Source organism: Bradyrhizobium sp. USDA 4449, assembly GCF_054056275.1.
In genome coordinates, this window is record NZ_JBSRYD010000001.1 from 7,253,448 (window position 1) to 7,627,241 (window position 373,794).

355 protein-coding genes and 16 pseudogenes (1 of these 371 cut by a window edge) are annotated in these 373,794 nt (G+C 61.8%); 165 read left to right on the top strand and 206 right to left on the bottom strand.

Annotation, left to right across the window (positions count from 1 at the left end; all coding sequences use genetic code 11):
- Together ACVIIW_RS34175 and ACVIIW_RS34180 are read right to left on the bottom strand one after the other, a co-directional pair.
- Positions 1-81, bottom strand: partial view of an enoyl-CoA hydratase family protein gene (locus tag ACVIIW_RS34175; protein WP_456704730.1) — the start only. It extends 756 nt beyond the left edge of the window; only the first 81 of its 837 coding nucleotides appear in the window; it begins with the start codon at positions 79-81; its stop codon lies beyond the left edge, outside the window.
- A gap of 39 nt (positions 82-120) precedes the next feature.
- The gene (locus ACVIIW_RS34180; RefSeq protein WP_456704731.1) at positions 121-882 is read right to left on the bottom strand and encodes an SDR family NAD(P)-dependent oxidoreductase; all 762 of its coding nucleotides are present in this window, start codon (positions 880-882) and stop codon (positions 121-123) included.
- 194 nt (positions 883-1,076) lie between these two features.
- Here ACVIIW_RS34180 and ACVIIW_RS34185 point away from each other — a divergent pair, with 194 nt between their 5' ends.
- Genes ACVIIW_RS34185 through ACVIIW_RS34205 form a run of 5 tightly spaced genes read left to right on the top strand, consistent with a single transcriptional unit; the run spans position 1,077 to position 6,802 of the window.
- Positions 1,077-1,895 (top strand): alpha/beta fold hydrolase, encoded by an 819-nt coding sequence (locus ACVIIW_RS34185; protein ID WP_456704732.1) that lies wholly within the window; start codon positions 1,077-1,079, stop codon positions 1,893-1,895.
- 7 nt (positions 1,896-1,902) lie between these two features.
- Positions 1,903-3,192, top strand: a complete 1,290-nt coding sequence (locus tag ACVIIW_RS34190; protein WP_456704733.1) for an acyl-CoA dehydrogenase family protein — start codon at positions 1,903-1,905, stop codon at positions 3,190-3,192.
- A 2-nt stretch (positions 3,193-3,194) separates the two neighbouring features.
- Complete coding sequence (locus tag ACVIIW_RS34195) at positions 3,195-4,721, top strand: class I adenylate-forming enzyme family protein (RefSeq protein ID WP_456704734.1); 1,527 nt, start codon at positions 3,195-3,197, stop codon at positions 4,719-4,721.
- Positions 4,718-5,806 (top strand): NAD/NADP octopine/nopaline dehydrogenase family protein, encoded by a 1,089-nt coding sequence (locus tag ACVIIW_RS34200; protein ID WP_456704735.1) that lies wholly within the window; start codon positions 4,718-4,720, stop codon positions 5,804-5,806. The genes ACVIIW_RS34195 and ACVIIW_RS34200 overlap by 4 nt, the downstream gene beginning before the upstream one ends.
- A 3-nt stretch (positions 5,807-5,809) precedes the next feature.
- The gene (locus ACVIIW_RS34205) at positions 5,810-6,802 is read left to right on the top strand and encodes a 3-hydroxybutyryl-CoA dehydrogenase (protein WP_456704736.1); all 993 of its coding nucleotides are present in this window, start codon (positions 5,810-5,812) and stop codon (positions 6,800-6,802) included.
- On the opposite strand, the gene ACVIIW_RS34210 is transcribed toward ACVIIW_RS34205, so the two are convergent.
- From ACVIIW_RS34210 to ACVIIW_RS34235, 6 genes are all read right to left on the bottom strand, one after another.
- Positions 6,799-7,845: a peptidase M29 gene (locus ACVIIW_RS34210; RefSeq protein WP_456704737.1), complete on the bottom strand. Its 1,047-nt coding sequence runs from the start codon at positions 7,843-7,845 to the stop codon at positions 6,799-6,801. The genes ACVIIW_RS34205 and ACVIIW_RS34210 overlap by 4 nt on opposite strands.
- A gap of 32 nt (positions 7,846-7,877) precedes the next feature.
- Complete coding sequence (locus ACVIIW_RS34215; protein ID WP_456705335.1) at positions 7,878-8,642, bottom strand: ABC transporter permease; 765 nt, start codon at positions 8,640-8,642, stop codon at positions 7,878-7,880.
- Positions 8,642-9,427 (bottom strand): ABC transporter permease, encoded by a 786-nt coding sequence (locus tag ACVIIW_RS34220; protein WP_456704738.1) that lies wholly within the window; start codon positions 9,425-9,427, stop codon positions 8,642-8,644. The genes ACVIIW_RS34215 and ACVIIW_RS34220 overlap by 1 nt, the downstream gene beginning before the upstream one ends.
- Positions 9,424-10,263, bottom strand: coding sequence for an ABC transporter ATP-binding protein (locus ACVIIW_RS34225; protein WP_456704739.1), 840 nt, complete (start codon positions 10,261-10,263; stop codon positions 9,424-9,426). Before ACVIIW_RS34225 ends, ACVIIW_RS34220 begins: the two co-directional genes overlap by 4 nt.
- Before the next feature lie 32 nt (positions 10,264-10,295).
- Positions 10,296-11,990 (bottom strand): dihydroxy-acid dehydratase, encoded by a 1,695-nt coding sequence (gene ilvD / locus ACVIIW_RS34230; RefSeq protein ID WP_456704740.1) that lies wholly within the window; start codon positions 11,988-11,990, stop codon positions 10,296-10,298.
- Positions 11,991-12,064: 74 nt separating this feature from the next.
- Positions 12,065-13,048: an ABC transporter substrate-binding protein gene (locus ACVIIW_RS34235; RefSeq protein WP_456704741.1), complete on the bottom strand. Its 984-nt coding sequence runs from the start codon at positions 13,046-13,048 to the stop codon at positions 12,065-12,067.
- Between the two features lie 179 nt (positions 13,049-13,227).
- Between ACVIIW_RS34235 and ACVIIW_RS34240 the strand changes: the two genes are divergently transcribed.
- A complete protein-coding gene (locus tag ACVIIW_RS34240) occupies positions 13,228-14,136 on the top strand; it encodes an NAD(P)-dependent oxidoreductase (protein ID WP_456704742.1) in 909 nt (302 codons plus the stop codon).
- 6 nt (positions 14,137-14,142) lie between these two features.
- Here the strand turns inward: ACVIIW_RS34240 and ACVIIW_RS34245 are convergent, their stop codons facing one another.
- From ACVIIW_RS34245 to ACVIIW_RS34265, 5 genes and pseudogenes are all read right to left on the bottom strand, one after another.
- The gene (locus ACVIIW_RS34245; RefSeq protein ID WP_456704743.1) at positions 14,143-14,706 is read right to left on the bottom strand and encodes a flavin reductase family protein; all 564 of its coding nucleotides are present in this window, start codon (positions 14,704-14,706) and stop codon (positions 14,143-14,145) included.
- A gap of 9 nt (positions 14,707-14,715) precedes the next feature.
- Positions 14,716-15,915 carry an acyl-CoA dehydrogenase family protein gene (locus tag ACVIIW_RS34250; protein WP_456704744.1) on the bottom strand — a complete coding sequence of 400 codons (1,200 nt, stop codon included), beginning with the start codon at positions 15,913-15,915 and terminating at the stop codon, positions 14,716-14,718.
- 88 nt (positions 15,916-16,003) lie between these two features.
- On the bottom strand, positions 16,004-17,272 hold the full coding sequence (locus ACVIIW_RS34255; RefSeq protein WP_456705336.1) for a CaiB/BaiF CoA transferase family protein: 1,269 nt from the start codon (positions 17,270-17,272) through the stop codon (positions 16,004-16,006).
- Between the two features lie 198 nt (positions 17,273-17,470).
- Positions 17,471-17,686, bottom strand: a pseudogene (locus ACVIIW_RS34260) (GNAT family N-acetyltransferase); the annotation flags it as partial.
- A gap of 181 nt (positions 17,687-17,867) precedes the next feature.
- Positions 17,868-18,650, bottom strand: coding sequence for a DUF4261 domain-containing protein (locus ACVIIW_RS34265; RefSeq protein WP_456704745.1), 783 nt, complete (start codon positions 18,648-18,650; stop codon positions 17,868-17,870).
- 357 nt (positions 18,651-19,007) lie between these two features.
- Here ACVIIW_RS34265 and ACVIIW_RS34270 point away from each other — a divergent pair, with 357 nt between their 5' ends.
- Positions 19,008-19,208 carry a hypothetical protein gene (locus ACVIIW_RS34270; RefSeq protein WP_456704746.1) on the top strand — a complete coding sequence of 67 codons (201 nt, stop codon included), beginning with the start codon at positions 19,008-19,010 and terminating at the stop codon, positions 19,206-19,208.
- A 611-nt stretch (positions 19,209-19,819) separates the two neighbouring features.
- Positions 19,820-20,020 carry a hypothetical protein gene (locus tag ACVIIW_RS34275; RefSeq protein ID WP_456704747.1) on the top strand — a complete coding sequence of 67 codons (201 nt, stop codon included), beginning with the start codon at positions 19,820-19,822 and terminating at the stop codon, positions 20,018-20,020.
- A 233-nt stretch (positions 20,021-20,253) separates the two neighbouring features.
- Here the strand turns inward: ACVIIW_RS34275 and ACVIIW_RS34280 are convergent, their stop codons facing one another.
- A complete protein-coding gene (locus ACVIIW_RS34280; protein WP_456704748.1) occupies positions 20,254-20,511 on the bottom strand; it encodes a hypothetical protein in 258 nt (85 codons plus the stop codon).
- 112 nt (positions 20,512-20,623) lie between these two features.
- Positions 20,624-20,872, bottom strand: a complete 249-nt coding sequence (locus ACVIIW_RS34285) for a hypothetical protein (protein ID WP_456704749.1) — start codon at positions 20,870-20,872, stop codon at positions 20,624-20,626.
- 328 nt (positions 20,873-21,200) lie between these two features.
- Here ACVIIW_RS34285 and ACVIIW_RS34290 point away from each other — a divergent pair, with 328 nt between their 5' ends.
- Positions 21,201-21,386, top strand: a complete 186-nt coding sequence (locus ACVIIW_RS34290; RefSeq protein ID WP_456704750.1) for a hypothetical protein — start codon at positions 21,201-21,203, stop codon at positions 21,384-21,386.
- A gap of 15 nt (positions 21,387-21,401) precedes the next feature.
- Here the strand turns inward: ACVIIW_RS34290 and ACVIIW_RS34295 are convergent, their stop codons facing one another.
- Positions 21,402-21,575, bottom strand: coding sequence for a DUF3606 domain-containing protein (locus tag ACVIIW_RS34295; protein WP_456704751.1), 174 nt, complete (start codon positions 21,573-21,575; stop codon positions 21,402-21,404).
- Between the two features lie 223 nt (positions 21,576-21,798).
- Between ACVIIW_RS34295 and ACVIIW_RS34300 the strand changes: the two genes are divergently transcribed.
- Both ACVIIW_RS34300 and ACVIIW_RS34305 read left to right on the top strand, forming a co-directional pair.
- Positions 21,799-22,539 carry a Crp/Fnr family transcriptional regulator gene (locus ACVIIW_RS34300; protein WP_456704752.1) on the top strand — a complete coding sequence of 247 codons (741 nt, stop codon included), beginning with the start codon at positions 21,799-21,801 and terminating at the stop codon, positions 22,537-22,539.
- 258 nt (positions 22,540-22,797) lie between these two features.
- The gene (locus ACVIIW_RS34305; protein ID WP_456704753.1) at positions 22,798-24,045 is read left to right on the top strand and encodes an NRAMP family divalent metal transporter; all 1,248 of its coding nucleotides are present in this window, start codon (positions 22,798-22,800) and stop codon (positions 24,043-24,045) included.
- A gap of 104 nt (positions 24,046-24,149) precedes the next feature.
- On the opposite strand, the gene ACVIIW_RS34310 is transcribed toward ACVIIW_RS34305, so the two are convergent.
- On the bottom strand, positions 24,150-24,434 hold the full coding sequence (locus ACVIIW_RS34310) for a hypothetical protein (protein WP_456704754.1): 285 nt from the start codon (positions 24,432-24,434) through the stop codon (positions 24,150-24,152).
- 140 nt (positions 24,435-24,574) lie between these two features.
- A complete protein-coding gene (gene rocF, locus ACVIIW_RS34315) occupies positions 24,575-25,552 on the bottom strand; it encodes an arginase (RefSeq protein WP_456704755.1) in 978 nt (325 codons plus the stop codon).
- Positions 25,553-25,799: 247 nt separating this feature from the next.
- On the opposite strand from rocF, the gene ACVIIW_RS34320 reads away from it, so the two are divergent.
- The gene (locus tag ACVIIW_RS34320) at positions 25,800-26,054 is read left to right on the top strand and encodes a hypothetical protein (RefSeq protein WP_456705337.1); all 255 of its coding nucleotides are present in this window, start codon (positions 25,800-25,802) and stop codon (positions 26,052-26,054) included.
- A gap of 13 nt (positions 26,055-26,067) precedes the next feature.
- On the opposite strand, the gene ACVIIW_RS34325 is transcribed toward ACVIIW_RS34320, so the two are convergent.
- Entirely contained in the window at positions 26,068-28,809 is a 2,742-nt protein-coding gene (locus ACVIIW_RS34325; protein WP_456704756.1) for an EAL domain-containing protein, read from the bottom strand.
- Between the two features lie 60 nt (positions 28,810-28,869).
- A complete protein-coding gene (locus ACVIIW_RS34330) occupies positions 28,870-30,132 on the bottom strand; it encodes a FecR family protein (protein WP_456704757.1) in 1,263 nt (420 codons plus the stop codon).
- A gap of 130 nt (positions 30,133-30,262) precedes the next feature.
- On the opposite strand from ACVIIW_RS34330, the gene ACVIIW_RS34335 reads away from it, so the two are divergent.
- The gene (locus tag ACVIIW_RS34335; protein ID WP_456704758.1) at positions 30,263-32,053 is read left to right on the top strand and encodes a ShlB/FhaC/HecB family hemolysin secretion/activation protein; all 1,791 of its coding nucleotides are present in this window, start codon (positions 30,263-30,265) and stop codon (positions 32,051-32,053) included.
- A 138-nt stretch (positions 32,054-32,191) separates the two neighbouring features.
- Positions 32,192-33,022, top strand: a complete 831-nt coding sequence (locus tag ACVIIW_RS34340; RefSeq protein WP_456704759.1) for an alpha/beta fold hydrolase — start codon at positions 32,192-32,194, stop codon at positions 33,020-33,022.
- Positions 33,023-33,113: 91 nt separating this feature from the next.
- Here ACVIIW_RS34340 and ACVIIW_RS34345 read toward each other — a convergent pair whose 3' ends face one another.
- The 5 genes from ACVIIW_RS34345 to ACVIIW_RS34365 form a co-directional block, all read right to left on the bottom strand.
- Positions 33,114-33,455, bottom strand: a complete 342-nt coding sequence (locus ACVIIW_RS34345) for a phasin (protein WP_092228872.1) — start codon at positions 33,453-33,455, stop codon at positions 33,114-33,116.
- Positions 33,456-33,602: 147 nt separating this feature from the next.
- Positions 33,603-33,788 carry a hypothetical protein gene (locus ACVIIW_RS34350; RefSeq protein WP_456704760.1) on the bottom strand — a complete coding sequence of 62 codons (186 nt, stop codon included), beginning with the start codon at positions 33,786-33,788 and terminating at the stop codon, positions 33,603-33,605.
- Positions 33,789-34,085: 297 nt separating this feature from the next.
- Positions 34,086-34,343 (bottom strand): hypothetical protein, encoded by a 258-nt coding sequence (locus tag ACVIIW_RS34355; RefSeq protein WP_456704761.1) that lies wholly within the window; start codon positions 34,341-34,343, stop codon positions 34,086-34,088.
- Between the two features lie 94 nt (positions 34,344-34,437).
- The gene (locus ACVIIW_RS34360; protein ID WP_456704762.1) at positions 34,438-35,001 is read right to left on the bottom strand and encodes a hypothetical protein; all 564 of its coding nucleotides are present in this window, start codon (positions 34,999-35,001) and stop codon (positions 34,438-34,440) included.
- A gap of 46 nt (positions 35,002-35,047) precedes the next feature.
- Positions 35,048-35,587 (bottom strand): GcrA family cell cycle regulator, encoded by a 540-nt coding sequence (locus ACVIIW_RS34365; RefSeq protein ID WP_456704763.1) that lies wholly within the window; start codon positions 35,585-35,587, stop codon positions 35,048-35,050.
- Positions 35,588-35,750: 163 nt separating this feature from the next.
- Between ACVIIW_RS34365 and ACVIIW_RS34370 the strand changes: the two genes are divergently transcribed.
- Both ACVIIW_RS34370 and ACVIIW_RS34375 read left to right on the top strand, forming a co-directional pair.
- Positions 35,751-36,359 carry a S24 family peptidase gene (locus tag ACVIIW_RS34370; RefSeq protein WP_456704764.1) on the top strand — a complete coding sequence of 203 codons (609 nt, stop codon included), beginning with the start codon at positions 35,751-35,753 and terminating at the stop codon, positions 36,357-36,359.
- 100 nt (positions 36,360-36,459) lie between these two features.
- A complete protein-coding gene (locus ACVIIW_RS34375) occupies positions 36,460-36,735 on the top strand; it encodes a hypothetical protein (protein WP_456704765.1) in 276 nt (91 codons plus the stop codon).
- A 39-nt stretch (positions 36,736-36,774) separates the two neighbouring features.
- Here the strand turns inward: ACVIIW_RS34375 and ACVIIW_RS34380 are convergent, their stop codons facing one another.
- Positions 36,775-37,749, bottom strand: a complete 975-nt coding sequence (locus ACVIIW_RS34380; RefSeq protein ID WP_456704766.1) for a quinone oxidoreductase family protein — start codon at positions 37,747-37,749, stop codon at positions 36,775-36,777.
- 227 nt (positions 37,750-37,976) lie between these two features.
- On the opposite strand from ACVIIW_RS34380, the gene ACVIIW_RS34385 reads away from it, so the two are divergent.
- The 4 genes from ACVIIW_RS34385 to ACVIIW_RS34400 all read left to right on the top strand — a co-directional run bounded on the left by ACVIIW_RS34385 (position 37,977) and on the right by ACVIIW_RS34400 (position 41,248).
- On the top strand, positions 37,977-38,177 hold the full coding sequence (locus ACVIIW_RS34385) for a hypothetical protein (RefSeq protein WP_456704767.1): 201 nt from the start codon (positions 37,977-37,979) through the stop codon (positions 38,175-38,177).
- Between the two features lie 147 nt (positions 38,178-38,324).
- Entirely contained in the window at positions 38,325-39,272 is a 948-nt protein-coding gene (locus ACVIIW_RS34390; protein ID WP_456704768.1) for an AAA family ATPase, read from the top strand.
- 5 nt (positions 39,273-39,277) lie between these two features.
- Positions 39,278-40,657, top strand: coding sequence for a vWA domain-containing protein (locus ACVIIW_RS34395; protein ID WP_456704769.1), 1,380 nt, complete (start codon positions 39,278-39,280; stop codon positions 40,655-40,657).
- A 369-nt stretch (positions 40,658-41,026) separates the two neighbouring features.
- Positions 41,027-41,248, top strand: coding sequence for a hypothetical protein (locus tag ACVIIW_RS34400; protein ID WP_456704770.1), 222 nt, complete (start codon positions 41,027-41,029; stop codon positions 41,246-41,248).
- 8 nt (positions 41,249-41,256) lie between these two features.
- On the opposite strand, the gene ACVIIW_RS34405 is transcribed toward ACVIIW_RS34400, so the two are convergent.
- From ACVIIW_RS34405 to ACVIIW_RS34415, 3 genes are read right to left on the bottom strand one after another with little or no spacing between them, the layout of a single operon-like run.
- A complete protein-coding gene (locus tag ACVIIW_RS34405) occupies positions 41,257-42,648 on the bottom strand; it encodes an NCS2 family permease (RefSeq protein ID WP_456704771.1) in 1,392 nt (463 codons plus the stop codon).
- A 12-nt stretch (positions 42,649-42,660) separates the two neighbouring features.
- Complete coding sequence (locus tag ACVIIW_RS34410) at positions 42,661-44,523, bottom strand: adenine deaminase (RefSeq protein ID WP_456704772.1); 1,863 nt, start codon at positions 44,521-44,523, stop codon at positions 42,661-42,663.
- Complete coding sequence (locus ACVIIW_RS34415; RefSeq protein ID WP_456704773.1) at positions 44,520-45,200, bottom strand: TetR/AcrR family transcriptional regulator; 681 nt, start codon at positions 45,198-45,200, stop codon at positions 44,520-44,522. Before ACVIIW_RS34415 ends, ACVIIW_RS34410 begins: the two co-directional genes overlap by 4 nt.
- A gap of 265 nt (positions 45,201-45,465) precedes the next feature.
- Between ACVIIW_RS34415 and ACVIIW_RS34420 the strand changes: the two genes are divergently transcribed.
- Entirely contained in the window at positions 45,466-46,785 is a 1,320-nt protein-coding gene (locus ACVIIW_RS34420; RefSeq protein WP_456704774.1) for a dicarboxylate/amino acid:cation symporter, read from the top strand.
- Positions 46,786-46,795: 10 nt separating this feature from the next.
- Here ACVIIW_RS34420 and ACVIIW_RS34425 read toward each other — a convergent pair whose 3' ends face one another.
- On the bottom strand, positions 46,796-48,100 hold the full coding sequence (locus ACVIIW_RS34425) for a hypothetical protein (protein ID WP_456705338.1): 1,305 nt from the start codon (positions 48,098-48,100) through the stop codon (positions 46,796-46,798).
- 420 nt (positions 48,101-48,520) lie between these two features.
- Here ACVIIW_RS34425 and ACVIIW_RS34430 point away from each other — a divergent pair, with 420 nt between their 5' ends.
- The 9 genes and pseudogenes from ACVIIW_RS34430 to ACVIIW_RS34470 all read left to right on the top strand — a co-directional run bounded on the left by ACVIIW_RS34430 (position 48,521) and on the right by ACVIIW_RS34470 (position 56,482).
- The gene (locus ACVIIW_RS34430; protein ID WP_456704775.1) at positions 48,521-49,633 is read left to right on the top strand and encodes a BMP family ABC transporter substrate-binding protein; all 1,113 of its coding nucleotides are present in this window, start codon (positions 48,521-48,523) and stop codon (positions 49,631-49,633) included.
- Positions 49,630-50,742 carry an ABC transporter permease gene (locus ACVIIW_RS34435; RefSeq protein ID WP_456704776.1) on the top strand — a complete coding sequence of 371 codons (1,113 nt, stop codon included), beginning with the start codon at positions 49,630-49,632 and terminating at the stop codon, positions 50,740-50,742. Before ACVIIW_RS34430 ends, ACVIIW_RS34435 begins: the two co-directional genes overlap by 4 nt.
- Before the next feature lies 1 nt (position 50,743).
- The gene (locus ACVIIW_RS34440) at positions 50,744-51,670 is read left to right on the top strand and encodes an ABC transporter permease (protein ID WP_456704777.1); all 927 of its coding nucleotides are present in this window, start codon (positions 50,744-50,746) and stop codon (positions 51,668-51,670) included.
- Positions 51,671-51,680: 10 nt separating this feature from the next.
- Positions 51,681-52,364, top strand: a complete 684-nt coding sequence (gene biuH, locus ACVIIW_RS34445) for a biuret amidohydrolase (protein ID WP_456704778.1) — start codon at positions 51,681-51,683, stop codon at positions 52,362-52,364.
- A complete protein-coding gene (locus ACVIIW_RS34450) occupies positions 52,361-53,893 on the top strand; it encodes an ABC transporter ATP-binding protein (protein ID WP_456704779.1) in 1,533 nt (510 codons plus the stop codon). The genes biuH and ACVIIW_RS34450 overlap by 4 nt, the downstream gene beginning before the upstream one ends.
- Before the next feature lie 13 nt (positions 53,894-53,906).
- Positions 53,907-54,386: a nucleoside deaminase gene (locus tag ACVIIW_RS34455; RefSeq protein WP_456704780.1), complete on the top strand. Its 480-nt coding sequence runs from the start codon at positions 53,907-53,909 to the stop codon at positions 54,384-54,386.
- 284 nt (positions 54,387-54,670) lie between these two features.
- Positions 54,671-54,999, top strand: a pseudogene (locus tag ACVIIW_RS34460) (REP-associated tyrosine transposase); the annotation flags it as partial.
- Positions 55,000-55,212: 213 nt separating this feature from the next.
- The gene (locus ACVIIW_RS34465; protein WP_456704781.1) at positions 55,213-55,749 is read left to right on the top strand and encodes an REP-associated tyrosine transposase; all 537 of its coding nucleotides are present in this window, start codon (positions 55,213-55,215) and stop codon (positions 55,747-55,749) included.
- A gap of 196 nt (positions 55,750-55,945) precedes the next feature.
- On the top strand, positions 55,946-56,482 hold the full coding sequence (locus tag ACVIIW_RS34470; protein ID WP_456704782.1) for an REP-associated tyrosine transposase: 537 nt from the start codon (positions 55,946-55,948) through the stop codon (positions 56,480-56,482).
- A gap of 348 nt (positions 56,483-56,830) precedes the next feature.
- Here the strand turns inward: ACVIIW_RS34470 and ACVIIW_RS34475 are convergent, their stop codons facing one another.
- Positions 56,831-57,937: a hypothetical protein gene (locus ACVIIW_RS34475; protein ID WP_456704783.1), complete on the bottom strand. Its 1,107-nt coding sequence runs from the start codon at positions 57,935-57,937 to the stop codon at positions 56,831-56,833.
- Between the two features lie 569 nt (positions 57,938-58,506).
- Here ACVIIW_RS34475 and ACVIIW_RS34480 point away from each other — a divergent pair.
- The 4 genes from ACVIIW_RS34480 to ACVIIW_RS34495 all read left to right on the top strand — a co-directional run bounded on the left by ACVIIW_RS34480 (position 58,507) and on the right by ACVIIW_RS34495 (position 63,210).
- Positions 58,507-60,078 carry an ABC transporter ATP-binding protein gene (locus tag ACVIIW_RS34480; RefSeq protein WP_456704784.1) on the top strand — a complete coding sequence of 524 codons (1,572 nt, stop codon included), beginning with the start codon at positions 58,507-58,509 and terminating at the stop codon, positions 60,076-60,078.
- Positions 60,062-61,153: an ABC transporter permease gene (locus ACVIIW_RS34485; protein ID WP_456704785.1), complete on the top strand. Its 1,092-nt coding sequence runs from the start codon at positions 60,062-60,064 to the stop codon at positions 61,151-61,153. Before ACVIIW_RS34480 ends, ACVIIW_RS34485 begins: the two co-directional genes overlap by 17 nt.
- Positions 61,140-62,057 carry an ABC transporter permease gene (locus ACVIIW_RS34490; protein WP_456704786.1) on the top strand — a complete coding sequence of 306 codons (918 nt, stop codon included), beginning with the start codon at positions 61,140-61,142 and terminating at the stop codon, positions 62,055-62,057. The genes ACVIIW_RS34485 and ACVIIW_RS34490 overlap by 14 nt, the downstream gene beginning before the upstream one ends.
- A 76-nt stretch (positions 62,058-62,133) precedes the next feature.
- Positions 62,134-63,210, top strand: coding sequence for a BMP family ABC transporter substrate-binding protein (locus tag ACVIIW_RS34495; protein WP_456704787.1), 1,077 nt, complete (start codon positions 62,134-62,136; stop codon positions 63,208-63,210).
- A 108-nt stretch (positions 63,211-63,318) separates the two neighbouring features.
- Here ACVIIW_RS34495 and ACVIIW_RS34500 read toward each other — a convergent pair.
- Positions 63,319-64,669, bottom strand: a pseudogene (locus ACVIIW_RS34500) (8-oxoguanine deaminase).
- A gap of 161 nt (positions 64,670-64,830) precedes the next feature.
- Here ACVIIW_RS34500 and ACVIIW_RS34505 point away from each other — a divergent pair.
- Positions 64,831-65,658: an FAD binding domain-containing protein gene (locus ACVIIW_RS34505; RefSeq protein ID WP_456704788.1), complete on the top strand. Its 828-nt coding sequence runs from the start codon at positions 64,831-64,833 to the stop codon at positions 65,656-65,658.
- Positions 65,655-68,393, top strand: coding sequence for a molybdopterin-dependent oxidoreductase (locus ACVIIW_RS34510; RefSeq protein ID WP_456704789.1), 2,739 nt, complete (start codon positions 65,655-65,657; stop codon positions 68,391-68,393). The genes ACVIIW_RS34505 and ACVIIW_RS34510 overlap by 4 nt, the downstream gene beginning before the upstream one ends.
- Here the strand turns inward: ACVIIW_RS34510 and uraD are convergent.
- From uraD to ACVIIW_RS34545, 7 genes and pseudogenes are all read right to left on the bottom strand, one after another.
- Positions 68,378-69,265 carry a 2-oxo-4-hydroxy-4-carboxy-5-ureidoimidazoline decarboxylase gene (gene uraD, locus ACVIIW_RS34515; RefSeq protein WP_456704790.1) on the bottom strand — a complete coding sequence of 296 codons (888 nt, stop codon included), beginning with the start codon at positions 69,263-69,265 and terminating at the stop codon, positions 68,378-68,380. The genes ACVIIW_RS34510 and uraD overlap by 16 nt on opposite strands.
- Positions 69,266-69,272: 7 nt before the next feature.
- On the bottom strand, positions 69,273-70,208 hold the full coding sequence (gene puuE, locus ACVIIW_RS34520) for an allantoinase PuuE (protein WP_456704791.1): 936 nt from the start codon (positions 70,206-70,208) through the stop codon (positions 69,273-69,275).
- The gene (locus ACVIIW_RS34525) at positions 70,209-70,622 is read right to left on the bottom strand and encodes a DUF3830 family protein (protein WP_456704792.1); all 414 of its coding nucleotides are present in this window, start codon (positions 70,620-70,622) and stop codon (positions 70,209-70,211) included.
- A 90-nt stretch (positions 70,623-70,712) separates the two neighbouring features.
- Positions 70,713-70,991: a hypothetical protein gene (locus ACVIIW_RS34530; RefSeq protein ID WP_456704793.1), complete on the bottom strand. Its 279-nt coding sequence runs from the start codon at positions 70,989-70,991 to the stop codon at positions 70,713-70,715.
- A gap of 648 nt (positions 70,992-71,639) precedes the next feature.
- The gene (locus tag ACVIIW_RS34535) at positions 71,640-73,427 is read right to left on the bottom strand and encodes a chloride channel protein (RefSeq protein ID WP_456704794.1); all 1,788 of its coding nucleotides are present in this window, start codon (positions 73,425-73,427) and stop codon (positions 71,640-71,642) included.
- Positions 73,428-73,439: 12 nt separating this feature from the next.
- A complete protein-coding gene (locus ACVIIW_RS34540) occupies positions 73,440-74,093 on the bottom strand; it encodes a class II aldolase/adducin family protein (protein ID WP_456704795.1) in 654 nt (217 codons plus the stop codon).
- Positions 74,094-74,264: 171 nt separating this feature from the next.
- Positions 74,265-74,489 (bottom strand): annotated as a pseudogene (locus ACVIIW_RS34545) (MarC family protein); the annotation flags it as partial.
- A 167-nt stretch (positions 74,490-74,656) separates the two neighbouring features.
- Between ACVIIW_RS34545 and ACVIIW_RS34550 the strand changes: the two are divergent.
- The 4 genes from ACVIIW_RS34550 to ACVIIW_RS34565 all read left to right on the top strand — a co-directional run bounded on the left by ACVIIW_RS34550 (position 74,657) and on the right by ACVIIW_RS34565 (position 78,361).
- Positions 74,657-75,226: a YciE/YciF ferroxidase family protein gene (locus ACVIIW_RS34550; RefSeq protein ID WP_456704796.1), complete on the top strand. Its 570-nt coding sequence runs from the start codon at positions 74,657-74,659 to the stop codon at positions 75,224-75,226.
- A 189-nt stretch (positions 75,227-75,415) separates the two neighbouring features.
- Positions 75,416-75,799 carry an Hsp20/alpha crystallin family protein gene (locus ACVIIW_RS34555; RefSeq protein WP_092228842.1) on the top strand — a complete coding sequence of 128 codons (384 nt, stop codon included), beginning with the start codon at positions 75,416-75,418 and terminating at the stop codon, positions 75,797-75,799.
- An 8-nt stretch (positions 75,800-75,807) separates the two neighbouring features.
- Positions 75,808-78,201 carry an endopeptidase La gene (lon, locus tag ACVIIW_RS34560; RefSeq protein ID WP_456704797.1) on the top strand — a complete coding sequence of 798 codons (2,394 nt, stop codon included), beginning with the start codon at positions 75,808-75,810 and terminating at the stop codon, positions 78,199-78,201.
- Between the two features lie 4 nt (positions 78,202-78,205).
- On the top strand, positions 78,206-78,361 hold the full coding sequence (locus tag ACVIIW_RS34565) for a hypothetical protein (RefSeq protein ID WP_456704798.1): 156 nt from the start codon (positions 78,206-78,208) through the stop codon (positions 78,359-78,361).
- 75 nt (positions 78,362-78,436) lie between these two features.
- Here the strand turns inward: ACVIIW_RS34565 and ACVIIW_RS34570 are convergent, their stop codons facing one another.
- The 6 genes from ACVIIW_RS34570 to ACVIIW_RS34595 form a co-directional block, all read right to left on the bottom strand.
- Positions 78,437-78,739, bottom strand: coding sequence for an HU family DNA-binding protein (locus ACVIIW_RS34570; RefSeq protein ID WP_018320691.1), 303 nt, complete (start codon positions 78,737-78,739; stop codon positions 78,437-78,439).
- Positions 78,740-79,072: 333 nt separating this feature from the next.
- A complete protein-coding gene (locus ACVIIW_RS34575; protein WP_456704799.1) occupies positions 79,073-80,305 on the bottom strand; it encodes an acetyl-CoA C-acetyltransferase in 1,233 nt (410 codons plus the stop codon).
- Between the two features lie 126 nt (positions 80,306-80,431).
- Entirely contained in the window at positions 80,432-81,895 is a 1,464-nt protein-coding gene (locus ACVIIW_RS34580) for a GH1 family beta-glucosidase (RefSeq protein ID WP_456704800.1), read from the bottom strand.
- Between the two features lie 80 nt (positions 81,896-81,975).
- Positions 81,976-82,383, bottom strand: a complete 408-nt coding sequence (locus ACVIIW_RS34585) for a hypothetical protein (protein ID WP_456704801.1) — start codon at positions 82,381-82,383, stop codon at positions 81,976-81,978.
- A gap of 139 nt (positions 82,384-82,522) precedes the next feature.
- The gene (locus ACVIIW_RS34590; protein ID WP_456704802.1) at positions 82,523-84,958 is read right to left on the bottom strand and encodes a TonB-dependent receptor; all 2,436 of its coding nucleotides are present in this window, start codon (positions 84,956-84,958) and stop codon (positions 82,523-82,525) included.
- Positions 84,959-85,128: 170 nt separating this feature from the next.
- Positions 85,129-86,487: a histidine kinase gene (locus ACVIIW_RS34595; RefSeq protein ID WP_456704803.1), complete on the bottom strand. Its 1,359-nt coding sequence runs from the start codon at positions 86,485-86,487 to the stop codon at positions 85,129-85,131.
- Between the two features lie 197 nt (positions 86,488-86,684).
- On the opposite strand from ACVIIW_RS34595, the gene ACVIIW_RS34600 reads away from it, so the two are divergent.
- From ACVIIW_RS34600 to ACVIIW_RS34635, 8 genes are all read left to right on the top strand, one after another.
- The gene (locus ACVIIW_RS34600; RefSeq protein WP_456704804.1) at positions 86,685-87,305 is read left to right on the top strand and encodes a response regulator; all 621 of its coding nucleotides are present in this window, start codon (positions 86,685-86,687) and stop codon (positions 87,303-87,305) included.
- 72 nt (positions 87,306-87,377) lie between these two features.
- Positions 87,378-88,223, top strand: coding sequence for an S-formylglutathione hydrolase (gene fghA / locus ACVIIW_RS34605; RefSeq protein ID WP_456704805.1), 846 nt, complete (start codon positions 87,378-87,380; stop codon positions 88,221-88,223).
- A 235-nt stretch (positions 88,224-88,458) separates the two neighbouring features.
- Complete coding sequence (locus ACVIIW_RS34610; protein WP_456704806.1) at positions 88,459-89,637, top strand: ABC transporter substrate-binding protein; 1,179 nt, start codon at positions 88,459-88,461, stop codon at positions 89,635-89,637.
- On the top strand, positions 89,622-90,605 hold the full coding sequence (locus ACVIIW_RS34615; protein WP_456704807.1) for a YVTN family beta-propeller repeat protein: 984 nt from the start codon (positions 89,622-89,624) through the stop codon (positions 90,603-90,605). Before ACVIIW_RS34610 ends, ACVIIW_RS34615 begins: the two co-directional genes overlap by 16 nt.
- Entirely contained in the window at positions 90,602-91,408 is an 807-nt protein-coding gene (locus tag ACVIIW_RS34620; protein ID WP_456704808.1) for an ABC transporter ATP-binding protein, read from the top strand. The genes ACVIIW_RS34615 and ACVIIW_RS34620 overlap by 4 nt, the downstream gene beginning before the upstream one ends.
- Complete coding sequence (locus ACVIIW_RS34625) at positions 91,405-92,253, top strand: ABC transporter permease (RefSeq protein WP_456704809.1); 849 nt, start codon at positions 91,405-91,407, stop codon at positions 92,251-92,253. Before ACVIIW_RS34620 ends, ACVIIW_RS34625 begins: the two co-directional genes overlap by 4 nt.
- Positions 92,250-92,861 (top strand): hypothetical protein, encoded by a 612-nt coding sequence (locus tag ACVIIW_RS34630; RefSeq protein WP_456704810.1) that lies wholly within the window; start codon positions 92,250-92,252, stop codon positions 92,859-92,861. Before ACVIIW_RS34625 ends, ACVIIW_RS34630 begins: the two co-directional genes overlap by 4 nt.
- A gap of 134 nt (positions 92,862-92,995) precedes the next feature.
- Entirely contained in the window at positions 92,996-93,295 is a 300-nt protein-coding gene (locus tag ACVIIW_RS34635) for a copper-binding protein (RefSeq protein ID WP_456704811.1), read from the top strand.
- Positions 93,296-93,462: 167 nt separating this feature from the next.
- Here the strand turns inward: ACVIIW_RS34635 and ACVIIW_RS34640 are convergent.
- A pseudogene (locus tag ACVIIW_RS34640) lies at positions 93,463-93,763 on the bottom strand (PQQ-dependent catabolism-associated CXXCW motif protein); the annotation flags it as partial.
- Positions 93,760-94,596, bottom strand: a complete 837-nt coding sequence (locus tag ACVIIW_RS34645; RefSeq protein WP_456705339.1) for a substrate-binding domain-containing protein — start codon at positions 94,594-94,596, stop codon at positions 93,760-93,762. The gene ACVIIW_RS34645 and the pseudogene ACVIIW_RS34640, both read right to left, overlap by 4 nt.
- Positions 94,597-94,765: 169 nt before the next feature.
- On the opposite strand from ACVIIW_RS34645, the pseudogene ACVIIW_RS34650 reads away from it, so the two are divergent.
- Positions 94,766-95,012: pseudogene (locus ACVIIW_RS34650) on the top strand (quinoprotein relay system zinc metallohydrolase 2); the annotation flags it as partial.
- A 4-nt stretch (positions 95,013-95,016) separates the two neighbouring features.
- Positions 95,017-95,103 (top strand): annotated as a pseudogene (locus tag ACVIIW_RS34655) (quinoprotein dehydrogenase-associated SoxYZ-like carrier); the annotation flags it as partial.
- Positions 95,104-95,152: 49 nt separating this feature from the next.
- Here ACVIIW_RS34655 and ACVIIW_RS34660 read toward each other — a convergent pair.
- Positions 95,153-95,512: a hypothetical protein gene (locus ACVIIW_RS34660; RefSeq protein WP_456704812.1), complete on the bottom strand. Its 360-nt coding sequence runs from the start codon at positions 95,510-95,512 to the stop codon at positions 95,153-95,155.
- Between the two features lie 120 nt (positions 95,513-95,632).
- On the opposite strand from ACVIIW_RS34660, the gene ACVIIW_RS34665 reads away from it, so the two are divergent.
- Genes ACVIIW_RS34665 through ACVIIW_RS34680 form a run of 4 tightly spaced genes read left to right on the top strand, consistent with a single transcriptional unit; the run spans position 95,633 to position 98,418 of the window.
- On the top strand, positions 95,633-96,580 hold the full coding sequence (locus ACVIIW_RS34665) for an ABC transporter substrate-binding protein (protein ID WP_456705340.1): 948 nt from the start codon (positions 95,633-95,635) through the stop codon (positions 96,578-96,580).
- 1 nt (position 96,581) lies between these two features.
- Positions 96,582-97,319 carry an ABC transporter permease gene (locus tag ACVIIW_RS34670; protein WP_456704813.1) on the top strand — a complete coding sequence of 246 codons (738 nt, stop codon included), beginning with the start codon at positions 96,582-96,584 and terminating at the stop codon, positions 97,317-97,319.
- Positions 97,309-98,019 (top strand): ABC transporter ATP-binding protein, encoded by a 711-nt coding sequence (locus tag ACVIIW_RS34675; protein WP_456704814.1) that lies wholly within the window; start codon positions 97,309-97,311, stop codon positions 98,017-98,019. Before ACVIIW_RS34670 ends, ACVIIW_RS34675 begins: the two co-directional genes overlap by 11 nt.
- 48 nt (positions 98,020-98,067) lie before the next feature.
- Positions 98,068-98,418 carry a hypothetical protein gene (locus ACVIIW_RS34680; RefSeq protein WP_456704815.1) on the top strand — a complete coding sequence of 117 codons (351 nt, stop codon included), beginning with the start codon at positions 98,068-98,070 and terminating at the stop codon, positions 98,416-98,418.
- Between the two features lie 10 nt (positions 98,419-98,428).
- Here the strand turns inward: ACVIIW_RS34680 and ACVIIW_RS34685 are convergent, their stop codons facing one another.
- The 4 genes and pseudogenes from ACVIIW_RS34685 to ACVIIW_RS34700 all read right to left on the bottom strand — a co-directional run.
- On the bottom strand, positions 98,429-98,638 hold the full coding sequence (locus ACVIIW_RS34685) for a hypothetical protein (protein ID WP_456704816.1): 210 nt from the start codon (positions 98,636-98,638) through the stop codon (positions 98,429-98,431).
- A 102-nt stretch (positions 98,639-98,740) separates the two neighbouring features.
- Positions 98,741-99,643, bottom strand: a complete 903-nt coding sequence (locus tag ACVIIW_RS34690; RefSeq protein WP_456704817.1) for a hypothetical protein — start codon at positions 99,641-99,643, stop codon at positions 98,741-98,743.
- A gap of 24 nt (positions 99,644-99,667) precedes the next feature.
- Positions 99,668-99,748: a pyrroloquinoline quinone precursor peptide PqqA gene (pqqA, locus tag ACVIIW_RS34695; RefSeq protein ID WP_456705341.1), complete on the bottom strand. Its 81-nt coding sequence runs from the start codon at positions 99,746-99,748 to the stop codon at positions 99,668-99,670.
- Positions 99,749-99,919: 171 nt separating this feature from the next.
- A pseudogene (locus ACVIIW_RS34700) lies at positions 99,920-100,129 on the bottom strand (calcium-binding protein); the annotation flags it as partial.
- A gap of 400 nt (positions 100,130-100,529) precedes the next feature.
- Here ACVIIW_RS34700 and ACVIIW_RS34705 point away from each other — a divergent pair.
- The 3 genes from ACVIIW_RS34705 to ACVIIW_RS34715 are packed head-to-tail and all read left to right on the top strand — an operon-like array spanning position 100,530 to position 103,483.
- Entirely contained in the window at positions 100,530-102,194 is a 1,665-nt protein-coding gene (locus ACVIIW_RS34705; RefSeq protein ID WP_456704818.1) for a methanol/ethanol family PQQ-dependent dehydrogenase, read from the top strand.
- A 12-nt stretch (positions 102,195-102,206) separates the two neighbouring features.
- On the top strand, positions 102,207-102,560 hold the full coding sequence (locus ACVIIW_RS34710; RefSeq protein ID WP_092237969.1) for a c-type cytochrome: 354 nt from the start codon (positions 102,207-102,209) through the stop codon (positions 102,558-102,560).
- On the top strand, positions 102,557-103,483 hold the full coding sequence (locus tag ACVIIW_RS34715; RefSeq protein ID WP_456704819.1) for a substrate-binding periplasmic protein: 927 nt from the start codon (positions 102,557-102,559) through the stop codon (positions 103,481-103,483). The genes ACVIIW_RS34710 and ACVIIW_RS34715 overlap by 4 nt, the downstream gene beginning before the upstream one ends.
- A 179-nt stretch (positions 103,484-103,662) precedes the next feature.
- Here ACVIIW_RS34715 and ACVIIW_RS34720 read toward each other — a convergent pair whose 3' ends face one another.
- Positions 103,663-104,631 carry a helix-turn-helix domain-containing protein gene (locus ACVIIW_RS34720; RefSeq protein WP_456704820.1) on the bottom strand — a complete coding sequence of 323 codons (969 nt, stop codon included), beginning with the start codon at positions 104,629-104,631 and terminating at the stop codon, positions 103,663-103,665.
- A 506-nt stretch (positions 104,632-105,137) separates the two neighbouring features.
- Between ACVIIW_RS34720 and xoxF5 the strand changes: the two genes are divergently transcribed.
- The 7 genes from xoxF5 (at position 105,138) to ACVIIW_RS34755 (ending at position 112,963) form a co-directional block, all read left to right on the top strand.
- The gene (xoxF5, locus tag ACVIIW_RS34725) at positions 105,138-106,943 is read left to right on the top strand and encodes a lanthanide-dependent methanol dehydrogenase XoxF5 (RefSeq protein WP_456704821.1); all 1,806 of its coding nucleotides are present in this window, start codon (positions 105,138-105,140) and stop codon (positions 106,941-106,943) included.
- Positions 106,944-107,049: 106 nt separating this feature from the next.
- Positions 107,050-107,538: a c-type cytochrome, methanol metabolism-related gene (locus tag ACVIIW_RS34730; protein WP_456705342.1), complete on the top strand. Its 489-nt coding sequence runs from the start codon at positions 107,050-107,052 to the stop codon at positions 107,536-107,538.
- Positions 107,539-107,599: 61 nt separating this feature from the next.
- Positions 107,600-108,709: an S-(hydroxymethyl)glutathione dehydrogenase/class III alcohol dehydrogenase gene (locus ACVIIW_RS34735; protein ID WP_456704822.1), complete on the top strand. Its 1,110-nt coding sequence runs from the start codon at positions 107,600-107,602 to the stop codon at positions 108,707-108,709.
- Positions 108,710-108,741: 32 nt separating this feature from the next.
- On the top strand, positions 108,742-109,302 hold the full coding sequence (gene gfa / locus ACVIIW_RS34740; RefSeq protein WP_456704823.1) for an S-(hydroxymethyl)glutathione synthase: 561 nt from the start codon (positions 108,742-108,744) through the stop codon (positions 109,300-109,302).
- Positions 109,303-109,876: 574 nt separating this feature from the next.
- The gene (locus tag ACVIIW_RS34745; protein WP_456704824.1) at positions 109,877-110,329 is read left to right on the top strand and encodes a (2Fe-2S)-binding protein; all 453 of its coding nucleotides are present in this window, start codon (positions 109,877-109,879) and stop codon (positions 110,327-110,329) included.
- Between the two features lies 1 nt (position 110,330).
- Positions 110,331-112,643, top strand: a complete 2,313-nt coding sequence (locus ACVIIW_RS34750; protein ID WP_456704825.1) for a molybdopterin cofactor-binding domain-containing protein — start codon at positions 110,331-110,333, stop codon at positions 112,641-112,643.
- A 56-nt stretch (positions 112,644-112,699) separates the two neighbouring features.
- Entirely contained in the window at positions 112,700-112,963 is a 264-nt protein-coding gene (locus ACVIIW_RS34755) for a hypothetical protein (RefSeq protein ID WP_456704826.1), read from the top strand.
- Positions 112,964-113,053: 90 nt separating this feature from the next.
- Here ACVIIW_RS34755 and ACVIIW_RS34760 read toward each other — a convergent pair.
- From ACVIIW_RS34760 to ACVIIW_RS34770, 3 genes and pseudogenes are all read right to left on the bottom strand, one after another.
- Positions 113,054-113,300: pseudogene (locus ACVIIW_RS34760) on the bottom strand (PQQ-dependent dehydrogenase, methanol/ethanol family); the annotation flags it as partial.
- Positions 113,301-113,338: 38 nt separating this feature from the next.
- Positions 113,339-113,803 carry a group III truncated hemoglobin gene (locus tag ACVIIW_RS34765; protein ID WP_456704827.1) on the bottom strand — a complete coding sequence of 155 codons (465 nt, stop codon included), beginning with the start codon at positions 113,801-113,803 and terminating at the stop codon, positions 113,339-113,341.
- 135 nt (positions 113,804-113,938) lie between these two features.
- Positions 113,939-114,790, bottom strand: a complete 852-nt coding sequence (locus ACVIIW_RS34770) for a 3-hydroxybutyryl-CoA dehydrogenase (RefSeq protein WP_456704828.1) — start codon at positions 114,788-114,790, stop codon at positions 113,939-113,941.
- 808 nt (positions 114,791-115,598) lie between these two features.
- Between ACVIIW_RS34770 and ACVIIW_RS34775 the strand changes: the two genes are divergently transcribed.
- From ACVIIW_RS34775 to ACVIIW_RS34795, 5 genes are all read left to right on the top strand, one after another.
- Positions 115,599-115,943 carry an ArsR/SmtB family transcription factor gene (locus ACVIIW_RS34775; protein ID WP_456704829.1) on the top strand — a complete coding sequence of 115 codons (345 nt, stop codon included), beginning with the start codon at positions 115,599-115,601 and terminating at the stop codon, positions 115,941-115,943.
- A gap of 11 nt (positions 115,944-115,954) precedes the next feature.
- Positions 115,955-116,419, top strand: a complete 465-nt coding sequence (locus tag ACVIIW_RS34780; protein WP_456704830.1) for an ArsI/CadI family heavy metal resistance metalloenzyme — start codon at positions 115,955-115,957, stop codon at positions 116,417-116,419.
- Between the two features lie 11 nt (positions 116,420-116,430).
- Complete coding sequence (gene arsC / locus ACVIIW_RS34785; RefSeq protein WP_456704831.1) at positions 116,431-116,844, top strand: arsenate reductase (glutaredoxin); 414 nt, start codon at positions 116,431-116,433, stop codon at positions 116,842-116,844.
- A complete protein-coding gene (locus ACVIIW_RS34790) occupies positions 116,841-117,545 on the top strand; it encodes an aquaporin (protein WP_456704832.1) in 705 nt (234 codons plus the stop codon). Before arsC ends, ACVIIW_RS34790 begins: the two co-directional genes overlap by 4 nt.
- Before the next feature lie 137 nt (positions 117,546-117,682).
- Positions 117,683-118,381 (top strand): ABC transporter permease, encoded by a 699-nt coding sequence (locus ACVIIW_RS34795; protein ID WP_456704833.1) that lies wholly within the window; start codon positions 117,683-117,685, stop codon positions 118,379-118,381.
- On the opposite strand, the gene ACVIIW_RS34800 is transcribed toward ACVIIW_RS34795, so the two are convergent.
- Positions 118,355-119,164 (bottom strand): substrate-binding domain-containing protein, encoded by an 810-nt coding sequence (locus ACVIIW_RS34800; protein ID WP_456704834.1) that lies wholly within the window; start codon positions 119,162-119,164, stop codon positions 118,355-118,357. The genes ACVIIW_RS34795 and ACVIIW_RS34800 overlap by 27 nt on opposite strands.
- A gap of 275 nt (positions 119,165-119,439) precedes the next feature.
- Here ACVIIW_RS34800 and ACVIIW_RS34805 point away from each other — a divergent pair, with 275 nt between their 5' ends.
- From ACVIIW_RS34805 to ACVIIW_RS34820, 4 genes are all read left to right on the top strand, one after another.
- Complete coding sequence (locus ACVIIW_RS34805; protein WP_456704835.1) at positions 119,440-119,703, top strand: hypothetical protein; 264 nt, start codon at positions 119,440-119,442, stop codon at positions 119,701-119,703.
- Between the two features lie 142 nt (positions 119,704-119,845).
- The gene (locus tag ACVIIW_RS34810) at positions 119,846-120,994 is read left to right on the top strand and encodes a hypothetical protein (protein ID WP_456704836.1); all 1,149 of its coding nucleotides are present in this window, start codon (positions 119,846-119,848) and stop codon (positions 120,992-120,994) included.
- A 206-nt stretch (positions 120,995-121,200) separates the two neighbouring features.
- Positions 121,201-122,091 carry a BJP family subclass B3 metallo-beta-lactamase gene (gene blaBJP / locus ACVIIW_RS34815; RefSeq protein WP_456704837.1) on the top strand — a complete coding sequence of 297 codons (891 nt, stop codon included), beginning with the start codon at positions 121,201-121,203 and terminating at the stop codon, positions 122,089-122,091.
- Between the two features lie 297 nt (positions 122,092-122,388).
- The gene (locus tag ACVIIW_RS34820) at positions 122,389-124,395 is read left to right on the top strand and encodes a putative bifunctional diguanylate cyclase/phosphodiesterase (protein ID WP_456704838.1); all 2,007 of its coding nucleotides are present in this window, start codon (positions 122,389-122,391) and stop codon (positions 124,393-124,395) included.
- Positions 124,396-124,402: 7 nt separating this feature from the next.
- On the opposite strand, the gene hutU is transcribed toward ACVIIW_RS34820, so the two are convergent.
- The 3 genes from hutU to hutI are packed head-to-tail and all read right to left on the bottom strand — an operon-like array spanning position 124,403 to position 128,854.
- Positions 124,403-126,073, bottom strand: a complete 1,671-nt coding sequence (gene hutU, locus ACVIIW_RS34825) for a urocanate hydratase (RefSeq protein WP_456704839.1) — start codon at positions 126,071-126,073, stop codon at positions 124,403-124,405.
- 10 nt (positions 126,074-126,083) lie between these two features.
- Positions 126,084-127,643: a histidine ammonia-lyase gene (gene hutH, locus ACVIIW_RS34830; protein WP_456704840.1), complete on the bottom strand. Its 1,560-nt coding sequence runs from the start codon at positions 127,641-127,643 to the stop codon at positions 126,084-126,086.
- Positions 127,640-128,854 carry an imidazolonepropionase gene (hutI, locus tag ACVIIW_RS34835; RefSeq protein WP_456704841.1) on the bottom strand — a complete coding sequence of 405 codons (1,215 nt, stop codon included), beginning with the start codon at positions 128,852-128,854 and terminating at the stop codon, positions 127,640-127,642. The genes hutH and hutI overlap by 4 nt, the downstream gene beginning before the upstream one ends.
- Positions 128,855-128,936: 82 nt before the next feature.
- Between hutI and ACVIIW_RS34840 the strand changes: the two genes are divergently transcribed.
- The 6 genes from ACVIIW_RS34840 (at position 128,937) to ACVIIW_RS34865 (ending at position 134,933) form a co-directional block, all read left to right on the top strand.
- Positions 128,937-130,295 carry a formimidoylglutamate deiminase gene (locus ACVIIW_RS34840; protein WP_456704842.1) on the top strand — a complete coding sequence of 453 codons (1,359 nt, stop codon included), beginning with the start codon at positions 128,937-128,939 and terminating at the stop codon, positions 130,293-130,295.
- Positions 130,292-131,020 (top strand): histidine utilization repressor, encoded by a 729-nt coding sequence (gene hutC / locus ACVIIW_RS34845; RefSeq protein WP_456704843.1) that lies wholly within the window; start codon positions 130,292-130,294, stop codon positions 131,018-131,020. Before ACVIIW_RS34840 ends, hutC begins: the two co-directional genes overlap by 4 nt.
- A gap of 104 nt (positions 131,021-131,124) precedes the next feature.
- Positions 131,125-132,069 (top strand): ABC transporter substrate-binding protein, encoded by a 945-nt coding sequence (locus ACVIIW_RS34850; RefSeq protein ID WP_456704844.1) that lies wholly within the window; start codon positions 131,125-131,127, stop codon positions 132,067-132,069.
- A 71-nt stretch (positions 132,070-132,140) separates the two neighbouring features.
- Positions 132,141-132,914 (top strand): ABC transporter permease, encoded by a 774-nt coding sequence (locus ACVIIW_RS34855; protein ID WP_092238048.1) that lies wholly within the window; start codon positions 132,141-132,143, stop codon positions 132,912-132,914.
- On the top strand, positions 132,911-133,696 hold the full coding sequence (locus tag ACVIIW_RS34860; RefSeq protein ID WP_456704845.1) for an ABC transporter ATP-binding protein: 786 nt from the start codon (positions 132,911-132,913) through the stop codon (positions 133,694-133,696). The genes ACVIIW_RS34855 and ACVIIW_RS34860 overlap by 4 nt, the downstream gene beginning before the upstream one ends.
- Positions 133,689-134,933, top strand: a complete 1,245-nt coding sequence (locus ACVIIW_RS34865) for a hydantoinase/carbamoylase family amidase (RefSeq protein ID WP_456704846.1) — start codon at positions 133,689-133,691, stop codon at positions 134,931-134,933. Before ACVIIW_RS34860 ends, ACVIIW_RS34865 begins: the two co-directional genes overlap by 8 nt.
- Positions 134,934-134,942: 9 nt before the next feature.
- On the opposite strand, the gene iolE is transcribed toward ACVIIW_RS34865, so the two are convergent.
- Together iolE and iolD are read right to left on the bottom strand one after the other, a co-directional pair.
- The gene (gene iolE, locus ACVIIW_RS34870) at positions 134,943-135,842 is read right to left on the bottom strand and encodes a myo-inosose-2 dehydratase (protein WP_456704847.1); all 900 of its coding nucleotides are present in this window, start codon (positions 135,840-135,842) and stop codon (positions 134,943-134,945) included.
- 15 nt (positions 135,843-135,857) lie between these two features.
- Entirely contained in the window at positions 135,858-137,699 is a 1,842-nt protein-coding gene (gene iolD, locus ACVIIW_RS34875; RefSeq protein ID WP_456704848.1) for a 3D-(3,5/4)-trihydroxycyclohexane-1,2-dione acylhydrolase (decyclizing), read from the bottom strand.
- A 212-nt stretch (positions 137,700-137,911) separates the two neighbouring features.
- On the opposite strand from iolD, the gene iolG reads away from it, so the two are divergent.
- Together iolG and ACVIIW_RS34885 are read left to right on the top strand one after the other, a co-directional pair.
- On the top strand, positions 137,912-138,904 hold the full coding sequence (gene iolG, locus ACVIIW_RS34880; protein WP_456704849.1) for an inositol 2-dehydrogenase: 993 nt from the start codon (positions 137,912-137,914) through the stop codon (positions 138,902-138,904).
- A 2-nt stretch (positions 138,905-138,906) separates the two neighbouring features.
- Positions 138,907-139,689, top strand: a complete 783-nt coding sequence (locus ACVIIW_RS34885) for an inositol monophosphatase family protein (RefSeq protein ID WP_456704850.1) — start codon at positions 138,907-138,909, stop codon at positions 139,687-139,689.
- A 49-nt stretch (positions 139,690-139,738) separates the two neighbouring features.
- Here ACVIIW_RS34885 and ACVIIW_RS34890 read toward each other — a convergent pair whose 3' ends face one another.
- A complete protein-coding gene (locus tag ACVIIW_RS34890) occupies positions 139,739-140,629 on the bottom strand; it encodes an RNA polymerase sigma factor (protein WP_456704851.1) in 891 nt (296 codons plus the stop codon).
- Positions 140,630-140,649: 20 nt separating this feature from the next.
- Positions 140,650-140,958 (bottom strand): hypothetical protein, encoded by a 309-nt coding sequence (locus ACVIIW_RS34895; protein WP_456704852.1) that lies wholly within the window; start codon positions 140,956-140,958, stop codon positions 140,650-140,652.
- Between the two features lie 166 nt (positions 140,959-141,124).
- Here ACVIIW_RS34895 and ACVIIW_RS34900 point away from each other — a divergent pair, with 166 nt between their 5' ends.
- Positions 141,125-141,307, top strand: coding sequence for a hypothetical protein (locus tag ACVIIW_RS34900; protein WP_456704853.1), 183 nt, complete (start codon positions 141,125-141,127; stop codon positions 141,305-141,307).
- 10 nt (positions 141,308-141,317) lie between these two features.
- A complete protein-coding gene (locus ACVIIW_RS34905) occupies positions 141,318-141,878 on the top strand; it encodes an MFS transporter (RefSeq protein ID WP_456704854.1) in 561 nt (186 codons plus the stop codon).
- A 20-nt stretch (positions 141,879-141,898) separates the two neighbouring features.
- Here the strand turns inward: ACVIIW_RS34905 and rhaI are convergent, their stop codons facing one another.
- Positions 141,899-143,197 (bottom strand): L-rhamnose catabolism isomerase, encoded by a 1,299-nt coding sequence (rhaI, locus tag ACVIIW_RS34910; RefSeq protein WP_456704855.1) that lies wholly within the window; start codon positions 143,195-143,197, stop codon positions 141,899-141,901.
- Complete coding sequence (locus ACVIIW_RS34915; protein ID WP_456704856.1) at positions 143,194-145,290, bottom strand: bifunctional rhamnulose-1-phosphate aldolase/short-chain dehydrogenase; 2,097 nt, start codon at positions 145,288-145,290, stop codon at positions 143,194-143,196. Before ACVIIW_RS34915 ends, rhaI begins: the two co-directional genes overlap by 4 nt.
- Positions 145,291-145,472: 182 nt before the next feature.
- Between ACVIIW_RS34915 and ACVIIW_RS34920 the strand changes: the two genes are divergently transcribed.
- The 6 genes from ACVIIW_RS34920 (at position 145,473) to ACVIIW_RS34945 (ending at position 152,451) form a co-directional block, all read left to right on the top strand.
- A complete protein-coding gene (locus ACVIIW_RS34920; RefSeq protein WP_456704857.1) occupies positions 145,473-146,285 on the top strand; it encodes a DeoR/GlpR family DNA-binding transcription regulator in 813 nt (270 codons plus the stop codon).
- A gap of 2 nt (positions 146,286-146,287) precedes the next feature.
- Positions 146,288-147,829 carry a sugar ABC transporter ATP-binding protein gene (locus tag ACVIIW_RS34925; RefSeq protein ID WP_456704858.1) on the top strand — a complete coding sequence of 514 codons (1,542 nt, stop codon included), beginning with the start codon at positions 146,288-146,290 and terminating at the stop codon, positions 147,827-147,829.
- Positions 147,826-148,812 (top strand): ABC transporter permease, encoded by a 987-nt coding sequence (locus ACVIIW_RS34930; RefSeq protein WP_456704859.1) that lies wholly within the window; start codon positions 147,826-147,828, stop codon positions 148,810-148,812. The genes ACVIIW_RS34925 and ACVIIW_RS34930 overlap by 4 nt, the downstream gene beginning before the upstream one ends.
- The gene (locus ACVIIW_RS34935; RefSeq protein WP_456704860.1) at positions 148,809-149,801 is read left to right on the top strand and encodes an ABC transporter permease; all 993 of its coding nucleotides are present in this window, start codon (positions 148,809-148,811) and stop codon (positions 149,799-149,801) included. The genes ACVIIW_RS34930 and ACVIIW_RS34935 overlap by 4 nt, the downstream gene beginning before the upstream one ends.
- A 50-nt stretch (positions 149,802-149,851) precedes the next feature.
- A complete protein-coding gene (locus tag ACVIIW_RS34940) occupies positions 149,852-150,967 on the top strand; it encodes an autoinducer 2 ABC transporter substrate-binding protein (protein ID WP_456704861.1) in 1,116 nt (371 codons plus the stop codon).
- A 119-nt stretch (positions 150,968-151,086) separates the two neighbouring features.
- Entirely contained in the window at positions 151,087-152,451 is a 1,365-nt protein-coding gene (locus ACVIIW_RS34945; RefSeq protein ID WP_456704862.1) for an FGGY-family carbohydrate kinase, read from the top strand.
- A gap of 59 nt (positions 152,452-152,510) precedes the next feature.
- Here the strand turns inward: ACVIIW_RS34945 and ACVIIW_RS34950 are convergent, their stop codons facing one another.
- The 14 genes from ACVIIW_RS34950 to ACVIIW_RS35015 form a co-directional block, all read right to left on the bottom strand.
- Complete coding sequence (locus ACVIIW_RS34950; RefSeq protein WP_456704863.1) at positions 152,511-153,686, bottom strand: Gfo/Idh/MocA family protein; 1,176 nt, start codon at positions 153,684-153,686, stop codon at positions 152,511-152,513.
- Between the two features lie 14 nt (positions 153,687-153,700).
- Positions 153,701-154,756: a sugar phosphate isomerase/epimerase family protein gene (locus tag ACVIIW_RS34955; protein WP_456704864.1), complete on the bottom strand. Its 1,056-nt coding sequence runs from the start codon at positions 154,754-154,756 to the stop codon at positions 153,701-153,703.
- A gap of 277 nt (positions 154,757-155,033) precedes the next feature.
- Positions 155,034-156,587 (bottom strand): porin, encoded by a 1,554-nt coding sequence (locus ACVIIW_RS34960; protein WP_456703925.1) that lies wholly within the window; start codon positions 156,585-156,587, stop codon positions 155,034-155,036.
- Positions 156,588-157,474: 887 nt separating this feature from the next.
- Complete coding sequence (aroQ, locus tag ACVIIW_RS34965; RefSeq protein ID WP_092239695.1) at positions 157,475-157,924, bottom strand: type II 3-dehydroquinate dehydratase; 450 nt, start codon at positions 157,922-157,924, stop codon at positions 157,475-157,477.
- 13 nt (positions 157,925-157,937) lie between these two features.
- Positions 157,938-158,684, bottom strand: coding sequence for an amino acid ABC transporter ATP-binding protein (locus ACVIIW_RS34970; protein WP_456704865.1), 747 nt, complete (start codon positions 158,682-158,684; stop codon positions 157,938-157,940).
- Positions 158,685-158,746: 62 nt separating this feature from the next.
- Positions 158,747-159,574: a transporter substrate-binding domain-containing protein gene (locus ACVIIW_RS34975; protein WP_456704866.1), complete on the bottom strand. Its 828-nt coding sequence runs from the start codon at positions 159,572-159,574 to the stop codon at positions 158,747-158,749.
- A 51-nt stretch (positions 159,575-159,625) separates the two neighbouring features.
- The gene (locus ACVIIW_RS34980) at positions 159,626-160,282 is read right to left on the bottom strand and encodes an amino acid ABC transporter permease (protein ID WP_456704867.1); all 657 of its coding nucleotides are present in this window, start codon (positions 160,280-160,282) and stop codon (positions 159,626-159,628) included.
- A 10-nt stretch (positions 160,283-160,292) separates the two neighbouring features.
- Entirely contained in the window at positions 160,293-160,961 is a 669-nt protein-coding gene (locus ACVIIW_RS34985; protein WP_456704868.1) for an amino acid ABC transporter permease, read from the bottom strand.
- A gap of 51 nt (positions 160,962-161,012) precedes the next feature.
- Positions 161,013-161,867 (bottom strand): shikimate dehydrogenase, encoded by an 855-nt coding sequence (locus tag ACVIIW_RS34990; RefSeq protein ID WP_456704869.1) that lies wholly within the window; start codon positions 161,865-161,867, stop codon positions 161,013-161,015.
- A 15-nt stretch (positions 161,868-161,882) separates the two neighbouring features.
- The gene (gene aroE / locus ACVIIW_RS34995; RefSeq protein ID WP_456704870.1) at positions 161,883-162,710 is read right to left on the bottom strand and encodes a shikimate dehydrogenase; all 828 of its coding nucleotides are present in this window, start codon (positions 162,708-162,710) and stop codon (positions 161,883-161,885) included.
- A 3-nt stretch (positions 162,711-162,713) separates the two neighbouring features.
- Positions 162,714-163,940, bottom strand: coding sequence for a CaiB/BaiF CoA transferase family protein (locus ACVIIW_RS35000; RefSeq protein ID WP_456704871.1), 1,227 nt, complete (start codon positions 163,938-163,940; stop codon positions 162,714-162,716).
- On the bottom strand, positions 163,937-164,407 hold the full coding sequence (locus tag ACVIIW_RS35005) for a MaoC family dehydratase (protein ID WP_456704872.1): 471 nt from the start codon (positions 164,405-164,407) through the stop codon (positions 163,937-163,939). Before ACVIIW_RS35005 ends, ACVIIW_RS35000 begins: the two co-directional genes overlap by 4 nt.
- A gap of 12 nt (positions 164,408-164,419) precedes the next feature.
- The gene (locus ACVIIW_RS35010) at positions 164,420-164,806 is read right to left on the bottom strand and encodes a VOC family protein (RefSeq protein ID WP_456704873.1); all 387 of its coding nucleotides are present in this window, start codon (positions 164,804-164,806) and stop codon (positions 164,420-164,422) included.
- A 4-nt stretch (positions 164,807-164,810) separates the two neighbouring features.
- Entirely contained in the window at positions 164,811-165,755 is a 945-nt protein-coding gene (locus ACVIIW_RS35015; RefSeq protein WP_456704874.1) for a ketopantoate reductase family protein, read from the bottom strand.
- Positions 165,756-165,857: 102 nt separating this feature from the next.
- Between ACVIIW_RS35015 and ACVIIW_RS35020 the strand changes: the two genes are divergently transcribed.
- On the top strand, positions 165,858-166,838 hold the full coding sequence (locus ACVIIW_RS35020; RefSeq protein WP_456704875.1) for a LysR family transcriptional regulator: 981 nt from the start codon (positions 165,858-165,860) through the stop codon (positions 166,836-166,838).
- Positions 166,839-166,928: 90 nt separating this feature from the next.
- Here ACVIIW_RS35020 and ACVIIW_RS35025 read toward each other — a convergent pair whose 3' ends face one another.
- The 8 genes from ACVIIW_RS35025 to urtA form a co-directional block, all read right to left on the bottom strand.
- Positions 166,929-167,969 (bottom strand): aliphatic amidase, encoded by a 1,041-nt coding sequence (locus ACVIIW_RS35025; protein WP_456704876.1) that lies wholly within the window; start codon positions 167,967-167,969, stop codon positions 166,929-166,931.
- 52 nt (positions 167,970-168,021) lie between these two features.
- The gene (locus ACVIIW_RS35030) at positions 168,022-168,372 is read right to left on the bottom strand and encodes an FmdB family zinc ribbon protein (protein WP_456704877.1); all 351 of its coding nucleotides are present in this window, start codon (positions 168,370-168,372) and stop codon (positions 168,022-168,024) included.
- A gap of 67 nt (positions 168,373-168,439) precedes the next feature.
- Entirely contained in the window at positions 168,440-169,669 is a 1,230-nt protein-coding gene (fmdA, locus tag ACVIIW_RS35035; protein WP_092239706.1) for a formamidase, read from the bottom strand.
- Between the two features lie 26 nt (positions 169,670-169,695).
- Positions 169,696-170,385: an urea ABC transporter ATP-binding subunit UrtE gene (gene urtE / locus ACVIIW_RS35040; RefSeq protein WP_456704878.1), complete on the bottom strand. Its 690-nt coding sequence runs from the start codon at positions 170,383-170,385 to the stop codon at positions 169,696-169,698.
- A gap of 12 nt (positions 170,386-170,397) precedes the next feature.
- Entirely contained in the window at positions 170,398-171,153 is a 756-nt protein-coding gene (urtD, locus tag ACVIIW_RS35045; protein ID WP_456704879.1) for an urea ABC transporter ATP-binding protein UrtD, read from the bottom strand.
- Positions 171,154-171,163: 10 nt separating this feature from the next.
- Complete coding sequence (gene urtC / locus ACVIIW_RS35050; protein WP_456704880.1) at positions 171,164-172,303, bottom strand: urea ABC transporter permease subunit UrtC; 1,140 nt, start codon at positions 172,301-172,303, stop codon at positions 171,164-171,166.
- A 23-nt stretch (positions 172,304-172,326) separates the two neighbouring features.
- Positions 172,327-173,253 (bottom strand): urea ABC transporter permease subunit UrtB, encoded by a 927-nt coding sequence (gene urtB / locus ACVIIW_RS35055; RefSeq protein WP_092239710.1) that lies wholly within the window; start codon positions 173,251-173,253, stop codon positions 172,327-172,329.
- A 121-nt stretch (positions 173,254-173,374) separates the two neighbouring features.
- Positions 173,375-174,634: an urea ABC transporter substrate-binding protein gene (urtA, locus tag ACVIIW_RS35060; protein ID WP_456704881.1), complete on the bottom strand. Its 1,260-nt coding sequence runs from the start codon at positions 174,632-174,634 to the stop codon at positions 173,375-173,377.
- A 174-nt stretch (positions 174,635-174,808) separates the two neighbouring features.
- On the opposite strand from urtA, the gene ACVIIW_RS35065 reads away from it, so the two are divergent.
- The 3 genes from ACVIIW_RS35065 (at position 174,809) to ACVIIW_RS35075 (ending at position 179,695) form a co-directional block, all read left to right on the top strand.
- Positions 174,809-178,177 carry a hybrid sensor histidine kinase/response regulator gene (locus ACVIIW_RS35065; RefSeq protein WP_456704882.1) on the top strand — a complete coding sequence of 1,123 codons (3,369 nt, stop codon included), beginning with the start codon at positions 174,809-174,811 and terminating at the stop codon, positions 178,175-178,177.
- Positions 178,167-179,105 carry a response regulator gene (locus tag ACVIIW_RS35070; protein WP_456704883.1) on the top strand — a complete coding sequence of 313 codons (939 nt, stop codon included), beginning with the start codon at positions 178,167-178,169 and terminating at the stop codon, positions 179,103-179,105. The genes ACVIIW_RS35065 and ACVIIW_RS35070 overlap by 11 nt, the downstream gene beginning before the upstream one ends.
- A 236-nt stretch (positions 179,106-179,341) precedes the next feature.
- On the top strand, positions 179,342-179,695 hold the full coding sequence (locus tag ACVIIW_RS35075) for a hypothetical protein (RefSeq protein ID WP_456704884.1): 354 nt from the start codon (positions 179,342-179,344) through the stop codon (positions 179,693-179,695).
- A gap of 429 nt (positions 179,696-180,124) precedes the next feature.
- Here the strand turns inward: ACVIIW_RS35075 and ACVIIW_RS35080 are convergent, their stop codons facing one another.
- The gene (locus ACVIIW_RS35080) at positions 180,125-180,397 is read right to left on the bottom strand and encodes a hypothetical protein (RefSeq protein WP_456705371.1); all 273 of its coding nucleotides are present in this window, start codon (positions 180,395-180,397) and stop codon (positions 180,125-180,127) included.
- Here ACVIIW_RS35080 and ACVIIW_RS35085 point away from each other — a divergent pair.
- Positions 180,387-181,256, top strand: a complete 870-nt coding sequence (locus ACVIIW_RS35085) for a catalase (protein ID WP_456705343.1) — start codon at positions 180,387-180,389, stop codon at positions 181,254-181,256. The two genes, ACVIIW_RS35080 and ACVIIW_RS35085, sit on opposite strands and share 11 nt — an antisense overlap.
- Before the next feature lie 8 nt (positions 181,257-181,264).
- Here ACVIIW_RS35085 and ACVIIW_RS35090 read toward each other — a convergent pair whose 3' ends face one another.
- Complete coding sequence (locus ACVIIW_RS35090; protein WP_456704885.1) at positions 181,265-182,194, bottom strand: helix-turn-helix domain-containing protein; 930 nt, start codon at positions 182,192-182,194, stop codon at positions 181,265-181,267.
- Positions 182,195-182,646: 452 nt separating this feature from the next.
- Here ACVIIW_RS35090 and ACVIIW_RS35095 point away from each other — a divergent pair, with 452 nt between their 5' ends.
- The 12 genes from ACVIIW_RS35095 to ACVIIW_RS35150 all read left to right on the top strand — a co-directional run bounded on the left by ACVIIW_RS35095 (position 182,647) and on the right by ACVIIW_RS35150 (position 197,277).
- A complete protein-coding gene (locus ACVIIW_RS35095) occupies positions 182,647-183,600 on the top strand; it encodes a helix-turn-helix transcriptional regulator (RefSeq protein WP_456704886.1) in 954 nt (317 codons plus the stop codon).
- 50 nt (positions 183,601-183,650) lie between these two features.
- Entirely contained in the window at positions 183,651-184,601 is a 951-nt protein-coding gene (locus ACVIIW_RS35100) for a helix-turn-helix domain-containing protein (RefSeq protein ID WP_456704887.1), read from the top strand.
- A 529-nt stretch (positions 184,602-185,130) separates the two neighbouring features.
- Positions 185,131-186,336: an NAD(P)/FAD-dependent oxidoreductase gene (locus ACVIIW_RS35105; protein ID WP_456704888.1), complete on the top strand. Its 1,206-nt coding sequence runs from the start codon at positions 185,131-185,133 to the stop codon at positions 186,334-186,336.
- 70 nt (positions 186,337-186,406) lie between these two features.
- Complete coding sequence (locus ACVIIW_RS35110) at positions 186,407-187,201, top strand: acetoacetate decarboxylase (protein ID WP_456704889.1); 795 nt, start codon at positions 186,407-186,409, stop codon at positions 187,199-187,201.
- A 32-nt stretch (positions 187,202-187,233) separates the two neighbouring features.
- Positions 187,234-188,409, top strand: coding sequence for a patatin-like phospholipase family protein (locus ACVIIW_RS35115; protein ID WP_456704890.1), 1,176 nt, complete (start codon positions 187,234-187,236; stop codon positions 188,407-188,409).
- 34 nt (positions 188,410-188,443) lie between these two features.
- Positions 188,444-189,592 carry an HlyD family secretion protein gene (locus ACVIIW_RS35120; RefSeq protein ID WP_456704891.1) on the top strand — a complete coding sequence of 383 codons (1,149 nt, stop codon included), beginning with the start codon at positions 188,444-188,446 and terminating at the stop codon, positions 189,590-189,592.
- A gap of 35 nt (positions 189,593-189,627) precedes the next feature.
- Positions 189,628-191,235, top strand: a complete 1,608-nt coding sequence (locus ACVIIW_RS35125) for an MDR family MFS transporter (protein ID WP_456704892.1) — start codon at positions 189,628-189,630, stop codon at positions 191,233-191,235.
- A gap of 25 nt (positions 191,236-191,260) precedes the next feature.
- The gene (locus ACVIIW_RS35130; protein ID WP_456704893.1) at positions 191,261-192,043 is read left to right on the top strand and encodes a 3-hydroxybutyrate dehydrogenase; all 783 of its coding nucleotides are present in this window, start codon (positions 191,261-191,263) and stop codon (positions 192,041-192,043) included.
- Positions 192,044-192,098: 55 nt separating this feature from the next.
- Positions 192,099-192,809: an SDR family NAD(P)-dependent oxidoreductase gene (locus tag ACVIIW_RS35135; protein ID WP_456705344.1), complete on the top strand. Its 711-nt coding sequence runs from the start codon at positions 192,099-192,101 to the stop codon at positions 192,807-192,809.
- Between the two features lie 516 nt (positions 192,810-193,325).
- Positions 193,326-194,984, top strand: coding sequence for a sugar ABC transporter substrate-binding protein (locus ACVIIW_RS35140; protein WP_456705345.1), 1,659 nt, complete (start codon positions 193,326-193,328; stop codon positions 194,982-194,984).
- 240 nt (positions 194,985-195,224) lie between these two features.
- The gene (locus tag ACVIIW_RS35145) at positions 195,225-196,343 is read left to right on the top strand and encodes a carbohydrate ABC transporter permease (protein ID WP_456704894.1); all 1,119 of its coding nucleotides are present in this window, start codon (positions 195,225-195,227) and stop codon (positions 196,341-196,343) included.
- Between the two features lie 73 nt (positions 196,344-196,416).
- The gene (locus ACVIIW_RS35150) at positions 196,417-197,277 is read left to right on the top strand and encodes a carbohydrate ABC transporter permease (protein WP_456705346.1); all 861 of its coding nucleotides are present in this window, start codon (positions 196,417-196,419) and stop codon (positions 197,275-197,277) included.
- Between the two features lie 539 nt (positions 197,278-197,816).
- Here the strand turns inward: ACVIIW_RS35150 and adh are convergent.
- From adh to ACVIIW_RS35220, 14 genes are all read right to left on the bottom strand, one after another.
- Positions 197,817-199,334 (bottom strand): aldehyde dehydrogenase, encoded by a 1,518-nt coding sequence (gene adh, locus ACVIIW_RS35155; protein ID WP_456704895.1) that lies wholly within the window; start codon positions 199,332-199,334, stop codon positions 197,817-197,819.
- 176 nt (positions 199,335-199,510) lie between these two features.
- Positions 199,511-200,479 (bottom strand): GAF domain-containing protein, encoded by a 969-nt coding sequence (locus ACVIIW_RS35160; protein ID WP_456704896.1) that lies wholly within the window; start codon positions 200,477-200,479, stop codon positions 199,511-199,513.
- 240 nt (positions 200,480-200,719) lie between these two features.
- Positions 200,720-201,172, bottom strand: a complete 453-nt coding sequence (locus tag ACVIIW_RS35165) for a DUF6455 family protein (protein ID WP_456704897.1) — start codon at positions 201,170-201,172, stop codon at positions 200,720-200,722.
- 112 nt (positions 201,173-201,284) lie between these two features.
- Positions 201,285-202,073, bottom strand: a complete 789-nt coding sequence (locus ACVIIW_RS35170) for a DUF2189 domain-containing protein (protein ID WP_456704898.1) — start codon at positions 202,071-202,073, stop codon at positions 201,285-201,287.
- A gap of 26 nt (positions 202,074-202,099) precedes the next feature.
- Positions 202,100-202,312, bottom strand: coding sequence for a cbb3-type cytochrome oxidase assembly protein CcoS (ccoS, locus tag ACVIIW_RS35175; RefSeq protein ID WP_456704899.1), 213 nt, complete (start codon positions 202,310-202,312; stop codon positions 202,100-202,102).
- Positions 202,312-204,501, bottom strand: a complete 2,190-nt coding sequence (locus ACVIIW_RS35180) for a cation-translocating P-type ATPase (RefSeq protein ID WP_456704900.1) — start codon at positions 204,499-204,501, stop codon at positions 202,312-202,314. The genes ccoS and ACVIIW_RS35180 overlap by 1 nt, the downstream gene beginning before the upstream one ends.
- A 9-nt stretch (positions 204,502-204,510) precedes the next feature.
- Complete coding sequence (locus ACVIIW_RS35185; protein ID WP_456704901.1) at positions 204,511-204,996, bottom strand: FixH family protein; 486 nt, start codon at positions 204,994-204,996, stop codon at positions 204,511-204,513.
- 15 nt (positions 204,997-205,011) lie between these two features.
- Complete coding sequence (gene ccoG, locus ACVIIW_RS35190; RefSeq protein ID WP_456704902.1) at positions 205,012-206,478, bottom strand: cytochrome c oxidase accessory protein CcoG; 1,467 nt, start codon at positions 206,476-206,478, stop codon at positions 205,012-205,014.
- 111 nt (positions 206,479-206,589) lie between these two features.
- A complete protein-coding gene (ccoP, locus tag ACVIIW_RS35195) occupies positions 206,590-207,465 on the bottom strand; it encodes a cytochrome-c oxidase, cbb3-type subunit III (RefSeq protein WP_456704903.1) in 876 nt (291 codons plus the stop codon).
- A gap of 2 nt (positions 207,466-207,467) precedes the next feature.
- Positions 207,468-207,632: a CcoQ/FixQ family Cbb3-type cytochrome c oxidase assembly chaperone gene (locus ACVIIW_RS35200; RefSeq protein ID WP_014497064.1), complete on the bottom strand. Its 165-nt coding sequence runs from the start codon at positions 207,630-207,632 to the stop codon at positions 207,468-207,470.
- Between the two features lie 13 nt (positions 207,633-207,645).
- Positions 207,646-208,380 (bottom strand): cytochrome-c oxidase, cbb3-type subunit II, encoded by a 735-nt coding sequence (gene ccoO / locus ACVIIW_RS35205; protein ID WP_456704904.1) that lies wholly within the window; start codon positions 208,378-208,380, stop codon positions 207,646-207,648.
- A gap of 10 nt (positions 208,381-208,390) precedes the next feature.
- Complete coding sequence (gene ccoN / locus ACVIIW_RS35210) at positions 208,391-210,040, bottom strand: cytochrome-c oxidase, cbb3-type subunit I (RefSeq protein ID WP_456704905.1); 1,650 nt, start codon at positions 210,038-210,040, stop codon at positions 208,391-208,393.
- Between the two features lie 210 nt (positions 210,041-210,250).
- On the bottom strand, positions 210,251-210,676 hold the full coding sequence (locus ACVIIW_RS35215; RefSeq protein WP_456704906.1) for a CBS domain-containing protein: 426 nt from the start codon (positions 210,674-210,676) through the stop codon (positions 210,251-210,253).
- Positions 210,677-210,712: 36 nt separating this feature from the next.
- Positions 210,713-211,543, bottom strand: a complete 831-nt coding sequence (locus ACVIIW_RS35220; protein WP_456704907.1) for a universal stress protein — start codon at positions 211,541-211,543, stop codon at positions 210,713-210,715.
- Between the two features lie 207 nt (positions 211,544-211,750).
- On the opposite strand from ACVIIW_RS35220, the gene fixL reads away from it, so the two are divergent.
- From fixL to ACVIIW_RS35245, 5 genes are all read left to right on the top strand, one after another.
- Complete coding sequence (gene fixL, locus ACVIIW_RS35225; RefSeq protein WP_456704908.1) at positions 211,751-213,268, top strand: sensor protein FixL; 1,518 nt, start codon at positions 211,751-211,753, stop codon at positions 213,266-213,268.
- A 3-nt stretch (positions 213,269-213,271) separates the two neighbouring features.
- Entirely contained in the window at positions 213,272-213,889 is a 618-nt protein-coding gene (gene fixJ / locus ACVIIW_RS35230) for a response regulator FixJ (protein WP_456704909.1), read from the top strand.
- Positions 213,890-213,947: 58 nt separating this feature from the next.
- The gene (locus tag ACVIIW_RS35235; RefSeq protein ID WP_456704910.1) at positions 213,948-214,370 is read left to right on the top strand and encodes a response regulator; all 423 of its coding nucleotides are present in this window, start codon (positions 213,948-213,950) and stop codon (positions 214,368-214,370) included.
- 102 nt (positions 214,371-214,472) lie between these two features.
- Positions 214,473-215,171 carry a helix-turn-helix domain-containing protein gene (locus ACVIIW_RS35240; RefSeq protein ID WP_456705347.1) on the top strand — a complete coding sequence of 233 codons (699 nt, stop codon included), beginning with the start codon at positions 214,473-214,475 and terminating at the stop codon, positions 215,169-215,171.
- 141 nt (positions 215,172-215,312) lie between these two features.
- Complete coding sequence (locus ACVIIW_RS35245; RefSeq protein WP_456704911.1) at positions 215,313-216,518, top strand: cyclic nucleotide-gated ion channel; 1,206 nt, start codon at positions 215,313-215,315, stop codon at positions 216,516-216,518.
- Between the two features lie 127 nt (positions 216,519-216,645).
- Here the strand turns inward: ACVIIW_RS35245 and ACVIIW_RS35250 are convergent, their stop codons facing one another.
- Positions 216,646-216,918, bottom strand: a complete 273-nt coding sequence (locus tag ACVIIW_RS35250) for a helix-turn-helix domain-containing protein (protein WP_456704912.1) — start codon at positions 216,916-216,918, stop codon at positions 216,646-216,648.
- An 82-nt stretch (positions 216,919-217,000) separates the two neighbouring features.
- On the bottom strand, positions 217,001-217,174 hold the full coding sequence (locus ACVIIW_RS35255; RefSeq protein WP_456704913.1) for a hypothetical protein: 174 nt from the start codon (positions 217,172-217,174) through the stop codon (positions 217,001-217,003).
- Positions 217,175-217,229: 55 nt separating this feature from the next.
- Between ACVIIW_RS35255 and hemN the strand changes: the two genes are divergently transcribed.
- Positions 217,230-218,582 carry an oxygen-independent coproporphyrinogen III oxidase gene (gene hemN, locus ACVIIW_RS35260; protein WP_456704914.1) on the top strand — a complete coding sequence of 451 codons (1,353 nt, stop codon included), beginning with the start codon at positions 217,230-217,232 and terminating at the stop codon, positions 218,580-218,582.
- Between the two features lie 192 nt (positions 218,583-218,774).
- Here the strand turns inward: hemN and ACVIIW_RS35265 are convergent, their stop codons facing one another.
- Genes ACVIIW_RS35265 through ACVIIW_RS35280 form a run of 4 tightly spaced genes read right to left on the bottom strand, consistent with a single transcriptional unit; the run spans position 218,775 to position 225,002 of the window.
- Positions 218,775-221,924, bottom strand: coding sequence for an efflux RND transporter permease subunit (locus tag ACVIIW_RS35265; RefSeq protein WP_456704915.1), 3,150 nt, complete (start codon positions 221,922-221,924; stop codon positions 218,775-218,777).
- Complete coding sequence (locus tag ACVIIW_RS35270) at positions 221,921-222,997, bottom strand: efflux RND transporter periplasmic adaptor subunit (RefSeq protein ID WP_456704916.1); 1,077 nt, start codon at positions 222,995-222,997, stop codon at positions 221,921-221,923. The genes ACVIIW_RS35265 and ACVIIW_RS35270 overlap by 4 nt, the downstream gene beginning before the upstream one ends.
- The gene (locus ACVIIW_RS35275; protein ID WP_456704917.1) at positions 222,994-224,118 is read right to left on the bottom strand and encodes an efflux RND transporter periplasmic adaptor subunit; all 1,125 of its coding nucleotides are present in this window, start codon (positions 224,116-224,118) and stop codon (positions 222,994-222,996) included. The genes ACVIIW_RS35270 and ACVIIW_RS35275 overlap by 4 nt, the downstream gene beginning before the upstream one ends.
- On the bottom strand, positions 224,115-225,002 hold the full coding sequence (locus ACVIIW_RS35280; RefSeq protein ID WP_456704918.1) for a histidine kinase dimerization/phosphoacceptor domain -containing protein: 888 nt from the start codon (positions 225,000-225,002) through the stop codon (positions 224,115-224,117). The genes ACVIIW_RS35275 and ACVIIW_RS35280 overlap by 4 nt, the downstream gene beginning before the upstream one ends.
- Before the next feature lie 103 nt (positions 225,003-225,105).
- On the opposite strand from ACVIIW_RS35280, the gene ACVIIW_RS35285 reads away from it, so the two are divergent.
- Positions 225,106-225,756, top strand: coding sequence for a TetR/AcrR family transcriptional regulator (locus ACVIIW_RS35285; protein ID WP_456704919.1), 651 nt, complete (start codon positions 225,106-225,108; stop codon positions 225,754-225,756).
- A 47-nt stretch (positions 225,757-225,803) separates the two neighbouring features.
- Here the strand turns inward: ACVIIW_RS35285 and ACVIIW_RS35290 are convergent, their stop codons facing one another.
- The 3 genes from ACVIIW_RS35290 to ACVIIW_RS35300 all read right to left on the bottom strand — a co-directional run bounded on the left by ACVIIW_RS35290 (position 225,804) and on the right by ACVIIW_RS35300 (position 226,789).
- Entirely contained in the window at positions 225,804-226,016 is a 213-nt protein-coding gene (locus tag ACVIIW_RS35290; protein ID WP_456704920.1) for a TetR/AcrR family transcriptional regulator, read from the bottom strand.
- 4 nt (positions 226,017-226,020) lie between these two features.
- Positions 226,021-226,458: a hypothetical protein gene (locus ACVIIW_RS35295; RefSeq protein ID WP_456704921.1), complete on the bottom strand. Its 438-nt coding sequence runs from the start codon at positions 226,456-226,458 to the stop codon at positions 226,021-226,023.
- A 76-nt stretch (positions 226,459-226,534) separates the two neighbouring features.
- Positions 226,535-226,789 carry a hypothetical protein gene (locus ACVIIW_RS35300; protein ID WP_456704922.1) on the bottom strand — a complete coding sequence of 85 codons (255 nt, stop codon included), beginning with the start codon at positions 226,787-226,789 and terminating at the stop codon, positions 226,535-226,537.
- A gap of 142 nt (positions 226,790-226,931) precedes the next feature.
- Between ACVIIW_RS35300 and ACVIIW_RS35305 the strand changes: the two genes are divergently transcribed.
- The 10 genes and pseudogenes from ACVIIW_RS35305 (at position 226,932) to ACVIIW_RS35350 (ending at position 232,263) form a co-directional block, all read left to right on the top strand.
- Positions 226,932-227,132 (top strand): hypothetical protein, encoded by a 201-nt coding sequence (locus ACVIIW_RS35305; protein WP_456704923.1) that lies wholly within the window; start codon positions 226,932-226,934, stop codon positions 227,130-227,132.
- Positions 227,129-227,434: a hypothetical protein gene (locus ACVIIW_RS35310; protein WP_456704924.1), complete on the top strand. Its 306-nt coding sequence runs from the start codon at positions 227,129-227,131 to the stop codon at positions 227,432-227,434. Before ACVIIW_RS35305 ends, ACVIIW_RS35310 begins: the two co-directional genes overlap by 4 nt.
- A gap of 40 nt (positions 227,435-227,474) precedes the next feature.
- Positions 227,475-227,792 (top strand): hypothetical protein, encoded by a 318-nt coding sequence (locus tag ACVIIW_RS35315; RefSeq protein ID WP_456704925.1) that lies wholly within the window; start codon positions 227,475-227,477, stop codon positions 227,790-227,792.
- Positions 227,793-227,796: 4 nt separating this feature from the next.
- Positions 227,797-228,396: a PepSY domain-containing protein gene (locus tag ACVIIW_RS35320; protein WP_456704926.1), complete on the top strand. Its 600-nt coding sequence runs from the start codon at positions 227,797-227,799 to the stop codon at positions 228,394-228,396.
- A gap of 42 nt (positions 228,397-228,438) precedes the next feature.
- A complete protein-coding gene (locus ACVIIW_RS35325) occupies positions 228,439-229,605 on the top strand; it encodes a DUF3734 domain-containing protein (RefSeq protein ID WP_456704927.1) in 1,167 nt (388 codons plus the stop codon).
- A gap of 28 nt (positions 229,606-229,633) precedes the next feature.
- Positions 229,634-230,425: an acetoacetate decarboxylase gene (locus ACVIIW_RS35330; RefSeq protein WP_456704928.1), complete on the top strand. Its 792-nt coding sequence runs from the start codon at positions 229,634-229,636 to the stop codon at positions 230,423-230,425.
- A 130-nt stretch (positions 230,426-230,555) separates the two neighbouring features.
- Positions 230,556-230,753: pseudogene (locus ACVIIW_RS35335) on the top strand (SDR family oxidoreductase); the annotation flags it as partial.
- Between the two features lie 28 nt (positions 230,754-230,781).
- Positions 230,782-231,033, top strand: coding sequence for a hypothetical protein (locus ACVIIW_RS35340; RefSeq protein WP_456704929.1), 252 nt, complete (start codon positions 230,782-230,784; stop codon positions 231,031-231,033).
- A 100-nt stretch (positions 231,034-231,133) separates the two neighbouring features.
- Positions 231,134-231,742, top strand: coding sequence for a sll1863 family stress response protein (locus ACVIIW_RS35345; RefSeq protein WP_456704930.1), 609 nt, complete (start codon positions 231,134-231,136; stop codon positions 231,740-231,742).
- A 323-nt stretch (positions 231,743-232,065) separates the two neighbouring features.
- On the top strand, positions 232,066-232,263 hold the full coding sequence (locus ACVIIW_RS35350) for a hypothetical protein (protein WP_456704931.1): 198 nt from the start codon (positions 232,066-232,068) through the stop codon (positions 232,261-232,263).
- A gap of 320 nt (positions 232,264-232,583) precedes the next feature.
- On the opposite strand, the gene ACVIIW_RS35355 is transcribed toward ACVIIW_RS35350, so the two are convergent.
- The 3 genes from ACVIIW_RS35355 to ACVIIW_RS35365 form a co-directional block, all read right to left on the bottom strand.
- Positions 232,584-232,745 carry a hypothetical protein gene (locus ACVIIW_RS35355; RefSeq protein WP_456704932.1) on the bottom strand — a complete coding sequence of 54 codons (162 nt, stop codon included), beginning with the start codon at positions 232,743-232,745 and terminating at the stop codon, positions 232,584-232,586.
- Positions 232,746-233,277: 532 nt separating this feature from the next.
- Positions 233,278-233,757 (bottom strand): Crp/Fnr family transcriptional regulator, encoded by a 480-nt coding sequence (locus ACVIIW_RS35360; RefSeq protein ID WP_456705348.1) that lies wholly within the window; start codon positions 233,755-233,757, stop codon positions 233,278-233,280.
- A 370-nt stretch (positions 233,758-234,127) separates the two neighbouring features.
- Positions 234,128-234,655 (bottom strand): hypothetical protein, encoded by a 528-nt coding sequence (locus ACVIIW_RS35365; protein ID WP_456704933.1) that lies wholly within the window; start codon positions 234,653-234,655, stop codon positions 234,128-234,130.
- Positions 234,656-234,797: 142 nt separating this feature from the next.
- On the opposite strand from ACVIIW_RS35365, the gene ACVIIW_RS35370 reads away from it, so the two are divergent.
- The 3 genes from ACVIIW_RS35370 to ACVIIW_RS35380 are packed head-to-tail and all read left to right on the top strand — an operon-like array spanning position 234,798 to position 241,181.
- On the top strand, positions 234,798-236,066 hold the full coding sequence (locus ACVIIW_RS35370; protein WP_456704934.1) for an NHLP bacteriocin system secretion protein: 1,269 nt from the start codon (positions 234,798-234,800) through the stop codon (positions 236,064-236,066).
- Positions 236,059-238,281: an NHLP family bacteriocin export ABC transporter peptidase/permease/ATPase subunit gene (locus ACVIIW_RS35375; RefSeq protein ID WP_456704935.1), complete on the top strand. Its 2,223-nt coding sequence runs from the start codon at positions 236,059-236,061 to the stop codon at positions 238,279-238,281. Before ACVIIW_RS35370 ends, ACVIIW_RS35375 begins: the two co-directional genes overlap by 8 nt.
- Positions 238,278-241,181: an NHLP bacteriocin export ABC transporter permease/ATPase subunit gene (locus ACVIIW_RS35380; RefSeq protein ID WP_456704936.1), complete on the top strand. Its 2,904-nt coding sequence runs from the start codon at positions 238,278-238,280 to the stop codon at positions 241,179-241,181. The genes ACVIIW_RS35375 and ACVIIW_RS35380 overlap by 4 nt, the downstream gene beginning before the upstream one ends.
- Positions 241,182-241,414: 233 nt before the next feature.
- Here the strand turns inward: ACVIIW_RS35380 and ACVIIW_RS35385 are convergent, their stop codons facing one another.
- The 7 genes from ACVIIW_RS35385 to ACVIIW_RS35415 all read right to left on the bottom strand — a co-directional run bounded on the left by ACVIIW_RS35385 (position 241,415) and on the right by ACVIIW_RS35415 (position 245,991).
- Positions 241,415-241,627 (bottom strand): hypothetical protein, encoded by a 213-nt coding sequence (locus tag ACVIIW_RS35385; RefSeq protein WP_456704937.1) that lies wholly within the window; start codon positions 241,625-241,627, stop codon positions 241,415-241,417.
- Between the two features lie 26 nt (positions 241,628-241,653).
- Complete coding sequence (locus ACVIIW_RS35390) at positions 241,654-241,866, bottom strand: hypothetical protein (RefSeq protein WP_456704938.1); 213 nt, start codon at positions 241,864-241,866, stop codon at positions 241,654-241,656.
- A 25-nt stretch (positions 241,867-241,891) separates the two neighbouring features.
- Positions 241,892-242,104 carry a hypothetical protein gene (locus ACVIIW_RS35395; RefSeq protein WP_456704939.1) on the bottom strand — a complete coding sequence of 71 codons (213 nt, stop codon included), beginning with the start codon at positions 242,102-242,104 and terminating at the stop codon, positions 241,892-241,894.
- 1,163 nt (positions 242,105-243,267) lie between these two features.
- Complete coding sequence (locus tag ACVIIW_RS35400; protein WP_456704940.1) at positions 243,268-243,483, bottom strand: hypothetical protein; 216 nt, start codon at positions 243,481-243,483, stop codon at positions 243,268-243,270.
- 295 nt (positions 243,484-243,778) lie between these two features.
- Positions 243,779-243,991 (bottom strand): hypothetical protein, encoded by a 213-nt coding sequence (locus ACVIIW_RS35405; RefSeq protein WP_456704941.1) that lies wholly within the window; start codon positions 243,989-243,991, stop codon positions 243,779-243,781.
- 617 nt (positions 243,992-244,608) lie between these two features.
- On the bottom strand, positions 244,609-244,824 hold the full coding sequence (locus ACVIIW_RS35410) for a hypothetical protein (protein ID WP_209296633.1): 216 nt from the start codon (positions 244,822-244,824) through the stop codon (positions 244,609-244,611).
- Between the two features lie 942 nt (positions 244,825-245,766).
- Positions 245,767-245,991 carry a hypothetical protein gene (locus ACVIIW_RS35415; RefSeq protein WP_456704942.1) on the bottom strand — a complete coding sequence of 75 codons (225 nt, stop codon included), beginning with the start codon at positions 245,989-245,991 and terminating at the stop codon, positions 245,767-245,769.
- Positions 245,992-246,863: 872 nt separating this feature from the next.
- Here ACVIIW_RS35415 and ACVIIW_RS35420 point away from each other — a divergent pair.
- Positions 246,864-247,097: a DUF6894 family protein gene (locus ACVIIW_RS35420; protein ID WP_212488974.1), complete on the top strand. Its 234-nt coding sequence runs from the start codon at positions 246,864-246,866 to the stop codon at positions 247,095-247,097.
- Positions 247,098-247,460: 363 nt separating this feature from the next.
- Here ACVIIW_RS35420 and ACVIIW_RS35425 read toward each other — a convergent pair whose 3' ends face one another.
- Together ACVIIW_RS35425 and ACVIIW_RS35430 are read right to left on the bottom strand one after the other, a co-directional pair.
- Positions 247,461-247,874, bottom strand: a complete 414-nt coding sequence (locus ACVIIW_RS35425) for a hypothetical protein (protein WP_456704943.1) — start codon at positions 247,872-247,874, stop codon at positions 247,461-247,463.
- Positions 247,875-247,894: 20 nt separating this feature from the next.
- Positions 247,895-248,767 (bottom strand): formylglycine-generating enzyme family protein, encoded by an 873-nt coding sequence (locus tag ACVIIW_RS35430; RefSeq protein WP_456704944.1) that lies wholly within the window; start codon positions 248,765-248,767, stop codon positions 247,895-247,897.
- 260 nt (positions 248,768-249,027) lie between these two features.
- Here ACVIIW_RS35430 and ACVIIW_RS35435 point away from each other — a divergent pair, with 260 nt between their 5' ends.
- From ACVIIW_RS35435 to ACVIIW_RS35445, 3 genes are all read left to right on the top strand, one after another.
- Positions 249,028-249,936 carry a DUF4399 domain-containing protein gene (locus tag ACVIIW_RS35435; protein ID WP_456704945.1) on the top strand — a complete coding sequence of 303 codons (909 nt, stop codon included), beginning with the start codon at positions 249,028-249,030 and terminating at the stop codon, positions 249,934-249,936.
- Positions 249,937-249,943: 7 nt separating this feature from the next.
- Positions 249,944-251,251: a caspase family protein gene (locus tag ACVIIW_RS35440; RefSeq protein ID WP_456704946.1), complete on the top strand. Its 1,308-nt coding sequence runs from the start codon at positions 249,944-249,946 to the stop codon at positions 251,249-251,251.
- Positions 251,252-252,683: 1,432 nt separating this feature from the next.
- Positions 252,684-252,881, top strand: coding sequence for a hypothetical protein (locus ACVIIW_RS35445; protein ID WP_456704947.1), 198 nt, complete (start codon positions 252,684-252,686; stop codon positions 252,879-252,881).
- A gap of 231 nt (positions 252,882-253,112) precedes the next feature.
- Here ACVIIW_RS35445 and ACVIIW_RS35450 read toward each other — a convergent pair whose 3' ends face one another.
- From ACVIIW_RS35450 to ACVIIW_RS35525, 16 genes are all read right to left on the bottom strand, one after another.
- Positions 253,113-253,409, bottom strand: coding sequence for a transposase (locus ACVIIW_RS35450; RefSeq protein WP_456704948.1), 297 nt, complete (start codon positions 253,407-253,409; stop codon positions 253,113-253,115).
- Entirely contained in the window at positions 253,340-254,356 is a 1,017-nt protein-coding gene (locus tag ACVIIW_RS35455; protein ID WP_456704949.1) for a patatin-like phospholipase family protein, read from the bottom strand. The genes ACVIIW_RS35450 and ACVIIW_RS35455 overlap by 70 nt, the downstream gene beginning before the upstream one ends.
- The gene (locus ACVIIW_RS35460) at positions 254,356-254,745 is read right to left on the bottom strand and encodes a hypothetical protein (protein ID WP_456704950.1); all 390 of its coding nucleotides are present in this window, start codon (positions 254,743-254,745) and stop codon (positions 254,356-254,358) included. Before ACVIIW_RS35460 ends, ACVIIW_RS35455 begins: the two co-directional genes overlap by 1 nt.
- Positions 254,746-254,939: 194 nt before the next feature.
- Positions 254,940-255,512: an adenylate kinase gene (locus ACVIIW_RS35465; RefSeq protein ID WP_456704951.1), complete on the bottom strand. Its 573-nt coding sequence runs from the start codon at positions 255,510-255,512 to the stop codon at positions 254,940-254,942.
- Positions 255,513-255,524: 12 nt separating this feature from the next.
- A complete protein-coding gene (gene ppa / locus ACVIIW_RS35470) occupies positions 255,525-256,064 on the bottom strand; it encodes an inorganic diphosphatase (protein WP_456704952.1) in 540 nt (179 codons plus the stop codon).
- A gap of 13 nt (positions 256,065-256,077) precedes the next feature.
- The gene (gene acs, locus ACVIIW_RS35475; RefSeq protein WP_456705349.1) at positions 256,078-258,024 is read right to left on the bottom strand and encodes an acetate--CoA ligase; all 1,947 of its coding nucleotides are present in this window, start codon (positions 258,022-258,024) and stop codon (positions 256,078-256,080) included.
- 48 nt (positions 258,025-258,072) lie between these two features.
- A complete protein-coding gene (locus ACVIIW_RS35480) occupies positions 258,073-258,990 on the bottom strand; it encodes an alpha/beta fold hydrolase (protein WP_456704953.1) in 918 nt (305 codons plus the stop codon).
- Between the two features lie 290 nt (positions 258,991-259,280).
- Positions 259,281-261,233, bottom strand: coding sequence for an acyl CoA:acetate/3-ketoacid CoA transferase (locus ACVIIW_RS35485; protein ID WP_456704954.1), 1,953 nt, complete (start codon positions 261,231-261,233; stop codon positions 259,281-259,283).
- A gap of 4 nt (positions 261,234-261,237) precedes the next feature.
- Complete coding sequence (gene phaC, locus ACVIIW_RS35490; protein ID WP_456704955.1) at positions 261,238-262,326, bottom strand: class III poly(R)-hydroxyalkanoic acid synthase subunit PhaC; 1,089 nt, start codon at positions 262,324-262,326, stop codon at positions 261,238-261,240.
- On the bottom strand, positions 262,323-262,973 hold the full coding sequence (locus ACVIIW_RS35495) for a poly(R)-hydroxyalkanoic acid synthase subunit PhaE (protein WP_456704956.1): 651 nt from the start codon (positions 262,971-262,973) through the stop codon (positions 262,323-262,325). Before ACVIIW_RS35495 ends, phaC begins: the two co-directional genes overlap by 4 nt.
- Positions 262,966-264,156, bottom strand: coding sequence for an iron-containing alcohol dehydrogenase (locus ACVIIW_RS35500; RefSeq protein WP_456705350.1), 1,191 nt, complete (start codon positions 264,154-264,156; stop codon positions 262,966-262,968). The genes ACVIIW_RS35495 and ACVIIW_RS35500 overlap by 8 nt, the downstream gene beginning before the upstream one ends.
- Positions 264,157-264,251: 95 nt before the next feature.
- On the bottom strand, positions 264,252-265,904 hold the full coding sequence (locus ACVIIW_RS35505) for an acetolactate synthase large subunit (RefSeq protein ID WP_456704957.1): 1,653 nt from the start codon (positions 265,902-265,904) through the stop codon (positions 264,252-264,254).
- Positions 265,905-265,930: 26 nt separating this feature from the next.
- Positions 265,931-266,953 carry an isocitrate/isopropylmalate dehydrogenase family protein gene (locus ACVIIW_RS35510; protein WP_456704958.1) on the bottom strand — a complete coding sequence of 341 codons (1,023 nt, stop codon included), beginning with the start codon at positions 266,951-266,953 and terminating at the stop codon, positions 265,931-265,933.
- 33 nt (positions 266,954-266,986) lie between these two features.
- On the bottom strand, positions 266,987-269,683 hold the full coding sequence (gene acnA, locus ACVIIW_RS35515) for an aconitate hydratase AcnA (protein WP_456704959.1): 2,697 nt from the start codon (positions 269,681-269,683) through the stop codon (positions 266,987-266,989).
- 264 nt (positions 269,684-269,947) lie between these two features.
- Positions 269,948-271,342, bottom strand: a complete 1,395-nt coding sequence (locus tag ACVIIW_RS35520; protein WP_456704960.1) for a sensor histidine kinase — start codon at positions 271,340-271,342, stop codon at positions 269,948-269,950.
- Complete coding sequence (locus tag ACVIIW_RS35525) at positions 271,342-272,007, bottom strand: response regulator (protein WP_456704961.1); 666 nt, start codon at positions 272,005-272,007, stop codon at positions 271,342-271,344. The genes ACVIIW_RS35520 and ACVIIW_RS35525 overlap by 1 nt, the downstream gene beginning before the upstream one ends.
- 351 nt (positions 272,008-272,358) lie before the next feature.
- Between ACVIIW_RS35525 and tcuC the strand changes: the two genes are divergently transcribed.
- The 4 genes from tcuC (at position 272,359) to ACVIIW_RS35545 (ending at position 277,496) form a co-directional block, all read left to right on the top strand.
- A complete protein-coding gene (gene tcuC / locus ACVIIW_RS35530; protein ID WP_456704962.1) occupies positions 272,359-273,663 on the top strand; it encodes a tricarballylate/proton symporter TcuC in 1,305 nt (434 codons plus the stop codon).
- Positions 273,664-273,678: 15 nt separating this feature from the next.
- On the top strand, positions 273,679-274,494 hold the full coding sequence (locus ACVIIW_RS35535; protein ID WP_456704963.1) for a substrate-binding domain-containing protein: 816 nt from the start codon (positions 273,679-273,681) through the stop codon (positions 274,492-274,494).
- Positions 274,495-274,802: 308 nt separating this feature from the next.
- Positions 274,803-275,714, top strand: a complete 912-nt coding sequence (locus ACVIIW_RS35540) for an ABC transporter substrate-binding protein (RefSeq protein WP_456704964.1) — start codon at positions 274,803-274,805, stop codon at positions 275,712-275,714.
- A gap of 396 nt (positions 275,715-276,110) precedes the next feature.
- On the top strand, positions 276,111-277,496 hold the full coding sequence (locus ACVIIW_RS35545) for a tyrosine-type recombinase/integrase (protein WP_456704965.1): 1,386 nt from the start codon (positions 276,111-276,113) through the stop codon (positions 277,494-277,496).
- 326 nt (positions 277,497-277,822) lie between these two features.
- Here the strand turns inward: ACVIIW_RS35545 and ACVIIW_RS35550 are convergent, their stop codons facing one another.
- From ACVIIW_RS35550 to ACVIIW_RS35580, 7 genes are all read right to left on the bottom strand, one after another.
- Positions 277,823-278,398, bottom strand: coding sequence for a methyltransferase domain-containing protein (locus ACVIIW_RS35550; protein ID WP_456704966.1), 576 nt, complete (start codon positions 278,396-278,398; stop codon positions 277,823-277,825).
- A 195-nt stretch (positions 278,399-278,593) separates the two neighbouring features.
- Complete coding sequence (locus ACVIIW_RS35555; RefSeq protein ID WP_456704967.1) at positions 278,594-278,986, bottom strand: hypothetical protein; 393 nt, start codon at positions 278,984-278,986, stop codon at positions 278,594-278,596.
- A 172-nt stretch (positions 278,987-279,158) separates the two neighbouring features.
- Positions 279,159-280,424: a TRAP transporter large permease gene (locus ACVIIW_RS35560; RefSeq protein ID WP_456704968.1), complete on the bottom strand. Its 1,266-nt coding sequence runs from the start codon at positions 280,422-280,424 to the stop codon at positions 279,159-279,161.
- Positions 280,421-280,861 (bottom strand): TRAP transporter small permease, encoded by a 441-nt coding sequence (locus tag ACVIIW_RS35565; protein WP_456704969.1) that lies wholly within the window; start codon positions 280,859-280,861, stop codon positions 280,421-280,423. Before ACVIIW_RS35565 ends, ACVIIW_RS35560 begins: the two co-directional genes overlap by 4 nt.
- Before the next feature lie 100 nt (positions 280,862-280,961).
- Positions 280,962-281,927 carry a TRAP transporter substrate-binding protein gene (locus ACVIIW_RS35570; RefSeq protein ID WP_456704970.1) on the bottom strand — a complete coding sequence of 322 codons (966 nt, stop codon included), beginning with the start codon at positions 281,925-281,927 and terminating at the stop codon, positions 280,962-280,964.
- A gap of 203 nt (positions 281,928-282,130) precedes the next feature.
- On the bottom strand, positions 282,131-283,705 hold the full coding sequence (locus ACVIIW_RS35575; protein WP_456705351.1) for an aldehyde dehydrogenase (NADP(+)): 1,575 nt from the start codon (positions 283,703-283,705) through the stop codon (positions 282,131-282,133).
- A 147-nt stretch (positions 283,706-283,852) separates the two neighbouring features.
- The gene (locus ACVIIW_RS35580; protein ID WP_456704971.1) at positions 283,853-284,764 is read right to left on the bottom strand and encodes a dihydrodipicolinate synthase family protein; all 912 of its coding nucleotides are present in this window, start codon (positions 284,762-284,764) and stop codon (positions 283,853-283,855) included.
- Between the two features lie 193 nt (positions 284,765-284,957).
- Here ACVIIW_RS35580 and ACVIIW_RS35585 point away from each other — a divergent pair, with 193 nt between their 5' ends.
- On the top strand, positions 284,958-285,638 hold the full coding sequence (locus tag ACVIIW_RS35585; RefSeq protein WP_456704972.1) for a GntR family transcriptional regulator: 681 nt from the start codon (positions 284,958-284,960) through the stop codon (positions 285,636-285,638).
- A 104-nt stretch (positions 285,639-285,742) separates the two neighbouring features.
- Here ACVIIW_RS35585 and ACVIIW_RS35590 read toward each other — a convergent pair whose 3' ends face one another.
- From ACVIIW_RS35590 to ACVIIW_RS35605, 4 genes are read right to left on the bottom strand one after another with little or no spacing between them, the layout of a single operon-like run.
- Positions 285,743-286,468 carry an amino acid ABC transporter ATP-binding protein gene (locus tag ACVIIW_RS35590; RefSeq protein ID WP_456704973.1) on the bottom strand — a complete coding sequence of 242 codons (726 nt, stop codon included), beginning with the start codon at positions 286,466-286,468 and terminating at the stop codon, positions 285,743-285,745.
- On the bottom strand, positions 286,461-287,120 hold the full coding sequence (locus ACVIIW_RS35595) for an amino acid ABC transporter permease (protein WP_456704974.1): 660 nt from the start codon (positions 287,118-287,120) through the stop codon (positions 286,461-286,463). The genes ACVIIW_RS35590 and ACVIIW_RS35595 overlap by 8 nt, the downstream gene beginning before the upstream one ends.
- A 5-nt stretch (positions 287,121-287,125) precedes the next feature.
- Complete coding sequence (locus ACVIIW_RS35600) at positions 287,126-287,788, bottom strand: amino acid ABC transporter permease (RefSeq protein WP_456704975.1); 663 nt, start codon at positions 287,786-287,788, stop codon at positions 287,126-287,128.
- 57 nt (positions 287,789-287,845) lie between these two features.
- Positions 287,846-288,637, bottom strand: a complete 792-nt coding sequence (locus tag ACVIIW_RS35605; protein WP_456704976.1) for an ABC transporter substrate-binding protein — start codon at positions 288,635-288,637, stop codon at positions 287,846-287,848.
- Between the two features lie 300 nt (positions 288,638-288,937).
- Between ACVIIW_RS35605 and ACVIIW_RS35610 the strand changes: the two genes are divergently transcribed.
- The 3 genes and pseudogenes from ACVIIW_RS35610 (at position 288,938) to ACVIIW_RS35620 (ending at position 292,258) form a co-directional block, all read left to right on the top strand.
- Positions 288,938-290,188: an NAD(P)/FAD-dependent oxidoreductase gene (locus ACVIIW_RS35610; RefSeq protein WP_456704977.1), complete on the top strand. Its 1,251-nt coding sequence runs from the start codon at positions 288,938-288,940 to the stop codon at positions 290,186-290,188.
- A gap of 14 nt (positions 290,189-290,202) precedes the next feature.
- Positions 290,203-291,204 carry a 4-hydroxyproline epimerase gene (locus tag ACVIIW_RS35615; protein ID WP_456704978.1) on the top strand — a complete coding sequence of 334 codons (1,002 nt, stop codon included), beginning with the start codon at positions 290,203-290,205 and terminating at the stop codon, positions 291,202-291,204.
- 29 nt (positions 291,205-291,233) lie between these two features.
- Positions 291,234-292,258: pseudogene (locus tag ACVIIW_RS35620) on the top strand (Ldh family oxidoreductase).
- A gap of 17 nt (positions 292,259-292,275) precedes the next feature.
- Here the strand turns inward: ACVIIW_RS35620 and ACVIIW_RS35625 are convergent.
- On the bottom strand, positions 292,276-293,187 hold the full coding sequence (locus ACVIIW_RS35625) for a MurR/RpiR family transcriptional regulator (protein WP_456704979.1): 912 nt from the start codon (positions 293,185-293,187) through the stop codon (positions 292,276-292,278).
- A 188-nt stretch (positions 293,188-293,375) separates the two neighbouring features.
- Here ACVIIW_RS35625 and ACVIIW_RS35630 point away from each other — a divergent pair, with 188 nt between their 5' ends.
- The 6 genes from ACVIIW_RS35630 (at position 293,376) to ACVIIW_RS35655 (ending at position 299,157) form a co-directional block, all read left to right on the top strand.
- Entirely contained in the window at positions 293,376-294,776 is a 1,401-nt protein-coding gene (locus ACVIIW_RS35630; RefSeq protein WP_456704980.1) for an MFS transporter, read from the top strand.
- Entirely contained in the window at positions 294,773-295,264 is a 492-nt protein-coding gene (locus tag ACVIIW_RS35635) for a hypothetical protein (RefSeq protein WP_456704981.1), read from the top strand. The genes ACVIIW_RS35630 and ACVIIW_RS35635 overlap by 4 nt, the downstream gene beginning before the upstream one ends.
- Before the next feature lie 13 nt (positions 295,265-295,277).
- On the top strand, positions 295,278-296,507 hold the full coding sequence (locus ACVIIW_RS35640) for an amidohydrolase family protein (RefSeq protein WP_456704982.1): 1,230 nt from the start codon (positions 295,278-295,280) through the stop codon (positions 296,505-296,507).
- A gap of 166 nt (positions 296,508-296,673) precedes the next feature.
- Positions 296,674-297,396 (top strand): helix-turn-helix transcriptional regulator, encoded by a 723-nt coding sequence (locus ACVIIW_RS35645; protein ID WP_456704983.1) that lies wholly within the window; start codon positions 296,674-296,676, stop codon positions 297,394-297,396.
- Between the two features lie 86 nt (positions 297,397-297,482).
- A complete protein-coding gene (locus tag ACVIIW_RS35650; RefSeq protein ID WP_456705352.1) occupies positions 297,483-298,115 on the top strand; it encodes an acyl-homoserine-lactone synthase in 633 nt (210 codons plus the stop codon).
- An 82-nt stretch (positions 298,116-298,197) separates the two neighbouring features.
- The gene (locus ACVIIW_RS35655) at positions 298,198-299,157 is read left to right on the top strand and encodes a LysR family transcriptional regulator (protein ID WP_456704984.1); all 960 of its coding nucleotides are present in this window, start codon (positions 298,198-298,200) and stop codon (positions 299,155-299,157) included.
- On the opposite strand, the gene ACVIIW_RS35660 is transcribed toward ACVIIW_RS35655, so the two are convergent.
- The 4 genes from ACVIIW_RS35660 to ACVIIW_RS35675 all read right to left on the bottom strand — a co-directional run bounded on the left by ACVIIW_RS35660 (position 299,124) and on the right by ACVIIW_RS35675 (position 301,999).
- On the bottom strand, positions 299,124-299,369 hold the full coding sequence (locus tag ACVIIW_RS35660) for a DUF2274 domain-containing protein (RefSeq protein ID WP_456704985.1): 246 nt from the start codon (positions 299,367-299,369) through the stop codon (positions 299,124-299,126). The two genes, ACVIIW_RS35655 and ACVIIW_RS35660, sit on opposite strands and share 34 nt — an antisense overlap.
- Before the next feature lie 4 nt (positions 299,370-299,373).
- Positions 299,374-300,144 carry an MFS transporter gene (locus ACVIIW_RS35665; RefSeq protein ID WP_456705353.1) on the bottom strand — a complete coding sequence of 257 codons (771 nt, stop codon included), beginning with the start codon at positions 300,142-300,144 and terminating at the stop codon, positions 299,374-299,376.
- Positions 300,145-300,212: 68 nt separating this feature from the next.
- A complete protein-coding gene (locus tag ACVIIW_RS35670; protein WP_456704986.1) occupies positions 300,213-301,112 on the bottom strand; it encodes a DUF1932 domain-containing protein in 900 nt (299 codons plus the stop codon).
- A gap of 2 nt (positions 301,113-301,114) precedes the next feature.
- Positions 301,115-301,999, bottom strand: coding sequence for an MFS transporter (locus tag ACVIIW_RS35675; protein ID WP_456704987.1), 885 nt, complete (start codon positions 301,997-301,999; stop codon positions 301,115-301,117).
- Here ACVIIW_RS35675 and ACVIIW_RS35680 point away from each other — a divergent pair.
- Positions 301,950-302,168 (top strand): CoA transferase, encoded by a 219-nt coding sequence (locus ACVIIW_RS35680; protein ID WP_456704988.1) that lies wholly within the window; start codon positions 301,950-301,952, stop codon positions 302,166-302,168. The two genes, ACVIIW_RS35675 and ACVIIW_RS35680, sit on opposite strands and share 50 nt — an antisense overlap.
- A gap of 73 nt (positions 302,169-302,241) precedes the next feature.
- Here the strand turns inward: ACVIIW_RS35680 and ACVIIW_RS35685 are convergent, their stop codons facing one another.
- The 10 genes from ACVIIW_RS35685 to ACVIIW_RS35730 form a co-directional block, all read right to left on the bottom strand.
- Complete coding sequence (locus ACVIIW_RS35685) at positions 302,242-303,297, bottom strand: branched-chain amino acid ABC transporter permease (protein ID WP_456704989.1); 1,056 nt, start codon at positions 303,295-303,297, stop codon at positions 302,242-302,244.
- A 42-nt stretch (positions 303,298-303,339) separates the two neighbouring features.
- Entirely contained in the window at positions 303,340-304,254 is a 915-nt protein-coding gene (locus ACVIIW_RS35690; protein ID WP_456704990.1) for a branched-chain amino acid ABC transporter permease, read from the bottom strand.
- Positions 304,251-305,006, bottom strand: a complete 756-nt coding sequence (locus tag ACVIIW_RS35695) for an ABC transporter ATP-binding protein (protein WP_456704991.1) — start codon at positions 305,004-305,006, stop codon at positions 304,251-304,253. Before ACVIIW_RS35695 ends, ACVIIW_RS35690 begins: the two co-directional genes overlap by 4 nt.
- A gap of 1 nt (position 305,007) precedes the next feature.
- Positions 305,008-305,748, bottom strand: coding sequence for an ABC transporter ATP-binding protein (locus ACVIIW_RS35700; protein ID WP_456704992.1), 741 nt, complete (start codon positions 305,746-305,748; stop codon positions 305,008-305,010).
- 41 nt (positions 305,749-305,789) lie between these two features.
- Positions 305,790-307,169 carry an aminotransferase gene (locus ACVIIW_RS35705; RefSeq protein ID WP_456704993.1) on the bottom strand — a complete coding sequence of 460 codons (1,380 nt, stop codon included), beginning with the start codon at positions 307,167-307,169 and terminating at the stop codon, positions 305,790-305,792.
- A gap of 86 nt (positions 307,170-307,255) precedes the next feature.
- A complete protein-coding gene (locus ACVIIW_RS35710; RefSeq protein ID WP_456704994.1) occupies positions 307,256-308,650 on the bottom strand; it encodes an aspartate aminotransferase family protein in 1,395 nt (464 codons plus the stop codon).
- Complete coding sequence (locus ACVIIW_RS35715) at positions 308,604-310,397, bottom strand: hydantoinase B/oxoprolinase family protein (protein WP_456704995.1); 1,794 nt, start codon at positions 310,395-310,397, stop codon at positions 308,604-308,606. Before ACVIIW_RS35715 ends, ACVIIW_RS35710 begins: the two co-directional genes overlap by 47 nt.
- A 7-nt stretch (positions 310,398-310,404) precedes the next feature.
- A complete protein-coding gene (locus ACVIIW_RS35720; protein WP_456704996.1) occupies positions 310,405-312,471 on the bottom strand; it encodes a hydantoinase/oxoprolinase family protein in 2,067 nt (688 codons plus the stop codon).
- 106 nt (positions 312,472-312,577) lie between these two features.
- Positions 312,578-313,780 (bottom strand): ABC transporter substrate-binding protein, encoded by a 1,203-nt coding sequence (locus ACVIIW_RS35725; RefSeq protein ID WP_456704997.1) that lies wholly within the window; start codon positions 313,778-313,780, stop codon positions 312,578-312,580.
- Between the two features lie 390 nt (positions 313,781-314,170).
- A complete protein-coding gene (locus ACVIIW_RS35730) occupies positions 314,171-314,917 on the bottom strand; it encodes a GntR family transcriptional regulator (protein ID WP_456704998.1) in 747 nt (248 codons plus the stop codon).
- A gap of 204 nt (positions 314,918-315,121) precedes the next feature.
- Between ACVIIW_RS35730 and ACVIIW_RS35735 the strand changes: the two genes are divergently transcribed.
- Positions 315,122-315,427 carry a LysR family transcriptional regulator gene (locus ACVIIW_RS35735; protein ID WP_456705354.1) on the top strand — a complete coding sequence of 102 codons (306 nt, stop codon included), beginning with the start codon at positions 315,122-315,124 and terminating at the stop codon, positions 315,425-315,427.
- Positions 315,428-315,451: 24 nt separating this feature from the next.
- Entirely contained in the window at positions 315,452-315,964 is a 513-nt protein-coding gene (locus ACVIIW_RS35740) for a hypothetical protein (protein WP_456704999.1), read from the top strand.
- A 133-nt stretch (positions 315,965-316,097) separates the two neighbouring features.
- Here the strand turns inward: ACVIIW_RS35740 and ACVIIW_RS35745 are convergent.
- The 3 genes and pseudogenes from ACVIIW_RS35745 to ACVIIW_RS35755 form a co-directional block, all read right to left on the bottom strand.
- A pseudogene (locus ACVIIW_RS35745) lies at positions 316,098-316,529 on the bottom strand (biotin transporter BioY); the annotation flags it as partial.
- Between the two features lie 61 nt (positions 316,530-316,590).
- The gene (locus ACVIIW_RS35750; protein ID WP_456705000.1) at positions 316,591-317,523 is read right to left on the bottom strand and encodes a GntR family transcriptional regulator; all 933 of its coding nucleotides are present in this window, start codon (positions 317,521-317,523) and stop codon (positions 316,591-316,593) included.
- 116 nt (positions 317,524-317,639) lie between these two features.
- Complete coding sequence (locus ACVIIW_RS35755) at positions 317,640-318,038, bottom strand: hypothetical protein (RefSeq protein WP_456705001.1); 399 nt, start codon at positions 318,036-318,038, stop codon at positions 317,640-317,642.
- On the opposite strand from ACVIIW_RS35755, the gene ACVIIW_RS35760 reads away from it, so the two are divergent.
- Genes ACVIIW_RS35760 through ACVIIW_RS35785 form a run of 6 tightly spaced genes read left to right on the top strand, consistent with a single transcriptional unit; the run spans position 318,013 to position 324,975 of the window.
- Positions 318,013-319,287 carry an MFS transporter gene (locus ACVIIW_RS35760; RefSeq protein ID WP_456705002.1) on the top strand — a complete coding sequence of 425 codons (1,275 nt, stop codon included), beginning with the start codon at positions 318,013-318,015 and terminating at the stop codon, positions 319,285-319,287. The genes ACVIIW_RS35755 and ACVIIW_RS35760 overlap by 26 nt on opposite strands.
- A gap of 9 nt (positions 319,288-319,296) precedes the next feature.
- Entirely contained in the window at positions 319,297-320,472 is a 1,176-nt protein-coding gene (locus ACVIIW_RS35765; RefSeq protein WP_456705003.1) for a lactonase family protein, read from the top strand.
- 41 nt (positions 320,473-320,513) lie between these two features.
- Complete coding sequence (locus ACVIIW_RS35770) at positions 320,514-321,428, top strand: NAD(P)-dependent oxidoreductase (RefSeq protein WP_456705004.1); 915 nt, start codon at positions 320,514-320,516, stop codon at positions 321,426-321,428.
- The gene (locus ACVIIW_RS35775; RefSeq protein ID WP_456705005.1) at positions 321,428-323,122 is read left to right on the top strand and encodes an IlvD/Edd family dehydratase; all 1,695 of its coding nucleotides are present in this window, start codon (positions 321,428-321,430) and stop codon (positions 323,120-323,122) included. The genes ACVIIW_RS35770 and ACVIIW_RS35775 overlap by 1 nt, the downstream gene beginning before the upstream one ends.
- Positions 323,119-323,904, top strand: a complete 786-nt coding sequence (locus ACVIIW_RS35780) for a 2-keto-4-pentenoate hydratase (protein WP_456705006.1) — start codon at positions 323,119-323,121, stop codon at positions 323,902-323,904. The genes ACVIIW_RS35775 and ACVIIW_RS35780 overlap by 4 nt, the downstream gene beginning before the upstream one ends.
- A gap of 18 nt (positions 323,905-323,922) precedes the next feature.
- The gene (locus tag ACVIIW_RS35785; protein ID WP_456705007.1) at positions 323,923-324,975 is read left to right on the top strand and encodes an Ldh family oxidoreductase; all 1,053 of its coding nucleotides are present in this window, start codon (positions 323,923-323,925) and stop codon (positions 324,973-324,975) included.
- Between the two features lie 447 nt (positions 324,976-325,422).
- Here the strand turns inward: ACVIIW_RS35785 and ACVIIW_RS35790 are convergent, their stop codons facing one another.
- From ACVIIW_RS35790 to ACVIIW_RS35840, 11 genes and pseudogenes are all read right to left on the bottom strand, one after another.
- On the bottom strand, positions 325,423-327,498 hold the full coding sequence (locus ACVIIW_RS35790; RefSeq protein ID WP_456705008.1) for a methyl-accepting chemotaxis protein: 2,076 nt from the start codon (positions 327,496-327,498) through the stop codon (positions 325,423-325,425).
- A gap of 365 nt (positions 327,499-327,863) precedes the next feature.
- Positions 327,864-328,088, bottom strand: coding sequence for an aminotransferase class I/II-fold pyridoxal phosphate-dependent enzyme (locus ACVIIW_RS35795; protein WP_456705009.1), 225 nt, complete (start codon positions 328,086-328,088; stop codon positions 327,864-327,866).
- Positions 328,089-328,149: 61 nt separating this feature from the next.
- Positions 328,150-329,031: pseudogene (locus tag ACVIIW_RS35800) on the bottom strand (aminotransferase class I/II-fold pyridoxal phosphate-dependent enzyme); the annotation flags it as partial.
- A gap of 16 nt (positions 329,032-329,047) precedes the next feature.
- On the bottom strand, positions 329,048-329,773 hold the full coding sequence (locus ACVIIW_RS35805) for an MFS transporter (protein ID WP_456705010.1): 726 nt from the start codon (positions 329,771-329,773) through the stop codon (positions 329,048-329,050).
- Positions 329,774-329,847: 74 nt separating this feature from the next.
- On the bottom strand, positions 329,848-330,231 hold the full coding sequence (locus tag ACVIIW_RS35810; RefSeq protein WP_456705011.1) for a DJ-1/PfpI family protein: 384 nt from the start codon (positions 330,229-330,231) through the stop codon (positions 329,848-329,850).
- Positions 330,192-330,545: a hypothetical protein gene (locus ACVIIW_RS35815; protein ID WP_456705372.1), complete on the bottom strand. Its 354-nt coding sequence runs from the start codon at positions 330,543-330,545 to the stop codon at positions 330,192-330,194. Before ACVIIW_RS35815 ends, ACVIIW_RS35810 begins: the two co-directional genes overlap by 40 nt.
- A gap of 67 nt (positions 330,546-330,612) precedes the next feature.
- The gene (locus ACVIIW_RS35820) at positions 330,613-332,925 is read right to left on the bottom strand and encodes a molybdopterin cofactor-binding domain-containing protein (protein WP_456705012.1); all 2,313 of its coding nucleotides are present in this window, start codon (positions 332,923-332,925) and stop codon (positions 330,613-330,615) included.
- A gap of 1 nt (position 332,926) precedes the next feature.
- A complete protein-coding gene (locus tag ACVIIW_RS35825) occupies positions 332,927-333,379 on the bottom strand; it encodes a (2Fe-2S)-binding protein (protein WP_456705013.1) in 453 nt (150 codons plus the stop codon).
- Between the two features lie 207 nt (positions 333,380-333,586).
- A complete protein-coding gene (locus ACVIIW_RS35830; protein WP_456705014.1) occupies positions 333,587-334,753 on the bottom strand; it encodes an amino acid aminotransferase in 1,167 nt (388 codons plus the stop codon).
- 23 nt (positions 334,754-334,776) lie between these two features.
- Positions 334,777-336,081, bottom strand: coding sequence for an MFS transporter (locus ACVIIW_RS35835; RefSeq protein WP_456705015.1), 1,305 nt, complete (start codon positions 336,079-336,081; stop codon positions 334,777-334,779).
- A gap of 99 nt (positions 336,082-336,180) precedes the next feature.
- Entirely contained in the window at positions 336,181-336,873 is a 693-nt protein-coding gene (locus ACVIIW_RS35840; RefSeq protein ID WP_456705016.1) for a DJ-1/PfpI family protein, read from the bottom strand.
- Here ACVIIW_RS35840 and ACVIIW_RS35845 point away from each other — a divergent pair.
- Positions 336,833-337,918, top strand: a complete 1,086-nt coding sequence (locus ACVIIW_RS35845) for a GlxA family transcriptional regulator (RefSeq protein WP_456705017.1) — start codon at positions 336,833-336,835, stop codon at positions 337,916-337,918. The two genes, ACVIIW_RS35840 and ACVIIW_RS35845, sit on opposite strands and share 41 nt — an antisense overlap.
- A gap of 326 nt (positions 337,919-338,244) precedes the next feature.
- Here the strand turns inward: ACVIIW_RS35845 and ACVIIW_RS35850 are convergent, their stop codons facing one another.
- From ACVIIW_RS35850 to ACVIIW_RS35865, 4 genes are all read right to left on the bottom strand, one after another.
- Positions 338,245-339,045, bottom strand: a complete 801-nt coding sequence (locus tag ACVIIW_RS35850; protein WP_456705018.1) for an autotransporter outer membrane beta-barrel domain-containing protein — start codon at positions 339,043-339,045, stop codon at positions 338,245-338,247.
- Between the two features lies 1 nt (position 339,046).
- Entirely contained in the window at positions 339,047-340,174 is a 1,128-nt protein-coding gene (locus ACVIIW_RS35855; protein ID WP_456705019.1) for an SGNH/GDSL hydrolase family protein, read from the bottom strand.
- A gap of 383 nt (positions 340,175-340,557) precedes the next feature.
- Positions 340,558-342,264, bottom strand: a complete 1,707-nt coding sequence (locus ACVIIW_RS35860) for a CocE/NonD family hydrolase (protein WP_456705020.1) — start codon at positions 342,262-342,264, stop codon at positions 340,558-340,560.
- Between the two features lie 42 nt (positions 342,265-342,306).
- Positions 342,307-343,152, bottom strand: coding sequence for a Bug family tripartite tricarboxylate transporter substrate binding protein (locus ACVIIW_RS35865; RefSeq protein ID WP_456705021.1), 846 nt, complete (start codon positions 343,150-343,152; stop codon positions 342,307-342,309).
- A gap of 278 nt (positions 343,153-343,430) precedes the next feature.
- Here ACVIIW_RS35865 and ACVIIW_RS35870 point away from each other — a divergent pair.
- The 3 genes and pseudogenes from ACVIIW_RS35870 to ACVIIW_RS35880 all read left to right on the top strand — a co-directional run.
- A pseudogene (locus ACVIIW_RS35870) lies at positions 343,431-343,613 on the top strand (helix-turn-helix domain-containing protein); the annotation flags it as partial.
- A gap of 45 nt (positions 343,614-343,658) precedes the next feature.
- A complete protein-coding gene (locus tag ACVIIW_RS35875) occupies positions 343,659-344,354 on the top strand; it encodes a LysR substrate-binding domain-containing protein (protein ID WP_456705355.1) in 696 nt (231 codons plus the stop codon).
- 399 nt (positions 344,355-344,753) lie between these two features.
- Positions 344,754-345,266, top strand: coding sequence for a MarR family winged helix-turn-helix transcriptional regulator (locus tag ACVIIW_RS35880; RefSeq protein WP_456705022.1), 513 nt, complete (start codon positions 344,754-344,756; stop codon positions 345,264-345,266).
- Positions 345,267-345,311: 45 nt separating this feature from the next.
- Here the strand turns inward: ACVIIW_RS35880 and ACVIIW_RS35885 are convergent, their stop codons facing one another.
- Positions 345,312-346,529, bottom strand: coding sequence for an ABC transporter substrate-binding protein (locus ACVIIW_RS35885; RefSeq protein ID WP_456705023.1), 1,218 nt, complete (start codon positions 346,527-346,529; stop codon positions 345,312-345,314).
- A 325-nt stretch (positions 346,530-346,854) separates the two neighbouring features.
- Positions 346,855-347,292: an RrF2 family transcriptional regulator gene (locus ACVIIW_RS35890; protein WP_456705024.1), complete on the bottom strand. Its 438-nt coding sequence runs from the start codon at positions 347,290-347,292 to the stop codon at positions 346,855-346,857.
- Between ACVIIW_RS35890 and ACVIIW_RS35895 the strand changes: the two genes are divergently transcribed.
- The gene (locus ACVIIW_RS35895) at positions 347,271-348,404 is read left to right on the top strand and encodes an MFS transporter (protein ID WP_456705025.1); all 1,134 of its coding nucleotides are present in this window, start codon (positions 347,271-347,273) and stop codon (positions 348,402-348,404) included. The genes ACVIIW_RS35890 and ACVIIW_RS35895 overlap by 22 nt on opposite strands.
- 45 nt (positions 348,405-348,449) lie before the next feature.
- On the opposite strand, the gene ACVIIW_RS35900 is transcribed toward ACVIIW_RS35895, so the two are convergent.
- The 7 genes and pseudogenes from ACVIIW_RS35900 to ACVIIW_RS35930 all read right to left on the bottom strand — a co-directional run bounded on the left by ACVIIW_RS35900 (position 348,450) and on the right by ACVIIW_RS35930 (position 353,652).
- Positions 348,450-348,740 (bottom strand): hypothetical protein, encoded by a 291-nt coding sequence (locus ACVIIW_RS35900; protein WP_456700490.1) that lies wholly within the window; start codon positions 348,738-348,740, stop codon positions 348,450-348,452.
- Positions 348,740-350,395, bottom strand: coding sequence for an IS66 family transposase (gene tnpC, locus ACVIIW_RS35905; protein WP_456700491.1), 1,656 nt, complete (start codon positions 350,393-350,395; stop codon positions 348,740-348,742). Before tnpC ends, ACVIIW_RS35900 begins: the two co-directional genes overlap by 1 nt.
- 71 nt (positions 350,396-350,466) lie before the next feature.
- Positions 350,467-350,814 (bottom strand): IS66 family insertion sequence element accessory protein TnpB, encoded by a 348-nt coding sequence (gene tnpB / locus ACVIIW_RS35910; protein WP_141340086.1) that lies wholly within the window; start codon positions 350,812-350,814, stop codon positions 350,467-350,469.
- On the bottom strand, positions 350,814-351,233 hold the full coding sequence (tnpA, locus tag ACVIIW_RS35915; RefSeq protein ID WP_310880253.1) for an IS66-like element accessory protein TnpA: 420 nt from the start codon (positions 351,231-351,233) through the stop codon (positions 350,814-350,816). Before tnpA ends, tnpB begins: the two co-directional genes overlap by 1 nt.
- Positions 351,234-351,750: 517 nt before the next feature.
- Positions 351,751-351,975 (bottom strand): ferredoxin, encoded by a 225-nt coding sequence (locus tag ACVIIW_RS35920; protein ID WP_456705356.1) that lies wholly within the window; start codon positions 351,973-351,975, stop codon positions 351,751-351,753.
- A gap of 39 nt (positions 351,976-352,014) precedes the next feature.
- Positions 352,015-352,425: pseudogene (locus ACVIIW_RS35925) on the bottom strand (SRPBCC family protein); the annotation flags it as partial.
- Positions 352,426-352,434: 9 nt separating this feature from the next.
- Positions 352,435-353,652, bottom strand: a complete 1,218-nt coding sequence (locus ACVIIW_RS35930; RefSeq protein ID WP_456705026.1) for a cytochrome P450 — start codon at positions 353,650-353,652, stop codon at positions 352,435-352,437.
- Between the two features lie 101 nt (positions 353,653-353,753).
- Here ACVIIW_RS35930 and ACVIIW_RS35935 point away from each other — a divergent pair, with 101 nt between their 5' ends.
- Positions 353,754-354,395 (top strand): GntR family transcriptional regulator, encoded by a 642-nt coding sequence (locus tag ACVIIW_RS35935; protein ID WP_456705027.1) that lies wholly within the window; start codon positions 353,754-353,756, stop codon positions 354,393-354,395.
- Positions 354,396-354,677: 282 nt separating this feature from the next.
- Here the strand turns inward: ACVIIW_RS35935 and ACVIIW_RS35940 are convergent, their stop codons facing one another.
- The gene (locus tag ACVIIW_RS35940; protein ID WP_456705028.1) at positions 354,678-355,385 is read right to left on the bottom strand and encodes a hypothetical protein; all 708 of its coding nucleotides are present in this window, start codon (positions 355,383-355,385) and stop codon (positions 354,678-354,680) included.
- A gap of 132 nt (positions 355,386-355,517) precedes the next feature.
- Between ACVIIW_RS35940 and ACVIIW_RS35945 the strand changes: the two genes are divergently transcribed.
- A complete protein-coding gene (locus ACVIIW_RS35945) occupies positions 355,518-356,165 on the top strand; it encodes a TetR/AcrR family transcriptional regulator (RefSeq protein WP_456705029.1) in 648 nt (215 codons plus the stop codon).
- A gap of 247 nt (positions 356,166-356,412) precedes the next feature.
- On the opposite strand, the gene ACVIIW_RS35950 is transcribed toward ACVIIW_RS35945, so the two are convergent.
- From ACVIIW_RS35950 to ACVIIW_RS35970, 5 genes are all read right to left on the bottom strand, one after another.
- On the bottom strand, positions 356,413-357,627 hold the full coding sequence (locus ACVIIW_RS35950; protein WP_456705030.1) for an ABC transporter substrate-binding protein: 1,215 nt from the start codon (positions 357,625-357,627) through the stop codon (positions 356,413-356,415).
- 122 nt (positions 357,628-357,749) lie between these two features.
- Complete coding sequence (locus ACVIIW_RS35955) at positions 357,750-359,042, bottom strand: MFS transporter (RefSeq protein ID WP_456705031.1); 1,293 nt, start codon at positions 359,040-359,042, stop codon at positions 357,750-357,752.
- A gap of 83 nt (positions 359,043-359,125) precedes the next feature.
- A complete protein-coding gene (locus ACVIIW_RS35960; RefSeq protein WP_456705032.1) occupies positions 359,126-359,941 on the bottom strand; it encodes an alpha/beta fold hydrolase in 816 nt (271 codons plus the stop codon).
- A 30-nt stretch (positions 359,942-359,971) separates the two neighbouring features.
- Positions 359,972-361,312, bottom strand: coding sequence for a fumarylacetoacetase (fahA, locus tag ACVIIW_RS35965; RefSeq protein WP_456705033.1), 1,341 nt, complete (start codon positions 361,310-361,312; stop codon positions 359,972-359,974).
- A complete protein-coding gene (locus ACVIIW_RS35970) occupies positions 361,309-362,193 on the bottom strand; it encodes an alpha/beta fold hydrolase (protein WP_456705034.1) in 885 nt (294 codons plus the stop codon). Before ACVIIW_RS35970 ends, fahA begins: the two co-directional genes overlap by 4 nt.
- 174 nt (positions 362,194-362,367) lie before the next feature.
- Here ACVIIW_RS35970 and ACVIIW_RS35975 point away from each other — a divergent pair, with 174 nt between their 5' ends.
- From ACVIIW_RS35975 to ACVIIW_RS35990, 4 genes are read left to right on the top strand one after another with little or no spacing between them, the layout of a single operon-like run.
- Complete coding sequence (locus ACVIIW_RS35975; RefSeq protein WP_456705035.1) at positions 362,368-363,252, top strand: FAD binding domain-containing protein; 885 nt, start codon at positions 362,368-362,370, stop codon at positions 363,250-363,252.
- The gene (locus ACVIIW_RS35980) at positions 363,249-363,764 is read left to right on the top strand and encodes a (2Fe-2S)-binding protein (RefSeq protein WP_456705036.1); all 516 of its coding nucleotides are present in this window, start codon (positions 363,249-363,251) and stop codon (positions 363,762-363,764) included. The genes ACVIIW_RS35975 and ACVIIW_RS35980 overlap by 4 nt, the downstream gene beginning before the upstream one ends.
- The gene (locus tag ACVIIW_RS35985) at positions 363,761-366,136 is read left to right on the top strand and encodes a xanthine dehydrogenase family protein molybdopterin-binding subunit (protein WP_456705037.1); all 2,376 of its coding nucleotides are present in this window, start codon (positions 363,761-363,763) and stop codon (positions 366,134-366,136) included. Before ACVIIW_RS35980 ends, ACVIIW_RS35985 begins: the two co-directional genes overlap by 4 nt.
- 32 nt (positions 366,137-366,168) lie before the next feature.
- Positions 366,169-367,155 (top strand): amidohydrolase family protein, encoded by a 987-nt coding sequence (locus tag ACVIIW_RS35990; protein ID WP_456705038.1) that lies wholly within the window; start codon positions 366,169-366,171, stop codon positions 367,153-367,155.
- Here ACVIIW_RS35990 and ACVIIW_RS35995 read toward each other — a convergent pair.
- The 4 genes from ACVIIW_RS35995 to ACVIIW_RS36010 all read right to left on the bottom strand — a co-directional run bounded on the left by ACVIIW_RS35995 (position 367,098) and on the right by ACVIIW_RS36010 (position 371,186).
- A complete protein-coding gene (locus ACVIIW_RS35995; RefSeq protein WP_456705039.1) occupies positions 367,098-368,024 on the bottom strand; it encodes a LysR family transcriptional regulator in 927 nt (308 codons plus the stop codon). The genes ACVIIW_RS35990 and ACVIIW_RS35995 overlap by 58 nt on opposite strands.
- A gap of 146 nt (positions 368,025-368,170) precedes the next feature.
- Positions 368,171-368,875, bottom strand: a complete 705-nt coding sequence (locus ACVIIW_RS36000; protein ID WP_456705040.1) for an alpha/beta fold hydrolase — start codon at positions 368,873-368,875, stop codon at positions 368,171-368,173.
- 203 nt (positions 368,876-369,078) lie between these two features.
- Entirely contained in the window at positions 369,079-370,485 is a 1,407-nt protein-coding gene (locus ACVIIW_RS36005) for an aminomethyl transferase family protein (RefSeq protein ID WP_456705041.1), read from the bottom strand.
- A gap of 104 nt (positions 370,486-370,589) precedes the next feature.
- Positions 370,590-371,186, bottom strand: a complete 597-nt coding sequence (locus ACVIIW_RS36010; RefSeq protein WP_456705042.1) for an SRPBCC family protein — start codon at positions 371,184-371,186, stop codon at positions 370,590-370,592.
- 353 nt (positions 371,187-371,539) lie between these two features.
- Here ACVIIW_RS36010 and ACVIIW_RS36015 point away from each other — a divergent pair, with 353 nt between their 5' ends.
- Complete coding sequence (locus tag ACVIIW_RS36015) at positions 371,540-372,328, top strand: dioxygenase family protein (protein WP_456705043.1); 789 nt, start codon at positions 371,540-371,542, stop codon at positions 372,326-372,328.
- Between the two features lie 91 nt (positions 372,329-372,419).
- Here ACVIIW_RS36015 and folD read toward each other — a convergent pair whose 3' ends face one another.
- Together folD and ACVIIW_RS36025 are read right to left on the bottom strand one after the other, a co-directional pair.
- On the bottom strand, positions 372,420-373,283 hold the full coding sequence (folD, locus tag ACVIIW_RS36020; RefSeq protein WP_456705044.1) for a bifunctional methylenetetrahydrofolate dehydrogenase/methenyltetrahydrofolate cyclohydrolase FolD: 864 nt from the start codon (positions 373,281-373,283) through the stop codon (positions 372,420-372,422).
- A 44-nt stretch (positions 373,284-373,327) separates the two neighbouring features.
- Positions 373,328-373,794: pseudogene (locus tag ACVIIW_RS36025) on the bottom strand (formyltetrahydrofolate deformylase); the annotation flags it as partial.

Consider the following 373,794-nt stretch of genomic DNA (forward strand, 5'->3'; position numbering starts at 1 on the left):
GCCGCCGACCACGGCCAGCAGGAAGTGCTGTGGGGAATAGTCCGCGAGCGGCACGGTTACGGGATTAGCTGGTCTACTCATGCGATCTCCTTAGCTTCCTTTCCGCCTGCGCCACGCACGCTAGATTTCGCCACCGGCCACCGCAATCGCCTGCCCTGTGATCGCACTGGCGTTCTCACTACACAACCAAAGAACGGCATTCGCGACTTCCTGCGGCGCAATCAGGCGCCCCTGCGGATTGTGCTTGGCGAGCTCGGCGATCGCCTGTTCCCGGGTTCGCCCGGTCTTCTTCATGATGTTGTCGATGCTACCGGCAACCAGGTCGGTGTCAGTGAAGCCTGGACACACCGCGTTGACGGTCACGTTGCTGCCAGCCAGCTCCAGGGCAAGCGAACGCACCAGACCGACAACGGCGTGCTTGGCCGCCGCATACGCGCTAACATAAGCATAACCTTTGAGCCCGGCCGTCGATACAACCGCAATGACGCGCCCATAGGGCCGATTCTTCATCCCTGGAAGCACCGCCTGGACGGCATGGACCACCCCCATGAAATTGACGTCCATCATGCGTGTAAAAAGAGCACTGTCCGATTTCGCGAACGGCGCAGATTCAGCACTGCCCGCGTTGGCGATCAGGATATCGATCGGCTTTCGCGCATGCGCGGCCGCGATCGCCGCCTTTAGCGCAGCTTCGTCCGAGACGTCGGCGAGGGCCGCAAAGTGCGCAGCACCTACGCTCACCGCCTGTTCGAGTGTAGCGGCATTCCGGCCAAGCACCGTTACGGTAGCGCCCGCGCCGACGAGAGCCGCAGCAATCGCGCGGCCGATGCCGCGACCGCCACCGGTCACCAGCGCGTGCGGCGAAAGCGGCAACCCGGACATGCGCTTGCTCCTGTGATCTGCTGATCGTCGTTCCGATATATTTTAACCTTCAAGCTTTTGCAACGAAAGCGCAGATCGACGCCGCGAGCGCCTGCCACCGCGGAGCGGCCCGAAAATTGCTTTAAGTATAAAATTATCTCTTCCCATCCCCTACAGGCCTGTTAGCATTGCTGGACCAAGCAAAAGGATGTCGCGTGTCGCAGCCTGCGCCAATGATAACAAGGGATGGACGTTTCGCCTATGAAGCCGCGGGCGAGCCGGGTGCGACGCCCCTGATTTTTCTGCATGGCATCGGCGGCGCGGCGCGGGCCTGGCGGCAGCAGCTTGCCACGTTCGGCAACCGCTTCCGCACCATCGCCTGGGACATGCCTGGCTATGGCGGTTCGGCACCGCTCGTCAGCGTCAGCATCGCTACCCTGGCAGATGCGCTTCAGCAATTCATCGCGCAGATCGGCGCGATAAAACCCATTCTGGTCGGTCATTCGATCGGCGGCATGATCGTCCAGAAATGGCTGGTGCAATCACCTAAGCTGGCGCGCGCGATCGTCCTCGCACAGACCAGCCCGGCCTTCGGCAAAGCCGACGGCGACTGGCAGAAATCGTTCATCGCGGCGCGGCTAGGCCCGCTCGATCGCGGCGAGACCATGAAGTCGCTGGCTCCATCGCTTGTGAAAGAGCTTGTCGGTGACGATCCGGACCCAAACGGGATGGAGCTTGCGCGCGAGTGCATGGAAAGCGTGCCCGAAGCCAGTTATCGCGCCATGATGCTCGCCCTGATCGGGTTCGACCAGCGCAGCACGCTCAAGGATATTTCCGTCCCGACGCTGCTAGTGTCCGGCTCGAAGGACAACAATGCGCCTGCGTCGATGATGGCCAAGACCGCGACTTACATTCCAGCGGCCGAATATGTGGAACTCCCCGGCGTCGGTCATCTTGCCAATTTAGAGCGACCCGATGCCTTCGGCCGTGCTCTCGATCGGTTCCTGGACTCTGTCGCTGCAAAACACGGGTGACCGCGCAATGACCATGCAAGTCCGCAAGAACATCGGCGCAGCCGACAAGGTCGCGCTTGATGCGCCGATCTTCGATCCCGTGGCGTTCCGCCTGAGCGACGAGCAAGCCGGCATCATCGCGCGAGCGCGGGAGATCGGCCAGCGCGTGTTCGCCGGCCGCGCGGCGGTATACGATCGCGAGGCGATCTTTCCGACCGAGAATTATCGCGACCTGCATCGCGTCGGCCTGCTCGGCATCGCCATACCCAAAAAGCACGGCGGACTGGGAGCGAACTACCAGACCTACGCTCTCGCGGCTGCGGAGATCGGCCGTTACTGCGGCGCGACTGCGCTGACCTGGAACATGCATGTCTGCTCGACACTGTGGTCGGGGCCGTTGGCTGATGATCTCGACATGGACGCGGAGACGCGCGCGGAACACGAAAAGCGGCGGGCCGTCCACTACAGGCATATCGTCGAAGACGGAGCGCTCTACTCGCAGCCGTTCTCCGAAGGCGGTGCGGCAGCCGCCGGCGGCGTTGCTTTCGGCACGGAAGCAAAGCCCGTGGAAGGCGGCTGGATCGTCAACGGCAAGAAAATTTTTGCGTCACTGTCCGGCCACGCGGATTATTACGGCGTTCTCTGCACGGAGATCGAGGAGGGCGAGAAAGCCTCGCGCCGCAACACGCTTTACCTCGCCATTCCCGCGAAGTCGCAGGGCGTCTCGGTCATCGGTGATTGGGACCCGCTAGGGATGCGCGGAACAGTCTCACGCACGCTGCTGTTCAAGGATGTGTTTGTTCCGGATGATTCTGCGCTGATGCCGCGCGGCGTCTACTTTCAGGCGGCGATGCGCTGGCCACATATGTTCCTGACGCTGTCGCCCACCTATATGGGGCTAGCGCAAGCTTCTTACGATTTCACGGTAAGCTATCTGCGTGGCGAGGTGCCGGGCATGCCGCCGGTCAAGCGGCGGATGTACCCCACCAAGCAGATCGCGGTCGCCCAGATGCAGATCAAGCTTGAGCAGATCAAGGCGATCTGGTTCCAGGCCGTCACGGAGGCGCGGGCCAATCCAAGCAAGGAGCAGGTGCTGCGCGCCTATGCCGCGCAATATTCGGTGATGGAGGGCGCCAACGAGCTTGCCGCGCTTGCGATCCGCACCTGCGGGGGGCAGGCCATGCTGCGGTCGCTGCCGCTGGAACGCATCTATCGCGACAGCCGGTGTGGCTCGCTGATGCTGCCCTGGACGGCCGAGCTCTGCCTCGACCGCATCGGTCGCGAGGCGCTGTACGACGCCGGCGAAACGGACGACTGACGGTGGATCTCTGCAGTCTGATCGATCGCAATGCGGCGTTTTCGCCAGACAAGACGGCCATTGCCTTCGAGGGGGAACGGCTGAGCTACGCCGCGTTCGCCGATCGCATCAAACGCACTGCAACAGCCTTGAAGCAGGAGCTTGGTGTCGGACGCGGTGACCGCGTCGCGATCCTGAGCCTGAATCGGCCGGACTACCTGGTCCTGCTCTACGCGTGTGCGCGGCTCGGCGCAATGCTGGTGCCACTGAATTGGCGGTTGGCGGTCCCCGAGCAGCTCTTCATCCTCACTGATGCCAGCGCCAAGGTACTGCTGCTGGAGCAGGCCTTTGAGGGAGTTCTTCCCGAACTCGCGCCAGGGACTGTCGTCATCGGCCTGGATTTCGCACCACCGCGCGGCATAACCTTCGAAAGCCTGCTGGCGCGCAAGGGAAGCAGCGGACGCAATCCGCACACCGATCTCTCCTGTCCACTGCTGATCGTCTACACGTCCGGCACGACGGGACGGCCGAAAGGCGCGGTGCTGCGCCAGGAGGCGCTGTTCTGGAACGGCGTCATGAGCCAGCACATGCACAACATGACGTCCGACGATCATGTGCTGACGGTGTTGCCGTTCTTCCATGTCGGCGGGCTCAACATCCAGACGACCGCCGCACTCCAGCTTGGCGCGACCGTCACGATCCACGCCCGTTTTACGCCTGATACGGCGCTCGCCGCCATCGAGCGGGAACGGCCAACCTTGACGGTCATGGTGCCGGCAATGATCCAGGCGGTCAGCGAGCATCCCGCCTGGCCAGCGACGGATCTCTCCTCGGTCAAAGCGGTGACCACCGGTTCGACCATCGTACCGCTGCACCTGATCGATCGTTGCGTCGCGCGCGACGTGCCGGTATTGCAGGTTTATGGCTCGACGGAAACCTGCCCGATCGCCATCTATACTCGCCTCGGCACCGACCTCTCACCGTCGGGATCGACTGGACTTGCCGGTCTCTGCTGCGAAGCGAAGGTGATAGATCAAGAGGGCAACGAACTGCCGGCGGGCACGCCTGGCGAGATTGCAGTGCGAGGGCCCAATGTCTTCTTCGAATATTGGGGCAACGCGGATGCAACGCGCGATGCGCTGCACGACGGCTGGTATCGCACCGGTGATATCGGCCTGTGCGACGCGGATGGCTATTTCTGGGTCCGGGACCGCAAGAAGAATATGATCATTTCCGGCGGCGAGAACGTCTATCCGGCCGAGGTCGAGCGCGTCCTGCTCGAACATCCCGACGTCAGCGAATGCGCCGTCATCGGCCGGCCAGATCCGCGCTGGGACGAGGTCCCGATCGCCTATGTCATCCGGCGATCCGGCTGCCGTCTCGAAGCCGACGAACTGAGAGCGCACCTTCAGGCGCAGCTCGCCCGGTACAAGGTTCCACGCGATATCATCTTCGTCACCGACCTGCCACGCACTGCGCTGGGCAAGGTCCAGCATTTCCTGCTGAAGCAACTTGACTCGCAATCGCGCGCGCAAGGAGAAGCATCTTGAAGATTGCGGTCCTGGGTGGAGGAAACGGATCATTCGCGGCAGCGGGCGATTTTGCGCTGTCAGGGCATGAAGTCCGGCTTTGGCGCCGTGACGCTGAGCAGGTCGAAGCACACCGTGCCGCCGGCTCGCGCATCTTGGTGAAGGATCACAATGGTCGCCACGACGTGGAGCTGAGGTTGGTGACAACCGACATCGCGGAAGCGGTCAATGGGGTCGAACTCATCCTGTGCCCGGCCCCCGCGTTCGCTCAATCGGACATCGCCCGCCTCCTCGCCCCCCATCTGCAGGACGGACAGGTCGTTTTCCTACCGCCGGCCACATTCGGCTCGCTCATCTTCGCGCAAGCCGCGCGGGACGCCGGCAATTGTGCAAAAGTGAGCTTCGCTGAAACCGGGACGCTGCCCTGGCTCACCCGCAAACACGGGCCATTCGAGGTCGCAATCACCATCCGGGCCAAGCGGCTGCCGGTCGGCGTGTTCCCGCTCGATCAGGCCGCACATGCGCTTGAGGTGATCGGACGTGCTTTTCCCGGAGTGATCGAGCCATGCGGTGACGCGCTATCCGGCGCGCTAATGAATGCGGGCTGCATCATCCATCCACCGCTGATCGTGATGAACGCGGGCCCGATCGAGCATTTCGAAAGGTGGGACATTCACAAGGAGGGCACGCAGGCTTCGATCCGCCGGGTTACGGACGCGCTCGATGCCGAACGGATCGCCGTACGCACAGCGCTCGGCTACGGCGCACCGCATTTTCCACTCGCCCATCACTACGCGACGGAAGGCGAGATCTGGATGTATGGTCGCGGCTCGCATGATCGCCTGACCGACTCCGGCGACTGGCGGGAGCGGCTCGTGCTGACCGAGCACCGCTACATGCTCGAGGATCTGCGACTTGGGTTGTCGCTGCTGGTGTCCGTCGCCAGGCTAGCGGGCGTGGCCACGCCGCTGGCCAATGCTTTCCTGGCCATCGGTGGCGCAATCTGCGGCGATGATTTTGCGCAAGGCGGCCGCACGTTGGAGACGCTGGGGCTTGGCAAGCTTCAAAAGGCCGAATTGCAGAAGCTGCTTCGGGTGGGATTCTGATCGATGACCCGCCGCGCCAACATCGCCTGTCTCGGGGCCGGTCGCATGGGCCGCGGCATCGCCGTCGCGTTCGCCTATGCAGGGCACGCGGTCACCATGATTGATATCAAGCCCCGTTCAGCAGAGGATTTTGCAAGGCTGGAAGCTGACGCACTCGGCGAAGTCAGAAGGACCTTCGCCAGCCTGTCCAAGCTGGGACTGCTGACCGCGACCGATGTTGATCCCCTGATCGCGCGGGTTTCGGTGGTTTCGGCCGGCCAAAGCGGCGCTGCCCTGACCGAAGCTGGAATAGTCTTCGAGGGCGTTCCTGAGGTGGTCGAACTCAAGCGCGAGGTGCTTGGGGCGGCTTCTGAACAGATCGGCCCCGACACGATCATTGCATCGACCACGTCGACCATCCTCGTCGACGATCTCTCCGACGCAATCGTAAACCCTCGCCGCTTCCTCAATGTGCACTGGCTCAACCCGGCCCATCTGATCCCGCTCGTGGAGGTGTCGCCCGGCAAGCTCACCGATCCTGCCATAGTCGACGAGGTCAAGGCGCTGCTCGAAGACATCGGCAAGGTGCCGGTGGTCTGCGCGGCAACGCCCGGCTTCATCGTTCCACGCATCCAGGCGCTGGCGATGAACGAAGCCGCGCGCATGGTCGAGGAAGGCGTCGCCAGTGCGGAAGAGATCGACAAGGCGATCCGCTACGGCTTCGGCTTCCGCTACGCCGTGCTGGGGCTGCTCGAGTTCATCGATTGGGGCGGCGGGGATATCCTCTACTACGCTAGCAGATATCTGGAGGGCGCACTCGGGAGCGATCGCTATCGCGCGCCGGAGGTGATCTCCCGCAACATGCACGAAGGCCGGATCGGCCTGCGCACGGGGGCCGGGTTTCTCGACTATTCAGGCCTCGACGTCGACGCCTATCGTGTAAAGCGCCTCCAGGCCATGGTCGACCTGCTTCGGCACTTCGACCTCGCTCGTCCGCCGGTGCTCGACCGCAACTAGCCGAAAACATCCTGGAGCACACCGTCTCGAACCACGGCAACCCCATCGAGCTCGATGGTTGTCCCCATCATCGGCAGATCGAAGTGGCCAGCTGTATAGCGACCAGCGAATTCGTTGGCTCCGGTCGAGAACAGGAAATTGCCGGAGACGGCTCGGATCTCCGTGCCGTTGGTGTCGCGCTGGTCGTACATCGACAACGCCTCGTAGCGCGCGCCCGGATTCATGCCAAAGCCGACATGTGACACGGCATAGGCCTCCCGGTCGCCCCAGGCGGCGAGATAGGCACGCATCATCGCGGCATCCGCCCCCTCGCCTTCGAGCTCGGCAACATAGTCATTCTTCAAGGTCATCTTCACCGGCGAGGTCAGATAGCGCTTGAAGGTGAGATTGATATCGCCTGGCGCCATCACCAGCGTGCCGTTGATCGTCCCGCTCTTCGGGAAGCTGACGACGATGCCGCCCGGCCAATGCGCCAGCGTGCCGGGCTTGTCCGTCCACCCCCACACGCCCACCGTCGAAGCGCCCACCATGTCGACGTCGAGCGCCGTGCCAGCCTTCGAGGTAACCCGCATCCGCTTGGTGCCGCGCAGCATCTTCGCAGCCGCACGAACGCGCTTCTCGAGCGCGGGATCCGGCACCATCCGCTCCAGCGCTTCTGGATGCTCGTTGGAGATCACGAGGATGCGCGCACCGGCCTTCAAAATCTCGGGCGTCTCCACCGCATGCATCAGGCCCTCAATCGTGCAGTCCACCACGAACCCAGCCTGCTGAAGCGCGCTTATCACCGGGCCGACTCTTTGGATCGCTTCGCTGGCCCCGGTTGAGCGGATTGGAACGATGTTGCGGTTGCGCGGCGTTGGCATGACGACGTGAAACGGTTTCGCGCCCATTCGCAGCAGGGCCAGCTCTGCGAGATGCACATTCAACGCACGCGACTGCGTCTCCGAGAGGATGGCCGCGGTATCGCCGGCCCTGACGGCGCAACGCTCAAAGATCTCGCAAAACGCGTCAATCCATTTTGCCTCGATGCGATCAGCCAGCATGATTCACTCCTGGTCTTCTGGTTTTTTTCAGGTCACGCGTCGGGGAAACCTCGTAGCAGGTACGACCGCACGGCGCCCAACAGGCCATTCAGAATCAACCCCAGCAGCGAGATCGCAATCAGCGGCACGAACATGTCGACGGCCTGGAAGGTCCGAGCCGCTGTTACCAGCGCATGTCCCAACCCGTCCGTCGACGTGATCATCTCGGCCAGAAACACCACGATGCAGGAAATGACAAGGCCAATCCGGCAACCGGTCAGGATCGACGGCATCGCCGCCGGCAATACGACCTTGAACAGGATCTCATAGCGCGGCGTTCCCGCCGCCATGGCAGACCAGACCAGCTTTTGCTCCACCGTCGAGGCCCCGTAATAAGTGGATAACAAAATGGGAAAGAGCGCGTCCGCGGCCACCAGCGTGATCTTCGATCCGTGGCCGAATCCAAGCAACAGCAGCAGTGCCGGATAGAGCGCGACCTTCGGTAATGGTGCCAGCACACGCACGATCGGCCGGACCACCGCATTGATTACGGGGCTGGCCGCGGCCGCAAGGCCGATGCTGACACCAACGATGACTGCGATTGCAAAACCGGCAAACAGCCGGATCAGCGTGGCTACGATTTCCTCCTGAAACGTCCATGTCACGAGCTGCTGCAGCAGCCGGCTGAAGACGAGGCCCGGCGGAGGCAGCAAAACCATCGGCGCGACGCCGAACGACACCAAGCCTTGCCACAGCGCAATCACCAGCCCGATCGGCGCAAGCCCAAAGATGACGTTTGCTGAGAGATAACTGGGCATCATGAGAAGCTCATCGGCATGTCGAACTGAGGCTCGGACCAGCGCACGAGCCTCGCGCGGACGCGTTCAAAAACCGCATCGAGGCAGATGCCCATCGCACCGACGATGATAATCATCGCGTAGACCGTGTCGTATTGGCCCATATCAAGCGCATTGAACAGGATGTTCCCTGCTCCTGATTGGCGTGCGATCATCTCGCTGGTGATCATGGTGATGAGCGCCAGCACCAAGCCAGTGCGGCAACCGGTCAGGATCTCCGGAAGCGCCGCAGGCAGCACGATCCTGATGAGGCGTTGCAGGGGCGATAGTCCCATCGCCGCGCCCGACCATAGCATCTTCTCTTCGACGGCTTTGGCGCCCTCGAAACTGTGATAGATCACGGGAAGACTGACGCCCAGGAAGATCACCAGCGTCTTTGTGATGTCACCGACACCGAGCCATAGCATGATGATCGGCATCAGCGCCGCTTTTGGCACCGGATAGATCACCATCAGAAGAGGGTTGAAGAAGGCCGCAACCGCGCGGCTACGCCCCATCAACAAGCCCAGCGGAATCGAGACCAGCACCGCTATACCGAACCCGACCGTCATGCGACGGAGCGAAGCGAGGATGTTGATCAAAGATTCCTTGTCCCCAAGGATATCCGGGATTGCGCGGAGCGCATCGGTCGCAGTTGGAAAGCTGTCGCTCTTCAGCGCAAGCGATGCAACCTGCCAAATTGCCAGCAATCCGATGCAGGCCAGCACGGGAGCAGTTCGCTTCACCAGGGCAGCCGGCGAGATCATACGGGCGACCCGGCTTCGTCGCTTTCGTCGAACATGCGCTCGATGTCGACGACGTATTTCTGGTAGCCCGGATCGAGCAAAAGCTCGTTGCGGCGCCGCGGTCGCGGCAGGTCGATATCGATGACCTCCCTGATACGGCCGGGAGAGTTCGACATCATCACGACCTTGTCTGAAAGGAAGACGGCTTCATCGACCGAATGGGTGACGAACAGGACCGTCTTGCGGTCACGCTCCCAGATGTTCAAGAGATCGTTCTGGAGACGCGTCCGGGTGTGAGCATCGAGTGCACCGAACGGCTCGTCCATCAACAAGACTTCGGGATGGTAGGCGAGCGTCCGGGCCAGGGCGACGCGCTGCTTCATGCCCCCCGACAACTCCTTCGGATAGAAGTTCTCATAACCCTTGAGGCCGACCATCTCGATCAGCGCGCGGCTCTCCGCTTCCGCTTCGGTGGCTCGCACGCCTCGCTGGCGCGGGCCATACATGACGTTGCCGAGCACGGTCTTCCACGGAAACAGCGCGAACTCCTGGAATACCGGCCCTCGATCCGGACCAGGGCCCGTGATCGCCTGTCCCTTCATCCTTGCCGCGCCTCTGGTTGGACTGACAAAGCCACCGACGATGTAAAGCAATGTCGACTTACCGCAGCCGGACGGACCGAGAATGGAAACGAACGCGCCCTCCTCGATCGTCAAGGAGATCTCCGATAGTGCCAAATGCTCCTTCCGCGCCGAGGTCTGGAAAACCTGCGAGACGCGGTCGATCTCGAGGATCGCAGAAGCCGGCTTTTGTGATGTCGCCGGTCTCACCCATCCGCTCGAAGGCATTATCTTCATCCCGCCTCTCGCTTCGCTCACGCGCGCAACGCTCAATCGAACCACGGCCACTGGGCCGGCCCCTCGTGAGTGACTGCTCCGCCGGGTGCCTGACCGACCAGGCGCGCATACTTTGCGAGCGCACCTGCACGATGACGCGGCGGCCGTTGCTTCCAATCGCGTCGGCGTCCAGCGAGTTCCTGCTCATTGATCAGCAGGTCCATGCGGCGACCGGCAGCATCGATCCGGATTCTGTCGCCGTCGCGAACGAGCGCCAGCGGACCGCCGACAAATGCTTCCGGGGATACGTAGCCGATACACATACCGCGGGTGGCGCCCGAGAACCGGCCGTCAGTGATGAGGGCAACCTTCTCACCCATGCCTTGACCGTAAATGAGCGCGGTGACGCCGAGCATCTCACGCATGCCGGGACCACCGACCGGCCCTTCATTGCGGATCACCAGCACTTCGCCGGCCTTGTAGCTGCGGTCCCGAACAGCCGCCACACAGGCCTCCTCATCCTCGAAGACTCTCGCCACCCCCTCGAAAAGCAGGCTCTTCAAACCCGCAACCTTGATGACCGCGCCGTCGGGACAGAGATTGCCCTTCAGCACAGCAACACCCCCATCGGGCATGATCGGCGCGCGGGCGGAATAAACCACTTCACCATCGGGCGCATTGGCCGCGCCATATTCTTCGGCGAGCGTACGGCCGGTGATGGTCAGGCAGCCGCCATCGATATGGTCGCTTTGGATCAACTCGCGGATCACAACGGCAGCGCCACCGATGTCGTAGACATCCTTGGCCGTGTACTTCCCGCCCGGCCGCAGGTTCCCGATCAGCGGCGTCCTGGCAAAGACTTGGCCGACATCATCGATCGTGAATGCAATGCCCGCCTCGTTCGCGATCGCCGGCAGATGCAGTGCGGCATTCGTCGATCCGCCCGTCGCGGCAACGATCGCCGCGCCGTTTTCCAGGGATTTCCGAGTCACGATGTCGCGCGGCAGCGGCCCGCCTCGCTCGAGCATCTCAATGATCAGACGCCCGGCTCGGCGCGAGATCTGCGCGCGCTCGGCATAGACTCCGGGCACCATCGAGACGTTGGCAATCGTCAGTCCCATCGCTTCCGATACCATCCCCATCGTGTTCGCGGTGAATTGGCCGGCGCAGGCACCCACGGTCGGCAAGCAGGCGCGCTCGATCCGCTCAAGCGTCGCAGCGTCGATCTCTCCGGTCATGAAGCTGCCGACGGCCTCGTAGGAATCGAGAACGGTCAGCGTCCGTCCGTCCACGCGGCCGGGCAGCGAGCTCCCGCCATAGATGAAGATGGAAGGCACGTTGCAGCGAACCATGCCCATCATCACGCCCGGGAGCGTCTTGTCGCATCCGCCGTACCCGATCAGCGCATCATAGGCGAGACCATGAACGACGGCCTCGATGGAGTCGGCGATCAGCTCACGCGAAAACAGGGAAAACTTCATCCCCTCATGATTCATGCTGATGCCGTCGGACACCGAAACAGTCGAGAACTCCCGGGGCGTTCCGCCGGCTTCCTCTATACCGAGCTTGGCGGCAGCCACCTGGAAATCATGGGTCATGTTGCAGGGCGTCTGTTCGCCCTTCATGCTGACGATGCCCACCATCGGCTTGGCGATCGCCGCGTCGTCCAGGCCCATCGCGCGCATGAAAGCGCGATGGGGGGCCCGGTCGAGGCCGTCAGTTGTGATTCGTGATCGCAGCTTCTTCATGCCTGCATCATCTTCATGCAATGTCCCGCTGCGGGGACATTTGCGACCTCATTGATCCGGGAAACCGTCCGTCGCTATTGCAGCGGTGCGACGATTGTCGGATGCTTGAACTGGGCCACGTCCAGCTTCGGCAGCATCCCCGTGTCCGCATAGATATCGAGCATCTTCTGGATTGCAGGGAAATTCGGCGCCGCACCGGGATCGCGACCGAAATCATTGTCCTTGAGCAGATAGGTATCGAGCACCGGAACGGGCGCCTTCAGCACCTCGGACACCACCTTCAGGGTCTCTTCGCGGTTTGCGAGTGCCTTCTTCATGCCCGACGTGATGTCGCGGACATAGGCCTTGACCAGGTCCGGGTTCTTGTCGACGAAATCGGCACGACAGGCTTCCAGAATGTGCACGATGTTCGGCATCGCCTGCGACAGCGAGAACAGTTTTCTGATGCCGCCCTTCGCCTCCGCGCGTGCCGCAAACGGCTGGTTCATGTTAACCGCATCGACCCGCCCCTGGCGCAGCGCATCCTCAGAGACGGCAAAACCGACTTCGACCAGCTTTATGTCCTTGGCGGGATCGACGCCGTTCTGCTTCAAGAGCAGATTGAATGGACCCTGCGTGCCGCCGCCGATCACCGAAATGCCAACCGTCTTGCCCTTGAGATCGGCGATCGTCTTGATCGGCGAGTCGTCCTTGACCGCCCAATAGACCGAGAAACCGCCGGACTTCTCGAAGACGTGCTGCGCCACGATGTAAGCCTTGAGGTTGCCACCGACCACACCGTTGGCAAGCGACAGCGGCGCCTGCGTCGCGCAATCTAGTGCGCCGGCCGCTAATGCCTGCGTCATCGGCGCAGTACCTTGAAACTGGGTCCACTCGATGTTGTACGTCTTGCCGATATCGGGAAATTCGGCAGGCCGGCGCATCATCCAGTATTTGGATTCCTCGGCCGGGATGGTCCAGCCCACGCGGATCGTCTGCTGCGCGCGTGAGGGGCTTGCGACCGCGATCATGGCCGCCACAGCCCCGGTTGCCAGGATCCACTTCGAAACTGCCCGCATCGTGCCCACTCCGCTGCTCCGGCGCCAATCGACGCCACCCAAACCCGACCAACCCCAAATGTTTCATGGTTCAAACAGTCAGGCAAGCCATGCGTACCGGTCCGGTTTCGCTGCCAGATGCGTTATGATGTTGCGGCGGCGGTCGCGCACCGTTGCGCTGCGACAGAAGGAGGCAACCTGTGGCTGATGAGAGCAGGGCAAACCCGCAAGGCGTCGAGAGGCTTGGCTATCTCGGCCTTGGACTGATGGGGACGCCCATGACCCGACGCCTGCTCAAGGCCGGCCATGACGTCAGTGTCTGGAACCGCTCGGAGGGTAAAGTCGCTCCCCTCGTCGCCGCAGGTGCCAAGCGCGCGGGCACACCTCGCGACCTGCTGGCGAACTCCGATATCGTCTTTATGTGCGTGACAGATGCAGCCGCCGTCGAAGCGGTTATCTTCGGGCCGGAGGGTCTTGCAGCAGCTCCGGGCGCAGGCAAGCTCGTGGTCGACTTCTCATCGATCCATCCGGATGCTGCGCGCGAGCTCGCAGCGCGATTGAAAGCGGCGAACGGCGCCGGCTTGATCGATGCACCGGTGTCCGGCGGCACCAAGGGGGCAGAAGAAGGCACGCTCGCCATCATGGCTGGCGGAGCGGCTGACGATATCGAGAAAGTGCGGCCTTACGTGCTGGCTATGGCACGTAGGTTCACCCACATGGGTCCGACTGGGGCTGGCCAGACCACCAAACTCTGCAATCAGGTGATCGTCGGATGCGCAATGGCTGTCCTTGCGGAGGCAACGCGCCTCGCCTCGAACGCTGGAATTGAAGCAAGCCGTCTGCCCGAGGCGCTCGCCGGCGGCTTTGCGGATTCGATCCCGCTTCAGCTCTTCGTGCCGCGCATGGTCCAGGGCATCCACTCGCCGCCGCTCGGGCACATAGCGACAATGCTCAAGGACCTCGATACGGTCGCCGATGTGGCCCAGGCGACATCAACGCCGGTGCCGATGGCGACCCTCGCGGGCCAGATCTTCAGGCTGGCCAAGGCTGCACGCGGCCCGGACGCGGACGCTCTGGAAATCTACAAGCTCTCCGCCACAGACCGCTGAACGCTCTTAAGGAGACTTCTTGCGTTCATCGTCGGCCAGAAACCGGCCATACGTCCCCCGCGCAAACAGCAGCGGCTCTTTCGCGCTATAGGCATAGGCCTCGACCGCACCGAGAAAGATCACGTGATCGCCGCCGTAATAGCGATTGACGGATCTGCACTGAAAACTCGCCACACTCTCTGCAAGCACCGGCGCATTGCCGAGGCCAGGCGCCCACTCCACGCCGGCAAACTTGTCTTCGGACGATTTTGCGAATTTGTTCGCCAGCGCCTGCTGCGAGGTGTCCAGCACGTGGACCGTGAAGTGGGTGGCATTCTGGAAAACGGTCAGGCTCGATGAGTAAACTCCGAGGCTCCAGAGAACCAACGGGGGGTTCAAGGAGACCGAGGCGAATGAATTGCAGGTGATGCCATACGGCTTTCCATCGGAAGCCGTAGCCGTGATGATCGTTACCCCAGTTCCGTAAGTGCCGAGAGCGTTGCGAAAATCACGTGGATCAATCTGCGAGTTGTCGCTCGCGAACTCGTTGGCTGGATCAGGAGCGGCCGGCTGCTTCGGCAGATCATTCATCGGCCGGCCTCACAAGGTGAGATTCTCGGACGGCAGGCCGAGGACCACGCGTCCATAATTGGTTCCAGCCGCATCGAAATTGAATGCGAGGTGCGAATTGATCGCATGCGCATCGCGAAATTGCCGCTGCAACCCCCCCGTCGTGAACAGGCCGCGCGCCCCGCTCGCGGCAAACAGCATCGAGACGGCGTCCGTACACAGATTGACCGAGAATGCCCCGTCACGGCGATATCTGGTTTTGGTGACCATATCGGGCGTCTCGCTGCGCCGTGCGTTCTCCATCGCCTCGGTGCAGGCCGAGCGCATGATGAGGCGCGCAGCATCGATCTTGGCGGAAGCTTCGGCGATCTTGATTTGCGTACTCTGGAAATCGCTCAGCTTGGCGCGGTTGTACGTCGAAATGCGGCGACGCGCGACCTCCGCATAATCGTCCAGACACGCCTGTGCATTCCCGAGCGCGACGCCGGAAAGAACATAAGGAAACAACGAGAACACCGGCAGCGCATACAGCGGACTGGGGTTCACCTTGCTTCCGGGCGTCGGACCTCCCGCAAGGTCCCCCACCGCGACCGTCATATAATCGGGTACAAAGGCATCCCTGACTTCGACATCCGACGACCCGGTCCCGCGCAGTCCCGCGACGTTCCAGGTATCGAGTATCTTGTAGTCGGCCTTCGGCAACAAAAAGATGCGATATTCGATGCCATCGGCCTCGTCGTCGGATGCGACGACGCTTGCGAGCATGTTCCACGCGCAAGACCCGACGCCCGACGAGAACGGCCAACTTCCGCGCAGCCGGTATCCGCCCGCAACCTTGCTGGCGCGGCCGGCGGGGAAAATGAACGATGACGCGATCAGCACGTCCGGGGTCTTGCCCCAGACCAGATCCTGTGCACGTTCTTCGAACATGCCGAGCATCCAATGATGGCTTGCCAGATTGGCAAGGTTCCAGGCCACCGATGCATCGGCTTGTCCGAGCAACTCCGCGCAATCGATCAGGGCGACATAGTCGAGCTCGGCGCCGCCGACGCGCTGCGGCTGAAGCATCCGGAACAGGCCGGCATCATGCAGGTCCTGTTCGGTTTCCGGTGGCAGATGCCGCAGCTCCTCGGTGCGAGCTGCGCGTTCACGCAATTGCGGCACGAGCGAGCGGGCCTTGGCAATCATCGTTACATAGGCTCTTTCGCCGGCCTCTACCGACTGCCCCATGCTCGGGTCTTGACCAGGCACCATTCGCGTCCCTCGCTCTCATGCATTTATGCGGCGGGAACCACTTCAAATCAAGCTGGCGCAGTGCTCAGTCCGACGTCGCGGCCTTGCGCAGGCCAAATGCCCCTTTTTGGGTCAAAGTGGCAATCCGGTCGGCATCGTAACCAAGCGTCTCGCGCATAACGCCCTCGGTATGCTCACCTAACAGCGGCGCGGCGACGGGATCAACCGCCGCTGTGAGGCTCATGCTGATCGGCGGCTCGATATTCGGCACCCACTGCGCCGTGCGATGCGGGATCCGGCTCAGGCGCGCGCGCTCGCGCGCCTCGGGCGCATTGAATCCCTCCTCCACGGTCCGGAGATAGCCAACCGGAATATTGGCCAGCTTCATCTTCGCCATCCAGTTCTCGAGTGTGTCGCTCGCGAACACTTCCGCGATGGCAGTGCGCAGCAACTCCTTGTTCTCGGAGCGCGCCTTCCGCGTAGCGAATTGCCGATTGTTGATGAGATCCGGGCGGTTCAGCACCTCCACGACCAGCCGGCGATACAACCGGTCATTGGCGCAAGCCATGTAAAGCGGACCGTTGGAGGCTTCGTAGACGCCGACTGTCGGAGATCCGCTCGGCGAATTGCCAAACCGGCCGGGATTCTCACCGTTGATCAGATAGGCCATTCCGTAGAAGCCAGTCATGCCCATGGCGACGTCGAACAACGCGACCTCCACATGCTGGCCGCGGCCGAGTCGATCCCGCGCCAGCAGCGCCAGCAGAATGGCATTGCAGGCGGACATGCCCGTCGCCATGTCGACAACAGGCGGTCCAGTGCGCACCGCCGGACCATCCGCAAATCCGTTGAGCGACATGAAGCCGCTCTCGGCTTGCGTGATGGGATCAAAACCTGGGCGTGAAGCGAACGGTCCGGTACGTCCGTAAGCCGAAATCGAGCAATAAATCAGCCGCGGGTTGAGCGGAGCGACAGCCTCGTAGTCGAGGCCGAACTTCTTCATGACCCCGCTGGAAAAATTTTCCACCACCACATCCGCCTTGCGGATCAGATCCAGCGCGACCTCGCGCGCCTCCGGCACCGAGAGATCGAGCGCAATGCCATTTTTGTTGCGATTCAGGCTGAGATAGGCCGCGCTCTCCCCGCCGATCTCGGCGTGCTCATAGGCACGCGTGTCGTCGCCACCCTCAGGGTTTTCGATCTTGATGACGCGCGCACCGAAATCGGCGAGCGTTTGCGTGCAGGCGGGGCCCGCGACCACGCGCGTGAAATCAATGACCAGCAGACCATCAAGTGCAGTTGGCTTTCCCGCCGCCCGCAACGGACGTTCCGGCAATTGAGGCTTGGTGGACATCCTTGGCGCTCCCTTACATCGGCTTGTGCCCGCCGAATTTCCTGCTAGCGCACTTAAAGCCCGGCTGAGCCGACTGCGCAAGTGCTTCAGCCACGACGTTTCAAACCCAAAAGGGCATTCCAGGTGAACAGGGCCGGCTATATAGGCGCTGTGCAATTTGACGGTGCAAGGCCCCGTTCCGCATCACGGAAACCCGACTCAGCGAAGCGACCTTTGCCAATAGAGCGTATGGGACCAAGCCCAGGGCATCTCAGGTTCAAAGAGACGGTAACCCGCCTTGATGAAGTTGTTCGCAGAGAAACGATTGTCCGTTGTATCCGAAACGATACTCTCCCATCCGATGCGACGGCCCCGTGCTTCGACGGCCCGCATCAACCTCAGCTGAAGTCCCCTTCCCCAATGCCGCTGCAAGACTATCTGTCAACCAATCGACGAACGATCGACACAGGCTTTGCGCTCGTGAACAGGGATATTTTCCATCTGCCATCCTGGCGTCGTCTGAAACCTGAAATCGGGCCCGACGTGATAGAATTTTTTCGGCTTTGGCTTGCGCAAACGCTTCTCGATAGAGGATGCATGGGCATCCCGTGTGGCACTACTCCAACGAGCCATCGGTACAGTGAAACACGGGCATGCCATTGAACCGATCGGAATTCTTGTAACGAACGACGATACGCTCCTTCGCATCGCCCCCGAATGTGTCGCCGTCTCTGAGCACTTGTCCGTGTTCGATGAGATAGACAACAAGGCCCGCCACCTTTTCGATCAAGGCCCCTAACGCCCGCCTGGACGTCTCGAACTCAACCTCACGGCCGGCAAAAGCGGTCAGTCCCATCGTCACTGAGCCAATGCCTTTCTGCGAGCGGAAAGGCAGAACATCGACCCAGAGCTGGAACGGATAGACAGGGGACGGTGCATAGGATTGCATGGAAAGATGCAGCCAAAGATCAGCAGGTCGTGCAGCCTTGCCATCCCAGACCACAGCGCAGCATTCCGGCATGGTCGCTATCAAGGCACCAACAGCAGCGGTCATCAGGCGAGCCGTGGGCAACAATTGTTGGTTTTGTCCGAGCACCGAGACCATCAAATGACCGCTGTGCCGCGCCGCGACTGTCCTCGCCTCCGGCCAGGCCGTAGTTGCGCGCGACCATAGCCCGGGATCCCCTGGAATGCGCGTCGGCATCGACTTCACCGTAATGAGTTGATCGCCACAGCGGAGGACAGACGCACCCCCCGAATCCTGGCGGATACCCGCATCGCTTGGATGGATCTCCGCGGCCAGCTCAGGGTGCCGGGTGCGAAGCGCAGCGGCGAGCGCCGCCATGACAGGCGCTGCAGGACGTTCCAGCAATACAAAAGCAAGAAATGAATTCCTCATCGTCGCCTCCCAAGAGCGAACGGGCCAACGTCGATCGAGGCTCGCTCAGAGGTTGAGGGAATTGGTTTAGAACAAAACGGGAACAGTGTCTAGGTCGTAATTTCGGGCACTTAGGCTTTTGCGAACCGCTGGAGCGGGAGCGAACCAGGAAGTTCATTGTGCAAGCTCCGCTGACGACCTGCTCGGCAATCCACACGGGAGATGAGCAACTCCATTCGAGAACGAAAAAGCCCGCTACGGATCCCTCCGCGCGGGCTAAACCAAACTCTCTCTATGGTGCCATCATGCCGGTGTTTTGCCCGACGTGTCAAACGAACGATCGGGCGCGCGCGCGTTGGTCGATCAGGAGGATCGGCCATGACATCGAAGATCGGTTCGACAACATCGCCAATTTCGCGACACACTCCGGAGCCGCGCATCGACAAGACACGCGACACCCGAGAGGCTGTGATCGAAGATGCACCGGAGACGGACGACAAGAACCGCGATCTCGTTCACGGCGATGGCGGCACCATCGGCATTCCGACCAAGCCCGGCGATCTCTCCCGCGACGATTAGCGCTGCCGCGCATCTCGTAGCTCGTTGCGCGACGGAGGACGGCCCCGGCGTTGACGGGGGCTTGGGCGCCGGAGCCGCCATTCCAGACCGGTCAATCGGCGGCAGACCGGCCGCGTAACAAAGTCCGGCCGGAAAGCGGAAGTTCCTAAAAGGCGCAAGCGGCACCGCTTGCGGTCAGCGCTGCGGCCCCTCGCCAGTTTCACTCGGAAATGGGTCGGGCGTCCTGCGCCGAGATTGCGGACGCCTCGTTGTGGACGCGGCGGATCGGAGAGCGACCGTATGGCGATGCTGCTGGCTTGGCCGGCGGGAGCACGCTCGGTCTCTCACCCGCCGGCTCCTACTGGCAGAGCCTCGGCCGAGCAAACGACCCGACGCTGCCTTTGTTCAATAGTGAACTTTAGACCCGCAAAGGCGCGGCATGAGTAAGCGGCTCAAAACGCCGAAACTGCACCATCCAATCATCACGGATTCTTTTTGGCCATTTATCAAATGATACGGACTCCTCTTCAGTACGCGCCGTACAGTTAACCATCACCACAAGGCCACTTACGTTCATCGGTGATAAGAGCGTCCGGTCGCGCTCCGTCTTCCTCGAACTTGGGAGCAGCGCCATGTTGAAGCGGCGTCGTTTCAAGCAAACCAAGACACTTCACGAGAGGCTAGCAGAAGAAGCGGCGCAATTGCGCGAGGAAGCCCGCACGCTTGCGCCGGGACGCCGCCGCGAGACGCTGTTGCGCCGCGCGCGGCAAGACGAGACGGCCATGCAGATCGATGCCTGGCTGCATTCGCCCGGCCTGAGGACACCGACATGAGCGCGCAATATCGTGCCTGTCTGGTCGGCGAAGACGGCCTCTTCCGCAACGCGGAGGCGTTCGAGGCTCTGTCCGATACATCCGCGCTCGCTTATGCGCGGCGGTTTGCGCGCCGCGGCGGGGTCGAGGTCTGGCAACTCAGCCGCAAGATCGGCTTGCTGAAAGAATCGCTTCAGGCGAAGAACCTTGGCACAGGACCCAGGACGCAGGATCCGGGAACACGGAGCTCTCCGCTAGGCGGCTCGCTGCAGCCCCGTCGTCCGCTCGATCCGCGCCTCCAGCAGGGCGATCGAGGTCCGCAAATTGTCGCGGCGGGCACGTAACGCCTGGGCAAGCATGGAATAGGTCGGACTGCCGGGATCGGTCGTCCCTGCGTTGCGCTCCTCCTCGGCAATGTCGCCCTCGAGCATCCGAACCCGCCAGCGCAGGTCGGAGATTAGAGCGTGGAGCTGCAGGGACGCGGTCGCTTCGAAACGGGACGTTGCTTGCATGTGGTCGCCTCAATCTGAAACGGCCCGACTGGCCGGGCCGGTATGGAGACATCATGCAGCAAGAGAGATGCCAGATCTTCAGGATGGAGCCGAAGCAGGAAACCCGAAGGCCTCACTCCTCCGCCAGCTTCCGCTCGATATAGGCGTCCACAGTCTCGGCGAATGAGCGCTGCACGCCGACCGACGTGACATGCAGCTCGATCGCATCCTGCTGCAGCACGCGCAGACCGCGTCTGCGTGCGCTGGCCGGTGCCATCGCGAGATAGTCGTCGATCGTGCCCATGGCCAGCGGAATGCCTTTCGGGTCACCCCTGGCAATCAGCAAACGCAAAAAGCTCAGGCTATCGGCCAGACCCGGCATGGATTCGCATCTCAGCCTTGCTGCGGCTTCGGCCTGGGCTTCCTGACCGGCTGGGCATGCGTCCCGAACAGCGCGAGCAGCAACGCGACTTCTTCCTTCGAACCAATCTGGATCATCGTGATCTCCTTTTCGCTCAGTTGGTCGGGGCCAGCACCGGCGGAGTTCAGGACGATCTGGTTTCAGCCGTGTTTCAAAACGGCTTCGTCGCTGGTGCAGGACCTGCATTTTCCCGATGGGTCAAGCTTTAATCGAATGCACGCGGCCGGATTCGGCGGAAGGAAATCTGTTCGCGTCACGCTGGCACATGTCCGTGCTCAGGAGGGAGCCGATGTACTACGTCGCCGGCGTGTTGCTTGCACTTTCGGGATTGTTCTATTCGGCAGGCCGCCACGAACTTGGTTCGTTCGGCGCTGACGTCTGCAGCTACGGCGGGGCGTTCTGCGACAGGCCGCTGGTGGTCTTCACGGGCGCGGCGCTGGCGGCCGCCTGGGGCATGTTCGTCAGCATCAAGTAGATCGCGCCGGCCGGCTCACAGCGCCAGCTCCTTGCGGACGGCCGCCGCTGAATTGCCGACCTTGTCGACAGCCCGTTGCAGCTCTTCCCTGGAGACGCCGAGTGCATGGCTCCAGTACTTGACCTCCCAGGCCTCGTGCATGTTGATCTTGCTGCGGTCCGGCTGTTCGCGCTTCGTCAGATGGTCCATCCCGACGTCCTCCTCCCAAAAGAACGTCACTGGCCACCGGCGGTTCCGAAAGCGAACGGCGGCCCATCGAGACCCGCGTCACTTAACATTTGTTGTATTTGACTCATTCGCTAACCCATCATCCACAATGTAGAGAAGCCGGGCGCGCGTCACTTAACCTTTGTTGTCCGCAGCGAGCCGGCGTCTGTGCTTTTTGGCCTCACGCGTTAAGGCGCGTGGGGGAATGAGAGACGTGACAAGCGACATGATCTGGGCGCCGCTGTTCCAGCGCCTGAAGACGACGACCGGTGCCGATGACCGGGACCTCCGAGCTCTCGCGGCGCTGCCGTTCACACTCCGCAACTTTCGCGAAAACCAGACCGTGCTGCGCGACGGCGAGCAGCCGAGCGAATGTTGCCTGATCGTGGACGGCTTCTGCGTTCGCTCCAAGACGATCGCAGACGGCAGGCGCCAGATCCTGTCGATCCACATTCCCGGCGATCTGCCCAATCTGCAAAACCTGCATTTCGCGACCGCCGACCATGACCTGATCGCGCTGTCCGACTGCACGTTGGCCTTCATGGCCAACAGGGCGCTCAACGACCTCATCCGCCAGCAGCCTGGTGTCGGCGATATGTTCTGGCGCGACACGCTGGTGGATGCCGCTGTATCCCGGGAGTGGATCGTCAATGTCGGCCAGCGCTCGACCTACAACCGGCTTGCCCATCTGATCGTGGAGTTGCGCGAGCGGCTGCGCCTGATCGGCCGTGTGATCGACAACACGTTTGAAGCTCCGCTGACGCAAGAGCAGTTCGGCGAAGCCATGGGCGTGACCAGCGTTCATACCAACCGCATCCTGCGCGAGCTGCGCATCGACGGCGTTCTGGAGCTTCAGCGCGGCACCGTGAAGATACTCAACGAATACAAGCTCCAGGAGCTCGCCCAGTTCGACGGCCGCTATCTGCATTTGTCGCCATCGTCCTGAGCGGGTCGTTCAGCGAACGAACACCTCGCTCATGTCCATGCGGAAGCGGGGCAAGGCTCGTACCCCCCAAAGTCTCAACGTGCTAGCAAGGGAATCACGCAACGCTCCGTCTCGTAAGCCGTGCGACGATGGAACTTTGCGGCTACGATCGCGATTGATAGCTGAATTCGCAATTCCGGAAGGTGAGCCCTGTCGAACCGGTCCAAACGTCCAGCTTCCAAAAGCGACAGCGTCGTCGCACCGACAAAGTCGGCACCGATGCTGCTGCAGCGGCTCGGACCCGGCCTGATCACGGGCGCCGCCGACGACGACCCGTCGGGCATCGCCACCTATTCGCAAGCGGGCGCGCAATTCGGCTACGGGCTGCTCTGGACGGTATTTCTGACTCTGCCGTTCATGATCGCGATCCAGCTCGTCAGCGCGCGGATCGGCCGGGTCACGGGCAAGGGGCTAGCCGCCAACGTCCTGCAGCTCGCCCCGCGCTGGATCGTGATGGGGCTCGTGACGCTGCTCGTCGTGGCCAACACCTTCAATATCGCCGCCGACATCGCTGCGATGGCCGAAGCGCTCTCGCTGGTCATCGGCGGGCTCAACCACGAGCACGCGCTGATCTTCGCGGCAGGCTCGACCCTGCTCCAGGTGTTCGTGCCCTATCGCCGCTACTCGCCGGTGCTGAAATTCCTAACGTTGGCGCTGTTCGCCTATGTCGCCACCGCCTTCACGGTGAACATCCCCTGGGGTACGGCGCTGCTGGCCACAGTATGGCCGAAGGCGACGGTCAACAGCGACTATTTCATGATGGTCGTCGCAGTGCTCGGCACCACGATCAGCCCCTATCTGTTCTTCTGGCAGGCTTCCCAGGAGGTCGAGGAGATGAATCAGGGCCAGCGCGACAAGCCGTTGCGCGATCTGCCGAGCGGCGGCGATCCCGAAATCGCACGCATCAGGGCCGACACCTCCGTTGGCATGCTGCTGTCGAATTGCATCGCGTTCTTCATCATCCTGACCACGGCCTCGGTGCTGAACGCAAACGGCGTCACCAACATCAACTCCGCGACCGAAGCGGCCGAGGCGCTACGGCCGCTCGCCGGCGATTTCACTTTCGCGCTGTTCGCGCTCGGCATCATCGGCACGGGTCTTTTGGCGATCCCGGTGCTGGCGGGCTCGGCGGCTTATGGCGTTGCTGAAATCTTTGGCTGGCGCGCGACGCTGGAAGCAAAGCCAGAGAAGGCGGTCGGCTTCTACACCATCATCGCAGCCGCGACCGTGATCGGCTTCTGTCTCGGTTTCACGGGAATCGACTCGATTCACATGCTGGTGTGGAGCGCCGTTCTCAACGGTATCGTGGCCGTCCCGATCATGGCGATGATGATGCTCATCGTCTCGAACAAGGCGATCATGGGGCGTTTCAAGGCGCGGTCGTGGCTCGTCGTGCTGGGATGGCTCGGCACCGCGCTGATGGCGCTGGCCGTCCTCGCCATGCTCGGCTCGTCCGTGATGGGCTAGACTTCATGACGACAGGTGGTTATGGCGGTATCTGACCGGTCGAGAGAGCGCCATCCGCCAAAGGCGGCAACGGCTTCCTCAGCTGCGGCCGCAAGAGCTCAACGTTAGGGCGTCACCGGATTGACGGTCGGAGACGTCTTTGGCCCGGGCCGCTCCGGCTCAATCGGAGATTTTGGGTCGGTCGGAAGCACCTTGGCGCCCGCCGCTCGGGCGGCCTCGCCAGTGGTCGCATACATTGCGACATGGGCCGGCTGTGTCTTGGCCCGGCTCCAGGGACCGTGATCGACGACCAGCATCGCAGCAATCGTCAGGCCGGCCACAACCAACGCGATCACGCCGGGGTGGCGAAGCGCTGAGGAGATGGAGTTCGCGAAGCGGTCGGTCCTCATCGAATAACCTATTTTTCCTCTCGTGAGTTAATTCAAGCGCGGCCCGCGAGTTCCGCTCCGGCTCAAGCGAGTTCCCGGCCAATGCGGGCCTCTGGCTTAGGCCGGCCTCCTCCATTTCTTGCAACGCACGATGAGTTGCGTCACTCGCCCGGCGCGATCGCGTTGCTGGGCGTGGGCCGATCGGTGATCTGCTGACCGAACAGGCTGCCGATCAGTTCGACGACGGCGCGCGCGGTGCGGCCGCGCTCATCCAGGAACGGATTGAGCTCGACGATGTCGACCGATCCCACCACGCCGGAATCGTGCAGCAACTCCATGACCAGATGTGCCTCCCGATAGGTCGCCCCTCCGGGTACCGTGGTGCCGACGCCCGGCGCGACGCACGGGTCGAGAAAATCGACGTCGAAGCTGACATGCAGCACGCCGTTGCTTGCTTTGACGCGCTCGATAACGCGCCGGATCAGCACAGCGACGCCGAACTCGTCGATCTGGCGCATGTCGACGACCCTGATCCGACGCGCGCGCATCAACTCCTTCTCGAGCTTGTCGATTGAGCGCGCGCCGAACAGATCGAGCCTGTCCGGATCGATCGAGGCGCGTGGAACATCTCCCAACAGGCCATCGAGACCGGCCTCGCCACAAAGGAACGCGGCCGACATGCCGTGCATATTGGCCGTGATCGTCGTCTCCGGCGTGTTGTAATCGGCATGCGCGTCGAGCCAGAGCACGAACAGGTCGCGGCCGCGCTCCTGCCAATGGCGCGACATCGCATTGACGGACCCCATGGACAACGTGTGATCGCCGCCAAGGAAGATCGGCAGGGCACCGGTTTGCGCGACCTCATAGCCGCGCCGACTGAGTACGCGGGTCCAGCGCTGGATTTCGCGGTAATGATTGGCCTGCTGCGGCGGCCTGTCGGTGAGATCCCCGACTTCGGCTATTGAGAGATCGCCGAAGTCGACGACTTCGAAATCCAAGCTTTCGAGCACTGTTGCGAGGCCGGCGGTCCGCAGCGCCGCAGGGCCCATCAGGGTACCGCGCTGCGAAGCGCCCATATCGATCGGCGCGCCCAGCAATGCGATGCGCCGGGCTCGATCCGTGATGGTTCGATCGGTCACGGCAATCTCCTGAGATCAGCAAGGCTGCACCAGCGTAACAGAGATTCGCACCCGCCGTTTCACGGGGTGCCGGAACAAATTCCCGCGCGCCGCATTTTCTCCCCAAGGCCGGTACCCGCCGTTCAAGACGGCGCATGTCGCGGATAGCCAAAGGCCTTCGGGCCCGCTGTTCAAAACGAGCGCACGCGCGGATAGCCAAAGGTGCCGGCCTCAATTGTCGTCGGGTCTGGAGGTCGCGAGCTTGAGCATGGACATACCGCAGCCTAATCCCCAGCCCGGCATGGCCGAGCGCGCCATCGATGCAGCGACCGAGGTGTCCCGTACCTTCGGCGAGGTCGCCGGTGGGTTGCGTGCCGCCGTCGATCGCCTCACTTACGCCATTGATGAAGCACGAAAGCCGGGCCGGCCGCTCGCCACAGTCGCGGCGATCACGCGCGAAGCCCCCCTGGCCAGCCTCTTCGTCGCGTTCCTCTTCGGCGTGGCGGTTGCGCGCCGGCGCTGACGATCGAGCCAGCTCAGGCCGCGCTGACAGCTTCAGGCTCAGCCGCCAGGAACTGCTTTCCGAACGCCTCGGCAGGCATCGGACGGCCGAAGAAATAGCCCTGCCCTTCCTCGCAGCCCATACTGACCAGGAAGTCGGCCGTCGCGCGATTCTCGATGCCTTCGGCAACCACCGTCAGGCCAAGCTGCTTGCTGAGACCGATGGTCGAGCCGACGATCGCAGCATCGTCGGAATCCGAAAGCAGGTCGAGCACGAAGGAGCGGTCGATCTTGAGGCCGTCGAGCGGAAACTTCTTCAGATAGCTCAGGCTTGCATAGCCCGTTCCGAAATCATCGAACAGAATGCGGACACCGAGCTGCTGGATACGCTTGAACATGTCGAGGACCCGATCCTCGTCGTGCAGCAGGATGTCCTCGGTGACTTCGATCTCGAGCAGCGACGGGCTGAGCCCCGTCGTTTTCAGCAACTGCGCAACCGAATGCGCGAGCTCGCCTGATTGGAGCTGCGAGGGCGAGAGATTGATGGCGACGCGGACAGCATTGCCCGACAATTCCCACGCGCGCGCCTGCCGGGCCGCGGTCTCCATCACCCAGTTCGCGATCCGCTCGGACAGTGCCGAGGTATTGACGACCGGCATGAACTCGCCGGGCGAGACGTAGCCACGCGCCGGATGCCGCCAGCGGATCAGCGCTTCGGCTCCGACCAGGCCGCCATCGACCAGGCGAACCTGGGGCTGGTAGAACAGCTCGAACTCGCCCCGGTCTGCGGCAAGCGCCAGTTCGCTCTCCAGCGTCAGCCGGCTTTCCAGCTCCTGCCTGATCGCGCTCTCGAAGATCACATGGCCGCCGCGTCGCGTCAGCTTGGCCTTGCTCAGCGCAAGATGGCCGTTGCTGAGGAGATCGTCCGCGCTTTGTCCGCCGTCGGGATAGACGGCGACACCCATGCTGATCCTAACCCGATGCTGGCGCGTACCCGTTGCGAGCGGAGCCTCGAACGCGCGCGCAATCCGCTCGGCCAACGAAGCAATCGGTTCACCGAGACCGGCGCAATCCAGCGCAATTGCAAACTCGTCGCCGCCGAGCCGGGCGACGAGTGCCTTGCTATCGGCTTGGGTCCGCAGGCGCTCAGCCACCGCGCGCAGCACGAGGTCGCCGGCCGCGTGTCCAAGCATGTCGTTGATCTGCTGAAAGCCATCGAGCCCGAGCACGAGCAACGCGACCTCCGAAGGCCCGTCCGCAGCAGCGATCAGACCGATGAGTCCCGCGTGCAACGTGTTGCGGTTGGCGAGCCCCGTCAGCGCGTCATATTCGGCCAGATATCTGACGCGCTCTGCCGCGCGCTTGCGCACGGAAATGTCCCGCATGATCGCGCCATACTGGAAGCCGTCCGTTCCCTGCCAGCCCGAGAGGCTCGCCTCGACGGGGAAAGTTTCGCCATTCTTGCGTCGGCCCTCGAACTCGACGACGACGGCCCCGCCGGGAACCAACAGGGCCTGGCGCGCTGCATCGCGCATGGCGAAAGTCTTGCCGCCGCCATCGGCCGCGATCGCGCAAAGCGTTTCAAACGGGCGCCCGATCATCTCGGTCGGCATATAGCCGAAGATCGCGCTCGCGCCGGGATTCCAGACCGTGATCCGATGATCTTCGTCGGTGCAGACCAGACCGTCGCCCAGCGACATCGCGATGCGGTGAAAGCGGCTTTCGGCGATGCGCCCCAGCAGGCTGCGGAAGTCGATCTCGTCCAGCGCGATCGCCGCCAGATAGGCGACGATCGCGATGTGGAACAGCGACGTATCAACGACAACCGGCCAGCGTTCCTGGACAAGGACGGCTGCGAGTTCGATGCCTGCTCCCGCTGCGACCAGGATCGCAACGCGAGCCCCCGGTGCGACACGGCGCCAAGTATACAACATGATGAGGCAGATCAGGCCGAGACTCAGAATTGTGCCGGCATCGGACGTCCAGCGCAGCATCCGGTTCTGAAGGACAGATTCCGCTGCCATCGCCTGCAGAACGGGTCCGGCGAGGATGCGGCCGTTCGGAACGCTGAAGCGGTCGCCCAGTTCGAGTGCCGTGGCACCAACGATGACCTTCTTGTCCTGCAGTTTGTCGAGCGCTGCGGCATCGCCGCGTAACACGTCGACATAGGAAACGACGGGAATCGAAGCCGCCCGGATGCTGAAGTCGATCAGAAAAGGCGGCCGTCGATTGGCGTCCTGTCCGGCCAAAACCACCGCCATCGACGGAATCTGCGCATCGCCGAGTTTCTCTCCGACGGGATAGCGGCGAACGAGCCCATCGGATTCAACCGCGACATTGACGACGGCCGGCCACGACTGGTTGCCGAACGGCTTCAGGGGACGATTGATGTGAGCCGCGCCACCATTTGGCGTCGGCTGCTTGAACGAGGGCAGGATCGTCGAGCCGCCCACCTCGCGAAGCGCGGTGAGGAAGGCTTCATCGGCAACCGGATCAGACGGTGTGCTGAAATCGATGTCGAAAGCCACCTCCTGCACTCCGGCGGCCTCAAGCCGGTGCAGGAGATCGGCGTGCAGACTGCGTGGCCAGGGCCATACGCCGATCTGATCGATCGAAGGGGCGTCGATAGCGACCACGACGACCTTGCCGGTCGCGGAACGCGACTGCCAGGCGAAACGGAGATCCGTGAGCACGTTGCGAAGCGGGCCATGCCACCCGGTGGACAGCACGACCGCCAGAGCGATCACGACAAGGATATGCGGCCGATAGCGTTTCACCCGATCCTCCCCACACACCCGCATCAACGGGCGCGCCCCCTCGTCTTCTAGGAAATCGCCTCAGTGGTGATGGCCGTTCCCGTTCCCATTCCCGTTGCCGTTACCACCACCATTCCCATTGCCGTTACCGTTGTTGCCTTTGCCGTTACCGGTGGCGCCGCCGTGACCTTTGCCTTGATCGCCCCTGTCATCACCGTCGGTTTTGCTGTTGTCATTCCTGGTGCCGGAATTGCCGTTGCCATCCGACGGTCCGGCGGCCGCGTCGCCGCTCGAACCGGCGCTGGTCGCAACATTGCTTGCTCCTGTACTTGACGACGTCGACGCAGCGCCGGCACTCGAGCCACTGCCGCTGACAGTGACCGCCGTGATCGCGGAACTGTTGGTGGCAGTGGTCGTCGTGCTCGACTTGCTACCGCTCCACACCGTGTCGGTGCTGGCGTTTGCATTTCGCACCTGTCCTGGTGCGATGGTGTTGTGGGCGAGCCCGTGCGTGACCTTGTGGAAGTTCAGCTTGACCTCACCGAGCGAGCCCGAGATGTGCACGGCGCCGATCTTGGGCGCGTGAGCGCTGGCTGTCTGATGCGAGTGCATCGGCGCGCCAGCCACCTTGGTGCTCTTGTCGGCCGTGCCGAGAGCGCGGATCGCACCACCATTCCCGGCGTTGCGCGGCGCCGACAGGCCTGACTTCGGCACTGGGACGCGTTCGATCGTCGAGGCACGCGGCTTGCCTTGCTCGATCGGATTGAGCGTGCCGGAGCCTCCCAGGCTGAGACCAGGCTTGCCGTGCTCGAAGGCGGTGGCGACCTGGCCCGGCATGACCTGGGCAATCTGCCCGGTCTTGAAATCGGAGACCTCGACCTGACCACGGAGCACGCCGACCTTGGTGCTGCCTGCGCCTACTGTAACGCTGAAATGCGTTCCCTTGACCACGGCGGCGAGATAGGGCGTCTCGACCTCGAAATGCTTGACGTTACGCTTCTCGACCTCGAGCAGGATCGACCCCGCCTGCTGGATGATAGTGGTCGAAAGACCCTCCTTCTTCTCGGCCGGCACCCCGACCACCGAGTTGGGCGAGATCAAAATCGTCTCCTCGCCGCGAACCAGCAGCACGCGCCCGTTCCGCCCGGTTCGGATGGTGTCGCCCGGCTTGAGCATTTCTTCCTGGTTTAACGAGACCTGTTGGGCGCCACTGGTGGAAAGCCAGACCTCCCCCGATGACTTGCTGACCGACCAGACGCCGTCATCCGCAGCGGATGCACCGGACGCGGCTCCCATGATCAACGCGGCGATTAGGGCACACCGCATTCCAACTCTACCCAGCATGATGATCCTCGGTCCGCATGACAGCCAGCCGCGAGGCGTATCCGAAATCATTCAACATAGACTTAGCCGGAAACGGTCAGCAGAGCGGTCGCATTAACGATTCATTGACCATAAAAAAATATGAAAAATCATGCAGCTAACGAAGTCTTACCGGCTCATCGGCACTCCTCCGTCAAACTACGGAGAACTGTTCGTTGCGCGCATTGAGAAGCGCCATCTCCTCACCACGCTGGTGCTGGCGGCATCGATCTTCGCGGGAGTTCCGCAGAGTTTCGCGCAGCAGGCGCATGCCCCGGGCTTCGATCCGCGGCAGCCGGAGAAATATTTTGAAAACCAAAGCGAGCGGGAATCCCTGAGCCGGCCCCCGCTGAAGCTCCCTTCGGCCGGCCAATCCAATGCCGCGGGGGACAGCAAGGCGCAATTTGTGCTGCGCGGAATCAATATCAGCGGCGCCCACGCCATCTCCCCCGATCGCATCGCCGCGGCCTACCAGCCTTATCTCGGCAAAAGCGTCTCGCAGGCCGACCTTGTCGCGATTGCCGGCGCGATCAGCGATCTCTACCGTGCCCAGGGCTTCCATCTGAGCCGAGCAATCGTGCCGGCGCAGGATATCGCAGACGGCCGTGTCCGGATCCAAATCATCGAAGGCGCCATTGTAGAGACCGAACTGAAAGGCGATGGCGCCGAGCAATTCGGTATCAGGCCGATGCTCGGGCCGATCCTGGCAGAGCAGCCGTCGCGCCTGGCAACACTCGAACGTCAGCTCTACCTCATCAACGGCTGGCCGGGAGTCCGGATCACCGATACCGCGCTGGAGGAGATCGGCGGCGCGACCGGCCGTTTCCGCCTCACCGTCTGTTTGAAGACCTGGCACGTCTTCACCTCGTTCGGGCTCGACAATCTCGGCTCATCGTCGGTTGGCCCGTGGCAGACCTATGCGACCGGCGCGTTCAACTCCTATCTAACGCCGGGGGACACCCTCGCGGTCAATCTGTCGACGGTCGCCAACGACCCGCGCGAGCTCGGCTTCTCGCGGCTGTCCTATGATGCTCCAGTCGGCGTCGACGGCGTACGGCTCGGCGGATCAGTGCTGTACAGCGCGGTCAGGCCCGGCGATGTGCGTCGGCTCGCCAGCGACATCACCACGACCGAAGCGTTCGAGCTGCGCGCCAGCGTCGTCCCGCTACAATCGCGATCTTCCACGTTGACCCTGACTGCGGCCACGACCTTCAGCAATGTATCGGAGCACGATCTGTACGGGCCCTGGTACAATGACCATATCAGGGCCGCGAGCCTCACCGCCGACTATCGGCTCCAGGACGGCCTCGGCGGCACCAACTTTGCGACGATGACCTTTCGCCAGGGCCTCGACGTCTTCGGTGCCTCGCATTTCGACGATGATCTGTTGTCGCGCGACGGCGCCTCCTCGAATTTCTCGGTGCTGAACTTCTGGTTCACTCGCTACCAGTCACTGACCGACACCTGGTCGCTCAAGCTGTCTGCAGCGAGCCAGACCGCGTCACGGCCACTGTTCACCTCGCAGCAATTCTATCTCGGCGGCGCAGCATTCGGCCGCGGTTATGGTGCGGCCGAGATCAGTGGCGACAACGGGCTTGCCGGCTCCTTCGAACTCCGCTTCGACCAGAACCTCAATTTCCGTTACTGGAGCGGCTACCAGCTCTACGCCTTCGGCGATGCCGGTGCGGTCTGGAACGACGGTTACCGGCTGAGCGACGGCCTCTCGCTGACATCGGCCGGTGCCGGCGTGCGGTTGTTTCTGTCGCACGATCTCCAGGCAGATTTTAGCGTGGCCGTGCCCTTGAGCTATCGGGCGCCGGACAATGAGCGCCGCAGCCCTCGCTTCCTGTTCACCTTGTCGAGCGCGTTCCGGCTGCGCCCTGAACGAAACGGCTGTCTCTAGCCCCGCGGGATCGCGACGCGGCCCTTTTGGGGCCACACTCGGAGACTTGCCTAAATTTAATCCTGTGAGGTGCTCACGATCGCTCGATCGGGCCGTTTCCAATAGCCATGTTCAGTCAAAAGTGATTGAGACGGAACCATGAAGAGGGTTTTTGGAATTCTGGCTTTTCTCTGCGTCCTTGCAGCCGGCGAATATGTCGTCGTCAGCAAGCTCGCGATCCGGCACGAGACGCTGTCGTTGTTCGACGCCTCGCGTCAGCGGCCGATCTCGGTGGATATCGCGGTGCGCCGCGACTATGAGACGAAGGCCAATCTCGGCCTCTGGAAACTTCCAGTAGCCATCATCAGCAATGGCAACACGGTCAAGGCGACCGAATATTCCTTCCTCGCCAATGTTCTGGCATCGCGTGGCTATCTCGTCGCCAGCATCCAGCAGGATCTGCCGAGCGACCCCCCCTTAATGACCCACGTCGGCCAGCCATATGTCGGCCGGCGCGAGGTCTATATGCGTTGCGAGGCCAACATCCTATTCGTGCTGAACACGCTGAAGGGGCGGCAACAAAACGCCGATTACGACCACATCACGCTGGTCGGTCATTCCAACGGCGGCGATGTCTCCATGTATGTCGCCCGGCAGCATCCCGAGCTCGTGTCGAAGGTCATTACGCTCGATAATCTCAGGGTGCCGTTCGTCCTCAACGACCACATGAAGATTCTGTCGTTCCGCTCCAAGGATCCGCACTTCGTGACCGATCCCGGTGTGCTGCCGACGCCCGAAGAGGCGAAGGCGCGTGGTATCGACATCATCCACACCGGTGCGCAACACACCGAGATGAGCGATCGTGGACCCGACTCGGTCAAGGAGAAGATTCAGGCGACACTTGACCGTTTCCTGCGCGACAGCGCCAGCAGCGCACTCGCTCCGGCCGATACGACCGCGCCGATGATCATGAATCCCGGCGACTACTGACCAAGAAGCTTTGCGCCCGAGCGAACGACACCCGAAAATGCAAATCCCTGCCGGTTGAACCGACAGGGATCAGCACGAGCGACACGCCAGATCAGGACTTGCCCTTGCCCGGCTGCATGAAGTTGCCGGTCATCTGGCGCATGTGATCGCCGGCATTGGTAAATTGGCTGCGCAGGAACTCGGACTGGATCCGCATCGCCTCCTGAAGGTCGGTTGCGTGAACCAGCTTGCGAGCATGCTCGAACGCTGCCTTCATGTTCTGCTCAGTAAAGGCGAGCGCCTGCTTGGAGACGTCTGCCCCCGCTCCCGGAACGGAGGTCATCGACTTGGTGGCGGCATCGAAAAACATCCCGAATGCCTTCTCAGCCTGGTCGATGGTTTTCTCGGCCAGGTCGCGCAGTTCAGCGGGAACTTCGAGCTTCGGTTCGATCATGGTCGCACTCCTCCCTCTTTTTCCTGACTGATTATCACATTTGTGGCACCGCATTCCAGCGGTCAGTCGCGCGCCAGGGCTGCAGCTTGGCGGTCTACCCGGTCCGGAAGATGGACAAAGCGGAACGTCGGGGCGCTTTCGGTCCTGCTAGGACACGGGATGTTCGGGGAGCGTTTCGTCAGTGACGAGGTCTTCGACAAGCCTGATCACCTCGAAACGCTGGCGGGGAGCGAGCTTGAGAAAGGCGCGCAGCAGGCGGAGACTCTCGACCGTACCGGTCGCGGGGGCGCCGAGCTTGAGATGCAGTTCAGCCGCGAAATTGAGGTTTTTCATCTCGCACCTATGACAGGATCGGCCCTTCGGGTTGTACATCAGCAGCCCTAAAGGACCAAATGCCGTCACCGAACGCCATTGCGACGACCGACTCTCGGTAGGGCCATCTCAGCAGACCATCACGCCGAGCTGCAGATTTCGACAGACTCGGCTCGACCCGAGAAGTTGCAATCATGACAAGAAACAACCCATCGTGCAAGCCACTTAGCGATGCTTCGCCGACACCGCGCCACGGCAATTCCGAATGACAGGCATAGGGCGTCGTCGTCACCCACCTGCGTCAAGAAGCAGCATCAGTCACCACATGGCCCCGATCGCTGTCAATTCGACCAACGTTTCGGGTTGCTTCCGGCATGCTCGGAAACTGGCAAACACAGGGGCTGGACCTTCTTCAGCGTGCTCATCGCACGCGTCCTGAAAAACCATGTCGGGAGCGTAGTCGGTCACCTTGTATTGCGGCTTCACGCAGGCAAATGGACCGGACCGGAGATTTCGCTGTCGCGACAAGCCGATGATGATCTCATCATTAACGGTGACGATCTTGCCCGGATTCATTTTGGTCTCCTGCGCCCATGCGCCCTGTGCCGAGAGTGTCGGAAGCGGAGCCGCGAGGCCAAGTGCCGGCGGCGAAAGCCGCCGGCACTTTCGCTCAACCGCGCCGGGCTGTTGTGTCGGTCGCGAAGCCGTAGACGAGCGCCAGCCGATCGAGGCATTCGCGAAATCGCCGGGCGAAATAGTCGTTCCAGCGCTGGGTGCGGACAGCGCGCCGCTGCCCGATCTGGTCCATGGTCAGGCCGTGCACCAGCACGTCGTGCACCAGAGCCGCACCGTCGGTGCCGAGCTCGTGCTCGATCCGATTCAGCCGCAGCACAGCCTGGCGCTGGCTGTCGCTCATGGGCTCGCGGAGGCGTGCGCCGTCGACATATTCGCGGGTCGGATCCATGGCCTGTGGGCCTCGCTCCGCCCTCTCCCAGTCGTTCTGATAGGCCCGACCACCCCGATATTGCGCCTCGTCGATCTGGTGGTGCGAGTGCAGCCGGCCGAGCGGATCGTTCCTGATCGACCGCATCACCAGGATCTTCTCGTCCCTATCCAGTGCCAGTGGATTATCGACCTCGATCTCCACGACCTCGGCGTTGAACGGCAGATCGCGCGACCGCCGGTCGTGAAGTCCGGTCAACTTGTAGGACATATTGCGTCTGGCACGTGTCACTCGGAAGCTCCTTTCGAATTGACATGAGACGGGACGGCGGTGCCGGTCAGGCGGCGGAAACCAGCCTCAGTACGACGGCACCGGCCGTACAGCCGGACGTTGCTCCAGGACCGCGAGTCAGGTGAGCATGCGGCGCGCAGTAGCCCGAACCAGGCTGACGCGGATGGCCGCAGAAACGGATCTCCTCTCCCTCCCTGTCACCCCCATAGGGATAGCGGCAGTCGCCTTGCTCGAGCTCGACCAGCGCGATCAGGCGCGGCCGGATACCAACACAGCGCAATTTGACCGGATTGACCGGCTTCAATGCCGACGGCGGCGGCAGGTTCAGGCTGGCCGACGCGGCACGATACGGCGCGACGTGGGAGGGCTCGCCCGACAAGGACGGCACGATCGACGGACTCATCACCCGTTCGGGCGCTGCGAGCCCGAGCCCCAGCCGCCTGGCCCGGCCGGCCACCGCATTGCGCGTGTAAACCGTTCCAAACCTTGCGTTAATCTTCCTTCCGATCTCCGCATACGACCACCCTTTGAAAAAATAGTCTCGAAGCGCGTCGGAATGCTCCGACGGCCAATAGCCCGGTTCCATGCTGCTGTCCTGTGATGCGCCCCGACCGTTCGATCCGGCGGCGGACACATACATTCCGTTATTCCGAATACGAAGTCAAGCCGGAATTCTGATATTCATAATTGCATCAATTCCGAATTTCGGATTACAAGAGCCACGTGCCATGGCAATCGAGGGAAACATCATGTTGGACGCTGCAATGATCGAGCGGGGCCTGGAAAAGACGGGCAAGAGCAAGGGCGGGCTGGCCGCGGCGATGGGCGTGCGTCCCGGAGCAGTGTCGGAAATCCTTGGTGGCGAACGCCTGGTGAAGGCCTCGGAAATCATTCCGATCATGGAATATCTGGAGCTCAACCTCGCGCCGATCATGGGCCGCGTCGGCGCCGGCGCCGTCATCGAGCCTGACGTCGAGCAGGTTCCGCCGGAGGGGCTCGGCGACGTCACGCTGCCCTTCCCGATCATGGAAGAAACCGTCGCATTCGAGATCGTCGGCGATTCGATGCTGCCCAAATATGAAAGCGGCGACGTGATCGTGGTCTACAAGGACCAGCGTCATCCGCTGTCCAGCTTCTACGGCGAAGAGGCCGTGGTCCGGCTCAAGACCGGCGAGCGCTATCTCAAGACCATCGAGCGGGGCAAATCACCTTCCGTCGTCAACCTCACCAGCTTCAACGCCAGGCCGATCGTCGGCGTCAAGCTCGACTGGGTCGGAGAGATCTGCCTCTCGATGCCGAAGGGCCAACTCGAGCGGCTGCGCGCCAAGTCCGCCCGCCCGCGCAAGAAAGGCCGGTAAGGCGCGATTTCCGATTTTTGGAAATCCACCTTGACTTAATTCTTGTTTTCGGAAATACTCCTGCCGCGCACCGATCATCGGGGCGCGGCAGGATCGTTTGATGCAGTATTTCGTCGTGATGATCGATTACGGGCGCCGCGGTCGCGAGGCGATTGTCGACCCTGAAATCACCAGGCGCGAAGTCATCTCCCGAGTCAGCTCCGGCGAATACCAGAACATCTCGTTCGTCCACGAAATCGCGGGGGATTCCGTCGAGGACGTGACCGAAGCCATTCTGGCTGAGGCCGCCGTCCCCGAAATTCCGCCTGAGGATATCGATCTCCAGGCGAACCGTCTCGATCACGTCCGCGACCTGCACAGGCACGACAAAATATGACGCGCGCCCAGGCCACCTGCGCCACTGCTCCACCCGAAATCACACCGTGAGAACGGTCGATCCCGTGGTCTTGCGCGCGGCGAGATCGGCATGCGCCTTGGCGGCGTCCTTCAGCGGATAGGTCTGGTGCACCTCGATCTTGACCGCGCCGGATTTCACGACATCGAACAGCTCGTTCGCCATCGCGACCAGGTTCTCGCGCTTGGCGGCGTAGGTGAACAGCGTCGGTCGGGTGACGTAAAGCGAACCCTTCTGCGCGAGCAGGCCGAGATTGAGCGGCTCGACCGCACCGGAAGACGCACCGAACAGCGCGGCGACGCCGAACGGCGCGAGGCAGTCCAGCGACCTCAGGAACGTGTCCTTGCCGACGGAATCATACACCACCGGCACCTTCTTGCCGCCAGTGATCTCGTCGACGCGCTTCACGAAATCCTCGCGCGAATAAATGATGACGTGATCGCAACCATGCGCCTTGGCGAGCTTGGCCTTCTCATCGCTGCTGACGGTACCGATCACGGTTGCGCCGAGATGCTTGGCCCATTGGCTCAGGATCAGGCCAACGCCGCCCGCCGCGGCATGCAGCAGAATGGTGTCGCCAGCCTTCACACGATAGGTCTGCCGGATCAGGTACTGCGTGGTCAGCCCCTTCAGCATCATTGCAGCCGCGGTCTTGTCGTCGACCCCGTCAGGCAGCTTCAGAAGCCGATCGGCAGGGATCAGCCGCGCCTCGGAATAGGCGCCAAGCGGCGAAGCGCCGTATGCGACACGGTCACCCGGCTTCAGATCAGTGACGCCTGGCCCGACTTCTTCGACAACGCCCGCGGCCTCGCTGCCGAGCCCACTCGGCAATTGGGCCGGATACACGCCCGAGCGGTTGTAGATGTCGACGAAGTTGAGGCCAACAGCGGTATGGCGAATGCGCGCCTCGCCTGGTCCCGGCTTGCCGACATTGACCTCCTCCCAAACCAGAACGTCCGGACCGCCGGTTTTGTGAAAGCGAATGGCATGGGTCATGGGCGTGCTCCCTTATCGTTGTGATGTGATGGTCCGAAAACCGGATCGGCCGGTGAAATAGGCATTTCGTCCGCCCCGTTACAGTATAGAAGACGTAACAAGAATGTCACAGCTACCGACAAACCCGCGCCGTTCCGCCTCTGTTCGGAAGAGTTGATGACGGTCCTGCGGCGACCGGCAGTACCCTTTGCGCGGGGATTGGTGGTCGCCTGCGAAGGAGAGCCGAGATGCCAGCTTATGTACAGCATCGTCAGGATATCGAAATCGCGCCTGTGATTTGTCCGACGTGCATCGGGTTCCTGCCGATGCATGTGCGTGGGGTCGAACCGCACTGGAGCCTGGCCAAGATCGACTTCGTCTATGAATGCGCCGATTGCGGCGCCGAGGTCAGGCAGACCATTCGCAAGCCGGGGCAGCTGCGACACTGATCGCGGCGTCAGCCGCTCATCAAGTATTTGCGCTGAACGGAATAAGCGGCCATCAGCGCGGATCAGGCCCGTCCCGGACGAGGCTTGTTCTTTGCCGGGAACGCAGGCAGAACAAGCTTCAAGCAAGACCTTTGGGAGCGCCCTTTCGTGGCTGAACAGAAGGCCTCGACCGCGATCGAGGCAGTGGAGAGCGGCCTCGCCGCGCAGGGCTATATCGCGAGCCGGCAGATCGCGACCGCCGTCTATTTGTCGCAACAGATCGAGAAGCCGATCCTTGTCGAGGGCCCTGCGGGCGTCGGCAAGACCGAGCTTGCCAAGGCGATCGCGGCCTGGCGCGGCAAGAAGATGATCCGCCTGCAATGCTACGAAGGCCTCGACGAGGCCAAGGCGCTCTACGAGTGGAAATACGCCAAACAGCTGCTCTACACCCAGATCCTCAAGGACAAGCTCGGCGAAGTCCTCGGCGGCGCGCAAACGCTGCACGCTGCCCTCGACCAGCTCCATGATTTCGGCGACGTGTTCTTCTCCAAGGAATTCGTCGAGCCGCGGCCGCTGCTGCAGGCGCTGGAGCAGCCGGGCGGCTGCGTGCTGCTGATCGACGAGATCGACAAGTCGGATGCCGAATTCGAGTCGCTGCTGCTGGAAATCCTCTCGGACTTCCAGGTCACGATCCCGGAGCTCGGCACGGTCTCGGCGATCACGCCACCGACCGTGATCCTCACCTCCAACAGCGAGCGCGATCTCGGCGACGCCCTGAAGCGACGCTGCCTGCACCTGCATATCGGCTTCCCCGAGCAGCGGCTCGAAGAGCGCATCGTTGAAAGCCGCGTCCCCGGCATCTCCCGGACGCTGCGCCGGCAGATGGTGGGCTTCATCCACGAGATCCGCTCGCTCGACCTGAAGAAGCTGCCCTCGGTCAGCGAGACGATCGACTGGGCGCGCGTGCTGGTGCTGCTTCAGGCGTCCGACCTTGATACCGAGATCGTCAAGGACACGCTCAACGTGCTCCTGAAGTACGAGGCCGACATCGAGGCTGCGTCGCCGCAGATTACGACCTTCATTGCCAAGGCGGCACGGTCCAACGTCTTCGGTTGACGCCGATGCGCGAAAATCTTCATCGTTTCTTTCGGGCGGCGCGGGGCGCCGGCGTCCATGTCTCGCCCGCGGAAAGCATCGATGCGATGCGCGCAGTGGCGCAGGTCGGCCTCACGGACCGCACCATTTTGCGCGACGCGCTGCTTCTGACGCTCGCCAAGTCGCAGGACGAGAAGCTCGCGCTCGGCGACTGTTTCGATCTGTTCTTCAGTCAACCCGAGCCGCCTCAGGATCAAGCCGGAGCCAACGACGATGACGAAGCCTCACAGGACTCCGATCAATCGTCCTCATCGAGTTCGACCGGCGAAGCGGCCGAAGGTCAGCCTCCCGAAGAATTAGGTCCTCTCGCACGGATGCTGCTGTCGCAGGATCGCAATGCGATCTCTGCCGCGATCGCCAGCGCGTCCGGTGCAGCCTCACTCTCCGACATCCGTTACTCCACCCAACGCGGCATCTTCTCCAGCCGCATCCTCGACGCGATGGGCCTTCAGCGCCTGCGCGACGATCTCGACGAGTTGACCGCAAGCAACCCGGCACTCGCCGAGCGCTTGCGCGCGGCACTGGACGCCCTGCGCGAGGCCGTCCGCGACACCGTCTCGCAAGGGCTTGCGCTCTATGCTCGCGAAGAGGCCGAAAACCTCCGCAACGAGATCCTGCGCAATGCGCCTCTGGCCCGCATCGAGCGGCGCCAGGTCGCGGAAATGCGGGCTCTCATCCGCCAGATCGCGCGTCGCCTGCGCGAGCGCTATTCGAAACCGCGCAAGCGCCAACGCCGTGGACATCTCGACGTCCGCCGCACACTTCGCCGCAACGCTGCCTGGGGCGGTGTCCCCTTTCTCACCGCATGGAAGCGCAAGCACCGCGAGCGGCCGAAGATCGTGGCGCTGTGCGACGTCTCCGGCTCGGTTGCGCAGGTCTCGGACTTCTTCCTGCTCCTGATCCACTCGCTGCACGAGGTGGTGGACGACGTCCGTTCCTTCGCATTCTCCTCGCACCTGATCGAGGTCAGCGACATCCTGCAGAAGAAGTCGCCGGAAGAAGCGATGGCCGAGATCATGTCCAAAGTCGGCTTCGGGTCGTCCGATTACGGCTCGTCACTGGTCGATTTCGAGAAGGACTTCATGAGCACGCTGACGCCGCAGACCACGGTGATCGTGCTCGGCGATGCCCGCAGCAACAATCTCGATCCGCGCGCCGACATCTTGCGCCGCGTCTCCGAACGCTCGAAGCGGCTGGTCTGGCTCAATCCCGAAGGACGGCTTGCCTGGGGCTTTGGCGATTCCGAGATGACGCGTTACGCGACATTTTGCAGCGTGGTGCGGCAATGCGCCACTGCTCAGCAGCTGGAGCGAGCCGTCTCCGACATCGTTGCGATTTACCGGTAGGCCTGTCCGCGGACGTCAGAAGTTCCGCGGGTCCGGCGTTGCAGTCGCGAAGTGATGGGAAATTCATCGAGCGCGCTGTTTCGATTCCTCGGCTTCTGAGCATATCGCGTCGCAGAATGAGGCAGTAACGCTTCCCCTGCACCTGCAGCTGTCGCAACGCAACATCAAATAGAAATCATCAATTCGTGATCAGTGAGCGGGATGATCTTTGCGCCCAAACGATCTTAACCATTGTGACGCAACGACGAGCGGCAATTCGTGAAGAGAGTTTCCAAGCAGCGCATCGAATTCCCGACTCATTGTCGTCGCATGGTCTTCATGCAGCGCCGCTAACAGGGGCGCGCGAACGGTACTGTCGATCGAGGCAACATGAACACCGATTTCGATTTCGACCTTTCACCGGACCAGTGGGAAGCCCTGAAGACGCTTCGCAGCCCGGTGCCGAACGGTCGCCTCTCGAAGGGTCATCTGCTCGAAGGTCTCGTCAGGCTCGGCCTTGTTATGTTCAGCGACGGCGGACCTGCGATAACCGACACCGGCCGGAAGGTTCTGGTGCGCGGATCGTGCAGATTGCTGGATCTGGCAGCGTAGCGCGCGCGTCAGAAAATCTGGGCTGTCACGATCGCGTAAGCGATGAACACGACGCCCAGTCCCCACACCATCGCTGGGATCTTTGACCGCCGGCCGACCGTGACTTCCAGGGCAATGTAGCTGAGAGTGCCCAACGCCATTCCGTTGATGAGGTTGTTGGTCAGCACGGTGACCAGCAGCGTCAGCACGATCGGAATCGCGTTGCCGAGATCGCTCATGTCGATGCGAGCGAGACCCTGCATCATCAGCACGCCAACGAGCACCAGCGCAGGCGCGGTCGCTTGCGCCGGGATAATGACGAAGATCGGCCAGAAGAACAGCGCGAGGAAGAAGAACCCCGCAACGGTCAGCGACGTCAAGCCGGTGCGGCCGCCGGCCTGCACGCCGGTGATCGACTCGATATAGGCCGTCACCACCGACGTGCCGAACAACGGACCGACGATAGATGCCGTCGCATCGGTCGCAAACGCAGCGGTGGCATTCGGGATCGAGCCGTCGGGCTTGCGCAAATTGGCAGCGCCGGTGACGCCGATCAGCGTGCCCAGCGTCGAAAAGAATTCGGCACACAGGAAATAGAACAGCAGCGGCAGCGCCACGACGAAATGGCTGAAAAGATAGCCGACGTCGAGCGCCATGAAAGTGCTGGCCGGCCAGCGTGGCCAGGACAGCAAGGCCGATGGCATCGACGTCACCATCTTGCCGTTGGCGCCCGGAACGAAGAAGCCGATCACGGTCAGCAACACGATCGACAGGATCAGCGCCGCCGGCACCCGGCGAACCACCAGCACCGGCGTGAGCAGGAGGCCGAACAGCGTCAGCAGCACCGGCGGACTGCGCAGCGACCCCATCGCAATATAGGTCGACGGGTTCTGAACGACGAATCCGGCCCCGCGCAGCGCAATGAAGACGATGAGAGTCCCGACCGCCGCCTGGATGCCGATCTTCAGCGCTTCCGGCACATCCTTCGCGACCTTCTCGCGCAGCTTCGACAGGCTGAGGATCAGGAACAGCACGCCGGTGAAGGCAACCATGGCGAGCGCGCCCTGCCAGGGCATGCCCATCTGCTTGACGATGACATAGGTAAAGATGACGTTCGAACCCATCGCGGGCGCAACCGCGAGCGGCAGATTGGCCCACAGCCCCATCATCACCGAGCCGAAGATCGCAGCCAGCGCCGTGGCGCTGACGAGATCGGCACGATCCATCCCGGCATTGGACATGATCGCGGGATTCACGGCGATGATATAGGCCATCGCCGCGAAGGTCGTTGCTCCGGCCATCACCTCGCGGCCGATGCTCGTGCCGCGCTCGGCGAGACGAAAGGCCCGATCGAGCAGCCCTGCAACGGGGACCGGCGCCGGCTCTGCGGAAGCGGGCTCCGCCTTCGTCATCTCGTTCATCCCAGTCCTCCCCTACCAGACCACCGGGTGCGTTTCGCCGGTCTGCACGTTGACGAAGCCGAGCGGCGCCTGCTCGCATGGCGCCACCAGCACCCAGCTCCAGGGCGCGCAGGTCAGCGTTGCAAACATCAGCCGCTCCGGGAATCCCGGATACCAGCGCGGCCGGTATGTCGGCTCGTACATCCAGTCGACCTTGCGGCCTTCGGCGTAAAGCCCCTGCATCTCGGCATCGAGCGCTTGCGCCGAACGACAGGTCATCAGCCCGCCGACCTCGAAGCGCACGGTGACGAGCTCGCCCTCACGCACCAGCGCCCATCCACCCTGAAGCTCGATCAGGGCGTTCACCGCCTTTGCCATCGCCGCGTCGGACGAACCGACCACCCAGATGTTGTGCTTGTCATGCGCCACCGAGCAGGCGAGCGCCGTTTCCGGCGTGCGCGGTCCGCATCCCCGCCAAAACATCTTTGCGACGCGCCCGTCGCCGGAAAAGCGGTCGACGATGGCAAATTTCGTGATGGCCTCGCTCTCGTCGCGCTGCACGGCTCCGTCGCGCACCGGCAGTTCGAGCGTGTAGAACTCAGGATGCCAATGGAAGGGGCGGATCACCGCGGCCTTCATCGTGGTCCGCCCGGGCTCGGCCCGCAGCTCGAAATCTTCGGGCTGGATCGTGCGCTTGATGTTGACCGTGTTGGTCGCCCAGTCTGGCCATTCGATCTTAGGCACTTCGGCGAGATAACGCCCGCCGTCGGCGACTTGCGCACCGTCGGCCCACACCTCAGCAATCTCGAGCTTGGCAACATCCGACAACAGCACCACGTCCCCGAAGCGCCCCGGCGCCAGACTGCCGACGAAGGGCGTGAGCCGCATGTGCCGCGCCGGATTGATGGTGAGGCACTGGATCGCGATTTCCGGCGCAAGGCCGGCCTCGATCGCTACCCGCGCATTGTGATCGCTGGCGCCGAGCTCCAGCGTATGGCTGGCACTGCGATCATCCGTGGTGAACGCGATCTGCGACCAGTCTTGCAAACCCTTCGCGAGCAGCCATTTGACGATCTCGTCCATGGCGTAGACGCGCAGCTCGACGAACAAGCCGCGCGTGAGCTTGTCCCAAGTCTCCTCCGGCGTCTGCACTTCATGGTCGGAGGCGAGCCCGGCCGCGGCGAAGGCGTTGATGGAGGGCAGATCCCGCAAGCCTGACGCGTGTCCCTCGACGACGCCGCGCGCCGCGAACGTCGCCTCGATCATGCCCCAGAGCCGCTTGTAGGAGGGATTATCTGGATTCCAAACGGCCGGCCAGTCCATGACTTCGTCGAGTCCGGTGACCATCAGGCTCTCGCGCATGAAGCGCGCCTGCTCGTCGCGGCCATACCAGCCGCCACCCCACTCGTAAGCCGTCGGCGGCACCGCGGAGCCGGGCTGAGGAAATATCTTGAGCGGCGAGCCGCGTCGGCGTGCCTCGAACCAGAATTCGAGATTGCGTGCACCGTTGACGTTGGAGAATTCGTGGCTCGCCTCGCAGGTCCAGGTATTGCCATGCGGCAGCACCAGCGCCGCCTCCCATTCCGGCGTCAGATGCGAACTCTCGATATGCTTGTGCACCTCGCCGAAGCCGGGTACGGCCGCAACATCCGGCCGATGCACTCGCTCGCGGACCTCGCCGGGATAGCTTCCCGCCGGCCCGACCCACGCGATACGCCGGCCCTTGAAGACGATTTCCTGGTTCTCGCTCCAGGTGCGGCTGTGCACGTCGAGTAACTTACCCACCCGCAAGGCGCGATCGGCCGGACGGCGACCGAGCGCCGTCAGCACCAGGTCCTGGCGAATCCGAACCTCGTCGGGCGCGTTGATCAGGAGATCGTCGGGTATCGCATTCATTGTCTGCCTCGTTCTATGCCGGCATTTTCGCGACCCACAGTCCGCTTCCGCGACGGCTTTCCGGTCTTGCCGCCACGCGCGGCAGCGCCATCGCGTTGGCGGACATCCTTCAGGAGAGTCACGAGGGCCCACTCGATGGCATCGGCGATCTCGCTGCTCGTCATGCCGAAATCCTCGCGCATCGCGTTCCAGGCAAGCACGTTGTTGAGATAGGACGCGAGCGCCTCGGCTTGGCGGGCGTCCTTTGCGGGGAGATGTTGCACCAGCGGCGCCATCGCCTTGCGATGCTGATCAATCAGGTGCCGCCTGAAGCCGGCGCGCACCCGGCGACCCGCCCGCGTCATCGCAATGGCGCGCGCGAGATGCGGATGGCGATCGAACCGCTTGCACAGCTTGCGGAATATATCGGGCAGTTCGTCGGGCGAGGTGAAGGGAATGTAGCTGAAGACGTTGTCCTCGATCCATTCGCCGGCCGCCGCGAACAGCTCCGCGCGGGTCTTGAAGTGCCGGTAAATGGTTCGCTCGGCCACCTTCGCACGCTTGGCCACCGCCGCCATGGAGATGTCGTCGGCCGCTTCATCCTCCAGAGTTTCGACAAACGCCGCAACGATGCGCTGCCGCGTCATCTCGGCATATTCGTCGCGAAGGCTGGCGATCTGTCGCTTTGCTGTACTCATGTCATAAAGCTGACATCGCGCAGATTAAGGGTCAAGCCGAGACTTGAGGCAGGCCGCGCCGTAACAAGGGGCTGCGGCGGTTGGCGATCCTCGCACGGGCCGACTGTGGCCCGCTCCTGAAAATGATGTTGGCCCAATCCCTCAATCGTTCGAACTGGACCTCAGGCGGTGGGAAAAAGCGTCCGGCCCCCTCCAAAACCGCGATAATCTGGCACGGTAGTTGCTAGCTTTGGTCATCAGCACGTCGTCACAACGGGGAGTTATCATGTCGACCATTGCCGCGGCCCCGGCCGCCGAGCCCAAGCCGCTTTACGCCTCGCTGTTCGTCCAGGTGCTGGTGGCGCTGATCCTGGGGATCATCCTTGGTGTGGTCGCCCCGGACTTCGCCATCAGCCTCAAGATCCTCAGCGATGCCTTCCTGAAGCTGATCTCGATGATCGTGGCCCCGATCGTGTTCTGCGTCGTCGTTCACGGCATTGCCGGCGCCGGCGACCTCAAGAAGGTCGGCCGGGTCGGCGTCAAGGCGCTGGTCTATTTCGAGGCGATGACCACAGTCGCGCTCCTGCTCGGACTCATCCTGGCCTACGCTTTCGGTCCCGGCCATGGCATGAACATCGATCCTTCGACGCTCGATGCCAAGGCGCTCAATACCTACGCTGACAATGCCCACAAGCTGCAGGGCGCAGGCATCGGCGCGTTCCTGCTCAACGTCATCCCGTCCACCTCGTTTGATGCGCTGTCGCGCAACGACGTGCTCCAGGTGCTGTTCTTCGCCGTGCTGTTCGGCGTCGGCCTCGCGCTGGTCGGCGGCGAGAAGGGCGCGCTCGTCACCTCGATCATCGATGCGGCGTCCACCGTGCTGTTCCGTGTCATGGGCCTCGTCGTTCGGGTGGCCCCACTCGGCGTGCTCGGCGCGGTGGCCTATACCGTCGGCAAATACGGCGTCGGCTCGCTGAAGCAGCTCGTCTCGCTGGTGATGCTGTTTTACGTCTCCGTCGGTATCTTCGTGCTGGGCGTGCTCGGCGGCGTGATGGCGCTTGCAGGAATCAACATTCTCAAGTTTCTCGCCTACCTGCGCGAAGAGCTGACGATCGTGCTCGCGACCGCCTCTTCCGACGCGGTGCTGCCGCAGATCATGAAGAAGCTGGAGCGGATGGGGGTCAAGGATTCCGTGGTCGGCCTCGTCATTCCGACCGGCTATTCCTTCAACCTCGATGCCTTCTCGATTTATCTCACGCTCGCGGTGGTCTTCATCGCGCAGGCCACCAACACGCCGCTGTCGTTCGGCGATCTCCTGCTGGTGCTGGGCGTCTCCCTGATCACGTCAAAGGGCGCGCACGGCGTGCCGGGCTCGGCGATCGTGATCCTGGCTGCGACGCTGAACGCGGTGCCGAGCATTCCCGCGATCGGACTCGTGCTGGTGCTGTCGGTCGACTGGTTCATCGGCATGGCTCGCGCAGTCGGCAACCTCATCGGCAATTGCGTGGCGACGGTCGTCGTGGCGGCCTGGGAAGGTGACCTCGACCGCGCCAAGGCCGCCAAGGTTCTCGAGGGCGGAGAACTGGTGGACGTGACCGCGGGATAGTGCCCGTGGATCAGTCATTCCACTGGAGGAGCGGCGTTCCGTACGCCCTCTTCCAAACCGACAGGAAGCGCGGAAACCAGGAATGTGCCACGGCGCCCTTATAGGCCCACGTGCGATATTCCAGTCCCTGCTCGGAGATCAGCTCCTGATATCCACCATGGACCTCGGTCGAGGTGCGAATGTCCTTCAAGATTGCTTGCGCGCAGGCGCGGTATGTATTGCTTTCCGAGAACTCGTCGAAGTCCATCATGCGATCCGCGAACTCGACGTTGAATGTCGGCCAGGACGAGCGACCCTGGTAGGCTGGCGCCGCAATCCTGTGGATCATCTTGTTCCGCGGATTGTCGGCCGACATCAGGAAGTGGAACGTGCTGGGGATGCGGAAGCGCGGTTCGGCGATGATCAGATCGGTCGTGGCCGCAAACAGCGCGCGCTCGCGTGCATCGTTCATATCCCAGAAGCCGCGATGCACGCCGACGAAATCCAGCGCGACCAGGGACGCCGGCGTGCCTATCGGACCATCCAGCGAATGCCTGACATAACCGTCCTTGCCGAATAGACTGAGCAGCCCTTTCTTGTACTCCGCGAGGTCGCGACCGAGCAGCCGCTTCAACTCGTTCTCATCGACGAGGCCAAGCTGCACGCCCCACACGAAGGTCGTGTAAACGCAGGCATTGGTGACGAAACGCCGGCGCTCGGCGCGGGTGTCCGTTGCCGCGGAGCGAGGCCCCCTGGCATCGCAGAGCAAGCATCTGATGCCGTCGGCGTCGAAAGGCTCGAGCTCGCTTGCCAGCTTCAGGACCGCGCGCTTCAAATCGCCGCCGTATTCGGCCAGCAGCAGACGCCCCGCACTCGCGCAATGCGACATTGCCGGATAGGGCGATGCCCGCTCCTCGGCCGAGAGCATCTGCTGGAGACCGGCAAGAATGCCGAGCAGCGTATCCGAAGGAGGCGAGAAATAGTTCACGCCGAGATACCGGTCCTGCCCCGCCGGAACGATGGTGGTCGTGACGACGCCGGCGCGGACCGCCTCCAGTAGCAAGCGCACGCTCTTTTCGAGCAGACGAGCCCGGCGCACCGCGTCCTGTGCATTCATGATGGTCTCGGCGTCGAGGACATCAGGATAGAACCAGGCGAAGTCGCGCGGGTAATAGGCGGAGGCATGCGGTGCGCCCGTAACGAGGAACGCCTCGGTCACCGAAAAGGCGCTGTCCATCGAATGCCGGTAGAGGTCCTCGATCGCTGACGATGAGTGATGCGACTGTCTCAGGAACCGATCACCGAGAAAATTAACCGCCTGAAGGGCATTGGCCATGAAGGTCGCGGCTGCGCCCTGGTAAAACCGATTTCCGCGATGTGACCGCAAGGCAATATCGCTGCTCCATGGGCCGGGTAGCTCGTGATCCCGCCGCCGGCCGGCCGCTGATACGCGAACATGATTGATTCATGTCTCACCCCGATGACACGGCCATGTCTCACCCCGATGACACGGCGCAGCACCGGACAGGCCTGCCCAACTCGATTGCATACAACGCAGATATTTCGCCTAATTTTCGATCAATACCATTTGTGACCAAGATTCAAACACTTCATATATGTATTGTATTTCAATAGCTTATACGAAAGTGGCGCTTCTTTCCTCTCTGGCATGAAGCTTGCGACATCCTATCCCGGGCTCCGCCAGACCGGCGCAGCCGCGAGATTGAGGCGGTTCAGCCGCCAAGGGGAGCAAACAATGGATTTTGGCAGGATTTCACGACGTCATGTGTTGCAGGCGGGCGCGGCCCTCACCCTCGGCGCAGCGGCGGGCGCCCGCCCGGCCTTCGCGGCCGAGACCACCATCGGCTTCATCTATGTCGGCTCGCGTGACGACTACGGTTACAACCAGGCACATGCGCAGGGGGCGGCGGCGCTGAAGAAGATTCCCGGCCTCAAGGTCGTCGAGGAAGAGAAGGTGCCGGAGACTGACGCGGTCGAGAAGACGATCGAGTCCATGATCAATCTCGACGGCGCCAGCCTGCTCTTCCCGACCTCGTTCGGTTACTACAATCCACACATCGTCAAGATGGCGGCCAAGTACCCGAAGCTTCACTTCGAGCACTGCGGCGGCCTCTGGACCGACAAGGACCCGAAGAACGCCGGCAGCTATTTCGGTTATATCGACGAAGCCCAGTACATCTCGGGCATCGTTGCCGGCTATACCTCGAAGACCGGCAAGCTCGGATTCGTCGCGGCCAAGCCGATCCCGCAGGTGTTGCGCAACATCAACGCCTTCGCGCTCGGCGCGAAGCTCGCCAATCCCAAAGCTACCACGCAGGTGATTTTCACCGGTGACTGGTCGATGCCAGTCAAGGAAGCCGAAGCCACCAACAGCCTGATCGATCAGGGGGTGGATGTCCTCACCTGCCATGTCGACGGTCCGAAGACCATGGTCGAGAACGCGGCGCGCCGCGGCGCCATGGTGTGCGGCTATCATGTCGATCAGTCGCCACTCGCGCCGAAGGCCTATCTCACGGGTGCCGAGTGGAACTGGGAAGCGCTCTACCCGAAGTTCGTGAAGATGATCGCCGCCGGCGAGAGCATCCCGAACTTCTACCGCGGCGGCCTCAAGGAGGAGATCGTCAAGACCTCGCCCTATGGCGAAGCCGTCTCCGCCGAGGCGCGCAAGCATGCCGACGAGATCAAGGCAAAATTCCTCTCGGCCGAAGGCTACGCGATCTTCAAGGGCGGGCTGGTCGACAACAAGGGCAAAACGGTCATTGCGGCCGGCACCGATCGCGGCCAGAAGGATCCCGAGCTCGAAAAGATGGACTATCTCGTCGAAGGCGTGATCGGAGCGACTTCGTGACGACAGAGGCGGCGGATTCGGCCGATGCGGTCGGGGAAATTGCCCCGACCGCAGACCCCGGCTTTCTCCAGCGTCACGGCGGCACAATCGAGTATGTCCTGATCCCGGGCGCGGCGGTCGCCGCGGCACTTGCGATCTTCGGCATCTTCGTCATGCTGTTCGGCAAGAATCCGCTCGACCTCTATTTCTACATGTACTACGGCGCGTTCGGCACCTGGTTCTCGTGGCAGAACACGCTGACGCGTGCGGCACCCCTCATCCTGACCGCGCTTTGCACCGCGCTGCCGGCGCAGCTCGGCATGGTCATCATCGGTGGCGAAGGCGCGCTGCTGATCGGCGCGTTGTCGGCAACGAGCGCCGCACTGTTGCTTCAGGGCATGCCGCCGCTTGTCGTGCAGATCGCCATGGTCATTGCCGGCGTCATCGGTGGCGGGTTGTGGATCACGCTCGCTGGCGCGCTGCGGCAATATCGCGGCGTCAACGAGACGATCTCGAGCCTGCTGCTCGTCTACATCGCGCTCGCAATCCTGAATCATCTCGTCGAAGGCATGATGCGGGATCCCGCCAGCCTCAACAAACCGTCGACCCGCGAGATCGGCGCCGCCAACATGATCGGCTCCATTCCCGGCACCGACGTGCATTGGGGCCTGGTGTTCGGCCTCGGCGCCGCGATCGCCGCCTACATCCTGATCTATCACACCGTGTTCGGCTTCGCCGCGCGGGTTGCCGGCGGCAACATCCGCGCTGCCAAGATCGTCGGCCTCGGCGTCAGCAAGCTGATCCTGACCATCTGCTTCCTCGCAGGTGGCGCCGCCGGGCTTGCCGGCATGGTCGAGGTCGCCGCCGTGCAGGGCCGCACCAACGCCAATCTTGCGGCGGGCTACGGCTTCACTGGCATCCTCGTTGCTTTCCTGGCGCGGCAAAATCCGCTCGCCATCATTCCCGTCGCCATCCTGCTCGGCGGTATCAGCGCCAGCGGCGGCCTGCTGCAGCGCCGCCTCGGGCTGCCCGATGCCTCCGGGCTGGTGCTGCAGGGCATCATCTTCGTCTTCGTGCTCGCCAGCGACGCGCTCTACGGCCGCATCGGTTTCCTGAAGGGAAAGTCCTGAGATGGCAGAGGGATCGATCGGACTCTGGACTGTCCCCCTCGCCGTGCTCGGCGGCGCCATTCGCGTTTCCACGCCCTTCCTGTTCGTCAGCCTCGGCGAATGCATCACCGAGCGCTCGGGCCGCATCAATCTTGGCCTGGAAGGCACGCTTGTGATGGGCGCGATGAGCGCCTATGGCATTTCCTATCTCACGGGATCGCCTTGGCTCGGCGTGCTCGCCGCCGGCATCACGGGTGCACTGCTGGGCGCGCTACATGCCGGCATCTGCTCGTTGCCGCGCGTCAACGACGTCGCCGTCGGCATCGCGTTGATGCTGTTCGGCACAGGCCTTGCGTTCTATCTCGGCAAGCCGCTGATAGAGCCCACCGCGCCACGCCTGCCCGCCATCGATTTCGGCTGGTGGAGCGACATCCCGCAAGTCCGCGCCGCCCTGCGCGTCAACGTCCTGTTCCTGATCGGTGTCGCGCTCGCACCCACCCTCTATTGGGCCTTCCGCATCACGCGCTGGGGCCTGCTGATCCGGACCGCCGGCGAAAGTTCGGATGCGGCGCGCGCGATGGGCCACTCCGTTCTCCTGATCCGCCTGCGTGCGACGATGGTCGGCGGCTTCCTTGCCGGCATCGGCGGCTCGTTCCTGTCGTTGTTCTATCCCGGCAGCTGGAACGAGGGCCTGTCATCGGGCCAAGGCATCACCGCCGTGGCGCTCGTGATCTTCGCCCGCTGGGATCCGCTGCTCTGCCTGTGGGCTTCGCTCGCCTTCGGTGGCGCCGCAGCACTCGGGCCGGCGCTGCAATCCGTCGGCGTGACTTCAGGCTATCACCTCTTCAACGCGGCTCCTTACGTCCTGACGCTGGCGATCATGATCATCACCTGCTCGCCGAAACGCACGCTGACCGGAGCCCCGGCCGAACTGTCGATCACCCGCTAGAGAGCCCATCATGCCCGAGCGCACCATCAAGTCCGAGCCTTATGCCTGGCCCTACAACGGCGATCTCCGCCCGCAGAACACCGCGCTCGTCATCATCGACATGCAGACGGACTTCTGCGGCATTGGCGGCTATGTCGACAAGATGGGCTATGATCTCTCGTTGACGCGGGCGCCGATCGAGCCGATCAAGAAGCTGCTCGCGGTCATGCGCGCCCAAGGCTTTCACATCATCCATACCCGCGAAGGTCATCGCCCGGATCTCTCTGATCTTCCCGCCAACAAGCGCTGGCGCTCCCGCCAGATCGGCGCCGGCATCGGCGATCCCGGCCCCTGCGGCCGCATCCTGGTGCGCGGCGAGCCCGGCTGGGACATCATCGAGGAGCTCGCGCCTCTGCCGGGCGAGCCCATCATCGACAAGCCCGGCAAGGGCTCGTTCTGCGCGACCGATCTCGAATTGATTCTGCGCGTGCGAGGCATCGAGAACATCGTTCTCACAGGCATCACCACCGACGTCTGCGTCCACACCACCATGCGCGAGGCCAACGATCGCGGCTTCGAATGCGTGCTGCTGCACGATTGTTGCGGCGCGACCGACAAGAGCAACCACGATCATGCACTCAAGATGATCAAGATGCAGGGCGGCGTGTTCGGCGCGGTCTCGACGTCGGACGCTTTCATCGGAGCGATTTCGTGATCATCGGCGAGCAGCCTCCGCCTTCGGGCGCCTTCGGTGTCGACGCCGTCGCCATGACCATGCGCTTCGGTGACTTCCTGGCGCTCGACAATGTCGAGCTGAAGGTACGACCAGGGTCGTTCCACGTGCTGCTCGGCGAGAACGGGGCCGGCAAATCGACGCTGGTTAAATGCATCATGGGCTACTATCACGCGACCAAGGGCGACATTCTCGTCGGCGGCCGCGAGCAGGCCATCACCAATCCGAAGGACGCCCACGCGCTTGGCCTCGGCATGGTCTACCAGCATTTCACGCTGGTGCCGGCCATGACGGTTGCCGAAAACCTCGTGCTGGCGCGCGACCACGTGCCGGCCCTGGTGAACTGGCCGAAGGAGATGAAGGAGCTCGAGGCCTTCCTGGCGCGCATGCCTTTCAAGGTGCCGCTCTCGGCCAAAGTATCCGATATCTCCGCCGGTGAGCGGCAGAAATGCGAGATCCTGAAGCAGCTCTATCTGAAGCGCCGCTTCCTGATCCTGGACGAGCCGACGTCGGTGCTGACTCCGGCCGAGGCCGACGAGGTGCTCGGCATGCTCCGAGACATGGTCGTCAAGGGGGAGCTGACCATCCTGATGATCACGCACAAGTTCCGCGAGGTCATGGCGTTCGCCGATGAGGTGACGATCCTGCGCCGCGGCAAGCTCGCCGGTGCCGGCAAGGTCTCCGAGCTCACGCCCGATGCGATGGCGCGCACCATGATCGGCGCCGAGGAGCTGACGGTCCAGCCGCCGCGGACCGGCGAAACGGGGACGGTCAGGCTGGCGCTGGAGAAGCTCCGCGCACTCGATGATGCCGGCGCGATTGCTGTGCATGACGTTACACTCACCGTGCGCGCCGGTGAGATCGTCGGCATCGCCGGCGTCTCCGGAAACGGCCAGCGCCAGCTCGTCGAGGTCTTGGGCGGCCAGCGCGAGGCGGAAGGCGGCGAAATCCGCGTCGCCGGCGATCCCTATCACGCCAGCCGCGAGGAGATGCGGCGTCACAAGATGTCGCTCTTGCCCGAAGAGCCGCTGAAGAACGCCTGCGTCGGCGGCATGAGCGTTGCCGACAACATCGCCTTCCGCGAGTTCGACCGCGCGCCCTTTGCCAGCGGCGGCTGGTGGCTCAACCGGGGCGCCTTTCGCGACGATGCCAGCAAGAAGATCGGCCAGTACAAGATCAAGACCCGCACGCCGGACACGCCGATCTCGGCACTTTCGGGCGGCAACGTCCAGCGCGCCGTGCTCGCACGCGAACTCGCTGGTGACGTCGAGGTCCTGATCGCGGCCAATCCCTGCTTCGGCCTCGACTTCGCAGCCGTGGCGCAGATCCACGCAGAAGTCATGGCCGCACGCAACCGCGGCGCCGCAGTCTTGCTCGTGAGCGAGGATCTCGACGAATTGCTCGAGCTGTCTGATCGACTGGTGGTGATGTTCCATGGTGAATTCGTGTATGAAGCCCGCACGAGCGAAGCCGATCTCACCGAGGTCGGCCGGCACATGGCGGGACACTGACCGCGGAGGCGCGATGGACGGCCTGAGCGACGAACACTTCCTGCGTCTGTCCTTCGCGGTCGCCCGGCGCTCCTCCAACCACGGCAACCATCCTTTCGGCTGCATCGTCGTCGATGCCGACGGCAAGGTGCTGGTCGAAGCCGAGAACGGCTACATGCCTGACCATGACGGCACCGCACATGCCGAGCGCCTCGCGGCGACCCAGGCCTGCCGCACGCTGAGCCGCGAGGTGCTGGCATCAGCCTCACTCTATTCCTCCGCCGAACCCTGCGCGATGTGTTCGGGCGCGATCTACTGGGCCGGCATCGGCCGCGTGGTCTACGGCCTCAGCGAGCACCGCCTGCGCGCCATCACCGGCGATCATCCGGAGAACCCGACGCTCGACCTGCCCTGCCGCGATGTCTTTGCCAGTGGCCAGCGGCCGACCGAGGTGGTGGGGCCGTTGCTCGAAGACGAGGCCGCAGCGCTGCACGACGGCGTGTGGGCGAAGTAGGTTCTCCAAAAAATCGAAAACAACCCCATGCACAGTAGAAGCGCGACCGCTCGCCGGCACGAGGCCGCTGCGGAATTTCTTCGTATTTTTCGAATATCGCTTGATGCGTCGGGCAAAACAGTGGCATGATGCCATGATCGCACATTTGAAAACGCGGCTAGCCAGTCGCCGAAGGCGATGCCCGTAGGATGGGTTGAGCCCTTGCGAAACCCATCGCACCTGTTTCGTGGTAACGTCGCGCCATGACCGCGTACCGTCGCAACTTCGTTCCGGGTGGATGCTGTGACGCCGATTTTGCCATGCGTTCGCGGTTGATCAAGTCCGCTTTCTCACGCCGCCTGCCGTCAAACGAACGGATATCCCAAAGCCGCTCGGCCAAGGGTGAACGCGGCATCTGGCAACGCAGATATTGGGAGCACACCATTCGCGACGAAAACGATTTCGAGCGGCACGTCGATTACGTTCACATCAACCCGTCAAGCATGGGCTCGTGGACCGGGTGCGCGACTGGGCCGCGTCGTCGTTTCATCGTCACGTGGAGCTGGGCAATTATCCGGCCGATTGGGCGGGCGATTTGTCGGATGATGACTGCGACTACGGAGAGCGGAGATAGAGTAGCGATGGGTTTCGCAAGGGCTCAACCCATCCTACGGGCTACGGGCTACGTCGTCGTTTCATCGTCACGTGGAGCTGGGCAATTATCCGGCCGACTGGGCGCGCGATTTGTCGGATGATGACTGCGACTACGGAGAGCGGAGATAGAGCCCGTAGGATGGGTTGAGCCCTTGCGAAACCCATCGCACCTGTTTCGTGGTAACGTCGCGCCATGACCGCGTACCGTCGTAACTTCGTTCAGGGTGGATGCTTCTTCTTCACCGTCAATCTGGCGGAGCGAAAGCTATCGTTGCTGACGGAACATGTCGAGTTGTTGCGCACGGCGTTTCGGGAGACGCACCGGCGTCATCCATTCACGATCGAGGCAATCGTGGTGTTGCCCGATCACCTTCACACCGTCTGGACGCTGCCCGAAGGTGACGCCGATTTCGCGACGCGCTGGCAGTTGATCAAGTCCGCTTTCTCACGCCGCGTACCGTCAAACGAACGGATATCCCAAAGCCGCTCGGCCAAGGGTGAACGCGGCATCTGGCAACGCAGATATTGGGAGCACACCATTCGCGACGAAAACGATTTCGTGCGGCACGTCGATTACGTTCACATCAACCCCGTCAAGCATGGGCTCGTCGACCGGGTGCGCGACTGGGCCCCGTCGTCGTTTCATCGTCACGTGGAGCTGGGCAATTATCCGGCCGATTGGGCAGGCGATTTGTCGGATGATGACTGCGACTACGGAGAGCGGAGATAGAGTAGCGATGGGTTTCGCACGGGCTCAACCCATCCTACGGGCTCCAACTCGCCCATATCAAATCAGACGTTGACCCTGACTCTCAACGTCCCGACTGGCGCGGTGGTAAAGTCCAATATCAGGGTGCAGTCCAGCCCGTAGGATGGGTTGAGCCCTTGCGAAACCCATCGCACCTGTTTCGTGGTAACGTCGCGCCATGACCGCGTACCGCCGCAACTTCGTTCAGGGTGGATGCTTCTTCTTCACCGTCAATCTGGCGGAGCGAAAGCTATCGTTGCTGACGGACCATGTCGAGTTGCTGCGTGCGGCGTTTCGGGAGACGCGCCGGCGTCATCCATTCACGATCGAGGCCATCGTGATCTTGCCTGATCACCTCCACACCGTCTGGACATTGCCCGAAGGCGACGCCGATTTTGCCATGCGTTGGCGGTTGATCAAGTCCGCTTTCTCACGCCGCCTGCCGTCAAACGAACGGATATCCCAAAGCCGCTCGGCCAAGGGTGAACGCGGCATCTGGCAACGCAGATATTGGGAGCACACCATTCGCGACGAAAACGATTTCGAGCGGCACGTCGATTACGTTCACGTCAACCCCGTCAAGCATGGGCTCGTCGACCGGGTGTGCGACTGGGCTGCGTCGTCGTTTCATCGTCACGTGGAGCTGGGCAATTATCCGGCCGATTGGGCGGGCGATTTGTCGGATGATGACTGCGACTACGGAGAGCGGAGATAGAGTAGCGATGGGTTTCGCAAGGGCTCAACCCATCCTACGGCTACGTTGCCCTCGGGCTATGCTGCCAAGCGCCGTATCGGCTCGATGAAGACAACCCCACACAAGCCGCGCAAGCTTCGCAGCGCGCGGTTGAAGTCGAGGCCGGTCGACACGAGCGCATGGAGTTTAGGTCGTCGCTGAACGACAGAACAGTACGGGGTGGGCAAAGGCGTTCCAGTACCGGCCACACCGTCTCGTGCAATGGGAGTAAAAGTGGTGGGCACGCCCCACCCGGCCGCGGCTCTCCCGAACACGAATGGCGCCACGCATCCCTGCGCGGCGCCACTCGATCCTGAAGTGTCGGCTCGATCAGAACTTCACGGTGACGCCACCGTAGACCGTGGACTCGGTGCAGCTGTTGGTGCTCTGGCCGGTCGCGGCGACGGTGCAGACACCAGCCATGGCGTTGTGGTCGAGGCCGAACTTGTTCTGCCAGTAGCGGTAGGCGACCCAGAGGTCGACGAAGTGCGAGTACTTGTCACCCCAGGCGGCCTTCGACGCGTCGAACGTCAGACGGATCGGCTCGCTGTTCAGCTCGGTCTTGGAGGCGGTTGAGAACCGGCCGATGCCCGAGAGCGCGGGAAGACCGTTCGAATCGCCCTTCGGGCCGTACCAGCCGGCGCGCCCGCTGATCGACCAGAACTGCATGTTCGGCGGCAGGAAGCCGAGGTCCATGTAGTAGTTGATTTCGACCGCCCAGGTCGGACGATAGCTGACATTGCCATCCGAATTACAGGTCACGCCGGCAACACCCGCACCGAACAATCCGCATTGCGTGAACGCGTTGTGATTCAGGAACTCCCAGTACACCAAGGGCGCGACGTCGATGTAGCCCTTGTACGGAAGGTCGAAGGCGAACTGCAGACCGGCCACGACGTCGCGCTTGGCGGGCGCCAGGAAGTTGTTCTCGGTATTGGCGTCCATCCCGACTTCAAACGAGACGTTGTGCAGTGGGCCCGCGGTGAAGGTCTTGGTGTTGAACAACTCATTCCAGCCAAAGGTCGAGCGGAACAGGCCGTAGATCTCGGTCGCGCCAGCGCAGTCGGCGGCGCCGCCGGTGATCGTCACGCCCGGTGCGGTGCAGGGCGAGGCGGGATCATTATGACCCGACTTGAACATCGAGATCGTGAAGAAGTTGGTGCCGTAGGCCCAGGCATCGAAATGGGTGAAGGAATAGACCTGTTTTGCGGTGGTGCCGTTGATGCTGCCATCCGGGCGGGTGCTCCACATGCCGGGGTCGGTGCCCTTCGGCATCCAGGAGAACGACACGCGGTCGTCGATCACCAGGAAGAACGGAAGGTCAGGCGCTTTCTTGGCGGCCTTGACCGGCAAATCCGCCGCGAGAGCCCAGCCACCGTTGGCCAGCGTAGCAAGTGACAGCACCGTTGCTGCCATTGCCTTGAAACGAAACGACATCCTGAATACCCCCAAGTTTGGACACGTAAAATCAACGTCCCTTGGGTGCGACACTTGCGCCGATGTCCCGGAGTGAGAAGCCTCAACTTTTTTCAAGGCATGCCGCATGTTTCGGCAATGAGTGACGATTCAGCGCGGGAATCTCAGGGTTCTTGCGTGTCGATGCCGCGCAGGATCGGCAACGCAATGCCAAACATTCCCGGTTGATTTCGTTTGCGTTTTATCCCGACCGAGCGACGCAAATGCCAATGCTGGCAACGGCTGTCGTGGAGAACCCGCCTTGCATACGCAAGCTGGCGCGATTTTGCTCAACATCACGTCAAGCCTGCCCAGTGGGTTCCGATTTGCTCTAAACCGTCACAAATTTGCAACAGGCCTCGCCTGCAGGCTACGCCGCAACGGTCTCCGGCCCATCACCAGGAAGGAATTTTGGTCCGACGACGACCGCGACTCGCGGCTACCGGCCGTGCCGAAGCGTTAAGCAAGGGATGACGCTTTTTCACACCTTACGCGGCGGTTTAAACTAGCCCACTATTGAGGCAATTCGTCCCATGCCAGCGTATCAGCGAATGTTAGATCCGACGCCTAACGGCCCGCATTCCGGCGAGTCCCCGTTGCTCACGACGGTCGGGCTCACCAAGCGGTATGGAGACTTCCTCGCCAACGATTCGATCGACATCGACGTCTGGCCGAACGAAATCCATGCGCTGCTGGGCGAGAACGGGGCCGGCAAATCGACGTTGGTGAAGGCGATCTATGGGCTGATCCAGCCCTCTGCCGGGGAGATCCGCTGGCGGGGCGAACGAATCGTGCTGTCCGGCCCCTCGGAGGCACGCAGCCGCGGCATCGGCATGGTGTTCCAGCACTTCTCGCTGTTCGACAATCTCACCGTCGCGGAGAATGTTGCGCTCGGCCTCGACGGCAGCGAATCCTTCAGGGACATGTCGGCGCGGCTTGAGCAGGTGTCGAAGACCTACGGCCTGCCGCTCGATCCCAAGCGCCAGGTCTGGCAACTGTCGATCGGCGAGCGCCAGCGTATCGAGATCGTCCGGGCGCTGATGCAGGACCCGAAATTCCTGATCCTGGACGAGCCCACCGCGGTACTGACGCCGCAGGAGGCCGACCAGCTCTTCGTCGTGCTGGAGCGCCTCAAGGCCGAAGGCCGCGCCATCCTCTACATCAGCCACAAGCTCGAAGAGGTGAAGCGGCTCTGCGACACCGCGACGATCCTGCGTGGCGGTAGGAAGATCCAGACCTGCAATCCCAAGCGCGAGACCGCCGCCTCGCTCGCTCGCATGATGGTCGGCGGCGAGATCAGGGAAGTGAAGGCGGCCGCCGGCCGTCAGACCACGATCCCGCGGCTGGTCGTCAACGACCTCTCGCTCCCGCCCGACCAGGCACACGGGGTTCGGCTCGAGCATATCTCGTTCGAGCTGAAGGGCGGCGAGATCCTCGGCATCGCCGGCGTCGCCGGTAACGGCCAGGATGAATTGTTCGCAGCACTGTCCGGTGAGCGGCTGTCGAACGATCCCGGCACGGTGGTGATCGAAGGGATCGCCGCCGGCCACCTCTCGATCACCAAGCGCCGCAAACTCGGTGCCGCCTTCGTGCCCGAAGAGCGGCTCGGCCACGGCACCGCGCCCCGCATGAAGCTGTCCGAGAACGCGCTGCTCACCGGCCACGCCGCCAGCGGCATGGTCCATCACGGCTTCATCGACACGGCAGCGACGCTGCAGACGGTGGACAAGGCGACCGAGACGTTTGACGTTCGCAAGGCCAAGCGCGATCCGGAAGCGGCATCCCTCTCCGGCGGTAATCTGCAAAAATTCATCGTCGGCCGCGAGATCCTGCGCAGTCCGGCCGTGCTGGTGGTCAGCCAGCCCACCTGGGGCGTCGATGCCGGTGCTGCCGCCGTCATCCGCCAGGCCCTGCTTGATCTCGCGACCGCAGGCGCCGCGGTGCTGGTGACCAGCCAGGATCTCGACGAGCTCGCCGAGATCGCCGACCGCATCGCCGTGATGTTCCACGGCCGGCTATCGGCTCCGCTCGCGGCAAGCGAAGCGACGCGCGAGAAGCTCGGCCTGCTCATGGGCGGCAGCAGCCTCGAGCCGAGGGAGGCCGCGCATGCACTTGGTGCTTGAGAAGCGCACTGAGCGCTCCAACACGATCGCGCTGGTCTCGCCGTTGATAGCGATCGGCCTGACGATCGTGACCATGACCATCCTGTTCGCGATCCTCGGCAGGAATCCGCTGCTGGCCTTGCAGGCCTATTTCGTCGCGCCCTTGACCGACGGCTATTCGCTCCAGGAGATCGCGGTGAAGGCGACGCCGCTGGTGATGATCGCGATCGGACTGTCGCTCTGCTATCTCGCGAACGCCTGGAACATCGGCGCGGAAGGCCAATTCCTGATCGGAGCGGTTGCCGGAAGCTGGATTGCGGTGAAGACTCAAGGCACCGACGCCGGCGCCTGGGTTCTACCTGTGATGCTCGTGCTCGCGGCTGCCGCAGGCGCGCTCTATGCGCTGATCCCGGCGGTCTGCAAGGTGAAGTTCGGCGCCAGCGAGATCCTGACCAGCCTGATGCTGGTCTATGTCGCCGACCTTCTGCTGGACTATCTCGTCCGCGGTCCCTGGCGCGACCCGAACGGCTTCAACTTCCCGACCACGGCCGATTTCGATCCGGTCGCAACGGTGCCGGTGCTGATCGAGGGAGGCCGACTGCACCTCGGCGCGATCATCGCGCTGCTGGTGGTCGCCGCGGCCGCGATCCTGCTCGGGCGCACCATCAAGGGCTTCGAGATACGCGTGGTGGGCGCCGCCCCGCGCGCCGCGCGGTTCGGCGGCTTCAATGCCAACCAGCTGGTCATCCTGACCTTCGCGGTATCGGGCGCGCTGGCCGGCCTTGCCGGCATCATCGAGGTCGCGGGCCCGGTCGGACATCTCCAGCCGGGCATCTCGCCGGGCTACGGTTTCACCGCGATCATCGTCGCCTTCCTCGGCCGGTTGAATCCGCTTGGAATATTAATTGCAGGCCTTTTTCTCGCACTGACCTTTATCGGCGGTGAGCAGGCGCAGATCGCAATGAAGATTCCGTTGGACGTCACCAAGGTATTCCAGGGCATTTTGCTGTTCTACGTGCTCGCCTGCGATTCCCTTATCCTCTACCGCTTCAAGCTCGTCTTCCCGAACCATCAGGTGGCCCGTGGAGCTGGTTGAAGCCATCATCCTGTCGGTGCTCGCCGCATCGACGCCGCTCCTGATCGCGGCAACCGGCGAGCTCGTGACCGAGCGCTCAGGCGTGCTCAACCTCGGCGTCGAGGGCATGATGATCGTCGGCGCCGCCTGCGGCTTTGGTGGCGCGTGGCTCACCGGATCAATTTTCATCGGCGCACTGTTCGGCATCGTCGCCGGAATACTGATGTCGCTGATCTTCGCGCTGATGGCGCTCGGGCTTGCCGTCAACCAGGTCGCGACCGGGCTCGCACTCACGATCTTCGGCGTCGGACTGTCCGGACTGATTGGCGCAGGCTTCGTCGGCGAACGCATCTCGCCGGCGGAGCATCTCAACATTCCCGGCCTCACCGAGATTCCGCTGATCGGCCATGTGCTGTTCGGCGAAGACGGCTTCGTCTATTTCTCCATCGCGCTCATCATCGGCGCCTGGTGGTTCCTGTATCGAACACGCGCGGGATTGATCCTTCGCGCCTGCGGCGACAACCACGTCTCCGCACATGCGCTCGGCTATCGCGTGCTGCGCATTCGCACCTTCGCCGTGATGTTCGGTGGCGCCTGCGCCGGGCTGGCTGGCGCTTATCTGCCGCTCGCCTACACACCGTTCTTCATTCCGGGCATGACCGCCGGCCGCGGCTGGATCGCGCTGGCACTGGTCGTGTTCGCGTCCTGGCGGCCGGGCCGCCTCGTGGTCGGCGCCTATCTGTTCGGCGCGGTGACGATCCTGCAACTGCATGCGCAAGGTTTTGGCGTCGGCATTCCCTCGCAATTCATGTCGGCGCTGCCGTACCTCGCGACCGTCATCGTGCTGGTCCTGCTCTCCCGTGCGCGCACCGGCGGCTCGACCGCCCCGGCCGCGCTCGGCACCGTGTTCGTGCCTGACCGCTGATTTCGTTTTCGCAGCGTGCGCGATGGGGCGCGCATGTTGCGGATTTTAGCTTTCCCCTGATGCTTGGAGATTGATGATGAGGAAATCACTTCTTGCGCTCGCTGCCGGCCTTCTGCTTGCCGGAAGCCTCAGCGCAGCGTCCGCCGCCGACAAGCTGAAAGTCGGATTCATTTACCTTGGCCCGATCGGCGACCTCGGCTGGACCTACCAGCATGAGCTGGCCCGCCAGGCGCTGGTGAAGGAGCTGGGCGACAAGATCGAGACCACCTATCTCGAAAACGTCCCCGAAGGTCCCGACGCCGAACGCGCCATCGAGCAGCTCGTCCGTGCCGGCAACAAGCTGATCTTCACAACCTCGTTCGGCTACATGGACCCGACACTGAAGGTCGCCAAGAAATACCCGAACGTGCATTTCGAGCACGCGACCGGCTACAAGCGCGACAAGAACATGTCGACGTATTCGTCGAAATGGTATCAGGGCCGCTACATTCAAGGCCTGATCGCGGCCAAGATGTCGAAATCGGGCGTGCTCGGCTATATCGGCTCATTCCCGATTCCGGAGGTCGTCTCCGGCATCAACGCGACGATGATCGCGGCGCAGACCATCAACCCGAACATCAAGGTCAAGATCATCTGGGCCAACACCTGGTTCGACCCGGGCAAGGAGGCCGACGCCGCCAAGGCGCTCATCGACCAGGGCGCCGACGTGATCATGCAGCACACGGATTCGCCGGCCGCCATGCAGATCGCCAGCGAGCGCGGCAAGCTCGCTTTCGGCCAGGACTCGGAGATGATCAAGTTCGGGCCCAAGACGCAGCTGACGTCGATCCTCGACACCTGGGGTCCCTATTATATCGAACGCGTCAAGGCCGAGCTCGACGGCACGTGGAAGTCCGAGGACACCTGGGGCGGCCTCGACAGCCACATGTTCGCGATGGCGCCCTATACCAACATGCCTGACGACGTGAAAAAGATCGCCGAGGATGCCCAGGCGGCCATCACTGCCGGCACTCTGCATCCGTTCAAGTGCCCGGTTGTTGGGCAAGATGGCAAGGAGATCGAGTGCAAGGGCGGGGCCAATCTCGCCGACGGCCAGATCCTCGGCATGAACTTCTACGTCAAGGGCATCGACGACAAGCTTCCGGGCAAGTAGCACGCTTCTTGCTTTCACCAGATGACCTGCTCCTCCCGGAGGAGGTTCGGAGGGGGTGGTCAGAAGCACCCGGCACTTGTGGTCGCCCCCTCCTACTATTTTCCTAGACTATCCCGCCTGCATCGAGCGCGCCGCGGCGCTATGCCGGCGGATCAGATCCGCGACGTCCAGTCCCGGAAGCGCGCCGTCGATCACGGCCCATTTCCCCGCCACCATCACCCGATCGGCGCGATGCGCCCCGCACAACACCAGTGCGGCCAGGGGATCGCCATGACCGGAGAAGCGCAGCTCGTCCAGCTTGAACAGCGCCAGGTCGGCCGCCTTGCCAATCGCGATCTCGCCGAGTTCCGGACGGCCGACGCAAGCCGCCGAGCCCTTGGTGGGCCCAGCGCAGCGCATCCTTGTGGCTGACCTTGCTCACGCCGTAGCGGGCGCGCTGCAGCAGGAAGGCGGCGCGCACCTCCTGAATCAGGTTCGATCCGTCATTGGAGGCCGAGCCGTCGACACCGATGCCAATGCCGACGCCAGCCTCTTCCATCTCGCACACCGGGCAGCAGCCGGAGGCCAGCAGCTGATTGCTGCACGCGCAATGGCTGATGGTGGTCCTGGCTTTGCCGAGCCGCTTCATCTCCCCAGCGTTGAAAAAGATGCCGTGGGCAAGCCAGGTCCGCGCATTGAGCCAGCCGCATTGTTCGAGATAGTCGAGCGGGCGGCAGCCGTACATCTGCTGGCAGAATCTGGTCTCGTCCTCGGTCTCGGCCAGATGGGTGTGCAGCCGGACATCGAGCTTGTCGGCGAGAGCGGCGGTGGCGCGCATCAGCGACGTCGTCACCGAGAACGGCGAGCAAGGGGCGAGCGCAATCTGCACCATCGCATCCGGGCCGCGCTGGTGGTGCTTCGCCACCACGCGAGCACTGTCGGCGAGGATGGTGTCCTCGTCCTGCACGACGCTGTCAGGCGGCAGGCCGCCGTCGCGCTGCGACAGGTTCATCGAGCCGCGCGTCAGCAGCACCCGCATGCCAAGCCGCTTTGCGACGCCGACCTCGATATCGACGGACTCTTCGAGTCCCACCGGGAAGACATAGTGATGATCTGTCGTCGTGGTGCAGCCCGAGAGCAGCAGCTCCGACATCGCGACGGTGACGCCCAGCTCCAGCGATTCGGGCGTCAGCTTGGCCCACACCGGATAGAGCGCCTGAAGCCAGGGAAACAGCTCGCGGTCCATCGCCGCCGGCAGCGCCCGCGTCAGCGTCTGGTAAAAATGATGGTGGGTGTTGATGAGACCCGGCAGCACGACGTGTCCGCCCGCATCGAACACGGTGACGTCTGCGGTTGCAGGCGTGCCGCCTGTGGGCACGAGTTCAACGATACGGCCATCCCTCACGACGATCCCGCGCCCTGCACCATCGGCGAGGATCGCCAGGGGATCCCTGATCCAGATCGGCTTTGGGTCACTCATGCGCCTGCTTCTCCTGACATTCGCTGAGGCGCCTGCAACGCAGGGGCCAGCCCGAGAGCGCGATTACCGCGAGCTGTTGTGCCACTTCTTGTTGCCACTTGGCGCTGGTCTTGCAAGACTTTCCCTTCAGTCAAATCACCGGCGCAGGCATTATCGCGGCCATGGACTTGAATACCATCACAGCGGTCTCCCATCCGCAAACGCGCTCCGAACTGCCCATTTGGACGCCGGGTGATGCCTGGCTCGCCGGCGGCACCTGGTTGTTCTCGGAACCGCAGACCCACCTCACGCGGCTCGTCGATCTCACCGATCTGAAATGGCCGGCGCTGGCGATCACGAGCAGCCACCTCAGCATCGCCGCCACCTGCACGATCTCGCAACTCGATGCGCTCGCTTGCCCGGCAGAGTGGCTCGCGGCCCCGCTGATCGGCCAATGCTGCCGCGCCTTTCTCGCCTCCTTCAAGATCTGGAAGACGGCGACGGTCGGCGGCAATCTCTGCATGTCGCTGCCAGCAGGGCCGATGATCTCGCTCACCACGGCGCTCGATGGCGTCTGCACCATCTGGAAGGCCAGCGGCGGCGAGCAGCGGATTCCGGTCGTCGAGTTCGTCACGGGCAATCAGCGCAATCGCCTGTCGGCGGGCGACCTGCTGCGACAAATCGATGTTCCGATCGCAGCGCTGAAGCGCCGCTCCGCCTTTCGCCAGATCTCGCTGGCGCCGGCCGGCCGCTCCGCGGCCCTTCTGATCGGAAGCCTCGACAGCAAGGGCGCGCTGAAGCTGACCGTAACCGCGTCGACCGTCCGCCCGATCCAGATCTCGTTTCCTGGGTCGACCGATGCCAGCGCGCTTCGCGCCGCGATCTCGGCGGAGATCACCGACGATCTCTATCATACCGACATTCATGGCAAGCCGCTCTGGCGCAAGCACATGACGCTGCGGCTCGCCGAGGAGATCCGTGCCGAGCTCCTGGGATCAACGCCGCCATGAGCTTCGAGATCAACGGCACGACATTCCCGCAAGCGCCGCGCGCCGGCCAATGCCTGCGCACGTTTTTGCGCGAACTCGGCCATTTCGGGGTGAAGAAGGGCTGCGACGCCGGCGATTGCGGGGCCTGCACCGTGCTGATCGACGGCGAGCCCGTGCATAGCTGCCTGATCCCCGCGTTTCGTGCGGAGGGACGCGCCATCACCACGATCGAAGGTCTCGGTGGCGACGACGGTGCGCACCCGATGCAGCGGGCCTTCCTCGAGGCGCAGGGCTTCCAATGCGGCTTCTGCACCGCCGGCATGATCCTCACCTGTGCCGCGCTGAACCAGGCCCAGCGCACCGATCTCGGCGCCGCGCTGAAGGGCAACATCTGTCGCTGCACCGGCTATCGTTCGATCGAGGACGCGATCCAGGGCAAGACCAACATCGCGGAGCGCGTCGAAGCCGGCGACGCGTTCGGCCGCAGCCTGCCCGCGCCCGCGGGCCCCGAAATCGTCCGCGGCACTGCGCGCTATACGTTCGACACTGCGATCGGCGACCTTCTGCATATCAAGCTGCTGCGCTCGCCGCACGCGCACGCCAGGATCGTTTCGATCGACAGATCCGCGGCGATGGCTGTAGCAGGCGTGCACGCCATCCTGACGCATGAAGATGCGCCTGCGGTGCTGTTCTCGACGGCGCGGCACGAGAAGGACTGGATGGACCCCGAGGACACCCGCATCCTCGACGATGTCGTCCGCTTCGTCGGCCAGAAGGTCGCGGCTGTCGTCGCTGACAGCGAAGGCGCCGCCGAGGAGGCCTGCCGCCTGCTGAAGGTCGTCTACGAGATCTTGCCCGCGTTGATCGATCCGGAGCAGGCGATGATGCCGGGCGCGCCGCTCGTCCATCCTGACAGAACCAGCGCGAACCGCGTCGCCGATGCGCGGCGCAATCTCGTCGCGGAGATACATGGCGAGTTTGGCGACGTCGCTTCGGCGCTGTCTGCATCCGCCGTCACCTTCGATGCGACCTTCCACAGCCACCGCGTACAGCATGCGGCGCTGGAGACCCATGGCGGACTTGCCTGGCTCGACGACGCTGGCGTGCTCAACGTCCGCACCTCGACACAGGTCCCCTTCCTGACCCGGCGCGCGCTCTCGAACATCTTTGAGCTTCCCTTGGACAAGGTCCGCGTGTTCTGCGAGCGCGTCGGCGGTGGTTTTGGCGGCAAGCAGGAGATGTTCGTCGAGGATATCCTGGCGCTGGCGGCGCTGAAAACCCGGCGTCCCGTCAAGCTCGAGCTCACGCGCGAGGAGCAGTTCATCGCGACCTCGACGCGACATCCGATGCGGGTCCACATCCAGGCCGGCGCCAATGCCGACGGGAAGCTCACGGCATTGCAGCTCGACGTGCTCTCCAACACGGGCGCCTACGGCAATCACGGCCCCTCCGTGATGTTCCACGCGGTGGCCGAATCCATCGCCGTCTATAATTGCCCGAACAAGCGCGTCGACGGCTTCGCCGTCTACACCAACACGGTGCCCGCAGGCGCGTTTCGCGGCTATGGCCTGCCGCAAGCCCTGATCGCGGTCGAGGCCGCCATCGACGAACTGGCGAAGCAGCTCGGCATCAGCCCCTATGACATGCGCCGCCGCAATATCGTCCGGCCCGGCGATCCCATGCTGTCGCCACCGGCGTCCGACGATCACGATGTGCTCTATGGTTCCTACGGTCTCGACCAGTGCATCGACCTCGTCGAGCGCGCGATGCAGGCGGATACGCAGCAGCCCGAATTGTCGCCGGAATGGCTGACCGGCGATGGCATTGCGCTGAGCATGATCGACACCGTGCCGCCCGCCGGGCACATCGCCGATGCGACGGTCGCGCTCAACGACGACGGCGGCTTCGATCTCACCGTCGGCACCGCCGAGTTCGGCAACGGCACCAGCACCGTGCACCGGCAGATCGCTGCGACCGTGCTGGCGACCACCGTCGACAGGATCCGCCTGCGCCAGTCCGACACTGCCCATGGCGGCCACGACACCGGCGCTTACGGCAGCACCGGCACGTTCGTGGCCGGCAAGGCGACCCAGGCCGCGGCCATGCAGCTTGCGGAAGAGTTGAAGGCGGCGGCCGCCGGCGCGTGGCTCTGCGATGCCGCGAGCTGCACGCTCGAAGCCGAATTCGTCGTCAGCGGCGCGCGGCGAATGTCGTTTGCCGAGCTGGCGAAGCTCGCGCGCGAGGCCGGTCGTCCGCTCGCGGCGCAGGGCAATTCCGCGGGAACGCCACGTTCCGTCGGCTTCAACGTGCATGGCTTTCGCGTCGCCGTGAACACCGGCACCGGCGAGCTCAGGATTCTCAAGAGCGTGCAGGCCGCCGATGCCGGCGTTGTTGCCAATCCCATGCAGTGTCGTGGTCAGGTGGAGGGCGGCGTTGCTCAAGCCCTCGGGGCGGCCCTCTATGAGGAGATGGTGGTCGACGCAGAAGGCCGCGTCGCCAATCCCAAATTCCGAGACTACCATCTGCCGTCCTTCGCGGACGTGCCGCGCACGGAAGTGTTGTTCGCCGAGACCTCGGACACGATCGGACCGTTGGGCGCCAAGTCGATGAGCGAGAGCCCGTATAACCCCGTGGCCGCCGCGCTCGGCAACGCGATCACGGATGCCACCGGCATCCGCTTCACCGCGCCGCCGTTCAAGCCGGATCGGCTGTTTCCGGCGCTGCACGACAAGTTCGGCGATCAGCTCCCGCGATAGGTCGAATAGCTCCACGGCGTGACCAGCAGCGGCACGTGGTAGTGTCCCTCGGGTTCGCTGATCGCGAACCGCAGCGGGATCTCGTCGAGGAAGGGCGGATCGGGGAGCTGCACGTTACGCTCGGCGTAGTACTTGGCGAGGCTGAAGCGGAGCTCATAGCGGCCGATCGGCAGCGGACGCCCGCCGATCAGGGGCTGGTCGGTGCGGCCATCCGCGTTGGTGACCGCGCGCGCGATGACGCGGCTCTCGCCGAGCGCGGCGAGCTCGACCAACTCGACGGCAATCCCGAGCGCGGGCTTGCCGGCGTGATTGTCCAGCACATGGGTCGAGAGCCGGCCGTGCACTTTCAAGTGGTCGTCGGCGATGACGAGCTGATCGAGCCGCAGCGCCGAGATGCGGCCGATCTCCTCGATCGCGCGACGCATCTCGGTCTTGGCAATATTGCGCAAGCGCGTCTCGAAATCGCGCAGAATGGAATCCTTGGTGTGACGCCGCACGCAAACGATATAGGGGATGCCGAACTTGTCGCGGTAGGCATTATTGACGCGCTCGAACGCCGAATATTCGGCCTCCGACAGGCGATCGAGGCCCGCGCTGTTCTGCTCGTCGGTCGATTCCGCCGTCAGGCCCGCTGCGCGCTGCGTCTTGTTGGCGAGATCGGGATGCGCCCGGATCAGGTCCAGCTGCACGTCAGGTTCGGCAGCCTGGATCGCCGCCATCAGCGCGGCATGCAGCTGGTTGATACCGGCAAACGGCCGCTGCGCCGCGAGCTGCTCCGCAATCCAAGGCGAATATTCGACGACATTGGCGAGGGCGGCGACGAAATCCGCCCGACTTGCGGCGTTCAGCTCGGCGAGCCGGATCTGCGACATCTCGCTCTCACCCGATCTCGAATGCATCGGTGGCAAGATGCGCGTGCTTGTCGTGCCAATGCTGCGCGATCTCCAACCGCGTCGGCACCCAGACCCGCTCGTGCTTGCCGACGTAGTCGAGGAAGCGGATCAGGCCCGCGGCGCGGCCCGGCCTGCCGGCGAGGCGGCAGTGCAAGCCCACCGACATCATCTTCGGCGCGGTCTCCCCTTCGGCATAGAGCACGTCGAAGGCGTCCTTCAGATAGGTGTAGAACTGCTCGCCTTCGGCAAAGCCCTGCGGATTGATGAACCGCATGTCATTGGCGTCCAACGTATAGGGAATGATGAGCTGCTTGCCCTTCGCACCCTTGACCCAATAGGGCAGATCGTCGGCATAGGAATCGCAGAGATAGAGGAAGCTGCCCTCCTCCATCAACAGCCTGTTGGTATTGATCGAGGAGCGCCCGGTGTACCAGCCGAGCGGGCGCGAGCCGGTGGCCTCGGTATGGACTCGGATCGACTCGGCAATCTCGGCGCGCTCCTGCGCTTCCGTCATGTCCTTGTGCTCGATCCATTTCAGGCCGTGGCTCGCGATGTCCCAGCCGGATTCTTTCATCGCTGCGACGATCTCCGGATTGCGCTTCAGCGCGGTGGCGACACCGAACACGGTGGCCGGCCATTTGCGCTCGCCGAACATCCGCCACAGCCGCCAGAAGCCGGCGCGCGAGCCATATTCGAACATGGATTCGACATTGGCGTGACGCTGGCCCGGCCACGGCTGCGCGCCCAGCACGTCCGACAGGAACGCTTCCGAGGCGCTGTCGCCGTGCAAGATGTTGTTCTCGCCGCCTTCCTCGAAATTGACGACGAACTGCACCGCAACGCGCGCGTTACCGGGCCATTGCGGGTGGGGTGGATTACGGCCGTAGCCGCGAAGATCGCGGGGGTAGCTTGTATCGGTCACTCAGACTTCCTCGAAACGAATCGGTAGCGCGCCATTCCACAACACGCTCTTGCCCAACGTCACCAGATTCTCCAGGCCGGAGGTCACCGTGATGAAATGGTTGCCGGCGAGTTGGCCCATCTTGCTTGCGAAGCGGACACCGCCATAGGCGAGCAGGATCTCGGTTTCGCTGACGCCGCCGGGATAGAGGATGATCTGGCCCGGCGCGGGATAGCTGGTGTGGTTCTCATAGCCAACGCCGAAGTCGAGATCGCCGAGCGGCATCCAGACGCCTTCGCCGCTCCAGCGCACATGGATGATGTGGCTCTCGAACGGCAGCGCCTTGCGGAACGCGGCAACGGTCTTGGGCGCCGCCTGCTCTTCGAAGCGGGCGTCGAACGTGAAATCGCCGGCGCGGATAACGAGTTTGCTCATCTCATCTTCTCAGGAACGGGGGCATGCCCCCGCGGGAGCTCGCAAGCAAAGAGCATTCCGGCGGGCTTCGCGCAAGTGGCGCAGAACTCATTACCTGCGGTCGTAAGACCAGCCGAATATACCGCTCCGCTGCGTCTCCGGCTCGGGGGCGGCCGCCGGTGCGGGAGCCTCCTTTAGTTCCGCCTGTGCCGGGGCCGGCGGCGGGGCCGGCAGGTTCTCGCATTTCATGGAATAGACCAGCTTGCCGTCCGCGGTGCGCCCGATCGGAGCGCAGGGGTCGGGACGCACGGCCGAGGTTTTGGCAGCGGGTTTCACCTGCGCCGCAGCCGGTGCGGCGATCAAAAGCAGGATCAGCAGATATTTCGACATCGTTGTCGCGCCTGAAACTCGGTTAGCCCATTCAACCGGATTGGAGCGGGCAAGTCCACCGGCGCGTTCGAGGCGCGGTTGCCGAATATTTGGCCGGCACTGTCGTCGGCATTGCGAGCGGAACGAAGCGAAGGCTCTCCGCCGACGGATCCCGGATTCCTCGCCCCGCGGATGACGATGTGGTTGATCTGGTTGGACGCCGCGACAGGCTTGACGTAGCGACGACGGCCGGGACCACACGGTTTTGCCGTACGCGCGCTCATCTGATGCCACAGGGTCTCGCGGCAGTGTGCACACGCCGCAAGAATGTCGGCGAGACGAACATCACGGCGCCGTTCGTCCGCACGCGGTTTCGGGCTCACAGGGACTACCGGCCCTGCCCGCACCCCTCGTGCCGACGCTGCCGCGTCCACCGCATCCCCGGCCCGCAATTCGTGACGACGTACGATCGCCCCTCAAGGACGAGCCGGGATGGGCAACACAGAAGCCATTTCCGAATTTCGGTAAAGCGGAATATTTTTCCCGGCAGGCGTTGAAGGCGACACAGGGTACCGCCCTCGCAGCCAGCTACGGCAGCCGTCATTATGGATGGTAGCCCGTCGCATCAAGTCCGCTTAGCGTGTCCGCGTCAACTTGCCCAGGGCCGTCTCAAGACAGCGCCCCCAGCACGCCGCGCGTGGCCTTGTCGATTTCCTCGACATAGCGGCGGCGGGCAAAGGTCTCGGTCAGGAAGCCGACCACCTTGCGGCTGTCGGTGGAATCGACCACCGCCAGCATTTCGGCCTCAGCTTCGTCGAACACGGCCATCGCGCTCTTCACGTTCATTTCCGGGATCAGCACGATGTCCGTCAGACGCGCGAGCTCGATGACCTGGATGTCGTCGGCGATGGTGTCGAGGTCGCTGGAGAACAGATCGGGCAGCAGGACGAGACCGACATATTCGTCAGCATTGTTGACGATGACGATGCCGGGCCGTGACCCCAGCGCAAATTCCCGCCGTGTCGCCGCGATCGTGGTGCTCGACGGCACCTTGCCGACGTCCGAGCGCATCAGGCGCTCGACGGTGAGGTTGCGCAGCCAGCCGACGTCGTTGGCGCTGCGGATGGTTTCGCCGCGCAGATGCAGGCGCCAGGTCGAGAAGGAATGGCCGAACATGAAGCGGACGCAGATCGAGGTGACGATGCAGCCGGCGAGCACCACCGCGGTGACGTCGACATTGCGGGTCATCTCGAGCACGAGGAACGACATCGTCAGCGGACCCCCGACGATGGCGACGCCGAGCGTGGCCATGCCGGTCAGCATCGCCACCAGCGGATCGATCACGAAGTTCGGGCTGATCAGGAGCAGCACCGCGGCGAAGAACTTCCCGATCAGGCTGCCGACGAACAGCGAGGCGAAAAACAGGCCGCCGCGGAAGCCTGAGGCCAGCGAGATCAGGCAGGCCGTCACCTTCAGCGCGATGATGGTCGCGACCAGGCCGATCGTCATGTCGTGAAAGAGATCGAGCACCATGGCGCCGTGGCCAGCCGCGAGCACCTGCGGCGTGACCAGGGCGAAGCTGCCGACCATGAGGCCACCGATGACCGGGCGCAGCCATACCGGCAGCCATTTGAACAGGCGCTCGAACATCGAGGACGAGCGCATCACGGCGATGCCGACGCCGCTGGTGACGAGAGCGAGCCCGATCAGCGCCAGATATTGCTCGACGCCGACGGCGCTGACCTTGGGAATTTCGAGGGAGTACGGCGCGCCGCCGAGCCACTGCGCCGTGAGCGCGCCGGCCAGCGATGCCGCCAGGATCGGCGCGGCGCTGCCGACCGAATAGACGCCGACGATCAGCTCGCAGGCGTAGAACGCGCCGGTGATCGGCGCGCCGAAGGCCGCCGCGATCGCCGCCGCCGCGCCGCAGCCGACGATGAGGCGGAGGTCGTTGCGGCGGAGGTTGAAGAACTTCCCGAACAGCGAGGCGATGCCCGAGCCGATCTGGGTGTAACCGGCCTCGAGACCGACGGAGGCGCCGCAGCCGTTCGAGATCAGGGTCTGGCTCGACACCACCACGCTGTCGCGCATCGACAGATTGCCGCCGCGCAGCGCATTGGCCTCGATCGGGTCGACGGCGCTCGACAGCTTCAGCCGTCGCCGCCACCATTCCATCACGCCGAGCACGAGGCCCCCCAGCGCGGGCGCGATCATCGCCGCCCAGGGACTGACATAGGCGTTGGCCGAGAGGCGCACGTCGATCGGAATGCCGTAGATCACGACATGGGCGATCTGCGCGATCTCGGCCATCAGCGTCACGATCGCGCCGGCCAGCGTACCGATCACGAGCGCCAGCGGGATCAGATAGAACTCGTTGCTGCGCAGGAGGGCGCGCAGCCGAACCATGGTGCGGTTGGTCCCCTTGCGGTCGACGAAATATCTGATCCGCGCAAACACCGTCTGTCCGCCCTACCCTTCCGACAGGCCGTAGCCGGCCATGCGCTGGCGGACCCGCTCGATCTCGGCGCTCGAGAGCAGCGGCGGTTTGCCGATCTGCAGGCAGCCGTGGTATTGCCGGGCCAGCGTCTCGACCTCGACGGCAAGCCACATCGCCTTGTCGAGCGTCTTGCCGAGCGCGATCATGCCGTGATGGTCGAGCAGGCAGGCGAGCCGGCCCTCCAGCGCGTGCACCGCATGCCGGGACAGTTCCACTGTCCCGAAAGTGGCATAGGGCGCGCAGCGGATGCTGTCGCCGCCGGCGGCTGCGATCATGTAATGCACCGGCGGAATCTCCATGCCCATGATCGCCAGGATGGTGCAATAGGTCGGATGAGCGTGGACGACGGCGTCGACGTCGGCGCGCGCCTTCAGGATGTCGAGATGGAAGCGCCACTCGCTGGACGGTTTCTGATCGGGGACGTGCGAGCCGTCCATCGCCATGAACACGATCTGGTCCGGCGTCATGGCGTCATAGGGCAGGCTGGTGGGCGTGATCAGGAGCCCCTCGCCGAAACGCACGCTGATGTTGCCTGAGGTGCCCTGGTTGATGCCGAGCGCGTTCATGCGGCGGCAGGCGTCGATGATGGCCTGTCTCTTGTCGAGCTCGTCCGCTGTGATCGACATCTCGATTTTACCTCGGCCTTGTTGCGACGGGCGTTTGTTAGACCCGAAGTACGTCAAAGCAATATGGCAGCGCAAGCGAAAGCGGACCGGTTCGGGCGCCGGCTTGCCGGCAGGCCCGCAAACCCGAGAAATTGATTGTAAAATCAATGGATTAAAAGTTCGCGCAGCCTATCACAAGCTGGCCCGAACCGCCGCGATCCCGAGGATCACGAACTGCACCGAATAGGCCGCAAGCAGCATGACCCCGCGACAGCACGGCATTCCCGGTGCGCCCCAGCGTCCGCGCGATCAGGTGAGCCGAGACGAAACAAAGCGTGCCGACGAGGCAGACCGAGAGCACCACCACAACGATGATCGCGACTTGGCCCCATAGCCGGCGCCGCCTGCCAGACGAAGGCGGACAGGGCGAAATCGAGCATCGGGGGACGTCTCGGCGGCCGTGAACGGCCGGCCCCTAGCGGCTCGCGAGGGCCTTCGCGAGGAACATTTGCAAACGTTGGCTCTTGATCGCGTGTGGATTGAGGAAGGGCGTGCCTTCCCGTGTCACCTCATGAGGAGGATTTATGGCTAAGAAAGCAAAGAAACGCGCATCCAAGAAAAAGACCGCATCGCGCCGTCCGCGTCAGGCGCCCAAGATGCTGAGTGATCTGTTTCTGGAAACGTTGAAGGACATCTATTTCGCCGAGAACAAGATCATCAAGACGCTGCCCAAGATGGCCAAGGCCGCGCATTCCAAGGACCTTGCGGCCGCCTTCAACAAGCATCTGCGGGAGACGCAGGGCCAGGTCAAACGGCTCGAACAGATCTTCAGAATGCTGGACAAGCCGGCGCGCGGCAAGCCGTGCGAGGCGATCAACGGCATCACCGACGAGGGCGCCGAGATCATGAAGGACTTCAAGAACGCTCCCGCTCTCGACGCCGGACTGCTCGCCGCGGCGCAGGCCGTCGAGCATTACGAGATTTCTCGCTACGGCACGCTGCGCACCTGGGCCGAGGAGCTCGGCATGCCCGAGGCGGCAAGGCTGCTTCAGGATACGCTGGACGAGGAGGAGGCGACCGACCACACGCTGTCGGAGCTCGCCACTTCGGTGATCAACCTCGAAGCGGAGGCCGAGTACCGCGAGGCCGCCTGATCCCGCGCATCTCGCCCAATCATTGCCATCGACGCCGCGGAATATCTTTCGCGGCGTCGATACGTCTGACCGCAAGGGCCTCCGCTGCTTCGAGGGCCAGGCATGCTCCATCCGCGCGATGCTGGAATTCCGGGGAACCATCCCCATATCCCCGTTTTCCAACCGCAGCGCCTCCCCCGAGTTTTTGCCATGCAACCGAAAAATCCCTTCGACTGGATGCTGTCCGAGGCCCTGGACCAGCTGACCCGCGGCGAGCGCATGCGGCAGCAGTTCGGCCGCCAGGAGGCCTGCTGGGAGCCGCCGATCGACGTGCTCGAGACCGAGCACGAGCTCCTGATCCTGGTCGCGCTTCCCGGCGTCAATCCTGACAATGTCGAGACGGTAATCCAGGACGGCGTGCTCATCATCTCCGGCCAGCGCACGCTGCCGCCGGAGCTTCGCAACGCCCGCATCCACCGGCTCGAGCTGCCGCAGGGGCGTTTTGAGCGCCGCATCGCGTTGCCCCTTGGCCGCTATGCCATCAGCCGCTTCGTCATGGACGGCTGCGTCGCACTGCGCCTCGCCAAATCCTGAGGTCGATCATGGCCAATGAACAGATGAACAACGAACCGACGAATTCCCAAAACGGTCCTGGCGTGAAGATTCCCGAGGACGCACTGATCATCATCCCCGTGCGCGAAATGGTGCTGTTTCCCGGTGCCATCGCGCCGATCGCGATCGGCCGGGCGAAGTCCATCGCCGCCGCACAGCAGGCGTTGCGCGAGCAGCGGCCGGTCGGCATCGTCCTGCAGCGCAGCCCCGCAATCGAGGAGCCCGGCCCGGACGATCTCTATCGGGTCGCGACCATCGCCAACATCGTGCGCTACATCACCGCACCCGACGGCACGCATCACATCGTCTGCCAGGGCGTGCAGCGCGCGCGCATCCTCGACTTCCTGCCGGGCACGCCGTTCCCGGCTGCGCGCATCCAGCAGATCCCCGAGCCGACCACGTCCTCGCCCGAGATCGAGGCGCGGGCGCTGAACCTGCAGCGCCAGGCCATCGAGGCAATCGAGCTGCTGCCGCAGGCGCCGCCCGAGCTGATCGCGATGTTCCAGAACACCAGCGCGCCCGGCGCGCTGGCCGATCTGGCGACCTCGTTCATGGACATCAAGCCGCAGGACAAGCAGGAGGTGCTGGAAACCATCGACCTCGCTCTGCGCGTGGAGAAGGTGTCGAAGCACCTGGCCGAACGGCTGGAGGTGCTGCGCATCAGCAACGAAATCGGCCAGCAGACCCGCGCCAGCTTCGATGAGCGGCAGCGCGAGGCGATCCTGCGCGAGCAGATGGCGACCATTCAACGCCAGCTCGGCGAAGGCGACGGCAAGGCCGCCGAAGTCGCCGAGCTGACGGCAGCGATCGCCAAGGCCAACATGCCGCCGGAAGCGGATGCGCATGCCAGGAAGGAGCTGCGCCGCTACGAGCGGATGCCTGAGGCTGCGGGCGAAGCCGGCATGGTCCGCACCTATCTGGACTGGCTGATCGAGCTGCCCTGGGCGCTCCCCGCGGAGAAGCCGATCGACATCAAGGAAGCGCGCCGCATCCTGGATGCGGATCACTTTGGCCTGGAGAAGATCAAGAGCCGGATCATCGAATATCTGGCGGTGCGCAAGCTCGCTCCGCAGGGCAAGGCCCCGATCCTGTGCTTCGTCGGCCCGCCCGGCGTCGGCAAGACCTCGCTCGGACAATCCATCGCACGCGCGATGGATCGCCCCTTCGTGCGCGTCAGCCTCGGCGGCGTGCATGACGAGGCCGAGATCCGCGGTCACCGGCGCACCTATATCGGCGCGCTGCCGGGCAACATCATCCAGGGCATCAAGAAGGCAGGCAGCCGCAACTGCGTCATGATGCTCGACGAGATCGACAAGATGGGCCGCGGCGTGCAGGGCGATCCCTCTGCCGCCATGCTGGAGGTGCTCGACCCCGAGCAGAACGGGACGTTCCGGGACAATTACCTGGCCGTGCCGTTCGACCTGTCGCGCGTGGTCTTCATCGCGACGGCCAACATGCTGGACCAGATTCCGGGTCCGCTGCTGGACCGCATGGAGCTCATCAGCCTCGCCGGTTACACCGAAGAGGAGAAGCTGGAGATCGCGCGGCGCTACCTGGTGCGGCGGCAGCTGGAGGCCAACGGCCTGACGGCCGAACAGGCCGAGATCGAGCCGGAGGCACTGAAGCTGATCGTCAAGGGGTACACCCGCGAGGCCGGCGTGCGTAACCTCGAGCGCGAGATCGGCAAGGTGTTCCGCCATGCGGCGGTGCGGGTCGCCGAAGGCACGGCTGCCAAGGTCGTGGTGACGGCAAAGGACATCGCCGATGTGCTGGGCCAGCCGCGCTTCGAAGGCGAGATCGCGCAGCGCACAAGCGTTCCGGGCGTGGCTACCGGCCTCGCCTGGACGCCCGTGGGCGGCGATATCCTGTTCATCGAGGCCTCGCGCGTCCCCGGCCGCGGCAGCATGATCCTGACCGGCCAGCTCGGCGAGGTGATGCGCGAGAGCGTGCAGGCGGCACTGACGCTGGTGAAGAGCAAGGCGACGCAGCTCGGCATCGATCAGTCGGTGTTCGAGAAGAGCGACATCCACGTTCACGTGCCGGCGGGTGCGACCCCGAAGGACGGCCCGAGCGCGGGGGTGGCAATGTTCACGGCGCTGACGTCCCTTCTCACCAATCGCACGGTACGCAGCGACACCGCGATGACCGGCGAGATCTCGCTGCGCGGGCTGGTGCTGCCGGTCGGCGGCATCAAGGAGAAGGTGGTGGCTGCGGCCGCCGCCGGCCTGAAGCGGGTGATGCTGCCGGCGCGCAACAAGCGGGACTATGACGACATCCCGAAGAGCGCGCGGGACAACCTCGAATTCATCTGGCTGGAGCGCGTCGACGACGCCATCGCCGCAGCGCTCGAGCCGATGGAAACCAAGGTGGAAGCGGCGGAGTGATGCAATGAAAAAATTGCTGGAAGAGACGAAGCGATCCCGGACAACGCAGCGGCTGCGCCAGCTGCTTGGTCGTGCCATCGACCGGGTGCGCGATGCGCTCGCAGGACCCGAGCCACGGCCTGCGCCGATCCCGGTCCGGGTGAAGCGCCGCAAGGGCTGAACCCCTCCGCTCCAGCCCTCGCAGCCACTTCGTCGAACCAAAAGGCCCCCTCTCCGCGAGGGGGCCTTTGCGTTATCAGCCCACAGCGTCCTTGGCGGCCTTGACCGGGCGGGCGCGGACGATCTTCCGGGCCGGCTTGGCCTTGAACATCATCTCTTCACCCGTGAACGGATTGGTGCCCTTGCGCGCCTTGGTCGCGGGCTTCTTGATGACCACGAACTTGGCAAAGCCCGGCACCAGGAACAGGCCGTTCTTCTTGAGCTCCTTGTGGCCGACGTCGGTCAGAGTCTCCATGACGTTCTTGACGTCGCGCTTGGAAAGCTCGGTGGCGGTCGCAATCTTTTCGATCAACTGCGATTTCGACATTTGGGTTGGCATCGTGTCTCCTCTGATTCGTTGCCGGTTGCATATTAGACCAACCGGCGAAGGCCTATAGCCCTCTGCACAGTTTTGTCGCGGTTTTACGGGCTTTTTTGGCCCCCTGCGACAAAAACCCCTGCATTTTAGCGGCTTCCAGAGCGGAAGATGCCTCGGGCAGCGGTTTTTGCCTTGTTTCAAAGGCCCGCAAGCAGCCTTGCTAAAGCTGATTCGAGGCTTTCGACAAGCGACCACCGGCCTCTTTGCCGGAGGGGAAGCACGATTCACCCTGAAAAATAAGGCTGGATCGTCGCTCTGCGGCGTTTCTCCCTGTCTTTTACGGGCCGCGGAGAGTTATGTGCGCTCGATGATGATGGCCGGCGCCATGCCGCCTGCGGCGCACATGGTGACGAGACCGCGCTTGAGGTCGCGCCGTTCGAGCTCATCGAGCATGGTGCCGATCAGGATCGAACCGGTCGCGCCGATGGGATGGCCGAGCGCGATCGAGCCGCCGTTGACGTTGACCTTGGCGCGGTCGAGCTTGAGATCCCGGATATATTTTTCCGCGACCACCGCAAAGGCCTCGTTGATCTCGAACAGATCGATGTCGTCGATGGTGAGCCCGGCCTTGGCCAGCACCTTGCGCGTCGCCGGAACCGGGGCGTTCAGCATCAGCGTCGGCGAGTCCCCCATATTGGCCATCGCGACGACGCGCGCCCGAGGCTTCAGGCCATGCGCCCTGGCATAGGACGGCGAGGCCAACAGGATCGCCGCCGCGCCGTCGACGACGCCGGACGAATTGCCGGCGTGGTGCATGAAGTCGATGGTGAGGTCCGGATATTTCTGCAGGATCAGGCCACGATAGGTCGTGCCCTTGTCGTCCAGCGCATAATCGGCGACCGCGGGGAATGCGGGCTTCAGCGCCGCGAGACCTTCCATCGTGGTCTGCGGCCGCGGATATTCTTCGCGGTCGAGCGCCAGGCTGCCATCCTCGCGATGAACAGGCACGAGGCTCTTCTTGAAGTGACCGCCAGCGATCGCCTGTGCGGCGCGCTGCTGGCTTTCGAGGCCGAGCGCATCGACGTCCTGCCGCGTGATGCCTTCCAGCGTCGCGATCGCGTCGGCGCAGACGCCTTGATGCGACTGCGGATGCCGCGCACGCAGGCGCAGATTGCCGGAGTCCATCATCATCGGACCTCCGCCGCGACGTCCTTCCATCGACATCATCTCGCACCCGCCGGCGATGACGAGGTCTTCTGCGCCCGCCATGATCGAGGAGGCCGCCATGTTGACGCTGGTGATGCCGGAGCCGCAGAAGCGATCGAGCGTCACGGCGCTGGCGCGCACGTCATAGCCGGCATCGAGTGCCGACATGCGACCGAGATCGCCGCTTTGCGTCGCAACCTGCGCGCTGCAGCCCCAGACGATGTCGTCGACATCGGCCGTGTTGATACCGGTCCGCTCGGCGAGCGCGCGCAACACAGTGGCACCTAACTGCTGCGGATGAATGCCTGACAGTGCTCCCTTGCCGGCCTTGCCGATACCGCGCGGCGTACGGCAGGCATCGATGATCAGCGCGTCGGTCATGGGCGTTGTCCTCCGGTTATGAGTGTTGAGGGCGGTTTTGAATCAGAGGGAGAATGGAGTCAATGTGACACGCCTCTCTTCACCTCTCCCCGCTCGGGGCCGCGCAGGTGGGGAGAGCCCAACGGGTCACGCCCCCGCCGCATTCTTCGCGATCACGTTGCGATAGAAGCTCGCGCTGAGTTTTGGCGTCCGGACCTGGGTGTCGAAATCGACGTGGTAGAGGCCGAAGCGCTTGTTGAGACCGAACACCCATTCGAAATTGTCCATCAGGCTCCAGAGGAAATAACCGCGCACCGGCACGCCCTCGGTGGTGGCGCGCTGGAGCTGGGCGAGATAGTTGCGCAGGTACATGATGCGATCGGTGTCGTAGATCTTGCCGTCTTGCGTCATCTGGTCGTCGCCGGAGGCGCCGTTCTCACTGATATAGATCGCATCCGTCTTCCAGATCTTTGCAGCCAGCTTCGGAACCCAGTAGATCGTCTCGGGGCCGACGCGCAGCCAGTCGGAGTTCATGTGCGGAAATGATTTCGGGATCGGCACCGGCATGAAGCCGGCGCCCCGGTCGGACGCCACGATGTAGTGCTGCGGCGCGTAAATGTTGAGGCCGAGGAAATCGACCGGCGAGGAGATGATCTTCAACTCGGCGTCGGTGTATTTCGGCGCGTCGCCGCCGGCGTATTTCAGGAACGCGTCGGTGTAGCGGCCGGTCATGATGACGTTGAGATAGCCGGCATTCAGCTCGCGCAACGCGATCTCGGCGGCGCGGACGTTCTCGGGCGTCTCGATCGCGGGAATGCAGGCATCGATATTCTCGGCCGGGCCCACGCGCGTGCCGCGGCGGCCGTGGGCGCGCACGGCCTGCACCGCAAGTCCGTGCGCGAGCGCGGTGTTGTGCCTGATCTGGTTTACTTCTGCCTGCGGCAAGGTCAGGCCCGGCGCATCGATGCCGATGCCGTAGCCGAAATAGACGAAGCGGCCGCTCTCGTTCAGCGTGAATACGCATCTGACGCGATCGGTCAGCTGCCCGGCGACATAGGCCGCGTAGTCGCCGAAGATCTTGCAGGTCTCGGTCGAGCGCCAGCCGCCGAAACGATCCTGCAGCGATTGCGGCAGATCCCAATGATAGAGCGTGAGCCAGGGCTCAATGCCGTTCTTCAGCAGTTCGTCGACCAGGCGATTGTAGAAGTCGAGCCCCCTGGGGTTCGGTTTGCCGTCGCCATCCGGAAACACCCGCGGCCAGGCCACCGAGAAGCGATAGGCCTTGCAGCCGAGTTCCCTGATGAGCGCGATGTCCTCCTTGTAACGGTGATAATGTTCGTTGGCGCGATCGCCCGTGGTGCCGTCCTCGATCTTGCCGGGGATGCGGACGAACTTGTCCCAGATCGAGGCCCCCCGGCCGTCCTCACTGACCGCACCCTCGACCTGATAGGACGACGTCGCCGTGCCCCAGACGAAGCCAGGCGGGAAGCTACTGGTGCCGCGCGGCGCCGCTGCCGGCCTGGCCTCGGCGGATTCAAGCGGACCCGCGATGCCGGCTGCGGACATTCCCGCGATTTTCGCGAACTGGCGACGCGAGACCTTATCCGACATTGATGCCGCTCCGGGATGATGGGTGCGGCGGCACAATGACGGGGCGCGGGCGATTTGAGAAGCGCCGGCAGGGAAAGTCTTCAGCGCGGGCGTTTCGGCAGCTTCGGAAGCGCGTTGGGATCGAACGCAGGGACCTGTCCGGTCCGTTCAGGTACTGCCGCGGGCTGTTCCGTCAGAATGAGAGTACCCTGCAGAACGACTCCGCGCGCCTGACCTGCCGTTGCCGTGTAGGTCGCGATCTTGTCGGGGCATGTCCCCTCGATCTCCAGCGTGAGCTCATCATAGACGCCGAAGACCGTGACACGCCCATCGGTATGACGCTTCGTTGACACGGTCGCGGTGAAGCGATCGCCATCGACCTTACAGGAGCCGTGATACGTCATCAGGCTGTCGCGGCCCCAAATCTGGCCGTCCGCGACATGGACGATGCCGGTGCCTTGGTCGAGTGGCGTCTTGTACCACGCCGCGTAGGTACCGTCCTTCAGCATGGGAGTAGTCTCCGCTGATCTACCCGCACCGATGATCCGCACAATGAGCGCTAAGGAACCCTTAATCGCGCGGCCCGTGCGAATCCGGGCTCCGCCCGAGGCGCCGGCATTATACCAGGCGGGCGCCCGTCGAGCCGTCTCAGAACGTCACCCGCATACCCGCATAGAACGCGCGGGGTCTTGCCGGGCTCAGCGACCGCGGATCGGTGAAGGGATTGCCGCCGTTGGCGAAGTTCGGGACCGCGGTGGTGTCGAAGAACGTACCGTAGGTCGCATAGCGCTTGTCGAAGATGTTGTCGACCTTGCCGTAGAGCTGGACATTCCTGGTGAACTGATAGGAGGTATGGAGGTTGAACACGGCATAGGAGGGCAGCTTCGAGGCCTGGTTGGATTCGTCGCCGACCAGATACTGGCTCGAAACCCACAGCGCATCGCCGCCAACCTTCCAGGCGTCGGTGGCGGCATATTCGATACCGGCCTTGATGCGGTGACGCGGCACGGCCGGGACCTGGTTGCCCGCTACGACCTGAATGGTCCCCGTCCCAGGATCGGCAAAGGGGCTGTTGGACGAAAGCTCGAGCGCATCGAGGAAGCGCGCGTCGACCAGCGCATAGCCGGCATGGAACTGAAGCGTATCCGATTTGAGGTTGACCTCGGCCTCGAGACCCTGCCGGCGCGTCGCCCCGACGTTCTGGAAGAAGCCGAAGCCCTGCCGTCCGGCCACCGGCAGGCCCATGATGTCATCGTAATTGGTGGCGCGGAAAACGCCGATCTTCCAGCCGAGCGTGCCGATGTTCAGCTCCTTCGTACCGCGCAACCCCGCTTCGAGCGTCTTGGATACCACCTGCTTCAGCGGCGGGTCGGAGACCAGGAAGGATGCGATCAGGCACGGATTGTTCGGGTCGGCGCAGCCGAGCTCGAGCGGCGTCGGCACACGGTTGGCCTCGGAGTAACCGGCATAGGCGGTGTGCTCCGGCGTGATCGTGTAGGTGCCGCCGATCACTGGATTGAAGCGGTAATAGGCGTGATCACCGTTGAGCGCGGTGCCGAGTTGGTCCTCCAGCGTGACGCGGGCGTGGTTGAAACGGCCGCCGCCGGTGATGGCGAAGGCATCCGTCACGTTGAAGGTGTCGAGCGCATAGAGGCCGGTATATTGATTGAGCGTGCGCAGCGATACCGGGCCCATCTCGCCGGTCGCGGGGGTGCCGGATTGGCCAAGGAAGATCCCGCTGCCGCTGACGACGTAGTCGGTGCCGATGGTCCCGAGCTGCGCCGACGCGTTGAAGCTGTTGACGCTGGCATCGAAGCTGGCGCCGAGCAAAAAACGGTTTTCATGATCGAACAGTTCGTCAGTGTTGGTCGCCTGGCCGGAGACGCCGAAGGTGGTCGATCGGGTGTAGGTCCGATCCAGCTCGCCGAGCAGGCTCCCGGACGCAAAGGGGTTTGCAAGCTGCGCGCCATCCAGGCCGTTCGCCGGCGCCGTGTTGTCGCCAAAGCAGAGCAAACCGGCCGTCGCGCAGTCCTGCACGCTGGTGGGGTTGCCGTCGAGCACACGCTGCTCGAACACGCGCGCATGCGCGGTCGCTTCGAAGGTCCACGTGGGCGTCGCCTCGACCTTGCCGGTCAGGTTGACGTAGCCGACGCGATTGTTGGTGGTTTGCGGCGAGGTGTAGACCGCGCCCCAATATTGCTGCAACAGCTCGGCGGGAACGGTGGCGGTCGCGCCGAAATTGTTGTCGGCGAGCCCCATATTGACGTGGAATTCGCTGTCCCCGCCCTTGTAGCCGACATCACCGTAGAAGCGCCGCACGTCCGATTGCGAGAGATTGCGGAAGCCGTTGTCGTGCAGGCCGTCGAGCGCGGCGTAGACGGCGTAATTGGCATCGACCTGCTTGCCCCATTGTGCCGAGCTCTGGATGCGGCCGAACGAGCCGCCCATCGTGTCGGCCTCGGCGCCCTGGTAGGTAAAACCGTCCTTCATCTGCAGATTGACCGCGCCGCCCAGCGCATTGAGGCCGAAGGCGGGATTGTTGGTCACCACCGTGACCGACCGGATCGCGGCGGTCGGGATCAGGTCCCAATTCACGCTGTCGGCGAACGCTTCGTTGATGCGCACGCCGTTCTGGTAGACGGCAAGCCCTTGCGGCGTCCCGACGATGGGTGAGGCGACGAAGCCGCGAAACTCGACATTCGGCTGGAACGGGTTGCCGCTCACCTCGGTGATGTTGACCGCAGCGACGTTGTCGCGCAGCGCGTCGCTCACGTTCATCGAGCCGGTACGCTTGATCTGGTTGGCATCGATCGCGCTGATGCTGGAGGCAACCTTGTCGACGTCGACGCCCTTCGCATTGCCGGGCGCCGTCGGGTAGACGTAGATGCGGTTGTTGGGTTTGCCGGAACTCACGACGCGCGCCGGCGTTCGGGGCGCAGGACGCCGCGTCGTCCGCTGCGGCGCGACCACCTCGACCGCGGGCAGGTTCTGGACATTGGTCTCGTCCTGCGCGGCCAGGCCAGCATCGGTCCAAAGCACCAGCCCCGTCGAGATCGAGACGATCAAAAGCTTTCGCGCGCCCATCCCCTGCCGTCCCATTCCCAGGCATCGGCCGTTCTGAACGCCGCCGATTGCACAGAGAAGTGTAGCCGGTCCTTGGGGTGGCACTAGCCACAAAAGGTCCGGCATTCTCCGCACCCGTTTTCCCGACGAAATCGGGAATTCTTCCCGACCGGGAGATTTCCCTGATGCGATCAGGCCGAAGCGGTCGGAACCAGCGCTTCGACGGTGACGCCGCCCTCGCCTGACGCGACGTTGAGCGTGCCACCGAGCGCCAGAATCCGCTCGCGCATGCCGACCAGGCCGAAGCCGAGTTTCTGGCCCGGCTCCATGCCGCGGCCATTGTCGCTGACGCGCACCCGGGCGTAGCCACGGCCGTCGCGCCCCGGCCGCTCCGCCGGCTCGATCACCACATCGATCGCGGTCGCACCGGCATGGCGGAAGGCATTGGTGAGCGCCTCCTGCACCACGCGGTAGATGGTGAGATCGGCGGTCTCCCCTGTGATCCCGAGCGCCGGCGAGATCGTGGTTTCGATCGTCACCTCGGGATGCGATTCACGCCATAGCCGCCACAGCGATTCCAGCGCCTTGCCGAGGCCAAGCTCGGCGAGGCCGACAGGCCGCAAGCGCTCCAGCACGCGACGGGTGAACTGCTGTAGCGCATTGATCTGCTCGAGAAGCGCGCCGCCGTGCTTTCGCACGGCCTCTGCACTGGGCCCGCGCCCGTCGGCGAGCTTCGTCAACGCGCTGGCATGGGCGCGCAGCGAGAACAGATAGGGCCCGAACTCGTCATGCAGCTCACGCGCGATCTCCTTGCGCTCGATGTCCTGGAGCGACACCGCGCGCTCGGCAAGGCGCCGCTTGTCCTCGACCGCTTCGCCGAGCGTTGCCGCCAGATGATTGAGCCTGGTGCAGATCGCGGCAAGCTCGGGCGCGCCGCCCGGCATCACGCGCGCGTCGTAGCGGCCGCCTTCGAGCTCGCTCATCGTCTGCCCCAGGGACTCGAGCGGTGCGAGCGCCCGGCCCACCACCGTCATCATCACGAGAAACAGCAGCAGCGCGATGACCGATCCGACCTCGAGCTGCGTGACGATGGCGTCCCAGATCTCGGCGATCTCGTCATTGGGATGCGAGATGATGACGAGCGAACCGGGCTTGCCATGCACCGACACAGGCACGCTGACGGCAGTCTGGTCGGAATGAACCAGGCTGACGAACCAGGCCGGTGGGCCGGGCGTGTCGTCATCGCTATGGGCACGCGGCGACGTCAGCGGATTGCCGCCGGCGTCCCGGAGCGCGATGCTGACATGGCGGAGGCGATTGAGGTCGCGCGCGATCTGGTCCAACCTGGCATCCGGATCCGGCGCCTCGTTGAGATCGGCGACGATCATCTCGATGAACTCGCGCGCCAGCCGGATCACGCTCTGGTCCTCGGCCTGCACGCGGGGACCGGCCTCCGCGACCTCGCGGGCGATGTTGACGGCAAGCCCGAGCGCCAGCAGCAGCGCCAGCAGAAGGTTGATGCGCCCGCGCAAGGAAAGATTTTGCCACATTGCTTTCGCCTGTCCCACGAAGGATCGTTCACACCTGTCCGATAGCGTTGACAGAGGCGAAGCGCCCGATATCTAATCGGAACGTACAGCAATCCCGGCCGGGTTGCATGACCCGACGCGCTGTCTCGTTCGGCATCATGCGGCGCGATAATGATGGTAAATCCTGTCACGGGAACGCGCTGCCGCGGGGAACGCCTATGCGCATTCTGATCGTCGACGATCATCCCATTGTCGCCTCCGGCTGCCGTGCCGTGCTGGCCGACGAAGGCGAGATCGAGATTCTGGAGGCTGCGGACGCCGAGGATGGCGAGAGCATTTTCATCGTCGAGCGCCCGGACCTCTGCGTGATCGACATCAACCTGCCGACCGTTTCCGGTTTCGAGCTCGCTCGCCGCATCCTCGAGCGCGCGCCGGAGGCCTGCATCATCATGTTCAGCATGAACGACGACCCGGCCTTCGCCGCACGCGCCATCGAATGTGGCGCCAAGGGCTATGTTTCCAAGACCGGCGACCCCGATGACCTCGTCGAGGCGATCCGCACCGTTGGCGGCGGCGGCACCTATCTTCCCAGCGCGATCGCGCGCAGCATCGCTTTCGCAGGGCCGACGCTGGCGCAGAGCCCGTTGTCGAAGCTGAACGCGCGCGAGATGGAGATCTTGCGGCTGCTGAGCGCTGGAAAAAGCCTGTCCGAGATCGCGTGGCTGGTGCAATCATCCTACAAGACGGTCGCCAACACCTCCTCGATCATGCGCCAGAAACTCGGGGTGAGGACCTCCATCGAGCTGGTGCGGCTGGCGATCGACAGCGGCGTGGCCTAAAAGCGCGCGACAAATCTCGGTCACACGAGCATTGCATTCTCGATGTGGTGAGATGCCACGGAGCCATCAGGCATGACGATCCAGACTGTCTCGACCAATACATCCTATGGTGGCGTGCAGGGCGTGTATCGCCATGGGAGCGCGGCGACGGGAACCGACATGGTGTTCTCGGTCTATGTTCCGCCCCATGCCGAGGGCGCGAAGCTGCCCGTGGTCTGGTATCTCTCCGGTCTGACCTGCACCCATGCCAACGTCACCGAGAAGGGCGAATTCCGCAAAGCCTGCGCCGAGCTCGGCCTGATCTTCGTCGCCCCCGATACCTCACCGCGCGGGCCCGACGTGCCCGGTGATGCCAACAACGCCTATGATTTCGGCCTCGGCGCCGGCTTCTATGTCGACGCCACGCAAGAGCCGTTCGCGCGCAACTATCGCATGTGGAGCTATGTCACCGACGAGCTGCCCAAACTCGTGGCGGGACATTTTCCCGTGGATGCCAAGCGGCAGTCGATCATGGGCCATTCCATGGGCGGCCACGGCGCGCTGACGGTGGCGCTTCGCAATCCGCACCGCTATCGCGCGGCGAGCGCCTTCGCTCCGATCGTGGCGCCGTCGCAGGCGCCCTGGGGCATCAAGGCGCTGACCGGCTATCTCGGGCCGAACAAGGATGCCTGGCGCAGCCATGACACGGTGGCGTTGATCGAGGACGGCGCAAGATGTTCCGGCTTCCTGGTCGATGTCGGCGAGGCCGATAATTTCCTGAAAGAACAGCTCAAGCCTGAATTGCTGCAAGCGGCCTGCGCCAAAGCCAACATCCCGCTGACGCTGCGGCGCCAGCCGGGCTATGACCACAGCTATTATTTCATCTCGACCTTCATGGGCGATCATCTGCACTGGCACGCGGAGAGACTGAAGGGATGAGCCTTCCCAGCTACTCCGGCTTGCCGTCATTCGGCGTCAGCAGGCGGATCGGCGAGCGCGGCTGATTCCGTCAACAGGAATGCTGCGAAACACAGCAACGCTCGCACGATCGTGATTCCAGCGCTCGCGCGCGCGCGGACGAAATGCGGGGTTGCAAGCCTTGCCAAATCGGTCATGCTTCCAGCAGAAACAATTCTCCACCGGCGGTCAAGCCGGGGGGATGTTTGGAGGAAGCATGATCCGATGGTTGGTCGGCCTGATTGGCCTCGCTGTTGCGACGACGCAGGCGCTGGCGGACCCCGTCGAAATCAACGTCGGCTATCTCCGCGTTGCCGGTGCCAAATCGACACTGTCGCTGGTCGAGCAGCCCGCCGAGAATGACGGGGTCGCCGGCGCCAAGCTCGCGATCGAAGACAACAACACTACCGGAAAATTCACGGGCCAGCGCTTCACGCTGGAGGAGCACCGGATCAAGGAAGGCGACGACCCGGTCCTGGCTGCGACCGCGCTCGCCGAGAGGAACGGCTTCATCGTGGCTGACCTGCCGGCCGATACGCTTCTGAAAGTGGCCGACGCCTTGCGCGATCGCGGCACGCTGCTGTTCAACGCCGGCGCCATCGACGAGCGGCTGCGCGAGGCCGATTGCCGCGCCAACGTGATCCACACCGCGCCGACGCGCTCGATGCTGGCGGATGCGCTCGGCCAATACCTGGTGTGGAAGAAGTGGTCGCGCTGGCTGCTGGTGGTCGGCTCGCATGACGAGGACAAGCTCTACGCGGATGCGCTGCGGCGCGCCGCCACGCGGTTCGGCGCCAAGATCGTGCAGGAGCGGACCTTCGAGGACAAGGGTGGCGCGCGCCGCACGGACTCCGGCGTGACGCTGATCCAACGCCAGATGCCGGTGGTCACGCAACAGGCACCGGCCTACGACGTACTGGTGGCCGCCGACGAAAGCGAAGTGTTCGCAGCCTATTTGCCCTATCGCACCTGGGACCCGCGGCCGGTCGCCGGCTCAGCCGGCCTCGTGCCGCGCAGCTGGGATGCGGCGCAGGACCAGTGGGGCGCGACGCAGATGCAGAACCGCTTCATCAAGCTGAACGCGCGACGGATGACCGCGCTCGACATGCAGGCCTGGACCGCCGTGCGCATGATCGGTGAGGCCACCTCGCGGACCAAATCCGGCGACGTCAAGAAGGTCTCGGATTTCATCAAGGGACCGGATTTCGAGATCGCCGCCTTCAAGGGAACGCGGCTGACCGTGCGCGACTGGAATCTCCAGCTGCGCCAGCCGATCCTGCTGGTCGATGGCCGCATGGTAGTGTCGGTGTCGCCGCAGGAAGGTTTCCTGCACCAGGTCTCCGAGCTCGACACGCTCGGCTACGATCGCCCGGAGAGCAAATGCAAGCTGAAATGAGGCGTCGAATGTCGCGTGCGGGATTGCTGACCGGACTGATGCTGGCAGCAACGCCCGCGCATGCCGTCATCGCCTATGTCTCGAACGAGAAAAGCAACACGGTCTCTGTCATCGACACCGACAGCTGGACCGTGACGGAGACCATCAAGGTCGGCCAGCGCCCGCGCGGCATCGAGTTCACCCGTGACGGCAAATTCGTCATGGTTGCGGTCGGCGACGACGACACCATCCAGGTGATCGACGCCAAGACCCAAGCCGTGGTGGACACGCTGCCCTCCGGACCCGACCCTGAATTGTTCACCCAGGATGCCGCCGGCAAGACGCTCTATGTCGCCAACGAGAACGACAACACCGTCACCGTGATCGATCTGGAGAAGCGCGCGCGCCTCGGCGACATCCAGGTCGGCGTCGAGCCCGAGGGCATGACCATCAGTCCCGACGGCAAGACCCTGATCAACACCTCCGAGACGACCAACATGGCGCATTTCATCGACACCTCGTCGCGCCAGATCGTCGCCAACGTGCTGGTCGATCCGCGCCCGCGCTTTGCCCAGTTCAAGCACGACGCGTCCGAATTGTGGGTGTCGTCCGAGATCGGCGGCACGGTATCGGTCATCGATCCCGGAAAGCATGAGGTGACCGGCAAGATCACCTTCGAGATTCCGGGCCTGCGGAAAGAGGCGATCCAGCCTGTCGGCATCGGCATGACCAAGGACGACAAGACCGCCTTCGTCGCGCTCGGTCCCGCCAACCGCATCGCCGTGGTCGACACCGCCTCGCGCAAAGTCACAAAATATCTGCTGGTCGGCCAGCGCGTCTGGCATATGGCGTTCACGCCGGATGAAAAATATCTGCTCACCACCAACGGCGTCTCCAACGACGTCTCCGTGATCGACGTCGCCGCCCACAAGGTGATCAAGACCATTCAAGTGGGCGAGCTGCCCTGGGGCATCACGATCGCGCCATGACCAGCCCCGCCCCTATCGCAGAACAACGCGAGACATTGAAGCGTGATCCGGCCGCGATGCCGGCGTTGTCGATCGACGGCGTCAGCCATTCCTACGGCCCGCGACGGGCGCTGATCGACGTCTCCCTCGAAGTGCAGCCGGCGAGCTTCACCGCGCTGCTCGGCCTCAATGGCGCCGGCAAGAGTACACTGTTCTCGCTGATCACCCGCCTGTTCGGCATCCAGACCGGTCGCGTCGCCATCTTCGGCCATGACATCACCCGCACGCCCGGCGAGGCGCTGCGGTTGCTCGGCGTGGTGTTCCAGCCGCGCACGCTCGACCTCGATCTGTCGCTGACGCAGAACCTGCTTTATCACGCCGCTCTTCACGGCATCAGCCGGCGCGAGGCGGCCACGCGCAGCGCCGAGTTGCTTGCGCGCATTGGCCTCACTGAGCGCGCCGGCAGCAAGGTGCGCGATCTTTCCGGCGGGCAGATGCGGCGGCTGGAGATTGCCCGCGCGCTGCTGCACCGGCCGCGGCTGTTGCTGCTGGACGAGCCGACCGTCGGGCTCGACGTCAAGGCGCGTGCCGACATCATCGGCCATGTCCGCCAGCTCGTCACCGAGCAGGGCATCGGCGTGCTCTGGGCGACGCATCTGTTCGACGAGACCATGGCCGGCGACGATCTCGTGGTGCTGCACCAGGGCAAGGTGCTGGCGCAGGGCCCGCTGGACCGCGTCCTCGCAGAGGCCGGCGCACAGGACGTCAACACCGCCTTCATGCGCCTGACTGGCGCGCAAGTGATGCCGGGAGGCGGCACATGAACAGCATCGCCACGCGCAACGCACCGCGCGGCTTCTCCACCTCGGAGTACATGACCTGCCTTACCGGCATCGTCTGGCGCGAGGGTCTGCGCTTCCTGCATCAGCGCGAACGCTTCGTCTCGGCGCTGGTGCGGCCGCTGGTATGGCTGTTCATCTTCGCAGCCGGCTTCCGCCAGGTGCTCGGCATCTCCATCATCCCGCCCTACGAGACCTACATTCTCTATGAGGTCTTCATCGCGCCCGGGCTGATGGCGATGATCCAGCTCTTCAACGGCATGCAGTCCTCGCTCTCGATGGTGTACGACCGAGAGATGGGCAATATGCGTACGCTGCTGGTCAGCCCGTTGCCGCGCGGCTTCCTGCTGTTCTGCAAGCTGCTCGCGGGCACTGCGGTGTCGCTGCTCCAGGTCTATGCATTCCTGATCATCGCCTGGTTCTGGGACATCACGCCGCCCCCGATCGGCTACCTCACCGTGCTGCCGGCGCTGATACTGTCGGGGCTGATGCTGGGCTCGCTCGGCATGCTGATCTCCTCGGGCATCAAGCAGCTGGAGAACTTTGCGGGTGTCATGAACTTCGTCATCTTCCCGATGTTCTTTGCGTCGTCCGCGCTCTACCCGCTGTGGCGGGTGCAGGAGGGTAGCCCTTATCTCTACTATGTCTGTCAGGCCAATCCGTTCACTCATGCGGTCGAGCTGATCCGGTTCGCGCTGTATGGGCAGATCCGCTGGATCTCGATCGCCGTGGTTGGAGCTTGCACAATCGTGTTCATGACCGGCGCGATTTTCGCCTATGATCCCTCACGCGGGCTGGCGCGGCGCGGGCCGGCGGGAGGCGAAGGATGAGGGTCCGGACATATGCCATGGCAACCCTTGCGTTCGCGGTCTCGATGGCAGCCGCACGCGCCGCAGATCCGCGCTATCCCGACTGGCCTTGTACGCAAGCCAAGGTGCCGGAGATCTCCGTCGCCGCCGTCTGGGCAGGCCCCGCGCTCGACGACGCAGAGAGCAAATGGAAGGACGACAGCAGGGTCAGCGCGCTGGTCTCGAAGCTCGCGGCGCGCAAGACGCCGCTGGACGAGGCCGAGAAGTCGGTGAAGGACTTTCTGACCGGCTCCACCGACAAGACCACCAATGCAAAATTGCTGTTCGCCGGCCTGTTCGACACGCTGAACGCCCAGCGCTCCCAGGTCCTGAGCGGACTCGAACGCGTCAGCCGCAAGCAGCGCGAGGCTGCCGACAAGATCCGCGAGGAGACCATCCAGCTCCAGGCGCTGCAGGACGCGACGCCGCGCGACGAGGCGAAGGTCGACGCCATGAGCAACCAGCTGATCTGGGAGACCCGTATCTTCGAGGACCGCCGCAAGGTGGTGCGCTTCGTCTGCGAGGTTCCGACCACGATCGACCAGCGCCTGTTCGCGCTCGGCCGCGTCATCCAGCAGGAAATCGAATAGCGTCAGCCTTCCTGACGGCTTCATGAAAGTTCCCGGATATCAACACCATCGTTAATGTTTGGCGCGCTATCTGCGGGAACCAAATCGATCTAGGATGGCTTGTCGATGTGAATCTCTGGAAACGGGAGGCCTCGATGGGAACAGCAAGATTCATCTTCGCGGGCGCTGCAGCCGTCACCATGCTCGCATCCAGCGCTTTTGCTGACGACATGACCGGAATGGTCACTCGAATCGATCGTCTCAACAACACGATCTCGATCCAGCAGATGCAGACGGGCACGGTCGGCGGCAGTGCCGGTGGCGTCGGCGCGCTCCAGCAGTACAAGGCCAAGGACGCTGCGATGCTGGATGCCGTTCACGCCGGTGACAGGGTGACCTACACCGCAACGAACACCGACGGGTCGGGCACACTGACGAAGCTGCAGAAGCAGTAGGCGGATCACCCGTCGAGGGCTGCGATACTGCACCCACACCATCATCGCGAGCGCAGCAAAGCAATCCTGAGTTCCTCCACAGAACGATTCTGGATTGCTTCGCTACGCTCGCGATGACGTGGAGAAAGCCGGGCTCACTGCTCCGGCCGCGGCTCGGGCTGCGCTTCCTCCGGCAGCCAGATGCTGCCGAGAATGTCTTTGCGCGGTGCATCTCGCCACACGGTACCTGCCCGAAGGTTCTTGAGCTTCGGGGTCGCGGCAACACGTCGATGAAGGCACCGTTCTTCGCGCGCCAGATCGCCTCGGCCTGCGCCGTCGTCAACACGCGCGCACCTTGCAGCGTCGCCGCACGGGCGCGCGGTCATTGTCGGTCCGGTAGCCGTCGGGCTCGGACGGCTTCTGCTGCTGCGCCGATGCCGGCGCCAAGAGCGCGACGGCGACGAGCGCAGCGGCAAGAGGCCATCTCATGGCGCTTTCCTGGCCGCCTCCGCGCCGAGCGGCCGGTCGTTCTCATCGAGCAGCGGCACGCCGAAATCGATCAGGATCTTGTTGATCTCGCCCTGGTTCTCCTGGATCAGCTTGTTGAGCAGCCGCTTCCAGTTCTGGTCGGCGGGGCGCACGCCCATGCCGATGCGATAGACCAGCTTCGGCCCTGCGGTTTCCTTCACCAAGGGCGTGATGTGCAGCGAGCCGGCCTTCTTGGCGTAGTACCCTGCCATCGGTCCCCACAGCACGCCGGCGTCGATCTTGCCGGCGGTGAGATCGTCGATCATCGCCTGTGCGGAATTGTCGTAGCGCGTGTCGATCATCAGCGGATAGGGCTTGGCGTCGCTCATCAGCCCGGCGATCGCCATGTTGGTCGCCGGCGGTGTGCCCGCGATGATACCGACGTGCTTGCCTTTGAGCCTGGGATCCTCGAGCGTATCGACATCCTCGAGTCCGCCACCGGCCTTCGCGACCAGCGCATAGGTCGTGCGGTAATAGGGATTGGTGCCCTGCACGACGTCGTCGCCTTGCGGGAAGCCCATGATGACGTCGCAGCGGTGCGCTCCCAGGGTCATGCGGACGAAGCCTGTCGCCTGCGGGAAGAACACGTACTCCAGCTTCTTGTGCAGCTTGTTCGCGAACAGCTCCGCAAGCTTGTTCTCGATGCCCTCACCCTTCTCGTTGGAGAACGGCATGTTGCGCGGATCGGCACAGACACGCAGCACCTTGGGATCGACCAGCTCGAACGAAAGGTCACCACCGTCAGTCGTCTGCGCGCTGGCGACATCGCCCATCGCACAAGCCGCCACCATCATACACACTGAAATCAACCAGCGACGATGCCGATCGGCTTCCATCGCGCTTCCTCCTCATTCCATTCGAATGCAATCCATGCAACGCGGGATGCGCCATGTCCGCCAAGCCTTGTGTTGGCTTTGTCGTGTTGCAGCGCAGTGCGGCAAGCCCTGAAACTGAGGCGAAAACGTGTCTCGTCTCGCGTCAAGGATCGCAGTCCTGTCCCTGCTCGGAACAGCGACGTTAGCACGCGCCCGGGACTGCCGAATTGCCTGTAAGCGAAGTCGCGCCGGGAATCTTCGTGCACTCGGGGACAATCACCCTGATGACGCGCGAAAACGAGGGCGATATTGCCCATGTCGGCTTCATCGTCGGGACGGAAGCGGTGGCCGTCATCGACACCGGCGGCAGCTTGCGTGAGGGCGAGGAATTGCTGGCATCCTAATTTGCGCTTCACCTGTGTCTCCAACGGCGCCAGGCGTTTTCGCGCGGAGGCCAAGGACACGGATGGTCACGTCAACCGTCATGGCCGGGCTTGTCCCTGCCATGACGAATGCGGTTGGCACGGCGCCTTGATCAGAAGCACCTCACCTCGGCCTCGGCCTGCGCGCGGCGCAAATCATTCACCGCCGAATTCGCCTGCTCTGACGTCCGGAACTGGGCGCCGAGATTGCCGCGGACCTGGGACATGCTGAGCGCAGTCTCGGCGGTGACGTAACGGTCATAGGGAACGATCGAGGCGACGACATCGACCGAGCAAGAACATTGCTCGATCGCCTGCCGCGTCTCGCCATTGGCCTTCATGCAGCCATAGACATATTCCGCGCGCGCCGAGGTCGGATAATCATTGGCCTCCTCGGCCCGGGAGGCATAGGCGGTCGCCGCAAGCACGACCACGGCGGCGACGATCGGTCGTACCTGTCCCGCAAGACTCATGAGCGTCCTCCCGCTGGTTGCGATGGAAGCTATGCTATGCGTATTGTCCTGAAAAGCACTCTGTCAGAGGAAGCGGCTCACAAGGTGATGAGAGTTTTGGCACGAATATTGGCGCTCGCGATGATGCTGGCACTGACGCCGGGCATGCGGGCCCAGGCAGCTGATGTCATCCGCCTGGCGGTCCAGAAGACCGGAACGTTCGCCTGGGAACTAGCGACGATCCGCGAGGCCGGGCTGGATAAGGAGGCCGATCTGTCGCTGGAAGTGACCGAGCTTGCGAGCCCGGAGGCCGGCAAGATCGCGCTCCGCGCCGGCAATGCCGATATCATGCTGTCGGACTGGCTGTGGGTGTCGCGCGAGCGCGCGCTCGGCGCCAAGCTCACCTTTTATCCCTATTCGAGCGCGCTCGGCGCGGTGATGGTGCCCGCTTCCTCCCCGATCAAGACGCTTGCCGACCTCAGAGGCCGCAAGCTCGCCGTCGGTGGCGGTCCGATCGACAAGAGCTGGCTGCTGCTGCAAGCACGTATGAAGCAGGACGGCATCGACCTGAAATCGGATGCGACCATCGTCTATGGCGCGCCGCCGCTGATCGCCGCCAAGGCGCTCGAAGGCGAGACGGATGCGACCCTGAATTTCTGGAATTTCTGCGCCCAGCTCGAGGCCAAGGGCTTTCGCCGCCTCGCCGGCATCGAGGAGATTCTGCCGAAGCTGGGCGTCGAGGGCGCTGTCTCTGCCGTCGGCTACGTCTTCGACGAGAGCTGGGCCGCGAGCCATCGCGACGCCGTGGCGCGCTTCGTCGCCATGACGCGCAAGGCCAAGCAGTTGCTCGTCACCTCGGACGCAGCCTGGGACAAGATTGCGCCGCTCACCGGCGCGACCGGTCCGGCTATGCTGAAGACTTACCGCGATCGCTATCGCGACGGCATTCCGCGCCGGACCATCAATGATGAGGAGGCGGATGCGCGCGTGCTGTACCGCGTGCTGGCCGGGATCGGCGGCCGTGACCTTGTCGGGCCGGCGGCCGAGCTCGATCCCGGCACGTTCTATCATGCAGCTCCCGGAGATTGAGGTGCTGCGCCTTCTCTCGTTCGTCCTCTTCGTTGCGATCTGGTGGACCGCCGCATTGTTCGTCGGCGGTGCCAAGCTGCCCTCTCCGCCTGCGGTACTCAACGTCATCATCGCGGACGCCGCGAGCGGGGCGCTGTTCCTGCATCTCGGCGCCACGCTGGCGCGCGTCGCATTGTCTTTCGTGCTCGCGATGTCCGTCGGCAGCGCCATAGGTTATCTGATGGGCCGGGTGAAGCTCGCGGACCGGCTCGGCGATCCCTGGCTGATCCTGCTGCTCAACCTGCCGGCGCTGGTGGTGATCGTGCTGGCCTATATCTGGGCCGGCCTCACCGAGGCCGCGGCGATCGGGGCGATCGCCATCAACAAGCTGCCGACCGCGGTCGTCACGTTGCGCGAGGGGGCGCGCGCGCTCGACCGTTCGCTCGATGAGATGGCGACCGTGTTCGCGATGCCCCGCTGGCGCGCCTTCCGCCACGTCGTGCTACCGCAGCTTGCGCCCTATCTCGCGGCCTCCGCCCGCTCCGGCCTCTCGCTGGTGTGGAAGATCGTTCTGGTCGCCGAGCTGCTCGGACGGCCGAACGGCGTCGGATTCGAGATCGGTGTCGCCTTCCAGCTGTTCGACACGCCGCGGCTGCTCGCCTATTCCCTGACCTTCGCGGCCGTCGTGCTCGTGATCGAGACCGCGCTGGTGCAGCCGTTCGAGGCCCGCGCAACGCGGTGGCGGCGCCGTGCGGCTTGAGGTCGAGATCACCGGCAAGACTTACAGAAGTGCCGCGGGCGGAACGCACGAGGTGCTTTCGCCCGTGAAATTTGGCTTGCAATCCGGCGAAGTCGGCGTGCTGATCGGTCCGTCCGGCTGCGGCAAGAGCACGATGCTGCGCATCATCCTGGGGATCGACCGCGATTTCGGCGGCCGTGTCAGGCGCCCCGCGGAAGCGCGAATCGGCATGGTGTTTCAGGAGCCGCGGCTATTGCCGTGGCGCACCGTCGAGCAGAACGTACGGCTGGCGGCGCCTGATGTTTCCGATGCCAGGCTTGCCGAGCTGTTCAGGATACTGGAGCTCGAGGCGCATCGCAGCCACTTCCCCGGCGAATTGTCGCTCGGCCTCGCCCGGCGTGTTGCGCTGGCGCGCGCTTTTGCAGTCGAGCCCGATCTGCTCGTGCTGGACGAGCCCCTCGCCTCGCTCGACGACGCGCTCGCCGGCCGCCTGCGCGACGAGATCGCGACGCTCGTCGCGAGTCGCTCGGTGATGACGCTGCTGGTGACCCACAGCCTCGAGGATGCGATCCGTCTCGGCGACCGCCTGTTCTTTCTCTCGCCGCGCCCGGCGCGCATCGTGCAGGACGTGCCGATCTCGATTCCGCGCGCCGAACGCAGCGAAGCCGAGCTTGCGAGGATCAAGGCTGAGCTCGCGGCGTTGCCGCTTGAATCGACATGAGAACTCGTGGTCAACTGCATCAATGAGATCGTCCCGAGGAGGTCACCAATGCGCCGTCAGCTGATCGCGATTGGCATTTTGTTGGCTATGCCAGGCACAGCGCTCGCGCAGACCAAGGGCAAAGGCATCCGTCTCTGGAATCTCACGAGCGAGACGATCTCCGGCTTCCAGCTTGCGCCATCAGGCAAGACCGACTGGGGCCCGAACCAGTGCCTGAACGACGAGGACAAGGAGGTCGATCACGACGAGCGGCTGCGCATTACCGGCGTCGAACCCGGCCGCTACGACGCCAAGGTCACCTATCCCAATTCCCGGCAATGCGTCGTCCGCGACATCGAGATCAAGGCCGATGCGGTGTTCTCGATCGCGGACAAGGATCTGAAGGACTGCACGAAGTAGCAGGCGCGCCTCACGCCTTGTCATGTGTGTGCGGATATTCGCAACGCCAGCGCACCGCCCGCCATTTCGGATGCTCGCCGATCCATTGCGCGATATGGGGCGGCGCCGCCATCGAGCATTGCGCCGGTGAGCCGCCGAAGTCGAACACCAGATGCAGCTCCTCGCAGGTCGCAGGCGAGAGCACCACACACACAGTCACCACCAGGTCGATCGGGTTCATGCCGGGATCCTCGCGCGGGAGCGATTGAGACGAGCACAATAGGCTACGCTCCGGGCTGCGGGTAGTTTCATTCGGTGCGAGACGGGCCGGCAAGCCGCGTAGCTAGAAGTTGATCCCGAACACCAGCCGCGCCTGATGGCGCTCGAAATTGACCAGGTCGAGATTGGCCGCTGATCCCGCGGGACGGCCCCAGGCCTGCATGCTCCAGCTCAAGGTGAGCCGCGATTGCTCCGAGAGCTGGAAATAAGCAGTCGGTCCGACGAACAGCGCCTGCCCCGAGAGCGCGCCGAGACCGATGCCGTCATATTGGCGGAAGTAACGCATCTCACCGCCGAGCAGCATGGTTGGGCTCACGCGCACCATGCCGGCGAACGCGGCGCCAACCGTCGAGCTCTTCTCGGACAGCCGCGACACCTCGAAGCGCGCCCATTCCGGCTGGTAGACCAGATTGAGCGCGCCGACGACAAAGTTCGGGATCAGCTCGCGGTCAAAGGCCAGCGTGAAGTCGGTGCCGTACATCCGCCCTTTCGCGCCGCTGACCTCGTCGATGCGATCGCCATGGGTCTCCGAGGCGATCGTGAAGCCGAACGGCGCGGTCACGTGATCCAGCAAGCGATAACGCAGGTCGAGCGAGAAACCCTGGAAGTTGAACTGGCGGCGGTCGTCGACATCAGGGACGCCGGTGATGTCGTGCATCGTCGCCGTGCCGCCGGCCTCGATGCGAAAGTTCGGCAGCGGCACGATCTCGATCTCGACCTCCTCGCCGAGCGCGCGATAGGTGCCGCTGCCCTTGCCGAAGCGTCCTGTCGTCTGAGTCTGGAATTCGCGCTCGCCGGGATTACCGACGTCACTGCCGATCATGAAGCCGAAGATGTGCTCGGTATCGAAGCCCTCTTCGGCGCTCGCACATGCCGGCGCGAGCGCAGCCGTGCAGGCCAGGGTCCAGCGGATGTGGGCTCTCGTGCGCATCCCTGACACTACCACGGCTTCGACGGCATCTGCCATCGAAGCCGCGGCAGGTCGTCAGTCCTACTGGCGCGCAGCGCAGGCGTACATGTTGATTTCCATGCCGACCGGCACTTCCACGATCTTCGGAGCTTTCCAAGCCATTCGGGGTCTCCCCAAGTATTGAGCGCGACATCGCGCCGGCCAAAACCTAGGGCTGGGTCAGGCACGGCGCAAGTCTGGAATTGGACCGCAGACACAGCGAACCATCGCGCAACACACGCAAATTTCGCTCTCGGGCAAATCGCCTTCGCTCCCAGTCAAACGTGGTGGCTCTCAACGCAACAGCCGGAGAAGCGCGCGACCTGCGCGCGAATTCAACTCCTTCGCATCCAGCGTTCCATCCCCGTCGGGATTCGCCGCGTTGAAACGCTGCTCGACCACGGCCAGGTATTCGTCGAGCGTGAGCGTGCCGTCGTGATCGGGGTCGTCGGCAGCGGCGAGCTCTTTCGCCGTTAACCGTCCGCGGGGTTCGCGCAAGCGCAAGCGCAATTGAGCGACGCGCCATCATTTGGACCTCCCTGATCGTGAGCCGATTCGCGCGGGCATGGAATGACATAAGTCCACAAGGATGCCGCGGTTCAAGTCCGGAACCGCTGGCCGTTCAGTGCACGACTGGCGAACCCCTACGGCTCCAGCGCGCGCCCGTCGCAAGCCCTGCATCACGCCACGGAATTTTTTCAGCGCCTGCACACAAGTGGGAGTTGCAAGTGGGGGGCCAAGTGAGAGTTGCAAGTGAGGGTTGATCGTCAGGTTTCCGTCAGGTGACCGGCTTCCGGCGCCAAAATATCGGCAGTGCACTCTCGACTTTCGTATTGACGTGTTTTGCTTTCCAACGGAGTGTTGTTCCTGCAGCGCCAAAAGGCGCGCCTATTGGGAGGAACGGATGAAACGTTTTGCGATGGCCGCGAGCCTCGTCATATCCGCATGCTCGGTTGCGAGCGCACAGACGACCGATCAACTGGTCAAGGGCGCAACCGATACATCGAACGTTCTCAACTACGGGATGGGTTACAATCTCCAGCGGTTCTCGACGCTGAACCAGATCAACAAAGACACCGTCAAGAACCTCGTCCCGGTCTGGAACTACTCCTTCAACGACGATCGCAGCGAGGAATCGCAGCCGCTGGTGTACCAGGGCGTGATCTACGTGACCTCACACAATGCGACCATGGCGGTCGATGCCAAGACCGGCAAGCAGATCTGGAAATCCAAGATCGAATATCCGGCCGAGACTCCACGCATCGTCTGCTGCGGTATCATCAATCGCGGCGGCGCGCTCTACGAAGGCAAGCTGTTTCGCACCACGCTCGACGCCAACGTGATCGCGATCGACACCAAGGACGGCAAGGAGCTGTGGCGGCAGAAGGCGGCCGACATCAAGGAAGGCTATTCGATGACGGTGGCGCCTCTGGTCGCCGACGGCGTCGTCATCACCGGCATCTCGGGCGCCGAGTTCGGCACCCGCGGCTTCATCGACGGCTGGGATCCGGCCACCGGCAAGCATCTCTGGCGCACCCATTCAATCCCCTCGCCGGACGAGCCCGGCGGCGACACCTGGAAGGGCGATACCTGGAAGCTCGGCGGCGGCTCGACCTGGATCACGGGGTCTTATGATCCCGAGCTGAACACGGTGTATTGGGGCATCGGCAATCCCGGCCCGTTCAACGCGGCCGTGCGCCCCGGCGACAACCTCTACACCTGCTCCGTGCTGGCGATGGATCCCAAGACCGGCAAGATCAAGTGGCACTACCAGTTCTCGCCGAACAATCCGTTCGACTATGACGCGGTGGCCGAGATGGTCCTCGCCGACATGAACGTCGAGGGCAAGCCGACCAAGGTGCTGATGGACGCCAACCGCAACGGCTTCTTCTACGTGCTCGACCGCACCAACGGAAAAGTGCTTGCCGCCAATCCTTACGTGAAGGTGAATTGGGCGAGCGGCGTCGACCTGAAGACGGGCAAGCCGATCGAGACCGACGTCGTCAAGGACGCGCGCGACGGCAAGAAGGTCACGGTCTACCCGTCGATCCTCGGCGGCAAGAACTGGGAGCCGATGTCGTTCAATCCTCAAACCGGCCTCGCCTACGCCAACACGCTCGCCTTTGGCGGCAGGTACAAGTCGGAACCGGTCACATTCAAGCAGGGTGAATGGTATCTCGGCATGGACCTGACCGATCCCTGGGAATGGGGCGACGGTGCGCGCGGCCATCTGAAGGCGATCGACCCGATGACCGGCAAGGCGAAGTGGGAAGCGGCAAGCGACATTCCGCGCTTCTCCGGCGTGTTGTCGACCGCCGGCGGCGTCGTGTTCACGGGTTCGCTGACCGGCGAGTTCGAGGCCTTCGACGCCGACAGCGGCAAGAAGCTGTGGCAGTTCCAGACCGGCTCCGGCATCGAGGGGCAGCCGGTGACCTGGCAGCAGGATGGCGTGCAGTACGTGGCGGTCACCTCCGGTTACGGCGGCGTCTACTCGCTGTTCTCCGGCGACGAGCGGTTGGCCAAGGTGCCACCCGGCGGCTCGCTCTGGGTCTTTGCGGTGAAGCAGTAACGGCAAGATACGTTGAGAGACACATCTCACAAGACGGTGGCGATCCTCGCCACCGTCGCGGTGCTGACGGTCGCGCTTGCGGCGACCGCTCGTGCCGCGGATGATTCAAATGGCAATCCGCTGCAGGCGCAGATCGACCATGGCAAATCGACCTATGCCGAAAAGTGCTCGCACTGCCACGGCCCCAACATGATGAATTCCGGCACCATCACGCCGGACCTGCGCGCCTTCCCTGATGACAAGACGCGCTTCGTCACCACCGTAAAGAATGGCAAGAACAACAAGATGCCGCCCTGGGGCGACATTCTGAGCGATGATGATATCGGAAATCTCTGGGCCTTCATTTCAAGTCGGAGGAAGCCATGAGGAGCCGATTGGCGGCGCTTGGTCTCGTTGCGATGCTTGCAGCGCCAGCGACGGCGGCCCGGGCGGCTGATCCCCTCAGCGTCTGCCTCGACGAGGATCGACCGCCGCTCTCGGCGCATCACAAGGGCAAGCCCGACTCGGGCTTCGACGTGCTGCTGGCGCACGCGATCGCGGACCGCTTGGGGCGACCGCTCAGGATACAATGGTTCGAGAGCAAGCTGGATGAGGATTCCAGCCCCCAGCTCGAGGCCAACGCCCTGTTGTCCGACGGGCGCTGCTCGCTGATCGGCGGCTACGCGCTGACCACGGATTCCCTGGTCAAGCCCGGCATGAAGACGGCTCGCTTGCCGGATTTTTCCGGCGCCACGCGCGACGACCGGCGCCGCCGCGTCGCACTCGGGGTGCTCGCGCCCAGCCAGCCTTATGTCTATTCGCCCATGACGGTCGTGCTTGGGCCGAAGGCGCGCGACCGCAAGATCGGCGATATCGGCGATCTCGCCGGTCTTCGCCTTGCGATCGAAAGCGGATCTTTGGGTGACGCCATCCTGATGACCTTCGACAAGGGACGGCTGATCGACAACATTACTCATCTCGTCCCCGGCCGCGACAATCTCATGGGTGCGCTCGATCGCGGCGACTATGACGCGAGCCTGATCGACCTCGCTCGCTTCGACGCGTATCGCGCCGGGCATGCTGACACGGCCATCACCGCCTCCGGTTACTACTATCCGATCGGCGCCAATCGCGGCTATGTCGGGCTTGGCAGCGATCCGGCATTGATCGAGTCCGTCGACAAGGCACTGACGGATCTTGCCGCCGAGGGCAAGATTGCCGAGTTCGGCCGGCAGGCCGGCCTGACTTATTTGCCGCCGCATGAGCCTGCGATCCTCGGCGACGTCTGGACCAGGATCATTCAGCGATGAGCGGAAACGCTCTTCGGTCCGGGACGAGCCGACAGCGGCGCTGGCGCGATCGGCGCATTCGTCGGCGTGCCCCTGGGCTTCCTCGCCGGCCTAGCCCTGACGCAAAACCGCGTCTGTCATGCGCTCGCGGTTCTCCCCGCCACGCTGGAGCGGAATGCCGTGAGCGACTCGAGTGCGGCCTAGGTCTCGTCCGCCGCGACCACGCCATGCTGTCCCTTGTGGATCGATGACGGCACCACGCCAAAATATTTCCGGAACACGCGGCTGAAATGCGATGAGCTGGAGAAGCCCCAGGAGAACGCGACGTCGGTGATGGTTTTGCCGCCGTGAGCCTCGAGCTCCTGGCGGCAGTTCTGCAGGCGCGCCTGCCAGATGTAGTCGCTCACCGTCGTACCGCGCTGGGAGAACAGCATGTGCAGATAGCGCTTGGAGCAGCCGAGCTCGGCGGAGATCTGGTCGATGCACAGATCGGCATCGCGCAGATGCTCGCGGATGAAAAATTGGGCGCGCACATACATCGCTTCTGGCCCGACCCGATCGAACATCGTGTCGGCTTCGCGCAGCGGCAGCAGCAACAGATCGATCAACGAATCGGCAACACCGGCTGCGCTGTTGGCCGACAGCTTCGCCGCCTCGTCGAACGTGGCATGGACGAAATCATGGGCGATTCGTCCCGTCCCCGTCTTCGCCGTCAGCTTGCAAGCCGGCATGCGCTGCGACGGGAAACCTCGATCGCGCAACAACGCCTTCGGCACGATCACCACGTCGTGGCGCGTGAAGGCGGGGCTGACGATCAAGTGCGGGCAGGAGACGTCATAGGCGATGATGTCGCCCGGATTCAGCTCGATGTGGCGGCCCTCCTGCTCGAAATAGGACACGCCGTAGGTCTGGAAGTGGATCTTGATGTAAGGGTGTTCGTTGGCCTTGGCGCGCGCCAATGTGTGCGCGATGCGATGCTGGCTCACTTCGATCTGGCAGAGCTTCAGGCGCGAGACCGTGGTGTAGTCGATACGGCCTTCGAGCGATGAGGCTTCCAGCGGATCGACATCGAAGTGACCACACAGGCTCGTCAGTCCGTCGATCCAGCTCTGGACCTGTCGCTTCGGCGTCAACCCGGTCGTCGAGAGCGTGTGAATTGTGTCGGACATCGACCCAGCCACTGGCGTTACCCGGAGATTCGACGCCAATCGCGGCCTGAGCCTGCTGGAGCCCTCAGCCATGACCGCGTGACGTTTACCTCGAATTTGTGTGGTCTTTGAAACGAGCGCCATCGTTCCTTTGCCACCCCTGAATGTTAATCCTCCGCCTTAGTTGCAGCGTCGTCAAGGGAAACCTGATCGTTGAGCGCCGCGCCGCACCGAAGCCGCTGAATTCGCTGCCGCAAAACCAAAAACTTCGCCTTCGTGCGCTGTCGAGCAAAGCGGGTTCACTCTTGGGCAAGTCTCTCGTTGACGAAGTCGTTAGGGATTGCGGCAGGAACAAAAAGAACGGGCCGCTCCTGCACGCGCCCATGGCTCTCATTACGAGGAGGAAACAGCACAGCATCGTTTCCGGTCCCCAACGTGACCGCCCTGCACGAGCAGACGCCGGACGCAATGCCCGGTGACTAAACAATGCTTCGCAAACAATAAACGCGACCAACGGAGGAATGACTATGCGCAAGGTGCTACTGGCGACCTTTCTTGGCTCTGCGGCGGCTCTCGCCGTCGGGAGTGCGTCAGCCAATGACGAGCTGATCAAGATGTCGCAGAACCCGAAAGACTGGGTGATGCCGACGGGCGACTATTCCAACAACCGCTACTCCAAGCTGAACCAGATCAACGCGCAAAATGTCGGCAAGCTCCAGGTCGCCTGGACCTTCTCGACCGGCGTGCTGCGCGGCCACGAAGGCGGCCCGCTGATCATCGGCAACATGATGTACGTCCATACGCCGTTCCCGAACAAGGTCTATGCCATTGACCTTTCGCAGGACAACAAGATCGTCTGGAAGTACGAGCCGAAGCAGGACCCGAACGTGATCCCGGTGATGTGCTGCGACACGGTTAACCGCGGCCTGGCCTACGGCGACGGCAAGATCTTCCTGCATCAGGCCGACACGACCTTGGTCGCACTCGACGCCAACGACGGTCAGGTTGCGTGGACCGCCAAGAACGGCGATGCCAGCAAGGGCGAGACCGGAACCTCGGCGCCGATGGTCATCAAGGACAAGGTGCTGATCGGCATCTCCGGTGGTGAGTTCGGCGTTCAGGCCCATATGAGCGCCTACGACATCAAGACCGGAAAGCTGGCCTGGCGCGGCTATTCGGAAGGCCCGGATGACCAGATCCTGGTCGACGACAAGACCACCGCCCTCGGCAAGCCGATCGGTAAGGACTCCAGCTTGAAGACCTGGCAAGGCGATCAATGGAAGATCGGCGGCGGCGCCACCTGGGGCTGGATCTCCTACGATCCGGAGTTGAACCTCGTCTATTACGGATCGGGCAATCCCTCGACCTGGAATCCGAAGCAGCGTCCCGGCGACAACAAATGGTCGATGACAATCTGGGCGCGTAACCCGGACACCGGCGTCGCCAAATGGGTCTATCAGATGACGCCCCACGATGAATGGGACTATGACGGCGTCAACGAGATGATTCTCTCGGATCAGTCGATCAACGGCCAGTCCCGCAAGCTGCTGACGCATTTCGATCGTAATGGCCTCGGCTATACGCTCGATCGCGCCACAGGTGAGCTCCTGGTCGCCGAAAAGTACGATCCGAAGGTGAACTGGACCTCCGGCGTCGACATGGACAAGAACTCGGCCACCTATGGTCGTCCGAAGGTGCTCGACGCGGCTTCGACCGACAAGGCGGGTGAAGACCACAACGTGAAGGGCATCTGCCCGGCCGCGCTCGGCACCAAGGACGAGCAGCCGGCAGCCTACTCGCCGGACACGCAGCTATTCTACGTCCCGACCAACCACGTCTGCATGGACTATGAGCCGTTCAAGGTGAGCTACACCGCCGGCCAGCCCTATGTGGGTGCGACGCTCTCGATGTATCCGCCGCAGGGCGATACCAACATGGGCAATTTCATCGCCTGGGACGGCAAGACCGGCAAGATCGTCTGGTCGAACAAGGAACAGTTCTCGGTCTGGTCGGGTGCACTCGCAACCGCCGGCGGCGTGGTGTTCTACGGCACGCTCGAAGGCTACCTGAAGGCTGTCGACGCCAAGACCGGCAAGGAGCTCTACAGGTTCAAGACTCCTTCCGGCATCATCGGCAACGTCACCACCTATGAGAACGCCGGCAAGCAGTACGTGGCCGTTCTCTCCGGCGTTGGGGGCTGGGCCGGCATCGGTCTGGCAGCGGGTCTGACCGATCCGAACGCGGGCCTGGGCGCGGTCGGCGGCTATGCGGCGCTCAGCAACTATACCGCGCTCGGCGGTACACTGACCGTGTTCTCGCTGCCGTCGAACTAGCCTCACGTTCTCATCGCTCCGGCGCGTGGATCAACTCCACGCGCCGGCTCGTCAGATGCCTTTCGAGGAACACCTCTTGCGTAAAATCTGCTCTGTCATTGCCGCCATCATCTGCGTTGCATCCGGGGGAATTGCCGTTGCCGACGGCTCGGGGGATCCGGCTGCCGTAAAGCAGAACGAAACCGGCGAATGGCTCGATAAGGACGGCAATCCGACCTACAAGATCAACGGGGACACCGTGGACTGGTACACCTATTCGGGATATCGCCGCTACCATTCGGATTGTCACGTCTGCCATGGCCCGGATGGCATGGGCTCGACCTATGCGCCCGCATTGAAAGATTCGCTCAAGACCATGAGCTACGCCGACTTTTTGGGCACCGTCGCCTCCGGCCGCAAGAACATCTCGACCGCCGCAGAGAATGTGATGCCAGCCTTCGGCGATAATCCGAACGTCGCCTGCTACATGGACGATCTCTACGTCTATCTGCGTGCCCGCTCCAACGACGCCTGGGGCCGCGCACGTCCGGGCAAGCATGAGGACAAGAACGACGCCTATACCAGGGATGAAGACTCGTGCATGGGCAAGAAGTGAACGTTTGCAGCCTGCCAGAGACTTGAGACTTGGCATCCAGAGAGAATCTGAGGAGTTACCGATGAAGACACGTGCCGCCGTCGCTTTCGAAGCCAAGAAGCCGCTCGAGATCGTCGAGGTCGATCTGGAGGGGCCGAAGGCCGGCGAAGTTCTGGTCGAGATCAAGGCGACGGGCATCTGCCATACCGATGCCTACACACTCGATGGTCTCGACAGCGAAGGCATCTTCCCGTCGATCCTCGGCCATGAGGGCGCCGGCATCATCCGTGAGATCGGTGCAGGCGTGACCTCTGTGAAGCCGGGTGATCATGTCATTCCGCTCTACACGCCGGAATGCCGTCAGTGCAAAAGCTGCCTGAGCCAGAAGACCAATCTCTGCACCGCGATCCGCGCGACGCAGGGCAAGGGGGTGATGCCTGACGGCACCAGCCGCTTCTCCTACAAGGGCAAGCCTATCTATCACTACATGGGCTGCTCGACCTTCTCGAACTTCACCGTGCTGCCGGAGATCGCGGTGGCGAAAATCCGCGAGGACGCCCCCTTCGACAAGAGCTGCTACATCGGCTGCGGCGTCACCACCGGCGTCGGCGCCGTCGTCAACACTGCGAAAGTGACGCCGGGCTCCAACGTCGTCGTGTTCGGCCTCGGCGGTATTGGCCTGAACGTGATCCAGGGCGCCAAGATGGCCGGCGCCGACAAGATCATCGGCGTCGACATCAACGACTCCAAGGAAGAATGGGGCCGCCGGTTCGGCATGACCGACTTCGTCAACCCGAACAAGATCACCGGCGATATCGTCCCGCATCTGGTGACCCTGACCGACGGCGGCGCCGATTACACGTTCGACTGCACCGGCAATACCAATGTGATGCGCCAGGCGCTGGAAGCCTGCCATCGCGGCTGGGGCACCTCGATCATCATCGGCGTTGCCGAAGCCGGCAAGGAGATCGCCACCCGTCCGTTCCAGCTCGTCACCGGCCGCAATTGGCGCGGCACCGCCTTCGGCGGCGCGCGCGGCCGCACCGACGTACCAAAGATCGTCGATTGGTACATGAACGGAAAAATCCAGATCGATCCGATGATCACCCATACGCTCAAGCTCGAAGACATCAACAAGGGCTTCGACCTGATGCACGAGGGAAAATCGATTCGTTCAGTCGTCGTGTTCTAGCTCGCAAGCGTAACACCAAGGAGGATCTACCTATGGCTTCACTGCATCCCTCGATCGACAATGGCCTCAAACAAGGCACCGGCCACTTTGCCGGCGGCACGCTCGCCTGCAAATGCAGTGACCATCAGGTCAAGGTCGGCATCAAGGGCGACGTGGCGCACAACCACGCCTGCGGCTGCACCAAGTGCTGGAAGCCGCAGGGCGCGACCTTCTCGGTCGTCGCGGTCGTGCCGCGCCAGAACGTCACCGTGCTCGAGAACGGCGACAAGCTCCAGATCGTAGACGCGTCCGCGGTGATCCAGCGGCACGCCTGCAAGGCCTGCGGCACCCACATGTTCGGCCGCATCGAAAACCAGAATCATCCGTTCCATGGCCTCGATTTCGTCCATCCGGAGCTGTTCCAGGAGCAGGGCTCGCAAGCGCCGCAATTCGCCGCCTTCGTCTCCTCGGTGATCGAGTCGGGCGTGAAGCCGGAGCAGATGGCCGGCATCCGGTCGCGGCTGAAGGAGATCGGTCTCGAGCCTTATGACTGCCTGTCGCCGGCGCTGATGGATGCGATCGCGACCCACGTCGCGAGTGCCAAGGCTGCCTGAGCTGGACCTTCTGAACAAGGCCGTCCCAAGATGCCTCGAGCTCGAACGATCTCGGCATATCGACGCCTGTGCACGTTGCGTATGCGATCGCTTTCCGCTCCCTCAGTCCTGGTCTCTGAATGACTGCGCAGTGCCGCCTTCTTCCTCCTTGAAGTCAGCGTGCCCCTGCGATTCTCCCTCCCTCGACTGAGGACAACTGCTTCGTCCGCACAGTCCCTCTGGCGGACGAAGCTTTTTTCGTTGCATCTTCGCTCTTGACGCCACGAGTTGGCGCGCCCTGCTTTTGACAAACCCGGATGCAATCTGTTCACGTTGAGAACACTCGGCTGTGAATGCCGATGCGGCTCGATCTCTGCTACGGTCTCGTCGTCACGATGCCGCGAGTTCAATCAATCAAGAACAAGACGAGAGGTATCGAGCACATCCGGACATTGCGATTCGCTTTCCAGCCCCCTGCCGAGACCTGCTTGCGTGGGACGACGGGCTGGAGCGCGGTCACACGACCCTACCGACATTGCGCCGACCGAGATCGGCGATGTTGAAATCAGCAAGCTTATGAAGAGCGAGGACGATCATGATCAAGGTGAAGATCAACGGGCAGGAACAGAGCTGGGACGGTGACCCGGATCTCCCGCTACTCTGGTTCCTGCGCGACGAAGCCGGCCTGACCGGCACGAAATTCGGCTGCGGCCAGGCCCTGTGCGGCGCCTGCACCGTCATCGTCGACAAAGAGGCGGTGCGCTCCTGCATCACCTCGATCAGCGACGTCGCCGGACGCGAGGTCACCACGATCGAGGGGCTGCATCCGGATGGCGATCATCCCGTGCAGAAGGCCTGGCGCCAGGTCAATGTCCCCCAATGCGGCTTCTGCCAGGCCGGCCAGATCATGCAGGCGGCTGCACTGCTGACGGAGAATCCCAAGCCGTCGCACGACCAGATTCGCGAGGCGATGTCAGGCAATATCTGCCGCTGCGGCTGCTACCAGCGCATCGAGAACGCCATCCATCTCGCGTCGATGGAGGTGTGACATGAATTTCATCGACAATCCGGGGAAGCTTCGAGGCTTTGAAAAGAATCTGAAGGTCGAGAAAATCTCACGCCGAAGCATCCTGAAGGGGCTCGGCGTTACCGGCGGTTTCGTGCTCTCCGCCCCCCTCATGTCGCGCCAGGCCTTTGCCTACGAGACCGGCGCCGGCAAGATGCCGCATGGCGTCGTGGTCGATCCGCGCGTCTTTGTCGCGGTCGCACCTGACGGCACCGTCACCATCCTCGCTCATCGCTCCGAGATGGGGACCGGCGTACGCACCAGCCTGCCGCTCATCGTCGCCGAGGAGATGGAGGCCGACTGGTCCAAGGTGAAGGTCGAGCAGGCCCACGGCGACGAGGTCAAGTACGGCAACCAGGACACTGACGGCTCGCGCAGCACGCGGCACTATCTGATCCCAATGCGCCAGATCGGCGCCTCGGCCCGCACCATGCTGGAGCAGGCCGCGGCAAAGCGCTGGAACGTGCCGGCGACTGAAGTGAAGGCCGCCAATCACGAGATCGTCCATAGCGCGAGCGGACGCAAGCTCGGCTTCGGCGAACTCGCGGCCGACGCTGCCAAGGAATCGGTGCCTGCGATCGAAGGCCTCAAGCTGAAGGATCCCAAGGATTTCCGCTATCTCGGCAAGGGCCAGGTCAGCATCGTCGATCTGCACGACATCACCACCGGCAAAGCGCGCTACGGAGCCGACGTGCGCCTGCCCGGGATGAAATACGCCGTGATCGCGCGTCCGCCAGTGACCGGCGGCAAGCTCAGTTCGTTTGATCCCGACGCGGCACTGAAGGTGCCCGGCGTCGAGAAGGTGATGAAGGTTCAAGGCTGGCCGTGGCCGTCCAAATTCCAGCCGCTCGGCGGTGTCGCGGTGATCGCACGCAACACCGGCGCTGCAATCAAGGGCCGCGACGCACTGAAGCTCGTCTGGGACGACGGCGCCAACGGCAAATACGACTCGGTCGCCTATCGCAAGGAGCTCGAGGAGGCCGCGCGCAAGCCCGGCCTTGTCGTGCGCCAGGAGGGCGACGCCGACTCAGCGCTGAAGGCCGCCGACAAGGTCGTGATCGGCGAATATTATCTGCCTCACCTCGCCCATGTCAGCATGGAGCCGCCGGTCGCGGTCGCCGACGTCAAGGGCGACAAGGCCGAGATCTGGGCGCCGGTGCAAAGCCCCGGCGGCACTCGCGAGGACGTCGCCAGGACGCTCGGCATCCCCGAGGGCAATGTCACCGTCAATGTCACGCTGCTCGGCGGCGGTTTCGGCCGCAAGTCGAAATGCGACTTCGCGCTCGAGGCCGCGCTGCTGTCGAAGGAGCTCGGCGTGCCCGTGAAGGTGCAGTGGACGCGCGAGGACGATCTCCATCACGACTTCCTGCACACGGTTTCGGTGGAACGGATCGAGGCGGGGCTCGACAAGGACGGCAAGGTGATCGCCTGGCGTCACCGTAGCGTGGCGCCGACGATCGGCTCGACCTTTGCGGCCGGCGCCAATCATGCGGCCCCGTTCGAGCTCGGCATGGGCCTCGTCGACATGCCGTTCGAGATCGCCAACGTCTCCTGCGAGAACCCGGAAGCCGCCGCGTTCACCCGCATCGGCTGGTTCCGCTCGGTCTCGAACATCCCGCGCGCCTTCGCGGTGCAGTCAATGGTCGGCGAGATCGCGAGCGCGACCGGCCGCGACCAGAAGGACACGCTGCTGGCGCTGATCGGCACGCCCCGCATCGTCAAGCCCAACGTCAAGGACCTCTGGAACTACGGCGAGCCCTATGACAGCTACCCGATCGACACCGCGCGCCTGCGCAAGGTGGTCGAGCTGGTGGCCGAGAAGGGCGAATGGGGGCGGACGGTGCCGAAGGGCCACGGCCTCGGCATCGCCGTGCACCGCAGCTTCGTCAGCTATATCGCGACCATCGTCGAGGTCGCCGTCGACGAAAAAGGCAAGCTTACGGTGCCACGGGTCGACACCGCAATCGACTGCGGCACCTATGTCAACCCGGAGCGCATCGCCTCGCAGATCGAGGGCGCGGCGATCATGGGCCTGAGCCTCGCCAAATATGGCGAGGTCAGCTTCAAGGACGGCAAGGTGGAGCAGAAGAACTTTGACGACTTCCAGGTGGTCAGAATCGACGAGGCTCCGCTGGTGACGAATGTCCACATCGTACCACCCGCACCAGACACGCCGCCGAGCGGCGTCGGCGAACCCGGAGTGCCGCCGTTCGCACCGGCGCTGATGAACGCCATTTTCTCGGCGACCGGCAAGCGCATCCGGGCGCTGCCGATCGGCAAGCAATTGGAGGCATAGAGGCGGAACATCCGGCGGCCCCGCGCCGTTTGCATCGATCTGACAGGAGCAGATCGATGACCAATATCCCAAGGGCGCTCGCAGTCTCGCTGCTGTCGAGCGCCTTTCTCTTGATCACCGCAGCCGCGTTCGCCCAGAGCAGCAACACCACGGTGCCAACGACAGCGACGCGCCCCACCGCACCGGACCAGAGTTCGCTTCCCAACGCCAGCGCCCCGCCCGCCTCGACCACCCAGACCACGGGGCAGAGCAGCACCGATCCGAACATCCGGGAGATGAATCAGAAGGCGAAGGACAAGGTCGAACGCGAGGGGAAGTAAGCCCCGGTCGCACACGCAAGATGCGGCGGACGTTGCCGTCCGCCGCATTTGCCCCCTGTCGCTCCGCGTCTCTCGATCCGCCTGCGGAGCCTATTTCTTCGGCGCGAACACCCAGATCACGCCGCCTTGCGACACGCTGGACTCGATGCCGACATTGTTGGTCGCGAGCGCGTCCTGGGTGCGCTGCGCGTCCACGCCCCGCGCGGACCGGATCGCGATGTATCGGGTGGCGTCGATCTCATAGGACATCGGCATGCCCATGATGCCGGAGTTGGTCTTCTGCTCCCACAACAGCTCGCCGACCCCTGGCGTTGAAGGCACGGAAGTTGCGGTCGTTGGCGAGGATGAGGATGCAGCGTTGGTTGATGTGCGCCGTCAGGGCCTGAGCAGGTGGCGTGGCGCGGCGATGCGGCCGGCAATGCCGGCGGAAGCCATTTCAAAGCTGTCGGCGATACGACGCGCCTTGTCGATAAAGAGCGCGGCTGCCGGCGGCGGGCAGACCTCGCGCGCGGTCTGTTCGAACAAATCGAGCCAGCGGTCGAAATGATCTCCGACCAGGCTGAGCGGCATATGCGCTCGCATCGGCGAGCCATGATAACGGCCGCTCATCAGCACGACCGACGACCAGAAGTCTTTGAGCTTGGCGAGATGTTCGTCCCAATTCTGCACGATCGCGAAAACAGGCCCGAGCAGGGCATCCTCGCGGACACGCCCGTAGAAGCGGGTGACGAGTTCCCCGATCATCTCCTCGGTAATCCCGGTGCGCTCGATCGCATCCTGGGTCAGCAGGTTCCGCCGCGTCGCCGCCGCTTCGCGCTCGGCCTTCAGTCGATCTGACATATCCTTGGTTTTCCGTTCGTTGTTCCCGCGAGCCGCCCGTTCGACATTGTCGGGCCAAAGCGCCGCGACAGCTTTGTCGTAGCGCAAATGGCGGGATTGAGCGGCGGGCATTGAAGTCCGCCGCCCGCGCCAGGATCAGGCGCCGTAGCTGTAAAAGCCCTGCCCGGTCTTGCGGCCGAGATGGCCGGCATCGACCATTTCCTTGAGCAAGGGGGCTGGACGATATTTAGGGTCGTTGAAGCCTTTATAAAAGACCTCCATCACCGAGAGCATGGTGTCGAGTCCTACGAGATCGGCGAGCGCCAGCGGCCCGATCGGATGGTTGCAGCCGAGCTTCATGCCGGCGTCGATTTCTTGCGCCGTCGCGATGCCCTCCTGGAGCGCGAAGATCGCCTCGTTGATCATCGGGCACAGGATGCGGTTGACGGCAAAGCCCGGGCTGTTCTTGGCCGTGATTGCCACCTTGCCGACGCGCTGGGCGAAATCGAGCGCCTTGGCGTGGGTATCGTCCGAGGTCTGAAGGCCGCGGATGAGTTCCAGCAATTGCATCACCGGAACCGGATTGAAGAAGTGCATGCCGATGAAGCGGTCGGGACGATCGGTCGCAGCCGCAAGCTTGGTGATCGAGATCGACGATGTGTTGGTCGCAACCAGTGTGCGCGGCGACAGCGTGGCGCAGAGATCCCTGAGGATCTTGACCTTGAGTTCCTCATTCTCCGTCGCGGCCTCGATGACGAGATCGCAATCGGACAGCTTGGTGCGATCCGTCGTGCCGGTGATGCGCTTGAGCGTCGCGTCGCGATCGGCCGGCGACATCTTCTCCTTCTTGACCAGGCGCTCGAGGCTGCCGCCGACGGTCGAAATGCCGCGGTTCACAGCCGCATCGGAGATGTCGACCATCACGACCGACAGCCCGGCGGCAGCGCATATCTGGGCGATGCCATTGCCCATGGTCCCTGCTCCGATGATGCCAACGGTATTGATCATGGAATGACGTCCTTCTCGTTGAGCGGGCCGGCCTTGTGGCAGCGTCCCGGTTTGACCTGAATTTCGAGCCGCGGGCGCCAAGAGTGCTGCACCGCATCCAGGTCCTTCCTTAGCGCATCCGTGGCGAGAATAAAGTCGCCTTTCCGCTGGCAGAGGGCATGATTTCACGCTCTCGCGGCCTGATCGGCCCGAGTTTTGCGGCTCGTTCCGCCCTGGGGAATGCCGAGGGCGCAGGGAAGGCCGGGCGCCGGCTGGCACCCGCGGTTCGCTGTGCGTGTGTAGCGCAATAGGAAGCTGCACAGCGACGTACAGGGCAGCCAGGACATCCCGACCTTCCCTGCGCGAGTGGTTTGACGGCTTATGCCGTGCCCTCCCCGGAGCCGAATTCCTTTGGCCTCCGTTGCCTTGCGAAAAGTTGGCGGTAAGGGCCGGTTGGCCTCGAGCCGCCTCCGCAAGGCGTGACTGTGGCGACGACAGCCAGGACCACACGGTTTTGCCGTACGCCGCTTGCGCGTTCGTCGCACGCGGCCGGGTGCTCACGAGGTTCGGCTCAATCCTTCCCTCGCCCTGCTCCCGAACCTTTGCGTGCCGACGCAAGCCAGCGTCCACCGCGGCTCACCCACGTACCGGACGACTCGCGATCCGTCCCTCGTGCCGGGTGAGGTGACGAGATACATACGCCATTTCCGAATTTCGGTAAAGGAGAATGTTTTGCAGGCCGGGCTTGACAGCTCGTCCGGGTGTGTCGCCGGGCGGGCCGGCCAAATTTCTGTTGACGCACCGCCATCATTTCAATAATCGTTGAAATATGGAAAAGACAGATGCCGTCACCGCGCTCGCCGCGCTGGCGCAGGACAATCGTCTCGACGTGTTCCGCCTGCTGGTGCAGGCCGGCCCCGACGGGATGGCCGCGGGCGCGATCGCGGAAGCGCTGGATCTCGCCCCCAACACGCTGACGTTTCACTTCGACCGGCTGCGCATGGCCGGCCTTGCCACGGTCCGGCGCGAAGGACGCTCGATGATCTATGCGGCGCGGTTCGAGACCATGAATGCGCTGATCGGCTTCCTCACCGAAAACTGCTGCGGCGGGGTGTCCTGCTCGCCCACCCCGCCTTCAAAACCTGCGCGAAAACGCAGCAAAGTCTTGACCTGAAAGGACAGAGCATGAAGCGCCTGCACGTTCACGTGTCCGTCGACGATCTCTCCCGCTCCATCGGGTTCTACTCAGCGCTGTTCGCAAGCGAGCCATCGATAGTGAAATCCGACTACGCCAAATGGATGCTCGAAGACCCCTGCGTGAATTTCGCGATCTCGACGCGCGGGCGCACGCCCGGCCTCGACCATCTCGGCATCCAGGTCGAGACCGGCGATGAGCTGCAAGAGGTCTATGGGCGGATCCGTCAGGCCGGCGGCGACATCATCGAGCAGGGGCAAACGACCTGCTGCTACGCCAAATCGGAGAAATCCTGGATCAATGATCCCGCCGGCATCGCCTGGGAGACGTTCCACACCACCGGCGAGAGCACCGATTACGGCAACGGCACCGGCGAGAACCGTGCTCGTGTTGCCAATGAAAAACAATCCGCCTGTTGCGCGTCGCAGGCGAAGCCGTCCCAGGCCTGCTGCTGAAGGTGCCAGCGATGGACGCGATCATCTACCACAATCCGGCCTGCGGCACCTCGCGCAACACGCTCGCCATGATCCGCAACGCCGGCATCGAGCCGCACGTGATCGAATATCTCAAGACACCGCCGTCGCGCGCCCTGTTGCAGCAACTTGCCGTACGCATGGGACTCTCGGTGCGCGAGCTGCTGCGCGAGAAAGGCACGCCCTATGCCGAGCTCGGGCTCGGCAACCCTGATCTGACCGACCACCAGCTTCTCGACGCCATGATGGCGCATCCGATCCTGATCAACCGTCCGATCGTGGTCACACCGAAAGGCGCAAGACTTTGCCGTCCCTCCGAGCTGGTGCTTGATCTCCTGCCTGCGCAGCAGGGCGAGTTCGTCAAGGAGGACGGCGAGCGTATCAGATTGGACCGTGGCGCCCGATGATGCCGGGCCTTGTGATCCCGAACATCGCGCCGCGAGCCATTGCCGAATGGCTGGGAACGGCCTTCCTGCTCGCCGCAGTGGTCGGCTCCGGGATCATGGCCCAAAAGCTCGCGGGCGGGAACGTCGCGCTGGCGCTGTTGTGCAACGCGATCGCCACCGGTTCGATCCTCGTCGTGCTGATTTTGATGTTTGCTCCCGTCTCGGGGGCGCACTTCAATCCGGCGGTGACGCTGGCCTATGCATTGCGCGGAGAGACGGCCTGGAGTGATGCGGCGGTCTACACCGCTGCGCAGATATCAGGCGCCATCATCGGCGTATGGATCGCGCATCTGATGTTCGGGCTTCCTGTCCTCCAGATTTCGCTGACGGAACGTGGCGGCGCCGGACAATGGCTCGCCGAGGCGGTGGCAACCTTCGGCCTGTTGCTGACGATTTTGGGCGTCGCCTCCCGAGCCTCGACTGCCGTTCCTTACGCAGTCGGCCTGTACATCACATCGGCCTATTGGTTCACGGCCTCGACGTCGTTTGCCAATCCCGCCGTCACCCTCGCCCGATCGCTGACCGACACGTTTGCAGGCATCGCCCCGCAGGGCGCGCCTGCCTTCATCGCCGCGCAGCTCATCGGGGCGGTCGCCGCCATTCCGCTTGCAGGCTGGCTGTGGGGCGCAGCGAATGTAAAGCATGCTGCTGCTTACAAATGAATGGAGTTTCCAAACTGCCCGTCCGCTGTATTCTTTGAATTCCCCGACGGATGGCAGGAAACCAGTGTGAAGCAAGTTCGCGGCTTCGGCATCGATAATTCCGGCAGGTTTGCCCCGGCTCTGAGGCATCAGGCCGGATGAGCGACTTCGCACGATCCCTCGTCGCCGCGTTCACGTTGATTGGCGAAGCCGACCCCGAACTGCTCGGCATCGTGGGCTTGTCGGTGCGGGTGAGCCTGACGGCCGGCATCGTCGCGCTGCTGATCGGCGCGCCGTTCGGCGCCCTGCTTGCGATCACGCGCTTTCGCGGGCGGCAGGTCATCATCGTGTTGACCAACGCGCTGCTCGGGCTGCCGCCGGTCGTGGTCGGACTTGCGCTCTATCTTCTGCTGTCGCGCTCCGGCCCGCTCGGCGCGGCTGGCCTGTTGTTCACGCCGACCGCCATGGTGATCGCACAGACGCTGCTCGCGACCCCGATCGTGGTCGCGCTGGTACATAGGCCGGCGAGCCTGCTGTGGGCCGAATACGGCGACCTCGCGCGGATCGACGGGCTGTCGACGCTGCGCAGCATCGGCCTGCTGTTTGCGCTCGGCCGCACCTCGTTGCTGACGGCCTTTCTCGCAGCCTTCGGGCGAGCCATCGCCGAGGTCGGCGCCATCATCATCGTCGGCGGCAACATCAGCGGCTTCACCCGCACGATGACGACGGCCATTGCGCTCGAGACCAGCAAGGGCGATCTGCCGCTGGCGCTGGGGCTCGGGCTGATCCTGCTCGCGCTCAGCGTCGCCGTCTCGACCGTCGCCTTCCTGCTAGTGGGACGCGTTGGGGAAAAATAGCTGCTCACCGCCGACCTTGTAGCCGGCGATCGCATCCTGCCCATTCGGTGAGATCAGCCAGTCGATGAAAGCCTGCCCATCCTTCGCCTTCACATTGGGATGCTTGTCCGGATTGACCAGCATGACGCCGTACTGGTTGAACAGCCGCTTGTCGCCCTCGGTCAGGATGGCAAGCTCGCCTCGGTTCTTGAACGACAGCCAGGTGCCGCGGTCCGACAGCAGATAGGCTGATGACGCCGAGGCCATGTTCAGCGCCGGGCCCATGCCCTGCCCGATCTCGCGATACCAGCCGGCCCTGCCGTCAGCGGGATCGACGCCCGCCTCTTTCCACAATCTCAGCTCGGCCGCATGCGTGCCGGACTTGTCGCCGCGCGAGATGAACGGCGCCTTTGCCGCTGCGATCTTGCGCAGGGCATCGGCGACGTCCTTGTCGCCGGCGATTTTCGCGGGATCGCTCTTCGGGCCGACGATGATGAAATCATTGTACATGACGTCGAACCGCTTCACGCCCTGCCCTTCGGACATGAACTTGTCTTCGGCGACCCTGTCGTGGACGAACACCACGTCGGCATCGCCGCGCCGTCCGATGTCCAATGCCTGGCCGGTGCCGACCGCTACGATCTTCACCGCGATGCCCTCGGCCTGGGTGAACAGCGGCAGCAGATAGCCGAACAGGCCGGACTGTTCGGTCGACGTCGTCGATGCCACGGTGATGCTGCGGTCCTGAGCCATCACGCAAGTCGACCAGAACAGAATCGCTGCGATGGCGGCAAGCTTCTTCATTGCGAGGTCCTCATCCCCTGGGTGGTGCAAACTAGGCGGGGCGAATGACGCGGGGAAGCCCGACGTTGGACGTGCTCGCCCTGTGGGTGCCATCGCTCTCGCGTATCAGGGCGGCTTCCGGGGCATCCTTCGCCTGAAGAGGCCTCTCACGCCTGCCTCACGTCTGTTGAACCCCGCGTGAGTTGCCGCCTGATCCCGGGAGGCGACGGAATATCGTGAGCGCCGGGCCGATCCCTTGGGGATGGAACGTTTTGGAGCATCCCATGACGAAGACTATGATCATCATCACCGCCCTGCGGCTCATGCTGTCGCCTGCCATCGCCGGGCCGGCGCAGGCCTGGCCCGGACAATGCTCAAGCACCGCCTGCGCGTGGGGCAGTGGGCCCGCCGCAGGCGAAGCGCTCACGTTGGTCCTCGTCCAGAGGCATGCGCTGCCGCATCCGCATGTTCGCAAGACCGAGCATGCTGCGATGCCCCCCGCGCCGACGCGCTTGCCTACACACGACGAAGATCCGCTCGCATCGTTGCATTGGGAATGAATGCTCGGGACGCGTGAGGCTGTGCAGATGTTCTGCAATTGGTCTCGCCCAGATTGACAGAGATGTGACGGGCGGGGCAGTTTTTCACATTGCTGGCGAATCAGCGATTGCCTACGGCAGCCTACCTCTTGGACAACTCCTGGTGCTTTCGAGACTGATATCGTTGCTGAGCCGCATTCCCGCGGTGAAATGGGCGTTCAACCGGCTTCGGCCCCTGCCGCACGGCAGCAGCATCGACGCGGCGCGCAGCGCCGCAGATGAACAGCCGGCCGTCGCCGCGGAAGCCACTCCAGCACGTGACACAATCAGCGCCGAGCCGCCTTGCGTGGCCGACCTTGAAGCCGGGACGCCTGAGGTCGGGGAGCACTCTGCCGTCGCCGTGATCGCGGTGATCGCGGATGGCCTGTCAGAAGCGCCTGCTGGTGTCAGCGTTGCCGAAGATTCCTCCGCCGAGGTGCCTGCAGTCGAGGCGGTCGTGGACGAGGCACCGGTCTTGTCTGCCGCAATCGAAGTCGTCGACGCCGATGAGCCCGTCAGCAGTGATCCACCTGCGGAACTGCCGGCCGAGGTTGAGCCAGTCCTCGCAGAGCAGGTTTTGAATACGCCTGTCGAGATGGAGGAGACTCCAATCGAGGCGTCCGATCTCGTCACGGACGATGAGCCGCTATCGGCCGTTGCCGTGGAGATCGAGCCGGACGCCTTCGAGGAGACCTCCCTCGTCGCGGACGACATTGACGGTTCCGAGATGGCCGCACCCGTCGTGATCGAAGCCAGCATCGACAGCGAGCCCGCTCCCGGCGTCGCGGCGGAGATCGAGCCGGTCGTCTCAAACGATCTCCCGCTCATCGCAGCCGAGAACGCGGCCGCCGGCGCGCCAGATGTCGTCATGCATGGCGAGCCGGAGCCGGCTCCTGCGTTGCCCACTCCGAAGATTTCCAGCGCGCCAAAGGGTCGCGCAAAGATCGTGGAGCCCGCCGATCGCGCCGCGCTGATCCGCCAGCGCTGGACCGAGACCGGGATCAGGATGTGGAATCCGCGGCTTCACGGCACCGGCGAAGCGACGCTGAACATCCAGGGACGCATCGGGCTGCTGCCGCCCGAGCCCGGCGAGAGCATGCCGCGCTACGACAAGCTCGAATTCAGGATGTTGGGCGGACAGATCGTCTGCGAGGGCGTCATCGTCGAGGCCCCCGTACATGCCGGCCAGCGCAGCTTTACCCGGCTCGCCGAGCCGCGCGGCACGGATCGCACCCGTGAGCCGGTGCGGGAACGCCAGGCCGCTCTCGCCTGATTCTTTCAACGGCGCGATGGTCGAAGCTCGGGCCGGGCGCCGACAGCTGTCATGCTCACATCGGGCAGCGACCGTTATTCCGCGCATGACGCGGAATTTTTCGAACGCGAGGCGGTTGCTGCCGCGTCACGCAACAACTAGCGTGCTGCCGGTCGATCGGCGGAGCTCGGCCGCGGTCGCAACGACATGACATCGGGAGGCAATCCATGAAAAAGCTCGCGGCGGCGCTGTGTGCGCTGGCGCTCCTCGCACCAGCTGCGCAGGCGCAATCGATCAAGGACTTCATGGCGGTCGTCATGAAGAAATGGACCGCACCGTTCGACCCGTTCCAGCTGATCGACAACATCTATTACGTCGGCACCGACGGCATCGCCGTCTACATCATCAAGACCTCGCAGGGCCTGATCCTGATGGACACCGCGATGCCGCAGTCAACAGGCATGATCAAGGACAACATCGCCAAGCTGGGCTTCAAGGTTGCCGACATCAAATACATCCTGAACAGCCACGCCCATCTCGACCACACCGGCGGCTTCGCCGAGATCAAGCAGGAGAGCGGCGCACAGCTGGTGGCTGGCGAGCGCGACAAGCCGCTGCTCGAAGGCGGCTACTATCCGGGCGACGAGAGGAACGCCGATCTCAGCTTTCCGCCCGTCAAGGTCGATCGCACGGTGAAGGAAGGCGACAAGGTCACGCTCGGCGAGACCACGCTGACGGCACACGCGACACCAGGCCACTCGCCCGGCTGCACGAGCTGGGAGATGACGGTGAAAGACGGCGGCCAGGACCGCGAGGTGCTGTTCTTCTGCAGCGGCACCGTCGCGCTGAACCGGCTGGTGGGACAGCCGACCTATCCCGGCATCGTCGACGACTATCGCGCAACCTTCGCGAAGGCCAAGGCCATGAAGATCGACGTGCTGCTCGGGCCGCACCCGGAGGTCTATGGCATGCAGGACAAGCGCGCGCAGCAGATCAAGAGCGAGACGCCGAATCCGTTCGTCAAGCCGGGTGAGCTTGCGACCTATGCCAGCGGCCTGTCGAAGGATTTCGACAAGCAGCTCGCCAAGCAGACGGCGGCGCTGGAGATTGCGAAGTAGCAGTGCGCAGGTCGGCAAGATGCGAGGGGCGGCGATCGTCCGAGGCGATCGCCGCTACGACCGTCCGGACGCTTATGGTGAGCAAAACGTAACTGGAATGCGGGATCATTCGTGACAATCCCCGCCGCTCCCGTCTTCCATCCTTAACAGGCCCTCACCGATGCGCGCCGATTGAGGAACCCGCGGCAATTTGCAACCAGCGCTGGTGTTCCCCGGGTGGAACCAATCTAACGCGGTCTTTACCCCAGCCGTGCAAGATTGCCTTCGTTTTTGAAGGGATTTGGGGCGCGTATTGCAATGCCTGCCGTCGATTTGAAAGCCCAGTTCACCGCCGCGAAGCAGCTGTTCCGCGTGTCTGATGACCCGGACCTGATGCGTGCGCAATTCGATGCCTTCTCCAAGCAGATCCCGCTGCTGTACCTGATCCTGATCAGCAACACGATCGCGGTCGCCTACAGCTACGTCAACGTCGCACCGGACTGGCTGACGATGATCGTGCCGAGCGCGCTGACGCTGCTCGCGGCGCTTCGGACATTCTGGTGGCTGCGCCAGCGCCACCTGGTGCGCAGCGATGCCGACATCCTGCGCAATCTGCGCGCCACGAACTGGATGACGCTGCCGATCGGCGCCGGATTCACCGCCTGGTCATTCGCGCTCTACCCGTACGGAGATCCCTTCGGCAAGAGCCAGATCGCCTTCTACATGGCGGTGACCGTGATCGGCTGCATCTTCTCGCTGATGCATCTGCGTTCGGCAGCCCTGATCGTGACTCTGGTCGTCGACGTTCCCTATGTGCTGTTCTTCTGGGCCACGGGCGAACCGACGTTGAAGGCGATCGCAGTCAACAACCTGCTGGTCTCCGGCGCGATGGTGACGGTGCTGTTCATCTATTATCGCGACTTCGCCGATCTCGTCGCCAGTCGCAAATCGCTGCTGACGCACCAGGCGGCGACGCAGGCCCTGTCGGACGAGAACTTCCGCCTCGCCAACCTGGATTCCCTCACCGAGCTGCCGAACCGCCGCCGCTTCTTCGCCGAGTTGTCGAGCGCGTTTGCTGATGCCGAGCGCAGGCACGTCGGCATCGCCGTCGGCATCATCGACCTCGACGACTTCAAGCCGATCAACGACAATTACGGCCATTCCGTCGGCGACCGCGTGTTGATCGAGGCCGGCCGCCGCATCCGCGAGGTCTGCGAGGGCTTTGGGCCGCAAAGGGTCGAGTTTGCGCGGCTCGGCGGCGACGAGTTCGGTGTCGTCGTATGCGGCGATCCCGAGGACGCCGATCTGGCGCGGCTCGGCGAGCGCATCGGCGAGCAGGTCAAGCTGCCCTACCAGCTCGACACGGCGCATACCGGCCTGTCCTGCTCGATCGGCTTTGCGCTGTACCCGCGCTCGGCCTCGACGGCGGAGGCTCTGTATGAATGCGCCGATTATTCGCTGAATCATGCCAAGCGCCGTCTGGGCGGCCGCACCGTCACCTTCTCGAGCGAGCTGGAGGCGGAGATCCGCAGCCGCGGCGTGATCGAAAACCTGCTGCGCACCCTGGACTTCGACACCGAGATGGAGCTGGCGTTCCAGCCGATCGTCGACGCCATGAGCGAGCATACTGCAGGCTTCGAAGCGCTGGCTCGCTGGCAGAGCCCCCGCCTCGGCTGGGTTTCGCCAGCCGATTTCATCCCGGCCGCCGAGCGCATCGGGCTGATCCGCCCCCTGACCCAGTCGCTGCTGGTGCGCGCGCTCGCGGCCGCCAAGGCCTGGCCTGAGCACACCCGCCTCTCGTTCAACCTCTCGGCCCACGACATCTGCTCGCCCGACGGAATCCTCGCGCTGATCGGCATCATCGAGAAGAGCGGCGTGGCTCCGCGCCGGCTCGATTTCGAGATCACCGAGACCGCCGTCACCTTCGATTTCGTGCGCGCCCAGCAGTCGATCGCCGCGCTCAAGGCGATGGGTTGCGGCATCTCGCTGGACGATTTCGGCACCGGCTATTCGTCGCTGAGCCATGTGCACCGCCTGCCGCTGGACAAGCTCAAGATCGATCGCAGCTTCGTCGCCGACATCAACGACAATCCCGTCAGCCACAAGATCGTCAAATCGCTCACCGGCCTGTGTGACGACATGGAGATCGCCTGCGTCGTCGAGGGCGTCGAGACCCGCGCCCAGCTCGACAGCCTGCGCCGTCTCGGCTGCGATTTCGTGCAGGGCTATTATTTCTCAAAGCCGATGCCCGGCGCGGCGATCGAGCAGTATCTCGCGAAGGAACGCGAGCGGTTCGACGGCGCCGACGCCAAGGTCGTCGCGTGAGGCGGCGCTACTTCGAAAGGCTCGGCAGATCGAGGCCCTTGTCGCGGGCGCAGTCGATCGCGATGTCGTAGCCTGCATCGGCGTGGCGCATGACGCCGGAGGCCGGATCGTTCCAGAGCACGCGCTCGATGCGCCTGGCCGCATCCGGCGTGCCGTCCGCGACGATCACCATGCCGGCGTGCTGGGAATAGCCGATGCCGACGCCGCCGCCATGATGCAGCGAGACCCAGGTCGCGCCGCTGGCGCAATTCAGGAGCGCGTTGAGCAGCGGCCAGTCGGACACGGCGTCCGAGCCGTCCTTCATCGCCTCGGTTTCCCGGTTCGGGCTTGCCACCGAGCCAGAGTCGAGATGATCGCGGCCGATCACGACAGGCGCCTTCAACTCGCCGCGCGCGACCATCTCGTTGAAGGCGAGGCCGAGGCGATGGCGATCGCCGAGACCAACCCAGCAGATCCGCGCCGGCAGGCCCTGGAACTTGATCCGCTCTCTCGCCATGTCGAGCCAGTTGTGCAGATGCTTGTCGTCGGGCATCAGCTCCTTGACCCTGGCGTCTGTCTTGAAGATGTCCTCGGGATCGCCCGAGAGCGCAGCCCAGCGGAACGGACCGATGCCGCGGCAGAACAGCGGACGGATATAGGCGGGCACGAAGCCGGGGAACGCGAAGGCGTTTGTCAGGCCCATGTCCTGCGCCATCTGGCGGATGTTGTTGCCGTAGTCGAGCGTCGGGATTCCCTGCGCGTGGAAATCGAGCATGGCCTGGACGTGTTCGACCATCGAGCTCTTCGACGCACGCTCCACCGCTTTCGGATCGGAGGCGCGCTTTGCTTCCCAATCGGCGAGCGTCCAGCCCTTCGGCAAATAGCCGTTGATCGGATCGTGCGCGCTGGTCTGGTCGGTGACGATGTCGGGCCTGACGCCACGGCGCACCAGCTCCGGGAAAATCTCGGCGGCATTGCCGAGCAGGCCGACCGAGACCGGCTTCTTCGTCTTCGCGGCCTCGGCCAGGATCGCGAGCGCTTCATCGAGCGTTGCGGACTGGCGGTCGAGATAGCCGGTGCGCAACCGCATCTCGATGCGGCTCGGCTGGCATTCGACCGCGAGCATCGAGGCGCCGGCCATCGTCGCCGCCAGCGGCTGCGCGCCGCCCATACCGCCGAGGCCGGCGGTGAGAATCCATCTGCCGGCGAGGCTGCCGCCATAGTGCCGACGGCCGACCTCGACGAAGGTCTCGTAAGTGCCCTGCACGATGCCCTGGCTGCCGATATAGATCCAGGAACCCGCCGTCATCTGCCCGTACATCATCAGGCCCTGGCGATCGAGCTCGTTGAAATGATCGAGCGTCGCCCAATGCGGCACGATGTTGGAGTTGGCGATCAGCACGCGCGGCGCATCGGCATGGGTGCGGAAGATGCCGACCGGCTTGCCTGATTGCACCAGCAGCGTCTGGTCGTTCTCGAGCTTGCGCAACGCCGCGGTGATCCGGTCGAAGCTCTCCCAGTCGCGCGCGGCGCGCCCGATGCCGCCGTAGACGACGAGCTCGCTCGGGCGTTCCGCGACGTCGGGATCGAGATTGTTCATGAGCATGCGCAGCGGCGCTTCCGTCAGCCAGCTCTTGGCGCTGATCTCGCTGCCTCGGGGGGCGCGGATGGTGCGGTCATTGTCCAGTCGGCGGTTCATGCGGACCTCTTCAGCTCAGTCTCGGAAACGGATCGGTTGAAAGCCTGGCGAGCGCCGCCGACGGCAATGCATCGGCTTCGATCAGCGCGGCGGCTTCGGCGAGATCGCCGGCCATGTATCGATCGGCGCCAAGCGCAGGCACCTGCTCGCGGAGCGCGGCGATGACGGCTGCGAGCGGCCCGCTGGTCGCATGCGGCGCGCGCAGCGTGATACCTTGGGCAGCGACCAGCAGCTCGATGCCCAAAATGGCGGCGAGATTGTCGGCCATGTCGGACAGCCGCCGCGCGGCATGCGCCGCCATGGAGACATGGTCTTCCTGGTTGGCGCTGGTCGGCGTCGAGTCGATCGAGCAGGCCGCGGCGCGCTGCTTGTTCTCGGCATAGAGTGCAGCCGCCGTCACCTCGGCGATCATGAAGCCGGAATTGATGCCGGGATCCGGCGTCAGGAACGGCGGCAGGCCAAAGTTCAGCGCCGGATCGACCAGCGTCGCGATACGCCGCTCGCTGATCGCGCCGATCTCCGACAGCGCCAGCGCGATCGTGTCGGCGGCAAAGGCCACCGGCTCCGCATGGAAATTGCCCCCGGAGACGATCTCGCCGGTCTCGACCAGAACCAGCGGATTGTCGGTGACGGCATTGGCCTCGACGATCAGCGTGCGCGCAGCCTGCGTGATCAGATCCAGCGCGGCCCCCGCGACCTGCGGCTGGCAGCGCAGGCAATATGGATCCTGCACGCGCTCGTCGCCTTCGAGATGCGACAACCTGATGTCGCTGCCATCGAGCAGCGCGGTCAGCGTCGCGGCCGCGGCGATCTGGCCGGGATGACCGCGCAGCGCCTGGATCTCGGGACGGAACGGCGCGGTCGAGGCCATCGCGGCATCGACCGACAGCGCACCGGTGACGAGCGCCGCGCGGGCGAGGCGAAATGCGCGCAGCACGCCTGATATGGCGTAGGCGGTCGAGAACTGCGTGCCGTTGATCAGCGCGAGCCCCTCCTTGGGGCCAAGCGTCAGCGGTGCGAGACCGGCTGCAGCGAGTGCTTCGCGGCCGGACACCGTCTTGCCATCGACGATCGCCTGCCCCTCGCCGATCATCACCGCGGTCATATGCGCGAGCGGGGCGAGATCGCCGGAGGCGCCGACCGAACCCTGCTGCGGTACCAGCGGATACACGCGTTGCGCCAGCATGGCCTGCAGTTGCTCGATCACGTCGCGGCGCACGCCGGAGGCGCCGCGCCCGAGCGAGATGATTTTCAGCGCGATCATCAGCCGGACGATCGGCTCGGGCGTCGCCGGGCCGACGCCGCAGCAATGCGAGACGATGAGATTGCGTTGGAGCAGCGCGGTCTGCTCGGGGGGAATGCGCTTCGAGGCCAGCTTCCCGAAGCCGGTGTTGATGCCATAGACCGGGGCAGCCGCCTGAGCAGCGTTCGCGACAATCGCCGCAGCCGCCTCGACACGCGGCCAGAATGCGACATCGAGCACGACGGGCGCGCCTTCCAGCACGCGCGCGAGATCGTCGAGGCTGACCGTTCCCTTGATGGTGACCATCGCGGCGCCCGGCTCCGTCACTGGCCCCTCCAGACGCGGCGGTGCAGCGGATTGAAGCCGATGCGATAGACCAGTTCGGCGGGACGCTCGATGTCCCAGATTGCGAGATCGCACCATTTGCCGGCCTCGAGCGTGCCGGTCTCGTCGAGCACGCCGAGCGCCCGCGCGCCTTCGCGGGTGACGCCCGTGAGGCATTCGGCGACATTCATCCGGAACAACGTCGCGCCCATGTTCATCGCAAGCAGCAGCGAGGTCAGCGGCGAGCTGCCGGGATTGCAGTCGGTCGCCAGCGCCATGTGCACGCCATGCTTGCGGAAGACCTCGACCGGCGGCTTTTGCGTCTCGCGAATGAAGTAGTAGGCGCCAGGCAGCAGCACGGCGACCGTGCCGGCCTTCGCCATTGCAGCGGCGCCGGCTTCGTCGGTATGCTCGAGATGATCGGCCGAGAGCGCGGAGAATCTTGCAGCGAGTGCCGCGCCGCCGAGATTCGAGAGCTGATCGGCATGAAGCTTCACGGGCAGACCGAGCGACCTTGCCGCCTCGAACACAAGCGCGGTCTGCTCGGCCGAGAATGCGATGCCTTCCATGAAGGCATCGACGGCATCGGCAAGCCCCGCCTGTGCCACCGCAGGCAGCATCGCCTTGCAGACGAGATCGATGTAGCGATCCTTGTCGCCATCGGCTTCCACCGGCAGCGCGTGCGCGCCGAGGAAGGAGGTGCGGATCGCGACCTTCCGTTGACGGCCGAGGCTGCGCGCGGCAGAAAGCTGCCGCATCTCGGTCTCGGCGTCGAGGCCATAGCCGGACTTGATCTCGATCGTCGTGACGCCCTCGCCGATCAGCGCATCAAGCCGCGGCAGCGCGCTTGCGACGAGTTCGGCCTCGCCGGCCTTGCGTGTCGCGGCGACCGTGGAGACGATGCCGCCGCCGGCGCGCGCGATCTCCTCGTAGCTCGCGCCCTTCAGGCGCAACTCGAATTCCTGGGCCCGGTTGCCGCCATAGACGAGATGGGTGTGGCAGTCGACGAGCCCCGGTGTGATCCAGCGCCCCTCGCAATCGATCCGCTGGATGGCGTCGGCATTGTCAGGGAAATCCGCCGCCGCGCCGGCATAGACGATGTAGCCGCCGCGCATGGCAATCACGCCATGCTCGATCTCGCCGAGATCGGGACGATCGGCCCGCATCGTGGCCAGCCGGGCGTTATGCCAGATCCGGTCGAAGCGCTGTGTCATGCGACGGTCCCTTCGTGGGATGCTTGACTTATATGTCTAGACATATAATCGTAAGACGGTTCTGTCCAGCCGGCGTGTCATCATGTCCCGACTGCATTTCGCCTCCGCGCTCCTGCCTTCGGGCTGGGCCACTGACGTGCAGGTGGTGATCACCGCCGGCGCGATTGCGGAGGTGACGCCTGATGTGGCGCCTGATAGCGGCGACGAGCGCCACGACATCGCGCTGCCGGGGCTTGCGAGCCTGCACAGCCACGCCTTTCAGCGCGGCATGGCGGGACTTGCCGAGTTGCGCGGCAACTCGACCGACACCTTCTGGACCTGGCGCGAGACGATGTATCGTTTCGCACTGGCGATGACGCCCGAGGACGTGACGGCCGTTGCGACGCTGCTTTACGTCGAGATGCTGGAGCAGGGTTTTACCCGCGTCGGCGAATTCCATTATCTCCACCACGACCGCGACGGCTCGCCCTACACCGATCCCGCCGAGATGGCCGCGCGGATTGCGCAAGCGGCCGAATCCTCCGGCATTGGCCTCACATTGCTGCCGAGCTTCTATGCGCATGGGTCCTTCGGCGGCACCGCGCCGCATGACGGCCAGCGCCGTTTCATCTGTTCGGTCGATCAGTTCGCCAAGCTCATGGCTGCGTCACGCAAGACCATCGCAAAACTGCCCGGCGCCAATATCGGCATCGCCCCGCACAGCCTGCGCGCCGTGGCGCCGGACGAACTCTCGGCGATCATTCCGCTCGCCAATGGCGGCCCTGTGCATATTCATGCCGCGGAACAGGTGAAGGAAGTCGAGGATTGCCTGGCCTGGTCGGGGCGGCGTCCGGTGCAATGGCTGCTGGAGCACGCGCCGGTCGATCGGCACTGGTGCGTCATTCACGCGACGCACATGACGGAGCAGGAAGTCAGCGCATTGGCGAAGACCGGCGCGGTGGCGGGCCTCTGCCCCATCACCGAAGCGAGCCTCGGCGACGGCATCTTTCCCGCGCGCGAATTTCTCGAGGCCGGCGGATCGTTCGGCATCGGCACCGATTCCAACGTGCTGGTCGGCGCCGCCGATGAACTGCGCCAGCTTGAGTACGGCCAGCGGCTCAAGCATCGCGCGCGCAACGTGTTGTCGGGCGGCGCGGGCCGTTCGACCGGTCGCACGCTGTTCGACGCTGCCGTCGCAGGCGGCGCGCAGGCCATGGCGCAGCCAGCAGTCGGTCTCTCCCCTGGTGCACGTGCTGACATCGTCACGCTCGACGGCTCGCACCCGTCGCTGGCAGGACGGGCGCGCGACGCCGTGATTGACGGCTGGATCTTCGCGGCTGGTAGCACCGCGATCGATTGCGTCTGGGCCGGCGGCAACAAGGTCGTCGAGGGCGGCCGGCATAAATGGCGCCAAGCTGCGCGCGAGCGCTTCAAGGCGGCAGTGCGGAGGCTCGTCGCATGAGCCTTTCGACCGAGACGGCCGATAAGCCGACGCTCTACAAGCGCATTCGCGCCGACATCGAGAAGCGCATCCTGACCGGCGAATGGCCGCCGGGCCATCGCATTCCGTTCGAGCATGAGCTCGTTGCCCGCTACGGCTGCTCGCGCATGACCGTGAACAAGGCGCTGTCCGAGCTCGCGCAGGCCGACCTGATCGAGCGGCGGCGCCGGGCCGGCTCCTTCGTGCGAAGGCCGCAGCATCAGTCGGCAGTGCTCAAGATTGCCGACATCCGCGCCGAGATCACCGCGCTCGGCCGCAGCTATGGCTACGAGTTGATCAGCCGCAAGCAGCGCACCGCGACTGCTGCTGACCGCGGACGTCTCGGCGTCAAGAAGGCCGGCAAGGTCGTCGCGATCTCCTGCCGCCACAGCGCCGACCAGGTGCCGTTCGCCGTCGAGGATCGGCTGATCGATCTGTCATCCGTGCCTTCTGCGGCGACCGCGGATTTTTCCCAGGAACCGCCCGGCTCCTGGCTGCTTCATCATGTCCCCTGGACGGAGGCCGAGCACACGATCAGCGCCATCGTCGCGGATGATCGCACGGCGGAGGCGCTCGACATCGCGATCGGCGCGCCATGCCTCGTGATCGACCGCTATACCTGGCGCAGCGCGCGCACCATCACCGCGGTGCGCCTGCTCTATCCCGGCGATTCTCACCGACTTGTCGCGCGATTCAAGGGAGGCTGAGGGAACGATGTCGGCACAAATCGTGCAATGCTTCCGGCAACGGTCCATGGGGACCGACAGAGATCAACAGGACGTCAATCCATCTGGGCAAGAGGACGACAATCATGCGTAGTTCGACAATTTTTGCGACCATCATTGCGCTCGCGGCCACGACGCCCGCGCTCGCCGACGACGTCAAGGTCGGAATCGGCATCTCCGGCTGGACCGGCTTCGCGCCGCTGACGCTGGCGAAGGAAGCCGGCATCTTCAAGAAGAACGGCCTCGACGTCACCATCAAGAAGATCCCGCAGAAGGACCGCCACCTGGCCATCGCTTCGGGCGACGTCCAGTGCGCCGCGACCACGGTCGAGACCTGGATCTCCTGGAACGCCAACGGCGTCGCGACCAAGCAGATCTTCCAGCTCGACAAGAGTTTTGGTGCCGATGGCATGGCCGTGCGCAACGACATCACGTCGATCAAGGAGCTGAAAGGCAAGACGGTCGCGGCCTCCGCGCCCGGCACCTCGCCCTATTTCGCGCTGGCCTGGATGCTGAAGAAGAATGGCCTCACGGTGAAGGACGTCACCGTCGTGAACCTCGAACCGGCTGCGGCTGCGCAGGCCTTCGTCTCCGGTCAGAACGATGCCGCGATGACTTACGAACCGTATCTGTCGACCGTGCGCGCCGCCCCTGACAAGGGCAAGATCATCGCGACCACGCTCGACTATCCGATCGTGATGGACACGTTCGGCTGCACGCCGAAATTCCTCAGCGAGAACCCGAAGGCGGCGCAGGCGCTGGCCAACAGCTATTTCGAAGCGCTCGACATGATCGCCAAGGACCAGGCCAAGTCCTACGAGATCATGGGCGCCGACGTGAAGCAGACCGGCGAGCAGTTCGGCAACTCGGCAAAGTACCTGCGCTGGCAGGACAAGGCCGCGAACCAGAAGTTCTTTGCAGGCGATTTCCTCGCCTTCAACAAGGATGCGACCGAGCTGCTGCTCGAAATGGGCATCATCAAATCGGCGCCGAAGGTCGAAGACCTCTTCGACGCCAGCTTCATCAAGTAGGCCCCGACAAGCCGCTTGGTCCCGCCGTGCGGCGGGACCAGCCTATGTTCGACCACTCGGATAGACCAACGATGCGTCCTCTGGATTCCGTGACATCGAGGCAGCGCGTGGCCTACGGCCTCGCGTTCTTCGTGCTGTTCGTCGCCCTCTGGTCCTGGGCGACCTTCGGCGGTCATGTGTCGAAGACATTCCTCGCCAATCCGCTGACCATGGTGCAGGAGGGCTATGACCTCCTGGCCAAGCAGGGCTTCCTGCTCGACATCGGCATGACGGTCTGGCGCGTCGTCGGCGGCTTTGCGCTGGCCGCGGTCATCGCGGTGCCGCTCGGCGTGCTCATGGGCGCCTACAAGCCGATCGAAGCGTTCCTCGAGCCGTTCGTGTCCTTTGCGCGCTATTTGCCGGCATCGGCTTTCATTCCCCTGTTGATCCTGTGGGCCGGCATCGGCGAGTTGCAGAAGCTGCTGGTCATCTTCATCGGCTCGGTGTTCCAGGTCATTCTGATGGTCGCCGTGACCGTCGGCGCGACGCGACGCGATCTGGTGGAAGCCGCCTATACTTTGGGGGCCAGCGACCGCGGCATCATCCGCAGGGTGCTGCTGCCCTCCTCCGCGCCTGAGATCGCGGAAATCCTGCGGCTGGTGCTGGGCTGGGCCTGGACCTATGTCATTGTCGCCGAGCTGATCGGCTCGTCCTCCGGCATCGGCCATATGATCACCGACAGCCAGGCGTTGCTCAACACCGGGCAGATCATCTTCGGCATCATCGTGATCGGATTGATCGGCCTGCTCTCGGATTTCATGTTCAAGGCGTTCAATGCCTGGCTGTTTCCGTGGAGGCTCGCATGACCACGCTCAAGATCGAGCAGGTCTCGCGCACCTTCCCGGCCCGTCACGGCAATGCGCCGACCAAGGCGCTGGAGCCGACCGATCTGGTCATCGGCAACAACGACTTCGTCACCATCCTCGGTCCGTCCGGCTGCGGCAAGTCCACGCTGCTGCGCATCGTCGCCGGCCTCGACCGTCCGAGCAGCGGCCGCGTCACGCTCGATGGCCGCGAAGTCACCGGCCCCGGCGCCGATCGCGGCATGGTGTTCCAGTCCTACACGCTGTTTCCCTGGCTGACCGTGCGCGAGAACATCGCCTTCGGCCTGCGTGAGCGCGGCTTGCCGGAAGCGGAGCGCAACAAAGTCGCCGACGCGTTCATCCGCCAGGTGGGACTATCAGGCTTCGAGAACCATTGGCCCAAGCAGCTTTCCGGCGGCATGCAGCAGCGCACGGCGATTGCGCGTGCACTCGCCAATGATCCGAAGATCCTCTTGCTGGACGAGCCCTTCGGCGCGCTTGATAACCAGACCCGCGCCCTGATGCAGGAAATGCTGCTGGGCATCTGGGAGCGCGATCAGAAGACCGTGCTGTTCGTGACCCACGACATCGAAGAAGCGATCTTCCTCGGCAGCCGCGTCATCGTGATGAGCGCGCGCCCCGGCCGGATCAAGGCCGAGATCGCCGTCGACCTGCCGCATCCACGCTCCTACAAGATCAAGACCACCCCCGAGTTCGTCCAGCTCAAGGAACGCCTGGTCGAGGAGATCCGCACCGAGGCGCTGAAGGTTGCCGAACATGCCTGACACCAATCCGCACGCCGACGGTCAGCGTGTCCTCGCCGATCTCAATGCGCTCCGCGCCTTCGGCACCTACAAGACCGGCGTGCACAAGCCGACCTTTTCGGAGCCGCACAGGCAGTCGCTCGATTGGCTGGTGCGCAAGCTGCCGGAGGCCGGCCTCACGGGTGCGATCGACGGCATCGGCAACATCGTGGGCACCAGCGCGAAGCCCGGGCGAAAGCTGCTCGCCGGATCGCACCTCGAAAGCCAGAACTACGCCGGCTGGCTGGATGGCCCGCTCGGCGTCGTGTATGCGCTGGAGGCCGCACGGGTGCTCAATGCCGATCCTTCCGTGCAGGGCGCGGTCGAAGTCGCCGCGTGGTGCGACGAGGAGGGGCATTTCGGCAGCTTCCTCGGCTCACGCTCCTATGTCGGGCAGGTAAGCGAGGCCGAGATCGACGCCGCGCGCGATCGCACCAATGGACGCACCATGCGCGACGCGCTTCTCGACATGGGGCTCGCCGGACGTCCGCGTGTCAGCGCCGAGCCGGGACGGCACGTCGGCTATCTCGAGGCGCATATCGAGCAGGGCGACACGCTCGAAAGCGGCAACCTCGCGATCGGTGTCGTGACCTCCATCGTCGGCATCTGGCAGTACCGCATCAGCTTCACCGGCGAGCAGAACCATGCCGGAACCACGCGCATGGCGGTGCGCAAGGATGCCGGCCTGGCCCTGGCCAAGTTCTGCGTCGCGATCGACGAGCGTTTCCCGGCTGCGTGTGGGACGCGCACGGTCTGGACCACGGGCCGCATCACGCTCGATCCGGGCGCACCGAGCATCATTCCCGGCACTGCCGAGATGCTGTTCCAGATCCGCGACGACAATCCGGCCGTGATCGCGCGGCTGGAGCAGTTGCTGCAAACGATGGCGGCTGAGGTCACCGCGAAAGGCCCCTGCTCCGTCGCCGTGGTGAAAATCCGCACCGGCGCGCCTGCCATGATGAACGCGGGCATTCAGGACGCCATCGAAGCTGCGAGCAAGGCGCTTGCCGGCGGACGATCGCTGCGCATGCCGAGCGGCGCCGGCCATGATGCCCAGATGCTCGCGACCATCATGCCCGCAGGCATGCTGTTCGTGCCCTCGATCGGCGGCATCAGCCATCACTGGACCGAGAACACCGCGGATGCCGATATCGTCACCGGCGCGCAGGTGTTTGTCGATGCCTGCCGGCGGATTCTGACCAGCCAGCTTCGTGCCTAACGTCCGGACTCAGGCGAGCCCAGCCTCCTTCAGGCTCTGCTTGAGATGGGCGACGCCCTTCCTGGCGTAGGTCAGCGGGTGCGCCTTCTCGGGGTCCTGCTCCGCCTCGACCACGACCCAACCGGAATAGCCCGGCAGTTCGCGGAAGACCGCCGGATAATCGACCATTCCATCGCCGGGGACGGTGTAGACACCCAGCTCGCTGCCTTGCCCCAGCACCGCATCGAGGAAGCTCCAGTCCTCGCGCCGCGCCTGCTCCATGACGGCCTGACGCACGTCCTTGGCGTGAACATGGCTGATGCGGGCGCGATATTGTCGGGCCAGCGCGGCTGGATCGGCGCCGCCCCACGTGGCGTGGCCGGTGTCGAGCAGGAGATGAGCGGCCTCGCCGGTCGCCGCCATGAAGGCGTCGATGTCGTCAGCGCTCTCCACGATGGTGCCGATGTGATGATGATAGACCAGCCTGACGCCCTCGGCGAGCGTACGCTCGGCGACCCCAGTGATACGGCGGCCGAACTCAGCCCAGTCGCCGGCCTTCATGATTGGCCGCTGCGATAGCGGCTTGCTGCGATCGCCATGGATCGCATTCGAGGTCTCAGCGAACACAAGCACTGATGATCCCATTGCCTTCAGGAGATCGAGATGCGGGCGCAGATGCCGCATCTCCTCATCGGCATCGCGCTTCAGAAGCTCCGCCGAATACCAGCCGGAGATGCAGGCCATGCCGAAGGGCGCGAGCGCGGCCTTCAGCGCCTGCGGCTCGCGCGGAAATTTGTGGCCGAGCTCCATGCCCTCGAAGCCCGCCTCGCGCGCCTCCGCCAGGCAGGTCTCGAGCGGTGTCGCACCGCCGATCTCCTGGAGATCGTCGTTCGACCAGCCGATAGGATTGGCGCCGATACGGATAGGCATGTCGTCCTCGCTTGATTAATATTTGCGGCGCACGAGCGCCTCGACATAGCCGCGCCTCGCGGCCTCGACCTCGGTGCGCTCCGAGACCTCCGGCACCGCCACATCCCACCAATGGCCGCCGGCATCGGTCGAGGGCAGCGGGTCGGTGTCGATCACGATGACGCTGGTTCGATCGTGGCGCCGAGCCTCGTCGAACGCCGCTTCCAGCTCGGCGATGCCAGCGACCTTGCGCGCGATCGCCCCCATCGCGGCGGCGTGGGCTGCGAAGTCGATCTCAGGCAGGGTCTCGTGGCGAGCGTCGCGGAGCAGGTTGTTGAAAGGTGCGCCGCCGGTCGCCTTCTGGAGCCGGTTGATGCAGCCGAAGCCGCGGTTATCGAGCACGACGATGATGAGTTTCGCACCTGACATCACCGACGTGGCGATCTCGGAATTCATCATCAGATAGGAGCCGTCGCCGACCATCACGACGACTTCGCGCGTAGGATCGGCGAGCTTGACGCCCAGCCCGCCGGCGATCTCGTAGCCCATGCAGGAATAGCCGTATTCCATGTGGTAGCCGCCGGGCGCACCCGGCTGCCAGAGCTTGTGCAACTCGCCGGGCAAGCCACCGGCTGCGCAAAGCACGACATCGCTTGGCTGGCTGCGGCGCTGAACCGCGCCGATGACCTGAGCATCGCTCGGCAAGGTTTCGTTGCCGGCAGCGGTGTAGCGCGCAGCCGTTTCCAGCCACGCCGTGCGGCCGGTCCTTGCCTGCTCGGTCCAGCTGGCAGGGGCCGCCCAGCCCTGAAGCGCGGCGCCGAGTTCGGCCAAGCCGACCTTGGCATCGCCGACGAGTGGCTGCGCACGATGCTTGCCGGCATCAAAGGCCTGCGTATTGAGGCCGACGATCCGGCACGCGGGATCGGCAAAGAGCGAGCGTGAGCCGGTGGTGAAATCCTGCAAGCGCGTGCCGATCGCGAGCACGAGATCGGCTCGCCGCGCCGCATCGTTGGCCGCGCCGGTGCCGGTGACGCCGACCGCGCCGAGATTGAGCTTGTGGTCGTGAGGCAGCGCACTCTTGCCGGCTTGCGTTTCCGCAACCGGGATGCCGTGCGCCGTGCAGAAGGCGGCAAGGTCACCTTCCGCCTCGCTATAAAGGACCCCGCCGCCGGCAATGATGAGCGGGCGCTTCGCTGCCTTGAGCAGGGCTGCGGCCTGCGCCAGCTGCTTCTCGTCGGCCCGCGCCCGGCGCGGCTGCCAGACGCGCTCGGCGAAGAACCAGTCGGGATAGTCGAAGGCTTCCGTCTGCACGTCCTGGCAGAGCGCGAGCGTCACGGGTCCGCATTCGGCCGGATCGTCAAGAACCTGCATCGCGCGCTCGAAGGCGGGCATGATCTGCTCGGGCCTGGTGATGCGGTCGAAATAGCGCGAGACAGGCCGGAAGCAATCATTGGCCGAGACGGTGCCGTCGCCGAAATCCTCGATCTGCTGCAGCACCGGATCGGGGCGGCGTCCGGCGAAGACATCGCCCGGCAGCAGCAACACCGGCAGGCGATTGACGTGAGCAACGGCTGCCGCCGTCACCATATTGGTCGCGCCGGGGCCGATCGAGCTCGTCACCGCCATCATGCGCCGGCGCCGCGAGGCCTTGGCGAAAGCGATCGCGGCATGCGCCATCGCCTGCTCATTATGCGCGCGCAAGGTTGGCAGACGATCGCGAACGGCATACAGCGCTTCGCCGAGACCCGCGACATTGCCATGCCCGAAGATCGCCCAAACACCGGCGAAAAGTGGTTGATCCCGCCCGTCGATCACCGTCCTCTGCGCCGCCATCGCGGCGACGAGCGCCTGCGCCATGGTCAGCCTGATCGTCGCCATCACTCGCTCCCACTCAACCGCGCCGTTTCGGCCCGCATCCGCCGGCCGAAATGTTCCATCATCGGCCGACTGCGCCTTGTCGTCGTCCGATCTGGCACGATGCCGTGATGCGGCTGATGGCATCGAGAAGGGCACGCGTCCGACCTTGACTAGGCGGCGCAGAGAATGGAATGCTTATCCGAATAGTCAAGCAAGACGAAGAAAATATGCCAATGCGGTTTGGACTTCTCGGCGCCGGCAGAATCGGGCGTATTCACGGCCTCAATGTCGCGGCGCGCGCCGATGCACGGCTCGTCGCGGTGGCCGACGCCTCGCGCGAGGCTGCGTCCTCGCTGGCGCAGGCTACAGGTGCGAAAGCGGCCGATGCGGATGCGATCCTGAACGATTCCGGCATCGACGCCATCCTGATCTGTACGCCGACCGACACGCATGCCGACCTGATCGAAGCTGCCGTGTCGGGCGGCAAGGCGGTGTTCTGCGAAAAGCCGGTCGATCTCGATTCGGACCGCATTCGCCGTTGCCTGGCGACGGTCGAGACATCCGGCAAGCCTCTGATGATCGGCTTCAACCGCCGCTTCGATCCGAACTTCGCTGCGCTGGAGAAACGGCTGCGCAGCGGCGAGGCCGGCGAAATCGAGATCGTCAGCGTCATCTCGCGCGATCCCGGACCGCCGCCGGTCGACTATGTGAAGCGCTCGGGCGGTCTGTTCCGCGACATGATGATCCATGATTTCGACATGGCGCGCTTCCTGCTCGCCGAGGAGCCGGTCGAGGTCTTCGCGCTCGGCTCGGCGCTGGTGGACAAGGCCATCGGCGAAGCCGGCGACGTCGATACCGCCGCCGTGCTGATGAAGACGGCGAGCGGACGGATCGCGCAGATCTCGAATTCGCGCCGCGCCACTTACGGCTACGACCAGCGCATCGAGGTGCATGGCTCGAAGGGAATGCTGAGAGCCGGCAACATCCACGAGACGACCGTCGAGATCGCAACCGGCCAGGGCTTTCGCGCCGATCCGGTGCAGAACTTCTTCCTCGAACGCTATGCCGCCGCTTATCGCGCCGAGCTCGCGGCCTTCATCGATGCCTGCGCTGGCAAGGCCGCGCCCTCTCCGACTGGTCGCGATGGGCTGCGCGCCCAGATGCTCGCCGACGCGGCGACCGAGTCGGCGCGCACCGGCCGCCCCGTCGCCATCAAGGCCGCCTGACAATGATTCCGGCCGAACTGCTGCTGCGCCGCTACGCGGTCCAGGGCCTCGTCGCCGAGGCGGGGCGCATTGCACTCGACTATTTCAGCCGCAAGGAAAGTCTCGGCGTCACGATGAAGGGGGCGCAGGATTGGCTCACCGTGGCCGACGGCGCGGTGGAGGAGTTCCTGCGTGCGCGGCTGGCTGCACTTTTTCCCGACGATACGGTGATCGGCGAGGAAGGCGGCGGCGATGCCAGCGATGCGGTCTGGATCATCGATCCGATCGACGGCACGGCGAACTTCGCCCGTGGCGATCGCAACTGGTGCATCTCAGTAGGCTTCCTGCTTGACTACAAGCCGACGATCGGAATTGTCGCCGCGCCGGCGCTCGACGAGCTCTATGTCGCACAGCGCGGACATGGCGCGACGCTGAACGGACAGAAGATTGCCGTCTCCGGTGCCGATGACATCCGACGCGCTTCTATCGAGCTGGGCTGGTCGGCCCGTACACCGTCGCAGCGCTATCTCGAGGTGATCGGCCGCGCTAATGCCTCCGGCTGCTCGATCAAGCGTTCGGGCTCGGGCACGCTGGGTCTCTGCAATGTCGCGAACGGGCGCACCGACGCTTATGCCGAGCCGCACATCAATGCCTGGGACGTCGCCGCCGGCATTGTGATCGTTGCCGAGGCCGGCGGCTTTGTGAACGATTTCTTCGCGGGCGACGGTATCAGCAAGGGCAATGCGATCCTGTGCTGCACGCCGTCGCTAGCGTCGCAGCTCAGCGACATCACCGGGATTGCCTAGCAGCCATTCCGCCGAACAACAGTCATTGCGTGACCTTTGCCGGATCCACTCACCCTCTGTCCACTGCGCATTCTGCACCATCGATCACATACGCCGCGTGACGAAAATCCCTGATGGTGGCGAGTTTGTCGGCGGACCAGTTCAGCAGCATGAAATATTTCGGCCGTCCGTTCGGCTCGTTCGGATCGAAGACCAGGATCGCCGGACGTCCCTCCACCTGTCCCGTCACCAGGCGCCAGTCGCTGACCTTGGCGTAATTGCCGAAATAGTTCGACACCTCGGTCTTGCCGTTCATCTTCTTGCGGTTGACCAGATCGAGCCTGACGTCGTCTGCGATCATGGCGCGGATGGCTTCGAAGTTGCGGGCATTGAAATGGCCGACATAGCTGTTGAGCCTGGTGCGATCGGCTTCCGACAGGCCCGACTGCGGCGCATCGTCCGGCTCCTCGGCCAACTCGCGCAGCTGCGTACGCCCGCGATGCAGCGCGGCCTTCACCGCCGGCAGACTGAAATCCATGATGTCGCAGACCTCCGCAAGCGAGCAGCCGAGGACGTCCATCAGGATCACGCTGGAGCGCTGCGCCACCGGCAGCCGCATGAAGGTTCGCAGGCTGGTCGCGGCGATCTGGCGGCTTTCAACGTCATCGAGCTGATCGGCAACCATCTCCACCTCCTCAGCCGAATGCAGCGCCTCCTGCCGGTTGCGGCGGCGCAGGAAATCCAGTGCGGTGTTGTGTGCGATACGGAATAGCCACCCCTCCGGATTGACGACGGGCGCGACCGATTGCAGCGCTTCCATCGCCTTGATCAGCGCGTCCTGCAACACATCCTCGCCATCGACGACCGAGCCGACCATGCGCGCGCAGTAGCGATGCAGCCGCGGCCGCATCCGTGCCAGCAGGTCCTCGATGTCGATGCCAGCCAGTAGCTCTGGCGCCATTGGTCCTCCGCCTCGCCTGTTCAGGACTCGTCCAGCATACGGTAGTTGCCGACGACTTTCACATCACGAACCAGCGGCGGCTCGGCGCAGCGGTCGCGGATGCCGTCCTGGAATGCCTGAAAGGCCCTAAGTTTCGGGATCGGGCTCGAGCCATCCTCGGCGGAGGTCTCGACGAAATGGATGAAGGTGTCGTCCTCCAGCCGCAGCGTCAGATAGCGTGTCCCGTCCGGACTGGCCGCCTTCAATTCCGCAAACACTGCCGCAACCAGTTCGGCGTTCCTGTCCGCCAGCTCAGGCTTGGTCTTGTATCTGATCAAGGTCCTTCTCATCGCGTGCTCCTTGGCTGAATGACCGCGTCAGCCCCTAGGACGTTGGCCGGCCGCCGAAGGATTCGCCCTGGTAGAAATTATTTCCGGGCGCATCCTTTGCGCCTCCGACCTCGTCTAGCCCGCAGAACGCGCTGCGACCGGTGGCGCGACACACGGAGAGAGGGCGATGCAGACCCCGACCATTCGCGCCGAGCAGAACCGGGGGCTTGGCGTCACCGCGCTGGCATCCTTCATGACGGCGCTGGACGCCATGATCATGACGACGGCATTGGCGGCCATCCGCTCCGAATTCGCCAGCCCGGTCGAGACGCTGCAATGGACGCCCTGGCGGGCAATGCGACCGCGCTGATCGTGGCGTCTTGTTCCTGCTGCCGCAGTTCCTGCAGGCGACGCTGGGCTTCGACGCCTTCGGCGCCGGTCTTCGCGTGCTGCCCTGGACTGCGACGCTGTTCGTCACCGCCCCGGTCGCAGGCGCGGTCGTCAACAGATTCGGCGAGCGGCCGCTCGTGGTGACCGGATTGCTGATGCAGGCGGTCGGCCTTGGCTGGATCGCGGAGATCGTAAGCCCCGCGGTGCCCTACTCCGCCCTGGTCGCGCCGCTGGTGTTATCAGGCGTTGGCGTATCGATGGCGATGCCGGCAGCGCAGAACGCCATCCTGAGCTCCGTCGCGGTTGCCGAAATGGGCAAGGCGTCCGGCCTCTTCAACATGGGCCGGTTCCTGGGCGGCATGTTCGGTATCGCCGCGCTGGTGGCGAAGTTCTCGGCCAACGGTGCGATCGATTCGGCCACGCATTTCGCGCGCGGATTCGCTGCTGCGATGAGCCTCGCCGCAATGCTCTCGCTGGCCGGCGCGCTCGCAGGTCTTTTCCTGCCGGCACGGCGACGCATGGCCGGCGCAGCCGCGCCGCAGGATGCATGAGAGAGTGTCCGGGCCCTCGTCTAGACAATGCCCGCCGAAGTCCCTCCAACCACGGGACGCTCCTTGGCCTTTTGCGCCCTGTAACCGGACCGGCGGTAGGCCGCAATCGGCGCGATCGCGCCGCCGGCGCGCATGCGGGCAACGGCGAGCAACGGCGAGACGTCGGTCGTAAAGGCGCGCTTCAACTCGAGATGCGCGCCCAGCGCGTCGTTGGCCTCCTGCGCTGCTTCGAGCGCCGCGCGATCGACGATCAGAGCCTGTGCATAGGCGCGCTGCAACTCGATCGCCGATTGCATCAGGCTTTCGATCGGATCGGTCACGTTATGCGACTGGTCGATCATATAGGCCGGCGCGAAGCCTTCCGCCTTGCGGCGCTCGGCATCGATGAGCTCGTTGAAGACCAGAAACAGCCGGAACGGCTCGACCGAGCCGCTGTCGAGATCGTCGTCGCCATATTTCGAGTCGTTGAAATGGAAGCCCGCGAGCTTCCCGAAGCGAACGAGCCGGGCGACGATCTGCTCGATATTCACGTTCGGCGCATGATGGCCGAGATCGACGAGACAATGCGCCTTGGGGCCGAGTTCCTGCGCGACCGCGAAACTCGTGCCCCAATCCGAGATCACGGTCGAGTAGAACGCCGGCTCGTACAGCTTGTGCTCGAGGAACACCCGCCAGTCGGCGGGCAGCGCCGCGACGATCTCACGCATCGCGCCGATATAGCGGTCGAGCGCCCTGGTCAGATTCGATTGACCGGCAAAGTTCGCGCCGTCGGCGATCCAGACCGTCAACGCCTTCGAGCCGAGCTTGCGGCCGATCTCGATGCATTCGACATTGTGGGCGATGCCCTGCGCGCGAACGCGCGCATCGGTGTGCGAAAGCGAACCGAACTTGTACGAGAACTCTTGCCCCGGCTGATCCTGAAATGTGTTGGAGTTGACCGCGTCGAAGGAAAGGCCGTGACTCGCGGCCTGTTCGCGCAAGGCGGCATAGTCGTCGACCTTGTCCCACGGAATATGTGGCGAGATCGTCGGGGTTGCCCGCGCCATCTGCTGGATCACGGCGCAGTCGTCGATCTTCTCGACGACATTGCGCGGCTCCCCCGGTCCTGGAAATCGCGCGAACCGCGTCCCTCCCGTGCCGACACCCCAGGTCGGAATGGCGACGCCGAACGCCATGACCTTCTGCAGCAGCGCGTCGGCGTCGATCCCGCGCCGCCCGAGTGCGCGCTTCAGGGCGTCGTAATCTTCAGTGGTCGCGTCTTGCAGCGGCGCGTTGTGCTCGGCGATGAAATCCGCGCTGATCGAGAATGGCGTGCTCATCGCGTAAAGGCCTGGGCATTGCCGGCGTCGACGTTGAGAATGTTGCCGGTCGATTTGGCCGAAAGGTCGGACGCGAAGAAGTAGATGCCCTCGGCAATGTCCTCGGGGAAAACCGACAGTTTCAGCATCGAGCGCTGCCGGTAGACCTCCTCGAGCTGGTCTTCCGCAACCTTGTTGGATGCCGCACGTTGCTGGCGCCACTCGCCTTCCCAGATCTTCGAGCCGCGCAGCACCGCGTCCGGATTGACCGTGTTGACGCGGATGCCATGCACCGCACCTTCCAGCGCAAGGCAGCGGGCGAGATGGATCTCCGACGCCTTGGCGGCGCAATAGGCCGAAGCGCCGGCCGAAGCCGCCAGGCCGTTTTTCGAGGCGACGAAGATGATGGCACCGCCGATATCCTGACGCTGCATCAGCCGGAACGCCTCGCGCGAGACGAGGAAATAGCCTGTGGCGAGGATGTCCATGTTCTTCTGCCAGAGCCCAAGACTCGTGTCCTCGACCGGCGATGCCGAGGCAATCCCGGCATTCGAAACGACGATGTCGACGCCGCCAAAGGCGCGCGCAGTCTCTTCGAACGAGGCGATCACCGCCGCCTCGTCGGTCACATCGAGCTTCACGCCAATCGCCGCGTCCCGGCCATGGCGCTTCGTGATCGCCGCGACGCGCTCACTCAATGCCTGCTCGTCGATATCGGCAATGACGAGGCAAGCGCCCTCGCCGAGCAACCGCTGCGCCGTCGCCCCACCGATGCCGCCGGCGCCTCCGGTCACATAGGCGATCCGCCCGGCGAGCGATTTCGGCTTGGGCATGCGCTGGAGCTTGGCCTCTTCCAACAGCCAGTATTCGATATTGAAGGCCTCCTGCTCGGCGAGACCCACATAGGCGCTTACGCCCGAGGCGCCGCGCATGACGTTGATGGCGTTGACGTAGAACTCGGCCGCAACGCGGGCGGTCGCCTTGTCCTTGGCAAAGGTGAACATGCCGATTCCCGGAACGAGATACACGACCGCGTTGGGATCGCGCATGGCCGGCGAGTCAGGATGCTTGCAGCGCTCGTAATAGGCGGCGTAATCGCGGCGGTATGCGGCGAGAACGTCGTCGAGGCCGGCGATCACCTGGTCGAGATTGTCGCGGGCGGGATCGTAAGGCAGCAGCAGCGGACGGATCTTGGTGCGAAGAAAGTGATCGGGACAGGAGGTGCCCAGCGGCGCCAGCTTCGCCAACGCGCTGGAGTTGACGAACTCCAGGACCTCAGGGGCGTCGGTGAAATGGCCGATCTTGCGCTCGTCCGCGGAGATCTTGCCGCGGATCAGCGGCATCAGCCTGGCCGCGACCGCGCGGCGTTTCTCCGGCGAGGCCGCTTCGACCTTGGCGCCGCCGAACGCCGGCTTCCTTTCATGCGCGGCAAGCCAATCGGCGGCCTGCTGAATCACGCGCAAGGTCATCTCGTAGCAGGATTTCGACGTCTCGGCCCAGGTGAAGAGACCGTGCCCGCCAAGCACGACGCCGACATAGTCGGGATGGCGCGCGGCCATCTCGCCGAGCTTCAGGCCGAGATCAAAGCCGGGCCGCTGCCACGGCAGGAACCCGAGCTTGCCGCCGAATACCTCGCGGGTCAGACGCTCGGCGTCTTCAGAGGCGGCAATGGCAATGACCGCGTCGGCATGAACGTGATCGACATGCCGGTGCGGCACGAAGGCGTGCAAGGGCGTATCGATCGACGTCGCGCGCGGATTGAGATCGAAGGTGCAGTGATTGAACATGGCGACCATCTCGTCCTCATGAGCGAGGCCGCGATAGAGGCCTTTCAGGCTCTCGAGCTTGTCGAGATACAGCGTCGAAAAGCCGTCGCGCTTCATCGAGCCGATGTCGCCGCCCGAGCCCTTGACCCAGAGCACGCGCACGTTCTCGCGCGTCAGCGGATCTTTCATCTCGATCTTGGCCGAGGTGTTGCCGCCGCCGAAATTGGTGATGCGCAGATCGGCCCCGAGCAGGTTCGAGCGGTAAAGCAATTGACCTGCCTCATCGAGCCCGGCGGCGAGCGCGTCGTCCCATAGGTTTGGCAGGGGCTTGGCCGCGACCTCGCTCATGAGCATCCTCCCTGTGTTGATCTCTGGCCAGATTAGGCCACGGATTCAATCAAGGTCAATCAAAGACAGTCAACGCTGCGACGCGATATGATTGACGCAGCGCGATATTGAGCGAATTTGACGGTTTGCAGTTGACCGCTGGCAAAGAGCGTGACCTATTTACGGGCAAAAGGGAGGGCGACGTGCACGAGCGGGAACGCTGGCAGGTCATCAAGGCACTCTTGCGGGAGCGGCCATTGGTACGCATCGCGGACGCTTGTCGCGCAACCGGCGTCTCGGAGGCCTCGATACGGCGCGATTTCGCCAGGCTCGCCGAGCAAGGCGTCGCGATCAGGGTACATGGCGGACTCGAAGCCCTGCCGGAAACCGCCAGCATGCCGGGCGATGTCGTCTCGCTTGCCACCCGCTCCTTCGACGTCAGCCAGACCCTCAATATCGGCGCCAAGCGCGCCATTGCCAAAGCGGCCGTCGCCCTCTGCGCCGACGGCGAGACGATCATCATCAATGGCGGCACGACCACGTACCAGATGGGCGAATATTTGCGCGAGCGGCGCCTGAAGGTGTTGACCAATTCCTATCTGCTCGCTGACGCGCTGATCCACACGTCGAAATGCCGCGTCGCCTTGCCGGGCGGCGAGGTCTATCGTGAGCAGGGCATGATCGTTTCGCCTTTTGAAGAGGACGCGATCCAGCACTATTCGGCGACGCGGATGTTCATGAGTGCGATCTCGATCGGGCCGCTCGGTGTCATCGAAGGCGACCCCCTGCTCGCCCGTGCCGAAACGAAGCTGCTGAAGCGCGCCGACAAGCTGATCGTGCTCGCCGATTCCTCGAAATTCGTTTCGCGTGGCAGCCTCGTCGTCTGCCCGCTCTCGCGTATCGATACGATGATCACGGATACCGATGCACCTGACGACGCACTCGACATGCTGCGCGCGCAAGGTGTCCGGGTCCTGGTCGTCGACGCAGGCACTCAAACCAATGCGGCGGCGTGACCATGACAACGGACCCGCGCAGTGCAACTCCCGGCGCCCCGCTTCTGACGGTGCGCGCGATCGAAAAGTCCTTTCCGGGCGTTCGGGCGCTGTCCGGCGTCTCCTTCGACGCCGCCAGAGGCGAAGTCCACGCCTTGCTCGGCGAGAACGGCGCCGGCAAGTCGACGCTGATCAAGATCGTCTCCGGCGTATTCCCGCCCGATCGCGGCGAGGTTGTCGTCGACGGCAGGCCGGTCGATCTCGCGCGGCCGGACGATGCAAGGCGCGCCGGCATCGCCACGATCTATCAGGAGCTGCTGCTGTTTCCGGAGCTCACGGTTGCCGAGAACATATTCATGGGCCATGCGCCACGCGCCGGCCTCGGCCGGCTCGACTGGCGTGCCATGCGGGAACGGACAAAAGCGTTGCTCGCGTCGCTCGAGATTCATGACCTGGAGGCGGAGCGCATCGTCGGCTCGCTCAGCATCGGCAATCGCCAGCGCGTCGAAATCCTGCGCGCGCTGTCGCAGGATGCGCGCATCCTGATCATGGACGAGCCGACAGCAGCCCTGACCGAGTACGACGTGACACGGCTATTCGACATCGTGCGCAAGCTGAAGGCCCGCGGGGTCGCCGTGATCTATATCAGTCATCGGCTCGACGAGATTTTCGCGATCGCCGATCGTGTCACGGTGCTGCGCGACGGCGCACATGTCGCCACCAAGCACGTCACCGAGACGGACGCGACCGAGCTCGTGCAATTGATGGTTGGCCGCAGGATCGAAAGCCTGTTTCCGAAGATCACGGCGCCGATCGGCAAGCCGGTGCTGGAGGTGAAGGACCTCGAACGACGGCCGCTGACGAAGACCATCTCGCTCACGGTGCGCGCGGGCGAGATCGTCGGCCTTTCCGGCCTTGTCGGCTCCGGCCGCAGCGAGCTGGCGCAAACCATCTTCGGCGTCACACCGGCCGAGAGTGGCGAAATCCGGATCGCCGGGCGACAAGTCGACATTCGCTCGCCGGCCCAGGCGCGGTCCCTGGGCGTCGCCTACGTTCCCGAGGATCGCGGCACGCAGGGCCTGGTGCGGCCGATGACGGTCCGCGAGAACTTCAGCCTCGCCGCGCTTGGCAAAGTCGCATTCGGCGGCTTCATCGATCGCGGCGCCGAGCGCAAGCTGGCCGGCGACGGCGTCCGGCGCTTTGCGGTCAAGGCCAGCTCGCTCGAGCAGATCGCGGGCAAGCTCTCCGGCGGCAATCAACAGAAGATCGTGCTCGGCAAATGGCTCGCCAACGGGCCGAAGCTGTTGATCCTCGACGAGCCGACGCGCGGCATCGACGTGGGCGCCAAGGCGGAGATCCATCGGCTGATGGGCGAGCTTGCGGCGCAGGGGCTCGCCATCCTGATGATATCGAGCGAGCTGCCGGAGGTGCTCGGCATGAGTGACCGCGTTCTCGTGATGCGCGAGGGTCGTATCGTTGCGGAATTCTCGCGCGAAGAAGCAACCCAGGAGTCGATCGGCGCGGCGATGATGGGCAGTCATGACAACGCGGAGAAAGCGGCATGACGACGGTGACGTTGACCGGTACCGAAGCGGATCCGCGACGATGGCTGAAGGCGTTTGCCTCGCAGGAGGCTTTGCTCGCGATCGCGGTGATCGGGCTCGCCATCGCGGTCGGACTTTACAATCCGCGCTTCCTGGCGGCGCGCAATCTGTCCGACGTGCTGCTCGGCAACGCCTATATCGCCGTCGCCGCGGTCGGCATGTCGATGGTGATCATTTCCGGCAACATCGATATTTCCGTCGGCGCGCTGATCGGCGTCCTGGCGACGATCAGCGGCACCCTGGCCGTCAACGGCGCACCCATCGCGGTCGCCTGGTCGGCAGCGCTTGTCGCGGGCGTTCTCGTGATGGCCTTGCAGGGCGTCATCATCGCCTATCTGCGCATTCCGGCGATCGTGGTCACGCTGGGCATGCTGTCGATCCTCAAAGGCGGCCTGATCAGCGTGACCGGCGGCAAATGGATCACCGACCTGCCCGACGACTTCCATCTCGCCGACGTCGAGATCCTGGGTATGCTGCCGTTTCCGGTTTTTCTCATGATCCTGGCGACGATCCTGGCAGCGTTGTGGATGCGTTATTCGGCCTCGGGACGCGCGATCTACGCGGTCGGCGGCAACGCCGAAGCGGCGCGGCTCTGCGGCATTTCGCAGCCGCGCACGATCGTCATGGTCTTCGCGCTGCACGGCCTGTTCGCAGGGGCGGCCGCCCTGCTCTACGCGACGCAGCTGCGCGTCATCCAGTCGACCGTGCCGCCCAATCTCGAGCTGACGATCATTACCGCCTCTGTGGTCGGAGGCGTCAGCATCCTCGGCGGCGTCGGCACGGTGGTCGGCTCGACCCTTGCCGCCGTACTCATCGCCGAGATCGCCAGCGCGCTGGTCTTCATCGACGTCTCGCCCTACTGGATCCGCGCGGTCCAGGGCGTGCTCATCCTCGTGACCGTGATCGCCGACATTCTGCGGCGCCGGCGCATGGCCGGAGCATGAGCGCGATGAGCGAAATTCCTCTTCCCCAGACCGCAAAGCGCATCATGCCCTGGTGGCTGCTGCGTCACGAGACCATGCTCGCGGTGATCCTGCTCGTTGCGTTGATCGTGCTCGGGAGCTTGAACAGCCGCTTCCTCACGATCGACAATCTGCTCAATCAAGGCAGGCTGACGACGGAGGTCGGGCTGATCGCGCTGCCGATGACCTTCATCATCATTACCGGCGGCATCGATCTCTCGGTCGGCTCGATTGTCGGACTCTGCGCGATCCTGCTGGGCTATTCCTGGAAGAGTTTCGGCTTTCCGCTGCCGCTGGCGATCTGCTTCTCGCTGCTGGTCGGTGCCGCGGCGGGCTTTCTCAACGGCATCGTCATCACCAGGGTGAAAGTCCCGCCGCTGATCATGACAATCGCGACGCTCGCACTTTATCGCGGCCTCGCCGAGGGAATCAGCCAGGCGCGTTCGGTGCGCGGCTATCCGGAATGGTTCTACTTCGTCGGGCAGGAAAACCTCTTCGGCGTGCCGGCGCAACTCTGGCTCTTGCTGATCGCGATCGTGGTGTCGGCAATCGTTCTCGACCGCACGACCTTCGGCCGGACGCTCTATGCGATGGGCAACAACGAGACCGCCGCGCGCTTTTCCGGTTTGCCGGTCGATCGCGCAAAGCTGATCATCTACACGCTGTCGGGCCTCATGGCCGGCCTCTCGGCCTGCGTTCTCGTCTCGCGCGTGACCACGACCCGCTCGGACATGGGGATTGGCTATGAGCTCGACGTGATTGCGGCCGTGGTGCTCGGCGGCACCAGCATCTTCGGAGGCGTCGGCACGATATGGGGCACGCTGGTCGGCCTGGCGATGATCCAGCTCTTGAAAAACGGGCTGGCCCTGACCGGCGTCAAGGGCGACGCGACGATCGTGGTGATCGGGGCGGTGCTCATCCTTTCAACTCTTGTGGCGAGTTCGCTCCAGCGGCGCCGCGACGGCGTTTGATGGAGTGTCTGACGGCGAAAAAAGCGGCTTAAACATGGGAGGACAACAAGATGAAGCTCGGATTAGCCTTTGTGTTTCTCGGCGCGACGCTGCTGGCCGGAACGGCCTCTGCGGCGGACAAGAGATGGGACGGCGCGGACGACCTGCCGGTCAATCCGCTTGCCTGTTCGGCCGGTGAGGCCAATGCCGCGCCCGCAGCCAAGCCCTACGACGGCGGCCAGGCAACCAACCCCCCCGACAAGGCCGGGAAATCGATCACGCTGGTCGACGTGCCGAAGCTGATCGGCATCGGTTATTTCAACGCGACGTCGAAAGGCATGCAGGAGGCCGCCAAGGAACTCGGCAACGTCACGGTCAAGACCGACGGCCCGACCGAGGCCAAGATCGACGAGCAGATCAAGTTCATCGACAATTACATCACCAGCGGCGTCGACGGCATCCTCTTCGCCGCCAACGATCCGGTGGCGATCGCACCGGTCCTGAAGAAGGCTCTGTCAAAGGGCATCCATGTCGTAGGCTACGACGCCAACTCGACGCCCGATGCACGCGAATGGTTCGTCAACCAGGCCGAGTTCAACGGCATCGCCAAGTCGATGATCGACTCGATGGCCAAGGAGGCCGGCGAGGACAAGAGCTTTGCGATCGTCACCTCGACCTTCACGACGCCGAACCAGGCGCGCTGGATCGCCGAAATGTGGGCCTATGCGCAGAAATGCCATCCCAAGCTGAACTGGCTCGAGACGGTCGAGGCGCAGGAGGACAATAACCTGTCCCTCAACCAGGCAACGACGCTGATCAACAAGTATGGCGACAAGCTCGCCGGCCTGTTCGGCATGACTTCGGTCGCGACCCCCGCCTCGGCGGAAGCCGTGACCAAGGCCAAGCTCTGCGGCAAGGTGGCCGTGGTCGGCCTCGCCACGCCGAATGCGATGAAGCCGTATGTCAACGCGGACTGCGTCAAGTCGGTCGTGCTGTGGAATCCGGTCGATCTCGGCTATGCCGCGACCTATGTGATGCGTGCCGTCGTCGACGGCAAGCTCAAGCCCGGCGCGACGTCGGTGGAGGCCGGCAAGCTCGGCAAGCTGAACGTGGTCAATGGCAGTGAAGTCCTGCTCGGCTCGCCCTTCATCTTCACAAAGCAGAACATCAAGGATTTCGATTTCTGACCCGGACTCGTCGCCCGGCCGCAGAACGCGGCCGGGCGCACAATTTGGCCCTTCATTGTCATCGCCATGGCAAGCCGGCCATGACGCGCATGACGCTGCTTGTTGAGATGTAGCTGACGATGAGCCAGACGGTTGCAGTGCTCGACATCGGCAAGACAAACGTAAAGCTTGCCTTGTTCAGCGATGGCCGGCTTCTCTGGGAAAAGTCGGCGCCCAACCGCGTCCTGGCGGGACCGCCCTATCCGCATGAAGATGTCGAGAGCGCATGGACCTTCTTCCTCGATGCCCTTCGTGAGGCCGCACGCACGCATCAGATCGGTGCGATCGTTCCGACCGCACATGGCGCAGCCGGCGCCTTGATCGGCGAGAGCGAACTCGCCGCGCCGGTCATGGACTACGAATTCGCGGGCGTGGAGGCCATCGAACCGGACTATGCCGGGCTGCGGCCCTCGTTCTCGGAAAGCCTGTCGCCGAAGGTACCGGCCGGCCTCAATCTCGGCCGGCAACTCGCCTATCAGAAGTGGCGCTGTCCGGACCTCTTTGCCGAGGCGAGGTCTTTCGTTGGCTATCCGCAATACTGGACCTGGCGCCTGAGCGGCGTGGCGGTCTCGGAAGTCACCTCGCTCGGCGCCCATACCGACCTCTGGGCTCCGCGACGGGGACAAGTCTCCAGCCTCGTCAAAGCTCTCGGCGTCGATCACTTGCTGCCGCCGCTGCGCCGCGCGTTCGATCCGCTCGGTCCGATTCGGCCTGAAATCGCCGCGCTGACCGGGCTTGCGCCTGAAACGCGGGTCTTTTGCGGGATCCACGATTCCAACGCTTCACTTCTGCCCTACCTCGTCTCGCGTCAAGCGCCGTTCACCGTGTTGTCGACCGGCACCTGGGTGATCCTGATGTGCGTGGGTCTTTCGCTCGATCAGCTCGATCCCCGCGACGACACGCTCGCCAACGTCGACGCGCTGGGCCGCCCGATCGCCTGCGGGCGCTTCATGGGCGGACGCGAATACGCCACCATCGCGGGCAGCGCCGGCAATCCGGACCTTGGCGCGATCGAGCGCGTCATCGCCTCGGGCGCCATGGCCCTCCCCTGCTTCTCCGGGCAGGGCGGCCCCTATGCGAGGACGAATGGCGTCATTCGCGGCGACGTCGCAACGCGCGATCGGGCGGCACTCGCAACGCTCTATTGCGCGCTGGTCGCCGACCTGATGCTGACGCGCATGGGCGCCAGCAGCGGCGATCTCATCGTCGAAGGAACCTTCGCCGGCAATCTTCCCTTCTGTCAGACACTGGGCGCGCTGCGGACGCGGCAGCGCATCTTCGCTGCGCGCGACGCCGCAGGCACGGCGCGCGGTGCCGCGATGCTTGCGCATTGGCCGCCATCCTATTCCATCACGGCTCCGACCCCCGTCGAAACGATCTCGATCGCAGGCCTCGATGCCTATCGTGAGGGCTGGACGGCAGCGCTCCCCTCACGAGCGCTATGACAGCCCAAGCGCTCTGCTCCACCTTGCGCACCAATGCCTCGCGACGGACTTCGCGCCAGTTAGGTCATCCGAATCCAGGTGCCGTTGCCTGCCGAGGACTTCACCGCAGCATCGATGAACTTCACACCTGCCAGGCCATCCTCGACGGTCGGGAAAATCACCTCAGGATCCGGCTTCACGTTCGCTCTTGCCGCGTGGATGGCGCGCGCGGCCTCGGCGTAGATTGTTGCGAAACCTTCGAGGTAGCCCTCGGGGTGGCCCGAAGGGACGCGGGTGACACGAGCCGCCTCACCCATGGCGCCGGCGCCGCCGCGGGTCAGAAGCTGCTTGGGCTGGCCGTACGGCGTGAACCAGAGTTGGTTCGGATGCTCCTGCGCCCATTCGAGCCCGGCTTTGCTGCCGTAGACGCGCAGCGTGAGGCCGTTCTCATTGCCGACCGCGACCTGACTAGCCCACAGCATTCCCTTCGCCCCGCCCTTCCACTTCAGGAGGATCTGGACATCGTCATCGAGACGCCGCCCCTCGACAAAGGTCGACAGCTCCGCGAGCAGTTCGTCGAGCGCGAGCCCCGTGACGAAGCAGGCGAGATTATAGGCGTGGGTGCCGATGTCTCCGATGCAGCCGCCGGCGCCGGACCGGGCCGGGTCCGTCCGCCACGCCGCCTGCTTGTGGCTGCTTGCTTCCAGTCGCTCGGTCAGCCAATCCTGGAGATATTCGGCCCGGACCAGCCTGACTTCACCGAGGTCGCCATTCGCGATCATGGCGCGCGCCTGGCGAACCATGGGATAGCCCGTGTAATTGTGCGTCACCACGAAGACCCTGCCCGTCTTCCTGACCAACGCCACCAGCTCCTCGGCCTCGGCGACCGTCGTCGTCAGTGGCTTGTCGCAGATGACGTGGATTCCGGCTTCAAGGAACGCCTTCGCGACCGGACTGTGCATGTGGTTGGGGGTTACGATCGAGACCGCCTCGATGCCGTCCGCCCGCGCAGCTTCAGCCTTCGCCATCTCCTCGAATGAGCCATAGGCACGATCATCAGCGATGCCGAGCTCCTTCGCTGAGGCCTTGGCTCGAACCGGATCGGACGCGAGCGCGCCGGCAACCAGCTCGAACCGGTCGTCGATGCGAGCGGCAATACGGTGGACGGCACCGATGAAGGCGCCCTGACCGCCGCCGACCATGCCAAGCCGGATACGACCGCGATCGCCGGCTTCCTTGCTTGCTTCGATGGTCATTCTCTTCTCCTCGCTCAGGAGATGCCGAGCATCTTGCGGTTCGCCGCGTCGTCGGTGCCGGAGCCTGCGAAATCGTCGAAGGCTTGCTCGGTGACGCGGATGATATGGCTCTTGATGAAGTCGGCGCCCTCGCGCGCCCCCTGTTCGGGATGCTTCAGCGCACACTCCCACTCGAGCACCGCCCAGCTGCCATAGTCGTTCTGCGTGAGCTTCGAGAAGATGGCGCCGAAATCGACTTGGCCATCGCCCAGAGAACGGAAGCGGCCGGCACGGTCGACCCAGCTCTGAAACCCGCCATAGACACCCTGGCGACCGGTTGGGTTGAACTCGGCGTCCTTGACGTGGAAGGCCCTGATGCGCTGGTGGTAGATGTCGATGTAGTCGAGGTAGTCGAGCTGCTGCAGAACGAAGTGTGACGGGTCGTAGAGCAGATTCGCGCGCACATGATTCTCGACCCGCTCCAGGAACATCTCGTAGGAGACGCCGTCGTGAAGGTCCTCGCCGGGGTGCATCTCATAGGCGAGATCGACGCCGTGCTCGTCGGCATAGTCGAGGATCGGCCGCCAACGCCTGGCAAGCTCGTCGAAGGCGGCTTCGACGAGGCCGGCCGGTCGCTGCGGCCACGGATAGACGTAGGGCCAGGCAAGCGCACCGGAGAACGTCGCCTGCGCGGTGAGTCCGAGCCGCCTGGAGGCCAGGATCGCGCGCTTGACCTGATCGATGGCCCACTCCGTGCGGGCCTTGGCGTCGCCACGCACTTCCGGCACGGCAAAGCCGTCGAATGCCGCGTCATAGGCCGGGTGAACGGCGACGAGCTGCCCCTGGAGATGGGTCGAGAGCTCGGTGATCGCCAACCCATGGCGCGCCGCGATCCCCTTCACCTCATCAGCGTAGTCCTGCGACTCCGATGCCCGCGTGAGGTCGAAGAGCCGTCGATCCCAAGTCGGAATCTGAACCCCCTCGTAGCCGAGCGAGGCCGCCCATCCGCAGATCGCGTCGAAGGAGTTGAACGGCGCCACGTCGCCGGCAAACTGAGCGAGGAATATCGCCGGTCCCTTGATCATCTTCATCGAATGCTCCCTTCATGCCCCGCCCCTTACTGGCTTCCGGGAGAGGTCATCGGACATCATCATCACATAGGAAGGCCTCGTCCCGCCTCACAATTCCCTTCGGATAAGCGACATCAGACAAGGCCCGCGCCTCCCGGCGCCCCCTCCTGCTTTGATATCGAATGGAAGTCCGGATGCACCACAGGTGGCATCTTCGCTGAGGCCATGACAGACCACCAACAAAGAAAAACCCCGGCAGTTTCCTGCCGGGGCTCTCCAATCAATCGGATGATTGATCTTAGAAGTTGCGCTGAGCGCGGAGCATCATGGTCAGCGAGTTCTGATCCTTCAGCTCGTAGGTCGCAGCCGGCTTCGCGAAGGCGGCAACAGCAGGGGCATTGATGGCGCCCGAGTACTTCTGGTCGAGCATCGTGTAGCTCAGGTCAGCCGTGAACGCCAGGTTCTTGACCGGGGTCCAGACGGTGTTGACACCGATCACGCCGATGTTGAAGTCCGGGTTGCAGGTCGAACCAGCGACGGCGATCGTGGCGAAGTTCGCGCAGATCAGGCCCTTGCTCGTGTTGCCGTAGCCCATATGAGCATAGCCACCGTAGATGGCGCTGGCCCAGTTCGGGGTCCAGTTGTGGGTGTAACCACCGCGGAAGCCCCAAGCCTTGGTCGTCTCGATGCCGGTGCCGGCGCCGAAGACGCCGTCAGTGATACCAGCGAAACCAACGCTCTGGTAAGCACCAGCTAGGCCAGTGCCGCTGTACATCGAGAAGTTCTGCGGCCACGAGATGTTGCCGAAGACGTAGTGAGCCGCACCGTCGGCGTAGACGGCCTGCATGTTGATCGAGTCACCCGCACCGGTCGGGATGTTCTTGATCGACAAGGCGCCCTGCACAGCCCAGCCCCACTTGTCGGCTGGGTGGTCGGTGGCCTCAGTCGCACCGTAGTACGCACTGTGGATATCGTGCGCGACAGCCGCGATCTGGAACAGACCCCAAGCCTGGTCAACACGAACCTGACCGACGATGTCGGGAGAACGGTTCGCACCCCAATCGTACGTGCCGTAGTTGCCCTGGATGAGGGCAGCGGCAGCATTCGCAGCAGCCGAAGTCGTAACAATGGCGCCTGCGCCGTTCACAGCACTGCTGGCCGCAAAGCCGGTCGCATTCCACAGGTTCGATTGACCGCCGCCATTGCCCGTCGTCTGATCCTGGATCGACACTGCGGCGGTGATGCCCTGGCCGAAGTCAGCCGTGTAGGTGGCCTGGTTCACACCGGTGACGAAGTTCGAGCCGCCCGGAATGGTATCGGGACCGCCAGCCGGATAGCCCGTCCACGGCGCATCGAAGATCGAGACGGTGCGACCGAAGGTGAAGCCAGCGAACTGGATGAAGGCGTGGTAGAGGCCGAGACCAGCGGCACCACCTGCAGCGGCTGACGGGTTGCTCGCGGAGACCGTTCCGGAGTCAACGCTGAACACCATGTCGGCGAAGGTGCGGACCACGCCGTACTCGGTTGCGGTGCGGGTATCGACCGTGAGGTCCATACGAGCGCGGCTGTAATAGTAGTTCGTCAGACGGTTGTTCGAGCCGCCGTTGAAGGTGCCCTGGCTAAACCGGAAGCCGTAGTCGTTAGCGCCGCCGAGGATCATGTCCGCGCGGACGTAACCACCCAGCTTGATGCAGGTGTCGGTGCCGGGGATGTAGTAGAAACCCGCACCGTACAGCGAGCAGATCTTCACGTATTCGACGGCCTTTGCCTTCAACGGAAGGTCGGCTGCCTGGGCTCCGCCAACGGCGAGCAGACCCGCCACTGAGCCGAGCAAAAGGCTCTTAAAGTTCATGTTAAACCTCCAAGTTGCTCTTCAGGGAAGGTCACTGACCCGGACGGCCAATTCCCCAACCCCCTCTAAATCACCGCCCTGGCCACCTTCGCGTCTTCGGACACACCCGCATGAACGCGAGGGACTTAAGCGAAAGACCTAAACGGGACGACCTTGGGATGCCCCCCTCCGTCGCCTGATCACCATGATCGATGGCCATTGCACACGCAACAACCGAACGGGCGCGAACAGCCTCGAATATCCCGAATCTGATCATGTGTTGCACAAAAATCACGCACCGACCGAGGCGCGAAAAATATCGCAACCTATTGATTCCCTGTTGGAAAAATTCATTCACAGCCTCGTTACAGCCCAAGGCGCAAACCGACCGCTCCGATGTGCATGCGGCCTGGATGGGTTGCGCGGGGCCCCTCCACGGCGTGGAAAAGCGAATCGAGCAGACCTGAAGAACCACTGCGATGCATCGCAACGGGCGATCCAAATATCGAACGAAGAAACAGGATTTCGGGGCGACGATCGCTGCAGAATCGCCAGTCGTTCAGGTTCCGCGCCGGGCAAGATCTCGCAGCCAGTGGCGGAAGGGCAACAATCGGGACCCCTAAATGCGACGGCGGGGTCGTGTCCGGCGTCGATCACTCCGAAGGTTTTCAGCCCCTCGCGTCCACTCACCGCCGGCCGGCCGGGTTCTCACCCGCGGTGAATCCGAGATCCAAGCGACTGGATGGCATCGGAAACATTGCCGGTTCCCCGCGCGTCCAAGGCGAAGTGCAGGACGATCGTCTGATCTCTTCAACTTTTGCGCGCAGGCGCTTGGATCGGCCCTGCCATGCACCGCCACAATCTGCCCGAGCCGGCCGCGGCCAGGCGGGCGGTACACTCATACGATGCTATTCCTTCTTCTCATCAAGCAGCTTGGCCACGCGCCGCAAGCCGAGCAGATAACCCTGATTGCCGAAGCCGGCGATAACCCCGTCAGCCCGTTTGGAGATGAACGAGTGGTGGCGGAATTCCTCGCGTTTGTGCACGTTGGAAATGTGCACCTCGATCACGACCCCCTCGAACGTGTTGAGAGCATCCAGGATGGCGACCGACGTATGGGTGAAAGCTGCCGGGTTCATCACGATGCCGGCAGCCGTCTCGCGCGCCTCATGAATCCAGTCGATCAGCTCGTATTCCCTGTTGGATTGATGGAAGCGAATCTCAAGGCCGAGCTCCTTGGCTAGCGCCCGGCAATCCCGCTCCACGTCCGCAAGCGTCTCGTGACCGTAGATGTGGGGCTGACGCTTTCCGAGCAAGTTGAGATTCGGCCCGTTCAGGACGTAGACAAGACGGCTCATGGAAGTACTCCGTTCAGTGATGGGCGAGGATTTCGCCAAGGAACTGCCTGGTGCGGGCGTGCTGCGGATTGCGGAAGAAGGCGTCGGGTGCGCCTTCTTCGATGATCTGTCCTTCAGCCATGAAGATGACCCGGTCGGCAACCTGGCGGGCAAAGCCCATCTCGTGGGTGACGCAAATCATGGTCATTCCGTCGTTGGCGAGGCCGATCATCGTATCGAGCACCTCCTTGACCATCTCAGGGTCGAGAGCCGAGGTCGGTTCATCAAACAGCATCACCTTCGGCTGCATGCAGAGCGCACGCGCGATCGCAACGCGCTGTTGCTGCCCGCCCGAAAGTTGAGCCGGATACTTCTCGGCCTGATCACCGATGCGGACGCGCTCCAGGTATCTTCGCGCGGTCGCCTCCGCCTCGGACTTGCTGATGCGGCGCGCGCGGATAGGCGCGAGCATGCAGTTCTGCAAGACCGTCATATGCGGAAAAAGATTGAAGCTCTGAAAGACCATGCCGACGTCCTGGCGAACCACATCAATAGCCTTGATGCTGTCGGCCAACCGATGCCCGTTCACCACGATACGGCCCTGCTGGATCGGCTCGAGGCGGTTGATGCAGCGGATGAGAGTCGATTTGCCCGAGCCGGACGGACCGCAGAGCACGATCTTTTCGCCCTTCCGCACCGTGAGATCGACATCGCGAAGCGCCTGGTACTCGCCATACCACTTCTGCACGCCTTTCATTTCGATCAGGATCTGATCCTGCATGGATTCCGCCTCCACCATCGAACGACGGCCGACGCGCACAGCGCGCCGGCCGCTCGCATTGACTATTGAACCGTGAACGGAACGCCGGGGACTGAGTCCGGGAAGATCGGAACGGGCGCCTTCATCCATTTGGCGTAGAAGCTGGCCAACTTGCCGTTGGTCTTGATCTGGTCGATGAACTTGTTGACCGTCTCGTTCCACTCCTTGTCACCCAGGCGGGTACAGGCGCCGTTGTACAGAGCCGTGAAGTGAAGCTTCGGCTCGAACCCAAGCTCGGGCTTTGCGGCGTTCAGACGCTGCGGGTAGAAGCTGTTTGCGCCGACGGCCTGGACCTGACCGGACAGCAGCGCCTGGATCGTGGCCGCGTCATCATCGAACCTGCGGATTTCGGTGCCCGCTGGCGCATTGTTGGTGACCTGGGTGTCCTGCGTGGAGGACCTCGGAACGCCGATCACGAACTTGGCCATGTCGGCATTGCTGTTGATCGGGGTGGCCTGGGCCGCGACAAGCGTGATCTCATTGGCAACATACGGCTTGGAATACTGCACCGCCTTTGCGCGTTCGGGCAGCATGGCCATGGTCGCGAACAGAATGTCTACGCGGCCTGTGGTGAGCGAGGGAATGCGATTGGCTACCGCCAGGGGGACGAACTCGGCCTTCACGCCGAGATATTCAGCGAAGGCGCGGCCCATGTCGGCATCGATGCCATCCTGCTTTCCCGAACTATCGACATAGCCCCACGGAGGATTGTCGCCCTGAATGCCGATAACGACGACGCCCTTCTTCTTCACGTCTTCCAACGTGCCGGCCTGCGATTTGCCAGCGGCCCCGATGGCCATCAGCATCAGCAGCGCGATGCCGAGCCGGCGACGATTGAGTGAAAGCAACATGAATTTTCTCCTCCTGGTGATGGCTTTATATGATTGGCAGGTGCGCCGTTCCTACCTTTGACTGGCCAAGGCGAGCCTGGCCTCCATCCGGCTGCCCCACCACGAGAGTGGCCAGCAGAGGACGAAATACATTGCGCCGACCACGCCGAAGACGAGCAACGGCTGGAAAGTCTGGTTCGAAACGATTTGACCGGCGCGGGCGAGCTCGATGAAGCCGACGATGGCGGCGAGCGAGGTACCCTTGATCAATTGCACGAGATAGCCGATGGTTGCCGGCAGCGAGATGCGGATCGCCTGCGGCAGCACGATGTCGCGCATGCGGGACGAATAGTGCAGCCCAAGCGCCATCGCCGCCTCGGTCTGCCCGCGCGGCACCGCCTGGATCGCTCCGCGCCAGATCTCGCCAAGGAAGGCGGAGGCGTTCACGGTGAACCCGATCGCCACCGCGACGAACGCGTCGAGCTTCAGCCCGGTCAACGCCAATCCGTAGTACACGACGAAGAGCTGCAGCAGCAGCGGCGTGCCCTGGAATATCCCGATGTAGACGCGGACGGTCCATTCGACCCACTTATGACCACAAGTGCGCAAAAGCGCGACGGCAAGGCCGGCGGTGCAGCCACCTGCGAAAGCGACGAGCGTCAGCAGCACTGTCCATTGCAGCCCACGCAACAGGAAGCCAAACTCGGGAAGACCAAAATGCGGTGCCATGATCTCCCCGTCAGCGTGTCGGATAGGAGAAGAAGCGGTGGGAGATGGCCGCAAAGCCCAGCATCAGTAGCCACGAGATCGCGAGATAGAGGAAGGTGACGGAAAAATAGACTTCGAAGCTGCGGAACGTGTCGCTTTCGATGCGCTGCGCAACCGACGTCAATTCGTAGGCCGATACCGCCGAACAGATCGATGAGGTCAGCGTCAGCATGATGAATTGCCCTGTGAGCGAGGGGTAGATCGCACGAAGCGCGGGCTTGAGCACGATGAAACGGAACACTTGCCCTTTGTGCAGTCCGAGCGCGTAGCCGGCCTCTATTTGCCCCTTGTGAATGGATTGCACCCCGCCGCGGATGATCTCGATGGCGTACGCGCCGCCATTGACGCCGAGTGCGATAATGGCAGTAGCGGTTGGATTGAGCTTCAACCCGATGAGCGGCAAGGCGAAGAACAGAAAGAATATCTGCACCAGGAAAGGCGTATTGCGCACCATCTCGACGAAGCCGATCACGAGGGCACGTAGCCAGGCCGCTTTCGAATCGCGCGCCGCGACGCCCGCGACACCGATCATCATCGCGAGCGTCATGCCGGCAAGTGCCAGGCCCAACGTACCCGCACAGCCCCACAGCAGCGCGGGCATCGCATGCCAAACCACCGAGAAATCGAGCGTGTAGCCCATCTTGCGTTTCCTCTCGGGCGTTGTTCGTGCCGCTCGCCCATCGGCCTGACGTCATCCTCCCAGTGATGCGAACGTCGCGAAGAAGACGTCTGGATCAGGTGCGATGTCCGTGAACAGGCGGAATGCTTCGGTGCCCTGGTAGATCGCCATGCCGGCGCCATCGAGCGTGCGGCAGCCGAGGGTGCGGGCCGCGCGCAGCAGCGCGGTTTCCAGCGGGAAGTAGACGATCTCAGCGACCCACAGATCGGGACGCAGCAGGGCCGTCGGCAGCGGCGTCCCTGGATATTTGTCCATGCCGATCGGCGTCGCGTTGACGATTCCGTCTGCAGCAGCCACAGCCGCCTCGACATCCTGGCCAACCTTTAAGCGCCCTTCTTCAAATCGGGGGGACAATCCGTCGACCACGCTCTGCGCCTTGACCGGGTCGATGTCTATGATGGTCAGTTCCTGCACGCCGAGCTTCATGAGCGCGAAAGCGACCGCCGAGCCTGCGCCCCCCGCACCGAACTGAACGACGCGACGAAGCGACGCACCTAGCATGTTGCGACGAAAGTTCTCGGCGAAGCCGAACCAGTCGGTGTTGTGGCCAGTCATTCGACCGTTCCTGATGACCACGGTGTTCACGGCACCAAGCGCCTTTGCGTCGGGCGAGAGCTCGTCCAGGAGTGGAAGGATCGCCTGCTTGCACGGATGGGTCACGTTCAACCCGTCAAAGCCCATCCGCTTTGCGGCCCTGAGCAATTCCGGCAAGGTCTTCACGCCGAGCTTCAACTCGGACAGATCGATCTTCTTGTAGAGATAGCGGATGCCGGCGGCGTCAGCGGCGGCTTCGTGCATGGGCGGCGTGCGGGACGCAGCAATGCCGCTGCCGATCAGACCAACGAGAAAGCTGGATTTGGGAGGCATGTTCGGGATCGCTCGTCAGCTCAAAGGGACAGTCAACTCGGCGATGACCTGAGCCGTGCCGGGTCGAACCCCCCGCCACCAGGCAAAAGCTTCCGCCGCCTGCTCCACCAGCATTCCGACGCCATCGGCCAGCTTGGCTACGCCTCCGACATGGGCCGCTTGCAGAAAGGAAGTCAATCCCTTGCCATAGGCAAGCTCGTAGGCCAGCTCCGCACCGCGGAAGACATTGCCCGGAAGTGGCGGCATCTCACCGCGCAGGCTGGCCGACGTCGCGTTGACCACGACGTCATACCCCTTGGTAAGATCGGCCAGTTCAGCATAACCGCTGACGATCAGGGGACCATAACCGGCAAACTCTTCGGCCAAAGCCACAGCCTTTGATAAGGTACGATTGACGAGCACCAACTCGGACGGCTCCTGGCGCAGGAACGGCAGCAGCGCGCCACGCGCCGCGCCGCCGGCACCGAGAATCAGGACGCGGCGTCCGGCCATTCTTACGCCGAGATTGACCGTGATGTCACGCACCAGGCCGACACCGACGAAATTCTCGCCAATGATCCGATCGCCGACGAACTTCAGGCAGTTTACGGCGCCAGCTCGGTCGGCGCTCTCGGATAGCTCGTTTGCGTAGGCGAAGGCATCGAGCTTGAACGGAGCGGTGATGTTCAGCCCCTTGGCCCCCTCTGCCCGGAATTGATCAACCCGCTCGCTGAAGCCGTTGAGGGGCCCCTCGATCGCCTCATAGACAAGGTCCTGTCCCGTCATTCTGGCGAAAGTGCCATGGATGAGAGGTGATTTGCTGAAGCCGATCGGATTGCCGATCACCGCATAACGGTCGCTCATCGCTCACTCCTGCACTGCGACTTCGTTGAAGAGGACGCCGTCGCGCACCATCGCCTCGATGGTTTCGGCCGCCACTCCCAGCGAGGCGGCAATGCGGCGATTGTCCTGGCCGAGCAGCGGCGCTGGGGTCCGCACGGTGGTGTCGCAATCGGAGAAGCGGAAGGGCAGGTTCGGCAGCGTCACCTTGCCGAGCACAGGATGCTCCTGCTCGACCAGCATGCCACGCGCGTGGATCTGCGGATCCTTCACCACCTCTTCGATGGTCTGCACGGGAGCAGACGGCACACCTGCTTCCTCAAGTGCCGCAAGACAGGCGTCCCGGGAGGGCTGCGACAGCGTCCAGTTGCGCACAATCTCCATCGCTTCAGCGTAGTGGGCGTTGCGCGCGGCAGGGGTGGTGAAGCGTTGGTCGGAGGCCAGATTGTCTCCCCCGATCAGGCTCGCCAATCGTCTCCACGCATCATCGACTTGCGCGGCGACGACGAGATTGCCGTCCTTTGCCGGAAAGACGCCATAGACGGTCGAGTCCGGCTGTCCGCTTCCGGTCTGCTTCGGCAGGTCCGTCCCGCCAGAGAAGAAGTAACGCTGCACCGCATAATCGTGCATCGAGACCATGCAGTCGTATAGCGCGAGATCGATGTGCTGGCCGCGCCCGGACGACGCGCGGCCGACCAGCGCGGCATTGACGGCGGCCACACCGTGAATGCCGGTGTACATGTCCGCCAACGGCATGCGAAGCAGCGGGGGCGCTTCGCCGGGGGTGCCGAGTTGTGCCAAGGCACCCGACATCGCCTCTGCGATCAGGCCGAAGCCCGGACGATCGGCATAGGGACCGGTGTGGCCATAAGCCGAGACCGAGCAGTAGATCAGTCTGGGATTGCGCGCCGACAACGCCTTGTAACCGAGCCCGAGGCGCTCGAGTGCGCCGGGGCGGTAGTTCTCGATGAAGACGTCGGCCGTGTCGACGAGCTTCATCATCATGTCGAGACCGCGCGAATCGCGCAGATCGATGCACAATCCCTGCTTCCCCATGTTCTGCTGCAGGAAGTAGCCGGATTGTCCGTCCTTGAAATACCCGTGAGCGCGGCCCGCATCGCCTTCCTTCGGACGCTCCACCTTGATGACCTCAGCGCCCATCGCAGCGAGGCAACGGCCCATGAACGGACCTGCCAGGAAATGGCTGTAGTCGATGACGCGAATGCCTTTGAGCGGCAGATCTTGCGCGGTCATGCCTGTGCTCCTGCGGCTTCGGTCTTCGGGCGCATCGGAATCATCAACCTGTGTTCGCCAAGTTGCACCACTTCGCCGCGCTGATTGATCAGCTCCGATGGCAGCACCACGATGCCCCACCCTTCCCGCTTTGTTGCGCGCATCGAGCCGACGCGGAACTTCACGTGCACGGTGTCGCCGAGCTTGATCGGCAGCTTGAAATCCCAGGTCCAACCCAATGACATTCCCGGGAGGAAGCGATAGTCGGCGCGGGTCTTCAAACCATCGGCGAGCGACAGACCAAACAGCCCGTGCGCGACGCGCGTGCCGAATGGCGTGGTCTTGGCGTACTCCTCGTCGACATGAACAGGCGTGAAATCACCCGTCAGTTCGGCATACGCATTCACCATCGCTTCGGTCACCGTCACTGCGGGGGTGACGCATTCGTCACCGACCTTGGCATCGTCCCAGTAGCGTTCGTCGGTCATATCGCTTCTTCCTCATGCCCGTGGATTGATCGCCAGCGCCGCTTCCACCGCGCCCGCACTGGCTTGCAAGATTTCGACGTTCAGCCCGCCCGGCAGTTCGAGCCAGTTCGGTCCGGCGGGCAGTGCTTTGGCACCCCACGCGGCGGCGCGGGCGAGCACACCTTCGTAATCGTCGACCATGATGCCGAGATGGGCGAGACGCCCCTCCGGTCCGACGAAGAGCGGATTGTCGATCAGTTGCACGCTTCCGAGCACCCAGACCTGACGCGGGCGCGCACCATCAGCCGGTTGCTCATCGCGAATAGCGAGACCAAGCACCTCGCGAAAGAAGGCGACGTGACGATCAACGTCAGGCACCCGGATCGCGACGTGTTCGACGTAGGCACGGGGCAACGACATCGTCTCAGGCCTTTCCCGGATAGTCGCTGCGGGCGTATTCGAGCCCTTTGACCAATGCGACGAGGGTAGAATTGACGGGGGTCGGTACGTTGAGCTTGGCACCCCAACGCACGACCGAGCCGTGAATGTAATCGATCTCAGTCAGGTTGCCGGACTGCAAGCTCTGCAACATCGACGTCTTGAACTCGGGCGGAAGTCCGGCAGACGCCATCGTCCAGGCCTGCCGCGGATCCGCAATCGAGATCTTCACGCCGGCCGCCTGCGCCACCGCGATCCCCTCCGAGATTGCGGCCAGTGCGCAATCTTCCAGGATCGGCAACGAATAGAGGCCGCCATAGGTCAGCCCGGTAACGGCGGTGATTCCTCCTCCGGCGACGTTGATGAACAACTTGTCCCACATCGTGCCCAAGATGTTGTCGCTGAGCAGCGTGAGAATGCCGGCACGATTGAACGTTTCGGAGATTCGTCGTGCGCGTTCCGTCAAACGACCATCGAGCTCGCCGATGATGGTTTCCTTGCCGATCACGCCCGAGCGAACATGACCAGGGCCGAGCAACACGCCGCCAACATAGGTCTTGCCTGCCATGACACGGTCGGGACCGACTTCCTCCGACAGAATGTCCTCGTGACCAAGCCCGTTTTGAAGCGACATCACGACAGTCTGCGGCCCAATGATCGGCGCAGCTGCGCGAATGGCATCTCGCGTGTGGTAGGATTTGACCAGTACGATGACGAGGTCCGCCTCGACCCCCACCTGGGTCGCGGAGGTGCACGCAGTAACCTTCACGACGGTCTCGATGCCACCTTCGAGCAACCTGAGGCCACCGGCATTGATCGCGTCGATATGCGCCTGGAACGGATCGATGAGCCAGACCTCGGCCCCGCCACGTGCCAGCGTGCCGCCGATGGTGGAGCCCAAGGCCCCCGCTCCGATAAAGCAGATCCTCATCTGAACGCTTCTCCCGCGCCTTGCCTGGCGTTGGAAGCGAGGTAGCAGGCTGACCTATATTTGGATATACTATGATCCTTATAATCGTTATTGTGATTTGCAATGAAGCTTCAGGATCACGCCGAGACCAATCTGCTGGACCCGCGCCTGCTCAGGCTGTTCGACGCATTGTTCACCACGGGCAGCGTCACCAAGGCAGCCGAGAAGCTCGGTCAAAGTCAGCCGACCATTTCGATCTGGCTGGCGCGCTTGCGAAAGGAATTGGACGATCCGCTCTTCATCCGGTCGGCGGAGGGGATGCTGCCGACGCCGCGCGCCGAGGCTCTCATCGGCACGGCCAGACAGGCGCTGGAAATGCTGCGTCGCCTGGCGGAGCTTCGCATCGACTTTGATCCGGCGATCGCAAAGCGCCGTTTTACCATCTGCATGACGGATGGAAGCCACGTCACGCTGCTTCCGGCCATCCTCGCTCACGTTCGCAGCGTCGCGCCGGGCATCCGCATCGAGGCGGCACAGATCGGCGCGGACACCCCACGGATGCTACAATCCGGCGAAGCCGATCTGGCGCTCGGCTACATCTCGGATCTCGACGCGGGACACTTCCAGCAGGCACTCTTTCCGCAGGATTGGGTCTGTCTGGCGAATGCGAGACATGCCCGGATCCGGGACCGCATCACCGCAAAGGACTTCAGGCGCGAGGCGCACGTCCTCATACACTCCGGCACTGGACATCAGTTGCTGGCGGACGCACTAAAGGAGCAGCGGATGGTCCTTGACGTTGTGCTCGAGCTCCCCGGTTTTTTGGGGCTTCCCACAATCGTCGGGACGACTGATCTGATCGCCACCCTTCCAAGGCACATCGGTGAAACGTTGGCTCATTATTACGGACTGCGCGTGTTCGACTGCCCGCTGCCGATCGCCGGGTTTACGGTGAAGCAATATTGGCACGCCCGCTTCCATCACGACCCGGCAAGCCAATGGCTGCGTGGCGTGTGCGGGGAGCTTTTCCAGCAGCAGGACGTGCGGGGTCTGCATCGTTCAGGTCGGCCGAAGAAACGAAAGCCACGCGATTTGCAGCCGTAGTGGAGCGCTTGATGAGGGCGGAAGCTAAGCAGCCAACTGCTGCTGCTACCGCCGTCGCATCAGATCAACCGGCACTTGCCGCGCAATGAACTAGTAGTTCGTGGCGTTCTTCTCGTTGGGAATGCCTTCGATCGGGCATTCAGCGGTTCCTACGGTCGGGCGGGTCATTGCCTCGACCATATCCCGGGTGCCTTCGGGGTCGGCGATCCACTTCGAATAGAAGTCATAAGGACAGGCTGCGAGGCCCTTCGCGCTTTCGCCCGAATTGATCGTTCCGGTGTAGCCACGATGCAGCAGCTTGAAGAGATGGTTCTGCGACTGGTTGTTGCGGCGGGCATCGCGGATAAGGCTCTTCGACAGGCCGGCGTACTGGATGCCATACTCCTCCTCGCCGGTCTCACCAAGCGTCCGGCCATCGAAGCCGACGATCGCTGAGTGACCGAAATAGGAGTAGACGCCATCGAAGCCCGCGGCGTTGGCCACCGCGACATAAACATTGTTGGCCCAGGCCATCGCCTTCGAGATCATCACCTGCTGCTCCTTGGCCGGATACATATAGCCTTGGCAACGCACGATCAGCTCTGCGCCCTTCATCGCGCAGTCGCGCCAGATCTCCGGATAATTGCCGTCGTCGCAGATGATCAGACTGATCTTCAGCCCCTTCGGGCCTTCCGAGACATAAGTGCATTTGCCCGGATACCAGCCCTCGATCGGCACCCACGGCATGATCTTGCGATACTTCTGCACGATCTCGCCGTTGTCGTTCATCAGGATCAGCGTGTTGTAGGGCGCCTTGTGCGGATGCTCCTCATGGCGCTCGCCGGTCAAGGAGAACACGCCCCATACCTTCGCCTTGCGGCAAGCTTCGGCAAAGATCGCAGTCTCTTCGCCCGGCACCTGCGAGGCGGTCTCGTACATCTCCTTGGCGTCGTACATGATGCCGTGGGTCGAGTATTCCGGAAAGATCACGAGATCCATGCCGGGCAGACCGAGCTTCATGCCCACGACCATGTCGGCAATCTTGCGGGCGTTGTCGAGCACCTCGGCCTTGGTATGCAGCCGCGGCATTTTGTAGTTGACGACGGCAACGCCGACCACGTCATTGCTGGAAGAAATGTCACCATGAAGCATTTGAAAACGCCCTTCGGTTCTGGTTCGAGCTTCTGATCCGTTGCGGTCCGCGTCAGTGGCTGATCATCCAGGGCCGCGCGGTCGGGAAGCCGACAGCGCCGCTCTTGCTCTTCGTCACGAGCCGTCCCGGTTTCTTCTTGCTGCCGGTCCCGCAGCAGCCGCAGCCCGGACCATGGGTGGCCTTGTACTGGTCGAGCGTCTTCGGCGCGTGCTTGCTGCGCTCGTTGGTGGCGTGCGCCTTGCGCTTGTCACCGGGCATGCAGAAGAACGCCGGCGCGGTGAGGATCACGCGCGGCGATTCCATCTCGCAGCGCGGACAATCCTGCGGCGCGTCGCATTCGGCCATCGGACGCATATCGGTGAACGGGCCGCAATCATTGCAGAGATATTCATAGACGGGCATGGTCGCTCTCTTCGCTGTAGCACGTCTGACGCGGGACGCATCGCCCCGCATCCGTTTCGCATGGGGGCTACTTGTCAGGTGAGATCGGCATCTGCACATCGCCCGTGATGTGCTTCACCGGCCCGGCGGAGGACGGCATCACGTCGAAGTCGAATATCTCGGTCGGCAGCCATAGCGTGGCGCAGGCGTTGGGCACGTCGACCACGCCCGAGATGTGACCCTGGCACGGCGCCGTGCCGAGGATCGAATAGGCCTGCGCGCCGGAGTAGCCGAATTTCTTCAGATACTCGATCGCGTTCAGGCAAGCCTGGCGATAAGCGATGTGAACGTCGAGGTAATGCTGCTTGCCAGCCTCGTCGACCGAGATGCCTTCGAAGATCAGATAGTCCTTGTAGTTCGGCGTGATCGGCGACGGCTTGAACACGGGATTCTTGATGCCGTATTTCGCGACGCCGTCCTTGATGATGTCGACCTTGATGTGCAGCCATCCGGCCATCTCGATCGCGCCGCAGAAGGTGATCTCGCCGTCGCCCTGGCTGAAATGCAGATCTCCCATCGAGAGGCCGCCGCCGGGAACGTAGACCGGGAAGTAGATCTTCGAGCCGCGCGACAAATCCTTGATGTCGCAATTGCCGCCATGCTCACGCGGCGGCACGGTACGGGCGCCCTCGAGACCGATCTTGGCCTTGACGTCACCCTTGGCCTGGCCGGCATGCGCGGTCGGCGCGAACGGCGGGTTGGCAAGGCCCGGCACACGGGTCGGGTTGGTCGCGATCAGCTCGGCTTCTCGCGCGTTCCAGGCCGCGAGCATCTTGGCGTCGGGCAGACAGCCAATCAGGCCAGGATGGATCAGACCGGCGAAATTCACGCCGGGCACATGACGTGACGAGGTGTAGAGACCCTTGATGTCCCAGATCGACTTCTGCGCCAACGGGAAGTGATCGGTCAGGAAGCCCCCACCATTCTGTTTGGAGAAGAAGCCGTTGAAGCCCCACAGGCTCTCCTTCAGCGGACCAACGTCGAGCAGATCGACGACGAGAAGGTCGCCGGGCTCAGCCCCCTTGACGCCGATCGGACCGGACAGGAAGTGCACGATCGACAGGTCGATATCGCGAACGTCGTCGGCCGAGTCGTTGTTCTTGATGAAGCCGCCGGTCCAGTCGACGGTTTCGATGATGAAATCGTCGCCCGGGCTGACCCACTCGACGATCGGAACCTCCGGATGCCAGCGGTTGTGGATCTTGTCGTTTTCATAGGCCGATTTGGTGAGATCGACCTTGATCAGTGTCTCTGGCATCGAGATGTTCCCCTTGGTTCTACTGGTCAGACAGACAGGAATTTCGAGATCTGCGCGGCATCGACGCCGTCGCGCGGATCGTCACGCACAATCTCGCCGTTCTCGATCACGAGCACGCGGTCGGCGATGTCCAATGCGAAGCTCAGGACCTGCTCGGAGACGACGATCGACAGGCCCCGCTCATCGCGGATGCGCTTCAACGTGCGCGCCATCTCCTTGATGATCGACGGCTGGATGCCTTCGGTCGGCTCGTCCAGCAGCAACACTTTCGGCTTGGTGGCGAGCGCGCGGGCGATCGCCAGTTGCTGTTGTTGGCCGCCGGAGAGATTGCCGCCGCGGCGGCCCTTCATCTCCAGGAGCACGGGAAACAGCTCGTAGATATCCTCCGGCACTTCCGAGCCGCCGGAGACGACGAGGCCGGTCTCGATGTTTTCCTTCACCGTCATGGTGGAGAAGATCATGCGGCCCTGCGGCACATAGGCGAGACCCTTGGCGACCCGGTCGTAGCTCGGCAGCGATCCGAGCTCGGCGCCGTCCATGGTCACCGAGCCGCTCTTGGTCGGCACGATCCCCATCAGCGACTTCATCAGAGTGGTCTTGCCCATGCCGTTGCGGCCCATGATCGCGACGATCTCGTTAGGCGCGACCGAGACGTTGAGGCCGTGCAGCACCTCGCTCTGGCCGTAGGCGACGTGAAGATCATTGATTGCCAGCATTGATGTCGCTCCTTAATGGCCGAGGTAAACTTCGATCACTTTCGGATCGTTCTTCACCTTCTCCATGGTGCCCTCGGAGAGAATCTGCCCCTGGTGCAGCACCGTAACCTTGTGAGCGATGTCCTCGACGAATTTCATGTCGTGCTCGATGACGAGCACCGAGCGATCCTTGATGAGGCGGTTGAGCAGCTCGGCGGTCTTGGCCCGCTCGGAGACGCTCATGCCGGCGACAGGCTCGTCGAGCATCAGCAGGTCCGGATCCTGGATCAGCAGCATGCCGATCTCGAGCCACTGCTTCTGGCCGTGGCTGAGCAGCGCCGCGCTCATGTTGAGCCGGTCCTTCAGGAAGATCATCTCCGCGATTTCATGGACGCGATCGCGGACGGCGGCATCGCGGGTGAAGGTCAGCGCGCCGAAGACGGTGCGGCCGCGCGGATAGGAGATCTCCAGATTCTCGAACACCGTGAGATCGTCATAGATCGACGGCGTCTGGAACTTGCGGCCCACGCCGGCCTTGACGATCTGGTTCTCCTTCAGCTTGGTCAGGTCCTTGCCGCGAAACTCGATCGAGCCCGACGTTGCTTTGGTCTTGCCGCAGATCAGGTCGAGCACGGTGGTCTTGCCGGCGCCGTTTGGACCGATGATGACCCGGATCTCGTTTTCCTCGACATAGAAGGAGAGATCGTTGACCGCCTTGAAGCCGTCGAAGGAGACGGTCAGGCCGGAGACCGCGAGCAGGAATTCCTTGGGCTGATGACCGACGAGCATAAGATCCTCCTCACTCTGCGGGTGCGCCGTCGGCGACCGAATTCTCGGTCCAGCCGGCCTTCGGCTTGCGCACACCGACCAGTCTGCTGATCCGCGGCTGGACGTAATCTCCCCAGATGCCCGCGAGACCGTTCGGGAATGCGAGCACCACTGCGATGAACAGGCCACCGAGGCCGAACAGCCAGAGCTCGGGGAACGACTCGGAAAGGCTGGTCTTGGCGAAGTTCACCAAGATCGTTCCGTAGACCGCGCCCAGGATCGAGAGGCGGCCGCCGACCGCGGTGTAGATCACCATCTCGATCGAGGGCACGATGCCGACAAAGGACGGCGACATGAACCCGACATTGAGCGCGAACATCGCGCCTCCGATCGCGGCGAAGATCGCGGCGATGCAGAAGGCGAAAATCTTGAAGTTGGCGACGCTGTAGCCCGAGAACCTGACACGGTCTTCCTGATCGCGCATCGCCACCAGGATGCGGCCGAGCTTGGAGTGGCGGACGAACTGCGCGATGAAGATGCAGGCGAACAGCAGGCCAACTTCGAAGAAATAGAGTACGATCTTGGCGTGGTCGGGACGGATGTCCCAGCCTTTCAGCGTGCGCAGATCGGTCATGCCGTTGATGCCGCCGGTGTAGCCCTGCTGCCCTACGATCAGGATGGTCAGGATCGCCGCGACCGCCTGCGTGATGATCGCGAAATAGGTGCCGCCGACGCGGCGCTTGAACATCGCAGCACCGATGACGAGGGCGAAGATGCCCGGCACCAGGATCACGGCGGCGATGGTGAAGGTCAGACTGTGGAAGGGCTTCCAGAAGAACGGCAGCGCGGTGATCTGGTTCCAGTCCATGAAATCGGGAATGCCCGGCGTCGACTGGATCTTGGTGTTCTCGACACTCGACGCCTCGAGCTTGAGAAACATCGCCATGCAGTAGCCACCGAGACCGAAGAATACGCCCTGGCCCAGACTGAGAATGCCGCCATAGCCCCAGCAGATCACGAGCCCGAGCGCGACGAAGGCATAGGTCAGGTATTTGGCAACCAAGTTGAGACGGAAGACGTCGAGGCAGAGCGGCAGGATCACGACAAGAAAGACGCCGAGCACCAGGATGCCGATCAGCTCCGAACGCGAGGTAAAGCGACTGTCGTTCATGGGTTCAGCCCCCTGCACTTTCGTTATTTGCGGACCTTGAGGGCGAACAGACCCTGCGGCCTCAGCATCAGAATTCCGACCACTGCGAGCAGCGTCAGCACCTTCGCCATCGAACCCGACATGAAAAACTCGAGCGTCGACTGGGTCTGCGAGATCGAGAAGGCCGAGGCGATGGTGCCAAGCAGGCTGGCGGCGCCGCCGAACACGACGACGAGGAAGGTGTCGACGATGTAGAGCTGGCCTGACGTCGGGCCGGTCGAGCCGATCATGGTGAAGGCGCTGCCGGCGACGCCGGCGATGCCGCAACCGAGTGCGAAGGTGTAGCGGTCGACCTTGGCGGTGTTGATACCGACGGCCCCGGCCATAATGCGGTTCTGCACGACGGCACGCACCTGGCGCCCCCAGCGCGACATGAACATGACATAGGCGACGCCGATCGTAATAAGCACCGTCAGGCCCATCACGAAAACGCCGTTGATCGGCACCTCGATGGAGTCCGTGACTCGCAGCGAGCCCAGCATCCACTGCGGCAGCTCGACACCGACCTCGCGCGCGCCGAAGATCGAGCGATAGGCCTGCTGCAACATCAGACTGAGGCCCCAGGTCGCGAGCAACGTGTCGAGCGGACGCTTGTAGAGATGCCTGATCAGCACCCATTCGACCAGCATCCCGAGCGCGCCGGAGGCGAAGAAGGCCAATATCATGGCGAGAAAGAAGTAGCCGCTGAACAGGCCGGGCAAATAGGTCTGGAAGAGATTCGACGTCATCCAGGTGACGTAGGCGCCGAGGATCATGAACTCGCCATGGGCCATGTTGATGACGCCCATCTGGCCAAAGATGATCGCAAGCCCCAGCGCCATCAGCACGTAGACGGAAAACAGGATCAGGCCGGCAAAGCCCTGCATGACGAAGATCGAGCCGAGGTCGCCAATCGAGTAGTCGCCGAACATCTGATTTCTCCATCGAGGGACAAGGTCCCGCGTCGCGAGCAAATTCGCGACGCGGGGGTCGTGAGACGCGGATTGACGGTCCGCGTCAGGGAGCTGTTGCTCGGGGGAAAAATCGCCGGGCTTATTGGTAGCCCTTCGGGAACGGATCGGGCTCGACCAGATCGGCGGTCTCGTAGATCAGCTCGAACTGACCATCGAGCTTGGCGCGGCCCACGCGGGTCTTGGACCAGAGATGATGATTCTCATGGATGCGTACGTAGCCTTCCGGCGCGCCCTTGAACTCGACGCCGGGCGATGCCGCCGCGATTTTGTCGATGTCGAACGAGCCGGCCTTCTCGACCGTCAACTTCCATAACCACGGGCCGAGATAGGCAGCCTGGGTGACGTCTCCGATCACCGTCTTCTCGCCCCACATCTTCTTGAACGCCGGGACGAACGCCTTGTTGTTGGGATTGTCGAGCGACTGGAAATACTTCATGCACGCGTAGGCGCCTGCGATGTTCTCGCCGCCGATGCCGTCGATCTCGTCCTCCGTCACCGAGATCGTGAGCAGCGCCTGCTTGGACAAATCGATGCCGGCCGCCTTGAGTTGCTTGTAGAAGGCGACGTTGGAGCCGCCGACCACGTCCGTGAAGATGACGTCGGGTTTGGTCAGCTTGATCTTGTTGATCACCGAATTGAACTGGGTGTTGCCGAGCGGGTAATATTCCTCGCCGACGACCTTGCCCTTCAGCACGTTCTCGACGTGCTTGCGCGCAATCTTGTTCGAGGTGCGCGGCCAGATATAGTCCGAGCCGATGAAGAAGAACGATTTGGCGCCCTTCTCCTTGGCGATCCAGTTCAGGCCGGCGAGAATCTGCTGGGTGGCTTCCTGCCCGGTGTAGATCACGTTCTTCGACTGCTCGAGACCCTCATAGAAGGTCGGGTAATAGAGCATGCCGTTATACTGCTCCATGACCGGCAGCACCGCCTTGCGCGAGGCCGAGGTCCAGCAGCCCATGATCGCTGCGACCTTGTCGTTGACCAGCAGCTTCTTGGCTTTCTCCGCAAACGTGGGCCAGTCGCTGGCGCCATCTTCCTGGATGAACTTGATCTTGCGGCCGAGCACGCCACCGGCAGCGTTGATCTGCTCGATCGCGAGCTTCTCGGCTTCGATCGAGCCGGTCTCCGATATCGCCATCGTGCCGGTGGCCGAGTGCAAGATGCCGACCGTCACCTCGCTATCGGTGACTGCGAGGCCCGTGGTGTTGACCGCGGAAGTTGCAGGCGCCTGCGCATAGGACGATCGCGGAAGCATGGTTATCGCGGGAACCGCCGCCATTCCCATCAGCAGCTTGCGGCGGAATGCCGACTGCAGGCCCTTGTTTGTTTCGTCTGACATGAGCACCCCATTGGTTTGACAACGCGCTTATTGGTGAGGCGAGGATTGCTCAAAATTGTGCAACGCACAGATACGTGGGATTGCGTATACTGCACCGCAAAATAGCGACGTAGGTTTTTGGTACGGACTTTGCTGACGATCAACGCCGGCAACCGGGTCAGGAGTTTTGCGCAAGTGGCAGGGCGGCAGCGGATTGACCGCGTCAGGCGACAATACAATCAATGGGTCGCCAACCAGACGCTGGAAGACTATGCGCTGCGCTTTACCGCCAAAAGCGCACGGCGCTGGTCCGCCGCCCGCGTCGCCAACACCGCCCTCGGCGCAATCTCGTTCCTGGCGCTGGAAGCGATCGGCGGCACCATCACGCTGAACTACGGCGCCAGCAACGCGACAGCAGCAATTCTGGTCGTCAGCGTCATCATCTTCCTGTGCGGCCTGCCGATTGCCTATTATGCCGCAAAATGCGGCATCGACATCGATCTGCTGACCCGTGGCGCCGGCTTCGGCTATATCGGCTCGACAATCACCTCGCTGATCTACGCCTCCTTCACCTTCATCTTCTTCGCCTTCGAGGCCGTGATCCTGGCCGCCGCGCTCGAGATGTGCTTCGGCATTCCCCGCCCGCTCGGCTATCTCATCGGCGCCATCGTCATCATCCCGCTGGTGATCTACGGCATCACGCTGATCAGCCGATTCCAGCTGTGGACGCAACCGCTGTGGGTGATCCTGCATCTGCTCCCGTTCGCGGCGATCGCCTGGGCCAATCCGCATTCCTTCGCGGAGTGGCGGGGATTTGCGGGCGACCACGGCGATCCCAACGGCCATGTTGATCTGCTGCTGTTCGGCACTGCCGCCTCGGTGGTGTTCTCGCTGGTCGCGCAGATCGGCGAACAGGTCGACTTCCTGCGCTTCCTGCCGCGCGACCGCCGCACGTCGAAGACGTCATGGTGGATTGCGCTACTCTGCGCCGGTCCAGGCTGGATCATGTTCGGAGCGCTGAAACTCCTGCTCGGCTCGTTCCTCGCCTACTTCGCTCTGAGCCATGGCGTCGGCCTCGAACAGGCGGCCGAGCCGGCCAACATGTATCTCGAAGCGTTTCGCTATGTGCTGTCGCAACCCGAACTCGCACTGGCGCTGACCGGCACGTTCGTGATCCTGTCGCAAGTCAAGATCAACGTCACCAACGCCTATGCCGGCTCGATCGCCTGGTCGAACTTCTTCTCGCGCCTGACCCATAGCCATCCCGGCCGCGTCGTCTGGCTGGTCTTCAACGTCATCGTGGCGCTGCTGCTGATGGAGATCGGTGTTTACAAGGCGCTTGAGCAGACGCTCGCATTGTATTCCAACGTCGCGATCGCCTGGGTCGGTGCGCTGGTCGCCGATCTCGTCATCAACAAGCCACTCGGTTTGCGCCCGGCGCAGATCGAGTTCAAGCGCGCGCATCTCTACGACATCAATCCGGTCGGCGTAGGCGCCATGACGATCGCGACCATCGTCTCGATCTCGGCGTTCTACGGATTGTTTGGTCCGAGCGCGAAGGCTCTGTCGGCCTTCGTGGCGCTCGTCGCCGCCTTCGTTTCAGCGCCCCTGATCGCATGGGCAACCGACGGCAAATACTACATCGCTCGCAAGCCGAAGCGGAGCTGGCAGAACGTCGAGGCGATCCGGTGCTGCATCTGCGAGCATTCGTTCGAGCCGGAGGACATGGCGTCCTGCCCCGCCTACGCCGGACCGATCTGCTCGCTGTGCTGCTCGCTCGACGCCCGCTGCCATGATCTCTGCAAGCCGCACGCACGGGCCGGTGCGCAGATATCGGGGGCGCTCGGCAAGTTGCTGCCCGAAACGATATATGCGCGGATCAACTCGCAGTTCGGCCAATACATCGGCGTGTTCGCCGTCTCGGCCGGCCTGGTCGGGCTGACGCTGGGGCTGATTTACCTGCAGACCTCGGCCACCCTACACGCGGACGCATTGCTGGCTGATGTGCTGTGGAAGGTGTTCTTCGCACTGATTATCATCATCGGCGTGGTCGTCTGGCTGTTCGTGCTGGCGCAGCAGAGCAGGCGCGCCGCTGAGGAAGAGACACGGCGGCAGACCGCGTTGCTGATCCAGGAGATCGACGCGCACAAGCGTACCGATGCCGAATTGCAGCGTGCCAAGGAGGTCGCAGAATCCGCCAACCTCGCCAAGAGCCGCTATGTGGTCGGCCTCAGCCACGAGCTACGCTCGCCGCTGAATGCGATCTCCGGCTACGCGCAACTCCTCGAGCAGGACAACAGCTTGCAGGCGCGGCCTCGCGACCAGGTCCGCGTGGTCCGTCGCAGCGCCGATCATCTCTCGGGCCTGATCGACGGAATCCTGGACATCTCCAAGATCGAAGCGGGACGGCTCTATCTCTCGCGCGACGAGGTGCGCCTCAACGACTTCCTCGATCAGCTCGTCGGCATGTTCCGCCTTCAGGCCGCCGCCAAAGGCATCGACTTCGTGTTCAAGCGGCCGGCGGTGCTGCCGGTTGTGGTCTATGCGGATGAAAAGAGGCTGCGGCAGATCCTGATTAACCTGCTGTCCAACGCGATCAAATTCACGCAAACAGGCAGCGTGAAGTTCGTCGTGCATTATCGCAGCCCGGTTGCGGAGTTCGAGGTCGTCGATACCGGACCCGGCATCCAGCCGGACGATCTCGAACGCATTTTCGCACCTTTCGAACGCGGCGCGCTCGGCGTGGCGCAGCCGCAAACCGGCACCGGCCTCGGATTGACCATCAGCCGCCTGCTCGCAGGTGTGATGGGCGGCGACATCAAGGTGACGAGCACGGCCGGCGCCGGCGCGACCTTCCGCGTCAAACTCCTGCTTTCCGAAGTGACGAACCCCCGGCGCGACGCCCCGGTGGAGGCCCCGATCCACGGCTATCTCGGCCCGCGCAAGACCATCCTGATCACCGACGACGATCCGACCCATCGCGATCTCCTGCGCGAGGTGCTGGCGCCGCTCGGCTTCATCCTGCTCAGCGCGCCCGATGGGGCCGGCTGCCTCGCGTTGGCGCAACACTGCCGGCCCGATCTGTTCCTGCTCGACATCTCCATGGCCGGCATGGACGGCTGGACCGTGGCGGAAACCCTGCGCGCCAAGGGTCATCACAGCGCGCGCATCCTGATGGTGTCGGCGAGCGCGCTGGAAGCGCACGGTGCGCCGCTGGCGCAGCCGTTCCATGACGGCTATCTGATGAAGCCGATCGACATCCCGCGGCTGCTGGAGACCATCGGCCAATTGCTCAAGCTCGAATGGCAGTACGAGGCCGACCGGGCACCGGTGCCGCTGTGGAAGCCGGAGAGCGGCTCGCGGCCGCCGGAGAAATATGTCGAGGAACTGATCGGACTTGGTCGGCTCGGCTTTGTCAGGGCGATCCAGCTCAAGCTCGACGAGATCGGCACGGAGCTGCCGGAACACGCCGATTTCGTCACCCATATGCGCGCGTTGGTCGATCGCTTCGATCTCGACCAGTACATGGCGACGCTGAAAACCTTGCAGGGCTATGATCACTGATCCCAAGATCGCAGATCCGAAGAAGCGCGACGTCGCCCTGGTCGTCGACGATTCGCCCGAGACCTTACGGCTCCTGACCGATGCGCTCGACAGCGCCGGCATGACAGTCATGGTCGCGCTCGACGGCTCTTCTGCGATGCGGATCGTCGACCAGATCACGCCCGACATCGTGCTGCTCGATGCGGTGATGCCCGGCATGGACGGTTTCGAGACCTGCCAGCGGTTGAAGCGCGATGCCGGCCTGGACGGCGTGCCGATCATCTTCATGACGGGGCTGGCCGAGACCGAGCATATCGTGCGCGGACTTGAAGCCGGCGGCGTCGACTACGTGACGAAACCGATCGTGATCGAGGAAATGCTGGCGCGGATCCGCGTCCACCTTGCCAACGCGCGGATGACGCAGAGCGCGCGCGCCGCCCTGGACGTTTCCGGGCGCTATCTGCTCGCGGTAAACAGCACGGGCAAGCTGCTGTGGGCGACACCGCAGGCGCAGAAGCTGCTGTCAGACACGCTCGCCGACACCGGAGGCTTCACCCTGCCCGAACCGATGCCGCAATGGCTCGATCAGGTGCAGAAGGGCAAAGCGGCGGCGAAAACCGCGACCATGGCTGCGTTCCCCGGCAATGAGCAACTGCGGCTGCAATTCATGGGCAAGCTCGGTCCCAACGAATTCCTGCTGCGGCTGGCCAAGGACACCAGCGGCGACATGCCCGCCGAATTCGCCAGCGAGCTCGGCCTCACCACGCGGGAGGGCGAGGTGCTGTCCTGGCTCTCCAAGGGCAAAACCAACCGCGACATCGCGCAGATTTTGGGATTGAGCCCCCGCACCGTCGACAAGCATCTCGAGCAGATCTATTCCAAGCTCGGCGTCGAAAACCGCACCGCGGCGGCCTCGATCGCAACCCGTGCAAACCGGCGCAGTCAGTAAAGCGCATCCTTTAATTTAGCGAAGCATCGCTCCCCATCGGCAAGACTGCCGTAGTCCGAAAGCCGCCGATCCAGGGCGAAACGAATCGCCGATTTTGCGCCGCATCATTGGCAGTGTCACGGAACGCTCAATTTTTGAGCGTGCAACCCCGGCAAACCTCGGGCTTAATCGGGCCAACGTCGAATCGTGCTCACGAATGGTGGGTGAGAAAACGAAGACATCTGGCGGAGGATCGGATGCGGCGGCTCGCGGAGGTAGCTCTACTGGCGATCGTCTCCACGTTGACCGGCACGGCGCTCGCTTTCGACAACGGGCAATACGACAACGTTGCGCCTGACATCCGCGCGTGGTTCAAGGCCGTGACGGCACCGAATGGCGTGCCCTGCTGCGACATCTCCGACGGACATCGCACCGATTATGATTTTCGTGCCGGCGCTTATTGGGTTCCAATCGAAGGGCAGTGGATGGCAGTACCCGAGCGGGCCGTGATCCGCGATCGCGGCAATCCGATCGGTCAGGCCGTGGTGTGGTACGTGCATCACCGCGGCAACATCATCATCAGCTGTTTTGTGCCGGCAGATGCGGTGTGAATTCACCGCGCGCCTTGACCCTCTCGGTGACACGACGGGTATGAAAGCTCAAGGGCCGGCCAGCTCACCCCGTTTGCTCGACGCCCTATCAGCGACGTCTTGTTCGGTGAGAAGATTTGCCTCCGTGAAAGCCTAGGCATCGGCAAGAATCGCGAAAGATACGGATCTGGCAAGTCGAGCGGATGCCGGGGGCAGCACCTACCATCTGGCGATCAAGCGCAAACTCTCCGTCCCTCTCATCTGACCGCAATCACTCTGCAATGGGATCAATCCCTCTGGGGCAGCGCCGCGCCCGCTGACTACCATCCATGTGTCGACGCCAATCAACGAGCGGGGAGACAAGTGATGGTTTGGAACATTCTGGTCAGCCAATCTGCGACACTCGCGTCGCGGCCTAGAGTCCTCAGAACAACCTTCATGTGCGCCCTTTCAGCGGCGGTTCGCTTTGCTTCGACAATCGAGGCAGGACAGAAGATCACGGCGCCGCCGGTCAATGCGCACAATCCCACGGTCTCGATCACGACCGGGGACAGCGTTCCGCTCTTTTGCAGGAACTTGCGGCGGAAGCGCTCCCAGCCGACCGTCTTTCTGCACCAGAAAAATTGCCGCGCATGGCCACTGTAGCAAGTCGATCGGATAAATCGCCATGATCCGGTCCCAAGCCGTCAAGCATGCGTCGATCGTCGGCGCGATGAGAGCCATCACCGGGACCTCCTCGGCACGCGCGTGCTTTGCCGCGGGACTCTGCGTCCGGGGAACCTACATCCCCTCGGATCGAGCCGACGAGGTCACCAGATCCCGGAGCTTCACAAGGCCATCACGCGTGCTTGCGCGCTTCTCTGTTGACGGCAAGCTCAACCGATCGGAGGGCGGCAATCTCGTCCTGCGCGGCTTCAGCTTCAGACTCGGAGACGCTGATCATTGCTCGCAAATTCTTACGCAAAGCGCCCCGGTTCATTATGCGAGGACGCTCGACCAGATGCTGGCGTTCCTCGAAGTGCGGACGCCGCGAGCGAGCGGGAGGCCGGATCCGGCGAAAATCAAGGCATTCTCCGCTGCCAATCCCGAAACGCGGCACCAGGCGGACTACATCGCCGCCCATCCGCTGCCCCCGAGCTTCGCCGACACGACCTACTGGGCGGTCCACGCTTTCCCGGCGATCAATGTGCGCGGCGAGAGGCAGTTGATCAAATTCAAGGTTGCTCCTGTCGGCGGCGGCACTGCGCGGATTGAAAGTGAGGGCAACCCGATGTCGACGGACGCCCTCGAGGCCGATCTCCAAAAACGGATCGCGACGAGCGATATCCGGTTCAGCCTGATGGCACTGCTCGGGCGGCCCGATGACCCTGCGCTCGACGTCACGATCCGATGGCCCGATGAGGACAGCCGCGAAGCCGTGCGGCTCGGAACGATCGTTGTCACTGCACTTGAAGCGAACGAGACGTGCGACGCGACTGTATTCGACCCGGCAAACCTGGCCGAGGGCATCGACCATCCGCCGGACGAGATCTTTGCAGCTCGCCGCGCGGCCTACGCAATCCCCCTGGCTCGGCGCCGTTGATCAGCCGATCACGCCTCGCCGTCCCGCATCCCAAGCGCTTCCCGGCGCCATGCCGCCGGGCTCACGCCGACCTGCGCCGAGAACACCTTTGTAAAATGGCTCTGGTTGGCGAACCCGGCCGATATCGCAATCTCGGAGAGTGGCAGGTCGCGCACGCTCATCAATTGCTTGGCCGCCTTCACGCGCTGGCGCAGCAGCCATTGGTGCGGCGGTAGCCCGGTGGAGATACGAAATGCGCGCGAGAAATGGCTGACCGACAGACCAAGTTCGGCCGCGACCTGTTGCAGTGAAAACTGTCCGCCGAGATCGGAGTCGAGCCTCTCGCAGGATCGCTTCACCTGCCATGGGGCAAGGCCGCCGCGGGCCGATTCGGTGGTGCGCTGCCATCCGCCATAGGTCTGGGCAATATGCGCAGTGAACGCGAGCATCATATGATCGATAAAGAGCTGATTGGCCTCGGCTGGCCGGCGCAGCGCTTCCATCATCGAGGCGCCGATATGGCGCATGATCTCGTCCTCGTGGCCGACGCCGAACTGACAGGCGAGATCGCCGATGCGGGGCGCCCGGGATTCGCGGGCGAACCCATCAAGTGCCGAACGCGGAAGATAGAAATGCAGGGAGTGGAACGGCTTGTCGATGATAAATCCCGGATCGCTCCTGAGGTCGTACAGATATGTCGTACCGGCTTTGACATCGACCTTCGCGAAACACTTGCCGCGGTCCCAGAGCTCGCAATCCGGGTAGTTGTGAAGCTTCAAGCTGACGAAATAGGCCTCATCGGCCACCGAGCCGGAACGGCCTGGCACGGGGTTATCATTCCGGGTTTCGGTGACCGCGAGTTCGATCCCCCGCCGTGAACGCGTGATCAAGGAAGGCGGCGCATCCCTCAGATGCATCTGCTGCCTGACCCTCTGTCCGAAGGTGCTTGCGTACGCCATTGATCGACCCGTTCGTGGAGTTTCGACCGGCAGCTTGTCCTTGTTTCGCCGCCGGAATTTGACACGCAGTATCCGGTATTCGAGTGCGGTCGTCTAGGTCGACAGCGGCCTGCATCGCGACTGCAAGGACCGGCTGTCTCAACTGTCACAAGGCGATTTTCGGAAGCGATTTCATTGATATTCGCGCTTGGTCGCGGCTCTTGGCCGTTCGTCGATCTGGCAAGACGTCTGCCGCAGCTGATCACGAAATCTCGAACTTGGGCGCATTGAGCAGAATCGGGAAAGCCAGCGCCGATTTGGGAAAGACCCCGTCGTTGTCCGAGCTTAGAACACGCGCCCACCGGCCACGGCGTCTGGCGCATCAGTACGGCCCACAAGAAGCGATGGCTTCACGCCGTTCCGCGATCACGCCTGGCGGCGCAAGTGTGACGCCCCTGAAGCGAGCACCTCCAATGAGCGAACCGACCTCCCACGATTCTGCGCTTGAAAATGCAGTGACCGTTTCCGAGCGGAGCCGGGACCAACCGGCGACTACGGGGCGGCGTACCGCCGATGCAGAGATGGCGCGCGTGCTCCACACCACACCGTTTCGCATGGCGTTGGACGCCTCCGGCGCGGGGATCGCCCACTGGAAACATGAGCCACTGCACGACATCGTAGAGCCCATGAGCCACCACGTTATCATGGCTTATAATGGCGCGACGCAGCACATGGAGCGGCGGTCAGGAAGGTCGGTTGCGACGGGCACGTTTCGTCGCGGGGTCGTGATCCTCATTCCCGAGGGATCAAGCTCCCGATGGGATATTCCGAAGCCCGTCGACGTCGTTCAACTCTATCTGCCGCACGCAACGCTGAAGCGCGTTGCCGACGAAGCGGTAACCGGCACACTGACCGATCTCCTGGAGCGGACGGCGCATCCGGATCCCATTACTTCCCGATTGCTCCTGAGCACGGTGACCGCCCTGGAGAACAATGGCGCCCTGGATAATCTGTTCAGACATCAGCTCATAGACCTCTTGGCCATGCGCCTCCTGGCTGCGCACACCGGCTCGCCAACGACATTCCAGCCGATCGTCGGCGGGCTTGCGCCGAAGGTCCTGGGCCGCGCCATCGAACGCTTGCGCTCGGACAGCGACACGGACGTCTCGCTCGACGCCCTCGCCTCCGATGCCGGCCTGTCGCGCTCCCATTTTTGTCGCGCGTTCAAGGAGAGCGCTGGGCTTTCACCCCACGGTTGGCTGCGCCAACACCGGCTCCAGCAGGCCATGAACATGCTTCGCGACACCGACGCATCGATCGCCATGGTGGCAGCAGAGCTTGGCTATGCTTCGCAAACGGCTTTCGCCGCAGCGTTCAGGCGATTGAGCGGCGAAACGCCCAGCGATTGGCGGCGGAAGATGCGCTAGCAACAATCGCTTTGGACAGCGAAGTGCCTTCCGGCTGCGAGGACAGCTCCATGAACAAACCGGTCACGCACGATCCTTTGGGAGCTCTGCTTGCCGAACCAACCGCGCGCCCGGGCACCTCGCCGGCCGTCGACAGACGGCCTGCGGATGCGGAGATGGCCCGCATCCTCAAGACCACCCCGCTCCAGATTGCCTCGGACCCATCCAATGGCGGCATCGCACATTGGAAGCACGGGGCTCTGCACGACGTTGTCGAGCCCATGACCGACCATGTCATCATGGCTTACCCCACAGGCGTTCAGCGCCTGGAGCGACGCACCGGGAAATCGGTCGCGGTTGGAACGGCGCGCTCCGGAGTTATGACCATCATTCCCGCGGGCTCAAGCGCGAGATGGGATATTCCCGGACCCGTCGATGTCGTCCAACTGTATCTTCCGCATACGACGCTTGAACGCATTGCCCGCGAAGCCGAGGCGCCAGCTCCCGGAGATCTTCTAGAGCGCACCGGGCATCCCGACCTCGTCACATCCGGTTTGCTGATGAGTGCGGCCGATGCCTTGGAGGGCAATGCCGTGCTGGACGCCCTGTTCAGGCAGCGACTGACTGATCTCCTTGCGACGCGCATCCTGGCTGAGCACTCGGGCGTACCAACCGTCTTCGCACCGATCTCGGGCGGACTGGCACCCCATGCTCTGCGACGCGCGATCGAACGATTGCGTTCGGACAGCGACGCTGACGTCTCTCTGGCGGCACTGGCCTCGGATGCCAATCTGTCACGTTTCCATTTTTGTCGCGCCTTCAAGGAAAGCACCGGTCTTTCGCCTCATGCCTGGCTACGCCAGCAGCGGCTCGAGCGTGCCATGAACCTGCTCAAGGAGTCGGATGCGCCTATCGACTCGGTGGCAAAGGAGCTCGGTTACGCGTCCCAAACCGCGTTCACCGCGGCATTCAGGAAGCTGACGGGCGAGACTCCGAGCGATTGGCGCAGGCGCATGCGCTGACAGCAATCTCTCTGCAACCGCATCAATCGCTCTGGCGCAGCAAAAGCAGCAATCCGGTAGACGTACGGCATCGAACACCGATAACGGATGGAGACGAACAATGGCTTGGAAGCACTGTGTCGCCCTCCTTGCGAGCGTCCCGCCACGGAGGGTCATCGCGACAGCGATGGTCTATGGACTGTCACTCAGCGTCCGCTTCACATCGGCAACGGGCGAGGAAGTGGACATTTCGCCAGGTGCTACGGCGTCGGTCGTCAGCAGAGACGAAGCCCTCACCTTCCACGACGGCTGGCCGCTGCGTAGCAATGAGCCGATCGCGCTTCAGCTCGGCCGGCCCATGGCGTCGCGAGACTGTCACGCAGCATGCGAGCGCTCGACGACCCCAACACCGGACTGCGGCGCTCCGTAAGCACCCGGCAAATCTTCGCTTTACATCTACGCGCCGTCGCTGATCGCGGCAAGCTCTCCCTTATCCGGGAGCGGCGGTGGTGACGCGCGTGTCCGAGACCAAACCAGAGGAGTAGATCAAATGCGACTTGTCATCATTGGCGCCGGCTTCGCCGGCATGTATGCCGCGCTCTCCGCAGCCCGCCTACGCGACATCAGGGGCACCACGCCCAAGGAGCTCGAGATCGCGCTGGTTGCGCCCGAGCCGACCCTGGTGGTCCGTCCGCGGCTCTATGAAGCCAAACCCGAAACCCTGACCGCACCTCTTGCGGCGGTTCTCAACGCCATCGACGTCATCTACGTACAAGGCAGCGCCGAGACGATTGACACCAAGTCGCGCGCGGTAGGTATCGTCACTGCGGAGGGCGCTAAGAAGCAGCTCTGCTACGATCGGCTGGTCGTCGCGACTGGCAGCCGGCTGTTCCGCCCGAATGTTCCCGGCCTTTCCGAACACGGCTTCAGCGTCGACCAGCTCGACGATGCGATCGAGCTCGACAAGCATCTGCATAGCCTCGCCGACCGGCCCGCCGTGAATGGACGCGACACGGTCGTCGTCGCCGGCGGCGGCTTCACCGGCATCGAGGCGGCGACCGAAATGCCGGCGCGGCTTCGTGCGATCCTCGGCAAGGATGCAAAGCCACGCGTCGTGATAGTCGATCGCAGCAAGGCGATCGCTCCCGACATGGGCTCAGATTCCCGCCCCGTCATCGAGAACGCACTGAAGAAGCTCGGCATCGAGACCCGGATCGGTGCCGGCGTCGAATCGCTCGACGGATCCGGCGTCTTGCTCTCCACCGGCGAACGCATCGAGACCGAGACGGTGATATGGGCCGCCGGCATGCGCGCCGCTCCGTTGACCGCACAGATCCCGGCCGAGCGCGACAAGCTGGGCCGGCTGCTGGTGGACCGCGACTTGCGCGTGCCAGGCGTCGCGGGGGTATTTGCTACCGGCGATGCCGCTCGCGCCGCGTGCGATGATGCCGGCAACTACGCGCTGATGTCCTGCCAGCACGCGCTGCGCATGGGTGCTTTTGCCGGCAACAACGCCGCCGCCGAGCTTCTGGGCCTGCCGACCAAACCCTATCACCAAGTCGAATACGCCACCTGCCTCGATCTCGGAGAGGCGGGCGCGATCTTCACGCTCGGCTGGGAGCGGAAACTGAAACTGGTCGGAGACGAGGCGAAGAAGACCAAGCAGCAGATCAACACGGTGTGGATCTACCCGCCACGCGCCGAGCGCGCCGCGGCGCTGGCATCAGCCGATCCGGAGCACGTCGGCGAGCTGTAGGAAACCATCGGGCCGCGCTTCTCTCGAAGGGCGCGGCCCGATCAAAAGCGTTCAACCAGGATCTGATCCGATGAAACAGGACACCGTGCGTACAACGGCATTCGCGATGCCGCTCACCAATCCGGCCTTCCCTCCGGGTCCCTACCGCTTCGTCAATCGCGAATACTTCATCATTCAGTACCGTACCGATCCCGAAGCGCTCCGCCGGATCGTGCCGGAGCCGCTGGAGGTAACCGACTCTGTGGTGAACTACGAATTCATCCGCATGCCGGACTCGACCGGTTTCGGCGACTACACCGAAAGCGGACAGGTCATCCCGGTGTCGTATCGAGGCCAGGCCGGTAGCTTTACCCATCAGATGTTCCTCAATGACCATCCGCCGATCGCGGGAGGTCGCGAGCTGTGGGGCTTTCCCAAGAAGCTCGCCCAACCGAAACTCGCGGTTGAGATCGATACGCTCGTCGGCACTCTGCACTATGGCTCGGTCCGCATCGCGACCGGCACGATGGGCTACAAGCACCGTGCCCTCGACACTGTTGCTGAAGCCAACAAGCTCGCCGCACCCAACTTCCTGCTCAAGATCATCCCACATGTCGACGGCACGCCGCGCATCTGCGAGCTGGTGCGATATCACCTCGAAGACATCGCGGTGAAAGGTGCTTGGACGGGACCAGCCGCACTGGACTTGTATTCGCATGCACTTGCTCCCGTCGCCGAGTTGCCGGTTCTTCAAGTGTTGTCAGCCAAGCACCTCGTCGCCGATCTCACGCTCGGGATGGGTACCGTGGTCCACGACTACCTGTCACCAGGCCGGGGCGCACGGCGGCGCGAATCCGAAATCTTGATCGAAGCAAACGCGGGCTGACCGGATCAGCCGCGATATCGGGAGTTTGCAACATGTTGAATGTGATGCGTGAGCAGACGAGTGCCGCGGCAGAGCCCTCGAGGCCTTTGCCCTACGATGTCGTCGCATTGGTCTTGCAAGGCGGCGGAGCGCTGGGAGCGTATCAGGCTGGAGTCTATGAGGGCCTGCACGAGGCCGGCATCCGGCCGAACTGGATCGCCGGCATTTCGATCGGAGCACTCAATGCTGCCATTATCGCGGGCTCGCCAGAAGCTGAGCGGGTGGAGCGCCTGCGCGAGTTCTGGGAGACCATCTGTGCCTGTCCGACGGGATGGCCGGCCGGCGAAGGGTTGGGCGATGCGTTGCCGTTCGCATTCGACATGCGCTCGCTGAATAACGCCTTTGCCGCGATGCGGGCGCTATTTCACGGACAGCCCGGCTTCTTCAAGCCGCGCTTTCCCTCGCCGTTCTGGTCGCCCTTCTCGGGTGAAGCAGCGACGAGCTTCTACGACACAGCTCCGTTGAGCCGGACGCTGGAACGGCTCGTCGATTTTGATCGCTTGAACGCGGGCGAGGTTCGGGTCAGCGTCGGCGCGGTCAACGTACGGAGCGGTAATCTCACCTATTTTGACACCGCCGAGGGCCGCCTGGGACCGAAGCATTTCATGGCATCCGGTGCCTTGCCGCCGGCATTTCCCGCAGTCGAGATCGAAGGCGAGCACTACTGGGATGGCGGCGTGGCGTGGAACACGCCCCTTTCTCGCGTGCTCTCTAGCGAACCGGCCGAGACGCTGACGTTCCAGGTTGATCTCTGGTCCGCACAGGGTCGTGTGCCGCACGACATGATGGAGGTGTCGAGCCGCCAGAAGGACATTCAATATTCGAGCCGAACGCGCGCCATTACAAATCAGGCCCTGCGGATGCAGGAGATGCGCCGGGCATTGCAACAAGCGATCAAGAAACTGCCGGAGAGCGCGCAGCGGGACCCGGAAATGCGGGGCATCGCCGATTTGGCTCGCCACAGCTCCCACAACATCATTCACCTGATCTACCAGTCCAAGACCTACGAGGGCCACTCGAAGGATTACGAGTTCGGGCTGAACGCGATGCGAGCGCATTGGCAAAGCGGCCTGGAGGACATCCGCCGCACGCTGGCCGAACCGCGTCGCCTGGATCTGCCGCCTCCCGAGCTCGGCATCGTCACGCATGACGTCCATCGCCACGATTGAAGATTTAACCGCCCACGTAGTTTGGGAGAACGCCATGACGACCCTTCCTTACGCTCCCGAAGACAAGGTCAAAATCCGCCTTGCTCCGTCGCGTCAGGCGATCCGGCGCGCGGCGCTCGCGTTCGCCGCGGCGCTGGGTGTCGCCGGAGCTACGGCCTACGGCCACTACTACCTCACGGCCGGACGCTACCTTGAAGCGACGGACGACGCTTATGTCAAAGCCGATACCACGATCATCGCGCCGAAAATTTCCGGCTACGTCGCCGAAGTCCTGGTGACCGACAATGAACCCGTGAAAGCCGGCCAGTTGCTGGCTCGCATTGACGACCGCGACCTGAGGACGGCGCTGAACCAGGCCAAGGCCGACGTTGCAGCCTCTGAAGCTACGGTGAAGAACATCGACGCGCAGATCGAATTGCAGGAACCGCTGATTCAACAGCAGGCGGCCGAGGTGGATGCGACCGAAGCCAGTCTGAAATTCGCGCAGCAGGAACGCGCCCGTTATGACGAGCTGATGAAATCGGGCTCCGGAACGATACAACGTGCTCAGCAGACCGACGCGGCGCTGCGCTCGCAGACCGCCCAGCTGCAGCAAGGCAAAGCGGGATTGCTCGCAGCCAACAAGAAGATCGGGATACTCGCGACCCAGCGCGCGCAGGCTGTCGCGCAACTCGACCGCGCGCTCGCGGTCGAACACCAGAGCGCTCTGAATCTCTCCTACACGCAAATCACGGCGCCCGTGGACGGCACGGTCGGCGCGCGGACGCTGCGGATCGGCCAGTATGTACAGGCCGGAACGCAGCTTATGGCCGTGGTCCCGCTCGACGCGGTTTATGTGGTCGCGAACTTCAAGGAGACCCAGCTTACTCACGTGCGCAACGGTCAGCCGGTCGAACTGCGTGTCGACGGCTTCCATTCGACCAGGCTGAAAGGTCATGTGGACAGCCTGTCGCCAGCGAGCGGCCTGGAGTTTGCCCTGCTGCCGCCCGACAACGCCACCGGCAATTTCACGAAGATCGTGCAGCGTGTTCCGGTGAAGATCGTCCTCGATGACCAGAGCCTGAACGGCCTCTTGCGTCCGGGCATGTCGGCGGAGCCGACCGTCAATACCAAGTCGGCTGTCGTCGCGGAACGCGACGCAGAGAAGCGGTTCGCCTCGCGCGGCGGCAAACCACGCGGCTGACGAAACCAACCTCCTTCACACGTGAGCAGACTGCGATGACGACACTGCGAACCACGATCGATGCCGCGTCCACTGAGGGTCAGTCAACAGCTACCGCTCCCGCCGTCTCCGCAAAAACCTGGCTCGCGGTGACCGGAGCCACGCTGGGCGCGTTCATGGCGGTCCTCAATATCCAGATCGTCAATGCCTCCCTTGCCAATATTCAGGGTGGGATCGGTGCGGGCATCGATGACGGCGGATGGATCTCGACCTCCTATCTGATCGCCGAGATCGTGGTGATCCCCTTGAGCGGCTGGCTTGCCCAGGTGTTCTCGGTTCGCCTCTATCTGCTCAGCAATGCCTTCCTGTTCCTGGTGTTTTCAGCGGCGTGTGCGCTCGCCCAGAACCTGCCGCAGATGATCGTGCTCCGCGCCGTCCAGGGCTTTACCGGCGGCGTGCTGATTCCCATGGCGTTCACCCTCATCATCACGCTGCTGCCAAAGTCGAAGCGGCCGATCGGGCTGGCGATGTTCGCGATTTCAGCGACATTTGCGCCCGCGATCGGTCCGACCATCGGGGGCTACCTCACCGAGAATTTCGGTTGGGAGTACGTTTTCTACGTCAACATCGTCCCGGGCGCGGTCATGATCGCCATGCTCTACACATCGCTGGAAGCGACGCCCATGCGGCTGCGCCTCTTGCGCGACGGCGATTGGGCCGGCATCGCCACGATGGCGATCGGGCTGGCCGCGCTTCAGACCGTGCTGGAGGAGGGCAACAAGGACGACTGGTTCGGATCGCCCTTCATCATTCGCTTGGCCATCATTGCCGGAGTCGCGCTGACCCTGTTCCTCGCCGTCGAACTCACCGGAAAGAAGCCGCTGCTCAATCTGCGCATTCTGTTCCGTCGCAATTTCGGCTTCGGCGTGCTCGCGAATTTCTTGCTCGGCGTATCACTGTATGGCTCGGTCTATGTCCTGCCGGTCTACCTATCGCGCATCCAGGGCCACAATTCCGAGCAGATCGGCATGGTGTTGGCATGGACCGGTCTGCCGCAACTCCTGCTGATCCCGCTCGTACCCCGCCTCATGCAGCGACTCGATCCGCGCCTCGTCATCGGCATCGGCTTTGTGCTCTTTGGGGGGTCCAACTTCTTCAACATCTACATGACCAGTGACTATGCGGCCGACCAGCTGTTCTGGCCAAACGTCATCCGGGCATTTGGTCAAGCCCTCGTCTTTGCGCCGCTGTCGGCGGTCGCCACCGCCGGAATCGAGCCCGAGAATGCCGGGTCTGCGTCCGCCTTGTTCAACATGATGCGCAACCTCGGAGGTGCGATCGGCATCGCCGCTCTTCAGACGCTGCTGACCAAGCGCGAACAGTACCACTCCAACACCCTGACGCAATCGGCATCGATGTTCGAGCAGGCGACCCGCACCCGACTTGATCAGCTCACGCAATATTTCATGAGTCACGGCGTGATCGACCGCGTCGATGCAGCTCATCACGCCTATGTCGCGATTGGCAAGATCATCCAGAAGCAGGCCTTCATCCTCGGCTTCAGCGACACCTTCTATCTGCTCGGCGTCTCCCAGATCGTCGCTCTTCTAGCGGCGGTGATGCTCAAGAAGCCCGATCGCCTCGATGCCGGCGGTGCCCACTAGTCTTCCTCAACCGAAAGGGACTCACATGTTGAACAATAAGGTAGCTGTCGTGACCGGATCAACCAGCGGCATTGGTCTGGGTATCGCCAGGGAATTGGCCAGACTCCGGGCAAACCTCGTATTGAACGGCTTCGGCGAACCGGGCGAGATCGAATCCATCCGCAGCGGGATCGAACGCGAGCACGGCGTGCGCGTCGTTTACGACGGCGCCGATATGTCGAAGGAGCACGCCGTGCGCGGAATGATCGCCAGAACGATCGAGACATTCGGGCGCCTCGACATCCTCGTCAACAACGCCGGTATACAGTTCACCGCACCCATCGAGGAGTTTCCCACCGCCAAGTGGAATGCAATTCTCGACATCAACCTGTCCGCCGCATTTCACGGGATTGCCGCGGCGGTGCCCCAGATGAAAAAGCAGCGATGGGGACGGATCGTCAACATCGCGTCGACGCACGGCCTGGTCGCATCGACGCACAAGGCGGCCTATGTCGCAGCCAAGCACGGGTTGGTCGGTCTGACCAAGGTGGTCGGTCTGGAGACGGCGGGCAGCGGCGTCACTTGCAATACAGTCTGTCCAGGGTGGGTACGAACGCCCTTGGTCGAAAAGCAGATCAGCGACATCGCCGCTCAAAAGCACATAAGCCAGAAGGAGGCAGCCGACGAGATCTTGGCTGAAAAGCAGCCATCCCTCGACTTTGTCTCGCCCTCGCAGCTTGGCGGCACCGTGGCCTTCCTCTGTTCGCCTGCGGCAGACCAGATCACGGGCACGGCAATCTCGGTGGACGGCGGTTGGACCGCGCAGTAGCGAAACAAACACGGCGGGCGCCCCCGCCGATTCAATCCAGAACATGGAGGCCATCATGGGTGCAAGTCAGAAAGTCGCAATCATCACCGGCGCGTCGCAGGGTATCGGTGAGGCCCTCGTCAGGGCTTATCGCGATCGCGATTTTTGCGTCATCGCAAATTCGCGCTCGATCAGGCCCTCGACTGATCCCAATATCTCGACGGTTGCCGGCGACATCACCGATTCAGCCACTGCGGACCGCATCATGTCGCAGGCGATCGAGCGCTTCGGCCGCGTGGATACCCTCATCAACAATGCCGGCATCTTCATCGGCAAGCCATTCACCGAATATACGTCCAAAGATTATGCCAGCGTGGTGGCGATCAATCTCAATGGCTTTTTCCATATCACTCAACGCGCTGTCGCGGAAATGCTCAAGCGGAAATCCGGGCATATCGTGCAGATCACGAGCAGTCTGGACGAGAACGCTGACAGCCGCGTACCGTCCGTGCTAGCAGCCTTGACGAAGGGCGGCTTGAACGCGGCAACGAAATCGCTCGCAGTCGAATATGCAAGCCGAGGAATCCGCGTCAACGCGGTGGCGCCGGGCGCCACCAAAACGCCCATGCATGCGCCGGAAATGTATGAATTCCTGGCTGGGCTGCATCCGATCGGACGGATGGGCGAAGTGAACGAAATTGTCGACGCGGTGATGTACCTGGAAGGAGCAGGCTTCACCACCGGCGAGATCCTACACGTCGACGGCGGACAGAGCGCTGGAATTTAGGAGCGGATATCGCGCCCCCAAATCATGGGTTGGCGTGGCTGACCTTCCGAAGCATCGAAGCCGACCGGGCAATGGCACGCGCTTGACATCATCGCGCTGGCGGCCACCATCGCACCCGGGCGTCGTCAGGTCGCCCGGGCGCCCATCGCGACGACGGGCCTGCGGTGGCAGGTCACCGCATGGAGAGATCCTTCGACGAACCGGTTGGGCCCAGCGGCGTCTTGGAAACGCTTGCGCAATGGGCAACACGTTGCCATCGCGGACCTCGCGCCATACGAATTTCCCTACTGCAACGCAGGAACGACTGCATCGTTCGCATTGCGTGTCGTCGACCGCGTCCGCTTTGCGCGGATTCGTTGACATTGATCGGTGCCGTTGCATACTTGACGCGGCTTCCAGCACCATCGCCGCGACATGAACTTCGGCGAGCCTCACATGTCGGTGGTGCGTAGGCGGCCCAATCTGACCTGACCAGCACTTTAACATAAGCAGCGTCAAAAAAGGGAGGATTTCGTGGTGAAGCAGCAAGAGCATGATCAACATCCCGCAACGCACCCGACCCGGCGAACGGTGCTCAAGAGCGCGGCCGGAGCCGCCGCACTTGGCACAACCGGCGCGCTCGGCACGTTCTCCGAGCTTGCATTCGCCCAGGCCAATCTGCGCGCGGAGATCACCAAGATTCCTGGCGTCGGCAAGGGTGCGCCCACCGACGCCGACTGGCAAAAGGTCGGCGAGCTCTGCCTCGGCCCGACCAAGGCAAGCATCAAGGAGGGTGAGTTCAAGGGCGTCGAACTCTCCTTCATGGGACTGAATAATCAGAACTTGCACAATCTGCTGTTCCGCGGCTTCCTGAAGCCATGGGAGGCCTATACGGGCGCGAAAATCTCCTGGATCGATTTGGCGCAGGCCGACTACAACCCACGCCTGCAACAGGCGATCGCAACTGGTACCGTCGATTTCGACATCCTCGAGATGGGTGCGCCCTTCGAGGGCGACGTCTGCGGCAAGGGTCTCGCCTCAGAAATGCCGGACTGGGTCAAGAAGCAAATCGATATCGATGACTACGTCGCTTACCTGAAGCCGCCGGTCGGCACCTGGAACGGCAAGACCTATCGCGTCACGATCGATGGCGATTGCCATAACTTCAACTATCGCACCGACGTATTCTCGGACGCCGCGCTCGCCAAGGCCTGGAAGGATGCCGGCAACGCAAGCGAATGGGGAGTGCCGAAAACCTGGCAGCAGGTGCAGGCGGTCACGAAGTTCCTCAAGGGCCAGAAGTTCAAGGGCCAGAGCGTCTATGGCTATCTGGACGCGCCAAAGCCCTGGGGTGGGTTCGGCTTCTATTTTCTCGGCAGCCGCGCGACTGCCTACGCCAAACATCCCGACGACAAGGCATGGCTGTTCGACATCGACACGATGAAGCCGCGCATCAACAATCCGGCCTGGGTGCGCGCCATCCAGGACGTGATCGATGCGTTGCCCTCCGAGCCGGCCGACCAGCTCAATGCCGATCCGAACACCACCGGCTTCCAGCAATTTTTGGCCGGCATCGGCTCGATGATCCCCTGGTGGGGTGACATCGGCCAGGTGGCGAAGGCGAGCGACACGTCCGTCATTGGCGATACCGTCGGTTTCGACATCTTGCCGGGGTCGGACGACGTCTACAATTCCAAGACCGGCCAATGGGACAAGCTTCCGAGCGGGCCGAACAATGCACCGAACTGCGCCTATCTCGGCTGGGGCATCTATGTGATGGCGCGGGTCAATGGCGACGAGAAGAAGCACAAGGCGGCCTGGAGCGCGGCCGCGCATCTCGGCGGCAAGGATCTATCGCTCTGGACGGTGATGTATCCATCGGGCTTCCAGGTCCACCGGACCAGCCACTCTCACATCGATGAATGGGTGGCGGCAGGTTACGACAGGAAGTACATCACGTCCTATCTGAACTCGCAGTTCAACTCGTACAACCATCCCAATCGGGCGGTCGAGCCGCGCATCCCCGGCATCTTCCAGTACTACAGCGTCGCCGAGGACGAGCTGACGAAGATCTTCTCCGGCAAGCTCGACGCGCAGACCGGCGCCAACAACATCGCCGCCGCCTGGGAGAAGCTGACCGACCAACTCGGCCGCGAGCGGCAGATCGGACTCTACAAGGCCTCTTTCGGCGTATAGGGTGGATGATCTCGCTGCAGACCTCGAAGCCAGACGCGCCCCCCTCCCCCACGTGCGGGGGAGGGGCAGGGAGAGGATGCGTCCGCATTGGGAGTCCCGGAGTGGAGAGTGCCCTCACCCGCGCCTTAGGCAGAGCCGTGGCTTTGCTTTCGGCATTTCGCGAGAGGACGGTCGCCGAAGGCGGCCTATGCTCTCCCGCACGCGGGAAAGCTGAAGCGCGGCCCGGCGAGATCGAATTCGATGCAAAGTTCCGTTAACATAGCCGACGCCGTCGCCCCGAAAGCAGCGATCAAGCGCGCAGTGCGCGGGCGCGCCACGGTCGGCCGCATCTTGATCGGTCTCGCCTCGCTCGTGTTCCTGGTCGTGCTGGTCGTTCAGGTCCTGCATGCAGCCGGCGCGATCGACGCCGGCTTCTCGACCTGGCGCCCGATCCTGATCGTCTACCTGCTCTGGGCGATCGCGTTCGGGACCGCGCAGGTGCTCATTCGCGGCGAGCGCGGCCAGCGCGCGCTGTTCCTGCTGCCGGCCGTGTTCTTCACCGTCGCCGTGGTGATCTTTCCGACCATCTTCGGGCTCTACATCGCCTCGCTCGACTGGAACCTGTCCTCGATCGAGGGCCCGCACTTTAGTGGGCTCGACAACGTAAGGGCCATGCTGAGTGACACCTACTACTGGAATGCGCTCGGCAATATGGTGTTCTACTCCGTCGCAGTGCTCGGCGAGTATGCGATCGCGTTCGCGCTCGCGCTGCTGCTCAGCGCCGAGATCCGCGCGCGGAAATTCTTTCGTGTTGTATTCCTGCTGCCGATGATGCTGAGCCCGGTCGCCGTGAGCTGGATGATCGGCAAGTCGCTCCTGGAATATCGCTTCGGTCCGGCGGCGACGCTGGCGCGCAATCTCGGATGGGACAACCCGGCCTTCTTCGCCTCCCCCTGGATGGCACGTTTCACGATCCAGGCGATGGACGCCTGGGTATCCATTCCCTTCATCATGATCATCCTGCTCGCGGGCCTCCAGGCCATGCCCAAGGAGGTGCAGGAGGCCGCCAAGGTCGACGGCGCGAACGGCTGGCAGTCGTTCTGGCACGTGACGTTTCCGATCATGCTGCCGGTCAGCATCACCGTGCTCATCATCCGCATCATTTTCAAGCTGAAACTTGCCGACATCGTCATCAACGTCACCGCCGGCGGTCCTGGCGGCGCGACCGACACCGTGTCGAGCTTCATCTACCGCGTCTACCGCGACCGCTCGAACGTCGGATACGGCACCGCTCTCGCGATGGTCTATCTGCTTCTGATCATCGTGCTGCTGACGCTGGTGCTGCGCTTGTCCAAACGCTGGACGCAGCGGGTTACTTGAGGGAGTTGCTCACGTGGCTGTCACGACCGCGATATCCGCCCGCAGGCACCCCGTCGCACCGCGCGCCAAGCGAATGGCGAGCCGCGCGCTGATCTACGCCGCGCTGCTGTTCTGGACATTCATTTGCCTGTTTCCGATCTATTGGACTGTCACGACCTCGTTCAAGTCGGCGGTCGACGTGACGCAGGCGCACCTGATCCCGTGGGTGGACTTCAATCCGGACTGGAAGGGCTGGCGCTCGCTCGGGCTGTCGCCGGATACGCTGTTCGAAACCTCCACCGCCCGCTCCGAGTTCGTCAACCGCTTCATCAACAGCATCATCACCTCCGTCGGCGCGTCGGTCCTGGCACTGATCCTCGGATCGCTGGCGGCGTATGGCTTGAGCCGCTTCCGCTACAAATTCGCCTGGATGCGCAACGACGATATCCTGTTCTTCTTCATGTCGCAGCTCATCCTTCCGCCGGTAGTGCTCGCCCTGCCCTTCCTCGTGCTCTACAAGGCGCTCGCGCTACTCGACACCACCTTCGGCCTGATCCTGCTCTATACGCTGACAGTGCTGCCGATCGTCATCTGGATCATGCGGGACCAGTTCAATGCCATACCGGTCGAGCTCGACGAGGCGGCTTTCGTCGATGGTCTGTCGACCTGGGGCGCGTTTCTGCGCATCATCCTGCCCTTGGCTTTTCCTGGTATGGCGGCGGCTTTTATTCTCTCGCTGGTGCTGTGCTGGAACGAGTATTTCTTCGCCGCGCTGCTGACCAGCACGGATGCCAAGACCCTGCCCGTGATGGTTGCGAGCCAAACCGGCTCGCAAGGCATCAACTGGTGGTCGATGGCGGCACTATCGACGGCCGCAATCGCGCCCCTCGTCCTGATCGGCATCTTCCTGGAGCGCTACATCGTCAGCGGGCTGACGACCGGCGCGGGCAAATAGGCGACTAGCGACTGCTTGCACCGGCACAGGCGCGCCTGCCGCGCTACATGATCTCTTTAACCTCTCGTCTGACTGCTGTTCCCGCAGGGAGGGCCGCGCGCAGCGTATCGCCAGTCGAAAGCTGCGGAATCGCGAGGATCTGCGAAAGTTCGACGCCTGCGTTCCCTTTCCGGCGCCAAGAGGTCCCAATAGTCTTCCCTCAGCGTGAGTTTTGATCGCGGCGCGCGAAATCGCCCTCTCAAGTGGGGGCATCGTCCGCGTCTCCCCCGCAAGTCGCGCCCACTTGCCGGGTTCGTGATCCCCGTAGTGAAGGAAGAAGTGTTCGATCTGCTTCCAGGTGATCGCGTGCAGATCGATGTACGTCTGCACTTGTTGGTAGCGTTCAGTGAGACGCGCCGACGGCACCGGCAATCGAGGGCCTTGAAGACTCGTCCCGCTCCTCACCATTCATTTCCAGCGGAAATAGACACAAAGCAGCGTTTGAAACAGCCGCCCGTCAGCGTGCGCGCGGACAGTTGGGTCCGCGCGCGATACGGCCTTTAGAAGAAGCCGAGCTTCTTCGGGCTGTAGCTGACCAGCAGATTCTTGGTCTGCTGATAGTGGTCGAGCATCATCTTGTGGGTCTCGCGACCGATACCCGACTGCTTGTAGCCGCCGAAGGCGGCATGGGCGGGATAGGCATGATAGCAGTTGGTCCAGACCCGGCCGGCCTGGATCGCTCGGCCGAAGCGATAGCAGCGATTGGCGTCGCGGCTCCAGACGCCGGCGCCGAGGCCGTATAGCGTGTCGTTGGCGATCGCGAGCGCCTCCTCGTCGGTCTTGAAGGTGGTGACGGAGACCACGGGGCCGAAAATCTCCTCCTGGAAGATCCGCATCTTGTTGTTGCCGTGGAACACGGTCGGCTGGACGTAGAAGCCGCCAGAGAGATCGCCGCCGAGATCGGCCCGCGCGCCGCCGGTCAGGAGTTGCGCGCCCTCCTTCTTGCCAATGTCGATATAGGACAGGATCTTCTCCAACTGCTCGCCGGAGGCCTGAGCACCGATCATGGTCCCGGCGTTGCGCGGGTCGCCCTGGGTGATGGCCCGGACACGCTTCAAGGCCTTCTCCATGAAACGCTCATAGATCGACTCCTGCACCAGCGCCCGGCTCGGACAGGTGCAGACCTCGCCCTGGTTCAGCGCGAACATGACGAAGCCCTCGATCGCCTTGTCGAGGAAGTCATCGTTCTCAGCCGCCACGTCCTTGAAGAAGATGTTCGGCGACTTCCCGCCGAGCTCGAGCGTAACCGGGATCAGGTTCTGGCTGGCATACTGCATGATCAGCCGGCCGGTGGAGGTTTCGCCGGTGAAGGCGATCTTGGAGATGCGCGGACTCGACGCGAGCGGCTTGCCGGCCTCGAGCCCGAAGCCGTTGACAATGTTGAGCACACCGGGCGGCAGCAGGTCGCCGATCAGCTCGATCCAGACCATGATCGAGGCCGGAGTCTGCTCCGCAGGCTTCAGTACGACGCAGTTGCCTGCCGCGAGCGCCGGCGCCATCTTCCAGCACGCCATCAGCAACGGGAAGTTCCAGGGAATGATCTGACCGACGACGCCCAACGGCTCATGGAAATGATAAGCGACGGTGTCGTTGTCGATTTCGGCAAGGCTACCCTCCTGGCCGCGCACGACGCCGGCGAAATAGCGGAAATGGTCGATCGCCAGCGGCAGGTCGGCGGCGCGGGTCTCGCGGATGGGCTTGCCGTTGTCCCAGGTCTCGGCGATCGCCAACAGCTCGAGATTTTCTTCCATCCGGTCCGCGATGCGGTTGAGAATGAGAGCGCGTTCGACCACGCTGGTGCGGCCCCAGGCCTCCTTGGCGGCATGGGCTGCGTCGAGCGCAGCTTCGACGTCCGGCGCTTCCGAGCGCGCGATCTTGCAGACCACCTGCCCCGTCACCGGCGAGGCGTTGTCGAAATACTTGCCCGACCTGGGCGCGACCCATTTGCCGCCGATGAAATTGTCATAACGTTCGGTAAACGGATTTTGCGATGCCGTGAGGAATTCCGGCTTGTTCATGATTCACTCCCGCTGTTGCATTGATTGATTACCGGCCTCGCGTCAGCGCGATGCCGAGATCGAACATGTCGGGTGAAAGCGAAAATGTCAGCCGGCCGGTCTCGGATCGCACCTGCAACCTGTCTCAAAGGTGCGACATCCGACGCTGCGCGGGTGCTCGAATGCCTGTAAGGAATTCAAGCGAGCGGCTTAAGGTCGAAGCGCTTGAGCTTGCGATGCAAGGTGGCGCGGCTAACCCCAAGCGCCCTCGCCGCTGCCGAGACATTGCCTCCCGCGCGCGTCAGCGCCCGTTGCAAGGTCGCGCGTTGCGCGTCGCCGAGCCGCTCATGGATCCCTTCCTCGCAGCAGAGCAGATCCGCGGCCGGGACCGGCCGCAACTGACGATCGGGCGGGATGCCAAACACCAAGCGAGCGTCGCGCGTGGCCCCGACCACGAGGTCGTCCCGGTCGATCGCCAGCAACCCGCTGCCGCGGATATCAATCGGCGGCGTCAGCACGATCCGAGCATCTGCAAAAGCGTACCGGAACAGCTCGGTCTCGATCCGCCGCGCCGCTTCACCGAGCGCGAGCGTGATCAGATTCGCGATCGTGTCGGTGTGATCGGCGCGGCAGGAGGAAACATCGAGAACGCCTGCCAGCCTTGCGTGGCCGTCGTAGATCGGAACAGCCGTACAACTGAGCAGCGTGTTGCGCGAGAAGAAATGCTGATCGCGGTGGATCGTCAACGCGCGCTGCTCGGCCAGACAGGTGCCGATGCCGTTGGTTCCTTCGTACTCCTCGCTCCAGAGCGAGCCGGTCCACAGGCCCCAACGCTCGAACGTGGGGTCGTCGGCTGGAGCTCCACGTCGATCGACGGGGACGCCCTCGCGGCTGGCCAACAGCACACAGCATCCGATAGCGCCCACGGCGTGATACAGTCGGTTCATTGCGAACCGCGCGGCACCGATCAATAACTCATTTCGTTCGATCGCTTGCCGCACCTCGGGTTCCGTCAGCCGTAGCGGCGGTCGGACACCGGACGGATCGAGACAGTGCAATCGGGAAGAACGGCACCAGGACGCGACCACGGCGGATCTCGCTGCTTGGCCCGAGCCGATCGCAGCTTCGACCCGATCGGCGTGATGGTGCTCGCTAATCGCTCCCATGTGATCCTCCGTCTCCGTCCGCGGCCTACCATTTCTTCGTCGGAGATTCTTGGCACGCAAAACGGCATGGGTTTCGGGCATCGTCGCCCAGCCTTCGGCAGTCCTTGAAATGACCGCTCACAACAGCGAGCGAGTTGCGGACAGAGCTCGCGCTTGCCGTCCCGGCATCGCCCGGACTCCGTAGGCCATCGCCTCGCAGGAGGCGGATAAGCCCGCCGAGCGCCTTCTCGGCCAAGACAATCAGCAGCAGCCGGGCCCCCGAAGCAGGTCAATTGTTTCTGGCCTTGAAGGCTTCTTTCTGAGCGCATCGATTGTGTAACTGTTCGCGCAATATTCCGGATAGTGCAGAGCCGCCGTCCCGGCCTGCATCTCACGGTTGCACCGGAACTTCGTCGAGCAAAGTGAGCATACCAACGTAAGGTCGCGCAGCACACCCGGCTCCTTGTCGGCAATCGATCCCTCGTCAATTCCCAGCGCCTCGAGCAGCTGCGGCAATTCTTTGGCACCCTGCCTGCTATGAGCAACGAGAGTTTCGAGCTCGGCGCGCGGGATGCGGAGATCACGCGCAATCGACTCGACTTCCGACGTACCGAGTGCACGGATGTCGGCAGAACGGTGCAACTGGCCGAGCCAGTCCGCGACTCTCCCGATCAACCTGCTGGCGATCGATGCCGACCCGATGGCTGTTGTCATGGCGACCTCCCGAAGATTTTGAACAGATGCAATATTCTGCTGAAGAGCGGCGCCTTGCATTGCGCCAGGTCAAACTCGGCAGCAATTCGCCACGGCCGGCTGCTCGCCGGCGTCAAGCCGCGCCAGTGTCCACCGGCACGACAATGCGACGGTAAAGATGCCAAGTGGTGTGGCCGAGCACCGGGAGTGTCACCATCAGGCCGAGAAAATACGGAATCGCCGAGACTGCTAACAGCACGACAATAACCGCGGCCCATCCCAACATCGGTCCAGGACTGGCCGCAACCGCGCGTACGCTGGTGATCATTGCAGTAACGAAATCGACATCCCGGTCGAGCAGCAACGGGAACGATACGACCGTAAGCGAAAAAAGCATCAGCGATAGGGCTGCACCAACGGCGTTGCCGACGGCCAGGAACAAGAGCCCTTCGTTGGTCGTGAGCACAATCGTCATGAACTCATGCAAGCTGGAAAACGAGGCATTGAGCCCAATCAGCAGCGCCATCAGCAGCCGCACCTGGTACATCCACACAACAAAGATGAAAAGCGTGACGAAAGCCATCCAACCGATCTCGCCCCGGGACTTCACACTGGACCATATCGCCGCAACCGAAATCGTCAGCCCGTTCTCGCGTCGACGGCTCACGTCATAGAGCCCGGTGGCGACGAACGGACCAATCATCGCAAACCCGGCGGCGAGCGGATAGGCAAGGTAGACGAGGCCGAGCCTCAGCAGGCAGAGCATGATGGCGATGCCCCCCGCAGCATAGAGCGCGCCGAAGACCACCCCGTAGAGCGGCACCGCCTGAAAATCGCGCAAGCCCTCACTCAAGGCTTCGACAATATCGGCAACCGCGATACGCCGCACCACGGGATCAGTCTTGCCGGATACCGACTTCATCGACCTTTCCACTCGCCAGGCATATTTTATGCAGGCCCCGACTTGCCGCTGCTTTCACCGAGTGGAGAGCCGCGTCCCGGCTGGAGCGATCGGGTCTCATCATCGTCGTCGGCAATCGCCCGCCAGGCGGCGCCGTCGAGATCGTCATACTGGCCGCTGCGAAGCGACCACAGGAAGGCGGCAAGACCGGCGAGGCCGAGCATCAGCGCCAGCGGCACCAGGATGACCAGGATCTCCATCACACGATCTCCCGCGAGGTGTTGCGGGCGCGCAGCGAATTCAGCATCACCAGGATCGAGGATCCGCTCATGGCGGCCGCCGCGATCAGCGGCGTCACGACGCCGCTGATCGCGACCGGCACGGCCAGCACATTGTAGCCGATCGCAAGCCAGAGATTTTGCCGCATCAGATGCAGCGCCTTGCGCGCGGAATCGATGGCCGCGACAACCGGCGCCAGCGGTCGGCCGAGGAAGACGAGATCGGCGGTGGCCTGGCTCAGATGCGCGGCCGAGATGGGCGACATCGAGACGTGCGCTGCCGCGAGCGACGGCGCATCGTTCATGCCGTCGCCGACCATCAGCACCTTTGCACCGCGCCGCTTCAGCTCTTCGATCCGCGCAATCTTGTCGGCCGGCGTGACGCCGGCGCGCCATTCGGCGATGCCGAGCGCATGAGCCGCCGCGATCACAGCGGGCTCGCGGTCGCCGGAGAGAATCTCGATACCGATGTTGCGATCCTTCAGCGCCGCGATCACGGCCTGCGCATCCGGACGCAGACCCTGGCGCACCGAGAGGGCGAATTTCGCGTCGCCCTTGCTGAAGGCGACGACCGAAGCTTCGGGGTCGAGATCGGCGCCGGTCACCAACGCCTCCGCTCCGCAGAAGGAAGCACGGCCAAGGCGGATCTCAACACCGTCCACCGCTGCGCGGACGCCGCGCCCGGCCTCTTCGACGGCACCGACGATCGGCGATCTCGCGCCGGCAGCCTGCGCAACCGCGGCGGCGACGGGATGATGGCTCGACAATGCGAGGCGTCCGGCCAGCTCGAACATCTCGCCGGGAACGTCTGCGGCGTTGCTCACGTCGAGATCCGGCAGCGTCAGCGTGCCGGTCTTGTCGAAGATGACGTGGTCGGCTTCGGCGAGGCGCTCGATCGCATCGCCGGAATTGAGCAGCACGCCAGCCCTGAACATCGTGCCCGAGGCCACCGTCTGCACGGTCGGGATCGCAAGCCCGAGCGCACAGGGGCAGGTGATGATCAGAACCGCAACCCCGGTGACGACAGCATCATGCCAGCTCGCGCCCGCGATCACCCAGCCCAGAATCGTGATCAGCGCGGTCGCATGCACCACCGGCGCATAAAGCCGCGAGGCACGGTCGGCCAGCCGCATGTAGCGCGAGCGCGCCTGGAGCGCATTGTCGAGCAGCCGGGCGATCTCGGCAAGCAGCGTCGCCTCCGATGCAGCAGAGACCCGCACCCGCAACGTGCCCGAGACGTTCATCGAGCCCGCATAGACGGGCGTACCCTGCTCGGCCGTGACATAGAGCGTCTCGCCAGTGATCAGGCTCTGGTCGATCTCGGAGCGCCCCTCGATCACCGTGCCGTCGACCGCACAGCGCTCGCCGGGCCGCAGCAGCACGATGTCGCCGGGATGGATCGCTGCGACCGGCACCTGCGAGATTTCGTCAGGTCCGACGAACTTCGCTGCGGTCTCCGCCTTCAACGCCGCCAGATTGCCGGCGACCGCGCGGGTCCGCCGCCGCATATTCTGGTCGAGGAAACGGCCGACCAGCAGGAACGTGAGCAGCATGATCGCCGCATCGAAATATGCGTGCCCGGCGTGGTTGATGGTCTCGACCACGGACATGCCGAGCGCAAGACCCACGCCGATCGAGATCGGCACGTCCATGTTGGTGGTCTTGTTGGACAGCGCGCGCCAGGCCGAGCGGAAGAACGGTTGGCCGGCATAGGCCGCCGCCGGCAGCGCGATCAGCGCAGACAGCCAGTGGAAGAAGTCGCGCTGTTCCGGCAGCATGTCCGAGACATTGCCCGACCATACCGGGATCGACAGCATCATCACGTTCATGGTCGCAAACGCGGCAACGCCGAGACATCGCAGCAGGAAGCGCGCTTCCGCGACCTCGGTCGCCTCAGCGCTCTCGGTTTCGTAAGGATAGGCCCTGTAGCCGAGCTCCTCGAGCCGATCGATAAATCGCGCCGGATCCAGCGTGCCCTCTTTCCATTCCAGCGCGACACGCCGGTCGGTGAGGTTCACCCGCGCCAGCGTGACGTCAGGAATGGCCAACAGGCCGCGCTCGATCTTGGCCATGCAGCCCGCGCAGTGGACGCCATCCACCGCGAGATCGATATGCTGGAAACCAGCGCCCGCGGCCCGGACGTAATGAGAGAAATCGCGTGTGACCTGCATGGCGAGACCTCAGTTCAGGACCACGCGGTTGCGTGACAGGAACACGCGCTCGCCCCTGGCGTCGCCCTCGATCACGAGATCCCATTGGCCCGGCGCAACGGCAGATGCGCTGCCGCGATAGATGCCGATGCCGGCCTCCGCGAGCTCGACGGCCAGATCGGCGCGTTTGTCGGTCGGCCGCTCCAGGCGGCCTGCGAACCGCAACCCGGTCAGCGGCTCGTCCGCCGCATCGCGTGCCTCGACCTGAAGCACGGCATTGCCGTCGGCGCGCCGGTCGATATGCGCACTCACCTTCCATTTGCGTGCGGCCTGGTCCTGCGCCGCCGAGATCTCGTGGTCATAGGCGAGGCCCGCGGCATAGGGGCTGTCGACGTCGGTGCCCGGCAACGTCGCGATCGCGAGCTTCATCATCGTGACGTTGACGCCGATCACCAGCCCGAAGAAGGCGACCAGCATCAGGAGCACCTTCGTTCCGGTCAGCGGCTTGGTGGCCATTTCAGTCTCCTGAACTTACGGCGCGACGAAATTGTCGGTGGTGGTGGCGACCTCGCCGAGCCCGATATCGGTGACGTGGAAGCGCACTGGAACCGATTTCTCGGGATTGCTGTCGGCGGGTGCCGTGACGAGCAGGCGCAGCTCGCTGGTGGAGTCGCGCGGGACCACGATCATCGGCCTGTCAGGCGTCACGGAATCGACGCCGACGACATGCGTGGTCAGATTGACCGGCCCGTCCGCGTCGATCGCGATGACGCGGTCATAGCCGCTCTTGTTGAGCAGCCGCACCGTGTAGGCGTTGCGGATCGAGCCGTCGCTGAGCTTGACCGCGACCGGGTTGCGATCATGCAGTACGTTGACATCGAGCAGGCTGCGCGTCGCCAGCACGTAAAGCATGATACCGCCGACGGCCGCGATGATCGCGCTGTAGGCGACGGTGCGGGCGCGAACGATGCGGTAGATCGGCGCCTTGCCGTCCTGGCGGCGCTGGATGTTGATGTCGTTGTCATAGCCGATCAGCCGCTTCGGCCGGCCGATCTTGGTCATGACGTTGTCGCAGGCGTCGATGCAGAGCCCGCATTGGATGCATTCGAGCTGCGGCCCGTTGCGGATGTCGATGCCGGTCGGGCAGACCGCGACGCATTGATAGCAATCGATGCAATCGCCGACATGCTGGCCGACCGCGCGCAGCTCGGCCGCCTTCTTGACCGAGGTACGCTTCTCGCCCCGGTCGTAGCGATAGGTGACGTTGAGCGCCCATTCGTCGGTGAGCGCAGCCTGGATCCGCGGCCACGGGCACATGTAGGTGCAGACCTGCTCGCGCATAAAGCCGGCGAGCACGTAGGTCGTTGCCGTGAGGATGCCGATCCAGATATAGGCGATGACAGGCGCCTGGAATGTCAGGAGCTGCTTCACCAGCGTCGGGGCGTCGTTGAAATAGAGCACCCAGGCGCCGCCGGTCCACCATGCGATCATCAGCCAGATGAAATTCTTCAGCGCGATCTCGGAGACGCGCTTGACCGTCAAAGCGCCGGCGGATTTGTCCTTCATCATCCGCTCGCGGCGGTCACCTTCGACGAAGCGCTCGACGGCGTAGAACAGATCGGTCCACACCGTCTGCGGGCAGAGATAGCCGCACCAGATGCGGCCGCCGACCGAGTTCATCAGGAATAGCGTCACCGCGGCGAGGATCAAAAGGCCGGTGAAATAATAGACTTCCTGCGGCCACAGCTCGATGAAGAAGAAATAGAAGCGGCTGTTGGGAAGATCGATCAGCACAGCCTGGCTGGGGGCGCCAAGGCCGCGGTTCCAGCGCACGAAAGGCAGGAAGTAGTAGACGCCGAGGCAGAACGCCATCAGGCCCCATTTGATCCGGCGGAAGGTGCCCTGGACGCTCTGCGGATAGACCTTCTTGCGGGCTGCGTAGAGCGGCCCGTAGTCTTCATCCGATGTGAGATCGTTCGGGTTCACGGTCTTGTTCATCGCGCGGGTTGTCTCGAGAAGGTGCGATTAAACCTAGATCCCTCGCCGCCGCGTCGATTGATCCAGCTCAAGCGGGGGCGATTTTGTTCGCCGCCGCTTGATAATGCTCAGCTATTTTCCACCACCCAGCGAGTGGACGTAGACCGCCATCGCCTTGATGGTGGCGGGGTCGAGCCGCCCTTCCCAGGCTGGCATGACGCCGGCACGGCCATTCGTGATGGTCTCGATCAGGGCGGCCTCGTCGGAGCCGTAGAGCCAGATCTTGTCGGTCAGATTCGGCGCGCCGAGCTCCTGGTTGCCCTTGCCGCCGTCGCCGTGACAGGCGACGCAATTGTCCGCAAAAATCTTCTCGCCCTTGACGGGGTCATAGCCCTTGCGGGTCGAGAGACCCGACAGCGATCGCACATAATTGGCGACCGTGACGATCTCGTCGCCCTTCAGCACGCCATCCCTGCCGAAAGCCAGCATCTGGCCTTCATGGGACTTGGCGTGACCCGAGCGTACGCCGAACTGAATGGTCTGCACGATCTGGTCGAGCGTGCCGCCCCACAGCCAATCGTCATCATTCAGGTTCGGGAAGCCCTTGGCGCCGGCAGCGCCCGAACCGTGGCACGGCGCGCAATTGTCGCCGAACACGGTCTTGCCCTTGGCGCGGGCGAGCGCCAGCAGGGCCGGATCCTTCTCGATGTCGGCGAGCGAGGCTGCACCGAGCGCCGCCATCTTGTCGCCCCTGATCTTCTCGAGCTTGGCAAGCTCGACCGCGACGTTGGCGCGTGTCGAGTACCCCAACAGACCGGTCGTATTGCTCGAAATCAGCGGCCAGGCCGGATAGACGATCCAGTAGCCGATCGACCAGGCGATGGTGAGGTAGAAGCAGATCACCCACCAGCGCGGCAGCGGGGTGTTGAGCTCCTTGATGCCGTCCCATTCATGACCGGTCGTGGCCCTGCCGCTGACGGAATCGATCTCGCTATGATGCTCGCTCATGATCACTCCTCCCGCAGCGGCAGGCGGGCCGCTTCGTCGAACGCGGCCTTGTTGCGGGGCCAGAGCGCGTAGGCGATGATCGCGAGAAAGATCGCGACGAAGACCGGCGTCCAGATCGTGGTCACGAGACCGGAAGCGAGATTGTCGAGTGTCAGGATGGCTTTCATCGGTGATGCCTTCTCAGCGAAGATTGGCTTTCTCGTTGTAGAGCTTGAAGTCGACCAGCGTGCCGAGCATCTGCAAGTACGCGATCAGGGCGTCCATCTCGGTCGGCGTGCCGGTCTTGCCATCGAAATTGCGCACGACGGCTTTGGCATAGCGCTTCGTGAAGGCGTCGCTGCCGGCATTGTCAGGATCGGCCTGGGCCTTCATGTCGGCGGCGGCGTTGGCGATCTGGTCGTCGGTGTAGGGAACGCCGACGGCCCGCAGCGTACGCATATGGTCGGCGATCGTCGCCGGATCGACCTCGGTTGAGCTGAGGAACGGATAACCCGGCATCACCGACTGCGGCACGATCGCGCGCGGATTGGTCAGATGCGTGACGTGCCAGTCGTCGGAATATTTGGCGCCGACGCGGGCAAGGTCAGGACCTGTGCGCTTCGAACCCCACTGGAACGGGTGATCGAACATGCTCTCGGCGGCGAGCGAGAAGTGGCCGTAGCGTTCGACTTCGTCGCGCAACGGACGGATCATCTGCGAATGGCAGAGATAGCAGCCTTCGCGGACGTAGATGTTGCGGCCGGCGAGCTCCAGCGGCGTGTAGGGCCTGACGCCGTCGACCACCTCGATCGTGCTCTTGAGGTAGAACAGCGGCGTGATCTCGACGAGGCCGCCGATCGCGATCACCAGCAAGATGCCGACGACCAGGATGATCGAGTTCTTTTCGAAGATTTGGTGGCGCGTCCAGAACGACATGGGAAGCTCCTCATTCCGCCGGCTGAAGAGCGGCGGGCATCTGGACTTCCTGCTCGCCGACGCGAACGGTCATCCAGAGATTGTAGGCCATGATCAGCGCGCCGATCAGGAACAGCGCGCCGCCGGCGGCGCGGATGACGTAGAAGGGATGCATCGCCTCGACGGTCTCGATGAAGGAATATTCGAGGAAGCCGAGCGAGGTGTAAGCACGCCACATCAGGCCCTGCAGGATGCCCGACACCCACATCGCGGAGATGTAGAGAACGATGCCGAGCGTCGCGATCCAGAAATGCCAGTTGACCAGCTTGAGACTGTAGAGCCCCTTGCGATTCCACACCCAAGGCACCATGCAGTACAGCGCGCCGAAGGAGACGAATCCGACCCAGCCGAGCGCACCGGAATGCACGTGGCCGATGGTCCAGTCAGTGTAGTGGCTGAGCGAGTTGACGACCTTGATCGACATCATCGGTCCCTCGAAGGTCGACATGCCGTAGAAGGCGACGGAGACCACGAGCATGCGCAGCACGGGATCGGTGCGTAGCTTGTCCCAGGCGCCCGACAGCGTCATCAGGCCGTTGATCATGCCGCCCCATGAGGGCATCCACAGCATGATGGAGAAGGTCATGCCGAGCGTCTGCGTCCAATCGGGGAGCGCGGTGTAGTGCAGATGGTGCGGGCCGGCCCAGATGTAGAGGAAGATCAGCGCCCAGAAGTGAATGATCGAGAGCCGGTAGGAATAGATCGGCCGCTCCGCGCGCTTCGGAATGAAATAGTACATGATGGCGAGGAAACCGGCGGTCAGGAAAAAGCCGACGGCGTTGTGGCCGTACCACCACTGGAACATGGCATCCTGGATGCCGCCCCAGGCGATGTAGGACTTGGAGCCGAAGAACGACACCGGCAAAGCGGGATTGTTGCCCAGATGCAGAACCGCAATCGTCACGATGAAGGCGAGATAGAACCAGTTCGCGACGAAGATGTGCGGTTCCCTGCGCTTGAGGATCGTGCCGAGGAAGACGAGGAGATAAGTCACCCAGACGATGGTCAGCCAGAGGTCGGCGTACCATTCCGGCTCGGCATATTCCTTGGACTGCGTAACGCCGAGCAGATAGCCGGTGCCTGCAATCAGGATGAAGTAGTTGTACCCGAGCACGACGAACCAAGGCGCGAGATCGCCGGCAAGCCGCGCGCGGCAGGACTTCTGCACCACGTAGAAGGATGTCGCGATCAGCACGTTGCCGCCGAAAGCGAAGATCACCGCGGAAGTGTGCAGCGGCCGCAACCGGCCGAATTGAATCCATTGTAGATCGAAATTCAGCGCGGGCCAGGCCAGCTGCGAGGCGATGATCAGCCCGACCAGGAAGCCCGCAATGCCCCAAACCATCGCCATGACGGCGGTGAACTTGATCGGGCCCATATTGTAGTTGGGGCGACCATTGATCTCGGCAGGGGGCAGCGCCGCCGGGCGGTCGTAGTAGCGGTTGACGATGAAGAACATCGCGGCCAGGCTCGCCGCCGCGCTCAGGCCGGCGTGAAAGGCGAAGGGCGCGTCGACCGCCTTGGCCGAGGCAATCAGGCACAGGAAGGCGGTAACCGCGAAGGTGAACGCCAGGCCGCTTTCGCCAAACGTCATGGTTTTCGAGATGGAGGGCTGGGGCATCGCGGATTCTCTCTGAAAGAACACGCCGCCAGAAACCACATTCACGCTCGCGGGGACTTGATTGAAATCAAGATAGATGGATTTCTGCTAAGACGAGGCCGTTGCTGGTCTTCGAGCGATATCAAGCGCTTGTGCATTGCGCCGAGCTCATGGCGGACCGCCCTCTGCGGAAATTCACGGGGCCGAAAAACGCCGTGTTTCTGTCGATCGTCAGTCGCTCGCCGTCGCCTTGAGCGCCGCGATCACGTCCTCGCGCGCGATGATTCCGACCAGCTTCTGAGCGCCGTCGAGCACGATGATGCTGCGGATGCGGTGCTCGACCATGAGCTGGAGCACGCGCGTCAGCCGCGTTTCCGGGCCGACATAGATGAACTCCGGCGTCATGACCTCGCCGACCTTGCGGTTCATCAGGTCGTGATAGCGCGGCAGCATCTGGCTCGGCGTGAACGCAAAGCACTTCAGGATGTCGAACTTGGTGACGATGCCGACGACCTGACCGTCATCCTCGACCGGATAGGAGTTGAAATCATCCTGTTCGAACATCTCACTGAGGGCGAGCAGATCGTGGTCACGCCGCACCGTGCTGACGTTGCGCGTCATGTAGTTTTCGACCGTCTGCTCAAGGAATTTGTACACAGCGCGTCCTCATCGATTGTCTGTGCCGCCTCGCCGTCAGTGCGACAGCAGCACGCAGCGGGCGGTTTGCGTGACCAGATATTCCGTGACGCCGCCGAGAATCAGTTCGCGGAAGCGGGAATGGCCGTAGGCGCCGGCGACGATCAGGCCGGCACCGACATCGTCGGCAATGCTGTCCAACTGCACGGCAGCGGTTTCGTTCGTCGCCGCTGGGACGCGCGCCGTCGCAGTGACGCCGTGGCGGGCGAACCAGGCGGCGACGTCGCTGACATGTGCCATCACCACCGAGCGGTCGTCGTTCGTTTCCGGAACCTCGACGACGATGACGTCCTTGGACTTGCGCAGCATCGGCAGCGCATCGGCCACCGCGCGCCGCGCCTCCGGCGTGTCCTTCCAGGCCACCAGCACGCAGCGCAGATCGAGCCAGTTGATTTGATCAGGCACGACCAATAGTGGCCGGCCGATCTGCATCACCAGATCCCTGGGGCTTGCCGTCGAAAAGGCATCGGAGAAGGTGGGGCCCTGCCCGCCGCTGACGATGATGTCGGCGCAGCGCGCCTGCGCCAGCACGTATCGTGCGGGAAAATCCGCGGCGCTGCGCCATTCCGCGCGCCCGCCGCGCGTCCTGGTCGCGGCGCGGAATTGCGCCTCCAGATCGGCAAGGCGCCGCTTGACGGAGCCCTCCTCCTGATCGACCAGCCGCTGGGCCTCGGCACCATCGGCGAAATAGAGCGGCGGGGCGAATCGCGCTGCGGCGATCCCGACGATGTCAGCCTCGAACCGTTCGGCCAGCTCGCCCGCGACCTGAAGGCGCGCAGTGTTGAGCTGATCCAGCGCCAGGCTGACCATCACGGTCGCGTATGTCATCGGGAGCCTCCCGTGGGGTGAGCTTTGACCAAACATTGTAAGCCCGCTGCAGCCGGGCAGGATGAGATAGATCAAATTGCCCCGCGCGGTGCCGGGAAATCCACCGATGCGGTCAGACATCGGAACTTGCCTCCGGCGCGGCCATGGGCGAGATTGTCGGCACGCTAGCAGCACCTCGCCCGCGGCTTGCAGAATGGGAGCCACGACTTGTCGCCGACCCGTGTGACGCATCCGCCGGACGATCATCGCGGCGAGCATTTCCGGGTCCGGATCGAGGGATTCGGCGTCGGTACCTGGGATCTCGACCTCACGACGCGCGAGCTGGAATGGTCGGAGACCGCGCGGATGCTGCTGGGCGTCGAGCGGGGTCAGCCGGCGAGCTATGACCTTCTGATGTCGCGCCTCGAAGCCGAGGATCGCGCGCGCGTCGAGGCTGCGATCAGCCAGGTCATTGAGCGCGGCGGCGGCTTCGACGTCTCGTTCAGGATTTCCGCCAACTCCGACCGGGGCCAGTGGATCAGGGCTCGCGCCGGCCTCATCAGGGATGACGCCGGCATCGCGCGGCATCTCAGCGGAATCCTCCTCGACATCGACCCGGAGAAACAGGTCGAGGAAGCGCTGCGCACGCGCGAGAACCACCTCCGCTCCATCCTGCATACCATTCCCGACGCCATGATCGTCATCGACGGTCGCGGCATCATGCAGCTGTTCTCGACGGCCGCCGAGCGCCTGTTCGGCTGGTCCGAGCAGGAGGCAATCGGCCAGAACGTCAGCATCCTGATGCCGGAGCCGGACCGCACCCGACACGACGGCTACATCGCGCGCTATCGCTCGACCAATGATCCGCACATTATCGGCATCGGCCGCATCGTCACCGGCAAGCGCCGCGACGGCACGACGTTCCCGATGCATCTGTCGATCGGCGAGATGCAGTCCGGCGGCGAGCCCTATTTCACCGGCTTCGTCCGCGACCTCACCGAGCATCAGCAGACCCAGGCAAGGCTGCACGAATTGCAGTCCGAACTCGTCCATGTCTCGCGTCTGACGGCGATGGGCGAGATGGCGTCCGCGCTCGCCCACGAGATCAACCAGCCCCTGGCGGCGATCAGCAACTACATGAAGGGATCGCGGCGGTTGCTCGCGGGCAGCTCTGATCCCAACGTTGCGAAGATCGAGGGCGCGCTGGATCGTGCGTCGGAGCAGGCACTGCGCGCCGGCCAGATCATCCGTCGGCTGCGCGATTTCGTTTCCCGTGGCGAATCCGAGAAACGGGTCGAGAGCCTGTCGAAGTTGATCGAGGAAGCCGGCGCGCTGGGGCTCGCCGGCGCGCGCGAGCAGAACGTGCAGCTCCGCTTTACTCTCGATCCAGGCGCCGACCTTGTGCTCGCCGATCGCGTGCAGATCCAGCAGGTTCTGGTCAATCTGTTCCGAAATGCGCTGGAGGCGATGGCGCAGTCGCCGCAGCGCGAGCTCGTCGTCACCAACGCCCGCGTCCGTGAAGACATGATCGAGGTGGAAGTATCCGACACCGGCTCCGGCTTCCAGGATGATGTCATGCCAAATCTGTTTCAGACCTTCTTCACTACCAAAGAGACCGGCATGGGCGTGGGACTGTCGATCAGCCGCTCGATCATCGAGGCTCACGGCGGCCGCATGGCCGCCGAGAACAACGCATCGGGCGGCGCGACATTCCGCTTCACCCTGCCGGCAGCCGATGAGGCCTGAGCAATGACGACCAAGGGACATGTTTACGTCATCGACGACGACGAGGCGATGCGGGACTCGCTCAACTTCCTGCTGGAGTCCGCAGGCTTCGGCGTCACCCTGTTCGACAACGCGCAAAGCTTCCTCGACTCCCTGCCCGCCCTCGGCTTCGGCTGCGTCGTCTCCGATATCAGGATGCCTGGCCTCGACGGGATCGAGCTGTTGAAGCGAATGAAGGCGCAGAGCTCGCCCTTTCCGATCCTGATCATGACCGGCCATGGCGACGTGCCTCTCGCGGTCGAGGCCATGAAATTCGGCGCCGTCGACTTCCTGGAAAAGCCGTTCGAGGACGACCGCCTCACCGCCATGATCGAGAGCGCGATCCGTCAGGCCGAGCCTGCCGCCAGGAACGAGGCTGTATTACAGGACATCGCCGCCCGCGTAGCCTCCTTGAGTCCCAGGGAGCGCCAGGTCATGGAAGGGCTGGTCGCAGGCCTTTCCAACAAGTTGATTGCCCGCGACTATGACATCAGCCCGCGCACCATCGAGGTCTACCGCGCCAACGTCATGACCAAGATGCAGGCGGGCAGCCTGTCGGAGCTGGTGCGGCTGGCGATGCGCGCCGGCATGCTGAAGGATTGAGGCAAACCGGCTTGCGGTAGGTCAAGACGGGCTCCGTCGGCTGTGCTACTCGACCAGAATGATCGAAATCGGCTCGCACCATCAGCGGCTGCCCATGGCATCACTCGCACGTCCCCTCGTCTACGTGGTTGATGACGATGACGCCGTGCTGGTATCGCTGCGCTTCCTGCTGGAAACCGACGGCTTTGCGGTGCGGACCTTCCGGAATGCCACGGCGCTGCTTCATGCGGCGAGCATGCCCGGCGCGGACTGCTACGTGATCGACTACAAGATGCCCGAAATCAACGGCATTGAGCTTGCCGGACGGCTGCGCCAGTCCGACGCGGACACGCCGGTGATCCTGATCACCGGCTATCCGGATGGAAATATCTCCGCCCGTGCTGCCGCGGCTGGCGTGAAAGACGTGATTTTGAAGCCGCTTCTCGACGAAAACCTGGTCAAACGCATCCGCCAGGCCATCCAGAACCGGCACGGCAATTGACCTACGGGATTCTACGTAAGGGCCACCCCTTAAGATATCTCGCGAAATTTTCGAAGCACCCGACACAGCGTAGGAAGCGTCATGACAACGGAGATGACGCAGATGCTGGCCCAGACGCTCAACACCCAGGCGATTGACACGCAAGTTCGCGGCACCATTGCCCCGGCCCATCCCGTCTCGGACCAGTTCGGCGCCATCACGGGCCATGTCGGCCTGGTGGCCACCGAGTTCTCCTACCGCAAGGACGAGGAGATCTATGGTGAGGACGAGCCGGCCGAATATGTCTACCAGGTCGTCTCGGGCGCGGTCCGCACCTACAAGCTTCTCACCGACGGCCGCCGCCAGATCGGCACCTTCCACCTCCCCGGCGACGTATTCGGCCTCGAATCCGGCGCCACCCACCGCCTGGCAGCCGAAGCCATCATCGACACCACGGTGCGCCTGGTAAAGCGTCGCAGCCTCGACCAAGTCGCAGCCACCGACGTTCACGTCGCTCACAAGCTCTGGTCCATGACCGCAGCCGATCTCAGGCACGCAGAAGAGCACATGCTGCTTCTCGGGCGCAAGAACGCTATGGAGCGCGTCGCAACGTTCCTCCTCGAGATGGATCGGCGACTTGCGGTCACCGGCATGATGGCGCTTCCTATGTGTCGTCGCGATATCGGCGACTATCTCGGCCTCACGCTGGAAACGGTTTCACGAGCCCTCTCGCAATTGAACGATGAGGGCGTACTCGACTTTGCCAGCGCGCGCCAGATCGTGCTCCGCAAGCGTCAGCACCTGCGCGATTTGGACATCTGATGGTATGACTTGCAGGTGATCGTCTCAGACCCCTTTGGAAGGACTTGCGGAAAGTCTCATGGCGATCCGTGTCGGGAAGTACCGTCGCATTCAGTCCGAGAGTTCTCCGCGCAATAACAAGTAGCGTTCGTGGATCGTTTTATGACGCTACGTCGCAAGATCTACCTCATTTTGGAGCAGGGCTCCGTTCGTGGCTCTGCGAGCTTGGCCGTGAATACCGGCCTGATATGCGCGATCGTCGTCAGCCTTCTGGCTACGATAAGCGAGTCCGTTCCCGAGCTCGCACATCGACATGCGTCCGGCTTTCAATCCATCGAAGTTTCAGTGGCCGTGATCTTTTGTGCGGAGTATCTGGCGCGTATCTGGACCGCGGCGGAGCACGCACCTTGGCGGCGCTTTGGAGCCCTCGGGTCGCGGCTTCGCTTCATGGGAAGCCTGGCCGGGATTATCGACCTTGCTGCCATATTGCCGCTTTTGCTGACTCATTTTGCCGCTCCCGAACTCAAGACGTTGCTCGTGTTGCGCTTGGTGCGCTTCCTGAAATTGACGCGCTATTCACCTGCCATTAATTCGCTGTTGGAGGCGCTCTATGTTGAAAGGCGCGCTCTCACGGGATGCTTTGTGATCCTTCTTGGCGCCGCGCTGATCGCAGCGGGGCTGATGCATCTTGCCGAGAGCACGGTCCAGCCCGACAAATTCGGAACGATACCGGACGCACTCTGGTGGGCAATCGTGACGCTTGGCACGGTTGGGTATGGCGACGTTGTTCCTATCACGGCGATCGGACGGCTCATTGCGGGCTGCACGATCTTCGCTGGCTTGCTCATGGTCGCATTGCCTGTAGGCATCGTTGCCACGGCCTTTGCCAACGAGGTGCATCGACGCGATTTCATCATCACCTGGAGTCTGGTTGCCAAAATTCCGTTGTTCAGTGAATTGAGCGCAGTGCAGATCGGGGAAATCATGAAGATGCTCAGAGCTCAGAAGCTAGATGCAGGGTCCGTCGTAACGCGGCGGGGTGAGCCGGCACATTCCATGTACTTGATCGCCGACGGCGAGGTTGAGATCAAGCTGCGGCACAACCCGGTGCGCCTGGGTGCCGGCCACTTCTTCGGCGAAATCGCCGTACTGCGCCGTGCTCACCGTTCAGCAACGGTCATTGCTACCCAAACCACCCGCCTACTCGTCCTGGATGCGGCTGATTTGCACGGTCTTATGGACCGAGAGCCCGGGTTCGCCGCCCGGATCGAAGAGGCTGCTCGCGAGAAGCTCGGGCGCGAACTGGAAGCGCCCGCCGGCGACCTCGTACGCGAGGAGGTTGCAAGTGGCCTGCCAGCGGGTCGCTAAATATCCAGCGTAGGCCTCCTTAGTAGGTGCAGGGGTTTCGAAGCGCGCTCGCTCGGCAAAAGAGGTTCGCCTTCGTTGCCCGGAGATTGCAGCCTCTCGGCACCGGTTTCCGGACATGAAGCAGAGGTCAGGCCGCCTCTCGCTGGCTGCGGTGAATCGCCGACGCAAGTCTGAGCAAGAGGATGATCGAGACGTTGCCCTTGCCGCCCTCGATCTGGGCAATGTAGCGCTCCGAAATGCCGGACCTGCGGGCAAGCTCCCGGCGCGACATGCAGCAACGCATTCGCGAGCTGCGCACGCGCTCACCGAGCTCGACCAGGAATTGGGCCTCGGAGTATGGCGGCAAGGCATTCCCCCCAGGCAAGGCCGCACCTGCGAACTCGAAAACTTCTTCCAGCATTGATCTGTCCTTGTCTTCTCCGAACCAAGATCATGGCTAGTTTTCAGGTCTCTTCATTGACGCGGATCAAAGAGGCCGCTTTTCATTCGATCAGGATCGGGGCTGAGATGAGGTCAAGCTTCTTCACGTCGATGCCAAGCGACCAGGACCCGCGGTCCCAGCGGATGAACTCCATGCAGTGAAGACGGCGATGATGGCCGGCGCGCTCGTCGCGCCAGCCTTGGCGACTGTTTTCGACTGGATTGCGCCAGAGCAATGTCGTCCCTTCGCGGCGCCGGTATACGAGGCGCAAGACGAGGGAGAGACTTGAGATGAGATCGGACTTGGCGCAATCGTACGGACAGGACAGGCTACCCCGATACACCAGCTACCCGACCGCCCCGCACTTTTCCGCGGCGATCGGTGAAGCCGACTATCGAAAATGGCTCAAGTCGCTGCCCGCCCGACAGCCCGCGTCGATCTACATGCATGTCCCCTTCTGTCGGTCCATGTGCTGGTACTGCGGCTGCCACACCTCCCTCACCAAGAAAGACGATCCGATCGCGGTCTACACCTCTGGCCTGCGCACCGAAGCGCACATGGTGGCCGAGACGATCGGCCACCGAATCCCGATCTCGCACATCCACTTCGGCGGAGGCACGCCCACGATCATGACGCCGGACACCTTCGCCGATCTCCTCGAGAGCCTGCGCTATTCGTACTTCGTGCTGCCGGACGCCGAGATTGCCGTAGAGATCGATCCGCGCACCCTGACCGAGCCGATGACGGACGCCTTGGGCTTCAGCGGCGTCAACCGCGCGAGCCTGGGCGTGCAGAGCTTCGATCCTAAGGTCCAGCGAGGCATCAATCGCCTACAGAGCTTCGAGCAGACTGCCCAGTGCGTCGGGCGACTCCGGCGATCTGGGGTCGGCAAGCTCAATTTCGACTTGCTATACGGCCTGCCCCTGCAAACAGTCGACTCCTGCCTGGACACCGTGGCTAAGTGCATCGAACTGCGTCCGGACCGCTTCTCCGTGTTCGGCTATGCCCATGTCCCGTCCTTCAAGAAGCATCAGCGCAAGATCGACGAAAGCGCTCTTCCCGACAGCATCGAGCGCCATCTGCAGTCGGTGACGATCGCCGAGACGCTCGTCGATGCCGGCTACGTTCGCATTGGCTTCGATCACTTCGCTTTGCCTGACGACAAGCTCGCCGTGGCGAAGCGGGAGGGCAGGCTGCGCAGGAACTTCCAGGGCTACACGGACGACGCCGCCGAAACCCTCATCGGCCTGGGGGCAAGTTCGATCGGCCGCATGCCGCAGGGGTTCGTGCAGAACGTCGTCGCCATCAGAGACTATCTCGCGCATATTGCCGAACACCGTTTCGCAACCACGAAGGGCTACGCCTTCACGGAGGATGACCGCTTCCGCGCCGACATCATCGAGCGCGTCATGTGCGACATGTCCGTGGATCTGCCCAAGGTGTCCCATCGTCACGGTCGGGATCCACGGTCGGCCATCGTTGATCGATCCAGGATCGACAGTCTCCTCGCCGATGGGGTGGTGACGATGATCGGCGACAGGATATCCGTCAGCGAGGGCGCAGAGTTCCTGGTTCGGAGTGTCGCGTCTGCTTTCGACGCGTACCTTGCACGCTCGCAGGCCACTCACAGCCGGGCGGTCTGAAGCCTATCGGACTGCGAGAGCCTGTCTGTGGAGGACCCGCAAGGGCTCGGGGACCTGCTGGAGCCACCGGGGGTGCGCCGGCGAGCGGTGGCGATGGCGGAAACTGCAGTAGTCGGGGTGAGCGAACTCGCTGCGACCGTCACAGCGAAAGCAACGGTTGATAGCGTCTTGGAGAGCATCGTCATTTCCATTCTAGATCTGGGGCTCGAGCTCAGGCTCTGGAGCGTGGTGAGTCGACCTGTCTTCGGCCGGCGCCTCGTTCGCAACGGATTCGGGCTCATCTGAAGGTGATTGACCCGCATGCTCGGGATGAATTCTGAACCAGGCGACATACAGCGCCGGCAGAAATAGCAGCGTCAGAAGCGTCCCGACGATGATGCCGCCCATCATGGCATAGGCCATCGGGCCCCAGAAAATCTCGCGGGCGATCGGAATCAGGGCGAGACTTGCGGCGGCGGCCGTCAGCAGGATCGGGCGCATGCGGTGCTCGGTTGCTTCCACCACGGCATCCCAGGCCGGCCTGCCCTCTTTCTTCAGATCCTCGATCTGGACGATCAGAATGACGGAGTTGCGGACCAGGATGCCGATCAGGGCAAGCACGCCGAGAATGGCGACGAAGCCAAGCGGCGCACCGCTCGGCAGCATGGCCATGACGACGCCGATCAGCGCGAGCGGCGCGACCGCGAACACCAGGAACAGACGGGAGAAGCTCTGTAGCTGCACCATCAGAACCGTGGCCATGACGAACAGCATCAGCGGCACCACTGCGATAATCGGGCCCTGGCTCTTGGCACTCTCCTCCACTGAACCGCCAATCCTGATCGAGTAACCCGCGGGCAGCTGCTTCTCAAACTCCGCCACCTTCGGTGCAAGCTGGTCGACGATCGTCTTCGGCTGAACATTGCTGACGACGGCGGCTTTCAGAGTAATCGTTGGAATCCTGGCGCGGCGCCAGATCGTGGGCTGCTCCAGCTCGTATCGCAGATTGGCGACGGCCCCGAGCGGCACCGATTGGCCGCCGAGCCCGGTCATCTGCAGGTCGCGCAGCGTGTCGATTGAGGCTCGCTCCGGCGCGGTCGCCCGTCCCGTGACGTTGACGAGATAGATGCTGTCGCGCACCTGCGTGACCGGCGTGCCCTGGAGCACCGAGTTCAAGGTGGTGGCGATGTCTTCCGAGGTCACGCCGAGCAGGCGCGCCTTGTCCTGGAGCACATCGACCTTGACGACACGCGCCGGCTCCATCCAGTCGAACACCACATTGCCGAGATCAGGATTGCTGCGAATGACGCCGGCGAGCTTCTGCGAGAGGTTACGGACCTCAGCGATATCGGGGCCGCTCAGGCGGTACTGTACCGGACGTCCCACGGGAGGACCGACCTCGAGCAGCTTGACGTACGTGTCGGTGCCCGGGAACGTCTTCCTCAAATAGTCCTCGAACTGCGACTTGAGCTTGTCGCGCGCAGCGATGCCGCCTTTTGTCACGATCACCTGCTGGCCGAACCAGGTGTTGGCGGTCTGCAGGTCGAACGACAGCACGAAGCGGGGCGCGCCGGTCCCGACATAGGTCGACCAATGTTCGACAGAATTATTGCCCTGCAACTGGTCGCGATCGAAGCGCGCCATCTGGGTGTTGGTCTCGGTGATCGAAGCGTTCTGCGGCAGGTTCCAGTCGATTACGAGCTCGGCACGGTCGGACGAGGGAAAGAACTGCTGCTGCACGAACTGCAAGCCGAACAGGGCGAGCAGGAAGGCGCCGGCCGTCACGGCGACGGTGCTCCAGCGGTGATGCATGCAGAACAGGAGCAGGCGCGCGAACATCTGCGCGACGCGGCCCTTTTGTTCGTGATGCCCTTTCATTTTGGCCGGCAAAATGCCGACGCCGAGCAGCGGGGTGAACAAGACGGCCACGATCCACGAGACGATCAACGACACCGCGATCACCACGAACAGGGTGAAAGTGAACTCGCCCGCGCTGCTGCTGTTGAGTCCGATCGGGATGAAGCCGGCCACGGTGACCAGCGTTCCCGTCAGCATCGGGAACGCGGTCGAGGTATAGACATGGGTCGCCGCCTTTTCGAGGGGATCGCCGATCTCGAGCCGCGCCACCATCATTTCGACCGCGATCATGGCGTCGTCGACCAACAGGCCAAGCGCGATGATCAGGGCGCCCAGCGAAATGCGTTGCAGCGAGATGCCGCAATAGGCCATCACGACGAAGGTGATCGCAAGCACCAGCGGAATGGCGATGGCCACGACGAGCCCCGCCCGCATGCCCAGGCTCAGGAAGCTGATGCCGAGCACGATGATCACGGCCTCGAACAGCGCTTCGGTGAAGCCCGAAACAGCATGCTCGACCACGACGGGTTGGTCGGCAACGAGGTGCACGCCGACGCCGATCGGAAGGTCGGCGATGATTCCAGTCATCTCCTTTTTCAGCGCCTCGCCGAACTGGAGCAAATTGGCACCGGATTTCATGCCGATCGCGAGCGCGATGGCGGGCTGGCCGTTGTATCGGAACAGCGTTGACGGCGGATCGGCATAACCCCGCGTAATGGTCGCGACATCGGTCAGCGGGAAGAAGCGGTCGTTGATGCGCAGATTAACCGCCTTGAGGCTCGCCTCCGAGGTGAACTGACCGTTGACGCGGACGCTGATCCGCTCCGGCCCTTCCTGGAACACGCCGGAGAGCGCTACCGCGTTCTGGCCCTGAAGCGAATTCATGATGCCGTGGACATCGAGGCCGAGGGCCGCGATCTTGCGGGTAGAAAATTCGAGATAGATGACCTCGTCCTGCGCGCCGAGAATGTCGACCTTGCCGACATCGGGCACCGTCAGCACCTTGGCCCTTATATCCTCGACCTGATCGCGGAGCTGTCGCTGGCTGAGGCCGTCACTGGTGAAGGCATAGACGTTCCCGAAGACGTCACCGAAGCGGTCGTTGAAGCCGGGTCCGATCACGCCTTGCGGGAAATCGCCCCTGATGTCCGCGATCATGTTGCGGACGCGCACCCAGGTCGGCTTGACGTCGGCCGCCTTGGTCGCATCGCGCAAGTAGACGAAGACGGTGGTCTGACCTGCCACTGTGACGCTCTTGGTGTAGTCGAGCGATTCCAGCTCCTCCAGCTTCTTCTCGATCCGGTCCGTGACCTGCCGCGCCATCTCCTCGGGCGAGGCGCCGGGCCACTGCGCCTGGATCACCATCGTCTTGATGGTGAAGTCAGGGTCCTCCTGGCGACCCAGCTGCAGATAGGCAAACAGGCCGGCAGCCATGAAGGCGATCATGAAATACCAGACGAGCGAACGATGGCCGAGCGCCCAGTCGGAAAGGTTGAACGACTTCATGGCTCTTGATCCTGCTCGATGCGGACGTGCTGCCCGGGCTTGAGGCTGTGAATTCCGGCGGCGACGACGCGGGTGCCGGCGGCAAGCCCGCCCGTGACGCGAATGCCTGCCGGTTCGGTGATGCCATCGATCTTCTGCAGCGCGACCGTGCTGGTGGCTTGATCGACCACCCAGACGAAAGCGGCGCCATCCTTGGCGAGCACCGCTGATGGGGGCAGGCGCATGACTTTGCCTTGATCCTTGGCCAGCTGTGCTGTGACGGTCGCGCCGAGACGAAAGCTTTCGGGGGGATTGTCGAGCGCAATCCGGACCCGTCGCAGCCGTGTCACCGCATCGGCTTGCGGCGCGATTTCGCGGATCCTGCCCTCGACCTGAACGGTCGGAAGAAGCTGCAGGCTGACGGTGAACGGCAGACCTACCTCGAGCGGCACGGGGAGGTCTTCCCCAATATCCACGACGGCCTCCCTGACGTCCGGCCGCGCAACCGTCACCACAGTTTGGCCGGGAGAGACCACCTGCCCGACTTCCGCGCCGACAGCGGTGACGACGCCACCGAAGTCGGCCTTGATCCGGGCATAGCCGAGCTGCTCGAGCGCCTTCGTCAGGCTCGCCTGCTCCTGCGCAATGCTTGCTTCAGCGCCGGCGCGGGCCTGCTCGGCATTATCAAGCGTCTGCCTGGGGATCGCATCACTGCTGATGAGCGTGCGTTGCCGCTCTTCCGTGGCCCTGGCCGTCGCAAGCTGAGCCTCGGCCTTCGCAAGCTGGGCTTTAGCCGCGCGAACGGCGAGATCGAGTGCGGTGGGATCGATCGTGCCGATGATTTGTCCTTCGCGGACCATGTCGCCGACGTCAATCGGACGCGATGTCAGACGTCCGAGTACGCGAAAGCCGATGTTGGTTTTGTAGCGCGGCTCGACGACGCCAACGGCAGCCGCGCTGTTGCCGCTGTTCGGCTCGGCCAGCATCGAGAGCACGGGCCGCACGGGCTCCGGCGCGTTCGTCTCCTGCTGACATCCTGTGAGCAACGAGGCCGCCGCGAGCGTGCCAGCGATCATCATGACCTGTCGCTTCATGACCGGCCTCCTTCTTCAGCGACCGACTGGCCAACGCTCAAAAGCTTTCCGCCATCGACGACGACGCGCTCGCCGGGCTCGAGGCCCGCCTTGATCAGCACCTGACCGGCCTCGTAAGCGCCGACCGTGACCGGCTTCAGCGACGCCGTCTGCGTTTTCGGATCGACGGTCCAGACCGCGGGCTTCCTGCCCGCGGCCATCAGCGCGCTCCAGGGCAGGACGATCTCGTTCTGGGGCTTCACGTTGACCGTTCCGGCGACGGCGCTGCCCAGCGTCATCGCGGCCGGCGGATTCTCGATGGACACCTTGACGCGTATCGTGGAGCTCTTCGAGTCGATCGCAGGTGAAATCTCTCTCACCTCACCCGTTGCAGTCACGTCGGCATCCGAGATGAGCGCCAGCGTGACGCGGCGGCTGTCGGTCTGGCCGAGGAAAACGGATTCATAGACCTCGAAGACGGCATCGCGCGCTCCATCCTGCGCGAGGGAGAAGACGGGTTGCGCGGCCGGCACGACCTGACCGACCTCGAGATTTCGCGCGGTCACGACGCCGTCGGCTTCGGCGCGAAGGACGGTATAGCCAAGCGCATCCTGCGAAGTGCCGAGCTGCGCCCGGGTTGCTTCCAGCACGCCCTCCGCCGTTCGCAAGCCCTCCTGGGCCTGATCATAGAGGGTGCGGGTGGTGAAGCCGCTTGCGATCAGCGCTCTCTGTCGCTCGAACGTTGCCTTCGCCACGCGCAGCTGGGCTTCGGCAGAGGCCACTGCCGCGGTCGCAGCATCCACGTCGGCCGCCTGCTCGGCGGGATCGAGCCGGGCGAGGACCTCGCCCTTGTTGACGTGAGCACCGACGTCCACGGCGCGGGCAACCACACGTCCGCTAACGCGGAACGATAGATCGGCACGGAAGCGAGCCTGAACCTCGCCCGTCAATGTGATGATGGCCTGCCGCTCGCGCGGCTGTACGATCGCGGTCCGGACCAATGCGGCGCGGTTGGGCGTCTGCGCCGCGTGATCGTTGCAACCGGTCAGCGCAATGCTGACAAGCACGGCCGCTGCGACGAGAGTCTTCGCCGCTCGCGGCGTTCGAATCGCTTGGATTGGATTGGAGAACTGGTTTGTCATGGCGCGTCCGCCGAATGGGAGAGCGTCAACAGCCCGCCAAGCGCATCGGCGGGTCGACGCGCGCCGAGCGCGGCCTCATTTGAAGACGCGACTCTCCTGCGGCGCGGGACCCTGATCTGGCGCGTTGCGATGGTCCAGTTTGCGTCCCGCTCGCGCTGGGTCAGCGGAAATGACAAGACGATCGAGGTGAATTCGGCGCCAAAACCCTGTTCGATCCGGCCGCTGAGCCCCCGCGCGATATCCTTGGCAATTCGCAATTCGCGATCGGAGACGTCCCGCGCGGGACGCGTGCCGTTGTCCAGGATCACGCAGTTCGCCAGCGCGCCGTTGCGTGTCAACTTGACCTTGATCTGCCCGGCCCGCCCGTCGAAACAAGCGTGCCTTGCCGCGTGCATCACGAGTTCATGGACGACCAGCCCCAGGTGCCAGCAGCGCTCCGGCTGAAGCGCAAGCGACTGGGTCGCGAAGGCCAATTGAATGTCCATCCGGTCCAGGACCCCCCGCCGCATGCCACACCCCAGCTTGCGAATGGAACTGGCGGCGTGGATGAGCGTGTCTCCCGCCGGCATGGACAATGCGCGATGCACGTCGGCGTAACCATGCAGCAGCTCGACGACATTGCTGAGCGCGCCCTTGGCTTCCGTCCCCTCGACCCGGATGGCTGCGGCAGAGACCAGCTCGATGGCGAAGGCGACACCATTGGTGACCCTGTGATGCAGCTCGCGCAGCAGCACGCCTGGGCGCACGCCGGGCGGGTCTGGGTACGAAACAGTCACGACATTCTCCTCATTCGGCTCGGACCATCGGGGCTCGAACGCCCCCAGCTTTGCGACCCGATCGTTCGGGACCACCCGGCTGGCCCGCAAGAGCGTCGAGATCGGCACGATAATAAACTATACCGTATATTTTCTTTTTCTTGCCTTTCTTCACGGACCGTGTCAAGCGGGAAAGCGAAACGCACAGACTCGTGATTTCGGAGGTTTAAGAATGAAGAAAACGAAGCGAGGCAGACCGCCCAAGGATCTGGCCGGAGACGCGCCGGCACGCATTCTCGATGCGGCCCAGCAGCTGTTTTTGGAAAAGGGCTACCGCAGCGCCAGCATTGACGACATTTCGGAGCTCGCCCCCGCAAGCAAGCCGACGATTTATGCCCATTTCCCCGGCAAGGAGGCGCTGTTCGCGGCAGTGGTGGCGCGCACCATCGACGGCTTGACGGATTTCGAGGGGTTCTCGCCCGAAGGCCGCACCATCGAGGACAAGTTGATGAGCCTCGGGACAGCCATCGTTGACCGCGTTGTCGAGGAGTCACTGGGCATGGTGCGCGCCACCATCGCGGAATCGCAGCGGTTTCCCGAACTGAGCCGGAACGTCCACGACGCTGCGCGCGATCGCTCCCTGAATGCGGTGTCGCAGCTGCTGGACGAAGCCACGCAAAAGCTCGCCCGCACCGCAAGGGGGCCTTTCAGCGCCAAACGAAGCCGCGCCACCGCACAGATTTTCCTCGACCTGATCCTGCTGCCGATGCTGTTCCGCTCGCTCGTCGGCGAGACGCCGAGGGACTTGAAAAAGGAGCTTCCCGGCTTCGTGCGCGAACGTGTCGGCTTTTTCCTGGCGGCGTGCGAGACGGACTGGTCATAGGAGCATGGCCATCTGCCCGCTTTGGACTGACCCCGGAGGCATCAGCGTCAGCAGCGGCCTTCAAATGCAGCTGCGATGATCGCGCGCTTTGATGCGAAGAAGCGATGGATGTTGGCCGGAGACATCGACAGTCGCCGCGCAATCTCCGCGAGAGCCGTCTTGTTGTGACCGATCTCGCAAGAGAGGTCGGTCGCCGCCTGGACGATTCTGTTCCGAGCATCCGGGTGCTTGCCGAGATGATGAGCATGTTCTCGCTTCATGTTCTCACCGCGACGGAAGGTTCAGCAACTCGATGCGGCAGGCTTCGCCGAAAGCGCGCAAAGGATCGATTTCCTCGATGAAGTCGGGCAGGTCGACGATTGACCGGTTTGGCGACAAATAGGTTTCGATGATCAGGCGACCGGTGCGCTCGGCTGCGTGAACGACCTCGTCGGTGGACAGGATTCGCATGCGACCGATAAGCGTGTAGAGACCGACGAGCTGCGGAATTTCCGCCCTGTCGCTGACGAGCGCGTCGGCATACAGGCGGGAAGCCTCCTCGATGAAGTTCTTGTACAACCGTTCGCGCTTTTCGAACGAGCGAGCGTGATGTCGCTCTCGAAGCCTTCGGCGCCGGTTGAACCATCCACTCATGATGGTCGAGACCGCTCCGAAGGCGGAGCCACCGAAGGCGGCGAGCGCCGGAATATACATCGTGGTCATCGGTCTTTCCTCTCGCCGGTCGCGGTGCAGACGCCTCTGCGGAGTGCTCAAGGGGCGCCCGCCGCGACGTTGCGTCTTATCGGCTCCGCACCGATCCAATGCTTGCCTGCTCAAACACCGCCTTGCACGCCTGGCTCAGGTCCGATTTACGCTGACGCAAACAGGCTTCGACCCCCGACGGATTTGGAATGTAGCTGCTGCACAGGCGAAACGCGTCGGGTGTACACGCGGCCCTCTGCTCTGCCGTGCCCTGGTTTTCCTGCCCGGATGCAGCTGCGCTGCCAAGCGCGACCACGACCGCTGCGAACAGCGCCGGCATCAATCTCGTCATGTCAGTTCCTTTCTTGCGTAGTGGTTGCTGGCGGGCCGTGAACCCCGGTCTGCACACGCCCTTGTGAAGCCATCGTCTTGACTTCGGGCGCGGCGCCTGATTTATATGAACTATACGGTATAGTTTATTAATGAGGCGCAGAATGTCAAGCCTGCTGTTCGCGTTGATGCGCGAAAACCCGATCCCCGCGCTCGCCGTGGCATCGCCGAATATCGTCGTCGCCCTGTTACTCGTGGTGTTGAGCCTGCTGTTGGGCATCACGATCGCGATGATCGCCTGGGGTCATTCGCTCGGCGAACGCCGGCCGAGCCCTATCCGGCTGGAGCGGAGGATGGTCGCATGACGCAGGCGCTCGCACACAGAGGCGTTGCGCCTGACGAAATTGACCGACTCACGCACACGGCGCAAGGGACGCCTGGAGCGGAAATGCTGAACTTCATCGAAGTCTTCGACGCGATGGAAGTGGATCCCAATAGCGTCAAAGCCGTGTGGATGGGCCTCACTGGTACGCGGACGGCGCTGAGGCGTGACGGATTCACCATTGACCCGAACATCGCGGCCTATTGTCCGACCGATTGGCTCGACGAGCGCGGCTATCTCGACGCCGAGCTTGCGCGCAAGCATCCGCGGCCGTGGCGAATCTGATGATGCGACACAGCGATATGACCATCGGGAGCCGCGTGTCGTGAGCCGACAATCCATCATCGCCATGCGCGCGGGCCAAGGGACTGAAATCGCCCTGCCCTTGCGCGGCTACTTTCTGTCGGTCGGCGGCGCGCTGCTCTGCTTGCTTTGGGCGGCGGGCTCCATGCTGCCGGCGCCATCGCCTGGCCGCTTTACCGAGCCGGATCCCGCGGCACCTCCGATCCTCATCCATTCTGCCATGAAGGGACCGGAGCTCGTGATGATCGACACCAACCAGTCACTGCCCGCGCCCTCCGCCAAGGAGATCGTCGTCGCCCACGCAGCCGCGAGCGCCATCGAACGACCTGACCGAGATTGATCCGATGCCGAAGCAACATCTGTTAGCCCTGATCGTCTGGACCGCCATGCTGACAGCGAGCGGCGCCGTCGCGGACGTCCAGAGTCCTGCGGATACCGATCCCAGAAGCACGACCGCGCCAGGCGACGCCGAGGACGGCACAATCCGCCGCGTACTCACGGAGTTCCGCACGGTCCGCGTCCCGCTCGGCCGCGCCATGGCGATCGCCGAGCGTCTGCATGAGGGCTCGAAGACAGCCGACATCAGCTTCGAGTCTGCCGGCGCCCCCCTCTACCGCGTCCGCACGATCCGGAATGAACAGGTATGGGAGAACACCGTCGACGCGAACTCCGGCGGCATCGCGGGAAAGGAAGTGACGTCTTCGCTGCGGGAGCTCGGCCACGAAGACCTCGCCAACATGATCGCACTCAAATGGATCAAGCAGGAATTGTCTGACGCCGTGCAGGTCGCAGAGCGAGCCGCGGCCGGCAGCGCGCTTGCCGGTGGGCTGGTCAGACAGGACGGCAGGCTCAACTTCGTCGTGGTCGTCGCCGCCGGCGATGATTTGAAGGAGGTCATGCTCGAGCCGCCCAAGGTCGCAAAGCAAGGCCCGATCCATCGCTAGCCCGGCGAACTACGCCCGCAAGAATGAAGGAAATCACTCACGATGAACTTCCAGCCTCGATCACAGATCTCGTCCGCCTCACGGCGCGTGCCCTTCGATTGCATCGCCCTGCTGTTACAGGGCGGGGGTGCGCTCGGTGCCTATCAAGCCGGTGTCTATGAAGCCCTGGCCGAAGCCGGCATTCACCCCGATTGGGTCGCCGGCATTTCGATCGGCGCGATCAATGCCGCCATCATCGCCGGCAATCCGCCGGAGTGCCGCGTGGACCGTTTGCGCGATTTCTGGACCCAGGTCACCTCGACGGCGGCGTGGGAGTGGTCCGCTTTCAGCGATTGGTCGAAGACCGACAGCACGCGCAACCTCATCAATCAGATGAGCGCCGGTCTGGCGGCCACGTGTGGCGCAACCGGTTTTTTCTCCGCCCGTCCCGTCCTGCCCTGGCTGCAGCCCGGCGGAGCCAGCGATGCGACCAGCATCTATGACACGCGCGCGCTCAGGATCACGCTGGAGCGCTTGGTCGACTTCGATCGTCTCAACGCCGGGCTGACGCGCTTCAGTGCCGGCGCGGTCAACGTCAGAACCGGAAATTTCGTCTATTTCGACAATACCACCCATACGATCCGGCCGGAGCACGTGATGGCGAGCGGCGCGCTGCCACCCGGCTTTCCGGCCGTCGAGATCGAGGGCGAACATTATTGGGATGGTGGCCTCGTCTCCAATACGCCGCTGCAATGGGTGATCGAATCAGATGCCCCGCAGGACATGCTGGCGTTCCAGGTCGATCTCTGGAGCGCGCGCGGCCAAATTCCCCGCAACATAGCCGAGGTGATCACGCGGCACAAGGAAATCCAGTATTCGAGCCGCACGCGCGCCAGCACCGATCAGTTCAAGCGCGTGCAGCGTCTGCGGCGCGCACTCACCGATCTGCTTGGCCGGCTGCCCGACGATCTCAGCCAGGATGAGGACGTGAGACTGCTCAGCACAGCGGTCTCACGGAACGTCTACAACATCGTCCACCTGATCTACCGCGCGCGCAATCACGAGGGGCACTCCAAGGACTACGAGTTCTCGCGTCTTTCGATGCAGGAGCACTGGCAGGCCGGCTACCACGACGCATTGCGCACCCTGCGCCATCCGGAGGTGCTCGCCCGCCCTTCTGGCCCCGACGGGGTCTTCACCTTTGATCTCGAACATGACGGCCGCGAGTAGCGGTGCCCTGATGACACGGAGATTTCTTATGCGTGAGACTGACGTGAGACGGCGAGCCTTCGCGATGCCGCTGACAAATCCGGCCTACCCTCCCGGGCCCTACCGGTTCATCGATCGCGAATACCTGATCATCACCTACCGTACCGATCCGGCCAAGCTGCGGGCCGTGGTGCCGGAGCCGCTGGAGGTGGACGAGCGAGAGGCTCTCGTCAAATACGAGTTCATCCGCATGCCCGATTCCAATGGCTTTGGCGACTATACGGAAAGCGGGCAAGTGATCCCCGTCTCCTTCCGCGGCCGCAAGGGCGGCTACACCCATTGCATGTTCCTCAATGACGAAGGCCCCATTGCGGGCGGACGCGAGCTGTGGGGCTTTCCGAAAAAGCTGGCACAGCCGACCCTGAGGACCGAGATCGACACGCTGATCGGCACGCTGGACTACGGGCCGCTGCGGGTCGCGACGGGGACGATGGGCTACAAGCACCGCGAGGCCGATCTGGCGAAGGTCAAGGCTGCCCTTGGCGAGCCGAACTTCCTGCTCAAAATCATCCCGCACGTCGACGGCAGCCCGCGGATCTGCGAGCTCGTTCAATTCGGGCTTGAGGACATCGTGCTGAAGGGTGCGTGGACCGGGCCTGCGGCCCTCGCGTTGACGCCACATGCGCTGGCACCCGTGGCCGAACTGCCGGTCCTGGAGATCATCTCCGCCGTTCACATCCGCGCCGACCTCACGCTCGGGCTCGGAACGGTGGTGCACGATTTTCTGCAGCAACCGGCGCGCGGCTCGATTCGCACCAGTGAGAAGGCTCTTGTCTTTTGACTTCAACTGCGCGTCCCGATCCGGGGTGCGGCGCCGATCCGGTTTTGATGTTACGAGGAAGTGTAAGAAATGGCAATTCTGAACCGTAAGACGGCGGTCGTCACCGGCTCCACCAGCGGCATCGGCCTCGCAAATTCCCAACACGATGGAGGCCCGTCGCATGCGGAGGGATGAGGTCATCAACGTTGTCCTGCTCGCCGCCCAGCCGACCAAGGAGTTCGTCACAGTCGAGCAGGTCGCCTCGCTCGCGCTCTTCCTGTGCAGCGACGAGGCCGCGCAGATCACCGGCGCCAACCTCGCGATGCACGGGGGCTGGACGGCCGCATAGCGCCTTTCAATGCAGGGAGCATTCGATCATGTCTTCTTTCCAAGCTGCCGACCTCGTCATTGAGAGCAAGCACTTCCTCCAGCTCGATCTTGCGGCCGATGGCGGTCTTGCCGGCGCCCTGGGCCTGGCCGAGGCGGCCTTCAGTGAGGATGTGCTGCCGTGCGATGCCGAGTTGATGGCTCCAGCCGACTTCTATGCAGCACTTGCCTCCGGGCCGCGGCGCACTCGGACAACGGCCACGGCCGAAAGGTCAACGCTTTTTCCATGTCTCGCGGCCTGAGGAGCGAGGCGGCCACGCAGAGTGCGGTTGACCCAAGTCAACACGCGCAAAGCCGAACTCGGAGAAGATCATCCAGCCAGAACGGTCAACGGAGACGATCATGTCAGAGCACAGCAGCATGCATTTCTACCTGAATTGGGCCAAGGAGCGCATCGACGAAATGGATGCCGCTCTGGCCTCGTTCGAGATCAAGGCTGGCGATGTCAAGGCCGAGTCGAAGGTCAGGGCCGAGCAGATCATCGCCGATCTGAAGAAGCGTCGTGACGAATTCCAGGTGCAGCTTAAGACCCAAGCCGATGTCGGCGAAGCGGCCTGGGCACGTAGCAAGGCGGAGCTCGAGAAGCAGTGGAACGGCTTCGAGGCGCAGATGAAGATCTACGTTGAAAGCGCCGGCAAGCAAGTCGAGCAGCAGCAAGCGACCTTCAAGGACATCGCGGCCGCACAGGTAAAGGCCTGGCGCGAGGCCGCCGACAAATTCCGTGAGGCAGCCGGCAAGGTCGCCGCATCGCATACGGGCGACGTCGACGCCGCTCTAAAGCAGATGAAGGCCGACGCCTCCGAGGCAGAAGCTCGTCTGCAGAAGCTGAAGCAGGCCGGCGGCGATTCCTGGTCAGTGCTGAGCGCAGCGCTCGCGGAATCCCGCAAAGCGTTCGATCAGGCCAACCAAGCTGCTTGGAATGCGCTGAGGCACGCCGGACCGAAGAGCTGAAGGTTGCTGTGTTCAACAGCCGCCGGTTCAGGGGAGATATGCCAGCATTCGGCCCTGAGCTCTTGAAGGTTGTCGACGAAGAGGAGGCGCTTGCGATCAAGCGGGGGGCTGATCGTTCAGCCACTTCTGGCGTCGTTTTAGGACGTTCGGTCGGTCTTGCTCGCGGGGCTTGCGCCGTCTTTGCCCGGCTCCCAGCACGGCAATGGTGCGCTGTTCATCGCTGGTGTGTGACCTTCGTCACGGCGCAGATTAATTATCCAGTCTAAACCTGCGACATGAGATTGAACGGGGAGCAATCCCCTCGTGAAGCAGGGAGAATGAACATGACCCAGATTGCGCGAACCGAAACTCTCGAACTGTCGATCGCCCAGCTCGACCAGATCAGCGGCGGAATGTCCGTACCCACGAATGAAGCGCAGATCATTGCGGGGATTAAGGCTAAAAACTTTGCGCCTGGCAGCGTCTTTACTGGAAACAGTTCCTTTGGGGACACAATAGACAACAACAATAACCTGCCGTGAGAAACCAAGAGGCCGCCAAGGTGGGCGGCCTCTTCCATTCGCCGGGGCGATGTGTCGTGAGCCGCTGACGGCGTGCCCATCGCATGCCGGACCACCCGTAAATTTCCCCAGTGCCGACTGCTTGGCTCGCTGGTTATCTGGCCGCCGCCTGAGCGCCGCACCATGAAAACACCGAAGCCAAAGCAATGGGCCGATTCGATGCGCCAACTCCCTGCCGCGCCAGCCGCCTTAATCGCAATTGGCCCGAACCGGTTATTCCAGTACATACAAGGCTGGGAGGGCACTGCGCCTCGCAGTGCCCTCCCGCGCAGGCCGTCACTTCACCTTAGCTGAGAAACCGTATTCCACGCGGTACCGTAATCCTTAACGGTGTAGACGACGGGCTCACCGTAGAAGTCTCCCGTCCTCGTGAAGCCGCCGCTCACCGTCTCCAACTCTTTGTCGCCCAAGGGACGCGTTTCCAACTCTTTATCTTTAGGCATGGTCATTATCTCCTGTTGCTGATGACGGCCATACGTTGCCGGTCGCGCATAAGTCGGGCAAAGAAGCGTCACGGTCTGTGATCGCCGTCACCTTTTCGGTCCTTTCGGAGTTCTGGCACGTCGGCACTTAAGGCCCGACCGGAAATGCCAAAGACTCAGCCAAAATGACGCGACTGCCCCTGAACGGACCTCGACGCTCGATTAGCCTGGCCCCGCCGCGCCACTACGCTCAAGCCCAACGGTGTCGTCAACCCAACGGAACATCGGCACGCAGAGCAATTCAACCGCCAGTGGCCCCTTTTGGTTTGAGAATGCAAAGATGAGGCGGGCAACATGCCGAACGGGCATTGGATCGGGCGCATCGATGTGATCAAACCCGAATACACCAAAGCCTACGGCCCCGCCCTCACGGCGGTCCCCCGCAAATGACGATGCAAAGCAGCCGATTACCAGTACCTCGAGCGTGCCAGGTAAACCTCTTGTGCCCGGTCAATCACGGTCTGGGCACTGAAACCAGGCATCGGTCACTTCGTCACCGACACGCGTGAAGCATCTGCAACTCCGCAAAGCGATTGTCGGCGCGACGAAGCCGCCGACAAAGCTCGCGGTTGACATTCTGCATCACCATCACATACGCGTGGATATCGGCCTTGTAGTACGCGTAAAGTTGTCGAGCCGTGAGCTCGTACAGCAGAGTTTGGCTCTGCGCGACGATGGTCGCTGACCGGTTCTGCATTTCGATGAGCGTCATTTCGCCGAAAAAGTCTCCCGGCCCCAGACTCGCCATTCGAATTGCGCGCCCCGATCCCGCAAGCTTGCTCACCACGAGCTCGCCGGAGTGAACAACAAACATCGAGCGGCCTGGTTCTCCTTCCGCGACGACAGTGTCACCAACGCCGAAGCAGCGCTCGACCAGCATTGAGACCAACAGATCGCAACTCGCGTCTGAGAGACCACCGAAGAACGGTGTGGCAAGCAAAAATGCTTTCAGATCGGGCGAGCTGACAGCCATTGACAAAATATACTCCCGCGACCAGCGGTGGCAAGCCGCCGAGACGTCGACGCTGCTGGAGCAGGCCGCAGGACGAGCGCGGTGATCCTGCTTCGGGAACTTGTCATGATCCGGGATTTGCATCGCGAAGGTCTGTCGGGTCCCCCCCTCGCCCAGCAACTTCGGGCTGATCGAAAGACAGTCAGGGCCTCCATCGCCGGAAGCTTGCCGCCCAGCTTACAAAAAGTGGCACCAAGGTGTTCTCGATGGTGCTCGGCTACTCACTGGTCGACCTGGGCGCGCTTTTCTCCGTTGGGATCTGCAAGTTGTCCTTCGCTCTCATCTCCGCACGTCGAGATCGCCGACCCCGCGGGCGCTTCCTTTCGCCCGGTCAAAGGCGCGCTCGAATGGAAGCCAATATGCCTGTCGTCGTGTCGATGACGGTTACGGCCTGCTCAATCTTGCCTTGCCCCAACGGATATTTGGTACACCGCTCGGAGATCTGAACTAATCGTTTTCTTTCGCCGGTCAGGATCGTGCTGCTCTTGTCGACGGCAAACTTGACAATGTCCCGCATCGGATTCTTGTCGCCGAAGTCGGTCAGATCTTTCTCCATGGTGATCAGATACTCGTAGCTTGCGAGTTCGTCGGAGATTTGCAGAAGTTCCCGGACAGTCGAGTTGACACACTCGGCGTCGCCGCTGGAAACGTCGGGGCGCTTTGCGGTTGCAACAAGGTCGTTCATGAGGTTGGCAAAGAGTGGCTTAAGGCTCTCCGCCTGCCGGAAATCGCTCTCGGACAGGACGCCCGCACCGCACACACCGGGTAAGACCAAGGCAAGCCCCAAGGCGGCGGCCAGCATCTTTCGGTGCGCTCGCGCTGGGAACGAAAACAACATGGTGCCCATCAGCCCGTGCATTTCAGCCGCTCTCCATGCTCGCCCCTTATTGTTGGACGGTCGATCTTGTGCAAAGATCAGCGATCGTCGACTTCAGTTCACACTTGCTTTGCGTGCAGACATGTCGGCGTCTGAACCGCTCCCAAAGCCGGAGCATAAGAGCATGACCGACCGGCCGCAACGGGCGTTTCGCGCCGCGGCCCTTGACCGGGCTGCGTCTCCCGAGCAGCTCGATCATCTCGTTGTCATCACCAGGCCCGCTGACTGGATTCTGACCCTCGTGCTCTGCATTGCTCTCGTGGCGGCCGTGCTGTGGGGCATCTTCGGGCGCGTGCCCACTCGCGTCTCAGGCGAGGGTATCCTGATTGGCAGTGGCGGTAAGGTCGTCGACGCCGTATCCGCCGCAGCCGGACGGCTGCAGTCGGTCGCAGTTACGGTCGGCGATCACGTCAAGAAGGACCAACCCATCGCTCAGATCGTTCAGACCGAGATCCAGCAAAAGCACGACGCAGCTACCGAGGTCTTTCATGAACGCGAGCGGGAGCACACCGACCGGGTATCGAAAGCTGCAAGCGAGCTCGCCGCCAAGAGCCAGAACTTTGCAAAGCTTGAAATCGCCCTGCAACAGGTGATCAAGGCAACGAGCCAACGTATCGAGTATCTCACCGTCGACGTCAAAAACCTGGAGGATCTGCTGGCTAAGGGATACACGACGCGCCGCAATCTGGAAGAGCGACGTCAGGAGCTGACCGATGCGCAACAGCGCCGTACTGATGCCCAGAACGAGATCTTAAAGCTGCGGTCGCAGAAGACGGATCTGGAAACGGAGCGCGGGCGCGAAATTCAGCAGTCCGAGTTTTCACTCAACGAGGCCCGGCGGCAAATGAATGCCGCCGCCGAACAGCTGAGCCAGAACACCCAAGTGATCAGCCCGATGGACGGGCGGGTTTTGGAAGTGAAGATTTCGTCCGGTTCAGTGCTAGCCGTCGGTACACCGGTTATTGCGATCGAAAGCGAAGGCACCAGGCTCCAAGCCGTCGTCTATGTTTCTGCCGAACGGGGCAAACAGATCAAGCCCGGCATGCAGGTGCAACTGGAGCCGAGCACGGTGAAGCGCGAGGAATTTGGCATGATGCTAGGCCAGGTGGTCAGCATCTCTGATTTCCCGATGACGCCGCAAGGCATGGGTGCGCTGCTGCATAACGAAAGCCTGGTTTCACGCTTCTCGCGCGACGGTGCGCCTTACGCCGCGATGGTTGCACTCGATGAAGATACCTCCACTGCAACCGGATATAGATGGGCCGTTGGCGAGGGGCCGAACATCCATCTCACCAGCGGAACGTTGGCGCGGGCCGAGATCACAACACGCCGGCGGCGCCCGATCGATCTGGTGATACCCCTGCTCAAGCACCTCACGGGAATCGATGGATAAGTCCTCTCCAAACCAGCCAACCAGCGAGCGTGGCCGGCCAAAATCCTACGTCAGCCGTATGGCGAGCTGGTTGCCGCAGCAACGCATCCGGCGGACACCCATCCTACTGCAGATGGAAGCCGTCGAATGCGGAGCGGCAGCGCTTGGCATTATCCTCGGCTATTACGGTGCGTGGATCCCGTTGGAGCAGCTTCGTATCGCATGCGGCGTATCGCGCGACGGCAGCAAGGCGAGCAACATCATCAGGGCGGCGCGGCGATACGGGCTGGCGGCGAAGGGCTACAGCGTCGAACCTCCGGCGCTCGCCGCGATTCCAACCCCGTGCATCATTCACTGGAATTTCAACCATTTCGTGGTCCTGGAAGGAATTGACAAGAAGCACGCCTATATAAACGACCCCGCGAGCGGACGTCGGCGGATCGATCTGGTCGAGCTTGACCTCGCCTTCACCGGCGTCGTTCTGGTGTTTGAACGGGACGAAAGGTTCGAGAAAGTTGGCAGCAAACCGAAGGGAATAAGCCTGCTCATACGGGAGCTGCGCCACTCGAAGCAGGCGGTGGCCCTGCTGGTTGTGGTCAGCATCGCCGCGGTCCTGCCCAATATTGTTGCCGCGGGATTCTCAAAAATCTTTGTCGATGAAATTTTGATTCAGCACACGCGCAACTGGCTTGTGCCGCTCCTGATCGGCATGGCGCTGACGGCGACCCTCCGGGCCGTCCTGACGATCATACGTCAATCGCTGCTATTGCGGCTGCAGACCAAGCTCGCCGTCGTGATGACCAGCCGTTTTCTGTGGCGCCTCATGATGCTGCCGCTGGAATTCTTCACCCAACGCCACGCAGGCGACATTGCGGGTCGTATCGCAGCCAACGAACAGATCGCCCGTCTGCTTTCAAGCGGCATTGCAGCCAATGCGCTCAGCCTGATGTCGGTGGTCTTGTTCGCCGCAGCCATGGCCGTCTACGACGTCAGCCTGACCACTCTTTGCGTCGCAATCTCTTTGATAAATGTTCTGCTCCTGCGGCTTGTCGCTTCACGCCGCCAGGAACTGAGCTATCGGCTGGCGCTCGATCAGGGAAAGCTGCTCGGGGCAACCGTGAGCATGGTGCGGACTATCGAAACCATCAAAGCAAGTGGGTTGGAAGACGACGCCTTCGGCCGGTGGGCCGGTCTTCAAGCTAAGAACCTCAACGCCGAACAGAGGATCGGCGCCTCCGCCATCATATTGGACATGGTGCCGACCTTGCTCACGGGTCTCATGATCGCAGCGATTCTTGGTGTCGGAGGCTTGCGGGTCATTGAGGGCTCCCTGACACTGGGAAGCCTCGTCGCCTTCCAATCCCTAGCATTGAGTTTCTCCGAGCCTTTCGTCAATCTCGTGAACTATTTCGGTGGACTGCAAACCATCAAGGGAGCACTCGAACGGCTCGAGGATGTCTACCGATACCCTCTAGCCCCGCAACCACCGACACATGCGAGTGCCTTGCCGCCGAAGCTTACCGGCCGGCTCGAACTTCACAACATCAGCTTCGGCTATTCGGTGCTCGAACCGCCGCTTTTGGCCGATCTTTCGCTGGTGATCCCTGCCGGTTCACGCGTGGCACTCGTTGGCATGTCGGGCAGCGGAAAATCAACGCTCGGCAAACTGATCTGCGGACTGTACAAACCCTGGTCCGGCGAGATTCATTTTGATGGATGTAGGCTGACGGATATCCCTCCGGACATTTTTGCGAACTCCGTCGCCTATGTCGACCAGGACGTCTTTCTGTTCGAGGGAACGGCGCGAGACAATCTGACGCTCTGGGATTCAACAACCGATGAGCGTCACCTCCTGACGGCGGCCAAGGACGCGCTGATTCATCAAGACCTTGCGACGAGACCGGGCAATTATGACTGCCACGTAAACGAGGGCGGCACGAACTTCAGCGGCGGTCAGCGTCAGCGCATCGAAATCGCCCGAGCTCTGGTTTGTAATCCCTCGATCGTTGTCTTGGATGAAGCGACGGCTGCACTTGATCCGATTACGGAAAAATCCATCGACGACAACCTGCGGCGCCGCGGCTGCAGCTGCATCATCATCGCCCACCGCTTGAGCACGATACGCGATTGCGACGAAATCGTCGTGCTTGAACGCGGTCGCATCGTTGAGCGCGGCACGCATGAGGAGCTTCTTGCGCTTCAGGCCTCCTATGCCAAACTGGTGGAGCGCGAATGACGGATCGATTTGTCAGCGAGAGTTTCGTTGGGCAACAACCCGAGGCGCCGAGCGGTCTTCCGCACCGGACTTCGCTCGATGCGCGTCGCCCAATGCTTCTCAGCGACCACGAACACGTTCTTCAAGTGGCCGCCGGTCACGTCGATTTGTTTGCAGTTCGGCCGACGGGCACGCGCCAGCATTTGTTTCGCGTCGAAAACGGCGGATGCATTCTGGACCTGCACAATGCCTGCGAAACCTCGGGCAGCCGACTGCAGATCATCGCTGTCGGCCCGCCTGGGAATGCGATTTCGGAGGTGCCGCGCAGCGCAGCGTCATTTGGCTCTGTGTCTAGCTGGATCGCCCAATTGGCGGTGTTCATGGTCCGCTCGGCGGCAAACGAAGCCATCTCCGAGTTGGTGAGCGACGAGGCGATTGAACTGCACCCAGGCGAACGACGTCGTGGTCCGATGCGGGACCTCGTGTGGGCCCACCTCGACACCGGGACTGCAAACGTCATGGACCTCGGCTCGAGCTTCGCTCCCGGGCAGCCTCCCTTCCCTTTGACCGCCGGGATGTGGGTGGAAGCTGGCCAGCATGGGTGCAAATTGCGTCTCGACCCGAACCCGCCAGATACCCCGGTTCTCTGGCCCGCCATTGACCGATTCCAAGTTGCATTCATATCCCATCTCGAGCGCAGCCTGGCAGAGGGCCTCAGTCGAGAGCGGGAACGCCTGGTCCGCCGCGACGAACTCACTGTGTCGCAAACGCTCGACTCGTTTGAGCGGCTCGCCGACGTCGTAGTCAAGGAAGCCGATCGCGCGCAATCCGAATGGGATCCGGCAGACCCGCTGCTTTGCAGTTGCCGGGTTGTCGGGGACGAACTGGGAATACCCGTTGCACTTTCGCAGCGCGCTCAACCCACAAGACAGGCCTTCAGCGACATTCTGGAGATCGCTCGCACAGCCCAGTTGCGGATCCGCCGTGTGCATCTGCGCGATGTCTGGTGGACGACCGATGCTGGACCGCTCCTCGGTTGGCACGGAGCCGAACGCAATCCGGTGGCTCTGGTGCGCAAGCGTGCGAACACTTACACGATGTTCGACCCAAAGAGTGGAAGTCGCCGCTTCGTCGATCGCTCCGTTGCCGGTGAGCTCAAGCCGGAGGCCATCACTTTCTATCCGGCGTTGCCGCCCCGCCCGCTCCAATATCGCGATTTGCTTGGCTTTGCGATGCGGGGCGTTTCCGACAGCATCGCGCGCATCGCGCTGGCCGTTATGGTAATCGGCCTACTGTCGCTGATGCCGCCACTGATCACCAACGTCTTGGTGAATTCGGTTATCCCGCGAACCGAGATCGACCAACTCGTTGTTTGCGCGCTTGCGCTGACGGTCACCGCTGTGGCGATGGCCAGCCTACAGGTGATGCAAGGACGGGTCACGTTAAGGCTCGAAGGTCTGCTCGACTACAAGCTTCAGGCCGCGCTGATCGACCGACTGCTCCGCCTACCGACCTCCCTGTTTCGCGAATATACCAGCGGCGATTTGGTCGATCGCGCCATGGGCATCGACGCCACGCGCCGGATCTTCACCGGACGCGTGCTGGGCGGTTTTACGGCCTCGTTCTTTTGTTTCTTCAGCATTGGGCTGATGCTCTACTATGACCTCCGACTGGGCAGCATTGCACTGCTGCTCACTATGGTTAGAGCGGCAGCAATTCTAGCCGCGAGCGCCGTGCGACTCTACTACGAAACCAAGCATTTCAACCTGCAAGGCAAGGCCAGCGGCTTTGTCCTGCAATTGATTGCGGGCGTGGGCAAGCTTCGCGTGGCCGGCGCAACGGCGCGCGCGTTAGCGCGCTGGTCGCAACAATTTGCCGTACAGAGGCGGTATTTCATCGCCTCGCAGCAAGCGGCCAACGCGCTGAGCACCTTTGACACCGCTTTTCCGATGCTGGCGACGTTGACCATCTTTGCGCTTGCTTCCTATACGAAGAGTCACATCCTACTCGACCTCGGCGCATTTCTCGGCTTTCTGGCAGCCTTCGGACAGACAACGGCCGCGATCGGCAGTTGGGCCTCGAGCGTCAGCGAGTCCCTGGCGGCCATTCCTCACCTCAGCCGCCTCAAGCCCGTGATTTCCACTCCTGCCGAGATCTCCGAAGAACGCCGATCGCCCGGAGAACTCACCGGAGAGATTGAACTTTCCGGCATAGTCTTCCGCTATATGAAGGGCGGGCCGAAGGTTCTGGACGACGTCAGCCTAAGCATTGCGACGGGTGACTACGTCGCGATCGTCGGTCCCTCAGGCAGCGGGAAATCGTCGCTCTTTCGTTTGCTGCTCGGTTTTGAGCGGGCGGAAGCCGGCACGGTGTTTTACGATGGCAAGGCCCTCAACACGCTCGACATCAGCGCCGTGCGCCGGCAGCTTGGCGTAGTGCTGCAAGATACCAAGCTCGCAACCGGAAGCCTTTACGACAACATTTGCGGCGGCGTTGATCTACCGCTGGAGAAGGCCTGGGAGGCCGCCCGACTGGCGGCGCTGGATGCCGACATCGCGCAGATGCCGATGGGCATGCATACGCTGGTTGCTGAAGGCGTGACTACGCTATCAGGCGGTCAGCGGCAGCGACTATTGATCGCCCGCGCTCTTGCGCGCTCACCACGGATTCTTCTGTTTGATGAGGCAACCAGCGCACTCGACAACCAAACCCAAAGCATCGTCGCCACCTCGCTGGAACGCTTGAGCATTACGAGGATTGTGATTGCGCATCGCCTCAGCACCGTGCGCAATGCGGACCGTATTGTCATGCTGTCGCGCGGCAAGGTGGTGCAAGCGGGAAGCTACGCGGAGCTCATGAACGAGCCCGGGCCGTTTGCGGATTTCGCCAAGCGGCAGTTGCTCGAATCGGCTCAACGCTAGTCTAACGGCGAAGGAGACGATAATCCGGACGCATCGCTAGGCGGGGTCATTCCCCGTGGATGAGGATCTCTCGGCAGGTGGACACGAGTACGCTCGTTGGGCATCGACACCGTGTCGCGGCCTATTCCCGCAGTTCATTGCGCGAGGATGCTCGTGTCCATGAGAGTTCTCGATTGAGATGAGTACCCGCACACCCCCGGGAGCAACCAAGGAGTGTGCGGGGTATTGCTGACTTAGCCGATCGAGCTGGTATTCCCCTGCGCGAGCAGCTGGGTGGCGGCAGCGGCACCACCGGCACCGAACACGCTGGAGCCGCCCTGGGCGACACCAACCTGCGTGGCAGAGTTCGCCTGCGCGACGATGTTGTTGGACAGATTGCTCAGGTCGAAGAACCCTCCAGACACAGCGTCGAGTTCCATGTCGATCAGTTCACACACTTCAATCATGACTTCCCTCCTCTGGTATCTGTGACTTAGCCGATCGAACTGGTGTTCGACTGCGCGAGCAGCTGGGTGGCGGCAGCAGCACCACCGGCACCGAAGACGCTGGAGCCGCCCTGAGCCACACCGACCTGCGTGGCAGAGTTCGCCTGCGCGACGATGTTGTTGGACAGATTGCTCAGGTCGAAGAACCCTCCAGACACGGCGTCGAGTTCCATATCGATCAGTTCAAACGCTTCAATCATGACTTCCTCCTCTGTTATTTGTGACTTAGCCGATCGAACTGGTGTTCGACTGCGCGAGCAGCTGCGTGACGGCAGCGGCACCACCGGCACCGAAGACGCTGGAGCCGCCCTGAGCCACACCGACCTGCGTGGCCGTATTCGCCTGCGCGACGATGTTGTTGGACAGATTGCTCAGGTCGAAGAACCCTCCAGACACGGAGTCGAGTTCCATATCGATCAGTTCACACGCTTCAATCATGACTTCCCTCTTGTTGCTGTGATCGACATCTGGCTCAAAGCAAACCAGCGCCTCACTGCCCGTGTTCTTACCGGAGGGTTGTTTTTATATCTGTGAGAAGAATCACGCACGACCCACAGTTCGCAGTCAGCCTTGGCTTGAGATGCTTGTTGTTGTCCGAGCATGGAGCTGCGGAAATCGACTACTCGGTCATCCTGCTCTGACCAGCCGCTGGAGTTAGCTTGTTAGTCCGCAACTGTTTCGGTTCGCGATTGGCTTCGCAACCCGGCATCACGCGTCCCGGAAATGCGCCAATCATGCGATGGACGAGTCGCGTGACGTTTGATTGCTGAAGCTGCACTCCTCCGACACATCTATGAACGGTAGCCGGCTATCACGCAGCTTTGAATGGGACGTTGGGCTGCTCCACGAACCACCTGGTGCAGCGTTGCGCCCAGCGAGCACCCGAAGCCGCTGCGAGACATAACACCACTGATAGGCCGCCCCCCCGCATCAGCTCTTTGGACGACACAGCACCGAAGATGGCGAGACGAATTTGCTTCGACCGTCGCAGTGCCATGGCGCGACCAACCGAACCACCTCGACACTGGCCGCATGCCTTCATAGGTCTGAGCGATTCACCCCGATCGTGCGCCTGACGCACTCGAGAAGTAACGCGTCGGCTAAATCGGATCGCTAAAAGGCGGACAGCACCTAACTCCCGAGGATGGCAATCCTGACTGCGTTGACGCCTGCTCACCCTCGAGGTTCAGGGCGGCGCATCGTCGATCGCGTCGAGCGATGCACGCGGCAGAAAGAGTCTTCTTTCAGCGCACGAAGAGAATTCTCACATGGGCGGTCGCCGGCCATCATCTGGCCATTCGCGACGCGGAGGACTAAAGCGATGAGTAAAGCAGCTTCCTGCTGAATCGAGCCACTCATGTCCTACCAGCAGCGATCAATTAGATAAGCACAGCGTATTCATATTCTTCCCGCCGCTGTTGCCAGCGCGAATACGCGGGCTTCCATGCCGCGCCTCCCGGCCAAGCGCAGTCAGGCTTGGATTCCCGAGCACCCTACCAGCCACGTACTCACCCGAGTGGCCTTGGGTCGTGAAAACTGTCGCGACTTGACGCCTCGGCCGCAACATTTCTTCCGCATAGGCTATGAATCTGCCCGTTTGGTCACGTGCGCCACTCGCGTTCAGCACTGGAGGCTGATCGCGTGATTGCTTTGGCCGCACCAGCATGCGAAGCTTTCTCGGCTCGTCGCTCGTAGTCGTCGGCGAGAGCCTTGAGCTGGGCGGCAATCGTTCGGTCGGTCATGGTTTTGACAGCGCGGAGCAAGCTCTGTGCTATTTGTCGGTATTCCCTGCCTTGTTGTGAAATCTGGGAAGCCATCAAGCCCTCGCTTCGATCTCTGGCGCCTGGTCTAAAGTGAGAAGCCGGCATAGCCAGTTTCCATCACTCGCCTGGCGAATTCTGTAGCGATTGACGCACTTCTTGGAGCATAAAGGGGTGCGCCACGAATAGTGCCGGACGAGTCCAAACTTGCGATCACAAACCGCGCATCGTGTGGCTCTGCCAGATCCACCGCTCTCGTTATCAGGGCTGCTTGTGTCCATGAGAGTTCTCGATTGAAATGAGTACCCGCACACCCCCGGGAGCAACCAAGACGTGTGCGGGTATTGGTGACTTAGCCGATCGAGCTGGTATTCCCCTGCGCGAGCAGCTGGGTGACGGCAGCGGCACCACCGGCACCGAACACGCTGGAGCCGCCCTGGGCGACACCAACCTGCGTCGCAGTGTTCGCCTGCGCGACGATGTTGTTGGACAAATTGCTAAAATCGAAGAACCCACCAGACACGGTGTCGAGTTCCAGATCGATCAGCTCACATGCTTCCATCATGACTTCCCTCCTCAGGAGTTGCTGTGAACGGCATCTGGCTCAAAGCAAACCAGCGCCTCACTGCTCGTGTTCTTACCGGAGGGTTGTTTTTCTATCTGTGAGAAGAATCACGCGCGACCCAGTACGCAGTCTGCCTTGGCTGCGATATCACCCGCCGAATTTGCGAGGCCGTCGACAGCTGGTCGTCGAAGCGCATGCGACCCGACGACACACTAGATCTTGTGGAAGACGCTTCAACGACATTGCTGGCTCGGTAGACGAATGGGCGACTTTCGCCGGGATGACGGCTAGGCGCAATTCCTGATGTCGAGTTCTCCGATCGAATCCGCGTCGTGGCTACCGCCGCAGTACTTGTTCGGTTGCGACTGCCGGCGCGGGACTTCTCAGACTGACGTGGACAATTTCTGCGAACCTATCGGACGGGACGTTAAAGCCATTTCCCGGATCAGCAGGTCAAAAGACCTGGCGGGGGTGTGTCGAATTAAGTTGCGGGATTTGACCGACCCTGGTGGCTACGTTCAGCCGATGGCGGAACGCCTTGCAGCGGGCACCGTACAGTAATTAAGTTGTAACCGCACACTCCCGGGAGCAGCCGGGAGTGTGCGGGCATTCAAGACCTAGCCGATCGAGCTGACGTTCGCCTGAGCGAGCAGCTGTGTGAGGTTTGCGTTGCCGCCATTGCCGAAGACGCTGAAGCCGCCGACGGCAACACCAACCTGCGTAGCAATCTGCGGCTGTACGACGATATTGCCGGACAAGTTGCTCACGTCGAATAGCCCTCCACCAGATACGGATTCGAGTTCCATATCGACCAGTTCACGCACTTCATTCATGAATCCCTCCTCAGGGTTGCGGGGTGAACAACATCCAGCTCAAAGCAAGCCGGTGCCTCACTATGCGTGTTGATACTGAAGGATGGTTTTTCGATCTGTGACAGAAATCACGGGCGCGCCCCGCGGCAGTCAGCTTCGGCTACGATATGGCACGTCGGATCCACGCTGTTTGCTCCCACGGCGTTTCCGATTCATGTGGCCTGGGCTCTCGCATGTCTCAAACGAATGTGGCTGTCTCAGGCAGGACGCGTAAGGATCGAGCGCGGAGCTAACGCCCATTTTGCGCAACAAGCTGATCGAGCGCGAGTGAGACGGCCACGAGCTCGCCATAGGGCGAAGCGCTCCACGACATTTCGAGTTCAGTAGAGGGATGGAAAAAAACAGCCTGGCCTCGCGATTCATGTTCGGCCGGACGTTGGCCTAGCCGCCACACCTGATTGCGAGGTCTTTGATCTAAATCGGCGTTGCGGCCGCGGTCGACAACAAAATTTGACCCAGCCCTGAGGTGAAGACAGGAGCTTCCCGACAAGCTGATGCTCGGCAACTACCGCATAAAACTGTGCGTTAATCCACCCAATGGAGCGTCCCATTGATTGAACTCTATTCCGGGTGATGCACGCTCAATGCTGATCTACGCCGACAATCGAGGTTTCGATCATCTGGACGGCGGCACTACTGGCCGCGGCAAGCGCGTCCGTGACACCAGCTCCGCACGCAGGGCCCCGCGAACGAAGCGGTTGCAGAAACGGTCGCAAACGCGATCGGAATAGACACGAACTGGCGCCTTGCAGAATGAGAAACAGGTACGCTCGCTGGGCATCGACACCGTGTCGATACTCTTCGAGCGCCTCGAGTCACGGCGACCGTATCCATGAGAATTCTCGATTGAATTCGTAACCGAACACGCTCGGGAGCGGGCAAGCAGTGTTCGGGATCCGCCAGTTAGTGGATGGCGCTGAAGTTCAGCTGACCGAGCAGCTGTGTGACACTGGCGTTATTGCCGATAGCCACGCCAATCTGCACGGCAATGTTTTGCTCTATGACGATATTGCCGAATTGGCCGATATTGCCGATGTTACCTAAGCTGAACAGCCCGTGATGTCCATGATGATGCCCGTGATGCCCACCACTCACGGTGTCGAGTTCCGTATCGATCAGTTCACGCATTCCACTCATGTTCCCTCCTCAGGGTTTGCAATGAACAACATGTGGCTCGAACCATATTGGAGGTTGACTTTTCGATCTGTGACAGAAATCACGCGGCGGCCACGGCAACGCGCCCATGGCCATCGCGATGGTAGCCAAGCAATGGCCGCTGCGTGACTCAGTGGAGGCCGAGGAGGCAATTCTCTCGATGTGAGCGGCGTCACGGAAGAAGCGGGTCGATCTCTTCATCCTCCGGTTCACGGCTGTATGATTGGGCCCCAAACGAGAGGCAGCGAGGAACACAGATGAACCTGAACCACTTTTTTAGTCTTATCATCTTCGCGATCGGAGCGCTGTGCTTTGTGGCGTTTATGACCACCCTGAAGCCACCGCTTTATCACTCAGAGTTGGCGGTGGGCTCTATCTATGGCCGGGGGGTAACGACCTAGACTGGCCGATCAATATAGAGATGCTCGTACGGCCCTCTGTGGGCCAAGGGCGGGACAATTCGGTCCCGCCACCATTCTAGACAGAGCTCCCAGCCTCTTCCCTGCATCGCGTTTGCAAGCACTGCAAGATGATGCCGCGCTCTGTTGCAATCTCTGCCGGCATGCGCCCCGCTTCCAGCGGCGCCGGCCGAGCCAAACCCGACATACGATCGACGAGCTGCCGCGGAGGTTTCGGCTGACAGAGCAGCCACGGCTGATACCAGCCATCGGCCTAACGCAGACGTTGGATCCATACCTTGCCGGGTGTGGCGTGCCTGACCACGGCCCCGCGGGGCCACCAAGGCGCGCAATGTGCGGGTGATCACGGACAATCTGCTCTGCGGCCTAGTAGGACTCCGACATGCAGGGTCGGGCTTGCTGACCCGAATATTGCAGGAGGCGTACATGACTCAGGTCTATTTCCATTGCTCGAACACCAAGGGGGTCCTGATGGATCGTCGCGGTACGTTCGTATCCGACCTAATCGAAGCGTGTGAGGAGGCCACCCGCAGGGTGCGCTCTCTGGTCGCAGCTGCCAACCTGGAAGATTGGCGTCAGTGGGCTCTGCATGTCAGCGATGAGGCCGGCGACGAGATTTTCGTTCTGCCGTTCGCATTCGTGCTCGGCCATCCGCACTGAGAGAGTGCTATGCTGCCGGAGCTACAATCATTGATACTTCTCCGTCAGGGGGTGAATGCGGTCACGACAGCAATCATCCGGTGCGCCTTCGCCGGAGCGATATTCGCCCAAAGGCGCTTCCGTCGCAGCCCGGACACGATCTCTAGAACAGCCTGCGGCTCCAACGGCACATTTGGGAACGACCACGCAAAGCTCTTGCCTCGCGGAATCGTGCACTCCTCTCCAATGGAGTTTGCGGATGAGGCGGAGCGGCCAACTCAGTCGCGGGCGCAGCAGCGTGTGTTGTCGCGGTCGCCGGTATCATAGTCGTCGCAGACGCTCGCGCAGCGAGCAAGCAGCACTTAGGACAGCAATCCTTGCGCTCTAAAGTCGCGCGCGATCAGCCGCCTCGATCTCGACCGCTTTGCCGATCAGAAGATTGATCGGAACGTCCTGTCCGCTGCCGCAGGTCAGCTGCCCCGAACCTGATGATCCGGATGCGACGATGCGGCATCGATCCCCGTCCATGATCAATACGCCTTCCAGCCGCCTGGAGGACACTTTCAGCTGCAAACGAGCCTGCTTTTGCTCTACGCCATTGACGCTGCAAAGGCCGACGTGGCGCAGCGTGATCGTCCCTGAATATTCAGTACCTGGACTCGTCACCGTTTTCGCGAGATTACCCGTTATTTCCCATTCGTGCAGATAGCCGATTTGCCCGCTGGCAGAGTAGGACTGCGCCCGGGCGGCAGGGGCTGCAGCAAACAACACGAGTATTGCTCCGACGATCGCGCGCATCGTTTCCGTCCGCGGCATGATTATGGCAACTCCCGCACGACACGAAATCCGTTGGCATAGTAGCGCACGTCAACGTCGTAGCGAAATCGCGCCGAAGATCGGACGTCGCTGGCCTTGCTGAGGAAGTTGCCCCCGCGCAGCACCCGCAGGCGGCAGTCGCCCGACGTCCACGGCAACGCGTCCTTGGGCGCATTGCGGTAGGAATCATTCCAGCAATCCTCGACCCATTCCGCAGCATTGCCAGAAGTGTCGTAGAGACCAAATCCATTTGGCCGAAACGAGCCTGTTGGCACGACCTGCTGCTTGATTGGACTTCCGCACCCGTCGCACTGCGCATGACCCGCGCCGGCCTCTTTGCCCCACCAGAATGGCGTTCTGGTCCCCGCGCGCGCGGCATACTCCCACTCCGCTTCGCTGGGCAGACGGTATTTCTGTCCGGTCTTCTGCGACAGCCAGGCGACGTACAGCTTCGTATCTTCCCAGCTGACGTTGATGACTGGACGGTCACCGCGACCCCAGCCGTGATCCTCGGGACGCACTTTGCAGGCGCCAGCATCGGCACACGAGTCCCACTCCGCGAACGTCACCTCGCGGCGCCCGATCGCGAAGGGCTTGCGAATGCTGATCAGGTGCTCGGGCTTCTCATAGGGCGTGTCATTGGATCCCATCACAAAGTCTGCCGGAGGCACAACCACGAGCTCGGGGCAATTATCGCAATCGCGAAACAACTCTCCAGGGTCCAGACTGGCGCCCTGTTGCTGAGCCACTCTGGAGTCCGATGGCGCGGATGAAGGGTCGCCAGATGGGCCGCTGCTTAGCCCTCGCTGGGCAATTGCCGCAGTACTTGCAAATAGTGCTGTGAGAAAAATCACAGACAAGACGGCGGATTTCATCTTGTGATCTCCGGTCGGCTCGAACGATCAGGAGTATGCATACGTCACATTCAATGCCGCATAGAATGCTTCATTCGGCTGCGACCGGCAAGGAGACAGTCGCCCCGCTCGATTGTGGTTTACATTGGCGAGCAAAGGGATATCGTTTCAGCCCCGTTCTGGATGGCGATAGGACGGGCCCATTATCGAAAGTTGCAGCTATTTCAGATTCCCGCGGCTCTTGCGGTCCAGATTGTGGTCTATCCATTAGGAAGATTGCGATGATGCAACGTTTGCTCCTAGCGGTTCTGGTTCCATTTTTCGGCGGCTTGATGCACTGGCACGCTGCTCAGGCTCAAGCCCAGACGGGCGGCCCAACGCCCTCGCCGCCCGGGGCGGCCGTCTATTTCATCGGCTTGAAGGATGGCGACACGCTGCCAACCAAGACCACTCTACACTTTGGCCTGCACGGCATGGGCGTTGCCCCGGCAGGTTCGGACCGCGCCAACAGTGGTCACCATCATTTGATTGTCGACTCGCCAACGCCCGCGCTGGATGCTGAAATTCCTAATGATTTCCAGCACCTCCATTTCGGGGCTGGACAGACCGAGGCAGAGATTTCGCTGCCCCCCGGTGAGCACACTTTGCAGCTGGTGTTCGCCGACAAGAATCATGTCCCGCATTCGCCGCCGGTGATCTCCGAGCGGATCAAGGTCAAGGTAGCTGACCAAACCGGCCCCGCGGTGGCGCAAGCAATGCCTGCGGCGGGTGGCCGTCATTCCGCGCCGAAGGACGCGAAGGTCTATTTCATCTATCCCAAGAACGGCTCCTATATCTCTCCGAACCCGGTTATCCGCTTCGGTTTGTTGAACATGGGCGTGGCGCCGGCGGGCTTCGACAAGCCCAACACCGGCCATCATCATTTGCTCGTGGATGCCGAGTTGCCTCCACTCGACCAACCAATCCCAAGCGACTTCAACCACCTGCACTTCGGCGCTGGCCAGACCGAAGCGAAGATCACGCTCCCGATCGGCCAGCACAAGTTGCGCCTTCTGTTCGCCGATTATGCCCACGTGCCGCACGATCCAGCGGTGTTCTCCGATGTCATCAACGTCACCGTGACGGAGAACGGCCAGCCGCCGAAAAAGCGCAAGCACCGCCATCGCCCTTGGCGGAGTTACGGATATTGATGCAACGATGAAACCGCGCCGGCTCCTGATCTACGTCCTCTGCCTCATCATCAGCGCGATGTTCGCGGATGCGGCCGTAGCGGAGCGTCGGGTCGCGCTGGTGGTCGGAATCTCCTCCTATACGAACGCACCGCCGCTGCCCAATACCGGCAACGACTCCAAAGCCATTGCAGCGCTGTTCAAATCGATAGGTTTCGACGTCGTCATTGCACGTAACGATCTCGGCGTCGTCGACTTCAAGCGCACTGTGCGCGAGTTCCTGATTACTGCAGAGAATGCCGATGTGGCAGTGGTCTATTACGCCGGCCACGGCATCGAGATCGGCGGCGTGAATTATCTGATACCGATGGATGCCAAGCTGAGCCACGACTACGACGTCGACGACGAGGCTATCGCGCTCGATCGCATCATCTGGGCGCTGCAACCGGTACGCCGCCTGCGTTTGATACTGCTCGACGCATGCCGCGACAACCCGTTTGCGGCCAAGTTGCGGTCCGCAAGCCGCTCGCCGACAAGAGGCGGTCTGGCGAAGCTTGATGAAATCAGCGCCGACACGCTGGTGGCCTTCGCGGCGAAGGCAGGCTCGATTTCCTATGACGGCGACGGCGTGAACAGCCCTTATGCAACCGCGCTGCTCCGGCACCTTGCCGAGCCCGGTGTCGACATTCGGATCGCGCTAGGCCGCGTGCGCGATGAGGTCATCACCATGACCGGTGGACGGCAGGAGCCGTTCATCTATGGTTCTCTCGGCGGCGCCACTATCGCCCTGGTGCCGCAGTTTGTTACAACAAATGTACCGCCGGTACCGCCGCCCGCTCCGCCGGTTTCGGTGCCGGCGTTACCTAAGCCGGTCGTCGTCAATCCAGCGCCGCCAAGCGCGCCGCCGGCGGTGAAGGCGGAACTTCCCAGGCAGCCGCTTCCCGCGCAGCCGCCCTCCGAAACCACGGACCCCTGTGTCCGCGACGAAGCGAGGCTGGCACGTCTGCGCGCCACCCCTGTGCCGAACGAGATCATCAACTTCCAACGCGAGGTCGCTTGCACGCGGCTGCGTCCACAAATACAGCGCCTATTTGAGAGTATCGTCAGCACTGGCGCTCTGCCTTCTGATGGAAATGCGGCGCCCCAAGCGGTTGCGAAGCAACAGGTCCGGAATGAGGATGTCCGGTCCGAAGATACCTGCACCCGCGACATGGCGCGGTTGCAGAGCCTGCGCGCTGAACCCACACTTCAGGCGATCACCAATTTCGAGCGGGAATTGAGTTGCGAACGGCTCCGGTCGCAGCTCCGCCGATTACGCGAGAGCGTCGCTCCTTGATCTCGCCTGGACACTTCACTCTGTGTCGGGACATTTCACGATTGAAGCTCGACACAACAATACCCATCCAAGGGTGACCGGATCCGAACGCTCGCCAGACGCGCTCCAACGAGTGAGCCGAGTGGTTCCACGCGAAGGCACCTGCCAATCCTCAAGTATCAGGCAGCATCCGGTCGAGTGCGTCGCTTTGAGATCAGCTGCGTTCGAAGACTTTGGCACCAGGGTAAATTCGCCGGGCGTACGTGACGACCCGCTCCCGGTCCTGCGTCTCAAGGAAAGGAGTTCGGAGCTGGCATGACCCGACGACGACGTGCCACAGTCCATTAAGTCTTTGTATCACGACGCTCATAGTGTATTCCCTCGAACAGCAGCAAACAACCGATAGACGCGACAATCCTATAAGTCGTGCGTCAGGGCCGTGATCAGGGTCACATGCCGCAACACGCCGCGTGCTTATTCGCTGCCTTGCGGCGCGATAGCTAAGTCCCAGCGAAAGCCGCTCAGCCGTTGATCGCTGGCGAGCGTCCGAATCCGCTAAGCGTGCACGCGTCGATTTGTGCAGCATAAGCGCCGAGAGTGCCGGCCAAGAGCACCGACCTCCCGCCGTCCCAGTGCTAAGTCATGAGCCAATTCACTCCTCGAAGTTCCAGTGACGCGCATCACGGTCATTGTCCTTGGCATCGGCTATCCCGGGCGTGAGTTGGAAAGCACGCTGCTGAGCCAACCGTCACCATCCATTGAACCTCGGAGGTCAAATGACTCGGATTAGGATTTCCCATAGCTGGCGGACCATTCGCGGTGCGCGTATCCGTATCGTCCACCGGCGCAAGGTTGCGGTTGAGTCGGTTGCGAGCGTTCTCCGATCTGCATATCAGGGGATGGCTACGTTCGGCGACGAAAGGCCGACCACAGAGGTGAAGGTGTCGCCGGCATCGTGACGCCATCCTGCTAGCGGGGGCGACGGCAGTTAGGCCGCTTCGGTAGGGCGGCCTCTTTTGTTTCCGTTTGCCGCAGCATTAGGCGGTGCGACGGGCCTTCGTTTGCGAGGACGATTGCTCGCCCATATCTGTCGCCAGTGCTGACCCAACCAGCCGCTTTCGTTGTTGCCTTCGTCGCGACGATCCCCGTCCGACACGAGAGAAGACCAGGTTGAACTTCGTCGATTCTATTTCAAAGATCAGAGGACCGCTCGCGATCGTCAGGTAAACTTGCCACAAGACGCCAACGGCCTCGAGCCTGCGGCTCCGATGTCCAGTGTTCTCCACCGGGTCAGCCGGCTATGACCAGTAATAGACCCCACGCGGGCGGCTGCGCGTCTTTGCCTATTGGCACCCTCCGCATCGGTCGCCTCCGCCACAGGCCTTCCACGGCGTCATAGGCTTTGCGTGTGCAGTAATCTTGAGAACAGAATGTTCAAACACAGGAGGCAGGAATGAGTTTTCCTTTGGTGGGCTGGGATATTATCGGGTGGGATAGCCTCACGCCACAGGGCATTCGGCTAGGCATCGCGACCATCCTTGCGCTCCTGGCGGTGGGCCGCCCCGGACCGTCGGTCCTTGAGCTTTTTGCTGGCCTAATCTGCATCCTGGGTGCCGGCCTCATGGTGGCACAGGCGGTCTCGCTTGGTTGACTCGCAGGTCTGCTCGAGACACCCACCGGGATCACGTTACGAACCTTGTCAGCGAGCGTTGGTGGTTGCGCCTCCACGATCAAGAACATGGGAGCGTCGGTTCCGTACTACAGCATCGCGGAAGACCGAGCTCACAAAATCTTCGTTGACGCAGAGACAGGCGCGGACAACATCGCCGCCGCTTTGAGAGACACTGACTGGCCGGATCGGCCGCGAACGGCAGATCGGGCTCTACCTCTCTCGGCGTAGCGCAAGACCAACCCAAGCCAAGGAGTCTCGTCCCGATCGAGAGGCCTTGGGATCAGCAATGCTGGCGACCAGGGCTGTTGCCAGCGCCGGCCCGACGCCGGGATCGCGTCCAGCCGTTTGCTCGCCGCGCTTGATCGATGCCACTGTGGAGCACCAAATTCCTGGTGACAATTTGGGATTGCTTGCATTGCCGCACGAATCTAAGCGCGCTACAAGTATCTGTCGTGAATGTCGATGGTCGAACGCACACCGATATGGCGATAATTTGCGGCTAACCACTCCTCAGCGCAGGTACGGCCCACGTCGCGCAGATAGGTGAGAAACTCCCAGTCTGCATTAAACTTGGAGGCGACGCCCAGATCTTTCATGAACGATTCCGCCTCTATGGCATGAATCAGCATCGTCTTTATCTCGTCGCGCAGCGCGCCTCTGCTGACGAGCTTGTTGGCGAAGGCAATTGCTCGCATCTCGCGCATCAGCGACGAATTGAAGCTAATTTCGTTCAATCGATTTAGTATATCGCTCGCCGTGCGAGGAATTTCCCCACGCACAATTGGATTGATGTGAATAACAATGACGTCTGTGGATTGGCAGCCATAGATCAACGGGAAGATTGCTGGGTTACCCATGTAACCGCCATCCCAATAGGCTTCGCCATCGATTTCAATAGACTGAAAGAGCTGCGGAAGGCACCCGGAAGCGAGAACGGCCGAGACGGTGAGTTCATGGTTCTCAAAGATCTTCACCTTTCCAGTGCGGACGTTTGTCGCACAAAGGAACAGCTTGACGACATTCTCCCTGCGCAGCCGGTCGAAATCGATGGTCTTCTCGAGCACGTCCCGCAACGGGTTGTAGTTCAACGGGTTAAACTGATAAGGAGACAACAGTCGTGTCATCATGTCGAAGAACATGAAGGCCGGCGATCTCTCGATCGAACGATTTTGCGACAGACGATCGAAAATGGACGGCTGCAGCGGTCCCCAGGCCGCAGCTTCGCTGATGCGGCGCCAATACTCGGCGAGAGCGAGTTTTGCGCCTTCGCGGCCGCCTATCGTCAGGCCGTACGCCATGACCGTGCCGTTCATGGCGCCAGCGCTGGTAGCGCAGATCCCCTCAAACGATATCCGCTCATCTTCGAGCAGGCGATCCAAAACGCCCCAGGTGAAGGCGCCATGCGCACCGCCCCCCTGTAAAGCAAGGTTGACCGTCTTGCTTGCTATACCCATCAGCGCTCACCGACCACGCTGTGCGCCACCGCTGCGGCGCCTAGCAGCGGAATGAACTCGCGGCGTTTCACTGTGCAGTCCCTCCACTTCTTGCGAGTGAGGATATCACACGGCGATACGGCAGGAGACGGCCCGGTGCGAGATTTCGGGTCGGGGGTATGACCGCTGTGGGTCATCAGCGTCGACTGCGCCGCCTTGCCGGCATTTTCCGCGACGACGGGGACCAGCTCATGGACGTCGTCGAAACGTAAATTGTTGCCAAGACGGTCTTGAAGTGATCCGCGCGGTGCGACGTCAATATTTCGGGCGGGGATCAACGCGCGAGGAATGTAAGTCGTCGGGAAGATCCATGCGAACCTCGCGACGATCACGGCCGCGACAATCGCCACGGCTGACACGAGATCATGCTGAACCACCCCATAACCATGCCGCAGGAGAACGTGGACAGCACTCCGGAGACGCCGATCTTCTCCGCTACGAAAAACCAACGAGCGGGGATCTGCGGCCGCGCTGCCGGTTGCGTCTCGGCGGTCCGAGAGCATAGGGCGTTAGAGTTGAATCAGGGGAGGCCCCACCGCCTTGTTCAATTCAGGGCTTCGAGGAGCGCCGCTGTGACACGGTCGACTGGTAACGAGGCATCTACTGTTCTCAACAATTCCTTGGCACCATAGTAGTCGGTCAGAGGCTTGGTTTGATTGGCATAGGCCAGCAGTCGAGCGCCGAGCGCCTCCTCATTGTCGTCTGCTCGCACTGCTTCTCCGTTGGCACGGGCCTGCCTCGCCCGCTCAAGTATTCGGTCCAGCAGTTGGCGCTCGTCGACCTTGAGTTCCAGCACGCAGTTCAACATGTGGCCATTGAGCATTTCGTCGAGGCTCTCCGCTTGGACCACGGTGCGCGGAAAGCCGTCCAGGATGAAACCCCTCTCCGCATCCGGCTGCGCAACGCGTTCGGCGATCACCTCGAGCACCAGTGCATCAGGCACGAGATCGCCCCGCTCCATGATCTGTGCCGCCTCTCGCCCGATCGCGCTTCCTTCAGCTACTGCCGCACGCAGCATATCGCCGGTCGAAAGCTGGGGAATCGCGAGGATCTGCGAAAGCTTGAGCGCCTGCGTCCCCTTTCCGGCGCCGGGAGGTCCCAATAGGACAAGCCTCATTCCAGTACTCCCTCAGCGCGATTTTCGGATCGCGGCGCGCGAGATCGCCGTCTCGATCAATTTGCGAGCTTCGTCCGCATCTCCCCACCCTGCAAGTCGCACCCACTTGCCGGGTTCAAGGTCCTTGTAATGAAGGAAGAAGTGCTCGATCTGCTTCCAGGTGATTTCGGGCAGATCGGTGTACGTCTGCACGTTTTGGTAGCGTTGGGTGAGCCGGGCCGACGGCACCGCGATGATCTTCTCATCGCCCCCGCCGTCATCTTCCATTCTCAATACTCCGACAGGGCGCACGTTGATCACGGCTCCCGGAACGATCGGGCGGGTATTGGCGACGAGCACATCGATCGGGTCACCGTCTTCGGAAAGCGTACGCGGTACGAAGCCATAATTGCCGGGGTAACGGGTCGGCGTGTAGAGGAATCGGTCGACCACAAGCGCGCCAGAACGCTGGTCGAGTTCGTACTTGATCGGCTCTCCCCCGAGAGGCACCTCAACGACAACGTTGATATCATCAGGTGGGTTGTGACCGATGGCAATCGCATCGATGTTCATCTACCGCCCTCTCCTAATCCGACTTCTTGTTCTGCCGGTTCTTCACGAGATCATCGACCACGGCGGGATCGGCGAGCGTCGAGGTGTCCCCTAAGCTGCCCGGTTCGTCCTCGGCGATCTTGCGCAGGATGCGGCGCATGATCTTGCCGGAACGGGTCTTGGGCAGGCCTGGCGCGAACTGGATCTGGTCGGGCGAGGCGATCGGGCCGATCTCCTTGCGGACCCAGGTCACGAGCTCCTTGCGCAGCTCCTCGGTCGGTTCGATGCCGGCCATCAGGGTGACATAGGCGTAGATGCCCTGGCCCTTGATGTCGTGCGGGAAGCCGACCACGGCGGCCTCCGACACCTTCTCATGCGCCACCAGCGCGCTCTCGACCTCCGCCGTGCCCATGCGGTGGCCGGAGACGTTGATGACGTCGTCGACGCGGCCGGTGATCCAGTAATAGCCGTCGGCGTCGCGCCGGCAGCCGTCGCCGGTGAAGTACTTGCCCTTGTAGGTCGAGAAATAGGTCTGCTCGAAACGGGCATGGTCGCCGTAGACGGTGCGCATCTGGCCCGGCCATGAGCGGGTCAGGCAGAGATTGCCCGTGGTCTCACCCTCCAGCACCTTGCCGTCGGCATCGACGATTTCAGGCACCACGCCGAAGAACGGCTGCGTCGCCGAACCCGGCTTGAGCCTGGTCGCGCCCGGCAGCGGCGTGATGAGAATGCCGCCGGTCTCGGTCTGCCACCAGGTATCGACGATCGGGCACCTGTTGTCACCGACGACGCGGTGATACCACTCCCAGGCCTCGGGGTTGATGGGCTCGCCGACCGAGCCGAGCAGGCGGAGCGAGGCACGCGAGGTCTTCTTCACGGGCTCGTCGCCGCCCTGCATCAGCGCGCGGATCGCAGTCGGAGCGGTGTAGAAGATATTGACCTTGTGCTTGTCGATGACGTTCCAGAACCTGGAATTGTCGGGGTAATTCGGCACGCCCTCGAACATCAGCGTGGTCGCGCCGTTGGCCAGCGGTCCATAGAGAATGTAGCTGTGGCCGGTGACCCAGCCGACGTCGGCGGTGCACCAGTAGATGTCGCCATCGTGATAGTCGAACACGTATTGGTGCGTCATCGCGGCGAACACGAGATAGCCGGCCGAGGTGTGCAGCACCCCCTTGGGTTGGCCGGTCGAGCCCGAGGTATAGAGGATGAACAGCGGATCCTCGGCATGCATGTGCTCGACCGGGCATTCCGTCGTCACCATCGCCGCGGCCTCGTGATACCAGAGGTCGCGGGTCGGGTTCATGTCGATCTTGCCGCCGGTGCGCTTGACGACGACGACCCAGTCGACGCCCTCGGACTTTGCGAGGGCCGCGTCGACATTGGCCTTCAGCGGCACCTTCTTGCCGCCGCGCAGGCCTTCGTCAGCGGTGATGACGACCTTGGACTGGCAGTCGTTGATGCGCTGGGCGAGCGAATCCGGCGAGAAGCCCGCGAACACCACCGAGTGGATGGCGCCGATCCGCGCGCAGGCCAGCATCGCGTAGGCCGCTTCCGGGATCATCGGCAGATAGATGGTGACGCGGTCGCCCTTCTTCACATTGCGGGTGCGCAGGATGTTGGCCATCCGGCAGACCTCGTCGTGCAGTTCCTTGTAGGTGATGTGCCTGGACTGCGAGGGATCGTCGCCTTCCCAGATGATCGCGGTCTGGTTGGCGCGCTTGTGCAGATGCCGGTCGATGCAATTGTGAGCGACATTGAGGATGCCATCCTCGAACCACTTGATCGAGATGTTGCCCGGCGCGAAGGAGACGTTCTCGATCTTGGTCGGCGCGTGCATCCAGTCGATGCGCCTGGCCTGCTCGGCCCAGAACGCGTTGGGGTCCGCCACCGAGCGGGCATACATGTCCTTGTATTTGGCCTGATCGACCCAGGCGCGCTTGGCCCATTCCGCGGGGACGTCGTAGATCTTCTCGGACATATCTCCGACCGGGCTATCCATCGTGTCCTCCTCTACACAGTCGTTCCATCACGCCTGAAGAAACTGAGCGACCACATCAATCTGTTCGCGAACCATCAGCGGCGGCACGTGGCCACAATCATCGAACTGAAAAACACTGGCTAATCGGTTGCGCTTTCGCATCTCGACCGCGAGGTCGAATGACAGCAAATCGGAGTGAGCGCCGCGTAACACGAGCACGGGCACCCTGATTGCCTCCCAATAGGTCCAGAGATTGAGCGGCTGAAACCAGGGCAACCGAAAGCCCTTCGCAATCTTGGGATCGCATAACAGCGCGTATCCCTGTCGGACGTCGTCCCAACGGACGCTGTGCATCGTGAGATGGCGCCAATGCTCGTCGAGCAGTTCACCATAAGGTGCCAGCACGGTTCGAAAGTACGCCTCAGCATCTTCAATCGTCGCGAACAGGGCCGGCATCTTGCCGATGTATTGGCCGATTCGCTGAAGCCCCGTCGACGAAACGAACGGGCCGATATCGTTGATGACGAGCTTGCGAACGATGCTGCCGGAGAACCCGGCCATGATCATGCCGATCAACCCGCCGAGCGAAGTTCCGACCCACTCAATCTCGGTGACGCCAAGACGCGCAATCAGCGCGTTCATGTCGGCGCAATATTGCGGAAGCGCATAATGATCGGGATCGCCGATCCAGCCGCTGCGCCCGCGTCCCGGCAGATCCGGGCAGATCACCCGCCTTCCGGCAGCCACCAACTGTTCTGCCAGATGGTCGAAATCCCGCCCCTGCCGTGTGAGTCCATGCACGCAAACGACCGGCCTGTCGTCCTCGAGAGGCCCCCAATCGGTATAGGCCAGTTGGTGAAAGCCGGAGGGCGAGAGGCCGAGTACAACGCCTTCGCGATCCGGCTGCCCGGATTTCGGCGATCCACCCGCCCTATCCCCTATCAGGCCCCGAGCGGCTTCAAACATGTCGTCCTCACGCCCTTGATCGGTAGCTCCATGCCCTGCAACCCGACACGGCCATGGCGTTCTCGCCTACTTCTTGCCGTCGCCCTGCAGGAACGCGCGCACCCTTTCGAAGTCCTCCGTCACCCGCTGCCTCACGACGTTGAATACCTCGGTGTTCGACTTGAGCGTCATTTCAGCAAGCTCGCGTGCGTTCGCAATTGCCGTTTGAGGTTCTCAGCGAAATTCGCAAACTGCTCCTTCATGGCTCTCGCCGCGGCTTCGATATCCTGGCTCATGATCAGCTCCTTCGGTTAGATGCTGGCTTCTTCCTTGCGTAATCCGCGCGCGAAGGCTTGTGCCTCTGCGCGGGTTTCGAAGATGTGCGGGGCGACGTGTCGCTCGGCTAGGCCCTCTCCGAGCTTAAGACGCATGAATGCGCTGGTGGTGTAGCGCGACGCCGAACTGTAGTAGCGCTGCTCCAGATAAGCGATCATCGAGAAATAGGTATCGCTGACAGATGGCTCCAGATGAAAGCCGTCATAGTTGGCGACGAGCGCTACCGGCTTGCCGACGGCACGACAGGCGCGCTCGACCTCGCGGCGAACCAAGTCGACGTCCTCGACCGTCCGGACGTCGAAGCCTTCAAAGTTGACGAACAGAGTATTGCGCTCGGCATCGTAGCCAATCCGGTCAGCCAGACTTCGGCCGAGCAGCATGTGATCCAGCCCCATCGGCCCATCGCGGAAGATGCGTGCATCCATAGGCTTGACGTTGCGGATCAGCGGCTCGAACTCCATGTGCGCGAGGATGTCGCGGCCGACATCGATGCCGGGCGCCACCTCGATCAGTTCCACACCCGCAGGGGTCCGCTGCAGCACGCAACGCTCAGTGACATAGAACACCGGCTGGCCGGTGGCGACCGCATGATCGCCGCTGAACGTGATCTGCTCGACCGCGGAAACGAACTTCTTAGTCGTACCTTCGCGCAGTATGTGCAGTGCGCCGTCCTCAACCGCGACCTTCAATCCGCCGCTGGTGAACGTGCCCGCAAAGACCAGCTTCTTGGAGCTCTGGGAGATATTGATGAAGCCGCCGGCACCCGCCAGCCGTGGACCGAAGCGGCTGACATTGACGTTTCCAGCGCTATCCGCCTGCGCCATGCCGAGGCAGGCGAGATCGAGCCCGCCGCCGTCGTAAAAGTCGAACTGCTGGTTCTGGTGGATCACCGCATCCGGATTGAGCGCGGTGCCGAAATTGAGCCCGCCCTGCGGCATGCCGCCGATGATACCGGGCTCGGCCGTCAGCGTCAGGAACTTCAGCATGTGCTCTTCGGCGGCGACGGCCGCGACGCCCTCGGGCATGCCGATGCCGAGATTGACGACGCCGCCCGGCGGCAACTCAAACGCACAGCGCCGCGCGATGATCTTGCGTTCGTCGAGCTCGAGCGGCTTGACGCGGTCCATCGGTACGCGCTGGCGGCCGGAGAAGGCGTGGCTATAGACCGCGCCATAGGTCTGGACGTGATTGGTGGGATCGGCGACGACGACGCAATCGACCAGGATACCGGGAATCTGCACTTCCCGCGGATTGAGCGAATTGCTGGCCGCGATGCGTTCGACCTGCACGATGACGAAGCCACGTGAATTCTTCGCCGCCATCGCCATCGCCAGATTGTCCAGCGTCAGCGCCTCGCGCTCCATGGTGATGTTGCCGGCGGGATCGGCGGTCGTGCCGCGCAACAGCGCGACGTTGATCGGAAACGATTTGTAACGCAGCCACTCCTCGTCGTTAATCCGCATCAACTCGACAAGATCTTCCGTCGTGCTCTCGTTGAGCTTGCCACCCTGCAAACGGGGATCGACGAAGGTCTTGAGGCCGACCTTGGAGATCACGCCGGGGCCGCGCGCGGCGATATTGCGATAGAGGTGCGCGATGCAGCCGAGCGGCAGATTATAGGCCTCGATGCGGTTGGCGAGCGCGAGCTCGCCGAGCTTGGGCACCAGTGCCCAGTGGCCGCCGACCACGCGCTTCAACAGGCCGTCATGGGCGAGCCGGTTGAGGCCGCGGTCTCCGGCATCGCCGGGCGCGGCCGCGAACATCAGCGTCAGGTCTGCGGGATGTCGGGTTTCGCGATAACGCTTCTCCAGCGCGATCAGGAGTTCGTCGGGCGTGCCGATGCCGACGAAACCGGATGTACAGACCGTATCGCGATCCCTGATGATGGCGACCGCCTCGTCGGCTGAAACGATCTTGTCCTTGTTCATCGCGCTAGTCCCTCGCGGAAAGCCACTCCGAGATCCCCTTGCTCAGCGAGCCCTGCGACTTGCTCGATACGAACAGGCCGACATGGCCGCCGGGCAGCTCGATCTCCGAGTAATCCTTGGTCCCGAGATGCGCGCCGAGCGCTCGCGAGCAGGTCGGCGGAATGATGTGGTCATTGAGGGCGAAGACGTTGAGCACCGGCGCGATGAGCTTCGAGAGATCGACGCGCCGTCCCGACAGCTCGAACTCGCCCTTCACGAGCTTGTTGTCCTGATAGAGATCCTTCAGCCACTGCTTGGCAGCTTCGCCCGGATGAGCGGGCCGGTCGGCAAGCCATTTCTCCATGCGTAGGAAATTCATCAGCTTGGCTTCGTCGTCGATGACGTCGATCAGGTCGATGTTGTACTTGGTCAACGAGCGCATCGGCGTCATCAGGGAGAACACCGAGCTCATGAACTCGCCGGGTAGGCCGCCATAGACGTCGACCAAGCGGTCGATGTCGGCGGGATCGAGACTGCGCGTCCAGACATTCAGGAAGCCGTGATGGGTGTCGGGATCGTCACGATCGGCATGGAAGTCGATCGGCGTGATCGTCAGCACGAGGCCCTTGACCCTGTCCGGATTCAGCGCGGCGTAGCAGGTGGTGAAGACGCCGCCCTCGCAGATGCCGAGCAGCGTGATCTTGTCGTGACCGGTCTCGCGGCAGACGCGCTCGACGGCGGCATGGATGTAGTCGTCGACATAATCGTCGATCGTCAGCCAGCGCTCGCTGCGGTTCGGCTGCCCCCAATCGACCAGCCAGAGATCGAGCCCCTGCCGCAACAGACTGCGGACGAGGGAGCGGTCCTCCTGAAGGTCCGCCATGGTGTAGCGGCCGATCAAACCGTAGGCGAGCAGAACCGGCGTCCTCACCTTCTGCTCGGTCAAGGGCGTGTAGCGAAACAGCTCGACCTTATCGCGGCGCATCACCAGCGTCTTCGGCGTCGCGCCGACATCGACGTCTTCGTCCTTGATGGCGGACAGCAGCTTGCCGGCCTTGAGCAGCTTGTCGCTCATCTCGGCGAATCCGTCGCTTTTCGGTGCCTGCGGGCTCATGCTTTGCCTCCGGCGATCCGTCGCTCCAGCGCGCGGACCTCGCGCCTTAGCTCGGTGATCTGGCGGGTCAGATCGTCGAAATCGCGCTGCGTCGGCATGCCCAGCACGGCGGCGACTGTGTCCGATATCTCCGTTTGCCGGGCCTTGAACTCGGTTGCGGCCTGCAACAATTGCTTCTGCGCGACCAGAAACTCTTCCGAGCGCTGGTTGGCGATCAGCTCCTCATTGGCGAGATCGTTCCAGGCACCGAGCTGCTCGCGCCAATTGGGGCTGTCGCCCGACTGCGGCATCTTCATCTTGTATTGCTGCGCCGTGCGCATCCAGGGCTTTGAGGCGACGAGCTGATACGCGGCAAGCTTGCTTTGCAGTTCGCCCCAGGCCGCCGTCAAGTTCGCCAGCTTCCGATCGAAATCGAGGACATCGGCGAGGCGCGGTCCCTTGGCCATGCGTTCGATCGCCTCGGCGAGGTCGTTGCCGGGGCCGACGCCGAACCCGCTCTCGGCTGCGCGCTTCATGATGAAAGGCAGCATCGAGCCCGACCAGTTCTCGCTGACACCGGCGGCTGCGCTTGCCATGGCGCGCCAGGAGTCCATCCACTGCGCGGCGAGCCGGCCGAACGGATTTGCGGCGGGCCCCTCCTCAACCATGGGAAGCCTGCACATAACGATTGCTGCCGTCACCGAACGCCGCGCTGTAGATCGCGTAGGCATCGTCCAGCGTCAGTTCGCGCGGGTTGTTGACGAGGAGGCGCGTCTGTTTCATCGCGTCCTCGGCAAGCTTCTTCAGATCGTCCCGGCCGATCCCGACCGCAGCGAGCGAGGCCGGCACCCGACAATCGCGGCCGATCGCCGTCATTTCGTCGATGAAAGCCCGCGCCTTCTCAGGCACGCTGCCGCTCAGGCCCGGCTTCACGATTTCGGCAAGCTCGGCGTAAAGCGCCTCCGCCGCGGTCAGGTTGAACTCGAGCACGTGACGCAACACGAGGGCATTCGACAGACCGTGCGGTACGTGGAAGATCGCTCCGATCGGGTAGGCCAGCGCGTGAACGGCGGCGACCGGCGCATTGGCAAAGGCCATGCCGGCGAGCATCGAGCCGAGCAGCATCTCCGAACGGGCTTCGAGATCCTTCCCATTCTCGCAAACACGCCGCACATTGGCCGACAGCAATGCCAACGCCTGGCGGGCGAGCTGGTCGGACATCGGGTTCTTCTTGACCTTGCTGGTGTAGGCCTCGATCGCGTGCACCATGGCATCGATACCGGTCGCCGCAGTCACTGGCGCCGGCAGACCGAGCGTCAGCTCGGGATCGAGGATTGCCCAATCCGGGATCAGGACCGGCGAGACGACCCCTTTCTTCTCCGTGGTTGGCGTCGTGACGATCGCGATCGGGGTCACCTCGGAGCCGGTCCCGGCCGTCGTCGGCACCAGCAGCAGCGGCAGGCGTTTTCCTTTCGCGAGACCCACGCCGTAGATGTCGTCCAGACGGTCCGGCGTCTTGGCGAGATAGGCGACGAGCTTTGCGGTGTCGAGAGCACTGCCGCCGCCGATCGAGAGCACGAGCTCGATCCGGCCGGCCCGACACGCGTCCGCAGCCGCTTCCACGATATGGGATGGCGGGTCGGCGACCACCTCATCGAATATGCTGAGCTCGATGCCGGCTGCTCCCAACGAGGCCTCCGCATCCCCGGTCAACCCCGCGCCCCGCACGCCCTTGTCGGTCACCAGCATCACGCGCCGGGCGCCGTAGCTCGCCACGAGTTCATTGATCTTCCGCGAAGCGCCGGGCTCGAACATGATGCTCGACGGCGCCTGGAAGGTGAATTTCCCGATCATGTTCGTGCTCCTTCTTGTCTCGCGCGCGTACGGGGTATTCGTTCGTAGCAGCTACGCGGAGCGCAACGTCCACGCATCAGCGCCCCGCCGCATCAGCTCGGTTCGCTACCAAGCTTGCGATTGCGCAGCTCGTCGACGAGGACCTTCGTGTTCTCCGAATAGTCGATCGCGACATCGACGAGATGCACGCCGCCGCCCTTGAACGCGGCCTCAAGCGTCGGCAACAACGCATCGACGGAGGTGACGCGCGAGCCCTTCGCGCCATAGGACTCCGCGTAGCGTACGAAGTCCGGATTACCGAAGGTGAGACCGAAGTCGGGGAAGGCATCCACGGCCTGCTTCCAGCGGATCATGCCGTAAGCGCCATCATTGAGGATCAGCACCACGAGATTCAGCTTGAGCCGGACGGCCGTCTCCAGCTCCTGGCTGTTCATCATGAAGCCGCCGTCGCCGCAGATCGCCATGACGCGGCGGTCCGGATAGAGCATCGCCGCCATCATCGCCGATGGCAGGCCGGCGCCCATCGTGGCGAGGGCGTTGTCAAGCAGCAATGTGTTGGCGACATAGGTCCGGTAATTGCGAGCGAACCAGATCTTGTACATGCCGTTGTCGAGCGCAACGATGCCGTTCTCCGGAATCACTTTTCGGACATCATGCACCAGTCGCTGCGGCGTCACCGGCCAGCGGCTTTCGGTGTCGCGATCGGCGATGCGGCCGAGAATGCCGTCGCGCAGCGGCAGCAGCGCCCTGGCGTTGTGGAGCTTGCCCTCGAGCCGATCCGCCAGCAGCTCGAGGCTGGGGCCGACGTCGCCGACCACCTCGGCATGCGGGAAGTAAACCTGCTCGACGGTCGCAGGCGTGTAGCTGACGTGGATGACTTGCGGCCCCTTGGGACCCATGATGAAGGGCGGCTTCTCGACCGTGTCGTGGCCGATGGCGATGATCAGATCGGCCTGGTCGATCGCCTCGTGCACATAGTCGCGCTCCGACAGTGCCGCGGTGCCCATATAGAGGTTGGTGCCGCCGGGAACGGTGCCCTTGCCCATTTGTGTCGTGAAGAACGGAATGCCCGTGCGCCGCACGAAGCCGGCAATGCCGAAGGTCGAGCGCGGACGGCTCGCGGCCGCCGCGAGCATGATCAGTGGACGCTTCGCCGCCAGGATCATCTCAGCGGCCCGGTCGAGCGCCGCACGATGTGCGACGGGGATCTCGATCGGATGAATCGGCACCATCGGCACCGGCTCGACCTCGTCGCCGGCGATGTCTTCGGGCAGCTCCAGCAGGACCGGACCCGGCCGCTCCTCCATCGCGACGCGGAAGGCGTCACGCACCAGCGTTGGGATGCTGGACGCGCTGACGATCTGCCGCGAGAGCTTGGTGAGCGGTTTCATTGAGGCAATGACGTCCACGATCTGGAAGCGCGCCTGGCGGCTGCTCATGATCGCCTTCTGTCCCGTGAGCAGCACCATCGGCATCGCGCCGAGATGGGCGTAGGCCGCCCCGGTCGAGAAGTTTAGCGCGCCCGGCCCAAGCGTGGAGATGCAGACGCCGGGCCGGCCCGTGAGCCGTCCATGCGTCGCCGCCATGAACGCGGCGGCCTGCTCGTGGCGCGTCAGCACCAGCTCGATCTTCGAGTTGCGCAGCGACTCGACGACGTCGAGATTTTCCTCGCCGGGAACACCGAAGACCCGGTCGACGCCCTCATGCTCCAATGCCGCGACCAACAGGTCAGAGCCCTTCACCATGTCTTTCTCCTGTATGTCTGTCGGCGTCAGGCCAGCCGCTTGATCACGGCGCCGGCGAAGTCCGAAGTCGACACTTTGCCGCCAAGATCCGCCGTCCGCACATTGTCGACCTGCAAGGTCTGCTCGATTGCGCTTCGCAGCTTGGTCGCGAGATCGTCCCGGTCGACATGCTTGAGCATGAGGCCGGCGGCGAGCAACAGCGCGAGCGGATTGGCGATGCCCTTGCCGGCGATATCAGGTGCCGACCCGTGCACCGCCTCGAAGATCGCGGCCTTCTCCCCGATGTTGGCGCCAGGCGCCATGCCGAGACCACCGACCAGGCCGGACATCTGGTCGGACAGGATGTCGCCGAACAGATTGGTGGTGACGATGACGTCGAACTGCCACGGGTTCATTACCAGCTGCATGGCACAGGCATCGACGATGCGATCGTCCATCGCGATCCGCCCTTCGTATTCCTTGGCGATTTCGCGGCCGGCCTGGAGAAACAAGCCGGTCAGGGCCTTCAGCACATTGGCCTTGTGAACGACCGTCACCTTCTTGCGGCCGTGTGCGACGGCATATTCAAACGCGAAGCGGACGATACGGCGTGCTTCCGCATGGGTGTTGACGCCCGAAGAGATCGCGACCGCGTGCGGATCGTCGCCCACCTGGATGAAGTGCTCGAATGCGACGTAGAGACCCTCGATGTTTTCGCGGATCAGGACGAGGTCGATGTCCTCGTAGCGCCCGCCGGGCACCATGGTCTTGACCGGGCGCAAATTGGCATAGAGGCCGAACTCTTCGCGCAGGCGCACGTTGACCGAGCGGAATCCACCACCGACCGGCGTCGTCAGCGGACCTTTCAGCGCGAGCTTGGTGCGGCGGATGCTGTCGATCAGCGCGCCGGGCAAGGGGTCGCCCGCGCTCTGGATTCCGGCCATGCCGCCCTGCTGAAGGTCCCACTCGAAAGGCGCGCCGAGCGTATCCAGAATGCGGGTCACCGCAGCCGTGATCTCGGGACCGATGCCGTCGCCAGGTATCAAGGTTGCCGGAATTTTTCCTGACATGTTCGTTTCCCCGTGTTGATCGTGTCCTTGGGATCACGCTGCAAGCTGGCGCAGCACGTAAGGCAGGATGCCACCGTGTTTGTAGTAGTTGAGCTCGTCGAGCGTATCGATGCGGCAGGTCAGCGGGACCTGCTTCACGGTTCCGTCTGCCATCGTGATGTCGATGGTGACGCGCTGACCTGGCGTGATGTCGGCAATGCCCTTGATCCAAACCTGCTCGGCGCCGGTAAGGCCGAGGCTCTTCCAGGAGGTACCCTCGTCAAAGACGAAAGGCAGGATTCCCATGCCGACCAGATTGGAGCGGTGAATGCGCTCGAAGCTCTGCGCGACGACGGCGCGGACGCCAAGCAGCTTGGTGCCCTTGGCGGCCCAGTCGCGCGAAGAGCCGTTGCCGTATTCGACGCCGGCGAACACGACCAAAGGCACATTGTCGTGCTGGTAGCGCATCGCGGCGTCGAAGATCGACATCCGGTCGCCGGAGGGCTGATGTACCGCCCAGCCGCCTTCCGGGGTGACGCCACCCTCGCCCTTCACGGCGAAATTCTTGATGCGGATGTTGGCGAAGGTACCGCGGACCATCACGTCATGATTGCCACGCCGCGTGCCGTACTGGTTGAAATCCTCTTGCCGGACCTGCATGCCGCGCAGAAATTCTCCGGCCGGCGACGACGCCTTGATCGAGCCCGCAGGCGAGATGTGATCGGTCGTGATCTTGTCGCCGAACAGCCCGAGAATGCGTGCGCCAGCAATATCTCGGGTCGGCGGCGGCTTCATCGTAATGCCCTCGAAATAGGGCGGGTTCTGAACGTAGGTGGAGGACATGTTCCAGCGATAGGTCAGCGCTGTCGTGACCTCGACCGCCTTCCAGTTCGCATCGCCCTCGAAGACCTCTGCATATTTGCTCTCGAACAGACGGCGCGTAATGTTGTCCCGGATGAACTGCTGAATCTCGCCATTCGAAGGCCAGATGTCCTTCAGGAAAACGGGAGCGCCATCCGACTCGATACCCAGCGGCTCGTTGACCAGGTCGACCTGAAGCGAACCGGCCAGAGCATAGGCAACAACGAGGGGCGGCGAGGCCAGATAGTTGGCCTGCACGTCGGGCGAGACGCGGCCTTCGAAATTGCGGTTGCCGGACAAGACGGCCGCGCCGATTACGCCATTGTCGTTGATCGACTTCGAGATGTCCTTCGGCAGCGGACCGGAGTTGCCGATGCAGGTCGTACATCCGAAGCCAACCAGATAAAACCCGAGTGCGTCGAGGTCCTTCTGCAGACCCGATCTTTCGAGATACTCCGCCACGACCTGCGAGCCGGGGGCGAGCGAGGTTTTGACCCAGGGCTTGACCGTGAGCCCCTTGCGTACCGCATTGCGCGCCAACAGGCCTGCGCCGATCAGCACCGAGGGGTTCGAGGTGTTGGTGCAGGAGGTGATCGCGGCAATCACGACATGGCCGTGGCCGAGCTTGAACTCCTTACCCTCGACCGCGAATTGCTTTGCGGCCTGGTCTTGCTTGCCATATTCGCTTTCGAGCGCGGTCAGGAAGTTGCTCTTGGCAACAGAAAGGCCGAGACGCCCCTCGGGCCGCTTCGGTCCGGCGAGCGACGGAACGACCTCATCGAGATTGAGCTCCAGCGTATCGGTGAAGACCGGGTCCGCCATATCAGGTGTCCGGAACAGGCCCTGCGCCTTCGTATAGGCCTCAACCAGCGCAATGCGATCGCTGGCGCGACCCGAGAGATTGAGATAGTTCAACGTCTCCTGGTCGACCGGGAAGAAGCCGCAGGTCGCGCCGTATTCTGGCGCCATGTTGGAGATGGTCGCGCGGTCCGCAAGCGTCAGGTGGTCAAGACCCGAGCCGTAGAACTCGACGAACTTGCCGATGACGCCCTTCTTGCGCAGCATCTGGGTGACGGTGAGCACGAGGTCGGTCGCCAGCACGCCCTCGCGCAGCTTGCCGATGAGCTTGAAACCGATCACTTCCGGCACCAGCATGGACAGAGGCTGCCCGAGCATTGCTGCCTCCGCCTCGATCCCACCGACGCCCCAGCCAAGCACCGCAAGACCATTCGCCATGGTGGTATGGCTGTCGGTGCCGACCAGCGTATCGGGATACGCAAAGGTTTTGCCGTTGCGCTCGCTCGTCCAGACCGTTTGCGCCAGATATTCGAGGTTGACCTGATGGCAAATGCCGGTGCCAGGCGGCACTACGCGGAAATTGGCGAACGCGCCCTGACCCCATTTCAGGAAGTTGTAGCGCTCGCCATTCTGCTCGTATTCTCTGGCAACATTGTCGTGCAGGGCCTGCGGGTTGCCGAAATGATCGACCACGACGGAATGATCGATCACCAGATCGACCGGAACCAGCGGATTGATTTTCGCCGGATCGCCGCCGAGCTTCTGCATACCGTCCCGCATGGCCGCGAGATCGACCAGGGCCGGCACACCGGTGAAGTCCTGCATCAGAACACGGGCCGGACGAAAGCCGATCTCCGCTGCCGCTGATCCGCGGTCGTCGGTCCACTTCGCCAGAGCTTCGATGTTGGCGCTCGTCACGGACTGGCCATCCTCGAAACGCAGCAGGTTCTCCAACAGGATCTTCAGAGAAAAAGGCAGCCGCGAAATGCCCGCGAGACCGTTTTTCTCGGCTTCGGGCAACGAAAAATAGGCATACCTCCGTCCATGGACGTCGAGGGTACGCTGACATCTAAAGCTGTCCAATGCCGTCATGATCACCTCCCATCATCCGCACGCCGCCCGGCCCAAGAAGCCGGAGCTCTACCTACGGAGGGAGGGGGGTCTGCGAATGCGCTTACCGTTCTGAGCCGGTAAAGGCATGACTTCCTCCCACTTTTTTAAAGCGTGATGGCTGCGCTGTCCGCTGAGGGGCCAGCATCAACCCTGCACTGTTAGGGAGCAGGATAGAGGCGGTTACCTGTCAACAACCTGTCGCGGCTGCCAAGGCAGAGAGATTGGGTCTGGCCATTCGCAACGTCACGTGAGGCGGAATCTCATCGTGACACGGAGGCCACTACGGTGCTTGCCCTCGCCAAGCTCGATCGAGCCGCCCATCCGATCGAGCAACACGCGAACGATCGCGAGTCCCAAACCACTTCCGTCGGGCGCATCCGGACGGGCAATTCTGTAGAACCGCTCGAATACCTTCTGCCGCTCGGCCGGCGGGATTCCGGGGCCGTCGTCTTCGATGTCAACTATGCCGGCGTCGCCGTCCTTGGACAGTCTCGCGATCACCACCGCGCCGGCTGGCCCGTACCGGATCGCATTATCGATCACGTTGCCAAATATCTCGTCGACCAGAAGCTCGTTGGCTTCGACGAACATTTCGTCCTGCTCCACCTCCAGTTGGAGCTCGATGTTGCGAGCCGCCGCAGCTTGCGCTCGCAGAGCGAGGGCTTGCTTCGCCTTCGTCACGAGCGAAATTCTCTCCGCAGGCGATCTGACCAATGCGTCCTCGTCGGCTCGAGCAAGCGTCAGCAATTGCGAAATCATCCGATCCAGGCGGACGACTTGGGCGTCCACCTCCATGACCATCTCGGTCATTTCGCTCGAGCCGGCCAGACGACGCTTGAGGAGATCCAGATGCGTTCTCAGCGCCGCGAGAGGTGTTCGCATCTGGTGTGACGCATCGGCGGTAAACTGGCGCAAGATCTGGGTCGCGAAGCTGACGCGGTCGAGCAATTCGTTGATCGCCTGCGCGGGCGCAAGCGCCTCCTTCGGCACCGTGTGCAGATCGAGCGGCTGGAAATCTTTTGATCCGCCGATTCCACGGCGATCGATCTGCCGCTTCAATTGGGCAAGCGGCCCGAGCCCGCGTTCGACCGCGATCCATGTGAGCAAGGCGATGACGGCGAGGAGCACCATCTCGGCCAAGGCAAGTTCGCGGATCATTTCGCGCCAGAGCTGGTCTCGTGCGTGTTTAGTCTCGGCCACGGCAACCAAGACAGGTTTAGCGATCCCATATACATGTCGTGATCCGGCCGCTATGCGGACGGCATTGCCGCGATAGCGGTCATCCCAGAACATCGGCTGTTCCGGCTCAAGTGCCGCACTCTTGGGCATAGGCAGATCGTTGTATCCGGTGACCGTCTGGTCATCTACGCTCACCTTGTAAAAAATACTGTCGTCAGACTGCGTCTCGAGCATGCCCAGCGCCACTCGCGGCAGATCGACAGTAACCTCTCCGTCCTCCACGGCCAGACGCTCGGCGATCGCCAGCAGCGAGCCTTTCAGCAATCGGTCGTGCGTGACCTCCACCACATGGGAGATGACCAGGCTGCCGCCTACCGCCACAGCAATTGCAAGGCATGAAACAGGAACCAGAAGGCCGAGGAGAAACCGGGTTTTGAGGGACGGCTGACGTCTTGCCATCAGCGCCCTTCCAGGAGATATCCGAGCCCACGCATGGTGCGTATCGTAGGTCCATCAGGACCGAGTTTCTGGCGAAGACGGGCGATATAAAGCTCCAAGACGTTCGGGCCAACCGGCTCGTCAAAGCCGAACACCTCCGCGATAAGACGATCTTTCGGCACCAGCTTGCCGTGGTGAAGTATCAATATCTTGAGAACCGCCATCTCGCGCCGGCGCAAGTCGAGCGGCTTGCCATCGAGCGTTGCACGTCCCATCGCTGGATCAATCACGAGGGATCCGCAGGTCAAAAGTGGATCCGTGCGACCTTGACCGCGCCTGACCAGCGCGCGAACACGCGCTTCGAACTCCGACAGATCGAACGGCTTACGAACGTAATCGTCCGCCCCAAGATCCAGTCCCTTGACCTTGTCTGCGGTGGCATCGCGTGCCGTCAAGATCATGATCGGAACCTTCGAGCCGCTGGCGCGGACCTGACGTAGAACCTCAAAACCCGAGCTATTGGGCAAGCCGAGATCGAGGACCACAAGACTGTAAGGTTCGGAAATGGCGATTGAAGCCGCTTCGGCGCCATTCGGTTCGTGATCGACCGCAAAGCCCATCGACTTGAGCGAGGCCGAAAGCCCCCGGACAAGTGCCATATCGTCTTCAACGATCAGGATTCTCACGGCGCCTCCCCCGCCATCGAATTCCAGGCTCCGGCGCTTTTTATTTGCACCTTGCCAGACCTCTATCACAGAGCAGTCGCGATGGCATCTCCATCTTTGCAAACATTCTTCCTCGTTCGGTAAACCCGCATAAGCGCTGCCTGCGCGGTCCTGACGCGCCGCGGCGCCTGGCCGCGACAGGTTGACGACAGCTCATCTGTCTACGCTGTCTCATCGCTTTCGCTGCAGCAGCTCCGGACCAACTGCGCTTTTCGACTGCGCCGGATCAGACGGTCCCAACGCATAGCGCGATCGATGCGCAACACAAGAACCCGTAATCGGGTCAAACAACGCGAACCACGGGAGGATAACATGACGACATCCGAGCACTCGAAGATCGGAATGGTGCTGCGCGTCACCAGTGGCAACTTCCTGGAGATGTTCGACTTCTTTCTTTCTGGGGTATTCGCCTCCTACATCGCCAAGGCGTTCTTTCCGCTGGAAAGTCAGTACGCATCCCTCCTCTTGACGTTTGTCGCTTTCGGAGCCGGCTTCTTGATGCGTCCGCTCGGGGCCATCTTCTTAGGGGCATACGTCGACCGGATCGGACGTCGAAAGGGCTTGATCGTGACGCTCTCGATCATGGCTTGCGGAACCGTGCTGATCGCATTCGTCCCAAGCTACGCGACCATTGGCATCGCGGCTCCCCTTCTCGTGCTGATCGGAAGGCTGCTCCAGGGCTTCTCGGCGGGAGTCGAACTGGGCGGTGTTTCCGTCTATCTCTCCGAAATGGCGACGCCTGGCCACAAAGGGTTCTATGCCAGTTGGCAATCGGCGAGCCAGCAGGTCGCAATCATCGTGTCTGCCGCATTCGGCTTCGCGCTCAATGCCTGGCTTTCTCCGCAGCAGGTCGACGACTGGGGATGGCGCGTTCCGTTTTTTGTCGGCTGCATGATCGTGCCCTTTGTGTTCTTCATCCGGCGTTCGCTGCAGGAGACGGAGGAGTTTCTCGCGCGCAAGCATCATCCGACTGTCGGTCAGATCTACCGCTCGATCCTCGCAAACTGGGCGATCGTTCTGTGCGGCATGATGATGGTGATTATGACGACCGTTTCGTTCTACCTCATCACCGTCTACACACCCACGTTCGGAAAGTCTGTCCTAAAGCTCTCTGCCACCGACAGTCTGCTCGTGACGATCTGCGTCGGCATTTCGAACTTCTTCTGGCTTCCGGTGATGGGTGCCTGGTCCGACAAGATCGGCCGCAAGCCGATCCTCGTGGCCTTCTCGTTGCTTGGCCTCGTCTCGGCCTATCCCGTTCTCTCTTGGCTTGCCGCTGAGCCGACTTTCGGCAAGATGCTGGCCGTCGAACTTTGGTTGTCGTTCATTTATGCAAGCTACAATGGCGCGATGATCGTCGCGCTGACGGAAGTTATGCCGGTCGGCGTGCGCACGTCGGGCTTCTCGCTTGCCTACAGCCTTGCGACGACATTTGGAGGCTTTACGGCGGCCATCTGCACCTGGCTGATTGCGGTGACCGGCGACAACGCTGCCCCCGGCTGGTGGATGAGCGCCGCGGCGGCATGTGGCCTTGTTGGGACCCTGTTGGTCTATAGAACGCAGGCGGTTGCGACGGCCTCGGAAGTGTCCGCCGGCTTGAACACCGTCGGGACCTGAGGAAGGGGACCCGCCATGAATGAACAGCCACAACGTAGCCTGGTACGTCCCATTCGCCCGGTTGGGCTTGCTGCAGTAGCAGTACTGGTTGCCGCTCTCTGCGCGCCAGAGGTCGAGGCGGCGGAAGTCCGTGTCATGATTTCAGGCGGCCTCAGCGCCGCCTACAAGGAACTCGTCCCGCAATTCGAAAGGGCGACTGGCAATACCGTCCTCACATCTTACGGGCCTTCGATGGGAAACACCGAGAATGCGATCCCCATTCGCCTGGCGCGCGGCGAACCTGCCGACGTTCTGATCATGGTGGGTGATGCGCTCGGTGTCATGATCTCCAAGAGATTTGCCGATGCTGACAGCCGTGTCGACCTGGTGCGCTCCCCGATCGGCATGGTCGTTCGCGCGGGCGCTGCGAAGCCCGACATCTCGACCCCGGAGGCCCTCAAGGCAACCCTCCTCGGTGCCAACTCGGTGGCCTATTCCGACAGTGCGAGCGGTGTCTACGTGGGGACAGAGCTGTTCAAGAAGCTTGGCATCGCCTCGGAGATGGAAGGCAAGGCCAGAATGATCCCGGCAGAGCCCGTTGCCGCCGTGGTGGCCCGCGGTGACGCCGAACTCGGCTTTCAGCAAATCAGCGAGCTGCTGCCGATCCCAGGCGCCGACTTGGTTGGACCGCTGCCACCAGAACTCCAAAAGATCACGATCTTCTCGGCTGCCCTCACCCAGGACGGCAAGGCACGCGAGCAGGGTAAGGCACTCATCGACTTCCTTGCTTCACCGGCTGCGGCGCCCGCACTCATAAAATCCGGCATGGAGCCAATCGCACCCACCCGATAGAAATCTCCGGGATCCCGAATTGGCCCGAGCTTTTCTTCCCGCGCGGGCCTCCTCTATACTGTCTGCTTTAGACGTCGGCCGGCGGACCTAGTTAAGAAACCCGCCTCATCCGGCAGATCGAGGCAGTTCCGATGCTGGGGAGCAGGTTACATTTTGTAGCTATAAGCGTCCTGTGCGCCCTCGCGGCCACACCGACGAGCAGCCAAGAGGACCAGGTTCGCACCGATCCACTTGACCGAGACCGACTGTCGGCGGGCTCCGGGACGGAGGGTGCGATACGCATCATCTCGACATCGGATACCATCGAAGTGAAAGGCCTGCTCGGCGAGTGGCATCGCTTGCATCCCAATATTCGCGTCGATTACATCCATCAGAGCTCTCTGGAGATTTACGAGGAGGTCGTCAAATGCCGCGAGCGCGGTCAATGCGCCGACATTGCGTGGAGTTCGGCGATGGACCTGCAAGTCAAGCTCGTGAACGACGGCTATGCGCAACTGTTCTCGCCGACCGACTCCGATCGAATTCCCGATTGGGCAATTTGGAGGAAGCAAGCCTTCGGAATTACCGCTGAGCCGATCGCTCTCGTCTACAACAAGCAGCTAGTCCCGCCGGAGGATGTTCCGCGCACACGAGCCGATCTGCTGAAGCTGTTGAGCGCGAAGCGCAGTATCTATCAGGGCAAAGTAGCCACCTACGATGCTGAGCTGAGCGGTACGGGATTTCTCTTCTTCAGTAACGACGTCCAAATCACGCCGAACACATGGAACCTGATCCGCAGCCTCGGACAGGCCGGCGTTCGGCTTTACACGTTCAGTCACACGATCCTCGATCGGGTCGCGAGCGGAGAGCATCTGCTGGCCTACAACATGATCGCTTCATACGCGCTCGAAAGGGCGAAGGAGGATCCATCGATCGGTGTGACTCTATTCACCGATTATACCGCGTTGATTACGCGGATTGCGATTCTACCGAAAAACGCGCCAAATCCGGCACAGGCTGCACTCTTCATGGACTTCCTGCTCTCCCGGAACGGTCAGGAGCAGTTAGCGGCGCGCTCCTTCGGGACGGTACGCTCCGATCTCCCAACCGGCCTTAGGGCAACCGTGAGCGAGGACACGCTACGTCCTATCCGCGTGGGACCAGACCTTCTGGCGAATCTCGACCAATCCAAACGGAAAGCCTTCTTCCGCGAATGGCGCCGGGCCCTGGATGGACGGTAACCTCCCAAAGCTTCCGCTGGTCTAAGAGTCGCCCCTCCGATCGAAGCCGTCGCTCAACCGCCTCAGATCAGGAGGCGAGGCGTAAGCAGCGCTCGTCCTGGTCGGACGTCGAAAACGTCAAACCAAACGTCCCGTGCTGATGCCCATTCGCTGCAAGCACCTGAATTTGCTTGGTGGGCGCACCAGGGCTCGAACCTGGGACCCGCTGATTAAGAGTTCAAGCCCATCCCTTCTCTGCAGTTTCCAACTGCACGCTGCGCTACGACGAACATTCGAGAAGCCCTTTGTTTGTAGGTGTTTCTCGCATAACTTCGCGCTCAGTCGAACTCAAACCTCCAAACAGCTCAATCCGCCAACACCGTTTGAAAACCGTTTTGGCGGGCCTGGACTCTCGTAATGACCGATATTCGAATTTCTCTCACCGACAAGGCAATCGCTCAACTACCCGCTCCGAAGGAAGGCTGGTACCTGGCGCGCGACACAGAATTGAAAGGCTTTTTCGTAGTTATCGGAAAGCGGCGCAGGACCTTTACCGTCCAGGGCGACCTTAGGCAGGGAGGCAAGCGAGCTTCATCCATTAGGGTTTCCATTGGCGATGCTAGTGAGATGTCGACCCGAGCTGCGCGCGCCACTGCCAAAGAGTACTTGGCCCAGATCAGCCGAGGACAGCACCCGAAGAACGAGAAGCAAGCCGAAGGTGCGCATCCCGCTCCGGCGATGGCGATTGGCGGGACAGTCGCGAGCATCACTCTCAGGCAGGCCTGGGAGCGATATCTCGAGGCTCATCTGATGCGGAAGAACCGCAGCGAAAAGACCATCGAGGGCTACCGCGACCACGTTGATCGGATTTTTGCAGAATGGCTCGACATCACCCTCCATGAGCTCGCAGCCGATCCCACTCGGGTGGCCAAGAAGCACGATGATGTCACAAGAGAGAACGGGCCGTACATGGCCAATGGCAGCATGCGGACCCTGCGGGCCATCTACAATCATGCCCGGAAGACGAACAGGTCGTTGCCGTCAGATAATCCAGCCGATGCCGTCGATTGGAATGTGGAGGAGCGCCGCAACACCGGGATGGGGTCGGCCGACCTAAAGGGCTGGTTTGCACAGCTCGCCACACTCGACAACCCGGTCCGAAGAGAGTTCCACCTATTCACTCTCCTTTGCGGTTCGAGGCCAACTGCGCTCCAGGAAGTCAAGCCGGAACACATCGATTTTCGCCGCCGCACGCTGCACATCCCCAAACCAAAGGGCGGCAAGAAGAAGGCCTTCGATATCCCGTTGTCGCGTCAGATGATCGTCTGCCTCATCCGCGCAATCCGGTTCGGTAGGCAGATGTATCCTCTGCAAGCACGAGAATGGGTGTTTCCATCCGACAGCGCGTCAGGGCATTTGGCGGAGACGAAGGAAGATCGTGAAATGCTGTCAAAATGGGGCAACGATCTCCGTCAGACCTTCCGTACGATTGCAACGGTCGCAGGAATCTCGGAAGTCGACGCCAAACTGCTGATGAACCACGCCATTCCCGGAGTGAACGGAGGCTACATCACGCGGCATAAGCTTCTTGAGGATCATCTGCGTAGCCAGCAGCAGGCGATCAGCAGCGCGGTATTTGCTGCCTTGGGCGAGTCGATGGTCCAAGTGGGTTCGTTACAGGATTGGCTCGCAAAAGGTAGTAGCCGGCATGCAACTCAACACCCCCCTTCCTATGGAAAACAAGGTGTAGCCCTGCCGGTTGCTCAGATTGAAGAAGGATCAATCTGCAGCCCGGCGCGTTGAAAATTCGCCGATTCGACCTTGGCTTATGAATCGGCCCAATCCATGATGAGCCAGTTTGAGCTAGCTCCAGCAACCGATCGCCAATTTGATCCAAGTCTGAACGAGGCCACCCCTTCCTCCGTGACCACGATCGATGACACAGCGCAGGTTCAAATCGTGGACCTGCAACAGACAGCTCCCAAGACTTCCTCCGCTCGTCATTGGCACCAGATGTTAAAGCCTTGGCGGCGGAGCAGCCTCGCTCGACTTGAGAATATGCACTTGGTACCCGTCCGCGCAAAGGGTACCCACCACAGGATGCTGCGACTGAATTGAACCGCGCGGTCCTACTTTATAGCCAAAATTCCTTCGAAACAGACATGCTTGTATATGGTCATTGTGTCCACGAAGCCGGCACGATGCAGCATATCGAGATTGCCCTTGGTCGAAAACGGCTCAAGAACGCCCTTCAAGCTACTCGCCTTCCCGAGCACTTCTTCCGGGGAGTAACCGTTCTCCAGCTTATAGTCGACATAGATCGCACTCATAATGTCCTGGAACCGAGCGTCTGGCGCCCTGACCTTCTCGAAAAACAGAAACGCTCCTCCCCAATTGAGTGATTTGTAGATCAGATCGATCAGACTTTGCCTATACCTCGGCGGAACGAACTGAACCGTATAATATGATACAATGAAATCGCTAGCTTCGTAGTCCACTTCGCATGCATTTGCGAGCAAGTACTCGACGTTCGCTGAACCCTTGCTATGAGCGCCGCGAGCAAATTCGATCATAGCTCGCTCCGTATCGATCCCGATCCAACGCGTCCCATGCGGATGACGTTTTGCCAACTGCCGCAAGAGCGTGCCGGTTGAGGTTCCGATCTCATAGGCGACCGAGTCCTTCTTTACGAAAAAATCACTCACTTGCTCAATCAACCTGTGACCCGCTTCATAGTTGGGGACCGACCTTGCGACATGGAGGTCAAAGTGTTGAGGGGTATCGCCACCGAAAGTCCAACCGGCACGTGCAGCACGTATGCCGTCTCCAGTTGTGCCGTCTTGCTATGCAGGAGTTGTCTGCTCTAGGACATCCATGACAATCCCTCCCTCGTTTCATGCCTATGCGTGCTGCAGCTTACGTTCACCTGTCATTTTCACGGACAACGCCCTCTTGACTGTAGGACTGAAGAAGACCGACAGCGCTTCGTCTTCAAATAGCCTACCGAGCGTGGAAAGCCGCAATCCCGCGCGGCCATTGTCATCCAGATATCCCTCCAATACGCCGGCGTTGCTTAGCTTGTTGACCAGCGCGTCATAGTACGTCGCGAGTTGAGGTCGAGCGGCCTGCATCGAACGCAGGCCCTCGTCCTCGATGCGTCCGGTGCGCAACCCTGTCGCGTAGGATGCGGCCAGCAACTCCTCTTCGTCGACTGTGCGGCCCGTCGTGACTGGAATGCCGCCTTTCAGAACCGTATCGACATAGGTGCGAATGTTCGATTCATTGCGAAACACAAGCCCACAACCATGTCCTTTCGTGGTGTAGATCTCCCCTAAACAGTAGTTGTCGTGAAATTCCCCGTTTGGTGGACCGCCTTTGTGCCACGCGAGGCGCTCGCGTGGTTGCTTATGAGTGCAGGTTCGCGTCGAGCCGAAAGGTTTTTACGGCAATCGCAGTTGGCGCAATCTAGCGCATCTGGTTCGGGAGCATCAGCGCGATCTCGGGAAAGATGGAGACAAGCGCGAGGTCAATCAGCAGCACGCCAATGAAAGGCAAGATAGCGCGCGTCGCCTGTTCCAGCCGGACGCCGCTGATTGAGCACGCGGTATAGAGACAAAAACCTACCGGAGGCAGGTTGATACCAATCGCCGAATTTATCAGCAACACGACCCCGAATGCGACCGGGTCTACACCGAGCTGCAGAGCGAGCGGCATGAATACCGGCACAATCACAACGATACTGGAGATCGTCTCGAGTGCCGTATGCATCACAATGAAGAACAAATTGACCAGGAGCAGAAAGATCAAGCGCGAGCGCGTCCACTCCGAAAACAGCGCGGCGGCTTTGTGAGGCACTTCCATCTCGGTCAGATATCTTCCGACGATGAATGCGACACCCAGGAGGAATGCGACCCTGGCCGTATTCACCGAAGTCGCAGCAAGTACACGTGGCAGGTGCGACAAGCGCAGTTCGCGGTGCACAAGCGTCCCCACCAAGGTCACGTAGATTGCTGCAACGACGCCGGCCTCAACTGGCGTGAAAACTCCGAATAGGATGCCCCCTAACACGACGAGAGTAGCTCCGAGAGACCAAATCGCACGTATAAAGGTTCTGGCGAGGTGCATCGCCGAGAAGCTCTCCACCGCGAGATAGCCACGCCGTACGGCCACTGCATGATTAACAACCATGAATGAGACGACGACGAGTAGACCTGGCACGAGGCTCGCCATAAACATGTGCGCAACCGATACGTTGGCCGTGTACGCGTAAACGATCATGCACATCGCCGGCGGGAACAGAAGTCCCAGCGAACCGGCTGCAGATTGAAGCGCGGTCGCAAATGCTGCCGAGTAGCCCTTGCTCCGCATGCCTGGAATCATGATCGACCCGATAGCAGCCGTGTCGGCCGTCGCAGAGCCTGAGATATCGGCGAAGAACATGCTGGCCACGATCGTGACATGTCCCATGGCACCACGCATCCATCCCACGAGGGCCTGTGCGAAGTCGATCAGACGCCGCGACATTCCCGCATGTTCCATGACCGCGCCCGTCAGCATGAAAAAAGGTATGGCCAGCAAATTGTAACTCGCCAGATTGGAGAAGAACTGTTGCGGGACCACGAGGAGATTGACGCCCCCGAGCCAGAGCGCGAGGGTTCCGGCGAGACCAAGGCAAAGCGCCACCGGAACCCCGAACGCTAACAGGATCAGCGCGACCAAAAGCGGTATCATGCGATTTCTCCGGCTGCCGCTTCGGACGATGGCGCTGGCGCGCCCTCAACCACCAGCGTGATGGCGTGGATGACCATGCAGGCTCCAGCATAGGGAATCGAGGCGTATGGATAAGCCATCGAGAGCGGAATCGCTGAACCGGTCTCTTCGCCAATGAATTCCACGAGGCTGCCGCCGTAGACCATAAGAACAAGACCGAGAACCGCGAGCGCGAGAGGCGACAACCAGGACGAGAGAGATGCGATCCAAGAAGGGCCGAACACGACGAGCGCATCCACCTGAGGATGCGATCGCTGCCGAAAGGCGACCGATGCGCTCAGGCAGGTCAACCAGACGAACAGGTACATGTTCGCCTCTTCGGCCCAAGGCAGCGCCGCATGCAATGCGAAGCGAAACAGCACACCTAGCGCCGCGATGCACAGCATCGCGAACAGCACTGTGCCACCAAGAGCGAAGTTGAACATGACGAGCGCCCGATCCGCCCTGAGGATGATTGCCTTCAACGCTGCCATGGGCGCGACCTCACTGCATCGGTCGTTACTTTTTGACGCCTTGTAGGCCTGCCAGCCATGCCGCGCCGTCGGGCGTGTCGGCAACGATCTCCCGGCGCGCAGCTTCAGTCGCGGCCTGCCAGTCCTTCAGATCTGCAGGTGCGGAGACCTCAAGACCGCGCTTCGTTAGTTCTGAAAGAGCCTCGCTATACTGTTTGCGATAAGAAGACTCGTGTACTGCCGAGGCTTCAAACGCGGCATCTCGGATCGCAGCCTGTGTCTCCGCGTCGAATTTGGCAAATGTCGCTTTGGACATCAGCAGGGCGACCGGCATGTGATTCACGTGCGAAAGAACAAAATGCTTGGAAACTTCCGCGAACTTGTCCTGGATCATGAGCTCGGGCGAAGTTTCCGCCCCATCGACGACCCCTTGCTGAAGGGCAAGATACAGTTGGCCATACGGTAGCGGCACCGGATTTGCTCCAAGCGCCTTGTAGGCCTTTACGAAACCCGGACTCTGAATGACGCGAATCTTGAATCCATCCAGGTCCGCGAGCTTCGTGACAGGCTTCTTCGCCGAGACCACGTCGCGTTCCAGGACGGAAAGCCATGACAATCCGACCATGCCTTGGCGATCGACGAGGTCGAGAAGCTTGCGTCCGGTCTCGCTGCGTAGTCCCTTGTTTGCCTGATCGACCGTATCGAAGAGATAAGGCACATCGAAAATCTGCCACTCCTTGATCGTGTTCACGACCGCGGCCTGACTTGTCACCAACACATCTTGCGTACCCAGGCGGAGGGCCTGGACTTCCTGCACTTCCCCGCCAAGCTGCCCTTGTGGGAAGATCTTTACGACAACCTTGCCGCCTGTCTTGACCTTGAGCGCGTCTGCAAAGGCCACGGCCGCCGCATGGTAGTGGCTGTCCGCCGTAAGCACGTGTCCCAGCTTCAGCTCGACCTGAGCGCGCGCGAGAGCGGGGATACCCCAAATACCAACCGTAAAGGCGAGCATCGCCCCACGCCTTGACCACGACATCGATAGCCCCTCCTGATGAATTGGATCCAAAATAATTTGATACAATATCCGGTCAAGTTCGGATTGTGTGCGAGAGCTGCCCAACTTTTGGAACTTGGGCCCTGAGCCGTGGGCATCCTTTTTGGTCTGGACTTGCTTCGAAGCGCGCCTCGGAGGCGACTGCTCGCGACGCTTCCGCGTTACGAGGGGAGCTCGCCATTTTCCATTCCGCGAACAAATTCCGGATTTTGATCGCTCAATGCGCGAGGCAGCAGATCGTCGGGCATATCTTGGAAGCAGATCGGTCGAAGGAACCGCTCAATCGCAAGTGAACCAACAGAAGTCGAACGCCCGTCCGATGTGGCCGGGTAAGGCCCTCCATGGACCATTGCGTGAGCGACTTCGACGCCGGTGCCAAATCCATTAACGAGTATTCGGCCCGCCAGCCCTTCAAGCACGGGGAGCATCTTCCGTGCGGAATGGTAGTCCTCAGGGTCAATATGGATTGCGATCGTAAGTTGGCCTTCGAGGCAGTGAACCACCTTCGCCAGTTCTTCTCGATCGATGCAGCGAACGACGAGCGATGCCGCCCCGAAGATTTCGTCCTGGAGATCGACGTTGGCTAAGAGAGTTTTCGCGTCTGTGGAAAATAGGACCGACTGAGCCCTCCGTTCCGAAGCAAGCAGCCCCTTCGCGAGCAACTCAACACCGCGACGAGAAGCACGTTGTTCGACAGCGGCGCAATAGTTATTCCGAATGCCATCGCTCAGCATCGTTGCAGCGGGCACGCTGGACAGTGCCTCTGTAGCAGCGCGAATAAAGGCTTCAAGCCCAGGGCCTTGTTCGGCCAAGATCAGTCCCGGACTCGTGCAAAACTGGCCAGCTCCAAGAGTGAGCGAATTCACGAAGGCTCGCCCGATTGCAGCCCCTCGTCGAGCCAACGCTCCTGGGAACAGGATTACAGGATTGATAGAACTCATCTCGGCATAAACCGGAATGGGCTGATTGCGAGCAGCCGCGATCTTCATGAACGCCGTTCCGCCGCTGCGCGATCCAGTAAAGCCGACGGCACGGATCTGAGGATGGGCGACAAGCGCCTGACTGATATCCTTGCCGCTATCATAGATGAGAGAAAAAACGCCTTCAGGAAGACTGCAGGTCCGAACCGCACGCTGCACCGCCAAGCCAACCAACTCAGAAGTTCCAGGATGAGCGGAATGAGCCTTAACGATCACCGGACAACCGGCAGCAAGCGCCGACGCCGTATCACCTCCGGCCACAGAAAACGCGAGCGGGAAATTGGAAGCTCCGAATACCGCTACGGGCCCTAGAGGCACCTTCATGAGTCTTAGGTCGGGTCGCGGCAATGGCTTGCGGTCCGGTAGGCCCGGATCGATCCGCGCCTCCAGGTACGACCCGTCGCGAACGACCGCTGCAAAGAGACGGAGTTGCCCAACCGTCCGGGCCTTCTCACCTTCGATTCTGACCCGAGGCAGCCCAGTTTCTGCCATGCAGCGCGAAATCAGGTCCTCGCCGAGCACAGCGATCTCGTCGGCGACTTGCAAAAGAAAGCGGCTTCGCAAATGAAGCGAAGTTTGACGATAGATCCCGAAAGCCTGCCAAGCCAGGGCCGCAGCCTCGTCTAGGTCAGCAACGGTCGCTCCGCCGAAGGATCCTTCGAGCGGCTGGCCGGTAGCCGCGTCAAAGCCAACGAACACGCCGTTGCTTCCGCGCCTTGCTTGGCCGCCGATCAGGAGGTTTCCTGAGATCATCATCAGATCATCATCCAATCAACGCTCAAGTTCGAAACGACCTGCGGCCGTCGATATTCCCGAAAGGCAGTTCGACGAACGCAAATCGCCCTGCGCTCAGGTCCCGAGCACTGATGGTCGGGGCCCGAGAATAGTCGGACGCGGGAAGGATCAAGCGGCCTTCCGGTCGCGGCGCTCGAGGGCGCTGATCGCGGCCTTTACCGTGGACACGACGTACTCACGTTCGGCGCCGACAAGCGGCAGCCTGGGAGCACGCGTCCATTCCGGCGCACCATAAACGAGGTTCTCGGCAAGTTTGATGTACTGGACGAGCTTCACGTGCGTGTCGAGATGGAAGGACGGCGTAAGAATTTGGTAGAGCTTCCGCGCTTCCGCGAACTTCTCCTGGGCGCACAGGCCAAAGATCTCGACGCATTCAGCCGGCCAGACGTTCGTCATGCCGGACACCCAGCCCGTCACTCCGAGCGCGGAGCTTTCGACGATGAGATCATCGACGCCGCAGAAAACACTGAAGCGATCGCCTAGCTCGATGTAGGTGTCCGTCACGCGACGGATGTCGCCGGTCTCTTCCTTGACGCACACGATCTCGGGCGTGTCGGCGAGCTGCTTCAATACGGCCGGCGTGACGTCAACACCGTAGGAGATGGGATTGTTGTAGATCATGATCGGCAATGACGAGGCGCTGGCGACGCCCTTGTACCACTCCGCCGTCTCGCGATCGTCCGTCTTGTAGCCGAGGCTCGGGAAAACCATCAGTCCTTGCGCGCCAAACGATTCATACAATTTTGCATTGGCTTTGGCGGAGCTCAGGTTCGTTTCAGCGAGACCCGACAGAAGCGGCACCCGGCCTTTGACCGCTTCGGCGGCCGCTCGGATAATCGACTCACGCTCGCTGAGCGTCAGGGATGCATTTTCGCCAAGCATTGGCAGAACGATGACGCCTGAAACCCCGGCCTTGATCAGCCTGTCGATGCTGGCCTGAGTAGCCGGCAGGTCCACGTAGCCGTCATGCGTCATTTTGGTGGTTACCGCCGGAAAAACGCCCGTCCATTTCTTCGTCATAAATCCATCTCCCGCTCCGCGGCAGATCGCCGCTTACTGGATCCAATCTACAGTAATCTTGTCATCAAGTCTACTTCCTTCGTTTGAGAATGTGGGATAAGGATTTTTGGCTCTACGAGAGACCGATTCCCAAGGCGGCAGAGGGGATCCAGCGCCCCTTGAGGTCGGTCTGTAGAGACAGCACGAGAAGGGAATGAAAGTGACCACCCGCGAAGCGCGATCCGGATCGGTGAATCCGATTTCTCGACAGAGCCTGCCCGATGCGATCGCAGCCGCGTTGCGCGAGAGAATTCTCAGCGGCGAGTTCAGGGACGGCGACCCGATCGTTCAGGAAGCTATTGCGGAAGAATACGAAGTCAGCCGCATGCCCGTACGTGAAGCGCTTCGGCAATTGGAGGGACAAGGACTGGTCGCGCTCAAGACCCACAAGGGCGCGATCGTCACCTCCATGAAGAAGGAAAAGGTCAGCGAGCTCTTCGATTTGCGAGCCTTGCTCGAATGCGACATTCTTGCGCGAGCGTTACCGCACTTTGGCGCCTCCGATGCTGCCGTGGCGCAGGGTTTCATCGACCAGCTTGAGAGCGCGTACCACCGCCGAGATACGGCCGAATGGGGAAAGTTGAACTGGCTATTTCACAAGAGCCTGTACTTGCCTGCGAACAGGCCTGAGACGCTGACGATCATCGAAGGCATCAATATTCAGGCGGAGCGATTCATCCGGGTCCAGTTGGTCATGACCGGCGCCATCGCTACAGCCGAGCGGGAGCACCGCGAACTCCTGGGCTTGTGCACGGAACGAAATCCCGTTGCCGTCGACTACTTGCGAAAACACATCCTGGAGGCCGGGAAGCTGCCGGCGTCGCAGTCAGCCTGAATCCGGCGGCAGCCTCACCCACGGAGCTAGCGGCTGTGCGTCAGACGGCGCGCTTCTGCGATCCGGATTCTATCCGGTTGCGGCCATCCCTGATCGGCTTCGCTCTAGTGCAGCACTCGCTGCAAGAATTGACGTGTCCGCTCCTCCTTCGGATCATTGATCACCTGGCGGGCGGGTCCCAGCTCGCAAATCACACCTTGATCGAAGAACGCGACGCGGTCACCGGACTCGCGGGCAAAGGCGATATCGTGGGTAACGACGATCATAGTCATCCCGCTCGTCTTGAGCTTGCGTAGGGTATCCAGGACCTCTCCGACGAGTTCCGGATCCAGCGCCGACGTAACCTCGTCAAACAGCATGTAGGCTGGCTTCATCGCCAGGGCTCGCGCAATTGCCAATCGTTGTTGCTGCCCGCCGGAGAGCCCGGAAGGCTTCATGTCCGCGCGACTGCCCAGCCCGACATAGTCCAGATGCTCGCGAGCCAGCTCGAGCGCCTCGGCGCGGGAAAGTCGTTTTACAACACGGGGCGCCAACGCCACGTTCTCGACTGCCGTGAGATGAGGAAACGCGTTGTACTGCTGGAAAACGATTCCGAGCTTCTGCCTGAGAGAGTTCAGATTGGTTTCCCGCGCGTGGACGTCGGTTCCGTCGACGACGATCTTGCCGCCCTGGATCGATTGGAGACCGTTGATACATTGCAGCAGCGTCGACTTGCCCGAGCCGCTGCCGCCGATCAGACACAGCACCTCCCCCTTTTCGATCGAGAGATTGATGCCCTTGAGCACTTCGAGTGCGCCGAATGACTTACGCACGTTCTCAATCTCAATCATGCTGGAAGGTCCTTTCGAGCCTGCGGCTGTACAGCGAAATGGGATAGCAGATGGCGAAGTAGAACAGTCCCGTGCCGGCAAGCACGAGAAGCGCCTCGTTGGTTCGATTGATCAGGACTTGTGATGCGCGCAGGAGTTCGACGTACCCGACAACGCTGACTAGAGCCGTATCCTTGGTCAGCGCTATGACGGTGCCGATCCAACCGGGGAAGACGGTTCGGAGCGCGAGCGGAGCGGAGACATAGCGCATCTCCTGCCAATAGCTCATGCCAAGCGATCGGCCAGCCCACTTCAATTGCGGTCGCACGGCGCCAAGCCCGGCTCTGACGAGCTCGGATGTCAGCACGCCCATGTAAAGGCTGAGGACCACGATCCCGATCCACAACGGCTCGAGCGGTGTGCCGGCCAGCGCGAAGAAGCTATTGGCCAGGATGAACTGAATGATCAGCGGCACACTGCGGGTCACGTCGACGTACGGCGCGAGCACAATCCGCGCCGCCGGCACGTCCTGCCTCAGCCACCCGATCAGAACGCCGATCAGCGTACCGAAGGTGGCAGCCGCGAGGGTGAGGATGAGCGTATTCCACACGCCCGACAGGACGTATGGCAGATCGGACCATTGGAGTCCCGAATAGGGAAGCTGGAATTGCATCGCGCTCACCTCCCAAACAGACGCCACGACGCCAAATGGGCGAACGCTTCGATGGCTTTGGCCATGAGATAGTAGATGCCAGCCGCAACGATGAAGAATTCGAAGGTCCGGAATGACTCCGACTGCGCCGCCTGCGTTGCTCCGGTCAGTTCGCGCAAGCCGATGATCATTCCGAGCGAACTGTTCAACAGCGCCCAGTTCAATTGATTGACGTAGGGAAAAAAGATCACTTGAAAGACTTGCGGAAAAACGACGTAGGCGTATGCCGCAAGCGCGCTCATACCCAGAGAGCGCGCCGCGGATAGTTGCTGCGGCGGCACGGAATTAAGACCACCTCGAAAGGTCTCTGCGAGATAGCCGGCATTGTTGAACGTGAGCGCCGCAACCATCGCGAGATAGCTCGGCAAATGGATGTGGAGGGAACCGAGACCAAAGTAGACCATGTACACCTGGAACAACGCCGGTGTATTTCGCGCGAGCTCGACCCATCCAGTTGCAAAGGCGTGCCCAACGCCCTCCTTCGCACGCCGCCACAGCGAGAGCGGCAGCGCAAGAGCGGTCCCGAAGATCATCGAAAGGACGGTGACCGCGAGGGTGGTCCGCGCGCCATCGAGCAGATCGGGGAGCTTCTCCCAAACGATAGACCAGTAGAACGTATAATTGATCATCGGCCACTCCCATAAAGCTCTGGGGTGGCGCCCGACCGGCGATCCACCCCACTGCTGTCAGAAGTTCACGCCGGGCACACTCAGCGATGGAGGCTCGCCGCCACCGAAATATTGGGAGTAGAGCTCCTTGTAACGACCTGTCCTCACCTGGGACCAGACGAACACACGAAGCCAGTTCAGGAGCTCACGATCGTCCTTTCGGACAGCGATGCCGCAAAGGTCCGCCGGCGTTGGCGCTTCGCCCTTAATTACCAAGGTGGGAAACTGGCCGCTCTGGACGAGAGCACCAGCCGATGCATTGCCAAGGATGATCCCGTCGATCTTGCCCTGCGTCAGAGCGAGATAGCTTTCCGCCTCGGAGCCGTAACCAGTGTACGAACCCTTCGTGTCCTTCCAGGCGTTGAAGAGCGCCTTGAGCTCCTGCTCGGTCGTCGTACCCGTCACTCCACCGATCGCGCGCCCCTTCAGATCGTCGAATTTATCGATCCCGGTGTCCTTACGCGTCAGGACGACATTCGTGTAGCTGACATAGGGTTGGGAGAAGGCCACCGTCAGCGCTCGCTGGTTGGTGATCGACGCCGACGCGATGAGAACATCGATTCGGTTGGAGACCAGGGCAGGAATACGCTCCGAGGAAGGCGTCTCGACAACCTGAGCTGTCGCGCCGAGAGCCTTGGCCATGTCCTTGCAATAGGCGACATCATAGCCGTCAGGCTCGTTCTTCTGGTTGCGGAAGCCCGCGGGCGGGTAATCGAGTTGCACCCCGCATCGCAGCGTTTTGGACTGGACGACCTTGTCCAGCGTGGACTGCGCGTGAGCATTCGGGACGGCGGCAAATGCCGCAACCATGACGGATAACAGCGCACCTCGATTCCAAACCTGACGTGACATTTGAGCTCTCCCCTCAAGAACAAGTACCTCACCGGCTCCGTCACATTATGGATCCAATCTACAATAGTCAAGCAGCGAGATGACGACGATTTGACAAGAAAAACCACCGGAGGACGACACAAAATCTCCTAAATCGAAATAAATTCAGAGATATAGACTGTGAAAATAGAAATCTGCCTCTCTCGATGAGTTTCCCGGCAACACCCAACTTGACGCCCAATATGGATCCAATCTACAATTAGTTATAAGGAGAATGCCGTGTCGTCGCAATCTGCAATCGTGGTTGGAGCCGGGATCGTCGGACTGTCTGCCGCATTTCATCTCGCAGCTGAGGGGCTGGCTGTAACCGTCGTGGATCGCGATCCAGCGGGCGACAAGGCATCGTTTGGAAATGCTGCTGGGATCGCTGTGACGGAGGTTATCCCCGCCTCGGTGCCCGGACTTGCTCTCAAGGTTCCAGGATGGTTGCTCGATCCCCTCGGACCACTCGCCGTCCGCCCTGCCCACGCTCTCAAGCTACTTCCTTGGCTTTGGGCCTTTTCACGCGCTGGACGCCGCGACGAAGTTGAGCGTATCGGGGCGGCACTTTCGGCTTTGAACAGCCGGGTCTATAGCGATCTCGAACCGATGCTGCACCAGTGTGGACTGTCCGGAGAACTCCAGCGGCGCGGCGCACTCACCGTGTACGTGAGCGAGAAGGCGTTCAGAAACGACGCCGAGGAATGGAGCTTCAAACGCCGTCACGGAATCGAGGTCCTTGCGATATCAGGGAATGATGCGCGAGACCTCGAGCCAGCGCTGAGCCCGCTCGTTACCAGGGCGGTCCTCACCCCGCAGTGGTCGCACGTCAGCAACCCAAAGGCACTGGTTGACGGGGTCCGCTCTTGGCTGATGCGTGACGGGGGGGGTCAGATCGTAACGGGGGACGTACAAAGTCTCGTCGCCCGCGGCTCGCAGAAAGCGGCGGCACGCTGCGCAGATGGACGGGAACTCTCGGGCGACTTCGTCGTGGTTGCGGCCGGCGCCTGGTCTGGCCTTCTCGCCCAGACTCTGGGCGATCGCGTGCTTCTCGAGAGCGAGAGAGGGTACAACACCACCTTACCCGAGCCGGGCGTACAGATCTCGCGCGAGATCATCTTCGCCGAACGCAAGTTCGTTGCGACCCCGCTCAGTATCGGCTTGCGCATTGGAGGCGCGGCCGAGTTTGGCGGTCTCGACGCGACGGCGAACTACAAACGTTCCGAAGCGCTGGTCGCATTGGCTTCACGTTACCTTCCCAAACTGAACGCGCGCGGTGGCACGGCCTGGGCCGGCCATCGACCGGCGACGCCGGACAGCCTGCCGGTGATCGGCAGGGCTCAACGTTGTTCGAACGTGATCTATGCGTTTGGCCATGGCCACCTCGGTCTGACTCAGGCCGCCACGACAGGCCGGATCGTTGCCGATCTGGTCAAGGGGCGCCCTGACTCGATCGATCTCTCACCCTATTCCATCTCGCGCTTCAACTGAGCCAAGAGTACGCCATGGCACGCCACACATTCTTCTGCGTCGACGCTCACACCTGCGGAAACCCGGTTCGTGTCGTCGCGGGCGGCGGCCCTCTCCTGCCCGCAGTTTCGATGGCCGAGAAACGACAAATCTTCGTCAAGGACCATGACTGGGTTCGTCGTGCGCTGATGTTCGAACCCCGAGGACATGATGTCATGTCCGGAACGATCCTGTATCCCTCGTCGCGCGAAGATTGCGACGTCGGCGTGCTGTTCATCGAGGTCAGCGGCTGTCTGCCGATGTGCGGTCATGGAACCATCGGAACGGTGACCGCGGCCATCGAAGAAGGCTTGGTCGTTCCTCGCCGCGAAGGGCACCTCGCGATTGAGGCGCCAGCCGGCCGCGTAGCTATCGAATACGTTAAGAACGGACAGTATGTCGACGAGGTCAGGCTCTTCAACGTACCAAGCTATCTTCACGCACAAGACGTAGCCCTCGACGTGCCTGGCCTGGGTTCGATCGTCGTTGACCTGTCCTACGGCGGCAACTTCTACGTCATCGTTGAACCCCAGACCAACTGGCCGGGCCTCGACGGAATGTCGGCAGACGAAATCAAGCGCTTAAGTCCGCTGGTTCGGGCTGCAGCGGAGCAGGCGCTGGCGCCCGTACACCCGGAGGATGAGCGCATCCGCGGGGTCAGCCACGTGATGTGGTGCGACAAGCCAAAGTCGCCCAAAGCGGACGCCCGCAACGCCGTTTTTTATGGGGAAAAGGCTATCGACAGATCTCCGTGCGGAACGGGCTCCTCCGCACGCATGGCGCAATTGGTGGCACGCCGACGCCTCGCCGTTGGGGATCATTTCGTCCATGAAAGTATCATCGGAACCATGTTCAACTGTCGCGTCGAGGGCGAGACCAAAGTCGGCTCGAAGCCGGCAATCCTGCCAAGCGTTGCAGGTTGGGCTCGGGTGATCGGCCACAATACAATCTACGTGGACGATCGAGACCCACTCGCACACGGTTTCCAGCTCGCCTGAACGGCACTTTTCAGAGAGCGGAAATCGCGATGAGCCAGCCCGACGTCGTCCATATGTCGCTCGACGAGGTTCGCGACCTTGCCGCGCGCATCCTGTCTCACTACGGCCTCGCGCCTGACCATGTAACCGCAGTCGCCGAAACGATCGTTGCGAGCGAACGCGACGGTTGCGTCTCACACGGAGTCTACCGTCTGATTGTCTGCGCGCGGACGCTAGCCAACGGGAATGTGGTACGGGACGCCATTCCTGAGGTCTCGAACACAGCACGATCGATTACACGGGTCGACGCCAAGGGCGGATATGCCCAGCTTGCGTTCGAGATGGGACTTCCTACGCTCGTCGAGAATGCCAAGCGAGCGGGGATAGCGGCGCTGGCAATCAATAACTGCATTCATTTCGCTGCACTTTGGCCCGAAGTTGAACGTTTGGCCGATTTTGGCCTTGTCGCTCTCGCCTGCACACCAAGCCACGCATGGGTAGACCCGCCGGGGGCACCAGGCCCGCCTTCGGAACCAATCCAATTGCTTTCGCTTGGCCGCGCCCCGATGGCCCGCCTTTCGTCTTCGATTTTGCCACGAGTGCGGTAGCGCGTGGTGAGATCGAACTGCATCATCGTGCTGGAAACCCAATACCAATCGGCTGGGGACTTGATATCGACGGCAAACCGACAACGAACGCCGCCGACGCGCTGGCCGGTGCGATGCTCACCTTCGGCGGACACAAAGGCTCTGCGCTGGCTGCGATGGTTGAGTTGCTGGCGGGGCCGCTGATCGGAGATATGACGAGCGCAGAATCGTTGGCGGCCGATGCAGGGCGGAAGTCATCTCCGCTTGGAGGGGAACTCATTGTCGCCATCGATCCAGCCGGTTTCCTCGGCGCTTCGGCCGACCGCCACATTCAAAGAGCCGAGGCTTTGTTCGAGGCGATCACGTCACAGGGAGCGCGCCTACCCTCCCAACGGCGATATGATGCTCGCAAGCAGAGTCTCGCCAATGGTGTATCGATCCCGCGTTCGCTTCACCAAGATCTCCTGGACCTGTTGCCAGCCGCTTAGTTCGCCTATTGACAATGCTATGGCCTGAACTTCGGGGAATTAAAACGCAGGAGGTCAAACTCCAGCCACTGCTCCTCCGCGGCGGCGATCGCTTTCGCGCTTCTCTCCGGATCCAGTTTCACGAGTTGCGCGCAGATGCTCTCCACGATCGACAGGCTCGGCACGATCGAGGGAAAGAACGAAGCACCTTCAGATGGAACTACCAGTATTCGATCAGCGAGTTCTGCTATCGGCGAAACCAGCTGGTCCGAAATTAGATAAACGGGCGCGCCTCGACGCTTTGCCTCACGCGCCGCAGCGATGGAAGAGTTGTACAGTCGCCAAAACGTTATGGGAACGAGGACATCTCTCTCTGTTAGATCAGCAAGCGCATGGGTCAGGACAACAGCATCGTCCAGCACTTCGCATCGATAGCCAGCCACACCTGCGTGATGAGCCAACGTTCTTCCGACTGCAGCAAAGCTACCGGACGCGACAATCAACCGTCGCTTTGCCGATGAAATGGCCTTCGCGAAATCCAGAACAACCGACCGATTGATCCCCCGCTTCATTGCGGTGAGATGCTCAATATGTTTCCCGATCGTTGCGTCAAAGGGGGCCAGCGTGGACGTAGAATCATGAACGACGGCAAGCTCTGGTGCGCTCAAAAGGCCCAAATAGCGAGCGCGGATCTCCTGACGCCACTCCGGCCAGCCTGAGAATCTGAAGGATTGAGCACTCCGAGTAACGGTGGCGACGTTGACACCCGAGGCCTCCGCCATCTCAGCGGTGGAGGCATAGGATGCAAGCTCTGGATTGGCGATGATTGCATCCAAGACGTGCTGAATGGCTTTCGACGGGACCTTGTTGGCAGCAAGCGCACGGAGCCAATCCTCGACCGATTGCCCATTCAGCAATCGTTCTGCAACGATTTTTGCATCTTTTGTCATCACTAGGTCATATTGCAATTATTTTTGCAGATGGCATACTGGCACCCAGCCGAAAAATAACTAACGGCACCCCTTCTTGCAAAGATTTTTGCAGAATCGGCGAAATCGGTCAGCCGAGAAGGAAAGCCTAGTCAAGATTGGATCCAATCGATTGGCGCCAGACTGAGGCGCCTAAGGGAGTTCGTCGCATGTCTCAGATTGCTCAGCGCCTTGAGCGACTGCCTTTCGATCGCTTTCACTACAAGCTCCTCCTGATGGGAGGGCTAGGATACATGTTCGAGGCGGTGGACGCTGCCATCATTGCGTTCCTCGTGCCGGTGTTGCGACCTCTTTGGGGTCTGACCAGCGTCGAGACCGGGATTCTAGCAAGCAGTACCTTCTTCGGGTTTCTCGTGGGTGCGCTGACCGCCGGCGCGCTCGGTGACCGCTATGGGCGCCGCAACGTCATGATGTGGGCGCTGATGCTGTTCTGCGCCGCCGCATTCGCAAGCGCGTTCGTCAACAACTGGCACCACTTCTTTGCACTTCGGGTGATCGGAGGAATAGGAATGGGGGCGGAAGCTGCCATCATCGCCCCGTTCCTGTCGGAATTCGTAAGTGCCAACCGGCGAGGCAGTTTCACCGCATCTCTCGCAGGCTTCTTTTCGTTTGGCTTCGTGACCGCCGCCCTCATGGGGTATTTCATCGTCCCACTCGGTGAGAACGGTTGGCGATATGCGGTTGTGGCTACGGCCCTGCCGGTGGTTCTCGTTCTTTGGTGGCGCCGCTCGGTCTATGAATCGCCGCGCTGGCTGGAAAGCCGCGGCAGGCATGCGGAAGCTGAAGCGGTGGTCGCGAGTATCGAAGCGGATTTCGAGAAGCGCGGCATCAAGCTTCCGCCCGTTCCTGCCACGGGAGCTATCGCCACATCTCCTGCAGCGGGCTTCGGTGAAACTTTTAAGGCGCTTTGGTCGCCGAAGCTCCGGCGGATCACCGTCATGACCTGGCTCCTTTGGATCTCGGTGACCTTCTGTTCGTACCTATTTTTCACCTGGATTCCTGGCCTGCTCGTCGAGCGCGGCATGACCATCACGAAGAGCTTCTCCTTTTCAATCGTGATCTACCTGGCGCAGATCCCGGGATATTTCTCCGCTGCGTGGGCCTGTGAACGGATCGGCCGTCAGTACACGATCGTGTCATACATGGCCGGCGCGGCGCTATCGGCCATCGGGTTGGCCACCGTGCAGACTGATCAGCAAGTCCTGGTAATGAGCGTGTTGCTGTCGTTCTTTATCAATGGGGTCAATGCCGGCGAATTCGCCTACACGCCAGAGGTCTTCCCGACACGGGTGCGGGCAACGGGAGTAGGAACTGCATCGGCGATCGGCCGAATTGGCGCAATCAGCTCGCCGATCCTTGTGGGCTACATTTATCCAATCGCCGGTTTTCCGGGCGTGTTTGGCATGACCACCGCAGTCCTGCTCGCCGGCGCGCTCTCCGTCCTCATACTTGGAATTCCGACAAGGGGACGTTCTCTTGAGGAAATCGAGAGCACCGAATTTCAGACCGCCCTTGTCCCCGTCGAAGGTGCCGAAGAGTCCCGCGCATGACCAAAGGGCTCACCGAAACACAGTTGCACCGATTGGTGGGGTTCAACAATGCCGTCGGGCGAGCGGCCGATCCCAGCGTCATCATGACGCTGGGAGAAGAAGCCTTTCAGATAGAGTTCGGACACAAACTGTTCACGATCCTGAAAGTCGATCGCGAAGCCGGCCAAATGCGCCGGCTCTATTCAAGCAACACCGAAATCAATCCCATCGGGGGCACCAAGCCGATCGAGCCAGGCGTCTGGGCACAAAGAGTTCTGGTCGACGGTCTCCATTACGTCGGCCGAAACAAATCCGATCTCAAGAAAGTCTTCGCGGACCATGAAGCGCTTTTCGGTATCGGCTGCGAAAGTGTGCTGAACACACCGGTGCTATCGCAAGGACAGGTCATCGGTTCGATTAATATTCTCGATGCCGCAAATCACTACACCGCAGATATGTGCCCATTGGCCAGCCTTTACGGCCAATGCCTGGCACAAGTGCTCTTCTGACCCTAGAGAACCAATGCCAATCCTATTCAAGAACGCGCTTATCGTGGACGCCACTGATCGCGGTGCAAGGGACGGCGCCGTTTACGTTGAGAACGACAAGATCAGGGACACCGCATTTTCCGGCCGAGTTCCCGACAACTGCCAAGTCTTCGACCTAAAGGGCAAGAGCTTGATGCCGGGTCTCATTGATTGCCATGTTCACGTCGTGGCAAGTATGATGAACCTAGCTCAAAATGCAGCGCTGCCGGATGCTCTTGCCGTGCTTCGTTCTGTACCGATTATGCGAGGCATGCTGGAGAGAGGCTTCACCACGGTGCGCGACGTGGGCGGCGCTCCTGTTGCCCTCGCTGATGCCCAGGAGCAAGGCCTGATTGCCGGTCCGAAACTGATTGTCTGCGGCAAGGCCCTCTCCAAGACAGGTGGACATACGGATTTCCGGCAGAAATACGATGTGGCTGAACCGTATCGCAACGATCAAAGGTTTGGATCACTCGGACGGCTCGCAGATGGTATCGACGAAGTACGCCGTGCCTGTCGAGAAGAGCTACGACAAGGCGCTCGCTTCATAAAGGTGATGGCTAACGGCGGCGTCGGAAGTCCGACCGACCCTATCGACTGGTTCGGCTACTCCGAGGAGGAACTACGCGTCGCTGTTGGCGAGGCCCGCGATGCGCACACCTATGTATCAGCTCACCTGTACACTGCAGCAGGAATCAAGCGAGCCGTGGAGTGTGGCGTCCGTTCGCTCGAACATTGCAACCTTATTGACGAGGAGACGGCCGAGCTTGCCGCCGCTGCAGGTGCATTTGCGGTACCCACGTTGACAATCTTTGAGGCTCAGGCCCGAGAGGGAGAAAAGCTCGGTTTGCCGAAGGCAAATAGACCGAAGCTCGACATGGTGCGATCAGCCGGCTTCAAAAGCATCGAGATCCTGCGGAATGCAGGAGTCAAGATGGCCTATGGCACAGATCTACTCGGTGAGACCCATGCATACCAGAACGAGGAGTTCAGGTACCGATCGGAGGTTCTATCACCAGATGAGGTGCTCGCCAGCGCGACAACGACAGCATCCGAATTGGTCGGCGCTGAAGGCCGGCTCGGCGTCATCTGTGAAGGGGCAATCGCGGACCTTCTTGTCGTCCAGGGAAATCCTCTACACCAAATCGATCTGCTTGCGGCTCCCCAACGTAACATAAGAATGGTGGTTCAAGACGGAATAGCCGTGATTGACCGCGGACTCTAGATTCCTGGCCTCCTAAAATGCGGGCGCTCGACATATCGACGTAGAGCCCGACAGGCTTCTGCCTGAGCAAGCGCGGAGCTGCGCCGAAATACCAATTCCACCACATCGGACCTTGAGAATAGTTACCCGTGGCGGACACTTCGCTAGCAAGAATCGAAGTTGTGAAATGCACCGTGTATTCCAGAACTTTATTGATCTATTAGCGGCTGCCGAAGACCCCTTGGATTTCTCCAAAGCGATGTCAGTCACGGCGACCGCGTTGGACCTGTCGTGCTTTGCTTATCTGGCCCTACCACGCTCACATCGTGACAAGCCATGTTTGATTTCAACATATCCCACAGAATGGACATCACATTATCTCCAGAGTCACTATCAACGCTTCGACCCGGTTATTGTGGAGGCTCTCGCAACTCCAGAACCCTTCCGATGGGGATTTGGGTCACGCTCCCATTCACCGATGCAGCAGAAATTACTCGATGAAGCCTCACAATACGGGATTCGGCTCGGCTTCACCGTACCCATTCATGATGGTCTCGGTCTCGTTGCGGCCCTAACCTTCGCTTCAGACCAGCGAAGTCTCCTGTTCGAGAAGTGTATTGGGTCGCACGGCAGAGTCTTGCAGTTGATGGCACTGTATTTCCATGCGCATGCTAGCCGTCAGCTCACAAACAAGTACAAAGTCGGCGCAATTATCTTATCTCCTCGTGAGTTCGAATGCTTGGAATGGGCTTCGCAAGGCAAAAGCGCCTGGGAGATCGGATGCATCCTCGGCATCTCGCGCAATACAGTGGCGTACTATCTGGACAATGCAAAGCAGAAGCTGGGCGTCCGGACGGTCGTGCAAGCGGTAACGCGACTGACCGCCGCGAGCAAAGAAAAGCGGAATTAGGGCGCCTCCCCCCCTGCAACTACAGGTGATGCAACCGACCAATAATCCCGCTTCAAAGGTGTTCAGAAGCACTTTTGGGAGGGACCATTATTCAGTTGATAACGCCACCTTCGTATGGGGATTTTTCCGGCACGCTCGTTGAAATGTATCGGATGCGGCACCGCGTTTTTAAGCTCCGCATGGCGTGGGACGTTCAGACCAGCGGCGACATGGAGATGGATGATTTCGACGCACTGCATCCCGTCTACCTGACACAGGTGTCTGAAAGCGGCCTGGTGCAAGGCTCCGTTCGTCTCCTGCCTTCTCTCGGCCCGACCATGCTTCGCGATACTTTCTCCGTGCTTCTTGAAGGCCACCCTGCCCCCTCAACGCCACTCGTTTGGGAAAGCAGCAGGTTCGCGATCGACGTTGCAGCCGACGCTCCCAAGGCAGATCACGGCATAACTCGTGCCGCATACGAGCTGTTTGCTGGAATGGTCGAGTTCGGGCTTTCGCGTAAGCTCACTGATATAGTTACCGTCACAGATGTCCGAATGGAACGAATCCTTCGACGGGCTGGCTGGCCGCTGCGACGAATTGGCAATCCTGCCGCCATTGGCAACACCGTGGCCGTGGCGGGTTATCTTTCAATTTCGAGCGAGACTCTCGCCAACCTTCGTAAGGCCGGAGGTCTTTCGGCACCGGTTCTCTGGACGCCGGTACTTTTTGCTGCCGCCTAACGATCCACGCCAACGAACGAGATATAGGTCCCCGCCTGGAGCGGGGACTTTCTATCTTGTGGTTTGATCACGAGCTTCGAATATGACAGAGACTGGAATCCGGAACGATCGGCGGAACGCAGCGAGTGCTATTGACCTGCAGCAACTTCGATTGGCTGTTATCGCTTGTGACTGCGGAAGCTTTCGACGAGCTGCGGAGGCCCTTTCGATCAAGCACAACGTGCTCAGCCGTAATATCGGTCAACTCGAGTATCTCGTCGGCGCTTCACTGTTTGAGCGCTCAAGCGGTGGAATCAAGCCTACTCTGGCCGGTCGCGTAGTTCTGCGAATTGCGCGGCTGATCCTGGAACAGGTCGACATGCTCGTTGACACCGGGAGGTCCGGTGGTCGTGGCGACACTGGCCATCTTGTCATTGGCTTCTACACTTCCATGTCCACGGGCAACTTGCGGGCAACGATAGGTGAGCTCAAGAAGGTGATCCCGCAACTCGAATTGGTAACGATGGAACGCTCTCGATCCCGTCTGATGACTGCCCTCCGTAACGGTACCGTCGACGTTGTCGTTAGCCCTGGACGTCTCCCTTCAAGGGATACGAAATCACTACTGCTGTGGAGCGAACGTATCCTGATCTCGCTACCCGAGGATCACTGCCTGGCGGCGCGCGAGATCATCTATTGGACCGATTTGCGTAAGGAAAAGATCCTTCTAAGCGAGTATGATCCTGGACGAGAACTAGAGGATCTCCTGATCTCGAAGCTCGTACTACCCGACGACCGACCCAGGGTGGAACGCCACGATGTTAGTCGTGGCATCATCAAGAGTCTGACGAGTATGGGCATGGGGCTTAGTCTGGTAATGGAATCGGATATTGGCGCAAGCTTCGCTGGCTTGGTGTACCGGGAGTTGCAGGACGGAACGGGACCAAGCCGAGTGGACTTCCATGCACACTGGCGTAACGACAATGAAAATCCAGCTCTGAAGCGTTTCCTCAGTCTGCTAGCGGAGCGCTATCCCTCGCCCCCGCCGGTTGTTGGAGAATGATTGGTTCGTCTCGCCTTTGCAAACCCACGGTCTGTGGCCATAAAGCGCGCCAGCATGGGCGCGATCAGCTTTGCCGGATCGATACGCTGCCCGTTTTCGCGTGCCAAGGCCTCTGCATAGGCGACGAGATCCCGATGCACTGATGCCGGAAGTTCAGTGGCGACCTTGACCGGCTTGTCGTCCGGCAACGCTCCGATTTTGAGCTTTGGCATGTTGTCACCTTCCGTATGGCACGAGTACGAGATCGCGATTGACAATGACACGCACTGGGAAACCAGGTCGTACGGTGAGAGTAGGCTGGATGTTGAGACTGCGCCGAACCACCTGCTGTCCTGTTTGATTCAGAGAATCCGAGGCCCCGTGCCGCAATGCCTGGATGATGGCGCTGTCGTTGCCATTGGTGTCCGAGCCAGCCCCTAGCTCGGTCCCGACCGCCAGAAACGTCGACAGCGCAGCAGCCTTGAACAGTTCGCCCCAGTGATTGTCGACCTGATCTTCGAGACCTGCATATCCCGCGGTGTCGGCGCCAGGCTGCCGCTCGAGAACGATTGAACGTCCATTCGGCATGATCAGCCGGGTCCAAACGAGCAGAACACGGGACTGGCCGAAAGTGACCTGGCTATCGTAGATACCGATCAGGCGCGCACCCTGAGGCACAAGCAGAAAGCGGCCGGTCGGTGTGTCGAAAACATTCTCGGTGATCTGCGCGGTCACGAACGCCATGCAGGCCGTCACCAGTCCCCAGGTGATCATGATCCGGGCGATCCAGCGTCGGGCACCAACTTTCTGCAGCGCCAGATTGCTCGGCACTTCCACCAGGAAGTAGGAGACGAAGAACAGGCTGGCGCCAAAGCCGAACATCGCCGGCGTCAACCCAAGATCCTTATTCATCTGCAATGCCGCGAAGCCGACATTCACGCGATCGAGCAGTGCGAAAAAGTAGCAGATCATCAGGAATGGCACGAGGCGTAGGATGACCTTGCGCATCGTCACCTTTTCCAACTGGTCGAGGTCTGTTAGAGCGGCCGTCACGTCTCTCTCCCTGTTGTCCTGGTTTACTTGGCCGCTGACTTGGCCACGATGGCGTCGATCGCGATCTTGTAGTTCTCTGGAACGACGCCCTTGAAATGGTCTTTCAGGCCGAGCTTCTCCTTCCAGCGCAGCCGCGCCACCGTTGCGCGTGCCATCAACGGCTCGATGCCGGCGTCTTCGACCGCCTCGGCGGCCATCTCGACCTCCTCGGTGCGGCGCTTGGCATGGATGACACCGGATGGCGTGAGGCTCTCGACGGTATCCATAAAGGGACGCGTGAGCGTCTTCGACGCCGAGGCGAGGACGATTTCGTCCAGCCCATAGGATCGGGCCGCCAGCAACGTCTCGTCGATCCGGGCTTCGATCCCCCTGATCAGGACGGAGCGAAGGATCTTGATGCCCGACGCCGTTCCAAGTTTCTCGCCGGCGTATTCGATGCTCATGCCCCAGGGCACCAGCAGGTCGATGACGCGCTGCCCGGCCGCACCGCTCGACAGCATGTGCATGGAATAGCCGTTCTTCGGCGTGCCCATGATGGAGCCGTCGCCGAGTGTGGCGCCCGTCTTGGCGAGCCGCTCGGCCACGCCGTACTTCACCTTCGGCGTGGCCGAGGCGAAGTCGAGAAAGGTGTGGCGGCTGTCGAGCAAAGGAGCAAAGGCATCAGCGCTTTCCAGCGAGGCGGAGCCCGGGGTGACGCTGAAGATCAACTCCGCCGCGTCAGCCAGTTCCTTGTTGGATTTGACCAGAGTGACGCCCGCCGCCTTGGCGCGGCTCTGGATCAGGTCGGCATAGGGACCGTCAAAAGCGTATTTGTCGTAGCAGAAGATCTGCTTGAGGCCGGCCGCGCCCAGACCTTTGCCCAACGTGCTGCCGATCTCGCCATAACCGACCAGACCAAGACGAAATTGCTTCTGTTCGCTCATCTTCAAATTCCTTTCGAGAGAGGTGCGATCCGGTTGTTGCGGCCGTCGGCCGCCCCAGCCTCACGCTGCAGGCTGACGCCAACCACCCGGATCAGGATGGCGGCAAGGGTGAGGAATGCGGCCACGGATATCAGGGCCCAGGAGAAGCTGTCAGTGGTTTGCCGGATCACGCCGATGAGATAAGGACCGACGAAGCCACCAAGATTTCCGATCGAGACGATCATGGCGAGGCCACCGGCGGCTGCGCTGCCGGTCAGGAAGCTCGACGGGATCGGCCAAAAGGTCGACTGGTAGCACATGATCCCGATGACCGCGCCGCAGAGCGCAATTATCGAAACCAGCGCGGATGACGTCGCGTAACCGCAGACGATCAGCGACGCAGCGCCAACGAGTAGCGCGGACGCCACGAACCAGCTGCGCTCACCGCCTTTGTCCGACAGGCGCGCCCACAACATCATGGCAACGCCGCCACAGATGTAGGGAATGGCCGCGATGAAGCCGACGGCGACGACACCGAAGCCGAGGCCCTTGATGATTTGCGGCATCCAGAGGCCGAGGCCGACCGAGCCGATGATGGCGCAGAAGTTGACGGCGGAGCAGACCAGGACGCGCCAATTGGTGAAGACGTCGCGGAGCCGGGACGAGTGCCTGGCGGCGATGGCCTCGCGCTCCGCCGTCAGCCACTTGGCTTGCTCGGGTTTGTCGGTGAGCGTGAAGAAGCACACGAAACCGAGCACGGTCGCCGGCAAGCCTTCGAGGATCAGCAGCCACTGCCAGCCATGTAGGCCGCCCAAGCCATCAAGCGTCAACAGCGAGCTTGAGATCGGCGCGCCGATAATGTTCGCGATCGGGATACCCAGCAGGAACGCGTTGAATCCCTGCCTCACTCTGGTGCGCATCTCCGGCTACGGACAGACCGGTCCGTACCGTGATCGCCCGGGCTTCGGCGCCATCAGAGAGGCGATGGGCGGGCTGCGCTACACCACGGGCGACCCCCACTCTCCAGCCGCGCGCTCAATCGTTTCAGCGGCCAACGCTTTGAGAGCACGCCCCTAATGTCAGCTGGCTGCTGCGGGATCAGAGCAATGAAATTTAGCGTAGTTTGCGGGTCTCCGCGCGCGCTGCTCGGTCATCCTTTCCGCACGGAAGGCGACCGGCCAAAACGGACGGTTCGTGGAAATGGTATCTCCCGACCGTTCATAATCCCCTTTGGACGATAGATAAGGATCACGATCATCACGACACCAAGGCCAATCTCCTGCACGCCCTTGGGAAGCTGGAATGTCCCGTTGCCGTTTTCCAGCACCCGGAGGAATTCGGTCACCGACGTGAGCACCAACACACCGAGAACGGCACCGGACAGGCTCTGGACGCCACCGACGGTCAGCATCGCGAGCGTCAGAAAGGTCATCGGGATATAAAATGAGTCGACGGTCAGTATCCCCATGAAGGAGGAATAGAACGCGCCTCCAACGCCAACGACGACAGCACTCAGCACCCACGCGATCAGCCGCATCCGCGCGATGCGGACCGCTGCGGATTGCGCCGCGATCGGCTCATCTCGACTCGCCCGTAAGGTCAGACCGTAACGAGACGATTGGTGCAGAAATGCAATCCAGACAGCCGCGACAGCCCCCAGTGCGGCCGTAACCGTGCCAACCTCCACCGGAATATTCGAGATCGAGCTGGTACCCCCGGTGACCGACTCCCAATTGCTATAGACAGCAAACACGATTGCCAGGAACGCAAAGGTCGCGATGGATGCCGCAACTCCCGCCAACCTAACAATCACGCAGCCCACGGCAGCCGAGACCAGTCCCGTGATGATTGCGGCGTCGGCTACGCCGACCCAGAACGGATAAGCGTTGTTCCGCAACCATTCCGGCAGGCCAGGAAGATAGAGCAGCTTTACCATCGGCAGGGTGCAGCATGTAAACCACGCAGCAGCATAGGCCCCGATAGCCGTAAAGCCGATATGGCCGAACGACAGCATGCCGGAATTTCCGATAAAGATATACATGCCCACGACAATTATGATCCGGATCATCATTTCGGTGATCACCTGATCGACACCGGGTCCGGAAGCCATCGCTGCAATAGCAAGCACCGAAAGCAGCGCCGACAGGACAAGCGCCGGCCACGCGAAGCGAAGGACGCTTTCGAGAGCTAGTTTGTCACGGCTCATGTGCAGGCCCCATCAGCAACCCGATGTCGAATCTTGCGGCCGCTAAACCCGCTCCTGAAACGCGGCAACCTTGATCAGGCCACTCGGACGCACCGCAAGAACCAACACTACCAACCCGAAGAGAAAGGCGTCGCGGAAAGACCTGACCTCCAGCGGTAAGTAAGCTTGTAAGAAGGAACTGGCGATTCCCACCGACAACGCGCCCAGTACGGCTCCCGAAAGGCTACCCATGCCGCCGAGTACGGTCGCAATGAAAGCATAGAGAACGATCCCGCCGCCCATGACAGGAGACAGGACTCCCGTCTGAGTGACCAACAGCAGCGATACCGCCGAAGCCAGAATTCCGCTTATGGCAAAAGCGATCGCAATGACAAAGTTGGCGCGAACCCCGAGATACCTAGCCATCACAAAATCCTCGGACGCGGCACGCATCTCGATTCCGAACCGCGTATGACGCAGGAACAGCACCAGCAAAAGCAAAAGAACGAGCGTCGTGCCAACTATGACGAGCTGTAGGGCGGGAACCCTGATGTCGCCAAATTCGATCACGCGGGTCAGCTCCGGCCATAGTCCGATCGACTTGGGTCGCGCCCCATAGACCATGAGAACGAGATTCTGGACGAGGTAGCCGAGCGCAAACGACGCAATCATCAGAGATGCCGGCGTAGCGCGCCGAAGGAAGCTGAAGACCAGTCGATCCGAAATCAGGGCAACAGCCACCACAATTGCGCAAATTGTTATAACGAGCGGTACGAGCGGCCAGGCACCGACGAACGCTGTCGCCGCAACCGCGGCTGACGGCGCGATCAAGCCATACGCGCCAACGGTGACAAAGTCACCATGTGCGAAATTGATCAATCGGAGAATGCCGAAAAGCAGGCCGATCCCCAGCGCAGCCAACGCATAAAGGCTTCCCAGGCTTACGGCATCGATAAGCGTCTGTATGAAATGGCTCATGCGGGGAGCTCCTCCGCCCACGAGTGGTGCTGGCTCGACCCAAAATAAGCTTCCGTCAGAGCTGTACCGTCTCGCAAGTCCTCGGCTGAACCTGAGAGGCGTATCTCACCCTCTCGAAGAACGTGGATAGTCTCTGCGAAACGAAGGACGCGTTTCGACGTCTGCTCATTGATCAGCAATGTGAGCCCTCGAGTCGCTCGAAGCGACCGCAGAACCTCGTAGACTTCATCGACGATACGCGGCGCGAGACCGAGGGATGGTTCGTCGATCAGCAAAAGCTTCGGTCGCGTCATTAGCGCGCGTGCGATGACCAGCATCTGCTGCTCCCCGCCCGATAGCTTCCCGGCCGCCTGACGAAAGCGCTCGCAAAGCCTCGGAAACAACTCCAGCATGGCTTCCATGTCGCGCGCAGCCCCAGCCGGATCGTTCCGCATATACGAACCAATCAGAAGGTTCTCGCGCACGGACATCGTGGCAAATACGTGTCGTCCCTCCGGCACCAGGGACACTCCCTTGACCGCGATGGCTTCTGGGCGGCTCGCCACAATCGGCACGCCGTCAAAGACGATATCTCCCCTAACGGGTTTCACCCCGCCAGCGATCGCAGCCAATATGGTCGACTTACCTGCGCCATTGGGTCCGACGATGGCAGCGGCAGAGCCACGTGGCAACGACAAGGATACGTCTCGCACCGCCGTCATTCGCCCATAGCGGACGGTTATTCCTGCGAGCACGAGTAGCTGGTTCGCCATGCTAGGCCTCCGTGCCCAAATAGGCCTCGATGACCGCTCCATTGCATCTGACCTCGTCGGGGGTCCCTTCGACGAGCGTCCGGCCGCCATCGAGAACGTGGAGTCGATCACTGACGCTCATGACCAATGTCATGTTGTGTTCAATCAACAGGACACCGCAGTCAAACGTGCAAGGAAGCTTGCGGATGATATGCATCAGCTCTTCGCACTCGCTATCCGACATGCCAGCTGCGGGCTCATCGAGCAGGACGAACTTTGGTCGCATCGCCAGGGCACGAGCTATGCCTACACGGCGCTCATCCGTGTATGGGAGCACACCCGCAAACTTATCAGCGAGGGTGACGATACCCAGTCGAGCCAGGATGTCCATGGCCTCGCGTCGAGCCTTGCCGCGCGCCAGGCCGAGAGCGACGAGAGGAACCTCCACGTTCTCGCTCACCGTCATGTCCGAGAAAAGCCGCCCACTCTGGAAAGTCCGAGAGACCCCGCGGGCTCTGAAATCGGCAGCGGTCCACCCCGCCGTCTGGGCGCCGTCAACCAATATGACACCCTCGTTGGGCTTTTGAAAGCCCGTCAAGCAGTTCACTAGCGTCGTCTTGCCCGCGCCGTTTGGGCCTATCAAGCCCACGACTTCCCCGCGGGAAAGAGACAGACGAACATCGGACAGCGCGGAGATACCACCGAACCTAACGGAGATGCCCGTCGCCTCGAGTTGCATCATCGTCTCCGGCCGCTGCAGCATAAATGGCGTTCTCCGCTCACATAGTGCTGCCCGAATGTAAATTACTTGCTCCGCTCCCACTCTTTAGTAACGTCATCCAACGCACGCTGAAACCGATCGAACATCTCATTGATCTCGCCTTCAGTAATGATCAGCGGCGGTGAGAATGCGCATGCATCGCTCGTGGGTATGCCGCGACAGATCATCTTGTACGCTTCTTCCGCGCGGTCGCGCACCCGCCTGCTAAAGGCCTTTTCTGGTGAAAAGTAGCGGCGAAGCTCCTTCGACTCCACGAATTCGACGGCGCCCATAAGCCCCGCATAGCGAACGTCACCAACGTACGGATGGCTCCGAAGTTGCTCAAGTCGACGGGCGAAGACCGGTGCCACGTTGCGAACGTGCTCGTCAATCCTACGCTCTTCCAGGATATCGAGAACCTTTAACGCTACCGCGCAACCGACCGGATGGCCGGAGTATGTGGCACCGTGAGCAAAAAAGCCAATTTCTGCGCTACCTTTCACCAAACCTTCGTAGATGTCGTTCGACACGACAGTCGCGGCAAGCGGCTGGTAAGCCGAGGTCAGCCCCTTGGCCACCGTCATCGTATTCGGCACGAATCCCATCGTCTCACAGCCCCAGAACTTTCCGGTGCGATAGAAACCCGTGATGACTTCATCGGAAAGGAAAAGAACGTCGTGCCTTTTCAGGATCTCCGAAATCCTTTCATAGTACCCTTTCGGCGGGACGACCACTCCCCCAGCTCCGGTTACAGGTTCGGCGATGAAGGCTGCGACGGTGTCCGGACCAAGCCTGAGAATTGTCTCCTCTAGTTCATCAGCCATACGCTGCGCAAACTGGTCCTGCGTCTCGCCGGGCAGCCCCTCCCGAAAGAAATTCGGATCTGATACGTGCACAATGCCCGGGATCGGCACATCGAAGGCCAGGTGATTAGTGCGAATTCCGGTAAGACTAGTGGCTGCTAGGGTTGACCCATGATAGCCGTTCTGCCGTGCAATGATCGTCTTCTTTCGCGGGCGCCCGAGCGCGTTGTTGTAGTAGCGCACCGCCTTGACGAGGAAGTCGTTCGCCTCCGAGCCGGACAAGGAGAAATAAGTCTTTGCATTTTTGAACGGCGCCTTTTCAGAAAGTCGTTCCGCAAGTTCGATCGCCGGGAGCACCGATTTATGAGCGACCGTATGGTAGTAGGGGAGCTTCTCCATTTGGCGCACAGCGGCTTCCACCAATTCCTGCTCGCCGAAGCCGAGCGCTGTGCACCACATCCCACCTGCACCTTCGAGATACGGCGTTCCGTTCTCGTCGAAGATAAAGATCCCCTTTCCCCCGGTAATCACCGTCACCCCGCGCTCGCGAAGGGTTGCCAATTCGACGTAACCGTGAAGAACGTTCTGCACATCGCGCGCTGAGGCGGAGTTTATTCTCATTGTTGAGTCCTCATTTACGAATTGTCGTGGCCGCTTACATCAGCGACAGTTGCGGATGAAGTCCTCTGGAAAACTGACGGCAGCACCTAGGAAAGCCTTTCCAACGAGCGGCCTACCGCGACCACGAACTCGTCGATCTCGTCTCGTGTCATCACCGTGGATATGAATCCCATACCCTTGCTTGAAATGTGATAGCCTTCGTGCAGCAGGGCCTCCTGGAGGCGCTGCAGCAAAACGCCTTCCGCGTGAGTATGATAGCCTGATCGATAATCTGTGATCGGTCGGCGGTGTCCTGCGATTTTGAACATCGAACCGATTCCGGTGATTTGGCCGGCAAAGCCCGCTTTCCGGAAGACCTCCGAAACGCCCTTGCGTGCTCTTTCACCGAGATCATCGATCCCAGTAATTTCCGCTGCGTTCAGAAGATCAAGCGAAACCTTACCCGCAACCATCGAGACCGGATTCGCAGTGAAAGTACCGCTCCACGGCAAGAGTGGCTTGCCTTTGCGGTGATCAAACACGCTCATCACCTCTCGCCGGCCGGCGACTGCGCCGACTGGAAAGCCGCCTCCTATGATCTTGGCAAGCACGGTGATATCTGGATCGATATTGAACAGTGTCTGCGCCCCACCGGTACTCAGGCGAAATGAGATGACCTCGTCCAGGATGAGGAGCGCACCGATGTCTCTCGACACGCGCCGAGTCATCTCGATGAACTCACGAGAAGCTGGAACAAATCCGATATGGCTCGGCGCTGCATCGACGAGAATCGCAGCGATCTCGCTCGCCTGCGCACGGATGATGCGCTCAGCGACCGCGACGTCGTTGAAGGGAATGACAATGACGTCCTGAAGAACCCCCTTTGGCACGCCATGCGAGTAACCTCGCGATTGCGGATCGTTTCCCCAGTCTTCGGGTCCGGGATCAAGACTTACCTCGGCATAATCATACATGCCGTGATAGGCCCCCTCGATCTTGACGAATTTCGGCCGTCCGGTGAGCGCCCGAGCAGCTTTGATGGCACACATGACCGCTTCGGAACCGGAATTCGAGAAACGCACCTGTTCCATTGCAGGAATTCGCTGCACGATCGTTTCGGCGAGAGCGATCTCTGCCTCGGTGGGCAGCGTGAACGCCGTGCCGAGGCCGATCCGCCTTAGCACGGCGTCGACGATGGATGGATTGGCGTGACCGTGGATCAGGGAGGCGAAGTTGTTGAGGAGATCGAAACGGCGCGTTCCGTCGACATCGATCACATAACTCCCCTCGCCGCGTGCGGCGTAGATCGGGAACGGGTCCTGCCACGGCTGGATGCGCGTGATGCCGCCGGGCATGACCTTCTCGCCCCGGTCATAGAGTGACTTCGATCGCGAGCTTGTCGAAGGCCACGCCGCCTTGGGCATGTTGGTCAACGGGCCACGCATCGCGTTCTCCCTATTGCGCAGCGGAAGTTTTTCGCAGCCTTTCAGTGGCTGCGACATCGATTGTCAGTTGGTCGCTCTCCGGATCGCCGGTCAGCACCACCTTGTAGATGCCCTTGGCGCGGCTGGGCGTCTCATACCCCTCCGCGACGTCCCTCAGCACTCGCTGCGCAGAGCGCTCCTCGGGGGGGCCATAACCTGCCCCTGAAGTCGCGTAGCCCTTCACGAGTTCGCCTCTCGCAAGCGTCAGACCAACGACATTGGGCAGCTCACGTTCGGTGCCATTGGCATCCACATGAACGTGCCTTGCCTTGAGGCCGTCATGTCCCCCGCGGACGCCCTTGGGTGGAAAATGAGTGCCGTCGCAGGGCCACAACACGGTTACCGGCGCATCCTTGGCGCCGTATGCGATCTCGACCGCAGGTGCCCCCCTGAACCGCCCGGCGCCAGCGGTCCCCGGAATGGTCCGCAGGTGCTTGAACTCGATCGGCATTTTCAGTTCGTCGATTTCGACGGAGTCGCGGTACATCAGGCCGGACACCACGGGAATGGTATAGGTCGGCCAGCCATCCGCCTTTGGGCTGCCTGGGCCGCCCGCGCCAATGACGATGAGCTGATTGACGAACGGGGCGCCATCGTAGCGATGGTCGGCCCCTGATACGACCGCGACGCCTGCTCCCATTCCGACACCGCCTTCGGCGAGTCCGGAGCCGTCTCCAATCTGGGCGAAGGCAGATTGGGTCAGATTGATCAATCGATCGGCAACATTTGTGGTCGCCACCGAGCAACTGTGGGGAAACTTTGGGCGTCCGCAGACAGCCCCATCCTTCAAGAGCACTCTGATTCGACGAAATGACCCCGAATTGCGTGGAACTGATGAGTCAATCGAGTTGAACACGCCTGCCACGCTTGCGGCCGTAGCGCACGCTTCGCTCTCGTTGAAGCCGCAGTCGACGTTGTCGACATTGTCCAGCAGGTCCAACTCGATCATCTCGTCGTCTGGATCGATGCGAACGGTCACCTTGAGGGGAATACCCTCTGGCAGCAGGCCATCCAGCGGGTCGTGCGCGCCCCGGGCCGAGAGTTCGGCTTTCGGCAGCGCGCGAATTGCGAGGCGCATCCGCTGTTCTGAATAGTCGAGCCAGCTCGCGATGAATTTCTTTATCTCGGCCTTCCCATACTTTGCACAGAGTTCCTTGAGCCGCCTTTCTGCGATCCTCGCAGAACCAATGCCGGCGAGGAAATCTCCATACCATTGGTTCGGCACGCGTATGCGCGAGCGGCCCATGCGTACCATGTCGTCGTTCGTCTTATAGTCGCGCTGAATTCGCACCACAGGGAAGATCAGCGCACCCTCTTCATACTGGTCCTTGGCCTGCGCCATGTAGGTTGTCGGGAGCGAATTCCCGATGTCCGCCTGATGCGCCTTCGCGACGGTCGTGAAGAGATGCTCACCTTCGATAAAGACAGGCACCAGAAATGCGTGATCCGCCGCGTGGGTATTGCCGAGATAAGGATCGTTGTGGAGGTAACAGTCGCCTTCCCGTATGTCGTTGGCATGGAGCTCGGTCATCGCCGCAGTCTGCATATGGCTGCCGAAGATATGGATGGGCAGGCCTTCGGCGGACGCGAGCAGTTGATTGTCTGCGGTGCATATTGCGCAGCTGAAGTCTCGTGCGCTGTTGATGACCGCCGAACGAGCCGCCCGGAGCAGCGTGTTCGTCATCTCGCGTATGATGCCATCCATCCTGTTTGCGATGATGGCGGTCACGTACGGATCGAAATTCGGCTTGGATGTTTCGCTCATGGAGGCCTCAAGACATGTGCAACACGTAGTTGCCGCTGGCACTGACGGTGGCGCTCATCTTCGGATAGACCACGAGGGTCGTGGTCTCCTCTTCGATGATCGCCGGCCCCTCGATTTGAGCCCCTGGGAATAGAGCTGCGGGCTTGTAGACCGCAGTTAGGACCGGTGTGTCAGCACCAAAGAAGCATTTCCGCTCGCTCGACGGATTCGCCGTGGCACGCCCATTCGGTGATTTCTCGCTCCGCGGCTTCGGAAGCGAGAGGACAAGCCTGGCTTTCCAATTGACGATCTCGACCGGACTTCCCTCGTCCCGAACGGCAAAGATGCGTTCGTGAACCGCGTGGAAAGCTTCAGCGAATGCCGCGACATCTTCCGCGCCGGAAAAGCGTGGTTTAGCGAGCGGCGTGTCAAGTTCCCAAACCTGGGCGAGGTACCGGGCTTCTGCGACGTATTCGATCCGATAACTGGAGCCGTGATCGCCGAAATTTGCGCGGAAGTCGTGAAGCCGTTGGGTGAGGTCACCGAGCAGCGCGTTCACACGCTGCAGATCGAAGCGTTCGGTCGATGTCACCAGAGAGGCGGATTCCTCCGTGACGATGTCAGCGAACTGCATTCCAGCGGCCGAAAGTGCTGATGCCACCTTCGGGAGGATCACGCGATCACAGCCGAGCTCGGCGGCGATCATCATGATGTTAAGCCCTGCCGCCCCCCCTCCGGCAACAATAGCGCTCTCGCGCGGATTGACACCTTCATTGATGGTGATCTCGCTGATGGCGCGGATCATGAATTCGCCGGCGAGCCTTACGATCCGGTAGGCCGTTCGCTCGACGCTCAATCCCACCTTCTGGGCAAGAGGCTCGATCACGCGGCGTGCGGCTTGCACGTCCAGGGTCATACGGCCGCCGAGGAAGAACTGCGGGTCAAAATAGCCGAGGACCACGGCGGCATCGGACACCGTCGGTAGCGTACCCCCTCTGCCATAACAGGCGGGCCCCGGGTCGGAACCTGCCGATTGCGGGCCGACACGCATCAGGCCGCCGTCGTCGATCCAGGCAATCGATCCTCCACCGGCTCCGATAGAGCGCATGTCGACGGCCGATATCCCGAGGAGGTCGCCGGTATACTGTGGTCCCAGCCAGGTTTCCCGGCTGTATTTTAATTGACCGTCACGCACGAGGCCAACATCGAACGTAGTGCCGCCTGTGTCACAGACGATCAGATCCTTGCCGAGTGCCTCTGCCTTCGCTACCGCAAGACCCGCAATCGGCGCCATCGCAGGTCCAGATCCAATGGTATAAATCGGCTTTCGGACCAAGGCATCGACGGAATTGCACCCTCCCGCCGTCGTGCTGATCAGGATTTCCCCCTTGAATCCTTCGTCCCTGAGATCACGCTCGAGCCCCCTCAGGTGCTCTTGCATCAGAGGCTTGAGTGATGCGTCGATTGCAGTTGCAGACGCTCGGCGATATTCGCGGACGATTGGTATCAACTGATGCGATAGCGTGTATGGGACGCCGGGCATCAGCTCGTCGAGCAGAGCGCCAAACCGCAGTTCATGGCTGGCATTGACGATCGACCAGAGGAAACAAACCGCCACAGCCTCGAACCCGCGCGATCTGATCGACCCAACGACCGCACGCGCTTGTTCGTCGTTAAAGGGAACGGAGAGGGTACCTTCGGAGGAAATGCGCTCCTCTATCTCAAAGGTGCTTCGGCGCGGTATGTACGGATCCGGGTAGTCCTCAGAGAAGTCGTGAGGATTGAACTTCCCTCCTTCCTTCAACAGCAGGATATCGCGAAAGCCCTGGGTCGTGACAAATGCGGTCTTTGCCGTGGTCCGCGTTACGATTGCGTTCGTCGCTCTCGTCGTGCCATAAATAAGCAGACGCGTTTGGGGCAGAAGGCTCTCGAGACTCAAGCCAATTTCTTCCGCCCCGGCCGCTATGGCTTCCCGCATCCCCTTGAATATGCGGTCAGGTGTCGTGAGCGCCTTTCCAATCGTCATTCCATTGGGGCCGGAGATTATGACGTCGGTGAACGTCCCGCCGGTATCCACCGAAATTGCATAAGACATGAGACCTCGTCTCCCGCACTTGACCGCGTTGCCGACACGCCTCTCGGAGTGCTATGTGGCTTCCATCGAACTGCCGCGATGCACCGTTGCCAACATGAGCGCCAGCTTACTTGGTTCGAAACAGAACATTCTTGGGCAACGCCTCCGAGAGTTTCTCCTCCCCGATCACCGTGACCTTTCCATTGTCGAACTTGAGGATTTGCATCAGTGCCGAGGTCTGAATGTGCCATTCGCCGGTGAAGGTTCGCGGACCGATCATGGTGGGTTGATCTTTGTACTGTTCCATGACTGGCACGAGCTTCTTCGCCTCAGCCGACCCTGCCTTTTCGACGGCGGTCGCCCAAAGGTCGAGGAAGGGATAGGCGGGCACACCGTATGTCGTGGCCGGAGGATGACCGAACTTCTCCGTAAAGCGCTTGACGAAGGCGTTGACGTCGGGCCGTGGGTCATTGCCATGCACAGAAGCCTGCACGGGGACATAGAAGTCCTTCAGGCCAGGCACGGTGTCGAGCCAGTATGTGCCATCCATGGCACTGCCGGCGAGGATCGGCGTGTCCAGGCCCGCCGCGCGGATCTGACGCACCGCACTCGCACCGCCCGGTACGTAGGAGCAGACCACGATCGCATCAGGCTTTTGCGGCAGGCTCGCAATGCGAGTGATCTGCGCCTGGATCGAAGGATCGTCGTTCTTGAAGGTATCGCTGCCGACGATCTCGACACCCGACGTCTGCTTGACCGCCCAATCGGCACCTGCGCAGACGGATTTATCGTATTCAGTGGCGGTATCGAGCAGGACGTAGAACTTCTTGGCCGCCAGCTTGTCATGGGCCCATTGTATCGCCGTAGCCCCCTGCACCTGCGCAGCAATCGAAGACGTGAAGGCGTACGGCCCCGCCCCCTGTACGCCGGCCTTCGGGTCTTCTGCGCACAGGAACATGGAGACCAAGCCCGCGCGCTGCGCGGCCGCGGCGGCAGGGGCTCCGAAGTCGTAGTCGCAAGACACGACGACAATTTGGGCGCCTTGATCGATAACGCTCTGCCCCGCGCGAGCGCCTTGAGCTCGATCGGACTTGGTGTCGGCCGAAACGATCCGTAGCTTCTTGCCGAGCAGACCGCCCTTAGCGTTTCGATCGTCGACCCACAGCTTCACGGCGTTAGTCCCATCGCCATCATACGCCAACATGAAACCAGACTCCGCGACAGCAAGACCAATTGTGATCTCGCTGTCTGCAGCAGCAGCACTCACGCCACTCGTGCCCCAACCGATGCAAACCGCGATCGCCAAGAAGACTGTGTAGATGGCTTTCATTCCTCTCCTCCCACCCTGCGACCGCTCATGGCGGATCCGTTTTCTTCCCACGGCCGGATCGATGTCCCTCCGAGCATGCAGCGGAAAAGGCGAGACCGGCGACGAAATAATGTGATCACATGTTTTCAGGCCGGGCAAGCAAAAATAGTGAGCGGGCGTTACCCAGGAGGGCCGCCGGAATATTGGTGCGGATAATTACACATTTTTTAAGGTCTTTCCGCGCGCCTGGCGCCATGGGGACCGCCCGACTAGTTCGCTCGCCTCGACCGTGAGATCGCCAATTGGTCAGGTGTGATCACATATTAAGCAAGGCAGGAGCCAAGCGGGGGCCCCCTTCGCAGCGCGATAGGAAGGAACTGCATGAGCCGGCTACGTGCAGGTGAGAAGCCGTCAGTCCAGGCCGAGACGCCGGTATACGAAGCGTTGGTACGTATACAGGTCTGCAAACCGTATATGCGCTGCTTCGTTCGCATCTCGCCTTCGCACTGCTCGAAAGAATTCTTCCTGAAGTCGAATCCCGAATGAGACGAATTCGCGATCTGAAGCCTCGTCCACGTTCATTGCGGCAGCATAGTATGGCGCGGTGCGCATTCTGAGTTGCAGAATTTGACCAGCCAAAGCCTTAGATCCCGAACACTGTGCAACAAGCATGGCCATCGCGTGCACCGTGGTGACGCGGGTCCGCCTGTCAGCTCGGACGGCATTTCGCCTGGGCGATTTCGTAAGATGTTCAGCACGAGACATCCTAAGATGCTCAGCCAGCGCTGAGAGATTCTCTTCACTCATTCGGGGGGTGGCAAGGCGCGCGGCCTCGCTTTCGAGAATATTTCGCAGATCAAAGATTTCATCCATAATGCTCTTATCGACACCTGGAAGCATTAGGCTGGCATTCGGCTTTAGGACGAGAGCTCCCTCGGCACTTAGTCGGGAAACTGCCTCACGAACGGGCTGCACGCTTGTGCCCAGGTCAGCAGCCAGGCCGCGCAAAGTCAGCTTGGCTCCAGGTAACCACTCACCTGTCAGGAGTTTCTCGCGAAGTGCGGAGTAAGCCTGTTGGCCAAGAGTTGCATTTTCTGGATCTTCGCGATCCGGATCGGTTGATGCGACTTTACGTAGCATTTGCAGTGAAATATCCAAGGCCCAACACCTACCATTCGGCGGCTCAACAATCTGTATGCCAAAAAGGCTGCGGTCAACCCGGACTGCTGCCGATCGAAGCATCTCTGCGTCCCGATTGGCGTCACCCTCCGGACCTGTCTCCCATTATTATTTTTGAGGCTGGGGCGACATCGCTTGTCTTCGTACCGTCCTTATCCAAATGAAGCAGCGGATCAGTCGGGAATGATCGGCTGCTGCGGAGCGGTCGTTCCAATTGGCATAAGCAGCGGCTGGCTAAAGCTCGCGATCCGACTATTGAATAATGTCGTTGTGCCGTCGCCGCGGGCAGACCTCGCATGTTTTCGACAAGCAACCGAAGTGTCGCTTATCAGGAAATCCACCCTCAGTCGTCAATTACAGCAGTTAGAACACTCGCTTGGCATCCGTCTTTTTAGGCGTTCAAGCAACACATCAAGCGATGGACGCCGCTTCTCCTGTCGGGTCTTCTTCGGTGCGGTTGTTGCGGATCTGGCGTGTAAGTTCAGGTGATCGGCCGAACGAACCAGTCACCCGATGTCGGTGCCGCTGATGCTGGAGGCTATGCTGGTCGCCATCGCGTATGGCGGACTCGATCATCATTTCGAGCTGGGTCGGCACGCCGTAGATCACGCTTGCCTTGTGGATTGCGATCAGGCGATCGACGAGATTCGGCCGAAACTTGCGACAGAGAATGACGATAGCCCCGACATACAGCCCGTGCGCAAGGCCGTACAGAAACAGCGAACGCGTCAGCGGGCTCGCCATTGCCGCGGACGACGGGCAGGCGCAGATGGCGTCCGCGACCGGCTCGAACGGACCGTAAGAATCGACCACCACCACCACCGCGCGCCGGCCATTGTTTCATCGCAACTCACCACGATGCCCGGCGTGAGCGCCGCGATCGCAAGCCGCGCCGTCTTCGTCGGCCAGGCTGGATCGAGAACCTGCGCTTCTCGCCCCGCGCGGCAGGCGGCGAGAAACAGCAGCATGAATACCGGCCCGTTCGGTAGATGCAACTCGACGCCGCGCCGGCACCACCTCGGCTAAATATCGAGCAAGACGATAGATGGCCGATCGGGATATTTGCAACTCACCGCAAAGTTGCGGCAAACAACGGCCGGTCCGTCCGGCGTTTTGCGCGCATGCCGCGGCAGCGTTGCAGCAATGGTGGAGACCATGGTCATAAACGACTGACGATTCCGGCCGGATAACTCCGGTGCGACGCCTCCGTGACAAAGGCGGTGGCCACCGCCTTCAAAAGATCCTCTGCGCGAACCCGGCGGGTTGCAGCCAGGGCCTGCGCCAAGCTCATCCTCACCATCGCCATCAGGCCGAGAATGCCGCAGGCATATTCCACCACGATGCCGCTCGTGACCGCGACAACGAGCGCCGCCGCGAATACCAGCAAGGCCCTCAGCCGCTCCACCGCGAGGCCCGACAGTAGGCAGCAGGGGTCCAGCCCAGCAGAAAGCCAACCGACGGCCCAAAGAACAGCCGAGCCCGCAGCACCCGCCCGACAGCAGCGGCGCTCCGAGCAGCACCACGAACAGAAACAGCAGCATAGCAACGCGCCATGACGAGGCCCTAGGATGATTCCGGCCAGCCTGACACCAAACGTCTGGGCCGCTAGGCGCTCTCATCCGCACAAGGATAAGATCAGCCCGCGCCAGTGTCTAAGGTCCGAAAAGCTCCGGCCGCGCCTTTTCCTTCAAAGCTCCGCCGATGTGCTTATCGAGAAGCTTGGCGGCTCGCTCGATCGAGCCTTTTTCCAGCATTTCGATGATGGCCAGGTGCTCCCCGGTTTGCCGCCACACGCGGTCTCGGTCGAGCGTTTGACGATACTCAATCAGGCGCCGCAATTCGTTCTGACGGGCGACTGTTTGGGCCAGGAACCTGTTGCCGGACATGAGGGCAAGCGCCTCATGGAAGTCGCTGTTGGACTTGAATAGTTCGACCTGACCCAAGGTCTTGTATCCCGCACTGTGGAGAAACTCCTGGCGCTTGCGTTGCTCCGACAGGACAACGGTATCGAGCTTGAACGTTGGGGAACGCAGGCCCTGAGGCTCCAAAAAGCGCCGGAGTTCGTAGCTCTCGCGATAGGCCTCGACAGAATCGATCATCGGCAGAAACGCCCACCCATGCCCGGTGCGCCGCTGCATCCAGCCCTCGTTGACGATGCGGGTCAGGATTCGTCGGAGAGTGTGCCGTGGAATAACGTAGCGGCGCATCAGGTCCGCTTCCGTCACCGAGTCCGCGAGCTTTCCTCGTAAACGGTCTTCCGCGAGTTTCAGGTAGAGCTGCTCGGTATCTGCAGCTGGCAATGCCTCCGCGAAGGCCTTTCCCGTACGAAGCTCGGTTCTGGCCAGAAAGAAGCCCTGCCCGGGTCGGCGCTCGAGATATCCAACCGATGCCAGATAGCCCAAGGCACCCCTGATGGGACCTCGAGATGTGCCGACGACCTGCGCGAGCGAGGTCTCGGTCAGATGCGCGCCGACGGGAAGGCGCTCCATCCGAATGTACATCAGGATCCTCTGCGCGATCTCCCGGTGGAGCGCGTTCGGCGATCCGGAAGACGCCTTGTCTGAAAACTCGGTCGACTGTTCCATTTCCGATGCGGGGTGTGCGGTCCGATGTCCGGCCTCCGAGGGCGCCATGCCTCTAACAAACATCCGGCCGGCTGTCTTCCGGAAGCGGCATTCCAGCCGCTATTCGACGACAATTGTCATTTATAGATAAAAATTACATTGTCATATTTAACAATATATGGCAATTCCTTCTCCGAGCTCACAAGAAGCTCAAACGAAGTCGGTCGTTCCTTGTCATGGCGCGGCGCATTGCCGGCGATGGCCGTCGTCGCGGCTCTCGCGGTCAGCGTCGAGAAACTGACGTTCAACGGCGTCGCCGCTTCGATGATCGGCGCCGTCGCTTTGATCGTCGAGGCAATGCTCACCTGACTCGAAGGGCGGCCGCTGAGCTGGCGCCCCGAGTGCCTGGCTGGAGAGTAGGTCGAATAAGAACGGCCCGACGAGGGCGCGCCGGGAAACGCATATTTGAGGGAGGAAGTGATGCAGAAGAAGCGGCTTTGGATTGCGCTGATGCTCTTTTCGTTGGCGATGCTCAACTACATCGACCGGGTCACGCTGTCGTTTGCGGCCTCCCCAATCGCCAAGGAATTCGCCCTCTCGCCGGTCGCCCTCGGCTACCTGTTTTCGTCCTTCCTGTGGACCTACACCATCTTCCTGATTCCAGCTGGCATGCTCGTCGACAGGTTCGGAGCGAAGAAGGTCGCAGGCTTCGGCCTGGCGCTCTGGTCGGCGGCGACCGCAGCGACCGGTATCGCCGGAAGTTTCCCCTCGCTGCTCGCCACGCGCCTGGCGATGGGAGCGGGCGAAGCTACCAGCAATCCCGCCGGCGCCCGCGTGATCCGCGAGTGGATCCCTGCTTCGGAACGGGGGATGACGAACGCGATCTTCAACAGCGGATCGTACGCCGGCCCGGCAGTCTGTGCGCTCGTGGCGGGTCCCATCATCGCGAGTTACGGTTGGCCGGCGCTGTTCTTCGCCGCCGGCGGCATCGGGTTCGTCTGGCTCGCGTGCTGGCTGACTTGGTTCGCCCGTCCGGAGGACGCGACCTGGCTCGATGAGGAAGAGCGTCAGAAGATCCTAAACGAGCGTGGCGCGAAGAAGGTCGACCTCGACGCTTCGGCGCCCAAGGTCGGGCTCATCGGCCTCCTGCGCAAGGGGCCCACGCTGTGGGGCCTGGCTCTCACCCAAGGGTGCAACGTTTATTCTCAGTATCTCTTCCTGACCTGGATGCCGAGCTACCTTCAGGCGACGAAGGGGCTCACGATCGCGAAGACAGGCTTTTACGCCGCCATTCCTTACGCGGTGGCCGTAGTGCTCTGCATCTTCGTGGGGCGGATCAGCGACCGGTTGCTGAAGGGCGACGTGGACGGCGGAAAGCGGCGCTACATGATCGCCTTCGCGATGCTGCTGGCCGCCATCATCCTATTCGCTCCGTTGGTCCAAGACGTTTGGCTCATCCTGGGTCTGATCGCCATCTCGCTCACCGGCGTTGCCTCGACAACGTCGTTGAATTTCGCTCTGCTCAACGATCTTCTCAAGCGTCCGCGCGACATTGGCGTGGCGATGGGCTTCCTCGTCGTGGGCGGCAATTTATTCGGCCTGATGGCGCCCATCGTGACGGGCTACGTCGTCGAAAGCACCGGCAACTACGACCGGGCCTTCATCATCGCCGGCGCGCTGCTCGTGGTCGGCGCCACGTCCATCCTGACGCTCACGCGACGCCCGCTGGGCGACGACGCCGAAGTTCCCGCGGTCGCTTCGCGGAAGCTCGCGACGGAGGCCTAGAGGTCTCTCATGGACATGGTCGATCTCGAACGCCGCACCATCCTGCGGGGAGCATTGCTGATGACGATAGCCGGTACAGCGACAACTCTTGGGACCGCCGCGCATGCGGCGGATGCACCTCGCTTTGCCCGGTTCGCCTATACGGGCTGCCGGACGACCAAGGAGCGCGGCGCGAGGGGCAAGGGCATCAACGTTTATGGCGTTGATCCCGCGACCGGCGCGTGGACCCACGTGCAACTCATCGAGAACCTGGTCAACCCGTCCTTCCTGGCCTTCGATCGGGAGAAGCGCTTTCTCTACGCCGTGCATGGCGACTTCAGCGAGATCTCGTCCTTCCGGATCGATCAGGACAACGGGAACCTATCGTTGATTAATCAGCAGTCGACCGGTGGCAAGAATCCCGTCCATCTGGTTGCCGATCCGACCAACCGCTTCATGATCGTTGCGAACTACGCGACGGCCTCGCTTGCGGTTCTTCCGCTCCGTCAGGATGGCGGTCTCGAGCCCCTGGTGCAGTTGCTGCAATTGCCCGGCAACGGTGGGCCGAACAAGGTCGAGCAGACGGGTTCGCATCCTCATCACGTCGTCTACGATCCATCGGGCCGCTTTCTCATCGTCCCTGACAAGGGCGTCGATTGCGTATTCACGCTCGAATTCGATCCCGCGAAGCCGCTCCTGAAGCTCGCCGAACCTGGCTTCGCCACGGCCCGGCCCGGTGCTGGCCCGAGGCACGCCTCGCACCACCCGAATTTGCCGTTCGTCTACGTGAACTACGAGCTGGACTCCTCACTGAGCGTGAATCGCTTCGATCGTGCGACCGGCGCGATCACGCCGATCCAGATCGTCCCGTCGACGCCGGACTCCTTCGTGGGCGCCAACACCTCCGCCGAAGTTGAGGTCCATCCCACCGGCCGCTTCGTCTACGTGTCCAACCGCGGCAGCGATCTGATCGGAGTCTTCTCGATCGACGCCACGTCGGGCCGCGTGACGCCGGCCGGGTGGACGGCGAGCGCCGGCCGGGGGCCGCGCTTCATGGCGATCGATCCGAGCGGAACGCTGCTCCACGCGGCTAACGAGCTCACCGACACGATCGTAACCTTCAAGATCGATCCCGGGACCGGCGCTCTCTCGCCGGCGGACCGCTTGATCGAAACGGGCAGTCCAACCTGCATTGCGTTCGCTTGACGACACGGCGTGAATTCACCGCATTGAAGAAGGAGCCACAGATGAAGATAGGCTTTGCAGGCCTCGGGCAGATGGGCCGCCCGATCGCACTGAATCTGCTGAAGTCGGGTGCGACACTGGCGGTCACGGACCGCTCCTCCAAATTGTTCGCCGAATTCGAGAGCAAGGGCGCGGCGGCGTCCATCGAACAGGCGACGATCTTCGACGCCGACGTCGTCTTCCTCTGTTTGCCCCACGACAAAGCGGTCGAGGAGGTCCTCGCAGGCGAGGGTGGTTTCCTGACCCGTGCCCGCGCCGGCCAGATCGTCATCGATCTGAGCACGATCACCTACAAGACGACCGTCTCCGCCGCGGAGAAGCTGGCATCGCGCGGCGTCCAATTCCTCGATGCACCAATCTCCGGAATGGAAGCGCGCGCGATCGACGGCACCCTCACGGTGATGTGCGGTGGCGATCGTTCGGTGTTCGATAAGGTGAAGCCGCTCTTGGACCTGATCGGCAACAAGATTCTTTATATGGGTGGCCCCGGCAGCGGTCAGCTCACGAAGCTCATCAACCAGCTTCTGTTCGACATCAATGCCGCTGCTCTCGCGGAGATCCTGCCGATGTCGAAGAAGATGGGGCTTGATCCCGATCTGGTCGGCGAAATCGTCAACAGCGGCACCGGCCGCAGCTACGCGTCGGAGTTCTTCATTCCCCGGATCCTGAAAGGGCATTTCAGCGACGGTTATCCGATGAAGCACGCCTACAAGGATCTGATCAGCGGCGCCGAATTGGGTGCCAATCTCTCGATCCCGATGCCGGTCCTGGCCGCGGCGACCGCGACCTACCAGATGGCTCTGCTGAAGGGGCACGGCGACAAGGACAAGGGCGGAATGGTTACGGTTTTCGAAGAGCTGCTCGGCGCCGACTATCGAAGTCAGGAAGGCGCGTCGGCAAAGTCAGGAGCAAAGTGATGGCGGACCACGGCATAGACAACGGACTTACCAATTACGGCGACAAGGATTTCGCCAGATTCCTGCGCCGCTCCTTTGCGCGGTCGATGGGCCTGTCCCGCGAGATGCTCGCCAAGCCGATCGTCGGCATCGCAATGACGCCCTCGGGCTTCAACAATTGCCATCGCTACATGCCCGAACTGGTCGAGGCGGTCTCGCGCGGCGTGCTCGCTGCGGGCGCGCTGCCGCGGCCATTTCCCACTGTCTCGCTTGGCGAGGTGTTCCTCAACCCGACAAGCATGATGTACCGCAACCTCATGGCGATGGACACTGAGGAGATGATCGGTGCGCAGCCCATGGACGCAGTCGTGCTTATCGGCGGCTGCGACAAGACCGTGCCCGCCCAACTGATGGGCGCGGCGTCGGCCAATCTGCCGGCGATCCAACTCGTTACTGGGCCGATGATGACGGGGCGGCACAAGGGACAGCGGTTGGGAGCCTGCACGGACTGTCGCGGCTTCTGGGCCAAGTACCGGGCGGGGACCGTCGACAAGGAGGAGATCGACACTGTTGAAGGCCGTCTGTCGGTGACCGCCGGCACCTGCGCCGTGATGGGCACGGCGTCCACCATGGCCTGCATCGCCGAGACGCTGGGCATGTCTTTGCCGGGCACCGCCGCCATCCCCGCGGTGCACGCCGATCGCCTGGTCGCGGCGGAAGAAACCGGCAAGGCCGCCGTTCGCCTGATCAGCACCAGGATTTCGCCGCGCGACGTCATCACCCGCAAGTCGGTCGAGAACGCCTTCCGTGTACTGCAGGCTGTCGGCGGCTCGACCAATGCGGTCGTGCATCTCACCGCCATCGCCGGCCGAATGGGCATCAAGATCCCGTTCTCACGGTTCAACGAGCTCTCCGACGAAACCCCGGTCCTCGTCGATCTGAAGCCCGTCGGCGAAGGTTACATGGAGGACTTCCATGCCGCTGGCGGCATGGGTGCGCTGCTGCGCGAATTGAAGCCGCTGCTTCACCTGGACACTATCGACGTCGAAGGACGCACCCTCGGCGAACGGTTGGAGGACCCTCTCGACTGGGTCAATCCGGCCGTGATCAGGCCCTTCAGCGATCCGGTGTCGAAGGATGGCGGCCTCGTCGCGCTGACGGGCAACCTGGCTCCGGATGGCGCGATCTTCAAGCGCGCCGCTGCTACGCCTGATTTGTTCGAGTCGGAGGGACGCGCCGTGGTCTTCGACAGCCTCGAAGACCTGAGCAAGCGGATCGACGATCCCAATCTGGACGTGCGTCCGGACGACATCCTCGTCCTCCAGAACGCCGGGCCGCACGCGGCGGGTATGCCGGAGGCCGGCTACCTGCCGATCCCGAAGAAGCTGGCACAGGCTGGCGTCAAGGATATGGTTCGCATCTCGGATGCGCGCATGTCCGGAACGGCGTTCGGATCGATCGTTCTGCACATCGCGCCGGAGGCCGCCGCCGGCGGTCCGCTCGCCGCCGTGCGCAACGGCGACCGTATCCGGCTGTCGATCGCCAACAAGCGGATCGACCTTCTGGTCGATGACGCCGAGATCAAGCGGCGCCTGGCTGACCATCGTTCTCCGCCGGCTCCTACCCGCGGCTACAAATCGCTGTACCGGCGGACGGTGCTGCAGGCGCCCGATGGGTGCGACTTCGACTTCCTGACGCAAGGTGACGCGCCATGACGACCTCGTTCGATCCCAATCCCGCTGCGCGCCTGCTCGCGCAGGTCTGGCACGGCTCGCAGCAGATCGCGGAACTGCCGGCGGACATCAGGCCGGCGAACATCGACCAGGGCTACGACGTCCAGGACAGGCTGATCGAACTGCTGGGCGTGCCCGTCGTCGGTTGGAAGCTAGGTGTGGGCAGCGCCAAGCTGAAGCAGCAATCCGGCGTCGGGCGATCGATCGCGGGGCGTGTACTTGAGACTCGCCGCCATGAGCCGGGCGCCGCTATCCGTCTCTCGTTTGCGGCGCCGGTCACGATCGAATTCGAGATTGCGTTCGTTCTCGGCCGGGACATTGATTCCAGCTTCATTGGAGATCCCAAGAGCGCGATATCGGAAACGCGCGTCACATTCGAATTGGTCATGGCGCGCTTCGTCGATCGTCGTTCCGTCGGGTGGCCGAGTTTCGCTGCCGACGACTCCGGCTTCGAGGCGTTGATCGTCGGCGAGAGCCTCGACGAGCGCCAGATTCCGGAACTGTTGTCCTCGCTCGTCGTGTCGGTGGACGGTCAGGAGAAGGCCCGGGCGGCGACAGGAGACGATGTGACCGATCCCTACGCGGCATTTTCCGATCTCGTTGCGATCGCCCGCGAGCGCAAGATGATCTTGCCGAAGGGAAGCATCATTTCCACGGGATCGGCCTCAACGCCATTCGCCGTGTCGGCACCGAAACGCGAAGTCAGCGCCTCGTATCTCGGAAAGAAGCTCGGCTTCTCGTTCCAGGCACCGGCGAAAACCTAAGAGACGGAGAATAGTACGATGTCCACGGTCACGATCGATCCTAGCCGTCTGCTCAACTTCGCGACATCCGTCTACGTAGCGACCGGGATGTCGCAGGATGACGCGCATCTGTGCGCCGACACGCTGGTTCAGGCGGACCTTTGGGGCCACCAGTCGCACGGCGTGATGCGACTATCGTGGTATGCGGCCCGTTTGAAGGGCGGCGTTTGCGACCCGAACGCCAAGCCCGAGCTGGTTGTCGACGCCGGCGGCCTTGCGCTGATCGACGGCCACGACGGCATGGGACAGGTGCTGACGGCGCGCGCCGCCCAGGAGGCCATTCGACGCGCCAAGGCCCACGGCATCGCCGCCGTCGGGATCCGCAACTCGAACCATTTCGGGACGGCGCTCTACTTCACGCTGATGGCGGCGCGCGAGGGATGCGTCGCTTTCCTGTCGACCAACGCCAGTCCGGCGATGGCTCCGTGGGGAGGTCGGAAGAAGACCGTCGGGACCAACCCGTGGTCGTGGGCCTGTCCGGCAGGGTCTCACGCGCCGATGGTGCTCGACATCGCCAACACCGGGGTCGCGCGTGGAAAGATCTATTTGGCGAAGCAGAAGGGTCAGTCGATTCCGGAAGGCTGGGCGATCAACGCCGCGGGCGCTCCGACGACCGATCCCGCCGAAGCCATCGAAGGGATCATCCTTCCGATGGCGCAGCACAAGGGATATGCGATTGCGCTGATGATGGACATGTTATCTGGCGTGCTCACAGGCAGCGGCTTCGGTGCCGAGATTGCCGGCCCGTATCAGGCAGAGCGGCGTAGCCAAGTAGGGCAATTGCTGATCGCGCTGAATATCGAGGCCATGCAGCCGCTGGCGGAGTTCAACGCACGCATGGAGAAACTGATCTCGCAGATCAAGTGCGTCCCTCTCGCGCAAGGCTTCTCTGAGGTCTTTTATCCCGGCGAGATCGAAGCGCGCAACGACACCGACCACAGGCGAGATGGTTTGACGCTGCCCGTCGATACCCTTGCAGATTTGAGGAGGGTTGCCGAAGTCTATGGACTTCGACATCAGCTTCCCTTTTGAGCCTGGTCGCGAACTGAACATTTCGTCCAATAAAACGCGTCCGTCTATCCGGCGTAAGTTCGAGTGGATAGTCTCCGGCTTCGCGCCCGACAGCAGATGCGGGCCTGCGGCTTGAGAACCGACGTAAGCGTGCAACGCACCAGTTTCGCGCCAGAAACTGCGTGACCGAAACGCAACTAACACGTTCGAACATGAACAAATGCGTATCGAGGCGCATCTAGCCACCGCAGCTTACGACGCCAACAACTGTTTTTCCATCAGATCAGGGCGCCGGCTTTCACGAGGACTCCGCTTTGGCCGGCTGCCCCAACGGTGCAAAAATGACAACCAGCGAGAGCGGTCAGGATGCACCACTCAAATGGCGCATCTATCTTAGCGGCTTGGCCGCAAATTCTATGAGACGCCAGATGAAACGCCCATGGAGTTTGCCGTATTAACGCTGAGAACCTAAGCGGCGCGAACCGAAGCCAAGAATTCTCCAACTTCCCTTTTGAGCTTTGCGCTCTCACCAGATAGTGAGCGTGCGGCAGCAAACACCTGCGAGGAAGCCGAGCCAGTCTCACTTGCGCCGAGTTGTACCTCGATGATGTTTTTTGAGACTTCCTGGGTTCCGTGTGCAGCTTGCTGCACATTTCGCGAAATTTCCTGCGTTGCAGCACCCTGCTCCTCGACTGCCGCCGCTACCGCTGAAGCAATCTCCGACATCTGGGCGATGGTGCAAGCAATCATCTTGATCGCATCTACAGACTCCAGTGTAGCGGTTTGAATGCCGGAAATCTGCGTGCTAATTTCCCCCGTCGCTCTTGCTGTCTGTTCCGCCAAGGCCTTGACCTCTGAGGCAACCACTGCAAACCCACGCCCAGCCTCGCCTGCGCGGGCGGCTTCGATCGTGGCGTTCAGGGCGAGCAGATTGGTTTGTCCAGCGATCGTATTTATCAATTCGACTACGTCGCCGATTCGGTCCGCGGCGTTCGCCAGTTTACCGACACGGTCATTCGTCTGAGCGACTTGCTGCACCGCTTCGCCGGCGATCCGAGCCGAATCCTGCACTTGTCGGCTGATTTCACTAACTGAGGATGCCATCTCCTCCGTTGCGGACGCAACAGACTGGACATTATTAGATGCCGCTTCGGAAGCTGCAGCAACTTTAATGGTCAGGTTCTCGGAGCGTTCTGCATTGGTGCTGAGTTTTCCAGCGGACACTTCGAGCGCTTCCGAAGCGGTTGATACAACGTTGACCACGGCGCTGATCATCTCTTCAAACTCTCCGGTAATCTGATCAACGCGTTGACCTCGCGCTAACTTAGCGCTGGCCTCCGACGCAGCCGCTTCGTCAGCTGCCTTCTTTGCGATCAGAGTACTCCTCAAAACTTCCAACGACTCCGCCATAGATCCGATTTCATCTGATTGCCCGCTAGATGGAATGCCGACATCGTTTCGACCTGCAGCGAGGTCGCAGACGACAGCCGTCAGCGATCCTAATGGTGCAATGACGCGGTTGCGCAACATCACCGTAGCGCCCGCAAGCACCGCAAGTAATGCGGCGACGGCGAACGATGCGACCGCGAGCATTGTCCACGCATCGTCGCGCGCGATACTTGCGCGGGACAATGCCTCCGCCAGTGCGGCGTCCCGCACGTCGAGGAATTTTAAGAGAGCAGGAACGCTCGCGTTCGCAAATGAGTCTGTATCGATACTGTAGTTTCCATCACTGCGCGCGGCCGGCATCTCCCTTTCAAGCATCTTTACGACTGTTCCAAAATACGAATCGAGCGCATCCTTCATTGCTTGGCTCAGCCGCGGGGGATGACCAAGTTGGTCGATATCCGCATCAATTCTTTCAAGATCGACTTCAACCCTACCCTGGAAGCGATCCATTTCTGCGAACTCAGCTGCTGTAAGCGGCCGCCTTGTACTAACCGCGGGTGACAACTTACCTTGACGACTGCCGGCCGAAATTCGCAAATCTTGCGCAGTCCGCGCTACATTCAGCAAGACCGTTAGAGACGCGTCAGCAACGGTCACCCTATTTTCTAGCCGATTTAGGACCGGTTCTATGATCTGAATGACTTGAGCAAGTCCGGGTAAGAAATCCTTCAGCACGGATTGATCGCGCGCCGCTAGGGAATACTTCACGGCCCTGTCCGACTTCGAATACACTTCTGCAAGCCTGCCGGCGGCTTTCCTCAGTTCTTCGTTGATCGCGGCGCCATCGCTTAGGTTGGCAAGCAGCTTATGCGCTTTTGCAAAGGCCGCGTCGGTCGCTTGACGGGTCTTCCCTATGCTTTCCAGTTGAGCAGACGTGGCCGGCTGTTCTTGAAAAAGCGGCACAAGGTAGGGAGCTCGGCTTCCCGCGACTTGCTGGCCAATGGCAAGGACTCCGCCGAAAGCTTCGACCGTCTTGATGGCCTCCGATTTATCGCCGACCGTTCTCGCCTGCGGTACAAGCACTTGTGCTCCGAGAACGACTGCAAAGGTTGTTACCGAGAGCATTGAGACTGCAAAAAGCCGACCGATCTTCATACTTCCGACTCCGCCGAAAATGGGTCGGATCAAACTATACAAGACAGCCTAAGGCGAACTTAACGCAATATTTCTTGCGTTATATTCGGAACCGATGAGGCGGTGGCATAGCGTTGGCCAATCTATCCGATAGCATTCAAAGCTGCGTCCAACATATAGCGCGTCAGCTATATCAACTATACAGTTACTGATTGACAGCGCTCGACGCAGGACCGGCTAACGAGACTCCAAAAGGGGCATCGTCAAACTCTATTCGGTGTCCGCACACGTACATAGAAGACACCCCCGCGCGCGCCGTTTTGTCGTCGGATGGCTTCAAAAACACTAAAAAGCAGCGCATCGTTCAAGGACTGAAGATGAGAGCTCTAAATTGACAGGATGTGCTCAATGACTCGGCTCGTATTCCGCTCAGAAATCCCCGCGATATTGATACGCCCCCAAGCGGGAATGTATATTCCGTGCTGAGATCTCAGCTTCGATACTTGCTCGGCTGAAATCGGCAACATGGAGAATAACCCGTCTTGGCCAGCTATCGACTGAAGGTGCGGCCATCGCGATCCCAGCCCCTCCGAAAGGTGGAATCGAAGCAAACAACAGCCGCGTTCGCATAGCGTCCAATTCGCGCTCCCAGCTACTCCTCAAGTCGGGATTGTCTAGGATCTTCGCGACAACAGCGCCACCATGATCTGGAGGCATCGAGTAGGTCGCTCGCGCAATTGAGGTCAGATTTGAGCGAACCGTGTCGACTTGTTGCCTGGACAAAGCCAGGGCATAGAGCGCTCCAGTACGTTTGCGGTAAAGTCCAAAATTTTTTGACGCCGAAACTGCGATGAATGCTTCCGGAACGGAAGCTAGCAGCAACCGAATTCCAGCGCAGTCCTCCAGCAGTCCCCTTCCAAGACCTAGGTAGGCCAAGTCGACCAACGGAAAAAGCTCACGATTGACAAGCAAATCAGTGAGCAGCTTCCATTGCTCACTATCGAGGGATGCTCCGGTCGGATTGTGGCAGCAGCCGTGGATCAGCACTGCACTTCCTCGAGCGGCCCCGGACAGCACATTCATCATCTGATCGAATCCAACCAGTTGACGTTCTACCTGGAAATAGGGGTAAGTGATTGTTTGAAGCCCCGCGGCCTCGAATATCGAGGCGTGATTCGGCCATGTAGGCAAGCCAAGGTAGATCGTTGTACATTGCGAGCGTCGCAAGACATCCGCTGCAACTCGAAGGGCGCCTGAACCACCTGGTGTTTGTAGACCGCAAATTGGCTCCGATCTCTCTTCACCGCTGATCAAGCTCCATAAGTGGCGCAAGTAGGATTCATTCCCCTCAGGCCCGATATAGCTCTTAGTCAACTGTTCTTCGCAGAGTTGGCGCTCAGCCTCTTTTACAGCCCGAAACACCGGCGTCGCGCCGAACGGATCGCGGTAAACGCCGACACCAAGATCGACTTTGTCCACGCGAGAATCGGACGCGAATTGGCCGATCAACGACAGAAGAGGATCCGGCGATTGCAATGCGAGTGACTTGAACATTCGATGCGGGACCAGTCTATGCGTTCTCTACGGCCCGAGCGTCCAGCGAGGACTTCCCAGAAGCACTTTTGGTGTGAGAGACTTCGTGGCGGCTGACCTTGATTCTTTTCATGCACAGAACCGAAACAATTCCGAGCCCGGCTAACATGGAGAGGAACATCCCCGGTGCCGCCCTATTGCCGGTGACGTCAGAGATTGCTGACACGATAAGTGGCGTGAACCCACCGACAATCGCTGCAGAAAGATTGCTGAGAACGTTCGCGAGGAAAGCTCCAGTATTGACACAAAAAATCATGATTCCGCAGGCCAACCCTGCCCTGTTCGGCGAGGTCTCCACGACATAAGTAATGGCGCCGGGGAGCTCGCCGCCGACACAGCATCCTTGAACAAAACGTAGGACAGCGAATAGCACGGCCGCGCTGGCCCCGATTGTAGCGTATCCGGGCATAGCAGCCATCGCCAAGGTCGCGACAGTCATAACAATCAGCGAGATCATAAATGCGCGGCGTCTTCCAAATCGGTCGCCAATGTGACTGAGGACCACTCCACCGAGTGGTCTTTGAGAGGTATCCAATGGCGAAGACTGCGAAGGCTGCCACAAGCGAAGCTGCGGGATCGGAGGACGGAAAGAATGTTTGACCGATATACTTCGCGAATATCCTGTAGATGATGAAATCGTAAAATTCGAGTCCGCCGCCCAAACTTGCGAGCGAGATCGTTTTCCAGTCCAGCGCACCGGCATTGATCCCAACGTGTCTTGATGGCTGCATTAGCAAGATCTCGTCTTTCCTTGCTGTCTACACGGGGTCGTAGAATTCAAATCGTCAACTTGCTTGAGGCTTCGGCAACTGCTTGCGCTCGCCTCGAGCGAACGAAAGCCATATCGGTGGTCAGTCGCTGAACAACCTCGGTAGGCGCGGTTCGTTGGGACCCCGCTTGGAATGGTGGCTGCGGCGCATACTCCAGAAGTAGCTGGATGCGTTCAGCGACGCCGATGCCCTCTATTTCGGCGACGACCTGCAGAGCCATGTCTATTCCGGCTGTTACTCCGCCGGACGAGAACAGATTTCCATCGATCGTCATACGGTCCTCGGACGGGGTGGCACCGAATGATGTGAGGAAGTGCAGAGCCTGCCAATGGCAACTCGAGCGCTTCCCTTTCAACAAGCCAGCGGCGCCCAAAAGCAGAGCCCCGTACAAATCGCAAAAATGTAACGAGCCGAGCGGCCCTGTGCGGCAACAAATTCGATAAGCTTCACAGTCGCATTCAATTCTCCGATTAACGGCAATGCTACATACAGCCGGGCGAGATATTCATCAGCGTAACAATGCCACGGTTCAATGGTCCGCGCTCTCCATACACGCAACTCAGGCGTCTCCAGATAGGTCCGTCGCCAACGAAACGTCTCTGGTCGCTCGACTTCAAGTCGCAGCTCCGACGACATTGACCGGAGCACGCGACATGCCTCATCGAATGAACCCATCTGCTCGTGAGAATCATTATGCATCTGCATCCATACTCCCACGTTTACAGCTTACCCACGGCGAACGGGAGCGTCCGCCGCACTTTCGTCTGCGTGCTCAGGCTTCCAATTGCTTGCCGATCGGCAGCGCGCGGATGCGCTTGCCGGTCGCGGCGAAGATCGCGTTCATCAGCGCTGGAGCGAACGGAGGCACGCCGGGCTCGCCGACGCCGCTCGGCGGCGTGTCCGGTCCGGGCGGCACGATATGGACGTTGGTCACCAGCGGAGCCTCATCGATCCTGACGACCTGGAAGTCGTCAAAATTCTTCTGCTCCACCTTGCCGTCCTTGAAGGTCACCGCGCCATATTTGGCGAGACTCAGGCCCATGATCGCGGCGCCCTCGATCTGCGACTGGATACGCTCGGGGTTGACGTAGGTGCCGCAGTCGATGGCGGTTTCGACCCGCGGTATCGTCAGCTTGCCCTTCTCGTCGACGGCGACCTCGACGATAGTGGCGATATAGCTGACGAAGCTGCGGTGCACGGCAATGCCGAGGCCGTGTCCCTTCGGAACCTGACGGCCCCATTCGCCCTTCTCGGCGACCAGCTCGACCACCTTGCGCAGGCGCGCGGTGTCGATCGGGTAGCTGTCATAGGGCTCGCCATAGTTCCAGAGGTCCTTGACGTTGGGCTTGACGATGCGAGGGGTACCTATCAACGCAAGGAGCGTCTCCTTCTGGTCGCGCCCGGTCGCATTTGCGATCTCGCCGACCATCGACTGCACCGCGAAGGCGCGTGGGATGTTCGAGACCGAACGGAACCAGCCGATGCGGGTAAACGCCGCGGCTTCCGGATTCTCGCAGGAGATGTTGGCGATCTCGAACGGCATGTCGACGAGACCCATGCCGAGTTCGGACGGAGCCGCGTGCTTGGCGCCTGCCGCGAAGGTCGAGGCGATGGTCGGCGCCACGCTGCGGTGGCGCCAGGCGATCACCTTGCCGTCCTTGTCCAGACCCGCCTCGATCCGCTCCGCCGAGACGGTGTGCAGGAAGTCGTGATGGAGGTCATCCTCACGCGTCCATTGCACCTTGACCGGCGTGCCGAGCTCCTTCGACAGCAGCGCGGCCTCGAGCGCAAAGTCGCATTTCGACTTGCGGCCGAAGCCGCCGCCGAGCAGCGTGACATTGACGGTGACATTGCCCTCGGGGATGCCGAGCGTCTTGGCGACGTCCTCGCGCGTGCCGCCGGGGCTCTGCACCGGCGCCCAGATCTCCGCCTTGTCGCCCTTGACGTCGGCAACCGCGACCGGCGGCTCCATGCTGACATGGGCGAGGTGGGGCAGATAATACTCGCCGACCACGACCTTGGCGGCGGCCTTCAGCGCGGCGTCCGCGTCGCCCTCCTGGCGGACGACAAGGCCCGGCTTGCGCGAGGCCTCCTCGAGCTCCTTGCGATAGGCGACGGAGTCGTACTTGCCGTTGGCGCCGTCATCCCAGACGAGCTTCAGCGCGTCGCGGCCCTTGATCGCAGCACCGGTGTTGCGGGCGATCACGGCAACGCCGCCTAGCGGCTGGAATTTCGAGGGCCACGGCCAGCCTTGAACCTTCATCACCTTCTCGACGCCGGGCACTTTCAGCGCCGCGTCCGGATCGAACGAGGTGAGCTTGCCGCCGGTCACCGGCGGGCGCGCGATCACCGCGTATTTCATATTGGGCAGTCGCACGTCGGCGCCGTAACGCGCCTTGCCGGTGGTGATGTCGTGGAGATCGACGATGCTGACCTGGCCCTTGCCGAGATAGCGGAAGTCCTTGGGGTCTTTCAGCTTGAGCCCTTCGATCGCAGGCACCGATTCCTTGGCGGCGTCAGCCGCGAGCTCGCCGAAGCCGAGCTTGCGTCCGCTCGCGCCATGGACGACCTCGTGATTGACCGCCTTCACTTCGGTGGCTGCCACGTTCCAGCGCTTGGCCGCGGCCTGCTCCAGCATGGTGCGCGCGGAGGCGCCGATCTGGCGCATCGGGATCAGATAGTGGCGCGTGCTGCGCGAGCCGTCGGTGTCCTGGTTGCCGAACTTGACCTCGTCGCCGTGAGCCTGTGCCACTTTGACCTTGGACCAGTCGGCCTCCATCTCCTCGGCGACGATCAGCGGCAGGCTGGTGCGCACGCCGGTGCCCATTTCTGAGCGGTGGGCGACAATGGTGACGGTGCCGTCGGGCGCCACCGCGACGAACACGCGCGGATCGACGACGACGCCATGCGGCATCTTGCCGGCGCCGGTCTCATAGGCAAAGGCCTGACGCGTCATCACGGGAGCGGCGAGCACGAAGCTGCCGGTGACGCCAAGACCCTTCAGGATGCTGCGGCGCGAGACCTTCTCGACCTTCAGGTTCTTTTCGAAGCCACGAAGCTTCCGCGGATTGTCGATGAAATTCATGTCACACTCCCGTCGATGCGAGGTGGACGGCGTTCTCGATGCGCTGGTAGCAGCCGCAGCGGCAGATGTTGCCCGACATCGCCTCGCGGATCTGGTCGTGCGACGGCTTGGGGTTCTCCATCAGGAGCGCCGCCGCCTGCATGATCTGGCCGGCCTGGCAGAAGCCGCATTGGGGAACATTGACCTGGCGCCAGGCCTTCTGGACGGGATGATCGCCTTCAGGATGCAGCCCCTCGATTGTGGTGACTTCGCGCCCCGCCACGTCGTTGATCGAGGTAATGCAGGAGCGGACCGCCTCCTTGTCGACGATGACGGTGCAGGCGCCGCACAGGGCTTGGCCACAGCCGAATTTGGTGCCGGTCAGCCCGGCTTCGTCGCGCAGGAACCAGAGTAGCGGGAGATCCGGGTCGCCGTCCCAGCTCTGTTCCTGGCCGTTGATCTTCACCTTGATCATGATCGTCCCTCGCTCTTCATAAGCATCCCAATTTTACGTTTCCGCCGAAGTCGGTCGGCGCGGCTGCGGCATCGCAACCTATAGTGCCCCGCCGGTAGATCCCGGCGGGGGCTGGTATGCGACTGATCCCGCTATCGTCGATAGACGATTCAGAATTCGGCGGCACCTCTAGTGCTTTTCCGTGTCACCTAATTCTGATTTAGGGTGCTAGACAGAGAGTATGCGCTCGATGACGCGACCCATACTTTGCTCAGATAGCCCCGCGATATTGATCCGTCCCGACGCCGGCATGAATATGGCATGCTCCGACCTCAGTTTCAGCACTTGGTCAGCCGAAAGCGGCAATAGAGAGAACAACCCGTCGTGGTCGGCTATCGATCGCAGATGCGGCCATCGCGATTGCAACCCCTCCGACAGGTTGGTTCTCAGCAACAACAGCCGCTTTCTCATGGTCTCCAGTTCGTTCACCCAGCTGCGCCTCAGGTCAGGGTCGCCGAGGATCTTCGCGACAACAGCTGCGCCATGATCAGGAGGCATTGAGTAACTTGATCGCGCAACTGAGGTCAGGTTTGAACGAACTGCGTCGACTTGCTGTTCGGAATAACCAAAAGCATAGAGTGCGCCAGTACGTTCGCGATAAAGTCCGAAATTTTTCGACGCCGAAACTGCGACGAAAGCTTCTGGAACGCGGCTCAGCAGCAACCGAACGCCCAGGCTATCCTCCCGTAATCCCCTTCCAAGACCTTGATAGGCTAGATCCACTAAGGGAAAGAGACCGCGTTCGACAATTAAATCTGCGAGCAACCTCCACTGGTCCATATCAAGCGACGCTCCGGTCGGATTATGGCAACAACCGTGAATCAATATGGCACTTCCCTGAGCTGCCCCTGAGAGCACACTCATCATCTGATCGAATGCAATCGATTGGCTTTCAACCTGGAAATAGCTGTAAGTGACCGTCCGAAGCCCCGCAGCCTCGAATATCGCAGCGTGATTTGGCCATGTGGGCAAGCCAAGATAGATCGTCGTACATTGCGAGCGCCGCAAGACATCAGCGGCAATTCGAAGGGCTCCAGAACCGCCAAGTGTCTGAAGACCGCAAATGAGCCCCGATCCATTTTCACCTCTGATCAAGTCCCAGAGGCTGACCAAGTAAGATTCATTCCCTTCAGGCCCGATATAGCTCTTCGTCAATTGCTCTTTACAAAGTTGGCGCTCAGCATGCTTCACAGCTTGAAACACCGGCGTATGGCCAGATTGATCGCGGTACACGCCGACACCGAGATCGACTTTGTCCACGCGCGTGTTGGTACCGAACTGCTTGATCAACGACAGAAGAGGATCGGGCGTTTGGGGGATGAGTGAATTGAACATTCGATATCTCTCGGCAGACCTGCTTATGCGTTCTCGACAGCACGAGCTGCCAGCGGAGAATTTGCTTGAGGAACTTCTCCCTGAGCGATTCCGTGACGTCCGACCGCCGCCGTCCTCAGACATAGAGCCGAAACAATTCCGAGTCCCGCAAGCGAAGACAGGAATATGCCTGGCGCGGCTCTGTTGCCCGTCATTTCAGAGATGATCGACACGATGAGCGGGGTGAACCCACCGACAATGGCCGCGGAGAGATTGTACGAGATCGCAAGCCCGCTGAATCGCAGACGATCAGGAAATAATTCCGCCGATATTGCGCCAAATGTTCCCGAAACAAGCGCGCAGGTGGCGGCGAACATCGCAAGAAACCCGAAGAGACTAATGGAGTGCGCAAGCAGGGAAACGTAAAACGGGTATGCACCAACAGCAATTCCAATTGTACCTGCCAAATACAGATGACGTCGAGACATGAAATCGCTGAGATAGCCGATGACGATAATCCCCAATGATAGAAAGCCGATCGAGTAGCTGATCGCATTGGCAGCGAGCCGGCTGTCGTAACCTGCGACTTGTGAGAGATAAGGCGCCATCGCTACGTTCAGCGTCGCGATCAGCGCCTGATTGATGCTGATGATTCCCACGCCGATCAGCACCGGGATCCAATGATTTCGCAAGACGTCGACCGCCGGAAGGCGAGCGATTTTTGCCGCTTCGAGGGAGCGAAATACCTGGGTCTCATGCAAAGAGCTGCGAAGTCGATAGCCAATGATGCCAAGAAGCCCTCCCACCAGAAAGGCGATACGCCATCCATACTCTTGCACAGCTTCGGGGGAAAGAATCCCATGCAGTACCGAGCTGACGCCGTTCGCCAGGAAAGCTCCGGTGTTGACGCAGAAAATCATAATCCCGCAGGCCAACCCCGCCCTCTTCGGCGCGGTTTCCACTACATAGGTGATGGCGCCCGGCAGTTCGCCACCGACACAGCAGCCTTGAATGAAGCGCAGGATCGCAAACAGAACTGCCGCGCTCGCGCCGATTGTTGCATAGCCCGGCATAGCGGCCATCACTAGCGTCGCGGCCGTCATGACGATCAATGAGATCATGAACGCGCGCCGTCTGCCGAATCGATCGCCGATATGACTGAGGATGATTCCGCCGAGCGGTCGTGAAAGATATCCGACCGCGAATATAGCGAAAGCCGCCACGAGCGAGACAGCGGGATCGGACGACGGAAAGAACGTTTGGCCAATATACTTCGCAAAGATTCCGTAGACTATGAAATCGTAGAATTCAAGACCGCCACCCAGACTCGCGAGCGAGATCGTCTTCAAATCCAGAACTCTTCGTCCCAACTTCGACGTGTTTTGATGACTGATCTGGCAAGGCCATATCTCCTCTTTGCTGTGCAACCGAGGTTATTGGAGAGAAATTCAATTCATCAATTTGCTCGAGGCTTTTGCGACGGCTTCCGCTCGTCTCGAACGGATGGGAGTCATGTCGGCCGTCAACCGCTCAAGCACTTTGGGCGGCGCGGATTTGGGAGAGCCTGCGTGAAATGGTGGCTGGGGCGCATATTCAAGAAGCAGTTGGATGCGCTCGGCAACCTCGACGCCCTCTATTTCGGCTACGACCTGTAGCGCCATATCTATTCCTGCGGTCACTCCGCCCGATGAGAACAGATTGCCATCGATCGTCATACGGTCCTCGGACGGGGTGGCACCGAATGATGTGAGGAAGTGCAGAGCCTGCCAATGGCAACTCGAGCGCTTCCCTTTCAACAAGCCAGCGGCGCCCAAAAGCAAAGACCCCGTACAAATCGCAAAAATGTAACGAGCCGAGCGGCCCTGTGCGGCAACAAATTCGATAAGCTCCTGGTTAAGCATGGCGGCATCTACGCCGGGACCGCCCGGAACAACGAGAAGGTCATACCGAACGAGATCCTTGAAGGTCGCAGTCGGCTGCAGGGTAAATCCCCTGGCGGAGGCGACCGGAGCGAGTGAAGAACTGACAAGATCGACCCGCCAGTTTGGTACCGAGCTGAGAACCTCAAGAGGCCCAGTAAGGTCGAGTTGGGTGATCTCTTTGAACATCACCATGCCGACGGTGAAAGGGGGCGCGGGCATCGAAGCTTCTCCAGTTGCCAAGAGCGCGCTCAAATATATAGATAGTTGGATGGCAGAAATGACAAACTCCCCCCTTAACGCGCCACAGCGCACGAAACGAGTGGTCTTTCTGGCCTATCACGACCACCAACCGCTGGACCTTGTCGGCCCTCTTCAAGTCTTTGCGCTCGCAAATCGTGAGCAGGCCTCAATGGCCTACGACATCATGGTTGCGGCTGAGCAAGCAGGTCCCGTGCGCGGTGCTTCTGGTCCCACGTTGCTCGTGGAGAATGGTCTTGACGTCTTGGACGGAGCAGACACTGTCTTGGTGCCGGGCGGACCAGGGGTTACAGCTGCTTCGCTCAACACAACACTAATTAATGCGATACGCCGAAACATACGTACCGTAAGGCGCTTGTGTTCAGTTTGCACTGGCGCATTTCTGCTTGCCGAGGCTGGCGCACTAGACGGAAGAAAGGCCACGACACACTGGCAAAGTTGCTCAGAACTATCTCGCCGCTACCCTGATATCGAGGTGCATAATTCCCCGATCTTCGTCCATGATCGCGGAGTCTGGACGTCAGCAGGCGTTACTGCCGGCATCGATATGGCGCTTGCGCTGGTAGAGCTTGACTACGGCTACGATTTAGCTGCTCGCATATCGAAAAACATGGTGGTCTACCTGCGCCGCCCTGGAGGACAAGCCCAGTTTAGTGAACCGTTGATCCTCCAGTCGCACGCCCAATCTGGGGGTTACTCCCCTCTAATCGAGGCGATATCGTCTTCACTAAGAAAAAATTGGTCAATTGAAAACCTTGCCTCCGCAGCGGGGCAATCGCCGCGAACATTCCAACGTCGCTTTAGCGCGGCAATGGGAAGACCGGCAAAAGCTGTAGTCGAATCAATTCGCGTCTCTCGCGCGAAATTGCTTATGGAGACAACAAAAACAAGGCCCTCAGCAATTGCATATCGGTGCGGCTTTGGATCCGAGGAGCAAATGAGACGAGCGTTTCACAGACAATTGGGCCTAGCTCCGAGCTCATTTAGATCGTTCTTCGGAAAATAGTGACGAATGTTGCCTTTCCCGGTAAACAGAATACGACAGTTCGTTCATCTACAACCAGCGATCCATCGGGAACGCGACGATTTGGTGCCGTACGGTTTGCATCAGAGTACGTGCCAAACGGATCAAGGTCTGGTTTCGGATCAGGAGCACCCGGGAGCGAAGCTAGTCATCGGAGACATACCTACACCGCGGCGAGACTCACAAGCGCTCTGGTTGTCGATTGTTGGTGACGGTCACGATCGCTCGTATAGATCGACGTGGCAGTGATCTTCTGAAAAGAACTTGGCTCGTGAGTTTTTCACGAGCCAAGCAGTCGGGGAGAAATATCAGAACGCGACCTTGATGCCGCCATTCACGCCGTAGAAATTGCCGTCATTGCGCGCAAAGGTCGAGTAAGCGTTGATTTGACCGCTGACATTGCCCCAGAGTGTGCCCGCGATACCGGCAACAACCTTGCCATACGTCTGGTTGGTGGCGTTGATGGGCGTCATCACCGGCAGCAGCAAGGTGGTTGATTGAGTGGTGGTGATGATGCGGCCGTCACCAAGAAAGTCGTGCTCGGCGGTAACGTTGACAAAGGGGCTATAGAGAGCGCCCTTCATCGTGAACGGCAATCGCAGCTGGACGCCTGCGCTTCCCGTCAAGCTGTCAATGTTCTGGGCATTGACGATCTGCGTCACCAGAATATCGCCGGTTTCCGTGTAACCGCCGATCGATCCATGCGTATAGTTGAGGCCACCGATCGGTCCGACGCGTACTTGGGCCACATCGAATAAATAGCCTGCCTTGGCAGCGATCGTAAATAGATCGGCGTTCGTGCTTCCGTTGATCGTGTCAATGATGCCGGCGCGGTCCGTGTGCATGATCTGCCGGCCATAGGCCACGAGCGTGTCGGCAAACCAGTTGCGCGTCGTGTACGAGCTGTATCCAGCGAATTGCAGCGCATCAATGTTCAGATGGGCATTCTGGGTAGAGAAATTCACATTGGGTCGCGCGTAGCTGAATATGCCGCCCAGCTTCCAGTCCGGACGCACCAGATATTCGACACCGACGGTACCACCGAAGCTGTTGTAGTTCGCGCCCGCGGCGAATAGCTGACCATCGAGATTGCCGCCGCCGTAGTTCAACTCACCATAGGCCGACCAACGCTTCTCTGGTGGAAGCACGACGGGGAAAGGCTTTGGTCGGCATTTTCATGTCGGCGGCGTATGCGTCAAATGCGCTGCCGGCCCCGTAAGCGCTAAAGTTGCGATATGCATCGAGACGGCCGAACGCCGATTCCGCAAAGTTATTTGCGGTCGCAAGAACGAGGCTACCCTGCTGTGCAACGATGGTCGGCGCGTCGATCTGGTTCTGCATATATCGAGCGATGAGCCCGAACCCAGCCTCGGTATAGTGCAAGCCGTCCGGGCGGAATGCCGCATTGGCACAGGTAGCGGCAAGGCAACCAAACCCGTACTGAGCCAAACCAGCCGGCGTGTTTAGGCGCTGCTCTAGGATTCGGAGGTCGAACAGGAAGACGCGGGTGCCCGATAAAGCAAACGGCCGCAAATCATTCTGGAGCGCATCGAACGCTGCATTGTAGTAGGCATGGAAGCTTGCTTGAAAGGCCGGGGTCCCAAAAGGACTTGGAGCCTGACCGACGGGTTTGAGAGCGACGTCGCCCGGCGCTAACCAGGCAATCGTCTTCAAACCTGCGTTCACGAGTTTCTGCAAATTTGCGGCGTCGCGCGCGGCTTCGTTTTGAGCGTCCACGACGGGATTGCCGGTATCAAAGGCGGTTGGAACGTGGGTAACATTCTGAACTAAGGCAGAGTTGAGGCCGTCATTGCCAATGAACTGCACCGCGACGAGATCGCTCGGACCAAACCGTCCGCCTGAGTTAATGAACGCGTTGACCTGGGCTGTTTCGCTCAGACCATTCGAACCCGAATATGCGGTCGCCCCAGAGATCGCATAGTCGAAGGCGGCAGAGTTGGGAATTCCGTATAGCTGTTGGAGCTTGTACGAGAAGGGAACGATTTGTGTTGCATCGCTGGGCGGATTCGCCGGGAACGGATTCTGGCGCGGATAGGGACAGTTTGCGAAGCCGTTAGCGTTGAAGCAGCTCACATTCCCGCGGTCCGCGTAGCTTTCACCGAAAACGGTGATGCTGGTGAACTTCGTCTGGGCGTTTGCGCCTTCGGCGCTACAGCAAAACAGGATCGCAGCTGTCGACATTAAGCCACGCCACGAGGCAGCAAATCCGACTTTCATCATCCCCTCCCGGTTTTGGTGGTCTTTCAGCCACTTGGCTTAAGAGCATATGACAATTGTTGTCGTTGACAATCGTTGTTTGTATAAACAAAAGCAATTTCAACGAATGATGCCATTTCGCAACACTCTCTGTTTTCATGAGGCATTTCTTGAGGATGTAGGATGGCAAGCAGCGCGCTCGGTCGCGTTGCCGGAGATGCTCTAGGAATTGCGTTGACCGCAAGATTTGTCGTGGGCATCGCAACTTCCGCGCCGCGCGAGCGCACGAGCTTTCTGAAGGCATCGAAAGTGGAAAGCGCTCCCGATCCTGCTGTTCAAGAACATTGTCAACGGCTTGTCGGATCTGCCGAGCTGTTGGACAAAGCCAGCTACAGGATGCCGACTCAGTCAGGCGGCGCTGGGATCATAGGAAGCAAAAGATGGCTCGGACGACTGGGGCCACTGTAAATCGAGGTCGTGCCGCCAAAGATTGTGGCGGCGCGATCAACCGGATCATCATGCAGCCAAGGGCCGGAACCTCGATATGGCAGGGAGCTCGCAGGATCGACCGCTCGCGCGAAATCGACGCCACGAAGATCGAGCGCCAGCCGATAGCCGGCCGGCAGGACGATGCAGGTTGGCCAGATTTCGATGTCAAGCTCGTAGACCTCGTTAGGAACGAGCGGCTGCTTCTCGTCGTGCGTATGAAACGGCCGGTGAGGCAGCGAGCGCTGCGGACAAAGCTTGCGGTGCGAGGCCCGAAGCCAGCCTTGAGCCAAAGGCGTGTGAGGGTCCACAGTGCCTTCGAACTCTACTTCGCGGCCGTCAGGTGAATACGCGATCATGGTGACGAATAGATCAGCATCCACGGTCGAGGACGAGATAAATAGCTTGAGCGCGAGGGGTCCAGTGATCTCTGTCGATTCCGTTAGGGGTGCCGAAATAAATCTTATTCCATCGCCCAGGGCGTCGAAGCTGTTGGAACCAGCGGCGTGCGGCACTTCCCAGTGAAGCGTCGCCGACGCCGCTTCTAGGAAGATAGATCGCCATTGCGTACGGGCGAGCGGCCAATCGTTCTCTTTGCGTAGTTCAACATCGCGGCAAAACGGGCGCCGGATGTTAAGAAGCACTCGCGACTCCTGCTCCCATCCATTATCGATGCCTTTCAAATAGTAGTCCAGAAATCGCTTCTGCAACTCCATACCGTAAGGGAGATAGAACCACTCTTCGTGACGGCCTGGATGCACCTCAAGCCATTTTTGCTTCGCTGCCGCATTGACAAAAGCCTCGAAATTGCCTCGAGGGTGCAGGCCGAATCCCGCCCAATTGGCCGAACTCAAAAAAGGCGTAATGACTTTCGACCAGTCGGGCGAGCGCGACGCGTACCATTCGTCATTGAGTTCGCGCGCTCTCACGTTGTCGAGCGTGTGGACTCGGTTATCTGCGCGTTCTCGGTCGGATAGCGCGACAGGACCGGAACTCCGCTCACCGGTCCACGGGTCCACGGGTGCCATAGTATTGCCGTGCTGCACAGCGAGAATCTGACGCGGATACCAGGTCTCGAGAAACTTGTTCGAGAGAATGCCCCCATGTCTGAAAAAGTCTCGGTAAGAGTCGGCGGCGCCTTCCCACGGAATCAAGGCAGCGAGATGCGGCGGCTGCAGCGCCGCCACATGCCATTGATTGATAGCATAGTAGGAGATGCCATTCAGGCCGACCTTTCCGTTCGACCACGAACGCGTACCGGCCCATTCAATCGCATGAAAATAATCAAGCGTCTCTCGCGGCGAGAGGATGTCGAGTAGTCCGGCGGTGCGCGCTGCGCCACGGGAATCCACTCGAACCACGGCGTAGCCCCAGGGAACCCAAATTTCAGGGTCCACAGTTTCCCAAGTTAGCAATGCGCGCCGCGATCCGTCCAGCAGGCCTGGATGCTTGTGGGTCAACCACTGCCAACTCGCCTTGTAGTGATCCTGATATCGCACGCCCTTCCCGTAAGGGCCAAGAGTCATGATGACGGGAACGGGATCGGCACCGTCGGGTCGAAAGACGTCAGCATAGAGGACGAGTCCGTCATCGACGACGATCTCCACGTTGCGCTCGATGATCACGTTTGTGCCTTTGGTTGATGCGACCGATTGTTGAACGGCGACTCAGTTCGTCTCAATACCCGATGCCTTCACCAATGCGCGCCACTGTTCGACGAGCGCGACATAGGTGGAGCTGAGCATCTCGGCTGGCGTGCTCGTGGGCGCCACGCCCAGTGCAAGAATACGCTCCCGCAGTTGCGGGTCGGCAAGCGCCAAGGACAAGCCGTCGCCCAGCTTCTTTGCGATATCGCCCGGCGTGGCCGACGGCGCCACAAAAATCTGGAATCCTCGCGCGTTGGAAAACCCTTTAAGCCCCTGCGCACTCAGGCTCGGCCATCCCGGATAAGCCGCGGTCCCGCTTGGGCTGGTGACGCCGATCAGCGTGACCTGTTCCTGATCCACGTAGGGCTTTGCTGATACCAGGATGCCGAGATCGATTTCTCCGGCCATCATCGCCTGAACGACGTCGGCTTCATTCTTGTAAGGCACATGCACCATGTCTACGCCGTTCTCTTTCTTGAGAACTTCACCGAACAAGTGGCCAGCCGAGCCATGCCCGAACGTTCCATATGTCAGTTTGCCAGGGTGATCTGTGGCATAGGTAAGCAGTTCTTTGACGTTCTTGACCGGCAGTTTCTTGGAAGCGATCAAGGCAAGCTGTGTTTCGCCGACGTGAGCGATCGGAATGAAATCCTTTCCGGAATCATAGGGTGGCTTACCTATCAAGGCTTCTGCTGCGCCGTGAGAAGTTCCGTTTGCCAGCATGATGGTGTAACCATCGGGTGTGGCGCGACGGACGTACGAGCCCGCAATGATGCCGCTGGCGCCTGGCTTGTTCTCGATCACGAAAGTAGCGCCGATCAATCCTCTGGCCTTGTCGCAGACGAGCCGAGCAAGAGTGTCGCTCAATCCTCCAGCACCGCTGGGGACGACTACGGTAATTGGTCGCGTCGGATAGGTTTGCGCGCGCGTTTCCGAGCCGGGTACAGCGAGCCCGCACAATATGCCCAAACCGAGCGAAAAATCGCGCCTCGAAAGACACATGGCGTTTCCCTTTGTTGTGCCGGTAGCCCAGCGGTCAGTCCCGGCGACACGCCACTTCTGATTTAAGTAGCCTAACTCTGAGCTTGCTATCTGCATAATTGAGTATTTCAATGCTAATCATGCCAAAACGCGATAGCTGACTGATGCGCGACCTCGATCTGGAATCCTTGCGTTGTCTCCTGGAGACGATCCGCCGCGGTTCGCTTTCTTCAGCGTCCCGGTCGCTCCGCTTAGCCCAGCCGGCGCTCACCCGGCGGATCCAACTCCTCGAGGCACAACTGGGTGACCGCCTACTTCATCGCCACCGACGTGGCGTTGAGCCAACTGAGAGCGGTCGACTAGTCCTGCACCGCGGCGAGGAAATACTGCGCATGTCCCAGGAACTGATCGATGAGATCAGGTCGGCTGCCGGAAAGCCGGCGGGCCTCGTGCGGTTTGGTTTTCCGCCATCGGTTGGAACGCTATTTGTCGGCCGAATTCTCGCGGAATGCATTGCTCGCTACCCAAGCGTCAAACTGCATCTCGTAGAGAACGTTTCACCGACAGTGCGGGAGGGGCTAATAAATGGCAGCCTAGATATGGCCATCATGAGCTGTAAGGCCAGCCACAACGATCTCAGGGTCATTCCATTATTCCACGAGCAACTCTGGCTCTTCGCTTCGCGGGAGCTGTGGAGTTTGAAGGATAATCCGGTGCCGTTGAGCCGACTGGAGAAGCTTCCCGTCATCATGGCGAGTTTTCTCCTGAAGCATCTTGAGCCTAAAGTTCCGCTTCAGGTAATTGCTGCCATAGACGCCTTACCCCTTGCGCGGGAAGCCCTCTTCGCTCGAGCAGGCTACGGCATCTTTCCGTATTCAGCATTGAGCCGAGAGTTATCCCACAAGGAGCTTAAAGGAGCACCGATCGAAGGGCTGACGGTGTCACGGGGGTTGTTCTTCCGCAAAAACAGGATGTTTTCGAACGCCATGCGTCTCTTGCAGGACTTGATCGAACAGCAGGTCACAACGATCAAAAAAGAACGGTCCAAAATATTTCTCGGAATCGATGGCGATGACTACATCGTGTAACGACGTTAGGCACCGGCCCCAGACTTCAAAGCTCGATATGGTCGCTCGGCGCGATTCGTGTAGCGATACGGAGAATAGCATCAAAGCAGAGGCCGACGAAATGATACTATCTTTCTGCAGTCGCACCTTTCTTTCGCGATGATCGCGACAAGATCAGCCAACGCTCCGTATGGATCGGCCGTGTCGTCGCTGGTGACGGTTCGTGACCGGCTTGGACGCAGTACCCTGTGTTGACGGCAATCAACAGATTGACCAAGGGACGATTAACTTGGCGGTCTCTTGGCTAGCGCGCCGTCGGTATCGCAGTTTCGTCTGGCAATGTTGCATTCGACAACGAGATGAGCGAGCCTGCTTCCGCAATGCGGAAGAACTTGAAGGCGGAACGAAAGGAGAAGTTGCGTGTCGAACCAAGCGGCCCATGTAGGGAAAGTATCGGGTCCGAAAGGGGCCGCAAGACGTAAGCGGAAGCCCCGAGCCGATAAACCGGATCCTGAAATCGGTCTCGATGGTCTCACCAGCCATGTTGGCTATGCGGTACGCCGTTTCCAAGTTTGGGTCTTTCAAGATTTCATCAAGACGCTCGCCCCTGTCGATATCAGGCCGGCACAGTATTCGGTAATGGCCGTGATCGACGCTAATCCTGGGCTCACTCAGATGGCTGTATCCGAGCGTTTGGGAGTTGAGCGGGCCCGCCTCGTACACCTTCTTGACAGCCTTGAACGCCGCAACTTCGTGAAACGGGCTCCGTCGAAGACAGACCGGCGCAGCCATGCGCTGCACTTAACAGCAGCGGGCGAGGTGTCATTGCGGCACTTCAAGCTGCTTGCAGCAGAACACGAGCGGCACGTGATAGAGAAGATCGGGAAGGAGAACCGGGACCAACTGCTTCGGATTTTGGAACCGTTCCGATAACGGCGTTCGAAGGCCGCCGGCTGCTTGCCGGTTATGCGGGCTTGTTTAGTTGGGTTTGGTCACGAGGGGACATCCGCCGTCGGCCAGCGGCCGGAATGCCTTATCCGCCGGAACAGTTCCAACAATCTTGAACACATCCCATTCGCCTTTCGACTCTGCCGGGGTTTTCACCTGCATGAGATACATTGCGTGAACGGCGCGGCCGTCTTGCCGCACTTCTCCCTTTCCAAACAGGGGATCATCGATCGGAAGCGATTTCATAGCGGACACCACCGCTCGGCCATCCAAGGCCGCACCGACTTTTTCTACCGCCCTGAGATAGTGCATCACGCCCGAATAGACACCTGCCTGCATATGATTAGGCATGCCGCGCTTGGGCTCACGCTCCTGATATCGCCTCGACCAATCCCGCGTCGCGTCATTCATATCCCAATAGAAAGCATTCATGGCAGTCAGGCCCTGCGCCGCCTTCAGGCCCAGTGACGTCACGCTCTGCAAATCGAAGATGAGCGCCACCAATCGCTGCTTTTGCCCCATGTTGAATTCGGCTGCCTGCTTGATCGCTGTGACGGTGTCGCCGCCCGCATTTGCAAGTGCCACAACCTCAGCATTCGATCCTTGTGCTTGGAGCAGAAACGAGGCGAAATCGCTGGAGTTGAGCGGATGCCGGACCGATCCGAGAACCTTGCCGCCATCCGCACTAATCTCATCAGTCGCTTGCTTTTCCAAGTCGTGTCCAAACGCATAGTCCGCCGTAACGAAGAACCACGTATTTCCTCCCTGCGCCACGATCCCACGGGCGAGTCCGTGTCCAAGTGCCCAAGTGTCGTAAGTCCAATGTACGGTATTCGGTGAACACCTGTCGCCCGTAAGCGCGGCCGTTCCAGCCCCCGAACCAATGATGACCTTGTTTTTTTCCCGAGCTATCTCTGCAACGGCGAGGGCGACCGCCGAATTCGGTAGATCGACGATGACATCGACGCCTTCAGTGTCGAACCAGCGCCTGGCGATTACTGCGCCCACATCCGGCTTATTTTGATGATCTGCCGAAAGTATCTCGACCTGCAACTTTGAGTTCTTCATGAAATCTTCAGCCGCAAGCTTCGCAGCAACGATCGAACCCGCGCCTTGGAAATCCGCATAGACGCTCGACATGTCGTTGAGCACGCCGATCCGGATCTTACCATCGGCTTCAGCACGACCGGGTAGCAAATTCACAAACAACGTCAGGGCAAACAGAACGCCGTATCGTAGCGGTTTCATTCGGTCCTCCCTCGCGAGCCGCATTTCGCACCTCTCATAGGCTTCTCACCCTTCGTTTTTTAACAACAATTGTTGTTGTTGACAACAATATAGTCAAGCATAACCAACGAATGCATTGCAAAACATTTGAAGCGATCAAGCTGCTAGGCTTGGCTTGTGACTGTAACCCGGTTCAAGTCTGTGACGGACAATGCGCCCATGCCGTCTAAGGTCAAGAGCACACGACATGCTTGGGGTTGAACCTCAACCTTGCCGGCGCGTTCGCTTGCAGTTAGCAAGCCGCACGCAACACGATGGGCTGTATCGATTGCAACAACCGAGGTTGTCAGAGTTGACGAGTAGCTTGCGCGCGTAGTTCGCGAAGGCTGGACGCAACAGTGAGGCGATCCAGATGCTCGAGCACCATCGCGTTGATGCTTTCGGCGATAGCCTCGAAGTGGGTCGTAATATTAGAGCTGATAAAACAGCGGTTGGGCACACCTGGACGCGAGGCCCAAAGTTTTTTGTCTTCAATCACGGCCTCGTAAATATCTCGCAGAGTTATGTCCTCGGCGGCTCGGGCAAGGCGCAGTCCGCCATTTTGTCCAATAGCCGAGGCCAGAATCCCTGCGAGGCCAAGTGGCCGAATTAGTCTCCTGACAAAACTGGGATTGGCGCCCAGCCCTTCGGCCAACGTCCGGCTTGTCGCTCTAACACCATCCTCGGTTGCGGCAGCCACCATTAACACCGCCTGCAGTGCCGTTGGAAAGCGAACGTCAATCACCGTCACCTCCTCTAGATCGTAATGGTTACAGTAATTATTGCATTTCAGCGAAGCTAACTGTATTAATCATTGTTACTTTTTGCGACGAACGCAAGAATCGTTTTTTGTTGGAGACCCAAATGCTTGAGGCCGTTGGCGAATCTATTAATCGACCACAAGCGCCGTGGGCGGCAATCCTAGCCATCGCAACTGGCGCCTTCGCCTTGGTTACGAGCGAACTTCTTCCCGTCGGCCTGCTACCGGGAATCTCTCATGATATGGCAGTAACTGAAGGCGTTGCAGGTTTCATGGTGATGGTGCCTGGCCTCGTTGCTGCGATAGCTGCTTTGTTGACCTTGGAGGTAGCAAGGGATTTCGATCGAAGACTCGTTATGTGCGCCTTGCTAGTGTTGCTCGCTGCCTCAAATGCCGTCGTGGCAATTTCAGAAAGCTATCTGTTTCTGATTGTGGGGCGGATTTTGCTTGGAGTTGCGATTGGCGCTTTTTGGACTGTTGGCGCATCACTTGGTCCGAGATTGCGATCCGGTGATGAAGGAAAATCGGCGACCAACATAATCTTCAGTGGGATCTCGCTCGGCACTGTCGCCGGAGTACCGGCGGGCGCCGTGATTGGCGCGTTGGTCGGTTGGCGGCAGGCGTTTTGGCTATGCGCCGCGCTCGCTCTAACCGTCACACTTGCGTTGACCTTCCTCATGCCATCGGTTCGTCCCAAAACGGCAACGGGCCTTCGCATTTTACCCACTCTGATACGGCGGTCTCGTATTCGCATCGGAATCGCCGCACTGATTTTTGGTATCGGGGGGCAGTTCTCTGCATATACGTATATAGCTCCTTTCTTGAGCAGTTTCTCCGGAGTGGGAGCCGATAGCATAGGCGAGGTGCTGCTTGCTTACGGAGTGGCCGCCTTTTTGGGTAACCTCGCTGGGGGCTGGGCGGCGGCAAAAGCTGTGAGAACTACGCTTGTCATTGTGCCGTTCGTGCTCGGCTGTGCAATCGCGTTGCTGTGCCTAGCCAACACGAATTCGACAATCGCAATAGGTTGCGTGGTACTTTGGGGTTTCAGTTATGGAGCGATGCCGGTTGCAATGCTCAATTGGATGCTTGCTGCGTAAGCATGCGGCGTAGGCCGCGGGCGGGCTGGTTTGTCCGGTTAGCGGCTAAACCTCGGGCTTTTCGGCCTTCGGCTTAACGATCGCCGCGAGTACCTGGCGGCGTTCTTCAATAATCCAAGGAGCGTCCTTGTGGATTGCGATCAGCTCTTTGAGGTTCTCGATCCCGTCATCGGTGAACGCCATCACCCCGTCTTCACCGACGCCGACGACCCATAGCTGGCCATCCTCGGTGTCCATTTCTTCGGCGACCTCGAACAGCCATTCCCCGTCTTCGCCGAGCATCTCAGCAACATGGCTGAGAGTGAACACGTGGCTAACCTTGTTGACGTGTCCCATCAAGCCGCCTGTGCCGCAAGGCCTTGCTGTTGCGCTGTCTTCCAGTTCCAGGGCAGCAGCTCATCGAGCCTGTGGGCGGAGTGGGTGGCGATGCGAGCGAGTACATCGGCGAGCCAGGCCTGAGGATCGACGTCGTTCATCTTGGCAGAGACGATGAGGCTATACATGGCGGCGGCTCGGCGCCCTCCGCGGTCGGACCCACAGAATAACCACGACTTTCTGCCCAATGCGATGCCGCGCAGCGCTCTTTCGGCTGCATTGTTCGAGAGGCAGACGCGGCCATCGTCGAGGAAGCGGGTGAAGGAGGTCCAGCGCTTGAACATGTAGTTCATGGCCTTGGCCAGATCGTGACCGCGGGTGAGCTTGGCGCACTGCTCGCGCATATAGGCTTCCAGATCGGCGACCAGCGGCGCGCTCTGCGCCTGGCGAACAGCTCTTCGGTGATCGGCGCTTTGGCCATTGATAGAGCGCTCTATCTCGAACAGAGCGTCGATGCGGCGCACGATCTCCATGGCGACGGGCGAGATGACGATCTCCTGCTTTCCGGCCGCTTTGCGCCGCGCGTTCTCCTCAAGATCCGCCATGGCGAAGAACGGCCGCCGGGCATGGACCCAACAGGCCGCTTCCCTGATAGGCCCAGGACTTCGCTGGGGCTCGTAGAGTTTGGTGTATCCACCGAAGGCGTCGGCCTGCAGGATGCCGCTATAGTTGGTCAGATGCGCCTGCGGATGCTCGCCCCTTCGATCGCGCGAGTAATAAAACATTGCTGCCGGCGGATCTGAGCCGCCGAAGGGGCGGTCGTCCTTCACATAGACCCAGCATCGAGCGACATCGCACTTGCCCAAGGCCAACACGGGCACGGTGGTGTCGTCGCCGTGGAGGCGTTCAGCTGCCATGACGTGGGCTTCCAACAGGCGCGATAGCGGCTCCAATACCGTGCAGCAAGCCCCAACAGCGTCGGCTGCGGTCGACAGACTGACGGGCACGCCCTCCAGCGCGTAACGCTCAGTCTGCCGGTTCAGAGGCTGATGCTGGCCGAACTTCTCATAGAGGAGCATGGCCAGCAGGCTCGGCCCCGCCCATCCTCGCGGAATCACATGGAATGGCGCCGGTGCCTGACTGATTTTCTCGCAGTCCCGGCAGGTGAACTTTTCCCGCACCGTCTCGACCACTTTCCACTGGCGCGGTATTGATTCCAGGGTCCGGGTCACATCCTCACCAAGCTTGCGCAGGCGATTGCCGCCGCAGCATTCACACGTCGTTGGCGAATCGATCACCACGCGCTCGCGGGGAAGATGATCAGGGAAGGTATTGCGTTCGGGACGCGTGCGCGTAAATCCGCGCACGGTCGTTGTCCTGGCGACAGCTCTCTCGGCCGCAAGCTCGTCTTCGGTGGCGCTGGATTCCAGCTCTTCAAACGTAAGCGCTAACTGGTCGATCAGACGAGACGAGCGTTCTGATCTTTGCCCGTGGACCTGGCGCTCAAGCTTGGCGATCCGCAGCTTCTGGCGGGCAATCAGCGCACTGTCTTCCGACGCCTTGGCACGGGCGACCGCAAGCTCCGCTGCAATATCCAGAGCCTTCGCGCGTTCGCTCGCCAACGCCTCTTTCAGAGCGGCTATGTCTTCGGGAAGAGCGTCGCGAGGCGTGTCCATGCAACCAGAGAATCACAAATTCAGTGCTTTGTGGTGCCCCAAAATGCGCATGATCTCATATTTTATTTCGCTCAGCCGGCGCTCTGCGGTCGCCATGTTAGTTGCGGATTCCTCCAGTCGATCCCTTCCAGCATATAAGCCATCTGAGCCGCTGAGATCGATACCGCATCTCCCGACGTCGCAGGCCAGATAAACTTGCCGCGGTCCAAGCGCTTGGCATACAGCGACATGCCTAACCCGTCGTGCCAAAGAATCTTGAGCAGATCACCGCGGCGGCCGCGGAAGATGTAGAGATCCCCCGCATGCGGGTCACGCTTCAAACTCTCCTGGACCGCGAGCGCCAGGCTTTGCATGCCGCGGCGCATGTCTGTGTGACCGGTGGCAATCCAGACCCTGACGTTGCTTGGGATCGGAATCATCACCGCCTCAGAAGCTCGAGGACCCGCTGCAGTGCTTCAGTGTCCACGTCACGGTCAACGCGGACCCGACAGCCGCTAAGCTCGATCTCGATTATGCCTACCTTCGCGCGCTCTTTAGCCGGCGATGGCCTTGTCTGCGCGACCACGGCCGATGCCGGAGTTGGTGTCGAAGTGATCTCCACAGGAACAAGCAATGGCGCTGCATCCCCGCCCAGCCGACCCTCGCGCGCCAACCGTCGCCACGTGAACAACTGGCTCGTGGACAACCCGTTGCGCCGCGCCGTCGCCGACACCAACCGGGAACCATCATAACTCTCAGCAACGATCCGCTGCTTCTCGTCCACTGTCCAACGACGGCGGGCGCCAGTCGAAACTACTTCCAATCGGGAGACCTTCGAAATAGGCGTATGGTCAGTCATACGCCTATGTCTTCATCCTCCGTCCTCAGCGCGCAAGGCGGCCCTCGCCGGAGCGATACCTTGCTGCCGCACCCGATCACCTTGAAGGCGCCTCCGCGATCCAAGTTACGACGGCACAGGTGGCAATCGGCAGCGGTGCGTTTTTCGGTGGACTACTCGTAGATCGCGCCGGCGTTGTCAGTGCTATGTGGCTTGGGGCGGCCACGACACTAACGATGGCCATGCTGATACTGATGTTGGGACGCCGTCACATGACGTAATGAGTCCCGTCGCTGCGACCAATCGGCACATTCAGAACCAGTGTCGGGGTAACAGAACGCCATAACATTGCGGGTTCATTCGGTCGCAAAACTCTCATTAGGCTTCTTCATCGCTGTTTTTTACAGTTGTGTCTCCCACCACAATTTAGTCGGGATTTGACGCATTGCAAAACAGTAGGGCTAGCGAGCTACTAGGCCCGGCTTCCCGGACCCGCTTCGAAACTTCTTGAGGCCATCAAAAAGTGCAGCGCGGCAGCCTACTCGTCGATTGCTTGAATGATTATTGCATTTTCTGGGCAGTTCGCCTGCGCAACGAAGGCTTTCTCGGTGGTTTCAGCCAATATCGGTCCCATCGCAACTTCCCGAGCGCTCCCGTATTCGTCGAGTTCAAAAAGCTCGGGTGCAAGCGCGCTGCAGCGCGCGTGTCCCTGGCATTTCTCCCGATCTACCCGCAAAATGACTCCGTTCGTGCTCTTGTGCAGATTTGGCTCGGCACCCTTCAAAAGGGCCTCAACCTGTCTCTTGATGTTTGCAAGTCCAATGCGCGCTTCATCGTCCATTCGAGTGATCTGCTCTTCTGTGGGCATTATCGGTCGAGCCGGATTACTCAAATGTCGCGTGTAACGGGTGCCATCCGCGGCCTTTTCAAAGGTGTAGCGGATCACGATCGGACCGATAAACCCGGTATCGGCTTGGACGGCCCATTGGGTCGGACGATCGGACTCGATCACCGTCCAATTCAAAATGATGTCACCGCGCTGAATGCGCCACTCCTCACGAAAACTTTCGCCGCGTGAAAGCGCACGGTCGGGGCTGTCGATCTTGTGGGACGCAGCCAGCCATTTCGGCCAGGAATTCGGATTGCAGACGTAGTCGAAAACCAGTTCCCTCGGCGCCCTGATTGTAATTCCATGCTGTCGATTGAAATGCATTTTAAAGCCTCATATATTTCGGACATCTTTTGCAGAGCAGACATGCTCACTGAGAACTACGGGCAGTCGCCTGGGGCCGCGCACCGTGCCTTGCGACCAAGTCATCGGGCGCGATGGATCAAGCGAAAACTCGGGAATTCGCTTCAACCACTCCTGAAGGGCTACTCGCAATTCCAACCGCGCCAGATTTGAGCCTATGCACCGATGAATGCCCAGACCAAACGCAACGTGCGGATTGTCCCTCCGATCGATGATAACCTCGTCCGGATTGACAAATTTCGACGGATCCCGGTTCGCTGCAGGAAATGACAGCAGCGTCATTTCTCCTTTTCGCATCGGACAATTGTTGAGTATCGTGTCTTCGGCGATCTCGCGCGCCATTGTTACCGGCGCGTAAGCCCTCAAAAACTCCTCAACAGCAACCGGAATAAGCTCCGGTTCAATCACAAGGCGCTTGCGGTCTGATGGATGCGTTGCCAAGTGCCAGATTGACGAGCCGATCGCGCTCCAGGTCGTATCGATGCCGGCAATCAGAAGCAGGCGTAGTGCGCCAAGAACCGCTTGGTCGGAGAATGGCTCACCGTTTGGAAGTCGAGCCTTGATCAGAAACGAGACCAGGTCTTCTCCAGGACTTTCTCGTCGTTGCTTGATTTGTTCCGCGAAGTAGACGGCTATCTCGTTTTCCGCAGCTTTTAGAACAGCCTCATTTGTTATCCCCTCCTGAAGCGCCATTGTGATCCATCTACGAAATCGATCACCATCTTCCGCAGGAATGCCGAGCATGTGGGCGATGAGGAGCACCGGGACGTGCTGGGCGTAATCCGCCGCGGCATCGCAGGATTCGCTCTTAAGAAACCCGTCGATCAGATCATTACAAATTGCCTTTGCCTGCGGTTCCAGCTTGGCAACCGCTTGTGGCGTGAATGGAGGGATCAAGGTCATCCGCATCGGGCGGTGTTCGGGCGGATCTGACGTGATGGGAGGCGAGTTGACGCGATATTCGCCATCGCGGACCACGACCCGACGAGATGAAAAACGCGATGGCTCGTAAGCGATCTCCCGGATGTCGTTATAGCGACTCGGAAAATAGACGCCACGGTACCGCGGAGTATGCGCGATCGGGCAGCGCTCACGCAGCGCGCGCCAGATCGGATAAGGATCGTCGACCCACGCGGGATCAAGATGATCCCAATCGGACTCCCAATCCGTCACTGGATCACCTGGCATTTCCTGCTCCATTTCCTTGCCAAAGCAGAGTTAATGCCATATATGACTCATATATGAGCGCTCGTCCAGCATCAAAAATGCCCCAAGCTGACCAGTCCAGCTTGACCGCGCAAGCCTATGCGCGGCTCGAGGAAATGATCGCGACGCTGAAACTGGCGCCCGGAAGTCTTATTTCGGAAGCAGACTTGTGTAGCCGCCTTCGACTAGGCCGCACGCCAGTCCGTGAGGCCATGCAACGGCTTGCACGCGACGGACTGCTGCAAATATTGCCGCATCGCGGATGCATCGTTTCAGAATGCCGGCTGGAGGAAGAACTAAACGTAATAGAAGCTCGCCGTCCCCTTGAGCTTCTCATTGTGCGAACTGCCGCCATGAGGGCGGATCAAGAACAGCGCCTAGAGCTTGGCAACATCGCGGAGGAGATGACCAAGACGTTGGCAAGAAACGATTTCGATGCGTTCGCCCGGCTCGACGCGGAACTCAATGAACTGTGCATGGCGGCATGTCGAAACAAGACGGCGGTATCAATGATGCGGCTCATCGCCACTCAAAACCGTAGGTTCTGGTTCGTTCACCACAAGCGTTCCTTACCCCAAGAAGGGGTTGAGGCTCATATCGAAATAGCTCGAGCGATTTCGATTGGGGACGCCGACGCTGCCGCCCTCGCAGCCGATCGTCTGCTTCGCTATGTCGAAGATTTGGCGCTTCGAGCTGTGATACCTGGTAGGCGCCTAGGCGCTTGAGTTAGCGGCGGCCAAGGCCTCCGCTCTGTCTGGTCGCGATTGAGGCCGGATCGCTGATAGAGGCCTCAGGCTCCGTCAATCTCAAAAGCAGCAAAATCACGTTCAGTTGCGACTAACGCTAAAGCTCGTCTCTCAAGGCTCCATAAAAGCCAGTGACGATTTGACATCGGCTTTCGGCTGAGAGACCGACTCGCGCGACCGGACGCTCCGAGACAGCCTGAGCGTTGGTAAGTCTAATAAATCAATCAAGGCGCAGCCCTCGCATGATACATACTTGCATGTTCAGGTATTCACATTTAGCGCCACAGGCATGAGATCCGCCGGCTGCTTTCGTGTCTCAAGGTACATTTCAAACCAGTTAGAAAATTCGACTGTCAAATGATCGATGTGCCCCTTCACCATTTCTGCAGGAGCGCCAGCTGGCCAATGTATCGCGAGGCGAGCGTCAAAGCCTGGGTTGGTATCACGAAACTCGTGAAGTAGATATCCTAGCACCTGGCCTGCTTGGGATTCGATCCTTGCCATCAGACGGTGGGGCATGTCCGGCTGAAGAGGAACCGGTGACTCGCTCCAATCTTGCAGAGGTTTCAAATGTAGAAGTTCTGGTCCGTGACAGTGACCGGTGACTTCCAGAACGCCCACCCTGCCATCTGGGATCAAGAGCACGCCTAGATGCTCTGGGTGGGCTCTCAACATCGCAGGCGTATTCGCTTGCAAGTAGCCGGTCAGATACCATTCGATGAACTCGGCCCCGCTTCCTTCTTCTATGTGGGCTAAAGCCACGGATTCCGCAAATCCAACACCCTCGCTCCAAGCTATTAGCTGGCTCTCGCTCGTTGCAACTTCGTTCCGGAACAGCTCTTTCATTTTCGCTGCATCCAACTTCCGGGCAAGCAATGCCATCATCTGCCGCGCCCTGCGCACCTCCATCTTAAGAACCGTCTCGCGGCTCAATGGCTCGCCACGATTAAAAAATATCACTCGCTGCATCCGGCCCCCCTCGAAGTGCGCTCTTGATTGACGAACATGCGTTTCCTGACCGGCAACCTGCAACAGTCCATTTGCTAATGCAAGTTATACTGCGATAATAAATGCCACTTCTATTGCTTTAAGAGGCTTGATATGAAGGGGAGCACAGTTGGTCGGATCCCTGCGCGGCGACCAGGTGGTCGTAGCACGCGGGTTCGCAATGCCGTCGTCGACGCGACCGTCGCGGAACTGCAGGAACACGGGTACGAGAAGCTGAATATCAGCGCTGTAGCTGTTCGAGCTGGCGTACATGAGACTTCAATCTACCGCCGCTGGAAGTCACGCGAAGGTCTGGTAACTGAAGCCACATTCGCTCTTTTTGCGGAAAAGATTATCGTACCGGATCGGGGATCACTTCCGGAAGACCTAATCGGACTGCTAGTAGCTGCCGGACGGCATCTCAGTAGTCCACTCGGTCACGCAGCCATTCAGTTCGGCCTTGCTGTAAGAAACGATCCTTTCGTCACGAAAGCAATGCACCAACAGTGGACACTGCGTTTCCAAAAGTTGAACCAATTGTTCGATCGTGCTGTAGCGCGGGGCGAATGGCCTGCGAATACTGACCCCTGGCCTCTCATGCAAGGCTTGCTCGGCGCAGTGTATCTCCGGGTTCTGGTGCTTCGCGAGCCAGTGACTTCACGTCACCTGCGTCCTCTGATTCTAGGGTTACTGATGCGAACCCAAGCCCCGCCAGATGCTAGACGCGATAGGCGGTCAAAGTCCGCGACGAAGAAACGGTGAAACTTCGCTTCGGCATAGCGAGAGCCGACGGATATGCGACGCTCGCGCAGGCAGTCGCATACACTCGCAAATAAGCCATGCCTTTCCATCGACACTAGCCTCGATAGACGGGAGAAGCAGGACTCGACCGATCGCAGACGGACGGCTCGACAACAATGAAAGCTTGCAGTTAAGAGCTTCCCGGACAATCCGTCGCGTTTCGACCTTTGCTCCCCTGGCACGGGTCTGAACTCGCACAAATGCATTCCTATTGCTTGCTCACCAGCGGACAGTTGCCCTCGCCTTCTGGACGAAACGCCTGTTCACCCGGGATGGTCGCAACAATTTTCAGCAAGTCCCACTTCGACGTCGACTCTTCAGGCTTCTTCACTTCAAGCAAGTACAACGGATGGATCTTGCGTCCATCGAGCCTGATGATGCCTTCGCCGAAAAGGGCGTCCTTGGTTGGCATGGCCTTCATCGCCTTTACAACGGCCTTGCCGTCTGCAGTGTCTCCAACCCTATCAACGGCCTTCAGATAGTGGATCACGGAAGCATATACGCCGGCTTGCATCTCGTTTGGATAATTATTGCGAGGGTGACGTTCCGCGAAACGCTTCGCAAAGGCACGAGTCTCATCGTTCATATTCCAGTAGAATGGGTTCATGATCTGTGTGCCCTGCGCCAGTTTGAGCCCTAGCGATGGGATGCCGTTGATTCCCAATAGGGGGGCTACAATCTTCTGCCTGGTGGTCAAGCCAAATTCGACCGCCTGCTTCATCGAGGTCGTAGTGTCGTCTCCCGCGTTCGCGATTCCGACTATATCCGCACCGGACGATTGGGCTTGCAGCAGAAAAGATGCATAGTCGGCCGTCCCAAGCGGATGGCGAACCGATCCAAGAACCTCTCCACCTGCGTCTCTTACACCGTCCGCGGCCTGCTTTTCCAAGTCATGGCCAAGCGCATAATCCACCGTCAAAAAGAACCACTTCTTGCCACCGCGTGCCACGATCAGTTTGCCGATTCCTCTCCCATAGGCGTAGGTATCATACGTCCAGTGAACGGTGTTGGGCGTGCATTTCGCCCCGGTTAGCAGCGCCGTCCCTGCTCCCGAGGCCACAAACACCTTGTTCTTCTGCTCGGTGATGTTAGCTACCGCGAGTGCAATGGCCGAGTTCGGCACGTCAAAGATCGCCGCGACGCCCTTGCTTTCGTACCAGCGCCTAGCGATCGTCATGCCGGTATCGGTCTTGTTCTGGTGATCGGCGGAAACGACCTCGAGCCGCTTTCCAGCGACCTTCCCGCCATAATCCTCAACCGCCATTTGGGCGGCGATCACCGAACCGATACCTTGATATTCCGCGAAGACACCGGATTGATCATTCAAAACACCGATCCGCACATGATCTTGTGCATTCTGCGCAACAGCATGAGACAAGGTGCCGACCAACGTAGCCAGCACGAGACAAAGCCTAAAGTTCATAGTTCCCTCCCCTCACGAAATGATACTTGACCCTAACGACTCGTTTGACGCGGACATCCCTACGGCGACCGCACTCCATCAATTCTTGGTTCTCTCCGGCGTCGATGGCTAGTGCGGACCTTTCATGGAGGGCTTTCCAACCGAACCCAAATTACGGCCAGCGCACCGAGCGCGGTCACGCCACCAACATAGAATTGCCCAGCCTGAAGAGAGGCTGTGACTACGGAAAGATACCCAACGACCGGCTGGCTGACGAAGGCACCGAAGCCACCGACAGTCGAAACTGCGGCAATACCGACTGCCGCCGATGTCGGTGTAAACACCAGCGATGGCAACGACCAGAACGGCCCCGTTGCACCGAAAACCCCTGCCGTGGCGAGACACATCGAAATCACGCAGAGCGGCACATCGGCAGCGAAGTAGACCGAGGCAAACCAACCTACACTGCTCACCAGCAAGGGAACGGCGACGTGATACCTGCGCTCCCAGGTTCGATCCGAACTGCGGGCCACCAGGTACTGCACACATGCTGCAATCGCGAACGGAAGGATGGAGGTTGCTCCCACCGCGAGCACGGACACTATTCCGGCATGGTGCAAGATGCTCGGGAGCCAGTAGAAGACTGCGCCCACGTTGGACAATAGCGCGATCGAACCGATGCACAGCGCAAGAAAGCGGACGCTGACCAACATCTGATTCCACCGAATCGGACGGATCACCTTCGTGCAATGGCGCTCGGCCTCGAGATCCTCAGTGACCAGAGCGCGCTCCGCCGGCTCGAGCCACACCGCTTCGTCAGGCGAGTTGGGCAACATTCGGAAGGCGACGATAGCCACAACGATGCAGGGGAGACCTTCCAGGAGAAAGAGCCATTGCCAGCCCGATAGCCCAAGGACCTTATCCATCGCACCCATGATCGTGACCGAGATCGCACTCCCGATGATGCCTGAGACTGCGAGGGACGACATGAATAGCGCCGTGATCCGGGCGCGGCGCTCCGCCGGCGTCCAAGTGGACAAATAGTAGAGGACCCCAGGAAAGAAGCCTGCCTCCGCAACGCCGAGGAGAAATCGCAGGCTGTAAAAATGCCAGTAGCTGGACATTAGTGCCAGCGCACTGCAACAAAGCCCCCACGTCAACATGATCCGCAACAAAGTTGCACGGAAGCCGATCCGGGTAAGCAATACATTACTTGGCACTTCGAACAACAGGTATCCCAGAAAAAAAATGCCGCTTCCAAACCCAAACACAGCATCGTCGAAGTTCAGTTCCTTTGAGAATTGCAGCTTTCCGAATGCAACGTTCGTACGATCGAGGACCGCCAGCAAATAGCAAAGCATCAAGATTGGTATGAGGCGTTGCGATATCTTCGCGTAGACGCGGACCCTCAATTGCTCTCTATTGCGTACCAGCATGTATCGCCCCGTGTGCGCATCAGCGGCTGCCCTTTGGTTGGGAGTGGCTGCCGCGGCGGTCTTCCGCCGCGGGCCCAACCTTGTCAAACCGCCGTACAGAACGTTCGGCCGCGAGCCTGGACCACCTCCGTCTCGACGAAGTCCCGAATGAGTCCCGCGATTTTCTTCGATCCTTCGTAAGGGGCCATATGGCCAAGCCCCTCGACCTCAACGAAGCGCGCTTGCTGCATGAGCGCTGCCATGGCCGGCATTGTGCGGCCGGACGGATCGTGGCTTCCGCGTAGCAGAAGCGATGGTGTTTTGATATGCTTGAGAAGATCTCCATAGTAGACTCCAGCAATGGCCTCCCAGCTCCAGGCAAAGGCAATGGGATCTATACCCAACAGCCAACTGCGGACCTCAGCCACTGAATTTGGATTCTGCGCGAAGAATCCCGGCGCGAACCAGCGGTTCATAGTGCTTTCGAGGAGCGGCTCCATTCCCAGCCGCGTCTCGGCAGCACGTTTCAGGAGTGTGTCTCGCGATTCGTCGGTCTGCACGTGCGTCGTCCCGGTGAGGACGGCGCCGGCAAACAACTCGGGCGCCCGCAGCAGAGCACCCTGAGCGACCATGCCCCCAAAGGAGCAGCCCACCAAGATCACATCGTCGAGCTGCTGGGCTCGCAGCATCTCGATCACATCGTCCGCCAGATCGTCCAGAGTAAACCGGCGAAGGGGTGTATCACTCCCACCGTGCCCGCGAAGATCGATCGCTATGCAGCGGTATTCTCGCTCTAGCTCTCGCATCATGGGAGCCCAGAACGACGCCCCCGTACCAATTGGATGCAATAGCACCATCACCCGTCCGGTACCGCTGGTCTGATATCCAATGGCAAGACCGTTCGACAAACGAATTTGCATTTCTTCTTCCTTATCCCTAAGACCAAGAACCTAGGATGCTGCGTTTGCAAACGGCAGCACGAGCCCTCGACACGTTCCAAACTCGAGCGGAACGAATCCTGCGCGCTCGCAGCTGGCACTCATGATCACTTCGTCGCCGTCCTCCAGAAACGAGCGCTGCTCGCCATTCGGCAGACAAACAGGCTCCCGGCCACGTTTCGTTAGCTCGAGCAAACAGCCCATCGCATTGGTTCCCTCGTTGGAAATGGTCCCCGAGGCCAGGATGTCACCAGGACGCAGCTTGCACCCATTGCTCGCGTGGTGTGTTGCGATCTGGCCAATAGTGAAGACCTGCTCGCGAAACGTCGCGCGACTCAACCGAAAAGGCGGATCGTCCTGCCGCCTCATGCGTTCGGTACGAAGCGCCACCTCGATCCAGATATCGATGGCGCCGTTGACACGATTCTTTTCGCCGTCCAGGTAAGCGAGCAGCGTCGGCGCTTCATCCGGTCGAACGTGCGGATAGCGAAAGGGCGCTAGAGCATCCATGGTGACGACCCAAGGCGAGATTGTCGTCAAGAAATTCTTGCAAAGAAGCGGCCCTGACCCAAGCTTCTCCCAAGGCTGAGTGTCCCTCGCGCTCCAATCGTTGAGGATCGTGACGCCGAACAGATGGTCCTCGATCCGCTCGATCGGCACCGGTTGGTGCAGCTCGTTACCGGAGCCGACGAAGAAAGCCAACTCGCCCTCGTAGTCAAGCATCGCAGTGGGCTGGAATCGCGGAGGTCCCTCGCCGCTCGGGGTCTGGACGCGCGGCCGGCGCAACGACGTACCCGATATGGCAACTGTGGAAGCCCTGCCATGATAGCCGATCGGCATATGCCAGAAACTGGGTGACAAGGGCTGACCCGGGCGATTTATCCGACCGCAGTTGATCGCATGGTGGTAGGACGTAAAAAAATCGCTGTAATCTCCGACCCGTGCCGGCATACGGAGCTCGACATCCGCAACCGGCAACAGCAGTGGCGACAAGCGGGAGCGATTCACGGTCCAGTTCTCAACGTCGGCAGCGAGCAATTTCGACAACCCGCGTCGAACATGCCGCCATGCTGAGCGCCCAGCAGCCATAAAATCATTCAGCGCGCATTCCGCGGATGGTTCGAACAGCGATGCGACATCGCGTCCGAGTTCCCCCGCGCTTGCGAGAGTGGAGAGATCGAGGACTTCGTCTCCGATCGCCACGACGCAGCGCCACACGCTTTCGCCGCGACTGCGGCCCACGCCATAAGGAAGGTTTTGAATCGGAAACGCGGAACCCGGCGTAGCCGACTCTACCCAGCTACGCCGCTTCGCATCATGGGTTTCATCGATCCCGTCGGGCGCCATCGTCATGTTGGTCCTCGCAGCGAACGATCCGCACCAACGTTGTTAGCGCTCAGCCGACCACTGTCCGTCTGCCGGACAAAGTCGCGGACATGATCGACAACGGCCCGTGGATTTTGCAGATGCAGGAAATGTCCGCCCTCGACCGCGCTGAAGCGGGCATTCGGTATCTGATTTGCGAGCTTGGCCACGTCAGCAGCGGTGCGAATGACGTCTCCGATCGCACCGAGCAACAGGACCGGACAATTGAGATTGCGGGGATCTCCTGCTAGCGGCAGCTGCGCCGGCACCTGTGACATCGCGCAAAAGCTCTCCGGATCATTGGCCAACCACCGAAGGCGATACTGGCCAAACCTTTCGCCATTTTCGCGAAACTCGGCAGGATACGATTTGCGCAAACTTTCGTCGACGACAGCCCGCATTCCTCCACGAAGGATCGTCTCGGCTCGTTCCTGCAACGTCAGAATAACCTGCGGAGATACGCGAACGGTTGGACTACCAAGGACCAAGCCAGCGACGCGTTCAGGATGGGCGAGAGCGAACGCAATGCATATGGCGGCGCCGAGCGCCACTCCAACGAGATAGATGCGCTCCGTTCCAAACTCACGTTCGGCTAGCAACTCAAGATCCCGTACTAGCTCACCAACTCCAATTCTGGTGACCCGTTCAGAGAGACCGCTGCCTCGCTGGTCGTAGCAAAGCACGCGATGATCGTCTCTAAGTTCCCTGGCCACATCGCCCCAACTTTCGATCGATCCGCCGATCTCATGCACAAGCACAATGCCAGGACGATCCGCATCCCCGGCCAAGCTGTAGCGAAGACTAACTCCGTTGATCTCAGCCCAGGCAACTCCTGGACTACAAGAAGAGAGCTCGCTCGACCGCAGCATCGTCAAGTCTCATTGCTTGATTATATCGCAGCATCACAAGACTTGACGAAATACGCGGAATACAGAGCAAGGCAGCTATAACACCTATACCGATCTTCAATATCAAACAGCTGCACATTGGCTTTCGGAATGACCCGGTGTAGCCGTAATGTGTCTCAGACAAGGAGCCACTGTATGAAGCCCGCTCCATTCCTTTATCATAACCCGGACACCGTTGCTGAAGCCCTGTCGTTGCTTAACTGCCTCGAGAACGCGCGTGCTCTAGCCGGTGGGCAGTCGCTTGTTTCGATGATGAACTTCCGCTTCGTGCAACCTGATCATCTTGTCGACCTCAAAAAGATTGATGAGCTCAAGAGAATTACATTTGACTCATCGCGCATTGCTTTCGGTGCAATGACGACACAGGCGGAGATCGAACACTCCAAGGACGTTGCTCGCCTCTGTCCCGTGCTACAAGAAGCTTTGCTCCATACCGGTCATCGTCAAACACGAAACAGAGGAACGATCGGCGGCTCGCTTTGTCATCTTGATCCGACCGCTGAATTGGTGGCCTGCGCGGCCTTACACGACGGTGCGACTTTCGTCGCTGCCAGCGAGCGTCACGGCGAACGACACATGGACTTTGCCGCCTTCGCAAAAGGTTACCTGGAAACTGGGCTTCGCCCGGACGAGCTTCTAGTGCGAGTCGAATTCCCCCTTTGGCCTGCCAATCACGGTTTCGCCTTCGAGGAAGTTGCGCGCCGACATGGTGACTTTGCAATCGTTGCGGTCGGTGCGCTTGTCGAACTTGCTCCCTCGCGCCACGTGATCCAACGCTGCGCTCTTGTGGCTGCCGGACTGAATTCAATTCCGATCCGGCTGACCGCGATCGAAAAATATCTGCAGGGACGACAACCGGACGATTCGTTGTTTGCCGACGCGGCGGGCCTAATCGAAATCGGAGATTGTCTTGCGGACGCTTACGTCAGCGACGCATATCGCCGTCGACTCGTCAAGGTCTTAAGCCGCCGAGCGGTTGCGATTGCGGTCGAACGAGCTCAACGAAGAAGCGTGCAATGAAGATCGAGCGTCTCCCCATATCCGTAACAGTGAATGGCGTAGCTCATTCGCGAGACGTCGAGCCGCGGCTCACACTCGCCGATTTCCTTCGGCATGAGCTCGCTCTGACTGGAACCCACGTTGGGTGCGAACATGGCGTATGCGGCGCGTGTACCGTTCTGGTGGATGGCAAGAGTGTCCGGTCTTGCCTTATGTTTGCAGTCCAGGCGAACGGTGAACTGGTAGAGACGGTGGAAGGTCTCGCGCCCGATGAGCAAACTTTGCATCCGCTGCAGCGCGCCTTCTCTGCCTACCACGCTCTTCAGTGCGGCTTTTGCACCAGCGGCCTGTTGATGACCATCATCGAGTTTTTGCGAACGACATCTACTCCCGATGAAGCGGCAGTGCGGGATACCCTTTCGGGTAACATCTGTCGCTGCACAGGCTATCAAGGCATTGTGGAAGCCGTCCTCGCGACAGCGCGTGGTGAATTCGATCAACCCCCGCGTGCAACGAAAGGATCGGCCTCGTGACTGGCAGTTGGCTTGGCAGGGCGGCGACGCGGCGCGAAGATGACGCCCTGCTTCGCGGCAAGGGACATTTCGTCGACGATATTCACTATCCCGGAACAGTTGAAGCAGCCTTCGTTCGCAGTCCGTTGGCGCACGCGCTTATTAAAAGTATCAATCTGGATCGCGCTCGAGTGCTGCCTGGGGTTCGCGGCGTCTTCACTCATCGAGACTTGCCGCGAGCGTTTCAGGGTCCCATCGAACTTCCCCCCGCCAATCCCGCTATTGAGCAGGTCTTCGCTCCGCTCGCGCTCGCGAGCGAAGAGGTCTGCTTTGTGGGCGAGACCGTCGCAATCGTTGTCGCAGACAATCGATACATCGCGGAAGATGCCGCCGCACTGGTCGAGGTGGACTATGATCCCTTACCGGCGATCGTCGATGCGCTCGACGCGCTTGCGCCGGATGCGCCAATGGCTCACACCGGCGCTTCAAGCAACGTGTTTGGACGCATGACGCTGCAAACCGGCCAGTTGGAGCAGGCGTTCACTGGCGCATACAGGACCTTCAAGGAACGCATCCACATTCACCGTGGCGGAGCATTTCCGATGGAGTGCCGGGGAGTAGTCGCTTTTTGGGACTTGCCCCTAGAAGCGTTGACACTGCACGTCAACACTCAGCTTCCCCACCGGTTGCAGCGCGCGTTCCTCGAAGCATTGCAATGCTCGGATCGACAGATTCGTATTGTCACGCCAGACATCGGGGGCGGCTTTGGCCCGAAGGCGCCTCCCTATCCGGAATACTTCGCGGTCGCAGCCGCGGCGCGGCTGCTCGATCGGCCCGTTAAGTGGATAGAGGACAGGCGCGAGAATTTCGTCGCGACATACCAGGAGCGCGATCAGTATTGGAATGTAGAAATCGCGGTCGAAGACGACGGTCGGATACGCGGCATTCGAGGATCTCTCGTTCACGAATCGGGTGCCTACATCCCCGCAGGCGTTCATACACCCTGGCTCTCCGCTATGACGCTGCCCAGTGCCTATGTCCTCCCGAACTATCGGATGGACGTGGTGCTCGCCATGACCAACAAGATTTCACAGGTCCCGGTGCGAGGGTCGGGACGGCCACAGGGCGTGTTTGTGATGGAGCGCCTGCTGGACCGTGTCGCGCGGGAGCTAAACCTGGATCGCGCCGAGGTTCGTCGACGAAACATGGTGCAGCCTGAGCAGATGCCCTACGACGTCGGCATCAAATTTCGCGACGGGACGCCGGTCAGGTATGATAGCGGCGACTATCCGCGTTGCCAGGCCAAAGCGCTTGAGCTGGCCGACTATGCCGGTTTCGAATCCCGGCGAACAGCCGCTCGCGAGCAAGGCCGATATCTGGGCATCGGGCTCGCCAACGGCGTCGAGAGCACGGGCCTCGGTCCGTACGAGGCCGCGATGATACGCATTGCGCCGAATGGCCGCATCTTGCTCGGGGTGGGAGGCTCCTCTCAAGGGCAGGGGCACGCCACGGCTTTGGCTCAGGTCGCGGCCGATCAGCTTGGCGTAAATATTGGTGACATAGATTACGTCTCGGGGGACACCGGTCTTGTGAGTATCGGTCATGGGACCTTTGGTGCCCGCATGGCCGTGACAGCCGGATCATCCGTGCATCTGGCAGCCGGCAAGATCGCTAGCAAGATTCGCGGCCTTGCCGCCTCTATGCTCGAGGTCCCAGAGTCCGAGATCGTGTTGCGCGGTGGGCGCGCCGAAGTCGCCACCCGCGAAGGTCCGAACAACACCGCCGGCCTGAGCCTCAGCTTTCGCGAAATCGCGCGCAAGGCCATCGGCATGCCCGGTGTTGCCATGTCGCCCGGTGCGACCCCAGGTCTAGAAGAGACTGCACACCACATGGTTGGACAAAACACCTATGCTAACGGCTGCCATGTCGTCGAGGCAGAGGTCGACATCAAGACCGGCCAGATCTGGCTGCGCCGTTACGTGGTCGTCCACGATTGCGGCAAATTGATCAATCCCCTCATTGTCGAGGGACAGATGCTTGGTGGCGTCGCGCATGCGATCGGCAATGCGTTACTCGAGAGAATGGTCTACGATTCCGAAGCCCAGCCGGTGAGCACGACGTTCGCCGAATATATGCTTCCGCTTGCGCCCGACGTCCCTCCGATCGAACTTGGCCATGTCGAGACGCCAAGCCCGCTCAATCCTCTGGGGGTCAAAGGCGCGGGCGAAGGCGGCACCATCGTCGGCATCGCGGCCATTGTGAGTGCCGTCAACGATGCCCTCGCTCCGTTGGGCGTCTGGATCAACGAAGCCCCAATCTCGCCGCAACGCATCTGCGAATTGCTGGACGACGCCCGCGGTCGGGCGCCGGATGAAGAAACAGGCCACCAGTAGACGTTGGGCTGGAATGCCCGCAGGAGACCAGAATGCCTATTCCGAGCAAAATCATTGCGGTTGAGGAGCATTTTTCCACGCCAGAATTTCCGGGCTTGCCGCTCGCCGAAATCTATGACGTCGGCGAGAGGAGAATTGATGCCATGAACGTGGCGGGCATCGACGTACAGGTCATCTCCTTGGCGGCGCCCGGCATACAAGGCATGGTGGATGCATCAAATGCCCGACGCAACGCTGCAGCGACGAATGAGCTGATGGCGCAGATCGCGCAGCGCTTCCCCGGACGGTTCGCCTGTCTAGCCTGTTTGCCGACGCAGGATCCGACTGCAGCTGCCAACGAACTGGAGCGCGCGGTCTTGCAATTCGGAGCGAAGGGGGCATTGATCAATGGCCACACGCATGGGCAATACCTCGATGAGGATCAATTCTCACCAATATGGGAACAGGCGGCTACCCTTGATGTCCCGATCTATCTCCACCCCAGTCGCGCGTACCGTGCGTGGGATATCTTGGAAGGTTACCCCGAGCTGAGCATGGCGGCCTGGGGTTGGAGCGCCGAGACAGGAGCTCACGCGCTGCGGGTCTTGCTGTCGGGCGTGTTTGATCGTTACCCGACGGCACGCATTATTCTGGGCCACATGGGCGAGAGCATTCCACTTTACATCGCCAGGATTGACAGCCGCCTGAGGCATGTCATAGCGAAACGCGGTCTCAGACTGGGTTCGATCTCGGACTACTTGCGCCGGAACGTCGTCATCACGACAAGCGGCGTGTGCTCCGACGCAGCCTTGCGATGCGCAATGGATGCGATGGGAGGACCAGATTCGGTTCTATTTTCGGTCGACTATCCCTATGAAAGCAATATCGAAGCGGCCAATTGGCTCCGATCGGCGGAATTTTCGGCGAACGTCATTTCCGCAATTGCACACCGGAATGCGGAACGTCTCTTCAAGCTCGAGGCTCAACCACCCATGCGGCGCCAGGAGCCATTAGCAATTAGATCGGCTCCGATTTCCTGAATCAATCTGTGTACATGCCTCACGGCCAGCGAAGGCGCCTCCCGGATACTGGTACCAAGCAGAATGCCCCGGACAATTGGTGGATTGACGATCCGCGAGATCGACAGCGCAAGTCGCGCTGCGGTTTGCTCAGTAAGCGCCTGAGCCGTCACAACGGCATAGCCCCCGCCCAAGGCAGCGAGGCTCAACTGAAATTTGAGCATATCGATTTCGATGACGGGGTTGAGCCGGATTCCGCGATCAAGCGCAATCTGCTCTAATCGATTGCGGAGTTGGCCAGACGTCGCCGCCAGAACAAGCGGCAGATCGTGAAGAGCGTCAAATTCGACTGTGGGCCCGCGCAGCAACGGGTCATTGTGTCTACCGACGAGACAAGTATCGACCGACCCAAGCCTGCGCCTATCACCGGCCGTACTCGTGCCGTCGCCAAGGTTGAGCGAGATATCGACTGTCCCATCGCTAAGCCACTCGTCAATCCGTCCGATCGGCCCGACGAAAATACGAAGCCGAACCTGTGGCATCTCATCCTGAACCCGCTTGTAGAGAACAGGTATAAGCGGATCCGCGAATGCATCGAGAGCGCCAATTCGCACGATGCCTGATGGCGTTGCATTGGCCGATCGCGCGTGGCTCAGGAAACGGTCGGAGTCCTGGATCAGCGACCTTGCTTGCGGCAGCAGTTCCATTCCCAGAGGCGAAAGCTTGACCCCGCGGCCGTTCCGATGAAAGAGCCGTCCGCCGATTTCTTTTTCAAGCGCGGACAGTCCGCGGCTGATGACTGGCTGCACCGTATCAAGCGCCCCCGCAGCCTTGGTCAGGCTACCCTGCTCGGCGACATTCACGAACAATCGAAGCAATTCCAGATTCATCGCAAGACCGCTCCCCGACGCCATGACGCATCCAACGCTGCCCGGTGGCGAAGCGCAAGCTACCCCAAGGCCGGCGAGGTCATAACCGGCCTGCCCCGCGCCAAGCGTGCAACGGGACCGCGAATCAACTGCAAAGAGGCACCTGCCTACGCCACGTGGCGGCGACTCAGAAAATCCAGGACGATACGGTTGAATGCGTCCGGCTGTTCCCAATGAGCTGAATGGCCGCACTCTGGAACAATGTAAACTTCACTACCGGGCAGATGGCTCGCCAGTTTTCGCTTGCGGGGCGGCGGCATGTACAGGTCCGCGTCGCCTCCGATCAGAAGGGCCGGAAACGACGTCTGCTCCAGCGCAGCAAACGTGATCGAGTTGGTCGGCGCCGGATTGGGCGGCCTTGTCGGTCCTGTGGACAGCCGCTCCCATTCAGCGACACCATCGGGACAGCTTGCACGGTAAGATGGTCCCAGTTCCTGGAACGAATTGGGAAGCGCGGAAAACGGGGCAGGCAAGAGACAGTGCGTGGTCTCTGTGAATTCGGGGTCTTCAACCCCGCCCATCGTGCACGCGAGGATCACGCTTTGGACGCGTCCCGGAAACGAGAGCGCAAAATCCAGAGCCACCGATCCACCTGCCCCGGCACCCAGAAGATGCAAGGTCTCGATTCCAAGCTGGTCCACAAGTCCGCCAAGATCACGAAGGCCAATGCCCTTTTCATTGACCGCGCTGCTCGAACCTTCGTGACCACGCCGCGAATACGCGAGAGCCCGATAGCCCGCGCCGGCAAGGGCGTGCTGCTGATACCCCCAAATCGCTGCGCTGCCGGTGATTGGATGGAGCAGCACGACCACCTCGCCGGCACCTCCGGTATCCCAATATCTCAGCCGGGCGTCGCCAATCGTTACCTCGCTCCAACAGTTAGGGGTAAGCGCGGAAGGTGGGGACCAAATGATCGGTCCCGCCTCCGCACACTGCCTCGGTCCATGATGTGGTCCCGCGCGTTCAGACACTTCGAATTGAGGCTCGGTTCATTTATCGATCTCCCGAACTCAAACTACGTTGCGGCAACGACCCCTGATCGCAGCCGCGGCACCCTGTTGACATCGACGTCCTGGTTTCGTCCTTCGTCAAGATACGGGAACCTGGACACGATCGCTCGGATTTCCTTCTGCCTCGTGCCAGGATTGCCCCATAAAACCTTGACCTCGGTGCCGATCTCGGCGCACTCGACATCAATCGAGCAGAGCGAGAGCATTTCGCGATAGTGGTAGCTATAGGCGCGACCGGAACTGATGCCAGACAGTTTTCCATCCTTGAGCACCTTGTCGGCGTAGTAGACAAACTTCGCATTGTCACCAGGAAAATGGTTCGGCTGATCCATGCTCTGGTAGGGTTCACCCTGTCTATACTGCGATGCGTGAACATCGAGGATGTCTTCCGAATTCCAGACCAGCGTCACCATCTTGCGGCGCGGATGAGCCACCTCCTTTTCCAGCGCCTTGCGGCCGACGAAGTTGTGGTCAAATTTGATCATGCGACTCCAGCCAAGCTCAACCGGATTGCGATAGCGGGGCTGAAGGCCGCCGTCCATGCTTCCCGCGATATGCGGGGGATACCCGATCGCGACGCCGGTTCGTTGGAGGAAATCGACCAGATCGGGCTCCTCGGCCCAAGGATAAGGAAAGTGATAGAACGCTTGCGGGTAACCGTTCTCCGTGTGGTTCATCATGTAGGCCCGAAAACCGAGGCGACGAAGGCCAAACGGACCGCCCGCGGTGACCAAAGCCTGATAAACGGCACGGGCGTCGTTGACGTCGCCATGCAATTCGTAGGCGAGCGAGCCGCCCATTCCCATGCGCAAAACCGACACAGGATGAGAAGCGAAGCTCATTTGAGTTTGCCGCTGACGCATGAACTTCAAATCATGGAAATCTTGTCCTGTCGCGGCCTCTAGCACCTCGAGCGAACGCGGCCCCGCCAGCTGGAACAAGAACACCTTGCCGGTAAGATTGGTTGCGGTCACATTGTATGAACCCTTTTGCAGGACATACGCCATGTACGGGGCCATCCAGTAGGTGATGAAATCGTCTTCCCCCAGCCGTACGATCACGCCGTCGGCCATTACTAACCCGTCTTCGTTACACATGATTCCGTGCTTTCCGCTACCAATCGGAAAGGTGGCGAAGCTGTTGACGCAGGTGTCGGACAGGAATTTCAGCGCATCCGGACCATGAAAACGAAGTGTTGGCGAAGGGTTTAATGTCCCGTGAAGATAGCAGGTCTTTTTCCAGGCCATCGTTTCATCGCGCCAACCTGTGTACTCGTAGGGGGTCAAAAAGGGGCGCGCCGGTCTGATCGAATACATCGTACAGTCCGGATAGTAAGGCACAAATGGTGTATGAGGAATGATTTTTTCGATATTATCGAAGTCCGTCATCTGGCTTTTTGTGCTATCACTCATGGCGTTTCCCTTATTTAGTATTTGAACTACTTACTTGCATCCGGATCACGCTACAGCTGCGATCTCCGTGCTGGCACCGACAAACATGCCAGTTCGTCTTCCCGCTAAATCAAGCCACGCAACCAGCGTAGCAGCGCAAGCCAGACGAACCCCATTCCGAGCACCGGTGATGGACCAGCCTTATCGCCAGCTTGGTCAAGCGCGCCAACCGCCGATGCTGGCGACTGTTCCGGAGGACCGGATCCGCTCGACGACGCGATTAAATTCCGTAAGTTTCCGGAGAATTGAGCAACCAATTCATCCGAGACAGCGACAATTACGCCGGATGCGCGGCCGTATTGAGCAATCATGCCGGAAAGTAGGAGGTCGGTATCTAGGCAGACTTCAGCCCCATCGCCGGACGGCAGAACGGACACTTTCGTTTTCGAGGTTGCGTTTCCCCGTCCTTTTGTATCGGTACCCCGACCGTGGATTGTCGCGGTCCGCGCGCCGTCATTACGGTCCTGAACAGCAACTATCCCATCGAAGGTCAAGGCAACAGGACCGAGCTTCACGTTGACACGCCCACGGTACTCTTCGTTAGAGCCGCACGAGTTCAGCTCGGCTCCTGGCACACAGGACGCGATTCGCGGCACGTCCATTATTGTGGACCAGGTCACGTCGGGATCAAGCTCGACCTTGAAAGCATTCCTCAACTGCATCTTGTAACCTACGTTTGCGGACGGCGAGCCGCTAGCTGCGCAGCCCATGCGATGACCTCGCGATCAATAATGCGTCGTTGTTCGACCGCCCTGTAGTCCATCCATACAGCGCCAACATGGACGAGCGCGCCAAATAGCAGCAATACCGGTTCTGTATATCAGATCGTACCCGGACGATATTTCCTATAATCATCAGTAAGTTGCCAAACACAGCACGTCAGCGCGCGCGCTGGTCGCGTCGCAAATTCGGCTCTGCACGGGCGTGCAATTGATATTAAAACTTGGCTCGACAAGATTGTGACCGACGTGGAGCATCGCACGCAGCGTCGGACTTCCATGGGAGTAATCGCCGAATGAACGCGAACGAGCCGCATCCTAAGAATGCTGTCGACGTCTCAGCAGAAGTCAAAATATCTGAGGACTGCGTTGGATGTCCTGGCCGAACCGATGGGACTTGTCTCCTCACGCCCCAGGCAACCGAGGGTCCATATTACCTCGACAATGCGCCCGAGAGACAGAATATAACAGATGGACGTAGGGGTCTCCCGCTCGACCTGCATCTACGCATCATCGATGCCGAACGAAGACCAGCTTCCCGCGCGCGCATCGATATCTGGCAGGCCGATGCGCAGGGCATTTACTCCGGCTTTGCTCTGCAGGGTGACGACGCAAACATCGATACGACGTCCGAGACGTTCTTGCGGGGATTTCAGCACACCGACGATGCCGGCATCGTCAAGTTTCATACGATCTATCCGGGTTGGTATCGCGGCCGTACCCCGCATATCCACGCGAAAGTCTCGATCGAGACTGTCTCTGTGCTCAATGCCCAGATCTACTTTCCAGACGCTCTTAACGAGTTTATTTTTGGCTTTAATCCGCGCTACGTACGGCCGATTTCCCGCGACACCCTCAATGCGACGGATCAGTTTCTCAAGCCGACTGGGCACAGCACGTTTTCCAATTTGCGGGAGGAAGCTGATTCCTATGTTGCCTCGCTGGTGCTCGTTGTCGATCGATCTGCTCGGTCGCCAAAATTCGTCCCCATGGTCCCGCGAGCCGCAGGAGAGCCACCGAGACGACTCCCCGCAGGCCCCGACCTGTCTCCGGACGAGCGCGTGGGATATCTGATGCCAAAATAGCCCAAACCGAGGAGACGATCGCGGAGAAAGATGGCCGCAGTCTTCTCAGTTAAACGTGCGCGCTTGCCCTCGGCGCAACCTCACTGCGTCCTCAGATCAGGCAAGCCGCGCTACGTTCAGCCGAAGATACGGTATTCGAAATCAGCATCGTCACAGTCATGGGACCGACGCCTCCCGGGACCGGGGTGAGATGGGACGCTTTTTGACGCACGCCGTCAAACTCTACATCTCCGACAATTCGGCCGGAAGGTAAGCGATTTATTCCGACATCGATTACCACCGCACCGGTCTTGACCATCTGCGGAAGTATGAGATTCGGTACACCTGCCGCCACTACCAGAATATCGGCTAATATGGTGAACTGGGCGAGGTCGCGCGTTTTGGCGTGACACACCGACACGGTCGCCTCTTCCTTCATCATCATCAGCGCCAATGGCTTTCCGACGATGTTACTTGAACCGACAATGATGACGTTTTGTCCGGACACCGGGATCCGTTCGTGCTGCAACAGCTTTAACACGCCGAATGGCGTGCACGGCGAAAAGATCGTCTGGCCAATCACCAGCCCGCCGACATTATAGAGATGGAAACCGTCAACATCCTTCTCTATCGCGATCTTGTGCAGAACTGCATAGATGTTGATATGGCTTGGCAGTGGAAGCTGCACTAAGATTCCGTGAATGGCCGGGTCTTCGTTCAGGCGATCGATTAAATCGAGGATGTCCGATTGATCGATCTCGATCGGCAATTCGTACAGATGGGAGTTGATACCGCATTCAGCGGACGCTCGTATCTTGTTCGTGACATAGAGACGGGAAGCAGGATCACTACCGACCAGAATCACCGCTAGCCCCGGCGTGACGTTTGCCTGCCGCTGGAGTTTCAAGACCCTCTGGCGACAATCCTCGCGCAGACTTGTTGCGATGGACTTGCCATCAATGATCCTGGCGACCATAGACCCCTCCGACACACACTATGACAGCCTCGCAACGATGCCATCTATTCCGCAAACACGATCGTTTTGTTCCCGTTAAGCAAGACACGATCGTTGAGGTGATATCTTACAGCCCGAGCCAGCACCCTGCGCTCGATATCACGGCCTTTCCGCACCAGATCGTCCGGAGTGTAGCGATGGCTGACCCGCTCGACGTCCTGCTCGATGATGGGCCCTTCATCCAGGTCGCCGGTCACATAATGAGCCGTCGCACCAATCAACTTGACGCCTCTGTGGTGGGCCTGCTGATACGGCTTGGCGCCCTTAAAATCCGGGCAGGAAGGAATGATGTATATTGATGCAGCGACCTTCCAGCCTCCGACACAACTCGCCCGACAAGATCTGCATATATCTTGCAAGTACAACGAGATCCACCTTCTCACCTTCGATGATAGACCAAAGCCTGCTCTCCTGGTCCGCCCTGCTCGCCGGAGTACTGGGAAGATAGTGAAACGGAATATCTCCGAGCGAC

Excerpts from the sequence above, each read along its gene's own strand:
- ACVIIW_RS35085 (WP_456705343.1), top strand. The coding sequence starts at position 180,387 with ATGAGAGCCATCACCGGGACCTCCTCGGCACGCGCGTGCTTTGCCGCG.
- ACVIIW_RS34820 (WP_456704838.1), top strand. The coding sequence starts at position 122,389 with ATGCCTGCCGTCGATTTGAAAGCCCAGTTCACCGCCGCGAAGCAGCTG.
- ACVIIW_RS35425 (WP_456704943.1), bottom strand. The coding sequence starts at position 247,874 with ATGCGCGCGATCGTCGGAGCAATACTCGTGTTGTTTGCTGCAGCCCCT.
- lon (WP_456704797.1), top strand. The coding sequence starts at position 75,808 with ATGGCCAATGAACAGATGAACAACGAACCGACGAATTCCCAAAACGGT.
- ACVIIW_RS34930 (WP_456704859.1), top strand. The coding sequence starts at position 147,826 with ATGACGACGGTGACGTTGACCGGTACCGAAGCGGATCCGCGACGATGG.
- ACVIIW_RS35805 (WP_456705010.1), bottom strand. The coding sequence starts at position 329,773 with ATGCCGGTGCGCTGGACTGGAAAACGATCTCGCTCGCAAGTTTGGGCG.
- ACVIIW_RS35240 (WP_456705347.1), top strand. The coding sequence starts at position 214,473 with ATGCTGGCCCAGACGCTCAACACCCAGGCGATTGACACGCAAGTTCGC.
- ACVIIW_RS35735 (WP_456705354.1), top strand. The coding sequence starts at position 315,122 with ATGATCGGCTGCTGCGGAGCGGTCGTTCCAATTGGCATAAGCAGCGGC.
- ACVIIW_RS34300 (WP_456704752.1), top strand. The coding sequence starts at position 21,799 with ATGAGAGACGTGACAAGCGACATGATCTGGGCGCCGCTGTTCCAGCGC.
- ACVIIW_RS35855 (WP_456705019.1), bottom strand. The coding sequence starts at position 340,174 with ATGAAAGTCGGATTTGCTGCCTCGTGGCGTGGCTTAATGTCGACAGCT.
- ACVIIW_RS34585 (WP_456704801.1), bottom strand. The coding sequence starts at position 82,383 with ATGCTGAAGGACGGTACCTACGCGGCGTGGTACAAGACGCCACTCGAC.
- ACVIIW_RS34525 (WP_456704792.1), bottom strand. The coding sequence starts at position 70,622 with ATGAGCAAACTCGTTATCCGCGCCGGCGATTTCACGTTCGACGCCCGC.
- ACVIIW_RS34510 (WP_456704789.1), top strand. The coding sequence starts at position 65,655 with ATGAGCTTCGAGATCAACGGCACGACATTCCCGCAAGCGCCGCGCGCC.
- ACVIIW_RS34210 (WP_456704737.1), bottom strand. The coding sequence starts at position 7,845 with ATGCTGGCTGATCGCATCGAGGCAAAATGGATTGACGCGTTTTGCGAG.
- ACVIIW_RS34975 (WP_456704866.1), bottom strand. The coding sequence starts at position 159,574 with ATGTTGCTTTCACTCAATCGTCGCCGGCTCGGCATCGCGCTGCTGATG.
- ACVIIW_RS34705 (WP_456704818.1), top strand. The coding sequence starts at position 100,530 with ATGAAACGTTTTGCGATGGCCGCGAGCCTCGTCATATCCGCATGCTCG.
- ACVIIW_RS34680 (WP_456704815.1), top strand. The coding sequence starts at position 98,068 with ATGCGCCGTCAGCTGATCGCGATTGGCATTTTGTTGGCTATGCCAGGC.
- ACVIIW_RS35665 (WP_456705353.1), bottom strand. The coding sequence starts at position 300,144 with ATGCGCAAGGTCATCCTACGCCTCGTGCCATTCCTGATGATCTGCTAC.
- ACVIIW_RS35825 (WP_456705013.1), bottom strand. The coding sequence starts at position 333,379 with ATGATCAAGGTGAAGATCAACGGCCAGGAACAGAGCTGGGACGGCGAC.
- ACVIIW_RS35080 (WP_456705371.1), bottom strand. The coding sequence starts at position 180,397 with ATGGCTCTCATCGCGCCGACGATCGACGCATGCTTGACGGCTTGGGAC.
- ACVIIW_RS34440 (WP_456704777.1), top strand. The coding sequence starts at position 50,744 with ATGGCAGAGGGATCGATCGGACTCTGGACTGTCCCCCTCGCCGTGCTC.
- ACVIIW_RS35635 (WP_456704981.1), top strand. The coding sequence starts at position 294,773 with ATGACCAAAGGGCTCACCGAAACACAGTTGCACCGATTGGTGGGGTTC.
- ACVIIW_RS35285 (WP_456704919.1), top strand. The coding sequence starts at position 225,106 with ATGAAGAAAACGAAGCGAGGCAGACCGCCCAAGGATCTGGCCGGAGAC.
- ACVIIW_RS35170 (WP_456704898.1), bottom strand. The coding sequence starts at position 202,073 with ATGAAGTCGGTATCCGGCAAGACTGATCCCGTGGTGCGGCGTATCGCG.
- ACVIIW_RS35320 (WP_456704926.1), top strand. The coding sequence starts at position 227,797 with ATGCCGAAGCAACATCTGTTAGCCCTGATCGTCTGGACCGCCATGCTG.
- ACVIIW_RS34275 (WP_456704747.1), top strand. The coding sequence starts at position 19,820 with ATGTTGAAGCGGCGTCGTTTCAAGCAAACCAAGACACTTCACGAGAGG.
- ACVIIW_RS35760 (WP_456705002.1), top strand. The coding sequence starts at position 318,013 with ATGCTCTTTTCGTTGGCGATGCTCAACTACATCGACCGGGTCACGCTG.
- ACVIIW_RS35780 (WP_456705006.1), top strand. The coding sequence starts at position 323,119 with ATGACGACCTCGTTCGATCCCAATCCCGCTGCGCGCCTGCTCGCGCAG.
- ACVIIW_RS35440 (WP_456704946.1), top strand. The coding sequence starts at position 249,944 with ATGAAACCGCGCCGGCTCCTGATCTACGTCCTCTGCCTCATCATCAGC.
- ACVIIW_RS35585 (WP_456704972.1), top strand. The coding sequence starts at position 284,958 with ATGAAAGTGACCACCCGCGAAGCGCGATCCGGATCGGTGAATCCGATT.
- ACVIIW_RS35995 (WP_456705039.1), bottom strand. The coding sequence starts at position 368,024 with ATGAATCTGGAATTGCTTCGATTGTTCGTGAATGTCGCCGAGCAGGGT.
- ACVIIW_RS34790 (WP_456704832.1), top strand. The coding sequence starts at position 116,841 with ATGATGCCGGGCCTTGTGATCCCGAACATCGCGCCGCGAGCCATTGCC.
- ACVIIW_RS34550 (WP_456704796.1), top strand. The coding sequence starts at position 74,657 with ATGGCTAAGAAAGCAAAGAAACGCGCATCCAAGAAAAAGACCGCATCG.
- ACVIIW_RS34665 (WP_456705340.1), top strand. The coding sequence starts at position 95,633 with ATGATGCTGGCACTGACGCCGGGCATGCGGGCCCAGGCAGCTGATGTC.
- ACVIIW_RS35980 (WP_456705036.1), top strand. The coding sequence starts at position 363,249 with ATGAAGATCGAGCGTCTCCCCATATCCGTAACAGTGAATGGCGTAGCT.
- ACVIIW_RS35580 (WP_456704971.1), bottom strand. The coding sequence starts at position 284,764 with ATGACGAAGAAATGGACGGGCGTTTTTCCGGCGGTAACCACCAAAATG.
- ACVIIW_RS34840 (WP_456704842.1), top strand. The coding sequence starts at position 128,937 with ATGTCCCGACTGCATTTCGCCTCCGCGCTCCTGCCTTCGGGCTGGGCC.
- ACVIIW_RS34215 (WP_456705335.1), bottom strand. The coding sequence starts at position 8,642 with ATGCCCAGTTATCTCTCAGCAAACGTCATCTTTGGGCTTGCGCCGATC.
- ACVIIW_RS35130 (WP_456704893.1), top strand. The coding sequence starts at position 191,261 with ATGTTGAACAATAAGGTAGCTGTCGTGACCGGATCAACCAGCGGCATT.
- ACVIIW_RS35575 (WP_456705351.1), bottom strand. The coding sequence starts at position 283,705 with ATGATGATCTCAGGAAACCTCCTGATCGGCGGCCAAGCAAGGCGCGGA.
- adh (WP_456704895.1), bottom strand. The coding sequence starts at position 199,334 with ATGAACAAGCCGGAATTCCTCACGGCATCGCAAAATCCGTTTACCGAA.
- ACVIIW_RS34720 (WP_456704820.1), bottom strand. The coding sequence starts at position 104,631 with ATGTCCGACACAATTCACACGCTCTCGACGACCGGGTTGACGCCGAAG.
- ACVIIW_RS34355 (WP_456704761.1), bottom strand. The coding sequence starts at position 34,343 with ATGAATCCGGGCAAGATCGTCACCGTTAATGATGAGATCATCATCGGC.
- tnpB (WP_141340086.1), bottom strand. The coding sequence starts at position 350,814 with ATGATTCCGATCCCAAGCAACGTCAGGGTCTGGATTGCCACCGGTCAC.
- hemN (WP_456704914.1), top strand. The coding sequence starts at position 217,230 with ATGAGATCGGACTTGGCGCAATCGTACGGACAGGACAGGCTACCCCGA.
- ACVIIW_RS34795 (WP_456704833.1), top strand. The coding sequence starts at position 117,683 with ATGAGCGACTTCGCACGATCCCTCGTCGCCGCGTTCACGTTGATTGGC.
- ACVIIW_RS35370 (WP_456704934.1), top strand. The coding sequence starts at position 234,798 with ATGACCGACCGGCCGCAACGGGCGTTTCGCGCCGCGGCCCTTGACCGG.
- ACVIIW_RS35350 (WP_456704931.1), top strand. The coding sequence starts at position 232,066 with ATGACCCAGATTGCGCGAACCGAAACTCTCGAACTGTCGATCGCCCAG.
- ACVIIW_RS34865 (WP_456704846.1), top strand. The coding sequence starts at position 133,689 with ATGCCTGACACCAATCCGCACGCCGACGGTCAGCGTGTCCTCGCCGAT.
- ACVIIW_RS34350 (WP_456704760.1), bottom strand. The coding sequence starts at position 33,788 with ATGAAAAACCTCAATTTCGCGGCTGAACTGCATCTCAAGCTCGGCGCC.
- ACVIIW_RS35770 (WP_456705004.1), top strand. The coding sequence starts at position 320,514 with ATGAAGATAGGCTTTGCAGGCCTCGGGCAGATGGGCCGCCCGATCGCA.
- ACVIIW_RS35115 (WP_456704890.1), top strand. The coding sequence starts at position 187,234 with ATGTTGAATGTGATGCGTGAGCAGACGAGTGCCGCGGCAGAGCCCTCG.
- ACVIIW_RS35640 (WP_456704982.1), top strand. The coding sequence starts at position 295,278 with ATGCCAATCCTATTCAAGAACGCGCTTATCGTGGACGCCACTGATCGC.
- ACVIIW_RS35875 (WP_456705355.1), top strand. The coding sequence starts at position 343,659 with ATGTCCCAGGAACTGATCGATGAGATCAGGTCGGCTGCCGGAAAGCCG.
- ACVIIW_RS36005 (WP_456705041.1), bottom strand. The coding sequence starts at position 370,485 with ATGAGTGATAGCACAAAAAGCCAGATGACGGACTTCGATAATATCGAA.
- ACVIIW_RS34265 (WP_456704745.1), bottom strand. The coding sequence starts at position 18,650 with ATGAGGAATTCATTTCTTGCTTTTGTATTGCTGGAACGTCCTGCAGCG.
- ACVIIW_RS35645 (WP_456704983.1), top strand. The coding sequence starts at position 296,674 with ATGCACCGTGTATTCCAGAACTTTATTGATCTATTAGCGGCTGCCGAA.
- ACVIIW_RS34430 (WP_456704775.1), top strand. The coding sequence starts at position 48,521 with ATGGATTTTGGCAGGATTTCACGACGTCATGTGTTGCAGGCGGGCGCG.
- ACVIIW_RS34565 (WP_456704798.1), top strand. The coding sequence starts at position 78,206 with ATGAAAAAATTGCTGGAAGAGACGAAGCGATCCCGGACAACGCAGCGG.
- pqqA (WP_456705341.1), bottom strand. The coding sequence starts at position 99,748 with ATGGCTTGGAAAGCTCCGAAGATCGTGGAAGTGCCGGTCGGCATGGAA.
- ACVIIW_RS35535 (WP_456704963.1), top strand. The coding sequence starts at position 273,679 with ATGAATGAACAGCCACAACGTAGCCTGGTACGTCCCATTCGCCCGGTT.
- urtE (WP_456704878.1), bottom strand. The coding sequence starts at position 170,385 with ATGCTGGCAATCAATGATCTTCACGTCGCCTACGGCCAGAGCGAGGTG.
- ACVIIW_RS35185 (WP_456704901.1), bottom strand. The coding sequence starts at position 204,996 with ATGGCCACCAAGCCGCTGACCGGAACGAAGGTGCTCCTGATGCTGGTC.
- ACVIIW_RS34925 (WP_456704858.1), top strand. The coding sequence starts at position 146,288 with ATGACAACGGACCCGCGCAGTGCAACTCCCGGCGCCCCGCTTCTGACG.
- ACVIIW_RS34970 (WP_456704865.1), bottom strand. The coding sequence starts at position 158,684 with ATGCAGGATCAGATCCTGATCGAAATGAAAGGCGTGCAGAAGTGGTAT.
- ACVIIW_RS35030 (WP_456704877.1), bottom strand. The coding sequence starts at position 168,372 with ATGCCCGTCTATGAATATCTCTGCAATGATTGCGGCCCGTTCACCGAT.
- ACVIIW_RS35250 (WP_456704912.1), bottom strand. The coding sequence starts at position 216,918 with ATGCTGGAAGAAGTTTTCGAGTTCGCAGGTGCGGCCTTGCCTGGGGGG.
- ACVIIW_RS34190 (WP_456704733.1), top strand. The coding sequence starts at position 1,903 with ATGACCATGCAAGTCCGCAAGAACATCGGCGCAGCCGACAAGGTCGCG.
- ACVIIW_RS35680 (WP_456704988.1), top strand. The coding sequence starts at position 301,950 with ATGTTCGCGATCGGGATACCCAGCAGGAACGCGTTGAATCCCTGCCTC.
- ACVIIW_RS35520 (WP_456704960.1), bottom strand. The coding sequence starts at position 271,342 with ATGGCAAGACGTCAGCCGTCCCTCAAAACCCGGTTTCTCCTCGGCCTT.
- ACVIIW_RS35480 (WP_456704953.1), bottom strand. The coding sequence starts at position 258,990 with ATGTTTGAAGCCGCTCGGGGCCTGATAGGGGATAGGGCGGGTGGATCG.
- ACVIIW_RS34755 (WP_456704826.1), top strand. The coding sequence starts at position 112,700 with ATGACCAATATCCCAAGGGCGCTCGCAGTCTCGCTGCTGTCGAGCGCC.
- ACVIIW_RS34685 (WP_456704816.1), bottom strand. The coding sequence starts at position 98,638 with ATGAACCCGATCGACCTGGTGGTGACTGTGTGTGTGGTGCTCTCGCCT.
- ACVIIW_RS34485 (WP_456704785.1), top strand. The coding sequence starts at position 60,062 with ATGCACTTGGTGCTTGAGAAGCGCACTGAGCGCTCCAACACGATCGCG.
- acs (WP_456705349.1), bottom strand. The coding sequence starts at position 258,024 with ATGTCCGAGAAGATCTACGACGTCCCCGCGGAATGGGCCAAGCGCGCC.
- ACVIIW_RS35630 (WP_456704980.1), top strand. The coding sequence starts at position 293,376 with ATGTCTCAGATTGCTCAGCGCCTTGAGCGACTGCCTTTCGATCGCTTT.
- ACVIIW_RS35025 (WP_456704876.1), bottom strand. The coding sequence starts at position 167,969 with ATGCTTCATGGTGACATTTCTTCCAGCAATGACGTGGTCGGCGTTGCC.
- ACVIIW_RS35970 (WP_456705034.1), bottom strand. The coding sequence starts at position 362,193 with ATGCTGCGGTCGAGCGAGCTCTCTTCTTGTAGTCCAGGAGTTGCCTGG.
- ACVIIW_RS34385 (WP_456704767.1), top strand. The coding sequence starts at position 37,977 with ATGCCAGCTTATGTACAGCATCGTCAGGATATCGAAATCGCGCCTGTG.
- ACVIIW_RS34645 (WP_456705339.1), bottom strand. The coding sequence starts at position 94,596 with ATGATGGTGGCGGCTTGTGCGATGGGCGATGTCGCCAGCGCGCAGACG.
- hutU (WP_456704839.1), bottom strand. The coding sequence starts at position 126,073 with ATGAACCGCCGACTGGACAATGACCGCACCATCCGCGCCCCCCGAGGC.
- ACVIIW_RS35600 (WP_456704975.1), bottom strand. The coding sequence starts at position 287,788 with ATGATCAATTATACGTTCTACTGGTCTATCGTTTGGGAGAAGCTCCCC.
- ACVIIW_RS34885 (WP_456704850.1), top strand. The coding sequence starts at position 138,907 with ATGATTCCGGCCGAACTGCTGCTGCGCCGCTACGCGGTCCAGGGCCTC.
- urtC (WP_456704880.1), bottom strand. The coding sequence starts at position 172,303 with ATGAACGACAGTCGCTTTACCTCGCGTTCGGAGCTGATCGGCATCCTG.
- ACVIIW_RS35690 (WP_456704990.1), bottom strand. The coding sequence starts at position 304,254 with ATGAGCCATTTCATACAGACGCTTATCGATGCCGTAAGCCTGGGAAGC.
- ACVIIW_RS35360 (WP_456705348.1), bottom strand. The coding sequence starts at position 233,757 with ATGGCTGTCAGCTCGCCCGATCTGAAAGCATTTTTGCTTGCCACACCG.
- urtD (WP_456704879.1), bottom strand. The coding sequence starts at position 171,153 with ATGCTCGTCGGTCATCAGCCCAAGGAATTCCTGCTCGCGGTCTCCGGC.
- ACVIIW_RS34280 (WP_456704748.1), bottom strand. The coding sequence starts at position 20,511 with ATGCAAGCAACGTCCCGTTTCGAAGCGACCGCGTCCCTGCAGCTCCAC.
- phaC (WP_456704955.1), bottom strand. The coding sequence starts at position 262,326 with ATGAGCCCGCAGGCACCGAAAAGCGACGGATTCGCCGAGATGAGCGAC.
- ACVIIW_RS34770 (WP_456704828.1), bottom strand. The coding sequence starts at position 114,790 with ATGATCAATACCGTTGGCATCATCGGAGCAGGGACCATGGGCAATGGC.
- ACVIIW_RS34530 (WP_456704793.1), bottom strand. The coding sequence starts at position 70,991 with ATGTCGAAATATCTGCTGATCCTGCTTTTGATCGCCGCACCGGCTGCG.
- ACVIIW_RS34690 (WP_456704817.1), bottom strand. The coding sequence starts at position 99,643 with ATGGCAGATGCCGTCGAAGCCGTGGTAGTGTCAGGGATGCGCACGAGA.
- tcuC (WP_456704962.1), top strand. The coding sequence starts at position 272,359 with ATGACGACATCCGAGCACTCGAAGATCGGAATGGTGCTGCGCGTCACC.
- ACVIIW_RS34345 (WP_092228872.1), bottom strand. The coding sequence starts at position 33,455 with ATGATCGAACCGAAGCTCGAAGTTCCCGCTGAACTGCGCGACCTGGCC.
- ACVIIW_RS35075 (WP_456704884.1), top strand. The coding sequence starts at position 179,342 with ATGCGGCGGCTCGCGGAGGTAGCTCTACTGGCGATCGTCTCCACGTTG.
- ACVIIW_RS34900 (WP_456704853.1), top strand. The coding sequence starts at position 141,125 with ATGCAGACCCCGACCATTCGCGCCGAGCAGAACCGGGGGCTTGGCGTC.
- ACVIIW_RS35790 (WP_456705008.1), bottom strand. The coding sequence starts at position 327,498 with ATGAAGATCGGTCGGCTTTTTGCAGTCTCAATGCTCTCGGTAACAACC.
- ACVIIW_RS34285 (WP_456704749.1), bottom strand. The coding sequence starts at position 20,872 with ATGCCGGGTCTGGCCGATAGCCTGAGCTTTTTGCGTTTGCTGATTGCC.
- ACVIIW_RS35365 (WP_456704933.1), bottom strand. The coding sequence starts at position 234,655 with ATGCACGGGCTGATGGGCACCATGTTGTTTTCGTTCCCAGCGCGAGCG.
- ACVIIW_RS35120 (WP_456704891.1), top strand. The coding sequence starts at position 188,444 with ATGACGACCCTTCCTTACGCTCCCGAAGACAAGGTCAAAATCCGCCTT.
- ACVIIW_RS35765 (WP_456705003.1), top strand. The coding sequence starts at position 319,297 with ATGGACATGGTCGATCTCGAACGCCGCACCATCCTGCGGGGAGCATTG.
- ACVIIW_RS35495 (WP_456704956.1), bottom strand. The coding sequence starts at position 262,973 with ATGGTTGAGGAGGGGCCCGCCGCAAATCCGTTCGGCCGGCTCGCCGCG.
- ACVIIW_RS35885 (WP_456705023.1), bottom strand. The coding sequence starts at position 346,529 with ATGAAACCGCTACGATACGGCGTTCTGTTTGCCCTGACGTTGTTTGTG.
- ACVIIW_RS35340 (WP_456704929.1), top strand. The coding sequence starts at position 230,782 with ATGTCTTCTTTCCAAGCTGCCGACCTCGTCATTGAGAGCAAGCACTTC.
- ACVIIW_RS34890 (WP_456704851.1), bottom strand. The coding sequence starts at position 140,629 with ATGGCGCCAGAGCTACTGGCTGGCATCGACATCGAGGACCTGCTGGCA.
- ACVIIW_RS34235 (WP_456704741.1), bottom strand. The coding sequence starts at position 13,048 with ATGCGGGCAGTTTCGAAGTGGATCCTGGCAACCGGGGCTGTGGCGGCC.
- ccoO (WP_456704904.1), bottom strand. The coding sequence starts at position 208,380 with ATGTCGTTCTGGACGCGCCACCAAATCTTCGAAAAGAACTCGATCATC.
- ACVIIW_RS35670 (WP_456704986.1), bottom strand. The coding sequence starts at position 301,112 with ATGAGCGAACAGAAGCAATTTCGTCTTGGTCTGGTCGGTTATGGCGAG.
- ACVIIW_RS35355 (WP_456704932.1), bottom strand. The coding sequence starts at position 232,745 with ATGCCTAAAGATAAAGAGTTGGAAACGCGTCCCTTGGGCGACAAAGAG.
- ACVIIW_RS34775 (WP_456704829.1), top strand. The coding sequence starts at position 115,599 with ATGGAAAAGACAGATGCCGTCACCGCGCTCGCCGCGCTGGCGCAGGAC.
- ACVIIW_RS34625 (WP_456704809.1), top strand. The coding sequence starts at position 91,405 with ATGAACAGCATCGCCACGCGCAACGCACCGCGCGGCTTCTCCACCTCG.
- ACVIIW_RS34330 (WP_456704757.1), bottom strand. The coding sequence starts at position 30,132 with ATGCTGGGTAGAGTTGGAATGCGGTGTGCCCTAATCGCCGCGTTGATC.
- ACVIIW_RS35275 (WP_456704917.1), bottom strand. The coding sequence starts at position 224,118 with ATGACAAACCAGTTCTCCAATCCAATCCAAGCGATTCGAACGCCGCGA.
- ACVIIW_RS36015 (WP_456705043.1), top strand. The coding sequence starts at position 371,540 with ATGAACGCGAACGAGCCGCATCCTAAGAATGCTGTCGACGTCTCAGCA.
- ACVIIW_RS34425 (WP_456705338.1), bottom strand. The coding sequence starts at position 48,100 with ATGGCCAATGCCCTTCAGGCGGTTAATTTTCTCGGTGATCGGTTCCTG.
- ACVIIW_RS35380 (WP_456704936.1), top strand. The coding sequence starts at position 238,278 with ATGACGGATCGATTTGTCAGCGAGAGTTTCGTTGGGCAACAACCCGAG.
- ACVIIW_RS34410 (WP_456704772.1), bottom strand. The coding sequence starts at position 44,523 with ATGAATGCGATACCCGACGATCTCCTGATCAACGCGCCCGACGAGGTT.
- ACVIIW_RS34860 (WP_456704845.1), top strand. The coding sequence starts at position 132,911 with ATGACCACGCTCAAGATCGAGCAGGTCTCGCGCACCTTCCCGGCCCGT.
- ACVIIW_RS35590 (WP_456704973.1), bottom strand. The coding sequence starts at position 286,468 with ATGATTGAGATTGAGAACGTGCGTAAGTCATTCGGCGCACTCGAAGTG.
- ACVIIW_RS35070 (WP_456704883.1), top strand. The coding sequence starts at position 178,167 with ATGATCACTGATCCCAAGATCGCAGATCCGAAGAAGCGCGACGTCGCC.
- arsC (WP_456704831.1), top strand. The coding sequence starts at position 116,431 with ATGGACGCGATCATCTACCACAATCCGGCCTGCGGCACCTCGCGCAAC.
- ACVIIW_RS35345 (WP_456704930.1), top strand. The coding sequence starts at position 231,134 with ATGTCAGAGCACAGCAGCATGCATTTCTACCTGAATTGGGCCAAGGAG.
- ACVIIW_RS34290 (WP_456704750.1), top strand. The coding sequence starts at position 21,201 with ATGTACTACGTCGCCGGCGTGTTGCTTGCACTTTCGGGATTGTTCTAT.
- hutC (WP_456704843.1), top strand. The coding sequence starts at position 130,292 with ATGAGCCTTTCGACCGAGACGGCCGATAAGCCGACGCTCTACAAGCGC.
- ccoP (WP_456704903.1), bottom strand. The coding sequence starts at position 207,465 with ATGAGCGAGCATCATAGCGAGATCGATTCCGTCAGCGGCAGGGCCACG.
- ACVIIW_RS34735 (WP_456704822.1), top strand. The coding sequence starts at position 107,600 with ATGAAGACACGTGCCGCCGTCGCTTTCGAAGCCAAGAAGCCGCTCGAG.
- fghA (WP_456704805.1), top strand. The coding sequence starts at position 87,378 with ATGACGATCCAGACTGTCTCGACCAATACATCCTATGGTGGCGTGCAG.
- ACVIIW_RS35700 (WP_456704992.1), bottom strand. The coding sequence starts at position 305,748 with ATGCTGCAGCGGCCGGAGACGATGATGCAACTCGAGGCGACGGGCATC.
- aroE (WP_456704870.1), bottom strand. The coding sequence starts at position 162,710 with ATGAGCGACCGTTATGCGGTGATCGGCAATCCGATCGGCTTCAGCAAA.
- ACVIIW_RS34495 (WP_456704787.1), top strand. The coding sequence starts at position 62,134 with ATGAGGAAATCACTTCTTGCGCTCGCTGCCGGCCTTCTGCTTGCCGGA.
- ACVIIW_RS34320 (WP_456705337.1), top strand. The coding sequence starts at position 25,800 with ATGGACATACCGCAGCCTAATCCCCAGCCCGGCATGGCCGAGCGCGCC.
- ACVIIW_RS34380 (WP_456704766.1), bottom strand. The coding sequence starts at position 37,749 with ATGACCCATGCCATTCGCTTTCACAAAACCGGCGGTCCGGACGTTCTG.
- ACVIIW_RS34850 (WP_456704844.1), top strand. The coding sequence starts at position 131,125 with ATGCGTAGTTCGACAATTTTTGCGACCATCATTGCGCTCGCGGCCACG.
- ACVIIW_RS35820 (WP_456705012.1), bottom strand. The coding sequence starts at position 332,925 with ATGAATTTCATCGACAATCCGCGGAAGCTTCGTGGCTTCGAAAAGAAC.
- tnpA (WP_310880253.1), bottom strand. The coding sequence starts at position 351,233 with ATGACTGACCATACGCCTATTTCGAAGGTCTCCCGATTGGAAGTAGTT.
- ACVIIW_RS34420 (WP_456704774.1), top strand. The coding sequence starts at position 45,466 with ATGTCGACCATTGCCGCGGCCCCGGCCGCCGAGCCCAAGCCGCTTTAC.
- acnA (WP_456704959.1), bottom strand. The coding sequence starts at position 269,683 with ATGACGGCATTGGACAGCTTTAGATGTCAGCGTACCCTCGACGTCCAT.
- ACVIIW_RS34940 (WP_456704861.1), top strand. The coding sequence starts at position 149,852 with ATGAAGCTCGGATTAGCCTTTGTGTTTCTCGGCGCGACGCTGCTGGCC.
- fahA (WP_456705033.1), bottom strand. The coding sequence starts at position 361,312 with ATGACGATGGCGCCCGACGGGATCGATGAAACCCATGATGCGAAGCGG.
- ACVIIW_RS35660 (WP_456704985.1), bottom strand. The coding sequence starts at position 299,369 with ATGCCAAAGCTCAAAATCGGAGCGTTGCCGGACGACAAGCCGGTCAAG.
- ACVIIW_RS35570 (WP_456704970.1), bottom strand. The coding sequence starts at position 281,927 with ATGCTCGCCTTTACGGTTGGTATTTGGGGTATCCCCGCTCTCGCGCGC.
- ACVIIW_RS35900 (WP_456700490.1), bottom strand. The coding sequence starts at position 348,740 with ATGGGACACGTCAACAAGGTTAGCCACGTGTTCACTCTCAGCCATGTT.
- ACVIIW_RS35015 (WP_456704874.1), bottom strand. The coding sequence starts at position 165,755 with ATGAGGATCTGCTTTATCGGAGCGGGGGCCTTGGGCTCCACCATCGGC.
- ACVIIW_RS35815 (WP_456705372.1), bottom strand. The coding sequence starts at position 330,545 with ATGCAGATGCATAATGATTCTCACGAGCAGATGGGTTCATTCGATGAG.
- ACVIIW_RS35945 (WP_456705029.1), top strand. The coding sequence starts at position 355,518 with ATGAAGGGGAGCACAGTTGGTCGGATCCCTGCGCGGCGACCAGGTGGT.
- fmdA (WP_092239706.1), bottom strand. The coding sequence starts at position 169,669 with ATGCCAGAGACACTGATCAAGGTCGATCTCACCAAATCGGCCTATGAA.
- ACVIIW_RS35830 (WP_456705014.1), bottom strand. The coding sequence starts at position 334,753 with ATGTTCAATTCACTCATCCCCCAAACGCCCGATCCTCTTCTGTCGTTG.
- ACVIIW_RS35975 (WP_456705035.1), top strand. The coding sequence starts at position 362,368 with ATGAAGCCCGCTCCATTCCTTTATCATAACCCGGACACCGTTGCTGAA.
- ACVIIW_RS34340 (WP_456704759.1), top strand. The coding sequence starts at position 32,192 with ATGAAGAGGGTTTTTGGAATTCTGGCTTTTCTCTGCGTCCTTGCAGCC.
- iolE (WP_456704847.1), bottom strand. The coding sequence starts at position 135,842 with ATGCCTATCCGTATCGGCGCCAATCCTATCGGCTGGTCGAACGACGAT.
- ACVIIW_RS35180 (WP_456704900.1), bottom strand. The coding sequence starts at position 204,501 with ATGCAGGTCACACGCGATTTCTCTCATTACGTCCGGGCCGCGGGCGCT.
- ACVIIW_RS34220 (WP_456704738.1), bottom strand. The coding sequence starts at position 9,427 with ATGATCTCGCCGGCTGCCCTGGTGAAGCGAACTGCTCCCGTGCTGGCC.
- ACVIIW_RS35005 (WP_456704872.1), bottom strand. The coding sequence starts at position 164,407 with ATGACCGACGAACGCTACTGGGACGATGCCAAGGTCGGTGACGAATGC.
- ACVIIW_RS35955 (WP_456705031.1), bottom strand. The coding sequence starts at position 359,042 with ATGCTGGTACGCAATAGAGAGCAATTGAGGGTCCGCGTCTACGCGAAG.
- ACVIIW_RS35725 (WP_456704997.1), bottom strand. The coding sequence starts at position 313,780 with ATGAAAGCCATCTACACAGTCTTCTTGGCGATCGCGGTTTGCATCGGT.
- ACVIIW_RS35405 (WP_456704941.1), bottom strand. The coding sequence starts at position 243,991 with ATGATGGAAGCATGTGAGCTGATCGATCTGGAACTCGACACCGTGTCT.
- ACVIIW_RS36010 (WP_456705042.1), bottom strand. The coding sequence starts at position 371,186 with ATGCAGTTGAGGAATGCTTTCAAGGTCGAGCTTGATCCCGACGTGACC.
- ACVIIW_RS35455 (WP_456704949.1), bottom strand. The coding sequence starts at position 254,356 with ATGGGTATAGCAAGCAAGACGGTCAACCTTGCTTTACAGGGGGGCGGT.
- ACVIIW_RS35960 (WP_456705032.1), bottom strand. The coding sequence starts at position 359,941 with ATGCAAATTCGTTTGTCGAACGGTCTTGCCATTGGATATCAGACCAGC.
- xoxF5 (WP_456704821.1), top strand. The coding sequence starts at position 105,138 with ATGCGCAAGGTGCTACTGGCGACCTTTCTTGGCTCTGCGGCGGCTCTC.
- ACVIIW_RS35305 (WP_456704923.1), top strand. The coding sequence starts at position 226,932 with ATGTCAAGCCTGCTGTTCGCGTTGATGCGCGAAAACCCGATCCCCGCG.
- ACVIIW_RS35330 (WP_456704928.1), top strand. The coding sequence starts at position 229,634 with ATGCGTGAGACTGACGTGAGACGGCGAGCCTTCGCGATGCCGCTGACA.
- ACVIIW_RS35390 (WP_456704938.1), bottom strand. The coding sequence starts at position 241,866 with ATGATTGAAGCGTTTGAACTGATCGATATGGAACTCGACGCCGTGTCT.
- gfa (WP_456704823.1), top strand. The coding sequence starts at position 108,742 with ATGGCTTCACTGCATCCCTCGATCGACAATGGCCTCAAACAAGGCACC.
- ACVIIW_RS35105 (WP_456704888.1), top strand. The coding sequence starts at position 185,131 with ATGCGACTTGTCATCATTGGCGCCGGCTTCGCCGGCATGTATGCCGCG.
- ACVIIW_RS34575 (WP_456704799.1), bottom strand. The coding sequence starts at position 80,305 with ATGACCGACGCGCTGATCATCGATGCCTGCCGTACGCCGCGCGGTATC.
- ACVIIW_RS35445 (WP_456704947.1), top strand. The coding sequence starts at position 252,684 with ATGAGTTTTCCTTTGGTGGGCTGGGATATTATCGGGTGGGATAGCCTC.
- ACVIIW_RS35165 (WP_456704897.1), bottom strand. The coding sequence starts at position 201,172 with ATGACAACAGCCATCGGGTCGGCATCGATCGCCAGCAGGTTGATCGGG.
- ACVIIW_RS34295 (WP_456704751.1), bottom strand. The coding sequence starts at position 21,575 with ATGGACCATCTGACGAAGCGCGAACAGCCGGACCGCAGCAAGATCAAC.
- ACVIIW_RS34570 (WP_018320691.1), bottom strand. The coding sequence starts at position 78,739 with ATGCCAACCCAAATGTCGAAATCGCAGTTGATCGAAAAGATTGCGACC.
- ACVIIW_RS35375 (WP_456704935.1), top strand. The coding sequence starts at position 236,059 with ATGGATAAGTCCTCTCCAAACCAGCCAACCAGCGAGCGTGGCCGGCCA.
- ACVIIW_RS35775 (WP_456705005.1), top strand. The coding sequence starts at position 321,428 with ATGGCGGACCACGGCATAGACAACGGACTTACCAATTACGGCGACAAG.
- iolG (WP_456704849.1), top strand. The coding sequence starts at position 137,912 with ATGCGGTTTGGACTTCTCGGCGCCGGCAGAATCGGGCGTATTCACGGC.
- fixJ (WP_456704909.1), top strand. The coding sequence starts at position 213,272 with ATGACGACCAAGGGACATGTTTACGTCATCGACGACGACGAGGCGATG.
- ACVIIW_RS35595 (WP_456704974.1), bottom strand. The coding sequence starts at position 287,120 with ATGCAATTCCAGCTTCCCTATTCGGGACTCCAATGGTCCGATCTGCCA.
- ACVIIW_RS34475 (WP_456704783.1), bottom strand. The coding sequence starts at position 57,937 with ATGTCGTTTCGTTTCAAGGCAATGGCAGCAACGGTGCTGTCACTTGCT.
- urtB (WP_092239710.1), bottom strand. The coding sequence starts at position 173,253 with ATGTTCGGCGACTACTCGATTGGCGACCTCGGCTCGATCTTCGTCATG.
- ccoN (WP_456704905.1), bottom strand. The coding sequence starts at position 210,040 with ATGCCCCAGCCCTCCATCTCGAAAACCATGACGTTTGGCGAAAGCGGC.
- ACVIIW_RS34630 (WP_456704810.1), top strand. The coding sequence starts at position 92,250 with ATGAGGGTCCGGACATATGCCATGGCAACCCTTGCGTTCGCGGTCTCG.
- ACVIIW_RS35020 (WP_456704875.1), top strand. The coding sequence starts at position 165,858 with ATGAAGCTTCAGGATCACGCCGAGACCAATCTGCTGGACCCGCGCCTG.
- ACVIIW_RS34955 (WP_456704864.1), bottom strand. The coding sequence starts at position 154,756 with ATGAAGATGATCAAGGGACCGGCGATATTCCTCGCTCAGTTTGCCGGC.
- ACVIIW_RS35270 (WP_456704916.1), bottom strand. The coding sequence starts at position 222,997 with ATGAAGCGACAGGTCATGATGATCGCTGGCACGCTCGCGGCGGCCTCG.
- ACVIIW_RS35485 (WP_456704954.1), bottom strand. The coding sequence starts at position 261,233 with ATGAACAAGGACAAGATCGTTTCAGCCGACGAGGCGGTCGCCATCATC.
- ACVIIW_RS35420 (WP_212488974.1), top strand. The coding sequence starts at position 246,864 with ATGACTCAGGTCTATTTCCATTGCTCGAACACCAAGGGGGTCCTGATG.
- ACVIIW_RS35095 (WP_456704886.1), top strand. The coding sequence starts at position 182,647 with ATGAGCGAACCGACCTCCCACGATTCTGCGCTTGAAAATGCAGTGACC.
- ACVIIW_RS35840 (WP_456705016.1), bottom strand. The coding sequence starts at position 336,873 with ATGCCCGCGCCCCCTTTCACCGTCGGCATGGTGATGTTCAAAGAGATC.
- ACVIIW_RS34615 (WP_456704807.1), top strand. The coding sequence starts at position 89,622 with ATGCAAGCTGAAATGAGGCGTCGAATGTCGCGTGCGGGATTGCTGACC.
- ACVIIW_RS35135 (WP_456705344.1), top strand. The coding sequence starts at position 192,099 with ATGGGTGCAAGTCAGAAAGTCGCAATCATCACCGGCGCGTCGCAGGGT.
- ACVIIW_RS35625 (WP_456704979.1), bottom strand. The coding sequence starts at position 293,187 with ATGACAAAAGATGCAAAAATCGTTGCAGAACGATTGCTGAATGGGCAA.
- ACVIIW_RS34455 (WP_456704780.1), top strand. The coding sequence starts at position 53,907 with ATGGACGGCCTGAGCGACGAACACTTCCTGCGTCTGTCCTTCGCGGTC.
- ACVIIW_RS34225 (WP_456704739.1), bottom strand. The coding sequence starts at position 10,263 with ATGAAGATAATGCCTTCGAGCGGATGGGTGAGACCGGCGACATCACAA.
- ACVIIW_RS34305 (WP_456704753.1), top strand. The coding sequence starts at position 22,798 with ATGCTGCTGCAGCGGCTCGGACCCGGCCTGATCACGGGCGCCGCCGAC.
- ACVIIW_RS35785 (WP_456705007.1), top strand. The coding sequence starts at position 323,923 with ATGTCCACGGTCACGATCGATCCTAGCCGTCTGCTCAACTTCGCGACA.
- ACVIIW_RS35705 (WP_456704993.1), bottom strand. The coding sequence starts at position 307,169 with ATGAGAATAAACTCCGCCTCAGCGCGCGATGTGCAGAACGTTCTTCAC.
- rhaI (WP_456704855.1), bottom strand. The coding sequence starts at position 143,197 with ATGAGCACGCCATTCTCGATCAGCGCGGATTTCATCGCCGAGCACAAC.
- ACVIIW_RS34205 (WP_456704736.1), top strand. The coding sequence starts at position 5,810 with ATGACCCGCCGCGCCAACATCGCCTGTCTCGGGGCCGGTCGCATGGGC.
- ACVIIW_RS34660 (WP_456704812.1), bottom strand. The coding sequence starts at position 95,512 with ATGAGTCTTGCGGGACAGGTACGACCGATCGTCGCCGCCGTGGTCGTG.
- ACVIIW_RS34595 (WP_456704803.1), bottom strand. The coding sequence starts at position 86,487 with ATGTGGCAAAATCTTTCCTTGCGCGGGCGCATCAACCTTCTGCTGGCG.
- ACVIIW_RS34470 (WP_456704782.1), top strand. The coding sequence starts at position 55,946 with ATGACCGCGTACCGCCGCAACTTCGTTCAGGGTGGATGCTTCTTCTTC.
- ACVIIW_RS35685 (WP_456704989.1), bottom strand. The coding sequence starts at position 303,297 with ATGAGCCGTGACAAACTAGCTCTCGAAAGCGTCCTTCGCTTCGCGTGG.
- ACVIIW_RS34635 (WP_456704811.1), top strand. The coding sequence starts at position 92,996 with ATGGGAACAGCAAGATTCATCTTCGCGGGCGCTGCAGCCGTCACCATG.
- blaBJP (WP_456704837.1), top strand. The coding sequence starts at position 121,201 with ATGAAAAAGCTCGCGGCGGCGCTGTGTGCGCTGGCGCTCCTCGCACCA.
- ACVIIW_RS34950 (WP_456704863.1), bottom strand. The coding sequence starts at position 153,686 with ATGACCATCGAAGCAAGCAAGGAAGCCGGCGATCGCGGTCGTATCCGG.
- ACVIIW_RS34990 (WP_456704869.1), bottom strand. The coding sequence starts at position 161,867 with ATGCCTCCCAAATCCAGCTTTCTCGTTGGTCTGATCGGCAGCGGCATT.
- ACVIIW_RS34985 (WP_456704868.1), bottom strand. The coding sequence starts at position 160,961 with ATGGGCTACACGCTCGATTTCTCGGTGGTTTGGCATGCGATGCCCGCG.
- ACVIIW_RS34270 (WP_456704746.1), top strand. The coding sequence starts at position 19,008 with ATGACATCGAAGATCGGTTCGACAACATCGCCAATTTCGCGACACACT.
- ACVIIW_RS35615 (WP_456704978.1), top strand. The coding sequence starts at position 290,203 with ATGGCACGCCACACATTCTTCTGCGTCGACGCTCACACCTGCGGAAAC.
- ACVIIW_RS35325 (WP_456704927.1), top strand. The coding sequence starts at position 228,439 with ATGAACTTCCAGCCTCGATCACAGATCTCGTCCGCCTCACGGCGCGTG.
- ACVIIW_RS34335 (WP_456704758.1), top strand. The coding sequence starts at position 30,263 with ATGCAGCTAACGAAGTCTTACCGGCTCATCGGCACTCCTCCGTCAAAC.
- ACVIIW_RS35160 (WP_456704896.1), bottom strand. The coding sequence starts at position 200,479 with ATGGGAGCGATTAGCGAGCACCATCACGCCGATCGGGTCGAAGCTGCG.
- ACVIIW_RS35265 (WP_456704915.1), bottom strand. The coding sequence starts at position 221,924 with ATGAAGTCGTTCAACCTTTCCGACTGGGCGCTCGGCCATCGTTCGCTC.
- ACVIIW_RS35545 (WP_456704965.1), top strand. The coding sequence starts at position 276,111 with ATGACCGATATTCGAATTTCTCTCACCGACAAGGCAATCGCTCAACTA.
- ACVIIW_RS35415 (WP_456704942.1), bottom strand. The coding sequence starts at position 245,991 with ATGCGTGAACTGATCGATACGGAACTCGACACCGTGAGTGGTGGGCAT.
- ACVIIW_RS34960 (WP_456703925.1), bottom strand. The coding sequence starts at position 156,587 with ATGAACTTTAAGAGCCTTTTGCTCGGCTCAGTGGCGGGTCTGCTCGCC.
- ACVIIW_RS35400 (WP_456704940.1), bottom strand. The coding sequence starts at position 243,483 with ATGGCTTCCCAGATTTCACAACAAGGCAGGGAATACCGACAAATAGCA.
- ACVIIW_RS35930 (WP_456705026.1), bottom strand. The coding sequence starts at position 353,652 with ATGCCAGGTGATCCAGTGACGGATTGGGAGTCCGATTGGGATCATCTT.
- ACVIIW_RS34765 (WP_456704827.1), bottom strand. The coding sequence starts at position 113,803 with ATGTCAGATCGACTGAAGGCCGAGCGCGAAGCGGCGGCGACGCGGCGG.
- ACVIIW_RS34255 (WP_456705336.1), bottom strand. The coding sequence starts at position 17,272 with ATGTCCACCAAGCCTCAATTGCCGGAACGTCCGTTGCGGGCGGCGGGA.
- ACVIIW_RS35605 (WP_456704976.1), bottom strand. The coding sequence starts at position 288,637 with ATGGTTGCGGCATTTGCCGCCGTCCCGAATGCTCACGCGCAGTCCACG.
- ACVIIW_RS34610 (WP_456704806.1), top strand. The coding sequence starts at position 88,459 with ATGATCCGATGGTTGGTCGGCCTGATTGGCCTCGCTGTTGCGACGACG.
- ACVIIW_RS35655 (WP_456704984.1), top strand. The coding sequence starts at position 298,198 with ATGACAGAGACTGGAATCCGGAACGATCGGCGGAACGCAGCGAGTGCT.
- ACVIIW_RS34980 (WP_456704867.1), bottom strand. The coding sequence starts at position 160,282 with ATGGCACCGCATTTTGGTCTTCCCGAGTTTGGCTTCCTGTTGCGTGGG.
- ACVIIW_RS35465 (WP_456704951.1), bottom strand. The coding sequence starts at position 255,512 with ATGAGGCTTGTCCTATTGGGACCTCCCGGCGCCGGAAAGGGGACGCAG.
- ACVIIW_RS35750 (WP_456705000.1), bottom strand. The coding sequence starts at position 317,523 with ATGGAACAGTCGACCGAGTTTTCAGACAAGGCGTCTTCCGGATCGCCG.
- ACVIIW_RS35100 (WP_456704887.1), top strand. The coding sequence starts at position 183,651 with ATGAACAAACCGGTCACGCACGATCCTTTGGGAGCTCTGCTTGCCGAA.
- ACVIIW_RS35150 (WP_456705346.1), top strand. The coding sequence starts at position 196,417 with ATGGCGAGCCGCGCGCTGATCTACGCCGCGCTGCTGTTCTGGACATTC.
- ACVIIW_RS35090 (WP_456704885.1), bottom strand. The coding sequence starts at position 182,194 with ATGGCGTACGCAAGCACCTTCGGACAGAGGGTCAGGCAGCAGATGCAT.
- ACVIIW_RS34555 (WP_092228842.1), top strand. The coding sequence starts at position 75,416 with ATGCAACCGAAAAATCCCTTCGACTGGATGCTGTCCGAGGCCCTGGAC.
- ACVIIW_RS35245 (WP_456704911.1), top strand. The coding sequence starts at position 215,313 with ATGACGCTACGTCGCAAGATCTACCTCATTTTGGAGCAGGGCTCCGTT.
- ACVIIW_RS35110 (WP_456704889.1), top strand. The coding sequence starts at position 186,407 with ATGAAACAGGACACCGTGCGTACAACGGCATTCGCGATGCCGCTCACC.
- ACVIIW_RS35510 (WP_456704958.1), bottom strand. The coding sequence starts at position 266,953 with ATGTCAGGAAAAATTCCGGCAACCTTGATACCTGGCGACGGCATCGGT.
- tnpC (WP_456700491.1), bottom strand. The coding sequence starts at position 350,395 with ATGGACACGCCTCGCGACGCTCTTCCCGAAGACATAGCCGCTCTGAAA.
- ACVIIW_RS34895 (WP_456704852.1), bottom strand. The coding sequence starts at position 140,958 with ATGAGAAGGACCTTGATCAGATACAAGACCAAGCCTGAGCTGGCGGAC.
- ACVIIW_RS35430 (WP_456704944.1), bottom strand. The coding sequence starts at position 248,767 with ATGAAATCCGCCGTCTTGTCTGTGATTTTTCTCACAGCACTATTTGCA.
- ACVIIW_RS35010 (WP_456704873.1), bottom strand. The coding sequence starts at position 164,806 with ATGTCGTTGCCCCGTGCCTACGTCGAACACGTCGCGATCCGGGTGCCT.
- ACVIIW_RS35200 (WP_014497064.1), bottom strand. The coding sequence starts at position 207,632 with ATGAAAGCCATCCTGACACTCGACAATCTCGCTTCCGGTCTCGTGACC.
- ACVIIW_RS34310 (WP_456704754.1), bottom strand. The coding sequence starts at position 24,434 with ATGAGGACCGACCGCTTCGCGAACTCCATCTCCTCAGCGCTTCGCCAC.
- ACVIIW_RS34945 (WP_456704862.1), top strand. The coding sequence starts at position 151,087 with ATGAGCCAGACGGTTGCAGTGCTCGACATCGGCAAGACAAACGTAAAG.
- ACVIIW_RS35145 (WP_456704894.1), top strand. The coding sequence starts at position 195,225 with ATGCAAAGTTCCGTTAACATAGCCGACGCCGTCGCCCCGAAAGCAGCG.
- ACVIIW_RS35715 (WP_456704995.1), bottom strand. The coding sequence starts at position 310,397 with ATGAGCGAAACATCCAAGCCGAATTTCGATCCGTACGTGACCGCCATC.
- ACVIIW_RS34180 (WP_456704731.1), bottom strand. The coding sequence starts at position 882 with ATGTCCGGGTTGCCGCTTTCGCCGCACGCGCTGGTGACCGGTGGCGGT.
- ACVIIW_RS35410 (WP_209296633.1), bottom strand. The coding sequence starts at position 244,824 with ATGAATGAAGTGCGTGAACTGGTCGATATGGAACTCGAATCCGTATCT.
- ppa (WP_456704952.1), bottom strand. The coding sequence starts at position 256,064 with ATGAACATCGATGCGATTGCCATCGGTCACAACCCACCTGATGATATC.
- ACVIIW_RS34750 (WP_456704825.1), top strand. The coding sequence starts at position 110,331 with ATGAATTTCATCGACAATCCGGGGAAGCTTCGAGGCTTTGAAAAGAAT.
- urtA (WP_456704881.1), bottom strand. The coding sequence starts at position 174,634 with ATGTCAGACGAAACAAACAAGGGCCTGCAGTCGGCATTCCGCCGCAAG.
- ACVIIW_RS34405 (WP_456704771.1), bottom strand. The coding sequence starts at position 42,648 with ATGAACGAGATGACGAAGGCGGAGCCCGCTTCCGCAGAGCCGGCGCCG.
- ACVIIW_RS35310 (WP_456704924.1), top strand. The coding sequence starts at position 227,129 with ATGACGCAGGCGCTCGCACACAGAGGCGTTGCGCCTGACGAAATTGAC.
- ACVIIW_RS35505 (WP_456704957.1), bottom strand. The coding sequence starts at position 265,904 with ATGGTGAAGGGCTCTGACCTGTTGGTCGCGGCATTGGAGCATGAGGGC.
- ccoS (WP_456704899.1), bottom strand. The coding sequence starts at position 202,312 with ATGGAGATCCTGGTCATCCTGGTGCCGCTGGCGCTGATGCTCGGCCTC.
- ACVIIW_RS34580 (WP_456704800.1), bottom strand. The coding sequence starts at position 81,895 with ATGTCGGATAAGGTCTCGCGTCGCCAGTTCGCGAAAATCGCGGGAATG.
- ACVIIW_RS34800 (WP_456704834.1), bottom strand. The coding sequence starts at position 119,164 with ATGAAGAAGCTTGCCGCCATCGCAGCGATTCTGTTCTGGTCGACTTGC.
- ACVIIW_RS35990 (WP_456705038.1), top strand. The coding sequence starts at position 366,169 with ATGCCTATTCCGAGCAAAATCATTGCGGTTGAGGAGCATTTTTCCACG.
- ACVIIW_RS35720 (WP_456704996.1), bottom strand. The coding sequence starts at position 312,471 with ATGTCTTATGCAATTTCGGTGGATACCGGCGGGACGTTCACCGACGTC.
- ACVIIW_RS35235 (WP_456704910.1), top strand. The coding sequence starts at position 213,948 with ATGATCGAAATCGGCTCGCACCATCAGCGGCTGCCCATGGCATCACTC.
- ACVIIW_RS35290 (WP_456704920.1), bottom strand. The coding sequence starts at position 226,016 with ATGAAGCGAGAACATGCTCATCATCTCGGCAAGCACCCGGATGCTCGG.
- ACVIIW_RS34915 (WP_456704856.1), bottom strand. The coding sequence starts at position 145,290 with ATGAGCGAGGTCGCGGCCAAGCCCCTGCCAAACCTATGGGACGACGCG.
- hutI (WP_456704841.1), bottom strand. The coding sequence starts at position 128,854 with ATGACACAGCGCTTCGACCGGATCTGGCATAACGCCCGGCTGGCCACG.
- aroQ (WP_092239695.1), bottom strand. The coding sequence starts at position 157,924 with ATGAGCCGTCTTGTCTACGTCCTGAACGGGCCGAATCTCAACTTGCTC.
- ACVIIW_RS35710 (WP_456704994.1), bottom strand. The coding sequence starts at position 308,650 with ATGTCGCAGCCACTGAAAGGCTGCGAAAAACTTCCGCTGCGCAATAGG.
- ACVIIW_RS34745 (WP_456704824.1), top strand. The coding sequence starts at position 109,877 with ATGATCAAGGTGAAGATCAACGGGCAGGAACAGAGCTGGGACGGTGAC.
- ACVIIW_RS35220 (WP_456704907.1), bottom strand. The coding sequence starts at position 211,543 with ATGACATACGCGACCGTGATGGTCAGCCTGGCGCTGGATCAGCTCAAC.
- ACVIIW_RS34620 (WP_456704808.1), top strand. The coding sequence starts at position 90,602 with ATGACCAGCCCCGCCCCTATCGCAGAACAACGCGAGACATTGAAGCGT.
- ACVIIW_RS34935 (WP_456704860.1), top strand. The coding sequence starts at position 148,809 with ATGAGCGCGATGAGCGAAATTCCTCTTCCCCAGACCGCAAAGCGCATC.
- ACVIIW_RS34715 (WP_456704819.1), top strand. The coding sequence starts at position 102,557 with ATGAGGAGCCGATTGGCGGCGCTTGGTCTCGTTGCGATGCTTGCAGCG.
- ACVIIW_RS34855 (WP_092238048.1), top strand. The coding sequence starts at position 132,141 with ATGCGTCCTCTGGATTCCGTGACATCGAGGCAGCGCGTGGCCTACGGC.
- ACVIIW_RS34250 (WP_456704744.1), bottom strand. The coding sequence starts at position 15,915 with ATGGGGCAGTCGGTAGAGGCCGGCGAAAGAGCCTATGTAACGATGATT.
- ACVIIW_RS34590 (WP_456704802.1), bottom strand. The coding sequence starts at position 84,958 with ATGGGCGCGCGAAAGCTTTTGATCGTCTCGATCTCGACGGGGCTGGTG.
- ACVIIW_RS35560 (WP_456704968.1), bottom strand. The coding sequence starts at position 280,424 with ATGATACCGCTTTTGGTCGCGCTGATCCTGTTAGCGTTCGGGGTTCCG.
- ACVIIW_RS34395 (WP_456704769.1), top strand. The coding sequence starts at position 39,278 with ATGCGCGAAAATCTTCATCGTTTCTTTCGGGCGGCGCGGGGCGCCGGC.
- ACVIIW_RS35695 (WP_456704991.1), bottom strand. The coding sequence starts at position 305,006 with ATGGCGAACCAGCTACTCGTGCTCGCAGGAATAACCGTCCGCTATGGG.
- ACVIIW_RS35295 (WP_456704921.1), bottom strand. The coding sequence starts at position 226,458 with ATGACCACGATGTATATTCCGGCGCTCGCCGCCTTCGGTGGCTCCGCC.
- ccoG (WP_456704902.1), bottom strand. The coding sequence starts at position 206,478 with ATGAACAAGACCGTGAACCCGAACGATCTCACATCGGATGAAGACTAC.
- iolD (WP_456704848.1), bottom strand. The coding sequence starts at position 137,699 with ATGGCGACGATCAGGCTGACCATGGCGCAGGCGCTCGTCGCCGCGATG.
- ACVIIW_RS34600 (WP_456704804.1), top strand. The coding sequence starts at position 86,685 with ATGCGCATTCTGATCGTCGACGATCATCCCATTGTCGCCTCCGGCTGC.
- ACVIIW_RS35300 (WP_456704922.1), bottom strand. The coding sequence starts at position 226,789 with ATGACGAGATTGATGCCGGCGCTGTTCGCAGCGGTCGTGGTCGCGCTT.
- ACVIIW_RS34540 (WP_456704795.1), bottom strand. The coding sequence starts at position 74,093 with ATGTCGATCACAGCGGACGAGCTCGACAAGAGACAGGCCATCATCGAC.
- ACVIIW_RS35940 (WP_456705028.1), bottom strand. The coding sequence starts at position 355,385 with ATGCAGCGAGTGATATTTTTTAATCGTGGCGAGCCATTGAGCCGCGAG.
- ACVIIW_RS34805 (WP_456704835.1), top strand. The coding sequence starts at position 119,440 with ATGATCATCATCACCGCCCTGCGGCTCATGCTGTCGCCTGCCATCGCC.
- ACVIIW_RS34375 (WP_456704765.1), top strand. The coding sequence starts at position 36,460 with ATGCAGTATTTCGTCGTGATGATCGATTACGGGCGCCGCGGTCGCGAG.
- ACVIIW_RS35000 (WP_456704871.1), bottom strand. The coding sequence starts at position 163,940 with ATGACCGCGCAAGATCTGCCGCTCAAAGGCATTCGCGTCATCGACTAC.
- ACVIIW_RS35395 (WP_456704939.1), bottom strand. The coding sequence starts at position 242,104 with ATGATTGAAGCGTGTGAACTGATCGATATGGAACTCGACTCCGTGTCT.
- uraD (WP_456704790.1), bottom strand. The coding sequence starts at position 69,265 with ATGTCGCAGATCCGGCTCGCCGAGCTGAACGCCGCAAGTCGGGCGGAT.
- ilvD (WP_456704740.1), bottom strand. The coding sequence starts at position 11,990 with ATGAAGAAGCTGCGATCACGAATCACAACTGACGGCCTCGACCGGGCC.
- ACVIIW_RS34780 (WP_456704830.1), top strand. The coding sequence starts at position 115,955 with ATGAAGCGCCTGCACGTTCACGTGTCCGTCGACGATCTCTCCCGCTCC.
- ACVIIW_RS34415 (WP_456704773.1), bottom strand. The coding sequence starts at position 45,200 with ATGAGTACAGCAAAGCGACAGATCGCCAGCCTTCGCGACGAATATGCC.
- ACVIIW_RS34400 (WP_456704770.1), top strand. The coding sequence starts at position 41,027 with ATGAACACCGATTTCGATTTCGACCTTTCACCGGACCAGTGGGAAGCC.
- biuH (WP_456704778.1), top strand. The coding sequence starts at position 51,681 with ATGCCCGAGCGCACCATCAAGTCCGAGCCTTATGCCTGGCCCTACAAC.
- ACVIIW_RS34465 (WP_456704781.1), top strand. The coding sequence starts at position 55,213 with ATGACCGCGTACCGTCGTAACTTCGTTCAGGGTGGATGCTTCTTCTTC.
- ACVIIW_RS35125 (WP_456704892.1), top strand. The coding sequence starts at position 189,628 with ATGACGACACTGCGAACCACGATCGATGCCGCGTCCACTGAGGGTCAG.
- ACVIIW_RS34365 (WP_456704763.1), bottom strand. The coding sequence starts at position 35,587 with ATGGAACCGGGCTATTGGCCGTCGGAGCATTCCGACGCGCTTCGAGAC.
- ACVIIW_RS35950 (WP_456705030.1), bottom strand. The coding sequence starts at position 357,627 with ATGAACTTTAGGCTTTGTCTCGTGCTGGCTACGTTGGTCGGCACCTTG.
- ACVIIW_RS34480 (WP_456704784.1), top strand. The coding sequence starts at position 58,507 with ATGTTAGATCCGACGCCTAACGGCCCGCATTCCGGCGAGTCCCCGTTG.
- ACVIIW_RS34505 (WP_456704788.1), top strand. The coding sequence starts at position 64,831 with ATGGACTTGAATACCATCACAGCGGTCTCCCATCCGCAAACGCGCTCC.
- ACVIIW_RS35385 (WP_456704937.1), bottom strand. The coding sequence starts at position 241,627 with ATGATTGAAGTGTGTGAACTGATCGACATGGAACTCGACGCTGTGTCT.
- ACVIIW_RS35740 (WP_456704999.1), top strand. The coding sequence starts at position 315,452 with ATGTCGGTGCCGCTGATGCTGGAGGCTATGCTGGTCGCCATCGCGTAT.
- ACVIIW_RS34245 (WP_456704743.1), bottom strand. The coding sequence starts at position 14,706 with ATGAATGATCTGCCGAAGCAGCCGGCCGCTCCTGATCCAGCCAACGAG.
- ACVIIW_RS35435 (WP_456704945.1), top strand. The coding sequence starts at position 249,028 with ATGATGCAACGTTTGCTCCTAGCGGTTCTGGTTCCATTTTTCGGCGGC.
- ACVIIW_RS34370 (WP_456704764.1), top strand. The coding sequence starts at position 35,751 with ATGTTGGACGCTGCAATGATCGAGCGGGGCCTGGAAAAGACGGGCAAG.
- folD (WP_456705044.1), bottom strand. The coding sequence starts at position 373,283 with ATGGTCGCCAGGATCATTGATGGCAAGTCCATCGCAACAAGTCTGCGC.